Genomic DNA, 328202 nt, shown 5'->3' with positions numbered 1-328202 from the left:
CCCGAACTCAGCAGTGAAACGCGCATGCGCCGATGGTAGTGTGGCTCAAGCCATGCAAGAGTAGGTCACCGCCAGGGGCTTTATCCCGAAGGCCCGGTCTTTAACTAGACCGGGCCTTCTTCTTTTTATGGGTTGTAGAACCTGTCCGCAGGACAGGGGCTGCAACAGGTCACCGCCAGGGGCTTTATCCAAAAACCCGCTACGTGCACACGTAGCGGGTTTTTTCTTTGATGGGTTGTAGAACATGTCCGAGTGCCTGCTATGCGTGATGTTTGACGCCATGCGCGCCCAGCGAGTCAAGGGCACGAAGACCTGGTGACAGGTCGTCCATTACGGATCTAAGGTGTGAAGGTTGCTTTCCCGAAGAGTCCGTCGATGTCCGTGAGCCAACAGCCCGCCCACACCATGTTGTCTTCTGCGTGGAGCGCCCTGGGTGGCGATCCGGCCACACTCGATGCGGCGGCATTTGTCGAAGTGGGTGCGCTGCCGGCATTTTTTCCGGTCACCGATCTTGCCTCCGCCACGATGGCTGCAGCTGGGCTCGCCATCAGTGAACTGCGCAACCATGCGTCATCCGCATCGCCGGCGGCGGTCACCGTCGATCGCCGCCTGGCCTCGATGTGGTTCCACTGGTCGCAACGTCCCATCGGCTGGACACCGCCTGCACCGTGGGACCCCATTGCGGGCGACTACCTGGCAAGCGATGGCTGGATTCGCCTGCACACCAATGCGCCGCATCATCGCAAGGCGGCCGAGCGAATTCTTGGCGAACACCAGGACAAGGCTGGCATGGCGAAGGCCGTAGGCGCATGGAAGAAGGCCGAGCTAGAGCACGCCATCGTCGACGTAGGCGGTTGTGCCGCCGAGATGCGATCGCTCATCAGCTGGGCCGATCACCCACAAGGCATCGCGGTTGCCAGCGAACCATTGATACACCGGCAGCCGATGCAGGATGAGAACCGCTCTTCGTGGCGGCCGGATACCACGCGTCCCCTCCATGGATTGCGCGTATTGGATCTCACCCGTGTCCTGGCTGGCCCGGCGGCGACGCGATTCCTCGCAGCCTATGGTGCCGATGTCCTACGTATTGATCCGCCGACCTGGGACGAGCCGGGCTTGAGCACCGACCTCACCCTAGGCAAGCGATGCGCACGGCTGGATCTGCGTAAGCAGGACGACCGCGCGATCTTCGAAAATCTGCTTTCTACAACCGACATCCTGGTGCACGGCTATCGTCCTGATGCGCTGGAGCGTTTAGGCTTCGGCGTCGAAGCGCGTCGTCGTTTGGCGCCCGGCCTCATCGACGTTTGCCTGGATGCCTACGGCTGGACAGGCCCCTGGGCCGGCCGCCGCGGCTTCGACAGCCTGGTACAGATGAGCACCGGCATCGCTGATGCTGGTATGCAAGCGTCCGGTGCCGACAAGCCGAAGCCGTTGCCGGTGCAGGCGCTCGATCACGGCACCGGTTATCTCATGGCCGCCGCGGCAGTACGCGGTATCACCGAGCGGTTGAAGACAGGACGCGGCATGCAAGCGCGGTTGTCCCTCGCGCGCACCGCCAAATTCCTGCCCGATCACGCCACGCCCAACGACACCACACCAATCGCCGCCGAGACGCCGGCAGACCTGGATCCCTGGCCGGAACACACGACGTGGGGTGAAGCGCGTCGCGTTCGGTGGCCGGTGGCCATGGATGGATGCGAAGCGAAATGGAACTACGCGGCCAGTCCGCTAGGCTCGTCACCCGCCGAGTGGGTTTGAATCCGCGCGCCGCTACTAGCGCCGCTACTAGGGGTCAGAGTCATAGTAGGGGTCAGCGCCCCACTAGAGGTCAGAGTCATAGGGCCATTTACGACGCACAAAAGATTTCTTACGCCTCTTGCAGCGTCACATGCATACGCCTGTAGTCGCGCCGATATTTGGAGGCCAGTCCAGTCTTCTGCGCGCTGGTAAGAATTTTTCCCGACAACTGGAAAAAGATCTTCTCCTCTTCGCGTAAATGATCGTGCAACTCCTTCGATAGCTTATGCACCGTCGCCATCCAGCCGCGTCCAGCGTGGTCGCGTGTCTGCAGGTCTTCCACCATCTCGTCCATCTTGTGATGGTCGGCCAGGGCATCGCGGGAGGCGTGTAGCCCGCGGTCGTCCATCAGGATCGGGGCATAGAGGTATCGCTCCTCGGCGGCCTCATGGGCGGCCAGCTCGATCCGCAGGGTCGTGAATACCTCCACACGGTGCTCGCCTGGGTGGGACAGCATCAACTTGCGGATCAGCGACCGCTGGATGGCGTGGCTCTCGCGCAGGGCTTCGAAGATCGTCTCTTTCACGCCAGGTGCCTCTCTATGCCGGGAATTGGCGAACAGCCTGCCGTCCAGGCCAGAAAGGCCGCGTGATCGCCCGAACCGCTGGTACTTGCGACACAAATAGCTCAAGATCGTACGATCTTGCGAACAGTAGTTGGTGGAAACGGGCAATGAAGCAGCCGTGGCAGGTAATTCTTCGATGGAGTGCCCTCGCCATCGCGCTGGCATGTGCGGGCTGCAATGGACCATCTGGACCGAAGCCCACCGCGTCGGCCGTTTGGGTGGGCAGCGCGGACGGAGGTGCCTGGATCGATTGCCAGCCGATGGAAGACCGCCGCTTTCGCTGCGCGATCTACGGCAACGCAAAGAACCTGCTTGAAGACAGTGAATTCCTTACCTACCGATCGTTCGACATCGACAGCCTGCGCGCGCAATACGACAGCTACAACGGCGACGAAATCGTGCTGAAGGACAACACGACGCTCAAGCGCGATCCAAGCCACACGCACACGTATTAACCAAGGGCAGGAATTGGAGGTCCAGGTTGATCATTCGAGTATCGCCTTACGAACGCGAGCTATTGTTGACCTGCCCCGAGACCGAGGATCTGACGCGCACCATGGTGCTGGATCAGCAGAGCCTCGTGGGATCAGAGGAACAGGTCGATGCATTACGCGATGCGTGCTCGGAAGCACTGCAGAGAATCGGGTTTGACGTGAGCTACGACCTGACCGCGGAAGGACGGGTTCTAGAAGACCTGATCGACAAGCTTTTTATCCGATGAAGGGCCCGGTTCGGTAGCAAGAACTTGCTCGTTGACAACTATCCGCGCCGCGCGGAAATTCTCTCCCCAAGCCGCCATCCAGCGCTGGCTAACAGGGGAAAAATCAAATGCGTCTCGCTTGGCAAAGGATCTGCCTGACGGCAGTGGTGTCCGTCTTTCCCCTGGTCGTGCTCGACCTGAGGCCTGATGTTCTTGTGCAAATTGCTGCGCATGGGCTTCCAGTTTATTCTACGTGCTCTAACACGACTGACTGACATCGGCCACGTGCAGTGATGCTTTCCGCCTGGCGGAGAAGAGGCCGATGGGAACTTGTCTGTAAATGGCGAACAGTCGCGATTGACCTGGCGCCGACGAGGTAAGTAGGCCAAGGAGTCTTCGTAGATGTACCGTGCTGAGCTGGTAACTGCGGGAGTGATAGCAATGTTTCTAGCTCCCTCGGTGCTTGCCACTAGTCGACCGGACTTGGCCAGCATGTGTCAATTGGTAGAGCATCCGGCGGCATTTATCGAACGAAGGGTCGAACTTGAAGTGGATTTTTCGCTTCCTCCCCACGGTCACGTACTGATCGGGGATCCAATGTGCGCCAAGGGCGCTGGCCTCTTGTTTCGCTTCGACCCATTGGCCAGGACGACACGCGGCGTGAAAGACCTGTTTCGCTATGCCGCAACGCATGGCATGTCGGGTCGCGCAGTTATGCGAGGCACACTCCGACGTGACGATGATCCGCAGTTAGATCCAGTCTTCTACGTTGATACGGTGCTGTATATCTCAGACGACAAATAGAACGCATAGCAGACATGGCGATGGCTGCAATCACAATTGGCACCCTTGGTAAGGGCGAGGAAGCTGCTGCGGTTGGCAAAGATGTTGTTCAGGCGGCGGAAGATGTAGCAAAAGAGGTGGGTTCACTCTTCCACTACACGAACGCAGTAGGAGCGGCTGCCATTGAATCGTCCAGAGTCATTAAACCGGATGCGTCAGGAAGAGTGTTCTTGACTACGGATAAGATAGCGTCAGAGGATACGAACAGTGCTTTGTTCATAGGGCAGGACGCCTTCACCGAGGCGCCATTCGGGATGGGCGCAATGCAACGACGACGGTGCAGAAAAATGACCACTAGTTCTTTGATCATTGACGACTTCTATGACTTGCCCAGGCGTGTCCGGCAGCCCGATACTCGCCCGGATACATCGAAACGTAATCGCAGCCATCAAAGGGGCAAACAAGCAGGGAGGGTTCAGCCCAGACAATTGGGACAAGTGGCTGGTCATCGACGAGAAGCGTCGTGAGTGGGGCATTGCCGTGGAGAGGGTCCGTGGCCATTCCAGTTGGAGACGGATGACGGATGCGGAAAGACAAGTGCTTGCCACGGACCTTCTTGCTCCATTCACGGTGGATGACGAGGTCCTTGGTAAGTTTCTTCGTGCAGTTGCGGATTCCACCGAAAATTGAACCTAGCCTTATCTGTGACTCAATCGGCGAACCGCGACGCCTGGAGTTCTTGGATACTCGCGTATTGCCTCAGTACAAAGCGGACCTGGGCTGACCACAACTGTCGCGAGTGATGCGCAGATGGCGGAATTCGGGAGCGGTGGCGGCGTGGTAACCCATAGCTTGGGGACGGCAAACCCCGTAAAGCAAAACATGGACGTTGGTCAGCCCGTCATCGAGCCAAAAACCATTGTTAGTCCAGGTCAATAGTGAAAGTTAAACCCATCAAAATCGAACTTGACGATGAACAGAAGAAATTCTTCAAGAGTGCGTCAACGAGTCGCTACCAGATCACGCCAGGAAAAAGCTACCTCGTTTTTTCAATTGAGTTTGTGCCCGGCTCGGTGACGGATTTTACTCTCTATCGAATCGTGGACGATGGAGGAAGATTGCTGCCGGTGCCAGCTTGCCTGATGGAAATTGTCGACCGGCGTTGTTCAAAGTATTGGCAAGCAGTTTACAACCAGGAGCGATTCTCCCTGGTCCTCGAGCCGGTCGAGTTTGCGGACGATCCCTACCTTAGCGAAGCGATTCTTGACGGTGAGCCGGACGCCGTAGCCGTCTTTCGGCTTATACAGGAAAGAATGGAAAGTGAAGGGCGCTAGTGTTGTCGGCGCTTGGCGAAAGCCAAAGGAGTGGTCGGTGACCAAGTCGGCGATGCAGGAAAGACCGTAGTCGGCGGAACCATAGACGCCGCGAAAACCAAGGCTTGCGATCACACGGGTACCTGCAGATGACATCCAAAGTAATCGGACAATCGCGGCATCTCAGGCGCACTGTTTCGCCCTACATGGGGCAAATCATCATTCTGTCGCTTACAACCCTTTTCGTCTTGTTCGTGTCCATAAAGGAACACAAGTGGGGCCCTCTTCTGCCGGCCCCTGTTATTTGGCTGCTATTCTCGATTCTGACTTACATCGGGCTAAAATATAAAATAAGTTGGACCGATAAAGAGGTTTGCCAAGAGGCGAGCGGCGGTCCGAAAGTTTGCATCCCGTACAGCGAGATAACAAACGTCACGTCAGAGATATCCAAGCCGGGCGAGATCCTTGCCGCATCGCGACCGTTCAGACGGATAGCGATTTATGCTGGCGATCCCCAAGGCACAGGAAAATTCATCGACGTATCGTTGAAGCATTTTGCTGCTGATGATGTGCGCAAACTCATGCGCGTAGTCCACGATCGTCGCCCTGATCTGGTCCTTCCGAAAAATTGGACGGAATAACAAATCGCAAGTGAAGCATGTCGAGAACCTTGCACGAATGCAGCGCATTAGACAGATAGCTCTGGGAGTGATGGCCACTCTTCTTGCATTTCCAGTTCTTGCCGATGATCGGCCGGACTTGGCCATGACGATGACCCACGATCAGATCCAGTCTTCTACGTTGATTTGGTACCGTATATCTCAGACGAAACCAATAGAACGCGACACTAACTGAAAAGTGGTCCATCGAGGAATAGCTAGAATGTTCCGTGCGCGCGCGCAAACTTGTTGTTCTCTACTACTCGTTGTTTCCTGCTCATCTTGGTCGATGAATGAAGGTGCATCGCTATCGAAGCCTGCGCGCAGCTGGGAGGGTAAGGCCCTGGCAGGAGGCCGAAATGATATTTCGGGAGCGGTGTTCGGTCGTGTTCAGTAGGTGGAGCAGCGTCCATCAGCCAACTGGGCGAGCGCCCAAGAAGCGTCTGGCCACTGCCTTCTTTTATGTCAGTGTTCCTTTTCTGATACTTGGTCCCTTGCTGTTTGTCTATGTGGGTTCGTTGTTTTTAGACAAACAAAAATCCGGAGCTATTGTCGCGGATGGCTACATCGCTATAGCGATACCTTTGTCAATCATTGCTGTCGGGCTGCTCGCTAATTTTCTATCAAGAAAAGTATTGAAGAATCAGGAGCATTAAAGGTAGCGCGATTGCAGGAAGGCAAAGGTGGCGCGAAGGCCCTGGGCTTCTCCGCCGCGTGGTACAGCTCGCATCGAGCTCTCCCGCTTTCTCACGCAGCACGAAGGAAAATGGCATGGACGCGTACACCATTTCGACAGCCCGATCCCGATTCTTCAACGAAGATCAAGAAGCACCATCCGCGTTTACAACGCTGGGATGGCGTGGCGCGGTTCTATATCGCGACTGCCATGGCGTGCAGCGTATGCCCAGAATTCTCTGGGATGCCATTTGCGCCGCGACGAGGGCTCATGCCTGGCGCATTTGCGGCTACAGCTTGCTCGGTGAAGATGAAGATGAAGAGCCTTGCCACCTCATCGCCGCTGAATATGAAAAGTTCGCCGACGACAAGTCCAACCCAGCGATCGAGTCTCCCGTATGGGTCGCATACGACTCGTCCGAGACATGGGCCGTACTGGCTGACACGGACACCACTACCTTTGGCTGCGCTTCCGAGGTGGCGACCGCCATTGATGGCTACTTGGATAACTACGGCACCAGCCTGCGCAAACTGACCGAGAGTGACTACGGTCCGGCAGAGGAGTGGAGCTATCTGGAGTCCGTGTTGCGCGAAAAGGCGCCCTAGAGATAGCGCGTCTGCAAGAACGCAAACATTGCGCGCAAACCCTGCGCCTCGCCGCCCCTCGGCTTACCCGGCCTGTCCGCGTCGTTCCACGAATACGTGTCCAGATGCAGCCACGGCGTGTCCTGTGGAACAAACCTATCCAGATACAGCGCTGCGGTCACCGCGCCTGCAAGGCGCGAGGTGCCGGCGTTGGCGAAGTCGGCGATGTAGCTTTCAATCATGCGGCGGTAGGGCCGCCACAGGGGGAGTTGCCACAACGGGTCGTTTACGCGGCGGCCGGCGGCGACGAGGTCGATGGCCAGCTGGTCGTCGTTGGTGAAGACGGCGGGGATGTCGGGGCCTAGGGCGACGCGGGCGGCGCCCGTCAGCGTGGCGAAGTCGACGATCAGGTCGGGGGTTTGTTCAGTGGCGTAGGTCAGTGCATCGCATAGCACCAGGCGGCCTTCGGCGTCGGTGTTGTCGATCTCTACCGTCAGCCCGGCGCGGGTGCGGACGATGTCGCCGGGGCGCATGGCGTTGCCGGCGATGGAATTCTCGACCGCGGCAATGAGTACCGTCAGGCGCACCGGCAGCCGCGTGGTCATGATCAGCGAGGCCAGCGCGATGGCGTGGGCTGCGCCGCCCATGTCCTTCTTCATCCAGCGCATGCCGTCGGCGGGCTTGATGTCCAGGCCGCCGGAGTCGAAGCACACGCCCTTGCCCACGACTACAAGCTTCGGGTGGGATGGATCGCCCCAAGTGAGTTCGATCAGGCGCGGTTCGCGATGGCTGGCCCGGCCCACCATGTGGATGGTGGGGAAATTCCCGCTAAGGAGTTCGTCGCCTATCCAGTCGCGCAGCTTTGCGCCGTGTTCGCGAGCAAGTGTCTTGGCGAAGTTTGAAAGTTCTTCCGGGCCCATGTCTTCGGCCGGGGTATTCACCAGGTCGCGGACGATGAGCGTCGCGTCCACCAGCGGCTGCAGGGAGCCGAGCATTTCATCCACCAGCACCAGTGTTGCCGGCAGGCGCGGGGCTTTGCGATAGCGGCCGAAGTGATAGGCGCCCAACGCCCAGCCAAGTGCGGCGGCGAATTCGTCGATCGGCATGCCGTCGCCTGACAGAGCGTAGTTGCCCACGGGCAGGCGATAGGGCAGGCCGCCCAGGCTGGACATCGGATCGCTCGGGTCGACGCCCACAAGGATGCGGTCGAGTCGGCCTTCGCTGTCGGAGAGAAGGGTGGCGCTGCCAGGGGAGCCATCGAAGCCCGTGGTATCAAGCCAGGCTTGCTGGGCACTGGTGAGCCTGTCACGGACGTTCGGCAGGTGCTGCGCATCGACGGGCTCGATCAACGTCACCGGGCCGTTTACTGCGCTGCGTGCAATGAGCGAAGCCATGCTTTACGAACTCCTTTTGGGCCCCGCGAGCCGGCGGCGTGCCCTTCCCTGGGCCAATTGTACGCGGTGGATCAGGCGGCTGGCTGCGCCTGATCGAAATGATCGTCCAGCCAACTGGCCAGTAATGTCAGATTGGTGAATTCGAGGTCAGCACGGAATTCATCGGGTAGCGGCCATGGGCCACCCTCGCGGTTGAACCATACGGTTTGCATCCCGGCTTCCTTCGCGCCACGGACGTCCATTGTGGGGTCGTCGCCTACATGCAATACGTGGGCTGGGGGCACCCCCAGGCGATCGCTGACCAGTTCGAAGATGCGGCGATCGGGCTTGGCCACCCCCACCAGGGCAGAGCTGACATGCTGGTGGAAGAGGTGATGCAGCCCGATCACCGTCAGGTCTGCATTGCCGTTGGTGAGGGTCGCCACTGGCACGTGGGCCCGTATGCGCTCTAGCGCCGTCAGCGTGTCGGGGAAAAGCTCCACGTTGTTGCGGGCGGCGTAAAAGATGCGCCAGGCCTCGTCCACCGGGGGATTGGCTACGCCGCACGAAGCGAAGGCGCGCTCCATGGTGAGCCGGCGCAGGGCGCCCAGGTCGTGTCCCAGGTGGATGTGCTCATCGGCAATCTGGTCGCGCAGGTCACGCAGGGCCTGCACCGACCAGGCCCGGGCGACGTCCGGGTGGTGGTGGCGAAGCCAGCGGTCCACGCACTGTTCGGCCTCCAGGATGGCCGGAAGCACCGGCCACAAGGTGTCGTCGAGATCGAACGAGACAGCGCGGATATCCATCGGTCGGGAATTTTAGAGGGGCGGGTCGGGGTCAGCGGGTTAGGGGTCAGAGTAGTTACTCCGACCCCGACTTCTCAGCGCGGACCGCTGACCTTCAAGGTTTGTCCCAGCTTCACGCTATCGCCTTTCAAACCGTTCCACTGGCGGACCTTGGCGATGTCGGCGTTGTGCTTCTTGGCGATGGAGTACAGCGTGTCGCCGGGCTTTACCGTGTAGGTCTGTGCGGGCTTGGTGGCCTTGGCGATGCTCTTCGCGTTGCTCTTGGCGGTGTCAGCGTTATGACTCTGACCCCTAACCTGCCCAGCCTGGCCAACTTTCGCCGCTACGCCAGGTTCAGTGGACTTTTTTTTTGAGGCAGCCGCCTTGGCGATCGCCTCGTTGCGCTCGGCCTCGGCCTTGGCGATCTCGGCCTGCGTCGGAGCGGTGGAACCAAGGTTCACCTTATCCGACGGCTTCTCATGCGTATCCACGGCCGGCTTCGCCGTCGGCTTGCCGGCCACCGTCACCGCATCGGACGTGACCTTGGCGAACTTGCCGCCGATCTTCGCCTGGTCGCTGACGGTGATCGCGTCGGCGGTGATGCCTGCGAAACCTGCATGCGCCGTGGTGAACACGCTGCCGGTGACGCCAGCGAACTGCGACGGCGGCGCGGAGGCCGCCTTTTCTTTCGCGGCAGCGCGTGCGGCTGCGAGCTTCTCGGCCTTGGTGAGCGGGCGCGAAGGTGCGGCGGCCACTGCTGCCGCGGGAGCAGCTGCGGCGGCGGGAGCGGCGGTGGTCAGCGGCTCCGAAGCGCTGGCCTTGGCGCCCACGCTTGCCAGGATCCTTGCACGACGGCCGGCGTCGCCCGACACCAGCGCGGCGCCATCGGCGTAGGGCAGCAGGCTATGCGAACGCAGCAACGCCTTGCCGGCGCCGTCAGTGACGAAGTCCACTAGCGCCTTGGCGTCGGCGGCCTTCGGGCTGGCCGGGTTGGTTACCAGGTACAGCTGGGTGTACAGCGGGTAGGCGCCGCTGGCGACGGTGGACGTGCTCGGTGCCACGCCATCGACCGAAATCATCTTGAGCTTCTTGTTGCCGGCCGCGCCCGACAGCGTCGTAGCGCCAAAGCCACGTGTGTCCAGGCCAATGCCTTCTTCAAGCTTCGCCTGGTTCACATACAGGCGCGGCGCTGCCACCGGCTGGTTGCCGCGGCCGAACACCAGCTTGCGCAGGCTCCATTCCACGCCATCGCCCGGGCTGGCCGCGGCGTACACGTTGATGCCTTCGTCCTTGCCGCCGACATCCTTCCAGTTGGTGATCTTGCCGTAATAGATATCGTGCAGCTGCTGCATGGTGATGTTGGTCACCGGGTTGGATGCGTGGGTGATCAGCACCACGCCATCCCAAGCCACCGGCGTAAACGTCAAGCCGGCCTCGGCCGCGCCAGTGGCGGGGCGGGCCGTACCTGCGAGGTCGGCCTGGCCCTTCTCCAGCGCATCCAGGCCCGACGCCGTATTGAACGACTGCACTTCGATCTTGCCGTTGCCGGCCTTTTCCCAGGCCTTGGCCACGTCGCCCACCACGCCGCGTGCCACGGTGACATCGCCACGCCAGATCAACGGGCCGGCCGCGGCAAAGACAGAAGCGGAGGCCGCCACGGTAAGAAGGGCAGCGGAGACCACACGTGCAAGGCGAAGGGACATAGAAGCGAGCTACCTGAGAAGGACCGGGACCGGCGATATCTCGCAATTATGGCGTTACAAAAGGCAACGCGCGACCCTGGCCTTATTCAGCTATGTCGAGAACAGGACCGCGCAGCCAGGGAATTACAACACCACGTAGTACACCGAGTTGCTCCGTACCACTGTAAGCAAGAGCTGTCGGGCCTGTCCGCCGCCAAACGCCCGCAGCGCCTTGACGTTAGCCACCTGCCGTTGCCCCACGCCCACCACGATATCGCCCGCCCGGAGACCGGCGTTGTCGGCCGCGGATCCCTTCTTCACCAACGTGATGGCCGCACCGAAGGCACCATCGTTGCGCTGATCCCCAGCCAGATCGCTGAACACCACGCCGTCCAGACGAGGATCAACGGCGCTTCCCTCCACCGATGCCAGCTTCTCCGGCTCGATCTTCGCCGACACCTGGCGCGTCTGCCCGCCACGCGACACCGTCAGCTGCACCGATGTATCCAGCGGCAACAGGCCTTCGGCATTGCGCACGTCCTGCGCCGAACGCACGGCCTTGCCATCCACCGTGCCCACCACATCGCCCACGCTTATACCGGCCACATCCGCCGGCGTGCCCGGCGTCACGCTGGTCACCACCGCGCCTTGCCCGGCCGGCACGCCAAGCGCCTTGGCCACGCGCGCGGTCACATCCTGCACTTCCAATCCCAACGTGCCGCGCCGCACCTTGCCGAACTTCAGGATCTGCCCCATCACCTGCGAAGCCAGGTTCGATGGAATGGCAAACCCAATACCGACATTCCCGCCGGAAGGAGAAAAGATCATCGTATTGATGCCCACCAGCTCCCCGCGCAGGTTCACCAACGCGCCGCCGCTATTACCGGGATTGATCGAAGCATCCGTCTGGATGAAGTTCTGATACCCCTTCGACCCCAGCCCCGAACGCCCGAGCGCCGACACCATGCCCGACGTCGCCGTCTGACCCAGCCCGAAGGGATCGCCCACAGCCACCACGAAATCGCCTACACGCAGCGCATCCGATGCGCCGACAGGCAGCGCCGTAAGCCTGTCGGCATCGATCTTCACCAGCGCCACATCGGTGTCAGGATCCGACCCCACCAGCCGTCCGGTAAACGAACGCCCATCCTGCAAGGTCACTTGGATGTCGTCCGCGCCCCCCACCACGTGATTGTTGGTAAGCACGTACCCCTTAGAAGCATCCACCACCACGCCCGAGCCCAGGCTCTGCTCCACGCGCTCGCGCGGCGTCCCCTGCAGCCCAAAAAACTGCCGAAACACCGGATCGTCAAAATACGCATTGGCAGACCGCACGCGCGTCTTGGTACTGATATTCACCACCGCTGGCGTGACCTTCGCCAGCATCGGCGCCAGCGAAGGCACCGGCTGGCCCTCCACCACGGGTGGAATGGCGGCGTCTGAAGGCGGCGCGGAACACCCCAGCGCCATCGACAACAAACCCAGTGGCAACCAGCGACGCAGGCCAAAACTCCGCATACCAAAGCTCCTTCACAAATGTGTCGATCCACTGCCCTTGGACTATGGTCGAACCGCCCGGGTTCCCAGCCCCGATGAGACAAAAATTACGCTTTACATCCGCCCCCGCCGGGGGTAACTTCACCTCCTGTCCGACCACAACATCTTGTGTTTGCGCCTACAGGCCGCACCTAGATCAAGTAGATAGGACAGGAAACTCAAGTACTCTGGCAGCTGGAAGTTGGGGGCAACGGAAGAGCGCCAGGTACCCACCGCACGAACGCAGCACCGTGGCCTTCCGGGGGGAGGGCAGGCGACCTGCTCTTTCCGGTGCATGACGACAACAGGCCCTAAGAGGCCGATGAAAAAAAAGGAACGTTCAACGATGAGTATCGTCCGCGCGCAAGCCGCAGCGCATGATTCGGCCATTCCGCTGCAGCCGGCCTCGCACGACATCTGGGACAAGAAGTACCGCCTGAAGGCCAAGTCCGGCGAACCGGTGGATGCTGATGTCGATGGCACCTACCAGCGCGTAGCCAAGGCACTGTCCGACGTGGAAACGACGGAAGAACTGCGCGCCACCTGGAACGACCGCTTCCTGTGGGCCCTGCGCCGCGGTGCCATCCCCGCCGGCCGCATCACCTCCAACGCCGGCGCGCTGGCGCACAAGCCCGCCACCAGCACCATCAACTGCACCGTCAGCGGCACCATCACCGATTCCATGGACGACATCCTGGAGAAGGTGCACGAGGCAGGCCTTACATTGAAAGCCGGCTGCGGCATCGGCTATGAATTCTCCACCCTGCGTCCGCGCGGGGCGTACGTGAGCGGCGCCGGCGCGCATACGTCGGGCCCGCTTAGCTTCATGGATATCTACGACAAGATGTGCTTCACCGTGTCGTCCGCCGGCGGCCGCCGCGGCGCGCAGATGGGCACGTTCGACATCAGCCATCCCGATGCCAAGGAATTCATCCGCGCCAAGCGCGAGGATGGCCGCCTGCGCCAGTTCAACCTGTCGCTGCTGATCACCGACGGCTTCATGGACGCCGTGGCCGACGATGCCGACTGGCCGCTGGTGTTCCCGGTGCACGTGAAGGAAGAGCACGAGGTCAACCTTCAGGATCCCGCGCAGGTGGTATGGCGCGAGTGGCCCACCACGCAGAACTACGTGGCCCGCGAAGACGGCCTGGTGGCCTGCAAGATCTACGGCCACATCCGCGCGCGGCACCTGTGGGACATGATCATGGTGTCCACGTACGACTTCGCCGAGCCAGGCTTCATCCTGATCGACCGCGTCAACGAGATGAACAACAACTGGTGGTGCGAGCACATCCGCGCCACCAACCCCTGCGTCACCGCCGACACCTGGGTGCAGACCGCCGAGGGCCCGAAGCAGGTCCTGGACCTTATCGGCTCCCCGTTCCAGGCTCGTGTGGATGGCAAGGACCACGCAACCGGCCCCGAAGGCTTCTTCCTTACCGCGCATAAGCCGGTAGTGAAGCTGGCCACGAAGGAAGGCCACGCCCTGCGCCTGACGGTCGACCACCGCGTGCGCAAGGTCACCTACAAGAGCCGCTGGGTGCTCAATACCGATTGGGTCGCCGCGGGCGAGCTCAAGGCCGGCGACGAAGTGCTGTTGAACGATCACCGCACCGGCGCTGAGTGGAACGGCAAGTACACCTTCGACGAAGGCTTCCTGCTGGGCCTGCTGGTGGGCGATGGCACGCTGAAGGCCGACAAGGCGGTGCTGTCGGTGTTCCATGCCGCCCAGGCGGTGAACGGTGGCGACGCGCACATCCCGCGCGGCGCCATGGCGCTGATGGACGCCGCCGAGACGGCTGCCCGCAGCATGCCGCACCGCGCCGACTTCAACGGCTTCAGTGCCGTTGGCGGCCGAAACGAATTCCGCATGTCCACCGGTGCCCTGCGCGAGCTGGCGCTGGAAGTAGGCATGACCCCGGGCAACAAGGTGATCGGCCCGAAGGTGGAACAGACCTCCAGCGCCTTCCACCGTGGCTTCCTGCGCGGCCTGTTCGACGCCGACGGTTCGGTGCAGGGCAGCCAGCTCAAGGGCATCAGCGTGCGTCTGGCGCAGTCGGACCTCGCCCGCCTGGAAGCCGCCCAGCGCATGCTGCTGCGCCTTGGCATCGCCTCCACCATCTACACCAACCGTCGCCAGGCCGGCAGCACCATGCTGCCCGATGGACGCGGTGGCATGGCCTCGTACGACACCCAGGCCCAGCACGAGCTGGTGATCGCCGGCGCCAACATCGCGCAGTTCAACGCCCAGGTGGGCTTCGCCGACCTCGACAAGCAGGACAAGCTCGATTCGCTGATCGCCGCCTTCAAGCGCAGGCCGAACGCCGAACGCTTCACCGCCACCATCGCATCCATTACTCCCGATGGCTCCGAAGCCGTCTACGACGTGCAGGTCCCCGGCATCAACACCTTCGACGCCAACGGCCTGCACGCCCACAACTGCGGCGAGCAGCCCCTGCCGCCGTACGGCAGCTGCCTGCTGGGCTCGATCAACCTCACCACCTTCGTCCGCGACCCGTTCGGCCCCAAGGCCCGGTTCGACTGGGACGAGTACCGCGAAGTGGTGAAGGTGTTCACCCGCATGCTGGACAACGTGGTGGAGATCAACGGCCTGCCGCTGGAAAAGCAGCGCCACGAGATCGAATCCAAGCGCCGCCACGGCATGGGCTTCCTGGGGCTCGGCTCCACGCTGACCATGCTGAAGATGCGCTATGGCACCGCCGATGCGGTGACCTTCACCGAAGATGTGTCCCGCGAAATGGCCGTGGCCGGCTGGGAAATGGCCCTGGACCTGGCCAAGGAAAAGGGCCCCGCGCCCCTGCTGGCGCAGGAGTTCGAGGTCACCGGTGAGATGCTGCGCAAGCGCCCGGAGATGGTCAAAGACGGCTACCAGGTGGGACAGAAGATCCGCGGCAGCGTGCTGCACGCCAAGTACAGCCGCTACATGCAGCGCGTGGCCGAAGTGGCCCCGGAGCTGGTGGCGAAGCTTGCCGAAACCGGCGCCCGCTTCACCCACCACAGCTCGATCGCCCCCACCGGCACCATCAGCCTTAGCCTGGCCAACAACGCCTCCAACGGCATCGAGCCCAGCTTCGCCCACCACTATTCGCGCAACGTGATCCGCGAGGGTAAGAAGAGCAAAGAGAAGGTCGAGGTGTACAGCTACGAGCTGCTGGCCTACCGCGCCCTGATCAATGCCGACGCCCTGCCGTTCTCGGAAGAGGCGAAATCCAAGCTCCCCGAATACTTCGTTTCGGCCGACGACATCAGCCCGAAGGAGCACGTGGACATCCAGGCCGCCAGCCAGAAATGGATTGATTCATCTATTTCCAAGACGGCCAACGTACCCACGGACTACCCGTACGAAGACTTCAAAGACATCTATTTTTACGCGTATAAGCAGGGTTTGAAGGGTTGCACCACCTTCCGTTTCAACCCCGCTGCATTCCAGGGTGTGTTGGTCAAGGAAAGCGATCTTGAGAGCACCCTCTACCGGTTTGAGTTGGAAGACGGTAGCGTTGTCGAACTGAAAGGCAATGAGCAGGTTGAATATGACGGAGAAATGCACTCCGCCGCCAACCTGTTTGATGCCTTGAAGGAAGGGTATTACGGCAAGTTCTGACCCGATAAAAAAACCGGAGAGGGTACAAAAGTATGTCCAACATCGATCAAATCAGCAGCCAGGGGAACCTGGATGTCGACCCCACTGCCAATGACCACGCTGCTACCGACGTAACGCCTGTCCCGGGTTCCGTCATCACCCGCAAGCCTCGCAAGGCTGCCAAGAAGGCCCCGGCCAAGAAGGCCGCCGCCAAGAAAGCTGCTCCGAAGAAGGCCGCCGCCAAGAAGGCTTCGAAGAAGGCTGCCAGCAAGAAGGCCGCCCCCAAGAAGGCTGCTGGTAAGAAGGTTGCCAAGAAGGCTTCGGCCAAGAAGGCTGCTCCGAAGAAGGCCGCTGGTAAGAAAGTTGCCAAGAAGGCTGGGGCTAAGAAGACCGCCAAGAAGGCCGTGAAGAAGGTCGCCCGCAAGGCAGCCTCCAAGAAGGTCGCCAAGAAGTCGGCCGGTCGCAAGGCCGCCACGAAGAAAGTCAGCCGCACCGCAGCGGTGAAGAAGGGCGCTCGCAAGGTTGCCCGTAAGGTCGCCGGTGCCGCCCGCAAGGCGGTGAAGGCTGTGAAGAAGGCAGGCCGCAAGGTCGCCAAGAAGGTTGCCCCGAAGAAGACGGCGAGGAAGCCCGCCGCGAAGAAGAAAGCCGCCGGAGCTGCGGTCAAGAGGTCCACTGCCAGCAAGAAGACGACCGCGCGTAAAGCCGCTCGTCGCAAGTAAGTAGTACCCATTCCGGCCCGGCGATCCGTCGCCGGGCCGGAATTCATTCCAGAATAAGAAAAGAGACAGAAATGGCCATCAAAATCGACAAGAAGATCAAGGGCTACCAGGTTGTAAAGCCGGAAGACAAGGCTGCCACTTCGGCGCCGGTCTCGGCCAAGGTAGAGCCGCCGATGGCCGAAGTGATCCAGATGCATGAAAGCGTCGAGCGCCCCGAGACGCTGATCGGCAGCACCTACAAGATCAAATCCCCGCTGGTGGAACACGCCCTGTACGTGACCGTCAACGACATCGTGCTGAACGCCGGCACCCCCCACGAACAGCGCCGCCCCTTCGAGGTGTTCATCAACTCGAAGAACATGGACCACTTCCAGTGGATCGTGGCGCTTACCCGAATCCTGTCGGCCGTGTTCCGCAAGGGCGGCGACGTGACGTTTATCGTGGAAGAGCTCAAGGCCGTGTTCGACCCGAAGGGCGGCTACTTCAAGGCCGGCGGCATCTACATGCCCAGCATCGTGGCCGAGATCGGCGCGGTGATCGAGCAGCACATGAAGAGCATCGGGCTGATCCACGACCCGGAGATGGATGAGTCGACGCGCCGGTTGATCGCTGAGAAGCGTGCGGCTTATGAGGGTGCGACGAAGAAGAAGGCTGAGCAGGTTACGGGCACGTTTGCGCCGGTGGCTAGCGAGAGTGCGAGTGGGTTCCCGCCTGGGGCGACGATGTGTGCGAAGTGCAATACGCAGGCGTTGGTGCTGATGGATGGGTGCCAGACTTGTTTGAATTGTGGGTATTCGAAGTGTGGGTGACCGCTATCAAATGAATTTGAAGGTTCACGGAACCTAGAATCCGTGAGCCTTTCGCTGTGGGTCTTGACCAAGTTGACTCCACGCTCACGAGCAAGCGTCAAATACATAAAAGTGAGTGGCGCGCATCGCGCCGCTCAAATTTCGCGTGCTCGATCCGATAAGGCGATTGCATTCAAGACCAAAGTTCCTTGCCTCGGTTTGGACAGTAGACGACATAGTTGGTTAACGGGAAGCTCCAAATGACAGAAGCTTATCTAGGTCCTAAGGCTGTTGCCGCTAAAATTTGGGGGCTTTGTAATGTCCTTCGAGGCGATGGAATAAGCTACAACCAGTACATCTCCGAACTTACATACCTATTGTTCCTTAAGATCGCCGAGGAGAACGGGACAGAAGCAAGTCTCCCAGTAGGCTATCGATGGAGAGATTTGGCTGCTTATTCCGGTCCTAATCTCTTGGGGTGGTATCAAGAGTTACTCACGCATCTCGGTGCAAGCGCTCCAAGTCCGATGGTTAGATCCATTTACACGTTCCCGACGACGGTATTCTCCCACTCTGAGAACCTGCGGGTACCTGTATCAGGATCCGAGGCGAAACTGCCAGCATGGCCCAGAGTGGCCATTGCCAGCCTGCCGCCCGCCAATGGGTTCGTGCTTTCCCTTCGTTATCGAATGAAAGATGGAGATAAGCCCTCTATCGGCTACCGCGCCCCTATTCCTCAGATCACCGAAATCTCACCCGTAAGGAATCTGGTAGTCACCAACATGCGGCGCTGGCGAAAGTACCGCGTTGGTGCTCCCCTTGCGTTCATATTGTCGATTATCGGCTTCATCGGAATGATCGTATCCATCGTTTGGATGATGGTAAATGTCTGGCGAAGTGGGCATCTGGAGGCCAACTACTTCAAGTGGTTGCTGGTTATGGTCAGCTTCGAGGGTATCTGGCTTGTCGCCCGCGACATCTATGCCGAGCGCGAGAAGGTTATTCCGAAGGGACTTCGTGTGTGGATGCAAACAGCGGGGGAGCCACTGAACGATTGGCAGCTTGATCTGGCAGTGGGGAAGAGATTGGCGGGAAGGCATTGGTACTCACGGCGCGAACGTAGCCCGGTTGAGAGCCCGACTACTGGCGTGCTGGAAACACGAACAAAGCTTGATAGAGGTCGATCGTGAAAAGTATTTACACGTCGAGAGCTTTCTGGCTGCGACAAGCTTTGTTTGCTTTCTTCTGGCTTTTTCTGTCCATTGTGCTGCTCTTTCGCACAGGGAGTATTGCAACCGCACCCCGCTTCTTCTTTGGAATGTGCGTGATTTTTCACGTCATTCTTGTTCTTTCTTATCCCATCGATTACTTGATAGATCGAATCTGTGGAAAAAGAGGTTTATAGAATGGTCGAATTACCATCGAATAGAGCTGCAGGGGAAATGAAGGAAGGTCTGGACACTTTGCCATCTGCATCAAAACTGGCAGGAACCTATCGCTATTCTCGCGTATATCCTTTGCTATTGACGGTTGTTCTCTTTGCACTTTCCTGGCGCGCCGTGGGTGCTGTCACCCGAGGGCATCAGCCGGTTTCTATGCAGCATGCCGTCATCTTCGCCTTTGGAGTGCTTTGCACACTTGGCATTGCCGTTCATTTCTACCGCTACAAAGCAGTTATCGAGGGCGCGACCTTACGCGTAGGTTCATTTCGTCCGAAGCAGTGCAACCTCCGAGAAGTTATCGCCACCGACCACATCTATGCGCGCAACGGAAGGTACTTCAACCTCTATTTCCTCGATGGTAGAAAAATCCATATTCCGACGTCGCTTCAGGATTTCACGAACCTTGAGCGTTCGATCATGGCGGAGATTCCGAAAGCTGGGGGACTGCTATGAAGGGATGTCCGCGCGGATCGTGCTGGCGACGGCCATACTAAGGTCGCTCGACACCGCGGTTACGCTCAGCGTCCGGTGCCAACACCAACTTTGCATCCGCGACCACGTATCGGACATACCGATAATCCCGAATAAAGCTAATCTTCCCCTCGCGCCATTCAAGCCACATCACATAGCTCGGCTTCGGATCCGTCCGGCTCTCAAAAACCGCGATCACCTCACGCCCTTCCAGCCACGCAGGCGCCAACCACACCCCATCGAACTTGGCGTAGGTGCTAAAGAACATCCCCACATCCTTGGCGCCGACGCGCATGGGATAGCTAGCTTGATGAAGCTTCACATCCCCCGCCAGAAGCGCACGCAAGCCATCCCAATCACGTTGGTTGAATAACGTCACATAGCGGGCGACTGCATCCGATGTCGGTCTTGCAACCGTTTGCCGGTCCGTCGCCATGTTGATCGCGCGAAGTCGTTCGCGTCCGCGGGCAAGGTGGGCTTTTACCGAATCCACGGTGAGGTCGAGAAGGCCCGCAATGTCGGCCAGCGATTCGTCCAGCACATCTTTCAGAATGATCACGCTGCGCTGGAGCACCGGCAGTTCCGTGAAGCGGGACACCGCCATCTTTATCGCTTCCTGCCGTATCAACATTTCCGCAGGGTCAGGCGCGTCGTCGTCCGCGACGTTGCTCGCCGCTTCGATCGGCTCCGCAGCGCGGATTGCCCGGCCGCGCAGGAGGTCCAGCGCCCGGTTATGTGCCACCCGAAATAGCCAGGCGCGAAATGTGGGCATGTCGCGCAGCTCATCAAAGGAGAGGAGCGCCTTCGTGAGCGTGTCCTGGACGACGTCTTCACCGTCGATGACCGAGCCCATCAGACGCGAGCAGTACCGATGGAGCTCAGGCCGCAACTCCCCGGCCAGGGCGATCAGCTCTGCTTGTCGCGCACCGTCCGAGGCGTTGTGGCCTTCAGTCAAGCTGCGGCTCCTTCCATCACGGTAACGCCATCGTCACCGTTGAGATCGTCCATGGTGCTTTTCCCGGTGATGCGATCAGACAGGCTGTCCGAGTGCAAGCCAGCCGGGCTGTTGCAGTTCGCTCGTCGTTTCCTCGCAGAAGCTGATCATCAATGCCGAGCTTTCGCTCGCATGCAGCTACTTGCGTCTTGATCAAATCCGGCGCGCCGGGCTTATTCGCACTGGCTTGATACGTTGGCAACACGCCTGCCTGGGCTGTCGTATGGCTCGAAGGATCCGGCGCGCTTCTGTTGCTTTGGTAATCCATGCTGGCGCGGTAAACCGAACTCAGCCCAATTCCCAGGAAAAGGAGAAAGCACTAGGTTTAGTTGACGCTCCCGCGTGCCCACCGGCTGGGTGATCCACGCCTCCCGCCGCACCAGTAAGCCCACTAGCACACGCCTTCGTTCTGTTAAAAAACGATGGCGAGATCCGTGCATCGGTGACGACTTCTTGCGCTATTGATCGTAAGAACGCGTTGAAGTCTGGAAATTGCAAAGGCTTGACTCGAAAAAACTTGCTCATTGACAGCCATAAATGTCGGGAGCAAATTTTTCCCATAAGCGGACAGCGCTCCGCTCAGGGGAAAAACCAGATGCGCATTTGGCAAGGGATCTGCCTGTCGGCAGTAGCGTTCGCTGTGCCCCTATTGGCGCTTGGCCAAAACCAAACGCTTGAAACCGAATATAAGAAACTCATCCAGGTCGACACCGACGTGTCGCCATTGGGAGCCAATCCTTTCGGAGAGAACATCAGCCTTTACGATGGATCGTTATCGTTCGAGCAGACCGACGTTAGCCTCAAGGGAACCGGACCACTGGTTACGGTCAGCCGTACATTCGCCGTAAGTAGCAACAACGAGACTCCGCTTAAATTCGAAGGCGCCTTTGGTGATTGGGAGCTAAACGTTCCCAGAATCGAGACCTATACGGCGAACCAGTTGAATGTCACTGCGTGGCAGGTTCCCGCCACAGATCCATTGGCACGGTGCACAAACTTTGAAGCCCCCCCCGTAGTCAACGGTATTGGAGGAACCGATCCATCCGAGCCCGAGACTTGGTGGTACGGCTATCACTTGATTATTCCCGGAGTTGGATCTCGAGTGCTTCAGCAGCCCTCCAGTACCAACACCGTCAAGCCAAGCGGAAAGACAATCGTAGCTATGACCAAGGACAACTGGGTCGTCAGTTGCGGGGTCACTACGGACACCGATGGTGGCGAGGGCTTCGTAGTTACGTCGCCGGGTGGAACCCAATACACATTCTCCCATTTGGTCTATCGCCCTATGGCCGCCAGCCTCAGGCCAGGAGGCTCGGGGCCCCAGGGTGCCTCCATCAACTTCACCTTCGCACCTCAAGCGAACGCGAACGACTCCGTCGCTCGTCGTGACGGTCTAATGATGGTTACCAAGGTCACCGACCGATTCGGCCAGTCAGTGACGTATAGCTATTCCGGTGATGACTTAACGCAAATCTCGGCGAGCGATGGACGTCTAGTGAAGCTTGCCTACGTTACAGGGACGCATCGTGTCCAGACGGCTAGCGTGACGACGTCGACGGGTGCGTCGAGAACATGGACCTATAGCTACACAAATGCGGGCCCGGTTTCGTCAGTGCCAACTCTATCGAGCGTCACTCTTCCGGATTCTAGTGCGTGGTCATTTAGCTTGGGAAATTTTCTCTATGCTCCGATCGTCACGCCCATCAATAACTGCGTGAACCCCGAGGCTGCGACGGGTTCACCAATCTACGGGTCAATAACACATCCTTCGGGGCTCGTCGGGACCTTCGGGGTCGAATCGATAACTCGCGGACGATCTTACGTCTTGAAGTCCTGCATCGGCGGTACGGCTAGCCCGGCCGAAATACCGCAAAACATCTTCGAGCTCGCTATAGCCAGTAAGAGTTTTAGCGGACCGGGCCTGCCGACGTACTCCTGGACCTATACATACTCACCAGCAAACGGCAGTTGGACGAGCGACCCCTGCGCCACTGCGCAAACATGTCCAACAACTGTTTGGACGGACTTGGTCGATCCGAATGGCAACGATACGCGATATACGTTCAGTAACCGCTACGACGAGACCGAGGGCCACGCAACGCGAACCGACTTCTACCAGGGATCTTCAAGCGGAACGCTCATACGTTCAGAGACTTACGGCTACGCATCATCCACAACAGGGCCTTGGGCTGCGCCCTACGTTTTCGAGCTTCAGAAAAGGACGAATTTTCACCAAACGGAGCAACTTACACCTGCTAACTCAACGATAGTGTCTCAGGATGGAAGTGCTTTCACGCGGTCGGTAAATTCCTTTGATGTCTTCGGAAATCCGACAACGGTGACGCGCGGTAGCAATACCGGTCAGCCATCAATTACAGAGACCACTACGTACCTTAACGATCTCGCTCATTGGGTCCTTGGTCTCCCACAGCAGGTAGTAAACAGCGGAACGGGCGAAGTCGAATCAAGTATCACCTACGAGTCAACCTATCAAACACCGACCTCTCGTGCGCGGTTTGGCCAGGTGCTCATGAACTACACGTTCGATTTCAGCACGGGCCAGCTTTCGGGCTTCACCGATGCGCTTGGACACACCACGACGCTTTCCAACTGGAAACGCGGTATCCCGCAGAATATTGGCTATCCCGCCGGGTCTGCCGGATGCTCCGGCGGCACGGCTAGTGAATCGCTTGTAGTAGATGACTATGGTCAGATTGCATCCATAACGAACCAAGCAGGTAACACAACGAACTACGAGTACGACGCCATGGGGCGAGTACGTTTGATTACGTTCCCGACAGGCGACGAGCAACCGTGGAACCAGGAGATCATATCTTTTGGACCGAACGCCAACGCATCTCACGATATAGCAGCAAATCATTGGGAGCGCGTCGTAAACCAGGGTTCGACTATAACCACGACGTGGTACGACGCTCTATTTCGTCCAATTCTGAGCCAGCGTGGCGGCTCCGGCGTAACTCCAATAACCTCGAGTTCGAGTTACGACTTTAAGGGTAACAAGATATTCCAGTCGTACCCTGTGGCTGGTGACCCTAACGTCGACGCGATGACCCTCGGTGTGACTACCGAATATGACGCTATTTCACGTCCTATTTCAGCGACGCAGTCATCTGAGCTGGGAAACCTCACGGTTGGCACGTCCTATTTAAGTGGCGCACGCAAGCAGGTAACCGACGCTAAAGGTAACGTAACGGTCACGGCCTTTCAGGTCTTTGACGAGCCAACGTTCGATAACGTTATCTCCGTAGCTGCGCCGGCTGGAATAACGCAGTCTATTACACGCGATATTTACGGTAACTTTCAATCAATAACGCAAGGTGGGGTTACAAAGTACTTCTATTACGACGGCTTCTATCGCCTCTGTAGAACGGAAGAGCCGGAATCTAAATCGGACGTAATGTCTTACGATGTTGCCAACAACCTCGCATGGACCGCTTCCGGTCAAGACATTTCGGGCTCGGACTGTGGGCAAGATCAAGTCGCGGAGGCTGCCCGAACGATTCACGGCTACGACAGCATGAATCGCGAGACCTCCGTTGCCTATCCCGCCCCTACCAATCCCACGACCATGTGTTATTCGCCCACGGGCAAACCCGAAGTCACCACTTCGGGAGTCGCCAGTTGGCAGTTTGCTTACAACAAGTTGGACGACCTCAGATCGGAAACGCTTTCGGTCGATGGACATGTCTGGCAACTCACATACACCCATGACCTCAACGGCGCGCTCTCGCAGACTCAGTATCCAAGTGGAAAGGCCGTCGCGTTCAATCCCGATGCGCTCGGTCGACCGACCACGGCGGGTAGCTACGCCACGGCTGCCACCTATTTCGCAGATGGCGACCTCCAGGCCTTTAACTTTGGAAACGGTGCATTGTACTCAGCGACAAAGAACAATCGTAATCTGCTCTCGAATTTCAGTTATGGAGTGGCCAATGGCATTTCCGTTTCGGAAGACTTGGCTTACGACGCCAACGCAAACATTACTCAGATTACCGATCTAACGAATGGTGGGCTGCGCGACAAGACATTTGGGTACGACGGAATTAATCGCCTCACTAGCGCAAGTGCGCCGAATCTTTGGGGTGCTGAAAACTACAGCTACGATGCGCTGAATAATATTAGCAGCCTTACCTCGAATGGCATGGTTAATACCTATAACTACGACGGAAGTCATCGATTGGCTTCGATTTCCCAAGGTTCGTCGTCGATAGGCACGTTTGGTTACGATGCACGAGGTAACGTTGTCAACCATAACAGCGCGAACCTTGTGTTCGACGAAGCCAACAGGCTCGTTCAATCAGTTGGAATGGACGCGTACGCTTACGATGCACGCGGGCGCCGAGTAAAGAGAACGACCTCCGGCGGTTCGACGGTGTACTACGGCTACAGCCAGGCTGGCCAGCTAATGTGGCAATACGATTCGTCGGCGACGACCGAGACCGACTTCATCTATTTAGGCAAGAAGCTGATTGCGAGTGCTGTAAACGCGACGATTCCAACGAACTCACCAACCCTAAGCGGGCCGGCAACGGCACAGGTAAATCAGCCTTACACGCTTACATGGACGGCGGTGCCGGGCGCTGCAACGTACCTGCTGCAAGAGCAAGTCAACGGGGCCGCATTCAATCCTGTAGTAAATGCGAATGAACTCAGTCAGTCGACAGGACACACGGGACCCGCTACGTTCGGGTACCAGGTTGAAGCTTGCAACGACGCAGGATGTGGACCACCTAGCAACTCGGTGAATATTGTTGTGCAGCCACCGCCTTCCGCGCCGGAAGCCCCCGCAACTGCGTCAGCTGTCCTTTCTAGCGACGCTTCGACCATTACGGTTAGTTGGGACCCAACGGCCGACACTACCAGCTATGTAGCTCAGCAGCAGTTGAATGGCGGCAGCTGGCAGCCGCTCTATACGGGAATGTCGACAACAACGAGTCTTTCAAGCGCCACAGAAGGTACGTATGGGTTCCAGGTTCACAGTTGCAACACCAATGGCTGCAGCGCATGGACGTCTGCAAGCGCAGTGGACGTTACGCATCTGGCGGTCGCCCCAGCCGCAATTAGCGTACCTCCGACGACCAACGGAAGCCTATCTGTTGGCTGGGCCGTAGGCAGTTACGCTACGTATTATTCGCTAGAACAAAGTGTTAATGGCGGTCCGTGGGTAAATATCATAAACCCCACGACAAACTCATGGTCTACGACGATCACGACATCGGGAACCTACGCGTACCGTGTGCGGTCGTGCAATGCGCATGGTTGCTCCAGTGCGTATAGCCCTACGGGGACAACCACTGCAACGATCGCGCCGGCGTCGGCGCCATCGATCTCCGTTCCGGCCTCTAGCAACACTGGAAGTTATACGGTCAGTTGGTCCGCTGTTGCTGGCGGAACCGCCTACACTCTACAAGAGCAGTCCAATGGCGGCGGCTTCACTAACGTCCAAGCGTCATCCGCAACGAGTTGGCCCACGGCTGGTCGCGGTAACGGAACGTATGGATATCGCGCCCAGGCCTGCAATGGAGGTGGCTGTGGCCCCTTCAGTTCTGTGGGTAGCGTCACCGTGGCATTGGTTCCGTCGGTGCCGACCGGCCTCGCTATTAGCCTCGTGAATGTCAATAAAGGCCTGGTCACGCTGAACTGGAATGCGGCAAGTGGCGCAACGGACTACAAGATCAAGTACGCATCCAGTAGCGCGAATGGAACAAGCGATGCTGGCGCGGCACTCACATTGACTGGCTTGTACAGGCCAGTCCACGGCCAAATCAGCTTCTACGTAGAGGCTTGTAACGCTTCCGGTTGCTCTCCTTGGAGCGCGGCTCTTAATACGGCACTCAACTCGGACTAGCTGCGATCCAATCTTGAGATTGCGGACAAGCGATTCAGCGTAGGCATCAGGATCAAATGTGAGGGTGGGCAATGATACGGACCGCATCGCGAGCGTGGAATCGGAGCTTCCTTTTTGTATTGATAATGCTGGCACCTAGCCTCTCCTTTGCGGCAGAGAAGGTCACCTACTACTACACCGACCAGCAACAGACGCCACTTGCAATGGCAGATGCGTCCGGCCAGGTACTGGCGCTATTTGACTACAGCCCGTACGGGAGAGCCGCCCTCGGAGGCGCTTCGGATGGGATTGGTTACGACGGTCACGTAGCCGATACGGATCAGGGTCTGGATTACATGCAGGCTCGATATTACGATCCCCAAGCTGGTCAATTTCTGAGCGTGGACCCGGTCGGCCCGTCAGCCGGCGATATTTTTAAGTTCAATCGTTATTCGTTTGCAGATGGCAACCCAGTAGTGAATGGCGATCCAACTGGAATGGATCCGTCTACTGGTAACGACATGAACATTTGCGGGGGTCCTGTCCCCTGCGAGGTCAATACAGGAGGGTCAACGGGCAACGTTGTTTCGCCAGCGAGTAACGAGCCCACTCCGCCTGAGCAGGATGCGCACGACGAGTTTATTGCAATGATCAACATCAATCAGTTTGATGTTGGGAACGAGGCGCATGCTTTACTACAGATCCTGGCGACTAGCAATCCGGGCTACTTTGCCGAACAATGGTCGGATGGCGCCTTCACCTGGTTCGGTGGGCGTCCGGACATTGGAAATCGCATAACGAAGGAGCTTTGGGAAGTTAAGAGCGTGCGTTCGAGTGGCTTTGCAGAGAAACAGTTGGATAAGTACATTTTCTTCTCGCGCCACACTTATAAGAAGGGAGGACTTCCATCCTTTTTTGGCAGGTCGAGCACGATTGCCTTGAACGGTGTTTATGCCAACTATCAATACACGTTCGTGCGTCCAGGCGTAATTAACTATACGTTCAAGCTAAATGATGAGTATGAGTATAAAACGATAGGTCGACGAGTTCCCCTCGCGCCGCCAATATCAATTTCTGAGTTTTTTGAGGATTTCATCCGTGATCCGGTCCCTGTTCCATAGGTGCATTAATGTCATTGCTTGTTGAAATTCTGAGCTCCTGGAATGCTCGGCAAGGTATTCAGGATTTGCTGGAGGTGTCGGGATTTTCGGCCCATATTCCTTATCAGGACGAAATCCGGGTGCTCGCGGAGGCGACTGGCCCACTGGGTGTGGAGGAACTTGAGAGGTATTGGAGTGAAAGCGGGCGGGAGTGGGTCGCTTGTGCGGGGAAGGTTGATTCCCTGAATCGACAATTTGGTGAGGAAGTGGGTTACCGCTCAGCGTACCTGGATGAACTTGCAGATCGTGGTCGCGCGCGAGGATACGAAGTGTCCCCAGGAATGCATCCCGCAGAACGCGTAATCGCTTTTGAGCCTGAGGTTGGAAATCGTCTGGTTGGACGGGTGTTGTCCGAGGTTGCGCGCGTGAAAGAAGAGGTCACTCGTCGTGACGCGCGGGGAATGACGAGAACATCGTCTATGAACGACCTTCTTCGATATCTTGGGAATTCGCTTAAGGACTATGGCTTTGAGCATGGCTCGACTCGGCTTAAATGTCGATCATCTAGCGGCATGCGCTTTGAGATTGGTTTCTCGATGGGGAAATCCAAAATCTTGTATCAGTTGCCGCTGTTTCTTAAGGTTTGGCATGGATCTAAGACGCGCCCGTTTCTCTATGCATCGGACTTTGTCTATATCTTGCCGGGATTTCGGTACTATTCCATCGTCCGTGACGATTGGGACATCTGCTACGGGCTCGATGCTTATGCTTGTTTGATACGGTTGTTCTGTCGGTCCCTTGATGAACTCTGTGTCTAATGTGCGTGACTTGTTGAAGATTTTTGGGGAAGCCGGCGGCACTAGTTTTTTTTTGCCCGTACTGCGTCGCGAGATATCTCGAAGGGAGATGGTGTTCATTGCCGCTTGTTGAAATACTTAGCTCCTGGAATGCCCAGCGAGACGTTCAGAAGGTCCTTGAGATCTCAGGATTCAACGTTCACACTGCCTACCAGCGAATCATGCATGCGCAGGCACTTGAGTATGGTGTCGGCGCCGTTGAGGCCCTGGAAATGGTTTGGGCGGAGAGCGCTAAGGAATGGGTTACCTGTGCGGGGAAGGTCAACTCGGCCAATCGATTGTTCCATGCCGAGGTCGGATACAGATCGGCTTATTTGGATGAGCTTGCTGACCAGCAGCGCGCGACTGGTCAGGGAGTCGCCGTGGCCCTCGATCCTTTGCAACGAGCAATGACCTTCCAGGGAGAGATTGCCACGCGAGTTCGAAACGAGGTCATGGCTGCGATCGCGCTTGAGAAAGCCGCTGTGACCCGACGTGATCCTAAAGGGCTGTCCAGAGGCTCGTCGATAGAAGATTTGGTTAGTCACTTGGAGCCGGGGCTTGTTGAATTTGGGTTCACGCGGGCGTCGACACGGCTGAAGTGGCGATCCGGCAACGGTCTTCGCTTCGAAGTGGGGGTTGAGAAGAAAAAGCGGCCAAGTTTGCTTTTCCAACTACAAGTCTTTTTTAAGGTCTGGCACCAAGACAACGCGCGCCCATTCATCTATGCCACCGACTTCAGCGCAATCGTTCCTGGGTTTAAGTACTACTCGATTATTCAAGATGATTGGGATGTCCGATATGGACTTGATGCCTGTGCTTGTATGATCCGAGCGTTTAGCCGATCCCTGAGTGACCTATCCGCTGACTGAGTAGAGAACCGTCACATCTTCACCACGAAATCGCTACCCCTTCTTTGCTCCCGTGGCCGGTCCTCCTGTCCAGGTCGAGATCAGCCGCCTCCCGCTTTCTCTGCAACTCGTCGGACTTCTTCTTCAAATAGCTCTCCAGCCGCTCACACGAACTGTCATGCGAGTGCTCCCGCATGATGGCTGTCAATGCGTTTCCCTGGTCCTTCGCAAACTGTGCGTGCTCGCCTTCATGACGGACCATCGCCTTTAGCATCGCGTCCCACTTGGTAATCACTTGCGGCTTTACCCCTGTCGGTGGCACCCATGACGGATACACGATGTTGATATTCACCTGCACGCCAGGCTTCACCAGCACGCACGTCGCCCCGACCTGTTTGGTGTCCCACCACGAGTTGACGCCCCCATTCGTATACGCCCAATAGGAACTGGGCCCCTTCTCATTCATCTCCTTGACGATGCCGGCCTCGTCGGTGGCCTTGATGTCGTAGTGGCTGGTCCTCTCCACGATCTGGGTATCGGGCACGACCACGGCGGGTGGCGGGGCGAAGAACATGGGCGCTTCCTGGCGGTTGGGTGACCTGAGGACAGCAATGCGCGTGCCAGCCGCCGGGGCGCATGGCTTGGTGATGATCGATGTCCGCGGACAGGTTTGGTGTACGGCCGGACAGGGGCTATGTGGATGTCAGCAGTCTTGCCAGGCGCCTGCCGGAACGCGATGTGCCCCGTTACAATTTCCCGGTGAAAGAACTCGACGATCTCGGCTATATCCTCACGCGCCACTGGCGCGATACGAGGGATGGGAACGAGATTGAGCTGTGGCTGGCTACGGCGGAGGGTGTGCGACGGGTATTGATCACAGGGCAGCGGAGCGTTGCCTTCGTGCTGGCCGAGCAGCGCGAGCGGGTGGAGCGCTTGGTGGCGGGCCGAAGCGGCGTTGAACTCTCCGTGCTGCCGATGAAGACCTTCGATCAGCAGCCCGTGCTTGGCCTCTACACGAAGGGCTACCGGGAAATGCTCGCCCTGGAGAAACGCTTCGGGGAGGTAGGCGTCGCCCTCTTCGAGCCGGACGTGCGGCCGGACGAGCGCTACCTGATGGAGAGGTTCATCACCGCATCGGTCTCCCTGGGCGTGGACCTTGCCCAGGAGCGCGGGGCGATTGTGAATCCGCGGTTGCGGCCAGCTGAGGGATATCGCCCTTCCTTGCGCCTGGTTTCGCTGGACATCGAGACCAGCGCGCACGGAGAGGTGTATTCCATCGCGCTGGAAGGCTGTGGGGATCGCCAGGTGTTCATGATGGGTGATCGCCATGCGGAGGTGCCAACGGACCTCGACTTCAAGCTGACGTACTTCGACGACCGCGCCGGCATCATCGTCGCGCTGAACAACTGGTTCCGGCATAACGATCCCGACGCCATCATCGGCTGGAATGTGGTGCAGTTCGACTTGCGACTGCTTCAAACGTGTGCCGATGAGTGCGGGCTGAAACTCACGATCGGGCGCGGTTCGTCCACGATCGAGTGGCGCGATCACCGGCGGCGGGAAGGGTATGTGTTCGCCTCGATCCCGGGGCGTTTGGTGGTGGATGGTATCGAGGCGCTTCGTTCTGCCTCGTGGTCGTTCGAGTCATTCAGCCTGGAGGCCGTTTCGCGCGAGCTGCTGGGCGAAGGCAAGGATATCGACGATCCGTATTCCCGCATGGCGGAAATCGAGCGTCGGTTCCACGAGGACAAGCCGCTACTGGCTCGCTACAACATCAAGGATTGCGAGCTCGTTACCCGCATCTTCGACAAGACCAGGCTGATGGAGTTCCTGCTGGAGCGCGGTAATACCACCGGACTACAGGCCGATCGCAGCGGCGGTTCCATCGCGGCATTCAGTCATTTATACCTGCCGCGCATGCATCGCGAAGGCTACGTAGCGCCGAACGTAGGCTCAAGGCCTGGCGAATCCTATCCGGGCGGCTTCGTCATGGACTCGCGCCCCGGGATCTATGATTCAGTGCTGGTGCTGGATTACAAGAGCCTCTATCCCTCGATTATCAGGACCTACCTGATCGACCCCATCGGCATGATCGAGGGAAGCCTGTCGAACGACCCGGCCGCCACCATTCCCGGCCCCAATGGCACGACGTTCTCGCGAACCAGGCATTGCCTGCCGGGTTTGATTGCCCAGCTGTGGACGAGCCGCGATAAGGCCAAGAAGGAGGGCAATACGCCGCTGTCGCAAGCGCTCAAGCTACTGATGAATGCCTTCATCGGTGTGCTGGGAGCATCCGGCGGACGGTTCTTCGATCCGAAGCTAGCGGCCGCTTGCACCCTGCGCGGGCACGAGATCATGCGGCAGACACGTGTTTGGGTGGAGTCGAAAGGCTACGCCGCCATCTACGGCGACACCGATTCGATCTTCATCTGGCTGGGCAAGCGCCATAGCGAGGAAGACGCTGTCCGGGTGAGTGAGGAGCTGGTCGATTTCATCAACACCTCCTGGCGCGACCTGCTCCGGCAGACCCTGGCGATCGAATGCCACCTGGAAATCGAGTTCGACACTCACTACCACCGGTTCTTCATGCCAACCGTGCGCAATAGCGAGCAGGGAAGCAAGAAACGCTACGCGGGGCTCACCGTGGACGCGGACGGACGCGAGGAAATGGTATTCCGGGGGCTGGAGACCGTCCGCAGCGACTGGACACCGCTGGCCAAGCGCTTCCAGGGCGGTTTGCTTGAGCGGATATTCAAGGGCGATGCGTATGCGGACTTTGTCCGCGAGTATGTCAGGGACCTTCGCGCGGGCCTGATGGACGATGTGCTGGTGTATCGGAAGCGCTTACGGGGGCGGCTGGATTCATACGACAGGGTCATTCCGCCCCATGTCCGTGCGGCCATCCTTGCTGACGAGAATAACGTTCGCCTTGGTCGGCCGCGGCAGTACCAAAGCGGCGGATGGATCCGTTATGTGATGACCACGAACGGGCCGGAACCGGTGGAAGCGCGGAAGTCGGCCATCGATTACGAGCACTACGTGGTTCACCAGCTCAAGGCCGTGGGCGACGCGATACTTATGCCGATGGGGGACCGCTTTGATTTGTTGACTTCGCACCAGTCGGAGCTTTTTTAAAAGCGAAGGTCTTCGGGCAATAGTATCGTTGTGTTCTGAGGTTTCTGGCTGCCTGGCTCCGTCACACGGTTTAGCGTACGACCTGAGACTTCCAGGGTGTCAGGACTTTTTGTTGATTCCACGCGACTTGTACTGCATGTACAGAGAACTCAAAAAGCTAATGACTACCGCTCGGGCAGCCATCCTTTCCGCAAAAGAGTCTCGGCTGTTCCTTAAAGCAATGAATGCCCCATTCCTGCCCAACATCAAATTGAAGAAAGCTCTCGCCCGCGTCGCTCAAGCCGAGTGACTCTTACCCCTCGCTAGTCTTCTCTTTAGCGAGAGCTACGCCCGGTTGCATATCTTCTCCCCTCGGATCGCCACTTGAGGGTAACTATGCAAATTCGGCAAATTCAAACGCATCGCTGCCCGAGCATGCCCCTGCTTGTAAAGAAACGCGCATAGAGTAAGAGTCGGCCCTTATAGAATTCGCGGCCGACCAGGGGGTATGGACGCATGCTGCAACTCATAAACGACCGTCTGTGGGCGGAACTCGAGCCATTGGTGCCGGTTGACCGCCGACTGACCCGACGCGGCCCCAAGGGCCACGGCGACCGAGTGGTGATGGAAGGCATCGCCTACGTGATCACCCGCGGAATCGCCTGGAACTCGCTTCCGCTGGGCGTCTCCGGCGTGTCTGGCCTTACTTGCTACAAGCGGCACAAGGCGTGGGCGGCCATTGGCGCGTGGGAGAGGATCGAGGAGGCGCTCGTGGTTGGGCTGGCGCGGGGTGGCATTCGACCGAGGAAGTCGCTGGCAGTGGCGGGCGACTAGCTTCGAATTACCCTTCCAGTGAAGCCAGCTGCAGCTTCACCCAGGCAATCGCATCTTCACCTTCGACTGTCTCCCCGCTTTGGGGATCTTCAAGCCGTCCACCGGTGATGGAAGCCAGCGCGCTGGACGCCGAGAGTGCCGCTATCAGTTCGAGCGGCTTCGAGCCCATTGAAAACTGCACGGTGAAGTTGAACTCCGGCGGCAGTTCCAGTTCCGCCGCGTCTTCCGGCTCGGTCTCGAACGAGTAGTACTCGAAGCCTGCAAGTTCGTCGCCAACCGGGCAGGGCAGGAATCCTGTCATGGTGTCGACGTCGAAATCGGTATCGAGCTCGCCCGGAAGCTCCTCGTCTTTCATCACCGAGCGCCATTTCTCCGGCGTGGGCATTTTGCCGCGGGCGAGATAAACGTACAGGTCGTATGACATAAGGCGTCCCCGGCTGGTTTGGGGAGCTTGACGGCCAATCCCGGGCTAAGCAAGTGAGGCGTTGGTTGTAGTCTTTCCCTTATGGGGAATCTGTCTATGAAAATAAGCCGCACAGGCATTGGAGCCGCGATACTGACGGTGAGCCTTCTAGGCTTGCAATCGTGCTCGTCCGATAGCCTGCCGGAAAGCGCCTGCTTTCATGACGATCAGGCTCTGGTCGCCAATGGCCCGTCGCGGATGTCGGCGCGTATGGCTACCGATTTCTGCGATGACCTCGGCGGCTCACAGTTCAATTCAATCTATTTAATTGATCAGAGAGGTGGGCGAATTGACGTGCTTCGCTACGAGCCAACCTCAATAAGTGCCGATCCTGTAGTGAGTTGGCAGTCCGATGGGTCGGTTGAGATCGTGCTGAACCAGGTTAATCACTTCGAAAAAACGCCGCCCACACCCGGGATCGAGGTTCACCTTAAGGTGGTAGAGAATCGAAGCAAGGGCGGAGTAGGGCGACCACCTTCGAAGTGATGCCCGATCGTCACCGCTTCACCTGGAACATCGCCCGCTCGTTTCCCTGAAGCTTGCAATTCCGCGAAAGCACATCCGCCGCTTCCGACGTCTTCGCCATCACATCCTGCACGTTCACCACCACGCCCATGGTGTCGCCGAGCGGATCCAGCGCCATGCAGACATCGTCGATCATACGGTTGCTGCGCAGCTCCTGCCCGCTCACCAGCACCAGCAGGTTCTGGCTGTCGATCCATGTGGTAGTGCCTACCCCGGGCAGGTTGCGCAGGGCGGCGCGTGCGGCTTCATGATCCACGGGTCGATGGAAGTTGGGAAGGCGCATGGCTTTGTATGTGTTGCGAGCCTGGGCATCGAGAGCATCGGCGGCGAGTGCCCCTGCGGTTGCCGCGACGTTGGCGGGACGGGGCATGGCCACGGGATGGGCTTCCCTTACCAGGCGGCTGGCGGACTCTGGCGTGTCTTGCAGCCCCATATACGCAAGGGCCAGCACCAGCACGGCGGCGACGATGCTGCCGGCAATGATCATCGGGGCGAAATCCGAGCTGGCACGATGCCGGGGGCGTGCGGCTGCACGAGCCAACGGAAACGGCACCTCAGGCAATAGCGGTGGCGCAGGGACAAGCGTCGGTAACGAGGTTTCGAAAGTCCGGCGCACTTCGGCGCCGTCGACAAGGATAATGGCAGCGCATTGGGCGGCGGCTTCCAGCGCGGCCGTCGAAAATTCCCCGCTGGTGATCAGGATTGCACCCGAGGCGTGCTGGGTGTGCATCACGCCGATCAGCTCGTGCACGTAGTTGTGCGTTACCTGCAGCGCGTTCCAGTGCTTGCATTGGACCACGATGTATTCGTCGTCCCGGTATAGCTTGATGTCGATGCCGCCGTCGTAACGCGCATGGGACGCTCCCGTGCCCGAGTGCTCCACCCGATACCCAAGCTGGCGGTAGTGCTCGGCGAAGAGGCGCTCGAACGCCGCCCAGTCGACGCCCGCGAGCTCGTCGGCGTAGCGATGCTGGATCTTCCTTCCCTGGGGATAGATGCCCATGTCCTTGGAGCCCTCTTGATAAGCGGTCTTGCCAACAGAAGCATATCGGCCGAGGGGGCCGCTGCTTTAGGCTATGCCACCACCGCCTGGTGGGAAGCACTCAAGCCGGTATCAAGACGGCCGATAAGTTGGTGTTCATGCCCTTTTTCGGCGATACGAGCAATCAAGGATTGGCAAAGAACGATGATGCGCAGTTGCTGCACCACCTTGCTGGCATTGGCCGGCCTGACCCTTGCGGCACGCGCTGCCGCCGTGGATTGCACCTCCGCGCCCGCCAGCCATAGCGACCAGGCTGTTTGTGCTTCCCCGGCCCTTGCCAAGCAGGATGCCAATCTCCAGCGCTTGCTCGTTACCCGCGCACCCTCGGATGCTCTTGCCAGTTCCCAGGCCGATTGGGAGAAATCCCGCGCCCGCTGCAATGGCAATCAGGCCTGCCTGGATAACGCCTACCGCTCGCGGCTGGCGGCCGTGCAGGCTTTCCCGCCCAAGGCGGAGCCGCCGTTGCGCAAGCCGAAGATCGTGATCTCGGAAATTCTCCCAGACGGGAAGCTCGTTCCCATCCCCCCGGTGGCCAAGGCCGCGCCCAAGCCGAAGGTCGATGCCACTCCCATGCCCGGCGACGGGCGCAGTGCCGACGAACGACTTGCTTCGGCCGCCGGTCCGACCACCGTCGCCGAAAGCATCAACGACGGCTGGATCGTTGCCGCCCTGGCTCGCAGCGGTATCGTGATCCTTCTGCTTCTGGGCCTGGCCTACGGCCTGCGCCAGTTTTTCGGGCGCTGCCCATCCTGCCGGCGCTGGAACCGGAGCCGTGTGATCAGGGTGGTGGCCGACCGGACGCTGGGCCATCAGAGGGCGGGGCGCAACGAAGGGCGGGATGCATCCAGGCATCGGAACACGTTGCCGGTTCAGAAGCCTTTGATCGTAAGCAAACGGGTTTATGTGTGCGGCGAATGCAATACGCGCTGGGAGCCCGGAATCAAGGTGCCGGCATTGGCTGGCGAATCGGCGGATTTTCGGCCGCGACCATAAGCGAGGCCTGCCGTGCAGACGCAACCCACGCGATGGCGACCGATTCCGTTCCCCAAGCTTTGGTGGGCAACGGTTATTCCCGTGAGCGGATTGATGGCTGCGCTCTCTCATGGACTATCCGCAAATTTTTTCGAATCGCTGTTCGGCGTGTTCTCTTGGTTCCATACGAGCGATTCCGCTGAAGCGCTGGCGGCCTCGTTCTACATCCTCCTGCTTTATGTCGTGGTGCTGCCTGCGTACCTCGTTATCTGCCGGTATTTGATGGGGTACTGCCGTATCGACCTGCCGACCACAAAAAAGCGGTACTTCAACCGTGGACTCATGTGGGTGGCGACTCTGGTTGTTTTAGCCATGCCTCTTTGTTTCTTATTTCCTAATACTCATCCCACATGGCACGGTGCCGGCCTCATCGACACATTCCGTGACGGCGTGTGGGGCATGACGGCGGTGGGCGCCGGCCTGCTGTTATGTGTTGTCATCTCCGGAGTGGTCTGGACCCAGATCACGGAGTCGTTGTTTCGCAATTAAGCCGCTGCCAGGCCCCCTCCCAAAGCAAATTCTTACACGATCTAAAGTATCGTCGGCTTGGCCCGATACCCCATAGACGGGCGAAATATTTATTCCGCGGGCCGGCGCCTTCCGCGGTCCGGTCATAACGGGGGTGGGTTGACACATGGCGGTGTTGGCAGGGGACAACTTGCGATCCGGTGCCCTCCAGGCGGCGTCCTGGGGTGTAGCGCCATGAGGGTTGCATTCGAGCGCCAGTCTTCGCGTGCCGTCAGCTTCGTGGGGCTGGCCATAGGGATACTGTTGGGCATGGCCCTGGCGGTCGGGTTGGTGGAAGACCGGCAAACGCGCCTGTCCGCGGCCCACGACCGTACCCTGGCGTTGGCCGAAGGTGGCGAGCGCCTGGCTACCGAGCAGATGCGCAGCGTGGACCGCACCCTGGCGGGCGTGGTCCAGGACATCGAGCAGTTCGAACGCGCCGCGCCCGACAAGGCGCCGGCGCTGATTGCACAGCTGATGGTTCGGGTGACGGCACGGCAACCGGAAATCGAAAGCATTCAACTGGTCGACCACGGACAACTGGCGCTGCCTCCCTGGGTACTTACCCGCCAGGCGGGCCCCCGGCCGGGCATGCGCTTCGGCCCCATCGAGAAAGTCGAGGGGCGCTGGTTGCTGCCGATCGTGGTGCCGATGGTGGACGGGCGCTGGTTGCTTGCGCGTCTCAACACGCGCGGGTTGCAGACCCTGGTGGAGCAGCTCGCCACCGGCCACATGGGCGTGGCGACCGTGGCGGACTATTACGGAACGATCCTGGCGCGAAGCCGGCAGGCGTCCACCCTGGTGGGAGAGCCGATAACACGGTTGTACTCGGGCGAGCACGCCGATCTCACCGACCTTGTCAGCGCCGTTGATGGGGTACATCGCCTGGTGGCCAACAGTTCACTCGATGCCTATCCGGTGCGCGTGGGCGTGGGCGTGCCGCTGCGGATGGTACTGGCGCCGTGGTACGTATTCGGTGCCGTGGCCGTGGCGGTCTACGGCTTGTACTGGCTGGGCTATGCCTACCTTTATCGCCGTGTGCGCGCATCGGAACGTTCGCGCGACGAATACGTGCGCACGATCACCGATACCAGCCGTCGCCTGAAACAGGCCCAACGGGCGGGGAATATCGGCAGCTGGAGCATCGTGAAAGGTTCCACGCGCATGTCGTGGTCGAGCCAGGCGGCGTTGATCCTGGGGTTGGATGTTATCGACATCGTCACCAGCCGCGACACCTTCTACAGCATGATCCATCCCGACGATAAGCCGATGTACTTCGAGGGGGCGGCGCGTGCCTGGGCCAATGACGGTGCGGTGACTCTCCAGTATCGGGTGCTGCGCCCCGATGGCGCCGAGCGCTGGATTTCGTCCACCGGATCATTGGTGGAGGAGGGCGGCGTGGTGACGCTCACCGGTACCATCGGCGACATCACCGAGCGCATGACGGCGCAGGAACACCTGGCTTATCGCGCCACGCACGATCCGCTCACGGGCCTGCACAACCTAGATGCCCTGGTCGAAGACCTCGACCGCACGGAAGCGTCGCGCTCGTGGTACGACCTTGCCTATATCCAGTTGCGCGGCCTGGACGTGATCGCCGATACGTTCGGTGTGTCGATCGGCCGCGATGTATTGAAGGCTGTGGCGGCGCGCTTTGAATCATTGGGCGCCGAATTTGGCCAGGTAGCCCACCGCCCGGGTGAGACCTTCGTGGTGGCGATGTTCGACCGTTCGCGCCACGACGAAGCCCTGGCTGCCTTGCTCGCGGCGGCGACGGAGCCGGTGTCTTCCGAGGCTGCGGTGCACCAGCTCGACGCCCGGGTAGGGCTGGCCTCATACCCGGACGATGGCACCCATGCAGAGAAGGTCGTGGGCAACGCGGCGCTCGCCGCGCAGGAGGCGGGTGTGGCCGAGGGCACGGTGCGTCGCTTCGAGCCTGCCATGGCTGATCGTTCGCGCCTGCGCTTGCAGATGACCGCGCGCATGCGCGATGCCATCGAGGGCAACGACCTGCAGTTGCATTTCCAGCCGGTGATGAGCGCACTCACCGGCAACATCGTGATGCTCGAAGCGCTGGTGCGCTGGCCGCAAGCCGATGGCAGCATGATTCCACCCTCGGAATTCATCCCACTGTGCGAGGAAACCGGGCTGATCCTGCCGCTGGGAAGCTGGGTGTTGCGCCGCGCCGCCGCCGCGCACAAGGCGCTGACGGTGGCAGGGTGGGGCCGGCTTTCCATTGCAGTGAATGTCTCGGCCATCCAGTTCGCCCGCACCGATCTTGCCCAGGAAATTGCCCGTGTCGGGGAAAATTTCGGTCTTCGTCCCGGCGCCCTGCACATCGAGCTGACGGAAAGTTCGCTGATGCGCTACCGCGATCTCGCCCGCCGCACCATGCATGCGCTGCAGTCGAAGGACATCCGCGTGGCACTGGACGATTTTGGTACCGGATTTTCGAGCCTTGCGTATTTGAAGAACCTGCCGATCAACAGCGTGAAGATCGACCGCGCATTCATCCAGGATGTGGATAGCGATCCGCGCTCGGCGTCGATTTGCCTGGCCATGATCGGCCTTAGCCACAGCCTGGACCTTACCGTGGTTGCCGAAGGCGTGGAGACGGCGAGCCAGCACGCCTGGCTGCGCAACCACGGTTGCGATTTCCTGCAGGGCTTCCTGTTCTCCCATCCGCTGCCGCTCGACGCGTTGCTGGTGCACCTGCATCAGTCGGAGGAAGCGCAAGGTGACATCAAGACGGTGTCGCCGTCTGAGGTGTAGCGCGTGGCGGCTACGCGTTGGTGGCGGCCATCAGTGCCATGTGCAGCGTTTCGGTGGGCACGTCCATCGGGAACATGCATTCGACCCGAAGCTCCTGCGCGGCGATGGTGAGCGGCGTGCCTACGGTGCTGACCATCGAGAAGTAATTGAGTGTCTGGCCATGCTTGATGAAGCTTAAGGGAATAACCGGCAGCACTGATTCATCCGTCAACGGGACCGCGTCGGCATGTGCGTCGCCGGTGCCAGGGTAGGAGAGAAGCTCATCCATGAGCTGGCGCGTGCGCTCGTCCATCACGTGGCCAACGGCTTCCCGCCGGACACGCTCCAGCAACCCTTTCGAGGCGCTGTTCCAGTTCGCGATGTGGGGCCTCATGCCGGCGGGGTCGAACATCAAGTGCAGCATGTTGCGCGGCGTGGGGCGGGCGGCAAGATCAACGAAGGCGTTGAAGAAGCGCGGCGCCGCTTCGTTGGTCATCAGCACGTTCCAATAGCGGTCCATGACCACCGCGGGAAAAGGTTCGTGCTGGTGGAGTACGCGGGTGAGGGCACGGCGGACCGCGGCCATCCCACTGGCATCCCACGCATCGTCCACATAGGCGGGCGCAAATCCCGCTGCCAGGAACAGTTGGTTGCGCTCGCGCAGCGGTATCTCCAATGCCTGGGCGATGTTCACCAGGGTTGGCCGGCTGGGGACGCTGCGGCCACTCTCGATGAAACTCAGGTGCCGTTGGGATATCTCCGTATCGAGCGATAGCTCGTTCTGGCTTTTTCCGCGCAGGTCGCGCCAGTGGCGGAGCAGCCGGCCAAGTTCACCGCCGGCTGCCTGGGTTTGCATCCCTGAGATCACGGCGGTTCCTTTAGAACTCCGTTGGGCCGACGGCACCCAACCAGCGGCTGACCCTGGTGGGGTCGTTCGGGTCCATGTAGAAGAAGTGCGTCATGGTGGGGCGCACCACCGGAAGGCTTTTGTCGTCGAAGGTCATCCGCACCTTGCCATGGAACATCTTGATGGATCCGCCATCCCAATACTCCACCACGTCGTGATGGGCTGTGAAGCCGCGGTCGATGAACTGACGCAGGTTGTTCCGGATGGTATCGCGGCCGTGCCAGTCGGCCACACCCAGGTTGCATACTGCGTCATCGGCGAAGCAGTCGAAGCCCTTGCCGAAGGTCTTGTCATCGATCTCCTTCCAGAAATCCAGCAGCCATTGCGGTGGATCCTTTCGGGTGAAGTTCATCGAGGTCATCTTAGGTCTCCTGTGCTTTCGGGGTGGGGCACAGGTCCACTATCGGCGACTATCGACAGGCTCTCAATTACGTGGCAGGTAATAACGCCCCGCCATGATGTGTCCATGTCCCGGCCATTCCTTGCCAGGCCGCTACGGGTACTATTCACCATGCGGCAATGGGCATAGGTTTTTTTCTCATCCGAGGACTCATCATGCTTCTCCTGGCCATGGCGTTTTTCGCTCCCACGCTCGCAGTTCCCTCGGATTTCGAATCGCGAAGGGCGGAGGCGCAGCGACTGGAGAAGTCGGCCGAGGGCGCGGCATACGTTCGCGAATATAGCTATCTGGTTGGAGCGGCGATGCGGGGCTGCGTGCCACCCGGGTCGGCGGACCCTGCGAACCTCGGGAAGTTCAGCCTGGTCGCCGACATCCTGGGCAATGGCCAGCCTTATGCCATAGATGTAAAGCCCAAGACCGCCGTAGCCTCGTGTTTCGCAGGGCAGATCATTCGTATCACGTTTCCCACGCCACCCAATAACGGCGGCAAGAATTACGTGGTGGTGATCGACATGTCGATCACGCCTTGAGCGGTCTCAATGGGCCGCGGCAGGCGACGACGGGGTAGGGCTGCCCGCGTCGCCGTGGGTTCGCAGGTACTCTCGCATTTTCGCCAGGATCGGCTGCTGGTCGGTACGGTCGGCGAAGTGGTCAACGACATATTTTGCCGCAGTGCGCGCGTCTGGCCGGTTGTGCTGAATCAGGATGTTCGCGCGGACCACGTAACCCGTGGGCGCATTGGGGTCGACCTTGATCAGGCGGTCGATGGTGGCCAGCGCCTGGTCCACCCGGTTGGTGCGGCTGTAGATATCGATCAGCTGCGTCATCGACATGACGTCTTCGGGATCGATCTTCAGCACGGCCGCATATTCCCCCTCGGCACGCTTTTCTTCCCCGGCGCGTGCATAGGACAGGGCGCGGGCCATGTGTGCCTCGGTGTCCTTCGGGTTGGCCTTGATGATCCGGTCGAACTCCACCTCGGCCCAGGCCTTCTCGCCGCCGGCGTAGAGCATCTGCGCACGGTACTGCGGGATGCTGGCGTCGTTGACGACGAATCTTAGCGATTGGCTATAAAGGGCTGCCGACAGCTTGGGATCCTGCCCGAAGGTATTGGCGGCGGCGGCGTCGATCACGGAATAGGAATCGCCTTCGTCCAGCGCGCGCTGCACCATCCACGATGGGTCGTCTTCATCGTAGCCTGGCCCGAAGTCGTCATTGACGATCAGGCGAAGCAGGGGATTCTTCGGGATCAATGCCGTGGCCTCGCGCGCCTGGGCATCCTTGTCCGGCGTGCTGCGCATGGCCTTGTACCAATGAGTAATGGCTACGGCGCGCAGGCGGAAGCTCAATGGGTCAACCGTAAGGCCGCGCTTGATGGCCTGCTCGATGTACAACGGTTCGGCGGACATCCAGCCGACGTAGATCATCGCCGAATACACCGGCAGCACCGCGCTGTCGCGCACTACCGCCATGTCCAGGTCCTGCCTGGCAAGGTGCAGCGCGGTGTCGCGTGCCTGGATCGCCTTGGGCTTGTATTCCTGGATACGGGAGCGAATCGCGGGGTCGCGGAGCTGTTCAGCGCTTTCATGTTCCATGTTCCACACTGCGCGCGAGGCGCGCTGTGCCTCGCCCTGGTGGGCAATGCCGCTGGCGGCTAGGGCGAAGGCGCTATCGGGAAGCTGCTTCATCCAGGCGTCGATCATTGGCCGCGATTCGGTGCATGAGCACTCGAAGTCCAGCGCGATATACGTATGCTCCAGCAGGCCCGCGTGCGCCGGGTCGTGCAGCTGGGCGTCGCGGTAGCCGGCAAGGATCTTGTCCAGTTCCGCGGCCTTGCCCTTGAACACCAGGTCCTTGGCCTGGGCCATGGTGATGATCGGCTGTGTGCGGTACCGGCAATAGGCCGTGGTGGTATCCGCGTGCCAGTGCATGCCCGGGGGGTCGGGATAGGCCAGGCAACGCTGCAGCGGATCTTTGATCTTCTCGGCGGCGCGCACCTTGGCGAAGTAGGCGGTGTAGGCCGCATCGCTGATGGCGGGGACGGAAGCCGGGCGCTCGGGCGGTTTATCTGGGGTTGGCAGGGTGCCGGCGTGATGTGGCCGGTTCGCCTGGCGGATCTTCGCCAGCATCTGGGGTGTCATCGCATGGTAGGTGGCGTAGCCGACCCACCCGAGCACGGCCCACGCACCCACCACCAGGGTAACGATGCCAACGATGGTACGCGCGCGCATGGATGTCCTCCCCGACTCCCTAGGGTGGGAATATTCTCACACGAGGGCGGGGATCGGGCGGGGATTCATGCGCCTGGCCAAAGGAAATACTTGCCGGGAATCGGCACGCACGCTCCAATGGCCAGGGGGAAGGGATGGGGCGTCGCAAATGGATGCGCGGCTCGCCACGGACATCGTCGGTGCCGCGGGGTGGAATATGGACCTGGTGACGTTGTTGAGTGCCCTCACGGGCAGTGGGCTGGTAAGCCTGGCCGTGGCGAAATCGCTGGCCGGCAAGTTGTTGGACCATCGGCTCGACAAAGACCTCAAGCTTTACGACGAAAAAATCGACAAGCGACTAGCCGAGCACAAGGCTGACCTTGATACGCGCGTGGCCGAAGCCACGGCACTGAAGGAAGGCGCTGTCAGGAAGGAAGTGGAGGGGTACCTCGGCGATCAATCCGCCGACAGGGAATATCGGAGCGAGGCGCGCAAGCGGCTATACCTTGCAGTAGGCCCGCTCCGCTTTCAGTTGCTCAATGCGGCGTCGGAAGCGGCCAATCGCGTGTTGCGCGTAGGCGACGGACTGGAGACGGACCTTTCGCTCAACGAATATTTCGGCCGCAGCACGGCCTATCGCGTACTCAGGGTGCTGGCACTTGGCGAACTGGTGGAGCGCCAGATCGCCTATGCGGATTTCAGTGTCGATCCGGACATGCGCTCGTTGCTGCGATTCAAACGCCTGGCGATGGCGTGTTTTTCCAGTTCGCGGGTTTCGCTCGGGCACAGCCAGGAAGACTGGAACGAACAGAAGCAACATGTCTTCCAGGACAATTTGGGCAGCCTGGCTTCGCTTCTGATCATCCCGGAAAAGCCGTCCTCGCCCAGCCGCGTCATGCGCTTTAGCGAGTTCAACGCCGCTTTTGTTACGTCCGTGCACCTGAGCCGCCTGGAGCCGATTCCACGCCTGTTCGCCTCGTTCAGCCCGAAGAGCACCCCCATCTTGTGGCTGCGCCTTTTGGCCCTGATGCATTTGTGCGCTGGTCTTGTCGAAGCTCAGGGGGCCCAGCTGGGCCTTGAAGCCATCAACATGGATGTCGATGCATTGCTTAAGCTTTCCGCCGATGCAGAAATCACGAAGCGGATGGACGAGTACAAACAGATGCTCGAGGGTTTCCGCCGCGAGGTGGGACCTTCTACCTAGGGCTTGGGGGTAATACTGAGATTAGTGTCCGGCCTGGGGATCTGCCCGCCGCGGATGTCGGGCAGGCTGCGCCAGGCGCGACCCATGTCCACCAGAGCGGCGGCGCGCCGGAGCATCTCGGCCAGGCGCGCGCTGTCCTGCTGGTAGGTTTGCGCGTGGCCGGGATAGCGTGCGAGGTACGACTGGAACGATTCCTTTTCCACCGTGTCGCCATCCCACGCGGTGGTGAATTCATCAAGGGTTTGTTCCATGCGGGCCATCGCCACCAGGAAACGTCGCCAGCGATGTTCGTCGAAGTTGAAGGCATCCCGCGCCAGTTCGCCGGCATCTGCTCCGTAGCGGGCCAGTTTCCCCACCATCGTGGCATCCATGGTGAGGTTCAAGCCGCCTTCGTCGGGTTTCAGCGCCACATGCACGATGCGTTCGCGATAGCCGGGCAGGGTGCTTTGCAGGTTGTCCTGCCAGTCTTTGGCGGCGTCGATCAACCGTTGCAGGAAGGCCAGCAGGCCGCCTTCGATCGGCAGGATGGGGATCAACACGCCGCTGTTGGCATTTTCCGGCAGCCATGCGCGGCCTGGTCCGATATTCCTTGCCGGGTTGAAATCGTCCAGGCTGATGCCGAAGGTGGGGTGGTTGGGCCAGAGCTTGTCGAAGAAGTGGATGGGAAAGTTGCTGGCGAGGCCCCCATCGCTGAAAAGACACAGGCGCGGCACGCTGCGGCCGGCGGCTTCGTTAAGCGTGAAATCCCGCGCGTAGAGCGGAATGGCGCTGATCAATAGCGGAAAGCTAAGGCTCATCCGTGCGCCGATGGCCACGGGCAGCTTGCCGTCGGGAGGCAGGTGGAAGAAATCGTCCGCGGGGTTGCCGGTGTCGAAGGCTTCGCTGTTCGCCATCAGGTAGTTCATCACCCGTGGAGGGAACAGGTTTTCGAATTCTCCGCGGCGGAAAAGGAAACTGTGATCGCGCATCGGCACGGTGAAGGGCCTGCGCATCATCAGGTTGGTGGTCATCATCCGCAGGGCGACCGGCGGCGCGCCGCCGGGGGGCGTGGCAAGGTCGTCGAAGGTGAGCGGTGGATCGTCAGGCCCAGTGCCGCGGCCAGCGATGTAGTCGATGAGGTCGGTGAGCCAATCGGTAAGGCCGGGTGTGTCGAAGCCGCGCTGCGTACTTCCTGGACACAGCCCATAGCCATTGGCCGGGACTTCGTGGGTGACGCGTCGATAGAGCGTGGATGCAACGGTAACGATGCCGATCAGGACGAACAGCCCCGCTCCCCACGCCACGGCGTATCCGATCGGCGCACCGGAAACGACTGCGACGGCCCCGAACGCGACACCGGCCGCGAGGCCAAGCAACCAGCGCCCGACGAAGCGCCGCACCGCGATACCCAGCACGCGCCCGAACCTGGCGATCCACGAGCCCGGGGCTTGCAGGGCGAGAAAGATATCCAGCAGCGCCGCAAGTCGCGGCGACGGCTGGAACAGGCGCATCAGGTGGCCGCCGATCTGCGTAGGCACCTGGCTAAGGCGCATGAATCCGCCGGAGGCGCGGCCGTACTCGGCAGCAGCTGTGACCGCCGCCGCGATGGCGCCGGCCGAGGTGCCGCCGATGGAGCTGAAGCGGAAATCCTTGGCCAGCTCCGCGGCGGCCAGCGGGTAAACCACACCGCTGGACACCCCGCCCTTCATCACCAGGTCGCAGATTCGCGTGGGGTGGGTGAAGTCGCTCTGTTGGTAGGCACCTGGCTCGATGGGCATGGCTTGCTCCGCGTGCGGCCTGGAGAGGGCCCTAGCTTGCCTGTCTTCGATACCCGGGAGGAAGGCCGTGCGTCACCGATTTGTGTAGGAACGAAGCGATTGTTGCAACGGCTAGCGCGCAAGCATTGATTGGCTCACTTCCCATAGCCGGCGGGCGTTGTCGGCATCGATGGCGTATGGAAATACACCGTTGGCACCGCTTGTGCGTGTCCTGGCGTCGTTGCTGGTGGAGGCCTCGCCCTGGTGGATCGGTGAGATATCGGCATTCTCGGTATAGACGGCGCCCATGCCATCGAGTCGCGGACTGACGGCGCACCAGACACTGGTGGCTGCACCCTGCGGTACGGTTTTAAGGTTGCGCGATGGGTCGATGATGGGCTTTCCGTCTTCGTCGATCACGCCAGCGTTCTTCAGGTCTTCAGGTGACAGGTGCTTTCCAAGGCCTGTATCGATGATCAAACCAGGATGCACGGCGAACGCGCGGATACCATCGGCCTGGTAGCGGGCATCCAGTTCCACGGCGAAGAGAATATTCGCCGTCTTCGATTGACCGTAGCTCGTCCACGGGCTGTATTGGCGTTGTTCGAAGTTGATGTCGTCGAAAACCACCGGGGAATAACGATGGCCCCATGACGATACGGACACCACCCGGGCTCCTTGCGCACGCTGCAGCGCCGGCAGCAGGCCGAGGGTCAACTGGAAGTGCCCCAGGTGGTTCGTCGCGAACTGGATTTCGTAGCCGCGGGCGTCGCGCTCGAACGGCGTGGCCATGATGCCGGCGCTGTTGACCAGCATGTGCAGCGGCTGGCCGGTGGCTATGACGCGAGATACGAAGGAGTCGATGGAAGCCGGGTCGGCCAGGTCCATGGCTTCGAAGCGGGTGTTGCGAATGCCGGCGAGCGTTTGGGTTGCCTTGGTTTCGTTGCGCGTGGGCACGATCACGCTAGCGCCGGCGTTGGCCAGTGCCCTGACGGTTTCTACCCCGATGCCGGAATAACCGCCGGTGACGATGGCGGTCTTGCCGGTGAGGTCGATGCCCTGGACGACGTCGGCGGCGGTGGAGGCGGCACCGAAACCGGAATGAATGGGCTGTTGGAGGGAGCGCATGGGGAATCGCTTTGGTGGGGGAGTGTCCAAAAGATAGGGATTGCGCCCCGGACTTTGAATTATTGAAAGTCCGTGATTCTTGCGCGATAGTCCGCCAATGGTCTCTGATCCGTTTTCCGACATCCTTTCGCTTACCCAGGCGCGTTCGCTGGTCACCGGTGGATTTACCGCTGGGGCGCGCTGGTCGGTGCGCTTTCATCCGAGCGGTCGGGCGAAATTCTTCGGCATCGTGAGGGGGTCTTGCTGGCTTTGCATGGAAGGCCGAGAACCCGTGCACCTGGGCGAGGGCGATGTGTTCCTGACGTCGGCGGAAAGGCCTTACGCGTTGTCGTCGGGCACAGACGTGCCGCCCGTGGATTCGAAGGTCGCGTTCGCGGGACAGGATGGCGTGATGAGAGCCCTTGGCGAAGGCGATGAGTGCCTCGTCATCGGTGGCCACGTCGAGCTTGATCCCGCACGCGGGAATATCCTTCGCGATGTACTGCCGCCGTTGATCCACGTGCGCGCAGACATGCCCGAGGCGGCTGTCACGCGTTGGTTGCTGGGCCAGCTGGTGGCCGAACGGGAGAACGATTCGCCAGGCGCGGCGTTCGCTTCGGCGCAACTGGCACAGCTTATGTTGGTGCAGGTGCTGCGCGTTCACCTGGCCACCGGTGGCCCGTTGGATACCGGTCTTCTTCGCGCCATCAATGATCCACGCATCGCCCCGGCACTACGCCTGATGCACGCCGAACCCGGCCGCGCCTGGCAGCTTCCGGAGCTTGCCAAAGCCACGGCGATGTCCCGCACCACCTTTGCCGAGTACTTCAAAACCGTCGCCGGCATGCCGCCGCTGGCCTACCTGGCGCAATGGCGCATGCGCCTGGCCGAGCGTTCCCTTCGCGAAGAGAACACCCCCATCTCCCGGATCGCCCAATCCCTCGGCTACGGCACCGAAAGCGCATTCAGCCACGCTTTCAAGCGCATCACTGGCATGGCCCCTGGCCAGTATCGAAAGACCTCGCCAGGGGTCAGAGTCATTGGCGATGAGCCGGACCAATAAGAATCATGGGCGACGTAAATAATTACATGCGTGCTTGCAATTATTGTTAGCAAGAGTATTATTGCGTCCATGATCAAGTTGCCTCCAGACATGGATCCGCTCGCCGCCGGGCTGATCGGCGCGATCTTTCCCATCATCAAGGACGGCCAGACGGGCGTGGTTTCGGCCATGGCCGGGTTCGACCTGACGTTCTCGCAGTTCCGTATTTTGTTCGTACTCGATAGCGAAGGTGTGGACCTGGCGGTGAATGAGCTGGCCGAACGCATCCAGCTATCGTTGCCGGCTGCCGGGCGTGCTATCGACGCCATGGTGAAGGTGGGACTGGTGTCGCGTCGCGAGGACGACAGTGACCGTCGGGTGAAACGCATCGCGCTCGCGACAGCTGGATCCGACGCGCTGGAGAAGATCGGCAATTCCCGCAGGCAAGCGGCAGAGCGCTTCGTCAATAAGCTTGACGATGAAGAGCGCGCCGCGCTCGCCACGGCGGTTGCCACGTTAAGTGGCCTCACATCCAAGTACTTCGCCGATAGCCCGTGGGCTGTCGGCAAACCCTATTGTTCCCCGGAATCCCCAAAATGAATGCTCCCTCCCAGGCCAGTGCCCCGCGGGCACTGGATCGCGCGACGCTGCGCATCGCTGCCGTGGTCGTACTCGGCAGTTTCATGTCGATCCTCGACACCACCATCGTGAACGTCGCGATCAAGGAATTGTCGCGCTCGTTCGGCACCTCGTTGTCCATCACGCAGTGGGTATCCACCGGCTACATGCTGGCGCTGGCCACGGTTATTCCCCTCACGGGGTGGGCGGCCGACCGCTTCGGCACCAAGCGCCTGTATATCGGCTCCATCGCCTTGTTCGTAGTGGGCTCGGCACTTTGCGGATTGGCGTGGTCGGCCACGTCGTTGATCGTTTTCCGCGTGCTGCAAGGTTTTGGCGGCGGCATGATCATGCCCGCCGGCATGACGATCCTTTCCCACGCTGCTGGTCGCGACCGCATGGGCCGTGTGATGGGCCTGGTGGGCGTGCCAATGTTGGTTGCGCCCATCGTAGGCCCGATTCTCGGCGGCTGGTTCGTCGACGATATCTCCTGGCGCTGGATCTTCTTCGTGAACCTGCCCATCGGCGTCATTGCCTTGTTCATGGCATCGCGGATCCTGGAGCGCGACGAGCCCAAGCCGCATCACGCGCTGGACTGGAGCGGGTTGCTGATGCTCTCGCCGGGCCTGGCCATCTTCGTTTACGGGCTGGCCGAAACCGCCGCCGGTGGTGGCTTCAAGTCGCCGGACGCGCTTGGCGGCGTGCTGCTTGGGCTGGCGCTGGTAGTGGCCTTCGTTTGGCACGCACGGCGGAAGGAAGGAGCGTTGATCGACGTGCGTCTGTTCGGTAGCCGCATCGTCGGTGCGGCGGCGGCCACGTCGTTTTTCTTCGGCACGGCATTTTTCGGTTCGGCGTTGTTGTTGCCGCTTTACTTCCAGCTGGTGCGCGGTGAGTCCGCTTTGCACGCAGGTCTGTTGCTGGCGGCGCAAGGTGTTGGTGCGATGGTCACCATGCCGGTCGCCGCGCGCCTGACCGACAAGACCGGCCCGGGCCGCATTGTGCTGGTGGGCCTGACCCTGGTGGGCCTTGGCCTCACCGGCCTGACACAGATCCAGAGCGACACACCTATGTGGATGGTGGAAATCTTGTTGCTGCTGATGGGCATGGGCATGGGCGCGACGATGATGCCTGCGATGACCGCTGCACTGAGCAGCCTGCAACGCCACGAAGTTGCCCGCGTCACCAGCGGCATGAACGTGGTACAGCGCGTGGGCGGTTCGGTGGGCACAGCCCTGCTGGCCGTGGTGTTGTCGCAACAGATCGCGGCCCTGATGCCCGCCACGGGTGTTTCCGAAGGTGGGCTTTCCGTGGCGCGTGTGGTCACGCCTGCGATGCGGGAGGCCATGTTGCCGGCCTTGGGCCGCGCCTTCGGCCACACGTTTGTCTGGGCGTTGGCCATCGTTGCCCTGGGACTGATCGCGGCGACCTTCCTGCCGCGCAAGCGCGCGGTCCACGATACGGGCGAAGCCGCTGTCGCGACGGTGATCGACTAGGCGTCGTTATGGAGGGGTCAGAGTCATGACTCTGACCCCTTATGCCCGACTAGGCGCCCGGAGTCACAGTCGTTTGATGAAGCGCCGTGACTCCATGCCGTAACCCATCGCCTGGTAGAACCGATGAGCCCCCTCGCGGTGGTCGTTGCTGGTCACTTCGATACGTGCGGCACCCCGGGCGACAGCCCAATTTTCGATGGCGCGGATGAGGCAGCGACCGATGCCCTGCCGTTCGCGCCCCTGGCGTACCGATAGTGCGGTAATCCGCACCAATTCTCCGGGTTGGTGAAAGACCGGGATAGCGTGTGCGCTGACCACGCCGGTAAGCACGGAAATCTCGGCGCATACCAGCACGATGTCGCGCGGTGATTCCTTGAAGTGGGACAGGTGTATGGCGACGTTTTCCGACGTGGTGCCATAGCCCAGCGACTGCATGCATGCGGCGATCTCCGTCGCGTCACGCACGCACCCGCGACGGACCAGGTGGGTGGATGTGACCATGGCTGCACTCCGCTCTTTTGGCTCGATGCCATGGAGCGTGCGGGCCCATTGGGCCACTACCATGGCAATCGCGTGGCGCACTGGGCCCGTACGCGGCGTTATCGGCGAATACGCCGCGGTATCCCGGTATGCCTGGCAAGCATGCGGGGGACCAACGGCACTTTATCTTCCAGCGTCGGATGGGCATCCTTTCCGGTCTGATAGTGGAGGGAACGAAGATGACGATCCTGGTGACTGGCAGCTCAGGCCACCTTGGCGAGGCGTTGATGCGCCGCCTTCGTGCGGAGGGCACCGCCGTTCGCGGCGTGGACATCAAGCCGTCCTCCTTCACCGATATCGTGGGATCCATCACCGATCCTGCCGTGGTGGAGCGCGCCATGGCCGGTGTTGCCGTGGTGTTCCATGTTGCCACGCTGCACAAGCCACATGTGGCAACGCATCCGCCGAGCGACTTTGTCGATACCAACATCAATGGCACGCTTGCGTTGCTTGAGCGCGCGGTGGCGAACAAGGTAAGTGCCTTTGTCTTCACCAGTACCACCAGTGCCTTCGGTGCGGCGCTCACGGCCGGGCAGGACGAGGCGGCGTGGATCACCGAGGACGTACATCCGGTTCCAAAGAATATCTATGGGGTGACCAAGGTTGCTGCCGAAGATATGTGCGAGCTCTACCACCGCAAGCGGGGTCTTCCGGTAGTGGTGCTGCGTACCTCCCGGTTCTTCCCCGAGGACGACGATGATCCTGCGAAGCGGGCGGCCTATGCACTGGCGAACATGCAGGCGATGGAGCTGCTGTACCGGCGCGTGGATATCGCCGACGTGGTCGATGCGCACCTGTTGGCTTCCACGCGTGCCCACGCCATTGGTTTTGATCGCTTCATCGTTTCGGCGACCACGCCTTTCAAGCGCGGAGAGGCCCGTATATTGCGGCACCACTTGCCCACGGCCGTTGCCGCCCACTTTCCCGCCGCTGCCACGTTGTTCGAGGCCCACGGTTGGCGCCTGCTCCAGGGTATCGACCGCGTGTATGACAACGCCCGTGCCAGGGAACTACTGGGGTGGAAGCCGAAGCATGATTTCGCCCACGCGCTGGACCAGCTCCGTGCCGGCGCGGATTTCCGTAGCGAGATGGCGATCGCCGTGGGCGTGAAGGGATATCACGACACGACGTTCGATGAGGGTCCGTATCCGGTGGACGCGCCTCATTGAATGGCGTTGCAAAACGTTGCCAGGGCCTTGCGAACCGGCTCGGCCAGGCGCGAATCTAAAACGATTGCGGCTGCATTCCAGGGCCTGCCAAGCAAGTCAAGGGTGATGCATGCATCATCTACGATACGGGCCGACATCGTACTTAGAACAAGCCGAAGCGCTGCCTGTGCATCACTGGCGCGTGGCGACGCGTTGAAGAGCATCACGGGCTTATCCGGGAACTGCGTGCTGCCAACCAGCCAGTCCAGCGCATTCTTGAACGTACCCGGTATGTTGCGGGCATATTCGGGGCAGGCGATGACCAGTCCATCGGCGTCGACGGCAGCCTGGACGAACGCCGCTACTTCAGGCGAAGGCGTGTCCGCGTGGTCGGGATTGAAGTGCGGCAGCGCGCCAAGCCCTTCAAAGACGGTGATTGCCACACCCTCGGGCGCCAGCAACGCCGCAGCACCGAGCAACGCCGTGTTCGTCGAGTTGGCCCGGAGGCTACCGGAGATCGCCAGGAGATTCAGTGCAGGGGGAATTTGCATCCGTAGGATTATGCATAGGACGTCGGGGGATTGGAATTTCCCCGCACCAGCACTGCGCTGACCTTTGGCACATGTCCTGAATGCGTACTGGTAGCAGATTCGACGCCAGCCAAGGGAGCTTTCGATGACGCCTTTCATCTGCATCACCTGCGGTACCCAGTACGAGCCTTCCGACGCTCCACCGGACGAGTGCCCGGTATGCGTGGACGAGCGGCAGTACGTGAACTGGGACGGACAACAGTGGGCCACCCACGCGGAACTGCAAGCGCAGAACAAGCTCCGCATCGAGGAAGACAACGGCGTCTTTGCCCTGAGCATGCCCGCCGGCTTCGCCATCCCCCAACGCGCGATGCATCTGCCTACCGACGCCGGGAATATCCTCTTCGAATGCGTGAGCATGGTGAACGACGAGGCGGTGCGAGCCTTGCACGCCCGCGGCGGGGTGGGCCGCATCATTATCTCGCACCCGCATTTCTATACGTCGATGGTGGAATGGAGCGAAGCGCTCGGTGGCGTTCCCATCCTGCTCAACGCTGCCGACCGCAAATGGGTAAAGCGATCCTCGCCACGCATCGAGTTCTGGGAAGGCGACCACCACGTGCTGTCGCCCGACGTCACGCTTATTCGCACGGGCGGGCATTTCCCTGGTTGCACGGCGCTGCACTGGAAAAACGGCCCGCGCCCAGGTGGCACGCTGTTCGCCGGCGACACACCCCAGGTGGTGTTCGACCGCCGGCACGTGACCTTCATGTACAGCTACCCGAACTACATGCCCATGAAGCCCTCCGACGTGCGCGCCATGCGCGAGCGCCTGGCCGGCTTCGAGTTCGAAGACGTCTATGGGTACACGTGGGGGCGGAACATCATCGGGGGCGCGCGTGCCGCCGTGGATGCTTCGTTCGATCGCTACCTGGCAGATATGGGTAGCTAGCTACCCCCCCCGATCTGTCCAACCCGCACCGGTCTGGCGGCCACTGTCCCCCCCCCCCAGGCCCCCCTGCGTCGATTCTTCCACCCCGGCGCCAGCAACTTGCCATAACCCCGTGGCAGAATTTGCTCCAGGCTCAAGGGGGACACCATGAAGACGATAGGGAAGGGCTCGCGTTCGCGCGCGTGGCTGGCAGGGATCTGTGTGCTTGTCGTGCTGGCCGTGATGGCTGGATGCGGCGGCCACGAGGGCGGCACGCCCGCATTGCAGTCGGCGGGCAAGCCCGCCGGCGCCTCGTCCCAGGCAGGCGCGGCAAAACAGCCTTTCGCCCTGCTTACCGCCGGGAGCCGGCCGACGGAGGGGCGCACGGCCATCGAGCTGCGCTTCAGTCGCACGCTTGCCTCGGCGCAATCCTTCGACAAGGAAATAGCCGTTACCGGCCCCCATGGCGAGGTGGTCAACGGCAGCTGGACGCTCCTGGACGATGGCCGGACCCTGCAATTTCCCTACGTTTCACCCAACCAGGCCTACGCCGTGGTGGTCCGTGCCGCTTTGCTTGCTGCCGACGGCAGCACACTGGGAGCCGATACCAAACGCGACGTAGCCGCTGGCAATCTACCCGAGGCCGTGGGCTTCGCCTCGATGGGCTCGGTGTTGCCTGCTCGCGGCACGCGCGGCTTGCCCGTGGTGTCGATGAACGTTGAAGACGCGGATATCGAGTTTTTCAAGGTGAGGGACGACGCGCTGTCGGACCTCTTCTGCGCCTATCCTCGCAATCAGCGCCGCTCCAACTACGAGCTGGAACATGACGCCTATAGCTGGGACACATGCGAGAAGGGCACGCGCGCAAAGGTTAGCCTTACCGCCATTGCCGATTCGGTGTATGCCAATCACTACACCCTCACCGGGCAGCCCAATGCCCGCTCGGTGAATTTCATTCCCGTACAGAACATCTCGCAGCTTTCCGACCCCGGCGTATACATGGCCGTGCTCAAGCGTGGTGGAACATTCAAGGATGGCTATGACACGTCCGTGTTCTTTGTCAGTGACCTCGGCCTGCATCTTCGCGTATATCGCGACAATGCACTCCTGCACGTAGCCTCGCTGGCCGATGGTTCGCCGGTGGCGGGCGTGGCGGTTACGATCGACAAGGACGACGGCTCGACACGCCTGAAAGCCACCACGGACAAGGATGGCAACGCCCTCATTGCCTACCAGGTAAACCCGTCCGATGTGCTGATCGCCCGTCACGGCAAGGATGTATCCGTACTGCCGTTCAACCGCCCGGCCCTGGATGTGTCCAACTTCGATATCACTGGCCGCCGCCAGGCGCCGTTCGAAGTGTTTGGCTGGTCTGGCCGCGACCTTTACCGACCGGGTGAAACGATGCGAGCCTCGGCCTTGCTGCGCGACTACGACGGCAAGCCGATGAAGCCGCAACCGCTTTTCGTGCGCCTGAAGCAGCCCGATGGCCGCACGCTCACCGACACGCGCCTGGAGCCGCGCGACCTCAACTACTTCGAGCTGAGGCAGGTGATCCCGGCCGACGCGCCCACGGGACTGTGGCAGCTGGAATTCCGGCTGGATCCGGCCAGCACGGACGCCGTGCAAGCCTTCCCCTTCCATGTGGAGGAATTCCTGCCCGAGCGGCTGAAGGTGGAGCTGAAGGGTCCGCAGCCGCGCCTGGCGCCAGGCGACAATCTGGAACTTCAGGTGGCGTCGAGCTACCTCTACGGCGCGCCCGCCGCGGGTAACCGCTTTACCGCGAAGCTTGCCATTCGCCCGGAAGTGCATCCACTGCCGAACCTGCCTGACACTTTCTTCGGCGACCCGTTGGTCGCCTTGCCCAAGGCCGCCGACGACATTATCGACCTGCCGCTGGACGACAAAGGCGAACTGAAGCAGGACATCGCGCTTCCCAACGACGTCAAGCCCGTCGCGCCATTGACGGTTGCCATCTCCGGCAGCGTGTTCGAGACCGGCGGCCGGGCCGTCACGCGCATGCTCAACAAGGTGTACTGGCCCGCGCCCATCCTGGTGGGTGTGCGTCCGCTGTTCGATCCGAAGCAGGGCGCGCCCAGCGAGGGCCAGGCGAGCTTCGAGGTCATGCGCGCGGACACTGGCGGAAAGCTGGTGGCCGGCTCGCACCTGAAGGTGCGCCTGCACCGTGAGCTGCATGATTTCTACTGGCTGTATGAGCATGGCGATGCATGGAAGTCGAACGCCAACGTGAACGTGGAGCTGATCGACGAACGTGATGTGGACGTAGCGGCGGGCCAACGGGTGAAGCTCGACTTTCCCGTGGAGTGGGGTGGCTATCGCGTTGAGGTGTACGACCCCGACACCCAGCTCACCACGGTATTCCCGTTCTTCGCCGGTTACAGCTGGGACGATGAAAACCTGGGCAAGGAAGCGCGCCCGGACAAGGTGAAACTGGCGCTGGACAAGGCCCGCTACCGCGCCGGCGACACCATGAAGGTGACGGTGACCCCGCCGCAGGATGGCCCGGGCATATTGTTGGTGGAGACCGATCATCTTCTCTATACGCGGAATATCGACGCCAAGGCCGGCGCCACCTTCGATATCCCGGTGACGAAGGATTGGGAGCGCCACGATGTGCATGTGGTGGCGCTGGTGTTCCGCGGCGGCGAGGCCACCGACAAGACCACGCCGGCACGTGCGATGGGCATCGAGCACGTGGCGATGGATCGCAACGACCGGCGCATCCCGCTGAAGCTCTCGGCGCCGGCGATGATGCGCCCTGGTAACACGCTGGACGTGACCGTGCAGGCCGATGGCCTTGCCGGCCAGCGGGCCTTCGTGACGTTGGCTGCCGTTGACCAGGGCGTGTTGAACATCACCGACTATCCCGTGCCCGACGCGTGGGCCTGGATGTTCGCCAAGCGTGCGATGGCGGTGGACGCCTACGACCTGTACAGCCGCGTGATCGAGGCGATGGATGGCGCCGTGGCCAAGCTGCGCTACGGTGGTGACATGAGTGGCAAGGGCCTTCCCCACGCCACGCGCCTGAACCCGAAAGTGAAGATCGTTGACCTTTTCGCCAACCCGGTACAGTTCGATGCCAGGGGCAAGGCGACATTGCACGTGGACGTGCCCGACTTCAATGGCAGCCTGCGTCTCTCGGCACTGGCTTACTCCGACGAGAAGTTTGGTAACGCCGATGGGAGCATCATCGTGCGCGCGCCGTTGGTGGTGGAACCCTCCACGCCGCGCGTGATGGCCGGCGGCGACAAGGCGCGCGTGAGCCTTGACTTGAAGAACCTCTCCGGCAAGGACGGCGTGGCCAAGGTGACCGTGAAGGTGGATGGCCTGGTCAAGGTGGAAAACGCCACGCGCAGCGTGCCGCTGAAGGACGGTGCGGGAACCACCCTGGTAATGCCGGTAACGGCAAGCCCAGGCGTGGCCGTGGCCACCGTGGACATCCATGCCGAACTCAACGACTACAAGGCAGATCGCCACTTCGAGTTCGCCGTGCGCAATGCCTGGCCCGAGGAAATCCGCAGCGTGCCCATGGCGCTGGAAGGTGGCAAGGCGGCCAAGCTCGATCCGTCGCTTGCGGCGGGCCTGGTGCCGGCGACGGTGCATGGCCAGGTGACGCTGAGCACACTGCCGCCACTGCCATACGGGTCGGCCTTGCGTACGCTTCTGAAGTACCCCTATGGATGCATCGAACAGACCACCAGCAAGGGCTACGCCGCGCTCTACATGGACGCCAAGACCGGCAAGGCCCTCGGTAGCACGGGCCTGGATGATGCTACGAGGCAGGCGGCTGTCTCCAGCGCCCTGGCCCGCATAGCTTCGTACCAGGCAGCCAACGGTCACTTCACCTTCTGGGGTGGCACCAGCCCGATCGAAACCAGCATGACGCCATACGTGGTGGACTTCATGCTCGATGCGCGCGACGCCGGCTTCGCCGTTCCGCAGGATGTGCTGCAGAAATCCCTGCAGGTCCTTAGTGACGACTTGCTGGCCGGTGGCCATCCCTATTACGGTTTCGAGCACCACGATCACCTGCGCATTGCCGAGGAAGCGTATGCCGGCTACGTGCTGGCCCGTGTCGGCCGCGCACCGCTGGGTACGTTGCGTGCCATCTTCGACAACGACCGCGACAAGCTGGTGGCCCCGTTGCCGCTGGCCCACCTGGCCGTGGCATTCAAGCTGCTCGGTGACATGGACCGCGCCCGCAAGGCGATGGATGAAGCCTTTGCCTGGACGAAGGAGCGGCCCTGGTACGTGGGCGATTACGGTTCGGACCTGCGCGACCTTGGCGTGATGGTGTCGCTGGCCCATACCTATGGACTGTCCACCCCGGCGTACGACGCCAAGCTGGTGGACTGGGCCCGCAATGCCACGGTGGATGTGCACCGTTCTGACGCGAAGACGCCGTATTACCACTTCTCGTGGTCGTACCTGAGTACCCAGGAACAGCTAGCCATCGCCCGTGTGGCGCATGCCTTCAATGCCGGCGACAACACGCCGCTGGCAGCGAGCCTGCAGTTGGGTGACAAGACCGAATCCGTGCCCGATGGCAGCTTTATCTGGACGCGGCGGGTCACGCCAGCTGAACTCGCCGGCGGCATCACCGTGCAACCGACGGGCAATGCCACCGTGTTTGCCACGCTGGACATCGGCGGTATCGGGCAGAAGGCCCCCGCGTCCGACGACAGCCAGGTGAAGGTCAGGCGCAGCTACTACACCACGGACGGCAAGGAATGGAAGGATTCCTCGCTGAAGGAAGGCGATACCCTGATCGTGGCGCTGACCATCGAGGCACGCCAGGACATGCCCGACGCCCTGGTGACCGACCTGTTGCCCGGCGGCCTGGAGGTGGAAAACCTCAACCTCAGCGGTGCCAGCCAGTGGGAAGGCGTGGTGATCGACGGCATCCGGATGGAAGAGCACGAAAGCGCTGCCGATATCGTGCACGAGGAGTATCGTGACGATCGCTATGCCGCCGCCTTGAAGTTGCGACGCGGTGAAGTGGCGCATGTGTTCTACCTGGTGCGCGCGGTGACGCCGGGGACGTATGTCGTGCCGGCGCCGCTGGTGGAGGACATGTACCGTCCGGCCATTCGTGGCATCGGCACGGTGGCGCCGGCACAGTTGACCGTGGGCGAGCCGTGATCCGGGGGAGGGCTCGCGGTGCATTGCGCGCCCTCCTGGTCGGCGGCGTGCTGTTGGTGGTGGCCGCGGTGGTGCTGGACCGGATATTCCCACTGCGGCTACCGCCCACCGATACCGGCAGCACCGTGGTGTTGGCGCGCGATGGCACACCGCTGCGCGCGTTCGCCGACACTGATGGCGTATGGCGTTATCCCACGTCCAGCCGCCAGGTATCGCCGCTCTACCTGCAGGCATTGTTGTCCTACGAGGACCGCTGGTTCTTCAAACATCCGGGCGTGAATCCGTACGCGCTGCTGCGTGGCGTCGGTGGCGTGTTCCGCTACGGGCACATGGTGTCTGGCGGCTCCACGCTGACGATGCAGGTTGCGCGCATCATCGAGCCGATCCCGCATACCGCCGGTGGAAAATGCATCCAGTTGTTCCGCGCGCTGCAACTGGAAGCGCACTTGTCCAAGACGCAGATCCTCGACCTGTATCTGAACCACGCACCCTTTGGCGGCCCGATCCAGGGCGTGGAAGCGGCGTCGTGGGCCTACCTTGGCAAGAGCGCCAGCCAGTTGTCGCACGCTGAGGCCGCGATGCTTGCCGTGCTGCCGCAGGCGCCGAGCGTGTTGCGGCCCGATCGGCACGCCAATGCCGCGCGGCATGCGCGCGACAAGGTGCTCGATCGCATGCAGTCATTGGGGGTCTGGTCGCCGGCGATCACCACCGATGCACGCATCGAGCCTGTGACCGCCCGCTCGTTGCGCTCACCGCTGGATGCCGCCCTGCTGGCCGAACGGCTGCATCAGCAACAGCCCGAGGCGCGGCGCATCGTCACGACCGTGGATGCATCGATGCAACGCGCGGTGGAGGACAAGGTCTCCGAATACCTTGCGCGCCTGCCACCGCGCACGTCGGCTGCGGTGCTTGTCGTGGATAACGCCACCCTGGAGGCGCGCGTCTACGTGGGTACGGCGTCGTTTGCCGATCCGCAACGCCTGGGCCACGTGGACATGGTACGTGCACCGCGTTCACCCGGATCCACCCTGAAGCCGTTTCTCTACGGGCTGGCGATGGACGACGGGCTGGTGACCTCTGAAAGCCTGCTGGTGGATGCCCCGCAAAGTTTCGGCAGCTACCGGCCGGCGAATTTCGACCAATCCTTTGCCGGGCCGGTAAGTGTGGCAGAGGCCCTGCAGCGTTCGCTCAATGTGCCGGCCGTGGACGTGCTCGACCGCCTGGGGCCGAACCGATTCGTTGCACGCCTCGCCAACGGCGGCGTGGAACTCGATATGGTTGGTGGTGCGGCTCCGAACCTTTCGGTGGTACTTGGCGGTGCGTCGACGCGGCTGGAAAGCCTCGTGGGCGCCTATACCGCGTTTGCCAAGAATGGCCTGGCGGGAGCCCCGCGCTATACCTTGCAGGCACCGTTGCAGCGTCGACGCCTGCTGTCGCCGGAAGCTGCCTGGATCATCCGAGAAATACTGTCGAATAATCCCGCCAACGTGGAAGGCGCGCCACTGGAAGGCAGTAGCGATGCCCACCAATCGCTGGCGTGGAAGACCGGTACCAGCTACGGCTACCGCGATGCATGGGCGATCGGGGTCACCGATGACTGGACGATCGGCGTATGGATCGGTCGACCGGACGGAACACCGTCCCCCGGTCAGTACGGTGCAGTGACAGCGCTTCCGCTGATGTTCGGCGTGTCTCGCATGCTTCCGGTGACCCATGCCCTGGCGCATGCGTCGCGGCCGATGGGCGTGCGCGCCATCGATGTCTGCTGGCCGTTGGGCGGTGCAGCCGCGAGCACGCCTTCGGGCCAATGCCGCCAGCGGCGCACGGCATGGACCATCAACGGCGTGCTGCCGCCCACCTTCGCCGAGCGTGACCTCACGGCATGGTCGAGCGGCGCAAGCACGCTGCGCGTTGACAACCAGAACCGGCGGCTGAGCGCCACCTGTCATGGCAAAGGCGAACACCGGGTGTCGTTGGCCCGCTGGCCCGCACTGAGCGTCGCGTGGCTGGATGCGGATGATGCCGCGGCCTCGGCCCTGCCGCCGCTGGCGCCGGGTTGCCTGCCCGATTCACTGGATGTCGTGAGCCCCATCCGCATCGCCGGCGTCGCCGATGGTGCCGTCCTGCGCCAGGCGCCCAACAGCGCGAACGCGTTGCGGGTTACCTTGCAAGCCATGGGGGCCTCGTCCGATGTGCAATGGTTGCTGGACGGTCGTCTGCAAGGCACCAGCATCGGTCGCGCTGACATGGTGATCACCCTGTTACAGCCAGGCGACCACCAGGTGACCGCGCTTACCCGCGAAGGCGCTTATGCACGCATCGCGTTGCACGTCACGGCGCGTTAGCGGGTGTGGTGATGGTGGCGGCTGCCCGGGCGTTTCAACGCTGCGGGCGGTTGAGATAAACCGGGTTGCCGAGCAATAGCAGCCGGCCGTCGTTTGCACGCGCCTCGGCGCGCAGCCAGTGTGGCTTGCCATCGCCCGGAATATGCGCGGTGGCGGTTGCCCCTGCCGCGGTGGCGTTGGCCAGCGGCTTGCCATCGAGCAGGACGATAAGCTTCGATCCAGCCGGTGCTTTCATGCTGGCTTGCACGCTTACATCGCTGCCACTGACTGCTTTGAGCTCATCGCCCATGCCGGCCTTGTCCGGGCCAACGGTGGCCTCCAGATCGATCATGCGGTCCGGCGTGCCTTCGGTATCGACGAAGACATGCCCGGCACGGATGCCTTCCAGGATCGCCGGCATCGACAATTCCGTAGCGTGCACGACGGTGGTCGGCGTGCCCACCGGGATGTCCGGCTCGGTAAGTATGGGTATCGCACGGTGGTTGTCGCTGCCGCCCACGGCGGTGGGACGGAAACCCTGCGCCAGCTGTTTCTCCCAGAAGGGAATACCAGAATCGGGTCGCACGGCGTCGGTGCCGTTCACCGCTTCGATGGCCTGTACAAGGTGCATGTCCACCGGCGGGTCGGGTGTCCAGCCGCAGCCCATGCAGTCCTCGCCGCTGGGACGGACGGCGTGGTTGATGGAGAGCACGCCATGCAGCGGTGCAACGCTCCTCAACAGTGCATTCCAGTCGGGAACGGTCTTGCTGCCCACGCGGAAGTCGACCGAGGTAGGCACGCCCCAAAGGTTGGCGTGGCCCTGGAAGGTGGTGAGCTCGCGGCCGGGAATGAGCAGCAGGTTGTCGAAGTAGGGCTGCAGCTCGCGCATGTCGCTCAGGTGCGATGACGTGTTGTGGTCGGTGATGGCGATGAAGTCGAGCTTGCGCTTCGCCGCCGCTTCCACGGTAAGGAATAGCGGGCAGGGCACCTTCACGTGGTTACCCTGGCTCAGGCAGCTGCCGTCGCTGTGCGCGGTATGCATGTGCAGGTCGCCGCGATACCAGCCCGGTTCTTTGCGTAGCGGCGGGTTCAGGGCATCAGGCCCCCACGCGGTGGCTGCATCGCGCGAGAACCACACCTTTGCCGTGTAGCTGGCATGTGCATTGGCGCGGATGTTGGGTATGCCCAGCAGCAGCGTCCACTTGCCCGGGCGGATGGCCCCGGGCAAAAAGGCGGCCGTGGCATCGCTGGCCGAGACGGTGAATACCTTCTTGGAGCCGCCTGCCCAGCCGCGGAAGCCGTCCTGGCCCTTGAAGCCATCCGGGCCCAGCAAGCCCAGGTCGATGGTGGTGTGGTCTTCCTTGCCCGTGGCCTCGAAGGCGATGGTGATACGGGTGACACCGGCGGGAACGTCGAAGGTGACGTTCTTATAGGTGTGGTTGTCCCGGCCTGTGATTTCCCCGTGCAGGGTAAGGTCGCTCTTGTCCTCGGCCCTGGCGGGCAGGGGAGCAAGCAGCAATCCGGTCACCAGGGCAAAAGCTGCGATTGGAAGGTTCATGGTCAGAAACGATACATGGCGGCGAGGCGGAAACTGCGACCCAGCAACGGACGGGCGATGAATGTATTGGCGCCCGCATCGCTGCTCGACAGCTCGCCGGCACGCGGATTGCCTTCGGTCAGGCCGAGCGAGTTGTTCAGGTTATCAGCATAGAAGAAGAACGACAGGGCCGGCGTCCAGTCGTAGCGGGCACTGAAGCCCACCGTCTTGTACGAGGGCAACACCACGGAGTTGGCGGTATCGACGAAGCGCTTGCCTTCGTATTCGTAAGACACCTGCAGGCGCAGTCGGCCGTCGAGCAGGTTCACGCCCGGCACGATGCGGTAGCTCACCTTGGGCACGCGGATCAACTGGTCGTCCTCGTAGTCGCGCAGCACCGGTGCACCAGCCACGACTTCCGTGTAACGCAAGCCCTTGTACTTCGGCTGCTGCAGGGTAGCGTTGAATTGCACGTCGAACATCTTGCTGGGATAGAGCGTGCCTTCCAGTTCCATGCCGTAGGTCTTGGTATCGGCATAGCCCGTCTGCGCAGTGGAAGCCTGGGAATTGGGGTTGAACACGTAGTTGCTGAACTGCACGTCGTTGTACTTGGTGCCGAAGGCCGTGGCGTAGAGGTCCACAAAACGATCGCTGTACTTGTAGCCTGCCTCACTCAGCTTCATCGTCTGGATGATCGGCACGGCCGTGGGGCTGGTGATGTACGAGCTCAACGACGGCAGGCGGAAGGTCGAGGTGTAGCGGGCAAAGACGCCCTGGTGATCGTCGAACTGGTAATTGGCGCCGAGCGTCCAGCCAAGCTTGTGGAAGCTGTTGTCGTAGTGCGCGTAGTTGCCGGTACCCGTGGAGATGTTCGAATCGGCCAGGGTGCCCAGATTCACGGTCGTCTTCAGTTCCGTGTAGCCCTGGGTGTTCACCTTCTCCCGGCGCGCGCCGCCGTCGATACGCAGCTTATCCGTGACCTGCCACTCGTCAGATACATAGAACGCATTGGTGGAGGACCGTCCGCTGGCATGCTCCCACTCGTAGCCATTGCGGTAGATGCCGTCCTCGGTGAGCGTGCCCACCGGTGAGCCGGCGCCATTGAGTGCGACGAGGTCGAGCAGCCGGGCATTATTCTGTGCATCGAGCAATACCGTGGAGGAATAACGGTCGAAGCGCTGGGTGAAGTTGGCCAGGTAGTAACCCAGGCTGATGTCGTGCGTTTGGTCGCCGAACTCGAACTTGCGCAGCAGGCGCGTGTCGTTGATCAGCTCATTCACCGGCATCGTCACGCCGCGTGCGCCGCCGAGTATTACCAGGCCGTTGCCGTTCTGGTTGGCGGTATCGAACACCTGGCCATTGTCGTGGTAGCGGAACTGCAGTGCGGTGGCGCCCGGGTAACCGGCAAGCTGCTTGAGGTTGTTCGGGTCGGTAAGGAAGGAGCTGGCGCTTTGCACGGCGTTGGGGAACACGCCGTTGCGCGTGGTGTCGGTATCGCTGTAGCGAAGGCTCTCGGCAAGCTTCCAGTCGTCGCCGAGGTCCAGGTTGAACTTGGCCGTGTACTGTGTGCGCTTTACGTGGGTGCCTTCGCTGTTGTCGAAGTCGTACGGGCTGCCATCGCCTTCGCGCAACACCAGGTGCTCGGTCTCGGGGCCGGCCAGGGTGCCGTAATTGCCGTTGAAGCCAGGCACGGCGCGGATGTCGCCGTTGCTGTTGGTGCGCATGGGGATGCCCAGGTACAGCGCCACCTTGTCGTCCAGGTGCTTGACGTCGAAGCTGAAGTCGCCGCCTTCGAATTCCTTCGACAGCACGGCGCGCAGCTGGCCGCCCTTGTCGGCGTCGAAGCCGGTGCGGCGAATGCCGTCGTCCACGCGCCAGAAGCCGCCAACGCCGAGCTTCCAGCCCTGGCCCACCGGTGTGCCGTACCAGAAGTCAGCGCGGTTCAGGCCGTAGTTGCCCACGGTGTACTTGATCAGGCCTTCGGGGGTGTCGCCGACCTTGCGCGGGATGAAGTTGATGGCGCCCGCCGGTGCATTGGAATAGAACACCGACGACGGGCCGCCGCGTACCACTTCGATGCGCTCGATCGTCTCGTCCAGGCGGAAGGCCTGGTCGGCGTTGAGATAGCCCAGCGCCGGGTCGTGCTGCACGGGGATGCCGTCTTCGAGCAGGTTTACCGAGCCGTAGCCATCGACGGGAATACCGCGGGCCCGAATGTTGCCGCTGGCCTCGCCGCCGGAGGCTTCCACCCAGAAACCGGGTACCGATTTCATCGCCTCGGTGACGCTGGTGGGCGCCTGCATGCGCAGGCGGTCTTCGTCGATGGTGGTGACGGAATAACTCGTCTCCGCCTTGGTGCGGGTGTCCACGCCCGAGCGCGCGGTAACCACGACATTCTCAAGCGAAGTGGCTTTCTTCTCGGGGGTTGCTTGGTTGTCGGGTGTGGTTGTCTGGTCTTGCGCGAAGGCTGGAAGGGCGAGTGCGCCCACGGCGACGAACAGGGCGACGCGCACGGCGCGGCGCAGGATCATAGAAGACATAACTGTGGACGACTCCGGTAGGGAACGAAGACGGCAACGGGAGGGTTCGCGCTGTGGGGACAGCGCTTACTGAGGTTCATTTGCGCCGCGGCACCCTCCCGGGCTCGCAAGTTCATCAACGTAAGAAATTCACATGACGCAGCCGCGCCAGCGGCGTGACCATTAAGTTTCAATCGTGATAAACCGCACGAAACGGCACATTAGGTCATCGTTCAACCATTTTTTGAGTAACAGTTCGCAAGAAAACTCGATGCAGTGCAACACAGCACTAGGGGTCAGAGTCATAGCAAACCACGGCGTCACTATGACTCTGACCCCTAGTGGTTGAGGGATGCGGGAGCTGGTGACGCAAGAATTTGCATCCATGACCATCGTCATGTTTGGACGTCTAAACGTTCAAGTGAGAACTGGCTCATGTTTCTGTCGCGGGAACGGCGGATAGTGCGATGCACTGAACGCCGCGTGCTTGCGATGACAGGGGGAGCCTTACGCGCCGGCTCAGGTGTTGTAACCATCCAACGCTTAGGGAGATCCTCCATGTCACGCAGGGCAAGCACCTGGCTCGCGATAGCGGGCCTGACGGCAAGTTGCGCGCTGATTCCGGCGACGCAGGCAAAGACGTTCGACGACACCACGCATGCATTGGCTAAAGCGGCAAGTCCGCAACTCACCAAGAGCATCGACAACACCAGCCTGGCCCGTGTGGCAGGTTCCGTGCCCCGCCAGGCACTGGCGAAATACGACCAGGGTGCGCTGCCGGCCAGCCAGCCGATCAACAACATCACCCTGGTACTAAAGCGCAGCGACGATCGGGAGAAGGCCTTCCGAAGCTACCTGCACGACCTCAATAACCCCGCCTCGCCGAATTTCCACCACTGGCTGACCGAAGAGCAGATCGGCAAGATGTTCGGGCCGGCACCGGAGGACGTGTCGAAGGTGACGCAATGGTTGTCCTCGCAGGGCCTGAAGGTGACCAAGGCCACGCCTGACCACATGATGGTGTTCTTCTCAGGCACCCCGGCCACATTGAACAAGGCCTTCCATACCAGCCTGCACAAGTACATCGTGGACGGTGAGGTGCATTTCGCCAACAGTTCCGAGCAGCAGATCCCGGCTGCGCTCGCTCCGGTAGTGCAGGGCGTGGCGTCGCTGCATAACTTCTTTCCCAAGCCGCAGCACACGGCAATCGGCAAGCTGGCGCTGAACCGGAAGACCGGTAAATGGGGTGCGGCGGCATCGAAGGTCGCCCCGCAATTCACGGTGCCACCGGGCACGGTGGACCCGAACATCACCTATGACATGGTGCCGGCGGACTTCAACGAGGTCTACAACGTGAACGGCCTTTGGGGCCGTGGCACTCCCGTCCGCGGCGCCGGCCAGACGGTGGCCGTGCTCGAGCGCACCAACGTGCAGCCTCAGGACGTGGCGAACTTCCGCAAGGCTTTCCTGCCCGCCGACGCGACGGGCGTAGTGGCGTACGTGCACCCGGGCGATGGCCAGGGCGACGTGTGCGCCGATCCGGGGATCAACGGGGACGAGGGCGAAGCAGCGCTCGACGCCGAGTGGGCTGGTGCGGCCGCTCCCGATGCGAACATCCTGCTGGCGTCGTGCGCCGACAACGTAAGCGCCCTGGGCGCCACGTTCGGTCCCTTCACTGCTGCAGCCGAGTTACTCGGCGGCACCGGCCAGGGCGGTTTACCGGCACCGACCATCTGGAGCCTGAGCTACGGTTCGTGCGAGATGGCCGACGAAGGCGATGCCGGCCTGGCTGACATCTTCTGGTCCGAGGCCGCGGCCGAAGGCGTGACGGTGTTCGTCTCCACCGGTGACGGCGGCTCCACCCAATGCGATCAGGGCGGTTTGTTTGCCTCGCAGGGTGGTGCGGAAGTCAACGGCATGGCAGCGTCCACTTCGGCCGTGGCCGTGGGCGGTACCGACTTCAATGACCGCGATCACATCGCTGATTACTGGACCAGCAGCAACCTGCCGCTGTTCCAGTCGGCGATCAGCTATATCCCAGAGATGACCTGGAACAACAGCTGCGCTTCCAGCCACCTGTACACGCTGCTGGGCTACTCCGACGGCGTGACCGCCTGCAATGACAGCGTCGGCCGCGGCCAGGACTTCCTGCAGATAGGCGGTGGTGGTGGTGGTGCCAGTACGCTGTTCGCCCAGCCCGAGTCGCAAGTGGGCATCTATGGTTCGTTCAACCACACCTCGCGCACGTTGCCTGATATTTCCCTGTTCTCGGCGAACGGGATTTTCAGCCATGCCCTGGTGTTCTGCATGTCCGACACCAACGAGGGAGGCGTAGCCTGCGACTTCAGCAATCCGGACAACGTGTTTGCCAACAGCGCCGGTGGTACGTCTTTCGCGGCACCGGCCATGGCTGGCGTGCAGGCCCTGGTGAATCAGGTCGCCGGCGAGCGCAGCGGCAACATGCTGCCGGCCATCTACACGATTGCCGCGCGTGAATTCGGCACCGTGGGATCACCCAATGCGAAGGAAGTGACCGATTGCAACTCCACCAACGGTGTGGGCGTGGGCAGTGCCTGCGTGTTCAACAACGTCACCGAAGGCGACATCGTGCAGCCCTGCTGGTCCGGATCGGTCAACTGCGATAGCGGCCGGAACCTCGGCAACAGCTTCGGCATCGTCGATGGCGGCAATCCCACCACGCAGAAGCTGGTGCCGGCTTGGAAGACCAACCCGGGCTATAGCCTTGCCACGGGTTTAGGTTCGATCAATGCGGCCAACTTCGCCGACGCGGTGGCAGCTTACGGGGCGCCGTTCAAGCGCGGCTACACCGTGCCGTACGATTTCCTCTCGCTGGGAGATATCTTTACCAACGATGGATATAGCGATGTGATCACGGTGGATCCGGTGAAGGGCCAGCTGCGCAGCATCGCCATGAAGGGCGCCGTGGAGCTTTACGAGGTAACGCAAGCGGTGGATGTGGGCGCCTCGGTTGGTGCGGTGGGTGATTTCGTGCCGGGCCTGGACGTGCTGTCGCTGAAGTCCGGCGAAGTGGTACTGGTGGAGCCGGACAACCGCCTGCACGTGTGGGTGTCCACCGCCAATGGCGGCTTCTTCCCATTCACCGTGTCCAACCCCGTCCCCACGACGTGGAAGCTGATCGGTGGCGGCGTCAACGACGCCAGCGGCAACCAGAAGCTGTTGTTCTTCGATACCCAGAGTTCGCAGCTGTACTGGTGGACGCTGGATCTTGACCAGACCACGTTGAACGACATCATCGTGACCAATGTGTCCGCACCCGTGGACGGCATCGAAGGCGCCACGCCAACGCTCGCCGACGCCAATGGCGATGGCTACAGCGACATCGTCTGGACGACCTCCAGCGATAACAGCGTCAATCTGTGGATCAGCGACCAGCAGGGCGGCTTCGTCACGCATCGCCTGGCTGACCATCCGGCGGGCTTCTCGCTGTTCGGCACGGCCGATGTCAATGGCGACGGCACCACGGACCTCATCTGGTCGAACACCGCCACCAGCCAGGTGTCCTGGTGGACATTGAGCGGGTTCAAGGTGGTTGCGCAGAAAGCCAAGGCCGTGCCTGCAGGGCTTACCCTGGTGTCGATCGCCGACTACGACGGTGATGGCGTGGCGGACCTCTTGTTCCTGAACGCGAACGGCAAACTGGTCGACTGGCAGGGTACGGGCACGAACTTCCAGTCCACCAAGGTCGCCGACGCCTACGGCAAGGCGGTGGTGGTGCCGGCGGGGCAGGTCGTGCAGGCAGGTCGTATCCAGGGAGGCAGGCGCCTGGCGGCGCCCAGCAGCATCAGCGCGTCGCGCTAAGACCAAAAAAAGAGGCCGGCAATGCCGGCCTCTTTTTCACCATGAATTCATGGCCTCAGCTCAGCGGCGTCAGCAGCTTGATGCCGCTGCCCACCAGCTGCAATCCGTCTTCGGGGATGGTGTCGTTGCCGCGCTCGAATTCATCGGCCAGTTCGCCGTTCTTGGGCACCCAGTCGATCTTTTCCTTCGGGCCCGGGACATAGACCAGCCACTTGCCATACCCGGGTGCGTGCATGCCGCTGCCGTTGAGGTTGAACTGGACGGGTACCCACGCATACCACGCGTCCTTGTCCACGTCCGACCCCTTGGTGGGCGGGGTGAACTTCCAACTGCGCACGCGACGCAGGCAGGCGTCTGCCAGGATGTCGCGGAACATCCGCATTTCCGATTCCGTCCCCACCGATCCAAGGTTCACTCTTTCGGCCGCGGCATTGGCGACGTTACCGTTGCGATCGATCTTCACCAACAGGATCACCGTGCCGGTCACCCTCGCAGCCACTGCGGCCGGCGGGTATTTGGGCGGCGACCGTTCCTTGAACCATAGCTGGCCGTCCTGGTGCTCGTCGCCGAAGCTCGCACCGGCGATCGCCACGGTGAAATTCCCGTCATCGGTAGGGCGGGTGACGAAGCGCAGGCGCATCTTCGAAGTGGCGTTCACGGCCTGGCCATCGACCTTGACCGGTGCGAAGCGCCAATGCGGCAACGCCTGTGAGGCCAGCGATTTCACCACGTCGGGCAGGTCGTTGGGCCGGTCCAGGGTAAAGCCACTGACCTCGCCACCCTTGGTGACCTGGATATCCCCCGTCACCACCATGCTGCCTTCGATGTCCTTGCGGACGGGAGCCGCCGCCGACAGGGCCGGCAGCAGCGCGCACAGTGCAGCCAGAATAAAGCGCTTCATCCTTGTACCCCTCCTTTGGAAGCCGGCCCGGGCGGCCAGGCCCAGGCATTATGCCGTGTGCCCGCGGGGGGTGGGTGGGCGGCCTGAACGCCCCCTTTTAAGGCCTTGCGCCTATGCCTTCCGGGCCTTGCGGCGCCCCAGCCGCGGGCGTCTAATACAGCCATGGCCACCCTTCACGCCATTGCCAACCGTACCGCCGCCGCCTTCCGCGGTTTGGGGAGGGTTGCGCTGATCGTGCTGGTTTGGGCGCTGGTCGCAGGCATGGCCACCATGGGTGGTTTCGCCTCGATCATGTTCGCGCCGCTGCGCGCCCTCCAGTAATCCCCCTTCGCAAGGAATTTCGACCCTGGCACGAAAACGTGCCGGCTTACCCCCGTGCGCGCGCCGTCGTATAAATGGCGCCGAAAGCCGCCTACCGGGGAAGGCGCAAGGTCGACCCGGCCACCAGCCAAAGGGACAAGCATGAGTTTGAATGGATATGTGCGCCACCTGGCTTCGGCCGCGTTCCTTTCCTTCATGGCCCCGGCCATGGCCGTCACGCTCGACGCAAGTCAACTGCCCAAGGTGCAGGCGGCTACGTTCGAAGTAGTGGTGCCCAAGGCCGAGAACCCGAAGATCACCTACGACCGGCCGCTGCCGCTCGATGCATTGCCGTTCCAGGTGCGCAACGACAAGTACAACTCCATCGGTACCGCCTTCGCCATCGGCCAGAATCGTTACGTGACGGCATCGCACGTGGCGCAGCTGGGTATCGGCGGCCTGTTCGGCAAGCCCCTGCTGCGCGACGCGCAGGGCAAGGTGTACGCCATCGACAAGGTGCTGCAGTACTCCCTTGGCGAGGATTTCATGGTGTTCTCGCTCGTCGACGGTCCAAACGTGGCGCCGCTGAAACCCGATCGCGGCTCGCACCTGAATGAGGTGGTGTACGCGGTGGGCAATGCGCTCGGCACGGGCGTGGTCGTGCGCGATGGCCTGTATACGTCCAATACGCCCGAGGAACAGGATGGCCGCTGGCGCTGGATCCGTTTTTCCGCAGCGGCATCGCCGGGCAACAGCGGCGGCCCGCTGCTGGACAAGGATGGCGATGTGATCGGCGTGGTGTTGCGCAAGTCGCCCAACGAGAACCTCAACTTCGCCTTGCCCATCGAGCGCGTGCTCGACGCGTCCACCAGGGTTTCCGAATCGAACGAGCGATCGACCACCCGCCCGGAATTCATGGACGCCACGCAAACCGGCGCGATGCACATGCTCTTCGACCTGCCGATGGGCTTCGACGATTTCGCCGCCAGCTGGCAGAAGCAGGATGACGCCTTCGCTGACCAGCAATGGCTGGCGCTGATGGCGCGGGAAGACGCCAAGGTATTCCCCAAGGGCGATGGCAGCCACGCCGTCCTGTCGAGCACCGCGCCGATCAACTCGTACCCTGAGGCCCTGCATCGCAACCCGAACGGTACCTGGGAGCGATTCATGCCCCAGCACCACAAGAACAACACCGTCAGCAATGGCTATATGGATGTCGGCATCGCGGGCGGCAATGTGCTTTTCCATTTCCGCAAGCCCGACGGCGTGTCGCTGGCGTCGCTGGTGGCCGATCCCAAGGCGATGATGGACGAAATGCTCAAGGGCACCCAGCTCACCCGCAGCGTGGGCGAGGAGAAGGTCCGCATTACGTCACTGGGGCCGCCGGCATCGGACACGATATTCGTCGATCGCTGGCAGCGTCGTTGGCAGCGCCGCGAGTTCGACTTGCCCTTCATCGATGTCGGCGTGCTGGTGTACACCTTGCCCGTGCCGGACGGATTCGTCGGAATCCTGCGTTACATCCCCGCGCAGCAGTTGCATGTGGCGCGTATCCAGGTGGAAGGTGCAGCCAACTTCGTCTCGGCCAGCTATATCGGCAGCCTCGACGACTGGCAGCAGTTCATGAAGCTCACGGCGTGGCTACCGGCACCCGTGGCGGCGTCCAGGGTGGACATCGATTACGGCAAGCATTTCGCCTTTGCCTCGCCCGCGTTCTCGTTGGCGTTCGATACGGACGTGCAGCGCATCGAACCCACCGGCAACTTCGCCCTGCCGTTCTCGTTCATCGACCGCGGCGATGAGGTAAAGCTGGATATCTCCGGGATATCCGTGCGCCAGGACGTGAACAAGACGGCCGATGTCCGCATCAACCGCCACCCCAAGCCGTTCCCCGATGCACCGGATCATTCCCAGGCCGCATGGAACCAGGTGCTCAAGCATGAGCATCCCCAGGACGGTATGCCTTTCAAGAAGGACGACACCACCTGGGCTGGCGTGGTGGCCGGTACGCCCGCGGCCGACCCCAAGGCGCTGTATACGCTGTTCTATGGCGACGACGGCAGCCCGCCGGATGCGACCATGAAAGACAAGCTCGACAAGCTGGCGAAGGGTGCGACCATCAACGAGCATTGACCCAGGGACGACGAGTTTCCTGCGGCTATCGACAGCGGCGGAAAATGACGTATTGTCGTTCGCGTCATTCGCAACGCCAGGGAGGCCGCGGCAGCCCTGGTCGAACAGCCTGGGGGGTAATGCATGCGCATCCGTGGACGTTTTCGTCGTCTGGTTTTTTTGTTGCCGCTGCTGCTTACGGGCCCCGTCGCGGCCGCGACGCTGGATCCATCCAGATTGCCTGGCGTGCAAGCGGCCACCTTTGAGGTCGTGATAGCCAAACCCGATGACTCGGCCGTGCGCTATGAGAAACCCCTCCCACTGGACAAGCTTCCCTTCCAGTACCGAAACGACAAGTACAACTCCATCGGCACGGCATTCGCGATTGGCAAGAATCGCTTCGTTACCGAGTTCAACGTGGTCGCCGAGGGCATTGGTGGGCGCGTGGGTGCGCCCTTGCTCCGTGATGCGCAGGGCAAGGTCTACGCCATCGACAAGGTAACGGGTTTTTCCCTAGGCCAGGATTTCGTGGTGTTCACCGTGGCCGGCTCGCCCGACGTCAAGCCCTTGCCGACCGACCGCGGCTCACACGTGAACGAAGCGGTGTACGCGGTGGGTAACGCGCTTGGCACGGGGGTGGTGATACGCGACGGCCTGTATACCTCCGACACGCCAGAAGACGAAAACGGCCGTTGGCGCTGGATACGGTTTTCGGCGGCGGCCGCCCCAGGGAACGGGGGAGGTCCGCTACTGGATAAGGACGGTAGCGTGATCGGCGTGGTGCTGCGCAAGTCACCCAAAGAGAACCTCAGTTACGCTCTTCCTATCGGCCTTGTACTGGATGCGCCGACGAAATCCGTGGACACCGAACGGAGCGTTTCCACACACTCGGGCTTCATGAAGGCTACGCGGGAGGGCATCTTTCACATCAAGCTTGAATTGCCGATCACGTTCGCCGCTTTTGCCGACAGCGTCCAGGCGCAATCGGACTCGTTCTTCGACGCGCAGTGGAAGGCGTTGCTCGCCCAGGAAGATGCCAGGTTGTTTCCCAAAGGCGCTGACAGCCATAAGATGCTGGCAGCGGAAGCGTACGTGAACACGTATCCAGCTGCGCTGCAACGCGCGTCCAACGGCGACTGGGGGTATTTGGTTCCAGAGCATGCGAAGGCGTCGCTTCCCGACAACGGCTATGCCGACGTCGGCATTGCCGGTGAGGCAGTTATGTTCCACCTGCACAAGCCTGATGGCCTGCCCCTGGCCGCGCTGTACGCCGATCCCAAGGGATTGGTGGAGCTGATATTCAAGTACGGACCATTTACGCGTGCCGTGGGCGATGAAAAGGTCAGGATGACATCCCTGGGTGCCCCGATCCTGGATACGGTCTATGTCGATCGCTGGAAACGCCGCTGGCAGCACCGGGAGTATGCCTTTCCTGCAGTTGACAGACTGCTACAGATCTACTCGCTGCCTGTGCCCGACGGCTACATAGCACTGATGCGCGAGGTCTCTCCGGAGGACCACCATGCCGTGGACGTGCGAATGCAGGCCATGGCCGACTTCATCACGGTGACCTACGACGGCAGTTTCGCCGCATGGAAGGAATTCCTCGCGCAGGGGGAATGGGTCTCCCCGGAGATTGGCCAAGCTCATATCGTGATCGACTACGGCAAGCGGTTCTCGTTGTCGTCGCCTGATTTTTCCCTTGCCTATGGGCCGGACTTGCAGCAAATCGATGCCAATGGCGAGCTCTTGGTAAGCATCGGTTTTCATGGCCGTGACGGCGCCGTCCAGCTCGGCCTTTCCGGCGTGGTGGCGAAGCAGGACAAGGACAAACAAACCCAGGTGCGCATCAACAGGCAGCCCAGGCCGTTTGCCGATGCGCCGCTGAACTGGCTGTCGAACTGGAAGCACCTTGCCAACAACGCCCATCCACCAGGTGGCCAGCCCTACAAGAGCGGGAAGATAAGCTGGGTGGGGACGACCCTGGACCGCGATGCAGATGCCAACGTGATGTATACGGTGTTCTATGGCAACGATGGCGGCCCATCCGATGCAACGATGAAGCAGAAGCTCGCGCAAGCGGTGAAAGGCACGACCATCCAGGAACACTGACGCCACCTCCAACCCCGTTTAAGTTCCAGCCAGCTACCAAGGCCGCATCCGCGTAACCTTGTGCGGATTCCATCGCCGGTTTCTCCCCCATGTCCGAATTTCCACCCGGACCGCACACGCGTGCGGCGGTTCCGCTCGCCCCATCGCTGGACCCCACCCTCGCTGCCGCGCACATGCCCCGGCAGTTCCGTCCACTGGATGGGCGCGTAGCCTGGATCGCCGGCACAAGCATCGTGTTGGCGGCATTGGTAGCGCTGGTGGCGCAGTGGCTTACCGGGTTGATCGGCCTGGTCACCAACCTGGTCTACTACGGGCGCATCAGCACGCAGTTCACCAGTCCCGCCCACAACACCCTGGGTGTTTGGGCCATCGGCATACCGGTGCTGGGCGGCCTGGTGGTGGGCCTGATGGCGCGTTTCGGTTCGCGCGCCATCCGTGGCCACGGCATTCCCGAAGCGATGGAACAGGTGCTGCGCAACGACAGCCGTATCCCGCCGATCATCACCTGGTTGAAGCCGGTGTCGTCCGCTGTCGCCATCGGCACGGGCGGTCCCTTCGGTGCGGAGGGACCGATCATCGCCACCGGCGGTGCGCTGGGTTCCTTGCTCGGCCAGTGGCTGCACGTCACCGCCGACGAACGCAAGACGCTGCTTGCCGCGGGCGCTGCCGCCGGCATGGCGGCGGTGTTCGCCGCGCCCGTGGCCGCCGTATTGTTGGCGGTGGAACTGCTGCTGTTCGAACGCCGCGCCCGCTCGCTTATTCCGGTGGCGCTGGCTGCCATGGTGGGCGCGGGCATGCATGTCTACTTCGATGGAGCGGGAGCGGTATTCCCGATGCCGGATGTGCACTCGGCAAGCCTTGTCGCGCTTGCCACCTATGTTGTCCTGGGTGCGCTGGTGGGCGTGGCGAGCGTGGGCGTCACCCGTCTTTCCTATGGCATCGAGGATGCGTTCGAACGCCTGCCGATCCACTGGATGTGGTGGCCGGCCATGGGCGGGCTGGTGGTGGGCGTGGTGGGTTATTTCATGCCGCGCACGTTGGGCGTGGGCTACGACAATATTTCCCTGGTACTGGGTGGTGGCATCGGGCTGGGTGCCATGCTTGCGCTTTGCCTGATGAAACTGCTGTCGTGGTCGGTGGCATTGGGTAGCGGTACGTCGGGCGGAACGCTGGCACCCCTGTTCACCATCGGCGGTGCGTTGGGCGGTGCGATCGGGATCGCCCTTGCCACCTATGTGCCCTGGCTGGGAGTGGATCCGAAACTGGCGGCCCTGGTTTGCATGGCGGCGATGTTCGCCGGTGCATCGCGGGCGTTCCTTACCGCCGTGGTCTTCGCCTTCGAGACCACGCAGCAGTCCCATGGCCTGCTGCCCTTGCTCGGCGCCTGTGCTGCCGCGTTCCTGGTATCGGGCCTGATGATGCGCAACACCATCATGACCGAGAAGATCGTGCGCCGCGGCGTACGCGTACCGTCGGAGTACAGCGCCGACTACCTGGACCAGGTTCACGTGGGCGATGCCTGCTCCCGCGAGGTGGTGAGCCTCAAGGCCAGCCAGTTACTGGGCGAGGTTCGTCAGTGGCTGGCCACCGGCGGCGAGAAAGCCTCCCACCAGGGTTTCCCCATTCTCAATGACCAGGGCGCCCTGCTGGGCGTGCTGACACGGCGTGACCTGTTCAATCCGGCGTGCGTCGACCAGGTGACGCTGGACACGCTGCTCAAGCGTCCGCCGCTCGTGGTGGGCGCGGATCATTCGCTGCGCGAAGCGGCCGACCACATGGTGGAAGCGAACGTGGGAAGGCTCATCGTCGTCGACCCCCGCGTCCCGATGAAAATGCTCGGTATCATCACCCGTGGCGACCTGCTGGCCGCCCATGCCAAGCGCCTGCGCTCGGCACGCCACGCGTCGCGGCATTTCCGTTTCCGGGAGTCCAGGCCATGACCTCGAATATTCCGCCGGAGGGGAAACCGCCCCTTGCGTCATGCCCGGTCTGCCACGGTACCGGCGAAGTGGTGGTGATCGACGAGGAAGTGGGCTGCCACGTGCCCATGCCGTGCTGGGCCTGCCAGGATGGCCCGATGCCACCGGAGGGTTATGATCGTCCGATCAAGGGAGATCAATGAAAACCATCCAGGGTAGAAAAATCCTCATCACCGGCGCCGCCATGGGCATGGGGCGTCTCTACGCCGAGCGTGCCGTGCGCGAAGGTGCCGCCGTGGTGATCCTATGGGACATCAACCAGGAAGAACTCGAGCGCACGGTGCTGGCGCTTAAGGATTCCGGGGTGCGGTTGATGCCCTATCTCGTGGACATCGGCAGCCTGGACGCCATCGTTGCGGCGTCCGCGCGCGTGCGCGCCGATGTGGGCGATCCGGACTTCATCATCAACAATGCCGGCATCGTGCGCGGAAAGTATTTCTGGGAACACAGCCAGGCCGATACCCGGCTGACCATGGAGATCAACGCGCTGGCGCCGATGTACATCACCCGCGAGTTCCTTCCCGCGATGATGGCAAGCCGGCGCGAATGCCGCATCGTCACCATCGCCTCGGCGGCGGCCACGGTGTCCAATCCGCGCATGAGCGTCTATTGCGCCTCGAAGTGGGCGGCCGTGGGCTGGAGCGATTCCCTTCGGCTGGAATTGGTGCAAGCTGGGCATTCCCATGTAAAGGTCACCACGGTGTGCCCGAGCTATGTTTCCACCGGCATGTTCGAAGGCGCGCGCGGTCCATTGATGACGCCGGTGATGAAGCCGGACTACGTGGTGGACCGCGTCTGGCGCGCCATGCTGGCAGGCCAGCCCATGTTGATGTTGCCGTGGACTGTCACCTTGGGGAAAATCGCGCGGGGCATATTGCCGCTGCGCGTATGGGATTGGGTTGCCGATCACGTCTTTGGGGTGTATCACACGATGGATCGCTTCAGGGGGCGTTAAATGCGCAAGAAAATCATCGTGGGACTGATTGTCCTGCTTGTGCTGGGCCTGCTCTACTACGCCTACATGATGCTTGCCGTACGCGGCACGTTCGCGCCGATCATACCGGCCGACAAAGCTGGTGGCGATGCCGTCACCGCCGGTATCGAAGGCCATCGCATCGTCGGGCGCATGCACCTGGAAGGTGAAGCGAACGCATCGGCGCCGCTGGTGGTGATCCTGCATGGCGATGCGCCTTTCGCCCATCCGCGCTACCAGTACGGCGTGGCGGCGGACATTGCCAACGCCGCTCCAGGTACCCGAGTCGTGGCTCTGATGCGCCCGGGCTACACCGACGCCTACGGCGCCCATTCCGATGGCGAGCATGGGTCGACCTCGGGTGACAATTACACACCCGAAGCGGTCAAGGACTTGGCTGATGCCATCGCGGAACTGAAAACGCGCTTCCACGCGCCATCGGTGCTCCTGCTGGGGCATTCCGGCGGCGCCACGATGTCGGCGAACATTGCCGCGCTAAGCCCCAGGCTGGTGCAGCATGTGTACCTCGCCGCCTGCCCTTGCGATGTACCGCCTTTCCGCAAGCACATGGCCCAACTGCAAACCAGCCCCGTGTGGCTGTTTCCCGTGCGCAGCCTGTCGCCGCTGCAGACGCTCGACCAGATGCAGCCAGGCGTGGCGATCACCGCGATTTCAGGCTCGGAAGATCCGCTGGCGCTGCCGGTGTATGCGCGCGACTACGTGGCCAAGGCCAAGGCGCGGGGATTCGATGCATCGATGGTGATCATCCCCGGCAAGGGGCATGAAATCCTTGACGAGGACGTGGTGATCAAGGCCATCGCCGACGATGCTAAAGCTCGAATGTCGCCAGCACCGGGAAATGGTCCGACGGATAGCGGCCATCCTTCGACGTCGTGACCGTTTCCACGCTGAGCGGCTTCACGCCGCGATAGAAGATCCAGTCGATGCGCCGGTCCGGAACGCCGGTGAAATTGTGGAAGGTTTTTTCCGGACCACTTCGTGAAGGCGCCGTATCCCAGGTGTCCTTCAGTTGCGCCGCCACCGTGGCATGCACCTGGCTTTCCGGCCCCGTGTTGAAATCGCCGGTAAGGATCACCGGGATGTTCTTCGGCAGCGCCTGCATGCGCTTCATGATCAGGGTAACGCCCTTCAGGCGGGCGTCTTCATCCTGCTCGCGATAGGGCAGGTGGGTGTCGTAAAGGTAGAACTTCTTGCCGTCGCTCAAGCGCTGGAACAGCGCCCATGTGACCATGCGCGGCAACGGATGGCCCCAGGTGATGCTGCCGGCCACTTCCGGCGTATCGGACAGCCAGAAATTGCCTGATTCAAGCACCTTCAGGCGGTCTTTCCGGTAGAACACGCCCATGTGCTCGTCGCTGTCGTCGCCGGTACGGCCGCGGCCGAACCAGGTGTACTGCGGCAGGCGTTGCACGGTGTCGTCGCCCTGCAGCTTGAACAGCTCCTGCGTGCCGAAGACGTCCGGGTCGGCCTTGCGAACGGTATCGGCGAAGAGGTCGCGTCGCGCTTCCCAGCGGTTGGGGCCGTCGGCCGCCACTGGCAGTCGCACGTTGAAAGTCATTACCTTCAGCGGTTCGGCATGCAGCGTAGGGATGAAGGCAAGCAGGACCGCCAGCAAGGCTACGCGCATGGCATCAACGCCCGTGGTTGAAGTTGTTGTTGACCCCTTGAACAGAGATGCTCACGCCCCCGGTGGGGTGCTCGCAGCTGCCGAAGGCCTGCGACAGGGTAACGCCGCCGCCCTGGTAGCTGCCGCCGCGGATATGACTGCCGCCGACCACGCCGGTTTCGAGGCTGCCATGGACCTGTGGCTGGTTGTAGGTGGCGTCGTCGCAATGGTTGGCCGGCGTTTCGTCGGCCACGGTCATGCTGCCGCTGTGGTCGCCGTAGTAGGTGCCCGGCGGATCCTTGGCATGTGCGGCGGCGTTGGCATTGGCCGACGTCGAGGCACTGGCCGGCGCCGTGCTGGATGCCGCCGGGATGTCCGAAGGCGGCAGCTTGAGATTCAGCGGCTTGTCCGTGGACTGTGCGGCGGCCGCCGTGGACAGGCAGAAGGCGAAGGCGGCGAGGAACGGGGAAACTTTCATTAGGAGGCTCCGGGGATGCCGCTATTAACGCACCGACCGGCTGGGCGTGCACGTGTATACGTTGGACGGCATTCAGGACGGGGAGTTCCGCGGGCATCCGGGGCTGGAAGCTGGCAGGATGGCCCGTAAGATCCCGCAGCCGGGGTCCTTGGGAGGGCGCGATGGGCCAGAAGGCGGGCAAGCTGGGGTGGGTTTTGGCGTATTCGTGCGTTGCCGTGGGAGCGTGGCCCACGGGGCCCATTCAAGCGCAAACCGCAACGCTTCCTTTCAGTGGCCCAGATCGACCGTATTACCGCTACGCCGGCGAACTTGAGCACGCGCTTGAACTGTCCATGCAGGCTGCGCCCACGGCCGATGGAGCCGACGGAGCGGCCGTGGCCTATGTGCAGGGCGTGGCCGATGCGGTGCAGGGATCCGCGGCCTGCCCGACACCGGCGCAGCGCTCGGCCGAGTTGCCACGTGTGGTCCAGGCCTACCTTGCCGCCAACCCCGGGCTGGGCGCACAGCCTGCGGCCGCCGTGGTGCGCGATGCGCTGCGCCGGGCTTACCCCTGCAAGGGGCGCTGATCTTTAGGCCGTGGCGGCTTGCCCATCGCGCTGCTATGGTCGGCAGCAATCTTTCAAGGGGTAGCCGGGCATGGCCATGAACCGTCGGGATTTCCTGCGTTCCTCCGTGGCCGGCAGTGCGCTTGCTGGGTTAGGCCTGCCAGCGGCGACCTTTGCCGCCACCCGGGCCGATCCGGACCACATCGACAACGCCGTGGTGCTTCGCGGGGACAATGTCCCGCACTACAACCGCGACACCGTGGCACGCCTGGACAAGCTCCTGGCCGCGCGGCCCAGCCCGCCCGGGAGCGGGCACGAGGTTGCCTCCGACAGTTACCTGCAGCACGGCGCGGTGGAGGAACTGGAACAATACTTCGCCAAATTCCTCGGCAAGGAAGACGCAGCCTTCATGCCCACCGGCACGCTGGCCAACCACGTTGCCATCCGGCTGCATTGCGGCGAGCATCGCCACGCGCTGGTGCAGCGCGAAAGCCATGTCTACCGCGATGAGGCCGATACGATCCCCACGCTCAGCGGCATCAACCTGGTGCCCCTGGCCGAAGGCAAGGCGTCGCCGACGATGGACGAGGTGAACAAGGCCATCGACGATGCCGAGCACGGGCCGTACCCCATCAAGGTTGGAGCGATATCGCTTGAATCGCCCGTGCGCCGTGCCGACGGCGAGATGGTGCCGTATGAACTGGCACAACAGATTTCCACCATGGCGCGTGCGAAGGGCATTGGCATGCACCTGGACGGAGCACGGCTGCTGCTGAACATCGGTGCCGACGGCTTTACGGTGCAGAAATACTCCGCGCTCTTCGACACGGTGTATGTCTCGCTATACAAGTACCTTGGCGCACCCTTCGGCGCGGTGCTGGCGGGAAGCAAGGCGCAGATGGCCCAGGCGCGCGAGCTGCGTCATATCTTTGGAGGGCTGATCTATCATGGATGGATGCCGGCACTCCTGGCGCTGGACACCGTGCAAGGGTTTCCCGAGCGCTTCGCAAAGGTGCGGCAGGCCGGCGACCGGCTTTTGACGGCGCTTGGTTCCATCGATGGTTACACCGTAAAACGTGTGCCAAACGGCAGCAACATCCACTTCCTGGAGGTGGCGCCCGCGCGCCAGGAAGGCCTTGCCGAACGGCTCAAGAAGCAGGACATCCTCGTTGGCGGGTTGATTGACGGTCGCCTGATGCTGACCTTCAACGAGACGCTGCTTCGTCGCAGCCCCGAAACGATCGCGCGGGCATTCGCAGGCTAGATCTCATGACGCCAACCGACATCGGTCTCATCGTGCTGGCGGTCGGCGTGATTGTCGCCGTTGTCATGTTGTGGCCGAAGAAAATACCGAAGGAACGCACGTTTCGTTGCAGGCGTTGCCGCGCTGTCACTCCTCACACGAGTCGCACCATCGATGAGTGGCGGAAAGGGAAGATGGCGTTCTCCTGCGATGCCTGCCATCGCGCGTGGCATGTCACTCGTGGCCGTGGCGGACGCAACAGCCGGTAAAGCCTGCCGTTTCCTGAGGCCGTGCGATTGCTTCCTCCCATGTCCTGGATTCGCACTACATCGCGCTTCTAGGACGGCACGGTTCCATCGACGCGCCTCCAGCGGAAAAAGCGGGTATGCGCCAGTTCAAGCATCTGCGCATCGTCCCGCGTATCGCCATAGGCGTAGACATGGTCGAACGATGCCAGATCGTAGCGTTCACGGATGCGTCGGCGCTTCTCTTCGCCGATACACTGCGCTTCTCGGTAAAGGCCGCTCAGAATGCCGCCGCGTTCTTCCAGGCGCGAGCAGATCAGCTCCAAGCCGTGGTCTCGGCACCAATGCTCTAGGTAAATGTCGAGTGCGCCGGAGACCACGACCACGGTGTCACCTCGCTCCTGGTGCCAGCGGATCCGGGCCATGGCCGTCGGGCGAATAGCCACAGGGACCACATCGGTGCAGAAAGCGCGCGCCCTTGCGCTCAACACCTCAACCGGTATGCCGCGGAACCCGAACCGGACGACATTGGCGCGTATCCTGTTTCCCGATACCAGGCCCATTTTGTAGCCAAGGATCAGCGGCATGAACAGGATGTTTCCCGCGATCCTGCGCGGCTTGGATACGGCGTAGCGCATGAAGTCGGCGAACAATTCTCGTGTGGTGATGGTACCGTCGAAATCGAATAGCGCGAGATTCATGAATGGATTGTTCGACAATGGAAGGTCGGGTCTGCATATTATATTGGTAGCTCAAGCTTGGCTTTCGGCTGCGATGCCTGCCATCACGCGTGGCCTGTCACTCGTGACCTGGGTGGATGTAACAGCTGGTAGAGTTTGCCGTTCCCCAGGATTTGCCACTGCTTCCTCCCAAGTCTTGATGCGCGCTATATAGCGTTCGAGTTGCACCGCGGCACGCGTGAGTTGGAATAGCGAGGGGCCATGGTCCACTCCTCGCCTGGCTCGTATGAGAAGGAAATCGCATTGCACGCTTGCTGCGTATACGTCTTCGCGCCAGGTTTCGAAACGGCGAAGAATGTCACTTCCTGCCGGATGGCACCGCAACATCAAATCACGTAGCTGGCCCAGTAGCTGGCGAAGATCCAGTGGATCGAGCGGGGGTGTCGCAGTCCCGGATGCCTGCGCGTAGGACCGGATACAACTCCGAATTGCACTCTGGAGCTGCACTGCCGAGCCCATGAGAACTTCGACCATGCGGTGGGCTTCCATTTCGTTGGATGATTTCATGATGCGTGCAAGCCTGCCGGCTTTCGGTACCGATTTGAATTGGGAAATCTACGAGGTGGACTCGCCAATGCGATCAGGGTGCGCTGGAGTCAGCATCAAGCTCGGTAAGTAGCCCGTTCATATAGATATAGGGAAGAAGGTCGCCCCCGTCCTTCAGTCCCAATTTGCTTAGCCCGTTGTACTTATGTGTTGTGACGGTGCTGTAGCTTCGGCCCGTGGTGGCTACGATGTCCGGTGCTTTAGACCCTCGGCAGAACGCCAACAGAACAGCGCGTTCGCTGTCGGTTAATGTCGACCAAGGATGCGATTTTATACTGTCGAGATCGATGCGCCTGTCGACGTGCCGTCGCCCAACTCTCATCGCTGCCAAGGCATCTATGAGTTCCAGAACCGGGCTCGTCTTCGCGACGTATCCCGTTGCTCCTGCCTCAATCACCGCGCGGGCCAGAAACACACTTTCCTCGGCTGTATAGACAAGTACACGAACATCTTGGTCTGCGCAGGCCACTGCGCGAACAAGGGCTGCGCGCTTAAGATCGCCTGGCATGATGAGATCGAGTACGACTATGCGCGGGCAATTTATCGGTTCCGAGAAGGCGTCTAGCAACTCCGCACTGGTAGGGCACGAAACCAAGTGGGAAGGGCTGACACCGACTACTTCGGTCAGCATTTGGTTGACAGCAAATATCGTCGCCGGGTGGTCATCGGCGATGATGTAGTTAAAACTTGAAGTATCGGCGTCGGTGGTGAATGGCAGCATGCGGAATGTGGCGAGATCCGGGGAAGACCGGAAAGATGACCTGCGTCAAGATTGGCGTGATGCGCTCACTCCGACCTTTCTGGCGAGGAATGACACCGAAGCTTGCGCTACCTGCGCGGCCAAAGGAGACTTGTACGGCGAGCCTATGCTATGTGCGCCAGTGGCAAACGGCTCGGCATGCTTTAGCGAGGGTGCGGTTCCAAGCGCCTGGAACATTTCGAGCATGGCAGGAACAGATGCCGTTTGATCCTCCTCACCATTAGGTGCGCGGAAATATCCGAGGAACACAGGGCAAATGACTTGCGGCCAAGGTGGCGCCGCGACAAAGAAGTCGAATAACTTCCTAAGCGCCCGGTAGCCATCGGGGTGCACGACATCTGATGAGTATCTCGCAGCTTCCAGATTTATGAGTCGAGGGTGGTTCACTGGTCCCTCTGCCGCACATAGTTGGTCTAGCAATTCAGGATTGGCCGGGCGCAAACCAGGTGACCATGCCACCAGAGCGGCGACGTCAGCTGGTCGGGAAGCTGCCAAGCAAAGTCCCAAGGCGGCCCCTAGCGACGACCCTACGATGATCACCGATTTGCCCAGTTCCCGCGCCGTTGACAGTGCGTCCGACGCTGATGCTTGCAGGAGCTCAAACGTCAGCCCTTTCATTGCGTTGTGCGAAATCAAACCATGGCCTGGCCAACGGTGTGCATATAGGTTCGCTCCCAGGGCGGCAGCCATTTGATCAGGTAGATTTCCGGCCTCGCCCGGACTCCCGGTGAAGCCGTGCAGGTAAAGCAAAGCTGCCTCCGTGCGCTCGCCCTCGCCTAGATGCCAGCATATCCTCGCTCCGTTGCCTGGTTTCAATCCAAGAGCATCTACATCAAAGCATTTCGGCATATCGTCTTATCACCGTAAGTAGTTCCATCGCGTTGATGGGCTTGGCAAGGTAGTCCTCTACGCCGATGGCTTTCGCTTCACGAATGGACTCGCTTCGTGTGTCCGCCGTTAAGACAACAATGGGTGGGGATCTCGAGCCTGAGGTGGCCCGCTCCTTCAAGGCGTCCCATCCAGATCTGCCAGGCATGTGCAAGTCGAGGAAGACGATATCTGGATCGGTGGCCCGGATTCGTTCCAATGCATCGCATCCATCGGCGTGGAACGTAACCTGGTGACCGGCTCGCGTCAGGAGGTTGGCTATCACTAAGCGATTCATCTCCATGTCCTCGAAAACGAGGCAATGCAGTGACCTAACCTCGGCCTTATGTTTCCTGAGTGTTTCAAGCAAGTCTCTTGCGCGGTAATCTCCAACTGCGGCATCGGCAAGGAATGTCCAGATGAAAATGCTACCGCCGCCGGGATTATCGCGAACCTCGATCTTTCCACCCATCGCCTTGGATACGGAAAGGGAGATGTACAGCCCAAGCCCCACGCCACCATGCGTTCTGGTCGATCCTGTACTCAACTGTTCGAAGGGCGCAAAAATGACCCCCTTCTTCTCATTAGGGATGCCTACGCCAGTATCAGTAACGGTCACCGATATCTCCCAGCGATCACCGAGTTGCGTTCCGGCGATAAGTAACTCAACCTCGCCGCCAGAAGGCGTGAATTTGATAGCGTTGGCGACCAAGTTGGTGATGACCTGCTCGATGCGTCCTTCATCGCCAATGAGATGTGGCGTCTCGGCTGAATCGAAGGAAAATTTCAAGGTGACTCCTTTCGCTGACGCCACATTCGCGCATACAGCTTGCACCGTGTTCACGATATCGAGCATGTGGAGCGGCTTGAGGTTCAGGCTCAATCTGCCGCCATCGATGCTTGCGACATCAAGTACTTCATTCACACGGTGCTGTAACGCCTTGGCGCTGACTCTAACTGCGTTGATCAGTTCATTTCGCTCCTTCCGTGGAGCGTCGGAATCGATAAGTTGTGCACAGTTAATTATCGCATTTAGCGGCGTTCGCAGCTCGTGACTCATGGTACTGATAAACCGGCTCTGTGCATCACGCGATGATATGGCCTGAAACGCAATCTCCTGCATGGCAGTCACGATGCGCGACAGTAGCAGAGGAAGTGCAACTGTCAGTCCAAGTGCGTATACGAAGTACGCCGGCCGCGACAGCCAGTACCCATCCGGCGCTGTAAACAGAAGTATCGCGGAGGTCGCAGCGACTGCGGGTTTTGCGGCTATTTTTCCATACCTTGCAACCGCTGCTATGACGATGAAGGGCAGAAACGCGTTGAGGGATATGAGTAAGTGAAAGGCCAGATATATTTGGATGCCTATGAAGAGCAAGTCGATTACAAAACCTGCCGCATCGAGCCAGTTCGCCTCCGGAATGATCCGACGCCGTACAAGTACCATCCATATGACGGCAAAGATGAGCAGCGCGATGGTCGCAGGGAAAACAGTAACCGCGTCCTTGACGAGGACCTTTTGAGGCCCATTCAGCCAAGCCCAGCTCCAAATGAATACGATTCCTTGGATGACAACTCGAATGAAACAGGCTCGATATTCGAGAAAGGACTCGAATATCGTAGCCAATCGTTCGTTACGCAGGCGCTTGGCGGCTAGTATCAGGCCCGGGGCTTCGAAGTGCTTGGATGCGCCTTTTGCCATGTGGCTATACGTCCAAGATGGTGTTGGGAAGACTGTCCTTGAACTTCTTGACCAACTTCGCCCCGGCATTGGCAATTGCTTTGTAGCGTCTATGCAGAGCGGAGGGTGCGCATCCGCGAAACGCATCCAGTTGGAGCTGCTCGCACGCGCGCAACAGTTCTGTTGATCCCGTGGAAGCCAGTGAGTTTTTTAAGGTATGTATCTTCTCCAGTACCAGGCCTAAGTCGTCGGATTCCCCACCTGCGAAGCAGGGGTCCGCACAGCGTTCCATTTCGTGGATAACAGCATTGGCATAGGTTCTTGCGCTGGATGGAAAGAGTGCTGCCATGGTGGCGAGTGTCGACCCTGGATTCACTTCGGGCTGAGCATATGAAATTCCATCATTGATCGACTCAAACGAAACGCTGCACGCGTCGCTTTTTACGCGCATGAGGAATCCTGTGCTTGATGGCGACTTTCGCTGGCGAACAACAATCGAGATCTTCGCTGGGGTTTGATCAATCGCTCAGGGAGGAGATGACGGAATTACACGGTCAGTCGCCAGATGCTCGGGCGGGCAAGCGAATAAAAGCACCAGCGGCTGCGTACCGGTATTGATCAAGTGATGGACCACGCCTGGCGGAATATTGAAAATATCGCCTCGCTTAATCTGTATTTCTGCGATGTCTTCCGCAAGGCCGGGTTGCCAGGTCTTGATCGCCCCTGAACCGCTGAAGATGATGTACACCTCATTCCCCTGGCTGTGGTAGTGCGGCGTTACCGATTTTCCGGAAGCGATCTCGGTGGCGTAGTAGGAGCAACCCTCACTTTCCAGCACCGGTGCTATTTGAATGCCGGCGACGGGATCCTCCGTCGCTTGGCTCGACATCTCCTCCAAGGCATTACAAACCGAGATTGGCGCAGCGCTAAAACTTGCAGTCAATTTCATAATCCAGTCTGCTCACTTCTTGGCGGGGAGCGCAGTCGCTACTTATGAAGAGTTCCCTTTTAAAGCCACACCGATGAGGGTGGCGGGCGTGCCAGGGTGGAAGTCCGTCTCCAGGGAACGGTGAGGCCGCAGCCTTCCTGGCACGCCGCCATAGGCGGAATGCGTTCGCCACAGGTGTGACAGTGTTGCTGGAAGCGGGCTTCCACGCCCGGGTGCCCATGACTGGGCAACGACCTCATGATGACGCGACATGTCAGCGCAATCCATCGGAATGGTCGGAAAGTTGACCAGCGATTTGCTCAGGCTTCTATCCGTCAGTGCGCGGGCGAATCCTTACAGCAGGCGGCGCGCACATCAGCTACCAGCTTCACCAGCCCTTTCATGTCGTAATAGGGCGGATCCACCGTCGATCCCAGGCGAACGATCACCAACTGGTCCGACGGCACGATCAGCACACGTTGCCCATCCTTGCCTGAGGCGAAGTACGCATCGCCAGGTAAGCCGTCGATGGATTCGTTACCGGGTCCCACGTTCGACCAGAATCCCGAACCGTACAGCGCGCCCAGCGTGCGCTTGCCCGCGGACGCGGCCCAGCCTTCGGGCAGGATGCGGCGGCCACCGGCCATGCCGTCGTCGAGATAAAGCTGGCCCAACCGTGCCCAGTCGCGCGCCGAGGCATACACGCGGGTCGAGCCGATCAGGCTCTGCGCGCCGTCGAACTCCATCAGCACGTGTTCCATGCCCAGCGGTTTGAACAGTTCTGCGTGGGCAAACGCCAGCATCGCGGGAGCGCCACCGCCCAAAGTGTCCCGGATGATGCCCGAGACGATGAGCGTGTTGCCGCTGGTGTATTCCCATCGCGTTCCCGGCGGTGAGGCCAGCGGTGCGGAGGCTGCGTACGCCGCCATGTCGCGCGTGGCGAACATCATGCGTGATACCGGATCGAAGCCCGTATCAGCCTCGGGGAAGTCCAGGCCGCTTTCCATGCGCAGGAGTTGATCGATGGTGATGGCGTGACGTGGATCGGCGGCATCACGCCAGGCAGCGACAGGTGCCGGCGCTGTGATGTCCAGGCGATGCTGGAGCACCAGGATGCCCACCAGTGCGTGCACCACGGATTTGCTCAGCGAATAGCCGATCTGTGGCGTTTCGGGGGTGAAGCCGTCGGCATAGCGTTCGGCGACGATCTGCCCTTGATGCAGCACGACGATAGCGTGCACGTTGCGGCGCGGTCCCTGGGTGGGCTCTGCAAAGGCCGTGGCGATCGCCGCCTGCATGGCGGCATCGCCCGGTTGCACCGAAGGTTCGGCGCTCGCCGGTGGAAGCGCCCGCGCTGCCGCAAGCGTCGCCGCCGAAGGCGTGCGCAACGGCAGCGCGCAACCGTAGCCTGGGTAGTAGGTGGCTTTCGCTTCGAATCCGCCGTGCCAGCGCACGGTGACCGTGTTGCCGTCGACCACCGTCTTCATGCCGCGCAACAGGGGATGCAGCCCCGGTTGCGCGGCGACGCTTTCGGCGAACACGCGCTTCTCGTCCAGATGGGAAACGAACACGCCGCTGCACAGCGATTCCGCGGCACTGGCCATGGCGATGTTCAGCGCGCGATCGGGCCGCTTCCAGGCCGCCAGCACCACCAGCGCAACGATGGCCAGGCCCAGCAGGCGAAGCATGATCCTTCCCACCGACAGCGACGGATCCTTCATCGTTTTCCCCTGTGTCGTGCGCTATGGCGTCATTGCGTCTGGCTGTCGCAATTGGCGCGTTTGGTGATGATCCCGGTGGCAAATGGCAGATGGATGAAAAAGACATCCTCGCGCTGGGCATTTTGGCCGTGGTAGATGCCATGGGAGATATCCCCGGCATCATCCTGCATCACCACGCCTTCAGCCAGCACCAGGTGATAGGCCCGGCCCACTTCCGCGCGTTCGTCGGCGGTGGCCGGGCGCATGCGGGTGGCGGCGGTGCCGCCACCGGTCATCACGTAGTCGTCTTCGGAACGGCTGGTGAGGCGGATGCCGGGTTGCGAGGCCACGTCGTAGCAGCCCAGGAGCGGTGCTGAAGCGCTTTCACCCTGAAGTCGGCCACTCGTCGAGCCAGCCTCGCAAGGCGTCTGCTGGTATGTCACCTGGCCGTTGCGATTGCAACGGTAGATGTCGGCATGGGCCGTCACGGCCATGCCTGATAAGACCAGTCCCACGAAGGACAACACCCGCCACCGACCCATCCGCGCCCCCTCGCCTTTGCGTGGCGAGATCATCGCACGGTGCGGGGCGTGGTTTGCGTAGCCGCTATCCCGCCACGTCCTGGTAAGTCCGGTACCGCTGGTCGGTGATATCCGGGAAGGTGAGCATCCGGCCGCCATCGGGCAAGCGCCACTCACCGCGGCCGCTTTCCTTCGCCATCAGCAGGTCACGGCGGGTGGTGGCGAGGCTCCCGTCTTCGATCAGGCGCATCAGCACCAGCGGGCCGGCCAACAGTGCCACGCTCTCATCGTGGCCGTCTTCGATCACCTGCAGGCGCATGGCCAGCGGCAGTTCCAGTTCGATGCGGTCGCCGTTGCGCCACTCTCGTTGGATCTGGGCGAAACTGCCAGGCGTTGCCGACACCGGCTTGCCATTCACCCGCAGGCTGGCGCCCTCGGCCCAGGCCGGGATGCGAAGGCGCAGGACAAAGGTTTGCGGGGTGGCGGTGCCCACGGTGATGGCAATCGCGCTGTTATAGGGGTAGCCGGTGGCCACCGCCAGGCGTGCGTCGTTGCCACCCTGGCGCCAGGTGACTTCGCCGGGGACGTACAGGTTGACGTACAGGCCTTTGGCATCCCTGAAGTACGTGCTGATGCGGTAGTCGGCGGCAACGATCGGCAGCGTTGCCGAACAACACGGCCAGTGGTCGGGATGGAAGGTTTTCTCTGCCTGCCGGGTGTAGTCGGAGTAGTAGAAGGCGTGTCCGTCGGCCTGGATATTCTTTGCACCGAGAATGGTGTTGTACATCACCCGTTCCATGCTATCGCCGTAGCGGGCATCGCCCGTGGTGCGAAGCAGGTAGCGGGTGAGCTTGAAGTGCGCGTACGAACCGCAGGGCGTTTCGAAGCTCTTGTGTTCCTTTACCAGGCTCGTGGCCAGCGCACCGGTGCCAGGCTGTACGAAGTGTTCGTCCGGGCCCCAGCCACCGGTGGCGAAGCTTTGCGCATCGACAAAGTCGAAACCGTGGCGTGCCGCGGCAAGATATCTTGCGTCGCCCAGCGTGGCGTAGGCCTGCGCGGCGGAACTGAGCGCATTGACATGGCTATAGGCGTGCTTGCCGGGCAGCACGTTGTGGCCGCGGGCCAGCGGCCCGAAGAAATCGTCGTAAAGGAAGCGCTGGCCCAGGCGCCGGTGCAGTGGGTCGCCGGTAAGGCGCCAGGCCAGGAACTGGTTTTCCGGGATGGTGTAGCTCTCGTCCCAGGCGTGCTGGCTGAAGTCTTCGCCGGCGAGCGCGTGTTCGTTGCGTGGCACGGCGTGTGCCGGCAGGTATGGCAAGGCGGCCTGATTGGTGCGCTTGAGCGCCGCCAGTGCATGGCCGTCGTTGGCCAGGCGCCGGGCGTCGATCATCGCGCCAACGAGCTTGTCGTAGGTGTACGAAGGGAAGCGGTTGTCGCGGTAGAACTTGCCCTCCGGCCCCACGGTGTCGGCGTAGCCCTTCACCAGCCGGCCCAGCTTGGCCCGCGTGTCTTCATCGCGGGTGATCGCGTAGTAGCGAGCCAGGCCACTGACCCATTGGCCGAAGTTGGCGCCGGGGGCGAAGGCGTAGGTGCCATACCAGCCTGGCAGTTCCTCGCCCGGGGCTGGCAAGCCCTCGCGCACGCGGAAGGGCTTTAGCAGGGCATTTTCATCCATCCCCATCAACAGCCGGAGGGCTTCGCGGCCCTGGTCGTCCAGCGGGCCGGTGAGCTTGACCTGCGAGTAGCCGAGCTCGGCAAGCAAGGGCGCCGCATTGCCGCCTGTGGCCATGGGCGCGAAGGCCATGCCCGGACGGGCCAGCGTGGCGGCGCCGGCGAAGGCCGAGAATTTCAATACCGTGCGACGGTGCGGATCGAAGGTCATCCATCGACCTTACGCCGATCCTCAATAGCCTTCCAGATCATCCACCGGCATGGCCAGGTCCGTCCCGATGATGCGCGTGATGGTGCGGCCGACCACCGTGGTGTTGTTGTCGAAGCTTCCATGGGAGGAAGGGATGACCTTGCCGCGCGCGGTCGGTACCGTCGGGGCAATCACCGGCCGGGTGCGATCGGCAAGATCAGTTTCCTCGGCTGCACGGCGCCACGCACGAAGCGCAGCATCGGTGACCGATGTGCCGTCCCATTGCGTGTACGACGGGTCCATCACGTTCGCAAGGCCGAGGATCGGCGAATGGATGTCCGTTTCCAGGGCATTGGATACCAGGTACAGCAGGGACTTGCGATAGGGACCGACATTGTCGTCCAGCTCGTTGCGGTCGGTGAGCAGGTCAATGTAGAGGTTGTGCATCAGCGCATCGTGCGTGGCGTAGTACTGGTTGGCGAATGCCACGGTACAGGCTGGTGCATACAGGTGCGCCGATGCCACATGGTCATCCAGCTTGCGTTGGGCCAGCAGATCGAGCAGGTAGCCTAAGAAGATCGATCCCGCTGAATGGCCGATCACGTGCACTTCAAGCTTCGGCCATGTCGTTGCCAGCGAGGCGATCGCGCCGACGAGCTGCTCCATGCCGCGCGTGGGCAGGCTGCAATTTAGCGCCTGGTTCTTCATGTCCGACCAGATGGGCTTTCCGGCCAGGCGCCCGGGCCCGCGTTCGATCAGCAGATCCTTGGCATCGGTCCAAGCGCCCGCCGCTGCGGGCCCCGCGGTCGGCGAAAGCAGCCTCCCCACCGCGGCACCGAGGGTTTCCCAAAGCCCGGTCTTCCACACCATGAACAGCGGATAGCAGCCGTTGCCGATGAAATAACGCCCCATCGCCTGGGCCCGCGTGATCGCCGCGTCCTCGCTGTTGAGGCCGCCGTGGGCATAGATCACCAGGCGCTGTTTGCGCGGCTTGCTGGTGCGGAACCATTGGTCCGGCAGCACTGCCGCCTGGTACTGCAGGTTGATGCTCAGGTGATCCTGGGTAACGTAGTTGTCCACCCGCCCGTCGTCCTTGAACACCACGCTGTGCTCGAGCGCGGTGGCCTGGTCCCACCATTGGGATTTGTCCAGGCCCACGCGCCCGGCGGTGCTGCCTTTGCTGGCGCCCACGACCTGTCCCTGCATCACTCCTGGCACGCCCATCGCCGCGACCCAGGCGTCCATGCCATTGGCCAGCCAGTCGCCGTAGCTGAGTACGGCAAATCCCCCGCCGCCCCATTGGGTACTCCATGAATTCTGTACCACGAAGCCTTTGGAGTTGAATCCGACCAGGGCGAAGGCGTGTCCATCGGTGGTGCTGGGGTTGCCGTCGTAGGCGATCACCGGGAGGTCCGCGTGCTCGGTGACCGACTTCTTGAGCGTGGGAACCACTTGCCATCCGCGATGGGTGTTGGCCGATACGTAGATCGCGCCCACCTGCGCAATGGCTGCCTGCAGATCGGTGATCGACTTGATGTCGATCCGGTAGTAAACGCCAAGCGTCGAGTCGGCCGCACGTTCGACATAGTCAAGGTTCGGCGTGGTGACCTTGCCCGGGAGATACGGCCAATCCGTCGCCAGGCATACGCCATGGTGGAACCAGCCTTTCAGGGCGCCGCGGCAGCTGGATCCCTCGTAATTCTCGCCTGCGTATTCGTCGTAGCGCCGCGCGAAGTTGTAAAGCATGCGGGGGCTTACCGAAGTGAACTTTTCCGGCTCTTCATGGATGCGCCAGCGCAGATAGTTGATCACGCAGGCGAGGCCAAATCCCGTGCATGCGCCCTCGCTGCCCTGGTCCAGGATCATCCCGGCCGCGGTGTACCTTGGAAGAAACCTGGCGATCGTGGCGTCGTCGGGATAACAGGCGGAAAGGCTCGTCGGCGGCGGCGTATAAAGACGATCCTGGATGTCGACCGGATCCTTGCTGGCATTGAGCGGTCTTGCGGCCGCACGCTTCCTGCCGCGAGTGGCGCCGACGCCGGCCGTCGGGGCGGCTGCGGGCGCGGGTAGCGACCTGGCAAGCGTGAATACGCTTTCGAATTTATCCAGGCCGAACGTGCCACCGTTAACCAGTCTGCGCGCGGAGGCAAAGTTGCCCTGGGTCAGCGCACGCCGCATGGCCGTGGCCTTCGAATCCAGGAAGGTTGCCAGCAACACCGCCGCCACTTCCGGCGCGTTGGCAAGTTCAGGATTACCTGCCAGGTCGATGCCCAGCAGCTTGCCGAACTGGGTGTAGTTGGCGCGTCCGGAAAGTTGCACGAAGCCGCGGCCGCGGAACCGGGCGCCGTCACCGGGCTGGTTATTGCCCAGGGTTTTCATGCCTTCGTACTTGCTGAAAGGCGGTTGGCCGGGAATGGTGTTGAAGCGCGAAGGGAATTCCGAGATCGGTACGAATCCCTCGCTCTCGGCGCGGATGGTGCCCAGCGCAGCAAGGATCATGGGGCTGTCACGCAGGCCCGTGGCATCCAATGCCGCGGCGACGTAGGGCAGGTTGCGGCGGATGTTCGAGCCGCGCGTGGCCGGGAACAGGTGCTGGACGTTATCGACGGTGAGGTCCACCGCCATGTTGCCGGCCTTGATCATGCCAAGCAGCTGCTGGCAGTAGGGCCCGATCACGCCATCGGCGACGATGGCCTTGGCCGCCTGCCAGGCGCGGACGGCGGCGTCGGTGACGGCGTCGAATTCCGAGCCGTTTGCCAGGTTGCGGAAGCCGGCGGCTGCCGGCCCCAGGGCCAGTGCGAGCCGGCTGCGCATGTCCGCTACCTGCGGTCCCTTCGATCCTGCCCGCAACAACAGCGTCATGGCAGTGCTCCGGTCGTGGCGACCAGACCGATGCTGCGCCGATGCCTGGCCGCCTGCAACGACCCGAACGGCCTAAGTTGCTACCGCTTGCGTTGTAGGTGAGGGTAGGTTTTCGTGCATGGTCAGCATGCGTTGGACGTCGCGCAGCGGCGGCGCGCCGAACTGGCGACAGTATTCGCGATTGAACTGCGAAGGGCTTTCGTAGCCCACGTGCATGGCGATGGAACCGACATCCAGGCGCCGCGCCAACAAGAGGCGCCGCGCTTCGTGCAGCCGCAGCTGCTTCTGGTATTGCAGCGGGCTCATCGATGTCACCGACTTGAACTGGTGATGCAGCGTGGACACGCTCATGTTCAAGCGCTGCGACAACTCATCGATGCGCAGCGGTTGCTGGTAGTGCTCCTTCAGCCACTCCACCGCGCGGGCGATGCGGCTGGATCCCGAATCGCGCGCGGCCAGTTGGCGCAGCCGCGGTCCGTGCTCGCTGCTGAGCAGGCGGTAGAGGATCTCGCGTTCCACCATCGGCGCGAGGTACGGTGCGTCGGCCGGGGAATCGATCAGCCGGGCCAGGCGAACGGCAGCATCGAGCAAGGGCCGCTGCAGCCGGCTTACGCCAATGGCACGTCCCAGCGGCGAGGTGGCCGGAGCGGGCTGGCCCATCTCGGCCATCATCCGGGTGATGTTGCGAAGGTCCAGTGCCACGGCCATGCAAAGGTAGGGCGCTTGCGCCGACGCCACCGTCACGTGCGACATCACCGGGAGGTCAAGCGTGGTCACCAGGCAATGCGAGGCGTTGTATTCGTAGCTGAATCCGCCGATTTCCACGCGCTTGGCGCCTTGGGCTGCGATCACCAGTGATGGCCGGGCCAGGCAACAGGGCAGGTCGCGGATGCGGCCATGGCGGTGCAGGGTGACGCCCGGCAGGGCGGGCTCGTGATCACCGTCCACGGGCGCGTGGCGCAGTATCAGGCTGCCCAGTTCGGCGGAGAGATCATCCAGGGTATCGGCGTGGCTCATTGCCGGATTCTGCACCCGATCGGCCGTGCATGGCAGTACTCCTGGCAGGATCAGGCAAGAATCGGGCAGGATCGGGGCTTCGCGTCGGGGGCGCCGGGGGGCCACACTATTGAAGTCCCTACCGCCCCCACTGGAGCCAAGCCATGTTCACCGTACGCGCCTACGCCGCCCAGAGTCCGACCTCGCCGATCGCCCCGTTCGCCATCGAACGCCGCGAACCGGGCGAGAAAGACGTCCACATTGAAATCCTCTATAGCGGAATCTGCCATTCCGACCTGCACCAGGCCCACGACGACTGGGGTGGCGCGCTGTTCCCGATGGTGCCCGGCCATGAGATCGTCGGCCGGGTCAAGGCGGTGGGCTCGAAGGTCACCAAGGTCAAGGTAGGCGACTTCGCCGGCGTCGGCTGCATGGTGGATTCATGCCGTGAGTGTTCGGCGTGCAAGGAAGACCTCGAGCAGTACTGCGAGCGCGGCGCCACCTGGACGTACAACTCGAAGGAGCGCAACAGCGACCGCCTGACTTTCGGCGGTTACTCCGAGGCCATCGTGGTCGAAGAGCGCTTCGTGGTGTCGATCCCCGCCAGCATGGACCTCAAAGCCGTGGCGCCACTGCTGTGCGCGGGCATCACCACCTATTCACCGCTGCGCCACTGGAAGGTGAGCCCTGGCCAGAAGGTCGGCGTGATCGGCCTGGGTGGACTTGGCCACATGGGCATCAAGTTCGCCAAGGCGATGGGCGCGCACGTGGTGATGATCACCACCTCGCCTGAGAAGGGCAAGGACGCCACGCGCCTGGGCGCGGACGACGTATTGCTGTCGAAGGATGCCGACGCGATGGCAAAGCACGCGTTGAGCTTCGACTTCCTGCTCAACACCATTCCTGTATCGCATGACGTGAACCCTTACCTGGCGCTGCTGCGCCGTGACGCGACGATGGTGATGGTAGGTGTGCTTACCGCGCTCGATCCGCCGGTGATGGGCGGGAGCCTGATCTTCGGTCGCAAGCACCTGACGGGCTCGGGCATCGGCGGCATGGCCGAAACCCAGGAGATGATCGATTTCTGCGCCGAGAAGGGCATTGTCAGCGACATCGAAATGATCGCCATGAAGCAGGTGAACGAGGCCTATGAGCGGCTGGTGAAGAACGACGTGAAGTACCGCTTCGTGATCGACATGGCTACGATGGACGCCTGATAAAAACTCCAAGGAATATCGATGGCTGATCTATCGGCGTTTCCCATTTCAGCGCGCTGGCCGGCCACGCATCCGGACCGCCTCCAGCTGTATTCGGCACCCACGCCCAACGGGGTGAAAGTGTCGATCATGCTGGAGGAAACCGGGCTGCCGTACGAGCCGCACTACATCGACATCGGGGCGAACCAGAGCTGGACGGAGCCGTACCTGGCGCTCAACCCGAACGGCAAGATTCCCTCGATCGTCGACCCCGACGGCCCGGGTGGCAAGCCGTTCGGGTTGTTTGAATCGGGCGCCATCCTGCTGTACCTGGCGGAGAAGACGGGCAAGTTCCTGCCCGCCGATGCGGCAGGCCGCTACGAAACGATCCAGTGGGTGTTCTTCCAGATGGCGGCGGTGGGGCCGATGTTCGGCCAGGTTGGTTTCTTCCACAAATTCGCCGGGCGCGAGTACGAAGACAAGCGCCCGCGCGATCGTTACGTGGCCGAGTCAAAACGCCTTTTGGGCGTGCTGGAAGCGCGGCTGGCGACCCGCCAGTGGATCATGGGCGATGAATACACCATCGCCGACATCAGCCTGCTGGGCTGGGTGCGGAACCTGGTCGGTTTCTACGAGGCAGGCGAGTTGGTCGGGTTCGATAGCTTCAAGGCGGTCAAGGCGTGGCTCGACCGCGGCCTGGCACGGCCGGCGGTGCAGCGCGGGCTGGAAATTCCCTCCCGCGGGTGAGTCGGGCTAGAGCGGGTCGTAGCAACTTGTGCGACCCGCTGTCGCCGGGCAGGCCACCGCGGCGAAGCCGCCATCCTTCTGCACGACGAAATCGAGCGTGTTTCCAGTTCCGTGCACCGTGCGATGGATCACATCGCCGCGGCCTTCGCCGGGTGCGTCTTCAACCGTGTCGATCAGCCAATCTCCTTTGCCCAGCGCTGCCAGGGGCAGGTGCAGCGTTTCGCCGGCGCCGGCACGGATGCCGCCGATGAACCAGCGCTTGCCGCTGCGACGGGCGATTACGATGTTCTTGCCGGGAGTTCCGGAGAGCAGTTTCGTCTCGTCCCAAACCGTGGGCACCTGGTCCAGGAAGGCAAGCGCGTTGGGTCGCTTGTCGTAGGCCTCGGGGGAGTCGGCCAGGTGCTGCCAACCGGATTCGAACACTACCGACAAAGCGGTTTCGTGGGCGATGGACGCCATCTGAGGTCCAGCGTCGAACGCTACCGGGGTGTAGTCCATGGAGCCGACCACGTTGCGGGTGAACGGCTGCACCGTATTGGGATACACCGGCGGATCGTTCTCGGTACCGCGCACCGCTTCCATGCTCATGATGTGCGGCCAGGTGCGTGCCAGGCCGTGCGGGATGGTGGCGCCGTGGAAATTCACCATCAGATGTAATTTCGCGGTGTCGGCAAGGATGGCGTCGTACCACTGGTAGCGCGCCTGCGAGTCGGAATCCATGAAGTCGACCTTGATGCCCTTCACGCCCCAGCCCTTGATCTTCGGCAGGATCGCCTGGCGCTTGTCTTGCGTATCCAGGTTCGTCCAGCGGAACCACAGCAGGATGTCCACGTGTCGGGCCTGTGCGTACTTCACCAGGTCTGGCACCCAGGTGTCTTTCCAGCCCTCATCCACCAGCACATAGGGCAGGTGGTTGCGTGCGGCAAAATCCACATAGGCCTTTTGCCGTTCGGCGTCGCCGGGGCTTTGGTGTTCGCTCAGCCACGACCAGGCCACCTTGCCGGGCTTGATCCACGAGGTATCGGTGAACTTCGCAGGGTCGGCCAGGTCGTCCACCAGCGTGGATTGCGTCACCGTGGCAAGGTCCCCTGCGATCACCGTGCGCCAGGGCGTGCTGCCGTGGAAGCTTGCCGACGCATCGAACAACACCAGGTCGTATGTGGAGGTGTCCAGGCCGTGGCGCATGCGGCTGCCGGTGTAGCGGCCATCGGTGTTGCTTTCGGTTACCAGGAGGTAGTCGCCATTCACCTCGAACAGTGACGGGTAGCCGAAGTCGCCGACGGGCGAGCCATAGGCGCTGTCCTGCGAACGCACGCCTTCGTACTGTGGCTTGTACGGCAGCAGCCAGGCTGTGGTTTCTTCGGGAAAGGTGAAGTCGGTGGCCTCACCCTGCACGGTGGCGTTGCTGCTGCCGGGAAGTTCATAGCGCCAGGCAATGCCGTCGCGTGCGGTGCGTACCACGACGTCGAGCTTCGCGCCGCCTGCACCTGTGAAGGGGAAACGTGTTTCCATCATGGTCGCCGAGCGCTCCAGGCGCTTGCCGGTGGTCATGGTGTAGTGCTCGGTCACTTCGTGGTGGCTCGACGGGCCCGCCTTGAGGCCGCGGGTGAGGTCCACGTCGGTGGTGCGAAGGCCCAGCCTTGATTGCATCAGCGGTTTGCCCTGCGCATTTTCCAGAACCAGCGTGGGGCTGCCGGTGCTGTCGTCGGTAACCAGCGATGCCTTGAGCGGCGCGTTCGACGGGAAGGGAATCGGCGTGGTGGCGGCATGCGCGGACACCAGGGCGGTCATCGCCAGGAAAGCCACGGCGGACGTTCGAACAGGCATCGGCAACTTCCCTTGGGCGATTCGAACGTCGAATAGTACGACAATAATCCAGCACGGGGGTCAGCGCATAATGCGGTGCATGAGCCCTCAACCCGTTGCCGTCACCCGCACCATCGTCCTGCGCGTTCCGCCCGGCGAGGCCTTCGACTTCCTGGCAGGCGCCGATGTATTGCCGAAGATACTCAAGGGCCATGGTCTCTTGCCCGCTGTCACTGGTACCAGCGAGCAGACCGGGCCGTGGGACATGCCGGGTTCGAAGCGGCTGATCCATCTTTCCGATCGCACTACGGTGCGCGAGGAAGTACTTCGTGCCGAGCGCGGCGTGTATTTCGGCTACCGCGTCTGGGACTACACCAATCCCTTGTTCTCGCGCCTGGTAGATCACGCGCGCGGCAGCTTTGAATTCCGGCCGGAAGGAGCCGGAACCAAGGTGGCGTGGACGTACGCCTTCACGCCGCGCAGCGCGGCCGCGCGGCCGTTACTGTGGTTGATCGTGCACCTCTTGTACCAGGGGTATATGGAACGCTGCCTAGGCGAGACGATGCGGATCCTTTCCGAGCCTCGCCCCTAGTCGCGGGCAATGGTGCGCGTGCCCGATGCCGGTACGTCACGATAGGCATCGGCCACCGTCCATGCACCAAAGGTGATCGCGAAGGAGATCACCAGCCCTGTCCACGCGTTGCGGTCGCCGGGCGCTTGCGCAAGCGCGGGCAGCCATACGAAGGTGGTAATCAGCGCCAGCATCACGGCCTCCAGCCGTGCCGCCAACGCCGGCAGCACGCCGAACGCGATGCCCGCGCTGGCGGCGATGCTACCGGCACCGGTGATCCATGCCAGCGCCGTGTGGAACGGCAGCCAGTCCGGGATGAAGGCGACGGTTTGCTCCGTATAGAAGAAGTGCGACAGGCCGATCATCGGCAAGGCAAGCGCCAGGACGATGCGCGCGCTGCGCACGCCGCGGTCGCCGGTGAGGAAGTGCGGCGGCAATCCGCGTGCAAGCTGTGCATACAGCGTCCAGGCTCCCGCGTAGATCGCCAGGATCTCGCCCAGGCCGAGCCACGTGGCTTCCATGGTCGGCACCACCAGCACGGCGGGGAGTTTCAGCAGGATCGCCCATAGCAGCGTGAATACCATCGCCGCGGCGGCGGCGGGCAGGGCGAAGCGCGGCAGCAGCAAGCCCACGCCGGTGACCAGTTCCACCACCGCGCAGACATAGGCGATGAACGTGCGGCCGGGCAGATACTCGATCGGGATGCGCTGCCAAACCAGCGCGAAGTCGCCGTAGATCAGGCCCAGCAGGCCCAGGCCGATCAGTGCCAATGCGAAGGCGGCGCGCGCCGGCCGGATGCGCGGGCGTGTGCGCGCCACCGGCAGCGGGGCCTGGGTCCCTTGCCCGCGTGGGGAGAACACGGCGTTGAACTGCAGGCCGTCCGATCGCGTTGTACCGGTCATGCGGGTCTCCCCTGTGTGTCCCGACGCCATGGGAATCCCGGGCGGTGGGAAATAAAAGAGCCAATCAGGGCGCACCGGGCCGACCAATCGGCAAGCTGGCGCATACCAGCGACCACGTCACCGGATCGCCCCAGGCCTGCCCGCGCGCCGCCATCATCGGCCAGTGAGGCATCGCTAGACTTTCCGCTCCCCACGGAGACATTCCATGCGCCCCACCTTTCTTGCCCTGGCCTGCCTGGCTTCGCTGTCCGCTGTGGCGCTACCCGCACTAGCCACCCCCGAATGGACCCAACCCACCAAGCCCTTCCGCATCTACGGCAACACGTACTACGTGGGAAGCAAGGGCCTGACCGCCGTGCTGGTGACCTCGCCCCAGGGCCATGTACTGGTGGACGCCACCTTGCCCGAGAACGCATCGATGGTGGAGGCGAACATCCGCGCGCTGGGCTTCAAGTTGTCGGATGTGAAAGCCATCCTTAATTCCCACGCCCACGTCGACCATGCTGGCGCGATCGCGCAGGTGGCCCATGACACGGGCGCCACGGTGTATGCCAGCGCATTGGGCGCGAAGGCGCTTGCCCTGGGTGGCCAGGACCCGGATGACCCGCAATACCAGCCCGGCAAGGGCTATTCGCAGGTGTTGGCCACCGTGGTGAGCGACGGTGGACATGTAAAGGTAGGTTCGCTGGACATCCAGGCCCACGCCACGCCAGGTCACACGCCAGGCAGCACCAGCTATACATGGCGCTCGTGCCAGGATGGCAAGTGCGTGGATATCGTCTATGCCGACAGCCTCACCGCGCTCACCAACGGTGTCTTCCGATACACCGATTCACCGAAGCATCCGCATAGCGTGGAGGACTTCAGGAAGTCCATCGCCACCGTGGCCGGCCTGCCTTGCGGCATCCTGGTGACCACCCATCCCGATGCCAGCGACGTGCTCGAGCGCGCGGCCAGCGGCAAGCTGGAGGATCCCACCGCATGCAAGGCATTGGCGGCGCACGCTGACGAAAGACTCGATGCGGAACTGTCCAAGGAGGCGGCAGCCAGCCCGTGATCCATCAGCAGGGCGTGGATGCAGCCAGCAGATAGGCGCGCGCCAGCGTCACCAATTCCTCCTTGAGGTCATCGCCCGGCATGACATGCCGGTTGCTCTCAAGGAGATTGCGCACCGGTCCGGCGATGGCGCCCAGCAGAATGGCCGCGTGCCGGGATGGGTCGGTGAAGTCGCGATCCCCAGCGGTGGCCAGCATGCCCGATACCGCGGCCAGCATGCGTTCGCGGGCCATTTCCACCCGTTCGGCGCCGCCGTGCTCGGCGGCAATCGCGTACAGCGCCTGCGAAGCGCGGGCATGTTCGAGCTTGGCGCCGACATAAGCATGAACCAACGCCTGGGCCATGTCGTCCACCTTGCCGCCACGGTGCTCGGTGCACGAGCGTTCCACCGCCATCGCTACGTGGGTCAGGTGTTGGGCGAGCACCGCGGCCAGCAGCGAGTGCTTGTCCGGAAAATATTGGTAGAGGCTTCCCACCGACACCCCGGCACGCGCCGCCACCCGGGTGGTCGTGGTGCGTTCGATCCCTTCGGCCAGGAGTACTTCGATAGCCGCTTCGCCGATCGCGGCCACAGTGATGGCCGAGCGTGCCTGCAGGGGCTTCTTGCGGTGGACGAGCGGGGGCACGGGGTCGGTCATTGACGAAAAACTAGTCTCCGTTGCAGGCGAGCTCAAGGGTAGAAAGTCTATTGGATCGTGGCAATGCGCCTGTCCGAAGGCCTAGTGCGGAAGCGGAATGGCCGTCCGATTGCTTCGGCAGGAAAATGATCGGCTCATACCTTTTCAGGTTCCTGCCATGTCGACCACCTACCGTTGGACGATCCATGTCCTTCGCACGCTGTTCGGTGCGCTGTTTGCCTTCTCCGGCTTCAATCATTTCGCGCACGTCTGGCAGCCGCCGGCACCGGTGGCCGAGGCGGCGCGAACGTTCCTGCAGGGCCTTGGCGCGAGCGGTTTCGTCATACCGGTGCTCGGCGTGATCTTCATGGTGGCCGGGCTGCTGTTGCTGGTCAATCGCTGGGTGCCGTTCGCCCTGTTGTTGCTGGCAGCACCCGTGGTTGCGATCTTCGGCTACCACGCGGTATCCGAACGCGAGGCCTTCGGCATCCACTGGATCGTGCTGGCCGTCTACCTGGTGCTGGCGTGGGATCGCCGCGCGGCATTCGCGCCGTTGTTCGCAGGCCCCGCCCGCAAGAGAGGGATCAACACGCTGTTCAATCCCGCCCTCTAGTTCGTCGTGTCGGGCACCGGTGCGCCGAAATGCGGCGTGCCGTCGGGTGCGAAATCGAACGGCTGGATGCGCGGCGCGCGACGCTTCGTGCACTTCCAGTCGGGGCCGCCATTGGCGTGATAGATCAGCCAGTGGCGGCCGTCGGGTGTCTGGAAGAAGCCGTTGTGCCCTGGCGCATACACGCCATTGGCGCTGGCGAATACCGGTGCCGGGGATTTCTTCCACGAAGCGGGATCAGTGAGATCGGCCCTTGCATCGGCAGTGAGCAGGCCCAGCGAGTAGCCGTCGGACCAGCAGGCGCTGGCGGAGTAGGTCAGGAAAACCTTCCCCTTGGGGCCGGCAAGGAACTCGGGCCCTTCGAGGATTTTCCTCCCGCCCTGCATTTCCCATTCGAAGGTGGGCGCGGCGATGTCCACCTGTTTGTCCGACAGGGTCCAAGGGTTGGTCATCGGCGCGATCACCAGGTCGCTGTGATCGCCCACATAGGCGGAGTACACGAAGTAGCGCTTGCCGCCGTGATCGAAGACGGTGCCGTCGATGCCGTTGTAACCGGTCCTGAGCATGCCCTTGTCGACCCACGCGCCAGTGGTGGGATCGCTTGATGAGTTCTCCAGCACGAAGACATGGCGATGGGCGTCGTCGTCATGGCCCCGTTCGGATGCGCTGTAGTAGAGGTACCACTTTCCATCCAGGAAGTGCAGCTCAGGTGCCCAGATCGAGAACGAATGAGGTCCCGAGTCGGGCGCACGCCATACCGTGACGCGCGCCGCATCGCCGAGCTTGCGCATGTCGGTGGTCTTCCACAGGTCGATGCGGTCGCCGAGCGTGTTGGTGTAGTAGTAGAAGCCATCCTTCTGCGTTACCCAGGGATCCGCCCCCGACGGCAACAGGGGGTTGCCTGCTTGCGCCAGGGCGGGGACGGCCAGGGCTAACGCCCATGCCAGCGTGAAGCTGCGCTTCTTTAAATCAAGGCGTGTCATCGCCATCCACCTGCAGGTAGTCGATATCCTGTACATAGGCTGCGCCATCGACATCGATGGTGTTGAACCCGGCCAGCAGCGGTGCCTTCACCGTCAGCACGTTCCAGCCCGGTTCGTGCGCCGGGCTGGTGATTGAGAGTTGCACCGCGCCATTCACCCGCAGCACCGGTGTGGCGGCGATACCGACATCGGCAAAACGCAGCCGCAGCGTATGCAAGGCCGCCGTGCTGTTGATCTGGAAGCGCAGCCGGGCCTGCGAGCCTGCACCCAGGCGTGCCTTGCGCTGGTTCGACGCGTTGCGGTCGGGGACCGGTACCGCGCCGGTCATGGCGGCGTCCTCCGCCTCGTAACGGTCGAAGCGAAGCGGCGCTGCGTTGTAGAGGATCTCGTTGGACTTCGGCGACGTCGGATCCTGCGGCGAGGACGACGAGGTGACATGCAGGAAGCTGCCGTCGTCACGCTGGAGCAAGGCTTGGGTCCAGCCGGCGTGGATATTGCCGGTGAGTTTCTGCACCGGTGCGCGCACTTCCCACCATGGGCCGCGGCCGGAGGCGTTGTTGAAGTAGAGAGAGCGGCCGCCTTCGTCGCCGCCACCGCCGGCGCGTTCGGCCAGGACCACGATCACGCCTTCCGGGCCACCCACCGGGAACCAGCGGATCACCGGGCACGTCGCCGGCCATGCGCCCGATTGCGTGATCACCGGATCGCCATGGCGTTGCGGGTCGCCGAAGTCCAGGCCGTCACGGCTGAACTTGATCTGCACCTGGCCATTCTGCGGGCCGTCGATGTTCTCGTAGGTCATCGCGTAGCGGCCGTCGCCCAGGCGCTCGACGATGGCCATGCCCGGGCGCTCCACGCCACCGGGGATGGCCACGTCCAGCACTTCCTTGCCCCAGGTCTTGCCGCCGTCGGTGGACAGCTTGTGTGCCAATACCTGGTTGTACCCCTCGGCCTTGTGCTGTTCGGACGAGTAATAGGCCACCATGCGCCCGTCATCGAGCACGTGGATGTTGGTTTCCCACACGCCCTTGTTGTCCTTGTCCGACGGTTTGCCGCCGCCCTTGATCACCGAGCCGCGGTAAGCCCAGGTTTTGCCTTCGTCGGTGGACGCATAGACCTGGAGGTCTTGCGTGGCCACGTGATCGTGCCCGTCGTTGCCGGTGGCATTGGCCGAAAGGATCAGCGTGCCGGCGGCAAGGCCGCCGCTGGCCCGCTGCATGCGCATCAGGTGGGGTTGCCAGCGCAGCTGCCACTTTGCGTCGCCCTTGTGGGCCTGGTCGGTGATGTCCAACAAGTGCGTCCAGTGGTCGCCGCCGTCGCGGCTCTCCCATAGGGGAATACCACCCATGCCTTCCTGTTCGAACACCATCAGCAGGTGCTTTAAGTCCCTGGCTGGTGCATCGTCGAAACGTGCCACCGAAACGTAGCCGGTACCCGGTGCCAGGTGGGTGCCAACCGCCACCTCGCGACCTTCCTGTGCCTGTTCGGAAGGCAGGTCGACGGGAACGCCGGCGTTTACCGGCACGCCCAGCACGGGCGCACCGCTCGCGTCGAAGTGCATCGGCTGCATCCGGATGTCACGGCAGGCGTAGGCGTTGGGTTTGCAGTCGAGGCGTTCGATGGCGTGGTACACGTTCCAATACGATTTGCCGTCGGGTGAGGGCACGAACACCACCGAGCCCGGTCCGTAGACGGTGCCGTGGTGATCGAAGATCGGGCCGGACTTCACCCACGATGCGGCATCGCGCGGATCGCTATCGGGTTTGAGCGACAGCAATCCCACCGCGTAGTCGTTGGGAATCCAGCTGGCACTACCGGAATAGGTGATGTACGTACGGCCGTTGCGCGTATAACCCACCGGCCCTTCCTGGATCGGTTTGTCGCGCGTCTCCCAGGGTTCGGTGGGCGTGGACAGATACACCGTTGGCCCATCCACCGTCACCGGATCCCGCAGGCGCGTCAGGCATATACGCTGCGGAAAGGCGCTATCAGCCTGGTTGGTGCAGGACCAGGTGAGGTAAAGCTTGCCGTCGGCGGCGGTGAACACGTTGGGGTCGATGCCCCAATGATCGTCGGACAGTTTCACCTGGCCATGGGGCAGGCCGGTGTCGGCCTCGTGGAAGGCGCCAATGGCCTTGCCGGGCTTGTCCGCTTCAAGCACGAAGAGGCGGTGATGGTCGTTGTTGCCATCGTCGGCGGCGTAGTACGCGTACCAGCGGCCGTCGACAAAGTGCAACTCCGGCGCCCAGACTTCCCTGGAGTTCGCCGTGCCGCCGGGACCATGCTTCCACACAGCCTGCCACGGCGCCTTGGCCAGCCCCGTCAGGGAGCGCGACTGCTTCACGCATATGTCGGCGATGCCGCAGCCCGAAGAGCTGTAGACATACGTGCCGTCCACGACCTCGATGTAGGGATCCTGCCCCTTGAACACCGGGTTGGTGAACGAGCCGGCATGCGCGAGCGGCGCAAGCACGAGCGCGCCTGCCACAAGCAGGCTGCGCCGTTTGCCCGTGTTACAGCTTGAAACGAACACCTGCACCCACCGAGCGATCCTGGTAACGGTAGTCCTGCGGCATCGTTGTTCCCTTGCCCGCGTAGGAATGGAAGTTGGCGCCGAAGAGGTTCGTGGCGTTCAACACCACGGTGAAGTTCTTGCTGATGTCGTAGCTCACCGACAGATCCACCTGGTTCGCCGGCTTGTCGTACATCTGCGCGTTGTTGCCGATCACGCCCGATGCCGCCAGGAAGAATTCGGGGAACTTGCTGCGGTAGTTGTAGGCAACGCGCGCGGAGAACCCGTACTTCTCGTACATCAACGCCACGTTGCCGTTGTTCTTCGACACGTTCTGGAACGATGTCTTGATGAAGCCGTCGCCAGTCATCGACGGAGTGCTCAGCGAGCTGTCGATGTAGGTGTAGTTCACCTGCACGCCCAGGCCACTCCACGCGCCGGGCAGGAAGTCGAAGAACTGCTGGTAGGCGAGTTCGGCGCCTTCCAGGTGGCCGGAGCCTGAGCTCTGCGGGCCCGACAACAGGTAATTGATACCGCCGATTTCCTGCTGGAAGGTATAGTTTTCGATATAGCCGGTGATGTCGTGGTAGAACACGCCGCCGGTGAGCGAGCCCACCGGGCTGAAGTACCACTCAAGCGTGGCGTCGTAGCTGGTGCTCTTGGTGGGTTTCAGGTTCGCGTTGCCGCCAGAGCCCGTGGCGATGGTGTTGGCCGTGGGCGGGCTAAGCGACAGCGATGGGTTCAGCTGGGTGAAGTCCGGGTATTGCAGGGTCTTGCCGGCGGAAAGCCGCATCTGCAGGTCGTCGCGGAAATGCAGGTTGAAGGTGGCATTCGGCAGCGCGTTCTTCTGGCTGGTGGACAGGCCGATCGGCGAGTACAACGCTGCGACGCTGTCGTAGGTGAAGGCATTGAGGTCGCGGTTGGTCTTCTCAAAGCGCGTCCCGATCACGCCGTCGAAAGGCATGTCGCCGATCTGGCCGCCGTAGTTGAGCTGGGCGTAGACCGAATACGTCTTCTCGTTGATGTCGAAGAACTGGCCCTGCTGCGCCGCCAGGTGACCCGGTGCCAGCCCGTAGTACTGGCGCAGCGCGTCCTTGTTGTCGATCAGGTAGTTGTAGCAGCCGGTGAGTGCGCTGCCCGGCACCGTGCCAGTGCGCGGCACGTTGCAGAAGTAGGACGAACCAAACTGGCCCAGCACGTTGTTCTGGGGGTTCGGTGAACCATCGGCCAGGTATGCGCCGCCCGGCGGCGCCTGGTCGAACTGCGCACCGGTGGCCTTGGCGGTGGTATTGGCATAGCGCGCGCCGAAGTCGAGCGAGTTGAAGATGCCGGCGTCGAACGCCCAGTCGCCGTCGAAACGGTAAGCCGTCTGCGTGGCCCGGTTGTTGTTCCACTGCTGGTACAGGCCGTTGAGGAAATAGTTGGCCGGGTTCAGCTGCGGGTTGCCCACCAGGCCCCAGGTGTTGGGGTAGTTGTAGTAGGTGGTCAAGGGCTGCGTCTTGGCATCGAGGTAGGTATCGATGACGAAGCGCTGGTTCTGGTAGTCGGCGGAGTTGCGCGTGACGTCGGAGGAAAGGTTCACGCTGTCGCCGTGCCATTTGATGCCCAGCGAGTTCTGGATGTTGTGGCCCCAGTCCTCGTGCGCCTGGGTGCTGGTGGCGGCGTAGTAGTTGCCGGTGAACTGTGCGCTGGTTAGCGGGCAGATGTTCTGGCCGGCATAAGGCGAATCCGCCGTGCCGATCGGGAAGCAGTGGTTGCTGGCGGTGAACTGCGAAGGTGCCACCACGTTCTGCGGGCCGGAGAAATAGTACGGCTGGTTGTAGCGATCGGAGATCCAGGTATACAGGCCTTCCAGGTATATCTCGGTGTTGTCGTTGGGCTTCCACTGCAGGGCGTAGTTGGCTTCGGGGCGCTTGCGATAGCCGATGTTGTAGTTCGCGCCGTACTGATTGTTGGCCACCAGCAGGTTGCCGTTGGCATCGCGTACCGGATTGGTGGTGCCATCGGTGAGCACGCGGGTGAGGTTCGAATCCACGTATGCCACGTTGTAGTCGTAGTGGCTGGTGTTGATGCCGGTGTTCAGCAGGGCGCCGAATTCACCTGCGTCGGTCTTCCAGCGGTCGCTGATCAGGAAGCTCGCCGACGGGTCGGTATGCGCACCGTACTTCTGGTTGGTCTCGTTGGCGGTGGCCGATACCTTCAGGCCGTCGAAATCGAACGGACGGAAGGTGCGGATATCCACGGTACCGGCGATGCCGCCGGTGACCATCGTGGCGTCGGTCGACTTGTAGACATCAAGGCCACTGACCGCCGTGGCGGGAAGGTCCTGGAATGAGAACTGGCGACCACCGGAGCTAAACAATTCCCTGCCATTGAGCGTGGTCACGGCGTTAGGCAACCCGCGGATCACTACCGAGGTTGTTTCGCCCTGGAAACCCTGGGCCACCTGCACGCCGGTCACGCGCTGCAACGCATCTGCCACGCTGTTGTCGGGCAGCTTGCCGATGTCCTCGGCCACGATGGAATCCACCACCATCTTCGCGTTCTGCTTGATCGCCTGGGCGCCCTGCAGGCTGTCGCGTAGCGGGGTGACAGTAACGCCGGTGAGGTTTACGGCGCCGGCCCTGGCCTCGGCTTCACGTTGCGCCTGGGTTTTCACCGTGGGGCTGGCCGCAGCAGGCACGGCCGCTGTGGACGATGACGCCGGGGCGGAATCCGACGGGGGTGGCTGGTCACCGGCGTACGCGGCCGGTGCAAGCGCGGCGGCAATCATGCCGCTGAGAAGGGTAGAGCGAAGAAGAGCGCGGTTCATGGGGATGCTCGCGTGGGGTTGTGTTGCACTATTTGTGCGAAGGAACGGGATAGAGCTGGTCTTCGGCCGGCACCACGCCGCGGGGAGCGTGCGACAGCGAACGCAGGATGTCGGCTTCGCGCTGGCGGTAGGGCGTGCCATCGGGATGCAGCAGGTCGTGGAACCACAGCACCGGCGGCTCGTCGGTGTAAGGCTTCTTCCAGGAATCCCAGGGGAATTTGGTTTGCGTGAGGCCGTCGACGAAGCCCCAGTTCACCATGCCGACATCGAGCTTCTTGGCCAGCGGAAGGATGCCGTCGATGGTGGAGCCGGCGCCGCGCGCCATGTATTCGGTGCAGATCAGCGGGCGACCGTAGCCTTGCAACTGCTTCACGCGCGAGGCGAATACCTCGGGCCAGTCGTAGTTGTGGAAGCTGATCACGTCGGACTGTTCAAGCTGGGTGCGTTCCACTGCATTGAGCTTGGAGGCATCGGACCAGTCGTCGTCGTGCCACAGGCCGCTGGTGAGCGGCTGCGTGGGCTTGGCGCTGCGAGCCCAGGTGAATACCTGGGGCAGCAGTTCGGCCACGTGGTTGAACTTGTCCTTCGGTTCGCGCTGCTGGTAATTGCCACCGCCGGCGTTGTCCGGCTCGTTCCACACGTCCCAGGCCAGGATGCGCTTGTCGTTGGCGAAGTGGCCGACCACGTCCTTCACGTACTGCTCGAACCGGGGGTATTGCGACGGGTCGGTCATGGCCACGCCTGGGCTCTGCACCCAGCCGGAGTTGTGCACGCCGGGGATGGGCGGCCGCTGCGGCCCGAGCTTCGGCTCCGGGTCCCAACACGAATCGAACAGCACGAAGATCGGCTTGATGCCGTGACGGCTGGCGATGGCCAGGAACTTATCCATGCGGTCCTTCAGGCCCGCGGCATCCTGCTTCCACAACAGGTCGTGCAGGAACACGCGCATGGTGTTCATGCCCAGCTGCTGGGCCCAGCCCAATTCCTTGTCGATGGTGGCCTCGTCGAACGTGTCGGCCTGCCACATCTGCAGTTCGTTGATCGAGTTGGCCGGCATGTAGTTGCTGCCCAGCGGCCAGGACTGCTTGCCGTACCACGCCTTGGCCTGTTGCGGCGTCCAACGCGCCCCCGCCGCTGGTGCATCCGTAGCGTAGCTCGCAGGTACCGCGGCCAGGCCCAGCGCGATCATCAACAACCACTGTTTCATGATTTTCCTTTTTTGAAGACAAGCCGATCCCGTGGCGGCCCATGGGAGCCCCCGTTGATGACGCGGCTTGTTCGATTATTTCTTTACCGAAAACTCGTAGATGATCAGGTTGCGGTATTCATGGCCCGGTTCCAGGCGCGCCGAGCCGAAGGACGGCTGGTTCGGTGTGTCCGGGTAAAGCTGCGGTTCCAGCACGAAGGCATCGCCCTGCCGGTAAACCTTGCCGCTGGTGCCCACCGTGGTGGCGTCGAGGAAATTGCCGGAATAAAACTGCAGCCCCGGCTGTGCGGATTTGAGCGTGAGAACGCGGCCGGAGACGGGATCCTGCACGCGGGCCACCACGCGCGGCGCGGGGGCCTCGGTGCGGGAAATCACCCAGTTGTGGTCGTAACCCCGGCCATTGAGTAGCTGCTCTTCGCGGCCGTTGCGAATATCGCGGCCGATCGCCTTGGGCGTGCGGAAGTCGAACACGGTTCCGGCCACGGGCGTGATCTTCCCGGTGGGAATGGATCCGGCATCCACCGGAAGATAGGCATCGCCGGCGATGGTGATGAGGTCACTCATCACGCTGCCGGAGCCTTCGCCTGAGAGATTCCAGTAGGTGTGGTTGCTCAGGTTGACGATGGTCGTCTTGTCGGTGACCGCACGGTAGTCGATGGAGAGGCGGTTGTCCTCGCCCAGGGTGTAGGTCGCGGTGACGTCGAGCTTGCCGGGGTAACCCATGTCGCCGTCGGGACTGGTCACTTTCAGGGTGACGCTGGCGGACGCGGCATCGTGCTTGACGTCGGCTACGGTCCAGATCAACTTGTCGAAACCCTTCGTGCCGCCGTGCAGCGAATTGACCTTGTCGTTCACCGGCACCGAATACTCATGACCGTCCAGGGTGAACTTGCCCCGGGCGATGCGGTTGGCGTAGCGGCCGACGGTGGCGCCAAAGTATTGCGGGGCCTTCTGGTAACCCTCGAGCGTGGCGTAACCCAGCACGATGTTGGCCTGTTTGCCGGCAGCGTCCGGAGCGGTGAGCGACTGCAGGGTGGCACCGAGCGAGATCACGCGGGCTGTCATGCCATGGCTGTTGCGCAGCACCACGGCTTCGACCTTGCTGCCATCTGCCATGCTGCCGAACGACTCGCGCGTCGCTTCCGTAGCGGTAGCCTGGCCCGCAAGCACGAGGACAGCAAGACACCACGACGGGGACCAGCCAGATCGCTTCATGTGTTCGAGCCCCGACCCCAGTAAAGAGAAGATCAGTCAAACATATTGTATGACTATCCCGCAACATGACGAATGGTAAAGAATTTTTAATGATGCATCGCATCACGAATCACGAACGCAATCACTTTGGCCTGTGCCCAAGCCCGGCGACACATCACCGCACGACACGTGATGCACTTGTGAGACCGGGATGATGCAGATGCACACTGAAATCGCTTGGCAGGACGCTTTGCGCTGCCTATAGTCAGTTTGTATGACAATCGGCACGCGACATTCTTCGCTTGCCTTGCCTGCAGGGGAAACCATGAGGAAGCCCAACGCGGTCCGTACGCTGTATGGACACGTGATGCACGAACTGGGGCAGCGCATTGTCTCCGGGCGGGTGCGCCCGGGCGAAGTATTGCCGCGTGAGGAATCTCTCGCCACCAGCCTGCAGGTCAGCCGCACGGCGTTGCGGGAAGCCTTGAAGGTGCTGTCGGCCAAGGGCCTGATCGAATCGCGTGCCGGCGTGGGTGCACGCGTGTTGGAAGAGCGCTACTGGAACCAGCTCGATGCCGACGTGCTGGCCTGGCGTTGTGCATCCATGCCCACCGACGACTTCGTCGACAAGCTGGTGGAAATGCGCGAAATCATCGAGCCCGCCGCGGCCGCCGCGGCCGCGCGCCATCGTACCGACGAGCAACTGGCGGCGATCGAGGCGGGCTTCGCACTGATGGACGCCTCCACCACGCTCGACGAATGGGCCAAGGCCGACCTCGCCTTCCATGATGCCGTGCTGCACGCCACCGGCAATGAGCTGTTGATGTCGCTGTTTTCGGTGATCGAAACCGCGCTTGGTATGTTCTTCGTGCTTTCCGCGCGAAACGCCAGCAACTTCAAGTATTCATTGCCACACCACCAGAAGGTGCTGGAGGCGATTGCCCGCAAGCAGCCGGAAGTGGCGCGTAACGCGATGCAGGCGATGATCGGCGATTCCCAGGCGAACCTGAAGAAACACCGGGGCCGCGGGCGCAAGAAGGCCGGTGCCTGAAGGCCCGCAAGGGAAGGAAGGTCAGTCGGCCAGCATCTGGCGCACCCGCGAGGCGAGGCGTTCGAAGGCGAATGGCTTGGTGATCATCTGCATGTTCGGTCCGAGGAAGCCCCCCGGTGCGGCGGCGTTCTCGGCGTAACCGGTCATGAACAATACTTTGAGGTTCGCGCGGGTGGCTATCGCCGCGTCCGCCATCTGGCGACCGTTGATCAGGGGCAGACCGATGTCGGTTATCAGAAGGTCGATGCGCTGGTGCGATTGCAGCAGGTCCAGGCCCGCCTGGCCGTCGCCGGCTTCGAGCGTGGTGTAGCCCAGTTCATCGAGAACTTCCACCACCAGATCCCGTACCACCGGCTCGTCTTCCACCACCAGTACGACTTTCCCGCTGTCCCCGTGGTGCTTGAGCCTTCCGACCGAGGGGCTTTCGACCACAGGGACGTCGTCATGATGGCGCGGCAGGTACAGGCGGATGCTGCTGCCCTGGCCCAATTCGCTCACGATGCGCGCCACGCCTTCGGACTGCCGCACGAAGCCGTAGATCATCGATAGCCCAAGGCCCGTGCCCTGGCCCATCGGCTTGGTGGTGTAGAAGGGCTCGAAAGCGCGGTCGATGGTGGCCGGCGACATGCCCACGCCCGTATCGGTGACAGCGATGCAGACGAAGTCCCCCGACAGCACGTCGTGGCTCAGCGTGCCGGCGACGAGAGTGGAATTGGTCGTGGTGATGGTGAGCTCGCCACCATCGGGCATGGCATCGCGGGCGTTGATCACCAGGTTCAGGATGGCGCTTTCCAGCTGGTTTTCATCGCACAAGGTGAGCCACAGCCCGGTGTCCAGGCCAAGGTGGACGGTGATGTGCTCGCCCAGCGTGCGCCGCAGCAGGTCCTCCATCGATATCACCAGCGGATTTACCCGTACCGGCTTCGGATTGAGCGGTTGCCGGCGTGAGAACGCCAGCAGGCGATGGGTGAGCGCCGAGGCACGATTGGCCGAGGTCATGGCGCCGGTGATGAAACGGGAAAGATCGTTGGTGCGGCCTTGCTCGATCCGCGCGGCGATCAGGTCGAGGCTACCCACGATGCCCTGCAGGAGGTTGTTGAAGTCGTGCGCAATGCCGCCGGTGAGTTGGCCCACGGCCTCCATCTTCTGCGCCTGGCGAAGGGCGTCTTCCTGCTGGTGCAGTTGCTCGGTGCGTTCGGCCACTTGTTGTTCGAGCGTGGCATTCAGGCGCTGGGTTTCCTCGAACAGACGGGCATTGTCGATGGCGATCGCAGCCTCGGCTGCCAGTGCCATCACCGAGTGCTCGGCGCGGTCGGTGAACGCGTCGGTATCTGGATGACCGAAGAACAGGCCGCCACGCACGTGGCCGCCGCGCGCCACCACCGGCACCGCCAGGTAACTGGTGACATCGAACGGGCTCGTGGACACGGTGGAGTCCGACGTGTCCTGGTTGTAGCGGGAGTCTGCCTTGATGTTGCCCGAGCGCACGATGCCCGGACCTTCCGGCGTGGAGGTGAACACCTCGATATTCCGCATCATCGGAAACCTGGCGAACATCTCCGTGGATACGCCCGACAGGGCATGCAGCGGGTAGTTGCCGTTGCGCCCGTCCAGCGCGTTGTAGATGAAGGCACCGAAACGCGCACCGGTGAGTTCCACGCCGGCGTCGATCACCGCCTGCACCAGTGCGTCGACGCTGGTTTCTCGTGCCAGCGCGGTACTGGCACGGTTCAATACCGCCAGCACGCGGCGTTCGTTCTCCAGGGCCTGCTCGGCGAGCATCTGTTCGGTGCGGTCGCGCAGCACCTTGACGAAGGCGATGTCCCCGGCACCGACGCCGGCCACCGGCGTCATTTCGCCCACGGCCCAGAAACGCGAACCATCCTTGCGCACGCGCCAGCCTTCATGACCGCCACGCCCGCGGGCCCTGGCGTCGTGCATTTCCTCGGCAAGGCGATCGCGAGGCTGGGCGTCTTCGGGAAAGATGCGTTCGATCGACTGGCCGGTCATCTCATCGGCGGTCCAGCCCAGGAGCTTTCGGGCGCCGGCACTCCAAAGGCGCACCAGCCCGTGCGTGTCCAGCGCGATGATCGCCGTGTCCACGGCGCTGTCCAGGATCAACGATAGAGCGCTTGCGCTGGGTTCCACTTTCGCTCTCCTTCGGCGCCGGGATCATACCCCGCTTGGCACCGGATCGAATCTTCGTGCAATTACAACGGATATACCCTGCAGGCGCGCTCGACCGCATCGAACACGATGGCCAGCCGCACGTGCTTGGACTGCGATGGGCTGGCTGCCGCCATCACGCGCGCGAGTTGTTCCAGTTCCTTGCCCACCTGGCCCAGCCGGCCGGCCTCGATCGCTACCCCGTAGCCGCTGAATTTCCGGCTGTCCAGGGCACCATGCATAGCCCGGCGGCCGTCACCGGGGCGTACCTTCACAAGTTCCACGCCGGGTTCGGCAAGGAGGTCGCGGATTTTCGGATGGTAGATGAGTTCGATAGTGGCGCCCGTGACGGACATGGACCGGGCGATCAAGTCCATCGCCAGTTGGCAGGCGTGGGCATGGGCGATGCCGGTGGGATCGTCCAGCGGCGTGGCCTCCTCGCCGAGCGTAGCCATCCGGCCCAGGCCTAGCAGGGCTCGTCCATCGGCCGATAACAGCACCAGGTCGCCACCGCGGCCGCGGTCCTCGGCTGGGTGCATGCGGAACGCCTGGGCACTGCCCAACGCCTGGGTTTCGGCTGCGGTGGCTGGGGCAGGTAGCGGCTCGGGCGCGGCGTCCTCTTCGTTTCTTGGCCAAAGGAAATAGGTGGCTACCGCCGCCAGGATCACGCCCAGCAGGATCAGGATCAGCAGGATGTCGTCGATGCCCATCAATGGTTCGCCGGCGCCTTCAGGATGAGCGCCCTGATCGGGTATCGGCATCAGCTTGCGCAGGTTGAGCCGAAGATCTTGCGACCGCATTGCGGCGCCGTGCCATGACGCGCCCACCTGGATCGCCGAGAATGGACCTAGGTCCTTAACCATGAGGCAATACATGCCTTTCGAAAAAGTCCCGCGGCCCATGCGCTTGTGGGGAATCTTGGGGTTGAACATCCTCACCGCGGCATTGGCCGTGGCCAGCTATGCCCCCAAGGGCAAGGGACCGGACGCGCCGCCCCCGGTTCATTACAACCCGATGGTGATGGGGGTGACCGGATTGCTGGCTTTGGCGGTGGTGGTGTGCACCATCGTGGCCCTGGTGGGACGCCCGCGTTGGCGCTGGTATGCACTGGGTTCGGCCTGCGTGTTCTTCGGCTTGCGCGTGCTTGACCAGGTTGTCTCGATGATTTCGCCCGCTCCCGGGGTGACACTGGGCGATCCGATGGCGCTGGGCGTGGCCGTGGTGATGATCGGCATGAACCTTTGGGTGTTCCTGGGCATGCCAGCGGACGATTTTTACGAAAGCCGCGACCCGCGTTTCCGCCTTCCGGATGACAGCGCCCTGCCGCACAACTGAGTTCTGCCCGCCGACGGCGTATCGAGAAAACGTTTACCCGATAATCTGTGCGCAAATTCTGTCAATAAATAACGGTTTATAACCATTGTGCGCTAGAAAAATATATGTTGGTGTCTGTACCCTCGAACCAGGAAAAGCAGCACCGACCTTGGCCTGGAGTGGGGCATCACCATGCGGACGCCGCGGGCGCGCGCCTTGATCATCGAGGACAACTTCCTGTTGGTCGAAGCGCTCATCGACACGCTGGATATCCTTGGCTATGACGTGGCCGCCACGGCGGCCACGGTCGAGCAGGCGGTTGATGCTGCCCAGCGGGTGCAATGCGAACTGGCCCTGGTAGACCTCGACCTCCGGGGCAAGGTTGCGTGGCCCGCGGTGGACATCCTTCGCCATCGCGGCATCCGTACCATCCTGACCACGGCCACCGGTGCCTGCGACATGCCACCGGGATTCCGCGGCACATTGGTTGAAAAGCCCTTCGACATTGGCATGCTTCGGCGCGCGATCGACGCCCATCCGTTGCACGTGGCCTGACCGCTTGCCGAATATCGCCACCGGGCGCATGATCCGCCGGGGCAGCGACGACCCTTCTTGAAGGGTCACCGCTGGACGGCCACGGTCAAGGGGATGCCATGGGTGCCGTTGCATGACGTTCACCGCGCAGTCTGTGCGGGCGACTTATTTCGATGAAAGCGAAGATGCGCCGTCGGCGTTCCGGTTCCCGGGCTGGCGGGGCACGGTATTGTTCCGCGACCGCCACGGCGTGCACGGCATGCCGCGGGAATTGTGGGACGCCCTGCGCGTGGCAAGTCCCCATATGTATTGGTGGCTCGGGGAATATGCGCGTGGCACGGAAGCCGATCCGTGGTGCCGCACGGTGCCTGCGGACTGGGGCGCCTTCGCCCGCACCATGCACGGGTCCGGTTCGCCCGACTGCGTCCTGGTGGATCCGGCCGAATGCTGGGCGGCGCTGGTGGACATCGACTGCACGGTGCTTGGATGCTCGCCGGAGGTTGCCAGGGTGATCGACGCACGGCTGGCAGCGCACGGCAGCAGTCTGCGCACGCTCAGTGACGCGGACTATGGCGATGCCACGGAATGGAGCTATCGCCGTGCCGTGTTGCAGGTGTAGCCATCAACTCACGGGGGTCCGGATCGCGGCGGAGAAATCGCCGTCCAGGCCCGCCGCACGGGCCCGTTCGCTGATCGCGCTGCGCTGGCGAAGTTTTTCCACGCCATCGGGAGCATCCACGGCACCGGCATCGCGCAGGTACTCAGGCAGGTAGCCCGTCGCCAGCAGGCGGATATCCATCGGCAGGCCGGGATTGAGGCGGCGCGCCATGCGGTAGACCAGCGTGGTGCAGTTGGAGGTGATGGTGTTGTACCACTCAGGCCGCGCCGCCAGGCGGTTGGCCGCATCCACGTAGGCCACGAACAGCGAGCGCAGCGTGTCAGCGTGGGCATTGAGCGGTAGCAGGTAGGTGTCTTCCATGCGCATGTTGGTACGCACGCCGATGATGTCCGGCTCCGTGGCGGCGATCAGGATCATCTCGTATTGCTTGAAGAAGCCGCCGATGGCGGAGAATGCCTGCCCCCGCTTCTTGCGGATCTCCACCGAGAACACCAGGTACCGGCCATCGTCGAAGGCGAAGGACACCATGGCGTGGGCGATGCTGCGCAGCCCCCAATAGGAAACGATGGCGTCGGCGTGTTGCAGGCGCGACAGATCGTAGGACGGATTGGCCCAGCGAACTTGATAGGTATCTTCCGAAGTCCAGCGGAAGTCGCGGACATGGGAAAGCTGCGCCATGTCGCCATCGATGCGTCCGGTGAGCGTGCGGGCAACGTCGTCGGCCCAGTCGCGATCATTCGACGGGGCAATGCGCCACCACCAACCCAGCAGCGACAAGAGCACCAGCCCCCAGGCGACGAGGGGCCATGCATGGCCGAAAAGGACGATGGCGGCAATGCACGCCACGACAGCTATCAGGTAGGCGCCCAGCGCGAGCCTCGAGCCGTGGTACCACAGCGCCAAGGCGCCCCAGGCGCCGGAAACGAAGACGATGGCGGCCACGAGCGCCGCCGCCAGCAACTCCATGCCTGCACGGTACGCGCCCGTCATCGGCTTCGAAGGCTTATCGTCATGTGCGCCAGTGTAATGGCGCGATGAAGGTCAGCAACGCAGCAGCGTGACCAGCTCGTTGCCTTCCTCGGGCGTGATGGCCTCCGCTTCCACCCGCAAGCGCACGTCCGAGTCGGTGCTGGTGTTGCGCACCCGCCCGCTGCGCTCGTCGCGGAAGTGTCCGAGCAGCACGTCGTTCACCGCGCAATGGCCTGATTCGATCGAGCCCAACGTAAGCCCGTTGTCTCGCTCGATCAGTGCCACCTGCAGATCTGGGTTGTAGAACCTCACCACACCTCGCATCACCTTGCCCCCTTCTATCGGCGTCGGTTTACTGGCTCTCTATGGAGCCCTTGCGAGGCTTACAGCACGTTTTGTGCCATGGCGGTGGCAGGTGGCGGGAAGCCGGCTCCGCCCAGGCAGCCCAGCGCACAAAGCGCCAGCAACACGGTCCAGGCAACCAGCCACGCCACGCGAAAACGGGCCTTCACCGCCACGGCTGCGAGGCCCCCGATGAGCGCCCCCAGCATGGACGGCGCCACGGCGATGCCGATCACCGCGGCGATATTCCCCCTCCAGGCAAAGTGCCCCAGGGCCAGGCCCGCGACCAGCAGCACGCTGGCTGCTATCAGCGTCCAGGCGGGGCCAATATCACGCTTGGGATGGAAAACGAAGGCCGGCGCCTCCGGCAACGGCGGTGGTTCCACGCCGCGGCCCACGGGAAGTGGCGGTACGTCCGCCATCGAAACCGGCATATGGCAGGCGGGACAAACCCGGGCCGACGACGGTACGTCGGCGCCGCAAGACTGGCAAAGCATGGAGAACCCCTGATACTTCCGCCGCCACGCTACGCAGGCGGCGCCGCTTCGTCAAGGCGATTCGGGCATGACTTTCGGCGGTGTCTGCCGGTTGAAGCGACGGCGCACTATCCGGCAGTCTGTCCGCCGCCACACCCCCAAGCCTTCCCCATACTAATAATAAGGAATTCCATGCGCCGTCTCATCGTTTCCGCCATCGCCCTGGCCCTGGCCGGCGCAGTGGCAAGTCCCGTCGTGCTGGCCGCGGATGCCGCGGCTCCCAGCGTCCAGGCCGTCACCGGCACCACGCAGCTGCCCCGCAACGTGCGGCCGAGCCATTACGCCGTATCCATCACCCCGCATGCCGACAAGCTCGCCTTCGACGGCAAGGTCGCGGTGGACGTCGACGTGCTCGAACCCACCCGGTCGATCACGCTCAACGCGATCGACATGACCTTCGCCAGCGCCACGCTCACCCCCCGGGGCGGCAAGCCGTGGACAGCGAAGGTAAGCGTGGACGACCAGGCGCAGACGGCCGTCTTCACTTTCGACAAACCGGTGCCTGCCGGCGCGTATACGCTGTCGATGACCTATGCCGGCAAGATCGGAACCCAGGCCAACGGCCTGTTCGCCATCGACTACGACACCAAGGCCGGCAAGAAGCGCGCGCTGTACACCCAGTTCGAGAATTCAGACGCCCGGCGTTTCATCCCTTCGTGGGACGAACCGGCCTACAAGGCGACGTTCGACCTGGACGTGACCGTGCCCACTGGCCTGATGGCGGTGAACAACATGCCGGCGGCAAGCTCGAAGGACCTGGGCAACGGCCTCACCCACGTGGTGTTCAAGACCTCGCCGAAGATGTCCACCTACCTGCTGTTCTTCGGCTTGGGGGATTTCGACCGCGCCACCACCATGAGTGGCGATACCGAGATCGGCGTGGTGGTGCAGAAGGGCCACGTGGCGCAGGCGCAGTTCGCGCTGGAATCGTCCAAGGCGGTCCTTGCCGAGTACAACGACTACTTCGGCGTGCCCTATCCGCTGCCCAAGCTCGACAACATCGGTTCGCCCGGCAGCAGCCAGTTCTTCGGCGCGATGGAAAACTGGGGTGCGATCTACACCTTCGAATATGCGCTGCTGCTCGATCCGAGCATCTCCACCCAGCGTGACCGCCAGGGCGTGTTCGGCATCGCCGCCCACGAGATGGCCCACCAGTGGTTCGGTGACCTGGTGACCATGCGCTGGTGGGACGACCTGTGGCTGAACGAGGGTTTCGCCTCGTGGATGGCCAGCCGCACCACCGCCAAGCTCCACCCGGAATGGCAGACGGAGCTGGACAACGTAGACATCCGCGAACAGGCCATGTCGCGCGACGCGGCCGCCACCACGCACCCGATCGTGCAGCACATCGAGACAGTGGAGCAGGCAAGCCAGGCCTTCGACGCGATTACCTATTCCAAGGGCGAGGCAGTGATCCGCATGCTCGAAGGCTATGTGGGCGCTGATACCTGGCGCGAGGGCGTGCGCCGCTACATCAAGGCCCACTCCTACAACAACACGGTGTCCGACGACCTCTGGCACGAAATGGATGCTGCCGCCGGCAAGCCCGTCAGCACCATTGCGCATGACTTCACCCTTCAGCCTGGCGTGCCGATGATCAAGGTCGTGTCCACCGCCTGCGCGGGGGGCAACACCACCGTACAACTGGAGCAGGGTGAGTTCAGCAAGGACCAGCCGAACAAGAAGCCGCTGATGTGGCACGTGCCGGTCACCGCCCAGGTGGGCAAGGGCGCCGTTGCCACGGCGCTGGTGGCCGATGGCAAGGGCACGATCACCGTCCCCGGCTGCGGCCCGGTGGTGGTCAACGCGGGGCAGGGCGGTTACTACCGCACGCTGTACGCACCGAAGGAATTCCAGGCCCTGCGCGGCGCCTTCGCAGGCCTGCAGCCGATCGACCAGCTGGGCATCATGGGCGATACCTGGGCCATGGCGATGGCCGGCGTGGAGACGCCTGCCAACTACATGGACCTGGCCAAGGCCGTCACCCCCGACAGCGTGCCGCAGGTGTGGGGTGAGGTGGTCGATGGCCTGCTCGGGCTCGATGGTTATTACCGCGGCGATGCCGCGCGTCAGGCGACCTTCCGTAAATTCGCTACCGCGCGCCTGGCGCCGGAACTCAAGCGCGTGGGCTGGGTGCCGCGGGACGGCGAACCGGCGCCGGTGAAGATCCTGCGTCCGCAGCTTATCGGCGCACTGGGTTCACTGGGCGACAAGGCCGTGCTGGCCGAAGCTCAGCGTCGATTCGATGCCAACGACATGCCGGCGGAACTTCGCAAGACGATCATCTCGGTGGTCGCCAGCAATGCAAACGCTGCCACCTGGGACAAGTTGCATGCCCAGGCCAAGGCCGAAACCACGCCGCTGATCAAGGACGAGCTGTACGCGATGCTTTCCACCGCGAAGGACGATGCCCTCGCCCAGCGTGCGCTGGACCTTGCCCTGACCGACGAACCGGGCGCCACCAATAGCGCAGGGATGATCTCGATAGCCGGCCGCAACCATCCGGATATGGCCTTCGACTTTGCGGTAGCGCACAAGGCGCAGGTGGACAAGCTGGTCGACTCCACCTCCAGTGCGCGCTACTACCCGGGCATCGGCTCGTCGTCGTTCGATCCGGCGATGCCCGGCAAGGTGCAGGCGTTCGCCGAGAAGTACATCGCGGCTACCTCGCGCCGCGGCGCGGACGCGGTGATCGCCAACATCAAGTACCGCACCCAGGTCCGCAGCGAACGCCTGCCGGCGGTCGATGCGTGGCTGAAGAAGAACGGCTAATGCACGTCGAATGAAGGTGGGGCGTCGGCGCTGCCGGCGCCCCATTTTTTTTGCGGAGTGTCACCTAAGTCGAAGCGTAGCTTGCCGCCATGCAGCGCGAACGATTCGGGCAGCCATGGGCGCGAGGTGGCTTTGCCATCGAGGGCGAGGCCTTGCACATACGGTTTGCCTGGGCCGGCCGCCGGCGCGTCGATCACCACGTCGCCATCGGCACGCTTGATCGCGATGTGCTGGAACTCAGGGCTTCCCAGCACGAACTCCGCGCGTCCGGGTGCAGCCGGGTACAGACCCATCGCGGCGAACACGTACCATGAGCTCATCTCGCCCAGGTCGTCGTTACCCGGGATGCCGTTGGGCGCATTCACCCAGATCTTGTCCAGCACCTCGCGAACCAGTTCCTGGGTTTTCCATGGGGCGCCCGCATACGCATACAGCCATGGGGTACCGATCGAGGGTTCGTTATCGAGCTCGGCATGCAGCGGGCCGGCCTTGGTCACGGCAAACGTGCCATCTGGCTGGTAGAAGAATTTATCCAGCCGCGCGCGTGCCTTGTCCGTACCGCCCATCGCCTGGAACAGGCCCCGCACATTGAAGGGCACCATCCATACATATTGCGCGGCGCTGCCTTCGACGAAGCCATCTTCGGTGGAGGGGTCGAAGGCATGCGCGGGTTTGTCGTCTTCATCTTTCACCAGCGCCCAGCTGCCATCGGCGTTGCGGTTGCGGATATAGCCTTCGGAGGGCGTGGCCTTCGGGTCGAACACGTTTCGCCAGTTCTGCGCGCGGCCCAGGAAGCGCCGCTGCGTGGCCTTGTCACCCAGGCGGCCAGCCAGCTGGCTGATGCCGAACTCCGCGGTGACGTCTTCCAGCGTATCGGCGGCGGGCCCCCAGGCGGGAGCGCCGACCGGGATGTAGTGCAGCGACAACCAACTGGAAAGTCCCGGCCGCTGGCCCACGCACTCCACCTCGCAGCCATCGTGCGAAGCGTCGAGTGCCGTCGGGTGATCGGCAGCCTGCACCAGCGAGGCCAGCGCGCCCTTCCTGTCGAAGTCGTGGCCGCCGAAGGCCACGATGCTGGCCACTGCCGCGGCCGAAGGGTCGCCATTCATCACGTGCACGCCGCCGCTGTTATGTGTCCAGCGGTCCCACACGCCGTGGTTTTGCGTCGCCTGGTTCAAGAGGCTCTGCGCGATGTCGCTGCCGGTTTTCGGATCGAGCCAGGTCACCAGCGCCAGCTGCGAACGGTAGACGTCCCAACCGGAGAAATTGGCGTACTGCGCCTTCTGCGGCGCTTGCACCTTATGCGTGGTGCCATCGAAGCCACGGTACTCACCGTTGACGTCGCTGAAGATGTTCGGGTGCATCAGCGCGTGGTACAGCGCCGTGTAGAACACCGTGCGCTGGTCGGGACTGCCGCCCTGTACCTCTACCTGGCCAAGCTTTTCGTCCCATGCGGCGATGGCGCGCGCGGCGATGGTGTCGAAGGATGTACCGGCTGGGTTCTCCGCTTCAAGGTTGGCCTGCGCGTTGGCCGTGCTCACATATGAAAGACCGATGCGAAGGTTTACGCTGCTGCCTTTCGCGCCATCGAAGCTGATCCAGGCACCGGAGCCCTTGCCGGCATCGGGAACACCCTTTGCGCCATAGCCGGTCCCGCCGCTGGAAGATGTGCCGCCCGCGGTAACGCTGCCATCCTTCCAGGTACCGGTGCCCACGATGGGCTGGTCGGCCTCGATCACGTAGTACAGCGTGTAGTAGCTGCGCTGGTTCACCGGCGTATAGCCGCAGAAGTTGCCGCTGGTGACCTGGCCGGTCACGCGGCGGTGGGCAGTGTCCACTTCGACCTTCGCATCTTCCGATCCCACTTCCGAATCCGACGCGCGCACCAGCAAGCTGGCGTCGTGGCCTGCGGGGAAGATGAAGCGTGCAGCGCCCGTGTGCAGGCTGGCGCTCAGGTCCACCGCCACGCCGTTGTCCAGCTTCACCTGGTAGTGGCCGGCTTTCGCCACCTCGTTGGCGTGGCTGAATCCCGCGACGTAGGTGTGGCGAAAATCGCTCGAGGGGGAATTCGTTACCGGTACGGTCACCGGCATGATCGGCACGTCGCCCGAGCCACCGGCGCAGCCCCAGCCTTCCACGTTGGTCAGGCTGAATCCGCGCACCTGGTTGGCACGGTACTCATAGCCGCCGGGGGCGGCGATCAGGTGCCGTGAGCCCGGCAGCGGCGTGGCCTCGGGACTGAACTGCACCATGCCGAAGGGCACCACCGCACCGGGGAACACATTGCCGCCGTTGGCCGTGCCGATCAGCGGGTTCACCTCGGCCGCGGGGCCTGCCACCGCGGAAAACGTAACCATCGCCAGGGCGGCGGCAAGCGGGATCGTTCGCATGGGGATATATTCACGGCGGAGGGATTTGCCACGATCTAAAAGCAATCCCGCCGCCCCGTCAAGCTGCCCTGCTGCGAGGGGCTTGCGCGCCGTCCTGGCCGGTCATATTCCTTGTCACCGCAAAACGCTACGATTCGAAGATGGCCGAACTTCCTCCCCGACCCGAACAGGCGATCGACCCCAGCGACCCGATGGCCCGGAGCGCGCAGACGTTCCCGCGGCTCTCTGACGAGATGGCGGCGCGGGTTCAACGCTATGGCACGGAGCAGCAGGTGCCGGCCGGCACGGAACTGTTCGAGCGTGGCCAGCGCGGGGTGGATTTCCTTTTCGTGCTGGAAGGGCGGGTGGAGGTATTCCACCGGCAGCGCGACGGCAGCCGCGACGTGGTGACCACCCACGGACGCCACCAGTTCAGCGGCGAGCTGGACATGTTCAATAACCGCCAGGTGCTGATGTCGGGCTGGGCGCCCGTGCCCACGCGCGTGCTGCGCGTGCCGCGCGCGGACTTCCGCCGGCTGGTGTCGTCCGAGCCGGACATCGGCGAGATCATCATGCGTGCCTTCATCCTGCGCCGTGTGGGCCTGATCCGCCATTTCAACGACGGGCTGGTGCTGATCGGCCCGGCGCATTCGGCCGATACCCTGCGCCTGCAACGCTTCCTGGTGCGCAATGGCTACCCGCACCGCCTGCTCGACACGGAGCTCGACCCCGAAGCCAACGGCTTCCTGGAATGCTTCGAGCTTTCGGCCGACCAGTTGCCGGTGGTGGTGCTCGCCGACGACACGCTGCTGCGTAATCCTTCGTCGCGGGAATTGGCCGATGGCCTTGGTCTGACCGAAACGCTCGACCCGACCAAGGTGTACGACGTGGCGGTGATCGGCGGTGGCCCCGCGGGCCTGGCCTCGGCGGTCTATGCAGCCTCGGAGGGCCTGGCCACCATCGTGGTGGAAAGCACGGCGCCCGGCGGGCAGGCGGGGACGTCGTCGAAGATCGAGAACTACCTGGGCTTCCCCACCGGCATTTCCGGCCAGGCCCTGGCCGGCCGCGCGCAGGTGCAGGCGCAGAAGTTCGGTGCGCAGCTGATGGTCTCGCGCGCCGCGGCAGCCATCGACTGCTCGGCCACGCCCTACCGCGTGCTGCTGGACGACGAACAAGTGGTGACTGCGCGGGCGCTCGTGGTGGCCACCGGAGCGCGCTACCGCAAGCTCAGTGTCGAGGATTACGACCGCTTCGAAGGTGCCGGCGTGCATTACGCCGCCACTGCAATGGAAGGTCAGCTTTGCGGCGGCGAGGAAGTGGTGGTGGTCGGCGGCGGCAATTCCGCGGGCCAGGCGGCGGTGTTCCTGTCCCGCATCGCCGACCATGTGCACATGATGGTGCGCTCGGGCGGCCTTGCCGCCACCATGAGCGACTACCTGGTACAGCGTATCGAGCAGTCGCCGAAGATCACCCTGTACACGCATTCGGAGATCTGCAAGCTGGAAGGCCCCGACCGGCTGCGTCAGGTCAGCTGGACCCACCGTGGTACCGGCGAGGTCACCACGCGCCTGATCGGCAACGTGTTCGTGATGATCGGCGCGGAGCCCAACACCGACTGGCTGCAGGGTTGCGTGGAGCTGGACGACAAGGGCTTCGTCGTCACCGGCAAGACGGTTCCGGGCACGGCGCCTTCGGCTTACCTGACCTCGCTCCCGGGCATCTTCGCGGTGGGCGACGTGCGCTCAGGTTCGGTCAAGCGCGTGGCCTCCGGCGTGGGCGAAGGCTCGGTGGTGATCCAGGCCGTGCACCAGTACCTGGCACCGCCCGCCGGGGCCTGACAAGGGAAGGTCAAGAATCCGCACGCCCGGCCGATAAGGGTGCATGCGTCTGGATATTCCCACCCTCGGTGTCATTGGTTTCCTGATCGGAATCGCCCTGTCGATAGGCTTCACCCTGCTTGGCGTGGTATTGCCGCGGCAACGCGTGTTGCGCCTGTGGGCCGCCGGCTTCTGGATGGCCACGCTCGGCGCGTTGTTCGCGGGCCTGCGCAACCAGATCGACGAAGGCATGTCGGTGGTGCTGGGCAACCTCTTCATTGCCATTTCCGGTGCGCTGATGCTCGCCGGTGTCTCACGGCACGTCGACCGGCCGTTGCGCTGGGGACCGCCCGTGGTGTTCATCGGGGTGTTCGTGGCGGCGCAGGCGTTCTTCGAGTATGTCGTGCCGAGCCTGCGCGTGCGCCTGCATCTTTTCAGCGCGCAGATGGTGGTATGGGATGCTTGCACGGTGTGGATGCTGCTTCGCCACGGACCGCGCGAGTTGCGCACCAGTTGCCGGCTCGCAGCCGTCGTTTTCGCTTTCGACCTGCTGTTCTACGCAGCAAGGCCCTTCATGTCACTGGCCACCGGCACGGGCGAAGACGCCATGCGCGGAGGGACGCCGATCGTTGCCACCTTCGTGATCGGCATCGTGCTGGCGCTGGGCTGGTTCATCGCCTTCATGTTGCTGGTGACCGAACGCCTGGCGGTGGATCTGGGCCGCCTGGCGCGCATCGATGGCCTGACGGGCCTGCTTAACCGCGGTGCGCTGATCGAGGACGGCCGTCGGATGCTGGCGCATTGCCGTGCGCGCGGACGTCCTTTCGCATTGCTGATCTTCGACCTGGATTATTTCAAGAAGGTCAACGATACCTACGGACACGATGGTGGCGACGCGCTGCTACGCCAGTTCTCGGCTCTTATCGGCGCGGTGCGCGACCCGGGTACCTTGCTGAGCCGTTACGGCGGCGAGGAATTCGTGCTGGCGTTGCCGGGCCTGACCCTGGGCGAGGCCGCGGTATTGGCCGAGGACATGCGCCAGGCGGTGGCCGCCACCGAGGTGCCGTTCGGCAAGGCGCGGTTGTCGATGACCACCAGCATCGGCGTGGCCGTGGCCGACGCCACGCAATCGTTCGAGGCATTGATCGCCCGTGCCGACGAGGCGCTGTACAAGGCCAAGGCGGCCGGCCGCAACCAGGTATCCGCCGTCTAAAGCCGTGCCGATGTGACCGGTCCCGCGGCGTAACGGCCAACGGCATCTATAATCGGGTTTTGGCGTCCTTCGCGAATCCCCAAGTGTCTGTTGCCACCGTCCACGATGCCTTTGCCGATCCCCAGGCTACTTTTGCCCGGGGTCCGGTTCGCCTGACCGTGCTCACGCCGCGCCTGTTGCGCGTGGAGTTCGACCCCGCCAGGCGTTTCAACGATGCGCGCACGCAGTTTGCCGTCCGCCGCGGCTTGCCCAAACCTGACTTCGAGGTGATCGAGGACGACACCCGATTGGTACTGGATACCGGCGTGCTCCGGCTTGAATGGATCAAGGGCGATGTCGCGCCCGATGCCTCGAACCTGCACATCGTGCTGCGCGACGAAGGCGATGAGACGCGCTGGACGCCGGGCATGGCCGAGGAAGGCAACCTCCTGGGTACCTACCGAACGCTCGATCGTTACGACGGCGACACCTGGACCGATGGCAAGAAAATTCCGCTGGAGCCGGGCATCCTGTCACGGGGCGGCTGGCACGTGGTGGACGATTCAACCAGCTTTCGCCTGGACGAAGACGGTTGGGTCTCAGGTCGCGGCCAGGCGCCGTCGCAGGACTTCTATTTCTTCGGCTACGGCCACGATTTCCGCGGGGCGCTTGCGGACTTCGCCGCGGTATCCGGGCCGCAACCTCTGCCGCCACGCTTCGTCTTCGGCTACTGGTGGTCGCGCTACTGGAATTACTCCGACCAGGAATTGCGCCGGCTGCTGGGCCGGTTCGCCACTGAACGCATGCCGCTGGACGTGCTGGTGCTGGACATGGATTGGCATACCACGCCGGGGCTGTCCCTGCGCGCGGGCATGGACGAGCGCGATGAGTTCGGCGAACAGCGCGGCTGGACGGGCTACACCTTCAACGGCAGCCTGTTCCCCGACCCCGATGCCTTCATGCGCTGGGTGCACGGACACGACCTGAAGATCACCCTGAACCTGCATCCGGCATCGGGCGTGCCCGCGTTCGAAGAGAACTACAGCGCGATGGGCCGGGCGTTATCGGTGGACACCACCAAGGGCGCCACGATTCCCTTCGAGGGGAGTTCCAAGCCGTACATGCGGGCCCTGTTCGACACCATCTTGCGACCGCTTGAAAAACGCGGCGTCGACTTCTGGTGGCTGGACTGGCAACAGTGGGCCGAATCCAAGGCCAAGCCGGGGTTGTCGAATACCTGGTGGCTCAACCACGTGTTCTTCAACGAGATGGAACGCCACGACGATGCGCGCGGGCTGATCTACCACCGCTGGGGTGGCCTGGGTAACCACCGCTATCCCATCGGCTTTTCCGGCGACAGCGTGATCTCGTGGGCGTCGCTGGCTTTCCAGCCGTACTTCACCGCCACCGCGTCCAACGTGCTGTATGGCTACTGGAGCCACGACATCGGCGGCCACACCTTCGACAAGGCGGTGCCCCGCGCCGAGCGCCACCTGGATCCTGAGCTCTACACCCGCTGGGTGCAGCTGGGCGTATTCAGCCCCGTGCTGCGCACGCACTCGGCCAAGGAAGCGAGCCTGCACAAGGAACCCTGGCACTTCGCGCCGCGCTTTGGCGATGTGATCAGCGAGGCGATCCGCCTGCGCTACCGCCTGGCGCCGTATATCTACGCGGCCGCACGGGCCGCCCACGACACGGGCCTGTCGCTGGTGCGGCCGATGTACTACGACTGGCCCCGCGAGGAACGCGCCTACGAGGTGCCGGGCCAGTACATGTTCGGCGATAGCCTGTTGCTGTGCCCGGTGACCGCAGCGGGCGAAGGCGGCTACACGCGCGTCGACACCTGGCTTCCGCCGGGGCGCTGGTACAGCCGCGAGGGCGCGCGCGTCTATCAAGGCGGGGTTACCGTGAGCCAGGACTACGCACTGCGCGAGACACCGATCTTCGTCCGCGAAGGCAGCATCCTGCCGCTGTACACCGACGGCCTGCGCAATCTTACGGGGCTGCCGCAGCAGATGGTGCTGCAGGTGTACCCAGGCCCGGTGGGCGAGACATCCATCTACGACGACGACGGTATATCGCAAGGGTATCGCCGCGGCGCCTTCGCCCGCACCCTGGTGCGCAGCTGGCGTGACGACAACGAACACCAGGTCGCCATCGGCGCGATGCAGGGCGTTTATGCCGGCCGGCCCGACATGCGTTCGTACGTGGTCGAATTGCTGGGCACCGGCATGCCGTTGGAGGTGCGCGTGGATGGCGTGCGCCTGCCCTTTGCCAGCGAGCCCGCACCCGACAGCTGGACATGGGATCCGATGGTCGTTTCCGTGCGCATCGAGCTCGCGCCGGGCCCGGTGGACCGCGAGCGCCACATCGTGGCCTGCTTCGATCCCAAGCGCGCGATGCCGCCGGAGCTGTGGCGACGCATGCAGCACACCGCCGAGGCGGTGGCTTACCTCAAGCGTGTCTGGGGCGATATCTCCGCCTTGCCCGAAGACATCGAGCTGGCCGGGCAGTCCGCACAGCTCTTGTCCTATGCCATCGCCGGTCCCGACGAAGGGCGAGTGGACCGGTTCACCGCGGCCGTGAATGCTTTCGAAGCCCGTTTCGCCCGCTTGCCGGCCGTCGCCGCCGGCACTCCCCTCGACACCGAACTCGTCGAGCAATTTACCCAGCTACTGGTGCGCTGATGAACCATGAATACGACCCCGACCAGAACTTCCACGACGACGAAGACGGCGACGGGGAAGAACTGGACGCATCATCCGTCGAAGGCCTGGTGTGGCAGCTGTTACTGCTGATCAACCCCGGCGACGAAGACACCGCGATGCAGCAGTTTGCGCAGGTCCGCGAGGCGGGCATGGGTGAAGATGCGGAAGCCACCCTGCTGGCCATCCGCGATGCGATCGACTGGCGCTCGGGTTTCCATGTGGCGGCCGACGAGCCTCGCCAGCTGATCGATGCCGTCGAGGAACTGGTATCGCGCTATCACTTGACGATCGACTGGGGCGGCGACGCTGACGACGATGACTTCATCGAGGGCCAGGATGTTCCGTCATTGCTGTCGGTAGCGGCCGACGAGATCGCCCCACACAACTACAAGCTTTGGACCTGGCAAACGGTAAGCGGCGCCTACGCCGGCTGGATGACGGCCCAGGCCGACGGCGAGCCGATGCTGCAGGTGGCGCATGCGCTGGGCATCGACGTGCGCCCTGCCGCCGACGCCTAGCCGATGATCGCGTGCGGGATGAAGCGCGAGGTGTCCTGGGTGATCAATCCGGCGTCCTCGCGGATGCCCATGCCCGAAGGACGATCGGCGATCATCCAGCTGCCGATAAGCGGATAGCCGCCCTCGGTGCGCGGGAGTTCCTGCAGGACCTGCCGGATCCACCCGCCGTTGCCGTAGGGGCCGTCGGTGGCGAGGGTTTCGCCGTTGGCAAGGCGCAAGGTGATGTTGGCGCCTTCGCGTGACAGCAGCGGCTTGCGCACCCAGCCAGGCGGCAACTCATCGTGGGGTGCGTCCTCGAAGAACGCCGGCAGCAGGTTGGGATGATCGCGATGACGCTCCCACAGCAATGGCAGGATGCCCTTGTTCGACAGCACCGCCTTCCATGCTGGTTCCACCAGGCGAAGGCCGGAGGTGGGCAGGGCACGGCCGAAATCGTCCTGCATCATCGCTTCGAGTGGATACAGCTTGAACAGCGTGCCGATCACCACGTCGTTCAGATCGGTGAAGGCGCCGCGTGCGGTAACGCCGATGTCGCCGACGGCGATCACGCCGGTATCCATGCCGGCCTGCTCGGCGCAGTCGCGCATATAAGCGATAGTGCCGTTGTCCTCGCGGCTGCCGGCGATGGCCGAGAAATACACCGGCTTGGGCAGCAGGCGGGCCATCGTGGCCAGCGACTCCACCAGGGCTTCCTGCAAGCTGTTGTACTGGTCGGCGCCGGCGGGCAGGGCGCCGCGGGCCTTTTGCTCCTCAAGCCACACCCACTGGAAATAGGCCGCTTCATACAGGCTGGTGGGCGTGTCGTAGTTGAGCTCGAGCAGCTTTGCAGCGCCATGGCCATCGTAGGCCAGATCCATGCGTCCGTAGAGCTGCAGTTCGCCCGCATGCCAGCTGCCGGCAATCCAGTCCCAGTAGTGGGGGTCGATGCCAAGGCGCGTCATCATGGCTTCGGACGCAACGATGTCGCCCACCATGTCCACCGCCATCGCGTGCAGTTCCGCGGTGGGGGCTTCGATGTCGTCTTCGATCTGGCGCAGGGTGAAGGCGTAGTAGGCCGATTCGTCCCAGTACGGCGCGCCGTTGATGGTGTGGAAGTCGAAGCCTGCGTCTTCGGCGGTGCGCTGCCAGTCGTCGCGGGGCGTGATGCGAACGCGCTGCATCACTCGCCCGCGCTGCCGCGGGCACCGAAGCCACCACGGCTGGCGGTGGCGCCGCGCCCGCCGGCGCCTTCCGGGGCCGCAAGGGAGCCCGTACCCAGGCCACGCGAGGCGAACGAGCTACCGGCGTAGGCGCCGGTGCCGGCACCGGCCGATGGCTGGTAGAACGATCCGGTATTGCGGCGATAAAGCGGTTCGGACTGGTAATACGAGCCGCGCATGCCGTTGTTCATCAGGTGGGAAATCATGAAGCCGGTCATCAGCGGGCCCCAGATGCTGCCCTGGCGCTGGTCCTGGCGTTGCACGCACTGCTCGGGCGGGAAATCCTTGATGCACTCATCGCGCGTCATGTATCGAGGCGCGGATGTGTCGGCTGCTTGCTTGGCGTGTTCCTCGGCTTTCTTGCAATCGTCCAGCAGGTTGCCCGCTGCCGTGCATTGCTCGAGCGTGGTGAATTGCTCCTGCTGCACGGGTGGGGCGTCGTCGCTGCAGGCGACAAGCAAAACGGGGCTGGAAGCCATCAAAAGCAGCGTTGCCGTGCGTGAGCGTTTCATCCTTCGCCTGTGTCCTGTCCGAAGCCGTTCGGGACGGACAGTCAAGCATGGCCGGCGGTGGTTATCCAGTGTCGTGTACGCCATTGCATCCTGCCCACCGTCAAGGCCGGCCGATGCAACCCAGTCCGCGCAGTGTCGCGGCCACCGCTTCGTCCATCGGCGTATGTGGCTCGGCGCCGATGAGTTCGCGCAGGCGCGATCCGCCAAGGCGTATCGGCTCTCGCCAGAGGTAACGCAGCTCACGCACCTCCCGAAAAATTCGTACGAAAGGCCACGTCAGCGAAACCGCCCACCACGGAAAAGCGGCGATGAGCGCGTTGCCGCCGGCGGCGCGCCGTACGGCGGCCACCAATTGCGTGCCGTCTTCGTCCCAGTGGCCGTGCATGTGGATATTCTCGAAAGGACGCAACCGCTCGCCCACCGACACCAGGCTTGCCATCGCCGCGGCGACATCCGGCAGGTAAGCCCACTGGTGGCCCACGCCAGGCTTGCCGATGCGCTTGACCACGGTGACGGGCTTGCCCGGCGTGACCACCTGGCCGAACCAGGCGTTGCCGGCGCGCGGGCCGAAGTAGTCACCGGCGCGTACGATCAATACCGGCACGCCTTCGGCGGCGGCTTCGCGCAGGCGGCCTTCCATGGTGGCGCGGATGCGGCCCTTGATCGTCTGCGTGTCCTGCGGCGCGTCTTCGGCGATCACCGGGAAGGCGTCGGGCCCGTAGTTGTAGAGCGTGCCCGGCAGCAGGATACGTGCGCCGACGGCGCGGGCGGCGGCGATGGTGTTCTCGAGCATCGGCAACACCACGGCTGCCCAGTTACGGTATCCCGGTGGATTGACCGCATGCACGATCAGGCCGACGCCTTCGGCTGCGCGTCGCACGGCCTCGCCATCCATGGCATCGCCGCGCTGCCACTGGATGCGCGGGTCGGCATCGGCGGGCGGCTCGTGCCGGATAAGCGCGCGAATCATCCAGCCTCGGGCCAGGAGCGCCCTCGCCACCTCGCCACCAATGCCGCCGGTGGCGCCCAGAACCAGTGCCGTATCTTGCGTCGCCATGAGCTGCTCCCGTGGAAGTAAGGGCCACAGGATGCGCTGCCACAAGATAGAAAGGAATTGACTTACTTGTTGACTGGCTATACAAAAATGTATGGATGACGAAACGGACTGGCAGCACTACCGCAGCTTCCTTGCCGTGCTCGAAGAGGGTTCGCTATCGGCCGCAGCACGCAGCCTCGGGCTCGCGCAGCCCACCCTGGGCCGTCATGTTCAGCTGCTGGAGGCGGCGTTGGGCACCACGCTGTTTACCCGTTCGCCCACGGGCCTGGCCGCCACCGATGCAGCCAAGGCCTTGCGGCCCTTTGTTGAATCCATGCGCGCTTCGGCGCAGGCGATCGACCGTCATGCTCATGCCAGCCGCGACACGGTGGCCGGTACCGTCCGCCTGGGCGTGTCCGAGGTGATTGGCATCGAGGTCATGCCAGCGATCCTGGCTTCCTTTCGCCAGGCATGTCCGGGTGTCGTGGTGGAACTGGTCTTGTCCGATCGCAACCAGGATCTCCTGCAGCGCGATGCGGATGTTGCCGTGCGCATGGTGGCGCCCGTGCAGGAAGCGCTGCTCGCGCGGCGCATCGGGGCGATCGAGCTGGGTTTGTATGCGCACCCGTCGTACCTCGAGCGGCGGGGCGAACCGCGCCAGGTCTCGGATCTGGCCTCATACGATCTGGTCGGCTTCGACGAGGCCTTGCCCTATATCCGCCGCATGTCGGCAGGCATGCCGCCGTGGCATCGCGACATGTTCGCGCTGCGCAGCAATAGCAACGTGGTGCAGCTCGCGGCGGTGCGCGCCGGCTTCGGCATCGGGTTCTGCCAGGTTCCGTTGGCTATACGGGAGCCGGTGCTGGCGCGCGTACTGCCCTCGGTAAGCTTGCCGCTGGAATGCTGGGTAGTGATGCACGGCGATCTGCGCAGCCAGCCTGCATGCAAAGCCCTCTTCGATGCACTCGTCGAGGGCCTGCTGTCTTACCTGGCTTAGTATCCGGAGGCCGTACCTGCCTGCGCACTATCCCACTGGGCGAGGTCTTCTTCGGTCAGCATGGCTTGTACGGTGGAGCGGTTGGCGCGGCGCATGGGTTTTTCGTCGACGCGATCCAGCGGCGCCTGGCGCAATGCATCGTGCGGCAGCACGGTAAGGTCGAAGGCGATGCCGTCGGCGTTGAAGGTAAGGGCGGTGAATTCGGCCTGGTCGTCGCGTGTCATGCGCAGGCGGCGCACCTGCGTGCCGAAGGGGATGCCGTGTTCGGTCAGGAACAACGGCACGGCTTCGGGATCTTCGCTGAACACATGCAGGCACACGGCCGAGTGTTCATCGGCGGTGCCTTCAAGGACCGCGCCTACCAGCCGTGGATCGAAGCCACGCAGGAAGAACATGCCTTCCACCGCGGCCTCGCGGCGGGCACGCAAGGCTAGCGGCTGCGAATCGCCCTTGAAGATGCGCTGGTGTTCGCGCAAGGCCTCTTCGATCTCGTGGTTCCGCGGCAGGGCCTGGTCGTCGATGATGCCCAGGCGCTCGGCGGCCTTCAGCTTGGCATGGTGGAAATCGCGGATGCCGTGTTCGCTCATCAGCCGGGCGGCTTCCTGGGCGATGCGTAGCCGGGTGCGCTGGCTGCGGTCCTGGGCGTGGATGCGGTGGTGTTCGCCTCGTGACATGAGCGTATGACCCCGTGTGCAGGACGTGGGGTGAGATTACATGTTTTGACAGTTTTTGGTGTGAGCGTCGTGTATTGGCTTTTAGAAGATGTCGTAGGAATGCTGGTCGGTCTCGTCCTGCTGTTGCTGCTGCTGGGCTTGCTGGCGCAGGCGGTCGACGTCTTCCACCTTCATGATCTCGCTCATCGCATCCGGGTCGCCGGCGCTGGTGGGCATGCCGGAGCTGCGGTTGATCTGCACCGTGCTGATGCCCGGCGGCATCGGCAGCGTGGCCGATGGGGTGTCCTTCAGCACCGCGCCCATGTAGTCCTGCCAGATGGGAAGCGCTGCCTTGGCGCCGAACTCACCCTTGCCCAGCGAGGTGAAATCGTCGAAGCCTACCCATACCGAGGCCACCAGCTTGCCGTTGAAGCCGACAAACCAGGCATCGCGGTGGTCGTTGGTGGATCCGGTCTTGCCGGCCAGGTCGTCGCGCTTCAACTCCATTGCCGCGGAACCGGTACCGCGGCGGATCACGTCCATCATCATCGACGTCACCAGGTAGTCGTTGCGCACGTCGATCACGCGCGGGGCCAGGTGCGGCGGATGCGGGCCGGTGGTGTGGGCGTCATCGGGCAGCTTCGCATCGCCGATCACGGCAGCCGTGGAGCTGGTGGCCGGTGCGTTGGCCGGGCCTGAAGGGGTGGAAGGCGGCGGCGGGCCGGGCGGCGTGGTATCGAGCAGGCGCTCCTGGCAATCCACGCAGGCCCGCGCCGGATTGGCCACATAGACGGCCTGGCCGTTGCGGTCGGTGATCTGCGCGATGAAATACGGCGTGACCAGGAAGCCGCCGTTGGCGAATACCGCATAGCCGCGGGCCATGCTCATGGGCGACACCGAAGCCGTGCCCAACGCAAGCGACAGGTTCTGCGGGATGGCATCGGGTGTGAAGCCGAAGCGGGTGGCGTAGTCGCGAACGTAGCGCACGCCGATGGCATCGAGCAGGCGCACCGACACCAGGTTCTTCGACTTCACCAGCGCCTCGCGCAGGCGGATCGGGCCATCGAACTTGCCATCGTCGTTGGACGGCGCCCAGATGCCGTCGGGCCGTGACGGATCGGGGAACACCACCGGTGCATCGTTGACGATCGACGCGGGGGTAAAGCCACGCTCGAAAGCCGCCGAATACAGGAATGGCTTGAAGCTCGAACCTGGCTGGCGCGCGCTCATCACGGCGCGGTTGAACTTCGAACGCTGGAAATTGAAGCCGCCCACCAGCGCCTGCACGGCGCCGTCCTCGGGATCGAGCGACACCAGCGCCGCCTGCACGGAGGGAATCTGCGTGAGCTCCCACTGGCCTTTCTCGTTGCGCTGCACGCGGACGATGTCGCCACGCTTGACCACCGCGTCCACGCTCTTGGGCACGCTACCGGCACTGGTTTCGTTGATGTAGCGGCGCGCCCAGGCCACCGCGTCCATATCCAGCGTGATCGATTCCTTGCTGGACAGGTACACCGTGGCTTGTTTGGCGGCCGAATCGGTGACGATGCCCGGCTGCATGCCGCCGGCCGCCATGTAGCCGGCCAGTACACGGTCCAGTTCCTCGGTGCCGGCGCCCGCGGGCAGTTCGTCGTGTCCCTCGGGACCGCGGTAGCCGTGGCGGCGGTCGTAGCTGGAGAGCTTGTCGCGCAGGGCGGTGTTGGCCGCGTCCTGGCGCACGGAGGTGACCGTGGTCTTGACGGTATAGCCTTCCACCAGGGCGTCGTTGCCGAGCTTCTCGATCGCCTGCAGGCGTGCCATCTCGGCCAGGTACGGTGCATCCACCTCGATCGGCTGCTCGTGCGGATACGCATCGTTGGGTTCGGCGATCGCCTGGTCGTACTCAACCTTGGTGATGAAGCGGTTTGACAACATTTGGCCCAGCACCCAGTTGCGGCGGCCGATGGCGCGCTTGGGGTTGTTGAGCGGATTGACCACCGAAGGCAGCTGGAAGGTCGATGCCAGCATCGCCGACTGCGCCACGGTGAGCTGGTCGAGCGTCTTGCCGTAGTAGAAGCTCGCCGCCGCGCCAAGGCCGTAGGTGCGGTGGCCGAGGAACATCTTGTTGATGTAGAGCTCGAGGATTTCATCCTTGGTGAGTTCGTTCTCCATGCGCAAGGCGATGAAGATCTCGGTGAGCTTGCGCGAATAGAGCTTCTCGGGGCTCAGGAAGAAGTTTCGGGCGACCTGCTGGGTGATGGTGGAACCGCCCGGCCCCTTGTCGCCGCCGGAGGTGATCACATGGATGCCGGCGCGGGCGATGCCGTGCCAGTCGACCCCGGGATGGCTGTAGAAGTCCGCGTCCTCGGCCGAGAGCACGGCGTTCTTCATCTTGGCCGGCACGTCGGCGATGCGCACGGGGATGCGCCGGGTTTCGCCGAAGGTGGCGATCAGCTTCCCATCGAACGTCTCGATGCGCAGGGGCACCTGCATATGGACGTCCCGCAGCACGGCCACGGCCGGCAGCCGGGGCGCCAGGAGCCAGTAGGCCACCCCGACCGCCGCCACCACCAGCAGGACGCCCACCAGGGCCAGGATCAGCGCATAGCGCAGCAAACGCTTAAGTATTGCCATGAATGGTCGTTAGGAAGGCATGGGCGCGAAGTGGCGCCGAGTATAGGGGGTCACGAGATTCCGCCCTAGCGGCGGGAGCTTACCCGTCCCTGGGACAGGGGCTTATGGCTCGGAATGACGAACTTGTGATTTAGTTCCGAACCAAAGGGTTGCGACCCATTGCTAAAGCATTAAGTTTTCGATCTAATGCCTTCGCGTCCAGAAACAAAAACCTAACGGGACGCAGGGGAAGGGGGACATCGTGGGGCTTTTCACACCGAAGGCGCCGCCGTTAATCGGCGTCGACATCAGCTCGACTGCCGTAAAGCTTCTCCAGTTAAGTCAGGCTGGCGGGAGGTATCGCGTTGAGCACTACGCCGTTGAACCGCTGCCGCCCAATGCCGTCGTCGAGAAAAACATCGTCGAGGTCGAGGCCGTCGGCGAGGCCATCCGGCGCGCCCTTTCCCGTTCCGGCTCCAAGCTCAAGCACGGCGCTGCCGCCGTGGCGGGCTCGGCGGTCATCACCCGGCTGATCCCGATGTCCGCGGATCTGGCCGAGGATGACCTGGAAAGCCAGATCCAGATCGAGGCCAACCAATACATTCCCTATCCGATCGAGGAAGTCTCGCTCGACTTCGAGGTGCTGGGCCCGGTCAAGGACAACCCCGAGATGAACAACGTGCTCCTGGCGGCTTCCCGCACGGAGAACGTGGACATGCGCATCGCAGCGCTCGACCTGGGCGGCCTGTCCGCCCGCGTGGTCGACGTCGAGGCGTTTGCCATGGAGAACGCCTTCGGCATGGTGGCCGACCAGCTCTCCGTGCCGCGCGACGCCCTGGTGGCGGTGGTGGACATCGGCGCCACCATGACCACCCTGGCGGTGCTGAAGAACCAGCGCACCATCTATTCCCGCGAGCAGGTCTTCGGTGGCAAGCAGCTCACCGACGAAATCATGCGCCGCTACGGCCTCTCCTATGAGGAAGCCGGCCGCGCCAAGCGCAAGGGCGGCCTGCCCGAATCGTACGAAGCCGAAGCCCTGGAGCCCTTCAAGGAAGCCCTGGTCCAGCAGGTCAGCCGCCTGCTGCAGTTCTTCTTCGCAGGTTCCGAATACAGCCGGGTCGACCAGGTGGTCCTGGCCGGCGGCTGCGCCTCGATCGAGGGCATCAGTGAGTTGCTCGAAGCCCAGCTGGGCATCCCCTGCGTGGTGGCCAACCCGCTGGCGCGCATGGCGCTGTCCAGCCGCGTGCAGCCGCAGGCACTGGCCCAGGACGCCCCCGCGCTGATGATCGCGGTCGGCCTGGCCATGAGGAGCTTCGACTGATGGCACGGATCAACCTATTGCCGTGGCGCGCCGAGCGCCGCAAGCAGCGAGAGCGTGAGTTCTACATGCAGCTGGGCGTGGCAGCGCTCGTCGGCGTGATCGTGGCGTTCGCCTGGGTGCTGTGGATGGACATGCGCATCGACAACCAGAACGATCGCAACACCTACCTGAAGGGCGAGATCACCCAGCTGGACGAACGCATCGCGAAAATCCAGGACCTGGAAAAAACCCGCTCGCGCCTGCTCCAGCGCAAGCAGATCATCGAGCAGTTGCAGGCCAACCGCTCGCAGATGGTCCATCTATTCGACGAGATGGTGAAGACCATCCCCGTCTCCGCCCGCCTTTCCAACATGAAGCAGACCGGCGATTCGCTATCGCTCGATGGCGTGGCCCAGTCCAATGCCTCGGTGGCTGAGTACATGCGCAGCATCGAGTCCTCGCCCTGGATGGGCCATGTGGACCTGCGCAAGACCGAAAACAGCCACGACGCCTCGCGCATGCCTTATTCGTTCGGCCTGGACGTGAAGCTTTCCCGGCCCACCGGTGACAGTGCGGACGCTGCGGCAACGCCTGGCGCCGCCGCAGCTCCCGGCGCCGCTCCGGCCGTGCCGGCACCGTTGGCCAATGCCGCGAAGTCCATGTTGCCGTCGCCGGCGGGCTCCGCAGGCACGTCGCCTGCGGCCGCTCCGGGCACGCCTGCAGCAGCACCTGCCGCTTCACCGCCGCCGGTTGCCGCCGTCAGCACGGCGCCCGCGCCGGCCCGTCCCGCCACTGCCGGGGGGGCACGCAAATGAAGTTCTTTGACGATCTGCGCAACCTCGACCGCCACAACGTTGGCGGTTGGCCGAAGTCGGTCAAGCTGTTCTTCACCTCCATCGTCTTCATCGTGATCGTGGTGGCCGGCTGGTACTTCTTCGTCTCCACCCAGCAGGACGACCTGGAAACCGCGCGTAACCAGGAAGCATCGCTCAAGACCGAGTTCTCCGCCAAGCAGGCCAAGGCCGCCAACCTCGAGGCGCTGCAGCAGCAGCTCAACGAGATGCAGGACATGCTGCGCCAGCTGCTGCGCCAGCTGCCCAGCAAGACGGAAATGCCCGAGCTGCTGGTGGACATCTCGCAGACGGCGCTGGCCGCGGGCATCGAGAACGAGCTGTTCCAGCCTGGTGCCGAAACGCCGAAGGACTTCTACGCCGAGAAGCCGATCACCTTGCGCATGGTGGGCACCTATCATCAGTTTGGTGCCTTCATCAGCGGCGTGGCCTCGCTTCCGCGCGTCGTTATCCTGACGCTGCACGACGTGTCCCTGAGTCCGAAATCCGCCGCCGTCAAGGGTGGCGACCCGGTCCCCGGCGGCCTGCTGGTCCTGCAGGGCACGGTCAAGACCTATCGCTACCTTGAAGACGACGAGGCGGCCAATACCGATACACACCCGCAGGGCGCCGCCGCCAAGGGGGCCAAGCCATGAGCCACTTCATGACCCCCGCCCGCCGTTGCCTGCTCGTGATGGGTGCCGTGGCTACGCTTGCCGGTTGCACCGGCGGCACCTCGGATCTTCGCGACTGGGTGGCCGCCGAGAAGGCCAAGAAGGGTGCGCCGATCCCGCCGTTGCCGGTGATCCAGACCTTCGAGACCTTCGCCTACAACGACCAGGCCAAGCGCGATCCGTTCAGCCCGAGCACGGCCGAGATGCAGCAGTCGAGTACCGCGTCGGGCCCGCGGCCGGACGAGAACCGTCCGAAGCAACCGCTGGAAATGTTCTCGCTGGATAGCCTGAAGATGGTTGGCACGGTTGGTGCTGGCAAATCCACCGAAGCATTGGTCAAGGATCCTGGCGGCGTTATCCACCGCGTGCATATGAACGAATACATGGGGCAGAGCTATGGCCGCGTCACGGGCGTTGCCGATGATCACATCGACCTGGTCGAACTGGTTCCGAACGGTACTGGTGGCTGGATGGAACGCCAGGCCAGCATCGCGCTCGGCGAAAAATAAGCATCGATCGGGGACGATGAACATGACTACCTCCAACACTCATCTTCGCGGTCGCTCGCCGCGCCTGGTACGCCGGGCCGTGGCGCTGCTCGCCTGTGGCGGCGCGCTGGTCTTCGCGCAGTCCGCGCTGGCCGCAAGCACCCTCAAGGACGTCAGCTACGACGCCCAGCCGGGGGGCAAGGTCGAACTTCGCATGACCTTCGACTCGCCGCCGCCGCCGCCGAAAGTCTTCACCACCGGCAACCCGCCGCGCATCGCGGTGGACTTCGCCGACACCACCAACGGCTTCAGCACCCGCCACGTCGACGTCAACAAGGGCGCCACGGCAGGCGTCTCGGTGGTCGGTGCCGGCGGCCGCACCCGCGTCGTGGTCGAGCTCTACCGCGAATCGGCCTACGCCACGCACGTGGAAGGCAACACGCTGGTGATGGAAGTCAGCAATGGCCCGACCGGGGCCACCACCAGCACCAGCGTCGTCTCCGACCCGACCAAGGTCGCACCGTCCGCCTCCGGCGGCCCGGCGATCTCCAACATCGATTTCCGCCGCGGTCCCAATGGCGAAGGGCGGATCATCGTCAGCCTGGCCGGCAGCGGCATCACGCCGGAAATGCACAAGGACAACGGCCGTGTCATCGTCAGCCTTGGCCATGCCACGCTGCCGGAAAAACTCGCCCAGCGCCTGGACACGCTTGATTTCGCCACGCCCGTGCAGTCGATCAACACCACCTCGGTAGCCGGTGGCGCGCGCATGGAGATCCGCGTGAAGGGCGAGGTCGAGACCTCCGCCTACCAGTCGGCCGACGAATACGTGGTGGAAGTAGCGCCGAAGAAGGCCGCCCCGACCGATCCGAAATTGCTCAAGGGCGCCGACCCGGTCTACAGCGGCAACCGCGTCACCTTCAACTTCCAGGACATCCCGGTTCGCTCGGCGCTGCAGCTGATCGCCGACCTCTCGGGCCTGAACATGGTGGCCTCCGACTCCGTCGGCGGCAGCGTCACCTTGCGCCTGGTGAACGTGCCGTGGGATCAGGCACTGGACGTGGTGCTGCGTGCCAAGGGCCTGGACAAGCGCCGTAACGGCAACGTGGTCTGGATCGCCCCGCAGGCGGAACTGGCCACCTACGAGCAGAACCTCGCCGATGCCCGCCAGAAGGCGCAGGACAACGCCGAGCTCGTTTCCGACTACGTGCCCATCAGCTATGGCAAGGCCTCGGACATCGCCAAGCTGCTCACGCAGGGCAGCCTGCAGAGCAACAGCGGCGGCAGCAGTAGCAGTACACAGCGTGGTTTCCTCTCCTCGCGCGGCAGCGTCTCCTTCGACGAGCGCACCAACACGCTGTTGATCAACGATTCCCCCGAGAAGGTGCGTGAACTGCGCGACCTGATCGGCGTGCTCGACCGCCCGGTGCAGCAGGTGCTGATCGAATCGCGCATCGTGGTGGCCTCGGACAGCTTCAGCCGCGACCTCGGCGTGCGCTGGGGCGTGCAGGCCTTCCAGCACAGCCCGGGTGGCAAGAACGTGCTGGGCACCACGCCTGACCTCACCAGCACCACCACCGGTGGCGGCACGAACACCGGCGCTGGCGCCAGCAGCCTGATCACCCAGGTCCACAACAACGATGTGGGTCTGGCCAACGGCACGGTCACCAATCCCAGCCTCACCCTCCCCGGCGGCTACAACGTGAACCTGCCGGTGGCTAACCCGACCGGTTCCATCGCCCTGGGCATCATCGGTTCGAGCTACCTGGTCGACCTGGAACTCTCCGCCGCGCAGACCGAAGGCCGCAGCGAAGTGATCTCCAGCCCGCGCGTCATCACCGCCAACCAGCAGGAAGCGGTGATCAAGCAGGGCCAGGAAATCGGCTACGTCACCTACCAGGCCAGCGGCAGCGGCGGCGGCGCGCAGAACGCCACCGTGCAGTTCAAGGATGCGGTGCTGGAACTGCGCGTTACGCCCACGATCACCGCCGACAGCCGCGTCTACCTGAAGATCAACGTCACCAAGGACGCGCTGAACCAGTTCGTCAACAGCCCTGGTGGCGGTTCGGTGCCGCAGATCGACACCCGCGAGATCAATACCTCGGTGCTGGTGGATAACGGCCAGACGGTGGTGCTCGGTGGCATCTACGAAGTCACCAAGTCCAACACCATCGACAAGATCCCGGGCCTGGGCGACATACCCGGCATCGGCGTCCTGTTCCGCCGCACGTCCCGTCAGAACGACAAGGCGGAACTCTTGATCTTCGTCACCCCGCGCATCCTTTCAGACTCCCTGCAGTAACGGTGAGTTGTTGAAATAGCGGGGAAAAAGGGCCCTCCGGGGCCCTTTTTCTTGGATGGCTACAAGCCTTTAGGCACAAGCCCCCGGGCCGCCGGTTCAGTAAACTTATCGCTTCCCCGACGGTCTGAACCTGAATGATGACCCCAGCACCGCCCGCACCCGCCACATCGCCCGGCCATCCGCTGCAGGCCGCGTTCGCCGCACTGCGTGAGGATCTCGCCCGCAGCATCATCGGCCAGCCGCACCTGGTGGAATGCCTGCTCGTCGCTCTCCTGGCCGACGGCCACCTGCTGGTGGAAGGCGCCCCGGGCCTGGCCAAGACCACCGCCATCAAGGCGCTGGCCCAGCGCATCGATGCGGATTTCCACCGCGTGCAGTTCACGCCCGACCTCCTGCCCGCGGACCTTACCGGCACCGACATCTTCCGGCCGCAGGCGGGCACCTTCGAATTCGAGCGCGGCCCGTTGTTCCACAACATCGTGCTGGCCGACGAAATCAATCGCGCACCGGCCAAGGTGCAGTCTGCGCTCTTGGAAGCCATGGCCGAGCGGCAGATCACCATCGGCCGCCGCACCTGGCCGTTGCCCGACCTCTTCATGGTGATGGCCACGCAGAACCCGATCGAGCAGGAAGGCACCTTCGCCCTGCCCGAAGCCCAGCTCGACCGCTTCACCATGCACGTGACCATCGGCTACCCCGACGCTGACGCGGAACTGGCCATCCTGCGCCTGGCGCGCGAGCAGGCGCGGCAGTCGATGCACACGCCGGTGCCGGTGAAGCCGATGCTCACGCCGGCCGACGTCTTTGCCGCGCGCGATGCGGTACTGAACGTGCACGTCTCGCCCGCGCTGGAAAATTACCTGGCCCAGCTGGTGCTGGCCTCGCGCGATGCCGGGCGCTACGGCCCTGAACTGGCGCGCTGGATCGCCTGGGGCGCCAGTCCCCGCGCCTCCATTGCGCTTGATCGCTGCGCGCGGGCCCGTGCCTGGCTTGCCGGGCGCGACTACGCGCTTCCCGAAGATGTCCACGCCGTGGCCCACGAAGTCCTTCGCCACCGCATCCTGCCCAGCTACGAAGCCGAGGCCGAAGGCATCCGCCCCGACCGCATCATCGACCGCCTGCTGGACCTCGTGCCGTTGCCGTGAACACCGCCGTCGACGCCAGCATCGACGGCGACGGTCGCACCCGTGTCAGCCTCGCCGAACTGATCGCCCTGCGTGCACGCGTGGCGCGGGTGAAGCTGCCCCCCGAGCGTGTGCATACGGCCCGCCACGGGCAGCAGTCCAGCCGCCTGCACGGGCGCGGCATGGACTACGCCGAATCGCGCGCCTACCAGCCGGGCGACGATGTTCGCCGGCTCGACTGGCGCCTGACCGCGCGCAGCGGACGCCTGCATACGAAGCTGTTCGAGGAAGAGCGCGAAGGAAGGTTGCTGGTGGTGGTGGATACCAATGCCGGCATGCGCTTCGGCACGCGCGCGCGATTCAAGTCGGTGCAGGCCGCGCGTGCGGTGGCGCTGGCCACGTGGTACGCGATGCGGGGCGGTGACAAGGTCGGCCTGATCGCCTTCGGCGGCCAGCGCGGCCAGCTGCGCGCCCAGGGCGCCCAACGCGGCGCCCTGGCCATCGCCGGTGCCCTGGCACGCTGGGATGCCGTCGGGCCGGTGCACGGGGATGAAACCCTCGCCGCCGCCCTGCAACGCACCGGTCGTGCCGCGCATGGCGCCCGTCGCGTGCTGGTAGTGACCGATGGTTTCAGTTGCGACGACGCCACGCGCGGCAGCCTGCTTGGCGTGGCCCGCCGCGCCGAAGTGCTTTTGCTGGGTGTGTCCGATGCGCTGGAGTTGAACGTTCCCCCCGCCGGGCGTTATCCCTTCGCGCATAACGGCGAGCGCTTCGAAGTAGAGCTTCATGGCCAGGCCCAGCGCGAGGCCTTTGCGCAAGCCATGGGCGAGGGGCACCGCCGCCTGCAGTCGCTGGCCACGGAACTTGGCCTGCGCCATCGCATCATCGATACCGCTGCCGATCCACTCGATGGCATCGCCCACCTGCTGGGCAAGGGCGGCCCGCGATGACGCAACCGAACTTGCAACTACGCGACATCCATTTGCCGCCCCCGCCTGGCTGGTGGCCACTGGCACCGGGCTGGTGGATCCTGATCGCCGCATGCCTGCTGCTGATGGGCGCGGCGGCGTGGTGGTGGCGCCGGCGCATGCTTGAACGCCGTCGACATGCCGCGGTGCTGGCCGAACTCGACCGTGCACGCGATCGCTACGGCAACGACGGCGACCTGCCTGCCTACGCTCGCGAGGTGTCCCAGTTGCTGCGCCGTGTCGCCCGCAGGCACGACGCCAGCGTGGTGGTCCAGCAGGGCAATGCCTGGTCGGCATCGCTGCAGGCCCTGGCGCCGAAAGTCGACGTGATGCCCCTGGCAAGCCTGGAGACAGTCTTGTATCGCCCATCGGCCACGCTGGATGTCGACGCCGTCCATCGCAGTGCGGACGCGTGGCTGCGGGTGGCGCTGCCTGTGCGCCGGAGGCACCGTGCCTGAGCTGCATCTTCCCCTCATTGCATGGCCCTGGCTTGCCGCGGTATTGCCGCTGCCCTGGCTGCTGCGCTGGTGGTTGCGCCCGGAAGCGCCGGGACAAGCGCTCAACCTGCCGCAACCGGGCCTGTCGCTGGCTACCGCGGTCGGCGGCCGTTCGCCGCGCGGATCATGGCTCTTGCTTGGCCTGGCGTGGCTGTGCCTGGTGGGAGCGGCCATCCGCCCGCAGTGGCTGGGGCCGCCCCAGGCGCAGGAACACAGCGGCCGCGCAATGATGCTGGCGGTGGATCTCTCCGGTTCCATGGCGCAGGAAGACATGGTGCTGGCCGGTCAGCCGGTAAGCCGTTTTGCCGCGGTGAAGGCGATTGCCGGCGATTTCATCTCGCGGCGTTCGGGCGATGAACTGGGCTTGATCCTGTTCGGATCGCAGGCTTATTTGGTCACTCCGCTTACCTACGACCTGGATGCCGTGCACGCCCAACTGGACGGTTCCGCCGTGGGCCTGGCTGGTCGCGAAACGGCGATCGGCGATGCGATCGGCGTGGCCGTCAAGCGGTTGGCGTCGTTGCCCACCCAGGCGCGCGTGATGGTGTTGCTCACCGACGGCGTGAACAACACCGGGGCGATCCAGCCGCTTGATGCGGCGCGCGCGGCGAAGGCCGCCGGCGTGCGTATCTACACCATCGGCATCGGCGCCGACCGCATGACCGTGCCGGGCTTCTTCGGTTCCAGCGTGGTCAATCCGTCGGCCGACCTGGACGTGGGCATGCTCACCTCCATGGCCAACGACACCGGCGGCCGCTTCTTCCGCGCCACTGACACCAGCGCGCTGGCCGATGCATATCGCAGCATCGATGCACTCGAACCGATGCCGCACCAGGGCCAGCCGCTGCGTCCGCATATCGAATTGTTCCGCTGGCCCCTGGCGGCCGGCCTCGTGCTGGTGTTGCTGGCGTCACTGTCGCGGATGCTCAGACCGAGGGCGACAGCATGAGCGCGCTTACGGCCTTCCATTTCATCCAGCCGACCTGGCTGTGGTTGTTGCTCGCCGTGCCGCTGGGCGCGTGGTTGCTCGTGCGTGGTCGCGGCACGCCGCGCGTGTTCGATGGCCTGGTCGATTCCCCCTTGCTGCCGTTCCTGATGGAAGGCAAGCCCGTGCGGCAGCGCCTGCCACTGGTGCTGGGCGCGCTTGCCGCGGTGCTTGCCATCGTGGCCATGGCAGGTCCCTCGTGGGATCGCCAGTTGCAGCCATTGTTCGCCGACCGCGCCGCGCAACTGGTGGCGGTGTCGATGTCCTCGCACATGCAGTCGCGTGACCTGGTGCCCGACCGCGCCAGCCGTGCCCGCTACAAGGTGCGCGACCTCTTCGAAGCCAATCGCGATGGGCTGAACGGCCTGGTGGCTTATGCCGGCGACGCCTTCCTGGTGGCGCCGCTCACCTCCGATGCGCACAGCACCGATGAACTGCTCAATGCACTGTCACCCGATGCGATGCCGGTGGACGGCAACGACGCGGCACGCGCGATCGACATGGGCGCCGATGCCATCGCTCATGCGGCCAGCCGCGGTGGTTCGCTGGTGCTGGTGACCGACGACGCCGACAAGAACGCGATCGCCGCCGCGGCTCGCGCCCGCGCTCGTGGCATCCGCGTTTCCGTGTTGGGCATCGGTACTGCACGCGGCGGACCGATTGCCGCGCCCGACGGTGGCTTCGTCAAGGACGCCGGCGGCAACGTGGTGATGGCGGCGCGCAACGATGCCGCCCTGTCGGCGCTGGCCAGTGCCGGCGGCGGTATCTTCGTGCCGATGGATGAAAGCCATCGCGATATCGATGCCCTGCGCGCCATGCTGGTCGCCGACCCTTCCCAGGCGAAGGCGGAGAACGCCGAAGCCTCCGACTGGCAGGACCGCGGCCCGTGGTTCGTGCTGGCGCTTTTGCCGCTGTTCGCGTTGATGTTCCGCCGCGGCTGGTTGCTGATGGCGGTCCTCGTCGCGGCGCCAATGGTCGCGCCCAGGGCCCATGCCGACGATATCTTCCACAATCGCAACCAGCGCGCGGCAGCGGCACTGGCTGCCGGCGATGCGTCGAAGGCCCGCGAACTGGCGACCGACCCCAACCTTGCCGCCGCGGCTGCCTACAAGGAAAACGACTACGGCGCGGCGGCCGATACCTACGCAAAACTTCCCGGCAGCGATGCTGCCTACAACCTTGGCAACGCCCTGGCCAAGGCGGGCAAGTACCCCGAGGCCATCACCGCCTACGACCGCGCCCTGAAGTTGCAACCCGGCCACGCCGATGCCACCGCCAACCGCAAGGCGGTCGAAGCTTTCATGAAACAGCAGGACAAACAGCAGCAGCAAAAGTCCAAGGACGCCCAGCAGGGCAAGGACGGCGACGACAAGCAGAAGGGCGAGGGCGGCAAGGGCAAGGACAAACAGGGCGGCAAGCAGGACAGCGGTGGCCAGCAGCAGGCTCCGGGGCAGGGCCAGGGCGAGGATTCTCCGTCGCAGGGCCAGGGCACCGGTGAATCCAATGGCAAGGCGCCGCCATCGAACCCGGACCAGAACGACGCCGGCAAGGATGGCAAGGACACTACGGGCAAGCTCGACAAGGAAGCCGAAGCCCGCCAGGACGCCCAGGCCAAGGCCGCCCAGCAGGCCCTGAAAGAGCAGATGGACCGTGCCATGGCCGGCAAGGCCAAGGCCGACAAGGGCGACGGCAGCCACGACTTAGGCGTACAGGCGGAGGATGCCGACGGCAGTCGAAACCTGCCTCCTGCGCTACGCCAGGCCCTGCAGCGCGTGCCTGACGATCCAGGTGGTTTGCTGCGCCGGAAATTCATGCTCGACTACCAGCGCCGCCAGGGCGTGCAACCGGACGATGAACCATGATCAGGGCGCGCCGCCTGGTTTTCCTGCTCGTCTTCGCCCTGCTGCCTGTCGCCGTGCTGGCACAGGTGACGGCGCGGGCGAGCCTTGACCGCACGCAGGCGCGGTTGGGTGAAACGGTGGCGCTCACCATCACCGTCGATGGGCTGCAGCAGGCTTCGCCACCCGACCTATCGCCGTTGTCGGGCGATTTCGCCGTGCTGGGCAGCTCCACCAACAGCAGCCTTTCGATCATTAATGGCCAGCGCACGCTACGTACCGAGTTCGGCGTGGCCCTGCGGCCGAACCATCCCGGCACGATCACCATCCCCGCTCTTGACGTCGCCGGGCAACTCACCTCGCCGCTCAGCCTGCACGTGGACGATGCCAGCGCGGCTGCGCCCTCGTCACGGCAGGGGCCGGTGTTCCTCGAGGCCTCCGCCGACACTGACCACGCCATCGTCGGCCAGGCCATTTCGTATACGGTGAGGTTGCTCTACGCCCTGGACCTGGCCGACGGTTCGCTGGGCGATCCACAGACGGCGGGCCTGTCGATGCGTCGTGTCGGCAACGACAGCAACTACCAGGCGCAGCGCAACGGCACCACCTATCGCGTGCTCGAGCGGCACTACGTGGTGTTTGCCCAGCATGCCGGCAAGCTCACCATCCCGCCGGTGAATTTCCAGGGCGAGGCGCTCGACCAGCGCGGCCAGGATCCTTTCTTCGCCGGTACCTCGCCGGTCTCGGCGGTATCCAACACTGTCGAGGTCGACGTCGATCCAGTCCCCGATGCCGGGTCGCAGGGTACCTGGCTTCCCGCTTCCGCCCTTACGTTGAAGCTCGATGGCCTGCCGGCCGACGGCAAGGCGCATGTGGGAACGCCGCTCACGCTGAACCTCACGCTGGAGGCCACCGGTCTTCCCTTTGAGGTCCTTCCGGCCCTGAGCCTGCCCAAACTCGACGGCGCCGATGTCTATCCGGACAAGGCCAGCACCGGTACCCGCGACGATGGCAGCGCGCTTATTGGCCGGCGCTCACAGGCCTTTGCGGTGGTGCCGACCCGGGCCGGCACGCTGTCGATCCCCCCGATCACCCTGCATTGGTGGAATACGCGCAAGCGCGCGATGGAAACAGCTAGCGTGCCCGCGGCCAGCATCGAGGTCACTGGCCCGCCGGGTGCACCCGCACCTGCCACCGGATCCTCCGCTGCCACGGCAACGCCGGATGCGGCGGTTGCCTCCCATGAGTCCGCACCGACTGCCGCGCCATTGGCAGGCCGCGAAACGGTCAGCTTGGTATCCCGCTGGAAGGCCATTGCCGCGGCGCTGGTGGTGGTATGGCTGGTTACCCTGGTGCTTGCTGTCTGGCTGTGGCGGCGCCGTAATCGTGCCCCGCGCCCCGGGCTCCCGGCCACGGAGTCAGGGATGGCGGGTGGTCGCAAGGGTTTCCTTGCCGCCGTTACCACGGGCGACGCGGCAGGCATCGGCCAGGCCCTGCTTCGATGGGCGCGGGAAACGCGGCCGGCGGTGCGAAACCTCGGTGAGCTTGGCCTCGCGCTTGCCTCGCCGGCCCAGCGCCAGGCCATTGAAGGCTTGCAGCGGGCGCGTTTTGCCCCGGGGGGAGCGGTCCTTGACGCCCAGGCGTTGCGTCGGGCTTTCGAACCGGGTCTTGCCTGGGCACGGGATAGCGCACCCGTGCACGATGATCTTCCCCCGCTCTATCCCGGCAGTGGTTAGCTGAACGCCCTCATGTCAGCAGCGCGCGGCGCACCGCATCGGCCGTTTCGGGGCTGTAGCAGCACAGCGTGATGGCCACGTCGCGGGCCTGGGTGGCGTGAATGACCGCCACCGCCACGGCGGAAGCTGCCGCAACGGGGTATCCATAAACCCCGCAGCTGATGGCCGGAAAGGCGATGGAGGTCAGTTCCAGGCCGGAGGCGACCCGTATGGCATGGCGATAACAGGCAGCGAGCTCCCCGGCCTCGCCGTGGTTGCCGCCGCGCCAGATGGGGCCCACAGTATGGATGACGTACCTCGCCGGCAGGTCGAAGCCCGGCGTTACCCGGACGTCTCCCACACGGCATCGCACGCCGGGCGAGACTTCAGGCAGCACCCGGCAAGCCTCGAGCAGGCGCGGGCCGGCGGCACGGTGGATGGCTCCATCCACGCCCCCGCCACCCAGCAGCGAGGGGGCGGCCGCGTTCACGATGGCGTCCACTTCCAGCCGTGTAATGTCGCCTTCGACCACTTCGATCCACACGGTGCCCCCTTTGACCCATGCCGCAAGTTCATGCGAACTATACTCAACCCCACGTTCAGAATAAGCAGCCGGCCATGGACATCAAGCTCGAAGACATTTCCTTCGGATACCTGATCAACGACGTGACCTTGCTGTTCCGCAAGCACTTCGATCGACGGGCCGTCCGTTTCGGCCTGACGCGCGCGCAATGGCGTGCACTGAAGGTCCTGCACAGGCGCCCGGGGTTGCGCCAGACGGAGCTCGCTGAATTCCTGGAAATGGAGCCCATCGCCGTCGGACGGGTAATCGATCGCCTTCAGGCGGCCGGTTTCGTCGAGCGACGGGCCGATCCTGCCGACCGCCGCTGCTGGCGCCTCTACGATACCGAGCAGTCGCGGGGGGTGATCGACGACATGGAAGACATCGCTCGCAGCATCCGCCGGGATGCCACAACGGGTATTTCCCGTGAGGAATTGGAGCAATTAATGGCCACCCTTGAGCGCATGAAGGAAAATTTACAATCACTGGAAGGTGCTGCGTCAACGGCTTAGCGCAGCTTATAGCGATGACAAAGCGCTAAAGGACGATTGGCAGGACCCAATCGCACCGAACGCTGGCACAATCCGCGGGCTCACGGGAAAGCAAGTCGAATTTCCCGTAATTCCATGAGGTTGGCATGTCGAAGAAGTCCTGGATCAAAGTCATCGCCCTGGTTGCCGTGGTCGCTGCCGCGTGGATCGGCGTGCGCGCCTGGCATGGCGATGGAAAGGACGCAAAGACGGCCAATCGGGGCGCCCAGGCGGTACCGGTGAAGATCGCGCGCTCCACGAGGAGCGACGTGGACCTTGCCATCCGCGTGATCGGGCGTGCCGAGGCCTATTCCACGGTGACCATGCGCGCGCGCGTGGACGGCCAGTTGCAGGCCCTGCACTACACGCCTGGCGCCAAGGTGAAGCAGGGCGATGTCATCGCCCAGATCGATCCTTCGCTGCTGCAGGCGCAGCTGGCCCAGGCCAGCGGCAATGTCGCGCGCGACCGCGCGCAGCTGGTCAAGGCGCGCGCGGACAATGCCCGCTATACAGAGATGGTGGCCAAGGGCTACGTTTCCCGTGCCGACTACGACACCTTCAAGGCAAACCTGGGTGTGGCCGAAGCCGCGCTGCAGAGCGACCTTGCTGCCGAGCAACTTTCCCGCACGCAGCTGGATTACGCGCGCATCGTCGCGCCCTTCGATGCAGTGGCCGGACAGCCCCTGGCTTATCCTGGCGCCACCGTCCAGGCCAACATCACGGACCTGGTGGTGCTGAACCAGGTCAGTCCCATCCGCATCACTTTCAGTATCCCCGAGGACAGCCTGCCGTCGGTACGTGCGGCGCTGGTCCGTGGGCCGGTCGCGGTATCGGCGAAAATCGCTGGCGACACCGCGTCGCTCATCGGCGAGCTTGAATTCATCGACAACGCGGTTGCCACCACCACCAGCACGATCCTGCTCAAGGGACGCTTCGCCAATGCCGATGGGCGGCTTACTCCGGGCCAGTATGCCGACGTATCGTTGCCCACCGCGCGCATCGCAAGCGCCGTATCGGTGCCGGTGGTGGCGTTGCAATCCAACAGCAACGGATCGTTCGTGTTCGTCGTCGGGCCCGATAACAAGGTCAAGCAGACGCCGGTAACGCCAGGGGCCACCTTCAGCGACCGTGTGGTGATCGACAAGGGCCTGGAAGAAGGGCAGTCGGTGGTCACCGAAGGCCAGCTGTTGCTGGTCGACGGCAGCACGGTAAAGGCGCAGGGGAGCTAACGCCATGGCGCTCAACGTCCCGGAGATGTGCATCCGACGGCCGGTGATGACCACGCTGCTGATGGCGGCGCTGGTGATCTTCGGCATCGCAGCCTATCCGAAGCTGCCGGTGAACGAGCTTCCCAACGTCGACTTCCCCACCATCAACATCAGCGCGAGCCTGCCTGGCGCCTCGCCCGAGACGATGGCCTCATCGGTGGCGACGCCGATCGAAGCGCAGCTGTCGACCATCGCCGGCATCGACCAGATGAGTTCGACCAGCGCGCTGGGCAGCACCACGATTACCGTCAGCTTCAAGCTCGACCGCAACATCGACGCCGCCGCGCAGGACGTTCAATCGGCCATCGCCGCCGCGCAGCGCCAGCTGCCGCAGGAGATGCCCACGCCGCCCACCTATCGAAAGGTGAACCCGGCCGATGCGCCGATCCTGAACCTGGTGATGCGTTCGTCCACCCTGCCGTTGTCCACGGTGGACGATTACGCCGAAACCGAACTCGCCCAGCAGCTGTCGATGCTCGACGGCGTGGCGCAGGTGAACGTCTACGGCTCGCAGAAATACGCCGTGCGCGTGAGCGTGGATCCCGATCGGTTGGCGGCCACCGGCATCGGCATCGACCAGCTGCAGACAGCGATCGCGAACGCCAACGTCAACAAGGCCACCGGCTCGCTCAACGGCCAGCGCCAGTTGCTGTCGATACGCTCCGACGGCCAGTTGATGAGGGCAGCGCCCTATAACGACATCGTGGTCGCCTACCGCAACGGTGCGCCCGTGCGGCTGAAGGACCTCGCCAACGCGAAGGACAGCGTGCAGAACGACCAGGTGGCTGCCTGGTACAACGGTGAGCGCGCCATCGTGCTGGCAATCCAGCGCCAGCCCGGCGCCAACACGGTGGAAACCGTGGACCGCATCATGGCCACGCTGCCGGGATTCCGCGCCACCTTGCCGCCGTCGGTGAAGCTGGATGTGCTGTACGACCGCTCGCAGTCGATCCGTGATTCCGTACACGACGTGCAGTTCACCCTGATCCTGGCCGGCGTGCTGGTGGTGCTGGTGATCTACCTGTTCCTGGGCAATGCCTCGGCCACGCTGATCCCGGCGGTCGCGTTGCCGATCTCGGTGATCGGCACCTTCGGCATCATGTTCGCGCTGGGCTACAGCCTGGATAACCTGTCCCTGCTGGCCCTGACGCTCGCCGTGGGTTTCGTGGTGGACGATGCCATCGTGATGCTGGAGAACATCATCCGGCATATCGAGGCGGGCGAAGAGCCCTTCGAGGCCTCGGTGAAGGGATCCAACGAGATCGGCTTCACCATCATCTCGATGACGTTGTCGCTGATCGCCGTGTTCATCCCGGTGATGTTCATGGGCGGCATCATCGGCCGCCTGTTCCACGAATTCGCGGTGACCATCTCGGTAGCGATCCTGATTTCAGGCCTGGTGTCGGTCACCCTCACGCCACTGCTTTGCAGTCGGTTCCTGAAGCACGACCACGACGCGAAGCCTGCATGGATCGTGCGCATGTTCGACCGCGGTTTCAGCGCGGTCAGCCACGGCTACGGCACCAGCCTCGCCTGGGCCATGGCGCGTCCGCGGCTGGTGATACTGGGCTTCGTCGCCAGCCTGCTGGCCACCGGGCTGTTGTTTTACGTGGTGCCGAAGGATTTCATCCCCGCAGGCGATACCGGCCAGCTTCGCGTCACCGTCGAAGGCTCGACGGATATTTCCTTCGCCGCGATGGCCGCGCGGCAGCAGGAGATCGCCAAGGTCACCGGCGAAGATCCGAACATCGATGCGTACATGTCGTCGGTGGGTGCCGGCGGTTCGCGTCCCACCGCCAACAACGGCTCGTTGTTCCTGCGCCTGAAGGACGCCGGCGACCGCGACCTGGGCGTGGACGACCTGATCCAGTCGCTGCGCAAGAAATACGCAGCCATCCCCGGCATCCGCACCTATATCCAGAACCCGCCGGCGATCCAGATCGGTGGCCGCCAGTCGAAGGCGCAGTACCAGTACACGTTGCAGTCGACGGAATTGCAATCGCTGTACGACTGGTCGGGCAAGGTGCTCAATGCCTTCAAGGAGCTACCCGGCTTCCAGGACGTCACCTCGGACCTCGACCTCAACAGTCCGTCGATGAACGTGGTGGTGGACCGCGACAAGCTGGCCACGCTGGGCCTGACCATGAACCAGGTGCAGACGGCGCTGGGCAGTGCTTTCGGCGCCAACCAGATCTCCACCATCTACGGTGCGGCCACCCAGTACTGGGTGATCATGGAAGTGGAGCGGCGCATGCAGAGCGACACCAGCGTGCTGTCGAGGATCTATGTCACCACCGACGCCGGTGCGCTGGTGCCGCTCGATACAGTGGCGCATTTCGAACGCAAGCCTGAAGTACTCACCGTGAACCACCAGGGTCAGCTACCGGCGGTAACGGTGTCGTTCAACCTTGCCCCCGGTGTTTCCTTGAGCCAGGCGGTGGGCAGCATCAACGGCGCGATGAACAAGATGGGCCTGCCGGCCACCATCAGCGGCAGCATCCAGGGCACCGCGCAGGCCTTCCAGGACTCCATGCAGGGCATGGGCCTGTTGCTGCTGCTGGCGGTGTTCGTGATCTACCTGGTGCTGGGCATCCTGTACGAGAGCTTCATCCAGCCGCTGACCATTCTTTCCGGCCTGCCGGCCGCGGCGGTCGGCGCGCTGCTGACATTGGAAATCTTCGGCGCCACGCTCGACCTCTTCGCCTTCGTCGGCATCGTGATGCTGGTGGGCATCGTCAAGAAGAACGCGATCATGATGATCGACTTCGCGCTCGAACGTCAGCGCCATGGCGATGTCACGCCGGCCCAGGCCATCTACGAAGCCTGCCAGGTGCGTTTCCGCCCGATCATGATGACCACCATGGCGGCCTTCGCAGGCACCTTGCCCATCGCATTGGGTCTGGGCGCCGGTGCGTCCACACGCCGGCCACTGGGCCTGGCCGTGGTCGGCGGCCTGGTGGTGTCGCAGATCCTTACCTTGTACCTGACGCCGGTGATCTACGTGTACATGTCGCGCGCGGCTGAAGCGATGGGACGCAAGAAGAAAGGGAAGGTGGGGCCGCCGGCGGAGGCGTAAACCCTCCGGATCAGTGGCATGGCGTTTCAAACCAGCTGCACATCCATCGTGGCCAGGATGTCCTTGTCCACCACCACATTGATCCCGGTGATCAGGCCGTTCTCGATGACGAAATCGAACACGGTGAAAATGTTGCCCCCCGGCGCATAGGCAGCGCCGTAGGCGTTGTCCACCATCGCCACCTGGGCCGCGCGGGCGCGTCCATTGAACACGTCTGCCACCAGTTCCGCGCCGCGCACCTCGCTGGCGATCTTCGGAGCACCTGCCGGGGCGGTCAGTGCAGCGGCGACTGCTGCAGCATCGGCGCGCAGCACCACGTCCGGATCAAGCAGCGACAACAGTGCGCCGAAGTCGCCTTCGCGCGAAGCCTTCAGGAACGCCTCGACGATGGCGCGGCGTACCTGCCCGGTAGCTGCGCGACGTGCACCCAGGCCCTGCACGCGTCGACGTCCGCGACTGGCTAGTTGCCGCGAGGCTTCGGTGGAACGACCCACGATCACCGCGATGTCCTCGAAGGCCACGCCGAACATGTCGTGCAACACGTAGGCAAGCCGCTCCGATGGCGCCAGGGTATCGAGCACCACCAGCATCGCCGGGCCAATGGCGTCGGCCAGCATCGCCTGGTGTTCAGGATCTCCGCTGCGGTCGTGGTCGGGCAGGTAAGCGTCGACATCGTCGGTAAGCGTGTCTTCGGCCCGCGCGCGGCGCGTCCGCAAGGTATCCAGGCAAATGCGGCTGACCACCGTGGTAAGCCAGGCACGCAGGTTGTCCACCGATTCACCTTGCCGCCCCAGCCGGAACCAGGCCTCCTGCACCGCGTCCTCAGCTTCGCTGGCCGAACCCAGCATGCGGTAGGCCACGGCGTTCAGGTGGCTGCGCTGGGCATCGAAGGCCCGGGCCAGGCTGTCGTTATCGTTCATTGGTCACATTGTCCTTCGTCGCTTCGTCTACCTATCAGACGTACCCCACAACACACATGTGACGAGGAAATACCATGAAAGCACGCATGAATAATCCGGCGCTGGTCATCCCCGAGGCTCGCGAGGCGCTGATGGCGCTGAAAAAGACCACCGAAGGGCAGGGCGTCGCCGAGGCCACGCTGGACCTGGTGGAGCTGCGCGCCAGCCAGCTCAATGGCTGCAGCGCCTGCGTGGACATGCACTGGCGGATGGCTCGCAAGAAGGGCGAAACGGACGAGCGCCTGTTCTCGGTGGCGGCCTGGCGCGAGGCACCCTATTTCTCCGAAGCCGAGCGCGCCGCCCTGGCCCTGTCTGAATCGATGACCCGGCTCGCCGACCAAGCCGACGCCGTTCCCGACGATGTCTGGAATGACGTGGTCCAACACTACGACGAACGGGCGCGCGCAGCGTTGATCGTGGCCATCGCCAATATCAACGTGTGGAATCGCCTCAACGCCACCGTACGCCAGCCGGTGATGTCGTGGGGCTGATCGCCCATCGCGGCCGGCGTCATGCCATCAACGGATGGTATTTGCCGGCGGTTTTTAGTGGTGATGATTCCTGACCGTGCCTAGCATGGCTGGCTTCCCATATACGGAAGTCAGCGATGCTCTTCATTTCGCCTGCGTTGTTGTTCTCGTCCTACCCGGCATGGCAGCAGCCGCCAGACGGCACGCAGCGGACCGTTTCCAGGGGCATGTCGCAACGCACGCAACCCTGATCCGCCGCAGTTCACCCCTGAGCAAACCATGCGCTTGGAAGATCTGATCTCGCATGGCCGCTACGGAAGCTTGCCTGTCAAGGGCGGTTAGTCTCGCGCCCCGTCCTTGGCAAAAGCACCCGGCGCTGAACCGAAGTCAACCTTCGCCTGGGCCGCCATGTAAGCGAACGTGGCGTACGCCGCCACGTTCTGCGCTAGTTCGTTTTCGACCGTGTCTATTTCCACTCCTGAAGCCGTGCCCCGGGTTGGCCGCCATCGACGGTCGACTTATATAAATTCCTTAAGGAGGATGCCGCAAGTTCGCACTAATTCACCTGTGGTGGAAACCAGGTCCTCGCTTTCGCGCTGCCCTGTTTTCTTCCAGGCCGACATAAACAAAGAATTAGACCGACACGATATTCCCTGTCTGCCGATAGGCACGTCGCGTGGATGCAGTCTACTGTTTGCCGTGGAGGTACTGCCGCATGCGGAGCCGAAAATGGCACGTGGCGGCTAGCTTCCAGGAACGCATCCAATCCTCAAAAGGAATTGTCATCAATGAACAAAAAAAATGTTCTGCGCCTTGCCGCATCGCTATTGGTAGTCGCCAGCATCAGCGCGCATGCCGCGACAATCAGCCCGGCCGGTGTCCCATTCTCAGCTACTGGGACCATGGTGCTACGTGCAGGCCTCGCTGCGCCGACATGTACTGTCTCGATGAGCGGTCTGGTGACCGCGGATGGCTCGCAAGCCGTGGTCAACTCGGTGAGCATCAGTGGGGATGGGAGGTGTGGTGGTTCCAGGGTCAAGAACCTGCCCTGGACCATTCAACCCACCTCATCTTCATCGGCTTTCATCAGTGGCGTAGCGATCGATGTCGGACTTTCGCGGTGTGGCCCGTCCACGGTCTCTGCGCAGTGGAACAACAGCACCAACACGCTATCGGCGACGGGTCAGCCTATGGGCGGCAATTGTACAATGCAGGTTTTGACACTCAGCCCCAACCCGGCGTTCACCTTCAGTGACAAATTTGCAGGCGAATAGCGAAAGCCGGAAGTAGGAAAAGCAAGGCGAAAGCCTTGCTTTTCCTTAAAAACGTGCCTTACATGTCCTGGGGTTAGTCGTGCGCCCCGTCCTTGGCGAAGGCACCCGGTGCTGAACCGAAGTCACCCTTCGCCTGGGCCGCCATGTAAGCGAACGTGGCGTACACCGCCACGTTCTGCGCCAGTTCTTTCGGATCGATCTTGTCCAGGGTGTCGTTGGCGTTATGGTGGAAGTCGAAGTAGGTGGTGCCGTCCTGGGTGAGCGACAGCGCGGCCATGCCCTTGCCGTGCATCTGCGAGAGGTCCGAACCACCGCCGCCGGGTTTGGTTGCGTCGTAGGCCACGCCGATCGGCTCGAGCACCTTGGCGATCTGTTCGATGGCGCCGCGCGCCTCGGGCTTCACGCTGGCGGTCATGCGCCACACCGGGCCTGAGCCGAAGTCCGACTCGGTACCCAACTGGAACTTCGCCACTTCACCGGCGTGCTTGTCTGCATAGGCGCGGCCGCCCCACAGGCCCATTTCCTCGTTGGCGAAGGCGATCACGCGGATGGTGCGGTCCGGGCGTTGGGGCATGTCGTGGATCAGCTTGGCGGCAGCCATGGCAATGGCCACGCCAGCGCCGTCGTCGATCGCGCCGGTGCCCAGGTCCCACGAATCCAGGTGGCCACCGATGGCTACCACTTCGTTGGGATGCTTCTTGCCGGTGATTTCGCCGATCACGTTGGCGCCGGTGTATGTGCCCTTGAAGCCGACGTCGAGGTCGAGCTTCACCTGCACGGGTTTGCCCAGCGCCAGCAGGCGCCCGAGCTGGTCGGCGTCGGGCAGCGACAGCGCCGCGGCTGGCGTGGCCTTGGCTGGATCGGTGAATCCCGTGACGCCGGTGTGCGGCGTGCGGCTGTTGGCATCAGTGCCGGCCGAGCGGATCAGGGTCGCGGCCGCGCCCTTGGAGGCGGCGATCACCGGACCCTGCACGCGCTGAGGCGAGCCGATGCCGTAGTCATGGCCGTCCTTCTGGCGGGTCATCTTCGCATCCAGGAAGACGATCTTGCCCTTGATGGTAGCGGGGTCCGCATCCTTCAGCGCCTGCAACGAGGGGAACGCCACGACCTCGGCGGTGAGGCCACCGGTGGGCGTGCCGGCGGAGTAGCCCAGCGCCGTGAGCGCAAGATTTTGCGCGTGTTCGCCGACGATGGCGCCGTGCTCGGAGTGACGCTCCCACAGCGGGTAGGTCACCGGTTCCAGATACACCTTGTCGAAGCCCAGTGCCTTGAACTTGGCCACGGCCCACTCACGGCCGCGCTGGTCGGCGGGAGAACCTGCAAGGCGCTGGCCCACTTCCGTGGTGAGCGAGGCCACTACGTCATAGGCGGTGTTGTCGGCCATGGCCTTGTCGCGCAAGGTCGTGGCCGCGGTGACCGCGTCGGCGGGAATGGTGGTGGAACTGGCGGCGAAGGCGCCGCTGGCAAAGACCAGGCCCGCGGCCAGGGCGGTCAGGCGAAATTGGCGGCGCATCGATATTCCCCGTCAGGTGAAACCTCGATTATGCCGCCATCGGCGCCTGGCCGTGGCCGTGACCTATGGCATTTACTGTTGCTTCTTGAGCAGGTCGCGGATCTCGGCCAGCAGCACCTGGTCGGCCGTGGGCGGAGCCACGGCTTCCTCGTGGCGCGTCAGCTTGTTGATCATCTTCACCACCGCGAAAATGGCCAGAGCAACGATCGCGAACTGGATCACCACGTTGATGAACACACCGTACTGCACCGCGACTTCCGCGGTCTTGGTGGCGGCGTCCGCCGGACGCAGCACCCATTTGTAGCTGGAAAAATCGATGCCGCCGATCAGGTAGCCGATCGGCGGCATGATGAGGTTTTCTACCAGCGAAGTGACGATCTTGCCGAACGCGGCACCGATCACCACGCCCACGGCGAGGTCAATCACGTTTCCGCGCAAGGCGAATTTCTTGAATTCGGCGGCGAAGCTCATCGATATCTCCTCGGAAAGCTGATGGGATGGTTTCGGGCGTGAAGCCTAACGGCCAGCCTGTGGTGATTGTGCAAAACGCATCAGGTGATGCGGCCTTCCAGCGAGACGATATTACCCAACGTCGCTTCAAAGCGGTCGCCACGCTGCAAGGCGGCAACACCGGCCGGCGTGCCGGTGTAGATCAAGTCGCCGCCCTTGAGCTCATACAGCTTCGACAACGCCGCGATGATCTCGGGTACCGAATGCACCATTTCTCCCAAGGTCGCCGACTGGCGCTTCTGGCCGTTGACGAACAAGGCAATGGGCGTGTCGCCGTTCACCCCGGCGCGATCGGCTGGTACCAGCATGGAAATGGGCGCAGAGTGGTCGAATCCCTTGGCGGTATCCCACGGTGCGCCCTTGGCTTTGGCGGCGGCCTGCAGGTCGCGGCGGGTGAGGTCCAGGCCGATGGCATAACCATAGATCAGGGCCTGGGCATCGGCCGGGTCGATATCGCTGCCGCCGGCCTTGAGCGCCACCACCATCTCCACCTCGTGATGCAGGTCCGACGTCGCCGACGGATAGGGTACGTCGGCGCCATCGGTGACCAGCGCATCGGCGGGCTTGGTGAAGAACATCGGGCTGGCCTTGTCCACGGTGCCGCCCATCTCCTTCGCATGCTCGGCGTAGTTCCGGCCAATGCAGAAGACCCGGCGCACCGGAAACCGCAGGGGCAGGCCGTCGATGGCAATGGACGGGAGTTCTGGAACGGGTAGCGCGTAGTTCATGGGGGACGTACTTCAGCGAAGGGGAAGATCCATCGTGCGCGGGGGTGCCTGCGCTGTCAAACCTGTCGTGACAGGTTCCTTATCCGGCAGAAATACCTGCCTAGGCATAGATGTGCCAGGTCGTGTTTTTGCCCGCCCGGCCCCGTATCCTGCCGGGCGGAGCGTGTTCGAAGGGGCATCCGCACGAATGACAGCTGTCATCGAAGGCGGTTGATCGGCCGCCATTACTTGGCATGTGGGGCATCAGCCAAGCTAGCACCATCGCCAAACCCACGGCGCGATGCGTGGTACAGCCACGCGGACCTACAGGGAAAGGGAAAGGGATGAGCAACGCGGAACTCTTGAAGCAACTGCGCATCGACCATGCCCAGCGCGAGTCGCACGGTGGCGGCAACGGCCTGAAGGTCGCCATCATCGTCGGCGTGGTAGTGCTGGTGCTGGCCATCGGCGCCGCTGTTGCCTGGTGGTTGCTGGGCACCAAGGCGCTGCCCGTGCAGACGGCCCAGGCCACGGCGCCGACGGCGCAGTCCGGTGCCGGCTCCGTGCTGCAGGCCACCGGTTACATCACCGCGCGCCGCCAGGCCACGGTATCGGCGCAGATCACCGGCACGCTCACCGAGGTGTTGATCGAGGAAGGCGACCGGGTGAAGAAGGGCCAGGTGCTGGCTCGTCTGGACGACAACGGCTACCGCGCCAGCCTCGAGGCCACCAAGGCCAGCGCCTTGGCGGCCAGCGCACAGGCATCGCAAGTATCGGCCCAACTCGAACAGGCGCGCCGTGATGTCATCCGCGCCGATGCCCTGGCCCAGCGTGGCCTGGTGTCGAAACAGTCCGCCGAGCAGCAGCGTGCCACCACCGATGCGCTGGTGGCCCAGTTGCGTTCGGCCCAGCGACAGGCCGAATCGGCGCAGTCGCAAGTGAACGTGGCCCAGGTGAACTACGACTACACCGTGGTACGCGCCCCCTTCGACGGCGTGATCACCGACAAGGCCGCGCAGGTAGGCGAAATCGTCTCGCCGCTTTCGGCCGGTGGCGGCTTTACCCGCACGGGCGTGGGCACCATCGTCGACATGGATTCGCTGGAAATCGACGTGGATGTCAACGAGGCCTATATCGGCCGCGTCAAGCCCGACATGGCTGCCGAGGCCGTCCTGGACGCCTATCCCGATTGGAAAATTCCCGCCCACGTGATCGCCATCGTTCCTGCCGCCGACCGCGGCAAGGCCACGGTGAAGGTACGCGTGGCACTGGAATTGAAGGACGAACGCATCGTGCCGGACATGGGCGTGCGTGTGTCCTTCCTGGATGCTCGGCCCGTGCGGGCCGCGGCGCCGCCGAAGGGCGTGCTGGTGCCGGCCAAGGCGATCGTGCAGCGCGATGGCCACGACGTGGTGTTCGTGGTGGCCGACAACCGCGCGCGCCAGCACGCGGTGACGCCCGCTGCGCAAAGTTATGGCGAACTTCGGCTGGTGCCGTCGGCCGTGAACGCCGGCGACACCGTGGTGGTGTCGCCGGCGGACGAGCTTCACGACGGCGCCGCGGTGGAGCCGGCGAAAACGCCCTGAACCAGGATTTTCAGTCATCAACAACGCATTACCTTGCCGGCACGCCGCCGGCGCACCGATCGGGAGAGGACCATGGGTACGCTTATCGACATCCGCGACGTCAGCAAGGTGTATGAGCGCGGCAAGCAGAAGGTGGAAGTGCTGCACGGTGTCAATCTTGCCATCGAGCAAGGCGATTTCCTCGCCTTGATGGGTCCCTCCGGTTCGGGCAAGACCACCTTGCTGAACCTCATCGGGGGCTTGGATTCGCCCACCGGCGGCAACATCACCGTGGGTGGCCAGCGCATCGACCAGCTCGGTGGCGGCCAGCTGGCGCGCTGGCGTGCGCAGCACGTGGGTTTCGTGTTCCAGTTCTACAACCTGATGCCGATGCTTTCGGCGCAGCGCAACGTGGAGCTGCCGTTGCTGCTGACCAAGCTTTCCGCTTCGCAGCGCAAGCAGAACGCAGCCGTTGCACTGAAGCTGGTGGGACTGGACGATCGCTCCTCGCACAAGCCCAGCGAACTCTCTGGCGGCCAGCAACAGCGCGTGGCCATTGCCCGGGCGATCGTTTCCGATCCCACCTTGCTGGTATGCGACGAGCCCACCGGTGATCTGGACCGCCAGTCGGCCGAAGAAGTGCTTGGCCTGCTGCGGGAACTCAACCGCGAGCACGGCAAGACCATCGTGATGGTCACCCACGATCCCAAGGCCGCCGAGGCTGCCAATCACATCCTGCACCTGGACAAGGGCACCCTGGTCGAACAGGCAACCGCCTAAAAGGAGCCGGTCATGAAATACCTGCACCTGATATGGGCGGCGCTGTTCCGGCGCAAGACCCGCACCATCCTTACCCTCGTTTCCATCATCACCGCGTTCTTGCTGTTCGGCATGCTCGATGCCGTGCGTACTTCGTTCAATCAGGCTGGGCAAAGCGCCAACGGCGCGCAGCGCCTGCAGACCGGCTCGAAGCTTTCTTTCATCCAGACCTTGCCCTCGGCGCTTGGAGCGCAGATCGCCCAGGTACCCGGGGTGAAGATGGTGACCTACGCCAACTGGTTCGGCGGCGCCTACCAGGACCCGCACAACCAGGTCTTCAGCTTCGCGGTGGACAACAATTACGTCGACCTCTATCCCGAGATGGACGTGAGCGCGGCCGAGCGCAAGGCCTTCGACGACACCCGTACCGGCGTGCTGGTGGGTGAGAAACTGGCCAAGCGCTTCGGCTGGAAGGTGGGCGACAAGATCCCGATGCAGTCGACCATCTTCCCCAACAGGCAAGGCGACAAGAACTGGAACTTCGACATCGTCGGCATCATCCATTCGAAGGACAAGAAAGCCGGCGCCTTCTTCGACGCCATGATGCTGCTGCACTGGAAGTACTTCGACGAGACCACCCCGTACAACCAGGGTAACGTCGGCTGGTATGTCACCCGCGTGACCGACGTCAACCAGGCTGATCGCGTGGCCAAGGCAATTGATGCGATCTCGGCCAATTCCGACCATGAAACCCGCACGCAGACCGAACAGGCCGCCACTGCCAGCTGGATGAAGCAGCTGGCCGACATCGGCCTGATCGTGGGCTCGATCATGGGCGCTGTGTTCTTCACCCTGCTGCTGTTGTCGGGCAACACCATGATGCAGGCGGTGCGCGAGCGCACCAGCGAACTGGCGGTGCTCAAGACCATCGGTTTCCCCAGCGGCAGCGTGCTCAGCATGGTGCTGGCCGAATCCGTCCTGCTGGTGTTGCTTGGCGGGGTGATCGGCCTGGGCCTGGCTACCGTGGTAGTGCCGGCGCTTGCGGCGGGCAGCGGCGGCATGCTGAACCTCCCCGGGGTGGGTGCGAACACCTGGGTGCTGGGCCTGGTGCTGATGGTGGTGATCGGCCTCTTGGTCGGCTTGCTGCCCGCGCTACGCGCCATGCGCTTGAACATCGTCGATGCATTGGCCGGACGCTAGGGAGAACCACATGCGATTCCTGATCAATCTTGGTTTGCTTATCCTGCTGGTGGCGGTGATCGTCGGTTGGATCTTCCTGCCCTGGTACCTGGCGCTGGCCCTGGCCGTCGTGCTGGCGGCGTGGCTGTTGTTTACCCGCAGCGGCGGGCAGGCGGCCTCGGTCACTGCCGTGGGCGTAAGCACGCTGCGCCAGCGCTTAGGTTCGGCATCGGTCATCGTCATCGGCATTGCCGGCGTCGTGGGCGTGTTGGTGGCGCTACTGGCCATGGCCGAAGGCTACAGCCAGACCCTGCGCAAGACCGGCAGCGCCGATACCGCCATCGTCATGCGCGGGTCTTCGGCTTCGGAAGTGATGTCCGTGCTCGATCGCGACAGCGTCGTGCTGATTCCGCAGGCCGAGGGCATCGCGCAAGATGCGCAAGGAAAGCCCATTGCCTCGCCCGAGCTTGTCGTGGCGGCGAACCTCCCCATCAAGGGCGGTGCCGCCGACGAGGAAGGCAGCGTGCAGTTACGCGGCGTGGGTGAACAGGCCTGGGCGGTGCGCCCGGAGGTAAAGATCATCCAAGGCCGTAACTTCAAGCCCGGCATGCGCGAACTCATCGTGGGCAAGGGTGCGGTGAAGCAATTCGCCGGGATGGTGCCGGGCCACGAGATCCGCCTTGGCAACCAGGCCTGGACGGTCGTGGGCATCTTCGCCGCCGACAACGCGATGGATTCGGAAGTGTGGGGCGATGCCGCCGTCGTTGCCGATACCTACCGCCGCGGCAGCAGCCGCGCATCGGTCACGGTGAAGCTTGCCGATCCGTCGAAGTACGAGGCGTTCAAATCCTCCCTGGAAGGCAACCCGCAGCTGAAAGTGGACGTGGACACCACCCTGGATTACTTCAACAAGCAGTCCGAGGGCACGGCCAAGGTGATTCGCATCATGGGCATCGTGGTGGGCCTGATCATGGGCATCGGTGCCATGTTCGGCGCGCTCAATACCATGTTCGCCGCCGTGGCCGCCCGTGCACGGGAAATCGCCACGCTACGCGCCATCGGTTTCCGCGGCTTGCCGGTGGTGGTGGCGATCATGCTCGAAACCATGTTGCTTGCACTGATCGGCGGCGTCATCGGCGGTGTGCTGGCCTGGCTGATCTTCAACGGCTATAGCGCATCGACACTGGCTGCAGGCACCGTGGGGCAATTGAGCTTCGAGTTGAAGGTGACCGGCGCACTGCTGTGGACAGGCGTCAAGTGGGCACTGGCGATCGGCTTCATCGGCGGCCTGTTCCCCGCGGTGCGTGCCGCTCGCTTGCCGGTGACGACAGCCTTGCGAGAGCTGTAGGCCTGCATCGGCCAAACGAAGGGCAGTAAAGGTTATTCCGGCGGGGCATGATCCATATGGTTAACGAGCGGAAGGCCGATACGCCGGTCTGAACTCCAGGAGCATGTTGGTGGGGCGCAACAACGCGCCCCACCTCCTGGAGAAATTCATGCGATCCACCAGCCTTTTTCGTCTTTCTGTAGCCATGCTGTCGATAGCCGGCGCTGCTTCGAGCTTCGCCGAGACCGCCGAGCCGACCTTGCCCTCACCTGTGCGCGTGGCCGACATCGAGGAGGCACGACAGGTGCTGAGCGGTTGGCTGGCGCCCGGCTATTTCCCATCCACCGTTGTGTCGCGTCCGGGCGCTACCTTCCTCCGCCTGCATTTTTCATCGGTGTACCTTCCCGAGGGTGCGTGGGTGGAACTGGCCAATGCCTCAGGCGAAGTGGTTGATCAATTCGATGCCAACGACGTAGCATCGGGAAGTGGCGAGGATGGTTACTACGCCAAGTCGGTCGAAGGCGACGCCACCACCGTCACCGTGCGCCACGACGGAAGCAACACTGGCCGAGCCTTCGCCCTGGTCGTCGATCGCGTCGATGTCGGCTTCGCTCCTATCACCGGGTTCGCGGTCATTGGCGCCGACCAGCGTGAACGTCCTGCTTGCGTGCTGGCCACAGATGCAACCATGTATCGCCGCTCGCAGGCCGTTGCGCGGGTCTACGGCTCCGGTTACGTGGCCACGGCGTGGCGGGTGGGCGCAGAAAACCGCATGCTTACCAACCATCATGTCATCGGCAATCAACAGAACCCGGCTGATTTTGAATTCTGGTTTGGCTACGAGCACGCCGCGTGCGGAGGTAGCGATGCCACCACCCAGGGCACCAAGGTGCGTGGAGGCCAGCGCCTGGTGGGGGATGCGGGTCGAGACTTCCAGCTGTTCACGCTCAACGATGCGGAATTTTCGTCCGGCAAGGTGGCAAGGTATGGCTACCTCGGCCTGGATGTCACGCCGCTGGCGGTGGGCCAGCCCGTATATATTCCCCAGCACGGCGGCGGACGTCCGAAGCAGATTGCCCGCACGGACGATTCGCAGCGCGCCTGCAGCATCGCGTCGATCGCGGGCAACATGAGGCGCTATACGTGCGATACCGAGGGCGGCAGCTCAGGTTCCCCCGTGATCGATCGCCAAAGCCACCGCGCGCGCGTCCTACACAATTCAGCCATCGCCGGCAGCAACCAGGGCAATGCCATCGAGGTGATCTGGCCGACCATCCGGCCTTACTTTGCCAATGGCCAGGTGCCGTCCGGCAGCAACTAACCAAAAGTTCCCTTGGGTGGGTGGTTGCGCACCTGCCTCAGGGAATCACCGGCGGCACGTAGTGCAGCGTCGTGCCCAGCAGCCACAACAACCCCAACACCAGCGGGATGTGCACCAGTAGCTGGATGAAGGTAAAGCCCACGATATCCCGCGCCTTCAGTCCCAGTACGCCCAACAGCGGCAGCATCCAGAACGGGTTGATCAGGTTCGGCAGCGCCTCAGCCGCGTTGTACACCTGTACCGCCCAACCCAGGTGGACGTGCAGGTCGTTGGCGGCCTGCATCACGTACGGCGCCTCGATCACCCACTTGCCGCCTCCGGAGGGCACGAAGAACCCCAGCACCGCGGAGTACGCGCCCATCACCAGGGTGTAGGTGTCATGCGAGGCCACGTGGACGAAAGCGTTGGCAAGGTGGTGAGCCAGGGTTTGACCATCGGCACCGCGGGCCTGGGTAAGCAAGGCCGCGATGCCGCCGTACAGCGGAAACTGGATCAACACACCAGACGTGCTGGGCACGGCGCGCGCCACTGCGTTCAGGAAGCTTCGTGGACGCCAGTGCAGCAACATCCCCACGGTAAGGAACAGCAAGTTGTAGGTGTTGAGGTTGGCGATGGCCGTGACCACCGGCTTGGCAACGAACTCGTGCACCAGCCAACCCAGCCCCAGCAGCCCCACCACGACCGACAGCAAGGGACTGTACTCGAGCCATTCGCCGGGCCGCTCGCGCGGTGGCAGCTTCGGCGTGGCATGGTTTGAATCCACCACGAATTCGCTCGCCGTACGGGCATTGGCGTCGCCCGGCGCCGTAAGCCAGCACACGATCAGCGACACTACGATCAGGCAGATGAGCAACACCTGCGACTGCCACAGGAAGATCGTCTGCGAGAACGGCAACACGCCGGTGATGGCTAACAGCCCCGGCGGCATGCTGGCGGGATTGGCCTGCAATTGAGCAGCCGACGAGCTAAGGCCCATGGCCCATATGGCACCCAGGCCCAGGTACGCCGCAGCGCCCGCGGCCCGGTAGTCGATTTTCAACTCCTGCCGCCGGGCCAGCGCCCGTACCAGCAGGCCGCCGAAGACCAACGAGAAACCCCAGCTCAAGAGCGATGCCAGCATGCTCACCAGGCCCACGTAGCACACCGCCGAACGGCCACTTCGCGGTACACGGGCCAGGAAATCGATGAACCGCGCCACCACCGGCGCCGTGGCCACCACGTAGCCGCCGATCACGACAAAGGCCATTTGCATGGTGAACGGGATCAGGCTCCAGAAGCCGTCGCCGAAAGCGGTGCTAGCCGATCCCACGCTGCGCGGCAGCAGATCGATGAAACCAGTCGCGGCGCCAGGGCCGGGCAGGGCGCCCATCACGATCGCGGCGACCGCAACCACGCCAACAGCAAGGGCTGCGAACACCCAGGCATCGGGAAACCATCGCTCGGCCCAGGCGGCGCAACGCAACGCCGCGCGGGCCAGCAGTCCTTCGCTTTCCGTCGTCAAACGTGTTTCCCCTTGCGGCGGTGGCATGCCGGACATGGTCGCGCCATGCCTGGTTGTCCCGCAAGCCAAGCTTGCTGGTTTTACCGGGCGCGCAGCAGCGTGATGATGCCCACGCCCACCAGGATGATCGCCATGCCGGCCAGGTCGAACGGGCCCACGGTTTCACCTGCCACCAGCACGCCGAACAACACGGCGACGGGCGGGTTCACGTAGGCGTAGCTGGTGGCCACGGCCGGACGCACCGTCTTCAGGACATAAAGGTAGGCACTGAAGGCGATGATGGAGCCGAATACCACCAGGTACGCCAGGGCAAGCGTGGCGCGCAGCGTGGGATGGGCGGGCATGCGCTCGCCCAGCGCAAGCGCGAAGATGATCAGCACGACGCTGGCGCAGGTCATCTGCGCGGCAGTGTTCATCGGCCCCGATGGCATGTCCTGTCGCTTGCTCCACACCGAACCAAAGGCCCAGGCGCTGGCGGCGAAAATCAGCGCGATCGCGCCGATCCGCGAGCTCGACAGGCCGCTGCCCAGGTTCAGCACGATCACGCCGATGAAGCCCACGGCAAGGCCTACCGTTTCGCGCCGCGTCGGCCATTGCCCGTACATCCCCGAATACACCGCGGCGAACAGCGGCATGCTGGCCACGGCTACCGCCGCGATGCCGGAGCTCACGCTGCCTTCGGCAAAACACACAAAGCCATTGCCCATGCCCAGCAGCAGCACGCCGGTGATGGCCGCGTTGCGCCATTGACGCGCCGTCGGCAGGGCTACCCCGCGCACCACCAGGACGGCGAGCAAACCCAGGCCTGCAATGAGGAAACGGATGCCCGACAGAAGGAACGGCGGATAGCTTTCCAGCGCGAAGCGGATTCCAAGGTAGGTGGAGCCCCAGATCACATACAGCGCGAACATCGCCAATGGCACCAGCCACGGGCGTGCCGGCACGGGCTGGCCGGGCGTGGCAACCGCGTTGTGCGGGGCGGGGGCGGTGACGCGGGAATCCATGTCGTCTTTTTCTGGGGAATTCGAATGAGCACCATAGCGACGCCGCGCACGTCGCGGTAGCGCGGCGATTGCGCGGCAGCCATCAATCTGGTTCAAGGCACGGCGGACACCGTGCCGGCGGCATCAGCCGTTGCGCAATACCACGTATTCGCCTTCCAGCACGTTGGCTGGACGCTGGGTACGTGCCGCCTGCGGCTGGCGGGAGAGCTTCCAGTGACGTACGGCCATCAACACGCCGCCACCGACAACGAGCACGCCCAGGACCACCACGCCAAAGACCATCAACACGCCGACCACGGCAAGGCCCGCAAGCACCGACAGGGCACGGATGAGCGGGTGGCGGGAGCGGCGAATGGGCTGGAAATTGAAACGCATCGTTAAAAATCCGTATGGCACAATGACGGGTTCATCGAACTGTCACCTTGGGGCCAAATGCCCCGTGAGGCAAGTGCCATGGTTAGTATTTCCCCCGGCCAAACCCTGTGTTTGCTCGAGGACATTCCCGACGGCGGCGCCATCGCCGTGGATGCGGTGCTGGCCGACGGCGAGGACTCCATCATCGTGCTGCGCGAAGGCGGCCATGTGCGCGCCTACCTCAATGTCTGCCCGCACGCCGGACGCCGGCTTGATTGGGCGCCGGGACAGTTCCTGGTCAAGGCCGGCGTGCTGGTGTGCGCAGCGCACGGCGCGAGTTTCGCCACGGCCAGCGGCCTTTGCACCATGGGACCTTGCCGCGGCGAACACCTGCGAAAGGTCGAAGTGCACGTAAGCGAAGAATCAGTGGTGCTCGGACGCGGCGCGGACGCGCTGTAGGCGCTAGCGGTACATCAGGTTGATGCACACCAGGGTAAGCACCAGCACCATGATCGTCAGCGGCAGGCCGGCGCGCAGGAAATCCTTGGCGCGATAACCGCCGGGGCCCGCCACCATCATCAGCGCCGGATGGCCCGAGGGCAGCAGGAAGGTATTGGACGAAGACACCGCCACGATCAGCGCATAGGCCGATGGATTGCCGCCGGTGGTGACTGCCACGCTGATGGCGATGGGCACCATCATCACCGTCGCGCCCACGTTCGACATCACCTGCGAGAAGATCAGCGTGAGTACCGCGATGGACAGCTGCAGCGTCCATTGCGGCGCGCCGCCAAGCACGTGCAGAACCTCCTGGGCAATCCATGAGGCGGTGCCTGTGGAATCCATCGACCAGCCCAGCGGGATAAGACACGCGGTAACGAAGATGGTCTTCCAGTTGATCGCCTTGTAAGCCTCGTCCATGTTCAGCACGCCGGTCAGCAGCATGCCGACGGCGCCAGTCATCATGGCGATGGAAAGGTCGAGGTTGGTGAACAGGGCCAGGCACTTGGCCAAGGTGAAGAAACCCACCGCCTGCCAGATCTTGCCGGGGCGTTGTTCTTCCTTGGGGATGTCGGTCACCACCACCAGGTCGCGGTCTTCCTGGGCCAGCAGCAGATCGCGCCAGTTGCTGTGCAACACCAGCGTGTCGCCAGCGCGCAGGCTTACCGAGCGGACGTCTTCGCGGAAGACCTGGTCTCCGCGATTGACCGCCAGCACCGAGATGCCGAAGCGCTTGCGCAGGCGCAGCTCGCCCACCGACTGCTTCAGGAACCTTGAACTGGGCGGGATCACCGCCTCGGAAATACCCGCGCGACTGGAATTGAACTGCTCGCCCAGCTGGCGCATGCGCGTGGACACGCGGCAAAGCTGGTTGTTGGCGAAAGCGTTCACTTCATCGCGCGGACCCAGCACGCCAAGCACGGTGCCCACCCAGATCATCTGGTCCGACGGCGGCGCCATGCGCGCCTCGTTGCCGTTCTTGATGGCTAGGATCAGCGGCGCGCCATGCAACTGCTCGGTTTCGCCGATGCTCATGCCCACCAGCGGGCTCTCGGCGGTGACGGTGAGTTCGGCAGGTTCGCCGGCAATGCCATAGGTGTCGGCGAAGTAGCTTTCCGTACGGCCGGGCGTGACCTTCAGGCGGTCATCCTCGCGGTCGGGCAGGAGCTTTCGGCTGAAGAAGTAGAAGAAGGCAATGCCTCCTATCGCCAGCACCAGGCCCACGGGCGTGACGCTGAACAGGCCAAACTTGGGGATGGTGTGCGCACCCGGCGGCAGGTTGGCATTGGCGCTGGCGATCAGGTCGTTCAGCACGATCAGCGGGGAGTTCGCGATCAGCGTGGTGTTGGTGCCGGTGAGGATGCAGAATGCCATCGGCAGCAGCAGGCGGGACATCGGCACGCCCGTGCGCGCGGAAAGGCGGCTGGTGACCGGGATCATCAGCGCGGCCAGGGCCTGGCTTGGGATCAGCGCACTGAAGAGGCTGGTGACACTATTGACCACCACGCCCAGGCGCGATTCCACGCCCCGCGCCATGCGCATCACGAACGAAGCGGTGAGGTTGAGCACGCCCGCGCGGTCGAGCCCTGCGCCCATGATCATGATCGCGATGATGGCGATCACGGCGTTGCCGGCGAACCCCTTGAAGACCTGCTCGCCGGGGATCAAACCGGTGAGGCCGATGGTGACCACCACCAGCAGGGCCACCAGGTCGGCGCGGATCCACTCCAGCACCAGCATCAGCATGGTGAAGCCCACCAGCCCGAGCACGAGGATCATTTCGGGGGTGAGGGTCAATGCCACGTGCCGGCAATCCTGGCCAAGGCGAAGGAAGGTTCGTGCCGGTGAGTATACGCGCGGCTACCGACTCCTGGCTGACTTGGCGCTCAATTCGCGTCGTACAGAAAATCCCAGACGCCGTGCCCGAGCTTCAGGCCCCGCCGTTCGAAGTGCGTTTCGATGCGCCAGTCCGGCCGCGGTGCCACGGCTCGCGGCCCCAGGCGATTGGTCCAAGCCGGTGCTGCTTCCATCACCTCGAGCATGTGATCAGCGTAGTCCTGCCAGTCGGTGGCCAGGTGCAGCAGGCCGCCGCGGGCCATGCGCGTGGCAAGCATGGAGATGAAGTCCGGCTGTATCAGGCGGCGCTTGTTGTGGCGCTTCTTGTGCCAGGGGTCGGGGAACCAGATGCGCACTTCCGAGAGCGACCCGGCGGGGATCTCCCGCTCGAGCACCTCCACCGCGTCGTGTTTGTAGATGCGTACGTTGGAGGCATCGCGCGCGGCAAGGGCGATCATCAGCCGGCCCACGCCCGGGCCGTGTACTTCCACGCCGAGGTAGTCACGCGCCTGGTCGTGTTCGGAGGCCCAGGCCAGGGCCTCGCCATTGCCGAAGCCGATCTCCAGCACACGCGGTGCCTGGCGCCCGAAGGTGGTGTCCAGGTCACGCGGCTGGCCCTGGTATTCCAGGCCGAAGCGCGCCCAGTGGTCATCGAAGGCGCGCTGCTGGGCGGGGGTCATGCGGCCTTCGCGCAGAACGAAGCTGCGGATACGCCGCATGACCGGCGATGGGGTGTCGTCGCTCATCGGGCGGCTCCGATGCGCTGGGAGGAATCGATCTGCATCAGGCCATTGTAGCGGCCGAAGGCCATGCTTACCGAACGGTGCCCATCCCGGAGTTGCCGCCCTTCGAGCCGTTGCCGTTGCCATTTCCGTTGCCAGAGGGCCTGGATTCGGCGGTACGCGCCGGCACGCTCATGCGTACCTGGTTTCCAGGCGCCGGTTGTACCGGCGGTGGGCGTTGCCAGCCACCGCGGTTGCCATTGCCGTCGCCACGTCCGTTGCCGCCTTGCCAGCCATTGCCGTCACCACCTCCTTGCCAGCCACGTCCGTTGTCGTTTCCATTGCCATTGCCATTGCCATTGCCAGCTTGTGCACCATCTCCAGGCCGGTCGATGGGGCGGCTCATGTATTGAACCTCGGGCCTGGCACCGCCGCCCATATTGCCGCGGTATGTATGGACCTCGTCACCGCGGACGCGTGGCACGAAGCCCGAAGCCTGCGGCATGTCGTCGGTGGAGACGACGCGGGACCGTGATTCGCCGGCCTGCCGCACCTGCTCCGGTGTTGGCGCGATGAAGCTCAGGCCCGGGCGCGCACTCGCGCCGGCGTCGGGGTTCATGCGCCGCACCGTGGAGACGATCGTGGGCGGGTTGCGGTCAGGTACGCGGATGACATCGACATCGCGTGGCCTGCCGTCATGACTGTGCGTCGGCCATGGCCTCGCGTCGCCGATCGCGGGGCCGTTGGGTTGGGCCGCATGCTGCTGGAAGCGCCGGATTTCCGGGAAGCTCGATACCGGTGCGTTGGCGGCAGCCCACGATTGCGCGGGACGTCCGTGGCCGGGCGGTGGCGGTACCTGGGCGGCCTGGAAGCCCGGGTCGTGCAGGCGGCGGCGCCCGGGCACCCAGCCCCAACGCCCATGGCGGTGCGTCCAGGTCCCATAGTGGAACGGCGCGAAGCCCCACGGCTGGTCGCCGACATAGGTCCAGCCCCAGGGATCGACATAGTCCCACGAGCCGGAATCGTAGGGTTGCCAGTCTTGCGCCACGTCGTTCGGGTACCACACCGCGCCGTCCTGCGGATCTTCAGTCCAGGTCCCGTAGTGATCCAGATCCTGGTAGCCGACGGTGTCCGATGACACGTACTGCGTGGTCGCTGGCGCCACGAAGCTGCCGTCGCGGCCGACCGCCCAGGTGTCGAAGGCATCCGATGGCGGTAGTCCGCTCACTGCCAGCGCCGTCAGCGTGGCGTTGTCGAAGCGATAGCTTTGTCCGCCCTTCAATGCCAGCGGTCCTGCCGCCTTGCCGTAGGCAGAGGCACTGCCTTCGCGCAACTTCACCGCGGTATAGGCTTTGCCGGCCTCGAAACGATAGCGGCCCGGCTTGTCGATCAGCACGGCCACCTTGTCGGTATCGATTTCCAGCGTCTGGCCCGGGTTGAGCGTACGCACGCTTACCTGCAGCACGCCCGAAGGCAGGGCGAAGCGGGCCTGCGCCGGGGAAAGCGACGACACCCCCAGTTCGCTGGTGCCACCCAGCCGCAGCACCGTGCCGCCGAGATCCACCTCGGCCAGCGACGAGCCCTTGGTGGCCAGGCGTTCGCCCTGGGCCAGCGGACGATTGCGCTGGGCCGGTTCCCAGGGGCCGGCGCCGTTGGCAAACAGCGAAGCGTCGCCGTGCACATAGGAAATACGCGCCACTTGCGGGGAGGTCGTGGTGGTGTCCTGGGCGCGCAGCGCGCCGGTGGCGAAGAGCGCTGCAAACGCTACGCCAAACAAGAATCTTTCCGAAGCGGTCATCTGGGCCTCCATGGCGGCAATGCCCCCGCATCGCGCCGCTGGGCGAATTATGCGCTTGCGTCGCGGCAGTCGGCATGTGCCCAGGGTCGTCGTTCAGCCACCATCGGGCCAGTTCCACCCCGCCGCATGCATGGGGTACCATCCCTCTCCCACGCGGGTGTAGCTCAATGGTAGAGCTGTAGCTTCCCAAGCTACTGACGAGGGTTCGATTCCCTTCACCCGCTCCAGTCCTTGCGGCTGTGATGGATGGTGGTCGAGGTAGTCGAAGCCGCCGTATCTTTTGGCGATGTGGTCATGCATCACATCGACCCGATACCGAACGCTGTTAAATCCCTGGACTCTTCGGCAGCCGTCTTCAGTCTGGCCTTCCTGCCAGGCGCGCTCGGTACCTGATCTTCCAGCCTCATGGTCAGGGCCGCTCCAAACTTCTCCAGACACGCATCGTTCAAGCACCTGGCGAACGTCGATTTCGTCATGGATCGCCAGCGCGGGTGCTGGACGGGTTTGGTCGACTTTTGAAATCTCGACTCTCGATGCAGTGCTAATTTCCATCTCCTGCATAGACTATAAGCAGTGATTACTCGGGAAAAAATAGACTAAAGGCTATTAAAAGATAAACATTGATAGCTTTTAAGCTATTTAAAGTTGAATATTCATAGTCTTTAGGCTATATTTCAGCTTATGCTGAGGTAAAAGCCATGAAAACGAGTCGAAAAACAGCGGCTGCAACCCGGAAACACCTCGATCCTCGGCTGGCCGAGCTGCGCTCATTGCGAACGATCATGGCGCGGCCCAACCAGGGCTGGATCAGGAGCATCCGACAGGCGCTGGGAATGACAGCGGCCGATCTGGGGCGCCGCATGGGTATCACGCAGGTATCGGTCAGCAGGATGGAAGCATCGGAGATCGGTGGCTCGATTCAACTGGACTCGCTGCAACGTGCCGCCGCAGCGATGAATTGCACGGTCGTCTACGCCCTGGTTCCCAATCCACCTTCGCTGCAGAGCATCGTGGAAGAACAGGCCAGGCGTGTCGCCCTGAAACATCTGGTTCCGATCGAGCACACGATGCTCCTGGAGAACCAGGCCATTGATGGTGTGGCTCGCAAGGAGGTCCTTGAACGCCACATCCAGATGGAAATGGAAGGCCGTGACCTTTGGAAGTGATTACGTGTGAGTGACCTGTTCGACTTCGATGAAGGACAGACACCTCTCACCGATGAGGAGCGCAGGGGATTGAAGCCCGCCTTCATCACCTTTCGTCATGAACTCAATGCCGCCGAGCAGGCAAACATCCTCGCAGCGTCCGTAACGTTACGGAAGCGGGCGCAACGACTGGGTGCTGCGGACCTCGCCGACGAGGCATTTATCTGCAATGCCCATAAGGCCATGTATGCGGACGTCTGGAGATGGGCTGGCAGTTACCGGACGACGGACCGCAACATCGGCGTGGAAGCCCACGTTATTCGCGTCCAGATGCGCCTTTTCACCGACGACGCGCGACTCTGGATCAACGAGGGCGTGTTTCCTCCGGATGAACTCGCCGTCCGCTTTCATCATCGCCTCGTGGCCATCCATCCGTTTCCCAATGGAAACGGCCGGCTCTCACGCATGATGGGCGACCTGCTCGTCGAAAGCCTCGGGCGAGGGAAATTCACCTGGGGCGCGAATTCACTGACGGAGCCGGGCGCCACCCGATCGGCTTATATCCGTGCACTGCAAGCTGCGGACAGGCACGACATCACGTCCTTGCTACAATTTGCCCGGTCGTGAGCCATGCTCAACATATGCTAGCCATCACCCCACTGACGACAATCACGTCGGGACTGAACGATCTGGAGCGCGAGGCATCCGGTCAGGGCTTCAAGTTTGTCAGCCGGTTTGTCAACGACTGGCACGCTGCCGTCAACCGGTTCGACAAGGCGGGTGAACGCATCCTCATGGCGTCATGGAGTGGGAGGGCGGTAGGCGTTGGCGGCTTGAATGTCGACCCGTATGTCTCGTCGGCGCGCATCGCACGACTGCGGCATCTTTATGTCGCCGGCGACTTCCGGCGGCGGGGTATCGGCGAAGCGCTGGTGCTAGCCCTCCTCGAAGGAGCGGCGCTGCATTTCGACAAGGTTCGTCTGCGGACCGATACGCCTGCGGCCGCCTGTTTCTACTTGCGCCTCGGCTTCGAGGGTGTCGATGACCCTATGGCAAGCCACGCCAGGATGCTCGGCTAGCGAATTTCATCCTTCCTTCGCCCAGCTGTCTAATTGAAGGGGTATCCTTCGCACCCCAGCTCCCCGGACCCTCCCGGATGCGCCTCCCCAACCCGACGGCATTCCCATGACCGAAGTCATCACCCTCGGCTGGCGCGAGCGCCTGGCGCTGCCGTCTTTCGGCATCGGCTCGCTCAAGGCCAAGCTCGACACCGGGGCGCGGTCCAGTTCGCTGCACGTGGAATCGTTGCGGGTGGCGGAAGAGGGCGGGGACACCTGGCTCGATTTCGATGTACGCACCGGGCGGCGCAGCCATCCAGTGCTGGTGCCGTGCCGCGCCATGGCCACCGGGCGGCGGCGGGTGAGCGATTCGGGTGGACACGCCAACATGCGCTGGTTCATCCGCACCGAAATCGAGATCGCAGGCCTGCGGTTCGAGATCGACCTGAACCTTAACGACCGACGGCACATGCTGTTCCCGCTACTTCTGGGTCGCATGACCCTGCTCGATCGCATCCGCGTGGATCCGGCGCTTTCGTATACCGCGAGCCTACGGGGCGTTGTCGGTACGGGGTGAGGCCGCTGCCCCATAATCGTCACCATCGCGCGACCTCGGCGCGCTAGCATCGACATCATTCGATGCCCCGCCTGGCGGGGCATGCCGCCCCATCGGAGTTCACCGGCTTTGAAAATCGCCATCCTGTCGCGCAATGCGCGCCTGTATTCCACGCAACGGCTGGTGGAAGCGGCGCGCAAGCGCAAGCACACCGTCAAGGTGATCGACCCCCTGCGCTGCTACATGAGCATCGGGCCGCAGTCGTTCGCCATGCATTTCAAGGGCAAGCCGCTGGGCCACCTGGATGTCGTGATCCCGCGCATCGGTACCTCCAGTACCTTCTACGGCACCGCGGTGCTGCGCCAGCTGGAACTGATGGGCGTGCATACGCCCAACCCGTCCGACGCGGTGCTGAGGGCCCGCGACAAATTGCGGTCGCTGCAGCTGATGGCGGCCCAGGGCGTGGACATGCCCAAGACCGCCGTGGGCGACAATCCCGACGACACCGCCGACCTCCTGGACATGCTGGGCGACCCCCCGCACGTGATCAAGCTCAACGAGGGCACCCAGGGCCAGGGCGTGGTGCTGGCCGAGAAGCGGGCGGCTTCGCAAAGCGTGATCGAGGCCTTCCGCGGCCTGTATGCCAATTTCCTGGTCCAGGAATTCGTCCGCGAGGCCAATGGCCAGGACCTGCGCTGCTTTGTCGTGGGCAATGAGGTGGTCGCCGCCATGCAGCGTTCCTCCGCTCCCGGGGAATTTCGCGCCAACCTGCACCGCGGGGGCACCGCCGAGGCGGTGGAGCTGACCGACGAGGAGCGCCGGGTGGCCCTGAAAGCCGCCGCCACCCTGGGCCTGGGGGTGGCCGGCGTCGACCTCCTGCGCTCGGCGCGGGGGCCGCTTTTGCTGGAAGTGAACGCCTCCCCGGGCCTGGAAGGCATCGAGGCCAGCACCGGGGTGGATATCGCCGACGCCATCATCCGGCACTGCGAGGCCGGGGCCGGTACCGAACGCATGGCCCCGCCCAAACGCCGCCGCAAAAAAGCCGCTTAACGGCCATTTAAACGGGCTGGGTATATAACGTCCCCATCGGGGTTCGAAAGGCAATCCCAGCGGTTGCCGTCTTCTGGGCTTTCGGTCATCGGGGCAGTTCTTCTTTGGCCCGGGCGCCATGGCGCCCGGGCCTTTCTTTATTTTGCGTCCCGTTCATTTATGTGACTGTGCGGGCCACGCGACAAACGTTAAGCTTCGTGGCAGCGGGGTATTTGCCCCCTCCGGCCTAGCCCCAAGGGGCAACCGCGCCGCCATCGGACATCGGAGTGCCCGCATGCGTGTTCTGGTAATCGAAGACAACAACGACATCGCCACCAACATCGGCGACTACCTGGAAGACCGCGGGCATGTCGTGGATTTCGCCGGCGACGGCGTCACCGGCCTGCACCTGGCCGTGGTGCACGATTTCGACGTGATCGTGCTGGACCTCACCCTGCCTGGCATGGACGGCCTGGACGTGGCCCGCAAACTACGCCACGAGGCGCACAAGCAGACGCCCGTGCTGATGCTCACCGCGCGCGACGCCCTCGAGCAGAAGCTCACCGGCTTCGAGTCGGGTGCCGACGACTACATGACCAAGCCCTTCGCCCTGCAGGAACTGGCAGCCCGCCTGGAAGTGCTGGCGCGCCGCGGCAAGGGTCCGCAAAGCCGGGTGCTGAAAGTAGCCGACCTCACCTACAACCTCGACACGCTCACCGTGTCGCGCGAGGGCAAGCCCATCCAGTTGAATCCGATCGGCCTGAAGCTGTTGCAGGCGCTGATGGAAGCAAGCCCGTCCGTGGTCACGCGCCAGGATCTCGAGCAGCGCGTGTGGGGCGAGGAATTGCCCGACTCCGACTCCCTGCGCGTGCACATCCATGGCCTGCGCGCCGCCATCGACAAGCCGTTCGAGAAGCCTCTCATCCACACCCGCCACGGCATCGGGTACCGCATGGTCGATCCGGATGCGGTCGCGGCGTAAGCTCCGCTTCCGGCTGATCGTCACCTTTGCGCTGTTCGGTTTCGGACTCAGTGCACTCTTCGCCTTCGCCGCGCTCAACATCCGCGCGAGGGTCGAAGAACAGCTGATCAATTCCTCGCTGCAAGACGAGGTCGATCACCTGAACGCCCAGGTGCTGGCCAACCCCGGCGCGCCCGTGGCGTTCGAGATCGTCAAGGCGCAGACGGCAAGCGACCGGTTCCTTTACAAGGTGCCGCTGTCGTGGCAGAAGCTCGGCACGGGCGTGCATGACCTCTTCGAGCCAGGCCCCGACGGCAAGACCCACCACTACAAAGTGGCGGTGCGGCGCAAGGACGGCATCAACAACTTCCTGCAGTTCGATGTCTCGCGAGACGAGCTTGGCAAGCAACAGCTGTTGATCAGCGTGATCGGCGCGGTGTTCATCTTTGGCCTGCTCTCGCTTGGCCTGGGCGTGTGGTTGTCTTCGCGCGTGCTGCGGCCGGTCACCGACCTTGCCCGCCGCATCCGTGAATTCCGCCGTGCCGGCAAGGCCGAGCCGCTGGCGCTGCATTTTGCCGACGACGAAGTGGGCGAGCTGGCCGTGGCGCTGGACGACTACGCCGCCCGTCTTACATTGATCGTGGAGCGCGATCGGGAATTCAATTCCGATGTCAGCCATGAATTGCGCACCCCGCTGGCGGTGATCGCCAGCACCACGGAACTGCTGCAGGGTTCGCCTGATCTCACCGACAAGTTGAGCGAACGCTTGAAGCGCATCGAACGCGCCTCACGCCAGGCCACGGAACTGATCGAAGCCTTGCTGCTACTCTCGCGCGCCGAACGCCGCGGCCCCACGCGCGGTGAAACCACCGATGTGGCGAAGGTCGCCAGCGACGTCATCGAGAGCCAGCGGCCGCAGATGGGTGGCAAGCCGATCGAGATCGACCTGCTGGTGGCCGACCCTGTCACGGTCAACGCGCCGGCTTCGGTATTGTCAGTAGCGCTGACCAACCTGATCGGCAATGCCATCAAGTACACCATGCAGGGCAAGGTCACAGTGCGTGTGGGCGACAACCGCATCGATGTTTCCGATACCGGGCCGGGCATCCATCCGGACGATGCGGAGAAACTCTTCCAGCGCGGTATTCGCGGCGAAGGCGCCGGCGGCAGCGGTGCAGGACTGGGGCTTGCCATCGTCAAGCGGCTTTGCCACCTCTACAGCTGGGATGTTTCGCTGCGCCCGCGTGAAGACGTCACTGGCGTGGTCGCCACGGTGCGCTTCAGCTGATGCTTGCCGGCTGTTGCCGCAGGCGGCGTGCGCGGCCTTGAAAAAGAAAGGCCCGGCCAAATCGACCGGGCCCTCGCGTTCCTTCGAGTGCCTACTTTGCGGCGTGTTCGAGCGCCTTGAAGTCTTCGTCGTTAAGTTCGATCGAGGCGCCGCCGACGTTCTCGACGAGATGGTCGACACTGCCGGTGCCGGGGATCGGCAACATCACCTTTGACCGCTTCAGCAGCCACGCCAGTGCGACCTGGCCATTGCTGGCCTTCAGCTTCGAGGAAATCTTCGACAGCACCGACCCTTCCGCGGCCAATTCGCCGGCAGCCAGTGGGTACCACGGGATGAAGCCGATGTTGTTCGCGTCGCAGTAGTCGAGCACTTCCTCGCTCTGGCGGTTGCCGAGGTTATAGAGGTTCTGCACGGTGGTTACCTTGAAGTACTTCCCGGCGGCCTTGATCTCCTCGACGTTCACTTCCGACAAGCCGACATGGCGGATCAGCCCTTCGGATTGCATGGCCTTGATCACGTCGAATTGTTCGTCGCGAGGCACCTTCGCGTCGATACGATGCAGCTGCCACAGGTCGATGCGTTCCACGCCCAGCCGGCGCAGGCTCGTCAACACGCACTGGCGCAGGTATTCCGGACGGCCCAACGGGGCCCAGATGTCCGGGCCGTGGCGGGTGAGGCCACCCTTGGTGGCGACCAGCGTGCCTTTGTACGGATGCAGCACCTCGCGGATCAAGTCCTCGCTGACATAGGGACCGTAGCTATCGGCGGTGTCGATGAAATTCACGCCCAAGTCGGGCAGTTTTTTCAGCGTGGCGCGGGCTGCAGCGGGATTGGCAGGCTCCCCCCAGATGCCTTTGCCGGTGATGCGCATGGCGCCGAAGCCCAGGCGATTTACCTCGATGTCGCCGCCGATGCGGAATTGGCCGGAATGCTTGGCGTTGTTTTGGTCGGACATGGCTGGGCTCCTAGGAAAAAGGGGGGAAACCCTCCAAGCGTAATCCCTGGACTGTTGCAGTGCCGTCACGGCCGCTGTGCAGCTGCGTCAAGAGTGCGTGCCTGCCACGCTACAATCAGCCAACCAACAGGACGTCCAATGAACCCGCAGCCACCGAACGACCTTCCCGTCTATCGCCTCCTTACCGGCAAGGACGACGCTGCGTTCTGTCGCAGCGTCTCCGAGGCCCTTGCGCTGGGCTACCAGCTGTACGGCTCGCCGGCGATGACCTTCAACGGCACCGATACCATAGTGGCACAGGCGGTTCTCTGGGGCGGCTAGCCGGTACGTCGAGCCAGACCAGGGACATCTTGCTATGCGGCCCTGCCGTCGGAAGTCGCTTAGTTGCTATCGATCGTTTATCGATATACGATAAATCCTGATAAGGAGCTTCGCCGATAGGGACATGGAACGTCTCTTCGCTGGACTGACAGTCCGGCGTTGGTCGAGGCTGTCGCAGGTTGCCCGAAGAAAGCTGGTGCAGCTACATGCATCGGCAACCCTCGATTTCCTGCGTGTGCCGCCGGGGAATCGATTGGAGGCGTTGCGAGGTGATCGCGCGGGGCAATACAGCATCCGTGTCAAATGATCAGTTTCGGCTTTGTTTTCGATGGGTCGACGGCGATGCTTTTGACGTCGAGATTGTTGACTACCACTGAAGGAGGTTTGTAGTGGCCAGGCTTCCTCCCCCTGTTCATCCTGGTGAAGTGCTACGCGAAGAGTTCATGCGTCCGATGGGACTGTCCAGCAATGCGCTGGCAGGCGCCTTGCACGTTACCGCCGCACGGATCAATGAAATCGTCAACGAAAAGCGCGGTATTACCGCGGACACCGCGCTCCGCCTGGCCCGTTATTTCGGTACCGATGCCCAGAGCTGGATCAACCTGCAGAATCACTACGAACTCGAATGCGCCACGCGCGCGATCGGGGCGCAACTGCGCGCCATTCGGCCGCGCGCGGCCTGATCCACCTCGTCGCGCGGTAAAAAAGGCGGTCCCGCGCCTGGCGAATTAGCCGTCGGCGAGTGTGAATTCCAGCACTTGACGCACCCTCGAGGCAGGCGGCTAGTATCGGCGATCCGCCCAGGGGAAGGCACCGATGCCAGCTTGCCGCCACGCCATGCTCGTGTTGTCGCTCGGCGGATTACTCGCTGCGTCAGGCGTCCGCGCCGCCGATAACGATCCCACACGTTGGCAGCGCGAAGCCAAGGCGATCACCATCACTCGCGACGACTGGGGCATCGCTCACGTCCATGGCAAGCGCGATGCCGATGCGGTATTCGGCATGGCGTATGCGCAAGCCGAGGACGACTTCAATCGCGTCGAGACCAATTACCTCACATCACTGGGCCGTACGGCCGAAACCGAAGGCGAATCAGCGCTGTGGCAGGACCTGCGGCAGAAACTCTTCGTCGATCCTGCAACGCTAAAAGCCGACTACGCGCGAAGCCCTTCGTGGCTTAAGGCATTGATGGTTGCCTGGGCCGACGGGCTCAACTACTACCTGGCAACGCATCCGGACGTGCATCCACGGGTGATCAGCCACTTCGAGCCGTGGATGGCCTTGAGTTTCAGCGAAGGCAGCATCGGCGGCGATATCGAGCGCGTGTCGACCAGGGATCTGCAGGCTTTCTATGGCAAGGATCCCCAGGGCGCGCTGGCTCAAGTGTCGCCCCCGTCCAGCTGGTGGGAGCCCACCGGCTCGAACGGCATCGCCATCGCCCCGAAGCTCACGGCGGATGGCCACGCCTTGCTCCTGATCAATCCGCATACCTCGTTCTTCTTCCGCTCCGAGTTGCAGATGTCCAGTAACGAAGGACTCGATGCTTACGGTGCGGTCACCTGGGGCCAGTTCTTCATCTACCAGGGCTTCAACAAGCACATCGGCTGGATGCACACCTCCAGCGGGGTCGACGTGGTGGACGAGTTCGCCGAGACGATCCAGCGCAAGGACGGCAAGCTGTTCTATCGCTACGGCAACGACATGCGTCCCGTGACCTCGCGCGATATCGTGGTGCCCGTGCGCTCGGCGGACGGCTCACTCGCGGAACGCCATTTCACCGTGTACGCCACGCATCACGGTCCCATCGTTCGTGCGCAGGGCGACAAGTGGATCGCCGTTTCATTGATGAACAAGCCGCTGGAAGCCTTGCAGCAAAGCTGGCTGCGCACCAAGGCCAACGACTATGCGGCCTATATGAAGGTGGCGGAGTTCCGGGCGAATTCGTCGAACAACACCATCTACGCGGACGACAAGGGCAACATCGCCTATCTGCATCCGCAGTTCATTCCCAACCGCGACGACCGCTTCGACTACACCAAGCCCGTCGATGGCAGCGATCCTGCGACCGACTGGAAAGGGCTGCTTCCGCTGGACAAGGCGCCGCACCTGTTCAACCCGCCGACCTGCTGGATCTTCAATACCAACGACTGGCCCTATTCGGCCGCAGGACCCGATAGTCCAAGGCAAGCGGACTATCCGCGCTATATGGACTCGGTGGGCGAGAATCCTCGCGGCCTGCATGCGACCCGCGTGCTGACCGGCCGGCGCGGCTTCACCATGGCCTCGCTGATCGATACGGCCTTCGATCCGTACTTGCCGGCGTTCGCGCGCCAATTGCCCATCCTGATCGCCGACTACGATGCGCTGCCTGCCAGCGATCCGTTGAAGAAGCAGCTTGCCGGACCGGTGGCGCTTCTGCGCACGTGGGATTACCGCTGGGGGATCACGTCCATGCCGACCTCGCTCGCCGTGTTCTGGGGCGACATCCTCTGGGACAAGGCCAGCAAGCTTGATACGGCCGAAGGCCTGTCCGTCTACGATGTGATGGCCGAGAAAGCCGGATCGCAGGTTCGCCTGAACGCGCTGGCCGAGGCGGCTGACCGGCTGGAGAAGGACTTCGGCAGCTGGGGCGTACCCTGGGGCGAAGTCAATCGCTTCCAGCGTGTCGACGGCGCGATCAAGCAGCGTTTCGACGATACACAGGCGAGCATCCCGGTGCCTTTCACCTCGTCACGCTGGGGCTCGCTGGCCTCGTTCGGTGCGCATCGCTGGCCGGGCACGAAGCGTTACTACGGCATCAGCGGCAACAGCTTCGTCGCCGTGGTGGAGTTCGGCGACAAGGTGCGCGCACGGGCGATCACCGCCGGCGGCGAAAGCGGTAATCCCGCTTCGAAGCATTTCAACGACGAGGCCGAGCGCTACACCACGGGCAACCTGCGCAAGGTGTATTTCTGGCCTGAGGAATTACAAGGGCATGTCGAGCGGACGTATCATCCGGGTGAGTGAGCGCGACAATGCCCGATAACGAGGCTTGGGAGGTCACACCATGAAGAAGCCAGCTTCGATCGATGCCGCCACGGCGTCGAAGTTGATTGACCAGAGGATTGCCGAGCTTGGCGACTGGCGCGGGGACACCCTGGCCAGGATGCGCAAGCTGATTCACCAGGCGGCGCCCGATGTGGTGGAGGAATGGAAGTGGATGGGCACGCCGGTCTGGTCCCTGGGTGGGATCATTTGCACGGGCGAGTCCTACAAGGAAAAGGTGAAACTGACCTTCGCCAAGGGCGCGTCGCTCAACGATCCTGCCGGACTGTTCAATGCCAGCCTCGAAGGCAATGCCCGCCGCGCGATCGATATCGCCCAGGACGGGAAGGTGGACGCCAACGCATTCAAGGCGCTGATCAAGGCCGCCGTCGAACTCAACGCGAGCGGTAAAAAGGCTGCTTCGCGCCGGCCGAAATAATCCTTATTCCGTGGGCTGCCTTCTTCGCGCATAGCCCACGGACCGCATCAAGATCAGCAGGAACAGAAGTGGGATGAAGAGGGCGTACGCATACTGGCCCCTAGCCACGCCAGTTCCATAAGGAAACCAGATGCCTGGAACGCCCTGCGCGTTGAGCTCCGTGGCGAACAGGCCAATGCCGACCAGGATGGCCGCGAGCGCTGCCAGGTAGGTGGACGGTTTGGCAAGTCGGATCACGCCCAGCCCAATGATCCATAGATAGAGCGCGGCAAAGGCCACGCGTACGCCTTCGACCATCGTGTCGGCAGCCACTTTGAGACCCTGGGGCGCGTCCGGCATGAACCACGGACGGCCAAGCAATGCGAAGACCAGGTAAACCACGGTGAGCGCGCTTACAAAGTAGCGCAGCCATGAATACTTGTTCACGCTGAACCAGTCCCGCCAAGCCAGTGTCCATGCTGCCAAAACCAGAGGCCTGAGTATCACGGTGGTCCCGATGTCAGAGAAGCGCGAACTCAAGACGTCCGACCAGTAAAACACCGCCTGATTGGCACGCAGCAGCGCAAGTAGAATCAGCGCGGCAGCCAGCCACCGATAAGTATCTTCGGTTCGGCACGAAATCAATCCGATAACCATCAGTGCAAGCAGGACGAACGCGACCGGCTCGACCGCATCCACCACATAGCCCTTGAATGTCTGCAGCCATTGCACTTGATGCAGCAGATCAATGCCGGCTGCGTCGCCGATGATGGGCGCGACATGGATTCCGCCGTTGTCTTCGCCCGCATCAAGGGGATCCATCCACACGCGAAAGGCAATCAGGTAGGTTTTCGGGCCGTCCGATGATGACGACGGCAGGGGAAATATACTTGGTCGCACGCCGAACACCGTTGGCCGCGTACCGGAGAAATCACCCGATCCTCCTAACAGTTTTCCGTCCACATAAAGTTGGTAAGTCGAATCGACCAGGGTCGGCCCCGCCAGGTGAAGCGGAGCGTCCGTGCCGCTATCCACGCTGACTTTCATTCGATACCACGCATAACCCGTATACCCCGCATGGCCGCGCCGGCTCCATCCAGAGACGTACCCGGGTAGCCCGACGTCGCCATCATGTGCGCCCGGCGCAGGCGTGAGGTCCACGGTTTCCCATGCGCTGTCATCGAAATCCGTTGAAGACCAGCGAGGATCGTCGCCAACATGGAATCGCCACGGTCCATTCAAGGGGACGGTCGAATGACCAAGGGTGACGTGTGCGACCTGGGTGGGCTCTGCGAACGCGAGGCGACTTCCGGCGATTAAAACCAAAGCCATGCAAAGGAAAGCCAGAAGCCCTGAACGCCTCATCACAAGATTCTCCTTGGGTTTCGGGGGCGAAGCATAAGCGATGGTCAGGGAGGGGGCAGCTATAATATTTCCCATGCACGTCCCCGATCCCGCCGCCTACCGCCTTACCGTCGCCCCCATGATGGACTGGACCGACCGCCACTGTCGGTACTTCCATCGCCTGCTATCGCCCCATGCGCACCTCTACACCGAGATGGTGACCAGTGCGGCGCTGGTGCGTGGCAACCAGGTGCGGCTGCTCGAGCACAGCCACGAGGAACACCCCGTGGCCCTGCAACTGGGTGGCAGCGACCCGGCGGAGCTTGCCGCCGCGGCGCGGATGGGCGCGGCGGCCGGTTACGACGAGATCAACCTCAATGTCGGCTGTCCGTCCGACCGGGTGCAGTCCGGGCGTTTTGGCGCGTGCCTGATGCGCGAGCCGGCCCTGGTGGGCGAATGCGTCCAGGCCATGGCCGCGGCCGTGGATATTCCGGTGACGGTGAAATGCCGTATCGGCGTGGACGACCAGGACGAACACGCCGACCTCCAACACTTCACCCGCACCATGGTTTCCGCCGGCGTGCGTGTGCTGGTGGTCCATGCCCGCAAGGCCTGGCTGCAGGGGCTCAGCCCCAAGGAAAATCGCGAGATTCCGCCGCTGGACTATGGCCGCGTTTATCGACTGAAGCAGGAATTCCCGGACCTCATCATCGTGATCAACGGCGGCATCACCACGGTGGAGCAGGTGCAGGCACACCTTGGGCGCGTGGACGGGGTGATGCTGGGGCGCAGCGCGTACCACGACCCCTACCTGCTGGCCCAATGCGAGCAAGCCCTATACGGCACGCCGCTGCCAGGCAAGGTCCAGGTGCTCGAGCATCTGCGCATCTATATCGAGGCGGAAATGGCCCGGGGCACGCAGCTCAAGCACATCAGCCGGCATATCCTCGGGCTTTTTCAGGGCGAGGCCGGCGCAAGGCAATTCCGGCGCACCCTGAGCGAGGGCGCTCACCTGGAAGGTGCTGGCTGGGCACTGGTCGAAGCCGCCATGGCACCGTTGCGCCAGGCGGCCTGACCGGGCGACGGATCAGCAAGGCAAGGGCGCCCTTACAAATACGTAAGCGTTACCGTTGCCGCGGCGTTGGCTTGCCCGGGCGTCGTCACAGCGGCGATCTGGATATAGCGAGCCTTGAGTTGGATCTGGTAGTTCTGGCCGTTTGTTGGCTGGAGCGCCAGGCCCGACGCTGTGTTGCTATTGAGTACCGCCGGGGTGATGCCGTCCGCCCTGAGCAGCTGTATGCCGATGCCCGTGGCACTGCCCGTCAGGTTGGACAGGGCAAGTATCCCACGGGCGGCGTCAACCGCTGACGTCGTAGGGTTAATGAGGTAGCTGATGGTATTGTCACCAAGGCTTCCTGCGCTAATGGTGCCGTTCGTGGATGTCACGGACGTGCGGCCGAAAAAGGCCGGGCAGTTCTGAAGGGCGATGGACACGTCGACCGCTGTAGTCGTCGTGTTGACGCCTGTCAGCACGTCCAGCACGTGGTTGCCGAGGTTTACGTTCACATCGGGCGTGCGGCAAGTGGCCGACACGATATTGAGCGAGCCCACCGTCCTGCCTGAATGCACCCGCAGGTTGTTGGTGCCCACGACGTACTCGAACGTCGGCAGCTGCGACGCAGGGATGCTCCCGGCTAGCACGACCTCAGCCGTCTTCACCAGGCTCACGAAATAGTTGTGGTTATTGACAATGGCAACGGCGCCGGCGGGAGCCGAATTGAACTGCGCCGGCACGGCCACGTTGTTGCCGGCCCAGACAACCACGCCAACGCCCTGGACGTTGGTCTGGTAGACGTTGGCGCCGAAAACGGGGTGGACGTAGGGTGATCTCGCATTCGGCAGCACGATGAACCGGTAACGGTAGGGCGATACAGCGTCGCACAGGACCCTTACCAGCGCGCTCGAAGTCATGCGCGCGCGGTAGATCTCCGTACCCACTGGCACATCGCGACCCACCGTGACCGATCCCTGGAGGGGCGCCGTGGTGGCGATGGCGTCCGAATCTGAATAACTGCATGCCGCGTGCGACGCCAATGGCGCCAGCAGCAGCATGCACGCAAGGATCATATTCCGCATGACAAGGGTTCCGGGGATGGGCGACCTGTACGCCTGGCAGATGCGGTCGCGAAGGGCAGGGCTTCTTCTGCGCGCCCAAGGTAGTGCCCCGGCCATTGCCCGGAAATGGAATTATCCGGAAAAGGGAATTCCCGGCCTGCCCGAAGGGCCGGGCCGGGTGCCGAATGGGCATGGGGAGCGAGGAACGTCGGTTGGTTCCGGGGTGGCTGAACGTCGATTCAGGACGAATTCAATGGCGCAGGGCATGATCGCATGCGTCACCTGCGATGCCCTACATGAAAATCACGTTCCTTTCGCTAATTTTCCTCGGGTTTGTTCTCGGCGGGCCTGTTTGGGCGTCCGAAGTTGGGCTGACCCTCGAGGAAGCCGTGGCGAAAGTGCAGCAGGAAACGGGCGGAAAGGTGTTGTCGGCCCAAACCCGCACGCTGGAACATGGTCTGACGACCGAGTATCGACTAAAGGTGCTGACACCCGACGGACATGTCCGCGTGGTGCCGGTGCGAACCGAAACGGCCAAGATCCCCACGGCAACCGCCGGGGATACCAAGGAGAAACATTGATGCGCATCCTGCTTGTCGAGGACGAAGCCCCGCTCCGCGAGACCCTCGCCGCCCGCCTGAAGCGCGATGGATTCGCCGTGGACGCGGCCCAGGACGGCGAGGAAGGCCTGTACCTGGGCCGCGAGGTGCCATTCGACCTGGCCATCATCGACCTGGGGCTGCCCAAGCTCTCGGGGATGGACCTGGTCAAGGCGCTGCGCGAGCACGGCCAGCGTTATCCCATCCTGATCCTTACCGCCCGTGGCAGCTGGCAGGACAAGGTCGAAGGCCTCAAGCACGGCGCCGACGACTACCTGGTCAAGCCCTTCCACGTCGAAGAGCTCCTGGCCCGCATCAATGCCCTGGTGCGTCGCGCCAGCGGCTGGTCCAAGCCGATCCTGGCCTGTGGTCCGATCAAGCTCGATACCACCGCGCAGACGGTGACCTCCGACGGCCGCCAGGTCGACCTCACCAGCTACGAGTACAAGGTGCTCGAATACCTCATGCTGCATGCCGGCGAGCTGGTGTCCAAGGCGGACCTTACCGAGCATATCTACCAGCAGGACTTCGATCGCGATTCGAACGTGCTTGAAGTGTTCATCGGTCGCCTGCGCCGCAAGCTCGATCCGGACAGTGCCCTGAAGCCGATCGAGACGGTCCGCGGCCGCGGCTACCGCTTTGCCATCCCGCGTAACGAGGCGGACGAGGAATAAAACTTAAAGCTCGGCGGGAGAGCCGCGCGTGCTGAAGTTCATCGAGCGGGTGATGGAACACAAGCCCCTGTCGCTTGCCGCCCGCGCGGCACTGGCGACCGGTTTTGCGCTGGCCGCCTTCCTCGGCCTTACCTGGCTGGCACAGAACAAGGCGAACTACGCCAGTGAACTGTCGGCGATGCACGACCGCCTGCACAACTACGCGATCGCCTTCATCACGGGCACCGAAGTAACCCGCGCAGGCAAGGTCACGCCGCCCGACTCCCCGCCGCATCCGGATTTCTCCCGTCCGGGATCGGGCCTGTATGGCGTGATCAGCGGCGACGATGGCTTTCGATGGGAGTCGTCCTCCGCGTTGGGCCGCGACATGGAATTCGCCCGCCGCCTGCCGATGGGCAGCGAGACATTCGAGGGGCCGCTCGATACGCATGCGGGGCGTTTGTATGTCTACAGCTTCGGCGTGGACATCGACCCGCAGAACGGTGGCAAGCCCGTGCACCTGACCTTTACCGTGGCCCAGACCGAAGACCAGTTCGAACGCCAGGTAAGCACCTATCGCCGCACGCAGTTCCTGTGGCTGGCAACGCTTGGTTTGATGCTGATCCTGCTGCAGCTATTGCTGCTGCGCTGGAGCCTGTTGCCGTTGCGGCGGGTGTCCAGCGACCTGGCGCTGATCGAGCGCGGCGACCGCGAGCACCTGGAAGGGCCTTATCCGGTGGAGTTGATGGGTCTTACCGCGCGCTTGAACGCCTTCATCGATTCCGAACGCGACCAGCGTACCCGCTACCAGAACACCCTGGCCGACCTCGCGCACAGCCTGAAAACACCGCTGGCGGTGGTTCGCTCACAACTGGAAGCTGGCCTTGACGTTGCCCGCGCCGATGTCCTGGACCAGGTGCGTCGCATGGACGAGATCGTGGCCTACCAGCTGTCCCGTGCGGCAACCTCCGGGCGCAAGATCTTCGCAACGCCCGTGATGGTGTCGGCACACGCGGAAGACCTCGTGCAGAGCCTGGAGAAGGTCTATGCGGGGAAGAATGTCCTTTGCGAATTCGAGATCGAGGATAAGGCCGCCTTCTACGGCGAGCAGGGCGATCTGCTCGAACTGATGGGCAACCTGCTGGAAAACGCCTTCAAATGGGCCAATCACCGCGTATTGCTGACAGTGAAATCCCGTCAGGGCGTGGTGCGGGGCCGTCCCGGCCTGTCAATGGCGGTGGAAGACGATGGTCCGGGTATCGCCGATGCGCAGATCGAGCGCGTGCTGCAGCGGGGCGTACGTGGCGATGAGCGGGTGAAAGGCCATGGCATCGGCCTTTCGATCGTGCAGGACATCGTCAAGGCCTACCAGGGCACCATGCATGTGGACCGGTCCGAGGAATTCGGCGGGGCAAGGTTTACCGTGATACTGCCGCCCGGCTAGGGAACTACCAGATCGAGCCCGGAAGCAGGGCAGGCCAGCCTACGTCCGGCTTGGCCGACGAAGGGGTTGCGTTGCTGCGGGTACCGTCATCCGGAAGGTCGCTACCCACAGGTGCCGGTGCATGCGTGGATCCGGCATTGCCGCGGGCGGAAGTATCGTCGGGGTTGTGAACGGAACCACTCTGGCCGCCCGCGCCGTGCGGGCTGGCCTCGCCACCGGAGCTGGAGCCGCCGGACGCAGCGAACGTTCCATTGGCAGGGGAGGCCACCACGGCTCCGCAGGCCATGAGGCCCAGCGCTAGACAGCCGTATTTAAGGAACCTGGTATGCATGGCAATACCCCTGTCTCCCCGGGGAGCCATCGATACTCGCAGAAACCTGCCGGGCCTGCCAGTGCCCCAGGAATGCCGCCGAATGGCTGTCGAATGCGCGATGATGGCGCCTCCCCGATGTACCCCCTACTGGCCCGCGAGACTTCCTCCACGATGCTCACACCAGCCGTGCTCGGCGCCCTGGCGCCCGGCGAACCCGTATCCGGCGCCGCCCTGGCGCGAACCGCGGGCGTGACCCGCGCGGCGATCTGGAAACAGGTCGAAACCCTTCGCCAGCGCGGCCTGCCGATCGAGGCACGGGTCGGCGGCGGCTACCGCCTGCCGTGGCCCGTCCAGTTGCTCGACGAAGCCATCATCCGCGGCGAGCTTCCCGTGGCGGCCCGGCAGCGCCTGGGCGCCCTGGAAGTGCACTGGGAGCTCGATTCCACTTCCAGCGAACTGCAGCGCCGCCTGCCGGACATGCCGGATTTAAGCTTCGTCATGGCCGAAGCGCAGACGGCCGGCCGTGGCCGGCGCGGCAAATCCTGGATATCGCCGCCGGGATTGAATATTTACTTGTCCGTGGCCAAGCACTTCGATGCGGGATTTGCCCGGCTTTCCGGGCTTTCGCTCGCCGTCGGCGTGATAGTGCTGCACGCCCTGGAAGACATGGGCATCCGTACGGCGGGGCTGAAATGGCCCAACGACATCCTTGCTGCCGACGCCAAGCTCGCCGGCGTGCTGGTGGAGCTTTCCGGGGAATTCCAGGGGCCGTGTACGGCCGTGATCGGCATCGGTTTGAACATGCGGGTGCCAGATGCCCTCCGAGCGGGGGCGGCGCAACCGGTGACCGACGTCGCCGCGCTCTGCGGCGACGAGCCGCCGGATCGCAACCTGATGGCAGCGGCACTGATCACCCGGCTGGTGTCAGGGCTCGAGCGATTCGAGCGCGAAGGCTTCGCCGCCTTCGTCGACGACTATGCCGCCTTCGACCTCCTCGCAGGCCAACCCTTGCGCGTGATCGGCGCACAAGGTGAATTCCATGGCGAGGGGGCCGGCATCGATGGCCGCGGCGCGCTGCTGGTGCGCGTGGGAAACGATCTGAAACGCGTGGACAGCGCGGATGTCTCGGTGCGGCGCACGTGATTGCGCTCCTGGACCTGGGCAATACGCGGGCGAAGTTCGCGCTGTTCGATGGCGTCGCGCTTATCGAGCGCGGCGTGGTCGCCTGGGATGATTCAGTAGCCTTTGCGCTGGCCTCGGCATGGGCGGATTGGCCACGTCCCGATCGCGTGGTGGCGGCCTCGGTGGTGGACAGCGTGCGCGAGGCGATGGTGGATGAAGCCGCTGTCGCGGCCTTCGACCGCCCCCTGGAATGGCTACGTACGCCGGCCCAGGCGTGCGGCGTGCGTAATGCCTATGCCGAGCCCGCCCGTCTTGGCGTGGATCGCTTCCTGGCCATGGTCCATGCGTACCGCTCCGGCCGCGCGCCATGCATCCTGGTGAGCGCCGGCACGGCCCTTACCCTGGACGCACTGGCCGCCGACGGCAGCCACCTGGGCGGCCTGATCGCCCCGGGTGCGCAGTTGATGTATCAGTCGGTGCTGGGCGCCACCGCCAGGGTGAAGCCCGATGCCGTGGGCCAGGTGGTCGATGCCGCCGACAACACCGCCGACGGTCTCTTCGCCGGCTGCTGGCACGCGGCGGCGGCCCTGGTGGAGCGCTTCACCGCGCGCATGGCGCCCCGGCTCGGCGGCCATCCCAGGGTGCTGGTGGGCGGCGGCGACGGCCAGGCGCTGGCGGCCCTGGTCGCCCTGGCCACCGAGCACGCCCCCGACGCCGTGCTGCTTGGCCTTGCCGCCTGTGCCACCGATGGTGAGACCCTGCTCGCCACATCCTAAGCTTCAGGTTAAAATCGCGGGCTGCGCCGGCATAGCTCAGTTGGTAGAGCAACCGCCTTGTAAGCGGTAGGTCCCCAGTTCGAATCCGGGTGTCGGCACCAGGCTTCTCCCCCGCTGCAGCGGGGGTTTTGTTTTCAGGGGATGGGAATACCCTTATCCGATGCTGCCTCGCCTGATCTTCGTGTTGCTTGTCGCGTTGAACATCGCCGTGGCCGCGTGGCTGCTGTTTGGCGGCGGCGGGCACTTCATCGGCGATGTCGCCGACGAAGGCGTGCCGCGGCTGAAACTCGTGGCCGAAACGCAGCCGGCGACACCAGCGGTACCTGCATCCGCCGCCGCGCCGCTCCCCGTGTCGCCGATGGCATCGGCGCCGATCCCTGCATCGATCACTTCATCGCCTTCCAGGGTGCCGGGCAAGCTGGTGGTGGCGACGGCATCGACGACGACCCGCCCACCGATCGGCCAGCAGACACCTGCACCTGCCGGCGTGCTGCCACCGCCCATTGAACCGCCGCAGCGCCGTACCTTCCGTTGCGTGGCCCTGGGCCCGTTTGCCAGCGATGTGGATTCGCGTGCCGCTCGCAGCGCGCTGGGGGGCCTGGTGATTCGAAGCCGCACCCGGCAGGAAACCGCCAGCGTGTCCCATGGCTGGCGCGTGTTCCTGCCGCCGATGGATTCGCGCGAGAAGGCCAACGACATGGCCCGGCGGCTTCAGGCTAAGAACGTGAAGGACTACTTCGTGGTGCCGGCCGGGCCCGAACCCAACTCCATTGCCCTGGGCGTATTCAACGCCCAGGAGAACGCCCGCAAGCGGCGCGACGAAGTGGTGGCGCTGGGATTTCCCGCCCGCATGGCCGAGCGGGTTGAAACCACGCCGTCGTACTGGCTGGACGTGGTGGTGGGCGATGATGCGAAGGTGAACTGGCAGGCCCGCGCGCGCGCGCCGAAGATCCAGGCGCGGCCCACGGGCTGCTTCCAGTAACCGAACGCCTGGCGCGCATGGCCTTTACCCTGGCCGTAGTATCCTTCGGCTCCCCAAGGCCCTGCTGCCGACGTGTGTCGCGGCGGCCTGGGTAGAACTGAGATTCTATGAACAAGTCAGTGGTTTTGATCGGCGCGCCGACCGATATCGGCGCCGGCCATCGCGGTGCATCGATGGGCCCGGAGGCTCTTCGCGTAGCCAATCTTGCTGCCCGGCTCGCCCGCCGCGGTCTCACCGTCGTCGACCGTGGCAACCTGGCAGGCCCCTTGAATCCCTGGCAGCCGCCGGTGAATGGCTACCGCCACCTGCCTGAGGTTGTGGCCTGGAATCGCGCGGTGTACGAGGCGATGTACCGGGAGCTGCATGATGGCAACGTGCCGATCATGCTCGGCGGCGACCATTGCCTGGCGATCGGCTCGATCACCGCCGCCGCGCGCCATGCACGAGAGACGGGCAAGAAACTGCGCGTGTTGTGGCTCGATGCCCACGCCGACTTCAATACCAGCCAGATTACCCCGTCGGGGAATATCCATGGCATGCCCGTGGCCTGCCTGTGCGGCCATGGCCCGGATGAGCTCACCATCCTGGGTGGTACCAAGCCTGCCACCCAGCCGGAGGTCTTCCGCCAGATCGGCATCCGCTCGGTCGACGAGGGCGAGAAAAAATTCGTGCACGAGGCGGGCATCGACATCTACGACATGCGCTACATCGACGAGATCGGCATCAAGGCCTCGATGGAAGAAGCGCTGGCGGACATCGACCAGGACACCCATCTGCACGTGAGCTTCGACGTCGATTTCCTCGACCCGACCATCGCCCCGGGCGTGGGCACCACGGTGCGCGGCGGCCCGAACTACCGGGAAGCCCAGCTGGTGATGGAAATGATCGCCGACACCGGGCGCGTGGCGTCGCTGGACATCGTGGAGTTGAATCCTGCCTTCGACAAGCGCAACCAGACGGCCAAGCTTGCCGTGGACCTGGTCGAGTCGCTGTTCGGCAAGTCCACGCTGATGCGCTAGCTGCCCTGGCGGGGCATCCCCGTCGCTGCGGCAGCGCGCCGCGCCTGGTGGCTGGGCGGTCGGAGGCCTGCCGGGCTAAACTCGACGGGCTTCCCCACGAACGAGCCCCATGCAGACCCGCGTCCTTACCGGCATCACCACCACGGGCACGCCGCACCTTGGCAATTATGTCGGTGCGATCCGCCCCGCCATCGCCGCCAGCCACGATGCCGGCGTCGATGCGTTCTATTTCATGGCCGACTACCACGCCTTGATCAAGAGTGACCAGCCCGCGCGCATCGAGCGGTCCCGGCTCGAGATCGCAGCCACGTGGCTTGCCTGCGGCCTGGATCCGGCGCGGGTTACCTTCTACCGGCAGTCGGATATTCCCGAGATCCCGGAGCTCACCTGGCTGCTGACGTGCGTTACCTCGAAGGGGCTCCTAAACCGTGCCCATGCCTATAAGGCGGCCGTGGATCGCAATGTCGCCGAGGGCGAGGATAGCGATGCCGGCATCACGGCGGGGTTATACATGTACCCGGTGCTGATGGCCGCCGACATCCTGGCCTTCAACGCCAACAAGGTGCCGGTGGGACGCGACCAGATCCAGCATATCGAGATGGCGCGCGATATCGCGCAGCGCTTCAATCATCTGTACGGCGGTACGTTCTTCACGCTGCCCGAAGCCCTGATCGAGGAGCAAGTGGCCACCTTGCCGGGCCTGGACGGACGCAAGATGTCCAAGAGCTACGACAACACCATCCCGCTGTTCGAGGGCGGCCCCAAGCGGCTGCGCGAGACGATCATGCGCATCGTCACCGATTCGCGTGCACCGGGCGAGGCGAAATCCCTGGACGACTCCGCGCTGTTCACCCTCTACCAGGCCTTCGCCAGCCGCGCCGAGACCCAGGTGTTCGGCAAGGCGCTGGAAGACGGCATGGGCTGGGGCGAAGCCAAGGAGATCCTTTTCGAACGCGTCGAGGACGATGTGGCGCCGATGCGCGAACGCTACGATCAATTGATCGCCCGGCCCGGCGACATCGAGGACATCCTGGTCGAGGGCGCGGCGAAGGCGCGGTCGATCGCGGCGCCCCTGGTGGCGCAACTGCGCGATGCAGTGGGCCTGCGCCGCATGAATACCGTGGCGACGCCGGCAGGCAAGGCGACGGTGACCAAATCGGACAAGATGCCGCGTTTTGCCAGTTTCCGCGAAGACGATGGCGCGTTCCGCTTCCGGCTTTTCGGCGGCGAAGGCGACGAACTGCTGCTGTCGCGGAAGTTTGCCGATCCCAAGCAGGCCGGTGCACTGCGCCAGCGATTGCAGACGCTCGGTGGCGGACAGGCGCAGCTTGATGCCGAAGGCCTCGCGTACCATCTGGTGGTGGATGGCGAGCCGGTGGCGATCAGCCCCGCGTACGCCGACGACACGTCGCGCGAGGCGGCCATGCAAGCCTTGCGCGCCGCACTCGACGCCCTGGCCGCGGCGTAACGCCGTGCGATTCCTTGCCATCCTGTTGCTTGCCCCGTGGCTGCTGGTACTGGCCTGGGCTTACTGGGCGTATCCGAAGTCGCTGCCACGCCATGCGGCACGCCGCGTGTTCGACGCCATCGCCATCGTGCTTGCCGCGGTGGTCGCGGTGGTGCTTTCGCTGATGGCGTTCGATGCCGTGCAGGTGAAGCAGGTGGGTGCGTTTGGCCCGGAGAGCGGATCGATCTGGAAACAGGTGATGCCAGCGTTGTACGGCTATTTTTCGTTCATGGCCGTGCTGGCGCTGGCGCTGTGGTTCCGCTGGATGGTGTGGCGCCCGCGCCAAACCTGACTGTCTGTGTCAGCCGCGCAGGCGTGATGTCAGGCCCTTGAGGAACAGGCGAAGCAACTGGTCGCCGCAGGGGCGGTAGTTGTTATGGCCCGGCTGCCGGAACAGCGCATTGAGCTCGGCTTTCGACACGGCGAAATCCACCGAGGCCAGGATATCGATGATGTCCTGGTCCTTCAGCTCGAAGGCAACGCGCAGCTTCTTCAGCACCAGGTTGTTGGTGATGCGTTTTTCCACCGGCCGCGGTGGCTGTGATTCGTCCCGTCCGCGGCGAAACACGATCAGGCCATCGAGCACATGGGCCATGATGCGGTCGTTGCAGGGTACGAACCCTGGTGCGTCGTCCTTCTCGAGCATGCCGTGGATCTGCTCGGCGGTGAGGTCAAGGCCGCCCAATGCAGCGATCTGCACCAGGTGGCTGTCGGCCAGATCCAGCATGTAGCGCACGCTGCGCAGGATGTCGTTGTTGAGCATCGGCGTAGTCTAACGGGCGAGGTCGATTTTTTCCGTTTTTCACGCCGGTTGCGCTAGATAAGGCGTTCTCGCCCAACGGAGCGCCTCCATGCACCATAGCCGGTTGTGTGCCCTTGTCATCGACTGCCAAGACCAGGACATCAAGGCCGATACGCTGTTCTGGAGCGGTGCGCTGGGCAAGCCGATCACCAGCTTCGATCAGGACGGGGATGGCAAGTACGCCGAACTGGGCACCTCGGCCGATGAGCTGATTGTCCTGCTGCAGCGCGTGGATCACGAGCCGCGGGTACACCTGGACATCGAGACCGACGACCTGGAAGCCGAGGCCTTGCGGCTGGAAAAACTCGGCGCCAGCCGCGTGGCCAAGGTGCGTGACCGCTGGTGGGTGATGCAGGCCCCCAGCGGCCACCGTTTCTGCTTGGTCAAAAAGCAGCGCGAATCATTCGGGCCGCATGTGAATACCTGGGATTAGTGCGGTGCGGCCAGGTCGTCCATCATGGCCTTCAGGAACCTTGCCGCCTCGCCGCCGGTGGCCGCGCGGTGGTCGAAGGTAAGCGACAGCGGCATGCGGCGGTGCACCTCGATGCCGCCGATCACGGCGACCACGTCGTGGCTGAGCTTGCCGGTGCCGACGATGGCTACCGTGGGCGGTACCACCACGGGGCTGGCGTAACGGCCGGCGAACATGCCGAAGTTCGACAGGCTGATGGTGTAGCCGGAGAGCTCCGATGCCGGAATGCTACGGTCTTCCACCTGGGTGCGCAGGCGCTTGATCGCACCACGCACGCCCGCCGCGTCGAGCATATCGGCGTTGCGCAGGGCAGGGACGAACAGGCCGTCGTCGGTATCCACCGCGATGCCGATGTCCACCTGCGGATGCAGGGTGCGGGTGAGGTTCTTGCCGTCGAACCAGGCGTTGAGCGCTGGCACCGCCTTGCAGGCGGCGACGATCGCGCGCACCAGGCGGGCGGTGATGTCCTGCTTGCCGATCCAGGCGTGAAGGTCGGCGTCGTCCACGATGGTGGTGGGCACCACCTGGGCATGGGCGTCGGCCATCACGCGCGCCATGTTGCGGCGCACGCCCTTCAATTGCTCGGGCTGTCCCATCACGGCCTGCGAAGGCGGACCGGTGCGCACGGGCTTGCCGGCCAGCGATACAGCGCTGCGCTGCGGCGCGGCAGTCGGCTCAGGTAGTTCCGGCGCCAGGTGGCGGGCAGCGGCCGAGCGGGCCGGTGCGGCGCCCAGGGCGGCCGAGCCATTGGCGGCGGCCTCCTTCACATCCTTCATGGTGACCACGCCGTCGGCGCCGGTCGGACGCACGCGGCTCAAGTCGATCTTCAGCTTCTTGGCCAAGGCGCGCACGGCCGGAACCGCCTTGACGCCACCGGCGCTGGACACCTGTTCGGTATGCACGGCGTTGCCGCTGACCATCGCACCGACCACGGTGCCTTCGTCTTCGCGCTCGGGCTTGCCGTTGGCTTCGATCTCGCCACCGTCGTCGGAAGCGACGACCTTGCTGGCGTTGTCCGGTGCCGGGCTGCCGACGCTCTTCTTCGGGCCATGGTGGTGGCCGGTGGCTTCGGCATCGGCGCGCTGCTTGGCGTTGGGGTCGATCTCGACGTCAGCCAGGGCCGCGCCGGTTTCGATGATGTCGCCAGCAGCGCCGTGGAGCTTGGTCACCTTGCCGGAGAACGGCGAGGGGACGTCCACCACGGCTTTGGCGGTTTCCATTGACACCAGCGGGGCGTCGAGCTTGACGGTGTCGCCTTCCTTGACGTGCCATTCCACGACGGTGGCGTCGGGCAGGCCTTCGCCGAGGTCGGGAAGGTAGAACGTTTTGATATCGGCCATGGGGTCGGTCTCGTTGGATGCTTAGCTGACGGCGAGCGTGCGCTTGGCCGCGTCGACGATGCGTTCGACGCTGGGCAGGTATTTCATTTCCAGGCGGAACAGCGGGATGTGGGTGTCGTAGCCGGTGACGCGCTGCACGGGGGCCAGGAGGTCGTAGAAGCACTCTTCCATCAGCCGTGCAGCGATCTCGGCACCGAAGCCGGCGGTGCGCGGGGCCTCGTGGACGATCACGCAGCGGCCGGTCTTGGTAACCGACTCGGCGATGGTGTCGAAGTCCAGCGGTGTCAACGTTGCCACGTCGATCACCTCGGCACTGATGCCTTCTTCGGCCAGCGCGTCGGCGGCCTCCAGGGCTTCCTTCACCTGGGCGCCCCAGGTGACCAGGGTGACGTCGGTGCCGTCGCGCAACACGAAGCACACGTCCAGCGGCAGCGCCTCGCCGTCGTCGGGCACTTCTTCCTTGTACTGGCGGTAGATGCGCTTGGGTTCGAAGAACATCACCGGATCCGGATCGCGGATCGCCGCCAGCAGCAGGCCGTAGGCGCGCGCAGGCGAAGAGGGCAGCACCACTCGCAGTCCCGGGATGTTGGTGAACAGGTGCTCGTTGGCTTCCGAGTGATGCTCTGGTGCGCGGATGCCGCCGCCCCAAGGCGCGCGCCACACGGCAGGCACCGTCATGCGGCCGCGGGTGCGGTGGCGCAGGCGGGCGGCGTGGCAGGCGATCTGCTCCATCATCGGGTAGATGAAGCCTTCGAACTGCGCCTCGGCCACGGGCTTCATGCCCTGGACGGCCAGGCCCACCGTGAGGCCGGCGATGGTGGTTTCATCCAGCGGCGTGTCCAGCACGCGCAGTTCGCCGAATTTTTCCTGCAGGCCCTGGGTGGCGCGGAACACGCCGCCGTTGACGCCCACGTCCTCGCCCAGCACCACGACTGAATCATCGTGGGCCATTTCGTAGGCAAGCGCCTGGGTTACCGCTTCGATAAGGGTGATCTGTGCCATGAATGTTCTTCTTATCCGTGCGACTTGCGGTCGAGGTCGATGGCCTGCTGGCGCTGGGCGACGAGGTCGGCGGGGAGTTCGGCGTAGAGGTAGTCGAACATCGCTTCCACCGGCTGCGTCTTGGTCTGCAGGTAGGCGTCCACTTCTTTATCCATCCAGTCGTCGCATTCGGCCAGCCAGGCCTTCTCTTTCGTTTCGTCCCAGGCGCCCTTGGCTTCCAGCCACTTGCGCAGGCGGGGCACGGGGTCTTTCGTCCAGGCTTCCTTCACCTCGTCCTCGCCGCGGTAGCGGCGGGCGTCGTCGGCGGTGGTGTGATCGCCCAGGCGGTAGGTCACCGCCTCGATCACGCTGGCACCTTCGCCGTTGCGGGCGCGGTCCAGGGCATCTTCCATCGCCTTGCGCACGGCGATGATGTCGTTGCCGTCCACCTGGATGGTCGGCAGACCCGCGGCGATGGCTTTCTGCGCCAAGGTTTCCGCGCCGGACTGGATCTTGCGCGGCACCGAGATGGCCCACTGGTTGTTCACGATCACGGCCACCAGCGGCAGTTTCTGCGCGCCGGCCACGTTGATGGCGCCGTAGAAATCGCCCTTGGACGAACCGCCGTCGCCGATGGTGCATACGGCTACGCGCTTCTCGTTGCGGATCTTGAAGGCCAGGGCGGAACCGGCCGCATGCAGGCACTGGGTGCCGATGGGCACGCACCAGGCGAAGTCGTGCTTGGGCGCCTTGGCGAAGTCGTTGCCGCGCTCGTCGCCGCCCCAGTACATGTACACCTCGCGCGGCTGCACGCCGCGGTAAAGCTGGGCGCCGTACTCGCGGTAGCTCACCGCCAGGGAATCTTCGCGCTTCATGGCCGAGCCGATACCCACGTGGGCGGCTTCATGGCCAAGGCAGGAGGCATACGTGCCCAGCTTGCCGGTGCGCTGCAAGGCGACGGACTTCGCGTCGAACACGCGGGTGGAGACCATCAGTTTGTAGAGCTCGACCATCTGGTCGAGGTCCTTGGCAAAGGCGGGGAGATCCTTGCGGACTTCCTTGCCATCCTTGTCCAGGTATTGCAGGTATTCGATTTCGAACTTGGCGGCGATAGACACGACTCGCTCCGGATGGGGAATATTTTTTGAAGGAGGCGCCAACCCATCCAGTGGGGCCTTGCGCACATCCGCCTTCGGAAGGCCGGTTCCGTGGGGGACCGCCCTTGATATCAGGGCAATTATGACCGTTCAAGGGACACCGCAGCATCAGTCGCGTTCAATTCGACGCCAAGCCATTGTTTTTCATCAGGACGGTCAGAAGCATCGAGGGAAATGGATTGACCCGTTATATTCCATCCATGACTTCCAAACCGTCCCCCGCCGGCCCTGCCCCGACCGATCGCCTGGAACCGGGTATCGCCACCGACCTCGATGGCCGGATGACCTACGGCGACTACCTGCAGTTGCCCATCCTGCTTTCCGCGCAACAGCCGCGAAGCGTGCCGCCGCACCACGATGAGATGCTGTTCATCGTGCAGCACCAGACCTCCGAGCTGTGGTTGAAGTTGATGATCCACGAGTTGCGGGCGTCGATCGCGTGCCTGCGCACGGACGATGTCGACTCAACGTTGAAGATCCTCGCCCGCGTGAAGCAGGTGCAGCGGCAGCTGTACGAGCAGTGGGCGGTGCTGGCCACGCTTACGCCGGCCGAATACCACGAATTTCGCGAGATCCTGGGGCCGTCGTCGGGTTTCCAGTCGTTGCAGTACCGCGTGGTGGAATTCATGCTGGGCAACAAGCACGGCGATATGCTCAAAGTGTTCGCGCACAACCCCTCGGACTTCCAGGCGCTGTGCCAGGTGTACGAGGCGCCGAGCCTTTACGATGAGTTCCTGCGTTTCCTGGCCCGGCGCGGGCATGCGGTGCCGGCGGAACTGCTCGACCGCGACTTCACCCAGCCCTATCCGCGGAGCGACGCGCTGCTGCCGGCGTTGAAGCGCATCTACGAGGCTCCCCACGACCACTGGCCCGAATACCACCTGTGCGAGCAGCTGGTGGATATCGAGGAAAACTTCCAGCTTTGGCGTTTCCGCCACATGAAGACGGTGGAACGGATCATCGGCTACAAGCCCGGTACGGGCGGATCCTCCGGCGTGGCATTCCTGCGGCGGGCGCTGGAACAGACGTTCTTTCCCGAGTTGCTGGAGGTCCGCACGCAACTGGGGACGTAAGGGCCGCCTGCAGCCGGACTCGCCGTTCGTAAGATGTTGCGATGCGTCGTTGACGAAGCCTTGCCCGGCGGGTGAAGGTACGCACCGACAACAACACGGAACAGGGGATCGCCATGACCCAGGCAGCCACGGAAAGCATGCCGCCGGAATTTCCCACCACGATGGGCCACCCGCGGCCGTTGTGGATGCTCTTCATGACCGAATTCTGGGAGCGCTTCGCGTTCTACGGCATTCGATGGGCCTTGGTGCTGTACATCGTGGCCCAGTTCTTCGGTGGCGATCCCACCGGCGAGCAGCCGGCCAGCCGAACCTATGGCGCCTACCTGGCGCTGGTCTACGCCTCGGCCATCTTCGGTGGTTACGTGGCCGACCGCGTGCTCGGTTACCAGCGGTCGATCCTGGTCGGCGCCGCGGTGATGGCGGCGGGACTGTTCCTGATCGCATTCCCGGAAAAACACATCTTCGAACTGGGCCTTGCCACGGTGATCGTGGGCAACGGCCTGTTCAAGCCGAACATTTCCACCATGGTCGGCAAGCTTTACGGGGTAAGCGACGAACGCCGCGATAGCGGCTTCACCATCTTCTACATGGGCATCAACATGGGCGCGCTGATCGCGCCGGTGATCACCGAGTACCTGGCCAAGGCGGTCTTCGGCAGCCTGGACATGCCCAGCTACAAGGTGGTGTTCATGGCGTCGGGCGTTGGCATGATCATCAGCCTGTTCTGGTTCTGGTTCGGGCGCCGTGGTTTGAATAATATCGGCCGACCGCCGGCCGGCGGCGAGAGCATGAAGCGGGTCGCCTATGTGCTGGTGGGCATCGTCGCCGGCATTCCCGTGATGTACCTGTTGCTCGCCGTGGGTGCGGGTTTCCTGCAGTGGGTGCTCAGCATCCTGTTCGTTGCGCTGGCGGTATTGCTGCTGGTCGAAGGCATCCGCGAGGGGCGCGTGCAGCGCGACCGGGTGATCGCCATGTTGATCATCTTCGTCTTCAACGTGCTGTTCTGGATGTTCTTCGAGCAGGCGGGCAGTTCCTTCACCTTCCTGGCCGACAAGATCGTCAACCGCCAGTTGGGCGACTTCGTGTTTCCCACCGCGTGGTTCCAGTCGGTGAACTCGCTGGCCATCATCGGGCTTGCGCCGGTGCTGGCCTATATCTGGATCCGCATGGGTCGGCTCAATCCGTCCATCCCCCGCAAGTTCGGCCTTGGACTGATCTTCAACGGCCTGGCCTTCGCGCTCTTGATGCTGGCGCTGTCGGACATGGTGGATGCGTCGGGCAAGATCCCGTTCTGGACACTTTTCATGGTGTACGTGATCCAGTCGGTGGGCGAGCTATGCCTGTCACCGATCGGGCTTTCCATGGTGACGAAGCTCGCGCCGTTGCGCCTGGTCGGCTTCGGGATGGGTGGCTGGTTCCTCTCCACCGGCATCGGCAACAACCTGTCGGGCATCTTCGCCGGCCATGTCAGTGGCGAGACGGGCATGACCACCGCCTCGGCGCTGGATGGATACACCTTCGGCTTCTGGTCGCTGATGGGCGCTGGCGTGCTGCTGTTCCTTATCGCCCCGTTGATCAACAGGCTGATGCATGGGGTGAAGTAGACCCGCCGTTCAGGCGGAAAGTTTTTCCAGGATGCGCAGCAGCCAGGCGCGTTCCTCAGCATCCAGCACCGCAAAGAACTCCGTCTCGTGGGCGCGTGCCTGGGGAGCGACCTCGTCGTGGATGGTCCAGCCGGCCTCGCTCAGGCGCAGCACCGATCGCCGCTTGTCCTCGTCGTGGGTTTCGCGGATCACGCGTCCGGATTTGACCAGCCGGGCCAGCGCGCGGCTCACGGCGACCTTGTCCATGGCGGTGCGCTCGGCCACCTCGCGGGCCGACACATCGGGAAACCGGCCCAGCACCGCCATCACCCGCCATTCGGTCATGGAGAGGTCGAACCGGGTCTGGTAGTCCGCGGCGATGGCCTGGCTGATCGTGTTGGAGACGATCGACAACCGGTAGGGCAGGAACTGCTCCAGGGCCAGGGGGTGGTGGGCTGAGTCGGCCATCGTGTTGCGATACTCCTTGCAAATGGTTTCAAGTGAAACTATAACGTATGGTATGACGGCACGAGCCGACCTTCCCCAGGAGAATCCCATGAGCGCCCAGCCCAATGTCGGCATGCAGGTGACCACGTTCGAGAACCCGCAAGGCGTGGATGGCTTCGAATTCGTCGAATTCGCCGCACCCGATGCCAAACTCCTGCATACCCTTTTCCCCAGGCTCGGCTTCACGGCCGTGGCCCGGCACAAGTCCAAGGCGATCACCTTGTACCGCCAGGGTGAGTGTAGCTTCCTGGTCAACGAAGAACCCGGCTCGTTCGCGGCGGATTTCGCCGCCAAGCACGGCCCCTCGGCATGCGGCTTTGCCATCCGTTTCAACCGGCCAGCCGTCGATGTACAGAAGACTGCGCTGGGCAACGGCGCGGAGCTGATTCCGGCAAAGATCGACACCCTGGCCCTGCAAGTACCCACCATCCTTGGCATCGGCGGTGCCGCGCTCTACATGATCGACCGCTATGGCGCCGCGGGCGATGCCTACGAGAACGAATTTGAGTACCTGCCCGGCGTGGACCGCCACCCGAAGGGTTTCGGCCTCACCTTCATCGACCACCTCACGCATAACCTGTATTTCGGCAACATGCAGAAGTGGTCCGATTATTACGAGCGCCTGTTCAACTTCCGCGAAATTCGCTATTTCGACATCAAGGGCGCCAAGACCGGCCTGGTCTCCAAGGCGCTGACGGCGCCCGACGGCATGGTGCGCATTCCACTGAACGAAAGCGCGGATGAGAAATCCCAGATCAATGAGTACCTGCACGAGTACAAGGGCGAGGGCATCCAGCACATCGCCATGTTCACCGACAACATCTACGACTCGGTGGAGGCCATGCGCGCGCAGGGGGTCGAATTCCTCGAGACGCCGGACACGTACTTTGAAGTGATCGACATGCGCGTGCCCAACCACGGCGAGGATGTCCCGCGCCTTCAGAAGAACAAGATCCTGATCGACGCCGATACCGAAACCAGGACAAAACTGCTACTGCAGATTTTCACCCAGAACACCATCGGGCCGATCTTCTTCGAGATCATCCAGCGCAAGGGCAACGAAGGTTTCGGCAACGGCAATTTTACCGCATTGTTCGAATCCATCGAGCGCGACCAGATGCGTCGCGGCGTGCTTTAAGACGTCAACGGCCGGGTGTTTGACCACCCGGCCGTCGTCGATGCAACGGGTAGCTGCAGTATCAGTGGAACGGCATGCCGTTGCGGAACATCGCCATGAACATCGCGCCGAAGAACACGAAGTACAGCGCGAAAATGATGATGCCGATCAGGTAAAGCACCCCCTGGATCACGAAATAGGTACGAAGCTTGGACAATGCTTCCTTCATCGCCATGGCATCGCCGCTGAGCTGGGCCCGCTCGATGGCTCCGGCGGACTGCATCACCAGCACGCCGATCCAGATCGGCAGCCAGGCGACGAGGATGCCCACGATGGTGATGGCGGTCATCGCGCCCTGGATGATGAACATGATGCCGACGAACTTCATCCAGCCACTGCCGGAAGAAAGCGGGACGGCAAGATCACTCACGGTATTGGACACGGTTGTGCCGTATGGCGGCGGAGCCATGGATTCAGACATGCAGTTCCCCTTGATTTGATTTTGGTTTTTTACGCCCGTCCCTGGCTGCAACGGCGCTCGGGCACGATAGCATCCACCCTTGACGTTTTGCCAACGCATGGAACCGATGATGACCAGCACCTTGCGCTACCAATCGGGTTTCGCCAACGAATTGGCCACAGAGGCCCTGGAGGGTGTGTTGCCCCGCGGCCAGAATTCGCCGCAGCGGGTGGCCCGTGGCCTGTATGCCGAGCAGCTCACAGGCAGTGCCTTTACCGCGCCGCGCCATGCCAACCGGCGCAGCTGGCTCTACCGTATCCGTCCCGCGGCGATGCACGAGCCGTTCGGGCCGCGTGAGCATGCCCGCTTCCACAATCGCTTCCACGAGGCGCCGGCCACGCCCAACCAGCTGCGCTGGGATCCACTTCCGGCCCCGCCGGCCGATACCGATTTCGTCGACGGCCTTGTGACCTACGCCGGTAACGGCGGCGCGGACGAACAAGCCGGCTGCGGCATCTACCTGTACGCCGCCAATCGTTCGATGCAGGGCAGGTATTTTTACAGCGCCGATGGCGAACTGCTGATCGTGCCGCAGGAAGGTCGCCTGATGCTGCATACGGAACTGGGCGTCCTGGATGTAGCTCCGCTCGAGATCGCGGTGATCCCGCGCGGCGTGCGTTTCCGCGTGGATCTTCCCGATGGCACGGCCCGTGGTTATGTGGCCGAGAACTTCGGTGCCGCGCTGCGCCTGCCGGACCTGGGCCCGATCGGCGCCAACGGCCTGGCATTGCCGCGCGATTTCCTCACGCCCGTGGCGGCCTATGAGGACATCGACGGCGATTTCGAACTGGTGGCGAAGTTCCAGGGTGGCTTGTGGTCGGCGCGCATCGACCATTCCCCACTGGACGTGGTGGCCTGGCACGGCAACTACGCGCCCTACAAATACGATCTGGAGCGTTTCAACACCATCGGCTCGATCGCCGTGGATCATCCTGATCCATCGATCTTCACCGTGCTTACCTCGCCCAGCGATACCCCGGGCACGGCGAACATGGATTTCGTCATCTTCCCACCGCGCTGGCTGGTGGCCGAGCACACCTTCCGGCCACCGTATTTCCACCGCAACGTGGCCAGTGAGTTCATGGGCCTGATCAAGGGCGCTTACGACGCCAAGGCCGGTGGTTTCGTGCCGGGCGGCGCCAGCCTGCACAACTGCATGAGCGGCCACGGCCCGGATGCGGCCAGCTTCGAGAAGGCCAGCGCCGCCGATACCGGCAAGCCCGACCACATCACCGGCACCATGGCCTTCATGTTCGAGACGCGGCGGGTGATCCGCCCGGTGGCGCAGGCCCTGTCCTCACCGCAGTTACAGGGCGATTACTACAGCTGCTGGCAGAATATCCACCGGCACTTCAATCCGGAATCGTGATGAACAAGTCAGTCCTGCTTCCCGCGCTGCTGGTCCTCGGCCTTGCCGGTTGCGAAAAGGAAGCCGCCGATACCTCGCAGATGGCGCCCCCGTCGGCCGAATCCGCGGCCGCGCCTGCACCTGCGCCACCGTCCGGCCCGGCACCGGGCAGTACCGCTGGTCCGCCCGAGGGCTCGGCGATGGTGGCGCCGGTGGCGCCTGCCGATCAGCTTGGAAGTGATGTCATGGGTTTTCAGGATCTTCATTGGGGTATGACGGTTGCGGACCTGCGCGCCGCATGGAAAGCCCCGCTCACGCCAGCCACGCTCACCGATGCCAACGCCTGCGCCTTCCTGGCGCCGCCGAAGGAAAGCCGCGAGATCGCCTTCATGGTGCAGGACGGCGTGTTGAAGCGCGTCGACGTGCGCCAGGGTGACACCGTGGCCCCAGGCGGCGGCCGCATCGGCATGACCGCCAACGAGATCGCCGGGCTCTACAAGGACAAACTGGCCGTGCAGCCGAACAAGTACGCCGCCAACGCGAAAGACCTCATCGTCACACCGTCCCCGCAGGCCCAGGCGCGCATCGTCTTCCAGGCCGGCCCCGACGGCATCGTTTCGCGCTGGCACATGGGCGTGCCGCCGCAGGTGCTGTACGTCGAAGGCTGTGGCTGATCCCTCCCCAAGGAAATATTGATGAAGCTGGCATCACTCAAGGAAGGCGGCCGCGACGGCACGCTTGTCGTGGTCAGTCGCGACCTCACCACGGCCGTCACCGCCACGGGCATCGCACCCACCCTGCAGGCCGCGCTGGACGACTGGGAGAACCTCGCGCCGCGTCTGAATGCGCTGGCGGAGGACCTCGCCAACGGCAACGCGCCCGGTGCCTTCCCCCTGGATATCACCCGCCTGGCCGCCCCGTTGCCACGCGCCTACGAGTTCGTCGACGGCAGCGCTTACCTGCCGCACGTCGAACGTGTGCGGCGCGCACGCGGCGCCGAAGTGCCGGAGTCGTTCTATAGCGATCCACTGATGTACCAGGCGACCAGTGCAGGGTTCCTCGGACCCCGCGACCCGGTAGTGGTGCCCAGCGAAGATTTCGGCATCGATCTTGAAGCCGAAGTGCTGGTGGTGACCGACGACGTGCCGATGGGCGCCAGCGTCGAGGTGGCCTCCGAGCACATCCAGCTGGTGGGCCTGGTGAACGACGTTTCGCTGCGCGGCCTCATCCCCAACGAACTGGCCAAGGGCTTCGGCTTCCTGCAATCGAAGCCGCGTTCGGCACTGTCGCCGGTCCTGGTCACCCCGGACGAACTGGGCGATGCATGGCACGGCGACAAGCTGCACCTGCCGATGCGTACCTGGATCAACGGCCAATGGTTCGGCGAGGCCGAGTGTGGCGTGGACATGCAATTCAGCTTCGCCCAGCTCATTGCGCACGTGGCCAGGACACGGCCGTTGACGGCGGGCACGCTGGTGGGTTCGGGCACCATCGCCAACGAGGATACGTCCAAGGGTGCGTCGTGCCTGGCGGAACAGCGCACGGTGGAGACCCTGCGTGACGGCAAGCCGAAAACGCCGTTCCTGAAGTTCGGGGATACGGTGCGGATCGAGGTGACCGACAAGGATGGCAAGTCGATCTTCGGGGCCATTGAGCAGCCCATCGCGAAGGGATAGGCTGCTCGCTGCGAGGCGTTTCGCGCCTTAATGCTCGACCTTGATGCAGAAATGAAAACGGTAGACGTTTGGGCTGGCTGGCCTTGGCGTCTACCGTTTTTTTCTTCTGTTTAGTGAGCGGAGGTCAAACCCTTTGCTTATCCGCTCGCTGGCGCTCGCTTCGCGCTGCCGTTCGCGCAAGCGCTCACTTCGCGGCCATCAACGCCCGCGTCATGTCCAGCATGCGGTTGGAGAAGCCCCACTCGTTGTCGTACCAGGACAGCACCTTCACCAGCGTGCCACCCATGACGCGCGTCTGCGTGGCGTCGTAGATCGACGAGTGCGGATTGTGGTTGAAGTCGATCGACACCAGCGGCTTGGTGTTGGTGGTGAGGATGCCCTTCAACGCGCCGTTGCCGGCCTCCGCGATGGCGGCATCGATCTCTTCCTTCGACGTTTCGCGTTTGGCGACGAAGGTGAGGTCCACCACCGACACGTTGATGGTGGGCACGCGGATGGCGAAGCCGTCGAGCTTGCCGTTCAGTTCCGGCAGCACCAGGCCCACCGCGGCGGCAGCGCCGGTCTTGGCAGGGATCTGGCTGTGCGTGGCGCTGCGGGCGCGGCGCAGGTCCGAGTGGTACACATCGGTGAGGACCTGGTCGTTGGTGTAGGCATGGATGGTGGTCATCAGGCCGTGCACGATGCCGATCTTCTCGTGCAGCACCTTGGCCAGCGGCGCCAGGCAGTTGGTGGTGCACGATGCGTTGGAGATCACCTGGTGCGCAGCGGTGAGCTTGTCGTGATTCACGCCGAAGACGAACGTGCCGTCCACGTCCTTGTCGCCGGGGGCCGAGATGATCACCTTCTTCGCGCCGCCGGCGATGTGCGCGCCGGCCTTGGCCTTGGAGGTGAAGAAACCGGTGCTTTCCAGCACCACGTCCACTTCGTTCTCGCCCCAGGGAAGCTTGGATGGATCACGCTCGGCGAACACCTTGATGCGGTCGCCGTTGACGATCAGGTCGCTGCCGTCGACGGACACCTCGCCCGGGAAACGGCCATGCGCCGTGTCGTACTGGGTCAGGTGCGCGTTGGTCTCGGCATCGCCCAGGTCGTTCACCGCGACGATCTTTATGTCGTCGTAGCGACCCGATTCATAGAGCGAGCGCAGGATGTTGCGACCGATGCGACCGTAACCGTTGATGGCGACCTTGATGGCCATAGGGCAGCGTCCTCTTTGGGTGCGTGGTGGTTCGGATGGGCTAAGACCTCCAATTTTAGCCGGAAATGGGCCCGGGCGATGTTGTGCCGGCTTAACGCCCATACGCTCCGTCATCTGGCTGTGGCAGACTCCGCCGCCCAAGCCACCATGCAAGGCCTCCCATGCGCTCCACCCGTTTCCGCGGCGCTGTCGTCGCAGCATCTTTCGCGCTTAGCCTGGCTGCGGCTCCCGCCGCCTTTGCCTGGGGCCAGGTCGGTCACCGGATCGTGGCGAACCTGGCGCAGCGCCAGCTCGACCCCAAGGCCCTGGCCGAGGTCAAGCGCCTACTGGCCACCGAAAACGACACGGACCTGGCCGATATCGCCACCTGGCCCGACGAATTGCGCGACAACCCGGACACCAAGGAACTGGGCAAGGCCACCGCCAAGCTGCATTACGTGGATTTCAACGACCCCACCTGCGTGTATTCCCCGCCCAAGTGCCCCGATGGCCAGTGCGTGGTGGAGGGCATCCGCAAATACGTGGCGATCCTGGGCGACCGCTCAAAGTCCGACACCGAACGCCGCGAGGCCCTGAGCTTCGTCGTGCATTTCATCGGTGACGTGCACCAACCCCTGCACGCGGGTTACCGCGACGACAAGGGCGGCAACGACTTCCAGGTGCAGTTCCAGGGCAAGGGCTCGAACCTGCACAAAGTGTGGGACTCGGGCATGTTGTACACACGTAACCTGCAGTTCCAGGCCTATGCGGACCTGCTTGCAGCGCAGGGCGCGGTGACCCTGCCCAAGCCGATCCCGCCGCTGGACAACCCCTACGCCCAGTGGGCGGAGGAGTCGTGCAAGATCAGCAAAGCGCCGGGCTTCTACCCCGACAAGCACGAGATCGACGATGCCTATGTCGCCGTCGAGCGCCCGGTGGCCGAGGAACGCCTGCGCGAGGCGGGCAAGCGCCTGGCCGACGTGTTGAACAAGACGCTCGACTAAGTGTGGTAATTTCCGACAAATGACCGAACCCCAAGTCCGCCGCACCAAGATCGTCGCCACCCTAGGCCCCGCCACCGATGCGCCCGGCATGCTCGAGCGCATCATCGAGGAGGGGGTGGACATCGTCCGTCTGAACCTCTCCCATGGTGCGCCGGACGACCACCGCGCCCGCGCCGCCGCCGTGCGTGCCGCGGCCGAGGCCGTCGGCCGTGAGGTGGGCATCCTGTGCGACCTGCAGGGCCCGAAGATCCGCATCGAGAAGTTCGCCAACGGCCCGGTGGATCTTCTTCCGGGCGATCCGTTCGTGCTCGATTGCCGCCCGGGAGCGGCGTTGGGAAACGCCACGGGCGTCGGCGTCAGCTATTACGGCTTGCCGCAGGATGTCCATCCTGGCGACGTGCTGCTGCTCGATGACGGACTGGTCGGGCTTACCGTGAACGAAGTGGTCGGCACCGAAGTGCGCACCACGTGTCTCATCGGCGGCCGTCTGTCCGATCGCAAGGGGCTGAACCGCCAGGGCGGTGGCCTGAGCGTCGATGCGCTGTCGGACAAGGACCGCAACGACATCAAACTCTCGGCCGAGATCGGCTGCGACTTCCTGGCCATTTCCTTCGTGCGCAGCGCGCACGACATGGACGAAGCCCGCCGCCTGCTGCACGAGGCCGGGGGTTCCGCGGCCCTGGTGTCGAAGATCGAACGCGCCGACGCCATCCCCGTGCTCGGCGAAATCATCGATGCCTCCGACGTGGTGATGGTGGCCCGCGGCGACCTGGGCGTGGAAATCGGCGACGCGGAACTGCCCGGCCTGCAGAAGAAGATCATCCGCGAGGCGGTGCAACGCAACCGCTCGGTGATCACCGCCACCCAGATGCTGCAGTCGATGGTGGTGGCGCCCATCCCCACCCGCGCCGAAGTTCTCGACGTCGCCAATGCGGTGATCGACGGTACCGATGCCGTGATGCTTTCCCAGGAGAGCGCCGCCGGCGCGCATCCGGACAAGGCCGTGGCCGCCATGCGCCGCATCTGCCTGGGCGCCGAGCGCCAGTTCGAGCCCAACGACGCACTTTCCACCCAGACCACCCCGCTGGACCGCACCGACCAGGCCATCGCGCTGGCCGCCATGGTGTTGGCAGCCCGTATCGGCGCCCGCGCCATCATCGCGCTGACCGAATCGGGCGCCACGGCGCAATGGCTGTCGCGTTACCGGTTTTCCGTGCCGATCTACGCCTTGTCGCCGTCGGGTCCGGCCCGCCGGCGCATGTTGATGCTGCGCGACGTGCAGCCGGTGGATTTCGCCGAGAACACGCTCGATCCCGCCCATACGGCGCGTGCGGCGTTGCAGCATCTGTTCGCGCTGGGGAAGATCGCCGAAGGCGACCGCGTGATCCTTACCCATGGCGACCACTCCGGCCGTGGCGGTGGCACGAACACGCTGAAATTGCTGGTAGTGGGCGCCGACGGCATCGCCGAGAGCCTTCGCGACCTTTAAAAATTGTGGTCCGGCGCTAGACTAGAGTCCCCAGTCCAGCGCCGAGGTCGCCATGTCCACCATGTTCCCCCGCCTCGCGTTTTCCGCGTTCGTGGCCCTCGCCGCCATGCCCGCCGTGGCGCAGGATGCCAAGCACGTTTCGCCCGACCGCCTTCCCTCGTACTGGACGCTGGCCAATACCTCGGTGGATGCCGACGTTCCCAATACCGGGAGCAACCTCAACGTACCCGGTTGCACCGCCGTCACCTATACGATCGGTTCCGACGGCAAAACCTACAATGCGAAGGTCGCCAAGACGGTACCGACGAGCGATCTTGGCCCCACCGCAGTCAGCATCGTGCGCAATTTCAACTACCGGCCCAGCGGCATGAACCGCCAGGCTCAGCCGGTGAGCACGTACTACGTCGTGCAGTTCAACATGCCCACGGACCCCGCCGAGCGCGCACGCCTGACCAAGGCCTGCGACCTGGCCGGCTACCAGGGTTGATCCCACGGCCGGCTAACGGACCGTGGCTTATACTTAGCGTTTCAAGACCTTGCCGCGGGCCATTGCCGCGGCCTTCTTCCAGTGCGGCTCGAACGCCGCCCCGATCCACGGAGTTGTCATGAGCATTGAAGATCTCGAAAGCGTCGCCCAGGCCATGGTGGCGCCCGGCAAGGGCATCATCGCCATCGACGAGTCCACCACCACCATCGCCAAGCGTTTCCAGGCCATCGGCATCGAGAACACCGAGGAAAACCGCCGCGCCTACCGCGAGTTGCTGCTGACCACCCCCGGTCTTTCCGATCACATTTCCGGTGCCATCCTGTTCGATGAAACCATCCGCCAGTCCACGAAGGACGGCGTGCCCTTCACCCAGGTGATGAAGAAAAACGGGATCATCCCGGGCATCAAGGTCGACAAGGGCACGCAGGCCCTTGCCGGTTTCCCGGGCGACGTCGTTACCGAGGGCCTGGACGGCCTGCGCGAGCGCCTGCAGGAATACGCAAAGCTCGGCGCACAGTTTGCCAAGTGGCGCGCGGTGATCAACATCACCGAAGAAAACCCCAGCTCCACCGCGATCGAAGCCAACGCCCACGCGCTGGCGCGCTACGCCGCGCTGTGCCAGGAAGCCGGCATCGTGCCGATGGTCGAACCGGAAGTCATCATGGACGGCGACCACACCATCGAGGTGAGCTACGAAGTACACGAGGCGGTGCTGCGCAGCTTGTTCAACGCGCTGTACGAGCAGAACGTGATGCTGGAAGGCACCATCCTGAAGGCCAGCATGGTGATCCACGGCACCAAGTCCGCCGAGAAGGCGGATGTCGAGGAAGTGGCCGAAGCCACCGTGCGCGTGCTCAAGAGCACCGTGCCCGCCTCGCTGCCCGGTATCGTGTTCCTGTCCGGCGGCCAGAGCGACAAGGACGCCACCGCGCACTTGAACGCCATGAATCGCATGGGCCCGCATCCGTGGCCGCTGAGCTTCTCCTACGGCCGCGCCATGCAGCAGGCCGCGTTGAAGCTGTGGTCCGAAGACATCAAGGGCAACGTCGCCTCGGCACAGAAGATCGTGCACGAGCGCGCGAAGGAAAACGGCCTGGCTGCCCTGGGACAGTGGAAGGGCTAAAGGCTCCCCTGCCATCCAACGAAGAAGGCGCCCATCGGGCGCCTTCTTTTTTTCAGTCAGGAAATCTGGCGGCTTCCTTGATTGACAGGTTTAGACCGGTGGGCGGCCTTTCCAGGTCCGTCGCTTCGAGCATCCCACGTGCTGCGAACAAGCTGAGGCGGCCGAGGAACTGGGTAGCTGTCGCGTTCGCGGTTGCGCGGCGTGCGTCCAGCAGTCGTCGCTGGGAAAGGAGCGCATCGACGGTAGTCCTTGTTCCCGTGTCGAGGCCGGCCCTGGTGGCCTCAACGGACGCTCGAGAGGCTGCTTCGGCAGACTGACGTGCGTGAACGATCGACTCGTTAGACTGCTGGGCGCGTTCCAGCCGGCGAATGCTGCGCGTGGCGTCGCGAGTGGCGATCCCGAGTTCGGCCGCCGCTGCGTCCCACTGGGCATTGGCCCGGCGCACGTTGGCCGACGCGATCGCCGTTCCCATCAGTGGCATGGTCACCTGCAGGCCAAGGATCAACGATGGGCGCCGACGAAAAGGCGTCGGTGCAATTTTCTTGTTCGTAGCGATGGAAGAGCGCCCATAACGGAGCTGAAGCGACAGTGTCGGCCACCGGGCTGCCTGCGCGGCGCGCCGAGCATGGTTGGCGGCGTTCAGGCGGTGGCGCGCGGCCGTGACAGCGAAGGGCTCGTGATCAGGCGCAACGACGCGCGGAGCCTGAGTTGGCCAAAGGCGATGTATTGAGGCGTCTTCCTGTTTTGCTAAGGTCCAGCTTCGAGCGATCTGCGTCACAGCCTGCCGTGCATCATCAAGCGCCACGTCCGCTGCGAGAATCCGTGCGACTGCGGATGTCTGCTGCGCGCCTGTCTCGACTGCATCAATGCGGGGTGCCAGTCCTACTTCGAAGCGCGCCTGCGACCGTGCCGCCTGGAAGGCGAGGGCATCGCGATCGGCGATGGCGAACTGGCGTTCCTGGCGGCGCACGTCGAGAAGCGTCCACGCCGATGCTGCGCGAAGGAGCAGATCCTGTCGGGCAGCATCGCCTTCGGCGACGGCGGCCTGCGCCCTTGCCCTGGCGGCGGCCAGCGTCGACAGAGCCTCTCGATTGACAAGCGATTGCGCGATTCGCAATTCGATCGACGTCACCCATGGGCCATTGCCCTGGCGTCCACGCTCACTGCGAAGGGTCGCTTCCGGCAGCAAGGGCGCATTTGCCTCCGTGGCCTCTTCGGCCGCTTGCAATGTAAGCGCCTGGGCCTTGGCCAGCACCGGGTCGTCGTACAGCGCCGAGGTATAAAAATGCCGGGGAACGGCGGCGCTTGACTGGGCCGTTGCAGCGAACGGTATGGCAACCAGGCTCGCGGGAATGGCGAAGACGGCAAGTTTGTGCGGAAGGCGCCGCATACCCGAACTCTAGGCAATGCCATCCTTGGCGCCTGTAGGCGATCGTAGCGTCGCAACGCACAGGCTTTACGTCCGCTCTTGTCCTCGCATGCCGCACTGCGGAAAACATTGGCCTCGACAATGGTTTACATTGACGACTTCGATCAGGGAGGGCAGGGGATGAGTGATCGTATTGCGCATGCCGTACGCGCCATCGTGCTTTCGGCAACCATGTGCGTGGCGGCTGTGTGCACCGCGCAGTCCTCGCCCATCACTTCCACCAAGCCACCGCACGAAGCGGCCTGGGCCACCATCGTCGATCACGACGTTCCGCTGGATCAGCGGCATAAGGCCCTTGCGGCACTGGAAGATGACGCCGTGGACCTCGGCCCTGCCGATCTATACGTGTTGGGTTCGATCTACCATAGCGGCCGGCACTCCGGCGGCCTGCTCGATCATGCCGATGACACCAAGGCCTCGCTCTATTTCGGCAATGCCGCCACGCGTGGAAGCATTCCTGCCATGGCAAAAATGGCTGAGCTCAAGTTCGCCAGCCACGACTACCGCGAGGCGATGAACTGGGCGGAGATCTACGCGCACTACGTATTGGCAGGATCTTCCCCGAAAGACTCCGCGCGCGGCTACGCCGCCGAACTGGTCAAGCGCATCAGTCTGCATTTCGGCAACAACATCGATGACGTGATGCGCGACGTCGACGCCTATGTCGCCGCGCACGATGCACAGATACGCATCGGCGCCCGCGAAGACATGATGTTCCGCGCTGGGCAGGTGCAAGTGGACAACGCTTACCTGACCACGCCAGGGCAAACCCTGCCGCCGTTGTCGTGTATCGCGGATTTCCTTGTGGTCCTGCGAGCTAACGGCACAGTGGACCGGGCGCTGCCGATCGACATCGCGCCCGATCAGTCCATGCTCGAATCGATGGGCCACGCCCTGGCCAAGGCGCACGCGGCCGAGACGACCGACCTGTCGCCACGCTACGCACTGATGACGGTGGTGCTGGACAATGGGCGCTATCGCCCACGTTAAAGAGCCATCCCTGGCCCCGGTATACCGTGTTTAGAAGCGGTATTCGGCCTGCACCGACACCACGTCGCTGCTCAGGTCCACATGGTCCTTCTTCGCATCGTAGTAGTCGTAATTGATGCCCAGGCTCACGTTGTTACTGAAGTCATAGCCGACACCGGCACCGGCATACCAGCTGGTCTTGTCCAGGCCTTCGCGCACCGGGTTCTCATCGTTGCTGGTGCCGTGGCCCTTCCAGCCGTAGATGCCGCCGCGTGCGGAGACATACCACTGCGGTGCCACGTTGAAGCGCCCGTTCAGGCCCGCCGTCCAGCCATGCAGCTGGCTCTTGCTGCGATCGACCACGTTGTTGTCATTGAAGATGTTCTTCGCGTGGATGTTGCCCAGGTCGTTGTAGCCGGCCTCCACACCCCAGGCGAACTGCGGGTTCAACGCCCAGCGGTAGCCGATATTGCCCGTGTAGGCGGTGTCGTGGCCGTCGTAGCGGCCGTGGTCGAGCTGGGACTGGCCCACCGCGCCATTGACGAACCAGCCGTCGTTATGGGTGCTCTGGGCAAAGGCGGGTGCGGCTATGGCGCCGGCGGCGATAGCGGCAACAAGAAGGATCTTGCGCATGGAATGCTCCACAAATGAAGACAGGAAAAGAAAAACGGCCGCGACGTCACGTCGCGGCCGTGGGGTGGATCAGAAGCGGTATTCGCCGGACAGCGAGACGATGCCGGTGGAACGCTTGTAGTCAGATGCGGTGGCGCCGGTGACATCGTTGCGCAGCTTGCCGGCATTGGCGTGGAAGTAGTCGTACGCCACGCCAGCGCTGAAGTGGTCGTTGATATCCCAACCGGTACCGATACCGCCGTACCAGCTACCGCGGTGCGCGCGGCTGTCGGAGGTGAAGCCCATCGACGGATCGGCACCCTGCAGGAAGTTCTGGCGGTTGTTGTTGGCATAGAAGAAGCCGCCGTGCGCGGAGATGTACCAGCCCGGCACCAGGTTGAGCTTGCCGTTCACGCCGGCCATCCAACCACGCAGCGCGTTGGTCTGGCTGGTCTGGTTGACGTCATTGCTATTGAACACGTTGCGGACGCGGTAGTTGCCAAGGTCGGTGTAACCCAGCTCCGCACCCAGGCCCAGGTCGTTGCCGACCTTCCAGCGATAACCGCCGAGCACGCCGTAACCGGTGCGGCGATCCTGGTCGCCCTTGAAGAAATTGAAGCCGCTCTTGTCGCTGCCAAAGCCACCTTCATTGGTGCCGTTGGTGCGGCCGACATTGGCGCCGATGAACCAGTTGCCACTGCCGACGGACTGGTTGGGCATGTAGTTACCGCTGGGTGCGGCGCTGTCCTGGGCGAGGGCCGGAAGAGCGGCGAAGCCGAGGGACGCGAGGCCAAGGGCCAGTAGGGTCTTTTTCATGGGGGACATAACTCCAGATAGTTCCCGGGACGCGGGGGTTCGCGTCTCGGGCCGGGCGTATCGCTCTATGGCGATGTCGCTCCGGTTAGATGGCTCCTGCCATTTCGAATTCCACTTCGCACCGATATTTCATTAAGAATTGGTTAATCGACGCGTCGTGAAAAAGCCTTCCCTGGCACGAGGCAGGCACAAGGCCTGGCCTACGTTGCAATGGGAAATCAAGCGGGGGTTTAGCTGTTGCGCCAGGCGCGGTGTTCCGGTTACACGGTGGGGTCGTGAGCCGGTCCGAATTGTTTTTCTTCGTAAGTAAAGCGAAATCTCCGTACTTTCTTGAAAAGGCCGCGCATCGTGGGGAGCGATGCGAAACCGTGTCCACATATCGCTGGAACGGTGGCCATTAGAAAAGAACGTAGCTGAAGAGTTCGCTTACGTCGGCCTGGAAGATTAAGGCGAAGTTAAGTTCCAGGCGCCTTGGGCAAACCGATGCATCGAAGGATGCTGGATGGACGCAAGGCGATCCAAAGGTCTATCGCGCCGCTTTCGGATGCGACTTCGTCACGCTGATCGGCGACAATAAGCGCTTTACCACCGCCCTTTGGAGACCTGAGCCATGACAACCCGCCGCGAGCTTGCCAACGCCGTCCGTGCATTGTCGATGGACGCCGTCGAGGCGGCCAATTCCGGCCACCCTGGCATGCCCATGGGCATGGCCGATATCGCTGAAGTGCTGTGGAACGATTTCCTCCGCCACAACCCTTCGCACCCTAAGTGGTTCAACCGTGATCGCTTCCTGTTGTCCAACGGCCACGGTTCGATGCTGCAGTACTCGCTGCTTCACCTGGCCGGCTACGACCTGCCGATCCACGAGCTGAAGAACTTCCGCCAGCTGCACTCGCGCACCGCGGGTCATCCGGAATATTCCGAAACGCCAGGTGTCGAGACCACCACCGGCCCGTTGGGCCAGGGACTTGCTAACGCCGTGGGCTTCGCGCTGGCCGAGCAGGTACTGGCCGCGCGCTTCAACAAGCCGGGCCATACCATCGTCGATCACCACACCTATGTGTTCATGGGCGATGGCTGCATGATGGAAGGCGTCTCGCATGAAGTGGCCTCGCTGGCCGGTACGCTGAAGCTGGGCAAGCTCATTGCCATCTACGACGACAACGGCATCTCCATCGACGGCGAAGTGCATGACTGGTTCACCGACGACACCGCCGCGCGTTTCAAGGCCTACGGCTGGAACGTCATCGCCGATATCGACGGCCACGACGCCGATGCGGTCAAGAAGGCCCTGACCAAGGCCACCGCGCAGGGCGACAAGCCCACATTGCTCATCTGCCGCACCATCATCGGCTTCGGCTCGCCCAACAAGGAAGGCAAGGAATCCAGCCACGGCGCGGCACTGGGCAAAGACGAAGTGGCCGCGGCACGCAAGCAGCTGGGCTGGAACTACCCGCCGTTCGAAGTGCCCGCCGAGATCTACGCCGCCTACGACGCGCGCGAAGCCGGCGCCCGGCGCGAGGCCGAATGGAACGAAGCATTCAACGCCTATGCCAAGGCATTCCCGGAACTGGCCGAGGAGCTCAAGCGCCGCATCAGCGGCACGTTGCCGACGAACTGGTCGGATCATTCGATGGCCTTCGTGCGCAAGGTGCAGGCCGAAGGCGCAACCATCGCCTCGCGCAAGGCATCGCAGAACACGCTCGATGCCTTCGGCCCGTTGCTGCCGGAACTGATCGGCGGCTCGGCGGACCTGGCACCATCGAACCTGACCATCTGGAAGGGCTCCAAGCCCGTCAACCACCAGAGCCCGGATGCCAACTACATCCACTACGGCGTGCGCGAGTTCGGCATGACGGCCATCGGCAACGGCCTGGCGCTGCATGGCGGCTTCATTCCCTACGACGCCACCTTCCTGGTGTTCTCCGACTACGCACGCAATGCGGTACGCATGTCGTGCCTGATCCCGGCCCATTCGATCCATGTGTATACGCATGATTCGATCGGCCTGGGCGAGGATGGCCCGACGCACCAGCCCATCGAACACATGGCCACCTTGCGCCTGATCCCCAACAACAACCTGTGGCGCCCTTGCGACACGGTGGAAACCGCGGTGGCCTGGAAGATGGCCGTCGAACGCAGCCACGGCCCCTCGTGCCTGGTTTTCTCGCGCCAGAACCTGAAGCACCAGCACCGCGACGAAACCACGCTTGCGCAGGTCCAGCGCGGCGGCTACATCCTTTCCGATCCGGCAGACGGCCAGTTCAAGGCCATCATCATCGCCACGGGCTCGGAAGTGGGCCTGGCCACCGACGCGGCGGCGGAGCTCGCCAACCACGGCATCCCGGTGCGCGTGGTGTCGATGCCCTGTACCGAAGTGTTCGATGAACAGACCACCGAATACCGCGAAGGCGTGCTGCCGGCCTGGTGCCGCGCGCGCCTGGCGATTGAGGCAGGTGTGGTCGACTACTGGCGCAAGTACGTGGGCCTGGACGGCGACGTGATCGGCATGACCACCTTCGGCCTGTCGGCTCCGGCCAACCAGCTGTTCGAGCATTTCGGCTTCACCGTGACCAACGTGGTGGAGAAGGTGAAGAAGCTGGTTGGTTGATACGAAGCGGGGTCGGCGTTGAATGCCGACCCCGCAGCACATTGGCCGCCACCCTAGTCGTTGGCCAGTTCCACCGCGAACGCCGTGGCCAGCCGGGCGAATTTGATGGCATGGTTCGCATGGCCCCCAAAGGTTTCCACGGTATCGCGTGGGGTGTGGATCGCCCGGTTGGCATCGCGCATGCCTGATTCGAACGGCATGGATGCGGGATAACCTTCTGCGAACCACGAGGCATGATCGGAGCACCCGTAGCCGCAGCGATCGCGGCCGATGCGAAGCGCCGGCAGGTAGGTGCGCGCAAGATCCGCGACGAAGTCGTTCTGTCCCGCGTCGGTGTAGTCCGTCATCAGGTAGACGTCATCGGCGCTGCCCTGGTTGGCGGTCATATCCAGCTGCATCATGCCCACCACGTTGGCGCCACGCCGCCGGTAGTCCGCGGCTACCTGGCGCGAGCCCAGCAGGCCGCCTTCCTCGCCAGCGTGCGCGATGAAATGGATGCTGCGTTTAGGCCGGTAACCGGATTCCACCATGGCGCGCAGTATTTCGGTGGCGGTTGCCACGCCTGACGCATCGTCGTCGGCTCCAGGGGCGGAGCCGCGGGGATCGTTCTGCGCGAGGGATGACGTGGAATCCAGGTGCGAGCCGATCACGATGATCTCGCCGGGCCGTTCGCTGCCTTCGATGCGCGCGATCACCGTCGATTGCGGCGCGTTTGGCAGAGGCAGCGTGGACACGGTGATGTCGTCGCGCCCTTCGGCGATCGAGCGCCACTGGCCGGCCGTGGCGTTGCTGGCGGCCACGCCTGCTTCCGAGCGGTAATGGCGGTTGGGTGTGTTTGTGGAGAGTTGCTCGATCATGGCCAGCAGGCGGCCAGGATCCAGGCGTGCCATCACGGCGCCGACGTTGGCTGCATCGTCGATCTTTCGCGTTAACGCCTGACGGAGCGTGGGTGACTTGAGCTTTGCCATCCATTGGCGGAAATCCGCTTCGTCGGCATGTTGCACCAGCCCACCGCAATGGCCGGTGTCATGGTGAAGCCGCGCGGAAAGTGCGTCCATGGCGTGGGGCGCCATGCGTTCGAGCACCACGCCGCTGCCGTCTGGCGTGGCATGGGACACCAGGATGTCAGGGGCGGCGAGTGACAGGCCCGGCGCAAAGGCCAGGGCGAGGGCGAGCAGGCGTACTTGCATGGGAAGGCTCCATAACCCGCGAAAGGCGGGGAGCCACTATGCGCAATGCTTTGGCGGTGCCGCTGTAAGCGGCACCGCCTTTCTCAGGTAAGTCCCGGCAGCTCCGATGGGTGGCTGGCAAGCTTCGCAGCGCCCGCCTGGGTCAGCTCCGCCTCGTCGCCGAACCCCCACAGTACGCCTACGCTTGCGATGTGGTTGGCTACTGCACCTTCGATGTCGAAGCTGCGGTCACCGACCATCACCGTCGATTCGCGCGGGCTGGCGAAATCCTCGATCGCCGCTGCGATCATGCTGGCCTTCTGGCTGTGCGCGCTTTCAGGTCCTGGCGCATAGACCCGCTCGAAGAGATGCCCGAAGGGCAGGTCGGCAATGATGCGCTCGGCGTGGTTGCGGATTTTGCTGGTGACTACGGCCAGCCGATCACCCCGGGCATGGATGGCGGCCAGCGCCTCGGGGATGCCGTCATACACGCGCCGCTGCTGCCAGCCATGTTCGGCGAAATACACGTGGTAGTGCTTCACTGCCTGCTCGACCCTTTCGGCATCGAGCAGGGCGCCGAAGTTCTGGCGAAGCGGCGGCCCGATCCACGCCCGCAGTGCCCTCTCGTCAGGCACGGCGGTATCGAGCTTGCCCAGTGCGTAGCGGATGCCACCGAAGATGCCGGGCTCCGAATCGATCAGCGTGCCGTCGAGGTCGAACAGGCAAAGCGTCACTGGCCGCCCCGCGCCTTCAGCGCCGCCACGGCGGGCAGTTCCTTGCCTTCGAGGAACTCAAGGAAGGCGCCGCCGCCGGTGGAAATGTAGGAAACATCCTTTTCGATGCCGTACTTGTCCACGGCCGCCAGCGTGTCGCCGCCGCCGGCGATGGAGAACGCTTTCGACGAAGCAATGGCAAGGGCCAGCGTTTCGGTGCCCTTGCCGAAGGCGTCGAATTCGAACACGCCCACCGGACCGTTCCACACCACCGTGCCCGCCTTGGCAATCATTTGTGCGTAGCGCGCAGACGTTTCGGGCCCGATATCCAGGATCAGGTCGTCATCGCCTACCTCGGTCACGCCTTTCACCGTGGCCTTGGCATCGGCGGAGAACTTGTCGGCTACCACCACGTCCGTAGGAACGGGAACATCGGCGCCACGCGCCTTGGCGTCGGCCATCACTTTCCTGGCCGCATCCAGGAGGTCCGCCTCGTACAGCGACTTGCCCACCTTGTGGCCGGCCGCGGCGATGAACGTATTGGCAATGCCGCCGCCGACGATCAGCTGGTCGATCTTGCCTGCAAGGTTCTCCAGCAAGGTGAGTTTGGTGGATACCTTCGAACCCGCCACGATCGCCAGCAGCGGGCGGGCCGGGGCCTCCAGTGCCTTGCCCAGTGCGTCGAGCTCGGCCGACAGCAGCGGGCCTGCAGCGGCCACCGGGGCGAAGCGGATCACGCCATGGGTGGAGGCCTGGGCGCGGTGCGCGGTGCCGAAGGCATCCATCACGAACACATCGCACAGCGCCGCGTACTTGCGCGACAGCGCTTCATCGTCGGCGCCTTCGCCCACGTTCATGCGGCAGTTCTCCAGCACCACCACCTCGCCTTCGGCCACGTCCACGCCATCGAGGTAGTCGCGCACCAGCCGTACCTTTCCGCCCAGCTGGTTGCCGAGCCACTCGGCCACGGGGGCGAGCGACGACTCGGGATCGAACTGGCCCTCCTTGGGGCGGCCCAGGTGCGAGAGCACCATCACGCGGGCGCCAGCGTCCTTCGCGGCGCGGATGGTGGGAAGGGAAGCATCCAGGCGCTGGGTGGAGGTGATCTTGCCGTCCTTCACCGGTACGTTGAGGTCTTCGCGGATCAATACCCGCTTGCCGTGGAGGTCGAGGTCGCTCATGCGGGTGACGGACATTGCGAAAGCTCCAGCGGTCGGGGAAAACCGCTATTGTCTGGACCCGCCGACCTCAACGCAAATGCCCATGAACCCTTCACCTATCCTGTACAGCTATTGGCGATCCTCCGCGTCCTATCGCGTGCGCATCGCCCTGAACCTCAAGGGCATCGCCTACGAGATGCGCCCGGTGCACCTGGTGGCCAACGGTGGGGAGCATCACGCGGAAGCCTACCGGGCCTTGAACCGGCAGGAACTCCTGCCGACCCTGATCGACGGCACGGCGGTGCTGACGCAGTCGCTGGCGATCATGGAATACCTGGAGGAAACGCGGCCGGAGGTGCCCTTGCTGCCCGCCGATCCACTGGGGCGGGCCCGCGTGCGCGCCCTGGCCCAGGCCGTGGCCGCGGACGCGGCCCCGCTGACCAACCTGCGGGCGCTCAATGCGCTAAGCACACAACTGGGCGCCAGCCAGGAACAGCGAGTGGCCTGGACACGTCACTGGATCACGGTCTGTTTCGATGCGCTGGAAGGCATGCTCGCCGGCCCCGGTGGGCACTTCTGCCACGGGGATGCGCCGGGGATGGCCGACGCCTGCCTGGTGCCGCAGGTGTACAACGCCCGGCGCTGGAACGTGCCGATGGAGCGCTATCCCGCCATCGTCCGCATCGACGCGAACTGCGCCGCACTTGAAGCGTTCGCCAGGGCCGCGCCCGAGGCGCAGCCCGATTACACGCCGATGCCGTAAGGGTCGCTGGAGGCGAACTCGTTGCCTGTCGCGCCTTCGGACAGGCGGATCTTCAGGGCCAGGCCATCGCGGGAATCGGCCTTGTTGAGGGCTTCCTCCAGCTCGATCTGGCCTTCGCGATACAGGCGGTAGAGCGATTGGTCGAAGGTCTGCATGCCTTCCTGCAGCGAGCGGTCCATGGCCTCCTTCACCTCGTGGATCTGGCCGCGGCGGATCATGTCGCGGATCAACGGGGTGTTCAGCAGCACTTCGGTGGCCGGCAGGCGGCGGTTGTCCTTGCCCAGCACCAGGCGCTGGCTGATCACCGCGCGCAGGTTCAGCGACAGGTTCATCAGCACGTTCTTGTGTGCCGATTCGGGGAAGAAGTTCAGGATGCGCTCGAGGGTCTGGTCGGCATTGTTCGAATGCAGCGTGGCCAGGCAAAGGTGGCCGGTTTCCGAGAAGGAAATGGCCGCTTCCATGGTTTCGGTGTCGCGGATTTCGCCGATCATGATCACATCGGGCGCTTCACGCATCGCGTTCTTCAGCGCCTCGTGGTAACTGTGGGTATCCAGGCCCACTTCGCGCTGGTTCACGATCGACCGCTTGTGGCGGTGCAGGTATTCGATGGGATCCTCGACGGTAAGGATATGCCCGGAGCTGTTCTGGTTGCGGTGGTCGAGCATGGCCGCCAGGGTGGTGGACTTGCCCGAACCGGTGGCGCCCACGACCAGGATAAGCCCGCGGGGCTCCATGATCAGGTCGCTGAAGATCGACGGCAGTCGCAGCTCGTGCACGCTGGGGATGTCATTCTTGATGGCACGGATGACCATGCCCAGCTCGCCGCGCTGCTTGAACACGTTGATGCGGAAGCGGCCGGCTTCCTTCACGGCCAGGGCCATGTTCAGCTCCAGGTCGCGCTCGAACTGGGGGACCTGGCCTTCGTCCATGAGGGAGTAGGCGATTTTCTTCACCATGCCGCTGGGAAGGCCGGTATTACCCAGGGGATAGAGTTTGCCTTCGACCTTGATGTTCACGGGAGCGCCCGTGGTCAGGAACATGTCCGACGCGCCCTTGTCTACCATCAGCTTCAGGAAATACCCAATATCCACGCCTTGCCCCCGTATTGCATTGCATTCGATGTTTAGGCCTGCCCACAATATCGACCATACCAAGCAGAACTGTAAGAGGAACGAGTGATGGTCCACATCTTTTCGCCGAAGCCGGGCTACAAACGGCTCCGGTTGCTTGGCTTGCCCGCCGTGGTGCTTGCCGTCGCGCTGCTGCATGGCTGCGCCAGCGTGCCGCCGCCGGACAGCCAGATGAACCAGGCGCAAGGCCAGCTGCGTACGGCCCGGGACGCGGGCGCTGCCGATTATGCACCTGTGGACCTTGGTTTCGCCCAGGACAAGTTCCAGCAGGCGTCCAGCGCCATGGCCAGCCGCAAGTACGACCTGGCCGCCCAGCTGGCCGATGAGTCCCGGGCCGACGCGGAAGTTGCCACCATGAAGGCCCGCCTGGGAGCCGCTCGATCGCAGATTTCGACGAAGTCCGCGGAAAACGGCAGGCTTCGCTCCGAGCTGTCGCAAGCCCAGGCCGATGCCGAGAACCAGGCCCAGCAGCCGGTGTCGCCGCCGCCGGGCAATGTCCAGGAAACCGAGATGACCTTGCCCTCACCGGCCGAGAGCACCGTCCCGCCCGCGGGTGACGACAGCCAGGGAGGCCAGCGATGAACCGCTTCACCAAGCTTGCCGCCGGTCTCGCCCTGGCCTTCGCGTCCACCCTGGCGATCGCCGCCAAGGACGACCTCGATGCCCAGCGCCTGTCCAACAGCCTTGACCAACTGGCCAGCGACCCGACCCTCGGTGGCTATGCCCAGGGCGAGCAGGCCCGTGCCCGGGATGCCATCAACCGCCTGTATGGGCTCAAGTCCAAGGAACGGGCCCACGCGCTGTATATCGCCGAGCGCCGGGTGGACGTAGCCCGCGCCGCCGCGCAGCTGCAGGACGCACAGAACCGCATGGCCAAGCTCGACCGCGAGCACGACCAGATCCTGCTGGACACCAGCCGCCTGGAGGTAGAAAACGCCCGCCGCGAGCTCGACCGCCAGCGTCAGCAGGCCCAGGCGGTGGCCGCCGAGAACGCGCGCCTGCAACAGGCAGGCATGGATTCGGCCCAGGCCGCAGAACAAGCCCGGGCCGAGGCTGACCAGTCGCGCAAGCTGGCCGAGGCCCAGGCCAAGGTCGCCAATGCGGCCAAGCGCCAGGCCGCGGCCGCCACCGCGGCGGCACGGGCCTTGCGCGACGCCGGCGACAGCGGTTCGGCTACGCCGTCAAAAAAAGGCGGTCAGTGAGTTAACTGCGACTTCCGTCCCAACTTCGCGATATTGCTGGAAAAAAAGGCCCCGCACTTGCGGGGCCTTTTTTATCAACTCATTGAAAGTGAAAGACATTAAGGAAGGTTTAATACCTTCCATGACCGCTTGCACGACCCCATCACGCGGAGTAGTTTCGGTCCTCCGGGGGACGCAATGTCCTTCGGGTGACCATCCGGAAACGCTTTCCGACTTGCCGGTTCCCGGCATCCGGGGCGGCGGTTTCCCCACCGATGCGGCCGCATGGCCCACGTGCGCCGCATCAACAGATGCAGGAGTCGACCATGTTCGAAAACCAGCAGCGTGACGATGTCGAGGCATTCATGAGGAGCGATGTTGAATTCCGCCGCCTCTACCAACTCCACCAGAAACTCGACAGCAAGGTCCACGACGCCGAGATCGGCGTACTACCCATCGACGATGCGACCTTGACCGGCATGAAGCGCCAGAAACTCCACGCCAAATCACGCTTGCTGCAGATGTGGGACGGTCGCTACGCGCAAGCGGGCTAAGCCCCCACCGGCAATAGGTTCTACCCCTTAAGACGGGCGCCTCTATGGCGCCCGTTTTGTTGCGCGAAGGGCGGTCGTGCACGACCCTCGGTTATCATGGCGCGTCACTACCGGCTCGTGTGCCGCGCGACTGGCAGGGGCCGCGCGTGGGCAGGGGCGAATGGAGCAGCAATGAGCGTCTACGGCACCGTCCTCGACCTGATCGGTCGCACCCCGATGGTGCGCGCGCAACATCTTGATACCGGCAAGGCCGAGCTGTTCTTCAAGATGGAAAGCATGAACCCCGGTGGTTCGATCAAGGACCGCATCGGCCTGTCGATGATCGAGGGCGCCGAGCGCACCGGCCGCATCAAGCCCGGCGATACCCTGGTGGAAGGCACGGCTGGCAATACCGGCCTTGGGTTGGCGCTGGTGGCGCAGCAGAAAGGCTATCGCCTGGTGCTGGTAGTGCCGGACAAGATGAGCCGCGAGAAGATCTTCAACCTCAAGGCCATGGGCGCAGAGGTCGTGCTCACCCGTTCGGACGTGGCCAAGGGCCACCCGGAGTACTACCAGGACATGGCCGAGCGCATCGCGCGCGAAACCCCGGGTGCGTATTTCATCAACCAGTTCGGCAATCCCGATAATCCGCTGGCCCACGTGCAGACCACGGGGCCGGAGATCCTCGAGCAGATGGACGGGCGCGTTGACGCCATCGTGCTCGGGTGTGGTTCGTCCGGCACCATGAGCGGCCTGACCGCTTTCCTGAAGGAACACTCGCCCCAGACCGACCTGATCCTGGCCGATCCCGTGGGTTCCATCCTTGCCCAATACATCAACGAGGGCGTGCTTTCCACCAAATCCGGCAGCTGGCTGGTCGAAGGCATCGGTGAGGATTTCCTCCCCTCCATCAGCGATTTTTCCAAGGTGGTCAAGGCCTATGCGATCAGCGACAAGGAAAGCTTCACCGCCGCTCGTGAGCTGCTGGCCAAGGAAGGCATCCTGGGTGGTTCGTCCACCGGCACCCTGCTTGCGGCCGCGCTGAAGTATTGCCGCGAGCAGACCGAACCCAAGCGCGTGGTCACGCTGGTGTGCGACACCGGCAACAAGTATCTGTCGAAGCTGTACAACGACTACTGGATGCTCGACAACGGCTTCCTGGAGCGCGAACGCTACAACGACCTGCGCGACCTGATCCTTCGTCCCTATGCCCAGCGCGATACCGTGGTGGTGGGGCCGTCGGAACTTCTGATCACCGCCTACAACCGCATGAAGCTCTACGACGTGTCGCAGCTGCCGGTGATGGACGGCGACCGCATCGTTGGCATCCTGGACGAATCGGACGTGTTGCTGCACGTGCACGTGGACGAGGCGCGTTTCCGCGACCCGGTGTCCACTGCGATGATCGAGAGCCTCACCATCCTGGATGTGAAATCACCCATCGAATCGTTGATGCCGGTGTTCGACCGCGGCCACGTGCCGATCGTGATGGACGGCGACCGTTTCCTGGGCCTGATTACACGAATTGATTTGTTGAACTATCTGCGCCGCAAAGTGAACTAACCGGGGCATCCCCCCAAGGACAGAACATCATGTGTGGAATTGTTGCCGCGACCGCCCAGCGTGACGTCGCCCCGCTACTGATCGCGGGTTTGAAGGCGCTGGAATACCGCGGCTACGATTCCGCGGGCCTGGCCGTGCTGGACGAGGGCACGCTGCGCCGCGTCCGCGCCAAGGGCAAGGTACGCGAAATGGAAGCGCGCTACGACGCCGATCCCGCCCCCGGCGGCACGGGCATCGCCCACACCCGCTGGGCCACCCATGGCGCGCCCAGCGAGCACAACGCCCATCCGCACGTGGCCGGCAGCGTGTGCCTGGTACACAACGGCATCATCGAGAACTACGCGCCGCTGCGCGAGCAACTCAAGGCCCGCGGCCGCGTGTTTACCTCCGACACCGATTCGGAAGTGATGGCGCATCTGATCGACGAACGCATCGGGCAGGGCATGGATCTGCGCGAGGCGGTGATCGCCACCGTGCGCGAGCTCGAAGGCGCCTACGCCATCGCCGTGATCAGCGACAAGCACCCCGATCGCGTGGTCGGCGCCCGCCGCGGCTGTCCGCTGCTGGTGGGCGTGGGCATCGGCGAGCACTTGCTCGGTTCCGATGCGCAGGCGCTGATCCAGGTGACCAACCGCATGATGTATCTGGAAGAAGACGACGTGGTGGAGATCACCCGCTCTTCCGCGCAGGTCTACACGCTGGACGGCAAGCCGGTGGAGCGCGAGGTACATGATTCGGAGCTCACCTCCGATGCCGTGGAGCGCGGCGAGTACCGCCACTACATGCAGAAGGAAATCTTCGAGCAGCCGCGGGCGGTCACCGAGACCCTGGAAGGGCGCCTGGGCGTGCACGGCGTACTGCCGAACATTTTTGGCCTGGGTGCCGAGGAGATGCTTTCAAAGACCCGCCAGGTGCACATCGTGGCCTGCGGCACCAGCTACCACGCGGGCCTGGTGGCCAAGTACTGGATCGAGCAACTGGCGCGTATTCCCGTCAGTGTGGAGGTGGCCAGCGAGTACCGTTACCGCGAGGCCGTGGTACCGCCCGATAGTTTGTTCGTGGCCATTTCGCAGTCGGGTGAAACCGCCGATACGCTGGCTGCCCTGCGCGAGACGAAGCGTCGCGGCTACCTGGGCACGCTGGGCATCTGCAACGTGCCCGAGTCGTCCCTCGTGCGCGAGGCGGACCTGAAACTGATGACCCGCGCCGGGCCCGAGATTGGCGTGGCTTCGACCAAGGCCTTCACCACGCAGCTCGCCGGCCTTGCCCTGCTGGCGCTGGAGCTCGGCCGCCAGCGTGGCCTGGACGAGGCCACGTACCTGAAGCGTTGCCAGGAGCTCTACACACTTCCGCGCTTCATCGAACAGGCGCTTACCCTGGAGCCGCAGATCATCGAGCTGGCGGCACAATTCGTCTCGCGCCAGCACGCGCTGTTCCTGGGCCGTGGCGAACACTATCCGGTGGCGCTGGAAGGCTCGTTGAAGCTCAAGGAAATCTCCTACATCCACGCCGAGGCGTATCCGGCGGGCGAGCTGAAGCACGGCCCGCTGGCGCTGGTGGACGAAAACATGCCGGTGATCGCCGTGGCGCCGAATGGGCCGCTGCTCGAGAAGCTGAAATCCAACCTGCAGGAAGTGCGGGCGCGCGGTGGCACGCTGGTGGTGTTCGCCGATCATGCCGCGGTGATGGACGAGAATTTCGAGCAGGACACCACGTTGCGTCTGGATAGCGGTGGCGACTTTATTTCGCCAGCGGTGTTCACTATTCCCCTGCAGCTCCTGGCCTATCACGTGGCTGTGCTGCGTGGAACCGACGTGGATCAGCCGCGGAATCTGGCGAAGTCGGTGACGGTGGAATGAGGGTGTTTTGTTGGGCGGCGTTCGCCGTCGGCATGTCCGCTGGTGTGGCCATGGCGGCCGATGCGCCTTCGTGCAATAGCGCCAGGCAGTGCGATGCCATGGGCGGCAAGGCTTATCGCGCGAAGGACTATGCGCGCGCGGCGGCGCTTTATGAGCAACAGGTGGGTTGGGTCGAGCAAGCCTCGGTCGATTGCCAAGGCACTGAGGATGATCACCCCGGGCGCACGTGCCCGGACGTGGGCGCCGATGCCTACAACAATGCCGCGCTCGCCTGGCTACGCGCCGGACAGCCTTTGAAGGCGAGGGCGTGGCTGGCCCGTGCGTCGGCTTCGCCCAGCACCACGCACAACAAGGGCCTGGTCGATGCCGCCCTGGCCTCGTTCAAGGCGCCGGCTTCCCCGGTGGGGGAATACTGGCAGTACGCGGGCTTCGGCTCGTGGAGCACCGTATCAGTGACCGCCAACGGCAAGGAATTCGATGTCCAGTTCAGCGGGCTGCATTTCAGCGCCAATGGCATGAAGTACGGGCCGAACATGGGAGACCTGTCGGATACCGTCACCATCATTGGCGGCCACGGGGTGATGCATGGTGACAAGGATATGCCCAGCTGCAAGGTGGAAATGAAATTCACCGAGCTTGGGCTGGACCTGGCTTCTGACGGCGAGTGTGGGTTCGGGGCAGGCGTTGGAGCCGGCGGACACTTTGATCGAGTTGGCCTGCGTTCGGAGTAGTGCAGGCCGAGATGCCCGGTCATCCATCCTTGTCGGAGGTTCTTGCGACTTTGATGGCGCGCCGCCCGGCGGTACTATCCTCTGCCTCGAGGAACAGGACCGCCATGGACCGCTCTACTTTCGTTGCGCTGGCCAAGCGCATACCGCCGTTGTATTGGGCTGCCGGTGCTGTTCGATATACCCAGTTCAAATCTCGGCTGAAGATTGCCGAAAATGCATATCGCCTTGATCCAACACGGCCGCTGCCGCCACCGATGCTTCGTTATCGCGTGCACCGCGCCTTGGACGAGGCCAGCTACCTTGAAGCAGGGGCCTACGTCGCCGATGTGATAGCAGACAATGCGCGCGCCACTGGGTTAGCTCTCCAGGGCCTGCGGATTCTCGATTTTGCCTGCGGACCTGGGCGGGTACTCAGCCAGCTGGCGCGCCGACTGCCCGGCAATCGTTTCGATGGTTCGGACATCGACGCCGAGGCGATCGGCTGGGCCCGCGGGCACTTGGGCGACGTCGCCACGTTCGCAGTCAACCGGCCAGATCCGCCAACTAACTATGCCGATGACAGTTTCGACATCGTCTACAGCGTGTCGCTTTTTACGCATCTGGACGAAGCCTTCCAGTTCCAGTGGCTGCAGGAAATCGAGCGCATCCTGAAACCTGGAGGTCTGTTGATCACCACGACGCACGGTAAGCGGTGCCTTGACACCTGCGCGCCAGCGGAGCTGGCGGAACTCGCTGCCAAGGGCTTTGTGTTCCGCGTCGATCATACTGGTCGCTTCAAGGTTGACGGGTTGCCGGACTTCTACCAGACCACCTTTCACACCGAAGACTACGTTCGAAATCGGTGGTCCACGATCATGCCGGTGGAGCGCTTCGTCGAAGGCGGAGTGAACAACCACCAGGATCTGGTTGTACTGCGCAAGGCCTGACCGCCGCGGCAGGGAGCCGGCCAGTTCGGCCGGCAAAGGCGGGGTCGCGGATGTACGCCGACCCCGCAAACGTGGTCAGCCTTCGATCATCCCGCGCAGCTCTTCCGTGCGCTGCTTCAACAACGGCAGGTTCGATCGAGTTTCCACGTTCAGGCGCAATAGCGGCTCGGTATTGGACGAGCGGATGTTGAAGCGCCAGTCGGCGAATTCCATGGACACGCCGTCGGTGCGGTCCACGCGCGGTTTGTCGCCGGCGAAGTGCTGTTCGATCTTCGCCACGATGGCCTTGGCGTCGGAGACCTTGAAGTTGATTTCCCCGCTGCAGGGGAATGTCTTCATGCGTTCGGCGAGCATCGATTCCAGTGAGGTGCCCAGCTTGCATACGCGCTCGGCTACCAGCAGCCATGGAATCATGCCCGAGTCGCAATAGGCGAAGTCGCGGAAGTAGTGGTGGGCGCTCATCTCGCCGCCGTAGACGGCGTCTTCGGCGCGCATGCGTTCCTTGATGAAGGCATGGCCGGTCTTGCTTTCGATCGCCGTGCCACCGGCGTCCTGGACCATCTCGATGGTGTTCCAGGTCAGGCGCGGATCGTGGATCACCTTGCCACCGGGGTTTTTTTCCACCAGCTGGGCGCCGAGCAGGCCCACGATGTAGTAGCCCTCGATGAAGCTGCCGCGCGCATCGAACAGGAAGCAGCGGTCGAAGTCGCCGTCCCAGCCGATGCCGAAATCGGCGCCTGATTCGATCACCGCTTTTGCCGTGGCGTCGCGGTTCTCGATCAGCAGCGGGTTGGGTATGCCATTGGGGAAGCTGCCATCCGGCTCATGGTTGATGCGGATGAACTCGAATGGAAGATGCGGGGCCAGCAGGTCAATCACCGCCCCAGCACCACCGTTACCGGCGTTGACCACGATCTTCAGCGGCTTGAGCGCGTCGCGGTCGACATAGGTGAGAAGGTGCTGGATATAGGCCGATTTGTCGTGGTCGCTGGTATGGCCGCCGCGAGGCCTGGCATCGCCGAAATCGTTGGCTTCAACCAGCTTCTCGATGTCCTTCAGGCCGGTGTCGCCACTGATCGGCTTGGCGCCGTCGCGCACGAGCTTCATGCCGTTGTAGTCGATCGGGTTGTGGCTGGCGGTGACCATGATGCCGCCGATGCTGCCGCGGTGCGCTGTCTGGAAGTAGACCTCCTCGGTGCCGCCCAGGCCGATATCGACCACGTCGCAGCCTTCGTCGCGCAGGCCGTTGCTCACCGCTTCGGCGAGCTTGGGGCTGTCCAGGCGGATGTCGTAACCCACCACCACGCTGCCGGTACCCACGGCGCGCGCGAAGGCACGACCGATGCGGTAGGCGATATCGGGGTTCAGCTGATCGGGGATGCGGCCGCGGATGTCGTAGGCTTTGAAACAATCCATCACTTGCTCCATCGAGTCATGCAATCGCGCTGATATAGCACGGTGCGTCTAAATCAAATGTGTTTGGTCTCGCAAAGCTCGTTCATCACCTGTGTGAGCCCCTCCGTCCAGTCAGGTAATGGAAAGCCGAATGCGTGCTGGAATTTGCGGTTGTCCAGCACGGAATAGGCGGGGCGCCGGGCAGGCGTGGGGAAGTCCAACGTAGTGATTGGCATGACGACCGGGTGTCGGGCCAGCTGTCCGGCGGAGGCTGCCGCATCGACGATAGCCTGTGCGAAGCCATGCCACGACGTCTGCCCCGAGGCGACCACGTGGTAGGTGCCTTCCAGCACCTGCCGCTCGCGGGGCAACGCCGCCAACCATGCCGCGATGGCCACGCGCGTAGCCTGGGCAATCAACGCCACGGACGTGGGTGCGCCGATCTGGTCGGCGACCACGCGAAGCTCGTCGCGCTCACCTGCCAGGCGCAGCATCGTCAGCAGGAAATTCTTCCCCCAGGGGGCATATACCCAGGCCGTACGGAACAGCAGGTAGTGGGCGCCAGAGCTTGCCAGGAGCACTTCGCCTTCGAGCTTGCTCCGGCCGTACGCCCCAGCCGGGCTCGTAGGCGCATCTTCGGGATAGGGCTCCCTTGCGTTGCCGTCGAAAACGTAGTCGGTGGAGTAGTGCAGCACGAGCGATCCATGCCGGGCGGCCCATGCGGCGATGTCGCCAACAGCCTGTGCGTTGATGGCCCAGGCCACGGCTTCATCGGACTCCGCGGCGTCGACAGCCGTGTAAGCCGCGGCGTTGGCGATGATGTCCGGCCGCATTTGATCAAGGAGATCCAGCACGGAGTCGGGTGCGGCCAGATCAGCCGTCGCCAGGCACGCATCGGGAGCGCCGTCGACTGGCCTGCCCTCGCGCGTGGCCGCCGTGACTTCGCCCAGGTCGGCCAGCTCCGCGCACAGTTGGCGCCCGAGTTGTCCGCCCGCCCCAAGGACAAGGATCTTCATGCCTGGAAAATGGGCAGTCGGTCAGGGGGCACGTCGGCCAGCAGCGGCGCGCGGGCATCCTTCTCTGACAGTAGTGGTTCGCTTACGGGCCAATCGATACCGAAGGCGGCATCGTCGTAACGGATGGACGCATCGGCCGCGGGGTCGTAGACCTCGGTGCAGTGGTAGCTGAAGATGGCTTCATCCGAGACCACGGCAAAACCATGGGCAAAACCCTCCGGTATCCACATCTGCCGGTGGTTCTGGGCGGTGAGCATGGCCGACACCCAGCGCCCGAAGGTGGGTGAGCCCTGGCGGATGTCCACGGCGACGTCGTAGACCTCGCCCACCAGCACGCTCACCAACTTGCCCTGCGGACGGGGCCACTGATAGTGCAGGCCACGCAATACGCCGCGTGCGGAACACGACACATTGGACTGGCGAAGGTTTACGTCGATACCCGCCTCGACGAAGCGGGGCTGGTGGTAGCTTTCATAGAACCAGCCGCGACTGTCGCCGAACACCTTCGGTTCAAGGATCACCACGCCCGGCAGGGCGGTCTGGATGACATTCAACGCACGACTCCCTGGTCGATCAGGCGAAGCAGGTATTGGCCGTAGCCGGTCTTTTCCAGAGGGCGCGCCAGTTCGCGCAGTTGCACGGCGTCGATCCAGCCGTGCAGGAAGGCGATTTCCTCCGGGCAGCAAACCTTCAGGCCTTGCCGGTTCTCGATGGTCTCGATGTAGTTCGACGCTTCGATCAGCGACTCGTGGGTGCCGGTGTCCAGCCACGCATAGCCGCGGCCGAGTTGTTCCAGGTGCAAGCTGCCTTCGTCGAGGTAGCAGCGGTTGAGGTCGGTAATCTCAAGCTCGCCACGCACGGAAGGCTTGAGCTTCGATGCGAAGCTGCTGGCGCGGCCGTCGTAGAAATACAGGCCGGTGACGGCATAGTTCGACTTTGGCTGGGCAGGTTTTTCCTCGATGCCCACGACCTTCCCGTTGGCGTCGAATTCGGCTACGCCGTAGCGTTCCGGATCGCGCACCCAGTAACCGAAAACCGTGGCGCCGCGCTCGCGCGCGGCTGCACGGGCCATCCGGTCGGTCAGGCCCACGCCGTAGAAGATGTTGTCCCCCAACACCAGGCAGCTGGGGTCGCCATCGATGAACGATTCGCCGATCAGGAACGCCTGGGCCAGGCCATCCGGGCTCGGCTGTATCGCGTACTCGATGCGGATGCCCCACTGCGAGCCGTCGCCCAGAAGGCGCTGGAACAATGCCTGCTCGTGCGGGGTGTTGATCACCAGCACGTCGCGGATGCCGGAAAGCATCAGCGTGGCCAGCGGGTAGTAGATCATCGGCTTGTCGTAGATCGGCAGCAGCTGCTTGCTGATTGCCTTGGTGATCGGATACAGGCGGGTGCCGGAGCCGCCGGCCAGGATGATGCCCTTGGTGGTCATGCGCCCAGTCGCTCCATGCGGTAGCTGCCATCGAGCACACGAGAGGTCCAGGGCTGGTTGGCCAGGTACCAGTCGACCGTGGCGGCAATGCCCTGTTCGAAGGTGACCGAAGGCGTCCAGCCGAGTTCATCGCGCAGCTTGCCGGCATCGATCGCGTAGCGGCGGTCGTGGCCTGGACGGTCGCGGACGAAGGTGATCAGGGATTCGCGGGCGCTGCCGCCGGCCAGTGGACGGCGGGCGTCCAGTAAAGAGCAAATAGCCTTGACCACGTCGATGTTGGCGCGCTCGGCGTTGCCACCCACGTTGTAGGTCTCGCCAACGCGGCCCGCGTCGAGCACGCGGGTAATGGCCGAGCAATGGTCGCCCACGTACAACCAGTCGCGCACGTTCAGGCCATCGCCGTACACCGGCAGCGGCTCGCCCTTCAGCGCCTTCTGGATCACCAGCGGGATCAACTTTTCGGGGAATTGATAAGGGCCGTAATTGTTCGAGCAGTTGGTGGTGAGGACAGGCAGGCCATAGGTGTGGTGGAAGGCGCGGACCAGATGGTCGGACGCCGCCTTGGACGCGGAGTAGGGCGAGTTCGGCGCGTAGGGCGTGGTTTCGGTGAACTTGCCCTCGCTGCCGAGCGAGCCGTAGACCTCGTCGGTGGACACGTGCAGGAAGCGGAAAGCCGCGGAGCTCGCGAGGATGTCGCGCCAGTAGTCGCGGACGCATTCGAGCAGGCCGAGAGTTCCAACGACGTTGGTCTCGATGAAGGCCGCCGGGCCGTCGATCGAGCGGTCGACGTGGGATTCGGCGGCGAAGTTCACCACGGCATCGGGTCGGTGGGCGGTCAGCAATTTGGCGACGAGGGTGCGATCGCCAATGTCGCCACGGACAAAGAAGTGATCCGGGCTATCGGCAAGCGTCTTGAGGGTGTCGAGATTACCCGCGTAGGTAAGTTTGTCGAGGTTGACCACTCGGTGGCCGGCGGCCACGGCGGCAAGCACGAAGTTCGCCCCGATAAAGCCGGCTCCGCCGGTAACAAGAAGGGTTTTCATCAGGCTCCCGGCCCCTTGGCAAGACCCACATTGTGTCATGGGTAGTCGTGCTTTTGAGCCCCAGGCAAGCTGAACGAGGGTCCATGTCGGGCCGATTTTTCGCGGTATCATGACCGGTCGCAACCCAAGCCCAAGTCGAGCCCACATGGCAAAGAAGAAGTCCGCCGCCCGCCCCCTTGGACTGGGCACCCGCGCCATCCACGCCGGTCAGTCGCCCGATCCGAGCACCGGCGCCATCATGACGCCGATCTACGCGACTTCGACCTATGTCCAGTCAAGCCCGGGCAAGCACCAGGGCTACGAATATTCCCGCACCCAGAACCCTACCCGCATGGCCTACGAGCGTTGCGTGGCCGCCCTGGAAGGCGGCACGGCGGGTTTCGCCTTCGGTTCGGGCCTGGGAGCGGCCTCCACGGTGCTGGACCTGCTGGACTCCGGCAGTCATGTGATTGCCATGGACGACCTCTACGGCGGCACCTACCGCCTGTTCGAGCGTGTCCGCCGCCGTTCCGCCGGCCTGGATTTCACCTTCCTGGATTTGAACGACCTGTCGGCCGTGAAAGCCGCCATCCGCCCCGAGACCCGGATGATCTGGGCGGAAACCCCCACCAACCCGATGCTCAAGCTGGTGGATCTGGCCAAGCTCGGCGCCTTCGCCCGCAAGCACGGGTTGATCCTGGTGGTGGACAACACCTTCTGCTCGCCCATGCTGCAGCGCCCGTTGGAAACCGGCGCGCATCTGGTGCTGCACTCGGCCACCAAGTATTTGAACGGCCATTCGGACATGGTCGGTGGCATCGTGGTGGCCGGCGATGCCGAGATGGCCGAGCGCATGGGTTTCTTGCAGAACTCGGTGGGTGCGATCGCAGGACCTTTCGACAGCTTCCTGGCCATGCGTGGCCTGAAGACGCTGCACCTGCGCATGCGCGCGCATTGTGAAAGCGCGATGGAACTGGCCAAGTGGCTTGAGAAACACGCCGCCGTGGAGCGCGTGATCTACCCCGGCCTGAAGTCGCACGCACAGCACGGCCTGGCCAAGCGCCAGATGGACGGTTTCGGCGGCATCATCTCGATGGAGGTGAAGGGCGGGCTGAAGAAGGCGCGGCAGATGCTGGAGCGCTGCGAGCTGTTTGCGCTGGCCGAGTCGCTCGGTGGCGTGGAAAGCCTGATCGAGCATCCGGCGATCATGACGCATGCTTCGATTCCGGCGGCTAACAGGAAGCGATTGGGGATTAGCGACAGTTTGGTGAGGTTGTCGGTAGGGGTGGAAGACCTGGCCGACTTGAAGGCCGAACTTGCCGCTGCCCTGGACTGATGCCGGTGCCACGTCGCCGCCCGACATGGTTGGACGTGTCGGCGTGGGTGCGCACCCATCGCTGGATACGTACGCTCTACCGATGGCTTCCGGCTCGCCTGCGCGCGCGGGCGGCCCAGGACATGGTGGATCGAACGGTGGCGACGTTGCGCTTCCCACCGATGCCGCCGCGGCCGGAGGTTGTCGACGCGCCGATGGCATTTCCCCCTACGGGCGAAGGCCGCGGAGTCAACCTCATTGGCCACTTCCGAGGCCAGTTCGGCCTGGGTGAGAACGCCAGGCTATTCGCCAGGGCGTTGCTGTCCCAAGGCTATCCAGTCGCCATGGTTGATCTGGACCTGGATATCCCCCACGCCATGGGTGAGCGCTCGCTCGATGTCCACTTGGGCACGGCTCAGCCGTATCCCGTGGATCTGTTCTTCGTCAATCCCGACCACCTTGCATCGGCCATGGCCACGCTTGGCCAGGATGCCGCTCGCAGCAGGTACACCATCGCCTGCTGGTTCTGGGAGCTGGAGAAGTTCCCCGATGCGTGGCGGCCGGCCATCGACCTGGTCGATGAGGTGATGGTGGCCACGCATTTCGTCCAGGACGCGGTGCACGCCGTGACGGACAAGCCATTGTTCCTGGCGCCGATTCCATTGGGAGCGTTCGCCGACAGCGGTCGGAGCAAGGATGAATTCGGCCTGGACGACGCCTATACGTTCCTGGTCACGTTCGACTTCAGTTCGTACCTTGCGCGGAAGAATCCCTCGGCGGCGATCGCCGCGTTCCGGCGCGCCTTCATGGGCGACGAACGCGTGAGGCTATTGATCAAGACCAGCAATGCCCATCGTCACGCCGACGCGCTGCGCAGCCTGATGGACGAGGGCGGCGGCGACCCCCGCATCGTGATCCGGGATGATCTGTTGCCACGCGATGACCTCCACGCCCTGCAACGCTGTTGCGATGCCTACGTATCGTTGCATAGGGCAGAGGGCTTCGGGCTCGGCATGGCCGAAAGCATGATCCTGGGCAAGCCCGTGGTGGCGACTGCGTATTCGGGCAACCTGGATTTCATGACGCCGGATAACGGCGTGCTGGTGCCCTATCGACTCGTTCCCGTCGAAGTAGGCGAGTACGCGTTCGGAGAAGGCCAGCACTGGGCCGAAGCCGACGTGCAGGCGGCTTCCGACGCCATGCGACGCTTGTACAACGATCGCGCATGGGGCGAGGCCCTGGGCGAGCGGGCTTGTCGCGATATGGAAGTGTTCCTGTCGCCCGAACGCATCGGCAAAGCCCTGGCCGATCACCTGGATGCCGTTCCCGTGCCGTCGTTGCCGGCACGGGCTTCATAGCCGCCTCAGGCGCGCCCGTAGACGTCTTCGAGGCGTTCGATGTCGTCTTCGCCGAGGTAGCCGCCGGACTGCACTTCGATCAATTCCACCGGATCGGTACCGGTGTTGCGCAGGCGATGTACGCTACCGCGCGGAATGAACGTGCTTTCATTCTCGTGCAGCGTGAATACGCGCTCGTCACAGGTGACCTCGGCGATACCCGACACCACGATCCAGTGTTCGGCGCGATGCTGGTGCCGCTGCAGGCTCAGCGCCGCGCCCGGTTTGACCACGATGCGCTTGACTTGGAAGCGGTCGCCAGTTTCCAGTGAGTCGTAGCTTCCCCAGGGTCGATGTACCTTGCGGTGCAGGGAGTGTTCGGTACGCCCGGACGACTTCAGTTGGTCGACCACGCGTTTAACGTCCTGCGCTGCGTCACGGTGCGCAACCAGGGTGGCGTCGGGCGTAGTGATGATCATCAGGTCGGACACGCCGACGGCGGCGATAAGGTGGCGATCATGCGAGCGGAGCAGGGAGTTGGTCGCGTCCACGGTGATGGCATCGCCCTCGATGAGGTTGCCGTCCGCGTCACGGTTACCGGCCAGCCACAGGGCCGACCACGAGCCGATGTCACTCCAGTCGCAGCTGCAGGGCAGCACGGCGGCGCGGCGGGTTTTTTCCATCACTGCATAGTCGATGGAGTTGTCGGGAACCTGGGTGAAGAGGTTCGCATCGACGCGGATGAAGTCCAGGTCCTTGTTGGCCGAGGCGTGGGCCTTGCGTACGGCTTCGAGCATCGCCGGAGCGTGTTCGTGCAATTCTTCAAGGTAGCGTGAGGCTTTGAACAGAAACATGCCCGAGTTCCAGGCATAGTCGCCTTCGTCCAGATAGGACTGCGCAGTAGCCTCATCCGGCTTTTCCACGAAACGGTCGACCTTGAACGCGCCATCGCCGAGCGATTCGCCCTGGCGAATGTAACCGAAGCCGGTCTCCGGGCGATCGGGCCGGATGCCGAACGTGACAAGCCAGCCGTCACGGGCGCGCGGCAGGGCGCTCTCAACCGCCTCGCGGAACTGGGATTCGTCGCCGATCAGGTGATCGGCGGGCAGCACCAGCAGGATGGCCTCGGGATCGTCCTGGAGCGCCTGCATTGCGCCCAGGGCAATCGCAGGCGCCGTGTTGCGGGCTACCGGCTCCAGAATGATCCTGGCACCGGACGTTCCCGATTCAATGAGCTGTTCGGCTGCGAGGAACCGGTGATCGTCGCTAGCTACTACGATCGGCGCCCCGGCCTCTCTCAGCGCTGAGGCGCGTGCGACCGTCTGCTGGAACAAGGTGCCATCGCCAACGATGGACAGGAACTGCTTGGGCAAATTCTTGCGCGAGACCGGCCACAGGCGTGTACCGCTCCCGCCGCTAAGAATCAAAGGAATTAGCATCTTACACTCCGGTTGGGATCTTCTTCGCCCCCGCCCCTGCGGACGTTGCTGCGCGGGCATCCTACCTACTGAAAGGTGTACCGGCGCTGCGTTTTGTCGGGCACTTCGCCCGGGCATTTTAGCAAGCAACACTCCGGGGCAGGCCGGTCGCCGGCCCGATTGAATGACGCCGGATCACGCTGAGTTCTGGTACCTGATTGAATAGCTTATATTTCCACTCGGGCGATACTGGAGTGTCGGGCGATGGGGTGAACCGGCCAGGGTGAACGGCGAGCAACTTGCCCAGCCCCAAGGGGGGGCGGGGCGAGTAAGATAGTCGGCTTTCGCCTCATGAAAGGGACGGGGCTGGGATCGTCATCTCCGAGTTGTCATGGACATGGCTGCGAGCCGCGGACACGCACAAGCTGGCTATTGCCGATACCTAGCAGTCATTCATCAGGCAACCTATTGAGAAAGATGAAAAAAATGCCAAGTCATCGCGCGATCAGCCCCCTCCCATGAAAGAGATGCTGCTAGCTATCTGGCGCTACCGCCACTTCATCCTCTCTTCCATCCGGAACGACCTGCGCTCGCGCTTTGCCCGGAGCAAGCTCGGCGCACTGTGGATGATCCTACAGCCGCTGGCTCAAGTTGCCATCTATTCTCTGGTGCTCTCGCGCATCATGTCGGCCAAACTCCCCGGGATCGATAGCCGTTACGCCTATTCGCTCTACCTTCTGTCGGGCATGCTCGCCTGGTCGCTGTTCAGCGAGATCGTCAGCCGGTCGCTCACCGTTTTCGTCGACAACGCGAGCATGCTCAAGAAAATCGTCTTTCCGCGAGTATGCCTGCCGCTGATCGTGGTCGGTTCGGCCCTGGTCAATAATCTCCTGCTTTTGGTGGTCACGGTCATCGTGTTTGCCCTGTTAGGGGAATTCCCTGGAACCGCCGCATTTTGGATTCCCGCACTGATGGTGTGCGGTGTGGCCTTTGCTCTGGGCCTTGGTCTCCTTCTGGGCGTACTTAACGTGTTCGTCCGTGACATCAACCAGTTCATGCAGGTGATCCTGCAGCTTTGGTTCTGGCTGACGCCGATCGTCTACATGACCACGATCATCCCGCCGGCACTGATGTCCTGGATGCGCCTGAACCCGATGTATTGGATCGTGACCGAATACCAAGGTGTGCTGGTCTATGGGCGCGGGCCTGAATTCATGTCATTGCTGCCAATCCTCGTATCATCGTTAGTGCTTCTGGTTGTGGGCCTGCTGCTCTTCCGCAAGGCAGCTCCGGACATGGTGGACGTCCTATGACGCACGCGGTGCTCGAGGTTCGCAACGTCGGCAAGTCCTATCGCGAATTCGGTAGCGAATGGCGGCGGTTCGCCAGCTGGCTGGGTTTCAGGTCTAGCCGCATCAAGGAGCACTGGGTCCTTCGCAATATAGGTTTCAGCGTGTCACGCGGTGAAGCGGTGGGCATCGTGGGGCAGAATGGCGCGGGGAAAAGTACCCTGCTGAAGATCGTTACCGGCACCTTGGGTGCCAGCGAGGGAAAGGTGATAGCGGCGGGCCGCATCGCGGCGATCCTGGAACTTGGCATGGGTTTCAACCCCGACCTGACGGGTCGGCAGAACGTGGAGCACAGCGCGGGACTCATGGGTTTTTCACTCGCGCATATCCAGAAACTACTGCCCGATATCGAGGCCTTCGCCGAGATCGGGGAGTATTTTGACGAGCCCCTGCGCACCTATTCCAGCGGCATGCAGATGCGCGTAGCGTTTAGCCTGGCGACCGCCGCGCGGCCCGATGTGCTCATCGTCGACGAGGCGCTCTCTGTAGGCGACGCATACTTCGTACATAAATGCTTCAAGCGGATTCGTCAGTTTCGCGAGGAGGGCACCACCCTGCTCATCGTTTCGCATGACAAGGCAGCCATCCAGGCGCTTTGCGACCGCGCGGTCATGATCGACAAGGGTCGGCTGGTCGCCGACGGTTCTCCGCAGGAGGTTCTCGATCTCTACAACGCGCTGATCGCTGAGAAGGAAACCGTCGACACGATCCGCCAGGTCGTCGCCGACGACGGCGCCACGGTGACCACATCAGGTACCGGCGAGGCATCCGTTGAACGCGTGAAAATCGAAAATACGCGTGGCGAGGTCATCGAGTTGGTCGGCGTCGGCGACACGGTGGATCTTGTGCTCGACGTCTTGGTCCACAAGTCCATAGCAAATCTGGTGATCGGCTACATGCTCCGCGATCGCCTCGGCCAACCCGTGTTCGGCACCAATACCCACCACGAGGGGAAGGTGATAGTCGATGCACGTCCCGGCGACCGTTTCCAGATGCGCGCGCGCTTTGCCGCCAACATTGGCGTAGGCAGTTATTCGGTGTCGGTGGCTTTGGCCAGTTCCGAGACCCACCTGGTCAATAACTACGAGTGGCGCGACCTCGCCCTCGTCTTCACCGTGGCCAATACCACGCGCACCACGTTCGTCGGTGGTACCTGGCTTTCCACTTCGGTTTCAATCCGGCAGGACAACGTTCCCCTCTCGCTTGGCGCGGCCAGCGGCGAAGGCCGGTAGCTTGCGACCGGACGCTAATGGCTCGTCATTCATGAATCGCATCAAAGGTTCCCAGTCCATGCAAGAAAATAGTCGGGTCACCACCCTCTTTCCCGTGGACGCCGATCTCTCCATCGATGAACTCATGCAGCGCGTACGCGCTGAAGTCGAGCTTCGTCGCTCGATGCATGATGACTGGGTAGAGGAAGAAGCGGTGCCAGTCGCCAAAGGCGAACGGCTTCCGCGCTGGGTAGGTTCGAGCCGCCGCTTGCCGACCAAGCCATTCTATCAACTGGGCGAGTTGCTGCAGTTTACCGATGAGGAGTTCATCTCCATTGCGTTCCGGGTGATCCTACGTCGTCCGCCCGATGAGGAAAGCGGCCGCCACTATCTGCACGCGCTGCGCGCCGGACGCAACAAGATCCAGATCCTTGGCGATCTGCGGTTCTCCGAAGAGGGCTGGAAGAATAACGTACACATCAATGGATTGATGGTGCCCTACAAACTGTACGGGATGGCGGATCGACGTTTCATCGGCCGGTTCGTTCGCCTTGCGCTCGACCTGGGCCGCCTGTTGCGACTGCCACATCGCCTGCAGTCGGCCGAGAACTCAAGCGGCCGCAATGTCCAGGAGCTTGGTGGGGTTGTCAACAAACTGGGCGAAGTTGCCGAGGAACGCCTGGCCCAGCTGGAGGCAGCCCGGGCGCAGTTCGAAACGCGCCAAGCGCACCTGGAGGGCGAGGTGGCAAACCGAGCCTCTGCTGCCGCTCTCCAGGCCGCCGACGAGCGCGCCAAAAACCTCGCAGCGCTGGCCGCGGCACTCGCCGAGCGAGCCGATGCCTTTGCCGCCCGCGCCGACGCGCTGGCCGTCGAGGTAGCCAAGTTGCAGGCACAATTGGCGCCCGAGCATGCATCGATCCAGGCGCTGACCGTCGATAGCCACGGGCACCGCCGCAGCATCCTGGATCTTCAGCGAAAGCTGATGACACTGGCCCGAGCTGCACCGACGCCGACTGAGGGCGTGGTCTCACCCAATGTTGTTGTGCCGTCAACGGGCGCGGTCAACGACATTCTCAATGCTGACTACGTCAGCTTCGAAGACTCTTTCCGCGGTGAGCGCGAGGACATCAAGCAGCGCTGCGCGCACTATCTCGATAGTCTTCGTGATGCATCGATCGAGCCTGGAGACGGCCTAGTGCTGGACTTGGGCTGTGGCCGGGGCGAGTGGCTCGAACTCCTGCTTGAAAAGGGCTACGCCGCTCGCGGCGTCGATCTCAATGCAGCCATGCTCGCCGACTCCCGGGATCATGGTCTGGACGTCATAGAGGCCGATGCGGTGTCGTACATTGCCTCGCTCCCCGATGCCTCCGTCGCCGCCATCACCTCGATGCATCTTGTCGAGCACCTTCCCCATGACGTGTTGATCCGGCTGTTGGACGAGGCGTTCCGCGTGATCAAGCCCGGCGGCCTGATTGTCCTGGAGACCCCGAATCCCGAGAACATTACGGTCGGTTCGTGCTGGTTCTACCTCGATCCAACTCATCGCAACCCGATACCGCCGCAACTCTTGCAGTGGATCGTGACCAATCGCGGCTTCAGCGATGCGAAGGTCGAGAGGCTGTCCGAATTCCGCGGCGTGCCCTCCATTCCACGACTGGGAGAGGAGGTTGCCGGCGCCGCCCAGATCAATGAAATGGCGGCATGGTTCACAGCTGCCCCCGACTACGCCATCCTGGCTCGCCGAGCATGATCGAACAGGCCAGTAAAACGTTCCAGCGTATCTATGTCACCGGCGCCACCGGATTCGTCGGCAAGCACATCCGGGCACAGATCGCCGGTGGCGTATTTGGTGCGGCGCAATTCGTGCCTGCGTCCGCGGAGATGGATATCCGGGATCCCGCGCAATTGCGTGCCGACATCGAAGTTGCGCAGCCCGACGCCGTCATCCATCTGGCCGCTCGAAGCTTCGTCCCAGATTCCTTCGACGATCCTCGCGCCACCTTCGACGTCAACCTGCTCGGAACGCTGAATCTGCTGCAGGCACTGTCGGCACGGCACTTCAGCGGACGTGTGTTGTATGTGAGCTCAGGTGATGTCTACGGTATGGTCCCAGAAGCCGAACTCCCGGTACTCGAGTCCCGGGCTACGATGCCGCGGAGCCCCTATGCGGTCAGCAAGGTGTCGGCCGAACTGCTTTGCCGGCAGTGGCAGCTCACCGAAAAACTCGATGTGGTTGTCGCGCGACCATTCAACCATATCGGGCCAGGGCAGGGCCTGCAGTTCGTGGTACCGGCGATGGCCAGTCAGGTGGCCGCCATGGCGACCAGTGGCGATATCGGGGAGATCATCACTGGCGATATCGACGTTACGCGCGATTTCAGCGACGTGCGCGATGTCGTGGCGGCTTACGCGGCCATTCTGGCTCGTGGTTGCTCGGGTGAAATCTACAACGTGGCGTCGGGTCATGAAGTAAGGATTCGCGATATCCTGCAAATTCTTTGCGAACTTACGGGTGTGAAACCGCGCGTGTCTACCGATCCGTCACGACTGCGTGCGACCGAACAGCGCCGCATGGTGGCTAGCGCCGCCAAACTGAACGGGGACACCGGCTGGACACCAGCGATCCCCCTTGACGTCTCGCTAAAACAGATTCTGGAAACCTTCGAACCAAAGGGTGCGCAATGACGAAGAACGCGTTAGTAACCGGTATCACCGGGCAGGACGGTGCCTACCTGGCCAAGTGGTTGCTCGAGAAGGGCTACGCCGTGCATGGTGTGATGGCCCGCCGCGGTTCGGACAGTCTCTGGCGGCTACGTGAGTTAGGCGTCGCGGACGACGTTCGCTACATCGATGGTGACTTGCTCGATGTCACATCCCTCATCCGTGCCATGGAGATCTCCCGGGCCGACGAGGTATATAACCTCGGCGCGATGAGCTTCGTCGGTACGTCTTGGACTCAGCCCATCCTTACCGCCCAGGTCACCGGCGTAGGCGCGGTGAACGTGCTCGAGGCCGTTCGCATCGTCAATAATAAGGCGCGCTTCTACCAAGCATCGACCAGCGAAATGTTCGGTCTGATCCAGGCAGCCAAACAGGACGAGAGCACGCCGTTCTATCCGCGCAGTCCTTATGGCGTGGCCAAGCTGATGGCGCATTGGGCCACCGTGAACTATCGCGAGAGCTTCGGCCTGCATGCCTCCAGCGGCATCCTCTTCAACCATGAGTCGCCGCTACGCGGGCCGGAGTTCGTGACGCGCAAGGTAACGCTGGCCGTAGCCCGCATCAAGAATGGGCTGCAGAAAGAGCTTCGGCTGGGTAACATCGATGCCAAGCGCGACTGGGGTTTTGCGGGCGATTACGTCCAGGCAATGTGGTCAATGCTTCAGCAGAAAGCCGCAGACGACTACGTGATCGCCACCGGTACCACGACTACAGTGCGCAACATGTGCGAGATCGCTTTCGCTCATGTCGGCCTCAAATACGAAGATTACGTGGTAATAGATCCGGAGTTTTTCCGACCCGCCGAGGTCGATGTCTTGCTGGGTAACCCGGCCAAGGCACTTGACCAGCTCGGCTGGGCGCCCACGACTTCGTTGTCCGAATTGATCGGTATGATGGTCGATGCCGACATGCGGCGGTTGGAACATCGTCCTGCATGAAGGTCGCCGTTTTAACGGTTCGTGCGTCGTCCGGGGAGGTGGGCGGCGCCGAGCGATTGTTCGATAGCCTCGTGCAGGCGTTCAATGAACTCGGCCACCAGGCCGAAGAAGTGACGCTTCCCACCAGCGAGGCGACCTACCACGATATCCTCTCCAATTACCTTTATTTCTACGATCTGTGCCTGTCGTCATACGACGTGGTGGTATCGACCAAGGCGCCGACATGGATGGTCAATCATCCCCGTCACGTGTGCTACCTGGTGCATACGATTCGCGCCTTCTACGACATGTTCGAGTCGACCTTTCCGTCGCCGAGCCCTACATTGCTTGAGCAACAGAAGCTGCTGCATGCCCTCGACACCAAGGCACTGTCCCGGCCGGCATGCCGTGCAGTGTTCTCGATCGGTCACGAGGTGACGCACCGGCTTGAGCGCTGGAATGGCAGATCGGCCAAAGTGCTGCACCCGCCACTGTGGAGCAATCCGTTCCAGACTGGCTCGTTCGAGCCGTACCTTTTCCTTCCTGGAAGACTGCATGCCTGGAAACGGACGGACCTGGTCATTCGCGCGGTCCTGGCGTCGAAGAGCGGCCTGGTGTTGAAGCTGGCGGGGACGGGCGAGGCCGAGGAATCGCTGCGCGCGCTTGCTGGGGGTGACTCCAGGATCCAATTCCTTGGAAGGATTTCCGAGGAGCAGCTGGTGGCTGAGTATCGTGATGCCCTTGCCGTGCCCTTCACACCAAAGAGCGAGGATTACGGGTATGTCACTCTTGAGGCCTTCGCGAGCGGCAAGCCGGTTATCACGTGCACCGATTCGGGCGAAGCTGCCCTGATTGTCAACGCATGTGGAGGTGGATGGGTCGTCGAGCCGACGCCTACGGCACTTGCAGCGGCCCTAGATGACATCGCGCGGTCACCCGCCGATGCCAAGCTTGCCGGTCGTCGAGGCTTCGATTGGGTGACTGGCATGAGTTGGAAGGCTGTTGCTTCCGAGTTGTTGGCTGCCGCGACATAGATGAGTTCGAGGCCGAAGGGGGCTATACGTGGGAGGTAGAGTGTCAAGTAAGACGCTACAAGTGGTGATATTAGACATGCAGCCCATCATGCCGGCCGTGGGCGGCGGACGGCAGCGGTTGCTCGGGCTGTACCATGCATTGGGCGAGGACATCCAGGCCACTTACATCGGTAGCTACGACTGGCCCGGTGAATTGTTTCGTGACCAGCAGCTGAGCCCCGGCCTTCGCGAGATTATCGTTCCGTTAACTGTCGCCCACCATGAAGCCGCCCGCGCCGCCGCCGAGTCGGTCGAGGGCAGGGTGGTCATCGATTGCATGTTTTCCCGGCAGGCCCACCTTTCCCCCGAGTACCTGCGAGTGGCGCGGGAGTACATGGCCCATGCGGACGTAGTGGTTTTTTCACATCCTTGGGCATTCCCGCCCCTGGAGGCTGACCTCAAGCCCGAGCAGTTGGTGGTCTACGATTCGCAGAACGTCGAATCCATCCTGCGCACCGACCTTCACGGCGAACTGGCCAGTGCCGATGACGTGTTGCGTGTGGTTGTTGCTGATGAATACGCCCTGTGTCGACGCGCTGATCTCATCCTTGCCTGCTCCCATGAAGACCGCGAAGCGTTTGCACGCCTCTTCAAGTTGGACATCGAGAAAATGCGCGTAGTGCCGAACGGGATTTTCGCGTTTAGCCATGCTGTACCTGATTTCGAGTCCCGTTGCCAGGCAAAGTCCAATCTTGGCCTGCCAGGCAAGCCCGTCGCGCTTTTTGTCGGAAGCAACTATGCGCCCAACAATGATGCGGCTCGGTTCATCGCCAACGATTTGGCCAAGGCTTTGCCCAGTGTGCACTTCGCCATAGTCGGCGGTTGCGGGGCGGCCCTTGCCGGCATGGTCGTGCCCGATAATGTGCACGTACTCGGCCAGCTTGACGAGTTGATCAAGCAGCAATGGCTCACCGCCGCCGACGTTGCCCTGAATCCGCTGACCCAGGGCTCGGGCACAAGCATCAAGATGTTCGACTTTATGGCCGCCGGGTTGCCGGTCATTGCTACGGGTGCTGGTGCGCGGGGCATCATCCGCACCGGCACTCGCGCATTCGCCACCGTGCCCCTCGCGCGGACGGGGGCCGCGGTGGAGTCGCTCGTGACCGATGACGAAGTGCGACGCCTGATGGGTGCGGCCGGGCGTAAGCTGGTGGAAGACTTCTACGCGTGGGAGCGCATCTCGCCCCGTGCTGGCCGGCTGTTCCAGGCGTTCCTTCGTCGCAAGCTCGAAGGCGTCCGTACCTTCACGGTGCTCGTGCCAAGCTATGAGCGTCCCGATCACCTCGAGCGCTTGTTCCAGTGCCTGGTGAACCAGCAGGAGCGTGATTTCGACGTAGTCGTGATTGACCAGTCGCGCGAGCCCTGGGCCGGTCGCGACCGTGACTGGGGTTTTACGCTCACCTACGTGCACACGCCTGTGCGCGGCGCAGTGAAGGCGCGCAACGCCGGAGGCGAGTTGGCAACGGGCAGGATCATCGCCTTCACTGATGACGACTGCGAGCCCACGCCAGGCTGGTTAGCCGCCGCGCGGGCATGCTTTCAGTCGTCATCGGTTATCGGTGTCGAAGGTCGGGTTGAATCCGATCACATGGACACCCCCGACTGGCGGCCAGTCAGTAACGTAGGTTTTGCAGGCCTGGGATTCATGACTGCGAACCTGTTCGCCGCCAATGCCGCGTTCCAGCACCTGAATGGTTTCGACCTTATGTTCGATGAGCCACATTTCCGTGAGGACACCGACTTTGGATGGCGGCTGCAAGAGCTGGGCGAGGTCCCCTATTGCGAGGACGCGCTCGTGTTTCATCCGGCGCATCGTCGTGATTCAGAACGTGAGTCGAGCGAGACGCGCAGTCGTTTCTTCGAGAAGGATGCAATCCTTTATAAGAAGCATCCTGCGCGTTACATGACTATATTTCATGCCGAAGGGCACTGGCATCAGACGGAAGGGTTTTGGTCCAACTTCGAACGCGGGGCGGCAAAGTACAACGTGGATATCACTCCGTTGCTGGAGCGTTTTCGGGACGTGAGCTTTGGTTCGTGAGGCTGGCTTCGGTAAACCATGGACATCCGTTAAGATTCACATTCGATGTTGGATGGCGTCGTTGGGTGCCTACGGGATGGGCATCGAAAAGGTCGCAGCATGATGAAGGTGATGTTTCGATGCGAAACCGAATGGACCAGATAATTCGTGGTCGCCGGAACCCGGCGAGCGGGACTGTGCGTGCAGGCAGGAGTCTACGATGATTGTGGGCGATGGCATGCTGGCACGCGCATTTGCCGGGTCCCGGGCCTCGGAGTCGTGGACCATCTTTGCCTCCGGCGTCTCCAACTCGCGCGAAACAGCACGCCTTGCCTTCGATCGTGAGGAACAGCTCCTGCTGCGATACCTGACACGCGCGGCACCGCTGGTGTACTTCAGCAGCTGTGGCCTGGTCGAGGGCGACACTTCGAATAGCCCTTACATGGAGCACAAACGACACATGGAGTCGGTCGTTCTCGCCAAGCCGGGGGCGCGCGTCTTCAGGTTGCCACAGGTGGTGGGTCACACTTCCAATCCACACACCCTGCTCAATTTCCTCCGCGATCGCATCCTCGCTGGCGAGCGCTTCGACGTATGGCGCGACGCCGAGCGCAACCTCATCGACATAGACGACGTCGTGCAGATCGCCACGCGCATCCTGCAGGACGATACGGTACCTGAGCGCGTAGTGAGCATTGCTGCCGAGCAATCGGTCCCGATGCCCGGGATCGTCGCCTGTCTCGAGCAGATGCTTGGAAGGAAGGCGCTCGCCGAGGTCAGGCCGCTGGGTGCGCCGATGCCGGTGGACACGGCTATCTGTCGCCGCATTGCAACGGAGATGGGCCTGGACTTGGGCGCCGGTTATCTTGAGAAGGTGCTCAGGAAATATTGTCTCCCCGTGCAGTCAATAATGGCGTCGGGTCTCGACGCCCAAGGTTTCCATACATGAATCTCAGCACTTCGTCTTCCTTGCCTCGTGCAGCCGTGAATGTCTCGGTAGTGGTGCCGGTCTACAATGGCGCGAGCGCGCTGCCCGAACTCTGCCGCCGCGTTGCCGCTGCGATGACGGACGCCGGACTCAGCTTCGAGGTCGTCCTGGTCGATGATAACGGATCAAGCCAGGCTTGGCCGATGATCGCGTCGCTGGCCGCGGCGGATAAGCATGTCCGGGGGATCCGCCTGAGCCGCAATTTCGGCCAGCACGCTGCCACCGTCTGCGGCATCGCGCATGCGCAAGGTGAATGGATCGCGACCATCGATGACGATCTGGAGCACCCGCCAGAGGCAATTCCGGCCATGATCGGTACAGCTGACGTCAGCCATCCGTTGGTGTACGGGCGATTCCCGCACCGTACCCACGCGCGTTACCGAAACCTAAGTTCCGAGCTGATGCGCTGGACGCTCAAACGCGCGTTCCCGGATATCAACGACAACTATTCGTCGTTCCGTTGCATGCATAGGTCGATCGGCCGCGAACTGGTCAGGTTTGGCCTCAACCGGCCCTATATCGACGGCATGCTCTCGTGGATCACCTCCAATGCGCGCACGCTGGAGGTCGAACACGGTGAGCGCGAGCATGGCGAAAGCGCCTACACGTTCAAGAAGCTGATCTCACACGCAGTCAATGTGTTCGTAACCTTCTCGCACCTTCCGCTACGCCTGGCGACATTCGGCGGACTGGGCTTGGCTGTGCTCAGCTTTCTATGGATCGTTTATCTCATCTACGGCAAGATCACCGGTGGCATCGCCAACCCGGGCTATACGTCGCTGATGTCCGTCGTCCTCTTCGCTTGCGGCATTCAGCTGGTCATTCTGGGTGTCCTGGGGGAATACATCGGTAAGCTGATGGGCGCGGCCTATCGTAAGCCAGTGTACGTGGTGGCCACCGACACCGACGAAGAGCCAGGTGTGACCGAAGTCGGGCAGCGCGGGAGACGCGATTGACTCCGGGTCTAGTCCACCGTCTTGTCGGCCACGCCTCCCTACGCGCGGAATTCGTCAGGTTTGTCATCGTTCGCGGCGCATGCGCGGTGGTTACCTACGGTGCCTATCTGCTCCTTTTGCGAGCCGTTACTTACACGCCGGCGTACGTCGTGTCGTATGCTTTGGGCATCGCGCTTGCCTACGTGGCGAATTCGCGTTTCGTGTTCCGTGCGCCGATGAAGCGTCGGACGGCGATGCGGTTTCCCGCCGTCTATGTCTTCCAGTTTGTCGCCAATTACCTGGCGCTGAGGATCTTGGTCGAGGTTGCCGGTGTGCCGGCATCCTGGGCACTGGCTATTTCCATCGGCGTCACCATTCCGCTCACTTTCGTCCTGTCGCGGTGGATCATCCGTGCTGGCTGATTCGCGAGGGGACAACGAAACAGGAGTCCAGGCAATGGACCAGGTCGTCACCGGGGTGCGCCGCATCCTGTCAATGCCCATCATCTACGATACGTTCCAGCTCATGGTAGGTGGTGTCGCTGCCCGCCGGCGCGTATGCGAGCAATATGTCGTCCCACTGGCGCCGCGCACAGTCGCTGACGTGGGCTGTGGTACCGCGGAGCTCCTGAAGTACCTTCCCGCCGACATCAGCTATTTTGGCTTCGACCTTTCGTCGTCCTATATCGAGGCCGCCAAGGTGCGACATGAGGGCCGGCCCAATAGCACGTTCATCTGTGCAGATCTCAACGAGATAGAGCCTGGGACCATCCCGGCCAGCGACTTGGCGATCGTCTTCGGCGTGCTCCATCACATCAATGACGACAGCGCGCGGCGATTGTTGGCGGGCCTGCACGATCGGCTGGCTCCTGGCGGCCGGGTATTGTGCATCGATCCCGCCTACATTGACGATCAGGCCTGGATTGCACGCCAGCTGATTGTGAGGGATCGCGGACAGAACGTGCGTCGACCCGACGAATACATGGCGTTGGTGCCAGACATCTATGTCACCAAGTCCATCGATATCCGCAACGACCTGATGCATGTTCCCTACACGCTCACAGTCATGAGCTGCAGCCGTCGATGATGGTCCACCGCTCATTGCGCTGGCTGGCCCTCCTGGTCGTCCTTGTTCTGGGCACGTATACCCTGTTCGTCGGCTATCGCTATTCATTCCATAGCGACGGCGCCATCAAATCAGTGCTGGCTGCCATGGCCTGGAACGAAGGCCATGTGATTCCGCGTGCCTGGGTGTACGCCAATGGCGATACCTTCCTGCTGGGCCCCCAAATTTTCAACGAGCTTCTTTATCCGTTTCTTGGCATCAGTTACGCCGCCAACGCTGCTTCGGACTGGCTGGCTTTTCTCGTGCTGGCACTGTCGGTCTATGTGGCCTGCCGCCTGCTGTCGCCGACAGCGAACCAGGGTCGGCTCGTAGCTGTCGTGGTATCTGCAGGGGGGCTGGGCGCGGCTAACTTCGAGTTCGTGCTCGGACAGGGCGCCTACGCACTCTATGCCGCCGTGGCGATTCTGCTCTTCGCGATCGTCGCGCGTGAGCAGGCCGAGAATACAAAGCCGTGGATCCGCCGTGGCGTGCTGGTGTTCGCATTCGCTACGACCGCCGTCGCATGCACGAGCAATGCCTCGCGCGGAGTGGCTACTGTGCTGGCGCCCGCCATGGCTGGCTGCTTCATGGCAGTGATCCTCAACCGTCGCTCTGACGATGACCTTGTCCGTCGCCTGTTTTCCAGGGAGTTGCTTGCCACGGTGGCAGGTGGGCTGGTGGGTGTGCTGTTGTACCGGCGAGTCGTGATGCCGGAGTTGCACAATTTCCAGGCGGCCGCGCGTATGAAGCTGGCGTCGGGCAGCGTTATTATCGAGCATGCGCTGTCGCTGCCAGGCGCGTGGTTTAGCTATTTCCAGGTGTCCGCAGCGTGGGCTCACCTGTCTCCCAGCATGCGACTGCTCCAGGCTCTGGTTTGGCTGCTGTCGATCGCCCTTGTGCTGTTTCCCGCATGGGTGGTGGTGCGGCAACGATGCTACCCGGTTGGCATAGTGCGCTTCGCCTGGATCGTGCTCGCCGCATACGGCATTGGCACGGCGGCCCTGGTGGCTCTGGCTGACCTCTACACGTCATTTCTAGAGCTTCGATATCTCAGCTTCGCCATCTACGCGTCTGTATGCCTGATATTCATTTGTCTGGATAGCGCAGTCGGCGAGACGGACCAGGCACGCCGCTGGATCCTGACTACAGCCTGCCTGATGGCGGTATGGATGGCAGCATGGAACGCCATGGCGAGGTCGCCATCGCAGCGTGACAACGCCGGCAGTTACGAGGACCGCATGGCCCTGGTCGCCTCGCTCGGTGAGCATCACGTGGGTGCGGTGCTAACGCCCTATTGGTATTCGCACGTGCTCACCGTGCTGTCGGACGGCAAGACAAGGGCTTTCCCGTGGGCCTTCAACGACCGCTTCGTCCCCTTCGCACATCACATGCCTCGCGCGGTGGTTCAGGGTTCGGCGGGCGACATACAGGCCATCATGCTGACCGATGCCGACGCGGCAACCCAGGCCGATTCCCTGCGGCGGCAGTTTGGCGATCCCATGGCGAAGTGGAGCGTGGCAGGCATGACCTTGCTCAGCTACCCGCTGCGCGTTGTCGACGACGTAGTAGCCGGTGCTGACGCAGTGAACGATCCTGTGCCGTCGGCCGAAGTATCGGTAAGGCTGGACCATGGCGGGTTTCCCGCCTGCAATCAGCCTATTGCTTGCCAGGTGACGGTCGACGCTTACAACGACGGACGTCGCGTGTTGTCGCCTAACGGCGATCGACCGTTCCGGCTTGGTTTAATAGGCTTGGGTGCCGCCGGAGAAGTGGTCGTTGCCGATGCGGGCCGCGCCCAATTCCCCCAGGCGATCGTGCCCGGGAAGCGCGCGGAGGTCCATGTAGCCCTGCCGACCGCCCAAGGGACTAAGATTGCATCGTATCGACTTTGCCTTTTGCAGGAGAACGTAAGCTGGCTATGTGAGGGTACGCATGCCAGCCCATGAGGACTTAACCATGCAATCTAACGACCCGCATCCCAAGCGCTCCGAGTTTGACCACTACGCCGGTCAGTACGATGACATGCACGTGGCCAGTATCGCGGCCAGTGGCGAGGAGCCGGCCTACTTTTCTGCCTACAAGGCTCAGTACATGGCAGCGCATGCACGCGCTGGCATGCCGGCGCCGGTGATCCTGGATTTCGGCTGCGGCATCGGCAATTCCTTGCCGCACCTACACGCATCGTTTCCGGCGGCTGTCCTTCACGGGTCAGACCCTTCCGGCGAAAGCATCCGGATGGCGAAAGCGCGCGTAGGCGACATCGCCTCGGTGGTGGAGTCGCCCGACGATGCACTGCCGTACGCCGACCATACATTCGATCTTGCATTGGTGGCATGCGTGTTGCACCACATCCGTCCTTACGACCGGACGCGATGGATGGCGGAACTGCGGCGGGTGATGCGCCCAGGCGGCCAGCTTTTCATCTTCGAGCACAATATGCTCAACCCACTCACGCGCAAGGTGGTGCGTGACTGCCCCTTCGACGAAGATGCGGTATTCCTGCCGCGAACTGAGCTTCTTGGCCTGATGCGAGATGCGGGCTTTGCCCAAGTGGACTCGCAGTATGTGGTGTTCTTCCCGCGTCCGCTCGCGGCGCTGCGCCCGCTCGAGCCCTTGCTTGGGTGGCTTCCGCTGGGCGCGCAGTACGTTGTGCAGGGGCGAGCCTGACCCCGCGTCAGGGCGTGGACGCCAGCGGCGCCCGGTGCAGCAGCAGTGATTTCAGCGCGATTCCCATGACCCTTCCATCTGTTCCATCACCCATGGCGAAGGGCGAGGTCGCACCATCCACCTGGATGTCGATACGACGCATCGGCGCGCCTGCACGAAGTGGCACGGACGTCGAGATGGTCTCGCCAGGGGGGACGCGAACGGCGGTCGACCACGTCCCATCGTGGCTGGCAAGATGGACGGTGACGGGCCGGTGCTTTGCTCCACCAAGTACCCAGTAGGCGAGTTCGACGCTGCAGCCACCGGACAGGCAGTCCGCAGGCACCGGAAGATTGAGCCTTGCGGTTTCCTCCGACCAGACATGGTCGGATTCGACATCGTACCAGCCGGAGGGAATGACCCACGACAGATCCTGCGAGGCCCCGGCAAAGATGATGGGGTACTGGTATTTCTGATTCAGCAAGTTGGCATAGTAGGCATCCGCTCCGGCTTGCTGGCGAAGCGCGGGCGTGAGCCGGACCAGCGTGAATAGCGGCGATCGTTGCACCGTGAGTAAGGGCGATGATTCCAGACCGGCGACAAGCGGTTCGTTCATTGCAGCGACGGTCGCCGGACACGGCCAACCCGCACCGAACGAATGAACGACGCGTCGGGAGATCTTTTCCGGTGCCTCTGTTAGGCATGGCCAGAAATGCGCGGCCATGGGTTCCTGGTAGTTGGGAATTACCACCGTGTCGCTGTAGCCGTCCAGCAGCAGGCCAACTACGGTGCGCGAGGGATCGGTCGGAAGCTGCCCGGACAGCAGTCGCTGCAAATATGTGGGCCACCTTGCCAACGCCAAGGCAAGGTTCTTGTCGCCACCAACATTTTGCGTGCGCGCGTTGATGCGGCTTGCGGCGTATGCGGAAAGGAAGTCGTTGCCGTAAGGCAATACGGTAAAGGTTTCGCCCGGTTTGACGGTGGCGCTGAAGGCGCTCGTAACGTCGTGGTCCAAGCGGTTGAACATCTTCCGATAGCCCGTCGCGTTCTCCATGTGCTCGTGGGGCGGTGGCAGGCCGAGCGCAACCGCCAGCAGAGTGCCCACGAGCAACCACCGCTGGTGCGGATGGCGGCCGTGCAAGAGCACGATCGCCAGCCAAAAGCCGAAGGCGCCGAGCACGATCCAGCGATACGGCGCCCGCATATTCTTCAGTCCAGGCAACCGCGTGGCAAAGAAGGTAGTGTGGGTGGAAAAGCGCGCGGCGGCCGCGGACATGAAATGCGGGTCGCCGGCAGTGACCTCAGTGGGTGACTTTTTTACCGACCAAGCCTTGACCGAAGGCCCCAGGGCCAGAAAAAGGCCGACTAAAGCGATGGCCAAGGCAAGGTAAACGACCTTGCGCTCGCGCCGCATGTACCATCCAGCCGCGCTGGCAAGCACTACCAGTGGAAGGATGAACGTCGTTTCCCACACTGATGGGTCGCCATACCAGACGTCGATGGAACGATCGTCGCTCAGGTGAAGTGTATCGAGCAGGAAGCTGATGCCCCGTGATGGTTCAATCAGAAACGCCAGATCGACGCCCCAGCCTCGAAAAGCCTCCAGCGGAGGCGCCCAATAGTCCGCCTGCCCAATGAACCGCGAATACAGCACGAACGCCATGCCGAAAGACACGATGATCGTGGGGACGCCGATGATGGCGATCCGGTGACGGGAAGAGCCTTGGGCGAGCAGGCACCAGGCGGCAAACATAGTGGCTACCACCGCGAACATCACGAATGTATAGCCGTCCATGAATGCCGAGGTGATGCAACTGGCCAGCAGGAGGCCGGCGCTTTGCCAAACGCCGCGCACTGCGGCCAGCGCGTCTAGGAAGCGTGCAACCGTCCACGCGTAGGCGGGGAACAGGGCGATGCCCAGCGAAAGCATTGAGTAGCCCGCGTGCGCCCAGACGAGCGGGAGGCAGAGCCACATCGCGGCCATCAAGCTGCCCCGGTTCGCCGTCGTGCCCATTAGCATGGCCAGTCGTCGCGCGCCGCCAAAGGCGATAACCAACCACATTGCGAACGTCAATGTGTAGGCATCCGCAGGAGCGAGGCCCGCCTTCAGTAGTACCGCCTCGGGATAGGCGGCGGCCAGGCCGAAACTGATTGCTGGGTGGCCAGGCAAGCCGAAGTTGTTTGCCGTCAGTGCCAGCAGGGACTGGTTGCTGATCGATTGTGCGAAGGCAGTCGTCCATACCGCTTGGCCGACCGTAGGCAAGGTTAGAAATGGGACGGCACCATAGACGACCAAGCAAGGCAGAAAAGCGGCCAATGCCACGAACCATCGCAGACGCCGATCAGGATGCACTGGACGCGAGTCGGGGGCGTGCGTCTTCGCGGCAAGCAAGCCCCAGGTCGAGGCAAGGGTGCCGCGTCGGGCACAGCCGGGATGTGTCATGCCATCGTTCAGGAGGACTGCTTCCGCCGGTTTTCCAGCTCGCTCGTGCTTGCGTTGCGTTCAGGCAAGTTGCGCATCTGCTCCAGGCGGCGGACTCTGAAGAGGATCTGTTCGCCCAGCTTGCGATTGACGGCGATAAGATTGGCAATCATAGCCATGACCAGGGTAAGTGAGCCGAGGATGATGGCCAGCGCAGCCAGCACGACCGACTGGATATGGCCTTCACCATTGTTGGTGGCAAGGAAGTAAAGGAACCGGAGCCCCAGGATCAGGCCGAACATGATAGCCACCATGCCCACGCCGACGAACAGCGCAAGCGGGCGGTAGATCAGGAACATGTGGAATATCGTGCCAACCGAGCGACGGACGTAGCTCGGGATGCTCCGCACCAGGCGCGAGGGGCGCAGGTCCGGATTGGTACGGATGGGAACCGAGACGATCTTCAAGTCGCTCAGGCCGGCCTGGATAATAGTCTCCAACGTATACGTATAGGCACCGAACACATTCAGCCGCATCGCCGCCTCGGCTGTGAACGCCCTGAACCCGCTCGGAGCATCGGCGATCTGCGTCTTGCTGGCCGCGCGCACTACCCAGCTTCCCAAGACTTGGAGGCGCTTCTTCACCCAGGAAAAATGTTCGGTGTCGTTGATGGGTCGTGCGCCTACCACCATGTCGGCTTCACGGTCGAGGATGGGGCGGGTGAGGGTGGGAATGTCGTTCGCGTCGTACTGATTGTCGGCATCGGTATTGACAATGACATCGGCGCCCAATGAAAGCGCGGTTTCCAGGCCAGTCTTGAAAGCAGCTGCCAAGCCCCGGTTCACTGGATGGCTGACGATATGATCGGCACCGGCGGCTCGGGCCACCGCGACGGTGGCATCGGTAGACCCATCGTCGATGATCAGCCACTCAACTGCATCGAATCCGGGAACCGACCGGGGTAGGGCGCCCAGAGCAATCGCCAGTGTGCCGGCTTCGTTGTAGCAGGGGATCTGGATGATAAGCTTGCGTGACGCTGGACGCGGCAGGATGGCGTCACACGCAAAGGCAATATCCGGTTCAATCATCCAGGTCGTCCCTTATTTAAATGCGGCTGCAACATTTTAAGAACGTCGCTCCTTGTGCCGCGTTGACAATCAGGGCATAAATTGCCCAGTTCGACCATAGTACGGTGTCGCGAAGGTTTCAATCATCCATTCAGACGGCTTTTCCGACACTATCAGACGGCTTTTCCGACACTATGATGCCCTGATGAACTCGCCAATCGTCCAGCCCGCCGGCAACTTCTACGATAAGTACAACACCCGCAACCCCATTGCCCGAGCCTTGATGCAAGGCTTCCTTCGTTCCTTCGGCGAACTGGTGGGCAACGCCGGCGCCCCGGCCGGCGCACTGGAGATCGGCTGCGGCGAGGCGGAGTTGTCCATGCGCCTGGCGCGGGGCGGTTGGCGGGTACAGGGATGTGATATCGCAGTCGATGCCATCGATGAAGCGACGCGACGCGTGCAAGCTGCGGGCTTGGATATCCCGCTTGCAGTCCACGATATCCGCGATGCGCCTTCCCACTACGAGCCCGTGGAACTCGTCGTCTGTTGCGAGGTGCTCGAGCATCTGGAAGATACCAACGCGGCGCTGGAAATCTTGTCGCGTTTGTCGAACCGGTATCTATTGGTAAGCGTTCCGAGGGAACCAATCTGGCGTGTGCTCAACATGGCCCGTGGTCGTTATCTTGCGCAACTGGGAAATACGCCGGGCCACATCCAGCACTGGTCACGCCGTGAGTTCGTCGAGGTACTGTCCCGTCGTTTCGATGTGGTCGAAGTGCGTGCGCCGTTGCCCTGGACGATGGCGCTCTGCCGTGTCCGCGGCTAAGCGGGCCATAGCCTGGTTTGGTGCACTACTAAGCCTGGGTTGCGTGGCCTGGATCATCCATCGCTTCATTGCCTCCGGAGTGCTGCGGGCGATCAGCGACTCGCCGCACGCTGCAACGCTCGGTGAAGCGATGCTGTTGGCCATCCCAGTCTACGCGGTCGCCGTGGGTGTCCTTTCCCTGGCCTGGCTAACCTTGCAGCGGGCTCTTGCCGTCGAGTATGCGCCGCCGGGCATCTCCATAGCCGGTTATTTAGTATCGCAATTCGGAAAATACCTGCCGGGCAATGTCGCCCAGTACGCCGGACGCCACATGATTCTCCGACGTGAGGGCGCGTCGCACCGTTCGCTGGTTGCCTGCGCGCTGGCCGAAGCGGCATTACTGCTGCTGGCCGCGATCCTTTGGGCTCGCCCCTTGCTGCCGATGCTGGTATCGGCACCGGTGGTGTCATGGGCGCTTCCCCTGGTGATGCTGGCCGTTGGCGCCTGCGTAGCATTCGGGTGGTTGCGCCGCCGGGTCCCCCTGCTGGCACGCAGCGTAGAAGCCTTCCATCCCACGTGGCTTGTGGCGGCCCTTGCGGCCTACGTGGTCTTCTTTGCGGTCATGGCGTTCACCCTGTGGCTGCTTTGCCGAGGACTCAGGGTCGATGCCCCGGGTTACGCCTACCTCGCCGCCGTGGCCGCGGCCAGCTGGATGGCCGGGTTCGTGGTGCCTGGGGCTCCAGCAGGGCTTGGCGTACGCGAGGCGGCATTCCTGGCCCTCTTGGGACCGAGCCTTCCCGAAGCGGATGTGCTGCTGCTGGCCGCTGCGATGCGCGTAGCCACATTTGGGGGCGATGGCCTCGCCTGTCTTGCCGGTCTCGCCGGATGGGCGGCGACAAAGCGCACGCCGCCCGATTCCGCGGCAGAACCCTAGCCGATCGCGGCTTCCAGTTCCGGCAAGAGCTTGAACAGGTCCCCCACCAGGCCGATGTCGGCGACCTCGAAGATCGGGGCCTCGCCATCCTTGTTGATGGCCACGATGGTTCCGGCGTCCTTGATACCCGTCAGATGCTGGATGGCGCCCGAAATGCCGATGGCCATGTACAGCTCGGGGGCGATGATCTTGCCCGTCTGGCCTACCTGCATTTCATTGGGTACGTAGCCGGCGTCCACCGCGGCGCGAGATGCGCCGACGGCCGCACCGATCTTGTCGGCGAACTTGTAGATGATGTCGAAGTTCTCCTTCGAGCCGACGCCACGGCCGCCCGACACCACCTTGGCTGCGCTTTGCAGGTCAGGGCGGTCGCTCTTGCCTTGCTTGAGCTCGACAAAGCGCGTGTGACTGGGAAGCTTGACGTCGAGGGAAAGCACTTCGATCGGGGCTGCAGACGACGACGTGCCGGCGGCCGGCCAGGAAGCGGTACGGATCGTGGCCACTACCGGGTGATCCGAGGGTGCCTCGACGGTGACGATGGCATTGCCTGCGTAGATCGGGCGGGTGAACACGTGGCTGCCCTGGACTGTCATGACGTCACTGACCTGGGCGGCGCCGAGCAAGCCGGCGACCCTGGGCATGACGTCCTTGCCGAAGGTGGTCGAGGGGGCGAAGACGTGGCTATATCCGGCGGCAGCCTTGGCAATCTGCGGCGCCAATACGGCTGCGAGCGCGTGCTTGTTTTCGGCGCGGGCGACGGTAACGACTTTGCTGACGCCTTCGATTTTCGCAGCTTCCGCGGCGATGGCATCGGGAGCGTCGGAAAGGACGACCACGTCGATGGATTCAGGTTTTACTGCCGCGGCCGCGCTAATGGCCCGTGCCGTGGCGCTGTTGAGCTTGCCGTCCAGGTGTTCGGCGATGACGAGGATCTTGCTCATGGAGTTCTCCAGTGCGGCTGCTTTACAGCAGGCCCTTGTGCTTGAGGGCCGCGACCAGTTCAGCCGCATCCTTGACCATTACGCCCTTGCTGCGCTTGGGCGGCGCGGCGTAATGAGTGATCTTCAGGTGGTCGCCGGTGTCGACACCGAGCGAGCCAAGCTCGATCACGTCGATCGGCTTGGATTTGGCCTTCATGATGTCCGGCAGCTTGATGAAACGCGGTTCGTTGAGACGAAGGTCGGTCGTAATGACGGCAGGAAGATCAACATCCAGCGTTTCCATGCCGGCATCCACTTCGCGGGCCACGGTGGCCTTGCCGTCGGCAATCTCGACCTTTCCGGCAAAAGTGGCCTGCGGGCGGTCCCAGAGGGCGGCGAGCATCTGGCCGGTCTGGTTGGCATCGTCGTCGATGGCCTGCTTGCCCACGATGACCAGGCCCGGGCTCTCCTTTTCCACCAGCTTCAGCAGCACGCGGGCCGCGGTAAGCGGCTGGACAGCCTCGGTGGTGGTGACATGGATGGCGCGGTTGGCGCCCATGGCCAGCCCGTTTCGCAGGTGTGCGGTGAGGTCGGCGGGGCCGATGCCCACGATCACGACCTCCTCGGCCACGCCTTTTTCACGCAGTCGGAGCGCTTCTTCCAGGGCAATGTCGTCGAATGGGTTGGCCGAGAGCTTTACCCCCTCGGTGACCACGCCCGTGCCGTCCGCCTTGACCTGTACGCGTACGTTGTAATCGACGACGCGCTTGTAACCCACCAAAATCTTCATGGAAATCCCGGGTTAGACCGTTGACCAGTCGCCAATTCTAACGCGGGCGCCCGGCGGGCGCAGCCAGCGGGCCTGGCACGGGCTTCTGACGGCTATAATTGCGCGCCCGCGCCGGTATTGAGGTCTAATTGTCCGACAAGATCAGCCATCGCCCGACCTCGTCCATCACGGTGTGCACCTACAACGGGGCGGCCCATATCGCCGAGCAGCTCGACAGCCTGCTGGCCCAGTCGTGTCTTCCGGAACAGATCGTCATCGCTGATGACGCCTCGACGGATGGTACTGCCACCCTCGTCGAGAATTTTGTCCCGCGGGCGCAGGCGCTCGGTATTGCGGTCGAGTTTATTCGGCATCCGGTCAACGTGGGGTTCGTCGCCAACTTCTCGCACGCCCTGGGCCACGCGTCGGGTGAGGTGGTGTTTCTATGTGACCAGGATGACGTGTGGCACCTGGACAAGCTGGCCACGATGCTCGCAGCCTTTGGGAAACGACCGGAACTGACGCTGCTGCACGCCGACGCACGGCTGGTGGACGATAACCTTGTCGACCTTGGCGCCTCGCTGTTTCAGGCGCTGCGATTGACTCGTGGGGAGCTTGATCTCGTCCATGCCGGGCGTGCCTTTGACGTGCTGATCCGACGCAGCGCTGCAACGGGAGCCACGCTGGCGCTTCGGCGCGAGCTTATCGACGTGGCACTCCCGGTACCGGAGGGTTGGATCCACGACGAATGGCTGGCGATGATTGCCTCGATCGTGGGGGTTGTCGACGTTCTGGAACGGCCGGTGATCGACTATCGCCAGCATGGCGGTAACCAGATCGGAGCCCGCCCGCGCACACTGGCTGATCGTTGGAATGACCTTGTGCGGCCCAGGGGAGCGATGTTCATGAAGGAGGTCGCCCGTATGCAGGCTCTAGAAAGATGGTTGGTCCAGCGCGAGGACGCTACAGGAGCGCGTTCGATGGTGACCCGACGTATCGCGCATTTCCAGGCTCGCCTGGCCATGGATCTTCGTCGCCACGTCGGACGGTTGCCGGCCATTGCGCAACAATGGCGTGAGGGTAACTACGCGCTATTCAGCAATGGTCGTCGTTCGATACTGCGGGATTTGATGCGACGAGCGTGAGCGAGCCACATCGGTCGCCATGATGCGCCCGCCAATTACCTACTTTTAATCGGATGGGCCATAGCGCCATGCAGAAATCAATCGACTCCCACCACAAGGTTCTCGTCACTGGAGGCGCCGGATTCCTGGGCTCCCACTTGTGCGACCGACTTGTAGCTCGTGGGGACGACGTGCTGTGCGTCGACAATTTCTATACGGGCAGCAAGGACAACGTCACCCAGCTGATCGGAAACAAGAAGTTCGAAATCATGCGGCACGACGTCACGTTTCCGCTGTATGTCGAGGTCGAGCGCATTTTTAACCTCGCGTGCCCGGCATCGCCCGTGCATTACCAATATGATCCGGTGCAGACCACGAAGACCAGTGTGCACGGCGCGATCAACATGCTCGGCCTGGCCAAACGTGTCGGCGCTCGCATCCTGCAGGCCTCGACCAGCGAGGTTTACGGGGACCCGGAGATCCATCCCCAGGTTGAGACGTACTGGGGAAGGGTCAACCCCATCGGCGCGCGAAGTTGCTATGACGAAGGCAAGCGTTGCGCCGAGACCCTGTTCTTCGACTATCGTCGGCAGCACAACCTCGAGACCAAGGTCGTGCGCATCTTCAATACGTATGGACCTCGAATGCACCCGCATGATGGCCGCGTGGTGAGTAACTTTATCGTCCAGGCGATCAAGGGCGAGGACATTACGATCTATGGCGACGGTAGCCAGACAAGAAGCTTCTGCTACGTCGATGACCTGGTGGAGGCGATGCTCAGGATGATGGATACTTCCGCCGACGTCACGGGCCCTGTGAACATCGGCAATCCGGATGAGTTCACCATGATGGAGCTGGCCGAGAAGGTCTTGCAACTTACCGGCAGCAAGTCCCGCCTGGTCCGCCAGCCTCTGCCGCAGGACGATCCCCGTCAGCGGCAGCCGGACATCTCGCTCGCCAGGAAAATGATTGACTGGTCGCCCCGGGTTCCCCTCGACGATGGTTTGGTCGAGACAATCGCCTACTTCAAGAGGCTGCTCAGCGCATGAAGCTTTCCGTGATCATTCCTTGCTACAACGAGGAAAAAACCATCCGGACGATCGTCGACGCCGTTCGTGCATCGCCGTACGATGACAAGGAAATCATCATCGTGGACGATTGTTCGCGTGATGGCACGAGGGACATCCTGAAGTCGGATATCGCGCCCCTGGTCAGCCAGATCCTCTATCACGAGGTGAACCAGGGCAAAGGTGCGGCCCTTCGCACGGGCATTGCAGCCGCGACGGGTGACATCGTGGTCATCCAGGACGCCGACCTTGAATACGATCCCAATGAGTATCCAAACCTCGTCGAACCCATTGTACGGGGCAAGGCCGATGTGGTCTTCGGCTCACGGTTCATGGGTGGCCAGCCGCACCGTGTGCTCTATTTCTGGCACAAGGTTGGCAACAGCGTGCTCACGCTAATGTCCAACATGTTTACGAACCTGGACCTGACTGACATGGAGACCTGCTACAAGGTATTCCGCAGGGAGATCATCCAAGGCATCAAAATTGAAGAAAATCGTTTTGGTTTTGAGCCTGAGATCACCGCAAAAGTTGCCAAGACAAAAGTCCGCATATTCGAAGTTGGCATTTCCTACTATGGAAGAACCTACGAAGAAGGCAAGAAGATTGGCTGGAAGGACGGTTTTCGCGCACTCTACTGCATTGTGAAATACAACGTATTTCGATGAAGATGATTGCGCGGTACTTCTTGGTTGGCGGGGCCGCGGCGGTCATTGATCTGGCGATTTTTTCCCTCATGGTCAAGGGGCTGCACCAGCCATGGTTTGAAGCAGCGCTGGTAAGTTTCTTCATCGCCACGACAGCAAATTACCTCTTGTCCACACGCTTCGTTTTTTCGAGCGGTGCGCGCTTCAGTCGCCGGCATCACGAATTCGGAGCGGTTGTGCTGGTTAGCCTTGCAGGGCTCGCCATCAATCAGATCGTATTGTGGTTGGTCATTGAGCGTCTTCATCTGGACCCACTCATTGCCAAGGTCATCGGCACCGGCGTCGTTTTCTTCTGGAATTATGGTGTTCGCAAGCGCTACCTATTCAGGATGAAGATATGACGCGCACAACGCGCCTCGCCTTATGAATACTTGCCAAATACCTGACCAACGGGAAGTGGATTGGGCACGAAGGAAGTCCTGGGCAGTCTGGGTTGGTCTCCTTGCCTTGGGCATCTTGGCGGTCGCACTGCCCGTGATGGATTACTTGCGCGCAGTCCCCGGCGACCTTGGCGATGCACGATTCAACAGCGTAGTCCTGGAGCATCTGTATCTTTGGACAAAAGGCCTTGAGCCGGGGCTTTGGAGTCCTGGCTTTTTCTACCCATACCCTGGCGCGTTGACGTTCAGCGACAACCACTTCGGAAGTGGTGCTCTTTATGTCGCTCTAAGGTATTTGCACCTGGATCGTGAGTACGCTTTCGATCTTTGGTACCTGGCGTCGTATGTCCTCAACTATGCGGCCTGTTTCCATGCGTTGCGGCGTTTTGGTTATGGCGCCGTGGCAAGTGCCTGTGGCGCATTCTTTTTTGCTTTCGCACTTCCTGTTTCTGAAAGCAGCGGTCATGCCCAGCTAGGGTTCCGTTTCGCTGTTCCGCTGGCGTTGGCATCGTTCCACGATTTGGTCGAACGCCGGGAATTCAGGCGGCTTGGGCATGTGGCGGGGTGGGTCGCACTCGAGTTCTATTGTTCGATTTATGTCGGGTTTTTTCTCGTTTTCCTGCTTGCGGCCTACATTGCTGCAACATCGGTGCGCTGGAAATTGAACGGTGTCCGAGTTCGTGGGTTTTGGACCGCGCTAATAAGCGCGTACGTCGGCGCAACACGCAGGGAGGTGGCGATCACGGTTGCGTGCGTCGCCCTATCGGCCCTCGCCATCATGGCACTTTTGTACCCCTACGCGCATTATTCAAAGCTCTACGGCTTTCAGCGGTCACCGGAAGAAGTCGTCACCATGCTGCCCCGTTGGGGGAGCTACCTTTTGGCCGACTGGTCCTGGATCTGGCGCGGACTGAGCGCCCGGGTGGAAGATATTCCCGTAAGACATGAACACCAGATGTTCGTGGGCCTAGGCGCAGTTTTGCTCGCGCTGGCGGGCGTGGGATATCGGCATGATCGCTGGGGAGCGGCATCGCTGATAGCGATTGGGTTGCTTGTGCTCGTCACGATGAAGTTTCCACATTTCTCGATCTATCTTAAGCTGATCAAGCTGCCGGGCATTAGCTCAATTCGCGCCGTGGCGCGCATTGTCCTCGTCATGCTCTTTCCTATCTCCATCCTGGTTGCGCGGGGAGTCGAGCGAAGCATTCGGGTCCCACGCCGGCGTCGACTAGCCGTGGTCGTTGCGCTAGCAGTCTTACTGATGATCGTGGAGTGCGTGGCTTTCGCGCCGTACCATACCCCGATCAAGTCCTGGCGTGATCGCCTTACGCTTTACCAGGGGGAATTGCCGGATCAGCTTCCGTCATCCGCGATCGTCTTTGTGCCAGTCATCAAGCCAGACGACACCGTTTTTCCAGAGATCGATGGGGTCATCCTGGCGCAGGATCGCGGAGTAATGAGCTTGAACGGCTATTCGGGTAACGCCCCATTGTCTTACCGCGCCGATTTCAACGACCCCTGCAACGAAGTGTGGCTTCGTGTTTCCGGCTACGCCGTCTTTGCGCAGTTGCCCGAACACGAGCGCCAGGCGTTGCTTGAACGTGTCATTCCAATTGGACTACCCATTTGCCATTCGGGTCGCGTCGAGTAGACGCTCTTGCGTGCTCGATCGGTGGCATCGGGTTACTTCTTACTGGCGGCTTTCCCGACGGTCGCGATTCCAGCATTCACCAGGCACGCCACGGCGCCGCCGTTGCTTGAATTGCATACTTCCTTGCCGCCGGTGGATGCACCTGCCATGGCCGGTGGGGATGCCGGATGAAGGGCTTCATTCATGGCCGTCTGCACCGGGTCCTGGTGTAAAGGCTCGTGAGAGCAAGCGCTCGCAAGGAGGCAAAGCGCGGTGATGGCGAACAACCGGGTCATGACATCGTTCCTTGAGTGACGGCTGATGGATATCAATCGGGAGTCAGGATGCTTGAACATCTGGCTTCAGGCGGATGCTGCGCCTTCTTCCGGGCTCTTGTCCACGACCTGCCTGAGCCACTTGAGCGTGTGTTGATGGCCGGTGATGCCTATCAACCAGTAGCGGCAGGGCTGGAACAGCTGTTCGATGGTGTAGTCAGGAAATGCTCCGGCTACGTCGTCCCGGACAAAGAACGCATTGACCCCGCTCAAGTTGCACGATACCAGGCGGTAGCCCAGCGGCTTGAGTATGTCGACCCAGGATTGCAGGGTTGCGCCGTAGAAGTCGTCGTAGGCCCACTGGTGGGTGGCGTTATAGTTGATCGTCAAACGCGTGGGAGGAGGAAACTTCCCGTTGTACTCGACACAGATCAGCTTCGGTCGGATCACGCGTAGTGCATCGGCGACGAGATAGGCATCGTTACCGTCGGTATCGAACGAGAAGAAATCGACGTCGTCAGTGCCGAGGAACTCGCTGAATTCCTTCATCAGCGGTTGGTTGTTATCCAGGTCGACGAAGGCGTGGCGCGTCGTCAGCACGGGGCAGGAGAGTGTTCCAAGTTCGCTTTCGATGTGCCGGACGTTACCTTCGTCACCATCGACCCAACAGCCCTTGAATCCATCCAGAAGCAACTGATGCGTGTTGTTTTCCAGGCCGTTCGCGCAGCCGATCTCGATGAACGTGTTGCTGAGCTGGGTAACCGAGGCTATGCGCCTGAGGCACTCCCTGATAATCCCGTCCTCGTCGCATTGGGAATAAGAATTCCATCCCTGGAGCGCGGGATTATTGGGGGTCGCGGAGGCGATTTGGCGCTGCCAGATGTCGAGTTCAGCGATCGAATTGGGCCGCATGCATGGTGGTCCTTCTCGGGGGAGTTCAATAATAGCCCAGCGATAACCTCAAAGCCCCTGATAATTAGGCCCAGCCCCACCCTCAGGCGTCACCCACGTAATAATCTCGTACGGATCCTTGATATCGCACGTCTTGCAATGCACGCAGTTCGCCGAGTTGATCTGCAGCCTTTTACCGGCATCGTCTTCCACGATCTCATACACCCCGGCCGGACAGAACCGCTGGCAAGGGTTTCCATATTCAGTCGTACAACGATCAATACAAATGGTGGTATCGAGTACCTTCAAATGCACCGGCTGGTCTTCATCATGCTCGGTCGCTGCAAAGTACACGCTTGCCAGCCGGTCCCGCGGCGGCAGGGTGCGCTCAACGTAGTCTTTCTTCGGCGCCTCATACTGGTCGAGCTTCTTCAGCGACGACCAGTCGGCATGGTTGCGTAGCGTCCACGGCGAAGCGCCACCGGTAACGGTTTCCCAGGCAGCATTGATCAGTCCCCACCACAGCCCCTTGTTGAATCCCGGGCGGATGTTCCGTACTTTCTTAAGCTCCACCATGATCGCCGAAGCGCGGAGCTTCGCGTCGAAGCCCGACGATGCCAGCGTCTGGGCCACATGCTCGGCTGCCAGCATTCCGGAGCGGATCGCCTGGTGCGTACCCTTGATCTTCGGCACGTTCAGCAGGCCTGCCGCGTCGCCGATCAGCAGCGCGCCGGGCATCTCGGTTTTCGGCAGCGACTGGTACCCACCCTCGACGATGGCCCGCGCGCCGGCTGAAACAATGCTTCCGCCTTCCAGCAGTGCCTTGACCTTCGGGTGGTGCTTGAGCTGCTGGAACGCCTCGAACGGCGAGAACATCGGATCGGGATAATCCAGCCCCGCCACGAAGCCGATTGCCACGCGGTCGTTGTCCAGGTGGTAAATGAAGCTGCCGCCGTAGGTATCGTTGGCCAGCGGCCAACCCAGGGTGTGTGCGACCTTGCCGGGCGTGCCGCGTCCGGGGGGAAGCTGCCACAGTTCCTTGATGCCGATGCCGTAGGTCTGCGGGTCGGCATCTTTGTCCAGGCCGAAGGTACGGATCAATTTCTTGGTCAGGTGCCCACGGCAACCTTCGCCCAGCACCGTCAGCTTGGCGTGGATGTCGATGCCTTCGGTGTAGCCGGGCTTGTGCGTGCCGTCGCGGGCAACGCCCATGTCACCGATACGCACGCCGGCCACGGCGCCATCGCGGTCGAATAGGTTTTCCGCGGCCGCGTAGCCGGGAAACACGTCCACGCCCAGGGCTTCAGCCTGCGGTGCCAGCCAGGCGCACATCGCGCCCAGGCTTACAATGAAATTCCCCTCGTTGTGCATCTGCGGCGGGGTGGGCAGCTTCGTCGCGTTGTCCTTGTCGCGCAGCCACCAGAATTCATCTTCCTTCACCGGCACGCACACCGGCGGCGGATTTTCGCGCCAGCCGGGCAGTAGGGCGTCCAGCGGTGCCGGTTCGATCACTGCGCCGGAGAGGATCTGCGCCCCGATGCTCGAGGCTTTCTCGATCACGCAAACCGTCGTCTCGGGCTTGAGCTGTTTCAAACGGATGGCAAACGACAGGCCGGCAGGGCCTGCGCCAACGACGACGACGTCGTACTCCATCGATTCGCGCTCGCTCATGGCTGGCTCCGTGGTGTGGCCGCTGATTGTGGCGATTCGCGCGCCGGGCGGCAAATTTCTGCCGGCCATTGCACGGCGTTAACCAGGATTGTTCATAATCGGAGCATCAAAGGAGTGTCCATGAGTGCATTGCCACCGATTGACGACCGTGACATCCGCCGCGCCACGCTGGTCCAGTTGCTGCATTGGCTGGCCATCGGGCGGCTTCAGCCGCTGGAGCTGGCGGCAAGCTACCAGGATGCGATCAAGCGCCTCAATCCCGCGTTGAATGCCTATCTGGAGACATCCGACGCACTGATCCAGGAACAGGCCGTGGCGGCCGACCGGCGCCGACGCGATGGCGTGATGGGCCGCCTGGACGGCGTGCCGGTAGCCATCAAAGACAACTTCGACGTCGCCGGCCTTCCCACGCGCGCGGGCATGCGGCGGCGCAGCAAACCGGCGACCGACGACGCGCACGTGGTGGCGCGCCTTCGCGCCTCGGGTGCGGTGATCCTGGGCAAGACCAACATGGACGAAGGAGCACTGGGTGTCACCACCGACAACCCGCATCACGGCGCCACGCATAACCCGCATCGCCACGGCTACACGGCAGGTGGTTCATCCGGCGGCGCGGCCGTGGCCGTGGCCGCGGGCCTGGCGGCCGCGGCGGTGGGGTCCGATAGCCTGGGCTCGATCCGCATCCCGGCGAGCTACTGCGGCATTTACGCGATCAAGCCCACGCATGGGGAGATATCCGCCCGTGGCCTGGTGCCTGCGGCCAGGCGTCTTGATGCCGTGGGCATCCTCGCCCGCTCGGTGGACGACCTCACCCTGCTGTTGCAGGTGCTGGCCGGCTACGACGCGGACGACGCCCGCTCGCGCCGTCGTCGGGTGGCCTTTCAGCTCCCTGATTGGGAACCGGGCCACTTGCGCACCGGGCTATTGCCGGACCTCGCGCGCTTCGGCGTGCGGCCGGAAGTGATCGAGGTATTCAACCAGGCGCTGGAAAAACTCCCCCGTGAACTGGGCGAGCGCCGCGCCGTGGACTTCGACGACTGGGATTTCGCCCGCACCCGCCGCGCCGGCCTGTTGCTGATGGAATCGGAGATGCTCAATACCTTCGCCGAGGAATTGGCCGACGAGGCCTACCCGGTGTCCGCTCGTCTGCGCGGCATGCTCGACTACGCCCGGCACAAATCCGCCGCCGACTACGCCGCCGCGGACCTCGTGCTCGATGCCGCAACCTTGAAGATGCGTCGCCTGTTCGCCCAGGTGGATGTGCTGGTGATGCCGACCACGCCGCAGGGCGCGTTCCCGCTCAGCGATACGCCACCGGCTTCCCAGGCCGACCTCACCAGCTTTGCCAGCCTTGCCGGCTGCCCGGCGGTAAGCATCCCGATGGGCACGCTACCCGATGGCATGCCGATCGGCATGCAACTGGTTGGTGCGCGGGGGTCGGACCTGCGCCTGCTTGAGCTGGCGCAGGTGTGCGCTTCAACCCTTGATGCCGATCCGATCTATCCGGTACAGCCGCAGGCCTAGCGGGCCACCGACCAAGCCACCACTTCGGCCGCCAGCGCATCGCTGGCGCGTCCGAATGCCGCCACCACCTGGGGCACATCCTTGCCGGCCGCAGGCTCGCGTACTTCGAAATTCTTTGTGGCAAGAATCCGATGGTCGGCGGCATCCACCAGTTGCACGTCATAGCGCACCACGGCCACGGGCCCGCCGTTCTCGTATTCCGACTGGAACGATCGCAGCTGGCCGTCGAGCTCGCGGTCGGCGTGCAGGTTGGTGTCGTCGTTGCTGACCGCCGCCACCCTGCCGTCGGCGCGGAAAGTGTCGATCAGGCGGTCGCGCAACAAAGTGGGCGCGCGGTCGCTCCATCGCGACGCCTTGTACGTGGTGATCGTATCTTCGCCGGGCACCACCGCGATACGGTTGGAGTCGATCAGTCCCGAGGCCTGCGGCGTGGTCACCCGAAGCGTCCAGGTCACAGGCTTGCCCGTGGCGGCCGGCACTTTCGCCGACGGCAACAGGTACACGTTGGGCACTTCCGCCTTGGGCAGGATCGAACAACCTGCCAGCAGCGATAGCAGCAGCGCGCCGCTCGCGGTCCTGATCATCCACATGCTCATGGTACGAACTCCTTGCTCTTGTCGCGGCCCAGCAGGTAACGGCCGGGGTTTTCATCCAGTTGCCGGGTCACCTGTCGCAGGCCCGCAAGGGTCTGGCGCAATTCCCGGATGGCGGGACCGAGGTCGTTCAGGCCCTGCGCGCCGTTGTCCAGGGCGTCGTGGTTGCGGTTGAGTATCTGGTCCACGGTCGCCGTGGTGCGCTCGAGCGAGGCCATGGCGTTGCGTGCACTTTCCAGTGTCTGCCTGCCCGGACCGTCCACCAGCGTATCGGCATGGCGGATCAGCACCTGGGCCTGGGCAAGGGCCTGGTTGGCCTCCTTGCTGGCCGCGGTCATCTGCTCGATCAGGGTACGCAGGTTGCCGCGCTCGTCGGCGAGGGCGCCGGTGGCCTTCTCGATGTGGTCCAGCGTGTTCTGGATGCGGTTGATGTTCTCGTTGGACAGCAATTGAGTGGCGCGCAAGGCCGCCTGGCTGAGATTGGTCACCAGGTCTTCGCCGTTGGCGAACAGCTTGGCGAAGGGCGAAGGGTCGGCAATGATCACCGGCGGCGTGCCGTCGGTGGATACCAGCATATGGCTGCCCGGCGAGCCGCCGGAGAGCTGGATTACCGCAACGCCGGTGACGCCGGTGAGCGTGAGTTTGGCGCGGGTGTCCTGGCGGATCGGCACGTCGCCACCGGTGCGGATGCGCGCAATCACGCGCCGCGGATCGGCCGGATCAAGCTGCAGGCGGTAGATGCTGCCTACGCGGATGCCGTTGTATTGCACGGCGCCGCCCTTGGTCAGTCCCGTCACCGCCTCGTTGAAGATGATGTCGTATTCGTTATAGGCCTTGTCTGCGCTGGACTTCACCAGCCACAGGGAAAACCCCAGGCCGAGCGCCAGCACGATGACGGTGAACAGGCCGATCAGGATGTGATGCGCTCGGGTTTCCATGGCACACCTATATAGATAAGGAGGAACGCGCGGCGCGGCCGCGTGGACCGTGGAAATAATCACGTATCCACGGATCGTCGGTTGCCGCCACCTTCTCCAGGGTGTCGGCCACCAGCACGCGTTTTTGCGATAGCACCGCCACGCGGTCGCACGTGGTGTAAAGCGTGTCCAGGTCGTGCGTCACCAGGAATACGGTAAAGCCCAGGGCATTGCGTAGCGTCAACAGCAGCTGGTCGAAGGCCGCGGCGCTGATCGGATCCAGCCCCGCGGTGGGTTCGTCCAGGAACAATACTTCCGGGTCCAGCGCCAGCGCACGGGCCAGGGCCGCGCGCTTGGTCATGCCACCGGACAGCGACGCCGGGTACTTGCCGGCGGTGTCCATGGACAAGCCCACCAGTGCCAGCTTCACCGTGGCGAGCCGGGTGGCGTCCTCGCGGGTGAGCCCTGCGTGCTCGATCAGCGGCAGGGCGATGTTCTCGGCAACCGTCATCGAAGAAAACAGCGCGCCGTCCTGGAACAGTACGCCGAAGCGGCGTTCCAGTTGCGAGCGTTGCTCGGGCGGCAGCGCCAGGAGGTCCTGTCCGAACACCCGCACCGCACCCTCCGACGGACGCCGCAAGCCCACGATCGAGCGCAGCAATACCGACTTGCCGGTACCTGAGCCACCCACCACGCCAAGGATCTCCCCGCGGTACACGGTGAGGTCCAGGTGTTCGTGCACGGCCTGCTCGCCGAAGCGGTTGGTCAGGTCCCGCACCTCGACGATCGGCTCGCGCGCGTTCACCAGCCCATTCCCGTATAGAAGAGGGCGGCGATGGCATCGAAGAGGATCACCACGAAGATCGACTGCACGACCGCCGAGGTGGTGTGCTCGCCGACCGACTGCGCGCTGCCGGCCACCTTGAAGCCTTCCATGCAACCGATCACCGCGATCAGGAAGGCGAAGAACGGGGCCTTGGCGATGCCCACCAGGAACTGGCGGACGTGGATGTCCTCGTGGAACAGGTTGATGAACATGGTGGGCGTGATGCCCAGGGTGGCATAGCAAACCACCGCGCCCCCGACCACGCCGGCCATCATGGCAATGAAGGTCAGCAGCGGCAGCGACACAAGCAGGGCCAGCACGCGGGGCAGCACCAGGAGTTCCACCGGATCCAGGCCCAGCGTGCGGATGGCGTCGATCTCCTCGCGTGCCTTCATCGAGCCGATCTGCGCGGTGAATGCGCTGGCGGTACGCCCGGCGAGCAGGATCGCGGTCAGGATCACGCCGAACTCCCGTAGGAAGGCATAACCGACCAGGTCGACGGTGTAGATGGTGGCGCCGAAGTCCGCCAGTACCGTGGCGCCCAGGAAAGCCACCACCGCGCCCACCATGAACGACAGCAGTGCCACGATGGGCAGGGCATTGAGGCCCGTCTGCTCCACGTGCGACACCAGCGAAGTGACGCGCCAGTGCTTCGGGCGCCAGAAGTTGCGGCCCAGGGCCTCGAAGACGATGCCGACGAAGCCGAGCAGCAGCAGTGTCTGTTTGCCGAAGCTTTCCACCCCCGCGCCGATGCGGGCGAGGAAATCCTCAAGCCCCTTCGACCGTCGCGGCCGTGCCGGTTTGCAGTAGGCGGCCAGGGCGCTGCCCACGGTCTGCAGCAGCGCTGCGCGCTCGGCGGCCAGGCCGGTGCCTGCGGCCAGGCGCGCGACCCGTGCCGGGCCGAGCAGGTCCGCCAGCAGCGAAGCGCCAGCCGTATCCAGGGCGCCCAGGCCGGTGAAATCCACGGCGGTATGGTCGCTGACCTGGTTGCAACAAATACGCATGTGCGCGTGCAGCGAGGCGTAGTAGGGCAGGGTCCAGTCGCCGGCAACCACAAGGCGGCCCGTGCCCGACGATAAGTCGATGCTGGCCGTGCCTGGTGTCCCCTCGGTTGCCATGCGTGGAAGGCTAGCAAGATTCCAAGGATAATGACCGCTTCCCCATGCAATCGAGCCCAAGTCGATGACCCAGAAAACCGTCCTCAACGCCACCCATCGCGAGCTCGGTGCCCGCATGGTGGATTTCGGTGGCTGGGACATGCCCATTGCCTACGGTTCGCAGATCGAGGAACACCACGCCGTGCGCCAGGCCGCCGGCATGTTCGATGTGTCGCACATGACGGTGGTGGACCTCACCGGCGAGCGCACCCGGGCGTTCCTGAGGCATCTGCTGGCCAACAATATCGACAAGCTGACCAAGCCCGGCAAGGCGATCTACTCGTGCATGCTCAACGAACGCGGCGGGGTGATCGACGATCTCATCGCCTATTACCTGCGCGAGGATTTCTTCCGCCTGGTGGTGAATGCTTCCACCCGCGACAAGGACCTGGCCTGGATCGAGGCCCAGGCGGCGGCTTTCGGCGTGAACGTGCGCGAGCGCCCGGAATTCGCCATGATCGCCGTGCAGGGCCCGGCCGCCCGCGACATCGTGCTGGGGCTGCTGCCCGATGACAGCCGTGTGAAGGTCGCCAAGCTCGGCAAGTTCGTCGCCGCCGAGGTCGAGGGCCCCGACGGCATCCCGCTGTTCGTGGCGCGCACCGGCTACACCGGCGAGGAAGGCTTCGAGATCATCGTGCCCGATACCCGCGCGGTGCAGTTGTGGAAGGCGCTTGCCGAAGCCGGCGTCGCGCCCGCGGGCCTGGGTGCCCGTGACACGCTTCGCCTGGAGGCCGGCATGAACCTCTACGGCCAGGACATGGACGAAGACGTCACGCCGTGGGAGGCCAACCTCGGCTGGACGGTGTCGCTCGACGAGGGCCGCGACTTCACCGGCCGCGCCGCGCTCGAGGCGCAGAAGAACGCAGGCGTGCCGCGCACCATGGTCGGCCTGGTGCTCGACGAAAAAGGCGTGCTGCGCCACGGCCAGAAGGTGCTCAGCGCCGCCGGTGAGGGCGAGATCCTGTCCGGCAGTTTTTCCCCCACCCTCAATCGCGCGGTGGCCTTCGCCCGCATCCCGGTGGGTGAGCCCGGCGACGTGCGCGTGGACATTCGCGGCCGCGAAGTGCCTGTGCGCATCGTCAAATATCCCTTCGTCCGCGACGGTAAGCCGCAGGACGGCATCGTCATCTGATCCAGCATGGCGCCGGTTACAATCCGGCCCAACCAACACCCCAGGAGCACCCCATGAGCGAGATCCCCGGCGACCTGAAGTTCCTCAAATCCCACGAATGGGCCCGCGTCGAAGACGACGGCACCGTGCGCGTGGGCATCTCCGACCACGCACAGGGCCAGCTGGGCGACCTGGTCTACGTCGAGTTGCCGGAAGTCGGCGCCACCGTGCAGGCCGGCCACGGCACCGCGGTAGTGGAGTCGGTCAAGGCCGCCTCCGATATCTATTCCCCGGTGTCCGGCGAAATCGTCGAGGTCAACGAGGCGCTCAACGACAAGCCCGAGACGATCAACGAAGACGCCTATGGCGAGGGCTGGATCTTCCGCGTCAAGGTGGAAAACCGCGACGAACTGGAAGATCTCCTCGACGCCGATGCCTACGGCGAGCTCGTCGAGAACGACGACTGAAATCCGTCGCACCATTCACGCCGCGCACGGAATATTTTGCGCGGCGTGGGTGGTCGCCGTCGTGTTCTCTTTCGGCGTCGAACGTATCGCGCGAAGTGGTCGCCAGGGCATCGCCCGGCAGGCGCGCATGAACCCATCCAGGTGTCGCCGATCACCCCCGCGGGGTGTCCACGGGGTGTCTGGAGGGTCTTTCCGGAAATTTTTTTTACGCCCCGGTTGACTACCGTTCATCGCCCTGACGGCGGCGTTCGCGGACGTTCGGCGACGTGCGTTGCAGATCGCCAACGATGCGCGATCGAGTCGCGCAAAAAAAACACTGTTGTCATTAAAACTACTTAAATAAAGGGATTTTCATACCATAAAGCCATGGAATGGCAATTTATGTTTGGACTTCCATACGTCTTTCAATCGTGTCGCTGAAATGCCATCGAACCCCATCGCCAGGTGCCTGGTGACCCTCTGGGGGTGATCGCAACGCCTTCATTTCATGGCCAAAATTGATTGACACAGGGTATGGACAGGAATAGCTTCTGCAACAATTGACGGGGAACGGGTGATATGGGTACAGGAAAATTCGTTGCAGCGTACGTCGAACACGGTGCCAAAGCGGGTGCGGTCCGGAAGATCACGGTATCGATTCCACTCCACGTGTTGCGACTGCTCTCCGACGAACGCACTCGCCGACAAGTGAACAATTTGAGGCACGCGACGAATAGCGACTTGCTCGTCGAAGCGTTCCTCCATGCTTTTACTGGGCAACCACTGCCAACCGATGAGGAGCTGAAGAGAACTATGGCTACGACCAAGAAAACTGCAAAGAAAACCGCCCGCAAGAGCGCGGCCAAGAAGGCCGTCCGCAAGACCACCGCCAAGAAGGCCGCAACCAAGCGTCCGGCGGCCAAGAAGGCTGCAACCAAGCGTCCGGCCGCCAAGAAGGCCGTCCGCAAGTCTGCTGCCAAGAAGGCCGTGAAGAAGGCTGTAAAGAAGGCCCCTGCCAAGAAAGCTGCCAAGAAGGCTCCGCGCAAGGCTGCCGTGAAGAAGACGGCCGCTGCCAAGGTGGCTCGCGCTACCCGCACTGCCAAGAAGTAATAAGCGGTACCCAAATAACTAGAAGTCGTATTGATCGAATTTTCCCTCCCCGCGACGCCCAGCGCGGGGAGGGTACTTCGAAGCCCTTCGCCCCGGCCCTAAGCCGGGGCGCTTCGTTTGTGCGGCGCTAAAGTTATGGCCGTACCGGCCGATGGTTTGCCGTGGAGCGGTTTTTACGGTTTACTTCACGCGTCCGTGACGTGCCTACAGGTGCGCCGCGGGGAGAGCCACAGGGGGCTTTACAGGGGACAAGCCAGGTCGTGCGTTGCGATGGATGCCTGGCGCGCCGTTGCTTCGCCTGCGTGGATATCCCCGCACCCTTGCGGGCGGCGACCTTCAAGTTCCATCCATACCTCAAGTCGGTGGTGAGAGCACATGCACAAGCGTCGTCCGGTTTTCGCACCACGCCTGGTCCGCGGTTCGACCAGCCAGATGCTCATCGCCGTGGTCGCGGTGTTCTTCGCCCTCGCCGTTGCCGCCTACTTCCTGGTGTACCTGCCCAACAAGACCGCCGTCGAGCAGATCAACGGCACGCCCACCGTCGGCCAGGCGCCGGCCCACGCCACCAGCGTTGCCGCACCCACGGACGTGGATCGCCTGAGCGTCGACCAGCTTCTCTCCGAGGCCCGCAAGGCGATGAACGATCGCCGCCTGGTGGCCCCGGCCGGCAACAACGCCTACGAGTTCTACCTGAAGGCGCTCGAGCGCCAGCCGGGTAACGCGGTGGCCGCCGACGCGCTGCGCGAGACCTTCACCTTTGCCTCCAGTTCCGCCGAATCGGCGATCAACCAGCGCGACTTCGCCGAGGCCCAGCGCGAGATCGACCTGCTGGCCAAGGCGGATCCGGAAAACTACACGCTCACCATCCTGCGCTCCAAGCTCGATGCGCAGCGCAAGACGCTCGATCGCGAACAGCAGCAGCAGCTTGACCAGCAGCGCCAGGCGGCGCTGGTCCAGCAGCAACAGAAGGAAGCCGCGGCCCGCGCCCTGGCCGAGCAGCAAGCTGCCGCCGAAACCGCGCGCCAGCAGGCGGCCGCCGCCACCCAGGCCAAGACCGCGGCACCACGTGCGACGACGGCCCCGGGTGCGGCTGCGGGTAACGCTGCCGCGACCGCGGCCGCTCGCGCCACGCCCAGCGACGACGTCAAGATCACCGATGCGGTACTCACGCGCCGCGTCAACCCGCGCTACCCGACGGCCGCGCAGCGTGCCAACCAGGAAGGCTGGGTGGACGTGGAGTTCACCGTCAGCGGTACCGGCGGCGTGGACGGCGTAAGCATTGTCGATGCCCAGCCCAAGCACGTGTTCGACCGCTCGGCGATCGACGCGGTGAGCAAGTGGGAATTCACCCCGGCCACCCGCAATGGCGAGCCGATGCCGGTAACGATGCGCCGGCGGATCGAGTTCAAGCTCGGCCGCTAGTCGTCGTTCGGAGTTGCCTGCTTTTTCTTCTGTGCCGTCTTGGTGGCGCCGGCCTTGCCTGCCGGCTTCTTCGACGCCGTCGCCGCAGCCTTACCCTTACCGTGGGACCGGGCCGCGGGCGCAGCAGCGGTAGCCTTGCCCTTCGACGCCTTGCCCGTGCTGCGCGCCTTGGTGGCTATCGCCGGCACGATGCGCGTGGGCGCGGCGCCTTCAACACCCGCCCAGTCGACATGCGGTGCACCGATCAGGCCGTCGAGCACCATCGGCATCAGTCCCGAGGGCACCGGGCCGGTGGAGTTCCACAGCGTGACCACGCCCGCGTGGTATTTGGGGAAGAAGGCAATCATGGTGCGGTAGCCTTCCACCGCGCCGGCATGGAACACGAGCGTTTCCCCGGCATAGGTGTAGACGCGCCAGCCCAGTGCGTAGTCGGCCGAGGTCAGGCGCGCGGCGCGCCAGGGCGTGGCGCGGAGCTCCGATGGCGTGGACACCTCCGGTGCGTGCAGTACGTCCAGCACCGAGGACGGCAGCACATCCGGGTGCCCGCCCATCTGCGCGATCAGCCACTGCTCCATGTCGCGGATGGATGCGTTGACACCCGCGGCCGGAGCCACGCGATAGTAGTTTTCCTTCGGCTCGAAGGAGATCCAGCCGTGGCCGGCCGCGCGATGCGGACGCGCCCAGCTGGCGCTGGCCTCCAGTGAGTCACGGCCGTAGCTGGCGGTATCCATGCCCAGCGGCGCGAACACGCGGCGCTCCACCTGGCGGTAGAAGAAGTCGCCCGTCTGCGCGTAGACCACATCGCCGATCAGGCTGAAAGCCACGTTCTGGTAGCCGTAGCACTGGCCGACACCGCAGGCCAGGTCCACCTCGTCGAGCTTGCGGACGAGGTCCTCGTAGGACATGTTGCCCTCGAGCATGTTGTCGTAGGTGTTCTTGGGCAACCCCAGGCGCTGGCCCAGGATGTCGCGCACCGTGGCCTTCTGCGCTGCCTGCATGTCCTTCAACTTGAAGAAGGGCAGGGCGTCGACCAGCTTGGTGTCCCAGCTCATCCGGCCGTCGTGCACCAGGATGCCGGTGACGGCGGTGGCGAAGGCCTTGGACAGCGACGCCAGGCGGAACACCGTGGTGGGCAGCACTGGTGACCTGGTTGCCGCGTCCGCATAGCCGATGGTGTGCTCGAAGACGACCTTGTCGTCCACCACCACGGCAGTAGCCAGGCCCGCCACGGCATCGCGAGACTCCACGGTGTCCAGCCACGTCTTGTAGTTGTCGATCGTCTCCTTCACGCGTTCCGGCGGCAGGTGGGCTGCCTGCGGATCGGCGTGGACGACGACGGGGGCGGGTGGGGGCGCCGCCAGGGCCACGGTGGCGGGCAGGGCGGCGAGTACGAAGAGCAGGCTGAAGCGTAGTGGCATGCGGGAAAGACGACCGGCGTGGACAAGGGCTGCGAGCAGGAGCCGCATCGGCATTGTGGGGGACTTCGGCGCCTGTAACAACGTACGGTTTCGATCCATTCAGCGCCCGGTGTGCCGCAGCCGGCGTGATAGTCTGCGCAATAACGCCCGTGGAAATTCCTGATCGCATGAACCTTGAGCGACCGGCCACCGGAGCCACCGCCCGTGAAGGGCTGCCGTGGCTGCCCGCCCTGGCGTTTTTCCTTGTGCTGACGGCGTATTACATCATCCGCCCAGTGCGCGACCAGCTGATCGGTGCTGTGGGTTCCACCGCGCTTCCGTCGATTTATCTTGCCGTGTTCGTGGCAACTCTGCTGCTCACGCCCCTGTTCGGCTACACGGTGTCCCGGTTCCGGCGCGCGCCCCTGCTGGCCTGCAGCTACAGCTTCTTCATTGCCTGCCTGCTTGCATTCGTCCCGGCCTTCCTGGCCCAGGACCGCATCGGCGCCAGGAACCTGGGCAACGTCTTCTACGTCTGGACCACCGTCTTCAACGTTTTCGTGGTGTCGCTGTTCTGGAGCTTCATGGCGGACATCTACGACAGCGTCCGCGCACGCGCGGTCTTTCCCATCATCGCCATGGGTGGCATGGGCGGCGCATTGTTCGGCCCGGTGCTCACGTCCACTCTAGTCTCGTTGGTGGGTGTTGCGTCCCTGCTGGTGGTGTCGGCGTGCATGCTGACCTTGGCCCTGGGGTGCCTGCTGTGGATGTCACGCAGGCAGCCGCCGCGGCAGGGCACGGCTGTGGGGGAAGACGTGGCCATCGGTGGCTCCCTCCTGGCGGGGATGAAGGCGGCATGGTCGCAGCCCTTCCTGCGCAACATGGCCATCCTGATGCTTCTCAGCGATGGCATCGGTACCCTGGCCTACGCGCTGGTGGCCGATAGCGTGCACGCGACGATGCACGACAAGGTGGCCATCACCCAGTTCTACTCGCGGCTGGACTTGGCCATCAACCTCTTCGGCGCGTTGATGCAGTTCACCGTCACCCGCTGGGTGCTGGTGCGCCTGGGCGCGATGTGGGGGCTGATCATCCCTTCGGTGGTGAACGTGCTGTTGCTGTTGTGCGTGGCGGCGGCCAGCCACGCGGTGCTGGCCTTCCCGCTGCCATGGTTCGGTGGCGCAGTGGCGGTGAGCGTGTCGATGATCACCATCATGCAGGTGGTCACACGCGGCACGGCCTACGGCATGACCAAGCCCGCCAGCGACGCGCTGTACACGCGCGTGGCGCGCGAGGAACGCTACAAGGGCAAGAACTTCGTCGAGACCGCCGTCTGGCGCCTGGGCGATCTCCTGGTGACCTCCGGCGTGGTGGGGCTGCGTGCGCTGGGCGTGGGTGTCGCCGGCATGGCCTTGATCTGCACGTGTGGCTCGCTGCTTGCCACCTGGATCAGCCACAAGGCGGGTACATCGCCCGATCTCCTGCCGGAACCTGACGTTGGAACCCGCCGCGCGGCCTGACGTCGCGCGGCGTTCGATGCCTTCTAGGATGCAATGTACCGCTGCAACTGGTCGATTTCATGCGCCTGGTCGTCGATCACCGCCTTGACCAGGTCGCCAATGGACACCACGCCCACCACCTTGCCGCCGTGCACCACCGGCAGGTGGCGGATGCGGCCGTCGGTGCACAGGCGCATGCATTCATCGACGGTGTTGTCCAAGCCCACCGTCATCACCGGGGTGGACATGATTTCCGCCACCGCCGTCTGCGCGGATGACTTGCCCTGCAGGATCACCTTCCGCGCGTAGTCGCGTTCGGAGATCACGCCCACCAGCTCGCTGCCCTTGAGCACCACCAGTGCGCCCACGACATGTTCGGCCATGGCACGGATGGCCTCGTAAACTGGCGCGTCCGGGGCTACGGCGAATACTTCGCTACCCTTGCCTTGCAACAGATGCTTGACTTGCTGCATGTCCTTACCCCTCCGCGTGGAACGATGGGGTGAGTCTAGTCCCGCGCGTGGCCGGTTCGGTTATCGCCACGTGAAGCCAGCCGATCCTCGATGAAATAGATCGGTCGCGCCTTGCTCTCTGCGTAATTGCGGCCCACGTATTCGCCAATCACGCCCAGGGCCAGCAACTGCGCTCCGCCCAGGAACAGGATGACCACCATCAACGTGGGATAGCCGCGCACCGGGTCGCCGAAGGCCAATACCTTGACGATCACCCACAGCCCGTACAGGAAGGCCAGGCACGCAGCGCTCACGCCCACCCAGGTGGCCAGCCGTAGCGGTGCCGTGGAGAACGAGGTGATCCCCTCCATGGCCAGGTTCCACAGGCGCCAGTAATTCCAATGGGTTTTCCCGGCGTGGCGGGAGTGACGGTCGTAGACCACGGCGGTCTGCCGGTAGCCCACCCAGGTGAACAGGCCTTTCATGAAGCGCTGGCGCTCGCGCAGCTGGCGCAGGGCTTCCACGGCGCGGCGCGAGAGCAGGCGGAAGTCGCCGGTATCGCGGGGCACGGGGGTGTCGGAGAGCTTTTCCATCACGCGGTAGAACGCTTTCGATGTCAGGCGCTTCAAACCGCTTTCCCCCTCGCGCACGCGGCGCGTGGCGTAGACCACGTCGTACCCGGCGCGCCAGCGCTCCACCAGCTCGGGAATCACTTCGGGAGGGTCCTGCAGGTCCGCATCGATCACCACCACGGCGTCGGCGTCCACGTTGTCCAGGCCGGCGGTCATCGCTGCCTCCTTGCCGAAGTTCCGCGACAGGCGCAGCCCCGTGACGCGCGCATCGGCGGCGCCCAGTGCGGAGATGGCTGCCCATGTGCCGTCGCTGCTGCCGTCGTCGACGTAGAGCACCTGTGCCGTGCCGGGCATCGTATCCAGTACGGCAGCCAGCCGCGCGTGGAAGTCGCCCAGTCCATCGGCTTCGTTGTAAGCGGGCACCAGCACTGTAAGTTCCGTCATGGGTCAGCGTCCTTGTCGTGGCACGGGATGGTTCGAGGTGATGTAGGCCGGGCCACCCAGCTGGGACATCTGCTGGGTTATCCACGCCGTTCGCCGCATGACATAGGCGCTGGGCTTGTCCACGCGCAGGCGTCGCGGGTTGGGCAGCACGGCGGCCAGCATGGCCGCCTGCGTGGCCGACAGCCGTGCGGGCGGAACACGGAAGAACGCATCGCTGGCCGCGCCCACGCCGTAGATGCCGTTACCGAGCTCCACGATGTTCATGTATACCTCCGCGATGCGCCGCTTGGGCCATGTCAGCTCGATCAGTACGGTGAAATATGCCTCCAACCCCTTGCGGATGAAGCTGCGGCCATTCCACAGGAAAAGGTTCTTCGCCACCTGCTGGCTGATGGTGCTGGCGCCGCGCAGGCGTTTACCTTCATCCGCCGCATCGATGGCATCCTGGATGGCGTCGACGTCGAAGCCATGGTGGAAGGGGAATTTCTGGTCCTCGCCGGCGACCATTGCCAGTGGCACCAGCGGCGTCACTTCACTCGCCGGCACCCAGTGGTGGGTAAGATGAAAATTCGGCTCGCCCGTGGCAGCGGCCTCGATGCGGCGCTCGAGCATCATCGCGGAGGTCACCGGCGGCACGAAACGCATCACCAGCACGGCCAGCCAGGAGATCGCCACGAAGGCCAGCAGGGCAAGTCCGATCATGCGCAGCAGGCGGATCCAGAAAGGTCGTGAATGCGTGGGCATGGATCGGCCGGGCGGAGGATGAGGCAGAGTATACGTAGGCCCGTCATGGCCAGGCGGGAAGGTTGCCATTGAAGCCGCTTGCCCCCACCTAAGCGAGCTTGCCGGAGACTCCACGTGACAGATACCCCCACCTTTCCCACCGACGACGTCCTGTACCGCTTCCTGCTTGAGGAGGCCGGCGTGCGCGGCGCGTTGGTGCGCCTGGGCTCGAGCTGGCGTGAAGTGGCCTCGCGCGCCGACTACCCTGCGTCGTTGAAGAGCCTGCTGGGTGAAAGCCTGGCGGCCAGCGCGTTGTTGACGGGCAATATCAAGCTGGAGGGAACGCTGTCGGTGGAGTTCAAGAGTTCCGGCCCGTTGCGCCTGCTCTTCACCGAGTGCGCCGACCATGGCCGCCTGCGTGGACTGGCCCGCTGGCACGAGCCGCTTCCCGGGTCGCTGGACCTGGGGACCATGGAGAACGCCCTGATGGCCATCACCATCGGCAGCGCCGAGCGCGGCCAGCGTTACCAGGGACTGGTGTCGCTGGATAAACCGTCGCTGGCCCAGGCGTTGGAGGGGTACTTCACGCAATCGGAACAGTTGCCCGCGCGTATCCTGCTGGTGGCTGATGGCGACCACGCGGTGGGCTTGATGCTGCAGAAGATGCCTGGCGAGGGCGGCCATGGCGGCGTGTCCGACGACGATGCATGGAACCGCGTCAACCACCTCACCGACACGCTCACCCTGGCCGAGCTTGCTGCCACGCGTCCGGAAGAGTTGCTGTTCCGCCTGTATCACGAGGAGAACGTGCGCCTGTTCGAACCGCGCATGCTCGCCTTTGGCTGCAGTTGCTCGCGCGAACGCGTGCAAGCGATGTTGCGTTCGCTGGGGCGGGAAGAGGTGCAGGCCGCACTTGACGCCCGTGACGGCGAGATCGAGGTGATCTGCGAGTTCTGCGCGCAGCGCTACACCTTCGACAAGGTGGACGCCGAGCAAGTGCTTGCCGCCGATCCCGCGGCCGTGCCGGCGGCGCCGACGCGACTGCAGTAGCCCTGCGTTCTCGGCGGTGGGTCGTTGGGGTCAGAATAATGACTCTGACCCCTTCAAAAACTCAGGACGTTACGGCTGCCGGGCAGGCTCGGGCGTGGTGACCGGAGCGGGCGAAGTGGTCGGAGCGGGCGCCTCGGGCAGGTTGAGCAGGGGATCGGCCTGCTGTGCCTCGAGTGTGCGGATGTTCTGCTGCACCTGTTCCAGTTGCGAGCGGGTGCTGCGCAGATCCGAACTGAGCGCGGTGGCCTGTGCCTTGGCCTGCTGCTGCATCGCCGCGACCTGGGTGGCCTGTTGCTGACGATGCTGGGCGTCTTCCTGCAACTTGGCTAGCCGCTGCTGGTTGAGGTTCAGGAGTTTCTCGCCGTACTTGCGGCCGGCTTCCAATCGCACCGTGTCGATATCGGTCTGTGCCAATTGCTCGGTTTGCTGGGCGAAGGTTCGGTAGACCCGCTCGGCGTCGGCCACCACGTCGGACTTGATCACGCGCCAGTACTCCGCGTCGTGCGACAGCACCACGTAGTACACCAGGTGGTCGGCATCGAAGAGCAGGCTGGCCGCGTAGCTGCCGTTGGCCGTGCGGCGCAGTTCCGAGAGCGCGTGTTCGTCGACCAGGCGCCGCAGTTCGTCAGCCGTGGCACCGCTGATCTGTGCGGGACCGGTGGGCACGTCGGCCGTCGCCGGTGTGGCTGCCGGCGGCCGCGGGGCCGAGGCATGCTTGGTGGCGGCAAGAACCATGCCCACGGGGGCAAGGGCCAGCACAAGGCAGGCAGCCAGCTTGCAGGCGGTTGTCGTGGCCTTTCGAGTCATGCGGATTCCCTGCGGCCGTTATCGCGGTGAAACGGCACCTGAATCCATACTTTAATGGGTGAGACAGCTGTCCGCCACGCCGACGCGGCGATTTTTCCGTCCGATTTGACCCTGGCGGCCGCCAGCCAGGGCTGGTCCGACCCCTCCGGGGGTGCTCAAGCCGGTCGCGGCAGGGACCGCAGCCCAACCGCCCTGCGACCCGAATGCGCCTCGTGGGACCGCTACCTCGGTCAGTCTAGGTAATTGCCGATTTCGTGCAGCTATACACCCAGGTGTTTGCTCCTATAAATTCATTGGCGCCACAGCCTGAATGGAGCAATGCGCGTGGGCGGGGAAATCAGCGAGGGGGAAGGCGTGGTGCGATCGCTCGACCTTGCCGGAGTATCGGCAGTGTTGGGCGTTTGCGATGCGGATGTGGTGCTGCTGGGAGCGGCGGCACTGCAAGGTGAGGTGGTCACGCAACAGGCGGGCGATTGTGTGTTGATCACCGGCTGTTACGGCTTTTCGTTCCGGGCCAGCTTCACGCTGCCCGAGGACATGAGCCTGGTGGCTTACATCCATGACACCGCGCCGCAGAGCTGGTGCCACGGCGTGGGGCTTGAACCAGGTTCGGCAATCACCGTGCTTCCCGAGGGGGACAGTGAAGTGCTGCTGGTTGCCGGTTGCCGCTGGACATTGATGCTGCTGCCCGCAGCCACGCTGCGCGCGGAGTTTGCGGCGCTGTCGCCCGACAACCCGGAGCCCAGCGCGCACCGCCTGCGGATGTTCATCGCCGGCCACGCGGGAGAGGCCCGATCACTGGGCGATGGCTACGACACACTGCGCTCGCGCCTGGAAAGCGGCGAGTCGGCGGGCGAACTGGTGGCGCCGCTGCTTCGACGACACCTGGCGGCGACGCTGGGCGCTACGGCGGAGGACCGCCCGGTCTCCTCTCGCGGCCGCCGGGCGCATTACGTCACGGTGCGCCGCGTGGAAGACTTCATGCGCGCGAACCTGCGGCGCGACATCTACATCCAGGAGCTATGCAACGCCGCCGGCGCCAGCGAGCGTGCGCTGCGCTATGCCTTCGACGACCTGGTGGGCATTCCGCCCAATCGCTACCTGTCGCTGCTGCGCCTTTGCGCGGCCTATCGCAGCTTGACGCAGGCCGACGCCAGCCGCCGTTCGGTGAAGTCGGTGGCCTTGAGTTGCGGCATGTGGGATCTGTCGCGTTTCGCCGAGCATTACCGGCACACCTTTGGCGAATTGCCGCGCGCCACCCTGGTTCGCAGCCAGCAGGGCGAACTCGCCGGACATTGACCATCTGCCCGCGACTTGCGATTGGTTGTCAATGACGCTGTACTTGCACCTACGGCGGCAAGGCGGGGTGGGAAGGCAACCATGGGGAAGGCGGCGGGCGGATCGTCAGGGAAGCGCGCAGGCGTCGCCAGGGGCACCTGGCTGGCGTGCATGGGCGCCGCACTCGCGGCGCCCGCGTTCGGCCAGCAGACGGCGCCCCAGCTGGACGACCTCACCCGTACGATGACGCAGTACTCCCAGCCGAAGGCCAATGCGCAGGCTCCTGCGGCGACCACAGCGAAAGCTTCGGCGTCGGAGCCTGGCAAACATTCCCGGCGAAGCGTTGCACAGCCAAAGCCCGAGAAGCCGGCCCGTTCCGGGCACAAGCCCGTCGTGGCGGCAGCGAAACCTGTATCGCCGTCCAGCGAGGCGGCCATGTCCGGGCAGGCGCTGGCTGCGGCGGTTCGTGCAACACCGGCGCCATCGGCGCCGAAGGTAGCCACGACCATTCGTTCGCAACCACGGACAACGCCGCCGGTCGTTGCGGCTTCCGCCGCTCCGGTCGTAACGTCCACCATGGCGCCCGCGCCGACGTCGAAAGTCAGCGTTACGGCCCCCGTCGTCGTCGGGCAGGAAAATGGCGATGCGCCCTTCTGGAGGCGACCATGGAGCTGGGTGGCCGGTGCCGTAGTGCTCGCCTTGCTGCTGGTGGAAGTGGTGGGTTGGCGTCGCCACCACCGCCGCAAACACGACGCCAAGGTGCTTGCCAACATCGTGCCCACGGTGCGGCCGGGGGATCGCGAAGCCGATTACCATCCCCGGTCCTCGCAGCCACCTGATCGACCTCGTGAGTTTGGAGCCGGCTAGGCGAGCATGCCTATGACGTGTCGTTGATTTCCGTGAGTGGCCGCTAGGTGTATAACCTCAACTTAACGACGAATTCGCGGAGTGACGGTGGCGTCAACATCGGGGAAGGCATGCAGGAAGGAGGAAGTGACCCAGGGAACAGGGCGCACGTCGTCATGGCGCGCGACCGGGACGAAGATCCTGCTTGCTTTCGCGGTTCTGGGTTCGCTCGCTGCGTGCGTGGAAGCTCCAAGGCACGCATCTTCACCGTCGGCGGAGCCGTCCATCGCGTTCCCGGACCCGGCCGGTGCCGCCATTCCCGGGGGTGTCTTCGTCGACACGTCCAAGCTGGCCCAGGTGCAGCCAGGGCTGGCGCGCTCGCAGGTATATGCGCTGCTCGGCATGCCGCATTTCCACGAGGGCATGGATGCACCGCACTGGAATTACGTCTTCAATTATCGTGACGATGCCGACCAGGTACAGCAGTGCCAGTTCCTGGTGGCATTCGACACGGACGACCGCGTCAACGACATGCACTGGCAGCCTGACGGCTGCCAGGAGCGTCTGCTTGCCAAGGCGACGAAGGCACCGCCGATAGCGAGATGGCAGCCCAAGGCACCGGTTGTGACCACACCACCACCCGCACTGGTGCCGGCTCCCGCGGCGCCTGTACCAGCTGAGCCTGTGGTTGCGGCAGCAACAGCGCCGCCGCCCATCACCACGACCCCCGCCGCACCGGTTGCTGCCCCGACGCCGACGCCGACGGCTCCGCTGCCATCGACCTCGCCACCGGCAACGCCACCGCCTCCCGTCGCCCCGACCGCTGCAGCGCCAGTCGCCACGCCGACGCCAGCGGCTTCGCCATCGACAACCATACCGCCGGCCAGTGACGTCACGCTTGCCGCCACCAGCCAGGCTTCGCTGCCGTCGCCTGCGACGGCGCCCGCGCCTCCCGTGCCCACGGCGGCGTCTACTCCGGCGGCCATTCCAGCAACATCTCCAGCGCCTGTTCCAGCACCCACGGCGCAGGTAATCGTGGCCTCGTCCGCCTCCACGGCCTCCGCGCCGCTGGCGCCCATGCCGCCGGTCACGCTTTCGAGCGATGCAGCTTTTGCACCGGGCTCGGCGAAGCTCACGCACGCCGGCCGCGAGCGCCTGGACATGATGCTGCTATCGGTCCAGGTGCCCACCCAGTTCCACGAACTTCAGGTGGTGGGTTTCAGTGACCGCACCGGTACGGCGAAGAACAACCTCAAGTTGTCGCAAAGGCGAGCGGAGGCCGTACGCAGGTACCTGGTGGAAGGTGGCGTGCCCGCCGATAGCATCACGGCGATCGGCAAGGGTGAGCGCGAGCCCAAGGCCGAGTGCGGCAAGAAGAAGGGCAAGGCCTTGTCCGAATGCCTGGCTCCGGACCGCCGCGTCGAGATCAACGGCCTGGCGCCCGACGCGATCTCGCATTGATCAACGCCGTCAGGCGCTGATCTTCCCCGGGGCGTGCAGCCAGGTGGTGGCGGGCGCCGGCTGGGCGAACAGGAAGCCCTGGCCGAACTTGCAGCCCACTCGCATCAGCGCGGCACGCTGCACAGGCGTTTCGATGCCCTCGGCAATCACCTGCATCTTCAGCGAATCGGCCAGCGCCTGGATGGCCCGGACCACGGCCGCACCCTGGCTGTCGTTTTCGTCGCTGAGCTGGATCACGAAAGAGCGGTCGATCTTCAATGTCTCGATCGGGTACTGGTGCAGGTAGCTCAGGCTCGAATAGCCCGTGCCGAAATCGTCCAGCGCGATGCCCACGCCCTTGTCGCGAAGATTGTTCAGGATGCTCTTCACCTGCGCGGGGTTTTCCAGCAGTGCGCGCTCGGTCACTTCCACGCGGATCGTGCGCGGCGGAACCTGGTGCTCGGCAAACAGTGCCAGCAGGCGTTCATCCAGGTCCGGCGAACGGAAATGACGGCCGGACACATTGATGCTGACAAAGCCTTCGTCGCGCGTGAGCGCACGTGCCTGTCGGCATACCTGTTCGAAGATCTGCCAGTCGATGGCCTCGGCGCAGCCGGTTTCCTCGGCCACGTTGAGGAACTCGCCGGGCGCCAGCAGGCCGCGCTCGGGATGGCGCCAGCGCATCAGGGCCTCGTAGCCCACGATGCGCCCGTCTTCGAGCTCCACCACGGGCTGGAAGAAGGGCACGAATTCATTGCGGGCCAGCGCGCGGCGGAGATCGCCTTCCAGCTCCAGCAGGCTCAGCGCCTCGCGGCGCAGGCCATCGTCGAACACGGCGGCGCGGTGGCGGCCCTCGTCCTTGGCGCGGTACATGGCCGAATCGGCGTCGCGCAGGAGATCTTCCGGGCGCTGGTAGTCGGGGCCGGGCATGGCGATGCCGATGGACGCGGAGGTGAAGATCTCCTTGGCGCCCAGGCGGAAGGGCGTTTGCAGCTCCTGGATGATGCGTTCGGCGATCTGCATCGCCTGCGCGGGCTCGGTGATGCCCTCGGCCAATACCGCGAATTCGTCGCCGCCCAGGCGCGCAACCACATCGCGGGTCTTGAGGCATGCGCGGATGCGTCCACCCACCTGGAACAGCAGGTCGTCGCCCACCAGGTGGCCGACCGAATCGTTGATCACCTTGAAGCGATCGAGGTCGACGAAGAGCACCGCGAAGGTTTCGGCGGTGTTGGCGTGGTAGTGCGACAGGGCTTGGTCCAGGCGCTGCAGCAGCAGCGTGCGGTTGGGCAGGCCCGTCAGTGAATCGTGCAGGGTTTCGTACTTCAGGCGGCGCTCGACGCGCTCGCGTTCTGCGATCTGTTCGCGAAGGTCGCGGTTGGCCAGGGCCAACGCGCGGGTACGCTCGGTGACGCGGCGCTCGAGGCTGGCATAGGCCTGCTTGAGCGATTCGGTGGTGTGCTTGCGCTGCAGTGCGTTGGCCACGTGGTAGCTGACGAACGTAAGCAATTCCTGGTCGCGCGGGCTGTACGTGTGCTCGGGCGAATAGCTCTGCACGGCCAGCACGCCCATCGAGCGTTCGCCCCAGATCAACGGCACGCCCAGCCAGTGCAATGAACGCGCGCCCGAGGCCACCAGGATGCCCTCCCGGTGCAGGCGGTCGATCTCGTCGCGGTCGGCGAGCAGCGCCTTACCGCTGCGCAGGACGTATTCGGTAAGGCCGCGACCCAATTCGCGCTGGTTGCGCGCGCGGTCGAGTTCGTCCACGGAATAGGGGAAGCTGAGCTTGGACTGATCGTCCGTGAGCAGCGCGATATAGAAGTTCCGCGCGTAGAGCAGGCCGCCGATGACGCGATGCACGGCGGCGTAGAAATTCTCCAGGCTTTCCGAGGCGTTGGTGAGCTCGGCGATGCGGAACAGCGCCGACTGCAGCCGCTCGCCCCGCTGGCGTTGCAGCACCTGCTGGCGCAGCACGCGGTTGGCTTCGCGCAGGGCCGCGGTACGCGTGGCCACGCGGCGTTCGAGTTCCTCGTGGGCTTGGCGGCGTTCCAGCGCGGTCTGCACATGCTGCGCCACGTAGGCCAGCAGTTCCCTGTCGTTTTCGGTGTAGCGGGTGTCATCGCGATAGCTCTGCACCACCAGCGCGCCCACCACGCGCTCGCCGCGCTTCATCGGCACGCCGAGCCAGTCGGCACAGGATGGACCCTGGCGGCGATGCGGGCCTTCGATGCGCTGCTCGAGGTCTTCGCTGGCGCCCATCATCGGGCGGCCGTTCTTGAGCAGGTACCAGGTAAGGCTGTGTTCGATCGTGGCCAGCGGTGCGACCGCTTCATGATCGGGGATGTCAGGGTCGGCGGAATCGACGAAGTAGGCGAAGCGCACGGTTTCGTTCTGCGCGTCGTACAACACGATGAAGAAGTTCTCCGCATACATGAGGCTGCCGACGATCGCGTGTAGCGCGCTCATCATGTCCTTCATATTGTGCTCGGCGCTGGCCTGTTCGGCAATCGCGTAGAGCGCGCGCTGCAGGCGTTCTGCCAGCGCCAGGCGGGAGATCGCCTCGTACAGGTTGGCGGTTTCCCCCAGCTGGCGCAGGCGCGCGGCGGCAAGGCGGCCCAGCCAGTCGATCTTCTCGCCCCAGGCAGGATCGGCACCGGCGTCCAGCGGGGAGGCTACGCGTAGCTCGCGCTTGCCGTGGGTGTCCTCGGCCAGCAGCAGGTCGATACTTTCCCGGAACTCGTCGGTGCTATCGCCCGCCCGCCAGTAAACGACGGCATCCGGCAGCGATTGGCGCGCAATGTCTTCGATTATGTCGCGAACGGCTGCCATATCGACGGCTGCGAACAATTGTTCGATGGCCTCGCGCGGGACGTCGTCCGGCAGCCCCTGGAAGGGGCTGAGTTCGGCGCTGGTTGTCGACGCGAGCGTCATGCGTGCGTGGATCCGGGCAAGTTAGTATTCAGTTTATATCCGCGTCTTTCCCCGAAGGCGAGGAAAATGGGTGAAACGGGGGAACCAACGATGCTTCCCCTATGTCTTTTTCGACTATCTTGGCCCCAACTTGAGTCTGGGGGACTGTTAGTTATTTGTAAAACGCGGTATATTCGGGTTGCTGCCGTCCGTGGGGGAGGGTGGCCCGACAACCGGGACCAAATTCCGACGTGTTCTCATTGCGCCGTTCCATCGCCATGTTGTTGATTTCGCTGCCGCTTGCGGCCGTGGGTCAGACCGTGGCCGGTGCAAATCCAGGCACGGATGCGGCCAAGTTGCTTAACCAGCAGCCTGATCGCATGGCCGAAATCGGCCCTGGTCTAGCAGTACCCCTGTGGCGCGCCCCTGATGGCCGCATGGTGGCCCTGCAGGCGGAATCGAGCAATAGCCGCGTGGGTGACATCAACCCCATTACCTTCAGTGCGGTCGATGCGTCCACGGCGCTTTCCACGCGCCTGAACTACGACCTGGGCAAGAATCTCACGGCCCATGCCGGCGTCACCGACCATTCGTGGGTCAATACCGCCGATGCCTGCGCCACGCCCAACAACGCCGCCTGCGTTGCTGGTGGCACGCCGCCGCGCATCATCGCCAGCGAAATCGGCGCCTCTTACAATATCTCCGGTTATAGCCTGGGCTTGGGTGTGGGTTCGTCGCGGACGTCCGACACCACGTTGCCGCGTGTGCTGCCGGGCACGCCTGGTGCTTGGACGTCAAACGGATTGCCGCTGTCGGCGCTGGGCAGCAGTACCCAGATCAACGCCCAGGGACGCGTCCCGTTCGACGGCAAATCCGGTCTGGATGTCGGTGCCAGCGTCGGTCGCATCCGACTGTTGCCGGGCAACCTGCTGGGCATCAGCACGGTCGACCAGAAAGCCCTGAGCCTTGGCGTGGATCGTGGTCCGCTGTCGGGCAGCATCGTCGGTCGCGTGATGCAGCCGGAGGCCGGCGCGATCAACCAGCTCAATGCCGATCGCCGCTGGAGTGCGATCGACCTTGGCGTCACCGTGAAGCTGCCCTGGAAGGGCCAGTTGAGCATCGGTGCGCAGAACGTGTGGTCCAGCGGCAACGCACCCACACCCGCCGCTGGCCCAGAGCCTGATCAGTCGCGCACGCCGTACGTGCAGTACCACCAGGACCTTTAAGGCCTCTACTGGCCCTTGCGGATCTTCAGGTCGCCGGAGAAGGTCTCCACGTGCAGCTTGCCGTGTCCGCTACCGGCGGTGGCATTGAGTTCGCTTCCGGGGCCATCTTCGCCCTTCGTCGCCTCGCCGAAGTCGCTGCGCAGCTGACCGCTGAAGGTATTGGCGGTGATCTTCGCCGACAGAGCGGCCGGCACTACTACCTGCACATCGCCGCTCATCGAGTCGATGGTGATGCTGCCGTCGCCCTCGATCCCTCCGCCAAGTTGCAGGTCGCCCGACACGGTGCTCAGTTCCGCCTTGCGGTAGGGGCCGCCATTGATGTTCATGTGGCCGGACACCGTCTCGGCCTTCAGCGTGCTGCCCACCGACGGCGCGTTGATGTCACCGCTCACCGTCTGCAGCTCCACGTCGCCGGCGTGGCCGCCCAGGTCGATGCTGCCGCTGACGGTATTGAGGTTGATGCCGCTGGTCCGTGCATTCATGCGCACACGGCCGCTGACGCTTTGCACATCCACCTTGCCGCCGTCCAGGCCGTCGATGGTGACCGGTGCGCTGACGACATTGATATCCAGCGAAACGCCCTTGGGCACGCGGACGTTGAGTACCGTCGAACCCATGCGGTTGTCGGATTTCCAGTTGAACCAGTTGCCGTTCTCGCCGCCGGACACCTTGATTTCCAGGTCGCGGTCGTCGCCTTCGATCTTCAGCGGGCGGGCACCGGAGCCGAGCGAACCTGACACTTCCACCTGGGGCTTGTCCCAGGCGGTGACGGTAACTTCGCCCTTGACGTTGTCGATGCTGATATGGGCGTTGGGGCGCGCCGCGGCGGTCAGGTTGATCGGCGAGTCGGCCATGGCCTGGCCGATGGCCAGGGTGAGCAGCAGGGGGGTGTAATGGATGATCTTCATGGGGTTCTCCTGCGGCCTTAGCCGGCCTGGCGGTCGAGTTGGCGCAGGCGTTCCTGCTGTCGTTGGGTGCGGTCAAGGATCCGGCGCAGGGCCGGGGAATCGGGCGCGTCGTGCATGGCCTGGGTCAGCTCGCTGTGCGCGGTGGCAAGCTCCACGGCGGCTCCGGTAAGGCGCGGGTCGTCGGGCTTCCAGCGCGTGCTGCTGGCCACATTGGTGCTTTCGGGCGGTGCGGCCAGCCGCAGGGCGATGGAGCCGGAGAAGATCGCCACGCCGAAGATGGCGGCGGCCACGGCCAGTCGCCGCGTCCACAGATGGCGCGACCGGGTGGCCGGTGTTTCGTCCAGGCGTGCGTCGATGGCGGCCCATAGGTTGCGCGAGGGTGCCACGGGCGAGCGCAGCGAGCGCATCTGGCGGAGGTATTCGAATTCATTCATGGGGTGTCTCCTAGCGCGCGCTTCAACAGTGAGCGCGCCCGGTGCAACTGGGCCTTGGACGAGCCGACGGCCATGCCGAGCTCGTTGCCGATTTCTTCGTGTTTCCAGCCTTCCACGTCGTGCAGTACCAGGACCGCACGGGCGCGTGGCGGCAGCGCGGCGATGGCGCGCTCCAGCTCGTCGCGCTCGGCCGGGCAGAACGGGTTGTCGGCGGCGTCGGGCAGGTGTTCGTCGTCGACGATACTTACCGGATCCGCGTTGCGGGCACGGATGGCCATCAGCGCGGTATTCACCGCCAGCCGATAGATCCACGTGCCGAAACTGGAGTCATGGCGGAAGGTGTCGAGCTTCTGCCATGCCCGGACGAAGGACTCCTGTACGAGGTCCTCGGCGCGGGCGTGGTCGAACCCAGCCAGGCGCAACACGGCGCCATGGACCTTGTCCACGTGCAGCCGGTAGAGCTTTTCGAAGGCGCGACGATCGCCCGCGGCAGCGGCGCGAACGATGTCGGCATCCGAGGGCTCGGCGGCGAGCTCTGGCATGGGTGTTCCGATGGCGAGGCAAGCATTCATCTTGCCAGCTTGGATGCGCCCGCGGGCGGATTGGTTTAAGTCCGCCCTGGGTTTAAACCGCCTGGGCCCACGCCCTCGGGGCGGTATTGGCCAGGGCAGCGGCCATGCGCTGCTGCTCGTCGCGAAGCGCACGTGGCAGGCGGTCGCCAAAGCCATCCAGGTAGCTGGCGATGTCCGTCATTTCAGTCGCCCAGCCCTCGGTGTCCACCTCGAACAGGGCGCGTTCGGCAGCTTGGCCAAGGGCCAGCCCTTCCACGTTGATCCCGCCCGGTGCCGGCAGCGTGCCGATCGGGGTGTCGATGCCACGGGCGGTGCCTTCCACGCGGCGGATGATCCATTCGAGCACGCGCAGGTTTTCGCCGTAGCCGGGCCACATGAATTTCCCGTCGGTGTCCTTGCGGAACCAGTTCACGTGGAAGATCTTCGGAAGCTTTGCGCCAGGCTTGTCGAAGCTGAGCCAATGGCTGAAATAGTCGGCGAAGTTGTAGCCGCAGAAGGGTTTCATGGCCATCGAGTCGCGGCGCATCACGCCCACTGCGCCTGTGGCGGCGGCTGTCGTTTCCGAACCCATGGCTGCGCCCACCAGCACACCGTGTGTCCAATCGCGGGCCTCGAACACCAGCGGCACCAGCGACGGCCGGCGGCCGCCGAAGACGATGGCGCTGATCGGTACGCCGTGCGCGGCTTCGGCTTTGTCGGTATAGCTGGGGCATTGCCGCGCGCTGACGGTAAAGCGCGCATTGGGGTGTGCGGCCGGGCCATTGGCCTTGTCGTAGGGGCGGCCCTGCCAGTCGACGGCGGGGACGCGGTCGTCCAGTCCTTCCCACCAGGGCTGGTTGTCGGAGGTGAGGGCGACATTGGTATAGATGGTGTCGTGCGCCAGCGTGGCCAGTGCATTGGGATTGGTGTTGGCGCCGGTACCCGGCGCCACGCCGAAGAAGCCGGCCTCCGGGTTGATCGCCCAAAGCCTGCCGTCGTCGCCCGGCGTCATCCAGCAGATATCGTCGCCGACCGTCCAGACCTTCCAGCCGTCCTTTGCGTAGCCGCCAGTGGGGATCAGCATGGCCAGGTTGGTCTTGCCGCAGGCCGAGGGGAAGGCTGCGGCGATGTAGTGGGTTTCGCCGCGCGGGTCTTCAACGCCCACGATCAACATGTGTTCGGCCAGCCAGCCTTCGCGCCGGGCCTGATGGCTGGCGATCCGCAGGGCGTGGCATTTCTTCCCCAGCAGGGCGTTGCCGCCATATCCCGAACCGATCGACTTGATCGACAGTTCCTCGGGGAAATGCATGATGAAGCGCTTGTCGGGGTCGAGGTCGCCGGTGGAATGCAGGCCGCGGACGAAGCTGCCGTCGCGCTCGATGCGGGCCAGGGCGGCGGCGCCCATGCGCGTCATGATGCGCATGTTGGCGACCACGTAGGGGCTGTCGGTGATCTCCACGCCGCAACGCGCGATGGGTGAATCGATTGGGCCCATGCAGTAGGGGATCACGTACATCGTGCGCCCCTGCATGGCGCCATCGAACAGGGCGTCGACCTTGGCGTGGGCCTGGGCGGGATCCATCCAGTGGTTGTTGGGGCCGGCATCGGCCTCGCGCGGCGTGCAGACGAAGGTCAGGTGCTCGACGCGGGCGACATCCGAGGGGTTCGAGCGGTGCAGGTAGCTGCGCGGGTGGGTGGTCGGGTTCAGGGCGATGAGGTCGCCGGTGGCCAGCATGCCGTCCACCAGTTGCCTGTATTCGGCATCGCTGCCGTCACACCACTGGATCCGTTCCGGTTTGGTCAGTGCCGCCACACCGGCAACCCATTGATTCAACGCATCCAGACTGCTCGACATACCGCGTGGTCCTAAGGAAAGACAAGGTATGACGGTAGTTTGCGAGCGGTGGTATTGCAAGGTAGGCCGCCACAAAACGCTTCCGGCAAGGCCTTTTCGTTCAGGACTGCGGGGTGAGCGTGGCCAGCATGTGAGCGACGTATTCGTCGAACTCATCGTGCGACAGGCGGGGCAGGCCGAGGGTGAAATTAAGCTGCAGGAAACCGACGTAGGCGGCGTAGGTAAGCCTGGCCTGGTTGAGTGCGGGCCTGGCCGCCATGCCGGCCTCGCGGTACACCTCGGTGAGGAATTCGATGCGCCGCTGGGACACGCGCGCCATCACCGGCACCACCAGTGGATGGTCCAGCGCCTTGAGCAGTGCCGCGTACACACGATGCGGGTCGCGCTCGTGGGCCACGCGGCGGAAGAGCTCGGGCAGGCGTTCGCGCGGATCGGCGATGGCCTTGATCTGGTCGATCACCTCGCGCTCGCCGTATTGCTCCCAGCGCTCCAGCGCCGCTTGCAGCAGGGCTTCGCGCGTGCGGAAATGCCAGTAGAAGCTTCCCTTGGTAACGCCGAGTTGGCGGGCAAGGGCTTCGACAGCCAGTGCACCGACACCTTGTTCGGCGATCAGGCCAAGGGCGGCGTCTTCCCAGTCCTCGGCGGAAAGGCGGATGCGGTCGGTCTTGGCGCTGTCGTTCATCGCCGCATGGTAGCCGGTTGCTGGCAGTTTGCAATTGCCTGTAGGCCGGATCGGGACGCTAAATGGTTGAATCAACGAATCTTTCACAACCGTACGGAGGCGTATTGACGACAGCGTCCGCTCCTCCCATACTCAAGCGTATGGTTAGAGCTTCCACCCAAGCCGAGTCACCCCTGATCCGCTCCTTGCAGCACGGGGGTGTCGACCTTTCCGTCACCGAGTTCGGCAGCGGCGGTTCGCCATCGGTGTTGTTTGCGCATGGCTTTGGCCAAACCCGCCATGCATGGGCGGGCGCGGCCACGGCGCTCGCTGCGCGGGGCATGCATGCGGTGACCTTCGATGCGCGCGGGCACGGTGAAAGCGGGCGCCCGGCGGGCGGCGAGTACCACATGGAGCAATTCGTCGCCGACCTCGGCGCCCTTGCCGGTGAACTTCAATCCCGCGATGGCCGGCCGCCGGTGCTGGTGGGTGCGTCGATGGGCGGCCTGCTGGGCCTGATGCTGGCCGGCACGGCCGCCACGCCCCCATTCGCAGCCCTCGTGCTGGTGGATATCACGCCGCGCTGGGAAACGCGCGGCGTGGAGCGCATCCTCGGTTTCATGCGTGCCCATCCTGATGGCTTTTCCAGCTACGACGCCGCGGCCGATGCCATCGGCGCCTACATGCCGCAGCGTGAACGCAAGAGCGAAGCCTCGCTTCGACCCTTGCTGCGGCAGGGCGACGACGGGCGCCTGCGCTGGCACTGGGATCCGGCTTTGCTTGAAACAGTAAGCCACGAAACCGAACGCTACCAGCCGCAACTGTTCGAGGCCGCCCGCCGCATCAAGGTGCCGATGCTGTTGCTGTCGGGCGGACGCAGCGACATCGTCTCGCGCGACACGGTCAAGGAATTCATGGGCCTGGTGCCGCATGCGACGCATGTGGACTTGCCCGACGCTACTCATATGGTGGCAGGCGACGCCAACGATGCCTTCTCCGACGAAGTCTCGAAATTCATCCACCAGTTGAACTGACGCCGGCGGCCGAAAGGCGGCCGGCTATCGAAGCAAAGCCACGAGGTTACGAACGATGTCTGCGATCCTTACCATCCTGGCGGCAATCATTGCCTCCGGCGCCTGTGCCTACCACCGTACCTCCCTGCGCACGTGGGCCATCGCCACCGCCGCCGCCACGCTGGTGGTGGGGCTGATTGCCCGCGCGCCAATCACCACGGTGGTACTGCTGGTGATCCTGGCTCTCGTGGCGGTGCCGCTGCTGATGGTGGATTTCCGCCGGGCCAGGATTTCCGCGCCGCTGCTGAAGATGTTTGCAAAGGTCACGCCGAAGCTCTCGGCAACCGAGCAAACGGCGCTTGAAGCCGGCACCGTGGGTTTCGAAGGCGAGCTTTTCTCCGGCAAGCCCGAGTGGTCGCAGCTGCTGCGCCAGCCCAAGCCGGAACTGAGCGTCGAGGAACAGGCTTTCATGGATGGCCCGGTCGAAGAACTCTGCGCGATGATCGACGACTGGCAGATCACCCACGAACTGGCGGATCTTCCGCCGAACGTCTGGGACTTCATCAAGAAGAACAAATTCTTCGGCATGATCATCCCCAAGCGCTACGGCGGCCTGGAATTCTCGGCACTGGCGCATTCGGCGGTGCTGCAGAAGTTGTCGTCGATGTCGGCCACGCTGTCGTCCACCGTGGCCGTGCCCAATTCCCTGGGGCCGGCCGAACTGCTGCTGCACTACGGCAGCGACGAGCAGAAGGATCACTTCCTTCCGCGCCTGGCCGATGGCCGTGACATTCCCTGCTTCGCACTCACCGGCCCCCAGGCGGGCTCGGACGCCACCTCCATCCCCGACTTTGGCATCGTTACCAAGGGCATGCACGAGGGCAAGGAAACGCTCGGCATCCGGCTTACCTTCGACAAGCGCTACATCACGCTGGCACCCGTCGCCACGGTGGTGGGCCTGGCCTTCCGCATGTACGACCCGGAACACCTGCTGGGCGAAAAGGAAGACCTCGGCATAACCCTGGCGCTGCTGCCGCGCGAAACCCCGGGGCTGGAAATCGGCCGTCGTCATTTCCCGTTGAATATCCCCTTCCAGAACGGCCCGATCCACGGCAAGGATGTCTTCGTGCCGCTGTCCACGCTTATCGGTGGTCCGCACATGGCAGGCCAGGGCTGGCGCATGCTGGTGGAATGTCTGTCCGTCGGCCGCGCCATCTCGCTGCCGTCCAATGCCACGGGAGGTTCGCGCATGGCGGTGGCCGCCACCGGCGCCTATGCCCGCATGCGCAAGCAGTTTGGCCTGGCCATCGCCCGCTTCGAGGGCGTGGAAGAAGCGCTGGCGCGCATCGGCGGCTACACCTACGCCACGGCCGCGCTCTCGCGCGCCACGGCAGCCGCGGTGGATCGCGGTGAGAAACCCGCCGTGCCCTCGGCGATCGCCAAGTACCACGCCACGGAGTTCAGTCGCGCGGTGGCGTCGGACGCCATGGACGTGCACGGCGGCAAGGGCGTGATCCTGGGACCGAAGAATTACGCCGGCCGCGCCTGGCAGGGCGTGCCCATCGCGATCACGGTGGAAGGCGCGAACATCATGACGCGCAGCCTGATGATCTTCGGGCAGGGCGCCATCCGCTGCCATCCCTATGTGCTGAAGGAAATGCAGGCGCTCACCATCGAGGATAAACGCGAGCAGCTTCGCGTGTTCGACCGCGTGCTCTTCGGCCACATCGGCTTCGGTTTCTCCAATGCCGTGCGCAGCTTCGTGCTGGGCCTGACCTTCGCCTCCATCAGCGAAGGAGCGGGCGATGCCTACACCCGCCGCTACTACCGCAAGCTCAACCGCTATTCCGCGGCGTTGGCGCTGTGCGCGGACGTTGCCATGGGCGTGCTGGGCGGCAAGCTGAAGTTCAAGGAAAAACTGTCCGCCCGCCTGGGTGATGTCCTGTCCTACCTGTACATCGCCAGCGCCATGCTCAAGCAGTACGAGGACAATGGCCGTCCGGAATCCGACCGCCCGATGCTGGCCTGGGCCTTCCACGAGTGCGTGTGGCGCATGCAGATGGCGCTGGACGGCACCATCCGCAACTTCCCCGTGCGTCCGGTGGCCTGGGTGCTGCGCGCCCTGGTATTTCCGTTCGGCCGTCGCGAAGTGCCGCCGTCCGATCGCCTGGGTCGTCGCGTTGCCGCGCTCATCACCGCGCCCAGCGAAGCGCGTTCGCGCCTGCTCAACTGGACTTACCTCACACCCAGCGCGAACAACACCGTCGGCCGCATGAATGAACTGCTGCCTGATGTGATCGCCGCGGAGCCGGTGGAGCGCAAGTTCCTCAAGGCCATGAAGGGCGGCCAGCTGCATGCGCACGACTACGACGGCCAGCTGGCCGAGGCCGAGCGCATCGGGGCGATCAATGCCGCCGAGCGTGAGCTACTGAAACGTGTGCGAGAGGGCGTGAACGAGTTCATCGCCGTGGACGACTTCGACCCATCCGAGCTTCGCTCCGCGGTCACGCGGGCAGACCGGAAACCTACCGCCGTCAAGGCGGCCTGAAGAAAAAGGCGGCCTGCGGGCCGCCTTTTTCATGGGGTCTAAAGTTCGACCGACGCGGCGTGTTCGCGCGTGGCAGAGAACCGCACGTCGGGCCAACGCTCCTGGGCCAGTTGCAGGTTCACCCGGGTGGGAGCCAGGTACACCAGTTCGCCGGCGGCATCCACGGCCAGGTTCATGGCGTTCTTTTCGCGGAACTCGGCGAGCTTCTTCTCGTTGTCGCAGTGGACCCAGCGCGCCGTGACCACCGATACCGTCTCGAAGCTGGCATCGACGTTGTATTCGTCCTTCAGGCGATAGGCCACCACGTCGAACTGCAGCACGCCCACGGCGCCGAGCACCAGTTCGTTGGACATCAGCGGCCGGAAGAACTGCGTGGCGCCTTCTTCCGATAGCTGCGCCAGGCCCTTCTGCAAGGCCTTCATCTTCATCGGGTCGCGCAGGCGCGCACGGCGGAAGAGTTCCGGGGCGAAATTCGGGATGCCGGTAAATGACAGCGGCTCGCCCTCGGTGAAGGTGTCGCCGATGGTGATGGTGCCGTGGTTATGCAAGCCGATGACATCGCCGGGGTAGGCCTTCTCCACGATCTCGCGGTCCGACGCCATGAAGGTAAGCGCATTGGCGATACGCACTTCCTTACCGGTGCGGGTCTGCTGCATCTTCATGCCGGCGGTATAGGTGCCCGAGCAGACGCGCATGAAAGCCACGCGGTCGCGGTGTGCCGGGTCCATGTTGGCCTGGATCTTGAACACGAAGCCAGTAAGTTTTTCCTCGACCGGCTCCACCGTGCGGGTAAGGGTATCGCGCGCCTTCGGACCCGGGGCATGCTCGACGAAGAAGTCCAACAAGAGCTGCACGCCAAAGTTGTTCACCGCCGAGCCAAAGAACACCGGCGTCTGCTTACCCGCCAGATAGGTGTCCATATCGAACGGGTTGGAAGCGCCCAGCACCAGGTCAAGCTCGTCACGAACTTCCTTCAGTTCCGCCGCGCCAACGCGCTCGGCAAGGCCCGGGGCGTCCAGCCCCTTGAAGATGGTGGAATCCTGGCGGGTAAAATTCTTGCCGGCTTCGAAAATATGCACTTCATCCAACAGCACGTGATACACGCCCTTCAGGCGCGACCCCATGCCGATCGGCCAGGTCAGCGGCGCACAGGAAATGCCAAGCACCGACTCAACCTCATCGAGCAGTTCAATCGGCGAACGACCTTCTCGGTCAAGCTTGTTGATGAACGTCATGATCGGCGTATCGCGCAGCCGGCACACCTCCATCAACTTGATCGTGCGCTCCTCCACGCCTTTGGCGCAGTCAATCACCATCAACGCCGAATCCACCGCGGTAAGCACGCGATAGGTATCCTCCGAGAAATCCGCATGTCCCGGCGTATCCAGCAGATTCACGATGCACTCGTTATACGGAAACTGCATCACCGACGACGTCACCGAAATGCCGCGCTCCTTCTCCAGCGTCATCCAGTCGGACGTAGCATGCCGCGCAGCCTTACGGCTCTTCACAGAACCGGCCATCTGAATCGCACCGCCGAACAGCAGCAGCTTTTCGGTCAACGTTGTCTTGCCCGCGTCGGGGTGGCTGACGATGGCAAAGCTGCGACGGCGACGGGTTTCGGCCAGGTGGCTGGACATGGGCTTCAAGGACAGGCAGGGATAACCGCCTATTCTACCGTGTCGCCCGGCGGGGTGCCTGAGGGCCTGGGGGTGAGGCGGGGGCGCCGCGGGACCGCCGCGGGGCCGCCGCGGGGCCGCGGGGTGTCACCCTGGTCACTAAGTCCTCAGTCGGCTTCGCCTCCCTGCGGAAGCGTTCTCAGGGCGACGCCCCGCGGCCCCGCGGCGCTCCCGCCTCACCCCCAGGCCCCCAGGGCACAGGTGGGCTGAAAAGGCGGCGCGATCCTTGGCGTAACTGCCGTTGCTCGACCGAACCAGAAGCAAATGGCAGCCATCGACAACGGCGACTGCCTGCAGGCCATACCCGGTTCTCCTTACGGTCTACCGTGTCGTTCGGGGGAGCCGTGGGGTGTCGTTTTCAGAACGATTCCGCAGGGAAGCGAAGCCCACTGAGGACTTAGTGAAGAAAATGACACCCCGCGGCTCCCCCCTCCCTCCCGGATCCAGATCGAAAGGCCAGACGTTTAGATGTCCAGACGTCCGTTGACAACGCCACAGATGGGGGCGTGGCCTCAGTGGGGTGCGTAAGCGCCCGGGAAGGCCATGTCCAGCCATGTGGGCACCGGAATCCCCTTGTCTCGCAGGAAGGCCGGGTTGAACAGCTTAGCCTGATAGCGCGTGCCGGCATCGCATAGCACGGTGACGATGGTGGAGCCCGGCCCCAGCTCGCGCGCAAGGCGGATAGCCCCGGCCACGTTCACCCCGCTGGACCCGCCCAGGCACAGGCCCTCGTCGAACATCAGCTGGTGCACGATGGGCACCGATTCGGTGTCGGGGATGGAGTAGGCGCAATCAACCGGCGCATCGGCGAAGTTCGCCGTCACGCGGCTGCTGCCGATGCCTTCGCTGATGGATGAGCCTTCGGCTACCAGTTCGCCGCGTTCGACGTAAGCGGCCAAAGCCGATCCCGTGGGATCGGCCAGGGCGATACGCACTTTCCCGTGGCGCGCCTTCAGGGCAGCGCCTACGCCCGCCAGGGTGCCGCCGGTGCCGGCGGCGCAGGTGAAGCCGTCGATCCGGCCCTCGGTCTGCTCCCAGATCTCCGGGCCGGTTACTGCTTGGTGATAGTCGCGGTTGGCCGTGTTGTCGAACTGGTTGGCGAACCAGGCCGAGCCTGGTTCGGCGGCGTTAAGTTCCTCGGCCAGCGCCCGGGCGACGTGTACGTAGTTGCGGGGATCCTTGTAAGCCGCGGCCGGGACGAGCTTCACGCTGGCCCCGGTGATGCGCAGGGCGTCGATCTTCTCCCGGCTTTGCGTTTCGGGCATCACAATCACGGTGCGGTAGCCGCGGCTGGCGCCCAGCAGGGACAGCCCGATGCCGGTATTGCCGGCGGTGCCTTCAACGATGGTGCCGCCGGGCCGGATCAACCCGCGCCGTTCGGCATCGTCCAACAAGCCCAGGGCCGTGCGGTCCTTCACCGAGCCGCCGGGGTTCATGAATTCCGCCTTGCCCAGAATCCGGCAGCCGGTGGCTCGCGAGGCGTCGCGCAGGCGGATCAGGGGCGTATGGCCCACGGTGGCGGCGAAATCGGCGAGGAAGGGCATGGAAGGCTGGCACTGGGCGGTTGCAGGCATCGTAGGCTGTCCGGGGCCGGAAGGCTACCGGCGGGCACGAAACTTGGGTGATGGCATGGAAGTCCAGCCGTTTAGACGTCCAGACGTCCGTTGACAACGCTACGGATGGGGCGTAGCCTCAGGACCACTCATCGAGACCGGCTGAGGGACAGGCCCTTTGAAGCCGGGGCAACCTGCGGGAATACCGCGACGGTGCCAACTCCTGCGGAGCGCCGCCTGGCGCAAGCCGATAGATGAGGATGCCGTTGGCGCGGGGTTCCCGTGGCCGGTTGGCAGCCTCCGGCGCTTCGCAAGAGCTCGAGCTTTTACTGGAGCCTTGCATGCCCGCTGAACCCGCCACGGTTTTTCCCATTCCCGCCACGGTTACCGCTCCGCCGCGTTGCGATTTTTCCTCGCAGCGGGGCAGTCGCGAGGTCCACCTGGAGCCGAAGTACGGCCAGGGCGCCTGCCGCGCCACGGTCCGTTATCTCTGGACGGGTGCGCCGGGCGCGCCCACGGTCATCGTGCAGGGCGGGATCTCGGCCGATCGCGACGTCTGCGCCAGCCCGGGCCAGGCCAACGGCTGGTGGAGCGAGCTGGTCGGCGAGGGCGCGGCCATTGATCTCGCGCAATGCCGGGTACTGAGCATCGACTACCTGGTGCCGGCTGACCTTCCTGGCGCTTCGGCGGTGTCGAGCGAAGACCAGGCCGATGCCCTGGCCGCGCTTGTCGACGACTTGGGGATTGGCCGCGTGCTGGCTTTCGTCGGCGCTTCCTATGGCGCGATGACGGGCCTGGCCTTCGCGGCGCGCCATCCGGGCAAGCTCCGCCGCCTGGTCGCGCTGGCCGGCGCGCACCGGCCCCACCCGCTGGCCACGGCGCAGCGCTCGGTGCAGCGCGGCATCGTCCGCCTGGGCCTGGAATCGGGCCAGGTGGATCAGGCCCTGAACCTGGCCCGCCAGCTGGCCATGACCACCTACCGCGGCGCCGAGGAATTTTCCCGCCGCTTCGCCGCCGGCCCTGAGCTGCGCGAAGGCCGCTTCCACTTCCCGGTCGAAGACTACCTCGAGCACGCCGGCCGCAGTTTCGTCGCCCGCTTCGATGCCACCCGTTTCCTGGCGCTGTCCGAGTCGATCGACCTGCACGACATCAGCCCCGAACGGGTGCGTACGCCCACCTCGCTGGTCGGCTTCCCGTCCGACCGCCTGGTGCCGCTGGCGGACCTTTGCGAACTGCAACGCCGCCTGGGCGGCACCGCCAGCCTCGATGTGGTCGAGTCGCCCTACGGCCACGATGCCTTCCTCAAGGAAACCACCCGCCTGGCGCCGCTCGTACGCGAGGCCCTGGAATGTTGTCACGGAGAATATGCATGAGCCCGACCAGCCCCCGTACCCGCGCCGTCCGCGCCGGCATCGAATGCGATACGCAGCACGGCGCGGTGGTCCCGCCGCTGCACCTGTCCACGAACTACAGTTTCGAGGGCTTCGGCAACAAGCGCCGCTACGATTATTCCCGTAGCGGCAACCCCACCCGCGACCTTCTGGCCGAAGCGCTGGCGGAGCTGGAAGAAGGCGTGGGGGCGGTGGTCACGGCTAGCGGCATGGCCGCGGTGGCACTGGCGCTGGAGATCGTACCTGCCGGCGCCACGGTGCTGGCGGCTCACGATTGCTACGGCGGCACCTGGCGCCTGCTCGATGCCTGGGCAAAGAAGGGCCGTTTCCAGGTGCGCTTCGCCGACCTGACCGATCCCCAGGCGCTGGCCGAGGGCCTGGCGGCCAAGCCCGCGCTGGTATGGCTGGAAACGCCTTCCAACCCGCTGCTGCGCATCACCGATATCCGCCACGTGGCGCAGGCAGCGCACGCCGTGGGTGCACTGGTACTGGTGGACAACACCTTCCTTTCGCCGGCCCTGCAACGCCCGCTCACCCTGGGTGCGGACATCGTGCTGCACTCGACCACCAAGTACATCAACGGCCATAGCGACGTGGTCGGCGGCGCGGTAATTGCCCGCGACCCGGCCATCGCCGAGCAGCTGAAGTGGTGGGGCAATTGCAATGGCCTGACCGGGGCTCCTTTCGACAGCTACCTTACCCTGCGCGGCCTGCGCACGCTTTCGGTACGGCTACGGGCACATGAAGAAAATGCCCACCTGATTGCCGCGCGCCTGGATGCGCATCCGGTAGTGCGCAAAGTGTATTACCCGGGACTCACCGATCATCCCCAGCATGCGCTGGCCGCGCGCCAGCAATCGGGTTTCGGTGCCATGCTCAGCTTCGAACTCGATGGCGACGAACCGGCCATCCGCGCCTTTGTCGATGGCCTTGAATACTTTTCCTTGGCCGAGTCGCTCGGTGGCGTGGAAAGCCTCATTGCGCACCCGGCGTCGATGACGCACGCATCGATGGCGCCCGAGGCCCGCCGCACGGCCGGCATCAGCGACAGCCTGCTGCGCCTGTCGGTGGGCATCGAGGATGGCGACGACCTGATCGCCGACCTCGATGCCGCGCTGCTGCGCGCGCAGGCCAAGCAGCCCAAACGCCGGGTCGGTGCATGAGCGCGGTGTTGGCGACGAGCTCCGGCCCTGCGCGCAAGGCCATCGTCTTGCTGGGCACGGGCGTAGTCGGCAGCGCCCTGCTACGCCTGTTGCAAACCCCCGCGGCCCATGGCTTGCACCTGGTGGGCGCGGCCAATTCCCGTCGGCAGCATGCCGACGCCGCCGGGCTCGCCCCGGCGCATGTCCGTGAGCGGCTGGCAGCCGAGTGCGGCGAACGCGACGACGACGCGCTGCTGGCGACCCTCGACGCCAGCGGCGCGTCCCGTCGCGTCATCGTCGACGCCACTGCCTGCAGCCGCGAGGCTTCGCAGCATGCCCGCTGGCTGCATGCGGGCTACCACGTGGTCACGGCCAACAAGGCCTCCGCCGGCGGGGAACTGCACAGCTGGCGTGCCCTGCAGGCGGCAGGTGCGGGCGATCGCTATGGCGATGCCGCCACCGTGGGCGCCGGGCTTCCCGTGCTGTCCACTCTCCGGCGCCTTCGCCAGTGCGGCGACAGCCTGCTCACGCTGGAAGGGGTTTTTTCCGGCTCCCTGTCGTGGCTGTTCAACCAGTACGACGGCAAGCAGGCGTTTTCCGCCCTGCTGCACGAGGCCCGACGGCAGGGTTATACCGAGCCCGACCCGCGTTCGGATCTTTCCGGCGAGGATGTCGCCCGCAAGCTCCTGATCATCGCGCGCACGGCGGGCTTCGCGCTGGGCCACGACGAAGTGGAAATCGAAAGCGTGGTGCCGGTGTCGCTTCAGGGCGTATCTACCGAGGAATTCCTGCAGCGGGCCGCGGAACTGGATGCGCCTTTGGCCGAACGGCATGCCAGGGCGGCGGCGCGTGGCTGCGTGCTTCGCTACCTGGCCCGGCTGAACCAGCGGGGCAGGGCGCGTGTCGGGCTGGTGGAAGTGCCTCGCGACCATCCATCAGCGCGGCTCACGGGCACCGATAACCAGTTCGCTCTTACCACCACCCGTTACCACGCCCAGCCGCTGGTGATCCAGGGGCCGGGCGCGGGACCTGAGATCACCGCGCAGGCCCTGCTGGGTGACGTGCTGTACGCCTGATCAGGCGCGCGGCTGCACCACGTGCGGGCCGTGGTCGCGTGCTTCGTTGTGGGCTTCGGCCCGAGCTTCGTCCACGCTCGGCGTGCGCCAGCCGGACTTCACGCCCCAGATGTAGAACACCAGGCCCACCACCGCCACCACGAGAAGGTCCACGCCGTAGGACATGTAGCCCATGCCGCCGAAAGTGGTGCTGCCGGCCCACGACAGCGCGGCCACCGAGGGCAGGTAGAAGATCAGCCACCAGGCGCCCTTCAGCTGCCGGCCGAAGTCGTGCCAGCCCTGCTTGTACTGGTAGTACAGGTACACCGGCAGGGCCACCACCATCAGCAGGATGATCTCGCCCGTGAGCGGCCAGCGCGCCCAGTACAGCAGCTCGGTGGCGAAGATGAAGGCGAGCCCCGCCACCACGGCCAGGCCCTTCAGGCGGAACGGGCGCGTCATGTCCGGCGCCGTACGGCGTAGTGTCATCGCGCTGACGGGGCCGGTCAGGTAGGAAATGATCGTCGCCACCGAGATCACCGCCGCCAGGGTTCCCCAGCCGCGGAACTTGAACAGGAACAGGAACGACACCGCCAGGTTCAGCCACATCGCCGGGCGCGGCACGCCCCACTTCGGATGCAGGCGGCCAAGCAGCTTCGGCAGCGTGCCGTTACGCTCCATGCCGTAGAGCATGCGGGCGGTGGTGGCCGTATAGGTGATGCCGGTACCGCTGGGACTGATGAAGGCATCGGCGTACAGCAGCATGGCCAGCCAGTGCAGATTCACGATCACGGCCAGCTGCGCGAACGGCGAGCTGAAGTCGATGCCGTTCCAGCCGGCCTTGGCCAGCAGATCCTGCGGTACCGCGCCGATGTAGGCCACCTGCAGCAGCACGTAGACGACGGCGGCAAGGGCGATCGAGCCCAGCACCGCGAACGGAATGCTTCGCCCTGGGTTACGTGCCTCGCCCGCCAGGTTCACCGGGCTTTGGAAGCCGTTGAAGCTGAAGACGATGCCCGCCGTGGCGACGGCGGTGAGCACCGCCGCGAAGTCGATCGCGTGCGCCCCGCCGTGGATGCCAACGGAAAAGTTCTCCTTATGGAATCCGCTGGCGATCAGGGCGACGCCCGTGGCTGCGGGCACGACGAGCTTGAAGATGGTGATGGCGGTATTGGAGTGCGCAAACAGCTTTACGCTCCAGAAATTGACCAGGAAGTAGATCACCACCAGCACGGCGGCGATCCCCAAGCCCAGCTCGCTCAGTTCGCCGTGGCCGCCGGGGATGTGCATGTAGAGGTCTTTCGCCCACTGCCACTTCCACGAGGCCATGTACTGTACCGAGGCTTCCGCTTCCACCGGGATCACCGAGACGATGGCGATCCAGTTGGCCCAGGCGCCGATGAAGCCGACCAGCGAACCGTGGGAATAGTGGCTATAGCGCACCATGCCGCCGGACTCGGGGAACATCGCGCCCAGTTCCGCATAGGTAAGGGCGATGGTCATGATGATCGCCGCGCCCAGTACCCACGCCCAGACCGCGCCGGGGCCGGCCAGCCCCGCGGCCTTCCATGCGCCGAACAGCCAGCCTGAGCCGATGATCGACCCTAAGCCCGTGAGCATCAGGGCGAAGGGGCCGACTTCGCGGCGTATTCCGGTCGATTGGGACATCGAGATTCCTTGCGGGGTGGACGCACAAGGCCGGGATCATGACAGGACCCGGTCCCGATGTCAGGACCGGACCGCCGGGGGGATCAGCACTCGATGACGTTGACCGCCAGGCCGCCGCGCGAGGTTTCCTTGTATTTATCCTTCATGTCGCGGCCGGTGTCGCGCATGGTGGCGATCACCTTGTCCAGCGATACGCGGTGCTTGCCGTCGCTCTTCATGGCCATGCGGCTGGCGTTGATGGCCTTGACCGCGCCCATCGCGTTACGCTCGATGCAGGGAATTTGCACCAGGCCGCCGATCGGGTCGCAGGTCAGGCCCAGGTTGTGTTCCATGCCGATCTCGGCGGCGTTCTCGACCTGGAAAATGTTACCGCCCAGCGCCGCGGTAAGGCCGCCGGCGGCCATCGAGCAGGCCACGCCCACTTCGCCCTGGCAGCCGACCTCGGCGCCGGAAATCGAGGCGTTTTCCTTATAAAGAATACCGATGGCTCCGGCCGTCAGCAGGAAATTGAGCACCCCGTCGGTGTCGTGGCTGGGGCAGAAGCGGTCGTAGTAGTGCAGCACCGCCGGCACGATGCCGGCCGCGCCATTGGTGGGCGCGGTGACCACGCGGCCGCCGGCGGCGTTTTCCTCATTCACCGCCAGGGCATAGAGGTTCACCCAGTCAAGGATGCTCAGCGGATCCTTCAGCGCAGCTTCCGGGCGGTCGCGCAGTTCTGCCGCCATGCGCGGCGCACGGCGCACCACCTTCAGGCCGCCGGGAAGCACGCCGGGCGAGCGCAGGCCGCGGTTGACGCAGTCCTGCATGGCCGTCCACAGCGTGAGCAGGCCCTCTCGGATCTCCGCCTCGCTGCGCCAGATTTTCTCGTTGGCCATCATCAGCTGGGCGATGGTGAGCTTGTTCGCCTCGCACAACGCCAGCAGTTGATCGCCACTGGAAAAGGGGTACGGCTGCTCGGAGGTATCGGCCACGATGCGGTCTTCGGCGGCCTCGTCGTGATTGACCACGAAGCCGCCGCCGACGGAGTAATAATCGCGCGTGGCCACTTCGTTGCCTTGGGCGTCGTACGCGCTGTAGCGCATGCCGTTGGTGTGGAAGGGCAGCTTCTGGCGCTTGTTGAACACCAGGTCGGATTTTTCGTCAAAGTCGATCTCGTGCCGCCCCAGCACGTTGATCCGTTTGCTTTTACGGATGCGGGCAAGCGTGGCGTCGATCTGGTCGGGGTCGACCGAGTCGGGCCATTGCCCTTCGATGCCCAGCAGCACCGCCTTGTCGGTGCCATGGCCGCGGCCGGTCATGGCCAGCGATCCGTAGAGCTCGCAGCGCACGCGCGTGACGCGGTCGAGCACGCCCTTTTCGGCCAGCCAGTGCTCGCAAAAGCGCGCGGCGGCGCGCATGGGGCCGACGGTATGGGACGAAGACGGTCCGATGCCGATCTTGAAGAGGTCGAAGACGCTGACTGCCATGGGGAAGCAACTGGGGCGGGGAAGGACGTTATTCTACGCGCATGACAGATTTCGTCCTCTACCAGCGGGATTACTGCAAACTTTGCGACCAGGCCCTGGCCCTGATGGCGGCGGTACGGGCACCGGACTTCGATAGTGCCTGGGTGGATGACGATCCGGTGCTTGAAGAGGCCTATGGCTCCCGCGTGCCTGTGCTGCGCGACTGTCGCGACGGCCGCGAGATGGACTGGCCCTTCGACGAATCGACCCTGCGCCACTTTCTGCAGCGTTAGCCTTAAGCCGGCGGCGTGAGGCGTGCGGGGGAGGAGCCGGCGGGGATCGTTTTCTTCACTAAGTCCTCGGTCGGCTTTGCCTCCCTGCGGAAGCGTTCTGAAAACGATCCCCGCCGGCTCCCCGAACCGTCACGGTGGGCCGCGGGAAGGGAATGGGGAGAACGGAGCGGAATGGAGTGGCGGAGGAGGGTTAGGGTAGTGCGGGGTCGCGGCGGAGGCGGCGGAGGATTTCTTCGCGGGCCTCGCGCAGGATGGAATCGCGGTCCAGGCCTGCCACCACCTCGGCGACGGCGCGCTTGGGGCCGTGTTCGCCCCAGGATTTTCCTGCCACCAGGTACCGTTCGGCGGCGCGGCCGATCAATACGGTGGCATACCAGGCCAGTGCGCCCTGGGCGGCGCCGGTGACTACTACGGATAACCCGCCACTCAATCCTTTCAGCGCCGAGGCCGCCAGCTGCATGCCCCAGATCGCGCCCATCAGGGCGATCAGCTGCGCCGACACGGTGGCCACCAGCCGGCCGGATTCGGCCCGCGTCAGCGGCATGCCGTAGACGCGCGAAAGCTGCACCACCATGGCCGCGTCCAGGCCCGCCGCGGCCAGGAGGTCCGCCACGGGAATGGGGTTGAGCGCCACCGCGACGCCCTTGGCCAGGCAGTACTGGCGAATGACGCGGCTGGCCAGCTCGCGGCGGCTGGCGGCGATGCGCTGGCCCACCTGGTCGACCAGGCGGCCGGCGAACAGGCCCGCGTTGATCGCGTTGAGCGCCTTGCCGTCGCGTCGGGCGATATCCAGCAGGCGGGTACGAAGGGCGTCGACGTCCGGCGGTTGGGGCACGGTCGATTCAAGGCTTGAAGCCGTCATCACCCGCAGCGGTGCGGGTAGCGCACAGACGGCGATGACGTCTTCGGGCCGCACCATGCCCGCCGTACGGGAACGCAGGTGCGCAAGCAATTCCTCGCGCTCGGCCGGGGCATAGCGATCGGCCTTGTTCAACGCCAACAGCACGGGACGCTGGGTGGCCGACAACGCGCGCAAGGCATCGAGTTCGTCACGGGTGAGGTCGCCATCGGCCACGTACACCACCAGGTCGCTCACCTGGGCCACGTCCACTGCGAGTGCTTCACGTGCTTCGCCACCGAGCTCGTTGATGCCTGGTGTGTCGATCAGCACCAAACCGCCACTGGCTGCTTCATCCAGCCGGGCTGGCTCGGCTTCGGTCGTAGTGCCATGGAGCACACCCACTTCGAAGGCCTGGCGGCCCAGGAGGGCGTTGCCCAGCGCGGATTTTCCCGCCGAGACGCGGCCGAACACCGCCACGTGCAATTCGTCGCGTTGCAGCTTGTCGAGCATCGAGGCGACGCGCGCGAAATCGGCAGCAAGCTCCTGCCTCACTGCCGGTGGAATGCCTGGATCGTCGAGCAATTCCTGCAGCGATCGCGCCATGCCGTCATGGTTGGGGGTCAGAGTATTCACTCTGATCCCGGCATCGGCGACAGCTGGGTCGGTCGCTGGGGAGTGGCCCAACCGGCGCCACCGCCGCCAGACCGAACGCAGGTCCACGTGGGCGGCTTTACTTCGGTTGCAGCAACAGGTGCGCGTTCACCTTCACCGCATTGCCGATGGTCGAGGTGTCCTTGTACTCACCGCTGCCTACGCCGAAGTCGAGGCGGTTGATCACGGTGGCGACGTCCAGCGAGGCTGCACCCGAGCCCTGCGTGAAGGTGACTTTCAACTGTACCGGCTTGGTTACCCCATGCAAGGTGAGGTTGCCGTTGGCCACCACGCCATTGCCGGCCTTGGCAAAGCTAGTGGTCACGAAGTGGGCCTGCGGGAATTTCGCCGTGTCGAAGAAATCGGCGCTGGGCAGTGCATGGTCGCGATCGTTGTCGCCGGTGGTGGCGCTGGCCAGGTTCACCGTTACATCGAACTTCGACGCGGCAAGGTTCGCCGGGTCGTAACTGATTGCTGCGTTGAATTTGTTGAAACTGCCGTCGAAGGTGGCGCCCTGGAACGTGCCGGTGAAGCCCAGCGTGCTGGCTGGCTGTACGTTGTAGTCGGCGGCAACGCCCGTGAGGGGCGCGAGCGCGAATGCAAGGCCGAGGGCAAGGATGGTGCGATTCATGAGGGGTCTCCTGACGGGGGAACCTTGCGCGGGCGTCCGAAGGGCAGCATGCGCCGCAGGACGTTGTCGCGCAGGATGAAATGGTGCCATAGCGCGGCGCCGACATGCGCAACGAGCACCAGCAACAGGGCGTAGAACAGGTATTCGTGCACGAGTACGGCCACGTGCATGAGCTGGTCGTCCTTGGCCACCAGCGGCGGCAGGTTGAACAGCTTGAACCACTGCAGCGGATAACCGTGGGCCGAGTTGAACACCCAGCCGGACACCGGGATCGCCACGATCAGCACGTAAAGCAAGCCGTGTGTCACGTGGGCTGCCAGCCGTTGCCAGGCGGGAGCGGGTTCGTCCGGCGGACGCCGGTCGCCCATGCGCCAGGCCAGGCGCAGCAGGAACAAGGCAAGCACGGTCAGGCCGATCGACTTGTGCAGTGCGAAGATGTTGATCTTCGCCAGCGACGGCGCCAGCGAAGTCATCCACAGTCCGAAAATACCGTTGCCGAGGATGGCCAGCGCCATCAGCCAATGGAAGAATCGTGCGCCGGTACCCCAGCGCGAATCATCACTGCGCAGTGCCACGGTCAGGCTCCTTGCTGCCGGCGTCGTCGCCGCGGATGGCTTCGATCTCAAGCCACACGGTAACCGAGCGGCCAATGGAATTGGGATTGGATTTCATGCCGAAGAGGGTGCGGTCCAGGGTGAAGTTCGCCGAGAAGCCCGCCACGTCGTGCATGCCGTAGATGGTGCGCGCGTTACGATTCAGGCGGAAGGGGATATCCACCGGCAGGCGTACCCCGCGCAAGGTGAGCTGGCCATGCAACACGCCCGTGTCGTCACCGGTCTTTTCGACCGACGTACTGTCGAACGTGGCGGTGGGAAAACGGGAAGCGGCAAACAGGTCGCTGCCGCGCACCGCGTCGTTCCATTTCGCATCGCCCATGTCCACGCCGGCGGTATCGATCACCACGTGAGTGGACGAATCGCTCCAGTTGGTTGCATCGAAGGAAAGCTTGCCCGACACGTGCAACCGTCCGAACGAGCGCGAGAAGCCATTGTGATCGACGCTGAAGACCACCTGGCTGTGCACCGGATCGTACTGGTACGCCACGGGTGCGGCGGTTGCGGTGCAGGCGAAAGCTGCCGTCAGGAGGGCAGGAAGCAGCATCGCGATACGGGACTTGGAAACGATCATGCCTCCCAGTGTGCCCTTGCTGCCCACCGCACCGCCACCCACCGCTTCATGAACGCATTGTCATCCTGGCTGAACACTGCTGCCGGGGCCGGCCGATTCGCGCAGGGCCTCGGCCGCCATCGCCGCCAGTGCCTTCACCCGCTCGCCATTGCGGTCGGCGAGCCATGCCTTGAGCCGTTCGTTGGCATCGTCATGGTCCAGTGCATGCCGCTCGGCCAGCGAGGCCGACAGTGCCTTGCCCATGCTGTCGAAGATCAGGGCATAGGCAAACGCATGCAGCAGGCCGCCGCCCAGCGTGCCCAGGCCCGGGAAGGCCTTCAGCGCATTACCGGCCACCGCAAGCACGATGGACGATCCCGAGCGAAGGGTCAGCCGGGCCTGGCGGATGAAGTCGTCCACCTGCACCTGGCTTGCGCTCACCCCATAAAGGTCGGCCAGTGCACGCACCATGCCGGTGGCAATGACGCCCTGGATCACCAGGTCGCTGCCCGGTGCCACCGCCGCCATCGCGCCAACCACGGCGCGACGGGCATAGCGCGCCACGATGCGCGCGGCCTGGGCCTCGCGGGCGGCCGCCTCGGATGCTGTAAGGCGGGTGTCCAGGGAGGCGAAGACGGCTTTCTCTCGCGCCGGTTCCAGCGCTTGCACGCCACGCCCGAGCAGACGGTCCAGGACCCTGGCAAGCTCATGCGTATCGGGCAGCCGCGTGCGCTCGACGCGCTCGCTGCGGCCGTCGGGCAGTTCGCGCACGAATACTTCCGTGCCGCCGGCTATCGTCGGCACCACGGCGTCGGCGCTGTCGCGCAGTTGCGTGCGCAACCGCCCGAGCACGAGCTTCAGTTCCGAGGCGTTGCGTTCGTCCGCCTTGTTCAGGGCCACCACCGTGGGTTTGCCGAAGCTGGCAAGCCAGGCGACGTCGCTTGCCTGGGTGCGGGTGAGTTCGGCGGTGCATACGTAGATCACGGCATGCGCGCGCAGGGCTTCCTCCCGGGCGCTGGCTTCGAAAGCTTCGCCACCGGCCTCTCGGTTGCCCGGGACATCGGCCAACACCCAGGCGCTGCCATCGCGCTCGCCCTGGTGCAGGCGGATATCCCTGGTGGTGCCGCCGGCGACGCCGATGGCGGCATCGGCACCGGGCACCAGGGCGCGCACCAGGCTGGACTTGCCCATCGAGATATCGCCGAACACCGCGACGTGCACCTGTCCGCCTTCGCGCCTGCGGTCGAGTTCGGCCAGTTCCGCGCGAGCCCCGGGCGCCGCCGCGCCACCGGACTCCAGCGCCTCGATGCGTGCCTGCAAGGCGGGCCGGTCAGGCACGACGCGCGAAGGGCGCGGACGCGCCGGGCGCCACAGCCACCACGCGGCGGCGCCGATGGCGGCGAAGCCCGCAACCACAAGCACGCCGATCGCCCACTGCCAGGCCGCCGGTAACGCCGCCACCTCGCGTGCCAGCGTGATCGCCCGTGTGGCGATCAGCAGCAACAGCAGCACCATCGCCGCGACCGCCACCATGGCAAACAGCCGCCCTAGGCGCATGGGCTTGCACCTTTATTCGTCATGCGCTGGGGAAAGGTTCGGTTCGCGTCCATCCGGGCTGATGATAGTCTGCGCGCGGCGCCCAACGAACATGGATGATCACGTGGCCCGATGGATCCTGGCTGGCCTGCTGGCCTGTCTTTGCCTTGCCGGCGTGAAGGCGACCGAAAGCATCGTCGCTGCACCCGCCGATGCCGCCGCGGCGATGCGGCACAAGATGCAATTCCGCCATTTCGCCATGGCCGACGGTTTGCCCTCGCGCAGGCTTCGTGCCCTGGTGCAGGACTCCACCGGATTTCTCTGGATCGGCTCCGATGCGGGGCTGGCGCGTTTCGATGGCGTCGAATTCGACGTCTTCCGGCGTGAGACGCATGTGGCCGGTTCCATCGGCGGCAATCGCTTCGACGCCCTGGTGGTGGACCGCGCCGGACGCGTGTGGGCGGGCGGCATCGGTTCGGGACTCAGCCGCCGCAATGCCGATGGCAGTTTCACCACGTGGCGCCACGTGGAAGGAGAACCGCGCAGCCTGGCCGACGACGACGTGCAGGCACTGGCTGTGGGTATCGATGGCGAGGTGTGGATCGGTACCCGGCACCGCGGCTTGCTTCGCCTTCGGCCGGACGGAGGATGGCCGGAGCCGGTGGCTTTTTCCCCACCGGCAACGCGTTCGCCCGGCCCGGGGGAGGTCAATGCCCTGCACGTGGATGGCGATGGCGCGCTGTGGATGGGGGCACCCACGGCCTGGGTCGCCTGGATGCCCGGGGCAACTGGACATGGCTTGCGTTCCCAGGTGGCCCGCCGCCTGCCGTCCATGCCCTGGACATCGATGCCGGTGGGCTGCGTGTTGCCAGCGAGCGGGGCCTGTTCGTCGTCAATGGTGATCATTTGCAGTTGGTCGAAGGAACCGAAGGACGGCAGGTAACGGCCAGTCTTCGCGACTCGCAGGGGACACTCTGGATCGCCTTGACCGGTGCCGGCCTGCTATTGATCGAGCCAGGCGGGCAGGCGATCCAGGTGTCGCCGCGGCCGTACCTCCCCCACGGGCTTCCCGGCCGCCACGTCGTTCGCCTGCTGGAGGATCACGAAGGCGGCATCTGGTGCGCACTCAGCGATGGCGGCCTGGCCTATGTCGGCCCGGGGTGGGAACGCTTCTTCCTGGTGAGCCATGTGCCCGACGAGCCGTTAGGCCTGCCGCGCCGCGCCGCCAGTGCCGTGGCGGCCACCCGCAACGGCGACGCCTGGGTGGGCGGCATGCATGGCTGGATCGCGCGCATGTCGGTGGCTTCCGAAGCCGTGCTCGAACGCCTGCCGGACGTTGGCGCAAGGGTAGATGCCTTGCTGGAGGCCGCCGACGGCACGTTATGGATCGGCACTGCGCGCGGTTTGATGGTGCGCCGTCCAGGGGCAGGCGTGGTCAATACGATAGCGGGGCCTACTGAAGCGGTGACCGGCCTCGTCGAATCGCCGTCCGGGACGGTGTATGCCAGCACGCGCAACCGTGGTGTCTGGAAGCTTGAGCGGGGTCAGGCGCGTGCGTCACCATTGACAGTGCCCCGTTCGAGTATCCATGACGATACCCGGCAGTTGTTGATGGTGGGTGCCTCGCCATGGCGTGCCGGTAGCAACGGCGTGCAATGGCTCCCACCCGGTGCGCGCCATTTCGAGCCTGTGCCCGGCGTGGACGCGGGTGCGGTCGACGCCCTGGCCATCTCGGGCGATGACCTCTGGGTGGCCCGCGCCGACAGTCTCCAGCGCTATCGCTGGCGGAACGGACACGCGGTGAAGCTGCAGTCGATCGACCAGGCCGCCGGCTGGCCGCGCACCGACGTCCTCTCCATCGGCGTGGGACCGCGCATGCACGTCTGGGGCCTGGGCGCGGCAGGGTTGTGGACGTATGCGTCGGAAACCGGTGAAGCCAGGACACTGGGGCTTACCGATGGACTCTTCAGCGCCGAGTTCACCGATGGAACCACGGCTGTGCTGCCCAACGGCATCATCCTCGGCGCCACCCTCGATGGCGTGCTGGGGTTTGATCCCGCAGCGCCGGTGTCCATGATCCCGGCGCCACCGATTACCGTGCGTTCGATCTCCATTCGCCGGGACAACCGGCGTATCGACCTGCCGCTGGATGGCCGGCCGCTGCACTTGGGCTGGCGCGACCGCGAGCTCACGATCCAGGTACGCGCCTTGTCCTTCGTGGACGGAGACGCCAACCGCTATCGGTTCCGGCTCGATGGGCAGAACGAGTCCTGGTTCGATACCGGCCATCGCGGCTTCAGGGAGTTCGCGCAACTGGAGGCCGGCCGCCACCAGCTATGGGTGGAGGGTGCCGCCCCCCATGGTCCGTGGGGGGCGCTGAGACGGCCTGTGGAAGTGATCGTCGAGCGGGCGCCATGGACGCGCCCCTGGGCATGGGCGGCCTATGTCCTGGCCGCGTGCCTGTTGGCGTGGGCCGTGATGTTGCGCACGCGAAACACGATGGACCGACGGATGCAGGTGCGGCTTGCCCGCCAGGCACGCCAGCTTGCCGAAGAGGCCAACGACGCCAAGACAAGCTTCATCGGCATACTCGGCCACGAACTGCGCACGCCGATGACAGGCGTACTGGGCATGGCCGAATTGTTGGCGTCCACGCCGCTGACGACTGTGCAGGCCGGGTATGTCCGTGCCATGCGGCAATCGGGACGGCTGTTGTTGCGGCTGCTGGACAATGTGCTGGACTTGACCCGGCTGGGATTGGCGCGGTTGGAACTTGAGAATGCAGGCTTCGACCCGGCTGTATTGCTGGCCGACATCGTGGCTGTCGAACGACCGCTGGCGACAACGCGGGGTCTGCGGCTGCTGGTTTCGTTGCCGCCTTCGGGCCTCCGTCGAAGGCTGGGCGATGAGGCGCGCGTCCGTCAGATCCTGCTGAACCTGGTCAGTAATGCCGTGAAGTTCACCGAGCATGGGCATGTGACGGTAAGCGGGCACGATGGGCCGGCGGGCCTCGTATTCACCGTCGCCGACACCGGTCCCGGCATCGCCGCACATGATCGCGAGCGCTTGTTCCAGCGTTACGAGCAGGCACGGACGCGGCAACGTGCCCATGGCTTCGGCCTGGGCTTGCCGATCTGCCGGGAACTGGCAACGCTCATGGGCGGCAGCATTGAGTTGGACTCGACACCTGGCCAGGGTTCGATCTTCACCGTGCGCCTGCCGCTTCCCGAGCCGCCCGACCATGGTGCCGCCGCGGGTCAGCAAGGCGCCGAAGCCGCAGTCAGTGCCAGGCGCATCCTGTTGGTGGAGGACGACGCTACCGTCGCCGCGGTGATCGCGGGGCTGCTGCGCCAATCAGGCCATGCCGTGACATCGGCTTCGCACGCGCTCGACGCCATGGGCTGCATGGAAGACGCCGTCTTCGATGTGGCGGTGCTGGACCTGGACCTCCCCGGGATTGATGGCTTCGGTCTGGCCCGCTGGCTTGGCCTGCGGCAACCGTCGCTACCGATTCTTGCGGTGAGTGCCCGTTCGATGGGCGACGAGGAGGAACGCGTGGCCGCGGCCGGCATGCGGGGCTTTGCGCGCAAGCCCGTGGATGCTGTGACGTTGCAGCGCCTCCTGGCCGGCCTGGATTAGCCTGACGTTACATGTCGTGCTTGGCGACTTCGAAGCCCATGCGCTTGTACTCGGCCCAGCGCTTGCGCGAACCCTCGCGCTCGGCGGAGTCGGCGGCCACCACTTCGAGCACGCGGTCGAAGTTTCCCGGAGCGCAGGCATCGCGAAGGTTGATCACCAGCGCCCGGTCGGCGGTGTCCACGCCCGGGGGCGCGATCAGCACGGCGGTGTCGGCGTCGTCGTCATCACCCGCCAGCTGGTGCGGAATGAAGGCGTCGTCGTCGAATGACCACAAGAGGTCGTCCAACGCCTCGGCCTGTTCGAAATCTCGCACCAGTACCAGGGTGAACTGTTTCGCTGCCAGCGCCTTGCGCGCCAGCTCACACACCAGCAGCAGCGGCTCTTCGCGGAACCGCGGCTTGTCGATGAGGTAGAAGTCGGCGCGCGGCATCGATCAGGCTTGGCCTGCACGGTGGATCAACCACTGCACCAGCATCGGCACGGGGCGGCCGGTGGCCAGGCCCTTGCGGCCCTCGTCCCAGGCGGTGCCGGCGATGTCCAGGTGCGCCCAGCGACGGCCTTCGGTGAAGCGGGCGAGGAAACAGCCGGCGGTGATCGCGCCGCCGAACTTGCCACCGATGTTGGCGACGTCGGCGAAGCCGGATTCCAGCCCGCTTTGGTATTCGTCCCACAGCGGCAGGCGCCAGCCGCGGTCGAGGCTGGCTTCGCCCGCAGCGATGATCTCGGCGGCGAGGTCATCGTGCTTGCTCATCACGCCCGTGGCGTGCTTGCCCAGGGCGACTACGCAGGCGCCGGTAAGGGTAGCCGCGTCGATGATCACGGCCGGGTCGAAGCGGTCGCCCGTGTAAGTGAGGGCGTCGCACAGGATCAATCGGCCTTCGGCGTCCGTATTGAGCACCTCGATGGTGAGGCCTGAAAGACTCGTCAGCACGTCGCCCGGGCGATAGGCCGAGCCGTCGGGCATGTTTTCCACCGCCGGCACCACGCACACCAGGTTCACCGGAAGATCCAGTTCCACCGTGGCGACGAACGCGCCAAGCACGCCGGCGGCGCCGCACATGTCGAACTTCATCTCTTCCATGCCCGCGCCCGGCTTCAGGCTGATGCCGCCGGTGTCGAAGGTGATGCCCTTGCCGACTAAGGCATAGGGCTTCTCGCCCTCCGCCCCGCCGCGGTACTGCAGCACGATCAGCTTGGGTGCGTTGGCCGAGCCACGGGCGACCGCCAGCAGCGAGCCGAAGCCGAGCTTTTCCATTTCCTCGCGCTCGAGCACTTCGCATTCGACGTTCACCCGGCGATCGGCGAACTCGCGAGCCTGGTCGGCAAGATAGGCGGGGTTGCAGATATTCGGCGGCAGGTTGCCCAGTTCGCGCGCCAGGCGGGTGCCGGTGGCGATCGCGGCGGCCTCCACGAGGCCGCGTTCGCCCGCCGCCTCGGCCGTGATGGTCACGGCGCTGAGTTCGGGCGTTTTCTTCGCTTCCTTCGGCTTGAAGGTGGCGGTGTAGCGGTAGGCGGCGTGGTCGAAGGCCAGGGCGGCGGTGCGGGTGCGCCAGGCGATGTCGCGGCCGGGCACATCGATTTCGGCCAGGTGCACCACGGCGCTTTCCACCGGCAAGCGGCCCACTGCGCGGGCAGCCTCCAGGCAGACCTTCTGGTAGCGCTGGGCGTCGAAGCCCTTCTGCGCGCCCAGCCCAACCACCACCACGCGCTCGGCCGGGGCGTCGACCGGGGCAAACAGGATCACGGCGGTACCGGCCTTTCCGGTGATGTCCCCGGATTCCACCATGCGCTTGACGACGCCACCGCAGGCGACGTCCAGCCGGGCCGCGGCGCTGGTGAGCACACCGTGCTCAAATACGCCGACGACGGCGCAGGGCGTGGGGCCTGAGTCGGGAAGGCTGGAACCAAGGCTGAACTGAAGCGTCATCGAAAACTGTCCTGCGCGAACCCGCCGATGCCTCGACAGGATAGACTTTACGATTGCCGCCCCTACCGGGCACGGCGCTAACCGTACATTCTAACGCTTGAGCATCCTCGACCGCTATTTCCTCCGCGAGCTGGCCTATAGCATCGCCGCGACGGCCATCGTGCTGCTGGTGATCCTGGCTGGCGGCACCTTTGCGCGCGTGCTCGCCCAGGTGGCCAACGGTACCTTCCCCCCCGGCATCATGTTCCAGGTGCTGGGCCTGCGCATGGCCGACGCGCTGTCGGGCATGCTGCCCCTGGCCGCCTTCCTGGGCACCCTGGTGGCACTGGGACGGATGTACCGCGAAAGCGAAATGCACGTGCTTTCGTCCTCGGGCATGGGGGCGATGGGCCTGGTCCGGCCGATCGCGGCGCTGGCCCTCATCACCGCGCTCATCGTCGGCACGGTGGCGATCTGGCTTGGCCCGCTGGCCAGCCGCACCTCCGACCAGATGATCGCCGACGCCAACCGTTCGGTGATCGCCGCGGGCCTGGATGCCGGCCGCTTCACCGCGCTGCCGGGCAAGGGCGGGGTGATCTTCGTCGATACGCTCAGCCGCGACGGCAGCAAGCTTGGCCATACCTTCCTGGCCAAGGACGTGATCACCTCCAAGGGCGTGCACGTGGTACGCCTGGTCACCGCCAACAGCGGCCAGATGTACCAGGAAAGCGACGGCGACGGCCGGTTCATCGCCCTGCATACCGGCTGGCAGTACGAAATTCCCCTCGAAGGGGACAACTGGCGGCGCATGCGCTTCGAGCAGAACGATTCATCCCTTTCCGCGGTCCAGGGCGACGACGATGACGACGACCCCGTGCACTCGATGAGCTTCGGCGACTTGCGCAAGGCCACCACCACCGAGGCCCACGCCGAGATCGCCTGGCGCATCGCCGCGCCCGTCACCGCGTTGGTGCTGCTGATGCTGGCAACACCCCTGTCGCGGCAGTCACCCCGCGAGGCGCGCTACGGGCGCCTGATGATCGCGGTGCTCAGCTATTTCCTGTACCTGGCCCTGATGCAGATCATCCGCACCTGGATCATCAAGGGCACGCTGCATACCTCGGCACCGATGTGGACGATCCACGTGATCATCTTCGGCACGGCGGCATGGTTCTTCACCCGCCAGTACGCGCCGCGCAAGGTTCGCAATCTGGTCGCAGCCGCACCGGTGGCGGGCGCATGATCTCCCTTCGAATCAAGCGTGCCGACCGCCTGGTAGCCATCAGCGTGCTCGGCACGCTCGTCGTGGTCTGGCTGATCCTGGTCGGTTTCGACGCGCTGCTGCAGTTCGGCAAACAGCTGGGCAAGCTCGACAAGAACGGCTTCACCGCTACCCAGGCAGCGGCGTACATCCTGCTTACCGTGCCGCGCCGCCTATACGAATATTTCGGCAACGCCGCTCTCATCGGCGGCCTGCTGGGACTGGGCGGCCTGGCCTCCAGCGGCGAGCTCACCGCGCTTCGCGCGGCGGGGATGTCGAAGCTGCGCATCGCGGTGTCGGTGACGGGCGTGGTAGCCCTGCTCACCCTTGGCGTGGTGATCCTGGGCGAAACCCTGGCCCCGGTAGGCGACCAGCGTGCGCAGGCGATGATGGTTCGCTACAAGTCCTCGAACCTGGGCCTTACCACCGACAGCGGCCTGTGGGCGAAGGACGGCCTCAGCATCATCAATGCGAAGAACGCACGCCTGCTCACCGGCAATACGCTCGGCGCCGGCGTGCAGCTGGACGACGTGCGCGTGGTGCACCTGACCGACGATGGGCAGGTGTCGAGCTTCGATCACGCCCGCCTGGCCGAACACGACGGCGTGAAGTGGACGCTCAAAGACGTGCGCAGCACGACCCTCGATGCCACCGGCGTACACAGCAGTACGGTTCCGGTGAAACCGTGGGACACCAAACTCGATGCCCGCGTGCTGGAACAATCCGTGGTGCAGGTGGACAACCTCTCCATGCACGACCTGCGGCAGAACATGGCCTACATGGAAGCGAACGGCCAGAATCCCGGTTCATTCGCCGTGGCGTTCTGGGGCAGGGCGCTCTACCCCCTTACCGTGCTGGTGCTGGTGCTGTCGGCCATGCCCTTCGCCTTCGGCGCGCTGCGTTCGGGCGGCATGGGCAAGCGCATCTTTATCGGCATGCTCTTCGCCATCGGTTGGTACTTCTTCCAGAAGGCAGTGGTGAGCTTCGGCACCGTCTACGGCGTGCATCCGCTGGTGGCCAACCTGGCGCCCACGGTACTGCTGGCCGTCGGCGCCACCTTGTACTTCCGCAGGCACGGCTAGCGCATGCCGGGCGGCATGCCGTTGTGGTCGAGGAACAGGTAGCCGTTGCCGCGAGCGGTAAGTAGCGGCAAGGGCAGGCCGCTGCGGTCGTGCACCTTGCGGCGCAGTCGGAACACAAGCATCTCCAGGCGGCGGCGAGCGTTGGCAGGATCGCCATCGTCGAGCGCCCGCATGAGATCCTCGCGTGAGAGTGGCGAGCCGCCGGCATCGATCAGCGCGGCCAGCACGGTACGTTCGGTGGACGTCAGGGCAATGGCCTGATCGTCGGGCGTGAGAAGGCACCAGCCGGCGGTGTCCAGGCGCCAATGGCCTCCCTTGGCGGGCGGCGCGGATTCCGTGGTTGATGTCGATAGTGGCATGGCCGGTTCCGCGGCATCCATGCGCCGGGCCAGGCCGCGCACCGTGGCAATCACGGTATCGGCATCGGCGCTGTCGACAACCCAGGCATCGGCGCCCCAATCCACCACCTGGCTGGGCGAGAGCATGCCTTGGCGGGCGACGCCTGCCACGATCCCCACGGTCGATGCGTTGCGCAGATTACGCACCAGCGGCGCGCCGTCGTCGTCGATCACCGCGGCATCAACCAGCACGATGTCCATGCGCCGGCCCAACAGCAGGCGGTATAGCGCGCAGGAAGATCGCACCAGGTCGAGCGTGATGCCCGCCTCGGCCATGCGGGCGGAAAGTTCGCGCGGGAAAACGTTGCTACCCGGGAAGGCGTGCAACACCACGCGTGGCGTGGGCGAGCTGGTGTGACTGACTGGAATCATTGGCATCGTTCCCTCGATGATCGGTGATCGGCCTCCGTGCCGAGGGGTGTTTATAGCAGTACTGGCAGCCCTTCGGATATCGGGGAATGTCTCGTCGGGCATTGCCGACTAGCATGTATGCCTTCTGGCACTGTGTCGTAGGTCATGGTCCTCCCTAGGGTGGGAAGATCACCCAAGGGAGCCTAGGCCCATGCGTCCTCTCGTCCGTCCGTTCGTCCTTACCATCCTCGCCGCATGTTGCGGCGCGGCATTGGCCGCCACCCCCGAAGCCGCGCCGCTCGCCCGGCTGCCGGCGTGGGCGACGCCCGAGGCCTACACCCTGTCCTTCAAGGTCGATCCGAAGGAAACCAACTACAGCGGCAGCAGCACCATCAAGGTGAAGCTGTCGCAGGCGTCCGATCACTTGTGGCTGCATGGTCGCGATCTCACGGTAAGCAAGGTCGTGGTGACCGGTGCCGACGGCAAGGCGCATGAAGGCAAGTACGTGGCGGTGGCACCGAAGGAAGGCGTCTCCCGCATCGACTTCGGCAGCACCTTGAAGCCACAGGAAATCACCCTCGCCATCACCTTTACCGCGCCGCTCAACCAGCAGCTGCAGGGCCTGTACAAGGTGACGCACGAGGGCGTGCCCTATGCGATGACGCAGATGGAGCCGGTAAGCGCGCGCTTCGCCTTCCCGGGCTTCGACGAACCCTCGTTCAAGACGCCGTTCAACATCAGCCTTACGGTACCCGCCGACGACCAGGCCGTGGCCAACACCAGCGCGGTGAAGGAAGAGAAAGCCGGCGACGGCTGGAAGAAGGTGACCTTCGCCAAGACCGAACCGCTGCCGACGTACCTGGTCGCCTTCGGCGTCGGTCCCTGGGACATCGTCAAGGGCCCGGACATCGCGGCCACCAAGTACCGCGACCATGCCACCCCGCTGCGCGGCATCGCCGCCAAGGGCGAAGGCCATCGCATGCAGCATGTGCTGGGCGAAACGCAGTCGATCATCCATACGCTTGAGGACTACTACGGCTTCGGTTATCCGTTCGACAAGCTCGACCTCCTGGCCGCCCCGGACTTCTCCGCCGGTGCGATGGAGAACGCCGGCCTCGTGACCTTCCGTGACTGGCTGCTGCTGATCGATCCAGATTCCCCGGCGCAGTACGTGCGCGGCTCCTTCAACGTCAACGCCCACGAACTCGCCCACCAGTGGACGGGCGATACCGTCACCATGACCTGGTGGAACGACATCTGGTTGAACGAGGCCTTCGCCACCTGGATGCAGCAGAAGGTGACGCAGAAGGTGCATCCGGAATACCGCGCCGACCTTGACCGTATCCGCGGCGCGCAGGGTGCGATGAACAACGACGCGCTGGTGAGCGCGCGCAAGATTCGCCAGGAAATTACCGG

285 protein-coding genes, 2 tRNA genes, 1 pseudogene and 1 riboswitch (1 of these 289 cut by a window edge) are annotated in these 328202 nt (G+C 63.6%); of the genes and pseudogenes, 168 read left to right on the top strand and 120 right to left on the bottom strand.

Annotated elements, in window-relative coordinates; genetic code table 11:
* Positions 1–375 precede the first annotated feature (375 nt).
* Positions 376–1761 carry a CoA transferase gene (locus NDK18_RS18665; RefSeq protein ID WP_250628659.1) on the top strand — a complete coding sequence of 462 codons (1386 nt, stop codon included), beginning with the start codon at positions 376–378 and terminating at the stop codon, positions 1759–1761.
* 109 nt (positions 1762–1870) lie between these two features.
* Here NDK18_RS18665 and NDK18_RS18660 read toward each other — a convergent pair whose 3' ends face one another.
* Complete coding sequence (locus NDK18_RS18660) at positions 1871–2326, bottom strand: hemerythrin domain-containing protein (protein ID WP_250624389.1); 456 nt, start codon at positions 2324–2326, stop codon at positions 1871–1873.
* Positions 2327–2472: 146 nt separating this feature from the next.
* Here NDK18_RS18660 and NDK18_RS18655 point away from each other — a divergent pair, with 146 nt between their 5' ends.
* The 6 genes from NDK18_RS18655 (at position 2473) to NDK18_RS18630 (ending at position 7101) form a co-directional block, all read left to right on the top strand.
* Positions 2473–2820, top strand: coding sequence for a hypothetical protein (locus tag NDK18_RS18655; protein ID WP_250628658.1), 348 nt, complete (start codon positions 2473–2475; stop codon positions 2818–2820).
* Positions 2821–2846: 26 nt separating this feature from the next.
* A complete protein-coding gene (locus NDK18_RS18650) occupies positions 2847–3086 on the top strand; it encodes a hypothetical protein (RefSeq protein WP_250624387.1) in 240 nt (79 codons plus the stop codon).
* 381 nt (positions 3087–3467) lie between these two features.
* The gene (locus NDK18_RS18645; RefSeq protein WP_250628657.1) at positions 3468–3869 is read left to right on the top strand and encodes a hypothetical protein; all 402 of its coding nucleotides are present in this window, start codon (positions 3468–3470) and stop codon (positions 3867–3869) included.
* Positions 3870–4786: 917 nt separating this feature from the next.
* Positions 4787–5182: a hypothetical protein gene (locus NDK18_RS18640; protein ID WP_250628656.1), complete on the top strand. Its 396-nt coding sequence runs from the start codon at positions 4787–4789 to the stop codon at positions 5180–5182.
* 128 nt (positions 5183–5310) lie between these two features.
* A complete protein-coding gene (locus NDK18_RS18635; RefSeq protein ID WP_250628655.1) occupies positions 5311–5802 on the top strand; it encodes a hypothetical protein in 492 nt (163 codons plus the stop codon).
* Positions 5803–6591: 789 nt separating this feature from the next.
* Positions 6592–7101 carry a hypothetical protein gene (locus NDK18_RS18630; protein WP_250628654.1) on the top strand — a complete coding sequence of 170 codons (510 nt, stop codon included), beginning with the start codon at positions 6592–6594 and terminating at the stop codon, positions 7099–7101.
* On the opposite strand, the gene NDK18_RS18625 is transcribed toward NDK18_RS18630, so the two are convergent.
* From NDK18_RS18625 to NDK18_RS18610, 4 genes are all read right to left on the bottom strand, one after another.
* Complete coding sequence (locus NDK18_RS18625; RefSeq protein ID WP_250628653.1) at positions 7098–8474, bottom strand: leucyl aminopeptidase family protein; 1377 nt, start codon at positions 8472–8474, stop codon at positions 7098–7100. The genes NDK18_RS18630 and NDK18_RS18625 overlap by 4 nt on opposite strands.
* Before the next feature lie 71 nt (positions 8475–8545).
* Positions 8546–9259 carry an HAD family hydrolase gene (locus tag NDK18_RS18620; RefSeq protein ID WP_250624382.1) on the bottom strand — a complete coding sequence of 238 codons (714 nt, stop codon included), beginning with the start codon at positions 9257–9259 and terminating at the stop codon, positions 8546–8548.
* Positions 9260–9333: 74 nt separating this feature from the next.
* Positions 9334–10941, bottom strand: a complete 1608-nt coding sequence (locus NDK18_RS18615; protein ID WP_250628652.1) for a LysM peptidoglycan-binding domain-containing protein — start codon at positions 10939–10941, stop codon at positions 9334–9336.
* Between the two features lie 123 nt (positions 10942–11064).
* Positions 11065–12438, bottom strand: a complete 1374-nt coding sequence (locus NDK18_RS18610) for a Do family serine endopeptidase (RefSeq protein ID WP_250628651.1) — start codon at positions 12436–12438, stop codon at positions 11065–11067.
* Positions 12439–12802: 364 nt separating this feature from the next.
* On the opposite strand from NDK18_RS18610, the gene NDK18_RS18605 reads away from it, so the two are divergent.
* The 5 genes from NDK18_RS18605 (at position 12803) to NDK18_RS18585 (ending at position 19459) form a co-directional block, all read left to right on the top strand.
* Positions 12803–16078: an LAGLIDADG family homing endonuclease gene (locus NDK18_RS18605; RefSeq protein ID WP_250628650.1), complete on the top strand. Its 3276-nt coding sequence runs from the start codon at positions 12803–12805 to the stop codon at positions 16076–16078.
* A 32-nt stretch (positions 16079–16110) separates the two neighbouring features.
* Positions 16111–16776, top strand: a complete 666-nt coding sequence (locus tag NDK18_RS18600; RefSeq protein WP_250628649.1) for a hypothetical protein — start codon at positions 16111–16113, stop codon at positions 16774–16776.
* A gap of 71 nt (positions 16777–16847) precedes the next feature.
* Positions 16848–17585, top strand: a complete 738-nt coding sequence (locus tag NDK18_RS18595; protein ID WP_250628648.1) for a TSCPD domain-containing protein — start codon at positions 16848–16850, stop codon at positions 17583–17585.
* Positions 17586–17824: 239 nt separating this feature from the next.
* Positions 17825–18754, top strand: a complete 930-nt coding sequence (locus NDK18_RS18590) for a type I restriction-modification system subunit M N-terminal domain-containing protein (protein WP_250628647.1) — start codon at positions 17825–17827, stop codon at positions 18752–18754.
* A gap of 216 nt (positions 18755–18970) precedes the next feature.
* The gene (locus NDK18_RS18585; protein WP_250628646.1) at positions 18971–19459 is read left to right on the top strand and encodes a hypothetical protein; all 489 of its coding nucleotides are present in this window, start codon (positions 18971–18973) and stop codon (positions 19457–19459) included.
* Positions 19460–19496: 37 nt separating this feature from the next.
* On the opposite strand, the gene NDK18_RS18580 is transcribed toward NDK18_RS18585, so the two are convergent.
* Positions 19497–20432 carry a sigma-70 family RNA polymerase sigma factor gene (locus tag NDK18_RS18580; RefSeq protein WP_250628645.1) on the bottom strand — a complete coding sequence of 312 codons (936 nt, stop codon included), beginning with the start codon at positions 20430–20432 and terminating at the stop codon, positions 19497–19499.
* A gap of 634 nt (positions 20433–21066) precedes the next feature.
* On the opposite strand from NDK18_RS18580, the gene NDK18_RS18575 reads away from it, so the two are divergent.
* The 4 genes from NDK18_RS18575 to NDK18_RS18560 all read left to right on the top strand — a co-directional run bounded on the left by NDK18_RS18575 (position 21067) and on the right by NDK18_RS18560 (position 29127).
* Positions 21067–26340: an RHS repeat domain-containing protein gene (locus tag NDK18_RS18575; RefSeq protein ID WP_250628644.1), complete on the top strand. Its 5274-nt coding sequence runs from the start codon at positions 21067–21069 to the stop codon at positions 26338–26340.
* Positions 26341–26465: 125 nt separating this feature from the next.
* The gene (locus NDK18_RS18570) at positions 26466–27440 is read left to right on the top strand and encodes an RHS repeat domain-containing protein (protein ID WP_250628643.1); all 975 of its coding nucleotides are present in this window, start codon (positions 26466–26468) and stop codon (positions 27438–27440) included.
* An 8-nt stretch (positions 27441–27448) separates the two neighbouring features.
* Positions 27449–28237 (top strand): hypothetical protein, encoded by a 789-nt coding sequence (locus tag NDK18_RS18565; RefSeq protein WP_250628642.1) that lies wholly within the window; start codon positions 27449–27451, stop codon positions 28235–28237.
* A gap of 98 nt (positions 28238–28335) precedes the next feature.
* Positions 28336–29127: a hypothetical protein gene (locus NDK18_RS18560; protein WP_250628641.1), complete on the top strand. Its 792-nt coding sequence runs from the start codon at positions 28336–28338 to the stop codon at positions 29125–29127.
* Positions 29128–29146: 19 nt separating this feature from the next.
* On the opposite strand, the gene NDK18_RS18555 is transcribed toward NDK18_RS18560, so the two are convergent.
* Entirely contained in the window at positions 29147–29680 is a 534-nt protein-coding gene (locus tag NDK18_RS18555) for a DUF922 domain-containing protein (RefSeq protein WP_250628640.1), read from the bottom strand.
* 164 nt (positions 29681–29844) lie between these two features.
* Between NDK18_RS18555 and NDK18_RS18550 the strand changes: the two genes are divergently transcribed.
* Both NDK18_RS18550 and NDK18_RS18545 read left to right on the top strand, forming a co-directional pair.
* Entirely contained in the window at positions 29845–32241 is a 2397-nt protein-coding gene (locus NDK18_RS18550) for a DNA polymerase II (protein WP_250628639.1), read from the top strand.
* A gap of 495 nt (positions 32242–32736) precedes the next feature.
* A complete protein-coding gene (locus tag NDK18_RS18545) occupies positions 32737–33054 on the top strand; it encodes a transposase (RefSeq protein ID WP_250628638.1) in 318 nt (105 codons plus the stop codon).
* A 7-nt stretch (positions 33055–33061) separates the two neighbouring features.
* Here NDK18_RS18545 and NDK18_RS18540 read toward each other — a convergent pair whose 3' ends face one another.
* The gene (locus tag NDK18_RS18540; protein WP_250628637.1) at positions 33062–33478 is read right to left on the bottom strand and encodes a hypothetical protein; all 417 of its coding nucleotides are present in this window, start codon (positions 33476–33478) and stop codon (positions 33062–33064) included.
* Between the two features lie 96 nt (positions 33479–33574).
* Here NDK18_RS18540 and NDK18_RS18535 point away from each other — a divergent pair, with 96 nt between their 5' ends.
* Positions 33575–34003: a hypothetical protein gene (locus NDK18_RS18535; protein ID WP_250628636.1), complete on the top strand. Its 429-nt coding sequence runs from the start codon at positions 33575–33577 to the stop codon at positions 34001–34003.
* Positions 34004–34013: 10 nt separating this feature from the next.
* Here NDK18_RS18535 and NDK18_RS18530 read toward each other — a convergent pair whose 3' ends face one another.
* Entirely contained in the window at positions 34014–35045 is a 1032-nt protein-coding gene (locus tag NDK18_RS18530) for a restriction endonuclease (RefSeq protein ID WP_250628635.1), read from the bottom strand.
* Positions 35046–35228: 183 nt separating this feature from the next.
* Here NDK18_RS18530 and NDK18_RS18525 point away from each other — a divergent pair, with 183 nt between their 5' ends.
* The 3 genes from NDK18_RS18525 (at position 35229) to NDK18_RS18515 (ending at position 39395) form a co-directional block, all read left to right on the top strand.
* Complete coding sequence (locus NDK18_RS18525; RefSeq protein ID WP_250628634.1) at positions 35229–36077, top strand: lysozyme inhibitor LprI family protein; 849 nt, start codon at positions 35229–35231, stop codon at positions 36075–36077.
* An 81-nt stretch (positions 36078–36158) separates the two neighbouring features.
* A complete protein-coding gene (locus tag NDK18_RS18520; RefSeq protein WP_250628633.1) occupies positions 36159–36605 on the top strand; it encodes a hypothetical protein in 447 nt (148 codons plus the stop codon).
* 213 nt (positions 36606–36818) lie between these two features.
* On the top strand, positions 36819–39395 hold the full coding sequence (locus NDK18_RS18515; protein WP_250628632.1) for a putative bifunctional diguanylate cyclase/phosphodiesterase: 2577 nt from the start codon (positions 36819–36821) through the stop codon (positions 39393–39395).
* 10 nt (positions 39396–39405) lie between these two features.
* On the opposite strand, the gene NDK18_RS18510 is transcribed toward NDK18_RS18515, so the two are convergent.
* Complete coding sequence (locus NDK18_RS18510) at positions 39406–40242, bottom strand: helix-turn-helix domain-containing protein (protein ID WP_250628631.1); 837 nt, start codon at positions 40240–40242, stop codon at positions 39406–39408.
* 10 nt (positions 40243–40252) lie between these two features.
* Positions 40253–40642, bottom strand: coding sequence for a hypothetical protein (locus tag NDK18_RS18505; protein ID WP_250624346.1), 390 nt, complete (start codon positions 40640–40642; stop codon positions 40253–40255).
* A gap of 194 nt (positions 40643–40836) precedes the next feature.
* Between NDK18_RS18505 and NDK18_RS18500 the strand changes: the two genes are divergently transcribed.
* On the top strand, positions 40837–41211 hold the full coding sequence (locus NDK18_RS18500) for a hypothetical protein (protein WP_250624345.1): 375 nt from the start codon (positions 40837–40839) through the stop codon (positions 41209–41211).
* 6 nt (positions 41212–41217) lie between these two features.
* Here NDK18_RS18500 and NDK18_RS18495 read toward each other — a convergent pair whose 3' ends face one another.
* A complete protein-coding gene (locus tag NDK18_RS18495) occupies positions 41218–42912 on the bottom strand; it encodes a tetratricopeptide repeat protein (protein WP_250628630.1) in 1695 nt (564 codons plus the stop codon).
* Positions 42913–43060: 148 nt separating this feature from the next.
* On the opposite strand from NDK18_RS18495, the gene NDK18_RS18490 reads away from it, so the two are divergent.
* Positions 43061–44095 carry a hypothetical protein gene (locus tag NDK18_RS18490; protein ID WP_250624343.1) on the top strand — a complete coding sequence of 345 codons (1035 nt, stop codon included), beginning with the start codon at positions 43061–43063 and terminating at the stop codon, positions 44093–44095.
* On the opposite strand, the gene NDK18_RS18485 is transcribed toward NDK18_RS18490, so the two are convergent.
* Positions 44092–45852 (bottom strand): patatin-like phospholipase domain-containing protein, encoded by a 1761-nt coding sequence (locus NDK18_RS18485; protein ID WP_250628629.1) that lies wholly within the window; start codon positions 45850–45852, stop codon positions 44092–44094. The genes NDK18_RS18490 and NDK18_RS18485 overlap by 4 nt on opposite strands.
* 111 nt (positions 45853–45963) lie before the next feature.
* Positions 45964–46959, bottom strand: coding sequence for an oxidoreductase (locus tag NDK18_RS18480; RefSeq protein WP_250628628.1), 996 nt, complete (start codon positions 46957–46959; stop codon positions 45964–45966).
* Between the two features lie 97 nt (positions 46960–47056).
* Between NDK18_RS18480 and NDK18_RS18475 the strand changes: the two genes are divergently transcribed.
* The 3 genes from NDK18_RS18475 (at position 47057) to NDK18_RS18465 (ending at position 50091) form a co-directional block, all read left to right on the top strand.
* Positions 47057–48001, top strand: a complete 945-nt coding sequence (locus tag NDK18_RS18475; RefSeq protein ID WP_250628627.1) for an AraC family transcriptional regulator — start codon at positions 47057–47059, stop codon at positions 47999–48001.
* Positions 48002–48091: 90 nt separating this feature from the next.
* Positions 48092–48580, top strand: a complete 489-nt coding sequence (locus NDK18_RS18470) for a MarR family winged helix-turn-helix transcriptional regulator (RefSeq protein WP_250628626.1) — start codon at positions 48092–48094, stop codon at positions 48578–48580.
* On the top strand, positions 48577–50091 hold the full coding sequence (locus tag NDK18_RS18465) for a DHA2 family efflux MFS transporter permease subunit (RefSeq protein WP_250628625.1): 1515 nt from the start codon (positions 48577–48579) through the stop codon (positions 50089–50091). Before NDK18_RS18470 ends, NDK18_RS18465 begins: the two co-directional genes overlap by 4 nt.
* A 63-nt stretch (positions 50092–50154) precedes the next feature.
* On the opposite strand, the gene NDK18_RS18460 is transcribed toward NDK18_RS18465, so the two are convergent.
* The gene (locus NDK18_RS18460) at positions 50155–50592 is read right to left on the bottom strand and encodes a GNAT family N-acetyltransferase (RefSeq protein ID WP_250624337.1); all 438 of its coding nucleotides are present in this window, start codon (positions 50590–50592) and stop codon (positions 50155–50157) included.
* 218 nt (positions 50593–50810) lie between these two features.
* On the opposite strand from NDK18_RS18460, the gene NDK18_RS18455 reads away from it, so the two are divergent.
* On the top strand, positions 50811–51800 hold the full coding sequence (locus NDK18_RS18455) for an NAD-dependent epimerase/dehydratase family protein (RefSeq protein WP_250628624.1): 990 nt from the start codon (positions 50811–50813) through the stop codon (positions 51798–51800).
* On the opposite strand, the gene NDK18_RS18450 is transcribed toward NDK18_RS18455, so the two are convergent.
* A complete protein-coding gene (locus NDK18_RS18450; protein WP_250628623.1) occupies positions 51794–52468 on the bottom strand; it encodes an NADPH-dependent FMN reductase in 675 nt (224 codons plus the stop codon). The genes NDK18_RS18455 and NDK18_RS18450 overlap by 7 nt on opposite strands.
* Between NDK18_RS18450 and NDK18_RS18445 the strand changes: the two genes are divergently transcribed.
* The 3 genes from NDK18_RS18445 (at position 52455) to pbpC (ending at position 60748) form a co-directional block, all read left to right on the top strand.
* The gene (locus tag NDK18_RS18445) at positions 52455–53261 is read left to right on the top strand and encodes an MBL fold metallo-hydrolase (protein WP_250628622.1); all 807 of its coding nucleotides are present in this window, start codon (positions 52455–52457) and stop codon (positions 53259–53261) included. The two genes, NDK18_RS18450 and NDK18_RS18445, sit on opposite strands and share 14 nt — an antisense overlap.
* A gap of 147 nt (positions 53262–53408) precedes the next feature.
* Positions 53409–58403 carry an alpha-2-macroglobulin family protein gene (locus NDK18_RS18440; protein ID WP_250628621.1) on the top strand — a complete coding sequence of 1665 codons (4995 nt, stop codon included), beginning with the start codon at positions 53409–53411 and terminating at the stop codon, positions 58401–58403.
* A gap of 23 nt (positions 58404–58426) precedes the next feature.
* Positions 58427–60748: a penicillin-binding protein 1C gene (gene pbpC / locus NDK18_RS18435; RefSeq protein WP_250628620.1), complete on the top strand. Its 2322-nt coding sequence runs from the start codon at positions 58427–58429 to the stop codon at positions 60746–60748.
* Between the two features lie 34 nt (positions 60749–60782).
* Here the strand turns inward: pbpC and NDK18_RS18430 are convergent, their stop codons facing one another.
* Positions 60783–62285: a CehA/McbA family metallohydrolase gene (locus NDK18_RS18430; protein ID WP_250624331.1), complete on the bottom strand. Its 1503-nt coding sequence runs from the start codon at positions 62283–62285 to the stop codon at positions 60783–60785.
* Between the two features lie 2 nt (positions 62286–62287).
* On the bottom strand, positions 62288–64804 hold the full coding sequence (locus NDK18_RS18425) for a TonB-dependent receptor (RefSeq protein ID WP_250628619.1): 2517 nt from the start codon (positions 64802–64804) through the stop codon (positions 62288–62290).
* Positions 64805–65341: 537 nt separating this feature from the next.
* On the opposite strand from NDK18_RS18425, the gene NDK18_RS18420 reads away from it, so the two are divergent.
* Entirely contained in the window at positions 65342–68623 is a 3282-nt protein-coding gene (locus NDK18_RS18420; RefSeq protein WP_250628618.1) for a protease pro-enzyme activation domain-containing protein, read from the top strand.
* A 55-nt stretch (positions 68624–68678) separates the two neighbouring features.
* Here the strand turns inward: NDK18_RS18420 and NDK18_RS18415 are convergent, their stop codons facing one another.
* Positions 68679–69524, bottom strand: a complete 846-nt coding sequence (locus NDK18_RS18415; RefSeq protein WP_250628617.1) for an energy transducer TonB — start codon at positions 69522–69524, stop codon at positions 68679–68681.
* 162 nt (positions 69525–69686) lie between these two features.
* Between NDK18_RS18415 and NDK18_RS18410 the strand changes: the two genes are divergently transcribed.
* The 7 genes from NDK18_RS18410 to NDK18_RS18380 all read left to right on the top strand — a co-directional run bounded on the left by NDK18_RS18410 (position 69687) and on the right by NDK18_RS18380 (position 77897).
* Positions 69687–69845: a hypothetical protein gene (locus tag NDK18_RS18410; RefSeq protein ID WP_250628616.1), complete on the top strand. Its 159-nt coding sequence runs from the start codon at positions 69687–69689 to the stop codon at positions 69843–69845.
* 141 nt (positions 69846–69986) lie between these two features.
* Positions 69987–71957: a S1 family peptidase gene (locus NDK18_RS18405; RefSeq protein WP_250628615.1), complete on the top strand. Its 1971-nt coding sequence runs from the start codon at positions 69987–69989 to the stop codon at positions 71955–71957.
* 123 nt (positions 71958–72080) lie between these two features.
* Positions 72081–74048 (top strand): S1 family peptidase, encoded by a 1968-nt coding sequence (locus tag NDK18_RS18400; RefSeq protein ID WP_250628614.1) that lies wholly within the window; start codon positions 72081–72083, stop codon positions 74046–74048.
* A gap of 89 nt (positions 74049–74137) precedes the next feature.
* Positions 74138–75988 (top strand): chloride channel protein, encoded by a 1851-nt coding sequence (locus NDK18_RS18395; protein ID WP_250628613.1) that lies wholly within the window; start codon positions 74138–74140, stop codon positions 75986–75988.
* Entirely contained in the window at positions 75985–76170 is a 186-nt protein-coding gene (locus NDK18_RS18390) for a hypothetical protein (RefSeq protein ID WP_250628612.1), read from the top strand. Before NDK18_RS18395 ends, NDK18_RS18390 begins: the two co-directional genes overlap by 4 nt.
* The gene (locus tag NDK18_RS18385; RefSeq protein WP_250628611.1) at positions 76167–76982 is read left to right on the top strand and encodes an SDR family oxidoreductase; all 816 of its coding nucleotides are present in this window, start codon (positions 76167–76169) and stop codon (positions 76980–76982) included. The genes NDK18_RS18390 and NDK18_RS18385 overlap by 4 nt, the downstream gene beginning before the upstream one ends.
* Positions 76983–77897, top strand: a complete 915-nt coding sequence (locus NDK18_RS18380) for an alpha/beta hydrolase (protein ID WP_250628610.1) — start codon at positions 76983–76985, stop codon at positions 77895–77897.
* On the opposite strand, the gene NDK18_RS18375 is transcribed toward NDK18_RS18380, so the two are convergent.
* Complete coding sequence (locus tag NDK18_RS18375) at positions 77830–78648, bottom strand: endonuclease/exonuclease/phosphatase family protein (RefSeq protein WP_250628609.1); 819 nt, start codon at positions 78646–78648, stop codon at positions 77830–77832. The genes NDK18_RS18380 and NDK18_RS18375 overlap by 68 nt on opposite strands.
* A gap of 4 nt (positions 78649–78652) precedes the next feature.
* Positions 78653–79105 carry a hypothetical protein gene (locus tag NDK18_RS18370; protein ID WP_250624320.1) on the bottom strand — a complete coding sequence of 151 codons (453 nt, stop codon included), beginning with the start codon at positions 79103–79105 and terminating at the stop codon, positions 78653–78655.
* A 332-nt stretch (positions 79106–79437) separates the two neighbouring features.
* Here NDK18_RS18370 and NDK18_RS18365 point away from each other — a divergent pair, with 332 nt between their 5' ends.
* The 3 genes from NDK18_RS18365 to NDK18_RS18355 all read left to right on the top strand — a co-directional run bounded on the left by NDK18_RS18365 (position 79438) and on the right by NDK18_RS18355 (position 81162).
* Positions 79438–79671 (top strand): Rap1a/Tai family immunity protein, encoded by a 234-nt coding sequence (locus tag NDK18_RS18365; protein WP_250624319.1) that lies wholly within the window; start codon positions 79438–79440, stop codon positions 79669–79671.
* A 70-nt stretch (positions 79672–79741) separates the two neighbouring features.
* The gene (locus NDK18_RS18360; protein WP_250624318.1) at positions 79742–80914 is read left to right on the top strand and encodes a threonine aldolase family protein; all 1173 of its coding nucleotides are present in this window, start codon (positions 79742–79744) and stop codon (positions 80912–80914) included.
* A gap of 5 nt (positions 80915–80919) precedes the next feature.
* Positions 80920–81162, top strand: coding sequence for a hypothetical protein (locus NDK18_RS18355; RefSeq protein ID WP_250628608.1), 243 nt, complete (start codon positions 80920–80922; stop codon positions 81160–81162).
* A gap of 68 nt (positions 81163–81230) precedes the next feature.
* Here NDK18_RS18355 and NDK18_RS18350 read toward each other — a convergent pair whose 3' ends face one another.
* The 11 genes from NDK18_RS18350 to NDK18_RS18300 form a co-directional block, all read right to left on the bottom strand.
* Positions 81231–81839, bottom strand: coding sequence for an HAD-IB family hydrolase (locus NDK18_RS18350; RefSeq protein WP_250628607.1), 609 nt, complete (start codon positions 81837–81839; stop codon positions 81231–81233).
* A 619-nt stretch (positions 81840–82458) separates the two neighbouring features.
* Positions 82459–83145, bottom strand: a complete 687-nt coding sequence (locus NDK18_RS18345) for a response regulator (protein WP_250628606.1) — start codon at positions 83143–83145, stop codon at positions 82459–82461.
* Between the two features lie 45 nt (positions 83146–83190).
* Positions 83191–84033: an alpha/beta hydrolase gene (locus tag NDK18_RS18340; protein WP_250628605.1), complete on the bottom strand. Its 843-nt coding sequence runs from the start codon at positions 84031–84033 to the stop codon at positions 83191–83193.
* Positions 84017–85753 (bottom strand): ATP-binding response regulator, encoded by a 1737-nt coding sequence (locus tag NDK18_RS18335; protein ID WP_250628604.1) that lies wholly within the window; start codon positions 85751–85753, stop codon positions 84017–84019. Before NDK18_RS18335 ends, NDK18_RS18340 begins: the two co-directional genes overlap by 17 nt.
* A gap of 4 nt (positions 85754–85757) precedes the next feature.
* Positions 85758–86183: a hypothetical protein gene (locus NDK18_RS18330; RefSeq protein WP_250628603.1), complete on the bottom strand. Its 426-nt coding sequence runs from the start codon at positions 86181–86183 to the stop codon at positions 85758–85760.
* A gap of 75 nt (positions 86184–86258) precedes the next feature.
* Entirely contained in the window at positions 86259–86681 is a 423-nt protein-coding gene (locus tag NDK18_RS18325; protein ID WP_250628602.1) for a cupin domain-containing protein, read from the bottom strand.
* 314 nt (positions 86682–86995) lie between these two features.
* Positions 86996–88381: a serine hydrolase domain-containing protein gene (locus tag NDK18_RS18320; RefSeq protein ID WP_250628601.1), complete on the bottom strand. Its 1386-nt coding sequence runs from the start codon at positions 88379–88381 to the stop codon at positions 86996–86998.
* A gap of 29 nt (positions 88382–88410) precedes the next feature.
* The gene (locus NDK18_RS18315; RefSeq protein ID WP_345777089.1) at positions 88411–88854 is read right to left on the bottom strand and encodes a DUF4124 domain-containing protein; all 444 of its coding nucleotides are present in this window, start codon (positions 88852–88854) and stop codon (positions 88411–88413) included.
* 112 nt (positions 88855–88966) lie between these two features.
* Positions 88967–90760: a beta-L-arabinofuranosidase domain-containing protein gene (locus NDK18_RS18310; protein ID WP_250628599.1), complete on the bottom strand. Its 1794-nt coding sequence runs from the start codon at positions 90758–90760 to the stop codon at positions 88967–88969.
* Between the two features lie 21 nt (positions 90761–90781).
* Positions 90782–93601 (bottom strand): C1 family peptidase, encoded by a 2820-nt coding sequence (locus NDK18_RS18305; RefSeq protein ID WP_250628598.1) that lies wholly within the window; start codon positions 93599–93601, stop codon positions 90782–90784.
* Positions 93602–93673: 72 nt separating this feature from the next.
* Positions 93674–94618 carry an AraC family transcriptional regulator gene (locus NDK18_RS18300; protein WP_250624312.1) on the bottom strand — a complete coding sequence of 315 codons (945 nt, stop codon included), beginning with the start codon at positions 94616–94618 and terminating at the stop codon, positions 93674–93676.
* A 143-nt stretch (positions 94619–94761) separates the two neighbouring features.
* On the opposite strand from NDK18_RS18300, the gene NDK18_RS18295 reads away from it, so the two are divergent.
* Together NDK18_RS18295 and NDK18_RS18290 are read left to right on the top strand one after the other, a co-directional pair.
* Positions 94762–95814: an NAD(P)-dependent alcohol dehydrogenase gene (locus NDK18_RS18295; RefSeq protein WP_250628597.1), complete on the top strand. Its 1053-nt coding sequence runs from the start codon at positions 94762–94764 to the stop codon at positions 95812–95814.
* A 21-nt stretch (positions 95815–95835) separates the two neighbouring features.
* A complete protein-coding gene (locus tag NDK18_RS18290) occupies positions 95836–96540 on the top strand; it encodes a glutathione S-transferase N-terminal domain-containing protein (protein WP_250628596.1) in 705 nt (234 codons plus the stop codon).
* 6 nt (positions 96541–96546) lie between these two features.
* Here the strand turns inward: NDK18_RS18290 and NDK18_RS18285 are convergent, their stop codons facing one another.
* Positions 96547–98367, bottom strand: a complete 1821-nt coding sequence (locus NDK18_RS18285; RefSeq protein WP_250628595.1) for a glycoside hydrolase family 97 protein — start codon at positions 98365–98367, stop codon at positions 96547–96549.
* 79 nt (positions 98368–98446) lie between these two features.
* On the opposite strand from NDK18_RS18285, the gene NDK18_RS18280 reads away from it, so the two are divergent.
* On the top strand, positions 98447–98938 hold the full coding sequence (locus tag NDK18_RS18280; RefSeq protein ID WP_250624308.1) for an SRPBCC family protein: 492 nt from the start codon (positions 98447–98449) through the stop codon (positions 98936–98938).
* Here the strand turns inward: NDK18_RS18280 and NDK18_RS18275 are convergent.
* Positions 98935–99819, bottom strand: a complete 885-nt coding sequence (locus tag NDK18_RS18275) for a DoxX family protein (RefSeq protein ID WP_250628594.1) — start codon at positions 99817–99819, stop codon at positions 98935–98937. The two genes, NDK18_RS18280 and NDK18_RS18275, sit on opposite strands and share 4 nt — an antisense overlap.
* A 205-nt stretch (positions 99820–100024) precedes the next feature.
* Between NDK18_RS18275 and bla the strand changes: the two genes are divergently transcribed.
* Positions 100025–100876, top strand: coding sequence for a subclass B3 metallo-beta-lactamase (gene bla, locus NDK18_RS18270; protein ID WP_250624306.1), 852 nt, complete (start codon positions 100025–100027; stop codon positions 100874–100876).
* A gap of 4 nt (positions 100877–100880) precedes the next feature.
* Here bla and NDK18_RS18265 read toward each other — a convergent pair whose 3' ends face one another.
* A complete protein-coding gene (locus NDK18_RS18265; protein ID WP_250628593.1) occupies positions 100881–101501 on the bottom strand; it encodes a TetR/AcrR family transcriptional regulator in 621 nt (206 codons plus the stop codon).
* Positions 101502–101670: 169 nt separating this feature from the next.
* On the opposite strand from NDK18_RS18265, the gene NDK18_RS18260 reads away from it, so the two are divergent.
* Positions 101671–102105 (top strand): hypothetical protein, encoded by a 435-nt coding sequence (locus NDK18_RS18260; protein ID WP_250628592.1) that lies wholly within the window; start codon positions 101671–101673, stop codon positions 102103–102105.
* On the opposite strand, the gene NDK18_RS18255 is transcribed toward NDK18_RS18260, so the two are convergent.
* From NDK18_RS18255 to NDK18_RS18235, 5 genes are all read right to left on the bottom strand, one after another.
* Positions 102102–103085: a glycoside hydrolase family 43 protein gene (locus NDK18_RS18255; RefSeq protein ID WP_250628591.1), complete on the bottom strand. Its 984-nt coding sequence runs from the start codon at positions 103083–103085 to the stop codon at positions 102102–102104. The two genes, NDK18_RS18260 and NDK18_RS18255, sit on opposite strands and share 4 nt — an antisense overlap.
* Entirely contained in the window at positions 103072–105558 is a 2487-nt protein-coding gene (locus NDK18_RS18250) for a family 43 glycosylhydrolase (protein WP_250628590.1), read from the bottom strand. The genes NDK18_RS18255 and NDK18_RS18250 overlap by 14 nt, the downstream gene beginning before the upstream one ends.
* A gap of 40 nt (positions 105559–105598) precedes the next feature.
* Positions 105599–108409: a TonB-dependent receptor gene (locus NDK18_RS18245; RefSeq protein WP_250624301.1), complete on the bottom strand. Its 2811-nt coding sequence runs from the start codon at positions 108407–108409 to the stop codon at positions 105599–105601.
* A gap of 28 nt (positions 108410–108437) precedes the next feature.
* On the bottom strand, positions 108438–109616 hold the full coding sequence (locus NDK18_RS18240) for an endo-1,4-beta-xylanase (protein WP_250628589.1): 1179 nt from the start codon (positions 109614–109616) through the stop codon (positions 108438–108440).
* A gap of 75 nt (positions 109617–109691) precedes the next feature.
* Positions 109692–110831 (bottom strand): aldose epimerase family protein, encoded by a 1140-nt coding sequence (locus NDK18_RS18235; protein ID WP_250624299.1) that lies wholly within the window; start codon positions 110829–110831, stop codon positions 109692–109694.
* Between the two features lie 304 nt (positions 110832–111135).
* Here NDK18_RS18235 and NDK18_RS18230 point away from each other — a divergent pair, with 304 nt between their 5' ends.
* Positions 111136–111861, top strand: coding sequence for a FadR/GntR family transcriptional regulator (locus tag NDK18_RS18230; RefSeq protein ID WP_250624298.1), 726 nt, complete (start codon positions 111136–111138; stop codon positions 111859–111861).
* Positions 111862–111882: 21 nt separating this feature from the next.
* Here the strand turns inward: NDK18_RS18230 and NDK18_RS18225 are convergent, their stop codons facing one another.
* Positions 111883–114009: an ATP-binding protein gene (locus tag NDK18_RS18225; protein ID WP_250628588.1), complete on the bottom strand. Its 2127-nt coding sequence runs from the start codon at positions 114007–114009 to the stop codon at positions 111883–111885.
* Between the two features lie 62 nt (positions 114010–114071).
* Entirely contained in the window at positions 114072–114890 is an 819-nt protein-coding gene (locus tag NDK18_RS18220; RefSeq protein WP_250628587.1) for a hypothetical protein, read from the bottom strand.
* 61 nt (positions 114891–114951) lie between these two features.
* Here NDK18_RS18220 and NDK18_RS18215 point away from each other — a divergent pair, with 61 nt between their 5' ends.
* The 3 genes from NDK18_RS18215 to NDK18_RS18205 all read left to right on the top strand — a co-directional run bounded on the left by NDK18_RS18215 (position 114952) and on the right by NDK18_RS18205 (position 116494).
* A complete protein-coding gene (locus NDK18_RS18215; protein WP_250628586.1) occupies positions 114952–115362 on the top strand; it encodes a hypothetical protein in 411 nt (136 codons plus the stop codon).
* Between the two features lie 171 nt (positions 115363–115533).
* Positions 115534–115896 carry a response regulator gene (locus tag NDK18_RS18210; RefSeq protein ID WP_250624294.1) on the top strand — a complete coding sequence of 121 codons (363 nt, stop codon included), beginning with the start codon at positions 115534–115536 and terminating at the stop codon, positions 115894–115896.
* Between the two features lie 112 nt (positions 115897–116008).
* Positions 116009–116494 (top strand): hypothetical protein, encoded by a 486-nt coding sequence (locus NDK18_RS18205; protein WP_250628585.1) that lies wholly within the window; start codon positions 116009–116011, stop codon positions 116492–116494.
* 3 nt (positions 116495–116497) lie between these two features.
* Here the strand turns inward: NDK18_RS18205 and NDK18_RS18200 are convergent, their stop codons facing one another.
* From NDK18_RS18200 to NDK18_RS18190, 3 genes are read right to left on the bottom strand one after another with little or no spacing between them, the layout of a single operon-like run.
* Entirely contained in the window at positions 116498–117484 is a 987-nt protein-coding gene (locus NDK18_RS18200) for an Lnb N-terminal periplasmic domain-containing protein (protein WP_250628584.1), read from the bottom strand.
* Between the two features lie 51 nt (positions 117485–117535).
* Entirely contained in the window at positions 117536–117787 is a 252-nt protein-coding gene (locus NDK18_RS18195; RefSeq protein ID WP_250628583.1) for a hypothetical protein, read from the bottom strand.
* A 59-nt stretch (positions 117788–117846) separates the two neighbouring features.
* Complete coding sequence (locus tag NDK18_RS18190; RefSeq protein WP_250624290.1) at positions 117847–118227, bottom strand: hypothetical protein; 381 nt, start codon at positions 118225–118227, stop codon at positions 117847–117849.
* A gap of 246 nt (positions 118228–118473) precedes the next feature.
* Here NDK18_RS18190 and NDK18_RS18185 point away from each other — a divergent pair, with 246 nt between their 5' ends.
* Complete coding sequence (locus NDK18_RS18185) at positions 118474–121113, top strand: M1 family metallopeptidase (RefSeq protein WP_250628582.1); 2640 nt, start codon at positions 118474–118476, stop codon at positions 121111–121113.
* Here NDK18_RS18185 and NDK18_RS18180 read toward each other — a convergent pair.
* Entirely contained in the window at positions 121110–123503 is a 2394-nt protein-coding gene (locus NDK18_RS18180; RefSeq protein WP_250628581.1) for a GH92 family glycosyl hydrolase, read from the bottom strand. The two genes, NDK18_RS18185 and NDK18_RS18180, sit on opposite strands and share 4 nt — an antisense overlap.
* A gap of 140 nt (positions 123504–123643) precedes the next feature.
* Between NDK18_RS18180 and NDK18_RS18175 the strand changes: the two genes are divergently transcribed.
* The 4 genes from NDK18_RS18175 (at position 123644) to NDK18_RS18160 (ending at position 129717) form a co-directional block, all read left to right on the top strand.
* Positions 123644–125320: an FAD-dependent oxidoreductase gene (locus NDK18_RS18175; RefSeq protein ID WP_250628580.1), complete on the top strand. Its 1677-nt coding sequence runs from the start codon at positions 123644–123646 to the stop codon at positions 125318–125320.
* Between the two features lie 43 nt (positions 125321–125363).
* On the top strand, positions 125364–126512 hold the full coding sequence (locus NDK18_RS18170; RefSeq protein ID WP_250624286.1) for a GGDEF domain-containing protein: 1149 nt from the start codon (positions 125364–125366) through the stop codon (positions 126510–126512).
* Positions 126513–126595: 83 nt separating this feature from the next.
* Complete coding sequence (locus NDK18_RS18165; RefSeq protein ID WP_250628579.1) at positions 126596–129178, top strand: glycoside hydrolase family 31 protein; 2583 nt, start codon at positions 126596–126598, stop codon at positions 129176–129178.
* Positions 129178–129717: a DUF6630 family protein gene (locus NDK18_RS18160; protein WP_250624284.1), complete on the top strand. Its 540-nt coding sequence runs from the start codon at positions 129178–129180 to the stop codon at positions 129715–129717. The genes NDK18_RS18165 and NDK18_RS18160 overlap by 1 nt, the downstream gene beginning before the upstream one ends.
* Here NDK18_RS18160 and NDK18_RS18155 read toward each other — a convergent pair.
* The 3 genes from NDK18_RS18155 to NDK18_RS18145 form a co-directional block, all read right to left on the bottom strand.
* The gene (locus NDK18_RS18155; protein WP_250628578.1) at positions 129714–130877 is read right to left on the bottom strand and encodes a glutathionylspermidine synthase family protein; all 1164 of its coding nucleotides are present in this window, start codon (positions 130875–130877) and stop codon (positions 129714–129716) included. The genes NDK18_RS18160 and NDK18_RS18155 overlap by 4 nt on opposite strands.
* The gene (locus NDK18_RS18150; protein WP_250624282.1) at positions 130877–131428 is read right to left on the bottom strand and encodes a DUF1190 domain-containing protein; all 552 of its coding nucleotides are present in this window, start codon (positions 131426–131428) and stop codon (positions 130877–130879) included. The genes NDK18_RS18155 and NDK18_RS18150 overlap by 1 nt, the downstream gene beginning before the upstream one ends.
* Before the next feature lie 100 nt (positions 131429–131528).
* Positions 131529–132485, bottom strand: coding sequence for an NAD(P)H-binding protein (locus NDK18_RS18145; protein ID WP_250628577.1), 957 nt, complete (start codon positions 132483–132485; stop codon positions 131529–131531).
* Positions 132486–132576: 91 nt separating this feature from the next.
* Between NDK18_RS18145 and NDK18_RS18140 the strand changes: the two genes are divergently transcribed.
* Entirely contained in the window at positions 132577–133461 is an 885-nt protein-coding gene (locus NDK18_RS18140) for a LysR family transcriptional regulator (RefSeq protein WP_250624280.1), read from the top strand.
* Here NDK18_RS18140 and NDK18_RS18135 read toward each other — a convergent pair.
* A complete protein-coding gene (locus tag NDK18_RS18135; protein ID WP_250624279.1) occupies positions 133458–134135 on the bottom strand; it encodes a hypothetical protein in 678 nt (225 codons plus the stop codon). The two genes, NDK18_RS18140 and NDK18_RS18135, sit on opposite strands and share 4 nt — an antisense overlap.
* Before the next feature lie 81 nt (positions 134136–134216).
* Positions 134217–136727 (bottom strand): penicillin-binding protein 1A, encoded by a 2511-nt coding sequence (locus NDK18_RS18130; RefSeq protein ID WP_250624278.1) that lies wholly within the window; start codon positions 136725–136727, stop codon positions 134217–134219.
* 241 nt (positions 136728–136968) lie between these two features.
* Here NDK18_RS18130 and NDK18_RS18125 point away from each other — a divergent pair, with 241 nt between their 5' ends.
* The 11 genes from NDK18_RS18125 (at position 136969) to NDK18_RS18075 (ending at position 149448) form a co-directional block, all read left to right on the top strand.
* Entirely contained in the window at positions 136969–138027 is a 1059-nt protein-coding gene (locus tag NDK18_RS18125) for a pilus assembly protein PilM (protein ID WP_324348620.1), read from the top strand.
* On the top strand, positions 138027–138821 hold the full coding sequence (locus tag NDK18_RS18120; RefSeq protein WP_250628576.1) for a PilN domain-containing protein: 795 nt from the start codon (positions 138027–138029) through the stop codon (positions 138819–138821). The genes NDK18_RS18125 and NDK18_RS18120 overlap by 1 nt, the downstream gene beginning before the upstream one ends.
* Positions 138818–139492 carry a type IV pilus inner membrane component PilO gene (locus NDK18_RS18115; protein ID WP_250624276.1) on the top strand — a complete coding sequence of 225 codons (675 nt, stop codon included), beginning with the start codon at positions 138818–138820 and terminating at the stop codon, positions 139490–139492. Before NDK18_RS18120 ends, NDK18_RS18115 begins: the two co-directional genes overlap by 4 nt.
* Positions 139489–140019: a pilus assembly protein PilP gene (locus tag NDK18_RS18110; RefSeq protein WP_250624275.1), complete on the top strand. Its 531-nt coding sequence runs from the start codon at positions 139489–139491 to the stop codon at positions 140017–140019. The genes NDK18_RS18115 and NDK18_RS18110 overlap by 4 nt, the downstream gene beginning before the upstream one ends.
* A gap of 22 nt (positions 140020–140041) precedes the next feature.
* Entirely contained in the window at positions 140042–142300 is a 2259-nt protein-coding gene (locus NDK18_RS18105; RefSeq protein WP_250628575.1) for a type IV pilus secretin PilQ, read from the top strand.
* 137 nt (positions 142301–142437) lie between these two features.
* Positions 142438–143445 carry an AAA family ATPase gene (locus tag NDK18_RS18100; protein WP_425600656.1) on the top strand — a complete coding sequence of 336 codons (1008 nt, stop codon included), beginning with the start codon at positions 142438–142440 and terminating at the stop codon, positions 143443–143445.
* Positions 143442–144374 carry a DUF58 domain-containing protein gene (locus NDK18_RS18095; protein ID WP_250628573.1) on the top strand — a complete coding sequence of 311 codons (933 nt, stop codon included), beginning with the start codon at positions 143442–143444 and terminating at the stop codon, positions 144372–144374. The genes NDK18_RS18100 and NDK18_RS18095 overlap by 4 nt, the downstream gene beginning before the upstream one ends.
* A complete protein-coding gene (locus NDK18_RS18090; RefSeq protein ID WP_250628572.1) occupies positions 144371–144850 on the top strand; it encodes a DUF4381 domain-containing protein in 480 nt (159 codons plus the stop codon). The genes NDK18_RS18095 and NDK18_RS18090 overlap by 4 nt, the downstream gene beginning before the upstream one ends.
* Position 144851: 1 nt before the next feature.
* A complete protein-coding gene (locus NDK18_RS18085) occupies positions 144852–145838 on the top strand; it encodes a VWA domain-containing protein (RefSeq protein WP_284691476.1) in 987 nt (328 codons plus the stop codon).
* Positions 145835–147736: a VWA domain-containing protein gene (locus tag NDK18_RS18080; RefSeq protein WP_250624269.1), complete on the top strand. Its 1902-nt coding sequence runs from the start codon at positions 145835–145837 to the stop codon at positions 147734–147736. Before NDK18_RS18085 ends, NDK18_RS18080 begins: the two co-directional genes overlap by 4 nt.
* A complete protein-coding gene (locus NDK18_RS18075) occupies positions 147733–149448 on the top strand; it encodes a BatD family protein (RefSeq protein WP_250624268.1) in 1716 nt (571 codons plus the stop codon). The genes NDK18_RS18080 and NDK18_RS18075 overlap by 4 nt, the downstream gene beginning before the upstream one ends.
* A gap of 10 nt (positions 149449–149458) precedes the next feature.
* Here the strand turns inward: NDK18_RS18075 and NDK18_RS18070 are convergent, their stop codons facing one another.
* Positions 149459–149971: an O-acetyl-ADP-ribose deacetylase gene (locus tag NDK18_RS18070; RefSeq protein ID WP_250624267.1), complete on the bottom strand. Its 513-nt coding sequence runs from the start codon at positions 149969–149971 to the stop codon at positions 149459–149461.
* A gap of 74 nt (positions 149972–150045) precedes the next feature.
* Between NDK18_RS18070 and NDK18_RS18065 the strand changes: the two genes are divergently transcribed.
* The 3 genes from NDK18_RS18065 to NDK18_RS18055 all read left to right on the top strand — a co-directional run bounded on the left by NDK18_RS18065 (position 150046) and on the right by NDK18_RS18055 (position 154863).
* Entirely contained in the window at positions 150046–150501 is a 456-nt protein-coding gene (locus NDK18_RS18065; protein WP_250624462.1) for a MarR family winged helix-turn-helix transcriptional regulator, read from the top strand.
* A gap of 125 nt (positions 150502–150626) precedes the next feature.
* The gene (locus tag NDK18_RS18060) at positions 150627–151748 is read left to right on the top strand and encodes an efflux RND transporter periplasmic adaptor subunit (protein WP_250624266.1); all 1122 of its coding nucleotides are present in this window, start codon (positions 150627–150629) and stop codon (positions 151746–151748) included.
* A 4-nt stretch (positions 151749–151752) separates the two neighbouring features.
* Positions 151753–154863 (top strand): efflux RND transporter permease subunit, encoded by a 3111-nt coding sequence (locus tag NDK18_RS18055; protein ID WP_250624265.1) that lies wholly within the window; start codon positions 151753–151755, stop codon positions 154861–154863.
* Between the two features lie 26 nt (positions 154864–154889).
* Here NDK18_RS18055 and NDK18_RS18050 read toward each other — a convergent pair whose 3' ends face one another.
* Positions 154890–155783 carry a sigma-70 family RNA polymerase sigma factor gene (locus NDK18_RS18050; protein ID WP_250628571.1) on the bottom strand — a complete coding sequence of 298 codons (894 nt, stop codon included), beginning with the start codon at positions 155781–155783 and terminating at the stop codon, positions 154890–154892.
* A gap of 74 nt (positions 155784–155857) precedes the next feature.
* On the opposite strand from NDK18_RS18050, the gene NDK18_RS18045 reads away from it, so the two are divergent.
* Both NDK18_RS18045 and praB read left to right on the top strand, forming a co-directional pair.
* Positions 155858–156313 (top strand): carboxymuconolactone decarboxylase family protein, encoded by a 456-nt coding sequence (locus NDK18_RS18045; RefSeq protein WP_250624263.1) that lies wholly within the window; start codon positions 155858–155860, stop codon positions 156311–156313.
* 767 nt (positions 156314–157080) lie between these two features.
* Positions 157081–157566 carry an alkane oxidation protein activator PraB gene (gene praB / locus NDK18_RS18040; protein WP_250624262.1) on the top strand — a complete coding sequence of 162 codons (486 nt, stop codon included), beginning with the start codon at positions 157081–157083 and terminating at the stop codon, positions 157564–157566.
* A 73-nt stretch (positions 157567–157639) separates the two neighbouring features.
* On the opposite strand, the gene NDK18_RS18035 is transcribed toward praB, so the two are convergent.
* The 3 genes from NDK18_RS18035 to NDK18_RS18025 all read right to left on the bottom strand — a co-directional run bounded on the left by NDK18_RS18035 (position 157640) and on the right by NDK18_RS18025 (position 160317).
* Positions 157640–159079: a M20/M25/M40 family metallo-hydrolase gene (locus NDK18_RS18035; RefSeq protein ID WP_250624261.1), complete on the bottom strand. Its 1440-nt coding sequence runs from the start codon at positions 159077–159079 to the stop codon at positions 157640–157642.
* Positions 159080–159151: 72 nt separating this feature from the next.
* Entirely contained in the window at positions 159152–159550 is a 399-nt protein-coding gene (gene mscL / locus NDK18_RS18030) for a large-conductance mechanosensitive channel protein MscL (protein ID WP_250624260.1), read from the bottom strand.
* An 80-nt stretch (positions 159551–159630) separates the two neighbouring features.
* Complete coding sequence (locus NDK18_RS18025) at positions 159631–160317, bottom strand: fumarylacetoacetate hydrolase family protein (RefSeq protein WP_250624259.1); 687 nt, start codon at positions 160315–160317, stop codon at positions 159631–159633.
* Positions 160318–160640: 323 nt separating this feature from the next.
* Here NDK18_RS18025 and NDK18_RS18020 point away from each other — a divergent pair, with 323 nt between their 5' ends.
* From NDK18_RS18020 to NDK18_RS18000, 5 genes are all read left to right on the top strand, one after another.
* Positions 160641–161882 (top strand): efflux RND transporter periplasmic adaptor subunit, encoded by a 1242-nt coding sequence (locus NDK18_RS18020; RefSeq protein WP_250628570.1) that lies wholly within the window; start codon positions 160641–160643, stop codon positions 161880–161882.
* Positions 161883–161954: 72 nt separating this feature from the next.
* Positions 161955–162641 carry an ABC transporter ATP-binding protein gene (locus tag NDK18_RS18015; RefSeq protein ID WP_250624257.1) on the top strand — a complete coding sequence of 229 codons (687 nt, stop codon included), beginning with the start codon at positions 161955–161957 and terminating at the stop codon, positions 162639–162641.
* A 12-nt stretch (positions 162642–162653) separates the two neighbouring features.
* Entirely contained in the window at positions 162654–163820 is a 1167-nt protein-coding gene (locus tag NDK18_RS18010) for an ABC transporter permease (protein WP_250624256.1), read from the top strand.
* 10 nt (positions 163821–163830) lie between these two features.
* Positions 163831–165147 carry an ABC transporter permease gene (locus tag NDK18_RS18005; protein WP_250628569.1) on the top strand — a complete coding sequence of 439 codons (1317 nt, stop codon included), beginning with the start codon at positions 163831–163833 and terminating at the stop codon, positions 165145–165147.
* Positions 165148–165295: 148 nt separating this feature from the next.
* The gene (locus tag NDK18_RS18000; RefSeq protein ID WP_250628568.1) at positions 165296–166447 is read left to right on the top strand and encodes a trypsin-like serine peptidase; all 1152 of its coding nucleotides are present in this window, start codon (positions 165296–165298) and stop codon (positions 166445–166447) included.
* A gap of 37 nt (positions 166448–166484) precedes the next feature.
* Here the strand turns inward: NDK18_RS18000 and NDK18_RS17995 are convergent, their stop codons facing one another.
* The 3 genes from NDK18_RS17995 to NDK18_RS17985 all read right to left on the bottom strand — a co-directional run bounded on the left by NDK18_RS17995 (position 166485) and on the right by NDK18_RS17985 (position 169327).
* The gene (locus NDK18_RS17995; protein WP_425600657.1) at positions 166485–167924 is read right to left on the bottom strand and encodes a short-chain fatty acid transporter; all 1440 of its coding nucleotides are present in this window, start codon (positions 167922–167924) and stop codon (positions 166485–166487) included.
* Between the two features lie 104 nt (positions 167925–168028).
* Complete coding sequence (gene yedA / locus NDK18_RS17990) at positions 168029–168952, bottom strand: drug/metabolite exporter YedA (RefSeq protein ID WP_284691345.1); 924 nt, start codon at positions 168950–168952, stop codon at positions 168029–168031.
* A 123-nt stretch (positions 168953–169075) separates the two neighbouring features.
* The gene (locus NDK18_RS17985) at positions 169076–169327 is read right to left on the bottom strand and encodes a hypothetical protein (protein WP_250628567.1); all 252 of its coding nucleotides are present in this window, start codon (positions 169325–169327) and stop codon (positions 169076–169078) included.
* A gap of 78 nt (positions 169328–169405) precedes the next feature.
* Here NDK18_RS17985 and NDK18_RS17980 point away from each other — a divergent pair, with 78 nt between their 5' ends.
* Complete coding sequence (locus NDK18_RS17980) at positions 169406–169765, top strand: Rieske (2Fe-2S) protein (protein ID WP_250628566.1); 360 nt, start codon at positions 169406–169408, stop codon at positions 169763–169765.
* Positions 169766–169768: 3 nt separating this feature from the next.
* Here the strand turns inward: NDK18_RS17980 and NDK18_RS17975 are convergent, their stop codons facing one another.
* The 3 genes from NDK18_RS17975 to NDK18_RS17965 form a co-directional block, all read right to left on the bottom strand.
* Positions 169769–171586, bottom strand: coding sequence for an SLC13 family permease (locus NDK18_RS17975; RefSeq protein WP_250624459.1), 1818 nt, complete (start codon positions 171584–171586; stop codon positions 169769–169771).
* A 107-nt stretch (positions 171587–171693) separates the two neighbouring features.
* Positions 171694–172389 carry a tRNA (guanosine(46)-N7)-methyltransferase TrmB gene (gene trmB / locus NDK18_RS17970; protein WP_250624251.1) on the bottom strand — a complete coding sequence of 232 codons (696 nt, stop codon included), beginning with the start codon at positions 172387–172389 and terminating at the stop codon, positions 171694–171696.
* Between the two features lie 67 nt (positions 172390–172456).
* Positions 172457–174163, bottom strand: a complete 1707-nt coding sequence (locus tag NDK18_RS17965; RefSeq protein WP_250628565.1) for a DUF6600 domain-containing protein — start codon at positions 174161–174163, stop codon at positions 172457–172459.
* Between the two features lie 153 nt (positions 174164–174316).
* Here NDK18_RS17965 and NDK18_RS17960 point away from each other — a divergent pair.
* The 8 genes from NDK18_RS17960 to NDK18_RS17925 all read left to right on the top strand — a co-directional run bounded on the left by NDK18_RS17960 (position 174317) and on the right by NDK18_RS17925 (position 180200).
* Positions 174317–174390 (top strand) — tRNA-Gly (locus tag NDK18_RS17960).
* Between the two features lie 471 nt (positions 174391–174861).
* On the top strand, positions 174862–175329 hold the full coding sequence (locus NDK18_RS17955; protein WP_250624249.1) for a mobile mystery protein A: 468 nt from the start codon (positions 174862–174864) through the stop codon (positions 175327–175329).
* Positions 175330–175335: 6 nt separating this feature from the next.
* Positions 175336–175935 carry a mobile mystery protein B gene (locus NDK18_RS17950; protein ID WP_250624248.1) on the top strand — a complete coding sequence of 200 codons (600 nt, stop codon included), beginning with the start codon at positions 175336–175338 and terminating at the stop codon, positions 175933–175935.
* Between the two features lie 14 nt (positions 175936–175949).
* Complete coding sequence (locus tag NDK18_RS17945; protein ID WP_250628564.1) at positions 175950–176387, top strand: GNAT family N-acetyltransferase; 438 nt, start codon at positions 175950–175952, stop codon at positions 176385–176387.
* 106 nt (positions 176388–176493) lie between these two features.
* On the top strand, positions 176494–176943 hold the full coding sequence (locus NDK18_RS17940) for an ATP-dependent zinc protease family protein (RefSeq protein ID WP_250624246.1): 450 nt from the start codon (positions 176494–176496) through the stop codon (positions 176941–176943).
* 108 nt (positions 176944–177051) lie between these two features.
* On the top strand, positions 177052–177972 hold the full coding sequence (gene rimK / locus NDK18_RS17935) for a 30S ribosomal protein S6--L-glutamate ligase (RefSeq protein ID WP_250624245.1): 921 nt from the start codon (positions 177052–177054) through the stop codon (positions 177970–177972).
* A 274-nt stretch (positions 177973–178246) separates the two neighbouring features.
* Positions 178247–178933: a response regulator transcription factor gene (locus NDK18_RS17930; protein ID WP_250624244.1), complete on the top strand. Its 687-nt coding sequence runs from the start codon at positions 178247–178249 to the stop codon at positions 178931–178933.
* Positions 178917–180200 (top strand): sensor histidine kinase, encoded by a 1284-nt coding sequence (locus NDK18_RS17925; RefSeq protein WP_250624243.1) that lies wholly within the window; start codon positions 178917–178919, stop codon positions 180198–180200. The genes NDK18_RS17930 and NDK18_RS17925 overlap by 17 nt, the downstream gene beginning before the upstream one ends.
* Positions 180201–180291: 91 nt before the next feature.
* Here NDK18_RS17925 and NDK18_RS17920 read toward each other — a convergent pair whose 3' ends face one another.
* On the bottom strand, positions 180292–181155 hold the full coding sequence (locus NDK18_RS17920) for an aldo/keto reductase (protein WP_250628563.1): 864 nt from the start codon (positions 181153–181155) through the stop codon (positions 180292–180294).
* Between the two features lie 138 nt (positions 181156–181293).
* Here NDK18_RS17920 and NDK18_RS17915 point away from each other — a divergent pair, with 138 nt between their 5' ends.
* The 5 genes and pseudogenes from NDK18_RS17915 (at position 181294) to NDK18_RS17895 (ending at position 184939) form a co-directional block, all read left to right on the top strand.
* Complete coding sequence (locus NDK18_RS17915) at positions 181294–181476, top strand: DUF1737 domain-containing protein (RefSeq protein ID WP_250628562.1); 183 nt, start codon at positions 181294–181296, stop codon at positions 181474–181476.
* Between the two features lie 97 nt (positions 181477–181573).
* Positions 181574–181853: pseudogene (locus tag NDK18_RS17910) on the top strand (type II toxin-antitoxin system RelE/ParE family toxin).
* Between the two features lie 12 nt (positions 181854–181865).
* The gene (locus tag NDK18_RS17905) at positions 181866–182159 is read left to right on the top strand and encodes a HigA family addiction module antitoxin (protein ID WP_345777088.1); all 294 of its coding nucleotides are present in this window, start codon (positions 181866–181868) and stop codon (positions 182157–182159) included.
* Positions 182160–182292: 133 nt separating this feature from the next.
* Entirely contained in the window at positions 182293–184482 is a 2190-nt protein-coding gene (locus NDK18_RS17900) for a penicillin acylase family protein (RefSeq protein ID WP_250628560.1), read from the top strand.
* A gap of 40 nt (positions 184483–184522) precedes the next feature.
* Positions 184523–184939: a DUF1801 domain-containing protein gene (locus NDK18_RS17895; RefSeq protein ID WP_250628559.1), complete on the top strand. Its 417-nt coding sequence runs from the start codon at positions 184523–184525 to the stop codon at positions 184937–184939.
* Between the two features lie 3 nt (positions 184940–184942).
* On the opposite strand, the gene NDK18_RS17890 is transcribed toward NDK18_RS17895, so the two are convergent.
* Complete coding sequence (locus NDK18_RS17890; protein ID WP_250628558.1) at positions 184943–186283, bottom strand: glycoside hydrolase family 2; 1341 nt, start codon at positions 186281–186283, stop codon at positions 184943–184945.
* Positions 186284–186356: 73 nt separating this feature from the next.
* On the opposite strand from NDK18_RS17890, the gene dusA reads away from it, so the two are divergent.
* Positions 186357–187337 carry a tRNA dihydrouridine(20/20a) synthase DusA gene (gene dusA, locus NDK18_RS17885; RefSeq protein ID WP_250628557.1) on the top strand — a complete coding sequence of 327 codons (981 nt, stop codon included), beginning with the start codon at positions 186357–186359 and terminating at the stop codon, positions 187335–187337.
* Between the two features lie 32 nt (positions 187338–187369).
* Here dusA and NDK18_RS17880 read toward each other — a convergent pair whose 3' ends face one another.
* Positions 187370–188398 (bottom strand): fimbrial protein, encoded by a 1029-nt coding sequence (locus tag NDK18_RS17880; RefSeq protein ID WP_250628556.1) that lies wholly within the window; start codon positions 188396–188398, stop codon positions 187370–187372.
* 275 nt (positions 188399–188673) lie between these two features.
* On the opposite strand from NDK18_RS17880, the gene NDK18_RS17875 reads away from it, so the two are divergent.
* From NDK18_RS17875 to NDK18_RS17865, 3 genes are read left to right on the top strand one after another with little or no spacing between them, the layout of a single operon-like run.
* Complete coding sequence (locus NDK18_RS17875; RefSeq protein ID WP_250624230.1) at positions 188674–188958, top strand: PepSY domain-containing protein; 285 nt, start codon at positions 188674–188676, stop codon at positions 188956–188958.
* Positions 188958–189650: a response regulator transcription factor gene (locus tag NDK18_RS17870; protein WP_250624229.1), complete on the top strand. Its 693-nt coding sequence runs from the start codon at positions 188958–188960 to the stop codon at positions 189648–189650. Before NDK18_RS17875 ends, NDK18_RS17870 begins: the two co-directional genes overlap by 1 nt.
* 52 nt (positions 189651–189702) lie before the next feature.
* The gene (locus NDK18_RS17865) at positions 189703–191073 is read left to right on the top strand and encodes an ATP-binding protein (RefSeq protein ID WP_250624456.1); all 1371 of its coding nucleotides are present in this window, start codon (positions 189703–189705) and stop codon (positions 191071–191073) included.
* A gap of 4 nt (positions 191074–191077) precedes the next feature.
* On the opposite strand, the gene NDK18_RS17860 is transcribed toward NDK18_RS17865, so the two are convergent.
* Positions 191078–191404: a hypothetical protein gene (locus NDK18_RS17860; RefSeq protein WP_250624228.1), complete on the bottom strand. Its 327-nt coding sequence runs from the start codon at positions 191402–191404 to the stop codon at positions 191078–191080.
* Positions 191405–191521: 117 nt separating this feature from the next.
* On the opposite strand from NDK18_RS17860, the gene NDK18_RS17855 reads away from it, so the two are divergent.
* From NDK18_RS17855 to NDK18_RS17825, 7 genes are all read left to right on the top strand, one after another.
* Positions 191522–192529, top strand: coding sequence for a biotin--[acetyl-CoA-carboxylase] ligase (locus tag NDK18_RS17855; RefSeq protein ID WP_250624227.1), 1008 nt, complete (start codon positions 191522–191524; stop codon positions 192527–192529).
* Positions 192526–193284, top strand: coding sequence for a type III pantothenate kinase (locus tag NDK18_RS17850; RefSeq protein WP_250628555.1), 759 nt, complete (start codon positions 192526–192528; stop codon positions 193282–193284). The genes NDK18_RS17855 and NDK18_RS17850 overlap by 4 nt, the downstream gene beginning before the upstream one ends.
* A 25-nt stretch (positions 193285–193309) precedes the next feature.
* Positions 193310–193385: transfer RNA gene (locus NDK18_RS17845), tRNA-Thr, on the top strand.
* A 59-nt stretch (positions 193386–193444) separates the two neighbouring features.
* The gene (locus NDK18_RS17840) at positions 193445–194266 is read left to right on the top strand and encodes an SPOR domain-containing protein (protein ID WP_250624225.1); all 822 of its coding nucleotides are present in this window, start codon (positions 193445–193447) and stop codon (positions 194264–194266) included.
* A 107-nt stretch (positions 194267–194373) separates the two neighbouring features.
* Positions 194374–195285: an arginase gene (rocF, locus tag NDK18_RS17835; RefSeq protein ID WP_250624224.1), complete on the top strand. Its 912-nt coding sequence runs from the start codon at positions 194374–194376 to the stop codon at positions 195283–195285.
* 109 nt (positions 195286–195394) lie between these two features.
* Positions 195395–196753 (top strand): tryptophan--tRNA ligase, encoded by a 1359-nt coding sequence (locus NDK18_RS17830; RefSeq protein WP_250624223.1) that lies wholly within the window; start codon positions 195395–195397, stop codon positions 196751–196753.
* 4 nt (positions 196754–196757) lie between these two features.
* Positions 196758–197084 carry a hypothetical protein gene (locus NDK18_RS17825; RefSeq protein ID WP_250628554.1) on the top strand — a complete coding sequence of 109 codons (327 nt, stop codon included), beginning with the start codon at positions 196758–196760 and terminating at the stop codon, positions 197082–197084.
* Between the two features lie 9 nt (positions 197085–197093).
* Here NDK18_RS17825 and NDK18_RS17820 read toward each other — a convergent pair whose 3' ends face one another.
* On the bottom strand, positions 197094–197555 hold the full coding sequence (locus NDK18_RS17820; RefSeq protein ID WP_250628553.1) for a YehS family protein: 462 nt from the start codon (positions 197553–197555) through the stop codon (positions 197094–197096).
* An 88-nt stretch (positions 197556–197643) separates the two neighbouring features.
* On the opposite strand from NDK18_RS17820, the gene NDK18_RS17815 reads away from it, so the two are divergent.
* A complete protein-coding gene (locus tag NDK18_RS17815) occupies positions 197644–198027 on the top strand; it encodes a VOC family protein (RefSeq protein WP_250624220.1) in 384 nt (127 codons plus the stop codon).
* Here the strand turns inward: NDK18_RS17815 and NDK18_RS17810 are convergent.
* The 3 genes from NDK18_RS17810 to pdhA are packed head-to-tail and all read right to left on the bottom strand — an operon-like array spanning position 198024 to position 201505.
* Positions 198024–199406 carry a dihydrolipoamide acetyltransferase family protein gene (locus tag NDK18_RS17810; RefSeq protein ID WP_250628552.1) on the bottom strand — a complete coding sequence of 461 codons (1383 nt, stop codon included), beginning with the start codon at positions 199404–199406 and terminating at the stop codon, positions 198024–198026. The genes NDK18_RS17815 and NDK18_RS17810 overlap by 4 nt on opposite strands.
* A 21-nt stretch (positions 199407–199427) precedes the next feature.
* Entirely contained in the window at positions 199428–200408 is a 981-nt protein-coding gene (locus NDK18_RS17805; RefSeq protein WP_250624218.1) for an alpha-ketoacid dehydrogenase subunit beta, read from the bottom strand.
* 11 nt (positions 200409–200419) lie between these two features.
* Positions 200420–201505, bottom strand: a complete 1086-nt coding sequence (gene pdhA / locus NDK18_RS17800; protein ID WP_250624217.1) for a pyruvate dehydrogenase (acetyl-transferring) E1 component subunit alpha — start codon at positions 201503–201505, stop codon at positions 200420–200422.
* A 239-nt stretch (positions 201506–201744) separates the two neighbouring features.
* Between pdhA and NDK18_RS17795 the strand changes: the two genes are divergently transcribed.
* Together NDK18_RS17795 and NDK18_RS17790 are read left to right on the top strand one after the other, a co-directional pair.
* Complete coding sequence (locus NDK18_RS17795; protein ID WP_250624216.1) at positions 201745–202617, top strand: tryptophan 2,3-dioxygenase; 873 nt, start codon at positions 201745–201747, stop codon at positions 202615–202617.
* 113 nt (positions 202618–202730) lie between these two features.
* A complete protein-coding gene (locus NDK18_RS17790) occupies positions 202731–204221 on the top strand; it encodes a peptide MFS transporter (protein ID WP_250628551.1) in 1491 nt (496 codons plus the stop codon).
* Between the two features lie 9 nt (positions 204222–204230).
* On the opposite strand, the gene NDK18_RS17785 is transcribed toward NDK18_RS17790, so the two are convergent.
* Positions 204231–204668 (bottom strand): MarR family winged helix-turn-helix transcriptional regulator, encoded by a 438-nt coding sequence (locus tag NDK18_RS17785; protein WP_250624215.1) that lies wholly within the window; start codon positions 204666–204668, stop codon positions 204231–204233.
* Positions 204669–204720: 52 nt separating this feature from the next.
* Here NDK18_RS17785 and hppD point away from each other — a divergent pair, with 52 nt between their 5' ends.
* A complete protein-coding gene (hppD, locus tag NDK18_RS17780; protein WP_425600655.1) occupies positions 204721–205845 on the top strand; it encodes a 4-hydroxyphenylpyruvate dioxygenase in 1125 nt (374 codons plus the stop codon).
* Positions 205846–205906: 61 nt separating this feature from the next.
* Here the strand turns inward: hppD and NDK18_RS17775 are convergent, their stop codons facing one another.
* Positions 205907–206305 (bottom strand): DUF5362 domain-containing protein, encoded by a 399-nt coding sequence (locus tag NDK18_RS17775; RefSeq protein ID WP_250624213.1) that lies wholly within the window; start codon positions 206303–206305, stop codon positions 205907–205909.
* Between the two features lie 109 nt (positions 206306–206414).
* On the opposite strand from NDK18_RS17775, the gene hmgA reads away from it, so the two are divergent.
* The 3 genes from hmgA to NDK18_RS17760 are packed head-to-tail and all read left to right on the top strand — an operon-like array spanning position 206415 to position 209368.
* Positions 206415–207713 carry a homogentisate 1,2-dioxygenase gene (gene hmgA, locus NDK18_RS17770; RefSeq protein WP_250628549.1) on the top strand — a complete coding sequence of 433 codons (1299 nt, stop codon included), beginning with the start codon at positions 206415–206417 and terminating at the stop codon, positions 207711–207713.
* Positions 207713–208366 (top strand): hypothetical protein, encoded by a 654-nt coding sequence (locus NDK18_RS17765; protein WP_250624211.1) that lies wholly within the window; start codon positions 207713–207715, stop codon positions 208364–208366. Before hmgA ends, NDK18_RS17765 begins: the two co-directional genes overlap by 1 nt.
* Before the next feature lie 21 nt (positions 208367–208387).
* A complete protein-coding gene (locus tag NDK18_RS17760; RefSeq protein WP_250628548.1) occupies positions 208388–209368 on the top strand; it encodes a fumarylacetoacetate hydrolase family protein in 981 nt (326 codons plus the stop codon).
* Positions 209369–209552: 184 nt separating this feature from the next.
* Here the strand turns inward: NDK18_RS17760 and gap are convergent, their stop codons facing one another.
* Positions 209553–210566 (bottom strand): type I glyceraldehyde-3-phosphate dehydrogenase, encoded by a 1014-nt coding sequence (gene gap / locus NDK18_RS17755; protein ID WP_250624209.1) that lies wholly within the window; start codon positions 210564–210566, stop codon positions 209553–209555.
* 161 nt (positions 210567–210727) lie between these two features.
* Here gap and NDK18_RS17750 point away from each other — a divergent pair, with 161 nt between their 5' ends.
* The 4 genes from NDK18_RS17750 to NDK18_RS17735 all read left to right on the top strand — a co-directional run bounded on the left by NDK18_RS17750 (position 210728) and on the right by NDK18_RS17735 (position 214648).
* A complete protein-coding gene (locus tag NDK18_RS17750; protein ID WP_250628547.1) occupies positions 210728–211549 on the top strand; it encodes a S1/P1 nuclease in 822 nt (273 codons plus the stop codon).
* Between the two features lie 19 nt (positions 211550–211568).
* Complete coding sequence (pyk, locus tag NDK18_RS17745; RefSeq protein WP_250624207.1) at positions 211569–213038, top strand: pyruvate kinase; 1470 nt, start codon at positions 211569–211571, stop codon at positions 213036–213038.
* Between the two features lie 52 nt (positions 213039–213090).
* Complete coding sequence (locus NDK18_RS17740; protein WP_250628546.1) at positions 213091–213525, top strand: energy transducer TonB; 435 nt, start codon at positions 213091–213093, stop codon at positions 213523–213525.
* Positions 213526–213643: 118 nt separating this feature from the next.
* Positions 213644–214648, top strand: a complete 1005-nt coding sequence (locus NDK18_RS17735) for a class I fructose-bisphosphate aldolase (protein ID WP_250624205.1) — start codon at positions 213644–213646, stop codon at positions 214646–214648.
* A gap of 52 nt (positions 214649–214700) precedes the next feature.
* On the opposite strand, the gene NDK18_RS17730 is transcribed toward NDK18_RS17735, so the two are convergent.
* Positions 214701–216038: a TolC family protein gene (locus NDK18_RS17730; protein ID WP_250628545.1), complete on the bottom strand. Its 1338-nt coding sequence runs from the start codon at positions 216036–216038 to the stop codon at positions 214701–214703.
* Positions 216039–216197: 159 nt separating this feature from the next.
* Here NDK18_RS17730 and NDK18_RS17725 point away from each other — a divergent pair, with 159 nt between their 5' ends.
* Positions 216198–217067 (top strand): hypothetical protein, encoded by an 870-nt coding sequence (locus tag NDK18_RS17725; RefSeq protein WP_250628544.1) that lies wholly within the window; start codon positions 216198–216200, stop codon positions 217065–217067.
* A gap of 30 nt (positions 217068–217097) precedes the next feature.
* Here NDK18_RS17725 and NDK18_RS17720 read toward each other — a convergent pair whose 3' ends face one another.
* Positions 217098–217679, bottom strand: coding sequence for an outer membrane protein (locus NDK18_RS17720; protein WP_250628543.1), 582 nt, complete (start codon positions 217677–217679; stop codon positions 217098–217100).
* A 69-nt stretch (positions 217680–217748) separates the two neighbouring features.
* Positions 217749–218474, bottom strand: coding sequence for an outer membrane protein (locus NDK18_RS17715; protein WP_250624201.1), 726 nt, complete (start codon positions 218472–218474; stop codon positions 217749–217751).
* Between the two features lie 610 nt (positions 218475–219084).
* Between NDK18_RS17715 and tkt the strand changes: the two genes are divergently transcribed.
* Positions 219085–221085, top strand: coding sequence for a transketolase (tkt, locus tag NDK18_RS17710; RefSeq protein WP_250624200.1), 2001 nt, complete (start codon positions 219085–219087; stop codon positions 221083–221085).
* Between the two features lie 53 nt (positions 221086–221138).
* Here tkt and NDK18_RS17705 read toward each other — a convergent pair whose 3' ends face one another.
* From NDK18_RS17705 to NDK18_RS17695, 3 genes are all read right to left on the bottom strand, one after another.
* Entirely contained in the window at positions 221139–222275 is a 1137-nt protein-coding gene (locus NDK18_RS17705) for a M20/M25/M40 family metallo-hydrolase (RefSeq protein ID WP_250628542.1), read from the bottom strand.
* A gap of 83 nt (positions 222276–222358) precedes the next feature.
* On the bottom strand, positions 222359–222988 hold the full coding sequence (locus NDK18_RS17700; RefSeq protein WP_250624198.1) for an HAD hydrolase-like protein: 630 nt from the start codon (positions 222986–222988) through the stop codon (positions 222359–222361).
* Entirely contained in the window at positions 222985–224163 is a 1179-nt protein-coding gene (locus NDK18_RS17695) for a phosphoglycerate kinase (protein ID WP_250628541.1), read from the bottom strand. The genes NDK18_RS17700 and NDK18_RS17695 overlap by 4 nt, the downstream gene beginning before the upstream one ends.
* Before the next feature lie 67 nt (positions 224164–224230).
* Here NDK18_RS17695 and maiA point away from each other — a divergent pair, with 67 nt between their 5' ends.
* Positions 224231–224890 (top strand): maleylacetoacetate isomerase, encoded by a 660-nt coding sequence (gene maiA / locus NDK18_RS17690; RefSeq protein ID WP_250628540.1) that lies wholly within the window; start codon positions 224231–224233, stop codon positions 224888–224890.
* Here maiA and NDK18_RS17685 read toward each other — a convergent pair.
* Positions 224872–225981, bottom strand: a complete 1110-nt coding sequence (locus NDK18_RS17685) for a PilT/PilU family type 4a pilus ATPase (protein ID WP_250624195.1) — start codon at positions 225979–225981, stop codon at positions 224872–224874. The genes maiA and NDK18_RS17685 overlap by 19 nt on opposite strands.
* A gap of 87 nt (positions 225982–226068) precedes the next feature.
* Here NDK18_RS17685 and NDK18_RS17680 point away from each other — a divergent pair, with 87 nt between their 5' ends.
* The 7 genes from NDK18_RS17680 (at position 226069) to NDK18_RS17650 (ending at position 232813) form a co-directional block, all read left to right on the top strand.
* Positions 226069–226602 carry a DUF4398 domain-containing protein gene (locus tag NDK18_RS17680; protein ID WP_250624194.1) on the top strand — a complete coding sequence of 178 codons (534 nt, stop codon included), beginning with the start codon at positions 226069–226071 and terminating at the stop codon, positions 226600–226602.
* On the top strand, positions 226599–227222 hold the full coding sequence (locus NDK18_RS17675) for a hypothetical protein (protein WP_250624193.1): 624 nt from the start codon (positions 226599–226601) through the stop codon (positions 227220–227222). Before NDK18_RS17680 ends, NDK18_RS17675 begins: the two co-directional genes overlap by 4 nt.
* Positions 227223–227527: 305 nt before the next feature.
* Positions 227528–227755 carry an HP1242/YdcH family protein gene (locus NDK18_RS17670; protein WP_250624192.1) on the top strand — a complete coding sequence of 76 codons (228 nt, stop codon included), beginning with the start codon at positions 227528–227530 and terminating at the stop codon, positions 227753–227755.
* Between the two features lie 171 nt (positions 227756–227926).
* Positions 227927–229297 (top strand): pyridoxal-phosphate dependent enzyme, encoded by a 1371-nt coding sequence (locus tag NDK18_RS17665; protein ID WP_250624191.1) that lies wholly within the window; start codon positions 227927–227929, stop codon positions 229295–229297.
* Positions 229298–229326: 29 nt separating this feature from the next.
* Positions 229327–231156, top strand: coding sequence for a glutamine--fructose-6-phosphate transaminase (isomerizing) (gene glmS, locus NDK18_RS17660; protein WP_250624190.1), 1830 nt, complete (start codon positions 229327–229329; stop codon positions 231154–231156).
* Between the two features lie 32 nt (positions 231157–231188).
* On the top strand, positions 231189–231887 hold the full coding sequence (locus tag NDK18_RS17655; RefSeq protein WP_250628539.1) for a hypothetical protein: 699 nt from the start codon (positions 231189–231191) through the stop codon (positions 231885–231887).
* 104 nt (positions 231888–231991) lie between these two features.
* A complete protein-coding gene (locus NDK18_RS17650; protein WP_250628538.1) occupies positions 231992–232813 on the top strand; it encodes a class I SAM-dependent methyltransferase in 822 nt (273 codons plus the stop codon).
* A gap of 75 nt (positions 232814–232888) precedes the next feature.
* Here the strand turns inward: NDK18_RS17650 and NDK18_RS17645 are convergent, their stop codons facing one another.
* The 5 genes from NDK18_RS17645 to rfbB are packed head-to-tail and all read right to left on the bottom strand — an operon-like array spanning position 232889 to position 237702.
* Positions 232889–234229, bottom strand: a complete 1341-nt coding sequence (locus tag NDK18_RS17645; protein WP_284692178.1) for a phosphohexomutase domain-containing protein — start codon at positions 234227–234229, stop codon at positions 232889–232891.
* A 53-nt stretch (positions 234230–234282) separates the two neighbouring features.
* A complete protein-coding gene (rfbD, locus tag NDK18_RS17640) occupies positions 234283–235224 on the bottom strand; it encodes a dTDP-4-dehydrorhamnose reductase (RefSeq protein ID WP_250628536.1) in 942 nt (313 codons plus the stop codon).
* Complete coding sequence (rfbC, locus tag NDK18_RS17635; RefSeq protein WP_250628535.1) at positions 235221–235778, bottom strand: dTDP-4-dehydrorhamnose 3,5-epimerase; 558 nt, start codon at positions 235776–235778, stop codon at positions 235221–235223. The genes rfbD and rfbC overlap by 4 nt, the downstream gene beginning before the upstream one ends.
* Positions 235775–236659 carry a glucose-1-phosphate thymidylyltransferase RfbA gene (gene rfbA, locus NDK18_RS17630; protein ID WP_250628534.1) on the bottom strand — a complete coding sequence of 295 codons (885 nt, stop codon included), beginning with the start codon at positions 236657–236659 and terminating at the stop codon, positions 235775–235777. The genes rfbC and rfbA overlap by 4 nt, the downstream gene beginning before the upstream one ends.
* Positions 236656–237702: a dTDP-glucose 4,6-dehydratase gene (gene rfbB, locus NDK18_RS17625; protein WP_250628533.1), complete on the bottom strand. Its 1047-nt coding sequence runs from the start codon at positions 237700–237702 to the stop codon at positions 236656–236658. Before rfbB ends, rfbA begins: the two co-directional genes overlap by 4 nt.
* Positions 237703–237847: 145 nt before the next feature.
* Here rfbB and NDK18_RS17620 point away from each other — a divergent pair, with 145 nt between their 5' ends.
* Positions 237848–239017, top strand: coding sequence for a trans-sulfuration enzyme family protein (locus NDK18_RS17620; protein ID WP_250624182.1), 1170 nt, complete (start codon positions 237848–237850; stop codon positions 239015–239017).
* 5 nt (positions 239018–239022) lie between these two features.
* Entirely contained in the window at positions 239023–240354 is a 1332-nt protein-coding gene (locus NDK18_RS19445; RefSeq protein ID WP_250628532.1) for a glycosyltransferase, read from the top strand.
* Between the two features lie 5 nt (positions 240355–240359).
* Here NDK18_RS19445 and NDK18_RS17610 read toward each other — a convergent pair whose 3' ends face one another.
* Positions 240360–241772: a mannose-1-phosphate guanylyltransferase/mannose-6-phosphate isomerase gene (locus NDK18_RS17610; protein WP_250628531.1), complete on the bottom strand. Its 1413-nt coding sequence runs from the start codon at positions 241770–241772 to the stop codon at positions 240360–240362.
* 497 nt (positions 241773–242269) lie between these two features.
* Here NDK18_RS17610 and NDK18_RS17605 point away from each other — a divergent pair, with 497 nt between their 5' ends.
* The 13 genes from NDK18_RS17605 to NDK18_RS17545 all read left to right on the top strand — a co-directional run bounded on the left by NDK18_RS17605 (position 242270) and on the right by NDK18_RS17545 (position 256736).
* Positions 242270–243064 carry an ABC transporter permease gene (locus NDK18_RS17605; RefSeq protein ID WP_250628530.1) on the top strand — a complete coding sequence of 265 codons (795 nt, stop codon included), beginning with the start codon at positions 242270–242272 and terminating at the stop codon, positions 243062–243064.
* Positions 243061–244332: an ABC transporter ATP-binding protein gene (locus tag NDK18_RS17600; RefSeq protein ID WP_250628529.1), complete on the top strand. Its 1272-nt coding sequence runs from the start codon at positions 243061–243063 to the stop codon at positions 244330–244332. Before NDK18_RS17605 ends, NDK18_RS17600 begins: the two co-directional genes overlap by 4 nt.
* Before the next feature lie 31 nt (positions 244333–244363).
* The gene (locus tag NDK18_RS17595; protein ID WP_250628528.1) at positions 244364–246061 is read left to right on the top strand and encodes a class I SAM-dependent methyltransferase; all 1698 of its coding nucleotides are present in this window, start codon (positions 244364–244366) and stop codon (positions 246059–246061) included.
* Positions 246058–246996, top strand: coding sequence for a GDP-mannose 4,6-dehydratase (locus tag NDK18_RS17590; protein WP_250628527.1), 939 nt, complete (start codon positions 246058–246060; stop codon positions 246994–246996). The genes NDK18_RS17595 and NDK18_RS17590 overlap by 4 nt, the downstream gene beginning before the upstream one ends.
* On the top strand, positions 246993–247970 hold the full coding sequence (locus tag NDK18_RS17585) for a GDP-mannose 4,6-dehydratase (RefSeq protein WP_250628526.1): 978 nt from the start codon (positions 246993–246995) through the stop codon (positions 247968–247970). The genes NDK18_RS17590 and NDK18_RS17585 overlap by 4 nt, the downstream gene beginning before the upstream one ends.
* Positions 247967–248983 (top strand): glycosyltransferase family 4 protein, encoded by a 1017-nt coding sequence (locus NDK18_RS17580; RefSeq protein WP_250628525.1) that lies wholly within the window; start codon positions 247967–247969, stop codon positions 248981–248983. The genes NDK18_RS17585 and NDK18_RS17580 overlap by 4 nt, the downstream gene beginning before the upstream one ends.
* Positions 248984–249059: 76 nt before the next feature.
* Positions 249060–251063 carry a glycosyltransferase gene (locus tag NDK18_RS17575; protein ID WP_250628524.1) on the top strand — a complete coding sequence of 668 codons (2004 nt, stop codon included), beginning with the start codon at positions 249060–249062 and terminating at the stop codon, positions 251061–251063.
* Between the two features lie 199 nt (positions 251064–251262).
* Positions 251263–251991 carry an NAD-dependent epimerase/dehydratase family protein gene (locus tag NDK18_RS17570; protein WP_250628523.1) on the top strand — a complete coding sequence of 243 codons (729 nt, stop codon included), beginning with the start codon at positions 251263–251265 and terminating at the stop codon, positions 251989–251991.
* Positions 251988–252986: a glycosyltransferase family 2 protein gene (locus NDK18_RS17565; RefSeq protein WP_250628522.1), complete on the top strand. Its 999-nt coding sequence runs from the start codon at positions 251988–251990 to the stop codon at positions 252984–252986. Before NDK18_RS17570 ends, NDK18_RS17565 begins: the two co-directional genes overlap by 4 nt.
* Positions 252983–253387: a GtrA family protein gene (locus NDK18_RS17560; protein ID WP_284692177.1), complete on the top strand. Its 405-nt coding sequence runs from the start codon at positions 252983–252985 to the stop codon at positions 253385–253387. Before NDK18_RS17565 ends, NDK18_RS17560 begins: the two co-directional genes overlap by 4 nt.
* A gap of 34 nt (positions 253388–253421) precedes the next feature.
* Positions 253422–254051 carry a class I SAM-dependent methyltransferase gene (locus NDK18_RS17555; protein WP_250628521.1) on the top strand — a complete coding sequence of 210 codons (630 nt, stop codon included), beginning with the start codon at positions 253422–253424 and terminating at the stop codon, positions 254049–254051.
* The gene (locus NDK18_RS17550) at positions 254048–256015 is read left to right on the top strand and encodes a hypothetical protein (protein WP_250628520.1); all 1968 of its coding nucleotides are present in this window, start codon (positions 254048–254050) and stop codon (positions 256013–256015) included. The genes NDK18_RS17555 and NDK18_RS17550 overlap by 4 nt, the downstream gene beginning before the upstream one ends.
* Before the next feature lie 10 nt (positions 256016–256025).
* On the top strand, positions 256026–256736 hold the full coding sequence (locus tag NDK18_RS17545) for a class I SAM-dependent methyltransferase (protein WP_250628519.1): 711 nt from the start codon (positions 256026–256028) through the stop codon (positions 256734–256736).
* Positions 256737–256743: 7 nt separating this feature from the next.
* On the opposite strand, the gene NDK18_RS17540 is transcribed toward NDK18_RS17545, so the two are convergent.
* Positions 256744–259158, bottom strand: coding sequence for a hypothetical protein (locus NDK18_RS17540; RefSeq protein WP_250628518.1), 2415 nt, complete (start codon positions 259156–259158; stop codon positions 256744–256746).
* Between the two features lie 8 nt (positions 259159–259166).
* Positions 259167–260225, bottom strand: a complete 1059-nt coding sequence (locus NDK18_RS17535; RefSeq protein WP_250628517.1) for a glycosyltransferase family 2 protein — start codon at positions 260223–260225, stop codon at positions 259167–259169.
* Positions 260226–260409: 184 nt separating this feature from the next.
* On the opposite strand from NDK18_RS17535, the gene NDK18_RS17530 reads away from it, so the two are divergent.
* Together NDK18_RS17530 and NDK18_RS17525 are read left to right on the top strand one after the other, a co-directional pair.
* Positions 260410–261030: a class I SAM-dependent methyltransferase gene (locus tag NDK18_RS17530; RefSeq protein ID WP_250628516.1), complete on the top strand. Its 621-nt coding sequence runs from the start codon at positions 260410–260412 to the stop codon at positions 261028–261030.
* A complete protein-coding gene (locus NDK18_RS17525) occupies positions 261017–261943 on the top strand; it encodes a lysylphosphatidylglycerol synthase domain-containing protein (protein WP_250628515.1) in 927 nt (308 codons plus the stop codon). The genes NDK18_RS17530 and NDK18_RS17525 overlap by 14 nt, the downstream gene beginning before the upstream one ends.
* Here NDK18_RS17525 and NDK18_RS17520 read toward each other — a convergent pair.
* Positions 261940–262884 (bottom strand): electron transfer flavoprotein subunit alpha/FixB family protein, encoded by a 945-nt coding sequence (locus tag NDK18_RS17520; RefSeq protein ID WP_250624165.1) that lies wholly within the window; start codon positions 262882–262884, stop codon positions 261940–261942. The two genes, NDK18_RS17525 and NDK18_RS17520, sit on opposite strands and share 4 nt — an antisense overlap.
* A 22-nt stretch (positions 262885–262906) precedes the next feature.
* Positions 262907–263653, bottom strand: coding sequence for an electron transfer flavoprotein subunit beta/FixA family protein (locus NDK18_RS17515; RefSeq protein WP_250624164.1), 747 nt, complete (start codon positions 263651–263653; stop codon positions 262907–262909).
* A gap of 128 nt (positions 263654–263781) precedes the next feature.
* Here NDK18_RS17515 and NDK18_RS17510 point away from each other — a divergent pair, with 128 nt between their 5' ends.
* From NDK18_RS17510 to NDK18_RS17490, 5 genes are all read left to right on the top strand, one after another.
* Positions 263782–264777 carry a glycosyltransferase family 2 protein gene (locus NDK18_RS17510; RefSeq protein ID WP_250628514.1) on the top strand — a complete coding sequence of 332 codons (996 nt, stop codon included), beginning with the start codon at positions 263782–263784 and terminating at the stop codon, positions 264775–264777.
* A gap of 68 nt (positions 264778–264845) precedes the next feature.
* Entirely contained in the window at positions 264846–265805 is a 960-nt protein-coding gene (locus NDK18_RS17505; protein WP_250628513.1) for a UDP-glucuronic acid decarboxylase family protein, read from the top strand.
* Complete coding sequence (locus NDK18_RS17500; protein ID WP_250628512.1) at positions 265802–266491, top strand: glycosyltransferase family 2 protein; 690 nt, start codon at positions 265802–265804, stop codon at positions 266489–266491. Before NDK18_RS17505 ends, NDK18_RS17500 begins: the two co-directional genes overlap by 4 nt.
* Positions 266488–266871, top strand: coding sequence for a GtrA family protein (locus tag NDK18_RS17495; protein ID WP_250628511.1), 384 nt, complete (start codon positions 266488–266490; stop codon positions 266869–266871). The genes NDK18_RS17500 and NDK18_RS17495 overlap by 4 nt, the downstream gene beginning before the upstream one ends.
* Positions 266872–266977: 106 nt before the next feature.
* The gene (locus NDK18_RS17490) at positions 266978–268561 is read left to right on the top strand and encodes a hypothetical protein (RefSeq protein ID WP_250628510.1); all 1584 of its coding nucleotides are present in this window, start codon (positions 266978–266980) and stop codon (positions 268559–268561) included.
* Positions 268562–268593: 32 nt separating this feature from the next.
* On the opposite strand, the gene NDK18_RS17485 is transcribed toward NDK18_RS17490, so the two are convergent.
* The 3 genes from NDK18_RS17485 to NDK18_RS17475 all read right to left on the bottom strand — a co-directional run bounded on the left by NDK18_RS17485 (position 268594) and on the right by NDK18_RS17475 (position 271377).
* Positions 268594–268836 (bottom strand): hypothetical protein, encoded by a 243-nt coding sequence (locus NDK18_RS17485; protein WP_250628509.1) that lies wholly within the window; start codon positions 268834–268836, stop codon positions 268594–268596.
* A 66-nt stretch (positions 268837–268902) separates the two neighbouring features.
* Positions 268903–269727 carry a hypothetical protein gene (locus tag NDK18_RS17480; protein ID WP_250628508.1) on the bottom strand — a complete coding sequence of 275 codons (825 nt, stop codon included), beginning with the start codon at positions 269725–269727 and terminating at the stop codon, positions 268903–268905.
* Between the two features lie 48 nt (positions 269728–269775).
* Complete coding sequence (locus NDK18_RS17475; protein ID WP_250628507.1) at positions 269776–271377, bottom strand: electron transfer flavoprotein-ubiquinone oxidoreductase; 1602 nt, start codon at positions 271375–271377, stop codon at positions 269776–269778.
* 120 nt (positions 271378–271497) lie between these two features.
* Between NDK18_RS17475 and NDK18_RS17470 the strand changes: the two genes are divergently transcribed.
* Positions 271498–272901: an amidase gene (locus NDK18_RS17470; RefSeq protein ID WP_250624155.1), complete on the top strand. Its 1404-nt coding sequence runs from the start codon at positions 271498–271500 to the stop codon at positions 272899–272901.
* Here NDK18_RS17470 and NDK18_RS17465 read toward each other — a convergent pair.
* From NDK18_RS17465 to NDK18_RS17450, 4 genes are read right to left on the bottom strand one after another with little or no spacing between them, the layout of a single operon-like run.
* On the bottom strand, positions 272898–273497 hold the full coding sequence (locus NDK18_RS17465) for an ABC-type transport auxiliary lipoprotein family protein (protein WP_250624154.1): 600 nt from the start codon (positions 273495–273497) through the stop codon (positions 272898–272900). The two genes, NDK18_RS17470 and NDK18_RS17465, sit on opposite strands and share 4 nt — an antisense overlap.
* The gene (locus NDK18_RS17460; protein WP_250624153.1) at positions 273494–274432 is read right to left on the bottom strand and encodes an MlaD family protein; all 939 of its coding nucleotides are present in this window, start codon (positions 274430–274432) and stop codon (positions 273494–273496) included. The genes NDK18_RS17465 and NDK18_RS17460 overlap by 4 nt, the downstream gene beginning before the upstream one ends.
* Before the next feature lie 7 nt (positions 274433–274439).
* Positions 274440–275219 carry an ABC transporter ATP-binding protein gene (locus tag NDK18_RS17455; RefSeq protein ID WP_425502714.1) on the bottom strand — a complete coding sequence of 260 codons (780 nt, stop codon included), beginning with the start codon at positions 275217–275219 and terminating at the stop codon, positions 274440–274442.
* Entirely contained in the window at positions 275213–276355 is a 1143-nt protein-coding gene (locus NDK18_RS17450) for an MlaE family ABC transporter permease (protein ID WP_250628506.1), read from the bottom strand. Before NDK18_RS17450 ends, NDK18_RS17455 begins: the two co-directional genes overlap by 7 nt.
* 64 nt (positions 276356–276419) lie before the next feature.
* On the opposite strand from NDK18_RS17450, the gene gcvT reads away from it, so the two are divergent.
* From gcvT to NDK18_RS17430, 4 genes are all read left to right on the top strand, one after another.
* The gene (gene gcvT, locus NDK18_RS17445; protein WP_250628505.1) at positions 276420–277526 is read left to right on the top strand and encodes a glycine cleavage system aminomethyltransferase GcvT; all 1107 of its coding nucleotides are present in this window, start codon (positions 276420–276422) and stop codon (positions 277524–277526) included.
* A 53-nt stretch (positions 277527–277579) separates the two neighbouring features.
* Positions 277580–277972 (top strand): glycine cleavage system protein GcvH, encoded by a 393-nt coding sequence (gene gcvH, locus NDK18_RS17440; protein ID WP_250624149.1) that lies wholly within the window; start codon positions 277580–277582, stop codon positions 277970–277972.
* Positions 277973–278530: 558 nt separating this feature from the next.
* On the top strand, positions 278531–279061 hold the full coding sequence (gene metJ, locus NDK18_RS19440) for a met regulon transcriptional regulator MetJ (RefSeq protein WP_343219654.1): 531 nt from the start codon (positions 278531–278533) through the stop codon (positions 279059–279061).
* 375 nt (positions 279062–279436) lie between these two features.
* Complete coding sequence (locus tag NDK18_RS17430) at positions 279437–280483, top strand: energy transducer TonB (RefSeq protein ID WP_250624148.1); 1047 nt, start codon at positions 279437–279439, stop codon at positions 280481–280483.
* On the opposite strand, the gene NDK18_RS17425 is transcribed toward NDK18_RS17430, so the two are convergent.
* Entirely contained in the window at positions 280480–281955 is a 1476-nt protein-coding gene (locus NDK18_RS17425) for a serine hydrolase domain-containing protein (RefSeq protein WP_250624147.1), read from the bottom strand. The genes NDK18_RS17430 and NDK18_RS17425 overlap by 4 nt on opposite strands.
* Positions 281956–282068: 113 nt before the next feature.
* Here NDK18_RS17425 and NDK18_RS17420 point away from each other — a divergent pair, with 113 nt between their 5' ends.
* A complete protein-coding gene (locus NDK18_RS17420; RefSeq protein WP_250624146.1) occupies positions 282069–283400 on the top strand; it encodes an NTP/NDP exchange transporter in 1332 nt (443 codons plus the stop codon).
* A 23-nt stretch (positions 283401–283423) separates the two neighbouring features.
* Here the strand turns inward: NDK18_RS17420 and NDK18_RS17415 are convergent, their stop codons facing one another.
* From NDK18_RS17415 to mtgA, 3 genes are read right to left on the bottom strand one after another with little or no spacing between them, the layout of a single operon-like run.
* Complete coding sequence (locus NDK18_RS17415) at positions 283424–283852, bottom strand: CBS domain-containing protein (protein ID WP_250624145.1); 429 nt, start codon at positions 283850–283852, stop codon at positions 283424–283426.
* Between the two features lie 35 nt (positions 283853–283887).
* On the bottom strand, positions 283888–284847 hold the full coding sequence (locus tag NDK18_RS17410) for a glycosyltransferase family 2 protein (protein WP_250624144.1): 960 nt from the start codon (positions 284845–284847) through the stop codon (positions 283888–283890).
* Positions 284848–284850: 3 nt separating this feature from the next.
* Positions 284851–285591, bottom strand: a complete 741-nt coding sequence (gene mtgA, locus NDK18_RS17405) for a monofunctional biosynthetic peptidoglycan transglycosylase (protein WP_250624143.1) — start codon at positions 285589–285591, stop codon at positions 284851–284853.
* A 114-nt stretch (positions 285592–285705) separates the two neighbouring features.
* Here mtgA and hslO point away from each other — a divergent pair, with 114 nt between their 5' ends.
* Entirely contained in the window at positions 285706–286620 is a 915-nt protein-coding gene (gene hslO, locus NDK18_RS17400; RefSeq protein ID WP_250624142.1) for an Hsp33 family molecular chaperone HslO, read from the top strand.
* A gap of 69 nt (positions 286621–286689) precedes the next feature.
* Here hslO and NDK18_RS17395 read toward each other — a convergent pair whose 3' ends face one another.
* Positions 286690–287427, bottom strand: coding sequence for a DUF2968 domain-containing protein (locus NDK18_RS17395; protein ID WP_250628504.1), 738 nt, complete (start codon positions 287425–287427; stop codon positions 286690–286692).
* 324 nt (positions 287428–287751) lie between these two features.
* Between NDK18_RS17395 and NDK18_RS17390 the strand changes: the two genes are divergently transcribed.
* From NDK18_RS17390 to NDK18_RS17380, 3 genes are all read left to right on the top strand, one after another.
* Positions 287752–288726 (top strand): AraC family transcriptional regulator, encoded by a 975-nt coding sequence (locus NDK18_RS17390; protein ID WP_250624140.1) that lies wholly within the window; start codon positions 287752–287754, stop codon positions 288724–288726.
* 150 nt (positions 288727–288876) lie between these two features.
* On the top strand, positions 288877–289572 hold the full coding sequence (locus NDK18_RS17385; protein WP_250628503.1) for a hypothetical protein: 696 nt from the start codon (positions 288877–288879) through the stop codon (positions 289570–289572).
* Between the two features lie 126 nt (positions 289573–289698).
* Entirely contained in the window at positions 289699–291012 is a 1314-nt protein-coding gene (locus NDK18_RS17380) for an OmpA family protein (protein WP_250628502.1), read from the top strand.
* Between the two features lie 9 nt (positions 291013–291021).
* Here NDK18_RS17380 and NDK18_RS17375 read toward each other — a convergent pair whose 3' ends face one another.
* Positions 291022–293820 carry a bifunctional diguanylate cyclase/phosphodiesterase gene (locus NDK18_RS17375; protein ID WP_250624454.1) on the bottom strand — a complete coding sequence of 933 codons (2799 nt, stop codon included), beginning with the start codon at positions 293818–293820 and terminating at the stop codon, positions 291022–291024.
* Between the two features lie 332 nt (positions 293821–294152).
* On the opposite strand from NDK18_RS17375, the gene NDK18_RS17370 reads away from it, so the two are divergent.
* Positions 294153–295127 carry a hypothetical protein gene (locus NDK18_RS17370; RefSeq protein ID WP_343219752.1) on the top strand — a complete coding sequence of 325 codons (975 nt, stop codon included), beginning with the start codon at positions 294153–294155 and terminating at the stop codon, positions 295125–295127.
* Between the two features lie 5 nt (positions 295128–295132).
* Here the strand turns inward: NDK18_RS17370 and NDK18_RS17365 are convergent, their stop codons facing one another.
* From NDK18_RS17365 to NDK18_RS17345, 5 genes are all read right to left on the bottom strand, one after another.
* On the bottom strand, positions 295133–296035 hold the full coding sequence (locus NDK18_RS17365; protein ID WP_250624137.1) for a DUF4097 family beta strand repeat-containing protein: 903 nt from the start codon (positions 296033–296035) through the stop codon (positions 295133–295135).
* 17 nt (positions 296036–296052) lie between these two features.
* Entirely contained in the window at positions 296053–296469 is a 417-nt protein-coding gene (locus NDK18_RS17360; RefSeq protein WP_250624136.1) for a hypothetical protein, read from the bottom strand.
* Entirely contained in the window at positions 296466–297011 is a 546-nt protein-coding gene (locus NDK18_RS17355) for an RNA polymerase sigma factor (RefSeq protein ID WP_250624135.1), read from the bottom strand. Before NDK18_RS17355 ends, NDK18_RS17360 begins: the two co-directional genes overlap by 4 nt.
* Before the next feature lie 82 nt (positions 297012–297093).
* Positions 297094–298875: a phosphoenolpyruvate carboxykinase (GTP) gene (locus NDK18_RS17350; RefSeq protein ID WP_250628501.1), complete on the bottom strand. Its 1782-nt coding sequence runs from the start codon at positions 298873–298875 to the stop codon at positions 297094–297096.
* A gap of 100 nt (positions 298876–298975) precedes the next feature.
* Positions 298976–299557, bottom strand: a complete 582-nt coding sequence (locus tag NDK18_RS17345) for a TetR/AcrR family transcriptional regulator (protein WP_250624133.1) — start codon at positions 299555–299557, stop codon at positions 298976–298978.
* Positions 299558–299697: 140 nt separating this feature from the next.
* Between NDK18_RS17345 and NDK18_RS17340 the strand changes: the two genes are divergently transcribed.
* Together NDK18_RS17340 and NDK18_RS17335 are read left to right on the top strand one after the other, a co-directional pair.
* Positions 299698–300570: an alpha/beta fold hydrolase gene (locus NDK18_RS17340; RefSeq protein ID WP_425600654.1), complete on the top strand. Its 873-nt coding sequence runs from the start codon at positions 299698–299700 to the stop codon at positions 300568–300570.
* Positions 300571–300625: 55 nt separating this feature from the next.
* Positions 300626–303097, top strand: a complete 2472-nt coding sequence (locus NDK18_RS17335; RefSeq protein ID WP_250624131.1) for an acyl-CoA dehydrogenase — start codon at positions 300626–300628, stop codon at positions 303095–303097.
* A 38-nt stretch (positions 303098–303135) separates the two neighbouring features.
* On the opposite strand, the gene NDK18_RS17330 is transcribed toward NDK18_RS17335, so the two are convergent.
* Both NDK18_RS17330 and NDK18_RS17325 read right to left on the bottom strand, forming a co-directional pair.
* Positions 303136–304737, bottom strand: a complete 1602-nt coding sequence (locus tag NDK18_RS17330) for a peptide chain release factor 3 (RefSeq protein ID WP_250628499.1) — start codon at positions 304735–304737, stop codon at positions 303136–303138.
* A gap of 551 nt (positions 304738–305288) precedes the next feature.
* Positions 305289–306320 (bottom strand): cysteine synthase A, encoded by a 1032-nt coding sequence (locus tag NDK18_RS17325; protein WP_425502716.1) that lies wholly within the window; start codon positions 306318–306320, stop codon positions 305289–305291.
* A gap of 155 nt (positions 306321–306475) precedes the next feature.
* A riboswitch (SAM riboswitch) is annotated at positions 306476–306590 on the top strand.
* An 80-nt stretch (positions 306591–306670) separates the two neighbouring features.
* On the opposite strand from NDK18_RS17325, the gene metX reads away from it, so the two are divergent.
* Genes metX through NDK18_RS17310 form a run of 3 tightly spaced genes read left to right on the top strand, consistent with a single transcriptional unit; the run spans position 306671 to position 309938 of the window.
* Complete coding sequence (metX, locus tag NDK18_RS17320) at positions 306671–307702, top strand: homoserine O-succinyltransferase MetX (protein ID WP_250628498.1); 1032 nt, start codon at positions 306671–306673, stop codon at positions 307700–307702.
* The gene (gene metB, locus NDK18_RS17315) at positions 307699–308883 is read left to right on the top strand and encodes a cystathionine gamma-synthase (protein ID WP_250624127.1); all 1185 of its coding nucleotides are present in this window, start codon (positions 307699–307701) and stop codon (positions 308881–308883) included. The genes metX and metB overlap by 4 nt, the downstream gene beginning before the upstream one ends.
* Entirely contained in the window at positions 308880–309938 is a 1059-nt protein-coding gene (locus tag NDK18_RS17310) for a homoserine dehydrogenase family protein (RefSeq protein ID WP_250628497.1), read from the top strand. The genes metB and NDK18_RS17310 overlap by 4 nt, the downstream gene beginning before the upstream one ends.
* Here NDK18_RS17310 and NDK18_RS17305 read toward each other — a convergent pair whose 3' ends face one another.
* Both NDK18_RS17305 and NDK18_RS17300 read right to left on the bottom strand, forming a co-directional pair.
* Complete coding sequence (locus NDK18_RS17305) at positions 309939–311585, bottom strand: APC family permease (protein WP_250628496.1); 1647 nt, start codon at positions 311583–311585, stop codon at positions 309939–309941.
* An 83-nt stretch (positions 311586–311668) separates the two neighbouring features.
* Entirely contained in the window at positions 311669–313051 is a 1383-nt protein-coding gene (locus NDK18_RS17300; protein ID WP_250624124.1) for an L-serine ammonia-lyase, read from the bottom strand.
* Between the two features lie 41 nt (positions 313052–313092).
* Here NDK18_RS17300 and NDK18_RS17295 point away from each other — a divergent pair, with 41 nt between their 5' ends.
* Positions 313093–313323, top strand: a complete 231-nt coding sequence (locus NDK18_RS17295) for a glutaredoxin family protein (RefSeq protein WP_250628495.1) — start codon at positions 313093–313095, stop codon at positions 313321–313323.
* A 190-nt stretch (positions 313324–313513) separates the two neighbouring features.
* Here the strand turns inward: NDK18_RS17295 and NDK18_RS17290 are convergent, their stop codons facing one another.
* From NDK18_RS17290 to NDK18_RS17270, 5 genes are all read right to left on the bottom strand, one after another.
* Positions 313514–314767: a GTP-binding protein gene (locus NDK18_RS17290; protein ID WP_250628664.1), complete on the bottom strand. Its 1254-nt coding sequence runs from the start codon at positions 314765–314767 to the stop codon at positions 313514–313516.
* A gap of 127 nt (positions 314768–314894) precedes the next feature.
* Entirely contained in the window at positions 314895–315446 is a 552-nt protein-coding gene (locus NDK18_RS17285) for a YceI family protein (protein WP_250628494.1), read from the bottom strand.
* The gene (locus tag NDK18_RS17280; RefSeq protein ID WP_250624121.1) at positions 315443–316021 is read right to left on the bottom strand and encodes a cytochrome b; all 579 of its coding nucleotides are present in this window, start codon (positions 316019–316021) and stop codon (positions 315443–315445) included. Before NDK18_RS17280 ends, NDK18_RS17285 begins: the two co-directional genes overlap by 4 nt.
* Positions 316005–316634 (bottom strand): YceI family protein, encoded by a 630-nt coding sequence (locus tag NDK18_RS17275; protein ID WP_250624120.1) that lies wholly within the window; start codon positions 316632–316634, stop codon positions 316005–316007. The genes NDK18_RS17280 and NDK18_RS17275 overlap by 17 nt, the downstream gene beginning before the upstream one ends.
* Before the next feature lie 60 nt (positions 316635–316694).
* Complete coding sequence (locus NDK18_RS17270; RefSeq protein WP_250624119.1) at positions 316695–318170, bottom strand: GTPase; 1476 nt, start codon at positions 318168–318170, stop codon at positions 316695–316697.
* A gap of 103 nt (positions 318171–318273) precedes the next feature.
* Between NDK18_RS17270 and NDK18_RS17265 the strand changes: the two genes are divergently transcribed.
* The gene (locus tag NDK18_RS17265; RefSeq protein ID WP_250628493.1) at positions 318274–319092 is read left to right on the top strand and encodes a ligand-binding sensor domain-containing protein; all 819 of its coding nucleotides are present in this window, start codon (positions 318274–318276) and stop codon (positions 319090–319092) included.
* Between the two features lie 329 nt (positions 319093–319421).
* Positions 319422–321788, top strand: coding sequence for a hybrid sensor histidine kinase/response regulator (locus NDK18_RS19435; RefSeq protein ID WP_345777091.1), 2367 nt, complete (start codon positions 319422–319424; stop codon positions 321786–321788).
* 7 nt (positions 321789–321795) lie between these two features.
* On the opposite strand, the gene NDK18_RS17255 is transcribed toward NDK18_RS19435, so the two are convergent.
* A complete protein-coding gene (locus NDK18_RS17255) occupies positions 321796–322218 on the bottom strand; it encodes a DNA polymerase III subunit chi (RefSeq protein ID WP_250624117.1) in 423 nt (140 codons plus the stop codon).
* Between the two features lie 3 nt (positions 322219–322221).
* On the bottom strand, positions 322222–323715 hold the full coding sequence (locus NDK18_RS17250; RefSeq protein WP_250628492.1) for a leucyl aminopeptidase: 1494 nt from the start codon (positions 323713–323715) through the stop codon (positions 322222–322224).
* A gap of 97 nt (positions 323716–323812) precedes the next feature.
* Here NDK18_RS17250 and lptF point away from each other — a divergent pair, with 97 nt between their 5' ends.
* Both lptF and lptG read left to right on the top strand, forming a co-directional pair.
* Positions 323813–324937 carry an LPS export ABC transporter permease LptF gene (gene lptF / locus NDK18_RS17245; RefSeq protein WP_250624115.1) on the top strand — a complete coding sequence of 375 codons (1125 nt, stop codon included), beginning with the start codon at positions 323813–323815 and terminating at the stop codon, positions 324935–324937.
* On the top strand, positions 324934–326037 hold the full coding sequence (gene lptG, locus NDK18_RS17240; protein ID WP_250624114.1) for an LPS export ABC transporter permease LptG: 1104 nt from the start codon (positions 324934–324936) through the stop codon (positions 326035–326037). The genes lptF and lptG overlap by 4 nt, the downstream gene beginning before the upstream one ends.
* Here lptG and NDK18_RS17235 read toward each other — a convergent pair.
* Positions 326034–326807 carry a winged helix-turn-helix domain-containing protein gene (locus NDK18_RS17235; protein ID WP_250628491.1) on the bottom strand — a complete coding sequence of 258 codons (774 nt, stop codon included), beginning with the start codon at positions 326805–326807 and terminating at the stop codon, positions 326034–326036. The two genes, lptG and NDK18_RS17235, sit on opposite strands and share 4 nt — an antisense overlap.
* Before the next feature lie 190 nt (positions 326808–326997).
* On the opposite strand from NDK18_RS17235, the gene NDK18_RS17230 reads away from it, so the two are divergent.
* On the top strand, positions 326998–328202 hold the beginning of the coding sequence (locus NDK18_RS17230) for a M1 family metallopeptidase (RefSeq protein ID WP_250628490.1). Its footprint extends 1477 nt past the window's final position; 1205 of the gene's 2682 nt are visible here — the first part of the coding sequence; its start codon is at positions 326998–327000; its stop codon lies beyond the right edge, outside the window.

Origin of the sequence: Pinirhizobacter soli (genome assembly GCF_015905305.1) — a bacterium.
Taxonomy (GTDB): domain Bacteria; phylum Pseudomonadota; class Gammaproteobacteria; order Xanthomonadales; family Rhodanobacteraceae; genus Pinirhizobacter; species Pinirhizobacter soli.
The sequence above is the reverse complement of the archived record's forward strand: the minus strand, read 5'-3'. Positions and strand labels throughout refer to the sequence as shown.

Excerpts from the sequence above, each read along its gene's own strand:
- rfbB (WP_250628533.1), bottom strand. The coding sequence starts at position 237,702 with ATGAAAACCCTTCTTGTTACCGGCGGAGCCGGCTTTATCGGGGCGAAC.
- NDK18_RS17595 (WP_250628528.1), top strand. The coding sequence starts at position 244,364 with ATGAATCGCATCAAAGGTTCCCAGTCCATGCAAGAAAATAGTCGGGTC.
- NDK18_RS17840 (WP_250624225.1), top strand. The coding sequence starts at position 193,445 with ATGCTGCCTCGCCTGATCTTCGTGTTGCTTGTCGCGTTGAACATCGCC.
- NDK18_RS18330 (WP_250628603.1), bottom strand. The coding sequence starts at position 86,183 with ATGCGCGTAAAAAGCGACGCGTGCAGCGTTTCGTTTGAGTCGATCAAT.
- gcvT (WP_250628505.1), top strand. The coding sequence starts at position 276,420 with ATGACCCAGAAAACCGTCCTCAACGCCACCCATCGCGAGCTCGGTGCC.
- metX (WP_250628498.1), top strand. The coding sequence starts at position 306,671 with ATGCCCGCTGAACCCGCCACGGTTTTTCCCATTCCCGCCACGGTTACC.
- maiA (WP_250628540.1), top strand. The coding sequence starts at position 224,231 with ATGAACCCTTCACCTATCCTGTACAGCTATTGGCGATCCTCCGCGTCC.
- NDK18_RS18590 (WP_250628647.1), top strand. The coding sequence starts at position 17,825 with ATGACAGAAGCTTATCTAGGTCCTAAGGCTGTTGCCGCTAAAATTTGG.
- metB (WP_250624127.1), top strand. The coding sequence starts at position 307,699 with ATGAGCCCGACCAGCCCCCGTACCCGCGCCGTCCGCGCCGGCATCGAA.
- mscL (WP_250624260.1), bottom strand. The coding sequence starts at position 159,550 with ATGAGCTTCGCCGCCGAATTCAAGAAATTCGCCTTGCGCGGAAACGTG.
- NDK18_RS17865 (WP_250624456.1), top strand. The coding sequence starts at position 189,703 with ATGGAACACAAGCCCCTGTCGCTTGCCGCCCGCGCGGCACTGGCGACC.
- NDK18_RS17535 (WP_250628517.1), bottom strand. The coding sequence starts at position 260,225 with ATGATTGAACCGGATATTGCCTTTGCGTGTGACGCCATCCTGCCGCGT.
- NDK18_RS17555 (WP_250628521.1), top strand. The coding sequence starts at position 253,422 with ATGGACCAGGTCGTCACCGGGGTGCGCCGCATCCTGTCAATGCCCATC.
- NDK18_RS17365 (WP_250624137.1), bottom strand. The coding sequence starts at position 296,035 with ATGAAGATCATCCATTACACCCCCCTGCTGCTCACCCTGGCCATCGGC.
- NDK18_RS18315 (WP_345777089.1), bottom strand. The coding sequence starts at position 88,854 with ATGGCCGTGACGGCCCATGCCGACATCTACCGTTGCAATCGCAACGGC.
- NDK18_RS18260 (WP_250628592.1), top strand. The coding sequence starts at position 101,671 with ATGTCGACCACCTACCGTTGGACGATCCATGTCCTTCGCACGCTGTTC.
- NDK18_RS17375 (WP_250624454.1), bottom strand. The coding sequence starts at position 293,820 with ATGGCAGCCGTTCGCGACATAATCGAAGACATTGCGCGCCAATCGCTG.
- NDK18_RS17420 (WP_250624146.1), top strand. The coding sequence starts at position 282,069 with ATGAACCTTGAGCGACCGGCCACCGGAGCCACCGCCCGTGAAGGGCTG.
- lptG (WP_250624114.1), top strand. The coding sequence starts at position 324,934 with ATGATCTCCCTTCGAATCAAGCGTGCCGACCGCCTGGTAGCCATCAGC.
- NDK18_RS17575 (WP_250628524.1), top strand. The coding sequence starts at position 249,060 with ATGCAGCCCATCATGCCGGCCGTGGGCGGCGGACGGCAGCGGTTGCTC.
- NDK18_RS17540 (WP_250628518.1), bottom strand. The coding sequence starts at position 259,158 with ATGACACATCCCGGCTGTGCCCGACGCGGCACCCTTGCCTCGACCTGG.
- pyk (WP_250624207.1), top strand. The coding sequence starts at position 211,569 with ATGACCGAACCCCAAGTCCGCCGCACCAAGATCGTCGCCACCCTAGGC.
- NDK18_RS18555 (WP_250628640.1), bottom strand. The coding sequence starts at position 29,680 with ATGTTCTTCGCCCCGCCACCCGCCGTGGTCGTGCCCGATACCCAGATC.
- NDK18_RS17310 (WP_250628497.1), top strand. The coding sequence starts at position 308,880 with ATGAGCGCGGTGTTGGCGACGAGCTCCGGCCCTGCGCGCAAGGCCATC.
- NDK18_RS18235 (WP_250624299.1), bottom strand. The coding sequence starts at position 110,831 with ATGAAGCGATCTGGCTGGTCCCCGTCGTGGTGTCTTGCTGTCCTCGTG.
- NDK18_RS18010 (WP_250624256.1), top strand. The coding sequence starts at position 162,654 with ATGAAATACCTGCACCTGATATGGGCGGCGCTGTTCCGGCGCAAGACC.
- NDK18_RS17680 (WP_250624194.1), top strand. The coding sequence starts at position 226,069 with ATGGTCCACATCTTTTCGCCGAAGCCGGGCTACAAACGGCTCCGGTTG.
- NDK18_RS17655 (WP_250628539.1), top strand. The coding sequence starts at position 231,189 with ATGTCCGCTGGTGTGGCCATGGCGGCCGATGCGCCTTCGTGCAATAGC.
- NDK18_RS18445 (WP_250628622.1), top strand. The coding sequence starts at position 52,455 with ATGACGCCTTTCATCTGCATCACCTGCGGTACCCAGTACGAGCCTTCC.
- NDK18_RS17670 (WP_250624192.1), top strand. The coding sequence starts at position 227,528 with ATGTTCGAAAACCAGCAGCGTGACGATGTCGAGGCATTCATGAGGAGC.
- NDK18_RS18170 (WP_250624286.1), top strand. The coding sequence starts at position 125,364 with ATGCGTCTGGATATTCCCACCCTCGGTGTCATTGGTTTCCTGATCGGA.
- NDK18_RS18545 (WP_250628638.1), top strand. The coding sequence starts at position 32,737 with ATGCTGCAACTCATAAACGACCGTCTGTGGGCGGAACTCGAGCCATTG.
- NDK18_RS18655 (WP_250628658.1), top strand. The coding sequence starts at position 2,473 with ATGAAGCAGCCGTGGCAGGTAATTCTTCGATGGAGTGCCCTCGCCATC.
- NDK18_RS18255 (WP_250628591.1), bottom strand. The coding sequence starts at position 103,085 with ATGACACGCCTTGATTTAAAGAAGCGCAGCTTCACGCTGGCATGGGCG.
- NDK18_RS17545 (WP_250628519.1), top strand. The coding sequence starts at position 256,026 with ATGCAATCTAACGACCCGCATCCCAAGCGCTCCGAGTTTGACCACTAC.
- NDK18_RS18335 (WP_250628604.1), bottom strand. The coding sequence starts at position 85,753 with ATGGCAAAAGGCGCATCCAAGCACTTCGAAGCCCCGGGCCTGATACTA.
- bla (WP_250624306.1), top strand. The coding sequence starts at position 100,025 with ATGCGCCCCACCTTTCTTGCCCTGGCCTGCCTGGCTTCGCTGTCCGCT.
- NDK18_RS17870 (WP_250624229.1), top strand. The coding sequence starts at position 188,958 with ATGCGCATCCTGCTTGTCGAGGACGAAGCCCCGCTCCGCGAGACCCTC.
- NDK18_RS18395 (WP_250628613.1), top strand. The coding sequence starts at position 74,138 with ATGTCCGAATTTCCACCCGGACCGCACACGCGTGCGGCGGTTCCGCTC.
- NDK18_RS18410 (WP_250628616.1), top strand. The coding sequence starts at position 69,687 with ATGGCCACCCTTCACGCCATTGCCAACCGTACCGCCGCCGCCTTCCGC.
- NDK18_RS17930 (WP_250624244.1), top strand. The coding sequence starts at position 178,247 with ATGCGTGTTCTGGTAATCGAAGACAACAACGACATCGCCACCAACATC.
- NDK18_RS17515 (WP_250624164.1), bottom strand. The coding sequence starts at position 263,653 with ATGAAGATTTTGGTGGGTTACAAGCGCGTCGTCGATTACAACGTACGC.
- tkt (WP_250624200.1), top strand. The coding sequence starts at position 219,085 with ATGACAACCCGCCGCGAGCTTGCCAACGCCGTCCGTGCATTGTCGATG.
- NDK18_RS18540 (WP_250628637.1), bottom strand. The coding sequence starts at position 33,478 with ATGTCATACGACCTGTACGTTTATCTCGCCCGCGGCAAAATGCCCACG.
- NDK18_RS17570 (WP_250628523.1), top strand. The coding sequence starts at position 251,263 with ATGATTGTGGGCGATGGCATGCTGGCACGCGCATTTGCCGGGTCCCGG.
- NDK18_RS18005 (WP_250628569.1), top strand. The coding sequence starts at position 163,831 with ATGCGATTCCTGATCAATCTTGGTTTGCTTATCCTGCTGGTGGCGGTG.
- NDK18_RS17255 (WP_250624117.1), bottom strand. The coding sequence starts at position 322,218 with ATGCCGCGCGCCGACTTCTACCTCATCGACAAGCCGCGGTTCCGCGAA.
- NDK18_RS17360 (WP_250624136.1), bottom strand. The coding sequence starts at position 296,469 with ATGAATGAATTCGAATACCTCCGCCAGATGCGCTCGCTGCGCTCGCCC.
- NDK18_RS17665 (WP_250624191.1), top strand. The coding sequence starts at position 227,927 with ATGAGCGTCTACGGCACCGTCCTCGACCTGATCGGTCGCACCCCGATG.
- NDK18_RS18045 (WP_250624263.1), top strand. The coding sequence starts at position 155,858 with ATGAAAGCACGCATGAATAATCCGGCGCTGGTCATCCCCGAGGCTCGC.
- yedA (WP_284691345.1), bottom strand. The coding sequence starts at position 168,952 with ATGGATTCCCGCGTCACCGCCCCCGCCCCGCACAACGCGGTTGCCACG.
- NDK18_RS18020 (WP_250628570.1), top strand. The coding sequence starts at position 160,641 with ATGAGCAACGCGGAACTCTTGAAGCAACTGCGCATCGACCATGCCCAG.
- NDK18_RS17235 (WP_250628491.1), bottom strand. The coding sequence starts at position 326,807 with ATGATTCCAGTCAGTCACACCAGCTCGCCCACGCCACGCGTGGTGTTG.
- NDK18_RS18485 (WP_250628629.1), bottom strand. The coding sequence starts at position 45,852 with ATGCCCATCGAGCCAGGTGCCTACCAACAGAGCGACTTCACCCACCCC.
- NDK18_RS17500 (WP_250628512.1), top strand. The coding sequence starts at position 265,802 with ATGAAGCTTTCCGTGATCATTCCTTGCTACAACGAGGAAAAAACCATC.
- NDK18_RS18615 (WP_250628652.1), bottom strand. The coding sequence starts at position 10,941 with ATGTCCCTTCGCCTTGCACGTGTGGTCTCCGCTGCCCTTCTTACCGTG.
- mtgA (WP_250624143.1), bottom strand. The coding sequence starts at position 285,591 with ATGCCCACGCATTCACGACCTTTCTGGATCCGCCTGCTGCGCATGATC.
- NDK18_RS18130 (WP_250624278.1), bottom strand. The coding sequence starts at position 136,727 with ATGGCAATACTTAAGCGTTTGCTGCGCTATGCGCTGATCCTGGCCCTG.
- NDK18_RS18145 (WP_250628577.1), bottom strand. The coding sequence starts at position 132,485 with ATGGCGACGCAAGATACGGCACTGGTTCTGGGCGCCACCGGCGGCATT.
- NDK18_RS17480 (WP_250628508.1), bottom strand. The coding sequence starts at position 269,727 with ATGCGGCCCAATTCGATCGCTGAACTCGACATCTGGCAGCGCCAAATC.
- NDK18_RS17430 (WP_250624148.1), top strand. The coding sequence starts at position 279,437 with ATGCACAAGCGTCGTCCGGTTTTCGCACCACGCCTGGTCCGCGGTTCG.
- NDK18_RS17470 (WP_250624155.1), top strand. The coding sequence starts at position 271,498 with ATGAGTGCATTGCCACCGATTGACGACCGTGACATCCGCCGCGCCACG.
- rfbA (WP_250628534.1), bottom strand. The coding sequence starts at position 236,659 with ATGACCACCAAGGGCATCATCCTGGCCGGCGGCTCCGGCACCCGCCTG.
- NDK18_RS17325 (WP_425502716.1), bottom strand. The coding sequence starts at position 306,320 with ATGCCCTTCCTCGCCGATTTCGCCGCCACCGTGGGCCATACGCCCCTG.
- NDK18_RS17460 (WP_250624153.1), bottom strand. The coding sequence starts at position 274,432 with ATGGAAACCCGAGCGCATCACATCCTGATCGGCCTGTTCACCGTCATC.
- NDK18_RS17765 (WP_250624211.1), top strand. The coding sequence starts at position 207,713 with ATGAACAAGTCAGTCCTGCTTCCCGCGCTGCTGGTCCTCGGCCTTGCC.
- NDK18_RS18600 (WP_250628649.1), top strand. The coding sequence starts at position 16,111 with ATGTCCAACATCGATCAAATCAGCAGCCAGGGGAACCTGGATGTCGAC.
- NDK18_RS18405 (WP_250628615.1), top strand. The coding sequence starts at position 69,987 with ATGAGTTTGAATGGATATGTGCGCCACCTGGCTTCGGCCGCGTTCCTT.
- NDK18_RS18340 (WP_250628605.1), bottom strand. The coding sequence starts at position 84,033 with ATGCCGAAATGCTTTGATGTAGATGCTCTTGGATTGAAACCAGGCAAC.
- NDK18_RS17415 (WP_250624145.1), bottom strand. The coding sequence starts at position 283,852 with ATGCAGCAAGTCAAGCATCTGTTGCAAGGCAAGGGTAGCGAAGTATTC.
- NDK18_RS17505 (WP_250628513.1), top strand. The coding sequence starts at position 264,846 with ATGCAGAAATCAATCGACTCCCACCACAAGGTTCTCGTCACTGGAGGC.
- NDK18_RS18295 (WP_250628597.1), top strand. The coding sequence starts at position 94,762 with ATGTTCACCGTACGCGCCTACGCCGCCCAGAGTCCGACCTCGCCGATC.
- NDK18_RS17810 (WP_250628552.1), bottom strand. The coding sequence starts at position 199,406 with ATGGCCGATATCAAAACGTTCTACCTTCCCGACCTCGGCGAAGGCCTG.
- NDK18_RS18150 (WP_250624282.1), bottom strand. The coding sequence starts at position 131,428 with ATGAAACGCTCACGCACGGCAACGCTGCTTTTGATGGCTTCCAGCCCC.
- NDK18_RS17495 (WP_250628511.1), top strand. The coding sequence starts at position 266,488 with ATGAAGATGATTGCGCGGTACTTCTTGGTTGGCGGGGCCGCGGCGGTC.
- NDK18_RS17425 (WP_250624147.1), bottom strand. The coding sequence starts at position 281,955 with ATGCCGATGCGGCTCCTGCTCGCAGCCCTTGTCCACGCCGGTCGTCTT.
- NDK18_RS17965 (WP_250628565.1), bottom strand. The coding sequence starts at position 174,163 with ATGACCGCTTCGGAAAGATTCTTGTTTGGCGTAGCGTTTGCAGCGCTC.
- NDK18_RS17600 (WP_250628529.1), top strand. The coding sequence starts at position 243,061 with ATGACGCACGCGGTGCTCGAGGTTCGCAACGTCGGCAAGTCCTATCGC.
- gcvH (WP_250624149.1), top strand. The coding sequence starts at position 277,580 with ATGAGCGAGATCCCCGGCGACCTGAAGTTCCTCAAATCCCACGAATGG.
- NDK18_RS17795 (WP_250624216.1), top strand. The coding sequence starts at position 201,745 with ATGACTTCCAAACCGTCCCCCGCCGGCCCTGCCCCGACCGATCGCCTG.
- NDK18_RS18025 (WP_250624259.1), bottom strand. The coding sequence starts at position 160,317 with ATGAACTACGCGCTACCCGTTCCAGAACTCCCGTCCATTGCCATCGAC.
- NDK18_RS18175 (WP_250628580.1), top strand. The coding sequence starts at position 123,644 with ATGGCCGAACTTCCTCCCCGACCCGAACAGGCGATCGACCCCAGCGAC.
- NDK18_RS18200 (WP_250628584.1), bottom strand. The coding sequence starts at position 117,484 with ATGACGGGCGCGTACCGTGCAGGCATGGAGTTGCTGGCGGCGGCGCTC.
- NDK18_RS17830 (WP_250624223.1), top strand. The coding sequence starts at position 195,395 with ATGCAGACCCGCGTCCTTACCGGCATCACCACCACGGGCACGCCGCAC.
- NDK18_RS18105 (WP_250628575.1), top strand. The coding sequence starts at position 140,042 with ATGACTACCTCCAACACTCATCTTCGCGGTCGCTCGCCGCGCCTGGTA.
- NDK18_RS18365 (WP_250624319.1), top strand. The coding sequence starts at position 79,438 with ATGCAGGCTGCGCCCACGGCCGATGGAGCCGACGGAGCGGCCGTGGCC.
- glmS (WP_250624190.1), top strand. The coding sequence starts at position 229,327 with ATGTGTGGAATTGTTGCCGCGACCGCCCAGCGTGACGTCGCCCCGCTA.
- NDK18_RS18585 (WP_250628646.1), top strand. The coding sequence starts at position 18,971 with ATGGTCGAATTACCATCGAATAGAGCTGCAGGGGAAATGAAGGAAGGT.
- NDK18_RS18500 (WP_250624345.1), top strand. The coding sequence starts at position 40,837 with ATGCTTCTCCTGGCCATGGCGTTTTTCGCTCCCACGCTCGCAGTTCCC.
- NDK18_RS17485 (WP_250628509.1), bottom strand. The coding sequence starts at position 268,836 with ATGACCCGGTTGTTCGCCATCACCGCGCTTTGCCTCCTTGCGAGCGCT.
- NDK18_RS18355 (WP_250628608.1), top strand. The coding sequence starts at position 80,920 with ATGACGCCAACCGACATCGGTCTCATCGTGCTGGCGGTCGGCGTGATT.
- NDK18_RS18190 (WP_250624290.1), bottom strand. The coding sequence starts at position 118,227 with ATGGCGGACGTACCGCCACTTCCCGTGGGCCGCGGCGTGGAACCACCG.
- NDK18_RS18035 (WP_250624261.1), bottom strand. The coding sequence starts at position 159,079 with ATGCGCCGCCAATTTCGCCTGACCGCCCTGGCCGCGGGCCTGGTCTTT.
- NDK18_RS18120 (WP_250628576.1), top strand. The coding sequence starts at position 138,027 with ATGGCACGGATCAACCTATTGCCGTGGCGCGCCGAGCGCCGCAAGCAG.
- NDK18_RS17875 (WP_250624230.1), top strand. The coding sequence starts at position 188,674 with ATGAAAATCACGTTCCTTTCGCTAATTTTCCTCGGGTTTGTTCTCGGC.
- NDK18_RS18415 (WP_250628617.1), bottom strand. The coding sequence starts at position 69,524 with ATGAAGCGCTTTATTCTGGCTGCACTGTGCGCGCTGCTGCCGGCCCTG.
- NDK18_RS18160 (WP_250624284.1), top strand. The coding sequence starts at position 129,178 with ATGAACCATGAATACGACCCCGACCAGAACTTCCACGACGACGAAGAC.
- NDK18_RS17620 (WP_250624182.1), top strand. The coding sequence starts at position 237,848 with ATGGCAAAGAAGAAGTCCGCCGCCCGCCCCCTTGGACTGGGCACCCGC.
- trmB (WP_250624251.1), bottom strand. The coding sequence starts at position 172,389 with ATGAGCGACGACACCCCATCGCCGGTCATGCGGCGTATCCGCAGCTTC.
- NDK18_RS18515 (WP_250628632.1), top strand. The coding sequence starts at position 36,819 with ATGAGGGTTGCATTCGAGCGCCAGTCTTCGCGTGCCGTCAGCTTCGTG.
- NDK18_RS18380 (WP_250628610.1), top strand. The coding sequence starts at position 76,983 with ATGCGCAAGAAAATCATCGTGGGACTGATTGTCCTGCTTGTGCTGGGC.
- NDK18_RS17550 (WP_250628520.1), top strand. The coding sequence starts at position 254,048 with ATGATGGTCCACCGCTCATTGCGCTGGCTGGCCCTCCTGGTCGTCCTT.
- NDK18_RS17735 (WP_250624205.1), top strand. The coding sequence starts at position 213,644 with ATGAGCATTGAAGATCTCGAAAGCGTCGCCCAGGCCATGGTGGCGCCC.
- NDK18_RS18135 (WP_250624279.1), bottom strand. The coding sequence starts at position 134,135 with ATGTCACGAGGCGAACACCACCGCATCCACGCCCAGGACCGCAGCCAG.
- NDK18_RS18140 (WP_250624280.1), top strand. The coding sequence starts at position 132,577 with ATGGATGACGAAACGGACTGGCAGCACTACCGCAGCTTCCTTGCCGTG.
- NDK18_RS17750 (WP_250628547.1), top strand. The coding sequence starts at position 210,728 with ATGCGCTCCACCCGTTTCCGCGGCGCTGTCGTCGCAGCATCTTTCGCG.
- NDK18_RS18065 (WP_250624462.1), top strand. The coding sequence starts at position 150,046 with ATGGACATCAAGCTCGAAGACATTTCCTTCGGATACCTGATCAACGAC.
- NDK18_RS17610 (WP_250628531.1), bottom strand. The coding sequence starts at position 241,772 with ATGCTAATTCCTTTGATTCTTAGCGGCGGGAGCGGTACACGCCTGTGG.
- NDK18_RS18155 (WP_250628578.1), bottom strand. The coding sequence starts at position 130,877 with ATGCAGCGCGTTCGCATCACGCCCCGCGACGACTGGCAGCGCACCGCC.
- rocF (WP_250624224.1), top strand. The coding sequence starts at position 194,374 with ATGAACAAGTCAGTGGTTTTGATCGGCGCGCCGACCGATATCGGCGCC.
- NDK18_RS17305 (WP_250628496.1), bottom strand. The coding sequence starts at position 311,585 with ATGTCCCAATCGACCGGAATACGCCGCGAAGTCGGCCCCTTCGCCCTG.
- NDK18_RS18360 (WP_250624318.1), top strand. The coding sequence starts at position 79,742 with ATGGCCATGAACCGTCGGGATTTCCTGCGTTCCTCCGTGGCCGGCAGT.
- NDK18_RS18595 (WP_250628648.1), top strand. The coding sequence starts at position 16,848 with ATGGCCATCAAAATCGACAAGAAGATCAAGGGCTACCAGGTTGTAAAG.
- NDK18_RS18425 (WP_250628619.1), bottom strand. The coding sequence starts at position 64,804 with ATGTCTTCTATGATCCTGCGCCGCGCCGTGCGCGTCGCCCTGTTCGTC.
- NDK18_RS18180 (WP_250628581.1), bottom strand. The coding sequence starts at position 123,503 with ATGCGAACGATCCCGCTTGCCGCCGCCCTGGCGATGGTTACGTTTTCC.
- NDK18_RS18345 (WP_250628606.1), bottom strand. The coding sequence starts at position 83,145 with ATGCTGCCATTCACCACCGACGCCGATACTTCAAGTTTTAACTACATC.
- NDK18_RS17275 (WP_250624120.1), bottom strand. The coding sequence starts at position 316,634 with ATGATCGTTTCCAAGTCCCGTATCGCGATGCTGCTTCCTGCCCTCCTG.
- NDK18_RS17715 (WP_250624201.1), bottom strand. The coding sequence starts at position 218,474 with ATGAAAAAGACCCTACTGGCCCTTGGCCTCGCGTCCCTCGGCTTCGCC.
- NDK18_RS18050 (WP_250628571.1), bottom strand. The coding sequence starts at position 155,783 with ATGAACGATAACGACAGCCTGGCCCGGGCCTTCGATGCCCAGCGCAGC.
- NDK18_RS17805 (WP_250624218.1), bottom strand. The coding sequence starts at position 200,408 with ATGGCACAGATCACCCTTATCGAAGCGGTAACCCAGGCGCTTGCCTAC.
- NDK18_RS18325 (WP_250628602.1), bottom strand. The coding sequence starts at position 86,681 with ATGAAATTGACTGCAAGTTTTAGCGCTGCGCCAATCTCGGTTTGTAAT.
- NDK18_RS18375 (WP_250628609.1), bottom strand. The coding sequence starts at position 78,648 with ATGCGCGTAGCCTTGCTGGCGGTCCTGCTTGCCTTCATCCCTACGCTG.
- NDK18_RS17335 (WP_250624131.1), top strand. The coding sequence starts at position 300,626 with ATGTCTGCGATCCTTACCATCCTGGCGGCAATCATTGCCTCCGGCGCC.
- NDK18_RS18350 (WP_250628607.1), bottom strand. The coding sequence starts at position 81,839 with ATGAATCTCGCGCTATTCGATTTCGACGGTACCATCACCACACGAGAA.
- NDK18_RS18055 (WP_250624265.1), top strand. The coding sequence starts at position 151,753 with ATGGCGCTCAACGTCCCGGAGATGTGCATCCGACGGCCGGTGATGACC.
- NDK18_RS17580 (WP_250628525.1), top strand. The coding sequence starts at position 247,967 with ATGAAGGTCGCCGTTTTAACGGTTCGTGCGTCGTCCGGGGAGGTGGGC.
- NDK18_RS17815 (WP_250624220.1), top strand. The coding sequence starts at position 197,644 with ATGCACCATAGCCGGTTGTGTGCCCTTGTCATCGACTGCCAAGACCAG.
- NDK18_RS17300 (WP_250624124.1), bottom strand. The coding sequence starts at position 313,051 with ATGGCAGTCAGCGTCTTCGACCTCTTCAAGATCGGCATCGGACCGTCT.
- NDK18_RS18280 (WP_250624308.1), top strand. The coding sequence starts at position 98,447 with ATGAGCCCTCAACCCGTTGCCGTCACCCGCACCATCGTCCTGCGCGTT.
- NDK18_RS18645 (WP_250628657.1), top strand. The coding sequence starts at position 3,468 with ATGTACCGTGCTGAGCTGGTAACTGCGGGAGTGATAGCAATGTTTCTA.
- NDK18_RS18000 (WP_250628568.1), top strand. The coding sequence starts at position 165,296 with ATGCGATCCACCAGCCTTTTTCGTCTTTCTGTAGCCATGCTGTCGATA.
- NDK18_RS17725 (WP_250628544.1), top strand. The coding sequence starts at position 216,198 with ATGAGTGATCGTATTGCGCATGCCGTACGCGCCATCGTGCTTTCGGCA.
- NDK18_RS17955 (WP_250624249.1), top strand. The coding sequence starts at position 174,862 with ATGAAAACGAGTCGAAAAACAGCGGCTGCAACCCGGAAACACCTCGAT.
- NDK18_RS17940 (WP_250624246.1), top strand. The coding sequence starts at position 176,494 with ATGACCGAAGTCATCACCCTCGGCTGGCGCGAGCGCCTGGCGCTGCCG.
- NDK18_RS17465 (WP_250624154.1), bottom strand. The coding sequence starts at position 273,497 with ATGAGCATGTGGATGATCAGGACCGCGAGCGGCGCGCTGCTGCTATCG.
- NDK18_RS17645 (WP_284692178.1), bottom strand. The coding sequence starts at position 234,229 with ATGGATTGTTTCAAAGCCTACGACATCCGCGGCCGCATCCCCGATCAG.
- NDK18_RS18195 (WP_250628583.1), bottom strand. The coding sequence starts at position 117,787 with ATGCGAGGTGTGGTGAGGTTCTACAACCCAGATCTGCAGGTGGCACTG.
- NDK18_RS18625 (WP_250628653.1), bottom strand. The coding sequence starts at position 8,474 with ATGGCTTCGCTCATTGCACGCAGCGCAGTAAACGGCCCGGTGACGTTG.
- NDK18_RS18245 (WP_250624301.1), bottom strand. The coding sequence starts at position 108,409 with ATGAACCGCGCTCTTCTTCGCTCTACCCTTCTCAGCGGCATGATTGCC.
- NDK18_RS17605 (WP_250628530.1), top strand. The coding sequence starts at position 242,270 with ATGAAAGAGATGCTGCTAGCTATCTGGCGCTACCGCCACTTCATCCTC.
- NDK18_RS17925 (WP_250624243.1), top strand. The coding sequence starts at position 178,917 with ATGCGGTCGCGGCGTAAGCTCCGCTTCCGGCTGATCGTCACCTTTGCG.
- NDK18_RS18610 (WP_250628651.1), bottom strand. The coding sequence starts at position 12,438 with ATGCGGAGTTTTGGCCTGCGTCGCTGGTTGCCACTGGGTTTGTTGTCG.
- NDK18_RS18370 (WP_250624320.1), bottom strand. The coding sequence starts at position 79,105 with ATGAAAGTTTCCCCGTTCCTCGCCGCCTTCGCCTTCTGCCTGTCCACG.
- NDK18_RS18495 (WP_250628630.1), bottom strand. The coding sequence starts at position 42,912 with ATGCGCGCGCGTACCATCGTTGGCATCGTTACCCTGGTGGTGGGTGCG.
- NDK18_RS18320 (WP_250628601.1), bottom strand. The coding sequence starts at position 88,381 with ATGAAGGATCCGTCGCTGTCGGTGGGAAGGATCATGCTTCGCCTGCTG.
- NDK18_RS17760 (WP_250628548.1), top strand. The coding sequence starts at position 208,388 with ATGAAGCTGGCATCACTCAAGGAAGGCGGCCGCGACGGCACGCTTGTC.
- NDK18_RS18605 (WP_250628650.1), top strand. The coding sequence starts at position 12,803 with ATGAGTATCGTCCGCGCGCAAGCCGCAGCGCATGATTCGGCCATTCCG.
- NDK18_RS18620 (WP_250624382.1), bottom strand. The coding sequence starts at position 9,259 with ATGGATATCCGCGCTGTCTCGTTCGATCTCGACGACACCTTGTGGCCG.
- NDK18_RS17450 (WP_250628506.1), bottom strand. The coding sequence starts at position 276,355 with ATGGCAACCGAGGGGACACCAGGCACGGCCAGCATCGACTTATCGTCG.
- NDK18_RS17880 (WP_250628556.1), bottom strand. The coding sequence starts at position 188,398 with ATGCGGAATATGATCCTTGCGTGCATGCTGCTGCTGGCGCCATTGGCG.
- NDK18_RS18390 (WP_250628612.1), top strand. The coding sequence starts at position 75,985 with ATGACCTCGAATATTCCGCCGGAGGGGAAACCGCCCCTTGCGTCATGC.
- NDK18_RS17890 (WP_250628558.1), bottom strand. The coding sequence starts at position 186,283 with ATGAGGCGTTCAGGGCTTCTGGCTTTCCTTTGCATGGCTTTGGTTTTA.
- NDK18_RS17520 (WP_250624165.1), bottom strand. The coding sequence starts at position 262,884 with ATGAGCAAGATCCTCGTCATCGCCGAACACCTGGACGGCAAGCTCAAC.
- NDK18_RS18290 (WP_250628596.1), top strand. The coding sequence starts at position 95,836 with ATGGCTGATCTATCGGCGTTTCCCATTTCAGCGCGCTGGCCGGCCACG.
- NDK18_RS17585 (WP_250628526.1), top strand. The coding sequence starts at position 246,993 with ATGACGAAGAACGCGTTAGTAACCGGTATCACCGGGCAGGACGGTGCC.
- NDK18_RS17350 (WP_250628501.1), bottom strand. The coding sequence starts at position 298,875 with ATGTCGAGCAGTCTGGATGCGTTGAATCAATGGGTTGCCGGTGTGGCG.
- NDK18_RS17250 (WP_250628492.1), bottom strand. The coding sequence starts at position 323,715 with ATGACGCTTCAGTTCAGCCTTGGTTCCAGCCTTCCCGACTCAGGCCCC.
- metJ (WP_343219654.1), top strand. The coding sequence starts at position 278,531 with ATGGGTACAGGAAAATTCGTTGCAGCGTACGTCGAACACGGTGCCAAA.
- NDK18_RS17920 (WP_250628563.1), bottom strand. The coding sequence starts at position 181,155 with ATGTCCGACCAAAACAACGCCAAGCATTCCGGCCAATTCCGCATCGGC.
- NDK18_RS17410 (WP_250624144.1), bottom strand. The coding sequence starts at position 284,847 with ATGACGGAACTTACAGTGCTGGTGCCCGCTTACAACGAAGCCGATGGA.
- NDK18_RS18285 (WP_250628595.1), bottom strand. The coding sequence starts at position 98,367 with ATGCCTGTTCGAACGTCCGCCGTGGCTTTCCTGGCGATGACCGCCCTG.
- hmgA (WP_250628549.1), top strand. The coding sequence starts at position 206,415 with ATGACCAGCACCTTGCGCTACCAATCGGGTTTCGCCAACGAATTGGCC.
- NDK18_RS18665 (WP_250628659.1), top strand. The coding sequence starts at position 376 with ATGTCCGTGAGCCAACAGCCCGCCCACACCATGTTGTCTTCTGCGTGG.
- NDK18_RS17730 (WP_250628545.1), bottom strand. The coding sequence starts at position 216,038 with ATGCGGCGCCTTCCGCACAAACTTGCCGTCTTCGCCATTCCCGCGAGC.
- NDK18_RS17295 (WP_250628495.1), top strand. The coding sequence starts at position 313,093 with ATGACAGATTTCGTCCTCTACCAGCGGGATTACTGCAAACTTTGCGAC.
- NDK18_RS18310 (WP_250628599.1), bottom strand. The coding sequence starts at position 90,760 with ATGACCTTCGATCCGCACCGTCGCACGGTATTGAAATTCTCGGCCTTC.
- NDK18_RS18575 (WP_250628644.1), top strand. The coding sequence starts at position 21,067 with ATGCGCATTTGGCAAGGGATCTGCCTGTCGGCAGTAGCGTTCGCTGTG.
- NDK18_RS17590 (WP_250628527.1), top strand. The coding sequence starts at position 246,058 with ATGATCGAACAGGCCAGTAAAACGTTCCAGCGTATCTATGTCACCGGC.
- NDK18_RS18630 (WP_250628654.1), top strand. The coding sequence starts at position 6,592 with ATGGACGCGTACACCATTTCGACAGCCCGATCCCGATTCTTCAACGAA.
- NDK18_RS17355 (WP_250624135.1), bottom strand. The coding sequence starts at position 297,011 with ATGCCAGAGCTCGCCGCCGAGCCCTCGGATGCCGACATCGTTCGCGCC.
- hppD (WP_425600655.1), top strand. The coding sequence starts at position 204,721 with ATGACGGCACGAGCCGACCTTCCCCAGGAGAATCCCATGAGCGCCCAG.
- NDK18_RS18530 (WP_250628635.1), bottom strand. The coding sequence starts at position 35,045 with ATGGGCATCTATCCCCAGGGAAGGAAGATCCAGCATCGCTACGCCGAC.
- NDK18_RS18275 (WP_250628594.1), bottom strand. The coding sequence starts at position 99,819 with ATGACCGGTACAACGCGATCGGACGGCCTGCAGTTCAACGCCGTGTTC.
- NDK18_RS17915 (WP_250628562.1), top strand. The coding sequence starts at position 181,294 with ATGAACCCGCAGCCACCGAACGACCTTCCCGTCTATCGCCTCCTTACC.
- dusA (WP_250628557.1), top strand. The coding sequence starts at position 186,357 with ATGCACGTCCCCGATCCCGCCGCCTACCGCCTTACCGTCGCCCCCATG.
- NDK18_RS17650 (WP_250628538.1), top strand. The coding sequence starts at position 231,992 with ATGGACCGCTCTACTTTCGTTGCGCTGGCCAAGCGCATACCGCCGTTG.
- NDK18_RS18305 (WP_250628598.1), bottom strand. The coding sequence starts at position 93,601 with ATGACGCTGTTGTTGCGGGCAGGATCGAAGGGACCGCAGGTAGCGGAC.
- NDK18_RS18230 (WP_250624298.1), top strand. The coding sequence starts at position 111,136 with ATGAGGAAGCCCAACGCGGTCCGTACGCTGTATGGACACGTGATGCAC.
- NDK18_RS18220 (WP_250628587.1), bottom strand. The coding sequence starts at position 114,890 with ATGGTTAAGGACCTAGGTCCATTCTCGGCGATCCAGGTGGGCGCGTCA.
- NDK18_RS17695 (WP_250628541.1), bottom strand. The coding sequence starts at position 224,163 with ATGTCCGTCACCCGCATGAGCGACCTCGACCTCCACGGCAAGCGGGTA.
- NDK18_RS18505 (WP_250624346.1), bottom strand. The coding sequence starts at position 40,642 with ATGACCTCGATGAACTTCACCCGAAAGGATCCACCGCAATGGCTGCTG.
- NDK18_RS17330 (WP_250628499.1), bottom strand. The coding sequence starts at position 304,737 with ATGTCCAGCCACCTGGCCGAAACCCGTCGCCGTCGCAGCTTTGCCATC.
- NDK18_RS17385 (WP_250628503.1), top strand. The coding sequence starts at position 288,877 with ATGGGCGCCGCACTCGCGGCGCCCGCGTTCGGCCAGCAGACGGCGCCC.
- NDK18_RS18385 (WP_250628611.1), top strand. The coding sequence starts at position 76,167 with ATGAAAACCATCCAGGGTAGAAAAATCCTCATCACCGGCGCCGCCATG.
- NDK18_RS17860 (WP_250624228.1), bottom strand. The coding sequence starts at position 191,404 with ATGCATACCAGGTTCCTTAAATACGGCTGTCTAGCGCTGGGCCTCATG.
- NDK18_RS18430 (WP_250624331.1), bottom strand. The coding sequence starts at position 62,285 with ATGAACCTTCCAATCGCAGCTTTTGCCCTGGTGACCGGATTGCTGCTT.
- NDK18_RS17530 (WP_250628516.1), top strand. The coding sequence starts at position 260,410 with ATGAACTCGCCAATCGTCCAGCCCGCCGGCAACTTCTACGATAAGTAC.
- NDK18_RS18525 (WP_250628634.1), top strand. The coding sequence starts at position 35,229 with ATGATGCGCAGTTGCTGCACCACCTTGCTGGCATTGGCCGGCCTGACC.
- NDK18_RS18210 (WP_250624294.1), top strand. The coding sequence starts at position 115,534 with ATGCGGACGCCGCGGGCGCGCGCCTTGATCATCGAGGACAACTTCCTG.
- NDK18_RS18440 (WP_250628621.1), top strand. The coding sequence starts at position 53,409 with ATGAAGACGATAGGGAAGGGCTCGCGTTCGCGCGCGTGGCTGGCAGGG.
- NDK18_RS17855 (WP_250624227.1), top strand. The coding sequence starts at position 191,522 with ATGTACCCCCTACTGGCCCGCGAGACTTCCTCCACGATGCTCACACCA.
- NDK18_RS17285 (WP_250628494.1), bottom strand. The coding sequence starts at position 315,446 with ATGAATCGCACCATCCTTGCCCTCGGCCTTGCATTCGCGCTCGCGCCC.
- NDK18_RS17785 (WP_250624215.1), bottom strand. The coding sequence starts at position 204,668 with ATGGCCGACTCAGCCCACCACCCCCTGGCCCTGGAGCAGTTCCTGCCC.
- NDK18_RS18635 (WP_250628655.1), top strand. The coding sequence starts at position 5,311 with ATGACATCCAAAGTAATCGGACAATCGCGGCATCTCAGGCGCACTGTT.
- NDK18_RS17675 (WP_250624193.1), top strand. The coding sequence starts at position 226,599 with ATGAACCGCTTCACCAAGCTTGCCGCCGGTCTCGCCCTGGCCTTCGCG.
- NDK18_RS17895 (WP_250628559.1), top strand. The coding sequence starts at position 184,523 with ATGAAGAAGCCAGCTTCGATCGATGCCGCCACGGCGTCGAAGTTGATT.
- NDK18_RS17900 (WP_250628560.1), top strand. The coding sequence starts at position 182,293 with ATGCCAGCTTGCCGCCACGCCATGCTCGTGTTGTCGCTCGGCGGATTA.
- NDK18_RS18465 (WP_250628625.1), top strand. The coding sequence starts at position 48,577 with ATGAATGCTCCCTCCCAGGCCAGTGCCCCGCGGGCACTGGATCGCGCG.
- NDK18_RS17340 (WP_425600654.1), top strand. The coding sequence starts at position 299,698 with ATGGTTAGAGCTTCCACCCAAGCCGAGTCACCCCTGATCCGCTCCTTG.
- NDK18_RS18565 (WP_250628642.1), top strand. The coding sequence starts at position 27,449 with ATGTCATTGCTTGTTGAAATTCTGAGCTCCTGGAATGCTCGGCAAGGT.
- NDK18_RS18400 (WP_250628614.1), top strand. The coding sequence starts at position 72,081 with ATGCGCATCCGTGGACGTTTTCGTCGTCTGGTTTTTTTGTTGCCGCTG.
- praB (WP_250624262.1), top strand. The coding sequence starts at position 157,081 with ATGAACAAAAAAAATGTTCTGCGCCTTGCCGCATCGCTATTGGTAGTC.
- NDK18_RS17720 (WP_250628543.1), bottom strand. The coding sequence starts at position 217,679 with ATGCGCAAGATCCTTCTTGTTGCCGCTATCGCCGCCGGCGCCATAGCC.
- NDK18_RS17775 (WP_250624213.1), bottom strand. The coding sequence starts at position 206,305 with ATGTCTGAATCCATGGCTCCGCCGCCATACGGCACAACCGTGTCCAAT.
- NDK18_RS18100 (WP_425600656.1), top strand. The coding sequence starts at position 142,438 with ATGACCCCAGCACCGCCCGCACCCGCCACATCGCCCGGCCATCCGCTG.
- NDK18_RS18110 (WP_250624275.1), top strand. The coding sequence starts at position 139,489 with ATGAGCCACTTCATGACCCCCGCCCGCCGTTGCCTGCTCGTGATGGGT.
- NDK18_RS19435 (WP_345777091.1), top strand. The coding sequence starts at position 319,422 with ATGCATGGCTGGATCGCGCGCATGTCGGTGGCTTCCGAAGCCGTGCTC.
- NDK18_RS18450 (WP_250628623.1), bottom strand. The coding sequence starts at position 52,468 with ATGAAAGGCGTCATCGAAAGCTCCCTTGGCTGGCGTCGAATCTGCTAC.
- NDK18_RS18115 (WP_250624276.1), top strand. The coding sequence starts at position 138,818 with ATGAAGTTCTTTGACGATCTGCGCAACCTCGACCGCCACAACGTTGGC.
- NDK18_RS17975 (WP_250624459.1), bottom strand. The coding sequence starts at position 171,586 with ATGATCCTCGTGCTCGGGCTGGTGGGCTTCACCATGCTGATGCTGGTG.
- NDK18_RS18300 (WP_250624312.1), bottom strand. The coding sequence starts at position 94,618 with ATGAGCCACGCCGATACCCTGGATGATCTCTCCGCCGAACTGGGCAGC.
- NDK18_RS17985 (WP_250628567.1), bottom strand. The coding sequence starts at position 169,327 with ATGCGTTTCAATTTCCAGCCCATTCGCCGCTCCCGCCACCCGCTCATC.
- NDK18_RS17270 (WP_250624119.1), bottom strand. The coding sequence starts at position 318,170 with ATGCGCCTAGGGCGGCTGTTTGCCATGGTGGCGGTCGCGGCGATGGTG.
- NDK18_RS17705 (WP_250628542.1), bottom strand. The coding sequence starts at position 222,275 with ATGCAAGTACGCCTGCTCGCCCTCGCCCTGGCCTTTGCGCCGGGCCTG.
- NDK18_RS18460 (WP_250624337.1), bottom strand. The coding sequence starts at position 50,592 with ATGGTCACATCCACCCACCTGGTCCGTCGCGGGTGCGTGCGTGACGCG.
- NDK18_RS18015 (WP_250624257.1), top strand. The coding sequence starts at position 161,955 with ATGGGTACGCTTATCGACATCCGCGACGTCAGCAAGGTGTATGAGCGC.
- NDK18_RS18205 (WP_250628585.1), top strand. The coding sequence starts at position 116,009 with ATGACGTTCACCGCGCAGTCTGTGCGGGCGACTTATTTCGATGAAAGC.
- NDK18_RS17740 (WP_250628546.1), top strand. The coding sequence starts at position 213,091 with ATGTCCACCATGTTCCCCCGCCTCGCGTTTTCCGCGTTCGTGGCCCTC.
- NDK18_RS18075 (WP_250624268.1), top strand. The coding sequence starts at position 147,733 with ATGATCAGGGCGCGCCGCCTGGTTTTCCTGCTCGTCTTCGCCCTGCTG.
- NDK18_RS17820 (WP_250628553.1), bottom strand. The coding sequence starts at position 197,555 with ATGCTCAACAACGACATCCTGCGCAGCGTGCGCTACATGCTGGATCTG.
- NDK18_RS18535 (WP_250628636.1), top strand. The coding sequence starts at position 33,575 with ATGAAAATAAGCCGCACAGGCATTGGAGCCGCGATACTGACGGTGAGC.
- NDK18_RS18240 (WP_250628589.1), bottom strand. The coding sequence starts at position 109,616 with ATGAAACAGTGGTTGTTGATGATCGCGCTGGGCCTGGCCGCGGTACCT.
- NDK18_RS18490 (WP_250624343.1), top strand. The coding sequence starts at position 43,061 with ATGGATGCGCGGCTCGCCACGGACATCGTCGGTGCCGCGGGGTGGAAT.
- NDK18_RS18455 (WP_250628624.1), top strand. The coding sequence starts at position 50,811 with ATGACGATCCTGGTGACTGGCAGCTCAGGCCACCTTGGCGAGGCGTTG.
- NDK18_RS17945 (WP_250628564.1), top strand. The coding sequence starts at position 175,950 with ATGCTAGCCATCACCCCACTGACGACAATCACGTCGGGACTGAACGAT.
- NDK18_RS17790 (WP_250628551.1), top strand. The coding sequence starts at position 202,731 with ATGACCCAGGCAGCCACGGAAAGCATGCCGCCGGAATTTCCCACCACG.
- NDK18_RS18420 (WP_250628618.1), top strand. The coding sequence starts at position 65,342 with ATGTCACGCAGGGCAAGCACCTGGCTCGCGATAGCGGGCCTGACGGCA.
- gap (WP_250624209.1), bottom strand. The coding sequence starts at position 210,566 with ATGGCCATCAAGGTCGCCATCAACGGTTACGGTCGCATCGGTCGCAAC.
- NDK18_RS17475 (WP_250628507.1), bottom strand. The coding sequence starts at position 271,377 with ATGAGCGAGCGCGAATCGATGGAGTACGACGTCGTCGTCGTTGGCGCA.
- NDK18_RS17980 (WP_250628566.1), top strand. The coding sequence starts at position 169,406 with ATGGTTAGTATTTCCCCCGGCCAAACCCTGTGTTTGCTCGAGGACATT.
- NDK18_RS17395 (WP_250628504.1), bottom strand. The coding sequence starts at position 287,427 with ATGACTCGAAAGGCCACGACAACCGCCTGCAAGCTGGCTGCCTGCCTT.
- NDK18_RS18470 (WP_250628626.1), top strand. The coding sequence starts at position 48,092 with ATGGATCCGCTCGCCGCCGGGCTGATCGGCGCGATCTTTCCCATCATC.
- NDK18_RS18480 (WP_250628628.1), bottom strand. The coding sequence starts at position 46,959 with ATGCGCTCCCTCCAACAGCCCATTCATTCCGGTTTCGGTGCCGCCTCC.
- NDK18_RS17345 (WP_250624133.1), bottom strand. The coding sequence starts at position 299,557 with ATGAACGACAGCGCCAAGACCGACCGCATCCGCCTTTCCGCCGAGGAC.
- rfbD (WP_250628536.1), bottom strand. The coding sequence starts at position 235,224 with ATGAAGATCCTTGTCCTTGGGGCGGGCGGACAACTCGGGCGCCAACTG.
- NDK18_RS18185 (WP_250628582.1), top strand. The coding sequence starts at position 118,474 with ATGCGCCGTCTCATCGTTTCCGCCATCGCCCTGGCCCTGGCCGGCGCA.
- NDK18_RS17565 (WP_250628522.1), top strand. The coding sequence starts at position 251,988 with ATGAATCTCAGCACTTCGTCTTCCTTGCCTCGTGCAGCCGTGAATGTC.
- NDK18_RS18090 (WP_250628572.1), top strand. The coding sequence starts at position 144,371 with ATGACGCAACCGAACTTGCAACTACGCGACATCCATTTGCCGCCCCCG.
- NDK18_RS18475 (WP_250628627.1), top strand. The coding sequence starts at position 47,057 with ATGGTCTCTGATCCGTTTTCCGACATCCTTTCGCTTACCCAGGCGCGT.
- NDK18_RS18570 (WP_250628643.1), top strand. The coding sequence starts at position 26,466 with ATGCTGGCACCTAGCCTCTCCTTTGCGGCAGAGAAGGTCACCTACTAC.
- NDK18_RS18080 (WP_250624269.1), top strand. The coding sequence starts at position 145,835 with ATGAGCGCGCTTACGGCCTTCCATTTCATCCAGCCGACCTGGCTGTGG.
- NDK18_RS17290 (WP_250628664.1), bottom strand. The coding sequence starts at position 314,767 with ATGGCGCGATCGCTGCAGGAATTGCTCGACGATCCAGGCATTCCACCG.
- NDK18_RS18060 (WP_250624266.1), top strand. The coding sequence starts at position 150,627 with ATGTCGAAGAAGTCCTGGATCAAAGTCATCGCCCTGGTTGCCGTGGTC.